At 71.2% G+C, this 448,810-nt stretch carries 439 protein-coding genes, 7 tRNA genes, 4 pseudogenes and 1 riboswitch (2 of these 451 only partly in view); of the genes and pseudogenes, 195 read left to right on the forward strand and 255 right to left on the reverse strand.

The window, feature by feature from the left end:
• Both ACT01A_RS04415 and ACT01A_RS04420 read right to left on the reverse strand, forming a co-directional pair.
• Positions 1–258, reverse strand: partial view of a response regulator gene (locus tag ACT01A_RS04415; protein WP_445152794.1) — the 5' portion only. The gene continues 345 nt to the left of window position 1, outside the view; 258 of the gene's 603 nt are visible here — the first part of the coding sequence; its start codon is at positions 256–258; the stop codon falls past the left edge of the window.
• A gap of 53 nt (positions 259–311) precedes the next feature.
• Positions 312–1,541 (reverse strand): sensor histidine kinase, encoded by a 1,230-nt coding sequence (locus tag ACT01A_RS04420; RefSeq protein ID WP_445151033.1) that lies wholly within the window; start codon positions 1,539–1,541, stop codon positions 312–314.
• A gap of 130 nt (positions 1,542–1,671) precedes the next feature.
• On the opposite strand from ACT01A_RS04420, the gene ACT01A_RS04425 reads away from it, so the two are divergent.
• Positions 1,672–2,607 (forward strand): ABC transporter ATP-binding protein, encoded by a 936-nt coding sequence (locus ACT01A_RS04425; protein ID WP_445151034.1) that lies wholly within the window; start codon positions 1,672–1,674, stop codon positions 2,605–2,607.
• The gene (locus tag ACT01A_RS04430) at positions 2,604–3,392 is read left to right on the forward strand and encodes an ABC transporter permease (RefSeq protein WP_445151035.1); all 789 of its coding nucleotides are present in this window, start codon (positions 2,604–2,606) and stop codon (positions 3,390–3,392) included. The genes ACT01A_RS04425 and ACT01A_RS04430 overlap by 4 nt, the downstream gene beginning before the upstream one ends.
• Positions 3,393–3,866: 474 nt before the next feature.
• Here ACT01A_RS04430 and ACT01A_RS04435 read toward each other — a convergent pair whose 3' ends face one another.
• From ACT01A_RS04435 to rpmB, 7 genes are all read right to left on the reverse strand, one after another.
• Positions 3,867–4,148, reverse strand: coding sequence for an acylphosphatase (locus ACT01A_RS04435; RefSeq protein ID WP_445151036.1), 282 nt, complete (start codon positions 4,146–4,148; stop codon positions 3,867–3,869).
• Complete coding sequence (locus ACT01A_RS04440) at positions 4,145–4,612, reverse strand: hypothetical protein (RefSeq protein WP_028075061.1); 468 nt, start codon at positions 4,610–4,612, stop codon at positions 4,145–4,147. Before ACT01A_RS04440 ends, ACT01A_RS04435 begins: the two co-directional genes overlap by 4 nt.
• 16 nt (positions 4,613–4,628) lie before the next feature.
• Positions 4,629–5,126 (reverse strand): pantetheine-phosphate adenylyltransferase, encoded by a 498-nt coding sequence (gene coaD, locus ACT01A_RS04445; protein WP_445151037.1) that lies wholly within the window; start codon positions 5,124–5,126, stop codon positions 4,629–4,631.
• On the reverse strand, positions 5,123–5,665 hold the full coding sequence (rsmD, locus tag ACT01A_RS04450) for a 16S rRNA (guanine(966)-N(2))-methyltransferase RsmD (protein WP_445151038.1): 543 nt from the start codon (positions 5,663–5,665) through the stop codon (positions 5,123–5,125). Before rsmD ends, coaD begins: the two co-directional genes overlap by 4 nt.
• 10 nt (positions 5,666–5,675) lie before the next feature.
• On the reverse strand, positions 5,676–7,790 hold the full coding sequence (locus ACT01A_RS04455) for an ATP-dependent DNA helicase RecG (protein ID WP_445151039.1): 2,115 nt from the start codon (positions 7,788–7,790) through the stop codon (positions 5,676–5,678).
• A gap of 2 nt (positions 7,791–7,792) precedes the next feature.
• Positions 7,793–9,487, reverse strand: coding sequence for a DAK2 domain-containing protein (locus ACT01A_RS04460; protein WP_445151040.1), 1,695 nt, complete (start codon positions 9,485–9,487; stop codon positions 7,793–7,795).
• Between the two features lie 64 nt (positions 9,488–9,551).
• Entirely contained in the window at positions 9,552–9,743 is a 192-nt protein-coding gene (gene rpmB, locus ACT01A_RS04465) for a 50S ribosomal protein L28 (protein ID WP_445151041.1), read from the reverse strand.
• 183 nt (positions 9,744–9,926) lie between these two features.
• Between rpmB and ACT01A_RS04470 the strand changes: the two genes are divergently transcribed.
• Together ACT01A_RS04470 and ACT01A_RS04475 are read left to right on the forward strand one after the other, a co-directional pair.
• The gene (locus ACT01A_RS04470; protein ID WP_445151042.1) at positions 9,927–11,603 is read left to right on the forward strand and encodes a serine/threonine-protein kinase; all 1,677 of its coding nucleotides are present in this window, start codon (positions 9,927–9,929) and stop codon (positions 11,601–11,603) included.
• Between the two features lie 222 nt (positions 11,604–11,825).
• Positions 11,826–12,659 carry an MBL fold metallo-hydrolase gene (locus ACT01A_RS04475; RefSeq protein WP_445151043.1) on the forward strand — a complete coding sequence of 278 codons (834 nt, stop codon included), beginning with the start codon at positions 11,826–11,828 and terminating at the stop codon, positions 12,657–12,659.
• Positions 12,660–12,664: 5 nt separating this feature from the next.
• Here the strand turns inward: ACT01A_RS04475 and ACT01A_RS04480 are convergent, their stop codons facing one another.
• Both ACT01A_RS04480 and ACT01A_RS04485 read right to left on the reverse strand, forming a co-directional pair.
• Complete coding sequence (locus tag ACT01A_RS04480) at positions 12,665–14,284, reverse strand: regulator (RefSeq protein ID WP_445151044.1); 1,620 nt, start codon at positions 14,282–14,284, stop codon at positions 12,665–12,667.
• The gene (locus ACT01A_RS04485) at positions 14,281–14,976 is read right to left on the reverse strand and encodes a cysteine hydrolase family protein (RefSeq protein ID WP_445151045.1); all 696 of its coding nucleotides are present in this window, start codon (positions 14,974–14,976) and stop codon (positions 14,281–14,283) included. The genes ACT01A_RS04480 and ACT01A_RS04485 overlap by 4 nt, the downstream gene beginning before the upstream one ends.
• Positions 14,977–15,159: 183 nt before the next feature.
• On the opposite strand from ACT01A_RS04485, the gene ACT01A_RS04490 reads away from it, so the two are divergent.
• The 3 genes from ACT01A_RS04490 to ACT01A_RS04500 are packed head-to-tail and all read left to right on the forward strand — an operon-like array spanning position 15,160 to position 17,381.
• A complete protein-coding gene (locus tag ACT01A_RS04490; protein WP_445151046.1) occupies positions 15,160–16,389 on the forward strand; it encodes a DUF1116 domain-containing protein in 1,230 nt (409 codons plus the stop codon).
• Positions 16,386–17,099 carry a GntR family transcriptional regulator gene (locus ACT01A_RS04495; protein WP_445151047.1) on the forward strand — a complete coding sequence of 238 codons (714 nt, stop codon included), beginning with the start codon at positions 16,386–16,388 and terminating at the stop codon, positions 17,097–17,099. Before ACT01A_RS04490 ends, ACT01A_RS04495 begins: the two co-directional genes overlap by 4 nt.
• 27 nt (positions 17,100–17,126) lie before the next feature.
• Entirely contained in the window at positions 17,127–17,381 is a 255-nt protein-coding gene (locus ACT01A_RS04500; protein ID WP_445151048.1) for a hypothetical protein, read from the forward strand.
• On the opposite strand, the gene ACT01A_RS04505 is transcribed toward ACT01A_RS04500, so the two are convergent.
• From ACT01A_RS04505 to ACT01A_RS04550, 10 genes are all read right to left on the reverse strand, one after another.
• Positions 17,378–17,725 (reverse strand): hypothetical protein, encoded by a 348-nt coding sequence (locus ACT01A_RS04505; protein WP_445151049.1) that lies wholly within the window; start codon positions 17,723–17,725, stop codon positions 17,378–17,380. The genes ACT01A_RS04500 and ACT01A_RS04505 overlap by 4 nt on opposite strands.
• Positions 17,726–17,793: 68 nt before the next feature.
• Positions 17,794–19,524: a caspase, EACC1-associated type gene (locus tag ACT01A_RS04510; protein WP_445151050.1), complete on the reverse strand. Its 1,731-nt coding sequence runs from the start codon at positions 19,522–19,524 to the stop codon at positions 17,794–17,796.
• Entirely contained in the window at positions 19,521–19,874 is a 354-nt protein-coding gene (locus ACT01A_RS04515; protein WP_445151051.1) for an effector-associated constant component EACC1, read from the reverse strand. Before ACT01A_RS04515 ends, ACT01A_RS04510 begins: the two co-directional genes overlap by 4 nt.
• 41 nt (positions 19,875–19,915) lie before the next feature.
• A complete protein-coding gene (ribH, locus tag ACT01A_RS04520) occupies positions 19,916–20,353 on the reverse strand; it encodes a 6,7-dimethyl-8-ribityllumazine synthase (RefSeq protein WP_445151052.1) in 438 nt (145 codons plus the stop codon).
• Positions 20,350–21,675: a bifunctional 3,4-dihydroxy-2-butanone-4-phosphate synthase/GTP cyclohydrolase II gene (locus ACT01A_RS04525; RefSeq protein WP_445151053.1), complete on the reverse strand. Its 1,326-nt coding sequence runs from the start codon at positions 21,673–21,675 to the stop codon at positions 20,350–20,352. Before ACT01A_RS04525 ends, ribH begins: the two co-directional genes overlap by 4 nt.
• Positions 21,672–22,274, reverse strand: a complete 603-nt coding sequence (locus ACT01A_RS04530; RefSeq protein WP_445151054.1) for a riboflavin synthase — start codon at positions 22,272–22,274, stop codon at positions 21,672–21,674. Before ACT01A_RS04530 ends, ACT01A_RS04525 begins: the two co-directional genes overlap by 4 nt.
• Positions 22,275–23,408, reverse strand: a complete 1,134-nt coding sequence (ribD, locus tag ACT01A_RS04535) for a bifunctional diaminohydroxyphosphoribosylaminopyrimidine deaminase/5-amino-6-(5-phosphoribosylamino)uracil reductase RibD (protein ID WP_445151055.1) — start codon at positions 23,406–23,408, stop codon at positions 22,275–22,277.
• A 495-nt stretch (positions 23,409–23,903) separates the two neighbouring features.
• A complete protein-coding gene (locus ACT01A_RS04540) occupies positions 23,904–25,703 on the reverse strand; it encodes an ArnT family glycosyltransferase (RefSeq protein WP_445151056.1) in 1,800 nt (599 codons plus the stop codon).
• Entirely contained in the window at positions 25,690–27,213 is a 1,524-nt protein-coding gene (locus tag ACT01A_RS04545) for a hypothetical protein (protein ID WP_445151057.1), read from the reverse strand. Before ACT01A_RS04545 ends, ACT01A_RS04540 begins: the two co-directional genes overlap by 14 nt.
• Positions 27,200–28,690, reverse strand: coding sequence for an ArnT family glycosyltransferase (locus ACT01A_RS04550; RefSeq protein ID WP_445151058.1), 1,491 nt, complete (start codon positions 28,688–28,690; stop codon positions 27,200–27,202). The genes ACT01A_RS04545 and ACT01A_RS04550 overlap by 14 nt, the downstream gene beginning before the upstream one ends.
• Before the next feature lie 135 nt (positions 28,691–28,825).
• Between ACT01A_RS04550 and ACT01A_RS04555 the strand changes: the two genes are divergently transcribed.
• From ACT01A_RS04555 to ACT01A_RS04570, 4 genes are read left to right on the forward strand one after another with little or no spacing between them, the layout of a single operon-like run.
• Positions 28,826–29,872 carry a glycosyltransferase family 2 protein gene (locus ACT01A_RS04555; RefSeq protein ID WP_445151059.1) on the forward strand — a complete coding sequence of 349 codons (1,047 nt, stop codon included), beginning with the start codon at positions 28,826–28,828 and terminating at the stop codon, positions 29,870–29,872.
• Entirely contained in the window at positions 29,869–30,504 is a 636-nt protein-coding gene (locus ACT01A_RS04560) for a class I SAM-dependent methyltransferase (protein WP_445151060.1), read from the forward strand. Before ACT01A_RS04555 ends, ACT01A_RS04560 begins: the two co-directional genes overlap by 4 nt.
• A gap of 19 nt (positions 30,505–30,523) precedes the next feature.
• Entirely contained in the window at positions 30,524–31,828 is a 1,305-nt protein-coding gene (locus ACT01A_RS04565; protein ID WP_445151061.1) for a lipopolysaccharide biosynthesis protein, read from the forward strand.
• A gap of 30 nt (positions 31,829–31,858) precedes the next feature.
• Positions 31,859–32,581 (forward strand): hypothetical protein, encoded by a 723-nt coding sequence (locus tag ACT01A_RS04570; protein WP_445151062.1) that lies wholly within the window; start codon positions 31,859–31,861, stop codon positions 32,579–32,581.
• On the opposite strand, the gene ACT01A_RS04575 is transcribed toward ACT01A_RS04570, so the two are convergent.
• Complete coding sequence (locus ACT01A_RS04575; RefSeq protein ID WP_445151063.1) at positions 32,578–34,767, reverse strand: MMPL family transporter; 2,190 nt, start codon at positions 34,765–34,767, stop codon at positions 32,578–32,580. The genes ACT01A_RS04570 and ACT01A_RS04575 overlap by 4 nt on opposite strands.
• Before the next feature lie 246 nt (positions 34,768–35,013).
• Between ACT01A_RS04575 and ACT01A_RS04580 the strand changes: the two genes are divergently transcribed.
• Positions 35,014–36,066, forward strand: a complete 1,053-nt coding sequence (locus ACT01A_RS04580) for a glycosyltransferase family 4 protein (RefSeq protein WP_445151064.1) — start codon at positions 35,014–35,016, stop codon at positions 36,064–36,066.
• Complete coding sequence (locus ACT01A_RS04585) at positions 36,059–38,080, forward strand: amylo-alpha-1,6-glucosidase (protein WP_445151065.1); 2,022 nt, start codon at positions 36,059–36,061, stop codon at positions 38,078–38,080. Before ACT01A_RS04580 ends, ACT01A_RS04585 begins: the two co-directional genes overlap by 8 nt.
• A 10-nt stretch (positions 38,081–38,090) precedes the next feature.
• Here ACT01A_RS04585 and ACT01A_RS04590 read toward each other — a convergent pair whose 3' ends face one another.
• Complete coding sequence (locus tag ACT01A_RS04590) at positions 38,091–38,363, reverse strand: glutathione S-transferase N-terminal domain-containing protein (RefSeq protein WP_445151066.1); 273 nt, start codon at positions 38,361–38,363, stop codon at positions 38,091–38,093.
• Between the two features lie 69 nt (positions 38,364–38,432).
• Here ACT01A_RS04590 and ACT01A_RS04595 point away from each other — a divergent pair, with 69 nt between their 5' ends.
• The 3 genes from ACT01A_RS04595 to ACT01A_RS04605 are packed head-to-tail and all read left to right on the forward strand — an operon-like array spanning position 38,433 to position 39,655.
• Positions 38,433–38,888, forward strand: coding sequence for a YeeE/YedE family protein (locus ACT01A_RS04595; RefSeq protein WP_445151067.1), 456 nt, complete (start codon positions 38,433–38,435; stop codon positions 38,886–38,888).
• Positions 38,889–39,341: a DUF6691 family protein gene (locus ACT01A_RS04600; RefSeq protein ID WP_445151068.1), complete on the forward strand. Its 453-nt coding sequence runs from the start codon at positions 38,889–38,891 to the stop codon at positions 39,339–39,341.
• Complete coding sequence (locus ACT01A_RS04605; protein WP_445151069.1) at positions 39,338–39,655, forward strand: putative quinol monooxygenase; 318 nt, start codon at positions 39,338–39,340, stop codon at positions 39,653–39,655. The genes ACT01A_RS04600 and ACT01A_RS04605 overlap by 4 nt, the downstream gene beginning before the upstream one ends.
• A gap of 922 nt (positions 39,656–40,577) precedes the next feature.
• Here ACT01A_RS04605 and ACT01A_RS04610 read toward each other — a convergent pair.
• Positions 40,578–41,306 (reverse strand): Crp/Fnr family transcriptional regulator, encoded by a 729-nt coding sequence (locus ACT01A_RS04610; protein ID WP_445151070.1) that lies wholly within the window; start codon positions 41,304–41,306, stop codon positions 40,578–40,580.
• 138 nt (positions 41,307–41,444) lie between these two features.
• Between ACT01A_RS04610 and ACT01A_RS04615 the strand changes: the two genes are divergently transcribed.
• From ACT01A_RS04615 to ACT01A_RS04625, 3 genes are read left to right on the forward strand one after another with little or no spacing between them, the layout of a single operon-like run.
• Entirely contained in the window at positions 41,445–41,591 is a 147-nt protein-coding gene (locus ACT01A_RS04615; protein WP_445151071.1) for a hypothetical protein, read from the forward strand.
• Positions 41,588–41,887, forward strand: a complete 300-nt coding sequence (locus tag ACT01A_RS04620) for an STAS domain-containing protein (RefSeq protein WP_445151072.1) — start codon at positions 41,588–41,590, stop codon at positions 41,885–41,887. Before ACT01A_RS04615 ends, ACT01A_RS04620 begins: the two co-directional genes overlap by 4 nt.
• Positions 41,888–41,911: 24 nt before the next feature.
• A complete protein-coding gene (locus tag ACT01A_RS04625; protein ID WP_445151073.1) occupies positions 41,912–42,382 on the forward strand; it encodes an AAA family ATPase in 471 nt (156 codons plus the stop codon).
• Here ACT01A_RS04625 and ACT01A_RS04630 read toward each other — a convergent pair.
• From ACT01A_RS04630 to rsmB, 8 genes are all read right to left on the reverse strand, one after another.
• A complete protein-coding gene (locus ACT01A_RS04630) occupies positions 42,373–44,916 on the reverse strand; it encodes an ABC transporter permease (protein ID WP_445151074.1) in 2,544 nt (847 codons plus the stop codon). The two genes, ACT01A_RS04625 and ACT01A_RS04630, sit on opposite strands and share 10 nt — an antisense overlap.
• 36 nt (positions 44,917–44,952) lie before the next feature.
• Positions 44,953–45,660, reverse strand: a complete 708-nt coding sequence (locus tag ACT01A_RS04635) for an ABC transporter ATP-binding protein (RefSeq protein ID WP_445151075.1) — start codon at positions 45,658–45,660, stop codon at positions 44,953–44,955.
• A gap of 94 nt (positions 45,661–45,754) precedes the next feature.
• On the reverse strand, positions 45,755–46,399 hold the full coding sequence (locus tag ACT01A_RS04640; RefSeq protein ID WP_445151076.1) for a response regulator transcription factor: 645 nt from the start codon (positions 46,397–46,399) through the stop codon (positions 45,755–45,757).
• Complete coding sequence (locus ACT01A_RS04645; RefSeq protein WP_445151077.1) at positions 46,390–48,147, reverse strand: histidine kinase; 1,758 nt, start codon at positions 48,145–48,147, stop codon at positions 46,390–46,392. The genes ACT01A_RS04640 and ACT01A_RS04645 overlap by 10 nt, the downstream gene beginning before the upstream one ends.
• 36 nt (positions 48,148–48,183) lie before the next feature.
• The gene (locus ACT01A_RS04650) at positions 48,184–48,537 is read right to left on the reverse strand and encodes a response regulator (protein ID WP_445151078.1); all 354 of its coding nucleotides are present in this window, start codon (positions 48,535–48,537) and stop codon (positions 48,184–48,186) included.
• A gap of 49 nt (positions 48,538–48,586) precedes the next feature.
• Positions 48,587–49,243 carry a ribulose-phosphate 3-epimerase gene (gene rpe, locus ACT01A_RS04655; RefSeq protein WP_445151079.1) on the reverse strand — a complete coding sequence of 219 codons (657 nt, stop codon included), beginning with the start codon at positions 49,241–49,243 and terminating at the stop codon, positions 48,587–48,589.
• 22 nt (positions 49,244–49,265) lie between these two features.
• Positions 49,266–49,490 carry a YfgJ family double zinc ribbon protein gene (locus ACT01A_RS04660; RefSeq protein WP_445151080.1) on the reverse strand — a complete coding sequence of 75 codons (225 nt, stop codon included), beginning with the start codon at positions 49,488–49,490 and terminating at the stop codon, positions 49,266–49,268.
• Positions 49,477–50,670, reverse strand: coding sequence for a 16S rRNA (cytosine(967)-C(5))-methyltransferase RsmB (rsmB, locus tag ACT01A_RS04665; protein ID WP_445151081.1), 1,194 nt, complete (start codon positions 50,668–50,670; stop codon positions 49,477–49,479). Before rsmB ends, ACT01A_RS04660 begins: the two co-directional genes overlap by 14 nt.
• A gap of 64 nt (positions 50,671–50,734) precedes the next feature.
• Here rsmB and ACT01A_RS04670 point away from each other — a divergent pair, with 64 nt between their 5' ends.
• On the forward strand, positions 50,735–52,330 hold the full coding sequence (locus ACT01A_RS04670) for an ABC-F family ATP-binding cassette domain-containing protein (RefSeq protein WP_445151082.1): 1,596 nt from the start codon (positions 50,735–50,737) through the stop codon (positions 52,328–52,330).
• Here ACT01A_RS04670 and ACT01A_RS04675 read toward each other — a convergent pair.
• Genes ACT01A_RS04675 through priA form a run of 3 tightly spaced genes read right to left on the reverse strand, consistent with a single transcriptional unit; the run spans position 52,323 to position 55,847 of the window.
• Positions 52,323–53,159, reverse strand: coding sequence for a methionyl-tRNA formyltransferase (locus tag ACT01A_RS04675; protein WP_445151083.1), 837 nt, complete (start codon positions 53,157–53,159; stop codon positions 52,323–52,325). The two genes, ACT01A_RS04670 and ACT01A_RS04675, sit on opposite strands and share 8 nt — an antisense overlap.
• A complete protein-coding gene (def, locus tag ACT01A_RS04680; RefSeq protein WP_445151084.1) occupies positions 53,156–53,761 on the reverse strand; it encodes a peptide deformylase in 606 nt (201 codons plus the stop codon). Before def ends, ACT01A_RS04675 begins: the two co-directional genes overlap by 4 nt.
• A gap of 22 nt (positions 53,762–53,783) precedes the next feature.
• Positions 53,784–55,847 (reverse strand): replication restart helicase PriA, encoded by a 2,064-nt coding sequence (priA, locus tag ACT01A_RS04685; RefSeq protein WP_445151085.1) that lies wholly within the window; start codon positions 55,845–55,847, stop codon positions 53,784–53,786.
• Positions 55,848–55,878: 31 nt separating this feature from the next.
• Here priA and ACT01A_RS04690 point away from each other — a divergent pair, with 31 nt between their 5' ends.
• Entirely contained in the window at positions 55,879–56,385 is a 507-nt protein-coding gene (locus ACT01A_RS04690; protein WP_445151086.1) for a PH domain-containing protein, read from the forward strand.
• Here ACT01A_RS04690 and ACT01A_RS04695 read toward each other — a convergent pair.
• Positions 56,373–57,749 (reverse strand): RtcB family protein, encoded by a 1,377-nt coding sequence (locus tag ACT01A_RS04695; protein ID WP_445151087.1) that lies wholly within the window; start codon positions 57,747–57,749, stop codon positions 56,373–56,375. The genes ACT01A_RS04690 and ACT01A_RS04695 overlap by 13 nt on opposite strands.
• Positions 57,750–57,938: 189 nt before the next feature.
• Here ACT01A_RS04695 and ACT01A_RS04700 point away from each other — a divergent pair, with 189 nt between their 5' ends.
• Positions 57,939–59,135, forward strand: coding sequence for a hypothetical protein (locus ACT01A_RS04700; protein WP_445151088.1), 1,197 nt, complete (start codon positions 57,939–57,941; stop codon positions 59,133–59,135).
• Between the two features lie 585 nt (positions 59,136–59,720).
• Here ACT01A_RS04700 and metK read toward each other — a convergent pair.
• Genes metK through cmk form a run of 4 tightly spaced genes read right to left on the reverse strand, consistent with a single transcriptional unit; the run spans position 59,721 to position 64,288 of the window.
• Positions 59,721–60,947, reverse strand: coding sequence for a methionine adenosyltransferase (gene metK, locus ACT01A_RS04705; protein ID WP_445151089.1), 1,227 nt, complete (start codon positions 60,945–60,947; stop codon positions 59,721–59,723).
• Complete coding sequence (locus ACT01A_RS04710; RefSeq protein WP_445151090.1) at positions 60,944–62,365, reverse strand: hypothetical protein; 1,422 nt, start codon at positions 62,363–62,365, stop codon at positions 60,944–60,946. The genes metK and ACT01A_RS04710 overlap by 4 nt, the downstream gene beginning before the upstream one ends.
• The gene (gene der, locus ACT01A_RS04715; RefSeq protein WP_445151091.1) at positions 62,355–63,683 is read right to left on the reverse strand and encodes a ribosome biogenesis GTPase Der; all 1,329 of its coding nucleotides are present in this window, start codon (positions 63,681–63,683) and stop codon (positions 62,355–62,357) included. The genes ACT01A_RS04710 and der overlap by 11 nt, the downstream gene beginning before the upstream one ends.
• Complete coding sequence (gene cmk, locus ACT01A_RS04720) at positions 63,680–64,288, reverse strand: (d)CMP kinase (RefSeq protein WP_445151092.1); 609 nt, start codon at positions 64,286–64,288, stop codon at positions 63,680–63,682. Before cmk ends, der begins: the two co-directional genes overlap by 4 nt.
• Before the next feature lie 49 nt (positions 64,289–64,337).
• Here cmk and ACT01A_RS04725 point away from each other — a divergent pair, with 49 nt between their 5' ends.
• Complete coding sequence (locus tag ACT01A_RS04725; RefSeq protein WP_445151093.1) at positions 64,338–65,645, forward strand: MFS transporter; 1,308 nt, start codon at positions 64,338–64,340, stop codon at positions 65,643–65,645.
• Here the strand turns inward: ACT01A_RS04725 and aroA are convergent.
• From aroA to aroH, 5 genes are all read right to left on the reverse strand, one after another.
• On the reverse strand, positions 65,600–66,904 hold the full coding sequence (gene aroA, locus ACT01A_RS04730) for a 3-phosphoshikimate 1-carboxyvinyltransferase (protein ID WP_445151094.1): 1,305 nt from the start codon (positions 66,902–66,904) through the stop codon (positions 65,600–65,602). The genes ACT01A_RS04725 and aroA overlap by 46 nt on opposite strands.
• A complete protein-coding gene (locus tag ACT01A_RS04735) occupies positions 66,901–68,046 on the reverse strand; it encodes a prephenate dehydrogenase/arogenate dehydrogenase family protein (protein WP_445151095.1) in 1,146 nt (381 codons plus the stop codon). The genes aroA and ACT01A_RS04735 overlap by 4 nt, the downstream gene beginning before the upstream one ends.
• A gap of 6 nt (positions 68,047–68,052) precedes the next feature.
• On the reverse strand, positions 68,053–69,099 hold the full coding sequence (aroF, locus tag ACT01A_RS04740) for a 3-deoxy-7-phosphoheptulonate synthase (protein WP_445152795.1): 1,047 nt from the start codon (positions 69,097–69,099) through the stop codon (positions 68,053–68,055).
• A gap of 926 nt (positions 69,100–70,025) precedes the next feature.
• Positions 70,026–71,123, reverse strand: coding sequence for a histidinol-phosphate transaminase (gene hisC, locus ACT01A_RS04745; protein WP_445151096.1), 1,098 nt, complete (start codon positions 71,121–71,123; stop codon positions 70,026–70,028).
• A gap of 35 nt (positions 71,124–71,158) precedes the next feature.
• On the reverse strand, positions 71,159–71,536 hold the full coding sequence (aroH, locus tag ACT01A_RS04750) for a chorismate mutase (RefSeq protein WP_445151097.1): 378 nt from the start codon (positions 71,534–71,536) through the stop codon (positions 71,159–71,161).
• Between the two features lie 76 nt (positions 71,537–71,612).
• On the opposite strand from aroH, the gene ACT01A_RS04755 reads away from it, so the two are divergent.
• Positions 71,613–72,977 (forward strand): diguanylate cyclase domain-containing protein, encoded by a 1,365-nt coding sequence (locus tag ACT01A_RS04755; RefSeq protein WP_445151098.1) that lies wholly within the window; start codon positions 71,613–71,615, stop codon positions 72,975–72,977.
• Here ACT01A_RS04755 and ACT01A_RS04760 read toward each other — a convergent pair.
• Positions 72,913–73,662: a pseudouridine synthase gene (locus tag ACT01A_RS04760; protein WP_445151099.1), complete on the reverse strand. Its 750-nt coding sequence runs from the start codon at positions 73,660–73,662 to the stop codon at positions 72,913–72,915. The genes ACT01A_RS04755 and ACT01A_RS04760 overlap by 65 nt on opposite strands.
• On the opposite strand from ACT01A_RS04760, the gene ACT01A_RS04765 reads away from it, so the two are divergent.
• Genes ACT01A_RS04765 through ACT01A_RS04775 form a run of 3 tightly spaced genes read left to right on the forward strand, consistent with a single transcriptional unit; the run spans position 73,661 to position 76,364 of the window.
• Complete coding sequence (locus tag ACT01A_RS04765) at positions 73,661–73,984, forward strand: hypothetical protein (protein WP_445151100.1); 324 nt, start codon at positions 73,661–73,663, stop codon at positions 73,982–73,984. The two genes, ACT01A_RS04760 and ACT01A_RS04765, sit on opposite strands and share 2 nt — an antisense overlap.
• Positions 73,985–73,998: 14 nt before the next feature.
• The gene (gene rlmN, locus ACT01A_RS04770; protein ID WP_445151101.1) at positions 73,999–74,994 is read left to right on the forward strand and encodes a 23S rRNA (adenine(2503)-C(2))-methyltransferase RlmN; all 996 of its coding nucleotides are present in this window, start codon (positions 73,999–74,001) and stop codon (positions 74,992–74,994) included.
• The gene (locus ACT01A_RS04775) at positions 74,994–76,364 is read left to right on the forward strand and encodes an ankyrin repeat domain-containing protein (protein ID WP_445151102.1); all 1,371 of its coding nucleotides are present in this window, start codon (positions 74,994–74,996) and stop codon (positions 76,362–76,364) included. Before rlmN ends, ACT01A_RS04775 begins: the two co-directional genes overlap by 1 nt.
• An 8-nt stretch (positions 76,365–76,372) precedes the next feature.
• Here the strand turns inward: ACT01A_RS04775 and ACT01A_RS04780 are convergent, their stop codons facing one another.
• The 4 genes from ACT01A_RS04780 to trpS form a co-directional block, all read right to left on the reverse strand.
• Entirely contained in the window at positions 76,373–76,975 is a 603-nt protein-coding gene (locus ACT01A_RS04780) for a hypothetical protein (protein WP_445151103.1), read from the reverse strand.
• A gap of 132 nt (positions 76,976–77,107) precedes the next feature.
• Positions 77,108–77,995, reverse strand: coding sequence for an SMC-Scp complex subunit ScpB (gene scpB / locus ACT01A_RS04785; RefSeq protein WP_445151104.1), 888 nt, complete (start codon positions 77,993–77,995; stop codon positions 77,108–77,110).
• Positions 77,996–78,074: 79 nt separating this feature from the next.
• On the reverse strand, positions 78,075–78,836 hold the full coding sequence (locus ACT01A_RS04790) for a segregation and condensation protein A (protein WP_445151105.1): 762 nt from the start codon (positions 78,834–78,836) through the stop codon (positions 78,075–78,077).
• A 54-nt stretch (positions 78,837–78,890) separates the two neighbouring features.
• A complete protein-coding gene (gene trpS, locus ACT01A_RS04795; protein ID WP_445151106.1) occupies positions 78,891–79,907 on the reverse strand; it encodes a tryptophan--tRNA ligase in 1,017 nt (338 codons plus the stop codon).
• A gap of 72 nt (positions 79,908–79,979) precedes the next feature.
• Here trpS and ACT01A_RS04800 point away from each other — a divergent pair, with 72 nt between their 5' ends.
• Complete coding sequence (locus tag ACT01A_RS04800) at positions 79,980–80,528, forward strand: DUF1360 domain-containing protein (RefSeq protein ID WP_445151107.1); 549 nt, start codon at positions 79,980–79,982, stop codon at positions 80,526–80,528.
• On the opposite strand, the gene ACT01A_RS04805 is transcribed toward ACT01A_RS04800, so the two are convergent.
• The 6 genes from ACT01A_RS04805 to ACT01A_RS04830 form a co-directional block, all read right to left on the reverse strand.
• Positions 80,525–82,627: an MMPL family transporter gene (locus ACT01A_RS04805; protein WP_445151108.1), complete on the reverse strand. Its 2,103-nt coding sequence runs from the start codon at positions 82,625–82,627 to the stop codon at positions 80,525–80,527. The two genes, ACT01A_RS04800 and ACT01A_RS04805, sit on opposite strands and share 4 nt — an antisense overlap.
• An 88-nt stretch (positions 82,628–82,715) precedes the next feature.
• Complete coding sequence (gcvPB, locus tag ACT01A_RS04810; protein ID WP_445152796.1) at positions 82,716–84,194, reverse strand: aminomethyl-transferring glycine dehydrogenase subunit GcvPB; 1,479 nt, start codon at positions 84,192–84,194, stop codon at positions 82,716–82,718.
• Between the two features lie 98 nt (positions 84,195–84,292).
• Positions 84,293–85,765: an aminomethyl-transferring glycine dehydrogenase subunit GcvPA gene (gcvPA, locus tag ACT01A_RS04815; RefSeq protein ID WP_445151109.1), complete on the reverse strand. Its 1,473-nt coding sequence runs from the start codon at positions 85,763–85,765 to the stop codon at positions 84,293–84,295.
• Positions 85,707–86,093, reverse strand: a complete 387-nt coding sequence (gene gcvH / locus ACT01A_RS04820) for a glycine cleavage system protein GcvH (protein ID WP_445151110.1) — start codon at positions 86,091–86,093, stop codon at positions 85,707–85,709. Before gcvH ends, gcvPA begins: the two co-directional genes overlap by 59 nt.
• Positions 86,094–86,104: 11 nt before the next feature.
• The gene (gene gcvT / locus ACT01A_RS04825) at positions 86,105–87,187 is read right to left on the reverse strand and encodes a glycine cleavage system aminomethyltransferase GcvT (RefSeq protein WP_445151111.1); all 1,083 of its coding nucleotides are present in this window, start codon (positions 87,185–87,187) and stop codon (positions 86,105–86,107) included.
• A gap of 65 nt (positions 87,188–87,252) precedes the next feature.
• A complete protein-coding gene (locus ACT01A_RS04830) occupies positions 87,253–87,750 on the reverse strand; it encodes a ferritin (RefSeq protein WP_445151112.1) in 498 nt (165 codons plus the stop codon).
• Positions 87,751–87,919: 169 nt separating this feature from the next.
• Here ACT01A_RS04830 and ACT01A_RS04835 point away from each other — a divergent pair, with 169 nt between their 5' ends.
• Positions 87,920–88,114, forward strand: a complete 195-nt coding sequence (locus ACT01A_RS04835) for a hypothetical protein (protein ID WP_445151113.1) — start codon at positions 87,920–87,922, stop codon at positions 88,112–88,114.
• Here ACT01A_RS04835 and ACT01A_RS04840 read toward each other — a convergent pair.
• The 8 genes from ACT01A_RS04840 to murD form a co-directional block, all read right to left on the reverse strand.
• Entirely contained in the window at positions 88,111–88,278 is a 168-nt protein-coding gene (locus ACT01A_RS04840) for a hypothetical protein (RefSeq protein ID WP_445151114.1), read from the reverse strand. The two genes, ACT01A_RS04835 and ACT01A_RS04840, sit on opposite strands and share 4 nt — an antisense overlap.
• Positions 88,279–88,282: 4 nt before the next feature.
• Positions 88,283–88,408, reverse strand: coding sequence for a hypothetical protein (locus ACT01A_RS04845; RefSeq protein ID WP_269208533.1), 126 nt, complete (start codon positions 88,406–88,408; stop codon positions 88,283–88,285).
• Between the two features lie 193 nt (positions 88,409–88,601).
• Positions 88,602–89,678, reverse strand: coding sequence for a cell division protein FtsZ (gene ftsZ, locus ACT01A_RS04850; protein ID WP_445151115.1), 1,077 nt, complete (start codon positions 89,676–89,678; stop codon positions 88,602–88,604).
• Positions 89,679–89,883: 205 nt separating this feature from the next.
• Complete coding sequence (locus tag ACT01A_RS04855) at positions 89,884–90,675, reverse strand: cell division protein FtsQ/DivIB (protein ID WP_445151116.1); 792 nt, start codon at positions 90,673–90,675, stop codon at positions 89,884–89,886.
• An 80-nt stretch (positions 90,676–90,755) separates the two neighbouring features.
• A complete protein-coding gene (locus ACT01A_RS04860; RefSeq protein WP_445151117.1) occupies positions 90,756–92,075 on the reverse strand; it encodes a UDP-N-acetylmuramate--L-alanine ligase in 1,320 nt (439 codons plus the stop codon).
• The gene (locus ACT01A_RS04865; RefSeq protein WP_445151118.1) at positions 92,068–93,093 is read right to left on the reverse strand and encodes a UDP-N-acetylglucosamine--N-acetylmuramyl-(pentapeptide) pyrophosphoryl-undecaprenol N-acetylglucosamine transferase; all 1,026 of its coding nucleotides are present in this window, start codon (positions 93,091–93,093) and stop codon (positions 92,068–92,070) included. The genes ACT01A_RS04860 and ACT01A_RS04865 overlap by 8 nt, the downstream gene beginning before the upstream one ends.
• Positions 93,056–94,291, reverse strand: a complete 1,236-nt coding sequence (ftsW, locus tag ACT01A_RS04870) for a putative lipid II flippase FtsW (RefSeq protein ID WP_445151119.1) — start codon at positions 94,289–94,291, stop codon at positions 93,056–93,058. Before ftsW ends, ACT01A_RS04865 begins: the two co-directional genes overlap by 38 nt.
• A 7-nt stretch (positions 94,292–94,298) precedes the next feature.
• Entirely contained in the window at positions 94,299–95,627 is a 1,329-nt protein-coding gene (gene murD / locus ACT01A_RS04875) for a UDP-N-acetylmuramoyl-L-alanine--D-glutamate ligase (protein ID WP_445151120.1), read from the reverse strand.
• A gap of 46 nt (positions 95,628–95,673) precedes the next feature.
• Between murD and ACT01A_RS04880 the strand changes: the two genes are divergently transcribed.
• Positions 95,674–97,152 (forward strand): metallophosphoesterase family protein, encoded by a 1,479-nt coding sequence (locus tag ACT01A_RS04880; protein ID WP_445151121.1) that lies wholly within the window; start codon positions 95,674–95,676, stop codon positions 97,150–97,152.
• A 34-nt stretch (positions 97,153–97,186) separates the two neighbouring features.
• On the opposite strand, the gene mraY is transcribed toward ACT01A_RS04880, so the two are convergent.
• Genes mraY through ACT01A_RS04915 form a run of 7 tightly spaced genes read right to left on the reverse strand, consistent with a single transcriptional unit; the run spans position 97,187 to position 104,923 of the window.
• Entirely contained in the window at positions 97,187–98,155 is a 969-nt protein-coding gene (gene mraY / locus ACT01A_RS04885) for a phospho-N-acetylmuramoyl-pentapeptide-transferase (RefSeq protein ID WP_445151122.1), read from the reverse strand.
• Positions 98,156–99,466, reverse strand: a complete 1,311-nt coding sequence (locus ACT01A_RS04890; RefSeq protein ID WP_445151123.1) for a UDP-N-acetylmuramoyl-tripeptide--D-alanyl-D-alanine ligase — start codon at positions 99,464–99,466, stop codon at positions 98,156–98,158.
• Positions 99,459–100,874 carry a UDP-N-acetylmuramoyl-L-alanyl-D-glutamate--2,6-diaminopimelate ligase gene (locus ACT01A_RS04895; protein WP_445151124.1) on the reverse strand — a complete coding sequence of 472 codons (1,416 nt, stop codon included), beginning with the start codon at positions 100,872–100,874 and terminating at the stop codon, positions 99,459–99,461. Before ACT01A_RS04895 ends, ACT01A_RS04890 begins: the two co-directional genes overlap by 8 nt.
• A 31-nt stretch (positions 100,875–100,905) precedes the next feature.
• On the reverse strand, positions 100,906–102,579 hold the full coding sequence (locus tag ACT01A_RS04900) for a peptidoglycan D,D-transpeptidase FtsI family protein (protein ID WP_445151125.1): 1,674 nt from the start codon (positions 102,577–102,579) through the stop codon (positions 100,906–100,908).
• 6 nt (positions 102,580–102,585) lie between these two features.
• Positions 102,586–103,506 carry a hypothetical protein gene (locus ACT01A_RS04905; protein WP_445151126.1) on the reverse strand — a complete coding sequence of 307 codons (921 nt, stop codon included), beginning with the start codon at positions 103,504–103,506 and terminating at the stop codon, positions 102,586–102,588.
• The gene (gene rsmH, locus ACT01A_RS04910) at positions 103,503–104,453 is read right to left on the reverse strand and encodes a 16S rRNA (cytosine(1402)-N(4))-methyltransferase RsmH (protein WP_445151127.1); all 951 of its coding nucleotides are present in this window, start codon (positions 104,451–104,453) and stop codon (positions 103,503–103,505) included. The genes ACT01A_RS04905 and rsmH overlap by 4 nt, the downstream gene beginning before the upstream one ends.
• A 20-nt stretch (positions 104,454–104,473) precedes the next feature.
• Positions 104,474–104,923, reverse strand: a complete 450-nt coding sequence (locus ACT01A_RS04915) for a division/cell wall cluster transcriptional repressor MraZ (protein WP_445151128.1) — start codon at positions 104,921–104,923, stop codon at positions 104,474–104,476.
• A 454-nt stretch (positions 104,924–105,377) separates the two neighbouring features.
• Between ACT01A_RS04915 and ACT01A_RS04920 the strand changes: the two genes are divergently transcribed.
• Entirely contained in the window at positions 105,378–107,009 is a 1,632-nt protein-coding gene (locus tag ACT01A_RS04920; RefSeq protein WP_445151129.1) for a DUF3352 domain-containing protein, read from the forward strand.
• A 148-nt stretch (positions 107,010–107,157) separates the two neighbouring features.
• Here ACT01A_RS04920 and ACT01A_RS04925 read toward each other — a convergent pair whose 3' ends face one another.
• The 9 genes from ACT01A_RS04925 to ACT01A_RS04965 all read right to left on the reverse strand — a co-directional run bounded on the left by ACT01A_RS04925 (position 107,158) and on the right by ACT01A_RS04965 (position 114,372).
• Positions 107,158–108,246 carry a quinolinate phosphoribosyl transferase gene (locus tag ACT01A_RS04925; protein WP_445151130.1) on the reverse strand — a complete coding sequence of 363 codons (1,089 nt, stop codon included), beginning with the start codon at positions 108,244–108,246 and terminating at the stop codon, positions 107,158–107,160.
• Positions 108,247–108,328: 82 nt separating this feature from the next.
• A complete protein-coding gene (locus ACT01A_RS04930; protein WP_445151131.1) occupies positions 108,329–109,213 on the reverse strand; it encodes a type II secretion system F family protein in 885 nt (294 codons plus the stop codon).
• On the reverse strand, positions 109,210–110,106 hold the full coding sequence (locus ACT01A_RS04935; protein WP_445151132.1) for a type II secretion system F family protein: 897 nt from the start codon (positions 110,104–110,106) through the stop codon (positions 109,210–109,212). Before ACT01A_RS04935 ends, ACT01A_RS04930 begins: the two co-directional genes overlap by 4 nt.
• Before the next feature lie 114 nt (positions 110,107–110,220).
• The gene (locus ACT01A_RS04940; protein WP_445151133.1) at positions 110,221–110,541 is read right to left on the reverse strand and encodes an ATPase, T2SS/T4P/T4SS family; all 321 of its coding nucleotides are present in this window, start codon (positions 110,539–110,541) and stop codon (positions 110,221–110,223) included.
• Positions 110,538–112,190 (reverse strand): recombinase family protein, encoded by a 1,653-nt coding sequence (locus ACT01A_RS04945; RefSeq protein ID WP_445151134.1) that lies wholly within the window; start codon positions 112,188–112,190, stop codon positions 110,538–110,540. The genes ACT01A_RS04940 and ACT01A_RS04945 overlap by 4 nt, the downstream gene beginning before the upstream one ends.
• A 190-nt stretch (positions 112,191–112,380) precedes the next feature.
• Positions 112,381–112,878: a sigma factor-like helix-turn-helix DNA-binding protein gene (locus ACT01A_RS04950; RefSeq protein ID WP_445151135.1), complete on the reverse strand. Its 498-nt coding sequence runs from the start codon at positions 112,876–112,878 to the stop codon at positions 112,381–112,383.
• A 77-nt stretch (positions 112,879–112,955) separates the two neighbouring features.
• Entirely contained in the window at positions 112,956–113,303 is a 348-nt protein-coding gene (locus ACT01A_RS04955; RefSeq protein ID WP_445151136.1) for a hypothetical protein, read from the reverse strand.
• The gene (locus ACT01A_RS04960) at positions 113,300–113,545 is read right to left on the reverse strand and encodes a hypothetical protein (protein WP_445151137.1); all 246 of its coding nucleotides are present in this window, start codon (positions 113,543–113,545) and stop codon (positions 113,300–113,302) included. The genes ACT01A_RS04955 and ACT01A_RS04960 overlap by 4 nt, the downstream gene beginning before the upstream one ends.
• Entirely contained in the window at positions 113,545–114,372 is an 828-nt protein-coding gene (locus ACT01A_RS04965) for a hypothetical protein (protein WP_445151138.1), read from the reverse strand. Before ACT01A_RS04965 ends, ACT01A_RS04960 begins: the two co-directional genes overlap by 1 nt.
• Positions 114,373–114,542: 170 nt before the next feature.
• Here ACT01A_RS04965 and ACT01A_RS04970 point away from each other — a divergent pair, with 170 nt between their 5' ends.
• Entirely contained in the window at positions 114,543–114,983 is a 441-nt protein-coding gene (locus ACT01A_RS04970) for a hypothetical protein (RefSeq protein WP_445151139.1), read from the forward strand.
• Complete coding sequence (locus tag ACT01A_RS04975) at positions 114,980–115,222, forward strand: hypothetical protein (RefSeq protein ID WP_445151140.1); 243 nt, start codon at positions 114,980–114,982, stop codon at positions 115,220–115,222. Before ACT01A_RS04970 ends, ACT01A_RS04975 begins: the two co-directional genes overlap by 4 nt.
• 200 nt (positions 115,223–115,422) lie before the next feature.
• Here ACT01A_RS04975 and ACT01A_RS04980 read toward each other — a convergent pair whose 3' ends face one another.
• The 5 genes from ACT01A_RS04980 to ACT01A_RS05000 all read right to left on the reverse strand — a co-directional run bounded on the left by ACT01A_RS04980 (position 115,423) and on the right by ACT01A_RS05000 (position 119,876).
• The gene (locus tag ACT01A_RS04980; protein ID WP_445151141.1) at positions 115,423–115,629 is read right to left on the reverse strand and encodes a hypothetical protein; all 207 of its coding nucleotides are present in this window, start codon (positions 115,627–115,629) and stop codon (positions 115,423–115,425) included.
• Positions 115,626–116,093: a hypothetical protein gene (locus ACT01A_RS04985; protein WP_445151142.1), complete on the reverse strand. Its 468-nt coding sequence runs from the start codon at positions 116,091–116,093 to the stop codon at positions 115,626–115,628. The genes ACT01A_RS04980 and ACT01A_RS04985 overlap by 4 nt, the downstream gene beginning before the upstream one ends.
• 462 nt (positions 116,094–116,555) lie before the next feature.
• On the reverse strand, positions 116,556–118,838 hold the full coding sequence (locus tag ACT01A_RS04990; RefSeq protein ID WP_445151143.1) for a bifunctional DNA primase/polymerase: 2,283 nt from the start codon (positions 118,836–118,838) through the stop codon (positions 116,556–116,558).
• Positions 118,835–119,128, reverse strand: coding sequence for a hypothetical protein (locus tag ACT01A_RS04995; RefSeq protein ID WP_445151144.1), 294 nt, complete (start codon positions 119,126–119,128; stop codon positions 118,835–118,837). The genes ACT01A_RS04990 and ACT01A_RS04995 overlap by 4 nt, the downstream gene beginning before the upstream one ends.
• 361 nt (positions 119,129–119,489) lie before the next feature.
• Positions 119,490–119,876, reverse strand: a complete 387-nt coding sequence (locus ACT01A_RS05000) for a hypothetical protein (protein WP_445151145.1) — start codon at positions 119,874–119,876, stop codon at positions 119,490–119,492.
• Between the two features lie 184 nt (positions 119,877–120,060).
• On the opposite strand from ACT01A_RS05000, the gene ACT01A_RS05005 reads away from it, so the two are divergent.
• The 3 genes from ACT01A_RS05005 (at position 120,061) to ACT01A_RS05015 (ending at position 121,789) form a co-directional block, all read left to right on the forward strand.
• Positions 120,061–120,675, forward strand: a complete 615-nt coding sequence (locus tag ACT01A_RS05005) for a hypothetical protein (protein WP_445151146.1) — start codon at positions 120,061–120,063, stop codon at positions 120,673–120,675.
• Positions 120,676–120,715: 40 nt separating this feature from the next.
• Positions 120,716–121,072: a hypothetical protein gene (locus tag ACT01A_RS05010; RefSeq protein WP_445151147.1), complete on the forward strand. Its 357-nt coding sequence runs from the start codon at positions 120,716–120,718 to the stop codon at positions 121,070–121,072.
• 102 nt (positions 121,073–121,174) lie between these two features.
• Positions 121,175–121,789 (forward strand): helix-turn-helix domain-containing protein, encoded by a 615-nt coding sequence (locus ACT01A_RS05015; RefSeq protein ID WP_445151148.1) that lies wholly within the window; start codon positions 121,175–121,177, stop codon positions 121,787–121,789.
• A 111-nt stretch (positions 121,790–121,900) separates the two neighbouring features.
• On the opposite strand, the pseudogene ACT01A_RS05020 reads toward ACT01A_RS05015, so the two are convergent.
• A pseudogene (locus tag ACT01A_RS05020) lies at positions 121,901–122,452 on the reverse strand (ATPase, T2SS/T4P/T4SS family); the annotation flags it as partial.
• Between ACT01A_RS05020 and ACT01A_RS05025 the strand changes: the two are divergent.
• Positions 122,351–122,758 carry a hypothetical protein gene (locus ACT01A_RS05025; RefSeq protein ID WP_445151149.1) on the forward strand — a complete coding sequence of 136 codons (408 nt, stop codon included), beginning with the start codon at positions 122,351–122,353 and terminating at the stop codon, positions 122,756–122,758. The pseudogene ACT01A_RS05020 and the gene ACT01A_RS05025 overlap by 102 nt on opposite strands.
• Here ACT01A_RS05025 and ACT01A_RS05030 read toward each other — a convergent pair.
• From ACT01A_RS05030 to ACT01A_RS05055, 6 genes are all read right to left on the reverse strand, one after another.
• Positions 122,739–123,890 carry an MFS transporter gene (locus ACT01A_RS05030; RefSeq protein WP_445151150.1) on the reverse strand — a complete coding sequence of 384 codons (1,152 nt, stop codon included), beginning with the start codon at positions 123,888–123,890 and terminating at the stop codon, positions 122,739–122,741. The two genes, ACT01A_RS05025 and ACT01A_RS05030, sit on opposite strands and share 20 nt — an antisense overlap.
• Before the next feature lie 119 nt (positions 123,891–124,009).
• Complete coding sequence (locus ACT01A_RS05035; protein WP_445151151.1) at positions 124,010–125,449, reverse strand: IPT/TIG domain-containing protein; 1,440 nt, start codon at positions 125,447–125,449, stop codon at positions 124,010–124,012.
• Positions 125,450–125,565: 116 nt separating this feature from the next.
• Positions 125,566–126,261, reverse strand: a complete 696-nt coding sequence (cpaB, locus tag ACT01A_RS05040; protein WP_445151152.1) for a Flp pilus assembly protein CpaB — start codon at positions 126,259–126,261, stop codon at positions 125,566–125,568.
• Positions 126,258–126,434, reverse strand: coding sequence for a hypothetical protein (locus tag ACT01A_RS05045; RefSeq protein ID WP_445151153.1), 177 nt, complete (start codon positions 126,432–126,434; stop codon positions 126,258–126,260). Before ACT01A_RS05045 ends, cpaB begins: the two co-directional genes overlap by 4 nt.
• Entirely contained in the window at positions 126,431–127,126 is a 696-nt protein-coding gene (locus tag ACT01A_RS05050) for a sensor histidine kinase (protein ID WP_445151154.1), read from the reverse strand. Before ACT01A_RS05050 ends, ACT01A_RS05045 begins: the two co-directional genes overlap by 4 nt.
• Positions 127,123–127,554: a winged helix-turn-helix domain-containing protein gene (locus ACT01A_RS05055; protein WP_445152797.1), complete on the reverse strand. Its 432-nt coding sequence runs from the start codon at positions 127,552–127,554 to the stop codon at positions 127,123–127,125. The genes ACT01A_RS05050 and ACT01A_RS05055 overlap by 4 nt, the downstream gene beginning before the upstream one ends.
• A 183-nt stretch (positions 127,555–127,737) precedes the next feature.
• Between ACT01A_RS05055 and ACT01A_RS05060 the strand changes: the two genes are divergently transcribed.
• Positions 127,738–128,151 carry a helix-turn-helix domain-containing protein gene (locus ACT01A_RS05060; protein WP_445151155.1) on the forward strand — a complete coding sequence of 138 codons (414 nt, stop codon included), beginning with the start codon at positions 127,738–127,740 and terminating at the stop codon, positions 128,149–128,151.
• 65 nt (positions 128,152–128,216) lie between these two features.
• On the opposite strand, the gene ACT01A_RS05065 is transcribed toward ACT01A_RS05060, so the two are convergent.
• Positions 128,217–129,620 (reverse strand): hypothetical protein, encoded by a 1,404-nt coding sequence (locus tag ACT01A_RS05065; RefSeq protein WP_445151156.1) that lies wholly within the window; start codon positions 129,618–129,620, stop codon positions 128,217–128,219.
• Between the two features lie 303 nt (positions 129,621–129,923).
• On the opposite strand from ACT01A_RS05065, the gene ACT01A_RS05070 reads away from it, so the two are divergent.
• Entirely contained in the window at positions 129,924–130,208 is a 285-nt protein-coding gene (locus ACT01A_RS05070) for a hypothetical protein (RefSeq protein ID WP_445151157.1), read from the forward strand.
• Here the strand turns inward: ACT01A_RS05070 and ACT01A_RS05075 are convergent.
• The 3 genes from ACT01A_RS05075 to ACT01A_RS05085 all read right to left on the reverse strand — a co-directional run bounded on the left by ACT01A_RS05075 (position 130,195) and on the right by ACT01A_RS05085 (position 131,912).
• Entirely contained in the window at positions 130,195–130,497 is a 303-nt protein-coding gene (locus ACT01A_RS05075) for a hypothetical protein (protein ID WP_445151158.1), read from the reverse strand. The two genes, ACT01A_RS05070 and ACT01A_RS05075, sit on opposite strands and share 14 nt — an antisense overlap.
• A gap of 140 nt (positions 130,498–130,637) precedes the next feature.
• Positions 130,638–130,991: a hypothetical protein gene (locus tag ACT01A_RS05080; RefSeq protein WP_445151159.1), complete on the reverse strand. Its 354-nt coding sequence runs from the start codon at positions 130,989–130,991 to the stop codon at positions 130,638–130,640.
• Between the two features lie 150 nt (positions 130,992–131,141).
• Positions 131,142–131,912, reverse strand: a complete 771-nt coding sequence (locus tag ACT01A_RS05085; protein WP_445151160.1) for a DUF429 domain-containing protein — start codon at positions 131,910–131,912, stop codon at positions 131,142–131,144.
• A 280-nt stretch (positions 131,913–132,192) separates the two neighbouring features.
• Between ACT01A_RS05085 and ACT01A_RS05090 the strand changes: the two genes are divergently transcribed.
• The 4 genes from ACT01A_RS05090 (at position 132,193) to ACT01A_RS05105 (ending at position 136,021) form a co-directional block, all read left to right on the forward strand.
• Complete coding sequence (locus ACT01A_RS05090) at positions 132,193–132,762, forward strand: hypothetical protein (RefSeq protein ID WP_445151161.1); 570 nt, start codon at positions 132,193–132,195, stop codon at positions 132,760–132,762.
• A gap of 542 nt (positions 132,763–133,304) precedes the next feature.
• A complete protein-coding gene (locus ACT01A_RS05095; protein WP_445151162.1) occupies positions 133,305–133,580 on the forward strand; it encodes a hypothetical protein in 276 nt (91 codons plus the stop codon).
• Positions 133,581–133,654: 74 nt separating this feature from the next.
• The gene (locus ACT01A_RS05100) at positions 133,655–134,308 is read left to right on the forward strand and encodes a hypothetical protein (RefSeq protein WP_445151163.1); all 654 of its coding nucleotides are present in this window, start codon (positions 133,655–133,657) and stop codon (positions 134,306–134,308) included.
• A gap of 366 nt (positions 134,309–134,674) precedes the next feature.
• A complete protein-coding gene (locus ACT01A_RS05105; protein WP_445151164.1) occupies positions 134,675–136,021 on the forward strand; it encodes a transposase in 1,347 nt (448 codons plus the stop codon).
• A 9-nt stretch (positions 136,022–136,030) separates the two neighbouring features.
• On the opposite strand, the gene ACT01A_RS05110 is transcribed toward ACT01A_RS05105, so the two are convergent.
• Both ACT01A_RS05110 and ACT01A_RS05115 read right to left on the reverse strand, forming a co-directional pair.
• Entirely contained in the window at positions 136,031–136,348 is a 318-nt protein-coding gene (locus ACT01A_RS05110) for a hypothetical protein (protein ID WP_445151165.1), read from the reverse strand.
• 434 nt (positions 136,349–136,782) lie between these two features.
• Entirely contained in the window at positions 136,783–137,922 is a 1,140-nt protein-coding gene (locus ACT01A_RS05115; protein WP_445151166.1) for a hypothetical protein, read from the reverse strand.
• Between the two features lie 20 nt (positions 137,923–137,942).
• Here ACT01A_RS05115 and ACT01A_RS05120 point away from each other — a divergent pair, with 20 nt between their 5' ends.
• Positions 137,943–138,134 carry a ribbon-helix-helix domain-containing protein gene (locus ACT01A_RS05120; protein ID WP_445151167.1) on the forward strand — a complete coding sequence of 64 codons (192 nt, stop codon included), beginning with the start codon at positions 137,943–137,945 and terminating at the stop codon, positions 138,132–138,134.
• Positions 138,135–138,151: 17 nt separating this feature from the next.
• Here the strand turns inward: ACT01A_RS05120 and ACT01A_RS05125 are convergent, their stop codons facing one another.
• The 3 genes from ACT01A_RS05125 to ACT01A_RS05135 all read right to left on the reverse strand — a co-directional run bounded on the left by ACT01A_RS05125 (position 138,152) and on the right by ACT01A_RS05135 (position 139,913).
• Positions 138,152–138,571: a helix-turn-helix domain-containing protein gene (locus ACT01A_RS05125; protein ID WP_445151168.1), complete on the reverse strand. Its 420-nt coding sequence runs from the start codon at positions 138,569–138,571 to the stop codon at positions 138,152–138,154.
• A gap of 136 nt (positions 138,572–138,707) precedes the next feature.
• The gene (locus ACT01A_RS05130) at positions 138,708–139,070 is read right to left on the reverse strand and encodes a hypothetical protein (protein ID WP_445151169.1); all 363 of its coding nucleotides are present in this window, start codon (positions 139,068–139,070) and stop codon (positions 138,708–138,710) included.
• A gap of 72 nt (positions 139,071–139,142) precedes the next feature.
• Positions 139,143–139,913, reverse strand: coding sequence for a DUF429 domain-containing protein (locus tag ACT01A_RS05135; RefSeq protein ID WP_445151170.1), 771 nt, complete (start codon positions 139,911–139,913; stop codon positions 139,143–139,145).
• A 427-nt stretch (positions 139,914–140,340) separates the two neighbouring features.
• Here ACT01A_RS05135 and ACT01A_RS05140 point away from each other — a divergent pair, with 427 nt between their 5' ends.
• The 5 genes from ACT01A_RS05140 (at position 140,341) to ACT01A_RS05160 (ending at position 144,365) form a co-directional block, all read left to right on the forward strand.
• A complete protein-coding gene (locus tag ACT01A_RS05140) occupies positions 140,341–140,850 on the forward strand; it encodes a hypothetical protein (protein WP_445151171.1) in 510 nt (169 codons plus the stop codon).
• A gap of 39 nt (positions 140,851–140,889) precedes the next feature.
• Complete coding sequence (locus ACT01A_RS05145; protein ID WP_445151172.1) at positions 140,890–141,567, forward strand: homing endonuclease associated repeat-containing protein; 678 nt, start codon at positions 140,890–140,892, stop codon at positions 141,565–141,567.
• A gap of 138 nt (positions 141,568–141,705) precedes the next feature.
• A complete protein-coding gene (locus tag ACT01A_RS05150; RefSeq protein ID WP_445151173.1) occupies positions 141,706–143,172 on the forward strand; it encodes a transposase in 1,467 nt (488 codons plus the stop codon).
• Between the two features lie 431 nt (positions 143,173–143,603).
• Positions 143,604–143,867, forward strand: coding sequence for a hypothetical protein (locus ACT01A_RS05155; RefSeq protein ID WP_445151174.1), 264 nt, complete (start codon positions 143,604–143,606; stop codon positions 143,865–143,867).
• A gap of 204 nt (positions 143,868–144,071) precedes the next feature.
• On the forward strand, positions 144,072–144,365 hold the full coding sequence (locus ACT01A_RS05160) for a hypothetical protein (RefSeq protein ID WP_445151175.1): 294 nt from the start codon (positions 144,072–144,074) through the stop codon (positions 144,363–144,365).
• A gap of 639 nt (positions 144,366–145,004) precedes the next feature.
• Here the strand turns inward: ACT01A_RS05160 and ACT01A_RS05165 are convergent.
• Positions 145,005–145,463: a response regulator transcription factor gene (locus tag ACT01A_RS05165; protein ID WP_445151176.1), complete on the reverse strand. Its 459-nt coding sequence runs from the start codon at positions 145,461–145,463 to the stop codon at positions 145,005–145,007.
• Between the two features lie 213 nt (positions 145,464–145,676).
• Between ACT01A_RS05165 and ACT01A_RS05170 the strand changes: the two genes are divergently transcribed.
• Positions 145,677–146,141: a hypothetical protein gene (locus ACT01A_RS05170; protein WP_324904689.1), complete on the forward strand. Its 465-nt coding sequence runs from the start codon at positions 145,677–145,679 to the stop codon at positions 146,139–146,141.
• Positions 146,142–146,171: 30 nt separating this feature from the next.
• On the opposite strand, the gene ACT01A_RS05175 is transcribed toward ACT01A_RS05170, so the two are convergent.
• The 5 genes from ACT01A_RS05175 to ACT01A_RS05195 form a co-directional block, all read right to left on the reverse strand.
• Positions 146,172–147,626: a Rho termination factor N-terminal domain-containing protein gene (locus tag ACT01A_RS05175; protein ID WP_445151177.1), complete on the reverse strand. Its 1,455-nt coding sequence runs from the start codon at positions 147,624–147,626 to the stop codon at positions 146,172–146,174.
• A gap of 117 nt (positions 147,627–147,743) precedes the next feature.
• A complete protein-coding gene (gene folP / locus ACT01A_RS05180) occupies positions 147,744–148,652 on the reverse strand; it encodes a dihydropteroate synthase (RefSeq protein ID WP_445151178.1) in 909 nt (302 codons plus the stop codon).
• Complete coding sequence (locus tag ACT01A_RS05185; RefSeq protein WP_445151179.1) at positions 148,649–149,320, reverse strand: dihydrofolate reductase family protein; 672 nt, start codon at positions 149,318–149,320, stop codon at positions 148,649–148,651. Before ACT01A_RS05185 ends, folP begins: the two co-directional genes overlap by 4 nt.
• A gap of 51 nt (positions 149,321–149,371) precedes the next feature.
• Positions 149,372–151,249 carry a PKD domain-containing protein gene (locus tag ACT01A_RS05190; protein WP_445151180.1) on the reverse strand — a complete coding sequence of 626 codons (1,878 nt, stop codon included), beginning with the start codon at positions 151,247–151,249 and terminating at the stop codon, positions 149,372–149,374.
• Between the two features lie 106 nt (positions 151,250–151,355).
• The gene (locus ACT01A_RS05195) at positions 151,356–153,005 is read right to left on the reverse strand and encodes a glycerol-3-phosphate dehydrogenase/oxidase (protein ID WP_445151181.1); all 1,650 of its coding nucleotides are present in this window, start codon (positions 153,003–153,005) and stop codon (positions 151,356–151,358) included.
• A 37-nt stretch (positions 153,006–153,042) separates the two neighbouring features.
• On the opposite strand from ACT01A_RS05195, the gene ACT01A_RS05200 reads away from it, so the two are divergent.
• From ACT01A_RS05200 to ACT01A_RS05225, 6 genes are read left to right on the forward strand one after another with little or no spacing between them, the layout of a single operon-like run.
• Positions 153,043–153,369, forward strand: coding sequence for a hypothetical protein (locus ACT01A_RS05200; RefSeq protein WP_445151182.1), 327 nt, complete (start codon positions 153,043–153,045; stop codon positions 153,367–153,369).
• Positions 153,370–153,417: 48 nt separating this feature from the next.
• Complete coding sequence (locus ACT01A_RS05205) at positions 153,418–154,602, forward strand: PspC domain-containing protein (protein WP_445151183.1); 1,185 nt, start codon at positions 153,418–153,420, stop codon at positions 154,600–154,602.
• A complete protein-coding gene (locus tag ACT01A_RS05210; RefSeq protein WP_445151184.1) occupies positions 154,599–154,778 on the forward strand; it encodes a hypothetical protein in 180 nt (59 codons plus the stop codon). The genes ACT01A_RS05205 and ACT01A_RS05210 overlap by 4 nt, the downstream gene beginning before the upstream one ends.
• 7 nt (positions 154,779–154,785) lie before the next feature.
• A complete protein-coding gene (locus tag ACT01A_RS05215) occupies positions 154,786–156,087 on the forward strand; it encodes an ATP-binding protein (RefSeq protein ID WP_445151185.1) in 1,302 nt (433 codons plus the stop codon).
• The gene (locus ACT01A_RS05220) at positions 156,080–156,769 is read left to right on the forward strand and encodes a response regulator (RefSeq protein WP_445151186.1); all 690 of its coding nucleotides are present in this window, start codon (positions 156,080–156,082) and stop codon (positions 156,767–156,769) included. Before ACT01A_RS05215 ends, ACT01A_RS05220 begins: the two co-directional genes overlap by 8 nt.
• A 20-nt stretch (positions 156,770–156,789) precedes the next feature.
• Positions 156,790–157,854, forward strand: coding sequence for an SDR family oxidoreductase (locus ACT01A_RS05225; RefSeq protein ID WP_445151187.1), 1,065 nt, complete (start codon positions 156,790–156,792; stop codon positions 157,852–157,854).
• A gap of 2 nt (positions 157,855–157,856) precedes the next feature.
• On the opposite strand, the gene ACT01A_RS05230 is transcribed toward ACT01A_RS05225, so the two are convergent.
• A complete protein-coding gene (locus ACT01A_RS05230; protein WP_445151188.1) occupies positions 157,857–158,432 on the reverse strand; it encodes a TetR/AcrR family transcriptional regulator in 576 nt (191 codons plus the stop codon).
• Positions 158,433–158,531: 99 nt separating this feature from the next.
• Between ACT01A_RS05230 and ACT01A_RS05235 the strand changes: the two genes are divergently transcribed.
• Positions 158,532–159,998 (forward strand): MFS transporter, encoded by a 1,467-nt coding sequence (locus ACT01A_RS05235; RefSeq protein ID WP_445151189.1) that lies wholly within the window; start codon positions 158,532–158,534, stop codon positions 159,996–159,998.
• Positions 159,999–160,114: 116 nt separating this feature from the next.
• Here ACT01A_RS05235 and ACT01A_RS05240 read toward each other — a convergent pair whose 3' ends face one another.
• The 8 genes from ACT01A_RS05240 to ACT01A_RS05275 all read right to left on the reverse strand — a co-directional run bounded on the left by ACT01A_RS05240 (position 160,115) and on the right by ACT01A_RS05275 (position 168,446).
• Positions 160,115–161,302, reverse strand: a complete 1,188-nt coding sequence (locus ACT01A_RS05240) for an acyltransferase family protein (protein ID WP_445151190.1) — start codon at positions 161,300–161,302, stop codon at positions 160,115–160,117.
• Between the two features lie 27 nt (positions 161,303–161,329).
• Positions 161,330–161,962: a hypothetical protein gene (locus tag ACT01A_RS05245; protein ID WP_445151191.1), complete on the reverse strand. Its 633-nt coding sequence runs from the start codon at positions 161,960–161,962 to the stop codon at positions 161,330–161,332.
• Complete coding sequence (locus tag ACT01A_RS05250) at positions 161,963–163,309, reverse strand: DUF1501 domain-containing protein (protein WP_445151192.1); 1,347 nt, start codon at positions 163,307–163,309, stop codon at positions 161,963–161,965.
• Complete coding sequence (locus ACT01A_RS05255) at positions 163,309–164,925, reverse strand: DUF1800 domain-containing protein (RefSeq protein WP_445151193.1); 1,617 nt, start codon at positions 164,923–164,925, stop codon at positions 163,309–163,311. The genes ACT01A_RS05250 and ACT01A_RS05255 overlap by 1 nt, the downstream gene beginning before the upstream one ends.
• 68 nt (positions 164,926–164,993) lie before the next feature.
• Positions 164,994–165,380, reverse strand: a complete 387-nt coding sequence (locus tag ACT01A_RS05260; RefSeq protein WP_445151194.1) for a hypothetical protein — start codon at positions 165,378–165,380, stop codon at positions 164,994–164,996.
• 245 nt (positions 165,381–165,625) lie between these two features.
• Positions 165,626–167,020 carry an NAD(P)(+) transhydrogenase (Re/Si-specific) subunit beta gene (locus ACT01A_RS05265; RefSeq protein WP_445152798.1) on the reverse strand — a complete coding sequence of 465 codons (1,395 nt, stop codon included), beginning with the start codon at positions 167,018–167,020 and terminating at the stop codon, positions 165,626–165,628.
• Between the two features lie 14 nt (positions 167,021–167,034).
• Complete coding sequence (locus tag ACT01A_RS05270; RefSeq protein WP_445151195.1) at positions 167,035–167,361, reverse strand: NAD(P) transhydrogenase subunit alpha; 327 nt, start codon at positions 167,359–167,361, stop codon at positions 167,035–167,037.
• Positions 167,358–168,446, reverse strand: a complete 1,089-nt coding sequence (locus ACT01A_RS05275; protein ID WP_445151196.1) for a Re/Si-specific NAD(P)(+) transhydrogenase subunit alpha — start codon at positions 168,444–168,446, stop codon at positions 167,358–167,360. Before ACT01A_RS05275 ends, ACT01A_RS05270 begins: the two co-directional genes overlap by 4 nt.
• A 159-nt stretch (positions 168,447–168,605) precedes the next feature.
• Here ACT01A_RS05275 and ACT01A_RS05280 point away from each other — a divergent pair, with 159 nt between their 5' ends.
• Positions 168,606–171,182, forward strand: a complete 2,577-nt coding sequence (locus ACT01A_RS05280; RefSeq protein WP_445151197.1) for a choice-of-anchor Q domain-containing protein — start codon at positions 168,606–168,608, stop codon at positions 171,180–171,182.
• A gap of 3 nt (positions 171,183–171,185) precedes the next feature.
• Here ACT01A_RS05280 and ACT01A_RS05285 read toward each other — a convergent pair whose 3' ends face one another.
• The 6 genes from ACT01A_RS05285 to ACT01A_RS05310 are packed head-to-tail and all read right to left on the reverse strand — an operon-like array spanning position 171,186 to position 177,365.
• Positions 171,186–172,082, reverse strand: a complete 897-nt coding sequence (locus tag ACT01A_RS05285) for a hypothetical protein (protein ID WP_445151198.1) — start codon at positions 172,080–172,082, stop codon at positions 171,186–171,188.
• Entirely contained in the window at positions 172,079–172,726 is a 648-nt protein-coding gene (locus ACT01A_RS05290) for an ECF transporter S component (RefSeq protein ID WP_445151199.1), read from the reverse strand. The genes ACT01A_RS05285 and ACT01A_RS05290 overlap by 4 nt, the downstream gene beginning before the upstream one ends.
• Positions 172,723–174,339 (reverse strand): ABC transporter ATP-binding protein, encoded by a 1,617-nt coding sequence (locus ACT01A_RS05295; RefSeq protein WP_445151200.1) that lies wholly within the window; start codon positions 174,337–174,339, stop codon positions 172,723–172,725. Before ACT01A_RS05295 ends, ACT01A_RS05290 begins: the two co-directional genes overlap by 4 nt.
• Positions 174,336–175,214, reverse strand: a complete 879-nt coding sequence (locus ACT01A_RS05300; RefSeq protein WP_445151201.1) for an energy-coupling factor transporter transmembrane component T — start codon at positions 175,212–175,214, stop codon at positions 174,336–174,338. Before ACT01A_RS05300 ends, ACT01A_RS05295 begins: the two co-directional genes overlap by 4 nt.
• On the reverse strand, positions 175,214–176,194 hold the full coding sequence (locus tag ACT01A_RS05305; protein ID WP_445151202.1) for a DUF4430 domain-containing protein: 981 nt from the start codon (positions 176,192–176,194) through the stop codon (positions 175,214–175,216). The genes ACT01A_RS05300 and ACT01A_RS05305 overlap by 1 nt, the downstream gene beginning before the upstream one ends.
• Positions 176,187–177,365 carry an Ig-like domain repeat protein gene (locus tag ACT01A_RS05310; protein ID WP_445151203.1) on the reverse strand — a complete coding sequence of 393 codons (1,179 nt, stop codon included), beginning with the start codon at positions 177,363–177,365 and terminating at the stop codon, positions 176,187–176,189. The genes ACT01A_RS05305 and ACT01A_RS05310 overlap by 8 nt, the downstream gene beginning before the upstream one ends.
• Before the next feature lie 34 nt (positions 177,366–177,399).
• Positions 177,400–177,585: riboswitch (cobalamin riboswitch) on the reverse strand.
• Positions 177,586–177,628: 43 nt separating this feature from the next.
• Here ACT01A_RS05310 and ACT01A_RS05315 point away from each other — a divergent pair.
• Positions 177,629–178,183: a cob(I)yrinic acid a,c-diamide adenosyltransferase gene (locus ACT01A_RS05315; RefSeq protein WP_445151204.1), complete on the forward strand. Its 555-nt coding sequence runs from the start codon at positions 177,629–177,631 to the stop codon at positions 178,181–178,183.
• Here ACT01A_RS05315 and ACT01A_RS05320 read toward each other — a convergent pair.
• Entirely contained in the window at positions 178,180–179,061 is an 882-nt protein-coding gene (locus ACT01A_RS05320; protein WP_445151205.1) for a phosphatase PAP2 family protein, read from the reverse strand. The genes ACT01A_RS05315 and ACT01A_RS05320 overlap by 4 nt on opposite strands.
• Positions 179,062–179,121: 60 nt before the next feature.
• On the opposite strand from ACT01A_RS05320, the gene ACT01A_RS05325 reads away from it, so the two are divergent.
• Complete coding sequence (locus ACT01A_RS05325; protein ID WP_445151206.1) at positions 179,122–179,487, forward strand: hypothetical protein; 366 nt, start codon at positions 179,122–179,124, stop codon at positions 179,485–179,487.
• A gap of 155 nt (positions 179,488–179,642) precedes the next feature.
• Here the strand turns inward: ACT01A_RS05325 and ACT01A_RS05330 are convergent, their stop codons facing one another.
• Complete coding sequence (locus tag ACT01A_RS05330) at positions 179,643–180,320, reverse strand: LamG domain-containing protein (RefSeq protein WP_445151207.1); 678 nt, start codon at positions 180,318–180,320, stop codon at positions 179,643–179,645.
• A gap of 237 nt (positions 180,321–180,557) precedes the next feature.
• Here ACT01A_RS05330 and ACT01A_RS05335 point away from each other — a divergent pair, with 237 nt between their 5' ends.
• Together ACT01A_RS05335 and ACT01A_RS05340 are read left to right on the forward strand one after the other, a co-directional pair.
• Entirely contained in the window at positions 180,558–180,815 is a 258-nt protein-coding gene (locus tag ACT01A_RS05335; RefSeq protein ID WP_445151208.1) for a hypothetical protein, read from the forward strand.
• A 9-nt stretch (positions 180,816–180,824) separates the two neighbouring features.
• Positions 180,825–181,034 (forward strand): hypothetical protein, encoded by a 210-nt coding sequence (locus tag ACT01A_RS05340; protein ID WP_445151209.1) that lies wholly within the window; start codon positions 180,825–180,827, stop codon positions 181,032–181,034.
• Between the two features lie 4 nt (positions 181,035–181,038).
• Here ACT01A_RS05340 and ACT01A_RS05345 read toward each other — a convergent pair whose 3' ends face one another.
• Positions 181,039–181,512 carry a hypothetical protein gene (locus tag ACT01A_RS05345; RefSeq protein ID WP_445151210.1) on the reverse strand — a complete coding sequence of 158 codons (474 nt, stop codon included), beginning with the start codon at positions 181,510–181,512 and terminating at the stop codon, positions 181,039–181,041.
• 213 nt (positions 181,513–181,725) lie between these two features.
• Here ACT01A_RS05345 and ACT01A_RS05350 point away from each other — a divergent pair, with 213 nt between their 5' ends.
• Together ACT01A_RS05350 and ACT01A_RS05355 are read left to right on the forward strand one after the other, a co-directional pair.
• Positions 181,726–181,977: a hypothetical protein gene (locus tag ACT01A_RS05350; protein ID WP_445151211.1), complete on the forward strand. Its 252-nt coding sequence runs from the start codon at positions 181,726–181,728 to the stop codon at positions 181,975–181,977.
• A gap of 39 nt (positions 181,978–182,016) precedes the next feature.
• Positions 182,017–182,253, forward strand: a complete 237-nt coding sequence (locus ACT01A_RS05355; protein WP_445151212.1) for a hypothetical protein — start codon at positions 182,017–182,019, stop codon at positions 182,251–182,253.
• A 1-nt stretch (position 182,254) separates the two neighbouring features.
• On the opposite strand, the gene ACT01A_RS05360 is transcribed toward ACT01A_RS05355, so the two are convergent.
• Both ACT01A_RS05360 and ACT01A_RS05365 read right to left on the reverse strand, forming a co-directional pair.
• Positions 182,255–182,383: a hypothetical protein gene (locus ACT01A_RS05360; RefSeq protein ID WP_445151213.1), complete on the reverse strand. Its 129-nt coding sequence runs from the start codon at positions 182,381–182,383 to the stop codon at positions 182,255–182,257.
• A gap of 72 nt (positions 182,384–182,455) precedes the next feature.
• Positions 182,456–182,665 carry a winged helix-turn-helix domain-containing protein gene (locus ACT01A_RS05365; protein ID WP_445151214.1) on the reverse strand — a complete coding sequence of 70 codons (210 nt, stop codon included), beginning with the start codon at positions 182,663–182,665 and terminating at the stop codon, positions 182,456–182,458.
• A 136-nt stretch (positions 182,666–182,801) separates the two neighbouring features.
• Between ACT01A_RS05365 and ACT01A_RS05370 the strand changes: the two genes are divergently transcribed.
• A complete protein-coding gene (locus ACT01A_RS05370; protein ID WP_445151215.1) occupies positions 182,802–183,038 on the forward strand; it encodes a hypothetical protein in 237 nt (78 codons plus the stop codon).
• 156 nt (positions 183,039–183,194) lie between these two features.
• Here the strand turns inward: ACT01A_RS05370 and ACT01A_RS05375 are convergent.
• Positions 183,195–183,267: transfer RNA gene (locus ACT01A_RS05375), tRNA-Glu, on the reverse strand.
• Between the two features lie 83 nt (positions 183,268–183,350).
• Here ACT01A_RS05375 and ACT01A_RS05380 point away from each other — a divergent pair.
• Positions 183,351–183,434, forward strand: a tRNA-Leu gene (locus tag ACT01A_RS05380).
• Positions 183,435–183,485: 51 nt separating this feature from the next.
• Here the strand turns inward: ACT01A_RS05380 and ACT01A_RS05385 are convergent.
• The 3 genes from ACT01A_RS05385 to ACT01A_RS05395 are packed head-to-tail and all read right to left on the reverse strand — an operon-like array spanning position 183,486 to position 186,308.
• Complete coding sequence (locus tag ACT01A_RS05385) at positions 183,486–185,207, reverse strand: ABC transporter substrate-binding protein (RefSeq protein ID WP_445151216.1); 1,722 nt, start codon at positions 185,205–185,207, stop codon at positions 183,486–183,488.
• Between the two features lie 10 nt (positions 185,208–185,217).
• Positions 185,218–185,880, reverse strand: a complete 663-nt coding sequence (locus tag ACT01A_RS05390) for a helix-turn-helix domain-containing protein (protein WP_445151217.1) — start codon at positions 185,878–185,880, stop codon at positions 185,218–185,220.
• On the reverse strand, positions 185,877–186,308 hold the full coding sequence (locus tag ACT01A_RS05395) for an RNA polymerase sigma factor (RefSeq protein WP_445151218.1): 432 nt from the start codon (positions 186,306–186,308) through the stop codon (positions 185,877–185,879). The genes ACT01A_RS05390 and ACT01A_RS05395 overlap by 4 nt, the downstream gene beginning before the upstream one ends.
• Positions 186,309–186,470: 162 nt before the next feature.
• On the opposite strand from ACT01A_RS05395, the gene ACT01A_RS05400 reads away from it, so the two are divergent.
• From ACT01A_RS05400 to ACT01A_RS05415, 4 genes and pseudogenes are all read left to right on the forward strand, one after another.
• Positions 186,471–187,229 (forward strand): class I SAM-dependent DNA methyltransferase, encoded by a 759-nt coding sequence (locus tag ACT01A_RS05400; protein WP_445151219.1) that lies wholly within the window; start codon positions 186,471–186,473, stop codon positions 187,227–187,229.
• A 227-nt stretch (positions 187,230–187,456) separates the two neighbouring features.
• Complete coding sequence (locus ACT01A_RS05405) at positions 187,457–188,548, forward strand: TOMM precursor leader peptide-binding protein (RefSeq protein ID WP_445151220.1); 1,092 nt, start codon at positions 187,457–187,459, stop codon at positions 188,546–188,548.
• A 28-nt stretch (positions 188,549–188,576) separates the two neighbouring features.
• The gene (locus ACT01A_RS05410; RefSeq protein WP_445151221.1) at positions 188,577–189,941 is read left to right on the forward strand and encodes an HD domain-containing phosphohydrolase; all 1,365 of its coding nucleotides are present in this window, start codon (positions 188,577–188,579) and stop codon (positions 189,939–189,941) included.
• Positions 189,942–190,003: 62 nt separating this feature from the next.
• A pseudogene (locus tag ACT01A_RS05415) lies at positions 190,004–191,215 on the forward strand (HD domain-containing phosphohydrolase); the annotation flags it as partial.
• Positions 191,216–191,261: 46 nt separating this feature from the next.
• Here the strand turns inward: ACT01A_RS05415 and ACT01A_RS05420 are convergent.
• Positions 191,262–192,752, reverse strand: coding sequence for a hypothetical protein (locus ACT01A_RS05420; RefSeq protein ID WP_445151222.1), 1,491 nt, complete (start codon positions 192,750–192,752; stop codon positions 191,262–191,264).
• A gap of 262 nt (positions 192,753–193,014) precedes the next feature.
• Between ACT01A_RS05420 and ACT01A_RS05425 the strand changes: the two genes are divergently transcribed.
• The 3 genes from ACT01A_RS05425 to ACT01A_RS05435 all read left to right on the forward strand — a co-directional run bounded on the left by ACT01A_RS05425 (position 193,015) and on the right by ACT01A_RS05435 (position 196,428).
• Positions 193,015–193,758: a DUF72 domain-containing protein gene (locus ACT01A_RS05425; protein WP_445151223.1), complete on the forward strand. Its 744-nt coding sequence runs from the start codon at positions 193,015–193,017 to the stop codon at positions 193,756–193,758.
• 71 nt (positions 193,759–193,829) lie between these two features.
• Positions 193,830–194,204: an ATP-binding protein gene (locus ACT01A_RS05430; RefSeq protein ID WP_445151224.1), complete on the forward strand. Its 375-nt coding sequence runs from the start codon at positions 193,830–193,832 to the stop codon at positions 194,202–194,204.
• 64 nt (positions 194,205–194,268) lie between these two features.
• Positions 194,269–196,428 (forward strand): bifunctional diguanylate cyclase/phosphohydrolase, encoded by a 2,160-nt coding sequence (locus tag ACT01A_RS05435; RefSeq protein WP_445151225.1) that lies wholly within the window; start codon positions 194,269–194,271, stop codon positions 196,426–196,428.
• Between the two features lie 28 nt (positions 196,429–196,456).
• Here ACT01A_RS05435 and ACT01A_RS05440 read toward each other — a convergent pair whose 3' ends face one another.
• The 3 genes and pseudogenes from ACT01A_RS05440 to ACT01A_RS05450 form a co-directional block, all read right to left on the reverse strand.
• Positions 196,457–197,590: a zinc-binding dehydrogenase gene (locus ACT01A_RS05440; protein ID WP_445151226.1), complete on the reverse strand. Its 1,134-nt coding sequence runs from the start codon at positions 197,588–197,590 to the stop codon at positions 196,457–196,459.
• Positions 197,587–198,009 (reverse strand): acyl-CoA thioesterase, encoded by a 423-nt coding sequence (locus ACT01A_RS05445; protein WP_445152799.1) that lies wholly within the window; start codon positions 198,007–198,009, stop codon positions 197,587–197,589. Before ACT01A_RS05445 ends, ACT01A_RS05440 begins: the two co-directional genes overlap by 4 nt.
• Before the next feature lie 126 nt (positions 198,010–198,135).
• Positions 198,136–198,381: pseudogene (locus ACT01A_RS05450) on the reverse strand (helix-turn-helix domain-containing protein); the annotation flags it as partial.
• Between ACT01A_RS05450 and ACT01A_RS05455 the strand changes: the two are divergent.
• Positions 198,368–198,595: a hypothetical protein gene (locus ACT01A_RS05455; RefSeq protein WP_445151227.1), complete on the forward strand. Its 228-nt coding sequence runs from the start codon at positions 198,368–198,370 to the stop codon at positions 198,593–198,595. The pseudogene ACT01A_RS05450 and the gene ACT01A_RS05455 sit on opposite strands and share 14 nt — an antisense overlap.
• A gap of 60 nt (positions 198,596–198,655) precedes the next feature.
• Positions 198,656–200,914, forward strand: a complete 2,259-nt coding sequence (locus ACT01A_RS05460; protein WP_445151228.1) for an esterase-like activity of phytase family protein — start codon at positions 198,656–198,658, stop codon at positions 200,912–200,914.
• Here the strand turns inward: ACT01A_RS05460 and ACT01A_RS05465 are convergent.
• From ACT01A_RS05465 to ACT01A_RS05475, 3 genes are all read right to left on the reverse strand, one after another.
• Positions 200,911–202,524, reverse strand: coding sequence for a hypothetical protein (locus ACT01A_RS05465; protein ID WP_445151229.1), 1,614 nt, complete (start codon positions 202,522–202,524; stop codon positions 200,911–200,913). The two genes, ACT01A_RS05460 and ACT01A_RS05465, sit on opposite strands and share 4 nt — an antisense overlap.
• Before the next feature lie 64 nt (positions 202,525–202,588).
• Positions 202,589–204,898, reverse strand: a complete 2,310-nt coding sequence (locus tag ACT01A_RS05470) for a PAS domain S-box protein (RefSeq protein ID WP_445151230.1) — start codon at positions 204,896–204,898, stop codon at positions 202,589–202,591.
• A gap of 145 nt (positions 204,899–205,043) precedes the next feature.
• Entirely contained in the window at positions 205,044–206,747 is a 1,704-nt protein-coding gene (locus tag ACT01A_RS05475; RefSeq protein WP_445151231.1) for a CARDB domain-containing protein, read from the reverse strand.
• Positions 206,748–206,847: 100 nt separating this feature from the next.
• Between ACT01A_RS05475 and ACT01A_RS05480 the strand changes: the two genes are divergently transcribed.
• Positions 206,848–208,134 carry a hemolysin family protein gene (locus ACT01A_RS05480; protein ID WP_445151232.1) on the forward strand — a complete coding sequence of 429 codons (1,287 nt, stop codon included), beginning with the start codon at positions 206,848–206,850 and terminating at the stop codon, positions 208,132–208,134.
• 544 nt (positions 208,135–208,678) lie between these two features.
• Here the strand turns inward: ACT01A_RS05480 and ACT01A_RS05485 are convergent.
• A complete protein-coding gene (locus ACT01A_RS05485; protein ID WP_445151233.1) occupies positions 208,679–209,395 on the reverse strand; it encodes a helix-turn-helix domain-containing protein in 717 nt (238 codons plus the stop codon).
• A gap of 47 nt (positions 209,396–209,442) precedes the next feature.
• On the opposite strand from ACT01A_RS05485, the gene ACT01A_RS05490 reads away from it, so the two are divergent.
• Positions 209,443–210,840 (forward strand): glucose-6-phosphate dehydrogenase, encoded by a 1,398-nt coding sequence (locus ACT01A_RS05490; protein WP_445151234.1) that lies wholly within the window; start codon positions 209,443–209,445, stop codon positions 210,838–210,840.
• On the opposite strand, the gene ACT01A_RS05495 is transcribed toward ACT01A_RS05490, so the two are convergent.
• Both ACT01A_RS05495 and ACT01A_RS05500 read right to left on the reverse strand, forming a co-directional pair.
• Positions 210,747–211,376, reverse strand: coding sequence for a TetR/AcrR family transcriptional regulator (locus ACT01A_RS05495; protein ID WP_445151235.1), 630 nt, complete (start codon positions 211,374–211,376; stop codon positions 210,747–210,749). The genes ACT01A_RS05490 and ACT01A_RS05495 overlap by 94 nt on opposite strands.
• Entirely contained in the window at positions 211,373–212,404 is a 1,032-nt protein-coding gene (locus tag ACT01A_RS05500) for a zinc-dependent alcohol dehydrogenase (protein ID WP_445151236.1), read from the reverse strand. Before ACT01A_RS05500 ends, ACT01A_RS05495 begins: the two co-directional genes overlap by 4 nt.
• Before the next feature lie 109 nt (positions 212,405–212,513).
• On the opposite strand from ACT01A_RS05500, the gene ACT01A_RS05505 reads away from it, so the two are divergent.
• Positions 212,514–214,679, forward strand: a complete 2,166-nt coding sequence (locus ACT01A_RS05505; protein WP_445151237.1) for an acyltransferase family protein — start codon at positions 212,514–212,516, stop codon at positions 214,677–214,679.
• Here ACT01A_RS05505 and ACT01A_RS05510 read toward each other — a convergent pair.
• Positions 214,672–215,082: a VOC family protein gene (locus ACT01A_RS05510; protein ID WP_445151238.1), complete on the reverse strand. Its 411-nt coding sequence runs from the start codon at positions 215,080–215,082 to the stop codon at positions 214,672–214,674. The two genes, ACT01A_RS05505 and ACT01A_RS05510, sit on opposite strands and share 8 nt — an antisense overlap.
• Here ACT01A_RS05510 and dinB point away from each other — a divergent pair.
• A complete protein-coding gene (dinB, locus tag ACT01A_RS05515) occupies positions 215,081–216,436 on the forward strand; it encodes a DNA polymerase IV (RefSeq protein ID WP_445151239.1) in 1,356 nt (451 codons plus the stop codon). The genes ACT01A_RS05510 and dinB overlap by 2 nt on opposite strands.
• Here dinB and ACT01A_RS05520 read toward each other — a convergent pair.
• Complete coding sequence (locus ACT01A_RS05520; RefSeq protein WP_445151240.1) at positions 216,366–217,529, reverse strand: C4-dicarboxylate ABC transporter; 1,164 nt, start codon at positions 217,527–217,529, stop codon at positions 216,366–216,368. The two genes, dinB and ACT01A_RS05520, sit on opposite strands and share 71 nt — an antisense overlap.
• Positions 217,530–217,627: 98 nt before the next feature.
• Here ACT01A_RS05520 and ACT01A_RS05525 point away from each other — a divergent pair, with 98 nt between their 5' ends.
• Together ACT01A_RS05525 and ACT01A_RS05530 are read left to right on the forward strand one after the other, a co-directional pair.
• Positions 217,628–218,542, forward strand: a complete 915-nt coding sequence (locus tag ACT01A_RS05525; RefSeq protein ID WP_445151241.1) for a LysR family transcriptional regulator — start codon at positions 217,628–217,630, stop codon at positions 218,540–218,542.
• 184 nt (positions 218,543–218,726) lie between these two features.
• The gene (locus ACT01A_RS05530) at positions 218,727–219,011 is read left to right on the forward strand and encodes an HU family DNA-binding protein (protein ID WP_445151242.1); all 285 of its coding nucleotides are present in this window, start codon (positions 218,727–218,729) and stop codon (positions 219,009–219,011) included.
• 59 nt (positions 219,012–219,070) lie between these two features.
• Here ACT01A_RS05530 and ACT01A_RS05535 read toward each other — a convergent pair whose 3' ends face one another.
• Positions 219,071–219,835: a hypothetical protein gene (locus tag ACT01A_RS05535; RefSeq protein WP_445151243.1), complete on the reverse strand. Its 765-nt coding sequence runs from the start codon at positions 219,833–219,835 to the stop codon at positions 219,071–219,073.
• Positions 219,836–219,900: 65 nt separating this feature from the next.
• Between ACT01A_RS05535 and ACT01A_RS05540 the strand changes: the two genes are divergently transcribed.
• Positions 219,901–220,791: an SDR family NAD(P)-dependent oxidoreductase gene (locus ACT01A_RS05540; RefSeq protein WP_445151244.1), complete on the forward strand. Its 891-nt coding sequence runs from the start codon at positions 219,901–219,903 to the stop codon at positions 220,789–220,791.
• On the opposite strand, the gene ACT01A_RS05545 is transcribed toward ACT01A_RS05540, so the two are convergent.
• Complete coding sequence (locus ACT01A_RS05545) at positions 220,788–221,960, reverse strand: thiolase family protein (RefSeq protein WP_445151245.1); 1,173 nt, start codon at positions 221,958–221,960, stop codon at positions 220,788–220,790. The genes ACT01A_RS05540 and ACT01A_RS05545 overlap by 4 nt on opposite strands.
• Positions 221,961–222,070: 110 nt before the next feature.
• Between ACT01A_RS05545 and ACT01A_RS05550 the strand changes: the two genes are divergently transcribed.
• The gene (locus ACT01A_RS05550; RefSeq protein WP_445151246.1) at positions 222,071–222,508 is read left to right on the forward strand and encodes a winged helix-turn-helix transcriptional regulator; all 438 of its coding nucleotides are present in this window, start codon (positions 222,071–222,073) and stop codon (positions 222,506–222,508) included.
• Here the strand turns inward: ACT01A_RS05550 and ACT01A_RS05555 are convergent.
• Positions 222,486–223,484: a YihY/virulence factor BrkB family protein gene (locus ACT01A_RS05555; RefSeq protein WP_445151247.1), complete on the reverse strand. Its 999-nt coding sequence runs from the start codon at positions 223,482–223,484 to the stop codon at positions 222,486–222,488. The genes ACT01A_RS05550 and ACT01A_RS05555 overlap by 23 nt on opposite strands.
• Before the next feature lie 197 nt (positions 223,485–223,681).
• The gene (locus tag ACT01A_RS05560) at positions 223,682–225,181 is read right to left on the reverse strand and encodes an isochorismatase family protein (RefSeq protein ID WP_445151248.1); all 1,500 of its coding nucleotides are present in this window, start codon (positions 225,179–225,181) and stop codon (positions 223,682–223,684) included.
• A gap of 185 nt (positions 225,182–225,366) precedes the next feature.
• Between ACT01A_RS05560 and ACT01A_RS05565 the strand changes: the two genes are divergently transcribed.
• Both ACT01A_RS05565 and ACT01A_RS05570 read left to right on the forward strand, forming a co-directional pair.
• Positions 225,367–227,940: an ATP-binding protein gene (locus tag ACT01A_RS05565; RefSeq protein WP_445152800.1), complete on the forward strand. Its 2,574-nt coding sequence runs from the start codon at positions 225,367–225,369 to the stop codon at positions 227,938–227,940.
• A 109-nt stretch (positions 227,941–228,049) separates the two neighbouring features.
• A complete protein-coding gene (locus ACT01A_RS05570; RefSeq protein WP_445151249.1) occupies positions 228,050–228,352 on the forward strand; it encodes a DUF4242 domain-containing protein in 303 nt (100 codons plus the stop codon).
• 23 nt (positions 228,353–228,375) lie between these two features.
• Here ACT01A_RS05570 and ACT01A_RS05575 read toward each other — a convergent pair whose 3' ends face one another.
• From ACT01A_RS05575 to ACT01A_RS05585, 3 genes are all read right to left on the reverse strand, one after another.
• The gene (locus tag ACT01A_RS05575; protein ID WP_445151250.1) at positions 228,376–228,594 is read right to left on the reverse strand and encodes a hypothetical protein; all 219 of its coding nucleotides are present in this window, start codon (positions 228,592–228,594) and stop codon (positions 228,376–228,378) included.
• Positions 228,595–228,609: 15 nt separating this feature from the next.
• Positions 228,610–229,710, reverse strand: a complete 1,101-nt coding sequence (locus tag ACT01A_RS05580) for an anion permease (RefSeq protein WP_445151251.1) — start codon at positions 229,708–229,710, stop codon at positions 228,610–228,612.
• A 63-nt stretch (positions 229,711–229,773) separates the two neighbouring features.
• Entirely contained in the window at positions 229,774–230,379 is a 606-nt protein-coding gene (locus tag ACT01A_RS05585) for an RBBP9/YdeN family alpha/beta hydrolase (protein WP_445151252.1), read from the reverse strand.
• A 70-nt stretch (positions 230,380–230,449) separates the two neighbouring features.
• On the opposite strand from ACT01A_RS05585, the gene ACT01A_RS05590 reads away from it, so the two are divergent.
• From ACT01A_RS05590 to ACT01A_RS05620, 7 genes are all read left to right on the forward strand, one after another.
• Positions 230,450–231,100 (forward strand): response regulator transcription factor, encoded by a 651-nt coding sequence (locus ACT01A_RS05590; RefSeq protein ID WP_445151253.1) that lies wholly within the window; start codon positions 230,450–230,452, stop codon positions 231,098–231,100.
• 92 nt (positions 231,101–231,192) lie between these two features.
• Positions 231,193–232,140, forward strand: a complete 948-nt coding sequence (locus ACT01A_RS05595; RefSeq protein ID WP_445151254.1) for a universal stress protein — start codon at positions 231,193–231,195, stop codon at positions 232,138–232,140.
• A complete protein-coding gene (locus ACT01A_RS05600; RefSeq protein WP_445151255.1) occupies positions 232,104–232,697 on the forward strand; it encodes an exopolysaccharide biosynthesis protein in 594 nt (197 codons plus the stop codon). The genes ACT01A_RS05595 and ACT01A_RS05600 overlap by 37 nt, the downstream gene beginning before the upstream one ends.
• A 15-nt stretch (positions 232,698–232,712) precedes the next feature.
• Entirely contained in the window at positions 232,713–235,076 is a 2,364-nt protein-coding gene (locus ACT01A_RS05605; protein ID WP_445151256.1) for a phosphoketolase family protein, read from the forward strand.
• Positions 235,073–236,089, forward strand: a complete 1,017-nt coding sequence (locus ACT01A_RS05610; protein ID WP_445151257.1) for an acetate/propionate family kinase — start codon at positions 235,073–235,075, stop codon at positions 236,087–236,089. Before ACT01A_RS05605 ends, ACT01A_RS05610 begins: the two co-directional genes overlap by 4 nt.
• 15 nt (positions 236,090–236,104) lie before the next feature.
• On the forward strand, positions 236,105–237,799 hold the full coding sequence (locus ACT01A_RS05615) for a GAF domain-containing protein (protein WP_445151258.1): 1,695 nt from the start codon (positions 236,105–236,107) through the stop codon (positions 237,797–237,799).
• Positions 237,800–237,867: 68 nt separating this feature from the next.
• Positions 237,868–238,074 (forward strand): hypothetical protein, encoded by a 207-nt coding sequence (locus ACT01A_RS05620; RefSeq protein WP_445151259.1) that lies wholly within the window; start codon positions 237,868–237,870, stop codon positions 238,072–238,074.
• A gap of 3 nt (positions 238,075–238,077) precedes the next feature.
• Here the strand turns inward: ACT01A_RS05620 and ACT01A_RS05625 are convergent, their stop codons facing one another.
• Complete coding sequence (locus ACT01A_RS05625; protein WP_445151260.1) at positions 238,078–238,971, reverse strand: hypothetical protein; 894 nt, start codon at positions 238,969–238,971, stop codon at positions 238,078–238,080.
• A 166-nt stretch (positions 238,972–239,137) separates the two neighbouring features.
• Between ACT01A_RS05625 and ACT01A_RS05630 the strand changes: the two genes are divergently transcribed.
• The gene (locus tag ACT01A_RS05630; protein ID WP_445151261.1) at positions 239,138–239,287 is read left to right on the forward strand and encodes a hypothetical protein; all 150 of its coding nucleotides are present in this window, start codon (positions 239,138–239,140) and stop codon (positions 239,285–239,287) included.
• 3 nt (positions 239,288–239,290) lie between these two features.
• On the opposite strand, the gene ACT01A_RS05635 is transcribed toward ACT01A_RS05630, so the two are convergent.
• Together ACT01A_RS05635 and ACT01A_RS05640 are read right to left on the reverse strand one after the other, a co-directional pair.
• The gene (locus ACT01A_RS05635) at positions 239,291–240,661 is read right to left on the reverse strand and encodes a hypothetical protein (protein WP_445151262.1); all 1,371 of its coding nucleotides are present in this window, start codon (positions 240,659–240,661) and stop codon (positions 239,291–239,293) included.
• Between the two features lie 58 nt (positions 240,662–240,719).
• Complete coding sequence (locus ACT01A_RS05640; protein WP_445151263.1) at positions 240,720–241,103, reverse strand: ArsC/Spx/MgsR family protein; 384 nt, start codon at positions 241,101–241,103, stop codon at positions 240,720–240,722.
• 38 nt (positions 241,104–241,141) lie between these two features.
• On the opposite strand from ACT01A_RS05640, the gene ACT01A_RS05645 reads away from it, so the two are divergent.
• Positions 241,142–241,828 (forward strand): DUF3159 domain-containing protein, encoded by a 687-nt coding sequence (locus ACT01A_RS05645; protein ID WP_445151264.1) that lies wholly within the window; start codon positions 241,142–241,144, stop codon positions 241,826–241,828.
• Here the strand turns inward: ACT01A_RS05645 and ACT01A_RS05650 are convergent.
• The 3 genes from ACT01A_RS05650 to ACT01A_RS05660 are packed head-to-tail and all read right to left on the reverse strand — an operon-like array spanning position 241,807 to position 243,648.
• Positions 241,807–242,565, reverse strand: a complete 759-nt coding sequence (locus ACT01A_RS05650; protein WP_445151265.1) for an SDR family NAD(P)-dependent oxidoreductase — start codon at positions 242,563–242,565, stop codon at positions 241,807–241,809. The two genes, ACT01A_RS05645 and ACT01A_RS05650, sit on opposite strands and share 22 nt — an antisense overlap.
• Positions 242,566–242,579: 14 nt before the next feature.
• Positions 242,580–243,317 (reverse strand): SDR family NAD(P)-dependent oxidoreductase, encoded by a 738-nt coding sequence (locus tag ACT01A_RS05655; protein WP_445151266.1) that lies wholly within the window; start codon positions 243,315–243,317, stop codon positions 242,580–242,582.
• On the reverse strand, positions 243,310–243,648 hold the full coding sequence (locus ACT01A_RS05660; RefSeq protein ID WP_445151267.1) for a cupin domain-containing protein: 339 nt from the start codon (positions 243,646–243,648) through the stop codon (positions 243,310–243,312). Before ACT01A_RS05660 ends, ACT01A_RS05655 begins: the two co-directional genes overlap by 8 nt.
• Before the next feature lie 42 nt (positions 243,649–243,690).
• Here ACT01A_RS05660 and ACT01A_RS05665 point away from each other — a divergent pair, with 42 nt between their 5' ends.
• From ACT01A_RS05665 to ACT01A_RS05685, 5 genes are read left to right on the forward strand one after another with little or no spacing between them, the layout of a single operon-like run.
• Positions 243,691–245,397 carry a thiamine pyrophosphate-binding protein gene (locus tag ACT01A_RS05665; RefSeq protein WP_445151268.1) on the forward strand — a complete coding sequence of 569 codons (1,707 nt, stop codon included), beginning with the start codon at positions 243,691–243,693 and terminating at the stop codon, positions 245,395–245,397.
• Complete coding sequence (locus ACT01A_RS05670) at positions 245,394–246,203, forward strand: class I SAM-dependent methyltransferase (protein ID WP_445151269.1); 810 nt, start codon at positions 245,394–245,396, stop codon at positions 246,201–246,203. The genes ACT01A_RS05665 and ACT01A_RS05670 overlap by 4 nt, the downstream gene beginning before the upstream one ends.
• The gene (locus tag ACT01A_RS05675) at positions 246,200–246,712 is read left to right on the forward strand and encodes a VOC family protein (protein ID WP_445151270.1); all 513 of its coding nucleotides are present in this window, start codon (positions 246,200–246,202) and stop codon (positions 246,710–246,712) included. The genes ACT01A_RS05670 and ACT01A_RS05675 overlap by 4 nt, the downstream gene beginning before the upstream one ends.
• Positions 246,709–248,097 carry an FAD-binding protein gene (locus ACT01A_RS05680; protein ID WP_445151271.1) on the forward strand — a complete coding sequence of 463 codons (1,389 nt, stop codon included), beginning with the start codon at positions 246,709–246,711 and terminating at the stop codon, positions 248,095–248,097. The genes ACT01A_RS05675 and ACT01A_RS05680 overlap by 4 nt, the downstream gene beginning before the upstream one ends.
• Positions 248,094–248,768 (forward strand): SDR family NAD(P)-dependent oxidoreductase, encoded by a 675-nt coding sequence (locus ACT01A_RS05685; RefSeq protein ID WP_445151272.1) that lies wholly within the window; start codon positions 248,094–248,096, stop codon positions 248,766–248,768. Before ACT01A_RS05680 ends, ACT01A_RS05685 begins: the two co-directional genes overlap by 4 nt.
• Here ACT01A_RS05685 and ACT01A_RS05690 read toward each other — a convergent pair.
• The 8 genes from ACT01A_RS05690 to ACT01A_RS05725 form a co-directional block, all read right to left on the reverse strand.
• Positions 248,755–250,128: an FAD-binding oxidoreductase gene (locus ACT01A_RS05690; RefSeq protein ID WP_445151273.1), complete on the reverse strand. Its 1,374-nt coding sequence runs from the start codon at positions 250,126–250,128 to the stop codon at positions 248,755–248,757. The two genes, ACT01A_RS05685 and ACT01A_RS05690, sit on opposite strands and share 14 nt — an antisense overlap.
• Positions 250,125–250,877 (reverse strand): SDR family NAD(P)-dependent oxidoreductase, encoded by a 753-nt coding sequence (locus tag ACT01A_RS05695; protein ID WP_445151274.1) that lies wholly within the window; start codon positions 250,875–250,877, stop codon positions 250,125–250,127. The genes ACT01A_RS05690 and ACT01A_RS05695 overlap by 4 nt, the downstream gene beginning before the upstream one ends.
• A complete protein-coding gene (locus ACT01A_RS05700) occupies positions 250,874–251,290 on the reverse strand; it encodes a VOC family protein (RefSeq protein ID WP_445151275.1) in 417 nt (138 codons plus the stop codon). The genes ACT01A_RS05695 and ACT01A_RS05700 overlap by 4 nt, the downstream gene beginning before the upstream one ends.
• The gene (locus ACT01A_RS05705; protein ID WP_445151276.1) at positions 251,287–253,308 is read right to left on the reverse strand and encodes an ABC transporter permease; all 2,022 of its coding nucleotides are present in this window, start codon (positions 253,306–253,308) and stop codon (positions 251,287–251,289) included. Before ACT01A_RS05705 ends, ACT01A_RS05700 begins: the two co-directional genes overlap by 4 nt.
• Before the next feature lie 7 nt (positions 253,309–253,315).
• Positions 253,316–254,599: an ABC transporter substrate-binding protein gene (locus ACT01A_RS05710; RefSeq protein WP_445151277.1), complete on the reverse strand. Its 1,284-nt coding sequence runs from the start codon at positions 254,597–254,599 to the stop codon at positions 253,316–253,318.
• Positions 254,600–254,633: 34 nt separating this feature from the next.
• Positions 254,634–255,359, reverse strand: coding sequence for an ABC transporter ATP-binding protein (locus tag ACT01A_RS05715; RefSeq protein WP_445151278.1), 726 nt, complete (start codon positions 255,357–255,359; stop codon positions 254,634–254,636).
• Complete coding sequence (locus ACT01A_RS05720; RefSeq protein ID WP_445151279.1) at positions 255,352–256,119, reverse strand: ABC transporter ATP-binding protein; 768 nt, start codon at positions 256,117–256,119, stop codon at positions 255,352–255,354. Before ACT01A_RS05720 ends, ACT01A_RS05715 begins: the two co-directional genes overlap by 8 nt.
• Positions 256,120–256,259: 140 nt before the next feature.
• Positions 256,260–257,672: a carboxylesterase family protein gene (locus tag ACT01A_RS05725; protein WP_445151280.1), complete on the reverse strand. Its 1,413-nt coding sequence runs from the start codon at positions 257,670–257,672 to the stop codon at positions 256,260–256,262.
• Between the two features lie 135 nt (positions 257,673–257,807).
• Between ACT01A_RS05725 and ACT01A_RS05730 the strand changes: the two genes are divergently transcribed.
• On the forward strand, positions 257,808–258,587 hold the full coding sequence (locus ACT01A_RS05730; RefSeq protein WP_445151281.1) for a GntR family transcriptional regulator: 780 nt from the start codon (positions 257,808–257,810) through the stop codon (positions 258,585–258,587).
• A 581-nt stretch (positions 258,588–259,168) separates the two neighbouring features.
• Here the strand turns inward: ACT01A_RS05730 and ACT01A_RS05735 are convergent.
• Positions 259,169–260,047 carry a fumarylacetoacetate hydrolase family protein gene (locus ACT01A_RS05735; protein WP_445151282.1) on the reverse strand — a complete coding sequence of 293 codons (879 nt, stop codon included), beginning with the start codon at positions 260,045–260,047 and terminating at the stop codon, positions 259,169–259,171.
• Positions 260,048–260,175: 128 nt separating this feature from the next.
• Between ACT01A_RS05735 and ACT01A_RS05740 the strand changes: the two genes are divergently transcribed.
• The 5 genes from ACT01A_RS05740 (at position 260,176) to ACT01A_RS05760 (ending at position 270,427) form a co-directional block, all read left to right on the forward strand.
• A complete protein-coding gene (locus ACT01A_RS05740) occupies positions 260,176–261,210 on the forward strand; it encodes a quercetin 2,3-dioxygenase (protein ID WP_445151283.1) in 1,035 nt (344 codons plus the stop codon).
• Positions 261,210–262,070: a fumarylacetoacetate hydrolase family protein gene (locus ACT01A_RS05745; RefSeq protein ID WP_445151284.1), complete on the forward strand. Its 861-nt coding sequence runs from the start codon at positions 261,210–261,212 to the stop codon at positions 262,068–262,070. Before ACT01A_RS05740 ends, ACT01A_RS05745 begins: the two co-directional genes overlap by 1 nt.
• Positions 262,067–262,990: an NAD(P)H-dependent oxidoreductase gene (locus ACT01A_RS05750; RefSeq protein ID WP_445151285.1), complete on the forward strand. Its 924-nt coding sequence runs from the start codon at positions 262,067–262,069 to the stop codon at positions 262,988–262,990. The genes ACT01A_RS05745 and ACT01A_RS05750 overlap by 4 nt, the downstream gene beginning before the upstream one ends.
• A gap of 85 nt (positions 262,991–263,075) precedes the next feature.
• Positions 263,076–266,753 carry a hypothetical protein gene (locus ACT01A_RS05755; RefSeq protein ID WP_445151286.1) on the forward strand — a complete coding sequence of 1,226 codons (3,678 nt, stop codon included), beginning with the start codon at positions 263,076–263,078 and terminating at the stop codon, positions 266,751–266,753.
• Positions 266,753–270,427: a hypothetical protein gene (locus tag ACT01A_RS05760; protein WP_445151287.1), complete on the forward strand. Its 3,675-nt coding sequence runs from the start codon at positions 266,753–266,755 to the stop codon at positions 270,425–270,427. The genes ACT01A_RS05755 and ACT01A_RS05760 overlap by 1 nt, the downstream gene beginning before the upstream one ends.
• A 238-nt stretch (positions 270,428–270,665) precedes the next feature.
• Here the strand turns inward: ACT01A_RS05760 and ACT01A_RS05765 are convergent, their stop codons facing one another.
• Both ACT01A_RS05765 and ACT01A_RS05770 read right to left on the reverse strand, forming a co-directional pair.
• Positions 270,666–270,983, reverse strand: a complete 318-nt coding sequence (locus ACT01A_RS05765) for an AzlD domain-containing protein (protein WP_445151288.1) — start codon at positions 270,981–270,983, stop codon at positions 270,666–270,668.
• Positions 270,980–271,642: an AzlC family ABC transporter permease gene (locus ACT01A_RS05770; protein ID WP_445151289.1), complete on the reverse strand. Its 663-nt coding sequence runs from the start codon at positions 271,640–271,642 to the stop codon at positions 270,980–270,982. The genes ACT01A_RS05765 and ACT01A_RS05770 overlap by 4 nt, the downstream gene beginning before the upstream one ends.
• Positions 271,643–271,724: 82 nt before the next feature.
• Here ACT01A_RS05770 and ACT01A_RS05775 point away from each other — a divergent pair, with 82 nt between their 5' ends.
• Together ACT01A_RS05775 and lhgO are read left to right on the forward strand one after the other, a co-directional pair.
• The gene (locus tag ACT01A_RS05775; RefSeq protein ID WP_445151290.1) at positions 271,725–272,177 is read left to right on the forward strand and encodes an Lrp/AsnC family transcriptional regulator; all 453 of its coding nucleotides are present in this window, start codon (positions 271,725–271,727) and stop codon (positions 272,175–272,177) included.
• Positions 272,178–272,223: 46 nt separating this feature from the next.
• Entirely contained in the window at positions 272,224–273,423 is a 1,200-nt protein-coding gene (lhgO, locus tag ACT01A_RS05780; RefSeq protein ID WP_445151291.1) for an L-2-hydroxyglutarate oxidase, read from the forward strand.
• Here lhgO and purU read toward each other — a convergent pair.
• From purU to ACT01A_RS05800, 4 genes are all read right to left on the reverse strand, one after another.
• Positions 273,420–274,283 carry a formyltetrahydrofolate deformylase gene (gene purU / locus ACT01A_RS05785; RefSeq protein WP_445151292.1) on the reverse strand — a complete coding sequence of 288 codons (864 nt, stop codon included), beginning with the start codon at positions 274,281–274,283 and terminating at the stop codon, positions 273,420–273,422. The two genes, lhgO and purU, sit on opposite strands and share 4 nt — an antisense overlap.
• Positions 274,284–274,827: 544 nt before the next feature.
• A complete protein-coding gene (locus ACT01A_RS05790; RefSeq protein ID WP_445151293.1) occupies positions 274,828–275,652 on the reverse strand; it encodes a p-hydroxycinnamoyl CoA hydratase/lyase in 825 nt (274 codons plus the stop codon).
• An 18-nt stretch (positions 275,653–275,670) separates the two neighbouring features.
• The gene (locus tag ACT01A_RS05795; protein ID WP_445151294.1) at positions 275,671–277,185 is read right to left on the reverse strand and encodes a class I adenylate-forming enzyme family protein; all 1,515 of its coding nucleotides are present in this window, start codon (positions 277,183–277,185) and stop codon (positions 275,671–275,673) included.
• A gap of 24 nt (positions 277,186–277,209) precedes the next feature.
• The gene (locus ACT01A_RS05800; RefSeq protein ID WP_445151295.1) at positions 277,210–277,653 is read right to left on the reverse strand and encodes a MarR family winged helix-turn-helix transcriptional regulator; all 444 of its coding nucleotides are present in this window, start codon (positions 277,651–277,653) and stop codon (positions 277,210–277,212) included.
• Between the two features lie 47 nt (positions 277,654–277,700).
• On the opposite strand from ACT01A_RS05800, the gene ACT01A_RS05805 reads away from it, so the two are divergent.
• From ACT01A_RS05805 to ACT01A_RS05820, 4 genes are read left to right on the forward strand one after another with little or no spacing between them, the layout of a single operon-like run.
• A complete protein-coding gene (locus ACT01A_RS05805) occupies positions 277,701–278,255 on the forward strand; it encodes a TetR/AcrR family transcriptional regulator (protein ID WP_445151296.1) in 555 nt (184 codons plus the stop codon).
• Positions 278,256–278,304: 49 nt separating this feature from the next.
• Complete coding sequence (locus ACT01A_RS05810; protein WP_445151297.1) at positions 278,305–279,843, forward strand: AfsR/SARP family transcriptional regulator; 1,539 nt, start codon at positions 278,305–278,307, stop codon at positions 279,841–279,843.
• Positions 279,844–280,086 carry a hypothetical protein gene (locus ACT01A_RS05815; RefSeq protein WP_445151298.1) on the forward strand — a complete coding sequence of 81 codons (243 nt, stop codon included), beginning with the start codon at positions 279,844–279,846 and terminating at the stop codon, positions 280,084–280,086.
• A gap of 49 nt (positions 280,087–280,135) precedes the next feature.
• The gene (locus tag ACT01A_RS05820) at positions 280,136–280,957 is read left to right on the forward strand and encodes a class I SAM-dependent methyltransferase (RefSeq protein ID WP_445151299.1); all 822 of its coding nucleotides are present in this window, start codon (positions 280,136–280,138) and stop codon (positions 280,955–280,957) included.
• Positions 280,958–281,216: 259 nt separating this feature from the next.
• On the opposite strand, the gene ACT01A_RS05825 is transcribed toward ACT01A_RS05820, so the two are convergent.
• Complete coding sequence (locus ACT01A_RS05825; protein WP_445151300.1) at positions 281,217–282,224, reverse strand: LLM class flavin-dependent oxidoreductase; 1,008 nt, start codon at positions 282,222–282,224, stop codon at positions 281,217–281,219.
• 29 nt (positions 282,225–282,253) lie between these two features.
• Between ACT01A_RS05825 and ACT01A_RS05830 the strand changes: the two genes are divergently transcribed.
• Both ACT01A_RS05830 and ACT01A_RS05835 read left to right on the forward strand, forming a co-directional pair.
• A complete protein-coding gene (locus ACT01A_RS05830; RefSeq protein WP_445151301.1) occupies positions 282,254–283,030 on the forward strand; it encodes an LLM class flavin-dependent oxidoreductase in 777 nt (258 codons plus the stop codon).
• Positions 283,027–284,316, forward strand: coding sequence for an LLM class flavin-dependent oxidoreductase (locus ACT01A_RS05835; protein WP_445151302.1), 1,290 nt, complete (start codon positions 283,027–283,029; stop codon positions 284,314–284,316). Before ACT01A_RS05830 ends, ACT01A_RS05835 begins: the two co-directional genes overlap by 4 nt.
• A 2-nt stretch (positions 284,317–284,318) precedes the next feature.
• Here the strand turns inward: ACT01A_RS05835 and ACT01A_RS05840 are convergent, their stop codons facing one another.
• The 8 genes from ACT01A_RS05840 to ACT01A_RS05875 form a co-directional block, all read right to left on the reverse strand.
• Positions 284,319–284,879, reverse strand: a complete 561-nt coding sequence (locus ACT01A_RS05840) for a universal stress protein (RefSeq protein WP_445151303.1) — start codon at positions 284,877–284,879, stop codon at positions 284,319–284,321.
• On the reverse strand, positions 284,876–285,973 hold the full coding sequence (locus ACT01A_RS05845; protein WP_445151304.1) for a histidine kinase: 1,098 nt from the start codon (positions 285,971–285,973) through the stop codon (positions 284,876–284,878). Before ACT01A_RS05845 ends, ACT01A_RS05840 begins: the two co-directional genes overlap by 4 nt.
• Positions 285,970–287,979 (reverse strand): potassium-transporting ATPase subunit KdpB, encoded by a 2,010-nt coding sequence (gene kdpB, locus ACT01A_RS05850; protein WP_445151305.1) that lies wholly within the window; start codon positions 287,977–287,979, stop codon positions 285,970–285,972. The genes ACT01A_RS05845 and kdpB overlap by 4 nt, the downstream gene beginning before the upstream one ends.
• Positions 287,976–288,545 carry a potassium-transporting ATPase subunit C gene (locus tag ACT01A_RS05855; RefSeq protein WP_445151306.1) on the reverse strand — a complete coding sequence of 190 codons (570 nt, stop codon included), beginning with the start codon at positions 288,543–288,545 and terminating at the stop codon, positions 287,976–287,978. The genes kdpB and ACT01A_RS05855 overlap by 4 nt, the downstream gene beginning before the upstream one ends.
• A 9-nt stretch (positions 288,546–288,554) precedes the next feature.
• Positions 288,555–290,261, reverse strand: a complete 1,707-nt coding sequence (gene kdpA / locus ACT01A_RS05860) for a potassium-transporting ATPase subunit KdpA (RefSeq protein WP_445151307.1) — start codon at positions 290,259–290,261, stop codon at positions 288,555–288,557.
• Positions 290,262–290,264: 3 nt separating this feature from the next.
• Positions 290,265–290,354, reverse strand: coding sequence for a potassium-transporting ATPase subunit F (locus ACT01A_RS05865; RefSeq protein ID WP_445151308.1), 90 nt, complete (start codon positions 290,352–290,354; stop codon positions 290,265–290,267).
• Between the two features lie 67 nt (positions 290,355–290,421).
• A complete protein-coding gene (locus ACT01A_RS05870; RefSeq protein WP_445151309.1) occupies positions 290,422–291,114 on the reverse strand; it encodes a response regulator transcription factor in 693 nt (230 codons plus the stop codon).
• A complete protein-coding gene (locus ACT01A_RS05875) occupies positions 291,111–292,490 on the reverse strand; it encodes a sensor histidine kinase (protein ID WP_445151310.1) in 1,380 nt (459 codons plus the stop codon). Before ACT01A_RS05875 ends, ACT01A_RS05870 begins: the two co-directional genes overlap by 4 nt.
• 94 nt (positions 292,491–292,584) lie before the next feature.
• Between ACT01A_RS05875 and ACT01A_RS05880 the strand changes: the two genes are divergently transcribed.
• Positions 292,585–293,397, forward strand: a complete 813-nt coding sequence (locus ACT01A_RS05880) for a chitosanase (RefSeq protein WP_445151311.1) — start codon at positions 292,585–292,587, stop codon at positions 293,395–293,397.
• A gap of 504 nt (positions 293,398–293,901) precedes the next feature.
• A pseudogene (locus tag ACT01A_RS05885) lies at positions 293,902–294,822 on the forward strand (sensor histidine kinase); the annotation flags it as partial.
• 54 nt (positions 294,823–294,876) lie between these two features.
• Here ACT01A_RS05885 and ACT01A_RS05890 read toward each other — a convergent pair.
• From ACT01A_RS05890 to ACT01A_RS05905, 4 genes are all read right to left on the reverse strand, one after another.
• The gene (locus ACT01A_RS05890) at positions 294,877–295,056 is read right to left on the reverse strand and encodes a twin-arginine translocase TatA/TatE family subunit (protein ID WP_445151312.1); all 180 of its coding nucleotides are present in this window, start codon (positions 295,054–295,056) and stop codon (positions 294,877–294,879) included.
• A gap of 18 nt (positions 295,057–295,074) precedes the next feature.
• Positions 295,075–295,749, reverse strand: a complete 675-nt coding sequence (locus ACT01A_RS05895; protein ID WP_445151313.1) for a ferritin-like domain-containing protein — start codon at positions 295,747–295,749, stop codon at positions 295,075–295,077.
• 16 nt (positions 295,750–295,765) lie between these two features.
• Positions 295,766–296,452 (reverse strand): ferritin-like domain-containing protein, encoded by a 687-nt coding sequence (locus tag ACT01A_RS05900; protein WP_445151314.1) that lies wholly within the window; start codon positions 296,450–296,452, stop codon positions 295,766–295,768.
• A gap of 107 nt (positions 296,453–296,559) precedes the next feature.
• Positions 296,560–296,730 (reverse strand): hypothetical protein, encoded by a 171-nt coding sequence (locus tag ACT01A_RS05905; protein WP_445151315.1) that lies wholly within the window; start codon positions 296,728–296,730, stop codon positions 296,560–296,562.
• Between the two features lie 111 nt (positions 296,731–296,841).
• Here ACT01A_RS05905 and ACT01A_RS05910 point away from each other — a divergent pair, with 111 nt between their 5' ends.
• Genes ACT01A_RS05910 through ACT01A_RS05920 form a run of 3 tightly spaced genes read left to right on the forward strand, consistent with a single transcriptional unit; the run spans position 296,842 to position 299,936 of the window.
• Positions 296,842–298,473: an MFS transporter gene (locus tag ACT01A_RS05910; protein WP_445151316.1), complete on the forward strand. Its 1,632-nt coding sequence runs from the start codon at positions 296,842–296,844 to the stop codon at positions 298,471–298,473.
• Entirely contained in the window at positions 298,470–299,030 is a 561-nt protein-coding gene (locus ACT01A_RS05915) for an ester cyclase (protein ID WP_445151317.1), read from the forward strand. Before ACT01A_RS05910 ends, ACT01A_RS05915 begins: the two co-directional genes overlap by 4 nt.
• A 33-nt stretch (positions 299,031–299,063) precedes the next feature.
• Positions 299,064–299,936, forward strand: coding sequence for a class I SAM-dependent methyltransferase (locus tag ACT01A_RS05920; protein WP_445151318.1), 873 nt, complete (start codon positions 299,064–299,066; stop codon positions 299,934–299,936).
• A 2-nt stretch (positions 299,937–299,938) separates the two neighbouring features.
• Here the strand turns inward: ACT01A_RS05920 and ACT01A_RS05925 are convergent, their stop codons facing one another.
• From ACT01A_RS05925 to ACT01A_RS05940, 4 genes are read right to left on the reverse strand one after another with little or no spacing between them, the layout of a single operon-like run.
• Entirely contained in the window at positions 299,939–300,388 is a 450-nt protein-coding gene (locus ACT01A_RS05925) for an SRPBCC family protein (protein WP_445151319.1), read from the reverse strand.
• Positions 300,385–300,507: a hypothetical protein gene (locus ACT01A_RS05930; RefSeq protein ID WP_445151320.1), complete on the reverse strand. Its 123-nt coding sequence runs from the start codon at positions 300,505–300,507 to the stop codon at positions 300,385–300,387. Before ACT01A_RS05930 ends, ACT01A_RS05925 begins: the two co-directional genes overlap by 4 nt.
• Positions 300,504–301,175, reverse strand: coding sequence for a DUF899 domain-containing protein (locus tag ACT01A_RS05935; RefSeq protein ID WP_445151321.1), 672 nt, complete (start codon positions 301,173–301,175; stop codon positions 300,504–300,506). The genes ACT01A_RS05930 and ACT01A_RS05935 overlap by 4 nt, the downstream gene beginning before the upstream one ends.
• Positions 301,172–301,486 (reverse strand): ArsR/SmtB family transcription factor, encoded by a 315-nt coding sequence (locus tag ACT01A_RS05940; RefSeq protein WP_445151322.1) that lies wholly within the window; start codon positions 301,484–301,486, stop codon positions 301,172–301,174. Before ACT01A_RS05940 ends, ACT01A_RS05935 begins: the two co-directional genes overlap by 4 nt.
• Positions 301,487–301,575: 89 nt before the next feature.
• Between ACT01A_RS05940 and ACT01A_RS05945 the strand changes: the two genes are divergently transcribed.
• From ACT01A_RS05945 to ACT01A_RS05955, 3 genes are read left to right on the forward strand one after another with little or no spacing between them, the layout of a single operon-like run.
• A complete protein-coding gene (locus ACT01A_RS05945) occupies positions 301,576–302,121 on the forward strand; it encodes an RNA polymerase sigma factor (protein WP_445151323.1) in 546 nt (181 codons plus the stop codon).
• Positions 302,118–303,131 carry a hypothetical protein gene (locus ACT01A_RS05950; protein WP_445151324.1) on the forward strand — a complete coding sequence of 338 codons (1,014 nt, stop codon included), beginning with the start codon at positions 302,118–302,120 and terminating at the stop codon, positions 303,129–303,131. The genes ACT01A_RS05945 and ACT01A_RS05950 overlap by 4 nt, the downstream gene beginning before the upstream one ends.
• Before the next feature lie 49 nt (positions 303,132–303,180).
• Positions 303,181–304,194, forward strand: a complete 1,014-nt coding sequence (locus tag ACT01A_RS05955; RefSeq protein ID WP_445151325.1) for a hypothetical protein — start codon at positions 303,181–303,183, stop codon at positions 304,192–304,194.
• Positions 304,195–304,223: 29 nt separating this feature from the next.
• Here the strand turns inward: ACT01A_RS05955 and ACT01A_RS05960 are convergent, their stop codons facing one another.
• Positions 304,224–304,457: a helix-turn-helix domain-containing protein gene (locus ACT01A_RS05960; protein ID WP_445151326.1), complete on the reverse strand. Its 234-nt coding sequence runs from the start codon at positions 304,455–304,457 to the stop codon at positions 304,224–304,226.
• A gap of 129 nt (positions 304,458–304,586) precedes the next feature.
• On the opposite strand from ACT01A_RS05960, the gene ACT01A_RS05965 reads away from it, so the two are divergent.
• The 6 genes from ACT01A_RS05965 to ACT01A_RS05990 are packed head-to-tail and all read left to right on the forward strand — an operon-like array spanning position 304,587 to position 310,835.
• Positions 304,587–305,276 carry a sigma factor-like helix-turn-helix DNA-binding protein gene (locus ACT01A_RS05965; protein ID WP_445151327.1) on the forward strand — a complete coding sequence of 230 codons (690 nt, stop codon included), beginning with the start codon at positions 304,587–304,589 and terminating at the stop codon, positions 305,274–305,276.
• A complete protein-coding gene (locus ACT01A_RS05970; protein WP_445151328.1) occupies positions 305,273–305,698 on the forward strand; it encodes a hypothetical protein in 426 nt (141 codons plus the stop codon). The genes ACT01A_RS05965 and ACT01A_RS05970 overlap by 4 nt, the downstream gene beginning before the upstream one ends.
• Entirely contained in the window at positions 305,695–306,366 is a 672-nt protein-coding gene (locus tag ACT01A_RS05975) for a hypothetical protein (RefSeq protein WP_445151329.1), read from the forward strand. Before ACT01A_RS05970 ends, ACT01A_RS05975 begins: the two co-directional genes overlap by 4 nt.
• A 1-nt stretch (position 306,367) precedes the next feature.
• A complete protein-coding gene (locus ACT01A_RS05980) occupies positions 306,368–307,003 on the forward strand; it encodes an ImmA/IrrE family metallo-endopeptidase (protein WP_445151330.1) in 636 nt (211 codons plus the stop codon).
• Complete coding sequence (locus tag ACT01A_RS05985; RefSeq protein ID WP_445151331.1) at positions 307,000–308,148, forward strand: metallophosphoesterase family protein; 1,149 nt, start codon at positions 307,000–307,002, stop codon at positions 308,146–308,148. The genes ACT01A_RS05980 and ACT01A_RS05985 overlap by 4 nt, the downstream gene beginning before the upstream one ends.
• Complete coding sequence (locus ACT01A_RS05990; protein ID WP_445151332.1) at positions 308,145–310,835, forward strand: AAA family ATPase; 2,691 nt, start codon at positions 308,145–308,147, stop codon at positions 310,833–310,835. Before ACT01A_RS05985 ends, ACT01A_RS05990 begins: the two co-directional genes overlap by 4 nt.
• A 20-nt stretch (positions 310,836–310,855) precedes the next feature.
• Here the strand turns inward: ACT01A_RS05990 and ACT01A_RS05995 are convergent, their stop codons facing one another.
• The 3 genes from ACT01A_RS05995 to ACT01A_RS06005 form a co-directional block, all read right to left on the reverse strand.
• Entirely contained in the window at positions 310,856–312,223 is a 1,368-nt protein-coding gene (locus tag ACT01A_RS05995; RefSeq protein WP_445151333.1) for a DUF4041 domain-containing protein, read from the reverse strand.
• A complete protein-coding gene (locus tag ACT01A_RS06000) occupies positions 312,220–313,488 on the reverse strand; it encodes a hypothetical protein (protein ID WP_445151334.1) in 1,269 nt (422 codons plus the stop codon). Before ACT01A_RS06000 ends, ACT01A_RS05995 begins: the two co-directional genes overlap by 4 nt.
• Positions 313,489–313,655: 167 nt before the next feature.
• Positions 313,656–314,753: a calcium-binding protein gene (locus ACT01A_RS06005; protein WP_445151335.1), complete on the reverse strand. Its 1,098-nt coding sequence runs from the start codon at positions 314,751–314,753 to the stop codon at positions 313,656–313,658.
• Positions 314,754–314,853: 100 nt separating this feature from the next.
• On the opposite strand from ACT01A_RS06005, the gene ACT01A_RS06010 reads away from it, so the two are divergent.
• A complete protein-coding gene (locus ACT01A_RS06010) occupies positions 314,854–317,211 on the forward strand; it encodes a virginiamycin B lyase family protein (protein WP_445151336.1) in 2,358 nt (785 codons plus the stop codon).
• A gap of 4 nt (positions 317,212–317,215) precedes the next feature.
• Here the strand turns inward: ACT01A_RS06010 and ACT01A_RS06015 are convergent, their stop codons facing one another.
• Positions 317,216–317,875 carry a nitroreductase family protein gene (locus ACT01A_RS06015; RefSeq protein WP_445151337.1) on the reverse strand — a complete coding sequence of 220 codons (660 nt, stop codon included), beginning with the start codon at positions 317,873–317,875 and terminating at the stop codon, positions 317,216–317,218.
• Positions 317,876–317,916: 41 nt separating this feature from the next.
• Entirely contained in the window at positions 317,917–318,420 is a 504-nt protein-coding gene (locus ACT01A_RS06020; protein WP_445151338.1) for a MarR family winged helix-turn-helix transcriptional regulator, read from the reverse strand.
• A gap of 110 nt (positions 318,421–318,530) precedes the next feature.
• On the opposite strand from ACT01A_RS06020, the gene ACT01A_RS06025 reads away from it, so the two are divergent.
• Positions 318,531–319,487 (forward strand): NADP-dependent oxidoreductase, encoded by a 957-nt coding sequence (locus ACT01A_RS06025; RefSeq protein ID WP_445151339.1) that lies wholly within the window; start codon positions 318,531–318,533, stop codon positions 319,485–319,487.
• Between the two features lie 13 nt (positions 319,488–319,500).
• On the opposite strand, the gene ACT01A_RS06030 is transcribed toward ACT01A_RS06025, so the two are convergent.
• From ACT01A_RS06030 to pglW, 8 genes are all read right to left on the reverse strand, one after another.
• A complete protein-coding gene (locus ACT01A_RS06030) occupies positions 319,501–319,941 on the reverse strand; it encodes a VOC family protein (protein ID WP_445151340.1) in 441 nt (146 codons plus the stop codon).
• Between the two features lie 97 nt (positions 319,942–320,038).
• On the reverse strand, positions 320,039–320,518 hold the full coding sequence (locus ACT01A_RS06035; protein ID WP_445151341.1) for a DUF456 domain-containing protein: 480 nt from the start codon (positions 320,516–320,518) through the stop codon (positions 320,039–320,041).
• Positions 320,519–320,793: 275 nt separating this feature from the next.
• On the reverse strand, positions 320,794–322,920 hold the full coding sequence (locus tag ACT01A_RS06040; RefSeq protein ID WP_445151342.1) for a DEAD/DEAH box helicase: 2,127 nt from the start codon (positions 322,918–322,920) through the stop codon (positions 320,794–320,796).
• The gene (gene brxD, locus ACT01A_RS06045; RefSeq protein WP_445151343.1) at positions 322,917–324,248 is read right to left on the reverse strand and encodes a BREX system ATP-binding protein BrxD; all 1,332 of its coding nucleotides are present in this window, start codon (positions 324,246–324,248) and stop codon (positions 322,917–322,919) included. The genes ACT01A_RS06040 and brxD overlap by 4 nt, the downstream gene beginning before the upstream one ends.
• Positions 324,241–326,826 carry a BREX-2 system phosphatase PglZ gene (gene pglZ / locus ACT01A_RS06050; protein ID WP_445151344.1) on the reverse strand — a complete coding sequence of 862 codons (2,586 nt, stop codon included), beginning with the start codon at positions 326,824–326,826 and terminating at the stop codon, positions 324,241–324,243. Before pglZ ends, brxD begins: the two co-directional genes overlap by 8 nt.
• Positions 326,823–330,506 carry a phage resistance protein gene (locus ACT01A_RS06055; RefSeq protein WP_445151345.1) on the reverse strand — a complete coding sequence of 1,228 codons (3,684 nt, stop codon included), beginning with the start codon at positions 330,504–330,506 and terminating at the stop codon, positions 326,823–326,825. The genes pglZ and ACT01A_RS06055 overlap by 4 nt, the downstream gene beginning before the upstream one ends.
• Entirely contained in the window at positions 330,503–334,027 is a 3,525-nt protein-coding gene (gene pglX, locus ACT01A_RS06060) for a BREX-2 system adenine-specific DNA-methyltransferase PglX (RefSeq protein WP_445151346.1), read from the reverse strand. The genes ACT01A_RS06055 and pglX overlap by 4 nt, the downstream gene beginning before the upstream one ends.
• Positions 334,024–338,250, reverse strand: coding sequence for a BREX system serine/threonine kinase PglW (gene pglW / locus ACT01A_RS06065; protein ID WP_445151347.1), 4,227 nt, complete (start codon positions 338,248–338,250; stop codon positions 334,024–334,026). The genes pglX and pglW overlap by 4 nt, the downstream gene beginning before the upstream one ends.
• Positions 338,251–340,084: 1,834 nt before the next feature.
• On the opposite strand from pglW, the gene ACT01A_RS06070 reads away from it, so the two are divergent.
• The 4 genes from ACT01A_RS06070 to ACT01A_RS06085 all read left to right on the forward strand — a co-directional run bounded on the left by ACT01A_RS06070 (position 340,085) and on the right by ACT01A_RS06085 (position 343,585).
• Positions 340,085–341,377 carry a hypothetical protein gene (locus ACT01A_RS06070; protein ID WP_445151348.1) on the forward strand — a complete coding sequence of 431 codons (1,293 nt, stop codon included), beginning with the start codon at positions 340,085–340,087 and terminating at the stop codon, positions 341,375–341,377.
• 202 nt (positions 341,378–341,579) lie between these two features.
• Positions 341,580–341,720 carry a helix-turn-helix domain-containing protein gene (locus ACT01A_RS06075; protein ID WP_445151349.1) on the forward strand — a complete coding sequence of 47 codons (141 nt, stop codon included), beginning with the start codon at positions 341,580–341,582 and terminating at the stop codon, positions 341,718–341,720.
• A gap of 251 nt (positions 341,721–341,971) precedes the next feature.
• Entirely contained in the window at positions 341,972–342,172 is a 201-nt protein-coding gene (locus ACT01A_RS06080; RefSeq protein WP_445151350.1) for a hypothetical protein, read from the forward strand.
• A gap of 69 nt (positions 342,173–342,241) precedes the next feature.
• Positions 342,242–343,585 carry a radical SAM protein gene (locus tag ACT01A_RS06085; RefSeq protein ID WP_445151351.1) on the forward strand — a complete coding sequence of 448 codons (1,344 nt, stop codon included), beginning with the start codon at positions 342,242–342,244 and terminating at the stop codon, positions 343,583–343,585.
• A 52-nt stretch (positions 343,586–343,637) separates the two neighbouring features.
• Here ACT01A_RS06085 and ACT01A_RS06090 read toward each other — a convergent pair whose 3' ends face one another.
• Complete coding sequence (locus tag ACT01A_RS06090) at positions 343,638–344,900, reverse strand: DegT/DnrJ/EryC1/StrS family aminotransferase (protein ID WP_445151352.1); 1,263 nt, start codon at positions 344,898–344,900, stop codon at positions 343,638–343,640.
• 487 nt (positions 344,901–345,387) lie between these two features.
• On the opposite strand from ACT01A_RS06090, the gene ACT01A_RS06095 reads away from it, so the two are divergent.
• From ACT01A_RS06095 to ACT01A_RS06105, 3 genes are all read left to right on the forward strand, one after another.
• Complete coding sequence (locus ACT01A_RS06095) at positions 345,388–346,494, forward strand: 50S ribosomal protein L11 methyltransferase (protein ID WP_445151353.1); 1,107 nt, start codon at positions 345,388–345,390, stop codon at positions 346,492–346,494.
• A complete protein-coding gene (locus ACT01A_RS06100) occupies positions 346,473–347,996 on the forward strand; it encodes a DUF4135 domain-containing protein (protein WP_445151354.1) in 1,524 nt (507 codons plus the stop codon). Before ACT01A_RS06095 ends, ACT01A_RS06100 begins: the two co-directional genes overlap by 22 nt.
• 115 nt (positions 347,997–348,111) lie before the next feature.
• Positions 348,112–348,828 carry a TauD/TfdA family dioxygenase gene (locus tag ACT01A_RS06105; RefSeq protein ID WP_445151355.1) on the forward strand — a complete coding sequence of 239 codons (717 nt, stop codon included), beginning with the start codon at positions 348,112–348,114 and terminating at the stop codon, positions 348,826–348,828.
• 151 nt (positions 348,829–348,979) lie between these two features.
• Here the strand turns inward: ACT01A_RS06105 and ACT01A_RS06110 are convergent, their stop codons facing one another.
• Positions 348,980–349,330 (reverse strand): hypothetical protein, encoded by a 351-nt coding sequence (locus ACT01A_RS06110; protein WP_445151356.1) that lies wholly within the window; start codon positions 349,328–349,330, stop codon positions 348,980–348,982.
• 12 nt (positions 349,331–349,342) lie between these two features.
• Here ACT01A_RS06110 and ACT01A_RS06115 point away from each other — a divergent pair, with 12 nt between their 5' ends.
• Positions 349,343–349,777: a hypothetical protein gene (locus tag ACT01A_RS06115; RefSeq protein WP_445151357.1), complete on the forward strand. Its 435-nt coding sequence runs from the start codon at positions 349,343–349,345 to the stop codon at positions 349,775–349,777.
• A 90-nt stretch (positions 349,778–349,867) separates the two neighbouring features.
• On the opposite strand, the gene ACT01A_RS06120 is transcribed toward ACT01A_RS06115, so the two are convergent.
• From ACT01A_RS06120 to ACT01A_RS06135, 4 genes are read right to left on the reverse strand one after another with little or no spacing between them, the layout of a single operon-like run.
• On the reverse strand, positions 349,868–350,305 hold the full coding sequence (locus tag ACT01A_RS06120; RefSeq protein WP_445151358.1) for a type II toxin-antitoxin system VapC family toxin: 438 nt from the start codon (positions 350,303–350,305) through the stop codon (positions 349,868–349,870).
• A complete protein-coding gene (locus ACT01A_RS06125) occupies positions 350,298–350,483 on the reverse strand; it encodes a hypothetical protein (protein ID WP_445151359.1) in 186 nt (61 codons plus the stop codon). Before ACT01A_RS06125 ends, ACT01A_RS06120 begins: the two co-directional genes overlap by 8 nt.
• A 34-nt stretch (positions 350,484–350,517) precedes the next feature.
• Positions 350,518–351,741 (reverse strand): tyrosine-type recombinase/integrase, encoded by a 1,224-nt coding sequence (locus ACT01A_RS06130; protein WP_445151360.1) that lies wholly within the window; start codon positions 351,739–351,741, stop codon positions 350,518–350,520.
• Positions 351,742–351,783: 42 nt separating this feature from the next.
• Complete coding sequence (locus ACT01A_RS06135; protein WP_445152801.1) at positions 351,784–351,927, reverse strand: helix-turn-helix domain-containing protein; 144 nt, start codon at positions 351,925–351,927, stop codon at positions 351,784–351,786.
• A gap of 136 nt (positions 351,928–352,063) precedes the next feature.
• On the opposite strand from ACT01A_RS06135, the gene ACT01A_RS06140 reads away from it, so the two are divergent.
• A complete protein-coding gene (locus tag ACT01A_RS06140; protein WP_445151361.1) occupies positions 352,064–353,161 on the forward strand; it encodes a hypothetical protein in 1,098 nt (365 codons plus the stop codon).
• 72 nt (positions 353,162–353,233) lie between these two features.
• Here ACT01A_RS06140 and ACT01A_RS06145 read toward each other — a convergent pair whose 3' ends face one another.
• The 4 genes from ACT01A_RS06145 to ACT01A_RS06160 form a co-directional block, all read right to left on the reverse strand.
• Positions 353,234–353,851, reverse strand: coding sequence for a type IV toxin-antitoxin system AbiEi family antitoxin domain-containing protein (locus ACT01A_RS06145; RefSeq protein ID WP_445151362.1), 618 nt, complete (start codon positions 353,849–353,851; stop codon positions 353,234–353,236).
• 306 nt (positions 353,852–354,157) lie between these two features.
• Positions 354,158–355,282 carry an AlbA family DNA-binding domain-containing protein gene (locus tag ACT01A_RS06150; protein ID WP_445151363.1) on the reverse strand — a complete coding sequence of 375 codons (1,125 nt, stop codon included), beginning with the start codon at positions 355,280–355,282 and terminating at the stop codon, positions 354,158–354,160.
• On the reverse strand, positions 355,279–356,556 hold the full coding sequence (locus ACT01A_RS06155) for a hypothetical protein (RefSeq protein WP_445151364.1): 1,278 nt from the start codon (positions 356,554–356,556) through the stop codon (positions 355,279–355,281). The genes ACT01A_RS06150 and ACT01A_RS06155 overlap by 4 nt, the downstream gene beginning before the upstream one ends.
• A 75-nt stretch (positions 356,557–356,631) precedes the next feature.
• Positions 356,632–357,765 carry an FAD-dependent oxidoreductase gene (locus ACT01A_RS06160; protein ID WP_445151365.1) on the reverse strand — a complete coding sequence of 378 codons (1,134 nt, stop codon included), beginning with the start codon at positions 357,763–357,765 and terminating at the stop codon, positions 356,632–356,634.
• Positions 357,766–357,881: 116 nt separating this feature from the next.
• Between ACT01A_RS06160 and ACT01A_RS06165 the strand changes: the two genes are divergently transcribed.
• A complete protein-coding gene (locus tag ACT01A_RS06165) occupies positions 357,882–358,211 on the forward strand; it encodes a hypothetical protein (RefSeq protein WP_445151366.1) in 330 nt (109 codons plus the stop codon).
• A gap of 2 nt (positions 358,212–358,213) precedes the next feature.
• Here the strand turns inward: ACT01A_RS06165 and ACT01A_RS06170 are convergent, their stop codons facing one another.
• Positions 358,214–359,233: an ATP-grasp domain-containing protein gene (locus ACT01A_RS06170; protein ID WP_445151367.1), complete on the reverse strand. Its 1,020-nt coding sequence runs from the start codon at positions 359,231–359,233 to the stop codon at positions 358,214–358,216.
• Positions 359,234–359,755: 522 nt separating this feature from the next.
• Between ACT01A_RS06170 and ACT01A_RS06175 the strand changes: the two genes are divergently transcribed.
• Entirely contained in the window at positions 359,756–361,117 is a 1,362-nt protein-coding gene (locus tag ACT01A_RS06175; RefSeq protein WP_445151368.1) for an ROK family protein, read from the forward strand.
• 429 nt (positions 361,118–361,546) lie between these two features.
• On the opposite strand, the gene ACT01A_RS06180 is transcribed toward ACT01A_RS06175, so the two are convergent.
• The 4 genes from ACT01A_RS06180 to ACT01A_RS06195 form a co-directional block, all read right to left on the reverse strand.
• Positions 361,547–362,026, reverse strand: a complete 480-nt coding sequence (locus ACT01A_RS06180) for a hypothetical protein (protein ID WP_445151369.1) — start codon at positions 362,024–362,026, stop codon at positions 361,547–361,549.
• Complete coding sequence (locus ACT01A_RS06185; RefSeq protein WP_445151370.1) at positions 362,023–362,580, reverse strand: hypothetical protein; 558 nt, start codon at positions 362,578–362,580, stop codon at positions 362,023–362,025. The genes ACT01A_RS06180 and ACT01A_RS06185 overlap by 4 nt, the downstream gene beginning before the upstream one ends.
• Before the next feature lie 6 nt (positions 362,581–362,586).
• Positions 362,587–362,844: a helix-turn-helix domain-containing protein gene (locus tag ACT01A_RS06190; protein WP_445152802.1), complete on the reverse strand. Its 258-nt coding sequence runs from the start codon at positions 362,842–362,844 to the stop codon at positions 362,587–362,589.
• Between the two features lie 122 nt (positions 362,845–362,966).
• Positions 362,967–363,320 (reverse strand): hypothetical protein, encoded by a 354-nt coding sequence (locus ACT01A_RS06195; protein ID WP_445151371.1) that lies wholly within the window; start codon positions 363,318–363,320, stop codon positions 362,967–362,969.
• A 27-nt stretch (positions 363,321–363,347) separates the two neighbouring features.
• Here ACT01A_RS06195 and ACT01A_RS06200 point away from each other — a divergent pair, with 27 nt between their 5' ends.
• On the forward strand, positions 363,348–364,004 hold the full coding sequence (locus tag ACT01A_RS06200) for a hypothetical protein (RefSeq protein WP_445151372.1): 657 nt from the start codon (positions 363,348–363,350) through the stop codon (positions 364,002–364,004).
• Here ACT01A_RS06200 and ACT01A_RS06205 read toward each other — a convergent pair.
• From ACT01A_RS06205 to ACT01A_RS06215, 3 genes are all read right to left on the reverse strand, one after another.
• Positions 363,944–365,020, reverse strand: coding sequence for a hypothetical protein (locus tag ACT01A_RS06205; RefSeq protein ID WP_445151373.1), 1,077 nt, complete (start codon positions 365,018–365,020; stop codon positions 363,944–363,946). The genes ACT01A_RS06200 and ACT01A_RS06205 overlap by 61 nt on opposite strands.
• A gap of 224 nt (positions 365,021–365,244) precedes the next feature.
• Positions 365,245–367,749 carry a helicase C-terminal domain-containing protein gene (locus ACT01A_RS06210; protein ID WP_445151374.1) on the reverse strand — a complete coding sequence of 835 codons (2,505 nt, stop codon included), beginning with the start codon at positions 367,747–367,749 and terminating at the stop codon, positions 365,245–365,247.
• 369 nt (positions 367,750–368,118) lie between these two features.
• Entirely contained in the window at positions 368,119–368,313 is a 195-nt protein-coding gene (locus ACT01A_RS06215; RefSeq protein WP_445151375.1) for a hypothetical protein, read from the reverse strand.
• A 248-nt stretch (positions 368,314–368,561) separates the two neighbouring features.
• Here ACT01A_RS06215 and ACT01A_RS06220 point away from each other — a divergent pair, with 248 nt between their 5' ends.
• The 3 genes from ACT01A_RS06220 to ACT01A_RS06230 are packed head-to-tail and all read left to right on the forward strand — an operon-like array spanning position 368,562 to position 371,972.
• Positions 368,562–369,638 carry an ABC-three component system protein gene (locus ACT01A_RS06220; RefSeq protein ID WP_445151376.1) on the forward strand — a complete coding sequence of 359 codons (1,077 nt, stop codon included), beginning with the start codon at positions 368,562–368,564 and terminating at the stop codon, positions 369,636–369,638.
• Positions 369,635–370,120: an ABC-three component system middle component 2 gene (locus ACT01A_RS06225; protein ID WP_445151377.1), complete on the forward strand. Its 486-nt coding sequence runs from the start codon at positions 369,635–369,637 to the stop codon at positions 370,118–370,120. Before ACT01A_RS06220 ends, ACT01A_RS06225 begins: the two co-directional genes overlap by 4 nt.
• 22 nt (positions 370,121–370,142) lie before the next feature.
• Positions 370,143–371,972: an AAA family ATPase gene (locus ACT01A_RS06230; protein ID WP_445151378.1), complete on the forward strand. Its 1,830-nt coding sequence runs from the start codon at positions 370,143–370,145 to the stop codon at positions 371,970–371,972.
• A gap of 661 nt (positions 371,973–372,633) precedes the next feature.
• Here ACT01A_RS06230 and ACT01A_RS06235 read toward each other — a convergent pair.
• From ACT01A_RS06235 to ACT01A_RS06245, 3 genes are all read right to left on the reverse strand, one after another.
• Positions 372,634–372,707, reverse strand: a tRNA-Pro gene (locus ACT01A_RS06235).
• Positions 372,708–372,726: 19 nt separating this feature from the next.
• A tRNA-Gly gene (locus ACT01A_RS06240) sits at positions 372,727–372,798 on the reverse strand.
• Between the two features lie 18 nt (positions 372,799–372,816).
• Positions 372,817–373,704 (reverse strand): SDR family NAD(P)-dependent oxidoreductase, encoded by an 888-nt coding sequence (locus tag ACT01A_RS06245; protein ID WP_445152803.1) that lies wholly within the window; start codon positions 373,702–373,704, stop codon positions 372,817–372,819.
• Between ACT01A_RS06245 and ACT01A_RS06250 the strand changes: the two genes are divergently transcribed.
• Together ACT01A_RS06250 and ACT01A_RS06255 are read left to right on the forward strand one after the other, a co-directional pair.
• Positions 373,703–375,763 carry an AAA family ATPase gene (locus tag ACT01A_RS06250; RefSeq protein WP_445151379.1) on the forward strand — a complete coding sequence of 687 codons (2,061 nt, stop codon included), beginning with the start codon at positions 373,703–373,705 and terminating at the stop codon, positions 375,761–375,763. The two genes, ACT01A_RS06245 and ACT01A_RS06250, sit on opposite strands and share 2 nt — an antisense overlap.
• A 69-nt stretch (positions 375,764–375,832) precedes the next feature.
• A complete protein-coding gene (locus ACT01A_RS06255; protein WP_445151380.1) occupies positions 375,833–376,978 on the forward strand; it encodes a class E sortase in 1,146 nt (381 codons plus the stop codon).
• Here ACT01A_RS06255 and ACT01A_RS06260 read toward each other — a convergent pair.
• Both ACT01A_RS06260 and ACT01A_RS06265 read right to left on the reverse strand, forming a co-directional pair.
• Positions 376,923–377,372, reverse strand: a complete 450-nt coding sequence (locus tag ACT01A_RS06260; RefSeq protein WP_445151381.1) for a hypothetical protein — start codon at positions 377,370–377,372, stop codon at positions 376,923–376,925. The two genes, ACT01A_RS06255 and ACT01A_RS06260, sit on opposite strands and share 56 nt — an antisense overlap.
• A gap of 120 nt (positions 377,373–377,492) precedes the next feature.
• A complete protein-coding gene (locus tag ACT01A_RS06265) occupies positions 377,493–378,581 on the reverse strand; it encodes a patatin-like phospholipase family protein (protein ID WP_445151382.1) in 1,089 nt (362 codons plus the stop codon).
• A 131-nt stretch (positions 378,582–378,712) separates the two neighbouring features.
• Here ACT01A_RS06265 and ACT01A_RS06270 point away from each other — a divergent pair, with 131 nt between their 5' ends.
• Positions 378,713–379,090, forward strand: a complete 378-nt coding sequence (locus ACT01A_RS06270; protein ID WP_445151383.1) for a hypothetical protein — start codon at positions 378,713–378,715, stop codon at positions 379,088–379,090.
• Positions 379,091–379,099: 9 nt separating this feature from the next.
• Positions 379,100–379,170 (forward strand) — tRNA-Trp (locus tag ACT01A_RS06275).
• Positions 379,171–379,210: 40 nt separating this feature from the next.
• Here ACT01A_RS06275 and ACT01A_RS06280 read toward each other — a convergent pair.
• A complete protein-coding gene (locus tag ACT01A_RS06280) occupies positions 379,211–379,855 on the reverse strand; it encodes a response regulator (RefSeq protein ID WP_445151384.1) in 645 nt (214 codons plus the stop codon).
• Positions 379,856–379,877: 22 nt separating this feature from the next.
• Between ACT01A_RS06280 and ACT01A_RS06285 the strand changes: the two genes are divergently transcribed.
• Genes ACT01A_RS06285 through crcB (ACT01A_RS06295) form a run of 3 tightly spaced genes read left to right on the forward strand, consistent with a single transcriptional unit; the run spans position 379,878 to position 381,332 of the window.
• Positions 379,878–380,579 carry a sensor histidine kinase gene (locus ACT01A_RS06285; RefSeq protein ID WP_445151385.1) on the forward strand — a complete coding sequence of 234 codons (702 nt, stop codon included), beginning with the start codon at positions 379,878–379,880 and terminating at the stop codon, positions 380,577–380,579.
• A 16-nt stretch (positions 380,580–380,595) separates the two neighbouring features.
• On the forward strand, positions 380,596–380,988 hold the full coding sequence (gene crcB, locus ACT01A_RS06290) for a fluoride efflux transporter CrcB (protein WP_445151386.1): 393 nt from the start codon (positions 380,596–380,598) through the stop codon (positions 380,986–380,988).
• Positions 380,985–381,332 carry a fluoride efflux transporter CrcB gene (gene crcB / locus ACT01A_RS06295; protein ID WP_445151387.1) on the forward strand — a complete coding sequence of 116 codons (348 nt, stop codon included), beginning with the start codon at positions 380,985–380,987 and terminating at the stop codon, positions 381,330–381,332. Before crcB (ACT01A_RS06290) ends, crcB (ACT01A_RS06295) begins: the two co-directional genes overlap by 4 nt.
• Positions 381,333–381,334: 2 nt before the next feature.
• Here the strand turns inward: crcB (ACT01A_RS06295) and ACT01A_RS06300 are convergent, their stop codons facing one another.
• A complete protein-coding gene (locus tag ACT01A_RS06300; RefSeq protein WP_445151388.1) occupies positions 381,335–381,769 on the reverse strand; it encodes a DUF6636 domain-containing protein in 435 nt (144 codons plus the stop codon).
• A 19-nt stretch (positions 381,770–381,788) separates the two neighbouring features.
• On the opposite strand from ACT01A_RS06300, the gene ACT01A_RS06305 reads away from it, so the two are divergent.
• A complete protein-coding gene (locus ACT01A_RS06305) occupies positions 381,789–382,328 on the forward strand; it encodes a GNAT family N-acetyltransferase (protein WP_445151389.1) in 540 nt (179 codons plus the stop codon).
• A gap of 1 nt (position 382,329) precedes the next feature.
• Here the strand turns inward: ACT01A_RS06305 and ACT01A_RS06310 are convergent.
• A tRNA-Leu gene (locus ACT01A_RS06310) sits at positions 382,330–382,411 on the reverse strand.
• 63 nt (positions 382,412–382,474) lie between these two features.
• Here ACT01A_RS06310 and ACT01A_RS06315 point away from each other — a divergent pair.
• Positions 382,475–382,954 carry a hypothetical protein gene (locus tag ACT01A_RS06315; protein ID WP_445151390.1) on the forward strand — a complete coding sequence of 160 codons (480 nt, stop codon included), beginning with the start codon at positions 382,475–382,477 and terminating at the stop codon, positions 382,952–382,954.
• Positions 382,955–382,973: 19 nt separating this feature from the next.
• Positions 382,974–383,056: transfer RNA gene (locus ACT01A_RS06320), tRNA-Leu, on the forward strand.
• A 17-nt stretch (positions 383,057–383,073) separates the two neighbouring features.
• On the opposite strand, the gene ACT01A_RS06325 is transcribed toward ACT01A_RS06320, so the two are convergent.
• Entirely contained in the window at positions 383,074–383,964 is an 891-nt protein-coding gene (locus ACT01A_RS06325; protein WP_445151391.1) for a phenylalanine 4-monooxygenase, read from the reverse strand.
• A 106-nt stretch (positions 383,965–384,070) separates the two neighbouring features.
• Between ACT01A_RS06325 and ACT01A_RS06330 the strand changes: the two genes are divergently transcribed.
• Genes ACT01A_RS06330 through ACT01A_RS06340 form a run of 3 tightly spaced genes read left to right on the forward strand, consistent with a single transcriptional unit; the run spans position 384,071 to position 386,039 of the window.
• On the forward strand, positions 384,071–384,565 hold the full coding sequence (locus ACT01A_RS06330; protein WP_445151392.1) for an Lrp/AsnC family transcriptional regulator: 495 nt from the start codon (positions 384,071–384,073) through the stop codon (positions 384,563–384,565).
• On the forward strand, positions 384,562–385,641 hold the full coding sequence (locus ACT01A_RS06335) for a hypothetical protein (protein WP_445151393.1): 1,080 nt from the start codon (positions 384,562–384,564) through the stop codon (positions 385,639–385,641). Before ACT01A_RS06330 ends, ACT01A_RS06335 begins: the two co-directional genes overlap by 4 nt.
• Positions 385,638–386,039 (forward strand): PPOX class F420-dependent oxidoreductase, encoded by a 402-nt coding sequence (locus tag ACT01A_RS06340; protein WP_445151394.1) that lies wholly within the window; start codon positions 385,638–385,640, stop codon positions 386,037–386,039. The genes ACT01A_RS06335 and ACT01A_RS06340 overlap by 4 nt, the downstream gene beginning before the upstream one ends.
• A gap of 13 nt (positions 386,040–386,052) precedes the next feature.
• On the opposite strand, the gene ACT01A_RS06345 is transcribed toward ACT01A_RS06340, so the two are convergent.
• A complete protein-coding gene (locus ACT01A_RS06345) occupies positions 386,053–386,826 on the reverse strand; it encodes an inositol monophosphatase family protein (protein WP_445151395.1) in 774 nt (257 codons plus the stop codon).
• Positions 386,823–388,217, reverse strand: a complete 1,395-nt coding sequence (locus ACT01A_RS06350; RefSeq protein ID WP_445151396.1) for an amidase — start codon at positions 388,215–388,217, stop codon at positions 386,823–386,825. Before ACT01A_RS06350 ends, ACT01A_RS06345 begins: the two co-directional genes overlap by 4 nt.
• 76 nt (positions 388,218–388,293) lie before the next feature.
• On the opposite strand from ACT01A_RS06350, the gene ACT01A_RS06355 reads away from it, so the two are divergent.
• From ACT01A_RS06355 to ACT01A_RS06370, 4 genes are all read left to right on the forward strand, one after another.
• The gene (locus ACT01A_RS06355) at positions 388,294–388,953 is read left to right on the forward strand and encodes a hypothetical protein (RefSeq protein ID WP_445151397.1); all 660 of its coding nucleotides are present in this window, start codon (positions 388,294–388,296) and stop codon (positions 388,951–388,953) included.
• A gap of 24 nt (positions 388,954–388,977) precedes the next feature.
• Positions 388,978–390,942: an acetoacetate--CoA ligase gene (locus tag ACT01A_RS06360; RefSeq protein ID WP_445151398.1), complete on the forward strand. Its 1,965-nt coding sequence runs from the start codon at positions 388,978–388,980 to the stop codon at positions 390,940–390,942.
• Positions 390,943–390,984: 42 nt separating this feature from the next.
• Positions 390,985–391,722, forward strand: a complete 738-nt coding sequence (locus tag ACT01A_RS06365) for a DUF4389 domain-containing protein (RefSeq protein ID WP_445151399.1) — start codon at positions 390,985–390,987, stop codon at positions 391,720–391,722.
• A gap of 102 nt (positions 391,723–391,824) precedes the next feature.
• On the forward strand, positions 391,825–393,450 hold the full coding sequence (locus ACT01A_RS06370) for an NHL domain-containing protein (RefSeq protein WP_445151400.1): 1,626 nt from the start codon (positions 391,825–391,827) through the stop codon (positions 393,448–393,450).
• Between the two features lie 96 nt (positions 393,451–393,546).
• Here ACT01A_RS06370 and soxR read toward each other — a convergent pair whose 3' ends face one another.
• Genes soxR through ACT01A_RS06395 form a run of 5 tightly spaced genes read right to left on the reverse strand, consistent with a single transcriptional unit; the run spans position 393,547 to position 397,297 of the window.
• Positions 393,547–393,990, reverse strand: a complete 444-nt coding sequence (soxR, locus tag ACT01A_RS06375; RefSeq protein WP_445151401.1) for a redox-sensitive transcriptional activator SoxR — start codon at positions 393,988–393,990, stop codon at positions 393,547–393,549.
• Between the two features lie 46 nt (positions 393,991–394,036).
• Positions 394,037–394,951, reverse strand: a complete 915-nt coding sequence (locus tag ACT01A_RS06380; RefSeq protein WP_445151402.1) for a hypothetical protein — start codon at positions 394,949–394,951, stop codon at positions 394,037–394,039.
• Between the two features lie 46 nt (positions 394,952–394,997).
• Entirely contained in the window at positions 394,998–395,840 is an 843-nt protein-coding gene (locus ACT01A_RS06385) for an aldo/keto reductase (protein WP_445151403.1), read from the reverse strand.
• 30 nt (positions 395,841–395,870) lie between these two features.
• Positions 395,871–396,890, reverse strand: a complete 1,020-nt coding sequence (locus ACT01A_RS06390) for a M28 family peptidase (protein ID WP_445151404.1) — start codon at positions 396,888–396,890, stop codon at positions 395,871–395,873.
• A gap of 26 nt (positions 396,891–396,916) precedes the next feature.
• The gene (locus ACT01A_RS06395; RefSeq protein ID WP_445151405.1) at positions 396,917–397,297 is read right to left on the reverse strand and encodes a thioesterase family protein; all 381 of its coding nucleotides are present in this window, start codon (positions 397,295–397,297) and stop codon (positions 396,917–396,919) included.
• Positions 397,298–397,324: 27 nt separating this feature from the next.
• On the opposite strand from ACT01A_RS06395, the gene cofD reads away from it, so the two are divergent.
• Genes cofD through ACT01A_RS06420 form a run of 5 tightly spaced genes read left to right on the forward strand, consistent with a single transcriptional unit; the run spans position 397,325 to position 401,066 of the window.
• Complete coding sequence (cofD, locus tag ACT01A_RS06400; RefSeq protein ID WP_445151406.1) at positions 397,325–398,254, forward strand: 2-phospho-L-lactate transferase; 930 nt, start codon at positions 397,325–397,327, stop codon at positions 398,252–398,254.
• Positions 398,251–398,949, forward strand: a complete 699-nt coding sequence (cofC, locus tag ACT01A_RS06405; RefSeq protein WP_445151407.1) for a 2-phospho-L-lactate guanylyltransferase — start codon at positions 398,251–398,253, stop codon at positions 398,947–398,949. The genes cofD and cofC overlap by 4 nt, the downstream gene beginning before the upstream one ends.
• Positions 398,946–399,704: a coenzyme F420-0:L-glutamate ligase gene (cofE, locus tag ACT01A_RS06410; protein WP_445151408.1), complete on the forward strand. Its 759-nt coding sequence runs from the start codon at positions 398,946–398,948 to the stop codon at positions 399,702–399,704. The genes cofC and cofE overlap by 4 nt, the downstream gene beginning before the upstream one ends.
• Positions 399,701–400,741: a S1 family peptidase gene (locus ACT01A_RS06415; RefSeq protein ID WP_445151409.1), complete on the forward strand. Its 1,041-nt coding sequence runs from the start codon at positions 399,701–399,703 to the stop codon at positions 400,739–400,741. Before cofE ends, ACT01A_RS06415 begins: the two co-directional genes overlap by 4 nt.
• Before the next feature lie 19 nt (positions 400,742–400,760).
• The gene (locus ACT01A_RS06420; protein ID WP_445151410.1) at positions 400,761–401,066 is read left to right on the forward strand and encodes a hypothetical protein; all 306 of its coding nucleotides are present in this window, start codon (positions 400,761–400,763) and stop codon (positions 401,064–401,066) included.
• Here ACT01A_RS06420 and greA read toward each other — a convergent pair.
• Entirely contained in the window at positions 401,063–401,524 is a 462-nt protein-coding gene (gene greA, locus ACT01A_RS06425; RefSeq protein WP_445151411.1) for a transcription elongation factor GreA, read from the reverse strand. The genes ACT01A_RS06420 and greA overlap by 4 nt on opposite strands.
• A gap of 32 nt (positions 401,525–401,556) precedes the next feature.
• Between greA and ACT01A_RS06430 the strand changes: the two genes are divergently transcribed.
• The gene (locus ACT01A_RS06430; RefSeq protein ID WP_445151412.1) at positions 401,557–401,922 is read left to right on the forward strand and encodes a hypothetical protein; all 366 of its coding nucleotides are present in this window, start codon (positions 401,557–401,559) and stop codon (positions 401,920–401,922) included.
• Positions 401,923–401,924: 2 nt separating this feature from the next.
• Here ACT01A_RS06430 and cofH read toward each other — a convergent pair whose 3' ends face one another.
• The gene (cofH, locus tag ACT01A_RS06435; protein ID WP_445151413.1) at positions 401,925–404,141 is read right to left on the reverse strand and encodes a 5-amino-6-(D-ribitylamino)uracil--L-tyrosine 4-hydroxyphenyl transferase CofH; all 2,217 of its coding nucleotides are present in this window, start codon (positions 404,139–404,141) and stop codon (positions 401,925–401,927) included.
• A 43-nt stretch (positions 404,142–404,184) separates the two neighbouring features.
• On the opposite strand from cofH, the gene ACT01A_RS06440 reads away from it, so the two are divergent.
• Complete coding sequence (locus ACT01A_RS06440) at positions 404,185–405,195, forward strand: ABC transporter substrate-binding protein (protein ID WP_445151414.1); 1,011 nt, start codon at positions 404,185–404,187, stop codon at positions 405,193–405,195.
• A gap of 28 nt (positions 405,196–405,223) precedes the next feature.
• Here the strand turns inward: ACT01A_RS06440 and ACT01A_RS06445 are convergent, their stop codons facing one another.
• A complete protein-coding gene (locus tag ACT01A_RS06445) occupies positions 405,224–405,586 on the reverse strand; it encodes a hypothetical protein (RefSeq protein ID WP_445151415.1) in 363 nt (120 codons plus the stop codon).
• Positions 405,587–405,655: 69 nt separating this feature from the next.
• On the opposite strand from ACT01A_RS06445, the gene ACT01A_RS06450 reads away from it, so the two are divergent.
• Entirely contained in the window at positions 405,656–406,324 is a 669-nt protein-coding gene (locus tag ACT01A_RS06450) for a DUF899 domain-containing protein (protein ID WP_445151416.1), read from the forward strand.
• Positions 406,325–406,362: 38 nt separating this feature from the next.
• Here ACT01A_RS06450 and ACT01A_RS06455 read toward each other — a convergent pair whose 3' ends face one another.
• Together ACT01A_RS06455 and ACT01A_RS06460 are read right to left on the reverse strand one after the other, a co-directional pair.
• Positions 406,363–407,685 carry an Nramp family divalent metal transporter gene (locus ACT01A_RS06455; RefSeq protein ID WP_445151417.1) on the reverse strand — a complete coding sequence of 441 codons (1,323 nt, stop codon included), beginning with the start codon at positions 407,683–407,685 and terminating at the stop codon, positions 406,363–406,365.
• Positions 407,682–408,362: a metal-dependent transcriptional regulator gene (locus ACT01A_RS06460; RefSeq protein ID WP_445151418.1), complete on the reverse strand. Its 681-nt coding sequence runs from the start codon at positions 408,360–408,362 to the stop codon at positions 407,682–407,684. Before ACT01A_RS06460 ends, ACT01A_RS06455 begins: the two co-directional genes overlap by 4 nt.
• Positions 408,363–408,458: 96 nt before the next feature.
• On the opposite strand from ACT01A_RS06460, the gene ygfZ reads away from it, so the two are divergent.
• Complete coding sequence (gene ygfZ, locus ACT01A_RS06465) at positions 408,459–409,421, forward strand: CAF17-like 4Fe-4S cluster assembly/insertion protein YgfZ (RefSeq protein WP_445151419.1); 963 nt, start codon at positions 408,459–408,461, stop codon at positions 409,419–409,421.
• 1,067 nt (positions 409,422–410,488) lie between these two features.
• Here ygfZ and ACT01A_RS06470 read toward each other — a convergent pair.
• Complete coding sequence (locus ACT01A_RS06470) at positions 410,489–412,186, reverse strand: exonuclease domain-containing protein (protein WP_445151420.1); 1,698 nt, start codon at positions 412,184–412,186, stop codon at positions 410,489–410,491.
• Positions 412,187–412,266: 80 nt separating this feature from the next.
• Between ACT01A_RS06470 and ACT01A_RS06475 the strand changes: the two genes are divergently transcribed.
• The 8 genes from ACT01A_RS06475 (at position 412,267) to ACT01A_RS06510 (ending at position 418,533) form a co-directional block, all read left to right on the forward strand.
• Positions 412,267–412,470, forward strand: coding sequence for a hypothetical protein (locus ACT01A_RS06475; RefSeq protein ID WP_445151421.1), 204 nt, complete (start codon positions 412,267–412,269; stop codon positions 412,468–412,470).
• Positions 412,471–412,585: 115 nt separating this feature from the next.
• On the forward strand, positions 412,586–413,059 hold the full coding sequence (locus tag ACT01A_RS06480) for a hypothetical protein (protein ID WP_445151422.1): 474 nt from the start codon (positions 412,586–412,588) through the stop codon (positions 413,057–413,059).
• A gap of 39 nt (positions 413,060–413,098) precedes the next feature.
• Complete coding sequence (locus ACT01A_RS06485; protein ID WP_445151423.1) at positions 413,099–413,683, forward strand: hypothetical protein; 585 nt, start codon at positions 413,099–413,101, stop codon at positions 413,681–413,683.
• Between the two features lie 125 nt (positions 413,684–413,808).
• On the forward strand, positions 413,809–414,252 hold the full coding sequence (locus tag ACT01A_RS06490) for a MarR family winged helix-turn-helix transcriptional regulator (RefSeq protein ID WP_445151424.1): 444 nt from the start codon (positions 413,809–413,811) through the stop codon (positions 414,250–414,252).
• Entirely contained in the window at positions 414,249–415,811 is a 1,563-nt protein-coding gene (locus tag ACT01A_RS06495; RefSeq protein WP_445151425.1) for an MFS transporter, read from the forward strand. The genes ACT01A_RS06490 and ACT01A_RS06495 overlap by 4 nt, the downstream gene beginning before the upstream one ends.
• Positions 415,812–415,851: 40 nt before the next feature.
• Positions 415,852–416,790: a magnesium transporter CorA family protein gene (locus ACT01A_RS06500; RefSeq protein ID WP_445151426.1), complete on the forward strand. Its 939-nt coding sequence runs from the start codon at positions 415,852–415,854 to the stop codon at positions 416,788–416,790.
• Between the two features lie 110 nt (positions 416,791–416,900).
• The gene (gene ccrA, locus ACT01A_RS06505; protein ID WP_445151427.1) at positions 416,901–418,154 is read left to right on the forward strand and encodes a crotonyl-CoA carboxylase/reductase; all 1,254 of its coding nucleotides are present in this window, start codon (positions 416,901–416,903) and stop codon (positions 418,152–418,154) included.
• A 4-nt stretch (positions 418,155–418,158) separates the two neighbouring features.
• On the forward strand, positions 418,159–418,533 hold the full coding sequence (locus ACT01A_RS06510; RefSeq protein WP_445151428.1) for a hypothetical protein: 375 nt from the start codon (positions 418,159–418,161) through the stop codon (positions 418,531–418,533).
• Between the two features lie 82 nt (positions 418,534–418,615).
• On the opposite strand, the gene ACT01A_RS06515 is transcribed toward ACT01A_RS06510, so the two are convergent.
• The 3 genes from ACT01A_RS06515 to ACT01A_RS06525 form a co-directional block, all read right to left on the reverse strand.
• Positions 418,616–419,389, reverse strand: coding sequence for a SigB/SigF/SigG family RNA polymerase sigma factor (locus tag ACT01A_RS06515; protein WP_445151429.1), 774 nt, complete (start codon positions 419,387–419,389; stop codon positions 418,616–418,618).
• Positions 419,390–419,495: 106 nt separating this feature from the next.
• Complete coding sequence (locus ACT01A_RS06520) at positions 419,496–419,783, reverse strand: ATP-dependent Clp protease adaptor ClpS (RefSeq protein WP_445151430.1); 288 nt, start codon at positions 419,781–419,783, stop codon at positions 419,496–419,498.
• Positions 419,780–420,619, reverse strand: a complete 840-nt coding sequence (locus ACT01A_RS06525) for an MBL fold metallo-hydrolase (protein ID WP_445151431.1) — start codon at positions 420,617–420,619, stop codon at positions 419,780–419,782. The genes ACT01A_RS06520 and ACT01A_RS06525 overlap by 4 nt, the downstream gene beginning before the upstream one ends.
• 79 nt (positions 420,620–420,698) lie before the next feature.
• On the opposite strand from ACT01A_RS06525, the gene ACT01A_RS06530 reads away from it, so the two are divergent.
• Genes ACT01A_RS06530 through ACT01A_RS06565 form a run of 8 tightly spaced genes read left to right on the forward strand, consistent with a single transcriptional unit; the run spans position 420,699 to position 428,453 of the window.
• Positions 420,699–422,684, forward strand: coding sequence for a methylmalonyl-CoA mutase family protein (locus ACT01A_RS06530; RefSeq protein WP_445151432.1), 1,986 nt, complete (start codon positions 420,699–420,701; stop codon positions 422,682–422,684).
• A gap of 3 nt (positions 422,685–422,687) precedes the next feature.
• Positions 422,688–423,641: a GTP-binding protein gene (locus ACT01A_RS06535; protein WP_445151433.1), complete on the forward strand. Its 954-nt coding sequence runs from the start codon at positions 422,688–422,690 to the stop codon at positions 423,639–423,641.
• On the forward strand, positions 423,638–423,790 hold the full coding sequence (locus tag ACT01A_RS06540) for a hypothetical protein (protein ID WP_445151434.1): 153 nt from the start codon (positions 423,638–423,640) through the stop codon (positions 423,788–423,790). The genes ACT01A_RS06535 and ACT01A_RS06540 overlap by 4 nt, the downstream gene beginning before the upstream one ends.
• Before the next feature lies 1 nt (position 423,791).
• Positions 423,792–425,141: an alpha/beta hydrolase gene (locus ACT01A_RS06545; RefSeq protein WP_445151435.1), complete on the forward strand. Its 1,350-nt coding sequence runs from the start codon at positions 423,792–423,794 to the stop codon at positions 425,139–425,141.
• Positions 425,142–425,150: 9 nt separating this feature from the next.
• Entirely contained in the window at positions 425,151–425,927 is a 777-nt protein-coding gene (locus tag ACT01A_RS06550; protein WP_445151436.1) for an LLM class flavin-dependent oxidoreductase, read from the forward strand.
• A gap of 10 nt (positions 425,928–425,937) precedes the next feature.
• Positions 425,938–426,828, forward strand: coding sequence for a DUF72 domain-containing protein (locus tag ACT01A_RS06555; protein WP_445151437.1), 891 nt, complete (start codon positions 425,938–425,940; stop codon positions 426,826–426,828).
• Positions 426,825–427,394, forward strand: coding sequence for a uracil-DNA glycosylase (locus ACT01A_RS06560; RefSeq protein WP_445151438.1), 570 nt, complete (start codon positions 426,825–426,827; stop codon positions 427,392–427,394). Before ACT01A_RS06555 ends, ACT01A_RS06560 begins: the two co-directional genes overlap by 4 nt.
• 12 nt (positions 427,395–427,406) lie before the next feature.
• Positions 427,407–428,453 carry an NAD(P)-dependent alcohol dehydrogenase gene (locus ACT01A_RS06565; protein ID WP_445151439.1) on the forward strand — a complete coding sequence of 349 codons (1,047 nt, stop codon included), beginning with the start codon at positions 427,407–427,409 and terminating at the stop codon, positions 428,451–428,453.
• A gap of 547 nt (positions 428,454–429,000) precedes the next feature.
• Here the strand turns inward: ACT01A_RS06565 and ACT01A_RS06570 are convergent.
• Positions 429,001–429,573: a hypothetical protein gene (locus tag ACT01A_RS06570; RefSeq protein ID WP_445151440.1), complete on the reverse strand. Its 573-nt coding sequence runs from the start codon at positions 429,571–429,573 to the stop codon at positions 429,001–429,003.
• A gap of 24 nt (positions 429,574–429,597) precedes the next feature.
• Here ACT01A_RS06570 and moaA point away from each other — a divergent pair, with 24 nt between their 5' ends.
• Complete coding sequence (moaA, locus tag ACT01A_RS06575; RefSeq protein WP_445151441.1) at positions 429,598–430,587, forward strand: GTP 3',8-cyclase MoaA; 990 nt, start codon at positions 429,598–429,600, stop codon at positions 430,585–430,587.
• On the opposite strand, the gene ACT01A_RS06580 is transcribed toward moaA, so the two are convergent.
• Positions 430,584–430,757 (reverse strand): hypothetical protein, encoded by a 174-nt coding sequence (locus ACT01A_RS06580; RefSeq protein WP_445151442.1) that lies wholly within the window; start codon positions 430,755–430,757, stop codon positions 430,584–430,586. The genes moaA and ACT01A_RS06580 overlap by 4 nt on opposite strands.
• Before the next feature lie 84 nt (positions 430,758–430,841).
• On the opposite strand from ACT01A_RS06580, the gene ACT01A_RS06585 reads away from it, so the two are divergent.
• Positions 430,842–431,438 carry a PilZ domain-containing protein gene (locus ACT01A_RS06585; protein WP_445151443.1) on the forward strand — a complete coding sequence of 199 codons (597 nt, stop codon included), beginning with the start codon at positions 430,842–430,844 and terminating at the stop codon, positions 431,436–431,438.
• Here the strand turns inward: ACT01A_RS06585 and ACT01A_RS06590 are convergent.
• Positions 431,416–432,009, reverse strand: a complete 594-nt coding sequence (locus tag ACT01A_RS06590) for a molybdenum cofactor guanylyltransferase (protein ID WP_445151444.1) — start codon at positions 432,007–432,009, stop codon at positions 431,416–431,418. The two genes, ACT01A_RS06585 and ACT01A_RS06590, sit on opposite strands and share 23 nt — an antisense overlap.
• Before the next feature lie 26 nt (positions 432,010–432,035).
• Between ACT01A_RS06590 and ACT01A_RS06595 the strand changes: the two genes are divergently transcribed.
• Entirely contained in the window at positions 432,036–432,599 is a 564-nt protein-coding gene (locus ACT01A_RS06595) for a hypothetical protein (RefSeq protein ID WP_445151445.1), read from the forward strand.
• A gap of 81 nt (positions 432,600–432,680) precedes the next feature.
• Positions 432,681–433,625 carry a diguanylate cyclase gene (locus tag ACT01A_RS06600; protein ID WP_445151446.1) on the forward strand — a complete coding sequence of 315 codons (945 nt, stop codon included), beginning with the start codon at positions 432,681–432,683 and terminating at the stop codon, positions 433,623–433,625.
• A gap of 9 nt (positions 433,626–433,634) precedes the next feature.
• On the opposite strand, the gene ACT01A_RS06605 is transcribed toward ACT01A_RS06600, so the two are convergent.
• From ACT01A_RS06605 to ACT01A_RS06630, 6 genes are all read right to left on the reverse strand, one after another.
• A complete protein-coding gene (locus ACT01A_RS06605) occupies positions 433,635–435,287 on the reverse strand; it encodes a hypothetical protein (RefSeq protein ID WP_445151447.1) in 1,653 nt (550 codons plus the stop codon).
• A 177-nt stretch (positions 435,288–435,464) separates the two neighbouring features.
• A complete protein-coding gene (locus tag ACT01A_RS06610; RefSeq protein ID WP_445151448.1) occupies positions 435,465–436,004 on the reverse strand; it encodes an NUDIX domain-containing protein in 540 nt (179 codons plus the stop codon).
• Positions 436,001–440,746, reverse strand: a complete 4,746-nt coding sequence (locus ACT01A_RS06615) for an NAD-glutamate dehydrogenase (RefSeq protein ID WP_445151449.1) — start codon at positions 440,744–440,746, stop codon at positions 436,001–436,003. Before ACT01A_RS06615 ends, ACT01A_RS06610 begins: the two co-directional genes overlap by 4 nt.
• A gap of 115 nt (positions 440,747–440,861) precedes the next feature.
• Complete coding sequence (locus ACT01A_RS06620) at positions 440,862–442,661, reverse strand: phosphoenolpyruvate carboxykinase (GTP) (RefSeq protein WP_445151450.1); 1,800 nt, start codon at positions 442,659–442,661, stop codon at positions 440,862–440,864.
• A 207-nt stretch (positions 442,662–442,868) separates the two neighbouring features.
• On the reverse strand, positions 442,869–443,381 hold the full coding sequence (locus tag ACT01A_RS06625; protein ID WP_445151451.1) for a MaoC family dehydratase: 513 nt from the start codon (positions 443,379–443,381) through the stop codon (positions 442,869–442,871).
• Entirely contained in the window at positions 443,382–444,008 is a 627-nt protein-coding gene (locus tag ACT01A_RS06630) for a biotin transporter BioY (protein ID WP_445151452.1), read from the reverse strand.
• A 94-nt stretch (positions 444,009–444,102) separates the two neighbouring features.
• On the opposite strand from ACT01A_RS06630, the gene ACT01A_RS06635 reads away from it, so the two are divergent.
• The 5 genes from ACT01A_RS06635 to ACT01A_RS06655 all read left to right on the forward strand — a co-directional run bounded on the left by ACT01A_RS06635 (position 444,103) and on the right by ACT01A_RS06655 (position 448,083).
• A complete protein-coding gene (locus tag ACT01A_RS06635) occupies positions 444,103–445,167 on the forward strand; it encodes an HpcH/HpaI aldolase/citrate lyase family protein (RefSeq protein ID WP_445151453.1) in 1,065 nt (354 codons plus the stop codon).
• Positions 445,168–445,239: 72 nt separating this feature from the next.
• Positions 445,240–446,451 carry an ATP-grasp domain-containing protein gene (locus ACT01A_RS06640; protein WP_445151454.1) on the forward strand — a complete coding sequence of 404 codons (1,212 nt, stop codon included), beginning with the start codon at positions 445,240–445,242 and terminating at the stop codon, positions 446,449–446,451.
• Positions 446,451–447,377 (forward strand): succinate--CoA ligase subunit alpha, encoded by a 927-nt coding sequence (locus tag ACT01A_RS06645; RefSeq protein ID WP_445151455.1) that lies wholly within the window; start codon positions 446,451–446,453, stop codon positions 447,375–447,377. The genes ACT01A_RS06640 and ACT01A_RS06645 overlap by 1 nt, the downstream gene beginning before the upstream one ends.
• Entirely contained in the window at positions 447,374–447,616 is a 243-nt protein-coding gene (locus ACT01A_RS06650; RefSeq protein ID WP_445151456.1) for a hypothetical protein, read from the forward strand. Before ACT01A_RS06645 ends, ACT01A_RS06650 begins: the two co-directional genes overlap by 4 nt.
• Positions 447,617–447,687: 71 nt before the next feature.
• Positions 447,688–448,083, forward strand: coding sequence for a RidA family protein (locus ACT01A_RS06655; RefSeq protein WP_445151457.1), 396 nt, complete (start codon positions 447,688–447,690; stop codon positions 448,081–448,083).
• On the opposite strand, the gene ACT01A_RS06660 is transcribed toward ACT01A_RS06655, so the two are convergent.
• On the reverse strand, positions 448,080–448,810 hold the 3' portion of the coding sequence (locus ACT01A_RS06660; protein WP_445151458.1) for a glutathione S-transferase family protein. The gene runs 7 nt beyond the window's last position; the window shows 731 of its 738 coding nt (coding positions 8–738); its start codon lies off the right edge, out of view — the gene reads right to left on this strand; its stop codon occupies positions 448,080–448,082. The two genes, ACT01A_RS06655 and ACT01A_RS06660, sit on opposite strands and share 4 nt — an antisense overlap.

The raw sequence follows: 448,810 nt of genomic DNA on the forward strand, positions 1-448,810 counted from the left end.
GTCCTTCAGCAAGAACCCGGCCGCGCCCGCCTGGAGCGCGCGCAGCACCAGCTCGTCGGCGTCGAACGTCGTCAGCACCACGACCGCGGGCGCGTCGGGCTGCTCGCGCACCAGCCGCGTCGCTGCGATCCCGTCGACCACCGGCATCCGGATGTCCATCAACACGACGTCGGGCCGATGCCGGTCCAACGCTCCGAGGACCTCGCGCCCGTCGCCCGCCTCGCCGACGACGTCGATCCCCTCCGCTCCTGACAGCATCAACTTCAACCCGGAGCGGACGAGCGCGTCGTCGTCCACCAACAACACGCGGATCACGCGACGCCCTCGGCCACAGGCAGCACCGCGCGCAGGACGAAGTCGCCGCCCGCCGCGCGCCCGTGCTCCAGCGCGCCGCCGGCCAACACGACCCGCTCCCGCAGCCCGATCAGCCCGGTGCCCGCGCCCGGCGGCGGCGGGACCGCGTCGCCCGCCACCGCGGCCCGCGACGCCACGCGCACCTCCAGCCCGGCGTCGGCGTCCAAGGCGACCCGCACGCTCACCGCCGCCCCCACCGCGTGCTTGCGCGCGTTCGTGAGCCCTTCCTGCACGATCCGGTACGCGGTGCGTCCGAGCGCATCCGGCAGCGCGCCCTCGGGCACGGCGAAGTCCAGCTCCACCCGCGTCCCCGCCGCGCGCGACTCCTCGACCAGCGCCGGCACGTCGCACAGCGTCGGTTGCGGCGGCCCCGTCGCCTCCGCGACGTCGTCCTCGCGCAGCATCCCGATCACGTCGCGCAGCTCTTGCAGCGCCGCGTGCGCCGAGGAGCGCACCACGCCCGCCGCCTCCGCGATCGCCTCCGGCGGCGCGTCGGGCCGGAACTCCAGCGCCCCCGCGTGCACGCTCAGCAGCGAGATCCGGTGCGCGAGAACGTCGTGCATCTCGCGCGCGATCCGGCGCCGCTCGGCCGAGCGCGCCGCCTCCTCGTGCAGCCGCTGCTCGGCCACCAGCCGCACCGCGCGCTCGTGCAGCGAGACCACCAGGTCGCGCTGGGCGCGCGTGAAGAGCCCGGACACGACGACGATCGCGGTCGCCAATAGCCCGATCACCACCCCGGTGGTGTCGTAGCCGTCCGCGTTGCCGTAGGAGTACGCCGAGACCGCGGCGGTGACGCACGACCACGCGGCGACCGCCCCGACGCGCCGCATCGGCATCCGCAGCGCCGCGTTGAACGTCGCGGCCAGCGCCGCGCCCGCCGCCATCCCCGAGAACGCCGAGAGCGACAGCACGACGAGCGCCACGATCCCCGGGTGCTCGCGCCGCCACCACAGGGCGATCAGCGCGACGACGCCGCAGACGCCGTCGATGATGATGGTGGTCATGCTTCGATAGGAGGCGGTCGACCCCAGGATCACGGCCCCGAAGCCGCCGCACAGCACGTACATGAGCGCGTCGACGATCCAGTCGCGCGGCGTGCGGCTCCCGTCGGACTCCGCCAGCACGGCGGCGGGCAGCAGCGGCCGCTGCCACTGGGACACGCCGGCGAGGCTGGTCTGCTGCGCCATAGCCGACAGGCTACGGGCCGCGAGCGCGCACGACCCCCTACTGAAGTCGCTCCCCGACCCGACCACGGTCTCGGACATCGTCGACCGAAGAACGACGCAGGCGTCCTGACGAACCGGGATGCTGGTGGCCATGATCGAGTCCCACGGACTGACCAAACGCCTCGGCGGCCGGACGATCGTCTCCGACGTCACGTTCACCTGCCGGCCGGGCACCGTCACCGGCTTCCTCGGACCCAACGGCGCGGGCAAGACCACCACCATGCGCATGTTGTGCGGGTTGTCGGATCCTGACGCCGGCCACGCCGAGATCCTCGGCGTCAACTACCGCAAGCTCCCCAACCCGGGCCGCCGCGTCGGCATCCTCCTCGACGCGAGCGCCCAGCACGCCGGCCGGCGCGGCGAGGAGGTCCTGACGCTGTCGGCGCTCACCATCGGCGCCGATCCGGCGATCGTCCCCGAGCTCCTCGACCGCGTCGGCCTGCCCAAGCGGGCCGCGCGCCAGCGCCTGAAGGCCTACAGCTTGGGCATGCGCCAGCGGCTCGGGATCGCGGCCGCGCTGGTCGGCGACCCCGAGGTCCTGATCCTCGACGAGCCCGCCAACGGCCTGGATCCCGAAGGGATGCGCTGGATGCGCGGGCTGCTGCGCGACTTCGCCGACCGCGGCGGCACCGTGCTGCTGTCCTCGCACCTGTTGCACGAGGTCGAGGCGGTCGCCGACCAGCTCGTGATCATCGGCAACGGCAAGATCGTCGCGGCCGGCACGCGCGACGAGCTGCTGGCCGGCGGCGGGACGCTCGTGCGCGCCGTGGCCGACCACGGCGACGACCGGCTGGCGCGCGCGCTGGCCGACGCGAGCCTGACGGTCCACGCGCATCCGGACGGCGGCTTCATCGTCGAGGCCGAGCCCGACGACGTCGGCCGCGCCGCGCTGGCCGGCGGCGTCGCGCTGAGCCGCCTCGGACCGTCGGAGTCCGCTGGCCTGGAGCAGCTCTTCTTCGATCTCACCAGCAGCACGCCCGACGCACCCGATGTGCCCGCCCCCGACCTGCAGGAGGCCTCCCGATGAGCGCCACCACGTACGAGAGCACCACCGCGAGCGGGCGCGACAGCCGTCCCGGCCTCGGCCGCCTGATCCGGGTCGAGCTGCGCAAGATGCACGACACGCGTGCCGGCTTCTGGCTGCTGCTGACCGCGGTGCTGCTCGCCGGCCTGGCCGCGGCGCTGACGATCCTGACCGGTAGCGACAACGGGCGGAACTTCTCCAACGCCCTCGACAACTCAACCCAGGCCATCAACTTCCTGGTGCCGATCGTGGGCATCCTCCTCGTCACGTCGGAGTGGTCGCAGCGCACCGCGCAGACGACGTTCACGCTCGTGCCCAAGCGCGACCGCGTGCTGATCGCCAAGATCGGCGCCAGCATCCTGCTCGCGCTCGCCGCGTTCGCCGTGACGATCGTCCTCTCCGCCGTCTTCACCGCGATCGGCGGCAAGGAGTCGATCGACACCGGGCTGGGCACCTGGGAGATCGACGGCGGCGTGCTGGCCCAAGTCGCGCTGTTCAACGTCATCTCGATGCTGATCGGCGTCGGCCTCGGCGCGGCGATCCTGCTCTCAGCACCCGCGATCGTCGCAGCCTTCGTCCTGCCGGTCGGCGTCAGCCTGATCTGCGAGCTGATCTCCAGCCTCAACGACACGGCCAACTGGATCGGCCAAGGCGAAGCCCTCTCACCCCTGACCGACCACGCGCTCTCCGGGACCGAATGGGGCCGGGTTGTGACGGCGACGCTGATCTGGGCGGTGCTGCCGCTGACGATTGGGCTGTGGCGGTTCGTGAAGAGCGAAGTGCGGTAGGCGCGGCGCCGCTGCCGGTGCCGGCGTCGGGGCGTTCAGCTCGCGGCGCCGGTGGTAGTGCGGGGCGTTGGAGAGGGCAGGCGAGGGGAACGAGCGCTAGAGCGTGGCGACCGCCCGGCGTCGTCCGCGGGCGGCTAGCCGGGCGCGGGGAAGGCGGTTCAGGGCCGAAGCGTCGGTCCGGGTCGCGTAATGGTTGGTATGTGATGCGTGCGCGACCCGGATCCCGAGGGTGCTCCATAAGGGCCGGTTTCTGGGATGCGGGTCGAGTTAGCCGGAATAGTTCCGGTCTACGCGACCCGGACCACCCGTTCGGCCCCGAACGCTCCCCCTAAGCCCGGCCATGCGCCCGCGGACGCCCCGAGGCGGTCGCCACGCCTCCCGGCTCTCACTCCCTTCGCCTGCCCTCTCCAACGCGACGCACACCGGCAACGCATCGAGCTGAGCGCCACGAACGCCGGCGCCACGAACGCCCCCTCAGCGCCGCGCGAAGCCCTCGAGCCCGTCCCGCACCGCCACATCCTCCGCCTCAACGCGGTCGACATGCCCGTGCGGCGGCCCATCGCCCACCGCACGCTCCACAGCGGCGACAGCATCCTCGTCGCCCTGCAGCCACACCTCAACCGACCCGTCGGCCTGATTGGCGGCCCAGCCAGAAACACCACGCGCCTGCGCCCGATCACGGACCCAGGCGCGGAAGTTGACGCCTTGCACGCGCCCGGAGGCGCGTAGGCGGCGAGCGATCGGCGGGCGGCTCACGCCGCCTCGACCGACTCCTCTTCCTTGCCTTGCAGCCGCTCGCGCCCGCGGCGGACCGCGGCGATGAACTTGGACAAGTTCACTTCGAGCGTGTTGAGGATCTCGTCGGCGTAGTCCTCGGCGCCGAGGCGGATCTCGCGCTCGCGAGCGCGAGCGTCCTCGACGATCTCTTCGGCGGCGCGCTCAGCTTCGCGCGTCACCTCCTGATCGGAGACGAGCTCCTCCTGCTTGCGCACGGCGTCCTTGACGATGCGCTCAGCCTCACGCTTAGCCTCGGCGAGCATCTCCTGACGTTCCTTGACGATCCACCGCGCCTGCTTGATCTCCTCAGGGATGGTCGCGCGCATCTGATCCAAAATGTCGTAGATCTGCTCGCGATCCACCCGCACCTCGTCGGTGAGAGGGACCTTCTTGGCGTTGTGGACAAGGTCGTCGAGCTTGTCAATGAGGACCAGGACGTCCATGGCTAAGCGTCTTTCGTTATCGGGTGAGCTCTTCCTTCAGGCGACGTGCGACGCGTTCGGGAACGAGGCTGTCGATGTCACCGCCAAACGTGGCGAGCTCCTTGACTCCTGAAGAGCTGAGGAAACTGTACTGCGGGCTGGCCATCAGGTAGAGCGTGTCCACATCTGGGGCCTGCATCCGGTTCAGCTGACCCATCTCCAGCTCGTACTCGAAGTCCGAGATGGCGCGCAGGCCCTTGACGATCGTTCGGGCCCCGATCTGCTGGGCGAAGTCGACCACCAGGACGCTGAACGGCTCGGCGCGGACGTTGTCGAGGTGGGTGGTCGCCTCGGCGATGAACGACAGCCGCTCCTCGATCCCGAAGATCGGCTGGTTCTTGCGCACCGAGACGTTGACGACGGCCACCACGACCTCGTCGAACTGCGCGGCGGTGCGCGAAATGATGTCGAGGTGCCCGTTGGTGATCGGGTCGTAGCTGCCTGGACAGACAGCGATGCGCTTCTCGTCGGTCATGCGGTGTGGATCCGGAGGAGGGTGTCGCCGTAGCGGCGTTCGAACGTGGTGAGCAGTCCGGGCAGGTCGAGCGGCGTACGCCGGTCGCTCTCCCCGATCACGCGCGCGCCGGGCGCCAGCACCGGCGCCAGCGCACTCGCCAGCTCCGGCCCCAGCCCGGTCGCGAGCCGGTACGGAGGGTCTAGGAAGACCAGATCGTATGACTCGCCCGCCTCGCGTGCGTCCCGGAGCGCCGCGAGCGCGTCGCGGCGGCGCAGGATCGCGTCCGGCGCTTGGAGATCCAGGGCCTGCAAATTGGCCGCGATGACCTTCCCGGCGCGCCAGTCATTCTCGACGAAGACGGCGGTCGCGGCCCCTCGCGAGAGCGCCTCGATGCCCAGCGCGCCGGAGCCGGCGAAGAGGTCGAGGGCGTGCTCGCCGTCGAGCGGTCCTAGCGCCGAGAAGAGCGCCTCGCGGACGCGGTCAGACGTCGGACGCGTGTCATTGCCGGGCGGCGCGTCGATGCGGCGGCCGCCGAGACGGCCGGAGACGATCCTCATCGCGCGGGCCTCACGCAGCCACGGGCGCGGCTTCGGCGGCGATCAGCTCAGCGCGCAGCAGCTCGTGGTCGGGCTGCGAGAGGTCGGGATCGGTCTCCAGCAGCGCTTCAGCGGTCGCGTGAGCGGCCGCGAGGACCTCCTCGTCATCAGGCAGCCGCGCGAACTTGAAGCGCGCGAGACCGGACTGACGGGTGCCGGTCAGCTCACCCTCGCCGCGCAGCTCGAGGTCGATCTCGGCCAGGCGGAAGCCGTCGGAGTTCTTGCGCAGCGCGTCGAGGCGCTTGGACTCCCGCGGGCCGAAGAGCAGGCAGAGCGACTCGTGCGCGCCACGGCCGACGCGCCCGCGCAGCTGGTGCAGCTGGGAGATCCCGTAGCGGTCGGCGTCCTCGACGAGCATCACGGTGGCGTTGGGGACGTCGATGCCGACCTCGATCACGGTCGTGGCGACCAGGACGTCGGCGCCGCCCTCGGCGAAAGACTGCATCGCGGCGGCCTTCTCGGCCGGGCGCATCTGCCCGTGGAGCAGCACGACCTCGAAGTCCTTCAGCTCGCCGGTCTTCAGGCGCTCGTACTCGGCCGTGGCGGCACGGGCATTCAAAGCCTCGCTCTCGCTGACCAGCGGGCAGACCACGAACGCCTGCCGCCCCGCGCGCAGCTCCTCGCGGATGCGCTCATAGGCGCGGTGGCGCTCGGCCTCGGTCGAGCAGACGTGGGTCTGGATCGCCTTGCGCCCGCGCGGCAGCTCGCGCAGCGCGGTGACGTCCAGCGCGCCGAAGTTCGCCAGGCGCAGCGTGCGCGGGATCGGCGTCGCGGTCATGTGCAGGAGGTGCGGAACGAGGCCGCGCGGCGCCTTGGCGTCCAGCGCGGCGCGCTGACGCACCCCGAAGCGGTGCTGCTCATCGACGACGGCGACGCTGAGGTTGCTGAACGCGACGTCCGGCTCGATCAGCGCGTGCGTGCCCACCACGATCGCCAGCTCGCCGGACGCGAGGCGCGCGAGGATCTCGCGGCGGCGGGCGGCGGTGGTCGACCCCGTCAGCAGCGCCGCGGTGATCAGCGAGCCCGGCATCAGCGACTGGATCGTCGCGAAGTGCTGCTCGGCGAGCGTCTCGGTCGGCGCCATCAGCGCCGCCTGGCCGCCGTGCTCGACCGCGCGCAGCATCGCGTGTAGCGCGACGACCGTCTTGCCCGAGCCGACCTCCCCCATCAGCAGCCGCTGCATCGGGCGCTCGCGGGCCAAGTCGGCGTCGACGTCGCCCATCGCGTTGACCTGGTCGCCGGTCGGCGTGAACGGCAGCGACTCGGCGCGCCAGTCCGCCGAGAGCGTCGGAGCCTCCGCCAGCGGTGCCGCGCGCACGTCTCCCCTCCGCTCGCGGCTCAGCCGCAGCTGGACGATCTGGTCGAGCAGCAGCTCATCGAACGCCAGCCGCTGCCGGCCCGTGTCATGGTGGGGACCGAAGTGCGCGGCGGCCATCGCGGTGGCCTTGTCCGGCAGACCGAGGGCGCGTCGCATAGGCAATGGCAATGGGTCGACCACGTCGTGGACCGCGCTGCGATGCGCCTGCACCGCCGCGAAGATCTGCACCGAGCTGATGCCCTTGGTCGCCGGGTACTGCGCGGCCTCGGAGCCCACCGCGGCGACCGCGTCGGTCTTGGCATGTTGATTGACTCGGAAGCGGTTCTGGCCTTGGTACTTCCCGGACAACATCAGCCGCGTGCCCACCGGATAAGCGGCGCTCAGCCACGGCTGGTTGAAGAACGTGGCCTTCATGATCCCCGTACCGTCGCTGACCGTCGCCTCGACTAGCGGCTTCATCCCGCGCCGGCGCACCGGGCGCGAGGTGATGGACCGGACCTCGACGAGCACCGTCGCGGTCTCGTCCAGCGCCAGCTCGGCGATCGTGCGCGCCTCGCCGGTGGCGCGCGGCAGGTGGTTCAGAAGGTCGCCGACGGTCTCCAGGCCGATCGACTCCGCGGCCGCCTGGGCGGTCGGCGGCTTGATGTCCAGCGGCTCGGCGAGCCGGGACGGACGCGGCGTGCGACACGGCGCGCCGATCAGGTCCTCGTCGGACAGCGCGTGGCCTTCAGCGAACGCGCGCAGGAGCGGCGTCGCGGCGGCGGCCACGGCTACTCCGCCGCCAGCAGCCACCACCAGGACGGCTGACCGCCGTCCTCCAGCTCGAGCTCCACGCCCGCGGGCGCCAGCGCGGCCACCGCGTCGCCGTCCAGCGGCGCGTCCTGGCCCTCGATGCAGGTGACCAGCTCGGCGTCGGTCGAGAGCTGCCCCAGGACGATCTGAAGCGTCTTGGACGGCTCGCCCCACGCGACGAGGTCCTCGCCGACGTAGCCGACCGCGTCGCCGATCGTGAAGCGGCCCTCGGGGTCCTGACGTGCGGCGGGCGCGACGCCGCCGGTGCGGACGGCCTCAAGCGCCTCGTTCATCGCGGTGGCGTTCTCATCGGCCGAGCGATCGGCGGTCAGCGCGAACGCGGCGGACAGGCCCGCCTGCTGCGAGCGCGACTCGATGACCACGACCTTCTTGTCCGACAGCTCCGCGGCGCGCTCGGCGGCCATGAAGACGTTGGAGGAGTTCGGCAGGACGACGACCTCCTCGGCGGGCACGTCGTGGATGCCTGCGAGGATCTCCATCGTGGACGGGTTGAGCGTCGGGCCGCCATCCAGGACGGTCGCGCCAAGGCTCTCGAAGAGGCCAGTGAGACCCGCGCCGGTCACGATCGCCAGCGCGCCGCAGCAATGCTCGATGGCGGCCGCATCGCCGACGGGCGCGCCCGCGCCGTTGCCATCGGACCCGACCGCGCTCAACCGCGCCTCGCGCTCGATGACTTGCGCGCGCATGTCCGCGACGTCCAGGCGCGAGACCTCGCCCGCGCCCGCGAAGAGGTCGGTGGCCTTCTCAGGCTCGTCGGTGTGGACGTGGACCTTCAGCGTGGCGTGGTCGCCGACGACGAGGATCGAGTCACCGATCTGCTCCAGCAGCGGCACGAAGCGCTGCGCCTCCAGCCCGCTGCCGGTGACCGCGAAGTTGGTGCAGTACCGGTAGGTCTCAGACGCGTGCTCGGGGTGCGTGACGCGCGCGGCGGGCGCGTAGTGCTGCAACTCGGGCGCGCTGCCCTTCAGCGCGTCGACGATGCCCGCGAAGATGATGATGACGCCGTAGCCGCCGGCGTCGACCACGCCGGCCTCGCGCAGCGCGGGCAGCAGTTCGGGGCCGCGCTTGACGGACGCCTCGCCCGCGACGATCGCGCGCTCCAGGGCGGCGGCGATCAACGCGTTCTGGGTCGCGACGTCGGCCTCGCCGGCCAGACGACGCGCCTCTTCAGGCAGGTGCGCGAGGTCGTGGGCGATCGAGGTCGCCATGTCGCGCATGACGGTCAGCATCGTGCCCTCGGCCGGGGCTTGGACCGATGCGTAGGCGCGGTTGGCGGCGTTGGCGAACGCGGCGCCGAGCAGGACGGGATCGACCAGCTCGCCAGGACGGGAGACCAGCTCCTCGGCGGCGCCGCGGATCAGCTGGGAGAGGATGACGCCGGAGTTCCCGCGCGCGCCGAGCAAGGCTGCCCGCGCGACGGTCTCGACGATCTCGTTGCGGCCGATCTCGTCGATCGAGCGGTCGGTCGTCTCGGTCTCGAGACGATCCAGCTCGGTCAGCACGGCGCGCAGCGTGAGCGCCATGTTGTCCCCCGTGTCGCCGTCGGCGACCGGGAAGACGTTGAGGTCGTTGATCTCTTGGCGGCGCGACTCGAGGTGCGCGAGCGCGCCCTGGACCGCGACGCGGAAGCGGACGAGACTCGGATCAGACATCGTCAGCGACCGTAGCGGGTCCGTCGGCCGACATGCGGCGCCGGACGGGCGCCGCGGCGGCCGCTCAGACGGCCTTGGTGACCTTGCCGGCCTTGAGGCAGCGCGTGCAGACGTACACGCGACGCGGGGCCGCACCGACGAGGATCCGGACCTTCTGCAGGTTCGGGTCAAAGCGCCGCTTGGTGGCGCGCATGGAGTGGCTGCGGCTCTGACCGAAGGCAGGGGCGCGACCGCAGCTGTGGCAAACCTTGGACATTCGGCCGGGGAGTGTAGCGGGCTTGCTGGTCTCGCAGCTCGTGGCCGGCCCGCAGGGCGAGCGGGAGCCGGGTTCGAGCCGCGCGGCGCGAACGCCGCTCGTGCGTTTTGCCACACCTTTGCGGGTGTTTCGTCGGAGTGCCGAGCGTCGGTGTGCCGGTTGGCTGGCTAGGGTAAACGGCACGTGGTGCCCGCCCTTACCCAGCAGGTTGACCTGCCGCCGCGCTACCGCGTTGTACGGCACGTCGCCAATGGCGGCATGGCCACCGTCTGGGCCGCTGAAGACTCGCTGCTGGAGCGCCTGGTCGCCGTAAAGGTGCTCGCTCCCGGCTATGCGGCCGACGTCGCGGCCCGCCGGCGGTTCACCCGCGAGGCTCGCGCGGCCGCACGCGTGAGCGACCACCCCAACGTGGTCACGATCTTCGACATCGGCGAGCACGACGGCACCGCGTTCATCGTCATGGAGCACTTCGCCGGCGGGACGGTCAGCGACCGTCTCAAGTCGGGCGATCCGATTCCGGTGCCGTTGGCGCTGCGGTGGCTGAAGGAGACCGCGAGCGCCCTGGACGCCGCGCACGCCAACGACGTCGTGCACCGCGACGTCAAGCCCGGCAACTTGCTGTTGGATGAGAACGGCCGCCTCGCCGTCGGCGACTTCGGGATCGCGTCGCTGGCCGGCGAGACCGCAGTGACCGCGACCGGCCAGGTGCTCGGGACCGCGGCTTACCTGTCACCTGAGCAGGCCCGTGGCCACGCCGCTACTGCCGCGTCGGACCGGTTCTCGCTGGCCGTCGTCGCCTACGAGCTGCTCTGCGGCAGCCGCCCGTTCCCGGGCGCGACCGCGATGGAGCAGGCACGCGCTCGCTTGCAGCAGGATCCGGTCGCGCCGTCGGGCGTCTGCGGCGCCGCCTACGACGCGCTGAAGCACGGCCTCGCGCGCGAGCCGGAAGACCGCCCGGAGACCGCCACCGCGTTCGTGGCCGAGCTGGAGGCCGCGCTCGGCGACGACGCGACGCCGACCACCGTCCTCCCCGCGCGCCGTCGCACGAGCGGGCCGGAGTGGAGCGGGCGCGAGCACCCGCGTTTTGCTCGTGGTGCGCGCAGCGATGCCACGCCGTCCGCCTCCGCGGCGTCGACCGCGCCGGCCGCCAAGCTGCCACGCCGCGAGCCGCTGCCCGATCCGGTCGCGCGTGCACGGCACCCGCATCGCAATGCCCTTGTCTTGCTCGCCGTCGCGATGCTCTGCGTCGTCGTCGGCGCGGGCACGGCGTTGATCACCGACAACGGCAACAACGGCGGCAAGCCGACCGGCCCGCGGGCGACCGCCTCCAAGTCGCAGGGCGAGCCGACCGGCGGGATCGAGCGCGCGGCGACGCCGCAGGCCGCCGCCGGGACCGAGTCCGCGACGCCGACGACCGAGACGCCCACGACCGCGGCACCGGCCGGGACCACCACGGCGCCCGCGCCCACCGCGCAGGGCCAGGGCGATGACTCCCGCTCCGCCACCGAGATCAACAACGCCGGCTACGCGATGCTCCCGAGCAACCCACAGGGCGCGCTGCCGCTGCTCCAAAAGGCCGTTGAGAAGTTCCGCGCCCAGGGCGACACGTCGTCGCTCGACTACGCCTTCTCGCTCTACAACCTCGGCTGGGCCCTCGACCTCGCTGGCCGTCCGGCCGAGGCCATCCCCTACCTCGAAGAGCGCTTGAAGATCTCCAACTACAAGCGCGGGATCGTCGAGAACGAGCTGAAGGCCGCTCGCAAGGCCGCGGGCGGCGGGCCGACCGCGGGCGCCGCAGCCGACGCGGGCAAAAGCAACGGCCGCGGGCGGGACCGCGGCCCGCGCGGCGACCGCGACTGACCGGCCCGCGCCGCGGTCGCGATCGCGCTGCTGGCCGCCACGCCGGTCGACTTCACCTACGACGACGACTGCAACGACCACGAGACGGTCGTACCGCTGGCGCTGGTTCCGGTCCTGGGCCTCGCGCGCCCGGAACGCGCGGACGACGCCTACTTGGACTCGTCCACGCTCATGGCCTGCTTTGACTCCATGCCACCGCCGCTGCCCCACTAGGCTCGCGCGATGGACTCGCTCCGGATCGTTCCGCTCACCACCGGCCGCGTCCGGGTCCACGACGACATGCACCGTGGCCGCGGCCCTGGACTCGTCCGACGCGCACGGATCCTGCGCAAGGGCCCGATGGGCGAGCTGCTGCCGATCCACGCGTGGCTGATCGAGCATCCGCAGGAGGGCCGGATCCTCGTCGACACCGGCGAGACCCACGCCGCGCACGACGCGTCGTTCGCGGAGTTCCACGTCGCCCGCGAGGACGAGCTCGACCACCAGCTGCGCGCGGTCGCCGGGATCGAGCCGACAGACGTCGACCGCGTCGTGCTCACCCACATCCACGGCGACCACGTCGACGGCCTCCCCCACGTCGCCCACGCGCCGGTCTTCGCCTCGGCCCGCGAGATCACCGTCAGCGCCAGCCTCGCCGCCCGCGCCACGCGCGCGCTCACCAAGCAGCCGCTGCCCGAGCCGTTCGCGCCCCAGCCGCTGGCGCTCGACGGCCCGGCGGTCGGCGCGTTCCCGGCTTCCACCTCGCTGACCGCCGACGGTCGCGTGATCGCGGTCCCCGCCCCCGGCCACACGCCCGGCCACCTCGCGGTGCTGGTCATCCAGCCCGATCACCACGTGCTGCTGATCGGCGACGCCGCCTACGACGTCGCCCAGCTGCAAGACCTACAGGTTGACGGCGTCAGCCCGAAGGCCTCGGTCGCCAAGGACACCATGTCGCGCATCCTGCGCCACGCCGACGGCCACCCGACGGTCGTGCTCCCGAGCCACGACCCCGACGGCGCACGCCGGCTGGCGGCGACGGATGTGCTCCGCCGCCGCCAGGTGCACGCCGACTAGCTGGTTCAGACGCCGACCGGCTCCGGAGCCCGGGCGCCGTTGGGCGACGGCGCCGCCTCGTACTCGTCCGCGCCGCCCTCGAACGCCGCGCCTTCGACGTCCTCGGGATCGAGCGGATCGAGCTCGCGCAGCGGCGGCTTCAGCCAGGCGAAGGCCAGGCAGGTCACGGCCGCGAAGCCGTAGCCGAGCGCGATCTTCTCGTTGCTGAACACGTGGACCTCGGCCGAGTGGATCAACCCCACCAACGTGAGCACCGCGCCGAAGACGCAGAACCCGGCCGCCCACAGGAAGCGACGGTCGACGATGAACACCGTGATCGCCGCCAGCACCATGCCGACCAGGACCGCGCCCTGGCCGAGCGCGTTGAGCCCGCCGTAGATCGTGCCCGCCGCGCTGAGGTTGTCGAAGCCGACCTTGGCCGCGCTCGTTCCCGCCGCGGCCAGCGCGTTGTCGACCTGCCCCACGCCCCACGAGGCGACGTTCGGCACCATCGCGATGACGACCGCCGGGTAGTAGGCTTTCGGCACGGCCCGGAAGGACTGCGCGCCGATGACCAGGCCGATGAACAGCAGGATCGGGACGATCGCCGGGATCGGCAGGACCGCCGCCAGAAGCGGGAAGAAGCCGAGCACGCAGAGCAGGAAGATCACGACGCCGGTCGCCAGCGAGTAGGCGACGCGCCCGCCCGCTTCCTTCCAGCCCGGCTGACCGATGTACACCGCGGGCGGAAACGGGCAACCGGCGCAGGCGCCGACGATCGCGCCCGTGCCGTCAGCCAGCAGGACCGCGCGCAAGTTGTACTTGTCGCCCGCGGCGGCCGCCGACTCCACGTTGGACATGGCCTCCATGAAGTTGTAGATGCCGAGCGGAATCGCCGTCGCCAACAACGGTGAGATCGAGTCCAGGCCGTCAGCTAGGCGCCCGAAGTCCAGCGACGGCAGGCCGATCGCGATCTGCTCGACGCCGTCGCTGACCGCGCCGCCGTCCATGAAGCCGCCGATCCAGGCGATCGCCGAGCCGACGCCCAGCGCGACGACGCCCATCGGGATGTTCCCGGGCAGCCGCACGCCGGAGACGAAGCCGATCAGGATCAGCGTCAGCACCGGCAGCGCGATCCACGCGGCCTCCCACATCTGCGCGGCGGGCCGCATCGAGATGAAGGTGATGGAGATGCCGGCCAAGGTCCCCAACAAGGCCGCGCGCGGCGTGAACTTCCGCAGATATGGGCCGACGAACGCGCCCGCCAGGATGATCAACCCGATGATGAACGCCCAAGCCAGGCCGGCCTCCCACGCCTTCACGGGGTCTTTGGTCTGCAGGTAGGTCGGCAGCATGATCACAAACGTCACGATGAACATGTGCGGGACGCTCGGCCCGTAGGGCATCGCCGCGACGTCGGTGCGTCCCTCCTTCATCGCCAGGCGTCGTGCGAGGTAGAAGTAGAAGACGTTGCCGATCAGCAGCTCGACGCCGAGCGCGGGCAGGATCACCCGGTAGACGTCGTGGGCGGGGATGTTGACCACGCCTGCGGCCAAGCCCGCCAGCACGAGCACGTTGACCAACATGTTGATGCCGAGGCCGAAGAAGGCGTTCAGGTCGCCTCGGGTCCAGAAGGGAAGGGTCATCGATGCGCTCCGGTGGTCGTGGTGGTGACGGCGAGCTGCTCGAGCAGCGCCGTGGACGGGGCGACCCAGCCGAAGATCCCGCCCTGGGCGGCGATCATCTTCAGGCCGACTTCGTGGAACTCCGGGAAGTAGGAGCCGACGCAGTCCGAGAGCACGAGGCACTCGAAGCCGCGGTCGTTGCCTTCGCGCACGGTGGTGTGCACGCAGACCTCGGTGGTGACGCCGGTGACGATCAGCCGCGTGATCCCGCGGTTGCGGAGCATCAGCTCCAGGTCGGTGGCGTAGAAGGCGCCCTTGCCGGGCTTGTCGAGGACGGCCTCGCCGTCGATCGGCGCGAGGTCGTCGATGATGTCGTGGCCGTGCTCGCCGCGGACCAGGATGCGGCCGAACGGGCCCGGGTCACCGATCCCGCAGCTCAGGTTGCCTCGTGCGAGCTTGGCCGGCGGCGCGTCGGTCAGGTCCGGGCGGTGGCCCTCCCGGGTGTGGATCACGGTCATCCCGGAGGCGCGGGCGGCCGCCAGGACGTCTTGCAGCGGCGCGATCGTGCGCTGAAGCAAGGACACGTCGTTGCCCAGCAGCGACCCGAAGCCGCCCGGCTCCAGGAAGTCGCGCTGCATGTCGATGATGATCAGCGCGGTGGTCGCTGGGTCCAGCTCGAAGTCGTAAGGCGCTGCGGGTACGACGAGGGTCATGGCCCCTCCAGGGCTGTATGCAGGTCGGTCGACGGCGCGAACCTAGCCCTGCTGATGGGGCCTCCTCATTGGACGCGCAGGCGGAATCGCGGTGGACACACAGGCCAGCGGTCCAACCCGTTCGGCACGATCCTGGCCCGGATGTCCAAGGGCGAGGCGCGCCGCGCGGATTAGGTTCGCGGCATGCATACGCCACTGCATGCCGACCCCGATCCCGCGGTCGCCGCGCTGGCCGCGGCCGCGCCGATGCTCGTCGACGTCCAGCCCGCGGGCGCGGTCGTGCCCGCACTGACCGACGGCGTCGTCGGCCACGCGGGCCCGCCCATCCACCCGTCGCAGATGTGCGCGCCGATGCGCACCGCGCTGGGCGTCGCGCTGACGATCGAGGGCCGCGCGGAGAGCAAGGACGAGGCCTTGGTGTTGCTGGACTCCGGCGAGGTCGAGGTGCGACCTAATCATGATCTCGGCGGCGTCGGCCCGATGTCGGGCGCGGTGACGGCGTCGATGCCGGTGCTGGTCGCGCGCGACGAGGCGACCGGCAAGACCGCGTGGTGCCCGCTGAACGAGGGGTCGGGGAAGGTGCTGCGCTACGGCGCGGATGGGCCTGAGGTCGTCGAGCGCTTGAAGTGGATGCGGGATGTGTTGGGGCCGTCGCTGTCCAGCGCGCTGGCGCAGCACGGGCCGCTCGATCTCCTGGAGATCCAGCGCGTGGCGCTGGAGCGCGGCGACGAGTGCCACCACCGCACCGAGGAAGGCACGCAGCTCACCTACGACGCGCTGGCGCCGTACCTGCCGGACGACGTGCGGGAGTTCATCCTCGGCAACGGGCAGTTCTTCCTCAACTTGGCGATGGTGTCGGCCAAGCTCGCGATGGTCTGCGCGAGCGGCGTTCCGGGCTCGCCGCTGCTGACCGTGCTGGCGCGCAACGGCGTGCAGGTCGGAATCCAGGTGTCGGGGCTGGAGGGCCAGTGGTTCAGCGGCCCGGCGGCGCTGCCCGACCCGGCCCAGCTGTATGCCGGCTACGCGATGGAGGACATGAACCCCGACCTGGGCGACAGCGCGATCGTCGAGGTGTACGGGTTGGGCGCGATGGCGTTGAGCTCGTCGCCGATGAGCGCGCCGTCGGTCGGGTTGTCCTACGACTTGGCGCCGCTGCTGATGCAGCGCTTCTGGAAGATCGCGGCCGCCGAGCACCCGACGCTGCGACTGGCGGAGCCGACCGGACCGGCGCCCGCGATCCTCGGCGTCGACGCGCGCGTGGTCGCCGAGACCGGGATCCGGCCCCCGGTGCATACAGGGATCGCGCACCGTGAGCCGGGCGTCGGCCAGATCGGTGGCGGCGTGACGCACCCGCCGTTCGAGGCGTTCACGGCGGCAATGGCGGCGCTCGACGCGGCCACGGTGACCGCTTGAGCGCCGGGCCGCCGCCGCTCTCGCAGGCGGACCGGGTCTACGAGCTGCTCCGCGACCAGCTCCTGGCGGGCGCGCTGCCGGCGGGCGAGCGGCTCGTGGAGGTGCAGCTGGCAACGCAGTTCGAGACCTCCCGAACGCCGGTGCGCGAGGCGCTTCGGCGCCTGGAGGGTGACGGCCACCTCGTCCGGGATCCGGGCGGCGGCCTGCGCCCGCGGCTGCCGGACGTCAAGTCGATGCAGGAGGTCTACGACGTCCGCCTGGCGCTGGAGGAGCTGACCGCGCGGCGCGCATCGACCGGCGGCGACCGCGAGCTGCTGGAAGCCGTCGAGCGCGACTGGCAGGCGCTGGAGATGCAATGGCGCACCGACCCGAGCGCTTTGAAGACCCCGGACTTCGTCCACAGGGATGAGTCCTTCCACGAGCGCATCGCTGGGGCGAGCGGCAACGCCACCGCCACCCGCATGCTGCGGTCGACCAACGAGCGGATCCGCATCCTGCGCATCCACGACTTCACCCGCGACGACCGCATCGGCGCGACGATCACCGAGCACCTGGAGATCATCGGGCTCGTCCTCGCCGGCGACGCCGACGCCTCCGCCGCCTTCATGCGCGCCCACGTCCAGCGCAGCGCGTTGGTCGTCCGCGAGCAGGTCGGCGCCGCGCTGGCGCGCATGTTCGCCGCCGCGCCGGGCGCGACGGCCGTGCCTTAGGCGGCCCGCGCGGGTACGCCTCGCGGCATGCCCGACGGACGCGTGACCTGGTTCGAGGCGATCTTTTTCCACGGCGCCGTGGCCGTGCTCACGGCCGTCGTCGGCGTCGGCCTGCTCGTCACCGGGCATCTCGCCGGGCTGCTGCTCGTGGGGCTCGCCGTCTTCAACCTCTGGCGGGCACGGCACGTCGAGGGTCGTCTGGGCTGGCCGTCCAAAGACCCCGCCGACTACGCGCCGGAGAAGGACCCCAACATCCGGCGGCGGCGCCGGCCGGCGGGCTAAGAGTCGGCGGGCTCGCGCGGCGGCGCGGGTGCCGGCGTGCGCTGCGGATGTGCCGGGCGGCGTGCCGGGCGCGGGTAGCCCTCGCCGATGCGGCCGGGCTCGCGGAGGCGGACCGGGGACGGCGCCGCGTCGGGGAGCGGCGTCGGTGCCAGAACACCGCCACCGTCGGGACCCTCGTCAACCGGGGGCGGGTCGAAGCCCGGGCCGGGACCGTCGTCGTCGCCCGGGAAGAGCAGCCCGCGCCAGTCGACCTGCTCGCCGTCGAGGATGACCTTGACGAGCACCATCGCGCCCAGGAAGTGGACGATGACCGTCAGCAGGATCGCGATGACTTCGAGGGTCACTCCGCGCAGCGTACCGAGGTCGCCGCGCGGCGCGGCGCCCGGAAGTCCGCCTACGACCCAGAGGTCGATCACCGGATCGTGTCGTAGACCTCGGCGAGGAGGCTCTGCCGATCCTGCAACGTGAAATGCGCCGCCAGGTACCGATCGATGGCCTCGCGCGGTGCGCCGTTGAGCGCCATGTTGAGCGCGACCAGCCGAGCGCCCTCCGAGTCGTCATCGGCTTTCCCGGCCGCTGGCTCTGCGGCCTCCACCGAGGCGTACACCTCGTCCAAGAGCGACACGCGGTCTCGAAGGATGAAGTTCGCTTTCAGATACGCGTCGGTCACGGCGCGAGGCTCGCCATGCAAGGCCATATTGAGCGCGACGAGACGCGCTCCTTCCGCGTCCTCCTTGGTTTCGCCGATTCGAATCGTGTTGCCGGACATCTTGGGGGCCGCTCGCCACGACGTAACGTCGGATCGAGGTGGCCGGGAGGCACCCTGCGGTGGAGGCGTAGCCGGAACCGGAGTCATCACGCCAAACACCCCGTCCAGCAGCGCATCACGGCCGGACACCTCGAAGTTCTCCGCGATGTACCGATCGACGTCGGCCCGGGAGACCCCGTTCAACACCATGTTGAGCGCGACGAGCCGCGCGCCCTCGCTGTCATCGTCCTCGGGCGTCGATGCGGGCGGGATCGTTGGCACTGGCACTCGCGGCCCCGACCACACCGGTGCCGGAGCCGGTCGGCGCTCCAAGTGCTCCATTACCTGGGACCCCGTCGGGTCCAGTGCCGTGACCATCACATGCTCCACCCCACGTGCATCCGGGCAGGCCGCCCAGCGGACGACTTGCTGACGGCCCGGCTTCAGCTCGACGGCCTCGGCCAGGATCTCGCCGTCGGCGCGGCGGACGACGACCTCGGTCAGCCGCGTGGTGCCGATGTTGGTGATGGTCAACCGCCACGGGACGGCATCGTCCACCGCGGGCCCGTTCTGCTCGAACACGAGCCGGAAGTCGCCCGTCCCCCGCGCTTCCGTCTCCGCATCTGATGGATGTGCGGCGGCTCCCATCCACGCGACATTGCGCGCAAGCGCCAGGCGGGATGCCTCGTTCAGCCGCTGGACCTGGGGCTCCGGATAGCCTCGCTGTCGCAAGCGCCCGCGAATCCCGCGGAAGATCGTCTCGAGGTCGAGCAGCTCTCCTGCCTCGGCCACGCCGTCGTCCAAGGTGCCGATGAACGCACCGGTGAAGGCGGTGTATCGCTCGCCCACCGGTGCCACCGCCAAGGTGTTGGCCGCGGAGGCGGTCATGACGAACGTCCCTTCGACATCGATCTCCGCTGCCAGCGCTCCTGCCGACAGAGGCTGAACAGCCCGGCCGCTGAAGCAGCAGTCGAGCACGACGACCTTGGCCCGAGCCTGGCTTTCCCTCAGGGCGCTGCGGATCCAATCGATCGGCACGGCGGTCGAGTGCAGCCGCCTCCGATCGGTGCTAGCCACCCCGAGGTGCAGCGTTCCATCGGTCGGATGAGGAACGCCGTGACCGGAGTAGTACACCATCAACGTATCCTCGGCTTCGTCGACAAGCCGCCACAGCGGCGCGTCGACCTTCTCAGGCGTAGACGGGTCGAGGACCGTGACGCAGGACCCGCGGTTCAGCCCGGTGCGTCGGGGATCGATCAGCAGCCGCTCCAGCGCGACGATGCCGCGTGGCACCGACGGGAGGTCATCGAGCTGAGCTGCTGGGCCATATCTCCCGGCGCCGACCAACAGGACACGAGACCGCTCAGGATCTAGTAGCGGCGACCTGTCGGTCACCGCTCGGTCGTGATCGCCGACAGGAACTCGTCAACGAGCGCATCCGGGTCCCGCACGTCCGCATCCACCTCGATTTCGCGACCGCTCTGCGCGTCACGAAGACGCAGCGTCACGTGCTTTCGCTGGGTCGACAGCCACGTGGCGATGGACCCTGCCAGCACCGTCCCGGCACCGCCTGCGCCGAGAGCAACCTGGAGCGTGTCGCTCAGACCGCCCATCTCGCCCGGCGCCGCCCGTGCAGGGCTGAGGGTCACTCGGTAAACGCCCGGTTCGCGCAGCAGCCAGGCGTGCAGCGACCGCAGCTCGTCCTCGCCCGTGCTCGCCGTGGCGGGCGTGATCTCGACGTCCATTCCGCCACTGTGCCGTTTTTACCAGCACGTGACAAGAGCGGCTACGACGCCGCGGCGCCCGCGAGATCCCGCTTGATCTTCAGCAGCGCCAGGACAGCCTCGGCGGCGTGGCGGCCGGAGTCGCGCTTGTCGCCGCCGGAGCGGGAGAGGGCCTGCTGGAGGTTGTCGACCGTCAGCACGCCGAAGGAGCAGGGGACGCCGGTGGAGAGCTGGACGTCCTGGATGCCGCGGGCGGACTCGCCGCAGACGTAGTCGTAGTGCGAGGTCTCGCCGCGGATGACCGCGCCGAGGCAGACGACGCCGGCGTAACGGCCGCTCTCGGCGGCGTACTTGGCGGCCAGCGGCAGCTCATAGGCGCCGGGGACGTCGAACACGTCGACGTCGGTGATGCCGGCCTCTTCCAGGACGCCGCGGGCGCCGGAGATGAGGCGGTCGGCGAGGTCCTCGTAAAAGCGGGCGACAACGATCGCGACCCTCACGCCTGGTTCTCCTCGTCGCTCGCGCGGGCCTCAGCGTCGTGGACGTGCTCGTCGTGGATCATCTGCTCGTCGAGCGGCAGGCCCTGGTGGTGCAGCGTATGCCCCATCCGCTCGGCCTTGGTCCGCAGGTAGCCCTCGTTGTGCGGGTTGGGCGCGTGCGCGATCGGGATCTGGTCGGAGACCCGCAGGCCGTAGCCCTCCAGGCCGCGGATCTTCTTTGGGTTGTTGGTGAGGATCCGGATCGAGCTCAACCCCAGGTCCGCGAGGATCTGGGCGCCGATGCCGTAGTCGCGCAGGTCGGCGGGCAGGCCCAGCTCGAGGTTGGCGTCGACCGTGTCGTAGCCCTCCTCCTGCAACTTGTAGGCCTTAAGCTTGTTCAGCAGGCCGATGCCGCGGCCCTCCTGGGCCAAGTACAGCAACACGCCCTCGCCCTCGGACTCGATCATCGACAGCGCGCTCTCCAGCTGCTCGCCGCAGTCGCAGCGCAGCGAGTGGAAGACGTCGCCCGTCAGGCACTCGGAGTGCACGCGGACCAGCACGTCCTCCTTGCCAGCGACGTCGCCCTTGACCATCGCGACGTGGTGCTTGTCGTCGACCAGCGACCGGTAGCCGAAGACCGTGAAGTTGCCGAAGCCGGTCGGCATCGACGTCGAGACCACGCGCTCCACGAGCTTGTCGTGCCGCCGCCGGTAGGCGATCAGGTCGGCGATCGTGATCATCTTGAAGCCGTGCTTGTGGCAGTAGGCGGCGAGGTCGCCGACGCGCGCCATCGAGCCGTCCTCGTTCTGCACCTCGCAGATGACGCCCGCAGGCGTAAGGCCTGCCAGCCGCGCCAGGTCGACCGAGGCCTCCGTGTGCCCCGTGCGCTCCAGCACGCCGCCCTCGCGCGCCTTCAGCGGGTGCACGTGGCCGGGGACCACGATGTCCGCCTTGCCCTTCTGAGGGTCGACGGCGGTGCGGATCGTCGTCGCCTGGTCGGCGGTCGAGATGCCGGTCGTGACGCCCTCGCGGGCCTCGATCGTGACCGTGAACGGCGTCTCGTGCGCGGACTCGTTCTTGAGGGCCATCAGCTCGAGGCCGAGCTCCTCGCAGCGGTCGGGCGTCAGCGTCAGGCAGATCCAGCCGCCCGCCTGGCGCGTCATGAAGTTGATGTCGTCGGCGGTCGTGAACTCCGCCGCCATGACGAGGTCGCCCTCGTTCTCGCGGTCCTCGTCGTCGACGACGACGATCATCTTGCCGGCGGCGATGTCCTCCAGCGCCTCGTCGATGGTCGAGAACTGGACCTCGTCGCGGGCCACTGCGTCCTGTGAGGAGGCCTTCATCGCGTGTGCGCCCCCACGAGCTTCTCCACGTACTTGGCCACGACGTCGACCTCCAAGTTGACGGTGCGGGGTGGGCGGGTCACAGTCATGCCGCCCAGGTTGGTCCTCTCAAGCGTCTCGGGGATCAAGGACACGTCAAACGACGTGTCGTCCACCCGCGAGACGGTCAGGCTGACGCCGTCGACGGCGATCGAGCCCTTCTCCACCACGTACTTCAACAACTCGGGCCCGGCGTCGATCGTCACGACGCGCGAGAAGCCGTCTTCGGCCATCCCGCTGACCGTGCCAACGCCATCGACATGGCCCTGCATGATGTGGCCGCCCAGGCGCGCGTCGGCGCGCAGGGCCAGCTCCAGGTTGACCGTGGAGCCCGCGTCCAGCGCGCCGAGCGACGAGCGACGCAAGGACTCCAACATGACGTCGAAGGCGAAGCGGTCGCCCTCGATGCGCGTGGCGGTCAGGCAGACGCCGTTGACGGCGACGCTGTCGCCCTCGCCGACCTGCGGCGCCAGGCTCGACTCGACCCACACGACCGCGCCGTCGCCGTTGCTCTCGACCGCGGCGACGCGACCGAGATCCTCAACAAGTCCGGTGAACATTCACCACTCCCTCAACCGCGCGCTGATCAACACGTCGTCGGCCACCCGCTCGCAGTCGAGCGTCAGCGCACGCAGGGCCTCGGAGATCTTCTCCACGCCCTCGCCCTCCAGTGGGTCGCGGGCCTTGGAGCCGCCGAGCAGCAGCGGGGCCAGGAAGAGCCGGACCTCGTCGATCTCCCCCGCGTCCAGGAACGCGCCCGCCAGGTGCGGGCCGCCTTCCAGCAGGATCGCGTGGATGCCGCTCTCGCCGAGCTGGTCCAGCGCGGAGCGCACGCGGGCGGGCTCGTTCTCGCCGGTAGCGACGATGACGTCGGCCCCAGCGTTGGCCAGGCCGTCGGTCGTGCTGCGCGGCGCGGCGCGGGAGACCACGACGGTGAGCGGGATCTCGGGCGCCTGCTGAACGAGCTTGGAGTCCAGCGGCAGGCGGCCGGTCGCGTCGAAGACCACCCGGCGCGGCTGGCGCAACGCGGGCTCGTCGGGATCCTCTTCGATGCGCGCGGTCAGCTGCGGGTCGTCGGCCAAGGCGGTGCCGATCCCGACGACGACCGCGTCGACCGACGCGCGCCACTTGTGCGCGAGCGCCCGCGACGCGTCAGAAGAGATCCACTTCGAGTCGCCGGTACGCGTGGCGACCTTGCCGTCGAGCGTCATCGCGGACTTGAACAGCACCCACGGCCGCCCGGTCCGCGCGTGCTTACGGAAGGCCTGATTGGCCAGACGAGCGCGCGCGGCGAGCTCGCCGCCAGCGACGTCCACGGTCACGCCCTCGTCGCGAAGAATTCCCAGACCGCGGCCGCTGGCCTTCTCGGTCGGATCGTCGGCGGCGACGACCACGCGGGTGATCCCGGCCTCCAGGATCGCCTCGGTGCACGGCCCGGTCTTGCCCTGATGGCAGCACGGCTCCAGCGACACGTAGATCGTCGCGCCGCTCAGATCCGCGCCGTTGCAGGCCGCGATCGCGTTGACCTCAGCGTGTGACCCGCCGTACTCGGCATGCCAGCCCTCGCCGACGACCTGCCCGTCCTTGACGACCACCGCCCCGACCACGGGGTTGGGATGCACGCGCCCACGGCCCCGCGCCGCGAGGTCGATCGCGCGCGAGAGATGGGTGTGGTCGGTCTCGGTCCGCTGCACCACTAATGGAGGATAGGGCGCGGGCGCGGTGGTCGGCCGGGCGCTGGCGCTTGTGGCGTTCAGTGCGAGCGTTGAGGGTGGCGCGGGGCGTTGGAGAGGGGCGGCGAGGGAGTGAAGCCGGGTTGGCGTGGAGACCGTCTTCGGTCGTCCTCGGGCCGCCTCCCGGGCTCGGGGGGAGCGTTCGGGGCCGAAAGAGCGATCCGGGTCGCGTTGACCGGAACTATTCCGGCTAACGCGACCCGCATCGCGAAAACGGCCCTTATGGAGCACCACCAGGATCCGGGTCGAATAAGCGTCGTATATCGACCATTAGACGACCCGGATCGACCCTTTCGGCCCCGAATCGCCCTCCCCGCGCCCACGACAACGCCCGAGGACGACACCAAGCGGTCGCCACGCAACAGCGCTCTCACTCCCTCGCCGCCCCTCTCCAACGCCCCGCACCACCCTCAACGCCCCGAACTGAACGCCACCAACACCACGCGCCCGGCAACTTCAGCCCGACGCGCACTGCCCCCCGCGCAAGTGGTAAATCCACATCGTCGGCCCCGGCCGGTGGTACGCCAGCGGGTAGAAGTCAAACGACCAGTCGAAGTTGAAGTCCACCGGCCCCGCCCCATCGCGATACGGCGAGGCCACGTACGCCGTGTCCGCCCGGCGTTCGAGCTCCTTGTAATACGCCAGCGCCCGCGGCACCGCGTCTGGCTCGACCTCGGCCCGCCCGCGCTGCGTCGAGCCGACGACGACCCAGCAGTAGCCCTGCTCCTCGTACTTGTCGATCAAGCCCGGATACAGGGTCCGCTCGTAGTCCTCGATGTTGACGATGCGCCCGGGCGGTGGCAGCTCGGAGCCGTCGTTGGCGATCATCGAGCGCGAGGTCGGGAACTTCACCCAGCGGTAGCCGTTGGCGGTCAGCGGCGAGGGGTGGCCGACGTCGGACGCCCACGCGTCGGGCACGACGGGCTCGACGACGATCTTCGTCTTCGGCGGGACGTGCTTGACCATCCAGGCGCGGGCGAGGTTGCGCGTGTCGTCGCGCGAGAGCACTTGCCCGATGTGCAGCGAGTAGATCAGCCCTTGGCCGCACAGCAGCGCGGCGACGATCACGAGCATCGACGGCGCCAGGACCGGCCGCCGCTTGCCGATCGCCCCCGCCGCGCGCGCCATCGCGTAGGCCGCCAGCAGGCAGATCATCGGGAAGACCGGCATCAGCCAGCGCCCGAAGAAGCGCTCCTGCGTGCCCATGAACAACAAGAACAGCACCGGCGCGGGCACAAGCACCGCGGCGATCTTCCAGTTGTCGCGCGCGGTGACCACGACGCCGATCGCCGCCGCGACCGCCGGGATCCACCCCAGCCCCCACGTGATCGTCCAGAGGTAGTAGGCCAGCCCGTTGTCCTCGGTCAGCCCGAGCTTGCCGAGCGCGTCGTCGGCGACCGTCGTCTGGTGGTTGAGCCCGTCGCTGAACGCGCTGTAGTCGAGCAACGCGTAGGGGTTGGTGACGAAGAACGTGACCGCGGCGATGACGGCGGCGAGGAACAGACCGCCAACCACCGTGGACACGCGCAGCTTGCGCCGACCGACCAGCCACCCCAACCCGGCGGCGAGCACCGGCAGCACGGTGATCCCGCCGGTGTACTTCGTCGAGCACGCCAGCCCGACGCCCGCGCCCGCCAGCAGGAAGTCACCCAGCCGCCCCTGGCGGACGATCCCGGCCGTGCCGTACAGCGCCAGGCAGATCGGCGCCAGCGTCGGGACGTCATTCAACGCCAGGTGCGAGTAGAAGACCGGCAGGAAGCCGACGCCGAGCAGCCCGGCTGCCAGGAAGCCGACGCGGCGGTCGTTGAAGAGCTTGGTCCCGGCCAGGTACAGCAGCCAGACCGCGATCGTCCCGCACGCCGCCGAGACCAGGCGCGCGACGTAGAAGACCTCGGTCGGGTCGGCCGCGTAGGACGCCGAGACGCCCTCGCGCCCGCCGAACCAGACCGCGAAGACGACGTGCAGCAGGTACGTGTAAGCCGGCGGGTTGACGAAGTAGTCCGGGTTCCACGAATGCCCGAACAACCCAATGGCCTTGGGTACGAAGTGCGCGTTCTCGTCCGCGTTGTAGGCGTACGGCAGCCCTTGCTTGGCGCCCCACACGCGCAGCACGAACGACAACAACAACAGCAGCGCGACCCACGGCGCCCAGCGCAGGCGCTCACGCCGGCGCTCGCGGCGCACGGCGCGCTCCGCGGCGTCCTCGTGCACCGGGGCGTCGTCGAGCGCCACGGCGCCGGCCTCAGCAGTTGACATAGGCCGCGTAGTAGCCCGTCGACGCGACCTTCGTGTAGCCGGGCAGCGGGACGTTGTCGAGCGGGTCGTCGGTGTCGGCCACCAGCGCCTGTCGCAGCAGCGCGCCGCGGTCGACGACGAAGATCGACACGCCGCCCTTGGCCACGCGCGCCTTCTGGTCCGGATCAGCGCGCGCGACGACCTCGCTCGCGCTGCCGTTCGCGATCCAGCGCGTGTCGGGCACGAGCTTGTGGTTCGGCGTCGAGACCGGCCCGCACTTGCGCGCGATCGCCGCCTTGACGTCCGGGCGATCCAACAGCTCGACCAGCGACCGGTGCGAGTTGCCGCGCAGCGTCAGCTCGGAGTCGAAGTTGTGGAAGTTGACCTTGGTGGCGGTGAAGAGCACGCCGTAGGCGATGACCGCGACCGCCGCGACCGCCCAGATCCGGCGCACGAGCATCCCCGGCCGCAGGATCGTCCAGCCGCCGAGCACGAACGCGGCGAAGACCATCACCATCAGCGTCGGGACCAGCAGGTAGCGGTCGATGACGCTCAGCCCGGCGATGCCGACGAGCACGAACGTGCCGGTGCCGATCAGCCACAGGACCCCGGGCATGATCACCCGCCGCGGCGCCAGCCACAGCGCCGCGAGGAAGCCCGCGATCGCCGCGTAGAGCACCGGCGCCTTGGCCAGGTTGAGGAAGAACCGGCGCATCGAGTCCGGGACCTCGGCCAGGCCCTTGGTGCGCCCCAGCTCCTCAGCCAGGCCGGAGGTGTGGTTCAGCGAGAACATCGGGTCGCCGGTGACGACGAAGTCGAGCACCACCCAGATGAACGGGCCGATCGCCGCCCAGGTTGCGTACTTGGCCCAGCGGATCAGGCGCTCGCGCGGCGGATGCCCCGGCCCGAGCTCGCCGCTGCACATCCACAGGAAGTACAGGCCGATGATCAGCCACGCCTCGGGGCGCAGCAGCCCGGCGCAGGCGAGCAGGACCCAGACGATCCCGCCCCGCCGTGGCCGCGACAGCTCCAGCGCGGCGGCCCAGACCACGAACGCCAGGTACGGGATGTCGATGTAGGCGCGTGCGGCCAGGAACGGGAAGTCGAAGCGCGTGCAGAGGATGCCGGCGGCGGCGAGGCCGACCAGCGGCGTGAACGCGGTCCGCGCCAGCTTGTAGATCCCGGCGCACAGCACGACGAACGACGCCTCGGTGCAGAAGACCATGACGCGGTCGCCGCCGCGCCCGAGCAGCGACAGCGCCGCGCCGAAGGCGACCGCCAGCGGGTGCTCGGTCGGCGTCCGGTAGCCGTCGAAGCTCGGCTTGTGGCCGTGCAGGATCTCCCGGCCCCAGAGCAGCGAGTAGTAGCTGTCGTAGTTCGGATAGGTCGGGTAGAGCAGGAAGCCGACGAACGTGGCGATCGCCAGCGCGGCCAGCGCCAGCGCCGGCCACGGCACAGCCGCCAGGCGCGCGAGGGCGCTCTGGGATGGGGCCCGCCCACCCGTCGGCGCGGCGGCCTCAGCAGGCGGCATAGGCGAGGAAGTGCTCGGTGCGGTCAATCTGGCGCAAGCCGGGGCCGGGGACCTGAATCCGTGCATCGTCGCGCGAGCCGGGGACGAATGGGCCGTAGGTCGAGTTCGTGAGCATCGTCGGGCCGGTCACGAAGACCTGTACGCCCTTGGTCTGCTGGCCGAAGTCGTCGAGGTCGGTGCGGGCGCGCACCTGGTCCTCGTCAGCGTGAAGGATCCAGCGGACGTCAGGGATCAGCTTGTGGTTGGGCACGCTGACGACGCCGCAGCGGCGGGCCAGCGTGAAGGCCGGCGTCTTGGCGAGGCGCGCCAGCTCCTGGCGCAGCTCGCGGCGGGTGGTCAGCTCGCGGTCGATGTACCCAGGATGAAGGTGCGTGGCCGTAAACGCGGCGCCACCGACCGCGACGACCGCGGCGCCCACGATCCACGCCCGGTAGGCGGGGTGACCGGGCGGCAGCACCGTGAAGCCCGCGATGGCGAAGGCGGCGAAGACGATCAGGCCGACCGCGGTGATCGCCAGGTAGCGGTCGATGACGCTGAGGCCGGCGGCGGCGATGGCGCCGAAGGTGAACAGGCCGGAGGCGGTGATCGCGCCGAGCACCGCGGCCCGGCGCGGCGCGAACCGGGCGGCGAGGGCGATGCCCAGGACCGCGCCGATCAGAACCGGCCACTTGAGCGTCCCGTTCAGCGAGTGGATCGCGAACGAGGGCGCTTCGGAGGCGGGCTTGGTGCGCTGGAGGTCGTTGGCGAGCGACGACGTGTGGTTCAGCGAGAAGAGCGGGTCGCCGGTGGCGATGAGGTCGGAGAGGACCCAGAGGACCGGCGCGATTGCGGCGACAAGCGCAGTGCGAACGCGGGAGCGGACGTCGCGGCGCGCGGCGGGCGGCCACGCCATCCACAGCCAGTACAGGCCGAGCAGGATCCACGCCTCCGGACGCAGCAGGCCCGCGAGCGTCAGCAGGATCCAGACGGGCTTGCCGGCCCGCGGCGTCTCGGTCTCTCGCGCCGCGGCCCAAGCGACCAGCGCCAGGTAGGCGACGTCGATGTAGCCGCGCGCGGCCAGGAACGCGTAGTCCAGGCGGCTGCACACCAGCAGCGCGGCCACGAGCCCGACCCACGGCCCAAATGCGGCGCGGCCGAGCCGGTAGACGCCCGCGACCAGGAGGCAGAACGACGCCACGGACAGCAGCAGCCAGGCGCGCGGCGCCGCGTCCTCGCCGAGCAGCGACAGCACCGCTCCGACCACGACCGCCAGCGGGTGCTGGGTCGGCGCGCGGTAGGCGTCGAAGCTCGGCAGGATCCCGTCAACCAGCTCCCGACCCCAGATCAGCGAGTACGCGCTGTCGTAATTGGGATATGTCGGGTACACCAGGTACCCGATGAGGGCCCCGGCGCAGAGCAGGGCGAAGCCGGCGCGTGCGTACACGCGCTCCGGCACGGCGCGCAGCCGCGGCGAGGTGAGGAGCGTGCTGCTCTCCATGCGGAGTCGAGGCCCAGCGGCTCCGGTTAGGACATGTTGGGGGCGACCGCAACCGTCCAGAACCTCTGAGATACTGGGGCCGCGAGTGTACGGCACGCTTCCCTCCCTTCGCGCGCCGTCCCCACCCCTCTGCCTATGAAGCTCATCATCCAGATCCCCTGCCTCAACGAGGAGGAGACGCTGCCCGCGACGCTGGCAGACCTCCCCCGTGAGGTCCCGGGCTTCGACACGGTCGAAGTGCTCGTCATCGACGACGGCAGCACTGACCGGACGATCGAGGTCGCGCGCGCCAACGGCGTGCACCACATCGTCAAGTTGACGAACAACAAGGGCCTCGCCGCGGCGTTCCAGGCGGGCCTTGACGCCGCGCTGAAGCTCGGCGCGGACGTGGTCGTCAACACCGACGCTGACAACCAGTACTCGGGTCACGACATCCCGAAGCTCGTCGAGCCGATCGTCGCCGGCCGCGCCGACATGGTCGTCGGCGACCGCGAGACCGACTCGATCGAGCACTTCTCGCCGCTGAAGAAGCGGCTGCAGAAGCTCGGCTCGTGGGTCGTGCGCCAAGCGTCGGAGACCGACGTGCCCGACACGACCTCCGGCTTCCGCGCCTACAACCGCGAAGCCGCGATCCAGATGGCGGTCGTCTCCAAGTACACGTACACGCTGGAGACGATCATCCAGGCGGGCAAGCTGCTGGTCGCCACGGACCACGTCGCGATCGCGACCAACCCGAAGACGCGCGAGTCGCGGCTGTTCCCGTCGATGTCGTCCTACGTGCGCCGCAACGCCGTGGCGATCTCGCGGATCTACACCCAGTACGAGCCGCTGAAGGTCTTCACGCGGATGGCGCTGGTCCTGTTCGTGCTGGCGCTGATCCCGTGGATCCGGTTCTTCATCGCCTACGTCGACGGCGAGGGCGCTGGCCACGTCCAGTCGTTGATCCTCGGCGCGGTGCTGTTCAACGCCGCGGTCGTCGTCGGCGTCCTGGGCATCATCGGCGACCTGCTCTACTCGCAGCGCATCATGTCCCAGCGGATCTTCGAGCGCGTGCGCCGCATCGAGCTGCAGCTCAAGGTCCCGCCGTCGCACTACGAGCCCGGCGCCACCGAGACCGGCCAACCGGCCACGACGGGCGCCCAGGCCGGCCGCACCGAAGAACGAGAGGCTCTGAAGCTATGACCCCGACCACCGTCACCGTCGACTCTGAAGGCACCGTCACCGGCAACACGTACGACAAGTACGGCACCACCAACCCGGTGGCGCGGCGTTTGCAGGCGGGCTTCGAGCGCAACCTCGAGGAGCTGTTCGCGCAGGCCGCGCCGACGACGCTGCTCGACGTGGGCTGCGGCGAGGGCGTCCACACCTACAACTGGGCGCAGAAGCCGGGCGTGGAGCGGATCGTCGGGCTGGACCTGGACGACCCGCAGCTGCACGAGGCCTGGAAGGGCCGCCAGCACCCGAACTTGCAGTACGTGGTCATGAAGGCCGAGAACCTGCCGTTCGCCGAGAACGAGTTCGAGGTCGCGACGGCGATCGAAGTCCTGGAGCACGTGCCGGACCCGGCCCACACCGTCGCCGAGATGGCGCGGATCGCGTCGAAGTGGCTGCTGGTCAGCGTTCCGCGCGAGCCGCTGTGGCGCGGGCTGAACATGGCCCGCGGCGCGTACTGGAAGGACCTCGGCAACACGCCGGGGCACCTGAACCACTGGTCCAAGCGGTCGTTCGTCAAGCTGCTGTCCCAGCACGGCACCGTGGTCGAGGCGCGCTCGCCGTTCCCGTGGACCATGCTGCTGGTCCGCGTTGGCGCCTAGCGGGACCGACCCGGACCTGATGCCGGCGTCCGCCGAGGGCGACGCCGGCGCCACGGGCGGCGAGAAGTCCTACGGGTCGGGCGCGAAGATCCTGTCGGTCGGGATCGCCGCGACCGGCCTGTTCACGTTCGCCTACTTCGGCGTCGCCGGCCACGTCCTCGACGACGACGACTACGGCCGCGTGTCGTTGTTGTGGTCGTTGCTGTTCGTGATCATGTGCGTGATCTACCGCCCGGTGGAGCAGCTGCTGTCGCGGACGATCGCCGACCGCCGCGCGCGCGGCATCACCGCCGGCCATCCGCTGCGCACGCCGGCGCTGATCCAGGGCGCGTTCGCGCTGGGGTTCCTGGTGGTGGCGCTGGCTTTGAGAGGCCCGATCGAGGACGGGCTCTTCGACGGGCAGTCGTCGTTGTACTGGATCTTGATCGGCGCGGCGCTGGCCTACGCGGCGTCGTACTTCGCGCGCGGCTACTTCGCGGGACACCAGTGGTTCGGGCTCTACGGCGGGCTGGTGCTGTTCGAGTCGCTGTCGCGGTTCTGCTTCCCGGTGGCGGTTGCGGTGGGGATCGCGTCGGGCGAGACGGCGGTCGCGCTGGGCATCCTGGCCGCGCCGATCGCGTCGCTGCTGGTCATCCCGTGGGCGCTGGGCCGCCACGAGGCCGCTGCCTCGTCGGGTGTCGAGCGCGACGCGGGCGAGTTGAAGGACTCGGCGAGCTTCGCCGGGTCGGTCGCGGCGATCCAGCTCGCCGAGCAGACGCTCCTGAACGCCGCCGTGTTGTTGGTGCCCAACTCCACGACCGCCGGCATCGTCTTCAGCGCGCTGATGGTCGCGCGCGCGCCGTTGCAGCTCTTCCAGGCGGTGCAGACGTCGCTGCTGCCCCACCTCGCGGGTCTCGAAGCCTCCTCCGGCCACGAGGCGTTCGCGGACGCCATCCGCAAGACGATCCTCGCGATCGCCGCGTTCGCCGCGGTCTGCGCGATCGGGCTGCTCGCGATCGGCCCATGGGTCATGTCGATCGTTTTCGACCAGGGCGACTACGGCCGCGTCGGGTTGGCGGTGATCGCCGTCGGCATGGGCCTGCACCTGACCGCGGGCACGCTCAACCAGGCGGCATTGGCCCGCGGCCGCGCCCATCAGGCCGCCGCCGCGTGGCTCGTCGCCGCGGTGCTGTTCGTGGTGTGGATGGTCGTGCCGGTCGTCGGCGACGAGCTGGTGCGGGCCGAGGTCGGCTACGCGGGCGCCGCGGCGCTGCTGTGCGCGTTGTTGTACGGGCTGTACCGGCGGCCCGCCGGCTCTCACGCAGATCTCACGAACCGCCCGTAACCCGGCGGCCCCGGGCGCCGTTCTCCAGGCATGCGACGCACCTTCCTCCCCGCTCTGGCGACGGCCGCGACCCTCGCCCTGCTGGTCGTCCCCGGCGCCGACGCGGCGTCGTCCAAGACCTGTCCGGCGAAGGCCAACACCTTGGCCAAGACCAACGTCGGTCGCGTCTGGCACGCGAGCGGGTCGCTCTACGCGTGCACGACGGTCTACGGCCGCAAGCCCAACCAGAAGCGGCTCGGGCCGTGGCGGACCGGCGGCAAGGTCGCGTGGAACGGCAGCGACGCGGTCTGGTCGGTGCCGCTGACGAAGTCCGGCAAGGTCGTCGGCGACCGCGTCTACGCGGCCAACGCCGAGGACGGCTCGCGCTGGCTGCTGGGCGCGCGCGCCGGCGTGTCGGCCGAGGCGCGGACGCAGCGCATGTTCGTCTACGGCACGGTCGGCGGCTGGGTGACCAAGGACGGCACGGTCGTCATGGCCCAGCGCTCGCCGCAGGACGCGCCGACGGCGATCGGCACGCTCCCCGCGCCTCCTGTCGCCGCCGGCAAGCTCGTGCTCGTCGGCCGCTTCACCGGCCTCACCCCCACCGACCTCGGCCGCACCGTGAAGCTCGACGTGACGCCGAACTCCGGCGACGGCGACGAGTGCGGCGGCGCCGAGGAGTACCGCCTCACGCTGGCGCCGGACGCCAGCGCTCCCGACACCCGCGTCGGCGTCGCCTGGTGGGGCGGCTGGGAACGGCCGTTCTGCGGCTAGGCCGCCGGCGCCTCGGGCACGACCTCCGCGACCGGGACCGGAATCGGCTCCGGGCGCGGTAGGCGCAGCACGGCGCTCGTCCACCGCGGCATCCACCAGTTCGCGTCGCCGAGCAGGCGCATCAGCGCCGGCACGAGCAAGGCGCGGATCACCGTGGCGTCGAGGATGATCCCGGCCGCCAGCCCGATCGCCAGCGGCTTGATCTCATAGCCGGGGCTGGTCGAGAGCACCAAGAACGCGAACATCAGGATCAACGCCGCGCTGGTCACGAGCTTGCCGGTGCGGGCGAGGCCGAGCTCGATCGCCTTGTCCGTGTCGCCGGTCTCGTCGTAGGCCTCGCGCATCCGCGAGAGCATGAACACCTCGTAGTCCATCGAGAGCCCGAACAGGAACGCGAAGATCATCACCGGGATCCACGCAACCACCGATTCGGTCGCGGCGATGTCCCAGAGTCCGGAGCCGTGGCCCTGCTGGAAGACGAAGACGACGACCCCGAAGGCGGCGGCGAGCGAGAGCAGGTTCAACACCACCGCCTTGATCGCCAGGACCAGCGAGCGGAACGCTCGCGCGAGCAGGATCAGCGTCAACAGCAGCACGCCGGCCAACACGTAGGGGAAGCTCCCGAACAGCGCGTGCAGGAAGTCGCGGTCGACCGCCGCGATCCCGGTCAGCGTCCCGCCGGTGCCGGACAGGGCCGCACGCGAGTCGTCGACGATCCGCTGGATGCCGGGCGCGGCGCCGTCGATCGCGGGGAACGCCTCGACCAGCGCGTCAGGCCCGCTGCGCCAGGTCGGCGGCGCGCTCGCGGCCACCACGCCCGGGACGGCGCGCATCCGGGCGGCCGCCGCCTCAGCGCTCTGGCCGCCCTCGACCAGGACGTTCAACGGCTTCATGACGCCCGGGGTGATCTGAGCGTCGGCGAGCATCTGGCGCCCGGCGATCGCCGTGCCGGCGCCCGGGAAGTTCTTCAGCTGCGCCTCGTTGGGGTTCAGCTGCGTGCCCAGCCCGGCCAGCACCAGGACGATCGCCAGGCCGGCCCCGCCGACCACGACGGGGCGCCGCAGCACGAAGCGCGCCCAGCGTCCCCAGGCCCCGTCCTCGGGATGGCCGTGGTCGATCAGCCGCTTGGGCATTACCCGGACGCTGTTGATCCGCTCGCCGAGCACCGCGAGTATCGCCGGCAGGAGGGTCAGCGACGCGAGCACGGAGACGACGGGGATCAGCAGCCCGCCCAGGCCCATCGAGCGCAACAGCGGCAGCGGCAGCGCGACCATCGCCAGCAGCCCGATCGCCACGGTCGAGCCCGAGACGATCACCGAGCGCCCGGCGTGGGTCATCGTCTCGACCAGCGCCGAGTCCACGTCATTGCCTTCCCGCAGCTCGTCGCGGAAGCGGAAGATCATCAACAACGCGTAGTCGATGGCAACGCCGAGGCCGACCAAGGCGATGAGGAACTGCACGATGATCGAGACGTCGGTGACGTAGGTCAGCCCCCACACCAACGTGAAGGTGTTGAGGATCGCGGCGATCGCGACGGCGATCGGCATCAGCACCGCCGGCAGCGTCCCGAACACGAACAGCAGGATCACCAGCGCGCCGACGCCGCCGATCAACGCCTCCACCAAGACGCCGGACCCGCCGCCCTGGCCTTCGGTGCTCGCCTCGCTCAGCGGGTCGTGTCCTGTCACGTTGACGGTGGTCCCGGCCGGGAGGCCGCGCGCTGCCCCGGCGCGCATCGCCTCCGCGCCGCTCAGCTGGTCCAGGCCGCCCGGGCCCGGCGGATAGACCTGCATGAAGGTCGTGTGCCGGTCCTTCGACACGTACATGTCGCTGCGGGTCGAGAAGTACGAGCTCGTCCGGGCACCCGGCATGGTGGCGGCGGCGCGCCGCATCGCCGGCTCGATCGCCGCGTCTCGCGTCGCGTCGCCGCGGCTGTGGAAGACGACGACGCTCGGCGGGCGGACGCCAACGCCAAGCGCCTCCAGCGTCCGCTGACTGGCCTCGTAGGCCGGCTGCCCCGGCACCGCGAGGCTCTGGTACCAGCGCGAGGAGAGCTGCCCGGCCGCGAAGCCGCCGAACAGGGTCGACAAGACCCAGAACCCGATCACCGCCCGGCGATGCCGCGCCGTGAACAGCGCCAACCGTCCGAGCCGCCCCGCGCCCGTCGTGCCCGTCGGATCGCTCATGAGGCCTTTCCCCAGCGTCGCTCTCCGGGCACCGGCGGTGCCGCGGGTCAGCGTCGTCCGAGCATACTCCGGCCCCGAAACCGCTTAGAGGACCCGATAGGGTGAAGGGCAACCGGGCGCTCAACGCGGAAGGGTCGCATGACCCGAACCACCAGCCCAAGCCCCTCGTCGCGTTCGGTGCGGCGGGACGGCATCACTCCTACGTCGTCGCTTCGCCCGCTGCCACCGGAGCCGCTGCGCATCGCCATGCTCGCGCCGCCGTGGATCACCGTCCCGCCTACTGGCTACGGGGGCGTGGAGTCGGTCGTCAGCGCGCTCACCGAGGCGCTCGTCGCGCTCGGTCACGACGTGACGCTCTTCTGCGCTCCGGGGTCGGTGTCGTCGGCACGCGTCGAGACGCTGCTCGGGACGGTCCACCCGCACGAGATCGAGCGAGCGCTGTATGAGTCCGACCACGTCGCCCGCGCCTTCGCCGCCATCGAGCCGCACGAAGGCCTCGGGGCCTTCGACGTCGTCCACGACCACTCAGGCTTCACCGCGCTGGCGCTGGCCGACCGCCTCGACGTGCCCTTCGTGCACACCCTGCACGGGCCGTTCGACGCCGGGACGGCGGCGTTCTACTCCGGCCACGGGCACAAGGCCGCGCTGGTCGCGATCAGCGCCGCGCAGCTGCGGTCCGCACCGGTCGATGTGGTGGCCGACGCGATCATCCGCAACCCGGTCGACGTCGCGGCCTGGCCGCTGCGCGAGGTCAAGGACGACTACCTGCTCTGGGTCGGGCGCATCAACGCCGAGAAGGGCCCGCACCGCGCGATCGCCGTGGCCCGCGCGGCCGGCGTCCCGCTCGTTCTCGCCGGCATCGTCCAGGCCGGCCAGGAGGCGTTCTTCGCCGCCGAGATCGCCCCGCACCTCGACGGCAAGCGCGTGCGCTTCGTCGGGGAGATCGGCGGCGCCGCCAAGCTCGCGCTGTTCGCCGGCGCGCGCGGCCTGCTGATGCCGATCCGCTGGTCGGAGCCGTTCGGCATGGTGATGATCGAGGCGCTGGCGTCCGGGACGCCCGTGATCGCGTTCGACGAGGGCGCCGCGCCCGAGATCGTGGTCGACGGCGTCACCGGCTTCCTGGTCGCCGACGAGGATGAGATGGCCGCCGCGGTGCCCCGCCTGGAGTCGCTCTCGCCTCGCGCCTGCCGTACCTGGGTCGTCGAGCACTGCGACGCCGCCGTCATCGCCGCGGACTATGTCGAGTTGTACACCTCGGTCGCCGCACGCCCGCTCGTCCCGGCCGGCGCCGATGGCTGAGCGCACGGTCAGCGTCCTGGAGGGCAGCACGTTCGTCGTCGGCGACCGCAACGGCGACGTGCGTCGCGGCGGCGGGCGCGAGCACGGGTTCTTCTCCGACGACACGCGCTTCGTGTCGCACTGGGAGCTCCGGGTCGACAGCACGCCGCTGACCTTGCTCGGGCTCGACCAGCGATCGCACTTCCTGGCGCAGTTCTTCCTGACCCCGGACATCGTCGATCCCAGCGCGGAGGCGCCGTACTCGGTCATGCGCCGGCGGCTGCTGGATCAGGTCTGGACCGAGCAGGTGACGATCGTCAGCCACCGCCACGAGACCAGCGAGATCGCGGTGCGGCTCGTCGTCGACACCGACTTCGCGGACCTCTTCGAGGTCAAGGACGGCGTCGACGCCGACCGCGACATCACCTGGCACCAGGACGAGGCCAAAGGGTCGCTGACGCTCAGCTACGCGCACGGCGGCTTCGAGCGCGCGGTCACGATCTGCTCCGATCCGCCGGCGCGTCACGTGGGCGGCGGCTTGGCCTACACCTTGATGCTCGCCCCTGGTGAGAGCTGGACCGCGACGTTCACGCTCACGCCCCGTGCGCGCCAGCCGGGCGCCCGCTTCGTGGACCGGACGGCCGCGCGCGGGAGCCTCGAGGCGCAGTACACGACCAAGACCATGGAGTTGGAGGCCTGGCTGGCGCAGGCCCCGGCGCTGGAGACCGACGACGCCGCGCTCGCGCGCACCTACCGGGCCAGCCTCACCGACCTCGCCGCCCTGCGCCTGCATCCGGACCTCGGCGAGGCCGCGACGCTGCCGGCCGCGGGCCTGCCGTGGTTCATGGCGCTCTTCGGCCGCGACAGCATCCTCACCAGCTACCAGGCGCTGCCCTACCTGCCCGAGCTCGCGGCGACGACCCTGCGCGTCCTCGCCGCGCGCCAGGCGACGACCCGCGACGACTTCCACGAGCAGGAGCCCGGCAAGATCCTGCACGAGCTGCGCTTCGGCGAGCTGACCGCGGACGGGCGCCGTCCGCACTCGCCCTACTTCGGCAGCGCGGACGCCACGCCGTTGTTCCTGGTGTTGCTCGACGAGTACCACCGCTGGACCGGCGACGCCGCGCTCGTCCGCGCGCTCGAGCCACACGCCCGAGCCGCGCTGTCCTGGATCGACGACAGCGGCGACATCGACGGCGACGGCTACGTGGAGTACTCGCGGCGCAACGCCGAGTCCGGGCTGCTGAACCAGTGTTGGAAGGACAGCTGGGACTCGATGCAGTTCGCCGACGGGACGCTCGCGCAGGGTCCCATCGCCACGTGCGAGATCCAGGGCTACGTCTACGACGCGCGGCGCCGCTGCGCGCGGCTGGCGCGCGAGGTCTGGGACGATCCCGAGCTGGCGCGGCGTCTCGACGCGCAAGCTGACGCGCTGCGCGACCGCGTGCGGCAGGACTTCTGGATCCCCGAGCGCGGCTGCCACGCCCTGGCGCTGGACGGCGACAAGCGGCAGGTCGACGCGCTGACCTCCAACATCGGGCACCTGCTCTGGTCGGGGCTGCTGAGCGCGGAGGAGGCCGCGGTGACGGCCGACCGCCTGCTCGGGGAGGAGCTGTCCTCCGGCTGGGGCGTGCGGACGCTCGGCTGCCGCGAGGGCGGCTACAACCCGCTCGGCTACCACACCGGAACCGTGTGGCCGCACGAGAACTCGCTGATCGTCGCCGGTCTCGCGCGCTACGGGCTGGACGACGCCGCCGGGCAGATCGGCGGAGCGATCCTCAGCGCGGCGCCGTACTTCGAGCATCGGCTGCCCGAGGTCTTCGCCGGCTACCCCGCGGAGGTCACCGGCGTGCCGGTCGCGTTCCCGACGGCGTCGCGGCCACAAGCCTGGGCCGCAGGCGCGCCCTTGCTGCTGCTGACGACGCTGCTGGGCCTCGAGCCCGGCCACGCGCCGTCGACCGCGGCGCTGCCCGCCACCGGCGTTCCGGGAACGTCGTCCACGGCGACGCTGCACCGCGAGCGCATCCCGGTCTGACCGCCGACGGCTAGGCGCCGCCGAGCTCGCCCGCGCGCACCTTGGCGGCCATGTCCTTGGACTCGGCGCGGTAGGCGGTGCCGTCGGGCAGCTCGAGGACGGGCAGGAGCTTCTGGCCGCTGAGCGCGACGACCTCGGGGCGCTTGCCCTTGCCGAAGCCGTGCTTGACGACCTCGTACTCGATGCCCTGCTCGTCGAGGGCCTTCTGGACGCGCCAGCACGCGTCGAGATCGACGTGGAGGAACGTCCACGAGCAGCGGTGCAGGATCACCTTGTCGGCCATTGCCGCGCAGCCTACAGGCGGTCCGCTTTCTGGACTTGGCTTGTGGGAAATCTCGGATACCGTTGAGGCATGCTCCATCCGCAACTGCCCTGGTTCGTCGCCGGCCCCGTTCTAGGGTTGTGCGTGGTCGCGTGCCGCGCGCTGTTCAACGCGCGTCTAGGCGTGACCGGCGGCTTCTCGGAGATCGTCGGGCGCGTCGCATCGCGGTCGCTGGCCTTCGACTGGCGCGGGTGGTTCGCGATCGGGGTCGTGTTGGGCGGGACCGTGTTCGCGGTTGCCGCTGGAGGTCCCGACTTCCACGGCTACGGATGGCTGACCGAGCACGTGTCGTCGTCGGTGGCGATCGCCGCGCTGCTGCTCGTGAGCGGGGTGCTGATCGGCTACGGCGCGAAGCTCGCGGGTGGGTGCACGTCGGGCAACGGGCTATCGGGGAACTCGCTGATCTCCCCCGCGTCCCTAGCCGCGACCGCGACGTTCTTCGGGACGGCGATCGTCGTGAGCTTCGCGATCGAGGCGGTGATCTAGATGGCCAAGGTGAAGGGGTTGCTCATCGGGCTGGTCTTCGGCGTCACGCTGTCCTGGGCCGGGATGTCGTCGCCCAACGTGATCCGCGACGCCCTGCTCTTCCACGAGGGCTACTTGTTCTTCATGTTCGCGTCCGCCGTGGCCACCGCCGCGCTCGGCCAGGCGCTGCTGCGCCGCCGCGCCGGCGAGCGCTTCACGTTCCCGCGCGAGCGCGTCGAGCGCCGCCACATCGTCGGCTCGCTGCTGTTCGGCCTCGGCTGGGGCATCGCCAACGCCTGCCCAGGCCCGATCGCCACCCAGATCGGCCAGGGCATCCCGTGGGCGATCTTCCCCTTCGCGGGGATGATCGGCGGCGTCTGGTGGTTCCTGCGCGCGCCACGCTCCGTCGAGACCGAGCCCGCGCGCGACGCGACGACCACCGCCGCGGGCGGGCTCGGTACGGTGCCCGCATGATCGTCGTCACCGCGCTCGTCCAGGTCCGTCCCGACCAGGTCGACACCGCCCTCCCCGTCCTCGAGACCGCCATCACCGCCACCCACGGCGAAGCCGGCTGCATCTCCTACGCCTTGCACCGCGACCTCGAGAACCCGGCCCACTTCGTCATCGTCGAGAAGTGGGCCTCGCCCGAGGCGCTCGCCGAGCACGGCCAGACCCCGCACCTCAAGCAGCTCTTCACCGACCTCGGACCGCTCCTCGCCGCCCCGCCGACGATCGTCCGCACCGAGCCGATCCCGATCGGCGAGCCGACGGGCAAGGGCTTGTTGTAGGCGACGCCGACCCCATGCCGGGTGGCACGTCCTGCCGCTTCGGCTCTGGCGCTGGTGCCATCGATCGATTCTCATATCCGCGGCTCGTAAGCCGCCGGACACCGGAAGGGCGCGCGAGCGGTTCGATCGTCAGTTCGTGGTGGAGGGACCGCCGGAGTGAACCTCATGCGCTGGTCCTACGTGACGCGCTCGTCTCGCCCTCGCGCGTCTATGCGCGCGGAACTCCACGAATCAGGAGACGGTCATGAGCCGATTCAAGCGTCTTGTCATTCTGCTGACAGCACTGACGTCGCTGCTGGGGGTGATGTCAGCGTCTTCAGGGGCGGTCACATGGCACAACACGGGTGATACGGCGTTCACCGCAACGGGTGGGGCTTCCACGTTCACCTCCACTGGCGTGAACCTGGCTTGCTCGAGCGCCGACCAGACGGGCACCGCGGCTGCGAGCCTCGTAGGCGCGACATACCCCATCCCCTTGACCACGACCTACACTGGATGCTTCCTCGCCGGTCAGGCCGCTGGTCTTCGTTGCACTGATCAATTGACTGTCACGAGCATGACTACAACGCCTCCCGGCATCTCGCACGGGGTCCTTGACAGGACTTGCCACGTGAGCATCGGTCCAATTGTGATCTGCCATTTCGAAGGGTCGGCAGGAGGCGCCGCGCTCCACAACCGGAGCGGGTTCACAGCGGCCAAGATCACTTACCCATCCGTGATCCTTGGAAAGACGACTGGCAACTCATGCCCGATGGGTTCCAACGACTCTCTCCAGATGACGGCTCATACGTTCTCGGTCACGAGCGGGTCGCTTGGCCCGATCATCACCAGGACTGCCTGAGGGCACCTTGGCGTCGGCTCCGGGGTGGCCGCGTGCCACCTCGGGGCGCCGGCTTGTAGGACGGCGACTTCGCGCGCGACGCTAGGTCAGCGCCGCCGCGAGGCGATGGTGGCGCAACCGCTCGGGCGGCGTGCCGTGGAGCAGCCAGGCGCCGTCGTCGCGGCGGCTCACCGCGCCGTCGCGCGCCAGGTCGCCCATGGCCGTCGTCACCGACGGCCGGTGCGCGCCGACCAGCATCGCCAGCCGCTCGTGGTTGAGCGGCAGCGGGATGACGACGCCCTCGGGCGTCACGCGACCCCAGCGCTCGGCGAGGTGCCAGAGCGTGAGGCGCAGCCGGTCGTCGACGCGCTGGTGGTGGGAGATCGCCAGGGAGACCGCCAGCGCGTGCGCGCGACGAATCCCGCGGCTGAACAGCTCGACGCCCAGCTGGGGATAAGGCGCCAGGCGCTGGACGAGCGCGTGGTCGAGGACCGCCAGCCGCGTCGGCTCCAGGACCTCCCAGCCGACCTCGGCCTGGACGTGGGATCCCTCGGGATCCCACTGCCACGGACGCATCACGTCGCCGGGGCCCAGCAGCTCGCAGCAGGTGCGCCCCAGCACCTCGACCTCGCGCGTCAGCAGGCCCTCGTAGATCAGGAACCCGCGGTGGTGGGTCTCGGGCTCCATCGCCGCGGCGGCGTCCCACGCGCCGGGGCTGAGGCGCTGCACGCGGGTGCGCGCGTCCATCCGGGCGCGCTCGGCGGTCGCCAGGTCGAGGCCGTCGGCGAAGTCCGGGTCGGCGTCCAGCAGGGAGATGACGTCCTGTGCCACGGCCGCTGTGTACCCGGGATGTGCGGATTCGGACGTCGGAATGCCGACGTCGAGGCTCCGACGGCGCCGCTGGGAGACCGGCGCGGCCGTGCCTAGCGTGCCGGAGCCATACGCCAACCCAAGGAGGCAAGCGCAGCCATGCTCTGGCTCATCGTCGGAATCGTCCTGTTGGTCATCGCCATCGCCGGTGGCACCATCGTCCACCCGATCCTGTTCGCCGTCGCGATCCTCGCCCTGATCGTCTTCCTCACCGGCGCCCGGGGCGGCGGCGGCGCCCGGCTGTGACGGCTGTGACGGCGGTCGAGCACGTCGTCCTGACCGGAGAGCTCGACCCGGTCGGCGCGCCCAGCGCCGGCCGGCAGCTCGCCGCCGCCTTGCGCAGCGGCGCCGAGTCCATCGTCGTCCACCTCGACGAGGTGACGTTCATCGACTCCACCGGCCTGCGGACGCTCCTCGCCGCCGCCGACGCGGCCGACCGCACCGGGGTCGACCTCCGCATCCTGCCGGGATCGCTGGAGATCATGGCGGTGGTGGAGGCGGCGTCCTTGGCGGGGCGACTGCCGTTCGTGCGGTGGCCGTGAGGCCCGGCGCCTAAGCTCCTGCACGTGCGCGTCCTGCTCACCGGGATGTCCGGAACGGGGAAGTCGACGCTCGTGCACGAGCTGCGGCGCCGGGGCCACGTGGCCTACGACGCCGATGACGACGGCTTCAGCGAGCCGCGCGCCGACGGTCGCTGGAGCTGGCGCGCCGACGCGGTCGCGGCCCTCCTCGCGGAGAGTCTCGACGGCGGGGTGCTGTTCTTCGCCGGGTGCTCGGAAGAGCAGGCCGCCCTGCCCTTCGACCGCCGCGTCCTGCTGACCGTGCCGCGCGACGAGCTCGTCCTGCGGCTGGGCACCCGGACCTCGAACCCGTACGGACGGAGCCCGGCCGAGCGCGAGCAGGTGCTCGCCGACCTGGACGCGGTCGAGCCCCTGCTCCGGCGGTCTGCCGACCTCGTCCTCAGCACGATCGCCCCCGTGCCCGAGGTCGCCGACGCGCTCCTCGCCTTCCTCGGCGAGCCGCCGGCCTACTCGTAGGCCAGCGACTCGAGGACGTTGAGGCGAGAGGCCCGGCGCGCCGGGAGGATCGCGGCGAAGATGCCGGCGATGGTCGTGGCGATCAGGAGGCCGATGAGGGTCGCGATCGGGATCGAGAGCTGGAAGTCGTCGATCGCTCGGGTCACGAGGATCGAGAGGACGATTCCCAACACCAGCCCGATGACGGCGCCGATCTGGGCGGTGATGATCGCCTCGTAGCGGATCATGCGCCGGACCTGGCGACGCGACATGCCGATCGCGCGCAGGAGGCCGAACTCGCGGGTGCGCTCGGAGATGCTCAGCACCAGCGTGTTCACGATCCCGAACAAAGACACGACGATCGCCATCGCCAGCAAGGCGTAGATCAAGTACAGGACCTGGTCGATCTGCGCGGCCTGGCCGTCGATGAACTCCGTGTTGGTCTGCGCCTCGGCCTCGGGGAAGCGATCGTCCAACAGCTTGTCGATCGACGCCTTCACCTCGCCCGCGGGTCGCGTCCCGTCGTAGCCGACGAGCACGAAGGCGTCCTTGCGGAACCCGAAGTCCTTGGCCAGCACGTCGTTGGCGACGGTGAGGCCGCCGGTCAGCCCGCCCTTGTCATAGGAGATCCCGACGACCTTCAGCGGCAGGCTCTTGCGCAGGCTGGTCTCCAGCTGCAGCGTCTGCCCCACCTTGACGTCGTTGTCCTCCGCGTACTTCTTGCCGACGACGACGGTCCCCGGCCCGAGCTGCTGCCAGGTCGCGTCGCTGCCCTGCTTCCAGCCCGACCGGTAGAGGCTGGCGAACGTCGCCTGGTCGATGCCGGTCACGCCCTGCTTCTTGCCGTCGACCTTGGCCTGGCCGAAGCGGACCGCGGCGACGTCCTTGACGCCCGGCGTCTCGGCGACCGCCGCGGTCGCCTGCGGCGTGAACGACGAGAACCCGTCGGTGTTCTGGATGACCGCCTGGGCCTTGGAGCCGTTGGTCACCGCGTCGCGGAACGTCGTCTTCGCGCTCCCGGCGAACACCGAGGCGAACGTCACGAGCGCGACGCCGATCATCAGCGCGGCCGCGGTGACCGCGGTCCGGCCGGGCTGGCGGACCGTGTTCTCCCGCGCGATCCGCCCGGTTACGCCGCGCAGGCGCTCGAACGGCGCGCCGACGAAGCCGGCGATCGGGCCGACCAGGCGCGGGCTGAGGAACGCGACGCCGAGGAAGGTCAGAACGGCGCCGAGACCCATCAGCGACAGCGCCGCGTTGGGCTTCAGCGACGCGAACAGGCCGAGCGCCATGACGGCCAGGCCGCCGACGGTCAGCACCGACGCGACCGGCGTCGCCCAGCGCGAGCGCTTCTGGTCGGTGCTGAAGCCCTCGCGCAGCGCGGCGAGCGGCGCGACGCGCGTCGCCCGGATGGCCGGCGCGATCGTCGAGAGCAGCGTCACGATCGTCCCGACGACCAGCGACACGACGACCGTGCGCGTCTCGATCACCGTGCTGGTCGTCGGCAGGTCGGCCCCGAAGGCCTTGAACAACGCGCGCAGGCCGCCGGCGACGAGCACGCCGAGCCCGAGCCCGACGGCCGAGCCGAAGATCCCGATCGTCAGGCCCTCCGCCAGCACCGAGCGCAGCACCTGCTTGCGCTTGGCGCCCAGGACGCGCAGCAGCGCGAACTCGCGGGTGCGCTGGGCGACCGTGATCGAGAACGTGTTGAAGATCAGGAACGCGCCGACGAACAGCGAGATCCCCGCGAACGCCAGCAGCGCGGTGCGCAAGACGTTCAAGAACCCGTCGTTGATGTCCTTGGTCTGCTTGTCGGCCTGCTGCTCGCCGGTGCGCACCTCGACGCCGGACGGCACGACCTTCGCGATCCGCGTCCGCAGCTGTTCGGGCGTGACGCCCGGCTTGCCCGCGACCTCGATCTCGTCGAACGACTCGCCGTGGCCGGTCATCCGCTGCGCCTCGGGCAGCGTCATCACGGCGATCACGCCGCCGCCGAACGAGTCGACGCCGGAGATCTTCACGATGCCCGAGATCGTGTACAGCTTCTTGGGCGCCTCGTCGGCGATCTGGAGCTTGTCGCCGACCTTGAAGTCGTTGTTGTCGGCCGTGCCCTTGGGGATCGCGACCTCGTCGGCGGTCCGGGGTAGGTGGCCGTCGGTCGGCGCGAAGGACTCAAAGCGCTGCACGTCGTGCGCGCCGGCGATCGCGTTGAAGCCCTGGCCCTTGAGCTTGGAGCCGTCGGCCTTGCGGAACGAGCCACCCGCGCTGAAGACCGAGCCCTCCGCCTGCGCAACACCATCAACCTGCTCGACGCGCTTGAGCACGGCAGCCGGGATCGGCGGCGGGTCCTCATCACCCGACAGGTCGTCGTTGGGCGAGAGCGCGACGTCCGTGCCCTTGTTGGACTGGACGAAGATGTTCTCGAACGACTTGTTGATGGTGTCGGTGAAGATGTAGGTGCCGGCGATCAACGTGACGCCGAGCGCGACCGCGAGCGCGGTCAGGGCGAGTCGGACCTTGCGGGCGAGCAGCCCGCGGATGGCAATCTTGCGCATGGAGGACCTGGGGAGAGGGAGAGGGGTCGGAGGGGCTTAGACGGCGGCTGGGGAGCTGGCGCCGCTGGGCTCGCGGTCCTCGACGATCTGGCCGTCGCGCAGCACGAGCAGCCGGTCCGCGTAGGCGGCGGCCTCCTCGTCGTGCGTGACCATGATGATCGTCTGGCCGAACTCGTCCACCGAGCGCCGCAGCAGCTGCAGGATCTCGGTCGACGACGCGGAGTCGAGGTTGCCGGTGGGCTCGTCGGCGAACACGACGGCGGGCCGCGAGGCCAGCGCGCGCACGACCGCCACGCGCTGCTGCTGGCCGCCGGACAGCTCCGACGGCCGGTGCGTGACACGGTCGCTCAACCCGACGAGGTCGATCAGCTGGTCAACCCAGGCGTCGTCGGGCTTGCGCCCGGCGATCGACAGCGGCAGCTCGATGTTCTCGCGGGCGTTCAACACGGGGAGCAGGTTGAACGCCTGGAAGATGAACCCGACGCGATCGCGCCGCAGCTGGGTCAGCGCGTCGTCGTTCAGCGTGGTCAGCTCGGTGCCGTCGAGCGTCACGGTCCCGTCCGTCGGCCGGTCCAGCCCGGCGAGCAGGTGCATCAACGTGGACTTGCCGGAGCCCGACGGACCCATGATGGCCGTGAACGCCCCGGCGGGGAAGTCGACGCTGACGCCGTCCAGCGCGGTCACGGCGGCGCCGCCCTCGCCGTACACCCGACGGAGATCCTGCGCGGAGACGATGGAGGTCATGCTCAGCAGCCTTCCAGCATGGCCTCCGAGCAGGGGTACGGCTAGCTCCCCTTGACCCCCTAGGGGATGTCACAGGGCCAGCGGTGACGAACCCCTAGGACGACACGTAGGCGAGCACCGCCAGCACGCGGCGGTGGTCCTCCACCGTCGGCGGCAGCGAGAGCTTGGTGAAGATCGAGGTGACGTGCTTCTCCACCGCGCGCTCGGTGACGACCAGGGCGTCGGCGATCGCGTGGTTGGAGCGGCCCTCAGCCATGAGGCCCAGGACCTCGCGCTCGCGCGGTGACAGCGCCTCCAGCGGATCCTCGCGGCGGCGACGGCCGAGCAGGCGCGAGACGACCTCGGGGTCCAGGGCGCTGCCGCCCTCCCCCACACGCCGGACCGCGTCGGTGAAGCGATCGACGTCGCTCACTCGGTCCTTGAGCAGGTAGCCGATGCCCGCGGCGTCGTCGCTGAGCAGCTCGAGCGCGCTCGACTCCTCCACATACGCGCTGAGCACGAGCACGCCCGTCTCCGGGAACCGCTCGCGGATCTCCAGCGCGGCCTTGAGCCCCTCGTCGGTGTGCGTCGGCGGCATGCGGACGTCCACGATGGCCACGTCGGGCTTGTGGGCCCCGACCTTGCGCAAGAGGTCCTCGGCGTCGCCCGACTGGGCCACGACCTCGAAGTCCTTGCCTTCAAGCAGCGCCGCGAGTCCTTCGCGGAGCAGCACGGAATCGTCAGCGAGCGCTACGCGCACGGAATCCTCGCCCTCACGGTTGTACCGACACCAGGTGGTGAATCGACTTCCAGGCGGCCGTCCAGCGCCGCCAGGCGATCGGCCAGCCCACGGAGCCCCGTCCCTGCAGAGGGGTCCGCGCCGCCGATGCCGTTGTCCTCGATCTCCACCACTGCATAGCCATTCTCCCGAAGTACGCGGACACTCGCATACTCGGCCTCCGCGTACTTGGCCATGTTGGTCAGCGACTCGGCCACGACGAAGTACGCGACGGCCTCCACAGGCGTCGGCATCCGGTCCTCTGGGACGTCCTCGACCTCGACGGGAACGGGCGCTCGCGCGGCCAGCGCCTCCAGCGCCGCGGTCAGCCCGCGGTCGGTCAGGATCGCCGGGTGGATGCCGCGCGCCAGCTCGCGCAGCTCCTCCAGCGCGCTGGCCAGCTCGATCCGCGCGCCGTCCAGGATCCGCTCGGCCGTGTCGGGGTCGTCGCGCAGCTTGGTCTTGGCCAGCCCGAGCTGCAGCGACAGCGCCACGAGCCGCTGCTGGGCGCCGTCGTGGAGGTTGCGCTCCAGCGCACGCCGCTCCTGGAAGCCGACCTCGATGACCTTCGCCCGCGACACCTGCAGCTCGGCGACGCGCGCCTTCAGCTCGGCCTCCAGGCGCTCGTTCTCCAGCGCCAGCGCGGCCGCGGCGCCCGCCGCGCGCACCAGCCCGGGCTCGTCCAGCAGCGCCGCGTCGTGGACGATCGCCGCGACCGGCACCGCCTCGCGCTCGATCTCGGTCACCGCGCGCGAGCGCGACGTGGCCGGCGGCAGGTCGACGGGCTGGCCGTGAGAGTCGACGTAGCGCTCACTGCCGCGCGACCAGAACGCCAGCGCCAACGAGCGGTCGCCCAGCGCTTCGGCCAGCGCGTCGCGCAAGGACTCGCCCTCGATGCCCTGGGCGTTCAGGCGCTCCACGAGGTCCCCGACCGCGCCCGCTCGCGAGTACCGCGAGCGCAGCAAGCCGATCACGTAGGCCCACGGCAGCGCCGCGAACGCCACGAGCGCCGCGACGCCCGGTCCCGCGACCGCCGGGTTGTCGCCGTTGAAGAGCTGCTGGACCAGCGCGACCGCTAGCGCGGCCATCATCACCACGCCGGTCCACAGCACCGCCGCCATCGCGCGCCGCTGCGGCGCCGACGCCAGCGCCCGCTTTTGCAGCAGCTGCACCGCCAGCCAGATCGTCAGCACCGCGCCGACGAGCTCGAAGACCGACGAGAACACCTGCGCGCTGTCGGGCGAGTCCGCCAGCCCCCACGCGTTGCCCGGCGCGTGCGGCTCGTCCGACAGGTCCCCGCCCAGCAGCAGGAACGGGATCTGCACGAGGAAGACGTTCAGGTAGGCCAGCGCGACCAGCGTGCGCGCCGGCGTCGTCTCCAGACGTCCCGACGGATAGGCGAGCAGCAGGTGGCCGAGCAGCGCCAGGTAGAGCGACCCGAGGTAGACGCCGAGCGTGTAGACCCACGCGTCGTTGGCCTCCGTGAGGCCGCTGCTGAGAAACCACGCGAAGCCGACGCCGGTCAGCAGCGCGCCGAAGCGGTTGTGCGGCCGCCGCCACCAGGCGAACAGGCCGATCCCGCAATAGGAGAGCCCGATGACCGCCCCGACGGTCGCCGTCAGCGCCGGGTCGCTCTCGTGATCGGAGGACGTGACCAGCGCGACGAGGACCGCGGCCATCGCGACCGCGGCCGCAAACAGCGCGGCGAGCGCGGCCCGCAGCGAGCTCACGGCTGTCGCTCCGCGGACATCATCGTGGGGGTAGGACTACCGGATCAGCGCGGTGAGCGCAGCCCCTGAGAGCTCACCCTTGGGGATGAACCCCCGCGCGCCGCTGCGGTGGACGAGCGGCCCGAAGTCCGAGCTGTCGCGGCTGGAGGTCAGCACGACGGCCGGCGCGCCGAGCACGCTCGTGATCCGCGCGGCGACGTCGAACCCATCCAGATCCGGCAGGTTGACGTCCAGCAGCACGAGATCCGGGTGCAGCTCGTCGGCCGCGGCGATCGCGCTGAGGCCGTCCGGAGCCTCCCCGATTACGTCAAACCCCTCGCTCTCCAACAGGAGGCGAGCGGTCGACCGAAAGGTCGGGTGATCGTCGACGATGAGGACCTTCGTGCTCACGGGCTGTTCACATCATCGGTCCTGCAAAAGGACCGGGAGGTACGGCTGGCTACACCCCGGCCGCGGCAGCGATGTCGTGGTAGGCCTGCGCGGGGTCCGGCGCGCCAAATAGGGCGCTCCCGGCGACGAACAGCGTGGCGCCGGCGTCCGCGGCCAGACCCGCGGTCGAGACGTCGATACCGCCGTCGACCTCCAGCTCGACCGAATCGCCCAGGATGCTGCGCAATCGGGCGATCTTGTCCGGTGAGGACTCGATGAAGGATTGTCCGCCCCACCCCGGGTTCACGGTCATGCACAACGCCAGATCGGGCGTGATCTCGCGGAAGACGTCCAGCGGCGTCGCCGGGCAGACCGCCACGCCGGCCGTGCAGCCCAGCTCGCGGATCTTCTGCACGGTGTAGTTGACGTGCGGCGTGGCCTCGGCGTGGAAGGTGATGTTGTGCGCGCCGGCCTTGGCGAAGTCGGCGATGTGCTGCTCGGGGCGCTCGACCATCAGGTGGACGTCGTACTCGACGCCCTCGAAGCCCTGGTCGACCAGCGCGCTCAGCACGAGCGGGCCCATCGTCAGCGGCGGCACGAAGTGGCCGTCCATGATGTCGACGTGGATCACGCGGGCGCCGGCGTCGACGACCTCGCGGACCTGGTCGCCGAGCTTGGCGAAGTTCGCGGCCAGGATGGACGGGGCGATGCGGCGGTTCAGGCTCATGGGACGCGCGGCAGGGTAACCGCTAGACCTCGATGAGCATCGAGCCGCCACAGTGATTGCACTGCGTGGTGGCCGTCGACGACATCCGGACGATCGTGCCGTGCTCGCCGCAGTCGGGGCAGACGGAGCGCAGCTCGTAGCGGTGCAGGCAGTACACGCAGCGGTAGCGGCCAGCCAGCGTGGTCGGTCGCAACCACGGCTCGCCGCATCCGGGGCACTTCAGCCCGAGCTCTTTAGACGTCGCCATCCGAAACGGCAATATAGAAGCCGTCGGTCCCGTCGCGGTGCGGAAGGGTGCGTTGAACCGTGCCGCCCGCCACGACCTCTTCGCGCGGCGACAGCGTGCAGGTCGAGTAGACGAGGCGCCCGCCGGGCTTCAGCAGGGTGCGGGCGGTGTCCACGATCGCCTCCTGCTCACGGCGCAGGACCTCGATCGCTTCAGGCGTCGCGCGCCAGCGCAGGTCGGGGTGCGTGCGCAGCGTGCCCAGGCCGCTGCACGGCGGATCGATCAGGACGCGGTCGAAGCTGCCGCCGAGCTGATCGGCCGTGACCTCCTTGGCGTCGCCAACGTGGACGGTCACGCTCGTGGCGTGCATCCGCGTGGCTTGCGCTTCCAGCGCCTTGGCACGCTGGGCGTGCTTCTCGACGGCGACGATCGTGCCCTGGTCGCCCATCAGCGCGGCCAGGTGCGTGGTCTTGCCGCCGGGCGCAGCGCAGAGGTCGAGGATGCGCTCGCCGGGCTGCGGGTCGACGACGCGGGCGACGCGCTGCGAGGCGCGCGACTGCGGCGTGATCGCGCCGGCGGCGTAGAGCGGATGAGCGAGCACGTCGATCGGCCCCTCGATCACCAGCGCGTCGTCCTCACGACGGCCCTTGATGTCGACCTCGACGCCGGCCAGCGGGTTGATCCGCAGCGCCAGCTCGGCGGGCTCGTTGTCGGCGGCCAGCAGCGCGCGGGCCTCGTCGGGGCCGAGCCAGTCCCACCACATCTTGGTCAGCCACTCGGGGTGCGAGTGGACGATCGCGGCGCCCTCGGGCGTGTCGTCTGAGGGCAGGTGGACGCCCTCGCGCTGGACCTTGCGCAGGACCGCGTTGACGAGCTTGGCGCCGGGCGACGGCTTGGCCAGCTCGACCGACTCGGCGACCGCGGCGTGCGCGGGCACGTCGGTGTAGAGCAGCTGGTAGAGGCCGAGCAGCAGCGCGGCGCGGACCTGCGGTTCCAGCGCGCGCGTCACGTGCCGGGCGATGATCCAGTCGAGCGTGCCGCGGCGCTGGATCGTGCCGAAGACGAGGCGCTTGGCGAGCGCGCGATCGCGGGCGTCGAGCTCCTTCGCGTCGCCGTGCAGCGCGCGGTCGGCAAAGGCGCCCTGCTCCTCGACGCGGCGCAGGACGGTGAGCGCGGTCCGGCGTGCGGGGCTGGCAGGCACCGCTCCTAGACTAGGAACTTCCCTGTGGCACTCGCTGTCCGACGGCGAATACCGTGGTGGTGCTATGTCGCTCAGTGCTCCCACCGCTCCCGCGTTCACGCTGCGCGACGTCGTCAAGAGCTTCGGCGGACGGCGCGTGCTCGACGGCCTCGATCTGGAGGTCGGCCCGCGCGCCCGCGTTGGTCTGGTCGGACCCAACGGCGCGGGCAAGTCGACGATCCTGCGGCTGCTCGCGGGCCACGACACGCCCGACGCCGGGACGCTGACGGTCCGCAAGGGCGCGACGGTCGCGTTCCTGCCCCAGATGGTCGCGGGTGACGGACGCACCGCGATGGGAACCGTGCGCGCGGCGGTGCCGGAGGTCGCGGCGCTGCACAAGGATCTGGGCGAAGTGGAGTCCGCCCTGGCCGACCCGGCGCTGGCGAGCGACCTCAAGCGCATGGAGCGGCTGCTGGAGCGTCAGGCGCGGCTGGTGGAGGCGCTGGGCGCGTCGACGGTCGAGGGCGACGCGCTGCGGATCCTGCGCGGCCTCGGAATGCGCGCTCCGGAGCACGACGCGCGGCCGACGCGCTCGATGAGCGGCGGCGAGCGCAAGCTGGTGGCCTTGGCCGCGTGCCTGGTGCGCAAGCCGGACCTGTTGTTGTTGGACGAGCCCGAAGCGCACCTGGACATGGACCGGCGCGCGTTGTTGGAGGAGTTGGTGGCGCGAGCGTCCGGCGCGGTCGTCGTGGTCTCCCACGATCGCTACCTCCTGGACGAGGTCGTCACGTCGATCGCCGAGCTCGACGGCGGCCGGGTGAAGATGTGGCCGGGCGCCTACAGCGCCTACACGGTCGCTCGCGAGCTGGCGCTCAAGCGCCAGGCCGAGGTCTACCAGGCCCAGCAGAAGGAGATCGCGCGCATGGAGGCCGCGATGAAGCAGTTCAACGAGTGGGCGCGCCGCACGCTCGACGAGCGCTTCGCGACGCGGGCGCGCAACATGCAGCGGCGGATCGACCGCATCGACACGGTCGACCGGCCGGTGCTGGAGCGGCGCAAGATGGCCTTGGAGCTGCGCAGCGCGGCGCGCGGCGGCGAGCGCGTGGTGGCGTTGGACGGCGCGGAGTTCGACCCCGTGTTGATCGACGTCTCGCTCGAAGTGGGACGCGGCGAGCGCCTCGGGATCGTCGGGCCCAACGGCGCGGGCAAGACGGTGTTGTTGAAGCTGCTCGCCGGCGAGCTGCCGTTGAGCGGCGGGGCGCGCTGGGCCGGTCCCTCGATCGCCTTCGACCACCTCTCGCAGTCGGTCGGCGAGCTGCCCGACGACGCCAGCGCGATCGACGTCGTCCGCGCCATGGGCCGCATGACCGAGGACGAGGCCGTCCGCAAGTTGATGGGGTTCCTCTTCGACTACGAGCAGGTTCGCCGGCCGGTGTCGTCGATGAGCGGCGGCGAGCGCACCCGCCTGCGCTGCCTGACGCTGATGCTCGGAGGCGCCAACTGCTTGTTGTTGGACGAGCCGACCAACCACCTCGACATCGCTTCGGTCGAGGTCCTCGAAGGCGCGCTGGAACGCTTCGACGGGACGATCATCGCGGTCTCCCACGACCGCTACTTCCTGGACCGGATCGCCGACCGCGTGGTCGAGGTCAAGGACCTGGAGGTGCGGACGCTCAGATGACCGGCGCGTGGCCGCGCAGGTACTCCGTGTAGGCCATCGCGCGGCCGCCGGCGGGTTGGACGGTCACGAGCTCGAGGCCGCCGTCGAGGTTGATGGTGGCCTCTTGGACGCCGAGGAAGTCGCCGGACGGCAGCGCGATGCGCGCGCCGATGTGCGGGTGCAGCGCGCGGATGATGCGGACGTTCTCCTCCGGCGCGCGGGTGAGGTCGAGCGTGCGGTCCTCGGCGGAGAGCTTCTCGGCGTAGGTGATGCCGTCCTCGGGCTGGGGCTCCGGCGCGGGCGAGGTCTCCAACACCTGCTCCAGGAGCTTGACGCTGATGTCCTCCAGGCGCGCGGCGAGCGAGGCGTAGGTGTCGGTCGGCAGGATCGGCTCGGGCTTCTGCGCGTAGACCGGTCCGGCGTCCAGGTCGGCGACCAGGCGCATGATCGAGACGCCGGTCTGGGCGTCGCCGGCCATCATCGCCCGCTCGACGGGCGCCGCGCCGCGCCAGCGCGGCAGCAGCGACGGGTGCACGTTCAAGATGTCGTAGTCGCTCAGCAGCGGCTCCTTGACCAGCGCGCCGAACGCGCAGAGGATCACCGCCCGCGGCTGCACGGCGGCGATCCGGGCGACCGCCTCCTCGTCGTTGACCGATGCGGGCTGGTCGACGTCGATGCCGAGCTCGCGCGCGGCGACCGCGACCGGCGGCGGGCCGATCTTGCGCCCTCTGCCCTGCTTGGCGTCCGGTCGCGTGACGACCAGCGACGGCTTGTGCGGGCCGTCGGCGAGCGCGTGCAGGACGTGGGCCGCGAAGGTGCTGGTGCCCAGGTAGACAACGCCGCCGCTCACGACGCGGCCGTCTCGGCGTCTTCCTCGGCCTCGAGCGCGGCGCGCAGGGCGCGCATGCCCTCCTTGCGCTGGTCGCGCGGGGTGCGATCGAGGATCAGGACGCCGTCGAGGTGGTCCATCTCGTGCTGGATGACCCGCGCCTCCAGGCCGGACGCCTCGACGAGGATCTCCTCGCCCTGCTCGTCCTGGGCGCGCACGCGGATGTGGACGGGACGCTCGACCTCGACGTGAACGGCCGGCAGGCTCAGGCAGCCCTCTTCAGCCCATTCCTTGTCCTTCGAGCTCCACTCGACCTCGGGGTTGACGAGCGCGTTGACCGGGCTGTCCTGCTCGACGCGGTAGACGAGCACGCGGTGCAGGATCCCGACCTGCGTGGCGGCCAGGCCGATCCCGTAGGCGTCGTGCATCAGCACGCCCATCCGCGCGATCTCGTCGCGGAGCTCGTCGTCGAACCGATCGACCTTGCGCGCCGTGCTGCGCAGCACCGGATCGCCGTACTTGCGCACGTGCGCGAGCGCGGCCCGGCGCCGTGCGGCGGTCTCCGGGTCGAGCTTGGTCTCAGGCTCGAGCGCCTCTTCCAGTTCCTCGTGGTGCTGGGCCATTCGACCTGAATGCTAGAGGGTGCTACTGCGGGTCGACGTCGACCGAGAAGTTGACGTTCTTGTTGGCCTTAACCGCGCTGACCTCGCGGACGGCGGCGTCGACCTGGTCGATCGCTGAGCGGCGCTCGGCGGCCTTGACGACAACTTGCGCGCGCTCCTTGCCGCGCAACCGGAAGAGCGGCGCCGGGCCCAGCGACTGCGGCAGCCGCGCCTGGATCTCGGCGGCGGCGAAGAGCGCGGCGCCGGGCTGCTCGGAAGCACAGACGACGCGGATCAGCGTCGAGAACGGCGGATAGCGCAAGAACCGCCGCCGCTCCAACTCCTCGGCCAGGAAGCCGTCGCTGTCGTGCTCGGCGGCAAACCGGATGGCCGACGCGGTCGGGTCGATCGTCTGCACGATGACCTTGCCGTCGCCGCCGCGACCCGCGCGGCCGGCGAGCTGGGTGACGAGCGCGAACGTGCGCTCCTCGGCGCGGAAGTCGGGGAACCGCAGCGTCGAGTCCGCATCGAGCACGACGCCGAGGTCGACGTCTGGGAAGTCGTGGCCCTTGGCGACGACCTGGGTGCCGATGAGGATCGCGCGCTCGGCGTGCTCGAAGGCCCTGAGCACCGCGCCGGCGTCCTTGATGTCGGCGTCGAGCCGCAGCACCGGCTTGCCCAGGCCGGCGAGGTCGTGCTCCAGGCGCTCGGTCCCGGAGCCGTGGCGGGCGATCGACACGCTGCCGCACTTGGTGCACTTCTCCGGGATCGGCTCGCGGTGGCCGCAGTGGTGGCAGGCGACCGCGTGCTGGTCGCGGTGCAGGATCAGCGCGACGTCGCACTGGGGGCACTCCCAGACGTGACCGCACGAGCGACAGGTCAGGAAGTTCGACCAGCCGCGCCGGTTGAGCAACACGATGGCCTTGCGCGCGTCGACCAGCGCCTCGTGCGTGCGCGGGTGGACCGGGCCGTTGGTGTCCTTGAGGTCGACGATCTCCACCGGCGGCATCCCGGAGCCGTCGACGCGCCGAGGCAAGGTGATGGTCTTGAGCTCGTGCACCGACTCGGGGCGCGGGGTCGCAGAGCCGGCGACCAGGACCGCGCCGTGCTGGGCGGCGCGGCGTGCCGCCACCAGGCGCGCGTCGTAGCGCGGGTCGCCCTCGTTCTTGTAGGAGCCATCATGTTCCTCGTCGACGACGACGAGGCCGAGGTGGGCGATCGGCGCGAAGACCGCGGAGCGCGGACCGACGCAGACCTGCGCCTCGCCGGAGCGCAGGCGGCGCCACTCGTCGTAGCGCTCCCCCGCGCTCAGCTTGGAGTGCAGCACCGCGACCGTGTCGCCGAAGCGCGTGACGAAGCGGTCGATCATCTGCGGCGTCAGGCCGATCTCCGGCACGAGGATCAGCACGCCGCGCCCGCGCTGCAACGTGTCGGCGGCGGCGCGCAGGTAGACCTCGGTCTTGCCGGAGCCGGTAACGCCGTGCACGAGGAAGCGCTGCGGCCCGTCGGCCTGTGGCGCCCGCGCGGCACCGATCAGCTCGTCCAGCGCCGCGAGCTGGTCGGCGTTGAGCTTCGGCGGCGGCTTGCGCGCGCCGACGGCGTGATGCTGAGGCGCGCGGCGCACGCCCTCCTTGGAGATCCGCACCAGGCCGCGCGCCTCGAGGCGACGCAGCGCGCCGAGGTCGCTCTCCGTGAAGCGCGGCAGCGTGTCCAGCAGCGCGCACTGGCGCTCGGTCAGGCGGACGCCGTCTTCGTCGGCGGCGGCCGTCGCCTCCGCCCACAGGCGCGTCTTCTCGCGTGCGCCGCGCGGCGGGAGCATGAGGCTCAGCGCCCGTGCGGGGGTCGACGCGTACTCGTGCGCGAGCCACATCCCGAGGTCCACCAGGTCGGCCGGCAGCGCGTCGGGCAGCACCTTCAGTGGGGAGACCAGCTTATGCTCGGACTCGTCCGTGAGCCCCGTGACGACCGCGGTCAGGCGCTGGCGGCCGAACGGCACCTCCAGCAGCGAGCCGACGTCCACGCGCTCGTCGGGGCGCACGTAGTCGAACGGCCCGCGCAGCGCACGGGCCGTCGTCAGCGGCTCGACTTGGATGATCGGATGGTTCACGGCGGGGATCCGAGGATAGGCTTCGGACACCATGGACCTGCATCCGGGCGAGGAGATCGTCTTCGAAGGGCACCCGTCGTGGCGCGGCGTGCTGAGCTTCTACGCCAAGGGCTTGGGCATCGCGCTGGCGATCGGCCTGATCGTCTACTTCGCGGTCGATCCCGGCCCGGGCATCGGCGCGTTCGCCGCGGTGATGGTGGTCGTCATCCTGGTGGGGTTGATCAAGCGCATGGCCACGCGCTACGCGATCACCACCGAGCGGTTGAACATCCGCACCGGGATCCTCTCCAAGCACGTGCAGCAGACCAACATCGACCGCGTGCAGAACGTCAACACCGAGCAGACGGTCATGGACCGGATCCTGCGCGTCGGCGCCGTCGACTTCGACACCGCAGGCACCGACGACTCCGACTTCACCTTCCGCGGCGTGTCGAACCCGTCCGGCATCGTCGCGGCGGTGGACCGCGCCCAGCGCATCCACCGCCGCGAGCTCGAGGACGACGCCGGCGCGGGCGGCCGGCCGCCTCAGTCCTTGTAGGGGTCGACCGTGTCGGCGGCCGCCATCGCGACGCCGATCGGCGTGAGCCGGTGGAGGATCTCGATCGTGTCGCCGTGCGCGGCCAGGACGGCGTCCAGCCGCTTGTAGGCCTCGGGCGCCTCGTCGGCGGCGCCGCCGCGTAGCTCCACGCCCGCGCCGCGCAACCGCTCCAGGACCGCGTCGAAGTCCACCGCCCCGTCCTTGGTCCGGCCGCGCCGCTTGACCATCCGGCCGTCCGGGTGCTCCGGGCAGAGCGTGAAGCGCGCGTCCTGCGCCAGCCCCGCCCGCTCACGCTCGTGGCGCAGCTGGCCGGGCGTGACCCAGAACGCGCAGTCGCGCTCGGTGCACTCCATCCGCGTGCCCATCCGGCCCGCCGCCTGCGTCCGCGACATCACGCGGCCGGCGCCGTGCACGGTCGAGAACAGCAGCGACGCGTTGTCAGGGTGGTCGGTCCCGCGCAGGATCACGCTCGGCTCGCCCATCGTCGCGCCGACGAAGCCCTCCTGTCCCGGGAACGCCGGGGTGCAGCCCTTGCGGACGACCCAGACGTCGGTCCCGGCGTGGTTCTCGCGCCAGGCGTAGTTGTGGTGGTTGTGAACTTCGTAGGTGGCGGTCGTGCCGAGGATCTCCAGGACGCGGTCAACGACGACGTCGCGGCCGGCGTAGGCGTACTCGCCGGCGAGCGTCATCGCCGAGATGTAGGCCTGCCCGAGATCGGTGTCGACGCCCAGCAGCGTCGGCGGCGCGTCCATCTCGCCGTCCGGCCCGCGCTCCTCGAAGCGCATTCCGGCGGCCAGCGCCAGGAAGCCCGACGCGGTCTTGTGGCCGAAGCCACGCGACCCGAAGTGCACGCCGATCCAGACGAAGCCGTCGTCGCCCGCGAACAGGTCCACGTAGTGGTTGCCGGCACCGACCGTGCCCAGCTGGGCGGCCGCCATGTCCTTCAGCTGGCGCTGCGGGGCGAAGTCGGCCTCGCCGATCGCGTCGAGCACCGGGTGGTCGACGCGCTCGGCGTTCTTGCGCCCGACGCCGAACGAGATCCGCTCGAAGATGATGTCCATGATCCCGGGCAGCTCGCCCGCGATGGCGTCGACCGGCAGCGCGGTGCGCACGGCCTTGTTGCCGCAGCCGATGTCGTAGCCGACGCCTGACGGCGAGATGTGGTCCGGGTAGGCGACGGCGCCGCCGATCGGCTGCGAGTAGCCGACGTGCGCGTCGGCACACAGGACGCCGGCGGTCGCGTCGCCCGCGGCCGCGCAGCGGCGGAGCTGCTCGACCGCCCGGGCGTCGATGTCCCCACGGACGGTGATCGGGATCGCGGTCTCGGTCATGACCACCATGTTGCCGCTCCGCCGGATCGTCATGCGCATTGGTTCGAACCCGCCTTGCGAAACGCCGCGTCATCGCCTACCGTCGTTAAGGCGATGGCGTACTGCATCAACACGACGCACCTGTGGACCAGCGAGCCGGCAAAGACCGGCGCCGCCGCTCCGTCGTGGCCGCGTACGCCGCGAACGTTCGACCGGCCTAGCGGCGAGTAGCGGGAGACCATCATGGCTCCCGCGACCATCGCGGGAGCCTCTCGGAACCGGACGGCCAAGGGCCGCCGGGGCGGGTGGGACCGCGACTCCGTCATCAACGCCATCCAGGAGTGGGTGGCCACATACGGCGAGCCGCCGCGTGCGGCGGACTGGAACCCGTCCTCGGCGAAGTGGTCCGGGCAGCGGTGGCGTGTCGAGCGCTATCGCGAGGGCCGTGAGGACGGCTCGGCGTGGCCGGCGCTCAACTCGGCGAAGCGGCCGTTCGGCGGCTCGCTGAACGCGGCGATCCGTGCCGCGGGGTTCGAGCCGGCCAAGCCGGGTCCGACCCGCCGTGCCGACGTCGACCCCGAGCAGGCCGACCGGGCGATGATCAGCCCGGAGGGCCGCGCGATGCTCAACGCCGCTCTTGCGCAGGCGCGTGAGGCGGAGAAGCGCGTCGCGGTGCTCGAGGCGCGGCTGGCACGGCGTGCCGAGGCGGTGACCACGAAGACCAAGGTCGTGCACGAGCGCGTCATCGACGACGCGGCGGTCGCCCGCGCCCAGCGCGCGGCGGCCGCCGCGGAGGCGAAGGCCGACGTGGCGATCGCCGACGCCCGCGAGCGGGCGGCGTCCGCGAAGGCCGAGGCGTCGGAGTCGCGGCGTGGGATCCGCAAGCTGTCGGCGCGGTTGGAGCGGGGCGAGGCGACGATCGCTGCGCTGCGCGCCGAGCGCCGGGAGCTGAAGGCCGTCCACGCCGCGGTCGCCGACCGCCTGGAGACGACCGAGCGCGCGCTCGCGGAATCGCGGGCCGAAGCGCTCGCAGCCGAAGGCGAGGCGAAGGCGGCTCGGGCGTCGATGGCCAAGGCGATCGCGGCGACGCGCTCCTGCACCTCGTCTTCCGAGCGAGACGCGGGAATGGAGGCGGTCGTCATCGCCCAGGCGGAGGCGTCCGCCGCGCGGCGTGCGGCACGTGAGGCCGAGGTGCGGGCGGCGACGCTCGCACGCGACCTCGCGGCGGTGCGCGGCGAGGCGCGGGCGCTGACGGCGGCCGAGCTGGCCGAGCTGCGGTCCGGCGGACCGAGCGGCCCGGCCGTGCTCGCGGCCAGCCTGAAGGGGCTGGCCCGAGCGCGCGATCGCAGCCGCACCGGTCATGACACGAGCCGCACCGCCCTGGCGGCGGCGCTGCTGGATGTCGCGGCGGCGGCGGTTAGCTGGCGCGAGCGGATCTGATGCGCCGGCCGGCCGCCCGGCGCTGGGGCGGGCGGTGTCGTGCTGCGAGAGCGGCCGGTGCCGCCCGCGCCGGGGCCGGCGTTTGTGGCGTTCAGTTCGAGCGGTGCTGGAAGTGCTCCGGGTTGGAGAGGGCGGCGAAGGAGTGAAGCCGGGCTGGCGTGGCGACCGTCTTCGGTCGTCCTCGGGCTGCCTCTCGGGCGCGGGGGAGCGTTCGGGGCCGAAGGATCGGTCCGGGTCGCGCTGACCGGAACTATTCCGGCTCACGCGACCCGCATCCCGAAAACGGCCCTTATGGAGCACCTCCAGGGATCCGGGTCGAATAAGCGTCGTATATCGACTATTAGGCGACCCGGATCGACCCTTCGGCCCCGAACCGCCCTCCCGAGCCCGGCCAGACGCCCGAGGACAACCGACAGCGGTCGCCACGCCACAGCGCTCTCACTCCCTCGCCGGATCCTCTCCAACGCGACGCACCACCACCAACACCCCGCACTGAACGCCCCCAACACCAGCGCCACCCAACGACCAAGGGGCGGCCCAAAACGGACCGCCCCTCGGCAAAACCAACTGCGACTACAGCGCGAGCTACGCGCCAGCCGGAACCGCCAGGCCCGCGGCCTCGGCTAGCGCCGCGGCCTTGTCGGTGCGCTCCCAGGTGAAGTTGGGGTTGTCGCGACCGAAGTGGCCGTAGGCGGCCGTGTCCTGGTAGATCGGGCGGTGCAGGTCCAGGGCCTCGCGGAAGGCGCCCGGGCGGAGGTCGAAGAACTCGTCGACGAGCTCGGCGAGGCGGCCGCGGCCGACCTTCTCGGTGCCGAACGTCTCGACCATCACGGAGACCGGGTGCGCGACGCCGATGGCGTAGGCGACCTGGACCTCGGCGCGGTCGGCGAGGCCGGCGGCGACGATGTTCTTGGCGACCCAGCGCGCCGCGTAGGCGGCGGAGCGGTCGACCTTCGACGGGTCCTTGCCGGAGAACGCGCCGCCGCCGTGACGGGCGAAGCCGCCGTAGGTGTCGACGATGATCTTGCGGCCGGTCAGGCCCGCGTCGCCCACCGGGCCGCCGATGACGAAGCGGCCGGTCGGGTTGACCAGGAACTCCTTGCGCAGCGTGTCGGCGTCGAACAGCTCAGCCGGCAGGACCGGGAGAACGACGTTCTCCCAGAGGTCGTCGGTGATCTGCTGGCGCGTGGCCGACTCGGCGTGCTGGGTGGAGATCAGCAGCTTCTCGATGCCAACCGGCTTGCCGTCGCGGTAGCGGACCGAGACCTGGGTCTTGCCGTCCGGGCGCAGGTAGTCGAGCGTGTTGTCCTTGCGGACCGCCGCCAAGCGCTCGGCCAGCTGATGGGCGAACGTGATCGGGGCCGGCATCAGGTTCGCCGTCTCGTTGGAGGCGTACCCGAACATCATGCCCTGGTCGCCGGCGCCGGCGACGTCGAGAGCGTCCGAGGAGCCGTCCTCACGGACCTCGTCGGCCTGGTCGACGCCCTGGGCGATGTCGGCGGACTGCTTGTCGATCGCGTTCAGGACCGCGGCGCTGTCGGCGCTGAAGCCCAGGTCGCCGTCGACATAGCCGATCTTGCGGATCGTCTCGCGAGCGATCTCCTGGATGTCGACGTAGGTCTCGGTCGTGATCTCGCCCGAGACGACGACGAGGCCGGTGTTGACCAGCGTCTCGCACGCGACGCGCGACTTCGGGTCGTCCGTGAGGCAGGCGTCCAAGACGCCGTCTGAGATCTGGTCGGCGACCTTGTCGGGGTGGCCTTCCGTGACGGACTCGGAGGTGAAGAGGTACTCGTTGTCGGCGTAGCTCATTGGGTAACTAGGAGGGAGATCTCCGCGGTGGATTCACTGTCGTTGCCGGTCGTGCTGGCGCCTATGGCCTGGACCCTGGTGAGGTCGCCTCTGGCGGCCTTATAAGCGCTCGAGTCGCCTAGGCCTGTCGCCTCGCCCAGCTTCAACAGCCGTGTGAAGTCCAGGAAGAGTAGCGACCCGAGCAAATCAGGGTGATTCCCGACTGCCTTTCGCCAATTGGCGGTGTCGGTAAGCCGCTGCCCCTTGGCCTTGACCGCGGCGATGCCCTTCGGGCTGGTCGACACCGCCACCTTGCCGTCGAAGATCGCCGAAGACAACGTCTTGCGCACCGAGGCGGGCAACCCGTCGAGTGCCTTCTGCGCCGCGGCCGGATCCTTGGCGTTGGCGATGATCGTCAGGATCGGCGCCGGGGTCGCCTCGGTCAGCACGACCGCGGCCTCGCCGGGGAACGCCTTCAGCAGCGGGCCGTTCAGCGAACCGGCGAGCTGCTCGATCGTGTCCGAGGAGGAGCCTGCGGCGGCCAGCAGGCGCTGCAGCGCGGGCCCCAGGTTGGAGACGCCGAGGTAGGCCATCGCGTCGGCCGGGACGGCGTCGGCCAGCGTGGCCTTGAACGGTTTGAAGCTCGACGCCGCGTCCTTGGCCTTCAACTTCGGGTCGAGCTGCGACTTGACCGTGAGCGAGACGCGATCGCCCTTGCCGGCGAGCCCGAACGCCGCGCCGACGAGCGTCGGCTGGTCGAACAGCACGCCCGCGGCGCCGAGCAGGCCGCCCTGGGGCGCGAGCAGCCGCCGCAGCCCGTCGGCCGACAGCCAGCCGTCGGCGACGCGGTCCTCGGGCAGCGCGCCCATTTCCTTCTTCGGGCCGGGCGCTTGAGCGAGCGAGCCCTTGCCATCGGTCTTCTGCAACGTCGCCGCGGCGTTCAGCGACTCGGGCTGGCCGATCGCCAGGAACGTGCCGACGTAGGTCGAGCTGAGCGAGCCGCACGCGCGCTGCTTGGCGCCTGGGTGCTCCTTGCCCGTGTCGACCAGGACGAGCGAGTTGGCCTGCGTCGTCGTGCCGGTGTCGAAGATCGCCAGCGCCGCCTCGTCGGCGCTCTTCAGCGCCTTGGTCGCGACGTCGCAGCCGGGCGCCTGCAAGCGGGAGACGATGCCGTCGCGCAGCGACGCCCACGACGGGAACGACGCGGCGACCTTCGCCGCGTCGCGCGTCTGCGCGCGGTCGGTATCCGTGGAGAGGTGGACGTAGACCAGCGCGTCGGCGGGGACCAGCCGCGCGGCCTCGGAGGCCGGCGCCTTCGCGGAGCCACCACCGTCTCCCCCACCGGCCAGCGCGATCACGGCGACGACCAACACCACCACCATGCCTACGGCGACCCCCGCCGCCACCAGGCGGCGCCGCCGCACTACCTCAACGCTCATCGCGCTGCTTGCGCTCCTTGAAGTCGATGATCAACGGGATGCCGTCCATCCCGAACCGCGCTCGCAGCCGATTCTCGACGAAGTAGGCGTAGTCGCGCGTCACTCGATTGCGCGAGTTGACCTGGATCGCGAAGCGCGGCGGGCGCGTCTCGAACTGCGCCATGTACAACAACCGCAGACGCGAGCCCTGCTTGGCTGGCGGCTGGCGCTCCTGGACGACCTCGCTGATGAAGCGGTTGAGTTGCGGCGTCGGGATGCGGGTCTTGACGCGGTCGCCGAGGATGATCGCCTCCTTCAGCAGACGGTCCACGTTGCGGCCGCTGACCGCGCTCGTCGTCAGCACCTTCGGGCGCAGGCGGATCTTGTTGTTGACCTTGGCCCGCTCGTGGTCGAGGTCTGACTCCTCCATCGGGGCGATGTCCCACTTGTTGAGTACCAGCGCGGTCGCGCAGCCGGCCTTCATCGCCAGCTCGGCGATCCGCAGGTCCTGCGCGGTGACGCCATCGTGCGCGTCGCAGATCACCAGCGCGACGTCGGAACGCTCCACCGCGCGCTGCGACCGCAAGGTGGTGTAGTACTCGACCGACTCGGTGACCTTGGCCTGGCGGCGCATGCCCGCGGTGTCGACGACGATCACGCGGCGGCCGTCGACCTCCATCGGGAGGTCGATCGCGTCGCGCGTCGTGCCCGCCACGTCGGAGACGATCACGCGCTCGGACCGCAGGAACTTGTTGACGAGCGACGACTTGCCGACGTTCGGCCGGCCGATCAGGGCCAACCTGATGGTCTCGTCGTCCTCGGGCTCGAAGTCGCCCTCGGGCAGGCGCTCCACCACCGCGTCCAGCAGATCGCCCGTGCCCAGGCCCTGCGTCGCGGAGACCGCCATCGGATCGCCGAGGCCCAAGGCATAGAACTCGCTCGCGCTCGGGACGTTCTTGACCGAGTCGATCTTGTTGACCACGACGACGACCGGCTTGTCCCAGCGGCGCAGCAGGTCGGCGAGCTCCTCGTCGCCCGGCCGCACGCCCGCCTGCCCGTCGACCACGAGCAGCCCGACCGAGGCGTCGGCCATCGCGGCGCGCGCCTGCTCGCGGATCGACCCGGCCATCGGGTCCTCGTCGAACATGTCCATGCCGCCGGTGTCGATCAGCGTGAAGCGCCGGCCGCCCCACTCGCACGGGATCTCGTGGCGGTCGCGGGTGATCCCCGGCGCCTCGTGCACCACGGCGACGCGCGACTCGCTCAGCCGGTTGACCAGCGAGGACTTGCCGACGTTCGGGTAGCCGAGGACGGCGACCTTGGGTCCGGGTCCACTCATGAGGACTGCGCCTCCCCCACGCGCGCGACGATCGCGTCGACGACGTCGTCGATCGACATGCCGGTCGTGTCGAGCTCCCACGCCCCGGGCGCGGCCCGCAGCGTCGTGCGGCCGTGGCTGGAGTCGCGCTCGTCGCGCGACAGCAGCTCGGCGGCCACGTCCTCGGGGTCCAGACCCAGCTCGGCGGCGCGGCGGCGCGCGCGCTCGGCCGGGTGCGCGGTCAGGTAGACCTTGACCTCGGCGTCCGGCGCGACGACCGTGGCGATGTCGCGGCCCTCGGCCACGAAGTCGCCGCGGGCGACGATCGACCGCTGCTGGGCGACGAGCGCCTCGCGCACCGACGGGTCGTTGGCAACGACCGACGCCTGGTCGCTGATCGCCGGCGTGCGGATGATCGAGCTGACGTCCTCGCCGTTGAGCAGCACGAGGTCGCCGTCGAACTGGATGTCGAGCGCCTCGACCTCGTCCAGACCCCGCGTCGACGCCAGCGCGACCGCGCGGTACATCGCCCCGGTATCCAGGTAGGTGAAGCCCAACGCGCGCGCAACGGCACGCGCGACGGTCGACTTGCCCGCTCCTGCGGGTCCATCAATGGCCACAAGCACGCGCGGGAGGGTAGGCGGGATTGAGCCGCTGTGGCATCCTGCGCATCGCTTGCGCTTGTTCGAGCCTCTGCGGGAGAGAGACTTCGCGCTGCTGTGGGCAGGGACGCTCGTGTCGCTTTTGGGCGACGGGATCTACCTGGTCGCGCTGCCTTTTGCCGTCCTGGACTTGGACGGATCCGCCACCGACCTCGCGTTGGTCGGCTTCGGCTGGTCGCTGGGGATGGTGGGCTTTCTGCTGCTCGGCGGGCTGGCCGCCGACCGCTACGACAAGCGCCACCAGCTGCTGGTCGCCGACGTCGTGCGGCTGGCGGCGGTGGCGGCGATCGGCGGGCTGTCGCTGGGCGGCGTCCTGGAGATCTGGCACCTGCTCGTGCTCGGGTTCGTTTTCGGCGCGGGCGAAGGGCTCAGCGGGCCGGCCATGAGCGCGATCGTCCCCGAGCTCGTGCCCGCCGAAGGGCTCGTGCAGGCCAACGCGCTACAGGGCTCGCTGCGGCCGATCGCGCTGCGCTTCGCGGGGCCGGCACTGGGCGGCGTGGCCGTCGCGCTGTTTGACACCGGCGGCGCGCTGATCCTCGACGCGGTCACGTTCGGCATCTCGATCGCCTGCCTGCTGGCGATGGGCGCGCGGGTACCGGTCCATGAGGGCGAGCACGAGCCGCTGCGCGCGCAGCTGCGCGAGGCGGCGCGGTTCGTGAAGACCCAGACGTGGCTGTGGGCGACGCTGGTAATGGCCGCCGTCTCGCTGCTGTTCTTCCTCGGCCCGCTCGAGGTGCTGGTCCCTATCCGGATCGACGACGAGCTGGGCGGTGGCGCCAGCGACTTCGGCATCGTGCTGGCGGCGGCGGGCATCGGCGCGACGATCGGCACGGCGGCGCTCGGCCACTTCGGCATGCCGCGCCGCGAGATCAGCGCGCTGTACGGCTTCTGGGGCATCGCCGGCTTCTGCCTGATCGGCTACGCGTTCGCCCAGGAGGTCTGGCAGCTCGTGCTGTTCAGCTTCGCGTTCGGCCTGTTCGAGGGCGCGGGCAACCCGATCTGGTCGACGCTCATGCAAGTGCGCGTGCCGGTCGCCCTGCGCGGGCGCGTCTCGTCGCTGGACTGGCTCGTGTCGGTCGGGCTGACGCCGGTCAGCTTCGCGCTGACCGGCCCGCTGGCGGCGGCGATGGGCCCCGCGGCAGTGTTGTGCATGGCGGGGCTGGTGGCCGGCGGCTTCACGGTCAGTGCGCTGTTCGTGATCCCCGGCCTGCGCGCCGAGAACGGCGGGATCGCGCGCGCCAACGCCGCCGCCGCCGCGGCCAGGGCGAAGCCGCCTCAGCCGCCGATGAGCGAGCCGATGTCCTCGGCGAACGCCGGGTAGGAGACCTCGGCGGCCTCCATCCCCTCGACGGTCACGCCGTCGTCGGAGGCCAGGCCGGCGATCGCTCCCAGCATCGCCAGGCGATGGTCGCCGTGCGAGTGGATTGTGCCGCCCTTCAGGCCGCCGGTGCCGCGGACGACGAAGCCGTCCTCGGTCGCCTCCAGGTCGCCGCCGAGCGCGTTGAGGCCGTCGACGACGGTCGCGATCCGGTCGGACTCCTTCAGGCGCAGCTCGTGGGCGCCCGTGACGATCGTCTCGCCCTCGGCGAAGCAGCCCAGCAGCGCCACGAGCGGCAGCTCGTCGATCGCCAGCGGGACCTCGTCGGGCGTGACGGTCGTGCCGGTCAGCGGGCCGTGAGCGACCTCCAGGTCGCCGATCGGCTCGGTGCCGACGACGCCGTCGCCGGGCGCGTCCTCCAGCTCGCCGATGATGATCCCGCCCATCCGCTCGACGATCCGATGAAAGCCGGTGCGGGTCCAGTTGGTACCGGAGCCGACGACCTTCACGCGTGACCCGCCGACCAGGACGCCGGCCGCGATCAGGAACGCGGCGCTCGAAGGGTCGCCGGGGACCGTGAGGTCGTCGAGGACGAGCTCGTCGACGTTGGTGACCGTGACGTGGAGGCCGTTGCGATGGACGGTGACGCCGGCGGCGGCGAGCATCCGCTCGGTGTGGTCGCGCGACGGCGCGGGCTCGACCACCGTGGTCGCGCCGTCGGCGAGCATGCCCGCAAGCAACACGCAGGACTTGACCTGGGCGGAGGCGACCGGCAGGTCGTAGGTGATGGCCTTGAGGTGGGCGCCGGTGACCGTGAACGGCGGCAAGCGGTCGTCGGTGGCGTCGATCGTCGCGCCCATCGCGCGCAGCGGCTCGGCGATGCGGTCGACCGGGCGGCGGCGGATCGAGCTGTCGCCGTCCAAGGTGTAGGCATTACCTTCCTGCCCGGCCAGCCAGCCGGGCAGCAGGCGCATCAGGGTTCCCGCGTTGCCGACGTCGATCGGGGAGTCGGGCACCTGCGCGTTGCGCAGCCCGGTGCCGCGGATCGTGACGAGGTCGCCTTCGATGGTGACCAGCGCGCCGAGCGCCTGGACGGCCTTCAGCGTCGAGGTGGTGTCCTCGGCGTGCAGGTAGTTGCGCACCCGGACCGGCTCGGCGGCCATCGCGCCGAGGATCGCGGCCCGGTGCGAGATCGACTTGTCGGCCGGCGGGCGGACCGACCCCTTCAACTTCTTGGCCGGAGCCCAGTGGACGGTGGTCATGATTCGGTGAGGACCTCGTCGATCAGCGACCGCGCGCGTTCATGGTGCTCTTCGGCCACCCAGAGGGCGACCTCGCCGCTGCGGAAGTCGGGTTGGGGAGAAAGGGTCATGTCGTGGATGTTGATCCCGGCGCGGGAGAGCTTCAGCGCGAGGTCGGCGACGACGCCCGGGCGGTTGGGGACGACGCGACGGATCTCGGCGAGCTGGCCGCCGGTCATGCCGATGTCGAGCAGCGCGCGGCGTTGTTGTTGGGCTTGCTGTTGCCACGCCTCGATCGCGGCGGTGTCATCGCGCGCCAGCAGCTCGCGTGCCTCGGTCAGCAGCGTGATCGTCGCGTCGAGCCCGTCGAGGACCGCGTCGCGGTTGGCGTCGTAGATCCCGGCCCAGAGCGGCGGGTTGGCGCCGGCCACGCGCGTGGCGTCGCGGAAGCTCGGGCCGACGACCGGGATCGCCTCGTCGCCGAGCGCCTTGGTGGCCTGCGCGACCATCGCGTTGGCGACGACGTGCGGGACGTGGGAGAAGGCGGCCATCAGGCGGTCGTGGTCGCCGGCGTCGATGATCGTCGGCACCGCGCCGAGGCCAACAACGAAGCGGTGCAGCCGCTCCAGCAGGATGCCCTCGGAGTCAGCGCGCGGCGTGAGGTACCAGGTGGCGTTGGCGAAGAGGTCGGCACGGGCGTTCTCCACCCCCGCGACCTCCGCACCGGCGAGCGGATGGCCGCCGATGTAGGGGTCGCGCGAGTTGGCGGCCACGAGCGCCGCCTTGGTCGATCCGACGTCGGTGACCACCGCGCCCGGGAACCGCTCGCAGGCATCGCCCACCAACGACGACAACTCGCCGACCGGAGCGGCGACGACGACGACGTCCACGCCCTCGATCGCGTCGAGGCTCGGCGCGGCGACGTCCACCACCCCCCGCTCCAGCGCCTTCTCGCGCACGCCCGGGTCCGGGTCCCACCCGACCACGCGCGCGCTCGTCCGCTCGCGCGCGGCCAGGCCGACCGAGCCGCCGATCAACCCCAGCCCGACGAGGGCCAGGCGAAACGACGGCTCGGAGCGAAAGGACTCGCCTGGCGGCTCGCCTTCCGGGCGCGAGCTCGCCGAGGGGCTCGCTCGCGCGCCTGTGGATGACTCGTCCGCCACGCGGCTCTACGCGGCTGCGCCCTGCGTGGCGGCGGCGCCGAAGGGCAGCTTGCCCGCCAGCTCGGCCGCCTGCTCGACCTTGCGGGCGTAGGCGTTGAACTGGTCGACGCGGATCTGCTGCGGGCCGTCGCAGATCGCCTCGTCGGGCTCCGGGTGCGTCTCGACGATGATGCCGTCGGCGCCCGCGGCCGCGGCGGCCAGCGAGAGCGGCTCGACCAGCGCGCGGCGGCCGGCGGCGTGCGACGGGTCGACGACGATCGGCAGGTGCGTCATCTCCTTCAGCACCGGGATCGCCGTGAGGTCGAGCGTGAAGCGGTAAGCGGTCTCGAAGGTGCGGATGCCGCGCTCGCAGAGCATCACGCTCTCGTTGCCCTCCTTGAGGACGTACTCGGAAGCCATGATCAGCTCCTCGAGCGTGGAGGACAGCCCGCGCTTGATCAGGACCGGGATGCCGGAGCGGCCGATCTCGCTCAGCAGCGGGTAGTTCTGCATGTTGCGCGCGCCGATCTGGATGACGTCGGCGACTTCAGCGACGGCCTCGATGTCGCGGGCGTCCATCAGCTCGGTGACGATCGGCAGGCCGGTGCGGGCCTTGGCCTCGGCGAGCAGCCGCAGGCCTTCCTGGCCGAGACCCTGGAAGGCGTAGGGCGAGGTGCGCGGCTTGTAGGCGCCGCCGCGGAAGAGGTTGGCGCCGGCGGCGAGCATCGCGTCGGCGGTGTCGAGCGTCTGGTCGCGCGTCTCGACGGTGCACGGGCCGGCGATGAGCGCGAAGTGATCGCCGCCGATCTTGGCCCCGCCGATCTCCAGGACAGTGCGCTGGTCGCCCTTGATCTGAGTCGAAGCAAGCTTGTAGGGCTTGAGGATCGGGACGACCTTCTCGACGCCGTCATGGCCTTCGAGGCCGAGACGCGCGACGTGCTCGCGATCGCCGATCGCGCCGATGATCGTCACCTCCTCCCCCCGGCTCGGGTGCGCCTGGGCACCGACGGACTCGATCCGCTCGATCACGGCGTTCACCTGGTCCTCGGTGGCCGTCGGCTTCATCACGATCATCATCTTGGTGCTCTTTCTGCGTGCTTGGAGTGGAAAGTCTAGGAGGCGATTGGGTCTGGCGCAGTGCGAGTCCATGCCAGACCGCACGCGCACAGGCGGGGGCTTTACCGGCGCTCGACCCCTGGGGTCCGATGCGGACACGGCCACGCGGCCGGACCGAGCGCCTAGCTAAATCGCCAATACCAAGCAAAAAGGGTGCCGCTCGCGAACACGTCGTCGCCACCGGCCGGGCCGGCGTGCGAAGTCCGCGTGGTGTAGGGCGAGCGGGACATGCTGCGGCGCGTATGTAAGCACACGGCCCGGGCGGTTGGGAAGGGCTCGTCGTGCCGGGTGGCTTGGGTGGCCTGGGTTTGCGCGCGGCGTTGGTGGTGCTTCGCTCATCAAAGGGCGTGAGGCTGTTGTGGCGTGGCGACCGCTTGGGGTGTGGATCGTCGCGTCGGGCGATGCCGGCGGCGGGGATTTACAGCCGCATCAAGACATCAGACTCGGCCTCCACGGCGGTCCGTCGGCCGCTGGGGTTCGAGGGACCAGGGTTTCGGAGATCCGGGTCGCTGAGAGCTGCATATGCCAGCTCGGAGCGACCCGCACCTCGAAATCAGGATCCGGGTCGCTGCAACCGGAATATGTCCGGCTCACGCGACCCGGACCTCGAAATCGGGATCCGGGTCGAGTTAGCACGAACTATTGGTCATAACTCGACCCGCATCCCGAAACCGTCCCTCCTTCGGGCCCGAACCCTCGAACCCCGCGGCCGACGGACGCCCCTTGAGGCCCGGATTGATGTCTTGATGCGCTGTTCGCCCCGGCGGTGGCGGCACCAACCACGACGATCCACACCCCAGGCGGCGGCCACGCCACAACGGCCTCACGCCCTTCGGTGCCAACAGACCACGCCCGCGGCACCCCAAGCGCCCCGCGCTGAACGCCTACAACAGCTCGCGCAACACGCCCAAGAACCGCGCGTTCTGCTCCGGCGTCCCGTACGTCACGCGCAGCGCGCCCGGGCGGCCGAGGGCCGCACCGGAGCGCACCAGCACGCCCTTCTCGGTCAGGCCCGCCACGATCCGCTTCTCCGCCTCGCCGGGCTCCTCCCCCTCCCGCGCCGGCAGATCGAACCACGCGAAGTTCGCCTGCGACGCCGCGGCGCTGATCCCCAGCTCGCCCAACCCGTCCTCGAGCTCCAGCCGCGCGACGATCGCGCGCTCGACCCGCGCCTGCACCGCGTCGCCGTGCTTCAAGGACTCCACCGCCGCCGCCTGCGCGGCCGCGTTGCAGAAGAACGGCTGACGCACCTGGTTGACCGCGGTGACGAAGGCGTCAGAACCGCATAGCGCGTAGCCGACGCGCAGCCCGCACAACCCGTACACCTTGGAGAAGGTCCTCAACAACACCAAGTTGGGGTGCTTCTTGAGCAGGTCGATCGAGGCGTCCGGATCTTCGAGCGTGTTGTACTCGCAGTAGGCCTCGTCGAGGATCACGCAGACCTGCTTGGGGACCTGCTCGACGAACCGCGTGATGTCGGCCAGCGGGATCGCGGTCGACGTCGGGTTGTTGGGGTTGCAGACGATCGCCAGGCGCGTGGCGGCGGTGATCTCCTTCAACATCGCGTCGAGGTCGTGCTCCTGGGCCTCGTTCAAGGCCACCTGCACCTGCGTCGCGCCGGTCGCCGCCGCCAGGTGCGGGTAGACGCTGAACGACGGCCACGCGTAGACCAGCTCGGCGCCCGGCTCCAGCAGCGCCTCGCCGGCGGCCAGCAAGATGTCGCACGAGCCGTTGCCGATCGCGATCCGCGACGCGGGCACCTCGTAGCGGTCGCTCAGCGCGCCGCGCAGCTTGGCGTTCGTCGGGTCCGGATAGCGGTTGACCCCGGTCAGGATCGCCTGCACGGCCGCTACGACCGGCTCCAGCGGCGGCTCGGGCGACTCGTTGGACGCCAGCAGCGCAACGTCCTCGGGCAGCGCATAGGCCGCGGCCGCGGGGTACACGGGAATGCGGCTGACCGCCGCGGAGAACTCGATCGCCATCGCCTGCGGGAGGCTACCGGCTGGGCGCGGGCGGCCTACTGTGCGGAGTCGAGGTCGACCCGCAGCTTCTGGGCGTCGCCGAGGTAGACGTGCTTGGCCTGGTGGTCAGGCTCGGCGTAGTAGTGCATCAACACGCGGACGACCTTCGGCAGCGAGCCGGGCACCGGGATCTCGCGGGCGCACATCAGCGGCACCTGGTCGAAGCCAAGCTGGCGGGCGGCGACCGCGGGGAACTCCGCGTCGAGGTCGGCAGTGACCGTGAAGATGCAGGAGACGACGTCGTCTGGCGTCAGCGCGTTGCGCTCCAGGATCTCCTTCATCAGCGCCTCGGTCGCCCCGAGGATGTCCGCTGACATGTTGTCTTCGACCGTGTTGGCCCCACGGAGGGCGAAGAGGCGCATCGGGGGCGGCATGATGTCAGGAAGTGCGGCGTCGCTCGTTCGTCCAGGAGCCTGCGGCCCGACGCACCGGCGGCCGACAACCAAGGTGATGGGGTCGACCCCGGCACGTCGCGTCCTCGTGCTCGGCCTTTTGGCCGGGTGTCTCGCGCTGCTCCCGTTCCTGCGGGAGAGCCTCGGCGCGGCCTTGTGGTTTCTGCCGGTCTCGCTGGTGCTCGTCGCGATCTTCGACCTGCTGACGGCCGGGCTTCTGGCCACGCGCTTCCTCGGGCTGGGCTCGTCGCAGCTGCTCGGCCTGGCGGGCGCGTACTTCGGCGCCGGGCTGCTGTCGGTCGTCCACCTGCTGGTGCTGCGCAGCGCGTTCGGCGACGGGCCACTGATCGACGCCGGCCCGCAGGCCGCCGCGTGGCTGTGGGCGGTCTGGCACGGCGGGCTGCCGCTGGCGCTGGCCGTCGCGCTGTGGGGCGGGCCGCTGGAGTGGCGGCGGCGCCTGGCGGGACCGACGGCGCGACGCACGCGGGCGGTGGCAATCGCGTTCTCGGGCGTGATCGTCGCGGTGGCCGCGGTGACCGGGGTCGTCCTGACCGTCGGCTCCTCGCTGCCGACGATCGTCTCGGGCGGCCGGCTCTCCGACGTCGGCCTGATCACCGCGCCGGTGGTGCTCGGACTGGACTTGCTGGCGCTCGTGATCGTGGCGCGGCGCGGGCGGCGCAGCGCGATCGAGCGCCGGCTGCTGATCGTCGTCGCGACGACCTTCGCGGGGACGGCGCTGACGCTGGCCGCACTTTCTCGCTACACGGTCGGCTGGTACGCGGCCGGCGTCCTGGACCTGATCGGCTCGGGGCTGCTGCTGTCGGTCGTCGCGGGCGGGCTGGGCCGGTTGGGCGTCTTGGGCGTGCGCGCCGACGCGTCGGCGGGCGAGCGGGATCCGCTGACCGGCGTGCGGACGCGTGCGGCGACGCTGACCGCGGCCGACCACCTGGCGTCGACGCGCGCCGACGGCGCGCCGTTGGGCCTGGCGCTGCTGGACGTCGACGGGCTGCGGCGGATCGCCGACGAGCACGGCCCGCTGGCGGCCGACGCGGTGCTGATGACGGTCGCGCGCCGCTTGCGCGGGCTGTTGCGCGACCGCGACGTCTTGGGGCGCGCCGGCGACGAGGGCTTCCTGCTGCTGCTGCCCGACACCGACTCCGAGGGCGTGACGCTGGCGGTCGACCGCGCGGTGGCGGCGATCCGCGAGCAGAAGGTCGGCACGTGGGCCTACGACGTGCGCACGACGGCGTCGGCAGGAATCGCGATGGTGGGCGTGGGCGACTCTGCGGTCTCCGATGGCTTGGCCGCCGCCGACCTGGCGCTCAACCAGGCCAAGGCGCACGGGCGCGACCAGGTGGTCAGCCCGGCGCGCGCGCTGGTGGTGCCGCTGCGTCGCGCAGGCGCTGGACCTCCGCGGGGCTGAGCCGGCGGACGCGGCCTTCCTTGAGGTCGCCGAGCCGCAGCGGCCCGAAGGCCACCCGCTCCAGCGACTGCACCGGGTGCCCCACCGCCGTGCACATCCGGCGCACCTGCCGTTTGCGGCCTTCTCTGAGGGTGATCTGCAACACCCCGGACTCGATCTGCCGCACTTCGGCAGGCAGGGTTGGTCCATCGTCCAACTCAACGCCCTCACGCAACGTGCGCAGCGCCTTCTCCCCCACGAACGCGCCCAGGTGCGCGACGTAGGTCTTGGGCACCTCGTAGCGCGGGTGTGTGAGGCGGTTGGCGAGGTCGCCGTCGTTGGTGAGGAGGATGAGACCGGTGGTCTCCGCGTCCAGGCGCCCGACGGGATAGAGCCGCTGGCCGGGCGCGTCCACCATCGACACGACGGTCGGCCGGTTGTGCGTGTCCTTGGCGGTGGACACGACGCCGCGCGGCTTGTGGACCATCCAGACGACGCGGTCCTCGGCGATCGCCACGTCGTTGCCGTCCACGCGCACGGCGATCGTGCCGTCGACGTCGCGCGCCGGGTCGGTCACGACCTCCTCGCCGACCGTGACGCGGCCGGCGCGGACGATCTCCTCCGCGGCGCGGCGGCTGGCGACTCCAGCGTGGGCGAGGTACTTCGCGAGGCGCATGACGGCCTGCGAGGCTACAAGCATGGACATGGACTACGACGGCCTCCTGGCGTGGCTGCGCGAGCGCCTGGGGCGCCGCGTGATGGCGGCCGTGCAGGGCGACGGCAACTCGGGGCTGTCGGTCGTCGGGCCGCTGCTGGTACGCGACGACGGCGAGGTGACGCTGGTCGAGCCGCGGCCGGGGCGGGTCGCAGCGTGGTCGATCGGCGGCGCGACGCTGCTGTTGCTGGAGGGCGACTTCGTGTCGTGCCGGAGCGCCGAGATGCAGCCGGGCGGGCCGATGATCGTGCAGGCGACGTTCCACGACATGGTCGTCACGGTCGGCGAGGTCCCGCCGGGAGCTAGCCTGTAGCGCTCTTCTTCGTCATGGACCTCCAGCTTCTCGACACCACGCTGAGTGATCTCGGCCAGCCATCCTTCCGCGCCAAGCAGGTGTGGGAGTGGACGGCGCGCGGCACCGCGGACTACGAGGGCATGACGAACCTGCCCGCCGAATTGCGGTCCCAGCTTCACGAGCGCGTGCCGTTCTCCACGTTGGAGGTCACCAACGAGGCGCACTCCAAGGACGGCACGATCAAGGCCTTGTTCAAGACGGTCAAGGACGGCCGGCCCGTCGAGGCCGTGTTGATGCGCTACCGCGACGGGCGCCGGTCGCTGTGCCTGTCGTCGCAGTCCGGGTGCCCGCTGACGTGCACGTTCTGCGCGACGGGCACGATGAAGTTCGGCCGCAACCTGACCGTCTCCGAGATCCTCGACCAGGCGCTGCACTTCCGCCGGATCGAGGAGGTCGACCACGTCGTGTTCATGGGCATGGGCGAGCCGATGATGAACCTCGACAACGTGCTCGAGGCGTGCCGCCGGCTGCCCGACGTCGGCGTGACGCACCGGCGCACCGCGATCTCGACGGTCGGCTGGGTCCCCGGGATCGAGCGCCTGACCGAGACCGACATGCCGATCCGCCTGGCGCTGTCGCTGCACGCCGCCGATGAGACGCTGCGCTCGCAGATCATGCCGGTCAACGACCGCTACTCGCTGGCGAGCGTGTTGGAGGCGTGCGACCGCTTCTACGAGACCAAGCGCCGCATGGTCTTCATCGAGTACGTGATGCTCAAGGGCGTCAACGACTCCTACGCCCAGGCCGTCCAGCTCGCCAACGTGCTGGACCCCAAGAAGTACAAGATCAACCTCATCCCCTACAACCCGACCGGGACCTATGACGGGTCGGGCCGCGAGGCCATCGCCGCGTTCAAGGCGGCGTTGGAAGAGCACGGGATCGGGGCAACCGTGCGGCTCACGCGCGGGCAGGACATCGACGCCGCTTGTGGCCAGCTGGCCGCCAAAGCACTAGCGTCCGCGTCCTAGTGCCATCACTTGACGATCTGCACCGCGAGGCGCGCCTCCTCGAACGCGCGCACCGCGCCGGGGACGAGGCGGCCATCGAGCGCGTAGCGCCGTGGCGCCCGGACGCGCGCAAGCCGCTGAAGGACGCGGGCGCGCAGCTCGTCGTCGCGCGCGAGCACGGCTTCCCGTCGTGGGCGAAGTTGCGGACGTGGGTCGAGCGCGTGGCGATCAGCTCCCCGGAGCACGCGTTCCATATCGACATGGAGTACTACGAGGAACGTGCTGACGGCTTGCTCGCGTCGGCTCTCGACGGCACGCCTTCCGCCGCGGCCGCGTTCGAAGCCGAGGGCCAGGAGCTGGACACCGACGGCGCCCGCGCGGTCGTCGCCCGGCGCCACGGGTTCCCGTCGTGGTCCTCGCTCGGCCGCCACGTCCGGGCGCTGGACGAGGCCGGCGACCCCTTCCGCCGCGCCTACCTCGCCCTGGAAGCCCGCGACCACGCCGGGCTGGCCGACATCCTCGCCCGCTTCCCCGAGCTGGCGACCGCCAACGGCACCAACGGCAACGCGCTCATCAACATGGCGCCCGACCAGGAGACGATCGCGCTCCTGCTCGACGCCGGCGCCGACGTCGCGCACCCCAACGCCCACGGCTGGACGCCGCTGCACCAGGCGGCCTATGGGAACCACGCCGCGCTGGCGTCGTTCCTCCTCGCCCACGACGCGCCGGCCGACGTCTCGGCCCGCGGCGCCGGCGGCACCCCGCTCGTCGTCGCACTGTTCTGGGGTCATCACGCGGTGGTCGAGCCGCTCGCCGTCGCCTCGCGCCACCCCAACAACCTCCGCGTCGCCGCCGGCCTCGGCGACCTCGACCGGATCCGCACGCTCGTCCCCGCTCCCGGCGCACCAAACGAGGAAGCGGGCGCGCTGCGCGGCTTCTACCGCCCGCACGGCGGCTTCCCGGCGTGGACGCCGTCCGACGACCCGCAGGAGATCCTCGACGAGGCCCTCACCTGGGCTTCCCGCGCCGACCGAGCCGATGCCGTCGCGCTGCTCGTGGAGCTCGGCGCGTCACCCGCCGCCGACGTCTACCGCGGCACCGCCCTCACGTGGGCGGCGGCGACAGACGCCGTCGCGGCGATCGAACGCCTCGTCTCTCTCGGCGCCGACGTCAACCAACGCGCCACCTTCGGTGGCCCCGACCACGGCGTCGACGTCACCGCCCTGCACATCGCCGCCCAGGCGGGCAATACCAGCGCCGTCGACGCCCTTCTCGCCGCGGGCGCCGACCCGACCCTCCGCGACGCCCTCTCCAACGGCACCGCCGCCGGCTGGGCCCATCAGGGCGGCCAGCTCACGCTCGCCGAGCGCCTGGCCGCCCTCGAACGCTGACGCGGCGCTCAGGCGCCGCCCGTGCCGGGCTTCATAGCCGGGTCCTTCGACGACAGGCCCTTCGCGCGCTTCTTATCGAAGGAGAACCCGGCGATGGTGCGCTTGAAGCCGTCCATCGTGATCGCGCAGACAGGGTCCTTGCCGCTGCAGGCACCCGCCCACTCGGCGAAGCGGGACGCCTTGCCGTTGTGAGCCGTCACGGTCACCTTGGTGCCCTTCGGATACCAGTGCTCGTAGCGGTAGTACTTGACCGACGTGTCGACGTTCCCGTTCGGCTTGACGCTGAGCGTGCCGGGAGTGCCGAGCCAGACCGGAGCCAGGCGCACAGTCCCGGCGTCGCTCCACGCCTTGGCCTTGGTCCCGACTGCGGGTGGCGCGTTAGGGTCCGTCGCGGCCGGCTGTGCCGCGGTCGCTGCGGGCGCGGCCGTGGTGGCGGCGGGCGCCGTCGTGGTCGCCGCGGCCTTGGTCTTAGCCGAGCCGTTGGCGGCGTCATCGGAGGAGTCTCCGCACGCGGCGAGCGCCGTCGCCGCTCCAAGGACCACCACCGCGCTCGCCATCATCGGGCGAAGTCGATACCGCGCGACGTCCTTGGGCTTCAGTTCTTCGGGCATTCCGCTTCCTTCATCGTGTGACGACCCTTTCGCTCGCGGGCCAACCCCCGAGCGCCGCGGGCGAGTCTCACATGTGAAGGACGCTCAGCGCCACGCCTTCCATTGACAGCCGGCCTGGTAACCGGCCGGGCGTCAGGGCGAAGGCGCGTCGCCGCTCGGCGGCGAGCCAGGCGCGTCCTCGAAAGACGCGGGGGTCGCGTCGGATGACGCGGTTGCCTCTTCGGCAGGCTCTTCGACGTTCGGCGCGCTCGGCACCGCCGGGACGTCGGTCGCTTCCGCCTCCACCGCCTCGACGTCCGCCTCCACCTCCTCGACGTCCGCCTCCGCCACCTCGGCCTCCGCGTCGGCCACAGGTGTCAGGCCCTCCGCCGCCGGGTCCGCGGCGTCGCCCTCGATCGGCCCATCGTCGCCCGTCTCGCTCGTCTGCCCCATCTCGCCCGTCGTCGGCGCCGAGCCAGCGCGGGCCTCGCCGGCGCGCAGCAGGCGCTCGCGGAGGTCGGACTCCTCCTCGGGCGAGGGGTCCCACTCGGCGACGTCGGGCAGGTCCTCCAGGGAGGTCATGCCGAAGAGCTTGAGGAAGAGCGACGTGGTCCGGTACAGCACCGCGCCGAAGGGCGAGCGGCCGGACTCCTCGATGAGGCCGCGCTCCAGGAGCGTGGAGGCGGCGGAGTCAGCGGATACGCCGCGGATACGCGTGATCTCCGGGCGCGAGACCGGCTGCAGGTAAGCGATGATCGCCAGCGTCTCGGCCTGGGCCGGGGACAACGGCGGCGTGCGCGGCTTGGACAGCAGGCGCCGTGCGGCGGCCTCGGTGTCGGCGGCGGTCGCCAGCGTCCAGCCGCCCGCCAGCTCGCGCAGCTCCAACCCGCGCTGCCCGGGCGCGAAGGCCTCGGTCAGCGCCGCCAGCGCCTCCGCGAGCTCCTCCTCGGAGCACTCGCACGCGGCCAGCAGCTCCATCTCCGTCACCGGCTCGGCCGAGAGGAAGAGGAGCGCCTCGATCGTGCGTGTCAGCACGCTCACGCGCCGCCTCCGCACCGGGAGCGAGCCGCCAGGCGAGGTCCCGGAAGGGAACCTCGCCCTCCGGGCGAGCGTTCCCCCGTCACGCCACCGCCGCGGCGGCCGGGCGAGCCGCCTCACCGGCGCGGATCTCGATCTCTCCGAAGGGCTCGTCCTGCGACCAGGTCGCCTCGCCCTGCTTGTAGAGCTCCAGCAGCGCGAACAGGGTCACGCAGACGGTGACGCGATCGGCGCCCTTCACGGCCTCTTCGAAGGTCGTGCGACCCGCGCGGCCGAGCAGGCGCTTGAGGTGCGAGAGCCGATCGGCGACCGTCACGCGCGGGATCGTCAGGTGGCGGATGTTGACCTGCGGCGGCATCGCCAGCAGCGATCCGATCGCCCGCCCCAGGCGCGCCGGCTTGTACACGGCCTCCTGGTCGATCAGCTCGGTCGTCGCCATGCCCTTCGGCAGCGGCGCGCTGCGGAAGCGCACGCCGTCCTCGGAGTGCAGCTTCTCGATCAGGTGCAAGGCCGCGCCGCGGTAGCGCTTGGCCTCGAGCATCCGCGCGAGCAGCTCCTCGGCCGCGATCTCGGGCTCGAAGTCCAACAGCTCCTCGTCCTCGCGCGGCAGCATGAGCCGCGACTTCAGCTCCAGCAGCGCCGCGATCAGGACCAGGAACTCGGTCGCGACTTCCAGGTCCAGCTCCCCGCGCGCCTCGAGCACGTCGATGTAGGAGAGGACGACGTCGGCCAGCTCCACCTCCAGCAGGTCGACCTCTTCGCGGAGGACGAGCGTCAGCAGGAGGTCGAACGGGCCGGTGAAGACCTCGAGGTCGAGCTCAAGCTCGGCGACCAGGGTGCTCATACGTTCCAGAACGTAGCGGCCCGACCCGACGCCACGGCCCCGTCATTCCCGCTATTAGCGAGGTTTCGGCCCGACGCCGATGGCGCGACGGACGTCCTGCAACACCGGCACCGTGATCTCGCGGGCCTTCTGCGCGCCTTCAGCGAAGATCGCCTCCAGCTTGGCCTCGTCCGGCCGCAGCTCCGCGTAGCGCGCGCGGACCGGCTCCAGCAGCTCGTTGACCGCGTTGGCGGTCGCGACCTTGAGGTCTCCGTAGCCGCGCGCGTCGGCCAGCGAGGCGATCGCTTCGGCCGGCGTGCACCCGCGCGTCGCGGCGAGGATGTCGACGAGGTTCGAGACGCCCGGCTTGGCCTTGTCGCCCGCGACGATCTGCGGCGGGTCGTCCGAGTCGGTCACCGCGCGCTTGAACTTCTTCTCGGTGGCCTTGGCGTCGTCCAGCACGTAGACCGTGCCCTCGGGCGAGTCGCTCGAGGTGGACATCTTCGAGGTCGGGTTCTGGAGGTCCATGATCCGGGCGCCGACACTGGGGATCTTCAGCTCGGGCACCACCAGGACGTCTCCGAAGCGCTCGTTGAAGCGCTGGGCGACGTCGCGCATCAGCTCGACGTGCTGGCGCTGGTCGTCGCCAACAGGGACCTCATTCGCGCGGTAGGCGAGCACGTCGGCGGCCATCAGCACCGGGTAGGTGAACAGGTCGGCCGAGACGAGGTCCCGCTGCCGCGCCGACTTCTCCTTGAACTGGTGCATCCGGTTCAGGTCACCGTGCGCGGTGACCGCCCCGAGGTGCCACGCCAGCTCGGTGTGCTCGGGCACGTCGCTCTGGCGGATGAACACGCACTTCTCCGGATCGAGCCCCGCCGCCAGCAAGATCGCCGCCGTGTCATACACCCGCTCGCGCATCTCGACCGGGTTCCACGGCACCGTCATCGCATGCAGGTCGACGACGCAGTAGATCGCGACGTCACCCGCGTCCGCCGCACGCTGCTGACCCTCCACGTACTGGACGATCGCCCCGATGTAATTGCCGAGGTGCTTGCGGCCGGTGGGCTGGATGCCACTGAAGATGCGCATTGCTAGGCGAGAGTCTATGAAGCGCGCCGGGCGCGGCGTGTGGTGGCTCGAACCCGCGGGTAGCCGCTGACGATGGATCCCGTCAGCCGGACCCCGACGAAGCCCATCGACTATGCCGCGCTGTCCGCGGGCTACGGCGCGCTGACGGGAGCGTTGGTGGTGGCGACGCGGGCGCAGGGCGGCAAGCCGATCCAGAGGGGCGAGCTGCCCGTCCTGGGCTTGGCTACGTTCGCGGTGGCCAAGTTGGTGGCCAAGGAGAAGGTGGACTCGTGGGTGAGGGAGCCGTTCCTGGAGGAGCGGCCGGATGGGGAGCGGCGGCCGAAGGGGCGGCGGATGCGGTACGCGGTCGGCGAGCTGCTGTCGTGCACCCGCTGCGTCGGCGCGTGGAGCGCGCTCGGGCTCGTGAGCATGCGCCTGCTGCGCCCGCGCGAGGCGTCGGTCGTCGTGCCCGTGCTGGCGCTGACGGCGGCGAACGACTGGCTGCAGACCGGCTTCACCGCGCTGTGCGCGGAGGCCAACGACAAGCAGGCCCGCGCGTCGATCGACGCGCACGAGGCGGGCGAGCGCGACGAGGACGCCTCGAACGTCCACCGCTTCGAGCGCCCGACCGAGCGGACCTAGACCCGCCGCCGTCGCCCGGCGGTGGCCGCCCACTCCGGCAGCCACCAGTTCGCGCGGCCGAAGAGCGTCACGAGCGCCGGGACGACCAGCGCGCGGACGACGGTCGCGTCGAGCAGGATGCCGGCGGCGAGGCCGGTCGCGAGGATCCGGATCTCGGTGTTCGGTGCCGCGCCGAGCGCGACGAACGCGAGGAAGAGGATCAGCGCCGCGCTGGTCACCATGCGGCCGGTCCGCCCCAGGCCGGCGACGACGGCCTCGTCGGTCGAGCCGCTGCGCTCGTACTCCTCGCGCATGCGGCTGAGGATGAAGACCTCGTAGTCCATCGACAACCCGTAGAGGAACGCGAAGATCGCCAGCGGCACCCAGTTGGTGATGGTGTCGGTCGCCGGGACGCCGCCGATCAGCTGCGAGCCGTGGCCTTCTTGCCACACGAGCACGACGATCCCGAACGCCGACGCGACGCTGAGCACGTTCAACACGATGGCCTTGATCGGCAGCAGCACGGAGCGCAGGGCGCGGGCGAGCAGCAGGAACGTGATCAGCGCGATGATCGCCACCATCAGCGGGAACGCGGCGTAGATCGCGTCGGTGAGGTCGCGGTCCTGCGCCGACGGGCCGCCCGCCTTGGCCACGTCGGAGGCGCGCAGGGCGTCGACGGCGTCCTGGCCGGCGTCGGTGGCCGCGTCCGGCCCCAGGAGCGCGACGCTGACGGCGACGTCGCCGCGGCGCCAGTCGTCAGGAGAGACGACCCCGCGGACGCCATCGACATCCCGCGCCAGCGCGTCACGCTGCGTCGCGGTCAAGCGAGCGCCGTCCTCGGAGACCAGCTCGACCGGCGTGAGCGCGCCCGCGCCAAGGCCTGCGCGCTCCAGCGTCCGCAGCGCCTGCTGCGCGGTCCCGCCCGAGGAGAGCGCGTCGACCGCCGGGCGGCCCGGGCGCAGCGTCGTCGCGACGGCCGCGAGCAGGACCAGGATCGCCAGGCCGGCCAGCGCGGCGGGCCAGCGGCGGCGCACGACCAGCCGCGCCCACGCGGTCCAGCGCGCGCCGGGCTGCGCGTCGCGCTCGGGGCGGTGGCGGCGGTCGATCCGCGGGCCGATCGCCGCCAGGACGGCGGGCACGAGCGTCAGAGCAGCCGCGACCGAGATCAGCGGGATCAGCAGACCGCCGAAGCCGATCGAGCGGATGAACGGAACCGGCACGACGACCAGCGCGAGCAGGCCGATCGCCACCGTCAAGCCGCTCACCGCGACCGAGTGGCCGGCGGTGCGCATCGCGGTGCGGATCGCCGCGAGGTTGTCGTCGTGGCGCGCCCGCTCTTCTCGCCAACGGATCACGATCAACAGCGAGTAGTCGATCGCCACCCCAAGGCCGATCAACGCCACCAGGAACTGGACGACGAACGACACGTCGGTCAGCGCGGCCAGCCCGCGGAGCGCGAGGAACGTCGTGAGGATCGAGACCACGGCGACCAACAGCGGCACCAGCGCCAGCCACGATCCGAACACCCACGCCAGCACCAGCAGCGCCCCGAGGCCGCCGGCGACCGTCTCGACGAGCAACCCCGCCCCGCCGCCGGAGTCCGAGTCGTCGGCGAGCGCCTCGACGCCGGTGACCGCCAGCGGCTTGCCGCCGACCTCCGTCGCGGCCGCCGCGCGGCGCGCCGCCGCCAGCGCCTGCGGGTTCTCGTCGGGTGCCGGCCGGCCGAGCGGCGGGAAGACGTAGGCGTAGGTCGTGCGGCCGTCGGCCGAGACGAACGCGCGGTCCCCGGTCGAGGCGTAGGAGACGCTGCGGGCGCGGCCCACGGCGGCGGTCACGCGCTCCACGGCACGCGCGAGGTCGGCCCGCACGGCCGCATCGGTGACCTTGCGGCCCTCCGGCACGGTCGCCACCAGGACGATCGGCGCGATCGTCCCGCCGTTGCCGAACCGCTGCGCGATCTCCCGGTTGGCCTGAAACGCCTCGCGCCCGGGCGCGTCGAAGGACTGCGACAGCGCGTCCGAGATCCCGGACGCCGCCCATCCGCCCGCGATCGCGAGGATCAGCCAGGAGATCGCCACCAGCCGCCGCCGCGAGGTGGCGAGGTCCGTGAGCCGCTGCATGCCGTGAAGCTACGTACCCGCCCGCGGGGTCGGTTCACGGATGGATCGGCCGGCGACGCCGCGCGGGCGCCGCCGGCCGCAAGCGGGGCTAGGCCGGGATCGGCTGCCGGATGATCGGCGACTTGGCGGCGCGGGCCTCGTCGAGGCGGCGGACCGGTGTCGTGTAGGGCGCGTTCTGCGCGATGAGGGGGTCGGACCCGGCCTCGGTGAGGATCGCCGCGATCGCGTCGGCGAAGCCGTCGAGGGTCTCCTTGGTCTCGGTCTCGGTGGGCTCGACCAAGAGCGCCTCGTCGACCAGCAGCGGGAAGTAGACCGTCGGCGGGTGGTAGCCGTGGTCCAGCAGCCGCTTGGCCAAGTCCAGGGTCTTGATGCCGAGGTCCTTCTTCATCGGCGAGCCGCTCAACACGAACTCGTGCATGCACAGCTCCCCGAAGGCGAGCGGCAGCTTGTCGGCGACGCCCTTCTCGCGCAGCTTCGCGAGCAGGTAGTTGGCGTTCAGCACCGCCGTCTCGGAGGCGTCCGTCAACCCTTCCGCTCCGAGCGAGCAGATGTAGGCGTAGGACCGCACGAAGCACCCGTAGTTGCCCTGGAAGCCGCGCAGGCGCCCGATCGACTTCTCATAGCCGTGGTCGTCGAGGTCGAAGACGCCGTCCTCGCCCTTCACGATCCGCGGGTTCATGAGGTACGGCTTCATGCGCTCGGAGACCGCGATCGGGCCGGAACCCGGGCCGCCGCCGCCGTGCGGCTGGGTGAACGACTTGTGCAGGTTGAAGTGCACGATGTCGAAGCCCATGTCGCCCGGGCGCGCCTTGCCCATGATCGCGTTGAGGTTGGCCCCGTCGTAGTAGAGCGTCGCCCCGACGTCGTGGACGATCTTGGCGATCTCCGTGATGTTGGGGTCGAAGATCCCCAAGGTGTTGGGGTTGGTCAGCATCAGGCAGGCGACCGACTCGTCCGCCTTGGCCCGCAGGTCGTCGAGGTCCACCCCGCCGTCCGGGTTGGTCCCGACCTTGACGACCGTCATCCCCGCCATCGTGACCGTCGCGGGGTTCGTGCCGTGCGCCGTGTCGGGCGTCAGGACCTTGGTCCGCGTCTGACCGCGATCCTCGTGGAAGGCACGCGTCAGCAGGACGCCGGCCAACTCGCCGTGCGACCCAGCCGACGGCTGCAGCGAGACGTGCGGCAGGCCTGAGACCTCACCGAGCGCCCGCTCCAGGTTGTACATCAACTCCAGCGCGCCCTGGGACTGCTCCGGCGTCTGCAACGGGTGCAACCGCGCGTGCCCGGGCAACGACGCGACCCGCTCGTGCAACCGCGGGTTGTGCTTCATCGTGCACGACCCGAGCGGGTAGAAGCCCGTGTCGAGGTCGAAGTTGCGCCGCGAGAGCTTGACGTAGTGACGGACGAGCTCGGGCTCGCTGACCTCAGGCAGGCGCGCCTCGGCATCCCGGCGGAACCCCGCAGGCAGGAGATCGGAAACCTCCGGCACGTCCAGCGCCGGCGCGGTGAACGCGCGGCGCCCCGCGGCGCCCTTCTCGAAGATCGTCGTCGCGCGGTCGCGCTGCATGGGCGTCGCGCCCTCGCTCGACACCGGAATCTCGTGGTGCAACGGATGAGCCTCGATCCCCGGGTCGCCGTGCAGCTTGTTGTCGTTCATCGGCTTGTTCATGCCGTCGCCCCCACGGCCGAGCGCTCGGCCGCGACCGCTGCGCCGAGGACCTCGGCGAGCTTGTCGATGTCGGCCTTGGACCGCTGCTCGGTCAACGCCACCAACAACCCATCCGGGAACTCGTCGTACTCGCGCCCGAGCGCGTAGCCCGGGTTGACGCCTTCGGCCTGGCAGCGGCGGATGACCGACGCCACGTCGACGCCCGGCAAGGACACCGCGAACTCGCGGACGACCGGCTGGGAGTGCAGCAACTCGACGCCGTCCAGCGCGCCCAACGCCTCACGGGCGTAGTGCGTGCGCTGCAACAGCAGCTCGCCCAGGTCGACCAAGCCCTGCTTGCCCAGCCACGACAGGTACACGACGCCGGCCAGCGCGTTCAGCGCCTGCGCCGTGCAGATGTTCGACGTCGCCTTCTCGCGCCGGATGTGCTGCTCGCGCGTCTGCAGCGTCAGCACGAACCCGCGGCGGCCGTCGGCGTCGACGGTCTCCCCCGCGATCCGGCCCGGCATCCGCCGCAGGTACGCCTCGGTCGCGGCGAAGAAGCCGAACGACGGGCCGCCGAAGTCCAGGCGGTTGCCAAGGGTCTGGCCCTCGCCGACGGCGACGTCCACCCCGCACTCGCCGGGCGGCTTCAAGATGCCGAGCGGGATCGGGTCGTACTGGCCGATCACGACGGCCGGCGAGTCCTTCGCGGCGGCCGCCAAGGCCGCGGCGTCCTCGACCGCGCCCAGGAAGTTCGGCTGCTGGAAGAAGACCGCGCCGGTCTCCCCGTCGATCGCCGCCGCCCACGCCTCAGGATCGGTCACGCCGTCCTTCAACGGCACCTCGACGACCTCCGCCCCGAACCCGTGCGCGTACGTCGCGAGCGTCTCGCGCGAGTGCGGGTGCAGCCCTCGCGAGACCACGAACTTCGGCTTGCCGTTGGCCAGCCGCGCCAGATAGCCGGCGGACGCCACAGCAGAAGGCCCTTCGTAGACCGACGCGTTGGAGACCGGCAGCGCCGTCAGCTCGCTGATCGCCGTCTGGTACTCGAACATCGCCTGGAGGTTGCCCTGACTCACCTCCGGCTGGTACGGCGTGTAGGGCGTCAGGAACTCCGACCGCCCCAAGAGCATGTCGATGACCGCCGGGACATAGTGGTCGTACATCCCGGCGCCGAGGAACGTGATCTCGTCCTCGGCCGACGTGTTCTTGGAGGCCAACTCACGCAGGTGCGCGTAGACCTCCTGCTCCGGCAGCCCCGCCGGCAGGTCCAGCGGGCGTCCCAGCCGCACGTCGGCGGGGATCTGGCGATCGAACAGCTCCTGGACGGAGCCGACGCCGATGGCGGAGAGCATCTCCGCCAGATCGGCGTCCGTGACGGCGGTGTACTGCGTCAAAGGGGTCCTTGGGGAGGGGCTTGCAGAAGAACTACGAGAGCGTCGCTTCGTACGCGGCGGCGTCGAGCAGGTTCTCGGTCTCCGACTCATCGGAGAGCTTGACCTTGACCATCCAGCCGTCGCCGTACGGATCGTTGTTGATGTTCTCGGGCGTATCGCCCAAGCCGAGGTTGACCTCGACGATCTCGCCCGTCAGCGGCGCGACGACGTCGGAGACCGCCTTGACGGACTCGACCTCGGCGTAGGACTCGCCGGCGGTGACCGTCGACCCAACCTCGGGCGGATCGAAGAACACGACCTCGCCGAGGGCGTCCTGGGCGTACCAGGTGATCCCGAAGACGGCGGTGTCGCCGTCGATGCGGGCCCAGTCGTGCTCGGAGTGGTAAAGCAGGTCGGTGGGGTAGCTCGCGTCAGCCATGGCGCGGCAGCCTACTTCGTGTAGAGGGGCTTCTTCGCGACGGTGGCGCGCCGGGGCTTGCCACGGACGTCGATCTCGATCTCCGTCCCCGGCTCAGCGGACGCGGCCGGCACGTAGGCCATGCCGATCCCGACGCCCAAAGACGGCGACATCGTGCCCGACGTGACCTCGCCGCCGCCGATGATCGGGTTGCCCTGACGGGCGATCCCCGACTCCATCGTGAACGCGACGAGCTTCTCGGCGGGACCCGCGGAACGGACGGCCGCGACGGCCTCGGACCCGATGAACCCGGTGTCCTCCTTGCACGCCCAGCCCAGGCCGGCCTCGATCGGCCCGCGCGACTCCATCAGGTCGTTGCCGTAGAGGTGGTAGTTGACCTCCAGGCGCAGCGTGTCGCGCGACGCGAGACCGGCCGGGACCGCGCCGCGGCGGACGACCTCGTCCCAGATCATCGGCGCGTCGGCCGGGTCGATCAGCAACTCGACGCCGTCCTCGCCGGTGTAGCCGGTGCCGCACACCAGGACGCGCTGGCCGCGGAGCATCTTGTAGCGGCAGGTGAAGCGGTCGGGCAGCGGGCTGTCGGAGATCGCGCCGACGATCTCGCGCGCCTGCGGGCCCTGGACGGCGAGCATGGCGTACTGGTCGGCGACGTCTTCGACCGTCACGTCGCCGCCGAAGGCCGAGGCCTGCTCCAGCCACCACGCGAGGTCCTTCTCGTGGTTGGCGGCGTTGGTGACCGTCAGGAACGTGTCGGCGCCGAGGCGGTAGGTGAAGAGGTCGTCCAGCACCCCGCCGTCCTCGCGCAACAGCACGCTGTACTGCGCGCCGCCGGTCTGGAGCTTGGTGAGGTCGTTGGACAGCAGGCGCTGCAGGAACGCCTCAGCGTCCGGGCCCGACGTCGCGATCTCGCCCATGTGGGAGACGTCGAAGACGCCCGCGGTCGCGCGTGTGGCGAGGTGCTCCGCCTTCACGCCTTCCGGGTACTGAACCGGCATCTCCCAGCCGGCGAACGGGACGAGCTTGGCACCGGCAGCGACGTGCTTGTCGTACAGCGGCGTGCGCTTCAGCGCGGGTTCGGTGGAGGCGGCAGCCACCCGGCCGAGGCTAGCAGTCGGCCTCCCGGTCTCCACCGGCCCGGGAGGCGTACTACGACGTGGCGTTAGTCGGTCTTCGCGCCCGGCGTCTCGCGGGAGAGGTACTCCTCGAGCAGCATCGGGACGCTCGCGGTCCGCTCGGCGATGTCGAGCAGGTCGGACATCGAGGACTCCTCCTCGGTCTGCTCCTCGAGGAACCAGTCGAGGAACTGCTCGGAGCGGTAGTCGTTGGTCTCGCGGGCGACCTTGACGAGGTTGCTGATCGAGACCGTCACCGACTGCTCCTGCTTGAGCGCGTGGCGGATCGGCGCGATGTGATCGTCGAAGTCGTTGACCGGCTGGTCGACCCCGCGCATCTTGACCGGCGCATTGGTGTCCAGCAGGTAGTTGACCATCTTGAGCGCGTGCTCGCGCTCCTCGTCGGCCTGCTTGTAGAAGAACGCGGACAGCTGCGGCCAGGTCTTGTCGGCGTAGTACGCGGCAATCGCCGTGTACTGATGGGCAGCCGCGAACTCCATCGCGATCTGGTCGTTGAGGGCGTCGACAAAGCTCTCTGAAGGCATGCCAGCGACCCTAGCGGCCAATAGCAAGATAATCAACAACTTAGGGCCCCCGAATTTGGAGTTAGGTCCTCCTGTTTAGGGTCCCCTACGATCCTTGCTACGCTCCGCGCGGGTCATGCCTTCCACGTCGCGCTGCTGCCGCTCCTGCCCTCGCTGCAACGACTGCCCTGTGCTCGTTGCCGCGGCCGCACGCGCACGCCGCCAGCAGGCCCAGCAGACCGGCGCCGTCACGGCGCTGATCGACGAGGTCTTCACGGGCGCCGTCGGCCTCGCCAAGCGCCCGCTCCCCGCGCACATCGAGGAGATGCTCGAAGCGCTTGAGTCGGCCCGCCGCGGCGACGAGCCGGTTTCGGCCGCGGCCTAGTTCCAGAAGCCGCTCAGCGGCCAGAGCACGAGCGAGATGAGGACGACCAGCCCGAAGGCGATCCAGCCGGCGAGGCTGGAGAAGGGCTGGAGCGCGAGGGCGACGACGAGCGCCACCACGATCGCGACCCCGGCGAACCCGTAGGGGATCCGCCTGCGCCGCACGGACTCAGTTGTCCTGCGTGACCTTCGTCGGGTACGGACGAACCAGGAAGTCCGTGAGGAGCTCGTCGCGCGAGTCCTCCGTGCTCAGCTCCAGCTGGGCGAGGAGCTCGGCGAGCTCGTCCGTGGTCATGTCTTGCATGCTGAGGCGTCCTTGCGAGGTGACGGTGTTCAGGTGGAACGGGTTTGCTCCCCTTAGTGTCGTCACTTCTGGCGCCCAGCGCCATCCCCGGTTTTCGGGATTCTGCAGTCCGTGTGAAGACCGAACCTGGCCTATTGGCCGGGGAAATGTCCCCGGCCAGACCCTCGGCGACCGCCGTGCCTGCTCAGCGCAGGAACGGCGGGATGTCGATCTCGTCGTCGCGAATCTCGAGCGACTCGCGCTCGACACGCGGCGAACGGTCCCGACGACGGGCGGTCTCGCGGGTCTCCTCGCGGGCCTGACGCGGACGCGCGCGGCCGTGATCGAAGCCCGTGGCGATGACCGTCACGCGAACCTCGTCACCCAGCGACTCGTCGATGACCGAGCCAAAGATGATGTTGGCGTTCGCGTCAGCGGCGCCCTGGACGATCTCGGCCGCCTCGTTGATCTCGAACAGCCCGATGTCGGGGCCGCCCGTGATGTTCAGCAGGATGCCGGTGGCGCCCTCGACCGACTGCTCCAGCAGCGGCGAGGAGATCGCGACCTTGGCGGCGTCCGCCGCGCGGGTCTCGCCCCCGGACTGGCCGATGCCCATCAGCGCGGAGCCGGCGTCGGCCATGATCGTGCGGACGTCGGCGAAGTCGAGGTTGATGAGGCCCGGGATCGTGATCAGGTCCGTGATCCCCTGGACGCCCTGGCGCAGGACGTTGTCGGCCTCGCGGAACGCCTCGAGGATCGTCGTGCGCCGCTCGACGAGCGCCAGCAGCTTCTCGTTCGGGATCACGATCAGCGTGTCGACGACGTCGCGAAGGCGCTGGACGCCCTCCTCGGCCTGCCGCATGCGCTGCGTGCCCTCGAACTCGAACGGCTTGGTGACGACGCCGACGGTCAGCGCGCCGATCTCGTTCTTGGCGATCTCCGCGATGACGGGCGCCGCACCGGTGCCGGTGCCGCCGCCCTCGCCCGCGGTGACGAACACCATGTCGGCGCCCTTCAGCGCCTCCTTGATGTCGTCGCGGGACTCGGCCGCGGCGCCGAAGCCCACGTCCGGGTTCGCGCCGGCTCCGAGCCCCTTGGTGAGCTCGTGGCCGATGTTCAGCTTGATGTCCGCGTCGCACATGGCGAGCGCTTGCGCGTCGGTGTTCGCGGCCACGAACTCGACGCCGCGCAGGCCGGCGTCGACCATGCGATTAACCGCATTGGTCCCACCGCCGCCGACGCCGACGACCTTGATGACCGCGAGGTAGCTGCCGCTTTCCATGTGCTTGAAGTTCCTGTCCGACCCTCTAGGTAGCGTCGAGAGTTCCCGCGCCTTGTGCGCGCTCTCCGCCAATGCACCGTACGCATCGGCATTCTGGGGTGTCAACGCAGAGTCTAGAGCGCAATCTTGCTTGCAGTTTGCGGAAGTCTGTAGTTGTCCTTGAGGCTTACGGCGTTCCGAAGCCTCAGGCTGAGGTTGAGGTTGGTCACGGCGTGGTGCCTGCCAGCGGGGCGGGCGTGGTCGTCGACGCGGTGGGATCCGCGGCGTTGACCGACTCCGGATCGCGTTGCAGCGCGGGGTCTTCCAGACCCCCAGCTGCCGGCAGCTCCGGATAGCGAACGTCGAGATAGGTGGCGCCGCGGGAGTCGTCGGACGCGAGCACGGCGGCGGCGGCGGCCCACTTGGCGGCTAGGCGATCGGCGCCGCCGAAGCGCAGCTCGGGGCCGTTGCTGAGCGTGATCGTCAGCCCCTTCTGCTTCGTGGTCGAGGCGCGCACGGCGCGCGCGCGCAGCGCGGTGGGCGCCGCTGCGAGGGCAGCGATCGCCGCGCGAGCGGTCTTGTCGGCGATGCGATCGCCACCGGGTGCCGCGCGCAGCGGGACGACCGGCAGGTCGCGCTGATCGGCGCCGCGCAGCAGCTTGCCGTCCGCCGAGACCGGGGTCTTGGCGCCGTCGACGGTGACGACCGCGACCGGCGTGTTCTCGACCACGGTGATCCGCATCCCGTGCGGGAAGTCGGTGCTGACCTGGATGTCCTTGACGACCGGATAGGGCTCGACGACCGAGCGCAGCTGGTCGCCGCGCACGTGCAGCGTCGTCATGTCGCGCGCCGCGGTCTCGAGCTGGCGGGTGACCCGCGCGGTCTCCGGGCCGCTGAGCCCGACGACCGTGACCTTGTTGACCGCGACCAGCGACGAATCGCGCAGCCACAGCAACCCGGCGATCAGCAGGGCGGTGAAGGCGAGGACCCAGACAGCCCACCGCGGCAGGCGCGGCATGCTGCGGACCCGCGGAATGGCGGCGGCGCGGTGCATCCGGGTGGAGGTTCGCCGCGCGGGGCGCGGTCCCTGCTTGGTCGTCAGGAAGGCGACGGCGGGTTGACGAGCGCCCGGCCCAGGGAGTCGACGTCTCCCGCCCCGAGGACGAGGACGAGGTCGCCCGCGTGCAGGCGCGGCGCGAGCGCGGTTCGAGCCTCTTCGAGGGTCGGCAGCCAGTAGACCGGACGGCCGCCGGCGTGGTCGGCAGCCGCGAGCGCGATCAGCCGGCCGGTGACGCCGGGGAAGTCCTCGGCGCGCTCGCGGGCCGGGTAGACGTCGAGCGCGACCGCGACGTCGGCCTGCGCGAGCGCTGCGCCGAACTCGCGGTGGAACTCCTGCGTACGCGAGTAGAGGTGCGGCTGGAAGATCGCGACGAGGCGGCGAGGATTCAGCGAGCGCGCCGCGGCGATCGTGGCGGCGACCTCGGTTGGGTGGTGGGCGTAGTCGTCGACGACCTCGGCGCCTTGCGGGGTCGACCCGAGGCGCTCGAAGCGGCGGCCGGCGCCGGTGAAAGACTCCAGCGCGGCGACCGCCGCGGCGAGGTCGGGCGTGGCCTGCGCGACCCGGATCGCCTCCAGCGCGGCGGCCGCGTTGCGCGCGTTGTGCAGACCGGGGACGGTCAGCGTGACGGCATGGCCGCGCCACGTGAAGCGCGAGCCGCCGGGCGTGAGCGTGACCTCGCCGGGGTCGAAGGCGACGTCGCTCGCGTCCTGCGTCAGGTCGGGCGCGACGACGACGCCGAGATGGGCACCAGCGCGGAACTCGTCGAACGCCGCGTTCAGCTCGGCCAGCGAGCCGCCGTAGGTCGCGTGGTGGTCGAGCTCGATGTTGAGGACGACGGCGACGTCGACGTCGAGCGCGAGCATCGAGCGATCGGATTCGTCGGCCTCGACGACGAGCCAGTCGCCATCGCCCCAATCGGCGTTCTCGCCGGTCGTGCGCAGCGCGCCGCCGATCAGGTAGCCCGGCGAGGCGCCCGCGCCGAGCAGCGCGTGGGCGACCATCGACGTCGTCGTGGTCTTGCCGTGCGCGCCCGCGACCGCGATGACGCGCTTGAGCGACGTCAGCTCGCGCAGCAGCTCGGCGCGCGGCTTGGCGTTCGGCGTGCGCTCGGGGTTGTCGGCCGGGATCGCGGTCGAGACGAAGACGTCGGCGCCTGCGGGGACGTTGGCCGCGTCGTGACCGACGTGGACCGTGACGCCGAGCGCGCGGAGCTTGTCCAGCGCGGGCGACTCGGCGCGGTCGGATCCGGAGACGGTCGCGCCGAGCTGCACCGCGACCCGCGCCCAGCCGCTCATCCCAGCGCCGCCGATGCCGACGAGGTGGACCTTCCGGCCGGCCCACGGCTGCGGCTCAGCCACGCGCAGCCTCCAGAACCTCACGCGCGATCACGTCGGCCGCGTCCGGCCGCGCCAGCGCGCGCGACGCCTCCGCCATCGAGGCCAGGCGCGCGGTGTCGGCCAGCAGCGCGCCGACCTCCTCGTCCAAGCGCTGCGGCGTCACGTCCGCGTCCTTGATCACGATCGCCGCGCCCGCGTCGACCATCCATTGCGCGTTGGTCGTCTGGTGGTCGGCGGCTGCATGCGGATAGGGCACGAGGATCGCCGGCAGGCCGGCGGCGGCGATCTCGAAGACGCTTCCGCCGCTGCGCGCCACCGTGAGGTCGGCGGCGGCCAGCGCCGGGCCGAAGGGCGAGAGGTACTCACGCAGGTCGTAGTTCTTCGGGGGCGGCGTGCCGAGGCGCTCGCGCAGGGCCTCGTAGTCGCGCTTGCCGCACGCGTGCAGGACCCGGAACGGCGCGTCGCGGAAGGCGTCGACCGACGCCTCGTTGATCGACCGCGCGCCGAGCGAGCCACCGAAGACCAACACGCACGTGTCGGTCTCCCCCAACCCGAACTGCGCGCGCGACGCCGCACGGAAACCGGGCCCACCCACCCACGGCACCGGCCGGCCGGTGACGAGGTACTTGTCCGGGTCGGTCCGGTCGGCGAGCGGGAACGCCAGGCAGACCCGGCGCGCGCGGCCGGCGAGCAGGCGGTTGGTCAACCCGAGGTGGCTGTCGGCCTCGGTCAGCACGAGCGGGATCCGCCCCGCCACCGCCGCCGCGCCGATCGGCCCGGCCACGTAGCCACCGCCGCCCATCACGGCGTCAGGCCGGACGTCGCGCAGGATCTTCTGGGCGGTGCGCAGCGACAGCGCCGCCCGCCCCAGCCCGCGCGCGGCCTTCAGCGGGTTCGTGCGCGAGAGCCCTTCGACGCGGATCGAGCGTAGCTCGTAGCCCGCTTCGGGGACCAGCGTCTTCTCCGCGCGCTCGCCGCCGACGAAGACGACGTCGGCGCCCTCAGCCCGCAGCGCGTCGGCGACCGCCAGAGCCGGCACTACGTGCCCGGCTGTCCCTCCGGCGGCGATCAGGATCTTGGGTCCGGCCATTGCTCCTGGACCCTGGCACAGATGGCACCGCGCGCAGCGTCACGTGGCCCCCGCCCGCGACGTTCAGCAGCACGCCCATGCCGACCAGCAAGACGATTAGGTTGGTCGACCCGTAGGAGATGAACGGCAGCGGCACGCCGGTCAGCGGCGCGAGGCCCAGCACGGTGAAGACGTTCAACATCGCCTGTGACAGGAACAGCGACGTCACGCCGGCCGCGAGCAGCTTGGCGTACGTGCCGCGCGCGTTCTTGGCGACGCGCAGGCCGGCGTAGGCGACCAACCCGTACAGGAAAAGGATCCCGCAGATCCCGACGACGCCGAGCTCCTCGCCGACGATCGCCAGGATGAAGTCCGTGTGCGCCTCGGGCAAGAACAAGTTCTTCTGCTGCGAGTTGCCCAGGCCCCGGCCGAAGAGCCCGCCGGAGCCGAGCGCGATCTGGCCCTGAACCGCCTGGAAGCCCTCGTCTCCGGCGTGCGCCCACGGGTCCAGGAACGTCATCAGGCGGTCGCGCCGGTAGGCGGCGCTCATCGCGTACATCATCACCAGCAGGCCGCCAGCGCCGGTCGCGGTCGCCAGCCACCGGATCGGCATTCCGGCGGCGACGAGCATCGCGGCCATGGTGAAGGAGATGACCAGCGCGGTGCCGAGGTCGGGCTGCGAGGCAATCAGCAGGACCGCACCGCCTGCGACCAAGCCCAAGGGCATCAAGTTGCGCGGGTGCTTGAGGATCTTGGGTCGCTCGGCCAGCAGCTTGGCCGCGTAGAGCACGAGCGCGAGCTTCATGACCTCCGACGGCTGGAAGACCAGCGGGCCCGCGCCGAGCCAGCGGCGCGCGCCGTTGACGCTGACGCCGAAGCCGGGGACCTTGACGAGGATCAGGCAGGCGAAGGCGAAGGCCAGCAGCGGCAGCGTCGCCTTGAGCACCAGGTCGAGGCCGCGCCGCGCGATCAGGTTCATCACGACGAAGCCGATCGTGCCGTAGACCACGTACTTGACCATGAACGACGTACCGTCACCCTGTCCGGAGAGGACGGAGCGCGCGGAGCTGGCCGAGAACACCATGACGGCCCCTGCTGCCAAGAGGCAGAGGGTCGCGGTGATCAAGATGCTGTGCTCGATCGGGTGGGGATGGCGGCGGCGGGCCATCAGGCCCTTAACTTCGTGCCGCCTCCCGGAATGCCTCCCCGCGGACCTCGAAGTTCTCGAACTGGTCCCACGAGGTGCAGGCGGGGGCGAGCAGGACCACGTTGCCGGGCTGCGCGGCGGCGCGCGCGGCGACCACGGCGACGTCGAGCGTCCCGCTGTCGTGGAGGGCGACGCCGCTGGTCTGAAGCGCTGCGCGGAGGGCCGGCGCCTCGGCGCCGATCAGGTAGACGGCGGCGGCGTGCTGGGCGATCGCGGGCGCTAGCGGCGCGTAGTCCTCCCCCTTGCCCTGGCCGCCCATGATCACGTGCAGCGGGACCTCGAACGACGCCAGCGCGACGAGCGCGGCGGCCACGTTGGTGGCCTTGGAGTCGTTGACGTAGGTGACGCCGTCGCGGACGAGGACCTCCTCCAGCCGGTGCGGGACGCCGGCGAACGTCCGCAGGCCCTCGCGTACGCCGTCGATTGGGAGGCCGCGGGCGAGCGCCGCGGCCGCGGCGGCCATCGCGTTGCGGACGTTGTGCGGGCCGCGCAGCGCGAGCTCCTCGACGCGCAGCAGCGGCTCTGAGTCCCACCACAAGGTGTCGGCGCGCAGCGCCAGCTCGGCCTCGGGCGAGTCGCCGACGCACACGCGCCGGGCGCAGCCGCCGAGGTCGACGACACCAAGGCCTTCGGGCGCGACCGCGACATCGTCATTGCCTTGGTTGGCGAAGACCTTCAGCTTGGCCTGGTGGTAGGCCGCCAGCGAGCCGTGGCGGTCGAGGTGGTCGGACTCCAGGTTCAGCAGCACCGCGCACTCGGGCGCGAAGTCGATCGTGTCCTCCAGCTGGAAGGACGAGCACTCGCAGATCACAACGGCGCTCTCGTCATGTTCCGCCAGGGCCAGCGACGAGTAGGCGGTGCCGACGTTGCCGACCACGTCGACCGGCACGCCGGACGTGCGGTGCAGGTGGCCGAGGAGCTCGGTCGTGGTGGTCTTGCCGTTGGTGCCGGTGACCGCGATGACCTCGTTGGGCACGCAGCGCCAGGCCAGCTCCAGCTCGCCGAGGACCGGGATCCCGCGCTCGCGTGCCGCGGCGATCACCGGCGCCTCCTGCGGCACCCCCGGCGACTTGACGACCGCGCGCACGCGCTCCAGCAGCGCGACGCCGTCGCCGCCCGCGTGGACTTCGACCTCCGGCGGCAGCTCGTCGAGGCCCTTCAGGCGCTCGCGCGGGGCGCCGTCGTAGGCGATGGCCTCCTCGCCGCGCGCCCGCAGCAGCGCGGCGGCGGCGCGCCCGGAGCGGGCGAGGCCGACGATCAGGTACGGACCGGGCGGAAGCGGCGGGCGCGGCGTCATGCGGGCAGGACGGTAGTCCTTCGCGCGATCGGGCACCCTTCTGCGGATGGCCGCCCGCCTGAGGCGGACGATCGCCGTCCTCCTGATCATCGCCGCCGCCGTCACCGGGACGATCGGCGCGCTTTCGCTCGTCACCGGCGAGCGCCGGCTGTCGGTGGGCTCGATCGCGATCGGGATCTCGCCGTTTCACCACGGCGCGCTGGACGTGTACGTGCCGCTGGTCGACTGGGGCGCGCGCTTCGGCGGCGTCCGCGCGCCGGCGCGGCTGACGATCGAGGTTCGCTCGGTGGACCGCGGCGCGGCGGAGACGCTCGCGCGCGGACATGCGTTGGACGTCAACAACGTCCGGGCGGAGGCGGCCGACGCGGTGGAGTCGGTCATCAAGCGCTTGTTGTTGATCGCGTTGTTGTCCGGGATCGTGCTCGGCGGCCTGACCGCAGCGGCCGAGCGGTCGCTGCTGCCCAAGGCATCGCTGCGCCTGCGCTGGGGCGGGCTGCTCGCGGTCGGGACGTCGCTGATCACGGTCGCCGCGGTCGCGGTGCTGCTGCCGCCGCGTGGGCGGATCGCCGAGCCGACCTACTACGCCCACGGCCCGGACCTGCCGCGCGCGCTGGAGGCGCTGCAGTCGCTCCAACGGTCCCAGACCGCGCTGGACCAGGAGCTGAACGCGCAGTTGGTGGGGTTGGCGCGGTTGGTCGTCGCGCCAGGCTCGCGCACCGAGCTGACCGGGCGACCGCGGCTGGTGGTGGCCAGCGACCTCCACAACAACGTGCTGGCGCTGCCGACGCTGGAGCGCGCGACCCGCGGGCTGCCGCTGATTTTTGCCGGCGACATGACCGACAAGGGCACGCCGCTGGAGGCGACGCTCGTGCAGCGGATCGCGTCGATGGGCTCGCCGACCGTGGTCGTCGGCGGCAACCACGACAGCGACACGTTGTTGAAGGACCTGGCCGCCGATGGTGCGGTCGTGCTGACGCAGTTCGGGCGGTTGAAGGCCGACGGCTCGCACGGCCCAATGGTCGTCAAGGTCGGCGGCCTGCGAATGGCGGGCTACACCGATCCCTTCCTGCGCCGCGCCGATCAGGAGTACGACGACAAGTACCGCGTAGGCCTGACCAACGCGGCCGCCGAGGCGTTCCGGCGCTGGTTCGACGGCATCGAGTCGCGCGTCGACGCGGTCGTCGTACACGAGCCTGAGGTCGCCTCGACCGTCCTGGGCGAACTGCGCCGCGACCCACCCAACCACCCCATCATGGTCATCGACGCCCACACCCATCGGTTGTTCCTCCAGGCCGACCCGAACCTGCTGGAGGTCAACCCGGGCACGATCGGCGCCGGCGGCACCGGCAACCTCGCCGACGAGCGCTCCGACCTGTCGCTGTCGATCGTCACCTACCGACTCCAGCCCAACGCCCTGCCGCTCGCCGTCGACCAGGTCACGATCGACCCCGGCACCGGCAGCGCCTCAGCCCGCCGCGTCCGCGTGGACGAGCGGATCCAAGGGAAGGTCGTGTCGCAGCCGTGAGCGCCGGGTCTGGTTGATCGCGATCTTCTGGGCCTCAGGAGATCGACTGCTGGTAGATCGTGAAGCCGGACGCCGCGCAGATCGCGGCGATGATCCAGAAGCGCAGGATGATCTTGGTCTCCGACCACCCCAAGATCTCGAAGTGATGGTGGATGGGTGCCATCAGGAAGACGCGCTTGCGGAAGGTCTGGAAGGAGAAGACCTGGATCAGGACCGAGAGCGCTTCGACCACGAAGATCCCGCCGAGGAGGATCAGGATCTCCTCGGTCTTGGTCATCACCGCGAGGCCGGCGATGGCGCCGCCTAACCCGAGCGAGCCGGTGTCCCCCATGAAGATCGTCGCCGGGAAGGCGTTGAACCACAGGAAGCCGACGCAGGCGCCGACGAGGCAGCCGGCCAGCAGCGCGAGGTCGTCCTGGCCAGAGGTGATGAACGTGATGCCGATGTAGGCCAACAGGACGATCGCCGCGCAGCCGGCGGCGAGGCCGTCGAGGCCGTCGGTCAGGTTCACCGCGTTGGTCGTGCCGGCGACCACCAGGTAGATGAAGAGCGGGTAGAGCGGGCCGAGGTCGACGGTCGCGTCGATCGTGCGCAGGCGCAGCGTCGCGGGCAGGTCGGCCTTCTGGGTCGCGATGTACCACAACAACAACGAGATCGCGACCTGGCCGCCGAGCTTCGCCTTGCCGCTGAGCCCCAGCGAGCGGCGGCGGATGATCTTGGTGAAGTCGTCCGCGAAGCCCAGGCCGGCGGACAGCACGGCCACCATGTAGACGCCGACCGAGCGCCAGTCGTAGTCGCTCAACAACAGGAACGGCACGCTGATCGCCGTGAAGATGATGATGCCGCCCATCGTGGGCGTGCCCGCCTTGGAGTGGTGGCCTTCCGGCCCCTCCTCGCGGATGTTCTGGCCGAACTCGCGGCGACGTAGATAGGAGATGAACGACGGGCTCAAGAAGATGCAGATGAGCAGCGACGCCATCCCGGCGATGAGGACCTCGCCCATCTAGCGCTCGGCCCCCAGCTCCTGGGCGACGACCTCTAGGCCGACGCCGCGCGAGGCCTTCACGAGCAGCGCGTCGCCGTCGCGGAGGTGCGGCTTCAGCGCCGGCGCCACGTCGGCGGCGGTCTCGACGGCCAGCGTCTCGCCCCCGAACGCCGGACCCATCGCAGCCGCTAGCGGGCCGACGGTCACCAGCAGGTCGAGGCCGGCGCCGCGCGCGTGCGCCCCGATCTCCTCGTGGAAGCGGACCTCGTCGGGGCCCAGCTCGAGCATGTCTCCGAGCACGGCGACGCGGCGTCCAGACGCGGACGCGGCAAGATCGTCGAGGGCGGCACGCATCGACATCGGGTTGGCGTTGTAGCAGTCATCGATGACGACGACGCCGCCGGGCAGCTCTCGGCGCTGGCCGCGGAGCTCGCTGAGAGCGACCGCCAGCGCGCCGGTCGGCTCCACGCCGACGGCGCGCGCAGCGGCCAAAGCCGCCAGCGCGTTGGAGCGCATGTGGGCGCTCGTGAACGGCAGTTCGAGGCCGTCCGGAAGCTCCGACACGTCGCCCCCCGAACCGAAGGTCACCGTGGTTACGCCCTCGGGAAGCTGCTCCAGATGGGTCTGCAAGAGCGGTTCGTCGGCGGGGACGATCGCGGTTCCGCCGGGCTGGAGGCCCTCGATCAGCTCGGACTTCGTCGCGGCGATCGCCTCGATCGTGCCCAGCAGCTCCAGGTGGACCGGGCCGATGTTGACGATCACGCCGACGTCGGGCTCGGCGATCCGCACCAGCTCGGCGATCTGCCCGGCACCGCGCATCGCCATCTCCAGCACGAGGACCTCGGTGTCCGCGGGTGCGCTGAGCACGGTCAGCGGCAGGCCGATCTCGGTGTTGAGGTTCAGCGGCGTGGCGACGACGCGGCGCTGCTGGTCGACCATCGCCGCGGTCAGGTCCTTCGTGGAGGTCTTCCCGGTCGAGCCGGTGATGCCGATGACCTTCGCGCCCAGCTCGCGGCGCCAGGCGGTGGCGAGGTCCTGCAGCGCGCGCAGCGGGTCGGACGACGCGAGGATCGCGCCGCCGTCGGTCGGGAGGTCCTCGGTGTGCTCCTCGCCCACCAGGATGCCCCAGGCGCCCGCGGCCAGCACCTCGGTCGCGTAGGCGCCGCCGTCCACGTGCTCGCCGATGAGGCCGATGAAGAGGTCGCCGGGCCCCGCGTGCCGAGAGTCGATCACCGCGCGCGTGGGGCCTTCGCCGGCGCCGGTGCCGCCCGCCGTGACGAGCCCCGCGCCGGCCGCTGCCGCGATCCGCTCGGCGTCCCAGCTACGCATTCAGGGCCTCCCGCGCGACCTCGCGGTCGTCGAACGGCAGCTTCACGCCGCCCGCGATCTCCTGGTAGGTCTCGTGGCCTTTGCCGGCGATGACGACGACGTCGCCGCTGCGCGCCGCGCCGATCGCGTGCTCGATCGCCTCACGCCGGTCGGTGATCCGCAGCGCGCCGTTCCCCGCACCGGCCGCGATCGCGTCGATGATCGCCTCCGGATCCTCGCTGCGAGGGTTGTCGGAGGTGAGGACGACGACGTCGGCCCACCTGGCCGCGGCCTCGCCCATCATCGGGCGCTTGCCGCGGTCGCGGTCGCCGCCGGCGCCGACGACGACGATCAGCCGCCGGTCGCCCGCCAGCTCGCGCGCGGTCTTCAGCACGTTGTCGAGCGCGTCGGGCTTGTGGGCGTAGTCGACGATGACTGCGAAGTCCTGCCCCGCGCTGACCGGCTCGAAGCGGCCCGGGACACCGCCGGCGCCCGGCAGCGCGGCCGCGATCGTCGCGTCGTTGGCGCCGAGCGCGCGGGCCGCGGCGATCGCGACGAGCGAGTTGAGGACGTTGAAGCGCCCGGGCAGCGGCGCGGTGAAGCGCGTGCCGTCGAGCGTGAAGCCGGTGCTCGCCGGGCCGGCGTCCAGCTGCTCGGCGCGCAGGGCGGCGTCCGGCGCGTCGATCCCGATCGTGATCGCCTGCGGGAAGTCTTCGGCCAGGCGCGCGCCGTAGGCGTCGTCGACGTTGACGACCAGCGTCGCGCCCTGCTCCGCGGCGACCTCGAACAGCTTGCGCTTGGCGCGGAAGTAGTCCTCCATGTCGGGATGGAAGTCGAGGTGGTCCTGCGTCAAGTTGGTGAACGCGGCGACGTCCCAGTGGATCGCGTCGGCGCGGCCGAGCGACAGCGCGTGCGAGGAGACCTCCATCACCACCGCGGAGTCCCCGCCATCGCGCATGTCGGCGAACAGCCGCTGTAGGTCGATCGCCTCCGGCGTGGTCCGCACGACCGGACGCTCCTCGCCCGCCACCCACGCCGTCACGGTCCCGATCAGCCCGGTCTGCCGCCCGCTCGCCTCCAGCAGCGCGCGCGTCAGGAACGACGTGGTGGTCTTGCCGTTGGTGCCGGTGATCCCGACCATGGCCAGCGCGGCCGTCGGGTCGCCGTTGAAGCGCGCGGCGGCGGGCGCCATCGCGGCGCGCACGTCCTCCACGCGGACCTCGGGGAGCTCCAGGTTCAGCGGGTGGTCGACCACCAGCGCGACCGCGCCGTTGGCCAGCGCGTCGGGCGCGTAGCGGTGGCCGTCGGCCGTGAAGCCGCGCACGCAGAAGAAGACGGAGCCCGGCGTGACGGCGCGCGCGTCGTAGTGCAGCGCGGTGACGTCCACGTCCGGGAGGGCGCCGTCCTCGAAGAGGTCCCCCAGGAGCATCGCGGCGACCATAGCGGGACGGCCCTTTCCGCTACTTCGTGGTCGCGACCGTCGGCGGGATCTTCAGGTAGCTCAGCCCGAACTGGGCGATCTTGCCGAACGCAGGCGCGGCGACGCTGCCGCCGTAGATCGCGCCGTGCGGCTCGTCGACCATCACGCTGATCAGCAGCTTGGGGTTCTTGGCCGGCGCGAACCCGACGAACGACGCGACGTACGCCGACTTGGAGTACTCGTGCGTGGTCGGGTCGATCTTGTTCGCGGTGCCGGTCTTGCCCGCCAGCTGGTAGCCGGGGATCTTGACCTCGGCAGCGGTGCCGCCCGGCGCCAGGACGCCCTCGAGCATGTCGCGCAGCGAAGCCGCGGTCGAGGCCTTCATGACGCGCTTGGACTTCATCGTGGTGACGAGCTTGCCGTCGACGCGGCGGACCAAGTGCGGGGTCTTGAGGATGCCGCCGTTGGCGATCGCGCCGTAGAACTGGGCGATCTGCATCGGCGTGACCGCCTCGCCCTGGCCGATCGGGAGGTTGCCCATCGAGGACCCGGAGTACTTCTCGAGCGCCGGGACGATGCCGCGCTCCTCGCCGGGCAAGTCGGTCCCGGTCGGCGTGCCGAAGCCGAACTTCCGGACGTAGTAGTCAAAGCGCTTGGAGCCGAGACGCTGGCCGATCGTGATCGCGCCGACGTTGTCGGACTGCGCCAGGATCTGGCGCGTGGTCATGGTCGCCCAGCCGCGCTCCTCGGCGTTCTTGATGGTGCGGTCGGCGACGACGATCTGCGGCGCGAGGTTGAAAGACGTGTCGGGCGTGACCTTGCCGTCCTCCAGCGCGCCGGCCACGGTGATGGCCTTGAACGTCGAGCCCGGCTCATAGGTGATTCCGACGGCGCGGTTCTGGAGCGCCGACGCGGGCGCGCCGGCCGGGTCGTTGGCGTTGACGCGCGGCCAGTTGGCCAGCGCGAGGATCTCGCCGGTCTCCGGATCGGTGACGATCGCGGTCGCGCCCTTGGGGCGGTAGGTCGCGCCGACGCCCTTCAGCACGTCCTCGACCTTGTCCTGGATGCGGGAGTCCAGCGCCAGCTCGACCTCGGCGCCGGGCTTGGCGGCCTTCAAGGTGTCCACCTTGACGTCCTCGCCGACGCCGTCGCGCACGACGCGGCGCTCGCCGTCGGTGCCGTGCAGGACGTCGTCGAGCGAGTACTCCAGGCCGGAGGCGCCCTTGCCCTCCATGTTGACCAGGCCGAGCACCTGCGAGGCGAGGTAGTCGCGCGGGTAGGTGCGGCGCTGACCCGGAGCGAAGTCGATGCCCTCGATGCCCAGGCTGCGGATCTTGTCGGCCTGCTCGCCGGGGACGTGGCGGCCGAGGTAGACGAAGCAGCAGTCGCTGCTGAGCTTCTTGAGGACCGTCGTCTCGTCCGTGCCCAGCAGCGGCGCGAGCTGCTTGATGGCCTTGGACTTGTCCTTGATCAGATAGGGCGTCGCGGTGACGTCGTCGGCGGCCTGGGAGACGGCCAACTCAATGCCCTTGCGATCCACGATCGTGCCGCGGTGCGCGGGGACTACGGTGTCGGCGGTCTGCTGGCTGGCGGCCGCCTTGGTGAGCATGTTGCCCTTGACCGTGCCGAGCTGCAGCGAGCGCAAGCCCGCGAGCGCGATCAGGCAGAGGAAGAACGCGAAGAGGAGGCCGATGCGCCGTTCGACCAGGACCATCGCGCGCTACCCCGCGGGAGGCGCGACGGCGCCACCGGAGGTCGAGGCCGTCTGCTGCTCGGTGGCGGCCGGGGCGACGGCGGTGCCGTTCGCCGCGGGGGCCTGGGTCTGCGTTTGGGTCTGGGTCTGCGCGACGGGCGTCTGCGTCTGGGGCTGGGGCTGCGCGACCGGGGTCTGCGCGGTCTGGGTCTGCGTCTGTGCGACCGGTGCCTGCGTCTGCGTGGTCGCCGCGGTCGTCGCGGTGCCGGTCGCGGCGGGCGCGGTCCCTGTAGTGCCCGTCGCCGCGACGCCGCTGGTCGCCACGCCGGTCGTGGCTACGCCGCTGGTCGTCGTCGCCGCCGTCGTGGCCGTGCCGGCCGCGGCCTGCGTCGCCGCCTTCGCGCGGGCCAGCGCGTCCGGGTCGGCGGCGGTCATGTGCTTGGCCGCGGCGGCCGCCTGCGCGGCGCCGGCGGCGGTCACGTAGCTGGGCGTCGTCGTCGCGGCGGGCGCGACCATGCCGATCTGCTGCGCGGTCTCGTCGATCCGCGAGCCGGCTTCCATCCCGGAGACCTGCGCGCGCATGACGGAGTTCTGGCGCTCGAGCGTCTGCTCCGCCTGCACGGCGCGGCCGATGCCGGCGTTCAGCTTCAACATCGACACCTGCATGAAGACGATGCCCATCAGGCCAGCGGCGACGAGCGGGATCCACAGGCGGCCACGGATCAGGCGGTCCAGGAACTTCGAGTCCGCCATCTTGATCGTGCGCTCGATTGCGCGGACGATGAAGGGATCCGGTGCGGGAGCGGCGCCGGCGGCCCGGCGGGTGCGCGGCGCGTCCGTCCCACGCTTTGGCTGCGGCGCGGGCCCCGAGACGCGGCGGGGCTTGCGCGGCGCAGGGGTGCGCGGCAGCGTCCGGCCGGTCGTGGCGGCTGCGGCGGGCGGGGTCATTCTGGCTGGTCCTCTTCCCTGAGCTTGCGGGCGGCCCGCATCCGCGCGGACGCCGAACGGGGGTTGCTGGCGATCTCGCCGGCGGATGGTGCGATGCCGCGACCGATCAGCTCGGCCTCCGGCGTCCGGCCGCACACGCACACCGGGAGCCCGGGCGGGCAGGTGCAGCCCTGGGCGCGGGCGGCGAGGAAGCGCTTCACACGGCGGTCTTCGCCACTGTGGAAAGAAATGCCTGCAAAGCGACCGTTTTGGCGCAGGATGCGCCATGCGAGCGGCAGGGCTTCGTCGATCTGGCCGAGCTCGTCGTTGACCGCGATGCGGATCGCCTGGAACGTCCGTTTGGCCGGGTGACCGCCGGCGAAGCGAGCGCGCGCGGGGATCGCGTTGTTGATGACGTCGACTAGCCCGGAGGTGGTGGTGATCTGCTCCTCCGCGCGCGTGGTGACGATGCGGCGGGCGATCTGCCTGGCGAAGCGCTCGTCGCCGTACTCGCGCAGGATCTGCGCCAAGCGGCGCTCTTCCCAGGTGTTGACGATCGTCGCGGCGTCGAGCTCCTGCTCGGTGTTCATCCGCATGTCCAGCGGCGCGTCGTAGCTGTAGGAGAAGCCGCGCTCCCAAGTGTCGACCTGCATCGAGGAGATGCCGAGGTCGACGTACACCAGGTCGGCCTTCACGCCCTCGGCCAGGAGCTGCCGCAGGCCGTCGGCGAACGACGCGTGCACGAAGCGCGTCGTGCACGCGACCTCGGCGGCCAGGGCCTCGAAGTGCTGCTCGGCGACGGGGTCGCGGTCGATCGCGATCAGCGTGCCGGACGGGCCGATCCGCTCGGCGACCAGGCGCGCGTGGCCGCCCGCGCCGAACGTGCAGTCGATGACGGTCTGGCCGGGCTGGGGGTCGAGCGCCTCGATCAACTCGCCCGCGAGGACCGGGACATGGGAGGCGGTCATGTCATAAGGGATAGTGAGCATCACGCGGAGGTGGGCGCATCGAACGCCGCGGAGATGTCGAAGATGTCGGCCGCGAGCTGGTCGTTGTAGGCCGTCCAGGCCTCGCGGTTCCAGATCTGGAGGTGGTCGCCGGCGCCGACGACGGTGCAGTCGCGGCTGGCGAGGTTGCCGTGGTCCAGCAGGAACGGCTGGAGCGGAACGCGCCCGGCGGAGTCCAGCTGCGCCGGGGTCGAGTTCGCGGAGAGGAAGGTCATGATCTTGCGCCCGCGCTGGCTCATCGGGTGCACGTCCTGGAGCGCGGCGCGGCGGAACTCGTCGTAGCCAGCGGTCGGCCAGATCGCGACGCAAGGCTCGATGTCCTTGGCGAGCACCAGGCCTCCTTCGAGCGCTCCGCGATAGCGCGCGGGAACCGTGAGGCGGTTCTTGGCGTCGAGGGTGTAGTCGGCTTGGCCGGTAAACGAGGTGTCCATGAGGACGTGCGCATCGCGGAAAGAAGGGGCCGGGGTGGAGGAGTGGGAGGAGCTCCTCCACCCCGGTCCGCAGGAGGCGTTCTATCCCACTCTCCCCCACGATGCAACACCGATTCCACACTTTCCCCCACACTCGGACCCTACAACCAGGTTTGAGCCGCCTAATCCCTTGCCGTTGCTGGGCTTTCGGCGGTGGGACGCGGTGGGTGAATTTGCGCGCACTTGGCGCAGGCGTCGTTGCATCTCGGCCGCGCGCAAGCGTCCTTGCAGGATTTCGGCCGTTCCGTCCGCGGGGTGTGCCTCAGGTGGGGCGGCGTGGGAGGCGCTGCGCGGGGCGTCGGGTACGCGTGCCCGCCACCCGCTCGGGTGGGTTTGCAAAAGGGCGGTTGTCCGCCCCTACGACAGGTGGCTGCCTACCGTCTCCCTCGCGGGCGGACCTGCCTAGGATTCGCGGATGGCCTCCTCCCTCCTGCACCGCCCGCGGCGGTTCGCCCTGCTCGCGGCGTCCTGTGCCGCCGTCGTCGTGCCGATCGCCGGCTGCGGCGACTCGGGCTCGTCGTCCTCCTCCGGCTCTGCCTCAGGGTCCGCCGGCGCCGACCCAGCGGCCCTGCTCCCGGCGTCCACCCCGGTCTACGTCGAGGCGCAGTTGCGCCCGACCGGCGAGCTGGCAGACAACGCCAAGACGGTCGTCGGGAAGATCCTGCGCACGACCGACCCGGGCGGCAAGATCGCCGGGCTGATCGACGACGCCGCCAAGGACGACGGCGTCACCTACAAGGAGGACATCGAGCCGTGGCTCGGCCAGCGCGCCGGGATCGGGATCACCTCGATCGGGAGCGGCGGGGACGACGTGGAGCTGGTGGGCGCGATCGCGTCCAAGGACGACGACGCCGCCAAGAAGTTCGTCGACGCGCAGGCCAAGGGCGAGACGCGCAAGTACCGCGACGTCGAGTACCGCTACAAGGCCAAGGACGACCTGGCCGCGGCGGTCGTCGACCACGCCGTGCTGATCGGCACCGAGAAGGCCTTCAAGTCGGCGGTCGACGCGCAGTCGGGCTCGGGCTCGCTGGCGACGGCGGGCGCGTTCAAGAAGGCGCGCTCGACGGTCGGGACCGACGGCCTGGGCTTCGTGTACGCCGATCCGAGCCGGTTCTTCGACCTGGCGATGGGCGCGGCGTCGGGCTCGTTGAAGGGCTCTGACGCGCAGTCGCTGCAGGCGATCAAGGGGCTGTTGACCGGCAGCGGCCTGCAGTCGATCGCGGCGTCGCTGGACGTGACCGACAACGCGCTACGCGTCGACGCGGCGGCGATCGGGCTGAAGAAGGGCGCCTTGGGCTCAGCGGGCTCGGGCTCGGGCGGCGCGGACGCGCTGGCGGCGGTTCCGGCCGGCTCGTGGCTGGGCTTCGGCATGGGCGACGTCGGCGGGACGTTCAAGTCGGCGCTGACGGCGCTCGGCCAGGCCGGCGCGACCGGCGGCGTCGATCCCGCGACCTTGTTGTCGCAGTTGAAGGCGCAGCTCGGCGTCGACGTCGACAAGGACCTGCTGTCGTGGATGGGCAACGCGGCGCTGTTCGTCCGCGGCTCCGGGATGACCGATCTGAACGGCGCGCTGGTCGTGACCTCCAAGGACCCGGCGGCGTCCAAGGCGGCGATCCCGAAGCTGAAGAAGTTGTTGAAGGGCTTGGATGTGCAGACGGGTGCTTTGAGTGGCGCTCCCTCGGGCGCTGACGGCTTCTCGATCGATATCGGCGGCGGCAGCCCGATCGCCGGCGACATCGAGGTCGCCAGCAAGGACGACAAGTTCGTGATCGCCTACGGCAAGGGCGCGCTGGCCGACGCCCTCGGCGGCGGCTCGACGCTCGGCGACAGCGATCCGTTCAAGACCGCCGCCGGTCTGCTGGAGGGCGTGAAGCCCGCCGTCTTCATCGACACGCCCGCGATCGTCAAGCTGGTCGGCACCGTCGTCGGCTCCGACGAGGACTTCGCCAAGGCCAAGCCCACCCTCGACGTCTTCGGCCCCGCCGCCGCCGGCGTCGAACAGGACGGCGACACCCTGCGGCTCAAGGCCGCGGTGTCGATCCCGTAGGGACCGCTCGTGTTCCGTCGCGCCGCGCGCCCTCGCGAGGGGGCGCGCGGTGCGGGCGGCGCGATACGCGGGCAGCGCGATGCGCGGGCAGCGCGCTGTGCGGGCGCGGCCGCGCGGGCAAGACGCTGAACGAGGCGTGCGGTGCGGGCTACGGCACGCGGACGAGGCGCGGGTTGGGCTTCTCCTCGCGGCCGATCTTCGCGGTCGGCCGGTCGTCGACGCGGACGATGTCGGCGGTGAAATCGTTCTGGCCGCGTAGGAGCGAGGAGCCGACGCCGTAGGCGTCGACGGGCGCGCCTTCGGACTCGAAGTGCTGGATCTTGGTCGCGTCGAAGCCGCCGGAGGCAACGATGCGCACGCGGGAGTGGCCGGCGTCGTCGAGCGCCGTGCGGACGCGACGAGCGAGCTCGACGTTGACGCCGCGAGGAGCGTCCGGACCGAGGTCGGCCAGGGACTCGTCGACGAGGCGCTCGGACGTGTCGAGGCGAACGCCCCACAGCTCGTCGCCAAGAGCGTCGGCGACCTCGACGGCGGTCTTGGCCGAGTGGTTCTCGAAGTCGACGAGCACGGTGACGTTCATCCGGTCGCGGTAGCGGTGGGCGAAGGCACGGGCGGCGGCGACCGTGTCCCCGCCGAACGCGGCGATCAACGCGTGCGGGACGGTCCCGACGCCACGGCCGCCCCACCACGATGCCTGGGCGTTGGTGGAGACGCCGATCGCGCCCGCGACGTGCGCGGCCCAGCCGTCGCCGGTCTGGACGAGCCAATGGTCGTGGCGCGCCGGGAAGAACAGGATCTCCTTGCCGCGGGCGGCGTCGACGACGGCCCGGACGTTGCGCATCACCAGCGACCGGCGCGCCATGCAGCCGAGGTAGACGGTCTCCAGGTGCGCGAACTGGGTGTAGTCGCCCTCGATCGTCATCACGGTCTCAAACGGCTCGATCACGTCGCCCTCGTGCAGGGCGTGCACGACGAGGTCGTCCCAGGCCGGGAGCCAGACGCCATCGCTGCCCACGTGCCCCGCGCCGACCTTGAGCACCGCGATCGCCTCGTCCACCCCACCTAGCAGCGACTCGTGCTTCTGAAATATCTGCATCAACACCCGCGGATGCCGATCCTCGGCCTCGAGCAGCTCCTTGGTCGAGGTGAAGTACGCGTCGCTGTAATAGCCCGCGCGCAACCGGCCAACGGGCAGCTGGAACGTGGCGGGGTCGAGTCGCAACGGATCGGACGCCATCGGGCGAACCTAGCGTCCGCGTGCGGTGGTAGCGGTGTGAGGTGCGGTTCGGGAGCGTGGAGCGGACATGTGGTTGGTTGGGTCAGGCGAGGCTGTGGACGAGGCCGGCGGCGACCAGGAGCAGGACGGCGGGAACGAGCAGGAGCGCGATCGCGAGCTGGATGCGGGGTGCGGAGCGAGCGGCTTGGTCGTGCAGGGCGCGGGCGCGGTCGGCACGGGCCTCCTCGGCGAGCGCGAGGAGCGTGGGCGCCAGCGAGGCGCCGTGGCGGTCGGCGCGGTCGATGGCGGCGACGAGCGTCGCGAGGGCGGGAAGGGGTAGCCGGAGGCGGAGCTCCGCCAGCGCGTCCGCGCGTGGGGCGCCGAGCGCGAGGCGCTGGGACAGGGCGCGCAGCTCCGCGGCGACGAGGCCGCCGCGGTGTCGCCCGACCTCGGTGAGGGCGCGGCCGGTCGGCAGGCCGGCGGCCACCGCGACGCGCAGGAGGTCGAGGACGTCAGCGAGCTCGACGCGCGCTCGCTCGGTACGGCGCTGCGCGCGACGGGCGAGGTGGAGATCGAGGGCCAGGAACCCGGCGGCACCGGTGAGGGGACCCGCGAGCACCATGAGTCGTAACGGGAGCGATGCCAGGACGGGCGCGGTGGCCAAGACAGCGGCGGCGCCACAGCCGGCCTTGATCGCCATTGCGTCGGCAGGACGCAAGCGGCCGGTGAGGCCGGCGGCGGCGAGGCGGGCACCGAGGTCGCGCGGCGCGTTGGGCGCGCCCAGGCGGCGGCCGAAGCGCGCGAGGGCGGCGGCCGCGCGGGAGGCCGGCGTCGGTGTCGGCGTCGGGCGTGCGCACGCGGCGGGATCGGTCGTCGTTGCCCGGGCGCGTGCGATCGCGCGGCGCTCGGCCACCAGCTGCGCCGCGTCGCAGAGGCCCGCGGCAAGCAGGGTGCCGGCACAAGCGGCGAGGAGAACCGCGGAGGTCATGCCGCTCCCAGGCGCGCGATGCGGTTGATGATGAACATGGCGACGGCGCCGAGGACGGCGCCCGCGAGCAACAGGATCCGGGAGCGTGGGTCGGCGGCGAGCGCGGAGAGCGATCCAGGCGCGATCAACTCGACGAGGACGAGGCAGACGCCGGGAAGCCCGGCAACGAGCCGCGCAGAGGCTCGCGCCTGGGACATCAGCGAGCGAGCGTCGGCCTCCACGCGGCGGGCATGTTCGGCGCTGTCGGCGACCGTCCGCAGGAGCGCGGCGAGGTCCCCGCCCGCATCGCGCTGTAGGAGGATCGCGGCGACGAGCGTGTCCCACGCCGGGTCCTGTGCCCGACGGCGAAGCTCGGCGAGCACGTCATCCGTCGGCGCGCCGAGCGCGAGGCGATGCGCGGCGGCGCGTAGCTCGCTGCCGGCGGTTCCCGTCATCGCGCCCGGACGCCCGAGCTCAGCCAGGGCGGCGCGCACCGAGCGACCGCCGGAAAGCGCGTCCGCCAGTCCGCGCGCGACCTGCGGCACCGCCGCCGCCAGCGCTCGGCGCCAGCGGCGACGACGCGCCGCGAGCACCGGCCCTAGGGCGGCGGGCGCCGCGACCGCCAGCCCGATCCCGGCGATCGGACCGGCGAGCAGCCACCCGCCCGCGAGCATCGCGACGCTGCCGAGGATCGCCAGACGCCGCCGCTCAGGCGCCGACGGCAGATGCCCAGCGCGGCCCACGAGCTGCAACGGCGCGACGACGCGACCAAGCGCACGTGCAGGACCGCCGGCCTCGACGACGGCGAGCGCGTCCCACACACCGAAGACCGCCAGCGCGGCGGCGGCCGCGGCGAGCAGCGGAGCGGGCGGTGAGGGGACGAGGAGCGTGAAGGTGGGAGATGTCAGGAGCACGGTGGAGCGGCGGCGGGCGGTGCCGGAAAACGGGCGGGAGCGACGGACGTGGTGGGTCGGAGGCGACGCGAAACAGGCTGGCCAAATACCAACGGGAAGTGATGGTGGTTGTGATCAGCCCATGGCCAGGCGGGTGGTGAGCTCGTCGGAGAGCGGGTGCCAGTGAGGGTTGTCGTTGGTATTGGTGTAGAGGGGACGCGTCGCGGGGCCGGCGGCGATGCGAACGACCTCGGCGATCGTGGTGATCAGGCGGTGACCTGAGGGGTGGCGGGTCTGGTGGACGATGAGGTCGAGGGCGTCGGGGATCTGGTCGCGGATGGCGGAAAGCGGTAGGTCGAGGTCGGTCATGAGCGCGAGGGTCTCGAGGCGGCGGAGGGCCTCCGGTGGCGAGCCGGCGTGGATGGTCGAGAGCGAGCCGTCGTGGCCCGTGGTCATCGCGGCGAGCATGTCGAGGGCCTCGACACCTCAGCGCCGAGTTGCCCCACGTCTAGGGCCTCCGCGACGACCCCCTGGACCTCGAACGACGGCACCCGCCGCTGCGCGTGGCACGACTGGCAGACCGTGCCGCCACGGCCACCCTGGACCTTGCCCTTCCCGCCGCAGACGTCGCACGGCTGCCAGCCCGTCACGGTCACGCGGACGTCCAGGAGGTCCAGGACGGCCCGCCGCTCGTCCGGTCCCATCGTGGCGAGCGCGGCCCGCGCCGAGTCGGCGAGGTCTCGCAGTCGCTCCGCTCGCGTCGTCGCCACCTCCCGATCCGCGGCGGCCGCGACGAGCCGAGCGCGGTGCGCTTCCAGCGCGCGCGCCCGGTTGTCCAGCTTCGACAGCGCGGCGCGGAGGGTCGCGGCGTCCACCCCGGCTTCGAGGGCGGTCGCGACGCGCTGGGTCCGGTCCTCGCCGAGTGCGGCGAGCTTCCGCTCGATCGCCTCGACGGTCTCGGTCTCGGTCCGATCGCGGGCGGGCTCCAGGTCCAGGTACTCGTCGGCGAGCGCCGTCAGCCGATCCGGCTCCGACAGCAGCGATGCGACCTCGCCCCACACCAGCGCCTCGACGGTGCCCGCGTGGACGTTGACGTCCTCGCACTTCTCGTGCGGGCCGGGACGCTTCGACCGGCAGCGGTACCACCTGGACCCGCGATCCTTACGGCTGATGCCGTGGTAGCTCGCGCCGCACGTCCCGACGAGCCGCCCGTGCGACAGCAGGTAGGACGCGCTCGGGCTGCGCTCGGTGCTCGTCTCCCCCAGCGCATCGAGCAGCGCGGCGTGCCGGTCCGGGTCCAGTACCGGCGGGATCGCGACCTCGATCGGGTCGCCGTCCTTCGGCTTGTAGAACCAGACGCCGCCGAGCGTCGGCGACAGCAGGATCCGGCGCAGGTTCACGTTCGTCCACCGGAGCCCGACGCGCGGCCCCATCCCCATCGAGTCGAGCTTCTGCCCGGCGGTCCAGGTTGAGTGCCCGTCGTCCAGGATCAGCGCCGTGGCGGTCCGCAGGATCTCGACCTCTCGCTCGTCGTGCGCGAGGACGTTCTTCGCGCCGGGGGCGTCGGAGCGTGGCACCAGCTCGAAGCCGAATGGCGGCGGCCCGCCCGTCCACGCGCCCTCGGCAGCGCGGGCGCGGAGGCCCGACGCCATCCGCTCCAGCATCCGCCGCTTCTCCTGTTCCGCGATCACGGCCCGCAGCTGGAGGTTCATCCGATCCGAGTCGCGGCGCGTGTCGATGTTCTCGCCGACCGACACGAATGCGACCCCGGCGCGCTCTAGCTCGCGCTCGGCCGTCAGGGTCTCCACGACATCGCGGCCGAACCGGTCCAGGTCCTTCACCGCGACGACGTCGACGCCGCCGCGCGCGGCTAGGTCCATCATCCGGCCCGCCTCGGGCCTCTCAGCCACCGGCATGTCGCCCGACACCCCGGCGTCGACGTACACGCCGACGACGGTCCAGCCGACCTGCTCGGCATGCGCCTGGAGGATCGCCGTCTGCGTCTCGACGCTCGTCCCCTCGATCGCCTGTTCCTTCGTGCTGACGCGGATGCCGAGCGCTGCCCGGACCCCAGCCTCGGGCTTCTTCGCGCGTGTCTTCGTCACTGGTCTGATCTCCTACAACTCGGGTGCGTGTGCCTGCCTCTCCCGAGACAACCGGGCGTCGCGCACCGTTGGAATGTGAGGCAACGCGTCCGGTGCTCGGGCACCCCAGCCGACGCCACCCCACACCGCGCGCGGTCTACCTGGACCGGCCCCGGCCCTCGCGCGTAGACCAGTGGCGCGGACGCGGCCGTCACGGGCACTCCTCGGCGCGCGGCAGAGCGGCGAGCGGGTCCGGCTCGTCCTCGTACGCCGACCTCCACCCATCCCGGGTCGACGCGAACACTCCGCGCCACTCGTCCGCCTCGCGCGGCGGCAGCTTCGACAGCGCGACCGCCGCAGCGGCCGTCCACGCTTCCTCGAACGAGCGGCCGGAGGCGCGACCGGCGGCGAGCGCGAGCCGCAGCGTCGTCGGCGGGTGATCCCCGACCAGCGACGGCGGCAGCAGGTCCGGGATCTCGTCGGCAGCCGGGGGCGCTCCGAAGGCGCCGGCGGCCTCCTCCGCGCGTTCGCGGCGCTCGGCATCGCGCTGGACCTTCGCGGCGTAGCGGAGCCTCTGCCGCACCCGCTCCCGGCTGACGCCGAAGCGGGCGGCGATCTTCTCGTGGCTCAGACCCTCGACGGTGCGGGCCTCGACCATCTCGGCCAGCCGGGCAGCGGCGATGGCGGGATCCTGATGGGCGCTGGGCACAGGCGGCGGCGCAGCCGAAGCTACGGATTCGCCCGCCTCCCGTTGCGGAGTGGGAGAAGACTCCGACCCAGCGCCCATCACGATCCCGCCCCTGGTCCAGGGGCGATCGGCTGCACCGACCGGTCCCAGCCGAGATCGACCATCGCCGCCAGCGCGAGCATCGACCCGGCGAGGTCGTCGCCCATCGCGAGCGCCGCGCCGAGTCGGTCCAGGGCGGCCCACTCCCGTGCCCGCAACGCGAACTCGGCATCGAGGCACGCGGCTAGAAGCGCGACGTCCTCGGAGTCGAGCGCGCGCCAAGCGTCCCACTGCTCGACGGTGAGCAGTGGGACGTCCTCGAGCGCGAGCAGGGCGGCTTCGGCGGGCTCGTGAACGAGCCCGCAGACCAGGATCGCCGCCTCCAGGCGTGCAGCCCGATCGATCACCGGTCGAACGCCACCGATCCCGTCCCCGGCGCGGCACCGACCCACGACGCCGGGTACTCCTCCGAAGCGGCCGGCGCCACCGGGACGAACGTCGCCCTCAGACGTGGCGTCGGAGCCAGGCGTTCGGTGACGGCCAGCGGATCCTTCGCGTACAGGCGGCGCCAATCCTCGACGTCCTCGGGCTTCACCTTCCCCGACTGGACCCCGCAGGCGATCAGGTAGTCACGCAGGTGGGCGCCCATCAGACCGCCTCCGGCAGCGGGCCGCGAAGCTCCGCCAGGTCGGCGCGGGCCTCGGCCTCCGCGATGGCGCGCTGCTGATCGGCGTGCTCCGCCGCGTACGCCCGCTTGTCCGCCGCAGCCTGCGCGTCAGCCGCGATGCGCTCCGCGACGCGACGCTGGCCCGCCTTCTGCTCCGCGTCCCACTCCGGGAGCTTCGGCGGATCGACCAGCGTCGGCATGCCGTCAGGCGACGGCGGCACCGGCGGCCGAAGCTCCTGCGCCCCGGTCCAGGTGAGGAACCGAGCCTCCGGCACGTTCCGGAACGACGGCCGCTCGTGGAGCTTCGCGTTGCGCGTCACCCACTCCTCCAGATGCCACACCCCGGCCTCGACGGCTGCGGCCTGCGCCAGCAGGCGCTCCGCCTCCGCTCGCTTCTCAGCCACGACGTCGCGGCGCGACGAGAGCAGGCCCAGCCACTCCACACCACGCTCCTCGATCGCCGCCACGGTGTCGGCGACGAAGCCGCGCAGGGCATCGCTCGCCGCCCGGACCTTCTCCTCGGCCGCAGCGATCGCCGCCTGCGCCCGACGCTCGACCGTCGCCAGGTCCGGGACATCCGCCTCCCGATCCGTCCGGGCCGCCAGCGCCAACGCCTCCCGACGCTGGGCCAGCGCCTGCTCGCGGGCGTCGGTCGCCGCGCCGTGCGCCTCCATCGCGACGTCCCGGGCGCGGAGCAGGCGACGGTGATCCGCCCCCAGGCCGTCCAGCCATTCGATCCCCGAGTCCCCGGGGAGCCATGCGGGCGACGTGAACGCTGCCGCGTCGCCCAGGTTGATCGCACTACTCATCGTGCCTCCTGTTGTTGTCGTACATCAATGAAGCGAGAGGGGTCCGAAGGGCTTGCTTCTTCATGTCGACCCCTCTCCAAGGACGGCCCCTAGGGCCTTCACACGAGCGGTCTCGTATGTCGAAAATTTGTAGTGATGGAGCGCACTCACCACAACGAAGGAGCATCCGCATGACCGCTGTCCGCACCACCACGATCGACGCCGTCGTCGCCGCGACCGACTGGACCGAGGCCCAGATCCGCGCGCTCGCCGCCGAGCGCGGCATCACGAAGAAGGCCGACCTGATCGCCGCGATCGAGGAGGCCGGGACGCAGCGCCCGAAGAAGGCGCCGCTGACGCTGTCGCGGCGTCGCGCGCTGCTGCGACTGGCGGCGCTGCCGAAGGGCACCGGGGAGGCGCCGACGAGCGGCTTCCGGGCGCTGCCGCTGGACGGGCTCGTCGAGGCCGGGCTCGCGACGCGGGAGGAGCCGACCGACGACGCGCCGCACGGCACGTACACGATCAGCGACGCGGGCCTGGCGCGCGCCGGTGAGACCAACCCGAAGTGGCTCACCTGGACCGCCGCGAAGGTCCAGGGTGACGGTGAGGGCACCGGCGACGAGGCCGCGTGATCGACGCCGGTCGCGACGTCGAGATCCGGGTGCAGGACCGGGGCGATGCCCTGGTCCGCGTCCGGGTCGGCGACGCTGACGGGTCCGGGCGTCCGGCGATGCAGCTGGAGGTCGAGCACGGCTTCCTGCCGGGCGGCCAGGCCGCCGTCGCGTTCAGCGACGCTGAGGTCGGCCGAGTGATCGACGCCATGCAGCAGCAGCGCCGCGTCCTCCGACGCCTGGAGGGCGCGCGACGCTGACCCGCGCACGGGGCGGGGCTTCGGCTCCGTCCCCCGCGCGGCGATGCCGGAAGCGAGGCATGCGCCCGAGGTGTCACGGCGTCCCGCGTGGATGCTCGACACCACCAACAACGGGAGGCCGCACGTGGCGGTCTGGAGGCGCACCCGGGCTCCACCCCTCGGGGCGCCACTTGAGACCCACGTTGGGGCCACGGGAGGCCTCACGTGGCCTCCCCGGCGCGGCCTGCGCCACCGGCCCGGCGCGGCGGGTACAGCCGCAGGTATTCGTGCGCCGCCGCCGTGTGGACGATCTGCTTCGCGCGCTTGAGGCTGATGCCGTACACGGCCGCGATCTGGCCGAACGACGCCCCGCCCTGGTACGCGGACCAGATCTCGACGTTCCGCTCGGCGGTCGATGCGTCGCTCACTCCGACTCCCCCGCCTCGATCTCGCCGATCACCTGGTGCTCCTGGATGCGACGGCGCAGCGCTTCGCCGAGCGCCCGGACCTGATCGCCCGGCAGCCCGATGTCCAGGGCGGCGTCCTTGATCGCCGCGACCATCAGCGCCGCCTTCGCCTCGCTCACCCGCACGGCGCGATCCGCGATCCCCGCGCGGACCATGTTGTTCGTCATCCGCTCCAGCTCATCGCGGTACCGATCGCGGAGCCGGATCCACTCGTTCGGCACGACACCCTGCGCCGTATCGCGGAACGCCTCGTCGTCCGGCAGCGCGTCAACCTTCGACTGCGCGTACCGGAGATCAGCGACCGCCCCGTCCAGGATCTCCTGCAGCACCTCGACGGGATCGGAGTGCAGCCGCGTCGCCGACCGGCCGCGCTCGACCTCCATCCGCGCCGCCCGAATCAGCTTGTTATTGGGATTGCTAGCCACGACGCATCGCTCCCCCGCGAGCGCGGATCCCGGGCACGCGCCTGGAGCCATCCGCCGAGACGATCCGGTCTAGGGAGGCGCCGGTGGTGTGGCGGGCGACGCGGCGCTGGGGGTCCAGGTGGGCCGTCTGGCCCCTCGGGGGACGGGGGGACGCACTGCGGCCCCCGCCTTTGTCCCCGGCCCCCTCCGTGCCGCTCCCCGCCCCTCCGTCCCTCCGCACAAAGGGGAATGGCGCGCTGCGTCCCCTGCGTCCCCCCTGCGCCGTGAGGCCCGGCGGGACGCGGCCTGAGAGGGGGGACGCAAGCTGGCGAAGCTGCGTCCCCGGGGGACGCAATTGCGTCCCCCCTTGCCGATCCTGCGCGGCCTCGTCGGCTCCGAGGGGGACGCATGCGGCCTCTCGGGGGACGAACGGGGGACGCAGATCACCGACGCTGCGTCCCCCCTCGCTGACGATCGCCGACCTCACGCGCCGGCCCCTTCGTTGACTCGCAGGTGCCACAGCTTCCCCTTCTTGTTGGAGGCGGATCGCTTCACCTCGACGCCCTGACGGGCGAGGTCCGGAGCTACGCGCGTCAGGCGACCGGAGAGCACCTGGCCGTTGGTCGGCCAGTCCTTCCCCCGGTGCTCGCGTTCGGTCAGTAGCTCGATCTCGCGGAGCAGTTCGGTCGCGGTGCCGGTCCAGACGACGTCGCCCTCGGTGGTCGTTTGGGCGCTCCGCTGGGCCAGATCGGCGATGGCGGCCCCGACTGGGTCGGCCTCGACAACCTGCTGGCTGATCGACTCGCGGCTGTCGAGGTACGCGGCCAGTGACTCGGTCCCGCGCACCTGATCGACCGCGGCGAGCACACGGGCGAAGTCCGCCATGCGCGGGTACTCGTCCAGTCGCACGGACGGCAGCGCGGCCAGCGTCGCCGACAGCAGATCGAGGAGAGCGCCGAAGAGTGACGGCACCAGGGCGTCCCACTCGGCCCGGAGCTCGGACTCCATCCGCCGTCGCTCGGGGCCAATCCGCGAGAACTCGACGGGCAGCAGCCGCTCGCCGAGGTCGCCGCGGAAGCCGCCGACGCTGATCCCGTTCAGCATCACGACGTTCCTCAGCTTGTTGACGACGAGGTCGTTGTCGCCGTAGAGCTGGCGGCGCGCGAGGCCGTCGCCGGTCGAGGCGCGACAGATCGCGTCCGACAGCCAGCCGGGGATCTGGCTGATGTTGTCGACGGGGACGACCCACGAGCCGGAGAGCACGACCACCCACTCCTGGATGTCGCGTGGCGGGGTCCGGGCCTCGACCGGCGACGGGTCGAGCAGCGACCCGACCATCCTGAGGGCCGACGTCTTGCCGGTGCCCTGCTCGCCGGTGAGCCACAGGACCGGGTGCGGGATCTCCGGGATCCACGACGCCACCATGTAGCCGACGAGCAGGTCCCAGGACTCATCCGTGATGTTCAGGAGCGAGCGCATGGCGTCGAGCGACCCGCCCCGCGCAGGCTCGGCGATCGGCGACGTCAGCGCGGTCCGCCGGAACAGGACGCCGCGCTGCGCCGTCGTCTCCCAGCCGCCGCCGGTGACGACGACGGAGCGCCCGGAGGGGTCCCCCAGGTCGATCGCCACCCGCTCCTCGTCACCCGCGATCCGCACATGGACCCGGTGCCGGTCGGCGGCCTGCGCCCGGCCTTCGAGCACGGCGAGCGCGTCGGCGACCGCGCTGCTCGACGCCGTCTTGCCCTCCCGAGCGAAGTACGCACTGGCGAGGTCCTGGCGGAATCCTGCGGCACCTCGGAAGGGCTGCGCGATCCGTGGCCCCTGGAGCGGGACCGCGTACGGCAGCCCTTCCTCCGACAGGACGAACTCGTGCGTCGCCTCGGCCTGAAGGACGAGCGTGGTCGCTACCGCCGGCGCCTTCGAGGCGGAGGGCGCGCTCGTCGCGAAGGCTGCCGAGTGGCCGTCCGCGTACTTCTCCCAAGCCCAATCGATCTTCCGGCGCGCGTGCGCCTGGTCCATCTCGTCGCCCGGCGGCTGCTCCAGCAGCGCGTGGAAGTCGTCCATCCGCTCGTAGGCGTCCTCCTGCGACATCCCGCCCCGGCCGCGCAGCGACGCCGCGTACTTCGAGAGGACGTGATCGCGAACGCCTGCCGGGACGCCCTCGGCCCGGTACCGCTCCTCGGGGAACGGTTCCCACTCAGCCGCACCGGCCGGGCCGCCGCCGTTGAGACCGGCGGCGGGGCCGGACGCGGCCTCCCGCACCGCCTCCAGGAGCGCCGGGGGCACGGGCAGGATGTGCCGGAACTCGCGCACCCACTCGTACCGACGGCCGGACTCATGGATCGAGGGTGGGGCGATGACGCCCTTGCCGTCCGCCTGGAAGTCCCACTTCCCCGTCGGGCCGCCGTTGCTGGCGCGACTCGGGATCGGCTGGCCCTCCGTCTGGAACCAGAAGTGCCACCCGCCGCCGCCCGTCCTGACGGCCGCCGTCTTGTCGAGGGTCCCGCCGAAGAGGCCACGCCAGTACTGGACCGCCGCCTCGTCGTCGCAGTCCAGCACGACGATCCCGGACACCGAGCCGGTGATGGCGTAGATGTTGCCGTCGCCCCGGCCGTTGGCGAAGGAGTCGGCGACATCGCGGAGCGTGAGGCGCTCCGCGGTGTAGCGCTTCCACGAGCCGCGCGGAGCCTTCCCCGACGCCGGGACCACGTTGACGCCCTGCTCGTGGAGCCTGATCGCGGCCTCCCTGGACCTGCCGGTGCTCACAGCGTGAAGACCCCCGACGCGATGTCCTCGAGGAGCGCAGGGATGTGCTCGCACATCACGACCGCATCGACGGCCAGCGGCTCGCCGCACTCGCTGCAGCGCAGGACCTCGACCTTGCCGCCGCAGCCCTCGCAGTCGGCACCGTCGCCGAACGAGTACGACGCGCCGGGGCACGGGTGGACGGCGAGGTGGTAGCGCTGGACCTCGGCGCTCGCGCCGACCAGCGCCGCGGCGGCGGCGCGGATCGGGGTGCCGGAGACGATGCCGGGCGGGAGCAGGAAGGTGCTCACGGTCGCGGCCTGCCGGTCGGCGTCGGCGCGGGGACCGGCTTCCGGTCACCGAAGAGGAGCGCGGCGAGTCGCCGCCGCCGGGCCGCATCGCGGACCGGGGACCACTTGACTTCGATCTGCGGCGCTGCGGGCACGGCGGTCCTCGACTCGGGTCGCGAGTTGAGGGCCGCTCGACGCCCTCGGTGAGATTCGCAGACTCCCGCTCCAGTCCAGGAGCGACGCCCGAGATCCGCCTGCGAGCCGCCCAGCGCCATCCGCTGAGCAGCCCGTACTCCGGTCGCGGTGGTCGGAGCGCCACCGCCCCGGGGATTCCACCACTCCGCGCCGCCCTCAGGTAGACGGCCCGTCCGGCTGCGCGGCGCTACTGACGCGCCGCCACGGCCTCGTGCGGCCCGGAGATCGGCTGCGGGCCGTCTCCGGCCGATGGCAGCCACCCGATCTCGGCCCGGGAGGCCAGGAAGAGGTCGCCGCCGCCGAAGTGCTGGGCGGCGTACACGCACGGGCCGAACGGCAGGGAGACGATGTACAGCTCCTCCAGGGACGGCGCGGTGTCGCCGACCGTGAAGCCCAGGCGGTCGGCGAAGGCGGCGAGCGCGACCGCCGCACCCTCGCAGAGCGCGCGGTAGTCGTCGGAGACATCGAGCCCCGGCTCGCAGGCCAACCGGCCAGCGGCAGCGGCGAACGGCGTCCAGTCGGTCGCCCGGTGGAGCAGGAAGTCGCCCGGCGGTGATACGCGGTAGTAGTGCATCGAGACCCTCCTCGGGTCATGCGTCGGTGGGTAGACGCAGCAGTGATCGCAGGTCCCGGAGCGTCTGTGCAGGCGCCCCGCCCGGAACAACTGTTCGCACCTACCGGGACGAATCGCCGCTCTTTGCGGGAATTCAGTCGTTACAACCCGACGAACACGCCGATCGACCGGGTACCCTACCGGCATGGACTCAGCGAACTCGGACCTGCGACAGCTGCTGCCGCAGCTGACCGCCGACGCGGCCCGCGAACTCGGGCACGAAGAGGACGCTACCGGCGACGAGCACAAGCGACGCGCCCGCGCCCTGTTCGCGTACGCCGACGCTCTCGATGGCGGACCGGAGCCTCTGGCCCCTGCAACCGAACCGACACAGCCGCGTACCGCTGGGCCGGTCATCCCACCGCCGGAACCGGAGGAGCCGCGTCGCGCGGCACCGGCCGCCCCGCCCTCGGACAAGAAGCCGCTGATCAGCGAGGTCGTGAGGGAGCGACCGCTGCCCGGTTGGAGCCCCGAGCAGGTCCATCACGTCCTGGTCCAGCGGGAGATGATCCCGCCGGAGACGACGAAGGCCTCGATCGGCGTGACCATGCGGCGCATGTACACGAAGTACGAGCACCTGGCGAAGACGCCCGACGGCCTGTACACCACGCCCGAGAACGGCGTGATGCACCGCGACGAGGCGCAACCCCCTCCGCAGGACAACCCGTTCGCCGACGCGCCGAACGGCCCCGCTCCAGGCCCGGCGTTGTCGTTCCGGGGCGCGCAACCCGCGACCGATCCGCGCGCCGTGACCCGCTGAGGCAGGGACGCGTCCCGGCCCGCGCTGGATAGCCCCGAACATGACCTCCTACACGCACACGATCTGGCCGGCGCTCGCGTCCATCGCGTCGAGTGGGTCCGCGCTGGCCAACGATGTGCCGTTCGTGGGGGCGTCGGTGCTCGGGATCGTCTCGGCGCTCGTGGTGGCGATCGGGCGGGACTGGGACGCGTTCGTCGGCGCGCTGCTCCGGCTGAAGCACGGATGGTCCGACCCCCGGTACGCGGGCCTGACGGGTCCGGACCCGCCGCCGACAGCCGCCCCGGCGGTCCAGTCGGTCCCGTCGCCCGAAGACCCCGCCGCCCTGCCGGGGGCGACCGAACCAGCCCGCGCGATCCCGCGCCGCCGGGCCGACGACAACAAGCGCGACGCCGCCTAGCGCGTCGGCTGCCCTCGACCCCTTCCCAGGCCGCCGCCAGATGGCGAGGATCCCGGCATGCGAATGCTCAGGATCTCTCCGCATACGGGGCGACGGTGAGCGGTGGCCGACGCCTGGGCCTACCTCATCCGCCGCACGATCCGGGTGCTGGCGGTACTCGACACGCCCCGCGCGGACGACGCACGCGGTCTCGCCTCCAGGGCCACGCCGACCGATACACCGGCGGCCCTGCGGGAGGCGGCCGACGCGCTCCGGGCGGTCCTCCCCGAGATCGACGGCCAGCCCTCGCGGACGACGGTCATCGCGACCGCCGACATGCTCTCGGAGGTCTCCGCGAAGCTCACCCTGCACGAGCGACTGGACCGACTCGAACTCGCGTTCGCGAGGCTGGAGCGGCGGTTCGACGAGGAGGCCGGAGGCACGCGGCCCCCGGCCCGCTCGTCCCGGCGGATCGAGCCGGTGTCTCCGCCGCCACCCGCTCCGCGGGTCCCACACGACCCGCTCCCGGCCTTCGCCGTCAACCTGCTCACCGAGCGCACCCGACGCGGCCTGACGCAGGAAGCCCTCGCCCTGGAGGCGGACATGGACCAGTCGTACTACGGCCGCCTCGAGCGAGGGGAGATCGACCCCGGCGTGCGGACGGTGGCGCGGCTCGCGGTCGCGCTCAGCGTCGAACCGGCCGACCTGATGGCCGACATCGGCCCGGAGCCCGGCTAGGCGACGAGCGCCAGCCGGAACGGCACGCCGCTGTGAGGCAACACCGCCACGCGAGACCTCGCCGCCGCGGATCTCGCCGACGACGATCCGATCGGGGCGCATCCGCAGGGCGTTGCGCAGGAGCGCGCGGATCGGGATCGCGCCGCGGCCCTCGACGTTTGCGGGACGGCTCTCCAGACGGACGACATGAGGCTGCTGGAGACGCAGCTCCGCGGTGTCCTCGATCGTCACAACGCGATCGCCCTCGGCAATGAACGAGGACAACGCGTTCAAGGTGGTGGTCTTGCCCGAGCCGGTGCCGCCGCTGACGAGCAGGCTCAGCCGCGCGTTCACCGCCCGCGCGAGAAAGTCGCCCACCTCGGGCGTCCAGGTACCGAGCCTGACGAGCTCGTCGGCGTCGATCCCGCGCTGGCGGAAGCGACGTATCGTCACCAGCGGGCCGTCGACCGCCAGCGGCGGCAGGACCACGTTGACGCGCGAGCCGTCCGGTAGGCGGGCGTCGACCATCGGCTCGGCCTCGTCGGCGCGGCGACCGAGCGGCGCCAGGATGCGCTCGATCGCGTGGCGCAGATCAGCGTCGCTGGCGAACGCCACATCGGTGCGTGCCAGGCGACCGCCACGCTCGACCCACACCGCCCCGTCGAGCCCCGCGCCGTTGACCATGATCTCGTCCACGTCCGGGTCGGCCAGCAGTGGCTCCAGCGGCCCGAGGCCGAACGACCTCCGCGCGATCCGCGCGGCGAGGTCTTCACGCGTGCGGGCGTCCAGCATGCCGGCGTCACGGTCGACCAGCGCGCGAATGCGAGCGGGCAGCGGGACGTCGTCGCCGCTTGTCGCAGCGGCGGCGCCGGCCTCGGCCAACAGGCGCTCACGGAGGCGATCCGCCAGGTCTTCGATGTGGGTCACGCGCGCCTTAGGCGCGACCCCCGCGAAGTTCGCCCCGGGTGTGTCAGCGCACGGACGTGGTGATGACTCGCGCGCTGCGTCGGCGCGTGATCGCGGCCAGCGTCGCCGCGCACAGAAACGCCAAGACGACGTAACAGAGGGTGTCGGAGGTCGCTTTGGCCAGCGTCCCTCCCCCGGCCGCACCACTGACCATCCCGACCGCCCACGCGAGGTTGACCAGCCCGAACGCCAGGCCTTGGTCAGCGCCCACGCGCTCCGCGGCCTCCGACAGGAGCGCCATAGCCGGCGCCCAGAACGCCCCGAACGCAGCGGTCGCGGCGACCATCAGCGCCGCGCAGAGGACCGCGACGCCCGGCAGCGGGACGATCAACACGATCACGGTCGCCCCGAGCAGGCCGAGCCGGATCGGGACCAGCGAGCCGCGCCGGTCAGCAACGCGGCCGACGATCGGGCTCACGCCGCCCTCGATCGCCGCTGACGCCAGGAACGTCGCCGCGACGGTCGCCTCGCCGGCGCCGAGGTCGTCGAGGCGTAGCGGCACCAGCACGTCGAGGACGCCGAAGGCCAGGCCCGGAAGCGCAACGAGCCACAGGCCGGCGCGCACGCGCGGTGCGGTGATGGTCCGCCGCAGCGAGGTCCCGGCCTCGGAGGCCGCCTGGCCTCCCTGGCAGGTCATCGCAATCAGGCCTAGTCCAACCGCGACCCCCGCCACCGCGCCGAACACCGGACGCGTCCCGAGCGCCGCGGCCGCCGCGCCCAGGACCGGGCCGAGCAGCGCGCCGCCGATCGCCGCGCCGAGCGCCGTCCCGATCAGCTCGCCGCGCCGCGACGCCGGTGCCTCCCCCACGAGCCATGCCAGCCCGCCGGCCCAGGAGCACGCGCCGCCGAGGCCTTGGACAAAACGCGCGATGTCGAGGACCAATGCAGACGACGCAAACGCGAAACCGACGCTGGAGACGCTCAGCAGCGCGAGGCCGAAGAGGACCGTCGGCTTCGGCCCAAACCGCACCGCGAGCATCCCGCTGGGCAGTGCGCCGACGAGCGTCCCAGCCGGGTAGGCGGCGAGCAGGAGACCCGCCGAAGCCTTCGAGAGATCAAGGTCCTCCGCGTAATGCGGCAGCAGCGGAGCGACCACGGCGTAGAACGTGGTGTCGACGAAGACGATTGCGCTGAGGACCAGCAGCAGACGACGCACCGGCGGAACCTACCTAGGTGATCGCACCGTACGTGTTTCCGGTATCGATTGCTAAAACGGCGACGGCCGGGCGGAGTTCCGCCCGGCCGTTCGCACAGCTTCTGATGTGGTGCGGGGCGCTAGCCCTGCGGGCCCATCGTGCCGTCCCACCCGGCGCGGAACCAAGGCGACGGGTCCCACGGGCCCGTGAGGAGGTACGGGTAGTCCGTGTAGTTGGGCGGCGAGCCCGCCGTCACCCAGTCCGAGTAGTTCGCGTGGTAGGTGAGGGTGTAGGTGCCGGCCGAGAAGATATACCGGGCCGGGAACGGGACGCCGTCGTTCAGCGACTGGGTGCCGTCGAACGGGGGCCACTGATCCTCGGCCGGTGCCGCGGGGTACCGGCTGCACGTCGGCCCGTTGGGGTCCGGCAGGCAGGGGTTGAACGCGTGCACCCGGTAGCCCGCCTTCCAGCGGTCCAGCTGCGCCTCGGCGAAGTTGCTCCAGCCGTCGTTGTCCTGGTCGTCGGCACCGTCGAGGACGCCGTCGCCGTCGCCGTCGGGGTTCGTGGCATCCAGGTCGCTGAACGAGCGGATCTTGTAGGGCTTCTCGTTCTTGTACTGGACCTCGGACCACCAGAGGTGCTGGCCCCCGAGGTTCCACTCGACCATGTTGGAGAGGCCGTCGCCGTCGGCGTCGCGCTCGTCGTCGGTCAGGTTGCCATCGTTGTCGAGGTCGAGGTAGACGTCGGCCAGCGTCAGGACAGGGTGCTTGCCGCCCGAGTTCTGGGTGCCGTCGCTGTACTGGAGCAGCGGGAAGCCCGACTTGGAGTAGACCCAGAGGGCGTACTCCTGGCCGGCGGTGAGGCCATCGCCGTCGAAGTCGTCGGTCAGGTCGCTCGGGTCGAGCGGGTTCGGCCACGGCTTGTTGCCCGGGTACGGGATGCTCGCGCCGTTGAGCTGCAGAGCCGAGTAGTACTCCCAGCCGTCGGCCAGGCCGTCACCGTCGGTGTCGGCGTTGCACGGGTCGACCAGGTACTTCAGCTCGAGCGCGTTCGGGAGGCTGTCGCCGTCGAAGTCGGCCGTCGGAGCGGCAGCGGCCTTCTGCTGGCAGGTCGGCTCCGCGGCGACCGGGGAGCCGGCCGGCGTCGTCGGCTTGGCCGTCGTGACGCTCTTGGCGGGCGAGACGATCGGCGAGCGGCTGTTCTTGGTCCAGGTCTTGCCCATCCGCGCCCCGACGATCCGCAGGCGCAGCTGGGTGGCGACCTTGACCTCATTGCGCTCGGCCAGCAGGTCGGCGGCCTTCATGGGCACGGTCACGACGAGCGTGGTCGACGTCGCCGAGTCGGCCTTGGCAAAGAGAACGGGCTTGCCGCTGCGGTAGAAGACCACCGTGCTCTTGCCCTTCCCCGCACGGAAATGGGCGCCCTTAACGGTCAGCTTCTGACCGATGGACACCTTGCGTGGCGAGATGCTGGAGACGGTCGGATAGACCGTCTTCGACGTCGCGGCTTCGGCAGCCGTAGGAGCCAGAACGCCGGCCGCTACGAGGATGAAGGAAAGGGAACGAAGGAATCGCAGCATGAGTTAGCCTCGGCCCGGGGTATCGGTCATGGTGAGGATCCCTTGAGGTGGGGACCCCCATCTGGACGGGTGGCCGAGGCGTACGCGGACATGCCGATCGCGTTGGTGAAGGTGTTTCATCGGAGGTCGGCTCCCACCGTCGTGCCGGTCAGACCGTGCCGGCGGTCGTTGGCTGCGCGCGGCAGCAGGCGCAGGTCACGGGCGAAGGACTCGGCGGCGGCCAGGAAGACGGCCTGGCGGACGGTGACGCGCAAAGAGACAGCGACGCGCCCCTGCGCGTCGTCGGCACCCACTCCGTCGGCGGCCGCGATCGAGCGCGCGGCGAGGACCTCGGCGTCTTCGAGGGCGACGGAGGTCGAACCGGCTCCCGCGCCGCTCTCGCGCGTGACGAGGACGTCGACGCGCGTCCCGGCGCGGATCAGGTCGGCGGGGCCGCGAGCGACGAGATCGGCCACGCGCTCTCCGGCCCGGACGGGCGCGCCGGAGGCCGCGGCCGAGGTGCCGTCGTCGATCGCAGCGGGCGTTACGTCCTCTCCGGCCTGGAGCGCCGCAGCCGCCTTCGTGTCGGCCAGCGCGGCGGGTGATCCGTAGGCCAGCGCGGGCGCGAAGCGCGCGGGAACGCGGCGGACGGTGAGGTTGCGCGCCGTCAGCGGCGTGCCCGCGGGGATGCGCGTACGAGCGACGACGACCGGGACGGACGGGCCGACCGCCCGGCGCAGCGCGGCCTCGCGCCCCGCGACATCCGAGGCGGCGAGGCCACCGAGGACGAGCGCGAGGCCGAGCAGGATGGCGGCGCGACGGCGGCGGGTCATCGCGGGAGCTCCGAGTGCGACCACTCGAAGTCGGAGCCTCCGGACATCGGCATGTCGCCGCCGAGCGCCAGGAACATGAAGATCGCCAGGACGAAGAGGAAGGCGGCGATCTGGAGCGCGACGAAGACGATCCCGAGGCGCAGGAGGATGCGGATGAGACGGTCGCGGGTCATGCGGGCTGCTCCGTGGTCGGGGTGAGGCGTGGGAGGTCGATCGCGACGCCTGGGGCTTCCTGCAACGCGGAGAGTCGGCCGCCGCAATGCGTCAGGACGGAGGCGGTGATCGCCAGACCGCGGCCGCGGGTGCCACGGCCGGCGGAGGGACGGCGGACGAGCTCGGCGACGGAGGCGGGCAGGCCGGGGCCGCCGTCGGTGACCTCGATGCGGACGTGGTCGCCGTTGAGCGCGGTGCGGACCGTGATCGCGCCGCCGCCGTGCTCGATCGCGTTGGCGAGGACGTTGCTGGTCGCCTGCGCGATGCGCAGCGCGTCGGCGTGGATGACCGCGGTGCCGATGCCGGGCGCCAGCGTCAGCGTCGTCCCGTGCGCGGCGGCCACGTCCTGCCAGGTGTGGACCTGGCAGCTCAGCAGCGCGTGGAGGTCGACCTCGTCGAGGCGAGCATCGGTCGGGTCGTCCAGCGCGTGCGCCGCGCGCCGCAGCTCTAGCTCCAGGGCAGCGACGGCGATGGGCGCGATCTCCCCGCGGCGTGCGGCGCCGTGTAGCGCGAGGTGCGCGGCAGTCAGCGGCCCACGGACCTCGTGGGCGACGCGCGCCGCACGCTCACGGAGGGCGCGGGCGACGCAGCGGGCGTGGAACGTCGCCAGCGCCGTGAGCGCGGCGAGGACCAGCAGCGGCGCGAGGGTCATGCGGCGGGCTCGGCGACAGAGGGCGCGGCGCACGGCCCGAGCGCGCGTCCGATCGGAGCGGCGGCGAGGTGCGCGCCCGGATTGTCGATCAGGCGGTAGCCGACGCCCCACACGTTGATGACGAAGCGATCGCCGTGGATGCCGAGCTTGTGGCGCAGGCGGCAGGCGTGGGAGTCGAGCGTCCGCGTGCTCGACTGAGCCGCGTAGCCCCAGATCGTCTGGAGCAGGTCGGCCTTGGTGTGGACCGTCGTCGGCGCGCCCGCCAGGACCCGCAGGAGCGCGAACTCCGTCTGGGTCAGCGAGACCGGATGGCCCTGGACGCGAACGTCGCGGGAGTTCGGATCGAGCTCCAGCGGCCCGATCCGCAGGCGACCCAGGCGACGGCGGTGCGAGGAGCGGCGCAGCAGCGCGTGGATCCGCGCGCGCAGGGCTCAATTTCAAGCTAGAGGCCGCGAAATTTGGCTCTGCGCCTTGGGTTTTGAGAGTGCGCGGAGCGGCGGTCCGGCGTATCCACAGGATTTCGCGCGTTTCGCTCACCCACGGACGCCCTTATCCACAGCGTGCCGCAGGCTGGCCGGAACGGGCTCGTGTGCGGCTTAGCGTCGGCGGTCTTGGCACTCGACTTCACCCCGCCCGATGCTGCCGGTGCCGCTGCCGCGCAATGCTTCGCACGCAACCTGCGACGGCGCAGGCGAGCGCTCGGATGGTCGCAGGAGAAGGCTGCCGAGCGCGCGCACCTGAATATGTCCTACTGGAGCCGTATCGAGCGCGGCCAGGTCACCCCCGGCATCCGGATGGCAGCTCGAATGGCGCACGCGGTTGGTACGACGTTGAGCGCCTTGGTCGCCGAGGACTCGGCACCGGTCGGTCCGGACCTGACGGTCCTCGTGCGTCGTCTCCGCCAAGTCGCAAGCGCCGCAGCGTTCGCGGACGCGGCTGCGTCCGCCCTGCTCGCCGAAGTGCAGGAAGACGCCGGCCTTTCGGCCGAGCCTCCGGCTGTCGGGCCTACTGACCCCGTGTCTTAGCCGCCGCCGACAACCGTGAACCTCCGCAGCGGCGGCGTCGCTGCCCTGGATGGCAACTACGTGCCCTACCCGTCGTCCTCGTGCTCGGCACGCCAGCGTGCGACGCGTCCGGCATCCCACCAGGCCTGACCGCTGATTGTGCCGTCCCGGGGCGGGTACTTGGCCATTCCCCGCTTCACGCCGCCGTACAGGACGCTGTGGCCGACGCCGTACAGGCGGGCGACCTGCGTACCGGTCAGCAGGAGGTGCCGAAGGTCACAGCGCTCGCGAACGGCGTCCGGCGCTTCCTTCCACGCCTCGATGTCGTCGAGCAGCCAAAGGTTCGCGCGGCCGAACCGCGCGGCCGGTTGCCAACGGTGCTGCCGCACTCGCTTCTCGAACACCCGGGAGGTGATGCCGAGGACATCACGCGCGGCGGTCGTCGTGAGAAGCGTCCGGCCGTCGAGCACGACGCGGTCATCCTCTTGCTCCCGTTCCCGCGCTGGTCGCGTTGCGGCGTCTGCTTGCCAGCGCTCGACAGCCGCGGCGTGCCACCAGAGTCGGCCGCCGAGTTCTCCGGCAGGCTCGGGCAGGAGATGCTGGTGGTGCATCATCCGGTCCCGCGCCGTTTGGGGGTTGATCCCGAGCTTGACCGCGAGTCGCTGCCAGTCGAACACGGTCGCGTCCAGCTCGCCCCCGCGCCGCTCGACCGTCTCGCCCTTCGCCCACAGCTCACAGTCCTCGCGCAGCCAGAAGGTCCGGCCCGCGTGGTGGAGCGCGGGCTCGGGCAGCGGCGTCTCGCGGACGCGCAGCGTGAACGTCGCACGGTGCATCGAGAACTCGCGCGCGAGGTCGGCGAACCGCACGAGCGTCCGGCCCGCCGCCTCGTAGCCTTCGGGCGGCGGCGGGTCGGCGTCGTCGAGAACGGCCTCGGCGTGACGGCGCGCCTCGGCGAACCCGTTGACCGACATCGCGAACGTGACGCCGCCCGCCAGGAGGTAGCGCGGCTCCCGAGGTCCAAGCTCCGCGTTTCGCGCTCGCGCCCACTCGTCGTACGCGGCGTTGTTCAGCTTGGCGGGCTTCGTGTCGAGCCATTCGAGCAGCCCGTCGAGCGGCGGCCGCCTGCTCGACCGGTTGAACCCGCGCACGAGCATCACCGCCTCGCGCTCCGCACGCCGCGGCGGCTTCGCCCCCGCGAGCACGTCCGTCGCGTTCCGCCACGAGCCCCACGCTCGCACGACGCGGCTCGCGTTCCAGCCTGGCACCCGTCCCGGCGCCGCCTCGTTGAACGCCCGGACCGTCAGCCGCTCGTCCGTGCGCAGGCCTAGTTCATCCCGGACCGAAGCGAGCGCGCGGAGCGCGTCCACACGCGCTTGCAAGCGGCGGTCGGCGCGCGTCTGCCCAATCGGCACGCCTTCGAGTTCCGCGACGAGCCGCCCGTACAGGTCAAGCAGGTCGGCCTCGGACAGCCGGTCCGCGCGTTCAAGCACGTCCCGCAGCTCACGGCTCGGCCGACGCCCCCGCACCGGAGACCCACCGTCCCCGACCTTCCGACGACGACGCCGCGCGCGACGAGATCGCGGGCGTTCGGTCGTGCTGGTGTCCGGCTGTGTGTCCTCGTGCGCGCTCGTGCTGGCGTCGTGCGCGCTCGTGCTGGCGTCGTGCGCGCTCGCGCCGGTCCCGGCACTCGTGGTGTCGGTGTCGCGGTCGGCCACGGCCCTTGCATCGGCCCGGTCCGCTGGTACCTGAACACCACGGACACGGAACTCAATCTTGTGTCACGCTGCCATTCTATGAGCTGGACCCCCGAGCGCTTCGCTGAGGACACCGATCATCACTACGCGCATGCGCAGTCCTACGAATCGCTGCGTAGCCCTGACGTCAACAGCGACTTGCAGAACGCGCTCCGGGCGGTCGCCTCGGCGCAGGATGCCGCCCGGGAGGTCATCAAGGCGCTTGCGCGCCATCCGGAACTTCTCGACGCGAACGAGCTGATACTCGCGGAGAACTACCTGCTTTCCGTCGAAGCGAGCACGCGCAAGCTCCGCGCGGGCTTCGACTTCCTCAAGCCTTCGTAGGCGGCGTCGGGACGCGCCGCAGCACTGCCCGGCGGGAGGCGGGCAGGATGGACACGCGGAAGCGTTCTCCCGTGTCCGTGCTGATGACGCCGAGGTCTTCCGCGTCCTGAGCATCGGTCACCGGTCCGATGAGCACGTCGAGGGCGTCGCTTACCTTGACGGCCGAGACACCGGCAAGCTCGCGGACCTGACCGTTACGACTACGGCCGTACGCGACACCGTCAGTGAGGTGCAGGTCCGTGCCTTCCGTCTCGGCGAGAGCTTGCAGGCAGAAGGCCAGGGCGTCCATCCCCCAGACGTACGCGCGCGCACGTCGTTCGGCCGCCGTACTCGCGATCGGCGTGCCGCCTTCCCCGGCCCACAGCGCGCCCCGATCACCCTCCTTGAACGACGAACGCCCCGGCGCACGGCCGGGGCGTCCGCAGGCGGTCACGATGGCGACGCGGCGTCCTCCGTCGCCAGGCTCGGCGGCTCGTGGCCGAGCGTGTCCCGCAACAGGATGAGGTCGCGCGTCAGCGTGGCGCGAACGATGAGGTCGTCCACCGCCGCGATGGTCTCCGGCCACGGCGCGAACGGCGGCCACGCTTCCGGCTGCTGGATCTCGATGGCGTGCCGCGTGAGGAGGACGGTCTCCTCGACGGTGAGACACCCCGCCTCCCAGCTATCAACGGTGCGCGCGGCGGTCATCACCTGCTCGTGCCGCACGCCGCGTCGTGACTCGTCATCCGGCCAGAAGCCGTCCGTGACGGCTTCGAGCTGCTGCTGCGCGGCAACGCCGAGCAACGGTCGTAGATGTACGGGAACGATAGGGTCCGGGTTGTCCACGGAGTGCTTCTCCTTGGGCCGTGCCCCGGGCGGTAGCCGCCGCGCCGGGGCGTTTTATAGGTCTGGCGTGTGGCGCCGTCGTCGGCGTCACGGTGAAGGTCGTGCCGGTCAAAGGCCGGCGTGAAGCGAGGCGAGGGAGTCGGGTTCGGCCGGGATGTGCACCCAGCCCTCGAAGTGCGCGCTGTCGCGCTGTTCCATCGTCGGTAGCAGCGTCGCCCCGGACGCCGCAGCCATCGCCATAAGCGCGGCGATGAACGCGTCGAGCGCGCGGTCACTCGCGAGCAGTCGGCGACGCGCCTCCCCCGCGAGCAGGAGCCAGCCCGCGGCCTCGGTCTCGATGCCCGCGACGATGGCCGCACGCAGGCCCTGCGCCGTGCGCGGCTCGATGTGCCTCCCGGCCCGGTAGCGGCGGAACGGCAGGCCCCACATCGCGAGCGCCGCGGACGGCTGCACTTCCACCACGCCGCGGGCGGCGACGAGGCAGCCGGGCTCGCGGCGGTTCGAGCCGTCCGGCTGCGTGAACGGCACGCCGAGGCGATCCGGCTGGTGGCCGGTCCGCTCGTGCAGGCGGCGCAAGAGATGTGCGGCGCGCCAAGCGGACGCACTGCTGCCGTCCGAGGGCACGGCGCGCGGGCGGACACGCACGCCCCGCGCCTCGGCGACGGCATCGCGGACGACCAGGTCGGTGACGCGATGGCGCATCCGCCTAAGGTCGGCCCACGCGGGCCAGAGCCCGAACGAGAGGTAGTAGCCGATCGCCTGCGCGTACGGCTCGGGCCAGCCGAGCGGCGCGTCCAACCCAACCCACGAGGCGGACTCCAGGGCATCGAGCAGGTCCGCGTCGCGAACCCGACCGGCCGGAACGTCCGTGATCGCCATATCCGCGTACCAACGAACTTCGCACAGGACGGTCTGCTCGGGCCGGGGCGTGAGGTGAACTCCAACGGTGCGTAGCAAGGCGGCGGACGCTAAGCCGCCTTTTCCACCGAACCGGCCGAGCGCGCCGACGTGCTCACGCGCCGCTTCCCAGGGACGTCGCCGAAAAGCAGGACCCCACTACCGCTGATGCGTTCACTTCCTCACCGGTACACGTCACAACTCCACGGCCCACCGCTCTTAACGAGCACATTAATGACCGTGACGCCTTGGAGAGTGATTAGTGAAGTACCCCCTGCATCATCCGTCGCCGGATGACGCCTTCCGCTTCCGACTCGTGCTGCTTGCTACAGCCGTGCTTGCGGCGACAGTAGCCGTGGCTGCGTTCGCCGCACTGCCCATCGCGCCGAACTCCATCTACAGCGGGTACGCGACGTACCGGGACTCGCCGAAGGACGGCCTGTCGAGCTTCGAACTCCGCACCTCTACGACTGGCCGGCGTCTCATCGTCACGCCCGGCTACTTCCAGCTTGCGAAGCACTGCAATGCGAAGTGGACGGGCACCGTGGACGTGAGCGCGCTGCCCAACCGCCACTGGCTGACGGTCCGTGACGGCGCGTTCAGCGGCGCGGGTCGCACGAGCTTCCAGCCTGCTGCTGACTCGCCGACGTACGCCGCGCGCTGGACGGTGCGCGGCAAGTTCACCGGCACGCAGCACGCCCGCGGCACCGTGCGCGTCTCGATGCGCCTCACGCAGGACGGCCGGACGGTCTTGTCGTGTCCGACTCAGACCGCGAAGTGGAGCACGACAAGCGTCCGCCCCGCGCGCGGTGAGGGCAGCGGGCGGGGCTGACGCAAGCGCCTTTACAGACGCATCATCGCGACACGCTCGACACGAGCGACCTTCAAGGCACAAACTCGATGCCTTCCGCTTTCGACTTCCGTTCCAGGCCGAAAGCTCCACTTGATGGGGTCATCGAAAAAGCCCATAACCCAGGACGCCCATTGTGGATCTTGATGGTCGCGCAGAACTAGGGCTCGAACGGTGTCCGGGTAGGCCTCGACTTCGTTTTCGACCATCCATACCGTCAGATCTGCGAAGTACCGCAGTATGAGAGGCCCGGGCCGGTGGTGGTAGCACACTGCGACCTGCTGCTGCACGTCCGCTAAGTGCGCGATGACGAACCGCTCATCAGGCGTGTCCCCCGTCTTCGCGTAGATGCCTCGAGTATACGCATCCAACGGGCATCGACCACGAGGTCGGGTGTTCCCACCGGTAGAGGTCGGCCAAGCAACATCTGAGAGAGACGCGATGTCGAACGCCCACCCGCGCCAGTTCTTCCACATTGGCAGAAGTACAGCAAGAGAGGGCGTGCTCGCCGGATAGTCCGACGTATGGACCCGATGCACGAACGGATGCGGCAGCGCATCGAACAGAACGTTCGGCGCTGGGAGACAATCGCCGCGCACGGACGCGCACAGATTGAGGAAATGGAAACGCTTTGTCCTAGTAACCCTGTTACCGCGAGCGAGCACGAGGACCAGGTTGAGAACCGACGCCGTGCGTGTGTCGAGCAGGAGAGCTTCGCCCAGGACGGACGTGAACTACTGGCGATGCTTGACACGGACGTCGTACCGCTCGAAGCACGGCACCTCGCTGCGCTGCTCTGATATTCGCTCGCTTCGAAGAAGCTGCCGGTCCGCTACCCGGGGCGGCCTAGCGTCGGCCCCAGATGACGGACCCCGTGGACGCGTTCCTCGCGCACTGGCGTGCGCTCGACCCGGACGACCGAGCGCGAGCGTTTCAGCGTCTCGCGGATGCGGTCGCTGCTGAACAGGCTGACCAGGACGGCCACGCGGGGCGCCTGCTGCGCTCGGTCGATGCGGTGGCCTCGCACCTCGGCCGCGTGCCGACGTCGCCGGAGTACAACGCCGCTGCGCGCGAGCTTCGTGCGGACGGCGTGGACGTCGTTCCCATCGGTCAGCTAATCCGGCATTTCGACACGTGGGCGGGTGCGCTGGAGGCGTACGCGATGTGGCGCGACCCAGCCAAGCTGACCACCCCGCGGCTCATCGAAGCGCGGTTCAAGAAGCGTCGTCTCGGCAAGGTCTGGCGGTACACCCCGGAAGCCCTCGCGGACGCGATGGCCGAGTGCGTGAAGGCGATCGGCCGGCCGCCCCGCGTCGCCGAGTTCGAGTGGTGGCGTCACGAACAGTTGGAGCGCGCGCACGCTGCTGGCAGTCCGAACGCGCACTTGCCGTCCGCGTCTCCGTACCGCGGACGGTGGAAGACGTGGGACGCCGCGCTCGTCGCGCTCGGCTACGCGCCGGAGTGGATCGCGGAACGCCATCAGGACGCCCCGCTCGCGCTTCCGGACGAGAGCGAGCAGACGCCCTAGGCGACCACGCGCCCATCGAATCCGAACCGGGTTCGTCCTCGTCGCCGGTTTGGGCCCAAAAATGGCGCAGCGTGACCGCGAATGGCTCGCAGGAGACGAACGACCGGGAAGGACGGCACCGAGCCGTCTCCCCTGTCGGCCGTCCCTGTTGACGCCGCTGATGCTGACGGTACGGCCGTCCCCGACGGCGTACCGGCTGGCCGGTCAAGGTCGTCGGCGCCCTCGCGGCGGCTGCGGTACACGCGCTTTCCGGAGCCGCCGGAGACCGTCGAGTTTCCGTGGGTCCGGACCCGCGAGCTTCACGCGTCGCGGAGTACGGCCCGGATGCTTCGCGACTGGCTCGATAGCCCCGCGTGGGCCGAGGTAATGACTCCGGAACTCGACGTCTGGGAGGAGGAGTTGCGGCGTCGGCCGAACGGCAGCCGGAAGACCTCCGCGCCGCTCTACTCGCCGCACGAGCTGGAAGCGATGGAGGCGTGGCGTCGGATCGTCGGCGTGACCACCGCGAAGGATGCGCGGACGCTGCTGTGCAGCGACCTGCACGCGGCTGACCGCGAAGCGCTCGGCTTCACGACCGCCAGGAAGGTGCCGACGCGCGGCAACCCGGATCGCTTCCGGATGGCCGGTGTCCCGAGCGAAGCAACGATGAGCCGGTACCGGACCCGCGTCGGCTACCAGCGCCGCGCCGACCTGTGGGCGCGGTTCCTCGCTCGCCTGCGCGAGGACTGGGTGGCGGGGTCGGGCGACGAGGCACGTATCGCGCACCTCGACGGCTTCAATATGCCCATCCAGGGCCTCGCGCCGGTCATCGCCCGCAAGACCGGCGAGGTCGTGAATGCGGACGCCATCACCGTCCCGGACGCTGGCTACCAGTCGCCGTACAACAACGGCCGCAAGGGCGGGCACGGCTTCAACAACGTCTGCGTCTGGGACGGCCTCGGCGTGCCCATCGCGCACCGTCTCGTGCCGATGCAGCACGCGGAGAACAGGACCGCAGTCACCGTCCTGGACGACCTGCACGAACGCCTCGGCGGGCTGCGCGAGCGGTTCGCCGTCGGCGTGCTCTCCGCTGACGCAGCGTTCGCCAGCGGCGACGTCCGCCGCGCTGCACGCCGCGCGGGCTACGTGGAAAATATCCACGAGGTGAGCCACGGCGACAAGCCCGAGAGCTTCAAGCGCGCGCAGCAGTACGCCGGCCGCAACGTCCCCATCCAGGGCTACGACAACTGGTTCGTGAACGGCCACCGCGAACTCGCCTGCGCCTGTGGGCAAGGCACGCAGGAGCGCGACGCCTGGCGCGAGCCGGACGGCACGGCGCGCGTTCGCCTCAAGGGCCGGTGCGTGAACTGCGGCTCGGCGAGCCTGCTCTCCGGCCGGTGGCGCCGCGCGCTCAACCCGACGCGGTTCGTCCCGATGCTCCCGGGCGACGGCGACGAGCACGCGGACCTCGCGCTCGGCAACCCGCTGACCTACAACGACCGGATGGCGAACGAGTACGGCCGCCAGCGCTTCGGGCGTGGCGAGTCGCCGCACGGCATCCTGAAGACGAAGTACAAGCTGAACACGCGGCGCCGCTACCGCAGCCGCGCGGAAGTCGAGCTAGAGACGAACCTCGTGTTCGCGCTCATCGTCAGCCTCGCCATCCAGAACCGCGAGCACGAGAACACCACGGCGGCTGCGACTGGCCCGCCCGTGCTTCCGCTCGCGGCCTAGCGCCGCACGCTAGGCGCTGAACTCGAAATACGAGCCGACGCCGTAGTCGTAGATGCTGATGTTCTTGCCGCTCACCTTCGCCTCGTAGTGGCTGCTCGTGCCGTAGTCGTAGCCCCTCACCGTCGCGCCTTCGAGATTGAAGTCCACGTAATGGGACTCGCCGTAGTCGTAGAGCGAAGGTGGCGAACCACCGAAGTAGAAGCCGCGGCCGTAGTCGTACACGTTCACGTGTGACGGGCCCACCTCGCCGCTGAAGTGGAAGTAATCGCCAGCCGTGTAGTCGTAGACCGCGGTCACAGACGGCGCGACCAGAAAGCGAGCCGCCACGTACGCGACCGTCCGACGTACTCCAGCGTTCATACGAGCAGCCTAGGACGCTACCCGGACGCGCCTCGTGCTCGCTCCCGCACGTCCTAGGAGGCTTATCCACAGCGGACGCCCCCGCGCTGGCCCTCGGTCAAGCCCCGTTTCGCCTGCAAACTAGCTTGAAATTGGACGGCTGTTCTAGGTTGAAATCAACCCCCGCAGGGGTTCGTTTTCAGTTGGAGGAGCCGCGAAATGTTAGTCGTGGCGCGGGGTTTTCGGGGCAAGCGAGCGAGGCCGTTTTCGCTGTACCCAAGATTTCAGCCGTTCCGCGTGGCTGAATCCGCCTTATACCCAGCATGCCCGCGGTCAAGATCCCAAGACCTCGCGTCAGACGGCCGGTTTCGTGACTGATCGCGCGCGGCACGGATGCGGTCTGCTGTGCTGCTTGAACCTAGTTAGGCCGCTCGTACTCGGCGTTTGCGTCTCGCCGCGTACTCGGGATGCTCGGCGAACCACTCGTGCGTCTTCTTCGCATCCCACCAGTAGGCTCGTCCAACCTTGCCTTGTGGTTGGGGGTAGTGAGGACTGCTGCGCTGGATGCCGAGGCTGATCGCCTGTTGGCTGACCCCTCGCAATACGGCGATGTTCTCTACGGTCTGCACGCGTCCGGCAAATTCGTCACCGACCGACTTCGGCGACTGGCCTTTTCCGAAGCGTTCAATGTCCTCGGCGAGGTAGAGCGATGCCCTTCCGAGTAGGGCAACGACCGGGAACCGTCCTTCGCGTGTCGCGTTCCTGACTGCTACTTCGGTCCATCCGAGTAACAAGCTGGCACCGATTCGGTTCACGAGCCGGTGGCCGTCAAGCACGAGGCTGTAGTCCTCGATCGTGCGTTCGGCTGCTTTCGGTGGCGTGTCTCCGTCGCGTTCGGCAACGGCTCGCCGGACGGCCCCGGCGAACGTCGTCGTGCCGAGCATCGAACGCACCGCGGAAGATCCTGGATAAGGCAGTTTCTCCGGCGACAAGCTCGCGTTGCGTTCCTTCGCCCAAGTGTCGTAAGCGTGGTTGGCGAGCGCTTGCGGCTTGGTCGCGACCCAGTCGGCAATAGCCTGGCGTGCGTCTTGTCGGGAGCGGCGAGCGAAGCCCGTGGTCAGGCGCGCTGCGCGCTCGCCGATGCGGTCGTGCGCTCGCGCGCCGTGGAGGACGTCGAGCGCAGTCCTCCAGCGTCCCCACGCCCGTACGACACGCGTCGCGTTCCAGACACTGCCCGTCGCACGGCACCCTTCGTTGAAATCGCGCGCGGTGAGACGCCGGCCGCTTCCTACCAAGCCCCGGCGCTCGTACTCCGCGGTGAGCGCGTCGAGCGCTGCGACGCGCTCGGTGAGCAGGTGCGCCTGCCCGACCTCATCACCTGACTCGCTCGTAAGGCTCTCTGAGAGCCGCTGCCACAGGCGCAGGCGATCCGCTTCGTTCAACCGCTCGGCAGCGTCGAGCGCCGTGCGCAGGTCCGGTCCGAAGGCAGCATCGGTCACCGCCACCGTGATCGGCAGCGAACCCCAGACGTTCACGCGCTCGGCGGGAGCAAGCCGCCTCATCGTGGCGGTAGGTTGCGCCGATGCGAGGGACCTCCGTGAAGCTGCCCGATGACGTGTACGTACTGATGGAACGCGCCGCCCGGGAGGTCGGGCAGTCGCCATCCCAGTTCATCCGCGAAGCCGTCCTCCTGCGCTGCGCAGTCGTCGGCGGCGAAGTCACCGACGAGCTCCGCTCGCTCGCAGCCACGCTGCGCAGCGCCGACCAGATCTAGCCGAGGCGCGCCGCGGGCTACAGCGAGCGTTTCGACGGGGAGGCTCGCCCTCCCGCGTCCGTCTGGCCGACGCCTTCGACGTCGGTCAGCAGGTCCGTGAGCGTCGCGTCCGTGGACGCGACCGTGTCCGCGACCGCGCGGAGACGACGGACGAGGTCCACGAGGTCCGGGCCGTACGGCGCGGACCGCTCGTGCTCGTCGGCGACCAGCTCACTGAGCGTCACGCCGAGGACCGTTGCCATTCGGGCGGCTACTCGGAGCCCCGGCACGATCCTGCCGCGCTCGATCCTGTTCCAGTAGGACGTGTTCATATGCGCTTCCAAGGCAGCCTGCTCCTGCGTCCACCCAAGCGTCAGGCGGCGAGCCCGCAAGTTCCGCGCGAAACGCAGCGCCGCCTCCTGTCCAGCCGCATCCGGTGCTGCGAAGTCGAACGCCAAGGGCGACAGAGTACCCCATATGCGATACGACTTCGGCGGCGTCCCGGTCGCGGGCGCTAGCGCGGCAGTGTTCCTGAACGTCGAGAGCCCCGGCAGGGGCCGGGGCTCTCGACGTTGCGGCGCGGAAGCCCGCCTCTCAGGTCGGCTCGTAGCCGAGCGTGTCGCGCAACTGGATGAGGTCGCGCGTGAGGGTCGTGCGGGCGATGAGGTCGTCCACCGCTTCCATCGTGTCCGGCCACGGGGAGTACGGCGGCCAGTCGGCCGGCTGCTGCTCCTCGATCGCGCGGCGCGCGAGGAGGATGACCTCCTCCCGGGTCGGGCAGCCCGCTTCCCAGTTGTCCACGGTATGCGCGGTCGTCATCAGTGCGTCCCGGTGCGCGCGGCGCGCAGCGAGATCGTCCGGCCAGAAGCCGTCCGTGACGGCCTCCAGCTGCTGCTCGGCAGCGCGGCCGAGCACGGGTCGAAGGTGGGCAGGAACAGTAGGGTCCACGTCGTCCACGGAGGTAGTTCTCCTTGGGCCGTGCCCCGGGCGGTAGCCGCCGCGCCGGGGCGATTTACAAGGTCGTGCCGGTCAGAGACCGGCGGGGGCAAGAGAGGCGAGCGAATCGGGTTCCGGCAGGTGAACCCAGCCCTCGAAGTGCGCGGCGTCCCGCTGGTCGAGCGTCGGCGGCAGGGTCGCGCCGCTCGCAGCGGCCATCGCCACGAGCGCGGCGACGAACGCGTCAAGCGCGCGGTCGCTCGCAAGCAGGCGGCGGCGGACTTCCCGGTCCAAGGTCAGCCAACCCGCGGCTTCCATCTCGATACCGGAGACGATCGCCGCGCGCAGCCCGGCCGCCTTCCGCGGCTCGACGCGCGTCCCAGCCCGGTAGCGGCGGTGCGGGAGCCCCCACATCGCGAGCGCCGCGGACGGCTGGACCTCCACGACGCCCCGTGCGGCGACGAGGCGGCCGGGCTCACGGCGGTTCGACCCGTCCGGTCTCGCGAACGGAACGCCAAGCCGGTTCGGCTCGTAGCCGGTCCGCTCGTGCAGGCGACGCAGGAGGTGCGCCGCCCGCCAAGCGGACTCGCCGCTGCCGTCCCCGGGCACGACCCGCGGCCGGAGGCGCACGCCGCACGCCCGGACGACCGCGTCACGAACCGCGAGGTCGGTGACGCGATGACGCATCCGCGACAGGTCCGCCCAGCTCGGCCAGATGCCGAAGGACTGGTAGTAGCCGATCGCGAGCGTGTAGTGCTCGGGCCAGCCGAGAGGCGCGTCGAGACCGACCCACGACACGGTCTCCATCGCGTCGAGCAGCCGGGCGTCGGGCACGCGCGTGAACGGCGTCTCCACGAGGGCCATATCCGCGTACCACGACACGGCACAGGCGACGGTCTGCTCGGCCCGTGGCGCGAGATGGATACCAAGCGTCCTAAGCAAGAGGCCGACGCTAGGTCACTCCTCCGGTCAAACCGGTTCAGTCGGTTGGCCGGGTCGTTTCGTCTCTCCGGGGAAGCGAACAGGCTACTCACCCGGCCGTGGACGGCGCTCGTCTAGACGAAGGCACAACGGGCTCCCTCCTCTTTGCACAGGAAGCCTAAGCGTGGTTCCGCCTTGCGCCGCAAGCGCAAGCAACGCCTTGCGTATCGTCCCTCATTGTTGTATGTCACAACAGTTCTCACCGTTCGTCCTATACGTCGGAGTGTTGCATCTACCGACGACGGGACCACTAGTGAGACTTTCCACGCGACGACTGCCCGGCACTGACGCCTCGCGTCTGCGACTCGCCTTGACCACCGCGCTTGCACTGGCCGTCCTCCTGGCCGCGAGTGCGCTCGCGGCTACGGTCGCGCCGAACTCGACCTACGCGGGCCGAGCGACGTACGCGGACGGCAAGACGGACTTCCGCCTGCGGACCTCCTTGACGGGCCGGCGCGTGATCGTCGTTCCGGGCTACTACCGGCTCGCGCAGCACTGCTCGAAGAAGTGGCGCGGGACCGTGAGCTTCAGCGAACTACAAAACCGGCACTGGATCACCGTCGCTGAGGGCGGCCGCTTCACCGGGACCGGACGCGGGAGCTGGCAGCCGCTCAGTACGGACCCGGCGACGTATGTCGCACGATGGACGGTGAAGGGCCGGTTCACGAGCGCGACGACCGCACGCGGCACCATCCGGATCACCGTCCGCACCACCCGCGGCCCAGGCGGCCCGACGACTCTCTCCTGCCCGACCGAAACCGCGAAGTGGTCCACGACGGACGTCAGCCCCCTCGGCCCAGGCGGCAGCGGCCGGGGCTGATCCGGTTCCGCGCCGAACTAGGCCTAGCGTCGGCCGCGGATGACCGACCCCGTGGACGCGTTCCTTGCGCATTGGCGAGCCCTCGACACGGAGGAGCGGGCCCGCGCGTTCGAGCGTCTCGCGGATGCCGTCGCTGCTGAACAGGCGGGCCAGGACAGCCACGCCGCGAAGCTGCTGCACTCCCTCGACACGGTGACCGCGTACGTCGGTCACGTGCCGACGTCCGTGGAGTTCAACACGGCGGCTCGGGAGCTTCGCGCGGAGGGTGAGGAGGTCGTGCCGATCGGTCAGCTCATCCGGCATTTCGACACGTGGGCGGGCGCGTTGGAGGCGTACGGTCTGTGGCGCGACCCGGCCACGATGACCACCCCGCGCCTCATCGAAGCGCGCTTCAAGTCGCGTCGTCTCGGCAAGGTCTGGCGGTACACGCCGGAGGCGCTCGCGGACACGATGGCCCGTTGCGTCGCAGCGATCGGCAGGCCGCCGCGCATCGCTGAATACGAATGGTGGCGACACGAGCAGCTGGAACGCGCGCACGCTGCCGGTGACGCGCACGCGCACCTGCCGTCCGCCTCTCCGTACCGGAGGCGCTGGAAGTCCTGGAACGCCGCGCTCCTCGCGCTCGGCTACTCGCCCGAGTGGATCGCCGAACGCTTCGATGGAAGCCTCATCGGCCAGCACGTCGAAGGGGAGCCCGAGGCGAGTTCAGGCGGTTAACCGGTTTGCGGCCCGCAGCGATGCACCGTGTGCTCGTGAGTGGGCCGTTCAGCACGCCAGACCGGGAAGGAGAGGAAGCCGTCACGAGCGGCTTCGCGGCGCGTCTCGTACGCGCACTTCCCGCCTGCGGTCGAGACGGTGGAGTTCCCGTACGCGTTCAAGCGGCCGTTGCACGCCGCGCGCGACGCTGGCGAGAAGGCCCACTCCATTCGGACCGGCGACCTGTGGCAGTCCGTCGTCGTTCCGGCCTGCGCCGAGTGGGACCGCGAGCGCGACTACCGGCCGGACGGTAAGCGGAAGCCCGGCCCGCGGCGCAAGTACACCTGCGAGGAAGGCGAGGTCATCGAGCTTCTCCGACGTCTGCTCGGCGTGACGAGCTACACGGCGGTCATCGACTGGCTGTCCAGCGACCGCGGCCGGATCGCCTGCGACCTGCTCGGCTTCGACCACGAGCGCCAGGCGCCGCGTCGCGGCGACCCGCGCCGCTTCCGGCAGGCGGGCGTGCCGAGCGCGAGCACGCTGTCCGACCTGCGGAAGGACATCGGCGAGGAGCGCCGCCTCGTGCTGTGGCAGCAGTTCGAGGGCGCGCTGCGTGAGCGTTACGCCGCCCAGACCGGACGCGAAGGCCGCGTTCTCCATCTCGACGGCGTGAACATCCGCACGAAGGGCGAGGCACCGAAGTACCACCGGGACACCGGCGCGTTGCTCAATCCCGAGAGCGTCAGCGTCTTCGACGGCGGCTACCAGCCGGTGTACGCGGCGGGGAAGAAGGGCGGCCACGGCTTCAACATGGTCTTGCTCACGGACGACCTCGGCGTCCCGCTCGCCTACGAGATCGGACCGATGCAGGCCTCCGAGAGCCAGACCGCCGTGCGCGTGCTCAACACCTTCAACGACCGCGTGCGACCGCACCTGCCGACCGAGGAAGTCCGCGTCGTCTCCGCGGATGCCGCGTTCTCCGCGCCGACCGTGCGGATGGCCGCGCGGCGCGCCGGGATCGTCGAGAACATCCACAAGGTCTCGCACCACAAGAAGGACGAGAGCTTCAAGAACGCGAGCGCGGCGGACAAGCGCTACTGGCCGATCCAGGGCTACGACAACTGGCGCGCGAACGGCCACCGCGAACTGCTCTGCGCCTGCGGGCAGGGGACATCGGAGCGTGTCGCGTGGATCGACCGTCACGGCCACGCGCGCACCCGCTCGAAGGGCCGCTGCAAGACCTGCGGGAGCATCACCCTCCTGTCCGGTGATTGGCGCGCCGCGCAGAACCCGGCGCGCTGGGTTCGTACGCTCCCGGGCGAGCCGCCCGAGCGCGCGGACTGGCAACTCGGCAACCCGCTGACCTTCAACGACCGAATGGCCGCGCGCTACGGCCGCAAGCGCTGGGTGCGCGGCGAGGGCGTCCACGGCATCCTCACCACGCACTACAAGCTGAACGCGAACCGACGTCAGTACCGGAGTAAACGCCAGGTCGAGCTGGAAGCCTCGATCGTCTTCTCGTGCATCCTCGCGCTCGCCTTACAACAGCGCGAGCACGAGCAAGCCCAGGCAAGCGCACAGCCGCCGACCAGCATCACGCCGATCGCTCTCGCGGTCGCGGCTTAGTTAGGAACCGTCGTCTGTTCCCTGACTGGCATCTCGGCGCAGTGCTCGCGCTCGGCAGAATGCCCAAGAACCAGGGCGCAGGTCCTGGCGAACATCTCGCACGATTGTGCGGAGTCGAGCGCGGCGGTCATCGATACCGGGCCACACCCAGGCGATAGCGAATGCTAGGCAGGGCGTGCCGATGAGCACACCGAGATATCTACCTGGTGTCGTAGGCAGGCCCGTCAGCCAAGGCGTGATGTAGATGTACGCCAGGTTGCCTAGTACGCCGAGGCACAGGACGGCAGCGCAGGAGATCAGGTGACGAAGGCGCGACATTCGGAGACCGTCACGCGCGCACCCCAGTTGGGGAGGAGTTTTTACGCAGCACCCGAAATCGGATTGTCGTGTGGTTCTTTAGCTTCCTTTTCTACGCAGGGTGTGCAGCAGCCGTGCTTGCCATCATTGCGGCTGGCTTCCAAGGCTTCGCGATACTGACTTCCAGTAACCCTCAATGGCCCGTACGGCAGTGCCTCATATGGACCGCCGTCGTCTTTGCCGTGGGTGTCGTTGTTGCGGTCCTCGCGGCGGTCATCGTCGTCATCGGGTTCCTCATCGGCTTGTTCAACGATCCAGTCGGCACACTCGGCGACCTTATGCGGAGCTTTGGCCTCGCTGATGAGCCCCCCACCCGTCCAGACGGCGGACTCAGGTAGCTCGGCCCTAGGTGCCGCATAGCGGTTGTGATGGCACGAGTCCCAGCCGCGACCGCCACGGAGCGCCTATGTCTGGCCTGCCGCCGTCACGATGCTCCTGTCCAAGGAAACTCGCCTAGCTACTGCATTGGGCCACACGGGCGCGCACGCGATACTCGACGTATGAGCGGCTCACCGGCACCCTGTCCCGTCTGCGGAACCAGGATGGAGGACTTCTACGGCGACGGCTCCCGGTACGAATGCCACGGTGACGTCACCACGAAGTTGTTCGGCACCGTGGCGTGCGGGGCCGGACCGTTCTTCCGGGACAAGAACGGGAACCTCTACGACGTGAACGACCGCAGCAGGACGCGTTCCTCCGAGACGTGTAAGAGCTGTGAGTCGCCGCTCTCACGCGAAGATGGCGATCTTCCTTACGCGGACGGGAGCACGGCTCACGGCACCATCGTCTGCCGAAACTGTGGGTACGAGAACATCTTCGACTTCGGGATGGAGTAGGGCGCTAACAGCCGGTGGGGCGTCGTGTCGGTTATCGCGGCCTCGCCTTGGGTCTCTTTCCTTCGCCGCGCCGACGACCCTCCGGACCCGAGCAAGAGCCGCGGAATAGGCGGCGGTCGGTGACGCTTCCCGCGCATCGGCAGCTCTTAACGACAGCGGCCCGCGTAGTGCGGGCCGAAGACGGCGAGTGGTTAGGTCGCACGCTGCCTGAGAAGCACCCTGAATCTAGCACCGCGCAGACTGCTATCAAGTATTTTTAAGCTGGTCCCGCGAGGCCCAGTCCGCCGAGACTTGGGAGTGGTCAGCTCGCAACGCTCGTGAGGCTCGGTGAGAAGTCGAGCCCGGCGCTCATCGCCGATAAAGGGCCTCCGGGGTGTGGCGGAGAGGGTGGGACTCGAACCCCAGCCCGGGGACCAACCCGGGCTACCTACTTCTCAGGCAGGCGTGCTGCACCCTACGCACCTCCGCTCTCCGTACCGCACAGAATAGAAGCGCGGACGGTTCGGCGAGCTACAGGCTCGGCGTCCGGCTCTACGGGCGTCCAGCAGCCCGCAGTGCTGCCTCCACACGATCGCCAACCTCCCCCGTCGCTGTGAGCACATCGTGCTCCAGCAGCCGCCCGCGTCGCTGGCCGAGCGTTCAGCGCGGGCAGCGGCACGGACGCGAGTCGCGGTCTGAAGACGGGAAGCCGCAACTGAAAACACCGCCATCCGTCCAACTGAAAACGAACCCCCGCAGCTCCCCGTAGGCGAACGGCTTGGCCAGGAAGTCATCAGCGCCCGCTTCGAAGGCCCGAATCCGGTCGGACTCCGCGCAGCGGCCGCTGAGGACCAGTACCGGCAGCGCGCTGTCGATCCGGGAGCCGGCGGCGTCGGCGATGCGGATCTCGCGCAGGATCCCGAGGCCGGAGCCGTCGGGTAGGCCGACGTCCAAGACCGCGAGGTCAGGAAAGCGCGTCTCGATCAGGCGCAGCGCGTCACGCGCCGTGTCGGCGGTCAGCAGCTCGCAGCCGTCGGCCGTGAGCTCGTCGGCAAGGAACGTGCGCGTCGTCGCGTCGTCCTCGGCGACCAGGATGGTGGCGGGCGGGTCATCGGTCATGCACCCCTTAGGGCGCCAGAAGACGAAATTCGCCCCCCACCGAGAGGATCGGCCGCAAACCAGGCGAATCCGCCTTCCAACGGTGGCCGCAGATCGAGCGGACGGACTGCAAGATCGCTCCCAGGACCTGCGAACGCGAAGGGTTCGGGCATACGATGCCGACGACTTCGGGAGGCCGCCGTCCACCTCGGCGCGACTACACCGACTTACGCAATGAACGACGCACGCCGAGGCAACTACGACAGCGGAGAGGACTTTGTCCTCGAATACGGGGAGCTCCGCTTCACCTTCAACGAGCGCGACTTCCGTGAGCGCTGCGAGCAGGCCGCGAACAAGCTCGGCTTCGTTTCCGGACGCCTCGACGACCCCGAGCTCGAGGACCTCGTGACGCTCAGCGTCAACGGCGAGATTCAGGAGCCGGCGTCGGCGCTCGGGGAGCACGTCAACGACTGCTGGCCCGAGCTCGTCGGCCCCAGCGACCGCTCGCTCGTCCACTGGCTGCGCCGCCTCGTCTTCCGCTCCGCGTGGTTGGACCAGCGTGTCAAGGAAGGCGAGCTCGACGTCGAGTTCGACGCCGACTCCCACACCTTCATGTACGTCCAGCCAGACCGCGACGGCGAGCCCGTCGAGCTGGCGCCCGAGCCCTCATGGGGCCGGGTCGCGTACGTGCCGCGCTAGCTCTCGCCAGCGCGGCACGGCCGGCGCGCTCTAGGCGCCGAGCGCCTGGGCGCGGGCCTGGGCGATGGCGTCCGCGCCCGCGTCGCCGACCAGCAGTTCCGGACGCAGCGTGCCGCTGCCGACCAGATCGAGGGCCGGGAAGCGGCCGGTGCGCGTGAGCGTGCGGTCCAAGGCGATGATCGTCGTCTCGCCGCCGACCGGCGTGCTCGCCGTCGCGACGATCGTCAGCGAGCCGCCGTCGACCACGTTGCGCGCGGCCGCCAGCGAACGGCGCGCCGCGTGCGGCGGCAGACCGTCGAGGCCGTCGATCAGGACGACGACGTCGCCGCCGCGCGCCGTGATGCGCTTGGCCGTGTCGATCGCGCGCTCGACCGCCTGCGTGGCGGCGTCCGCGGACGCGCCCAGCGACAGCGCGGCGACCGGCTCGATCTCACCGGAACGCCACTCGGCGCACTCCTCCGCGCGGACCGCGGCGAGGACGACGTGGACCTCCAGGCCCTCGATCGCCTTCAGCGCGCCCGCCAGGCGCTTCAAGGCCTCCGACTTGCCGGCGTGGGCCTCGCCGACGATCGAGACGCGCGAGCCCTTGCCGATCGGCGTCAGCCACTCGATCGCCTTGAGCGTCGCGTCCTCGGAGCCGAGCGCGAGGCGCTCGGTCGGCAGCGTGCAGGGCAGATCGTCGAAGTGCGTGCCCTCGGCGACCTCGTCGGCCGGGCGCCCGTTGATCGTGTCGATGCGGATCAGCGACGGGTAGCGCTCCGAGCGGCGCGGCTCGCGGACAGGGCCGCCGACCGTGTCGCCGGACACCAGCTCGCAGCGACGCACCTGCGCGGCCGAGACGTAGACGTCGTCGTCGGACGGCTCCGGCGGCGTGAGGCGGACGAAGCCCGAGCCGTTGGGCAGCAGCTCGACGGTGCCCTCGACGACGCGGTCCTCGCGGTCGCGGTCGCGGTCGCCGCCGCGATCGCCGCGGTCCCGATCGCCACGGTCGCGGTCGCGGTCGCCACGGTCCTCGTCGCGATCCTCATCGCGGTCGCGGTCGCGGTCCCGGGCGGCGGCGCCACGCCCACGCCCACCGCGCGAGCGGCGCTTGGGCTTCTCCTCGACCTCCGCGTCAGCGTCGGCGGCCTCGTCCTCGGCGATCGCCTCGTCGACGGCCTCGTCCTCGGTGGCGATGACGTCGGGGACGGCGTCGGCGCCGGCATCCTCGTCGGTCGAGCCCTCCTCGGTGGCGTCGGCGTCGGCGTCCTTGCGGCGCGAGCGGCCGCCGCGGCGCGAGCGGGTGCGCTTCGGGGCTTCCTCGGTCGCCTCAGCGTCGGCGGCGGCGCCCTCGGGCTCCGGGGCCACGCCCTGGATCTCGATGATCTTCTCGATCAGGTCGGCCTTGCGCACGCGGCGGTAACCGTCGATGCCGAGCTCGCCGGCGATCGTGTGGAGATCGGCCAGCGGGCTCGCTTCGAGCGCAGAACGGGTGATGACGGACATGTTGGTCCTCCTTGTTGGTGGTGTCGGTCGGCGTCCGTCCCGCGTTGCCATGTACAGCGGGACGGCGACTCCTGTGACCGCGGACGCTAGCGCAGTCGGCGGTCGGTTGTTGTCCGACTAGCTACCGGAGGTCTGCGCGCGGATCCACTTCAGCGCGTCGTCGTCGGCGTCGAAGGAGGGGACCTCCGCCCCGCCTTCGAGGACCTCGCGGACGCTGAGGTAGTCGACCGTCGCGGCGACGTCGTGGACGCGGACGATCGCGGCGCCGTGCGCGGCGGCGAAGCCGACGGCGGCAAGGGTGCCTGCAAGACGCTCGGCGGGCGGGCGACCGGTGATCGCGGCGAGGAAGTACTTGCGCGAGACGGCGGCCAGCCACGGATGGCCGAGCGCGGCAAGACGGTCGATCGCGCGCAGCGTCTCAACGCTCTCCGATGGGGACTTGGCGAAGTCCGGGCCAGGGTCGGTGATGAGCCTGTCGGCTTCGACGCCGCGCGCGATCGCGACCGCGCATCGTTCGGCCACGAAGGACACCACATCGTTGACGACGTCTCCGCCGTAGTCGGCGAAGTGCTCGGTCTTGGGCGCGGCCCGCGTGTGCATGACGACCAGCGACGCGCCGGTGCGCGCGGCGGCGTCGGCCAGCGCCGGGTCGCGCAGGCCGGAGACATCATTGAGAACGTGCGCGCCGGCGGCCAGCGCGGCCTCGGCGACGAGCGGCTTCCACGTGTCGACCGAGACGACGATCCCGTCAGCGACGAGGCGCTCCACAAGCGGGACGACGCGGTCGCGCTCGACCTTCGCGGCGGTCACGCCGGTGTAGGTGACGCCGGACTCGCCACCGACGTCGATCAGATCCGCGCCTTCCGCCACCAGGCGATGGGCGAGCGCGACCTGCGCGTCGAGCGTCGTCGTCCGAACCGCGTCGGAGAACGAGTCCGGGTTGGCGTTGACGATGCCCATCACCAGCGGGCGCCCCGGGCGGAGGTCGTAGGCGCGGTCGCGGAGGACGAGGCGGCGTCGGCTCACGGCCGCAGACCGTAATGCAGGAACAGGTGGTCGTCAGCGCGGTGGACGTCGCGCAGGTGCAGGCGCGGCACCTCCGGCAGGACGTCGCCCTCGAGGATGCTCGGCGCGCCACCCGCCGCCAGCAGCGGGGCGACGGTGAGGCAGAGGTCGTCGAGCAGGTCCTCGGCGATCAGGCGGCGCAGCAGCGACGGCCCGCCCTCACACAGCACGCCCTTGACGCCGCGGGCGCGCAGCGCGGCGAGAACCGCCATCAGGGAGAGCGGCGCAGGCAGCCGGACGACCTCGAGGTCGGCGGCGACCGGCGGCGCGCCGGCGTCCGACTCGGTGAACGCGAGGATCGGCACGTCCGCCTCGGAGAAGATCGGCGCCGCCGCGATCGGCAGGTCGAGTCGGCGCGAGATCGTCACGACCAACGGGTGCGGCGGTCTCCCCTCCGCGACCCGGCGCTTCCGCGCCTCGTCGTCCAACAACGAGGCGTAGCGCTCGGCCGCCAGCGTCCCCGTTCCCACGAGGATCGCGTCTGCCGCCGCACGTAACTCCCGCAGCAGCGCCCGATCCTCCGGGTGGCCCAGCGCCACGGAGCGACCGTCGACGGCCGCGCGGCCATCGGCGGTCGCCACCATGTCGGCGACCACACGCTCGCGCGACGCCAGCTCCAGCGACGCCACGAAGGCGCGGGCGGAGCGGGAGCCGGAGTCGCCGAGGATCCGCAGAAGCGCCTACTTCTTCTTCTTGGCGGCGCTGATGTGGATCACGCGCGTCGTCGCCACCGAGTTGCCAGCCTTGTCGGTCGCGCTCACGCGGACGGTGAACGCACCCGTGCGGCCGTAGCTGTGCGACGCCGTGCGCGCCTGCTCGTAGCCCGAGCCGTCGCCCCAGTCGATCCGCACGTACTTGACCCCCGACGCCTGGCCGGACGGCGGGATGACGTCGGCGGCCTTCGTGGTCACGGTCACCACGCGCTTCTTCTTCTTGACGCTGAACGACGCCGTCGGCGCGACCGTGTCGACCTTCAGCGGCTTGACCGCGGTCGTCACCGACTGGCCGCGGCGGTCGGTCGCCGTCACACGCCAGGTGTGCAGGCCTTCGGCGAGCGCGCCAACGGCCAGCGCGGCCTTGGTCGTCTGCGTCTGGGTCACCGGCTTGCCGTCGATCAGCACCGTGTAGGTGAGCGGGCCCCAAAGGTCCAGCGCCGTTCCCCACGCCAGCGGGTTCTTGACCACGTTGCGCCAGTTCTTCGAGGACGTCGAGATCGTGAACGCACCCGGCAGGCGGTCGTAGGAGGCGACCACCAAGCGACGGGCGTCGCCGGACGCCTGGATCCACGTAAACGCGAAGTCGCCCGTGCGGTCGCCAGCCGTGTCGAAGCCCGCGCTCGGGTCGACCGCGCCAAACTGCGGGTTGCTCAGCAGCGTGTCCGGCCCCGGGCCCGGCACGAGGCGCGACGAGGACTTGTCGTCGTAGAAGACGCCGTGCGCCGAGCCGTCGGCGACGTTGATCCAACTGACCGCGCGGTCGTAGGTCTCGGCGACGGCGCCGACGGGATGCGCCGGGCTCCCTGTTCCGCCCACCGCGCGCGCCGGGCTCAGCTTGTCGTCCTTGATGACCGCCGACAGCGCCACGCCGCCGCTCGTCCCGGCGGTCATGACGCCGACGCCCTTGCCGTTGAGGTCGACTTCCGGCGTCTCGATGCTCTGCCCGCCCCACGCCTGGCCGTCGTAGACCACAGGCGCGTCGCTGCGCGAGCCGCGCAGCCGGACGCCGACCGCGCGCGCCTGCGTCCCGCCAGCGCCGTCGGCGAACTGCTCGCGGAACGCGACCCACGCAAACGACGAGTCGTCCTCGATGTCGACCGACGGCGCGTCCGCGATCCCACCCACGTGGCCCTCCAGGTCCGGGAGCGTCAGGTCCTGCACGACGAGCGACGGGCTCGTCCCGTACATCCGCCGCGCGTACACGTGACCGGCCTCGCCCCAGACCGCCACGCCGGTGCCGTCTGCGGCGATCGCCACGCGCGAGCGGCCGGTGTCGGCGCCCGCCGTACGTGCCGGATCGGCGTCCAGCGGCCCGGTGAGCGGCACGAACGCCGTCGCCGTGCGGTCCATCCGCGCGCCGCCCACGTCGCCGCCGTTGACCGTGAAGGTCAGGTACGCCGCGCCGTTGAACGACATGTCGATCGACGGATCGCTCGCGCCGGCGACGATCGGCTGCGGCGCGCCCCAGGCCGGCGCGCCCGCCTGCCTGACGCTCGCGAACACGGTGCCGCCCCCAATCCACGCGACCGCCAGGCGGCCGCCGTCCGACGCCGCCACGACCGGCTGTGATGACGTGGCGTCGACGCCCACGTCGACGCGTTCGGGTGCCGCCCAGCCGCCGTTGACCAGGCGCGAGACGAAGATGTGGTCGACGCCGCCGTCGCGCTTGACGTAGGCGACGGCACCGGTGCCGTCACGGGCGATGTCGACGTCCCCGACCGACCGGATGTCGGCGCTGGGACCGTCGAGCGGCTCACCCGCGAAGAACGCGGCGTGCGCGCTCGAGGCGAACGCGGCGGAGGCGACGATGGACGTGGCGATGAGGACCAGGCGGCGGCGCATGGGTGGCGAAGCTCGCTCCTGCGAAGAGAGGGGAACGGACGGTACGGCGATCGTGTCGGGGAAACCGCCGGAGTGCTGGAAGTTACGGTGTCGCGCCGACGGCTCGTCAGCTCGGGACGTTGCCCTCGGCGGCTGATTCGGCCGCGAAGGCGTCCGTGGCGCGTGCCCGCGCGGGCTCGTCCCATCCCAGCTCGGTGCCCATCGCCGCCGCCACACGAGCCACCGCGTCCGGCTGCTGGGCCAAGGACCGCGCCGCGGTCAGGCCCAGGCGCGTGCGGCGCAGGAGCGCGTCGCCGACCGTGCGCGCCTGCTCGCGTCGCGCGGCATGGACAACCTCGGCCAGCAGGTCCGGCTGCCCGCCGACGACCGGCTGCGCGTACTCGCCGCGCTCGGCCGCGATCGCCAGGACGTCGTGCGCGGCGTGTCCGTAGCGGGCGGCCAGCGGCGCGTAGGCGTTCTCGTCCACGCCCTCGACGCGCGGTAGCTCCGACGCCTCGATCGCCTCGCCCAGCGGGATCTCGTGCGTGCGGCACGGCGCGTCGCGCGCCTCGCGCTCGACCAGCCGGTCGACCGCCATCTTGGCCATCCGCCGCCACGTCGTCAGCTTGCCGCCGGTGATCGTGACCATCCCCGACGACGTCTCATACAGCTCGGCCTTGCGCGAGATGTCCACCGACTTGCCCGCGTCGGCGCTGCTGATCAGCGGCCGCACGCCCGCGAACGCGCCGGTGATGTCCGACGCCGTCAGCTCGGTGGCGAAGAAAGCGTTGACCGCGTCGAGGAGGTACTCGAGGTCGTCGTCGGCGGGCTTTACGTGGTCGAGGTCGGTCGCGTCGTAGTCGGTGTCGGTCGTCCCGACCAGCGAGCCGCCCAACCACGGCAGCGCGAAGATGAACCGCCCCCCGCCCGCAGGGACGATCGCACCGACGTTCAGCGGCAGGTCTTCGCGGCGGAACGTCACGTGCGTGCCGCGCGAGGGCCGGATGATCGGAACCTCGGCCGCGTCATGCAGCTCCTCGGGGCGCAGGCGGTCGGCCCAGACGCCGGTGGCGTTGACGACGTTCTGCGCGCGGACGACGAACGACTCGCCCGTCGCGTCGTCGGTGACCCGCACGCCGCGCGCCCGCCCGCCGTCCTGGAACAGCTCGGTCACCAGCAGGCCGTTGGCGCAGACCGCGCCGAAGCGCTCGGCCTCGGCCAGGACGGTGAGCACCAACCGCGAGTCGTCGGTCTGGCAGTCGTAGAACAGGTAGCCGGACGTGGGCTCGCGCGGCGCCAGCGCCGGCAGGCCCTCAACGACCTCGTCGGCATCGATCATCCGGTGGCGGTCCGGCGACCAGTACGCGGTCTCCTCGCCGCCACGGCGGGCGCGCCGCCGCGACACCGACATCACGTCATACAAGTTGAGCCCCATGCCCATCATGCGATCCGGGCGCGCGCCGTCGAACGCGGGCACGATCAGCGGCAGCGGCTTGACCAGGTGCGGCGCCAACCCCACCATGATCTGGCGCTCGACCAGCGCCTCGCGGACCAAGCCGAGGTCGAAGTTCTGCAGGTAGCGCAGGCCGCCGTGAACGAGCTTGGACGACCGCGACGACGTTCCGCTGGCGTAGTCGAAGCGCTCGACCAGCGCGACGGAGTAGCCGCGGGTCGCCGCGTCCAGCGCCACGCCCGCGCCGGTGATCCCGCCGCCCACGACGACAACGTCGAACTCCTCAGCGGCAAGCGCGGTGACGGCGGCAGCACGATCCAGCATCAGGACGGCGCAGTCTGCCAGTACCGTCGGTCACGGCATGCCGGACCCCTATCTCGTCCTGTTCGTCGCCGACACCGCCACCGACGGTCACGCCGACGCCCTGCGCGCAGCCGCGCGCCGCGTCCCGCAGGCCGGGTTCTTCGATGATCCGGAGGGGGGCGAGATTCGCACCGTCGGCACCTACGTGCGCGCGCAGAAGCCAGGGGACGGCCTGGCGCTGCTGCGCGAGGTCGCGGCGATCTCCCGCGCGCTCGGCGTGCGCTTCGAGGTCCAGCACGTCGAGGTCGTCCTGGGCTTCCTGGTGGACGGGGTTCCCGACGCGACCCTCGCCGCGCACCTGGGGGACATCCCCGAGCCCCTCTAGGGTCATCCCCGATGGTTTGACCGCGCGCGACGCGGGATCGTGGATGCCATGTCCGAGACGACCCCTCCTCCCTCCCCCGAGTCGCACGACGCGCCCGAGGCGCCCGAGGCGCCGACCCAGACCATGCCGCAGCCGGAGCCTCCCCGCCGCCTGCTGCGCTCGCGTGACGAGCGGGTCCTAGGCGGCGTCTGCGGCGGCCTGGCGCGCTACTTCAACGTTGACCCGCTGATCGTCCGGATCGCGGCCGTCGCGCTGATCTTCGTCGGCGGCTTCGCGATCATCGCCTACATCGCCGCGCTGCTGCTCGTCCCCGAGGACGACGGCACCGGCCAGCCCGTCCCCGGCAAGCCCGGCCGCGTCTCCACGGTCGTCGGCGCCGTTGTCATCGTCCTAGCTGGCGTTGCGCTGCTGGACGGCGCGTGGGGCGTCGGTTTCGGCTGGGCGTTCGGCGCGCTCGCGCCGACGGTCCTGTGCGTCGCGATCCTCGCCGTCGCCGGTCAACGGCTGCTCGCGGGCCGTGGCGAGAACCAACCGGCGGCGGGCCGGATCGCGGGCGCCGCGCTGATCCTCGCCGCGGGCCTGATCGGGGCCGCCGTGCTGGCCGTGGGCGCCGCGTTCGCCACCGCCGCGGGCGGCGGGACGATCGTCGCGATCGTCGTGATCGCGATGGGCGTCGCAATGGTCGGGCTCTCGTTCCGGCACCGCAGCGCCCGCTGGCTGGTCGTGCCCGCGCTGGCGATCGCGATCCCGAGCGGCGTCGTGGAGGCCGCGGGCGTCGACGTCGACGGCGGGATCGGCGAGCGCAGCTACCTGCCCGCGACGATCGCCGACGTCAAGCCCGAGTACCAGCTCGGCGTCGGTCAGCTCGTCGTCGACCTGCGGCGCATGGACTGGCCGCGCGAGGCGACGACGCGCGTGAAGGTCGACGTCGGCACCGGCCACGCGCTCGTGCTCGTCCCGGCCGACACCTGCGTCCAGGCCGACACGCACGCCGGCCTCGGCTACGTCGGTGTCCTGGGCGAGGAGAGCGGCGGCGCGGACGTCGACGACCAGCGCGGCACGATCTCCCGCTCCAACGCGCGCCGGCTGATCCTCGACGCCAACGTCGGGATCGGCGCGATCGAGGTCCTCCACGACCGCCGCGACAGCGGCCACTGGGATGAGGACGACCACGTGTCCGACGAGATCAGCGACGTGCTGGCCGACGCCGGCTGCGCCGGGGAGCGACGGTGAAACCGGACTTCGCGACCTTCGTCCAAGGCCTCTCCGTCCTCGCGCTCGGAACCGTGCTGCTCCTCGACCAGGCCGGCCAGGTGAGCCTCGACTTCGGCTCGCTGGCCCCGATCGTCCTGACCGTGCTGGGCCTCGTGCTGCTCGTGGGTGGGCTCGCCAAACGCGATGGCGCATGATGGTGCGGTGACCGCCGACGTCGCCGCACCCCCGAGCGCCCGCCCGCGGCGCCCGCCGCTGCGCCGCGACACCGAGCGCAAGGTCATCGCGGGCGTCGCGGCCGGGCTCGGGCGGTCGCTGAACGTCGAGCCGGTGCTGATCCGCGTCGCGCTCGTCGTGTTGACGGTCGTGCCGGGCATCGGGCTGCCGCTCTACATCGCCGGTTGGATGCTGATGCCCGCCGCCGACGGCGGCCCAGCGATCGCGGCGCGGCTGCGGGCACGGCCGGGCGCGTGGCAGATCACCGCGGGCGTGGCGTGCCTGACGCTCGCCGGCCTGCTGACCGTGCGCGAGCTGGGACTGTGGTGGAGCGACGCGATCGTCTGGCCGTTCGTGCTCGCCTCGTCGGGGCTGGCACTGCTGTGGCGCCAGACGACCGGGCGCGCGCGGGCGCAGGAGGCCGAGCGCGACAAGCCGCGCGCGGCGATGGCCGAGGAGTCCGCCGCGGCGGCCGCGGCCGAGGCTGCGGCGGGCGCCGCACCGCAGCCGCTCGGCCACGGCCTGCCCGAGCGGCTGCGCTCGATCTACCAGGGCGGTTTCGCGATCGCGCTCGTCCTCGGCGCGATCCTGATCTTCCTGCAGGCCAACGGCGCGCTGCGCGGCGCGCGCGACCTCGTCCTGTCGTTCGTCGTCGTCGCGCTCGGCCTCGGCCTGATCCTCGCGCCGTTCTGGCTTCAGATGGTCCGCGGCATGAACGCCGAGCGCAACGCGCGGATCCGCTCCCAGGAGCGCGCCGAGGTCGCCGCGCACCTGCACGACAGCGTCCTGCAGACGCTCGCGCTGGTGCAGAAGCGCGCCGACGACCCGCGCGCGGTCGCGACGCTCGCCCGTCGCCAAGAGCGCGAGCTGCGCGCGTGGCTGTCCGGCGCGCCCGAGGCCCGCCCCGACGAGCGGCTGGCCGACGCGCTGCGCGCCGCCGCCGCCGAGTGCGAGGAGGCCCACGGCGTGCCGGTCGAGGTCGTGACCGTCAGCGACCGCGAGCTGGACGACCGCCACCGCGCGCTGGTCGCCGCGGCGCGCGAGGCCTTGGCCAACGCGGCGCGCCACAGCGGCGCCGCGTCGATCGCGCTGTTCATGGAGGTCGAGGACGGCCGTACCGAGGTCTTCGTCCGCGACCGCGGCGTGGGCTTTGACCCGGCCGCGATCGACGATGATCGTCGTGGCGTCCGCGAGTCGATCGAGGGCCGCATGGCCCGGCACGGCGGCCGCGCCACCGTCCAGAGCACGCCCGGAACGGGCACCGAAGTGGAGCTGATCATCGATGAGTGAGCCGACCCCGTTGTCATCGTCATTGCCAACCGTCGTGCTCGTGGACGACCACGCGCTGTTTCGCGCGGGCGTCCGCAGCGAGTTGGAGGGGTTGGTCGAGATCGTCGGCGAGGCCGGGGACGTCGACAGCGCGGTCGCGACGATCGTGGAGGCCGCGCCTGACGTCGTCCTGCTCGACGTCCACCTGCCGGGCGGCGGCGGCGTCGAGATCCTGCGCCGCCTGGCGACCGAGGCGCCGAACGCCAAGTGCTTGGCCTTGAGCGTCTCCGACGACCCCGAGGACGTCATCGCGGTGATCCGCGCCGGCGCCCGCGGCTACGTCACCAAGACGATCTCGCCACCCGAGCTGGCCGACGCGGTCCGCCGCGTGCAGGACGACGACGCGGTCTTCTCGCCGCGCCTGGCGGGCTTCGTGCTCGACGCGTTCGCAAGCGGCGGTAGCGGTAGCGCTGCTGCGGGCACGCCCGCCGCCTCCGACGCCGACCTCGACCAGCTCACGCCGCGCGAGCGCGAGGTCCTGCGCCACATCGCCCGCGGCTACCTCTACAAGGAGATCGCCCAGCGTCTCGGGATCTCGGTCAAGACCGTCGAGGCGCACGTCTCCGCCGTCCTGCGCAAGCTCCAGCTCTCGACCCGCCACGAGCTCTCCCGCTGGGCCGTCGAGCGACGCCTGGTCGATTGAACGCGTAGGTTTCCCCGAAGATGCCCCGCACCTACCTCCTCACCGGCTTTCCCGGCTTCCTCGCGGGCCGGCTCGTCCCCCGACTGCTGGCCGACGACGACGAGGCGCGGATCGTCGCGCTGGTCGAGCCGCGGATGGCCGAGCGCGCCCGCGCGCTGGCGCCCGACGGCGTCGACGTGCAGCCCGGCGACATCACGCACCCGACGCTCGGGCTCGACGAGAAGACCTACGCGCGGCTGACCGCCGAGACCGTGCGCGTCTTCCACCTCGCCGCCGTCTACGACCTCGCGGTCGGCGCCGAGCTCGCCGAGCGCGTCAACGTCACCGGCACCCAGCACGTCGTGGACTTCTGCGCGCGCTGCGAGAACCTCGAGCGCCACCACTACATCTCGACCGCCTACGTCGCCGGCACGCGCTCCGGCCTGGTGCTCGAGGACGACCTCGCCAAGGGCCAGGCCTTCAAGAACTTCTACGAGTCCACCAAGTTCGCCGCCGAGGTGATCGTCCGCGCGTCGATGGGCGACATCCCGACGACGATCTACCGCCCGGCGATCGTCGTCGGCGACTCCAAGACCGGCGAGACCCAGAAGTTCGACGGCCCGTACTACTTGCTGCGATCGATGGGCGCGCCGCTCGGCTCGCTGCTTCAGGTCGGGCGCGGCGACGCGCCGTTCAACGTGGTGCCGGTCGACTTCGTGGTCGACGCGATCGCCGCGGGCGCGGCCGACGAGGACGCGGTCGGCCACACGCTGCACCTCGTCGACCCCGAGCCGGTCTCCTCGGCCGAGCTCGCGCGGCTACTGGCGCGCGAGTACGCGGGCAAGGAGCCCAAGCTGCCGCTGCCGCCCGGCGTCGTTGACCGGTCGCTGAGGCTCAAGCCGGTCCGCAAGCTCTTCGGCGGGACGCCGCGGCAGTCCATCATCTACCTCAACCACCCCGTGTCGTTCGACGTCGCGCAGGCGGCGGAGGTGCTCGGGCGCAACGGGCTGCGCTGCCCGCGCTTCCCGGAGTACGTGGGGCCGATGGTGTCGTTCTTCAAGGCCCACGAGACCGACGACGCCTACCGCCCGGCGCACGAGAAGTAGACCTACGCGCGCAGGCCGCCGATCAGGAGGTCGACGAACGCGTCGGCGTCGATCTCCGGGCGGTGGCGCATCGCCATCACGGCGCCGACCGCGCACATCACCGCCGGGATGTCGCCGACGGTGAACGACGCTCTCAAAGTCTCCTGCGCCTTGGCGCGCTCGATGATCCCGCCGAGGACCTCGACGACCACGTTGCGCTCGACCGCGGCGATCGCCAGCGCCTCGTCGTCGTCGACCCAGTGCACGCGCTGTTGAAGGGTCGCGTCCTCGGCGACCTGCGCGAACGTCTCGCGCAGGAAGCCCTCAAACGCGGTCCAGCCGTCGTCCTGCACGGCCCACTTGCGCGCGATCTCCGCATGGCCGCGGAACTTCGCCGCCAGCAACTCCCCCAACAACGCCTGCTTGGTCGGGAAGTGACGGTAGACGGTGCCCACTCCGACGCACGCCCGGCGCGCGACGTCGTCCATCTGCGCCGCCGCGCCGCACTGCGCAAACACCGCGCCGGCAGCGTCGACGATCCGCTCGCGGTTGCGGCGGGCGTCGGCGCGCAAGGGCTTCTCGGACTCTGCGGACGCCATCTGACCGCACTGTAGCGCCGGGGCTTGACAAACGGAACCGCCTCTCCGTATTGTCGAAACCTCTCCCCAGAACGGTCCATAACCGGAGGCCCTCCCCCTTTGTCTTCCTCCGCCGCTCCCTCCAACAAGTGGCTTGCGCTCGCCCTCTTGGCGACCGCGCAGTTCGTCGTCGTCCTCGACGCGTCCATCGTCAACGTCGCCCTGCCGTCGATCGGCAAGGACCTCAACTTCTCCCAGGACAACCTGTCCTGGGTGGTCAACTCATACACCTTGGTCTTTGGCGGCTTCCTGCTGCTCGGCGGCCGCCTCGCCGACCTGCTCGGCCGCCGCCGGATGTTCATCGCCGGCCTGAGCCTCTTCGCGCTGGCGTCGCTGGCCGGCGGCTTCGCGCAGAACGAGATGTGGCTGATCATCGCCCGCAGCGTGCAGGGCCTGGGCGCCGCGCTGGTCTCCCCCGCCGCGCTGTCGATCGTCACCACCACCTTCAAGGAGGGCTCCGAGCGCAACACCGCGCTGGGCGTCTGGGGCGCGGTCGCCGGTTCCGGCGGCGCGGCCGGCGTCCTGCTCGGTGGCGTGCTCACCGAGTGGGCGGGCTGGGAGTGGGTGCTGTTCGTCAACGTGCCGATCGGCATCGCCGCCGCGGCGCTCGCACCGCGCCTGCTGGCCGAGTCGCGCGACGACGTGAGCGAGCGCCACTTCGACGTCGCGGGCGCCTTCACGGTCACCGCCGGCCTGGCGATCGGCGTCTACGCGCTGGTCGACGCCAACAACGCCGGCTGGACGTCGACCCAGACGCTCGCCCTCGGCGCCGTCTCGCTCGGCCTCCTCGGCCTGTTTGCGGTCGTCGAAAACGCGTCGCGCCACCCGCTCGTGCCGTTCGGGATCTTCCGGCTGCGCTCGCTGCGCGGCTCGAACATCGTCGGCCTGCTCATCGGCATGTCGCTGTTTGCGATGTTCTTCTTCATCTCGCTCTACCTCCAGCAGGTGCTGGAGTACAGCGCGCTGAAGACCGGCCTCGCGTACCTGCCGCTGGCGCTGTTCATCATCTTCTCGGCTGGCTTCGCCTCGCAGCTGGTGACGAAGTTGGGGTTCAAGCCAACGTTGATCATCGGGTTGCTGTTCGTGACCGCCGGGTTGGCGTGGTTCTCCCAGGTCTCGGCGCAGGACGGCACCTACCTCGGCGACGTCCTGTTCCCGTCGCTGCTGGCGGCGATCGGCCTGGGCTTCTCGTTCGTGTCGGTCACGATCGGCGCGGTCACCGGCACCCAGCCCGACGAAGCGGGCCTGGCGTCCGGGCTGATCAACACCTCCCAGCAGGTCGGCGGCGCGCTCGGCTTGGCGATCCTCTCCTCGCTGGCCAACAGCCGGACCGAGGACGTCTTCGCCTCCGGCGAGCGCAACCCGGCGATCGCGCTGACCGAGGGCTTCCAGACCGCGTTCGCGGTCGGCGCGGGCTTCGCGCTCACGGGAGCGATCCTCGCCGCGCTGCTGATCTCCTCGCGCGACTCGCGCGAGCAGGCAGAAGCCGCCCGGCGCGGAGACGCGCCCGCACCCGCGGTGGCCTGACACAGACTTCGCGCCCCGGGTCATCCCGGGGCGCGGACCAACTGCGCGACCCTCTGCCGAGTGGGCCGCGCTTTAGACGGGGGCGGCGCGTGGTGGCGCCGCCCCCGTCGCTTTTCCTAGGCCGGCGCGACAGCCGGAGCGGGCTCGCGATGGCGGTACCGCGCCGCGATCTGCGCGGTCGCCGCACGGGCGAGCGCGTGGCAGGGACGCTCGATCGCGCGGTGGAAGGCCTCGGCGGCCAGCAGCGACGTCGGCAGGGCGAGCGCGAGCAGCACGCCGAACGACGGGACGCCCAACCCGTACACGAACGCGAGCACGATCGGGAAGTGCACCAGGTAGAGGCTGAACGAGCGCGAGCCGAGCCACTGCATCGGTCTGGTGCACAGGACGCGCGCGACCGACCCGTACAACAACGGGACGAGCACCGCGAGCGCAGCGCCGACGAGGACGAGCGTCCCGCCCGGCCCAGACCCGAGTGCCCCATCCGGCCCAGACCCCAGCGACGTGCCCGGCAGCCACATGTCCGCGCTCAGCAAGGACATGGCCAGCGCGGCCGCCGGCCACGCCCCACGGCCACCCAGCGCGGCGCGCCAGGCGCCGATTCGCTGCTCGTGCAGCGCCAGCACGACGCCAACCGCGAACGGCGGCAGAAACCGCAGCGAGGCGTGACCCGCACCATGGTCGACCGCCAGCAGCGACACGATGACCAGCGGGATCGCCAGCCGGGCGATCGTCCCCCGCACGAGCATCAGCAGCGGCAGCGCGAGCGAGAACCACACCTCCCAGCGCAGCGACCACAGCACGCCGTTGAGCTTCCCGTTCCCGTAGACGGAGCCGTCGAGCACGAGCGCCACGCTGCGTGAGACGGACTCGGCCCCAACCGGTTGCGCGAGGTCGTTCAGCCAGTCGCTGGCGCCGGCCATAGGCGCCAACGACGGCGACCGCGGGACGAGCGCGAGCAGCGCGGCCGCGAGGCCGAGGCTCGCCCACACCGGCAGGTAAAGCCGGACGATGCGCCCGACGAGAAACGCACCCGGCCGTACGGGACGCGCCTGCAGCGCGCGCGTCAGCACCAGCCCGCTGAGCACGAAGAAGACGATGACGAGCTCGGGACCCGCCCACACCGTGGCCAACGGCGTGTGCACGAACAGCCACGCGACGCCTGACGGCTCCGCACCGAACACGGCCGCCGCGCCGAGCGCCGGCACGCCGGCCATGACCACGTGCGACAGCAGCACGACGAGCGCGGCGAGGCCGCGCAGGCCGTCGAGGGCCGGCCGTCGTTGGTCGCGCGCGGCGTCCACCTCCTGGTGATCGGCCGCAGACGGGCGCTACTGGACCGTCAGCGTCGCCTTCATGCCCGCGGCCTCGTGGCCGGGCAGCGAGCAATACAAGGTGTAGGTGCCGGCCGCGAGCGTGCCGGAGGCGTCGGCGACGCCGGAGGGCTCGGTGGAGACGATGGTGAGCAGGTCGGCGCCGCCGGAGGCGGGACGAAGGTGGAGGTCGTGGGCGTCTTCGCCGCGGTTGACGAGCTGGAGGACGAGCGCGCCGGCGGTGACGGATGGGCGCGAGAGCGTGATCGACCACTCGCGCGTGGTCGCCTGGAGGCGCGCGGCGGCGGGCGCGATGGGCGTGGGGTCGGACGAGGCGGGCGGCGACGCGGCGGGGATCGTCGTGCTGGCGGCGGGCGCAGAGGTGATGGTGGGTGCGGACGACGTGGGCGCGGATGAAGTCGCGGGCGCGGAGGAGGACGGCTTGGAGCCTGTCCCCTTTGCCGTGTCCTTCTTCGCCGGCGTCTTCTTCTTGGTGGTCTTCACCTTCACGCACACCTTGTGGCGTTTGCGCTTCTTGGTGGCCTTGACCCAGTGGCACTTCACCTTCGCCTTGCTCGCGGCGCCCGCGACCGCGTCGCTCCCGGCCAGGAGCGAGGCGGCGAGCACGAGGGCGACGAGCGCGCGGCGCATCTACCGCACCAAAGCCACGCGGCCCAGCGCGGCCGCGTTCGGGATGACCTGCGCGGCGTCGATCCCCATCCACTGCTCCAGCAGCGAGCAGTACATGGTGCGGAAGTCGCTGGTCGCGCGGAGGTTGGACTGGGCGTCAAGGGTGCTCAGGCCCGGGAACTCGCCGACCATCGTGCCCTTCGCGCGGGTGCCGATGACGAACGCGCAGCCGGCGGCGCCGTGGTCGGTGCCGGTGCCGTTCTCCTTCGGGCGGCGGCCGAACTCCGACCACATCTGGATCAGCACGCGGTCGGCCAGGCCGCGGGCCTCGAGGTCGCGCTGGAAGGCGACGATCGAGTCCACCGTCTTGCCCAAGTTGGTGGTCAACGTGGTGGCCTGGTCGCTGTGGGTGTCGTAGCCGCCCGCGCCCTGAACCGCGACGCAGCGGATCGGCAGCCCGGCCGCCAGCATCGCGCCCAGCGCCGCCAGCCGCGCGCCGAGATCACCGCTCGGGTAGGTCACCGGCGAGGTGTAACCGGGCTTGCCGTCGGCCGTGACGAACGCGCCGAGCGAGCGCCGCACGCCGTCGACCTGACGCACGACCGTCCGCGCGGTGTCCAGCGCGCCCGAGGCGCCGCCGGCCAGCGCGCCCATCCGGCCGTAGGCCTCCATCATCGGATCGGACGTCGGGTTGGCGACGCCCTGGACCCAGAACGAGTAGTCCGACGGCTTGGAGATCGCCGCGACCGGCACGCGCGAGGAGGCCAGCGACGGCGCCAGCGAGGCGTCCAGCGCGATCCCCTGCAACGGGTTGTCGACATCACCTACAACATCGAGGTAGCGGCCCATCCACCCCAGGCGCGCGCCCGGGTCCAGCGCACCGACCTCCCAGAAGTGGCGCGAGGTGAAGTGCGACTGATCCGGGTGGTCGTAGCCGATCGCCGGGAAGACCGACACCTTGCCCTCGGCGTGCAGCTGCGCGAGACCGGCGGCCGCCGGATGCCACATCAGCCGCGTGTCCTCCGCGAACGTCGCGCCGGTCCCGGCCGCGAGCTTCAGCGTCGGGCGCAGCGCGGCGTAACGCGCGTCGCCGACCGGCGCCAGCGCGCTCAGGGAGTCCAGCCCGCCGGGCAGGAAGACGTTGACCAACACGGGCGCACCCGAGCCAGAAGAGGCTGCCGCCACGCCCGCCTCGAGCTGGTCGAGGCCCAGCTTCGACGCGCCGTAGACCGACAGCGCCAGCCCCGCGCCGCGCATCAGGAACGCGCGGCGGTCCATGCCGGTGCCCGCCGGGTCCGGCATCCCGGGCTCGATCGCAGGCAGGCCGTGACCGGCGGTCGCACGGCGGAAGTCATCACAGCAGGCCATCAGCACACCTGGAGGTCGGGGGACGAGGCGATCAGCTGGCGCAGCGCGTTCTGGCGCATCGCCCGGTACTGCGACCGCGCCCACGACGGCGTCGTCGCCGGGACCGCCGTCAGCGCGAAGTCCGCGATCACCTTCTGGGTCTCGGCAGATAGCGACGGGTTCCCAAGCGCGGCCATCGCCCGGCTGACAGCGGTCGCCGCGTCCTCGGTCGCGTCGTAGGCCGGGCCGCTCCACGGGTTGACGTAGCTCTTCATCAACACGTAGTTGGCGGTCTGCCAGCGGCCGCGCATCGTGGAGGTGTCCAGCCAGCGGGTGTCGTCCCAGCCGGCGACGTTCGGCGGGTAGAAGAGGCGCTGCCCGGTGTAGGTCGCCAGCCACGACCACGCGGTCGTGTCGATCCCGCGGCCGACCGAGCGCAGCATCCCGGCGGTCCAGACGACCGGCGCGATCACCATGTCGGCGCCGTCCCAGAAGTCCGGGTGCAGCAGGATCGCCTCCAGCACCGGCTGGATCTGACGGCCCGACAACGTGTAGAGACCCATCAGCGACGCGAGCGTCTCGGCGCTCGGCGCGGTTGGGATGAAGTAGGACCACAGCTTGGTGCAGAAGAACGACGCGTGCAGCGGGTGGTTCAGGCAGAGGCGCAGCGCGTCCTGCCAGCCGAAGTCGCCGCTCTGGCCGAAGATCGTCTTGGCGCCGGTGACGCGCCACGTCGGGTCGAAGCGGAAGTTGTGCGAGCCCAGCTCGGCGGTCCAGTCGGAGCGGAACCCGGCCAAGGCCTTGGCCATCTCGCGCACGTCGGTCTCGGTGTAGGCCCCGCGGTCGGCGCCGAGCGTGAACAGCTCCATCAGCTCACGCGCGTAGTTCTCGTTGATCGACCACTTGTTGTTGGACGTGCCGTCGAGCCACAGCAGCATCGCCGGGTCGGTCGTCACCGCGGTCAGCAGGTCGTCGAACGTCCCGAGGCCCTTGTCGCGGAACGTCTGGACCTGGTTGAGCATCAACTGCTGCGAGTTGACCGTGTCGTTGGAGGTCGCAAACCAGTCGTGCCAGACCAGCGCCATCCGCTCGACCAGCGGCTGGTCGGAGCGGATCATGCGATCCATCCACGACAGGTGGTCGTGGCCCCATGCGTCGGCGGGCGCCAGCGGCTGGCCGTTCTCGTCGGTCGGCGCCGGGCCGGTCAGGCGCGCGGTGCCGGACGGCTGCGTCAGCGAGCGGACCACCGCGCCGACGTCCTGCTGGGCGAGCGCCGCGGCCTGCCCCGGCGCCGGGCCGAAGCCGGCGCGCCACAGCAGGCGCTCCATCTTGGCCTCCGACGCGGTCTTGATGAACTGCGGGACCGGCCCGTCGGCGGGCGCGGGCGTCTTGGCCGCGGGCGGCGGGACGACCTTGGCGGCCGGCGCCTTCTGGCCGATCGCGGGCTTCTTGACCGTCGGCTTCTTCTTGGTCGCGGTCGTCTTCTTCTTCGCCTTGGCCGGCGTGCAGACCTTGACCTTCCGCTTCTTGCCGCGGACCTTCTTGACCACGACCTTGCAGGTCTTCTTGACCTTGGCCGCTGCCTTCTTCTTGACCTTCTTTGAGGCCTTCTTCTTCTTGACGGTGCTCGCGACCACTCCCTACGGGTGGTCGGCGCCTCCGCGCGGCCCTTGACGTCAGGACCCGATCAGCCCACGAATGGCCGTTAGGCGACCGGTTCGCGCGGGCGCCAGCCGTCGCGGGCGCGGTCAAACGCGTCCCAGTCGATCGGCGTCGGCGGGTCGTCGTCGGGGCCTTCGCCCCCACCGCCTCCACCGTCGTCCCAGCCGTCGTCGTCGTCGCGACGCCGGGCGACCCACGCCGCCAGGCACAGCGCCTCGACGCCGCAGATCACGAACGCGCCGGCCATCCCGTCCTGGTTCTCGAGCAGCGCCTCGCCCGCCAGGACGTAGAGGCAGATCGACAGGCCGACGAGCGTCCGCGCGAGGCGGTCGTGCGCCCGCCGCGCGGGCACACCGAGGAACGCTCGGGCAACCGAGAGGACCAGGGCGACAGCCACGATGGCCTTGATCTCGAGCGGCAGGGCGCTCACCTCAATGAGGCTACCCCGCAAACGCGATGACGGAAAGGGGTTCGGAGCGCAATTGCGCCCCGAACCACCCGACCATCGGTCCGGGAAGGTTCCCCGGAACAGACGGCACGGCTGAGCGGGCCGGATCGTGGATGCCAGCGACGATGCGCGCGGTGAGACGGGCTGGTGGCCCGGCGATCCGCGCGCCTCGGCTCTGGCGCCGCGAGACGGTTCGCTCAGCCGCGGCGTCTTCCGGGGGACCTTCCCTAGAGGATCTTCAGCTCTTCCGTGATGCCCTCGACCGAGCCCTTGGCGTCCCCGAAGAGCATCGACGTCTTCGGGTTGACGAACAGCGGGTTGTCGATGCCGGCGTAGCCGGAGGACATCGAGCGCTTGAGCACGATCACCGACTGCGACTCGTCGACGTTGAGGATCGGCATGCCGTAGATCGGCGAGTCGGCCTTGTTGCGCGCGTCCGGGTTGGTGACGTCGTTGGCGCCGATGACCAGGGAGACGTCGGTGCGACCGAACTCGCCGTTGATGTCGTCCATCTCCTTGAGCTGCTCGTAGGGCACGTCGGCCTCGGCGAGCAGCACGTTCATGTGGCCCGGCATGCGGCCCGCGACCGGGTGGATCGCGTACTTGACCGTCACGCCCTTGGCCTCAAGCAGCTTGGCCATCTCGCGGACGGCGTGCTGAGCCTGGGAGACCGCCATGCCGTAGCCCGGCACGACGACGACCTGGCGCGCGTAGGCCATCTGGATCGCGACGTCGGCCGCGCTCGTGGCGCGCACCGTGCCCGACGCGCCGCCGGGGCCGGCCACCGCGGCGACCTCGCCGCCGAACCCGCCGAGCAGAACCGAGGTGATCGTGCGGTTCATCGCGACGGCCATCTGCTGGGTCAGCAGCGTGCCGGACGCGCCGACGATCATGCCCGCGACGATCAGCGACGTGTTGTTGAGCGCGATGCCCGTCGCCGCGGCGCTGAGGCCCGTGAAGGCGTTCAGCGTCGAGATCACGACCGGCATGTCCGCACCGCCGATCGGCAGCACCAGGAAGTTGCCGACGATCGCGGCGGAGATCAGCAGCACGATCATCAGCAGCTCGCTGTGCGAGCCGGCGACAATCGCCACGCCGCAGGCGATGGAGACCGCCAGCAGCGCGCCGTTGACCAGCGTCTGCGCCGAGCCGAACGGCTTGACCGACCCGCCGTCGATCAGCTCCTGGAGCTTGGCGAACGCGATGTTCGAGCCCCAGAAGGAGACCGAGCCGACGATCGCCGCAAAGCAGCTGAAGATCGCGATGTAGGTCGGCTCGAGCGCGAAGCCGTCGGACTCGCGGAACTCGACCCACGCGATCAGCGCGACCGCGCCGCCGCCCACGCCGTTGAACAGCGCGACCATCTGCGGCATCTGGGTCATCTTGACCTGGCGCGCGGCCGGGACGCCGACCGCGGTGCCGATCGCCACGCCCAGGATGATCAACACGATGTTGTTGACGTCGGGCACCAGCAGCGTCGCGATGACCGCGATGCCCATGCCGACCGCCGCGATGCGGTTGCCCTGCACCGCGGTCTTCGGGCCCGTCAGGCCGGAGAGCCCGTAGATGAACAGGGCGAACGAGACGATGTAGAGGACCGCGATGAAGTTCGGGTCCGTGATGAAGCTCGAAGCGATCACTTGCCCTCCTCCGGGGTCGCCTCGATGGCGTCCTTCGGCTTGGCCTTGAACATCTCAAGCATCCGGTCGGTGACCAGGAAGCCGCCGACCACGTTGATCGTGCCGAAGGCGACCGCGATCACCAGCAGCAGCTTGTTCAGGAACCCGTCGGCGAAGCCGTTGACCAGCAGGACGATGCCGCCGAGCACGACGATGCCGTGGATCGCGTTCGTGCCCGACATCAGCGGCGTGTGCAGCGTGTTGGGGACCTTCGAGATCACCGCGTAGCCGACGAAGCCGGCGAGCACGAGGATCGCGAGGTTCGTGACGAGGGTCGATGTCATGACTGCAGCTCTCCGTTCTTGACGACGACGGCCCCGGCGAGGATCTCGTCCTCGAAGTCGGGCGCGTAGGCCCCGGACTCGTCGTCGGCGATCAGCTCGATCAGCGCCAGCAGGTTGCGCGCGTACAGGGCGCTCGCGTGCTCCGGCATGGTCGCCGCCAGGTTCAAGGGCGAGACGATCGTGACGTTGTGCTTGACCACGGTCTGGCCGGGCTCGGTCAGCTCGCAGTTGCCGCCGGTCTCGCCCGCAAGGTCGACGATCACGCTGCCGGGCTTCATGCCCTCGACGGCCTCGGCCGTGACCAGGCGCGGCGCCGGACGGCCCGGGACGAGCGCGGTCGTGATGACCACGTCAAAGCCCTTGATCGCGTCGGTCAGCGCCTGCTGCTGCTGCGCGCGCTCCTCCTCGGTGAGCTCGCGCGCGTAGCCGCCCTCGCCGGCGGCCTCGATGCCGAGGTCCAGCCACTTGGCGCCCAGCGACTCGACCTGCTCGGCCGTCTCCGGGCGCACGTCGTAGCCGGTGGTCTGCGCGCCGAGGCGGCGGGCCGTGGCCAGCGCCTGCAGGCCCGCGACGCCGATGCCCAGGACGAGGACCTTCGCCGGCGGGATCGTGCCCGCGGCGGTCATCAACATGGGGTAGAAGCGCGTCGCGTGGTCGGCGCCCAGCAGCGCGGACTTGTAGCCCGCGACGTTTGACTGCGAGCTCAGCGCGTCCATGGACTGCGCGCGCGAGATCCGCGGGATCGCCTCCATCGCGAACGCCGTCACGCCGGTGGCCGCCACCTTCTGAAGCCCCTCAGGGTTGCCCCGGGGGTTCAGGAAGCCGATGAGGGTCTGGCCGCCGGAGAGCTTGGACAGCTCACCCTCTGACGGCGGTGCGACCTTGACCACGACCTCGGCGCCCCACGGGTCGCCGATCGTGGCCCCAGCGTCGGCGTACAGGTCGTCGGGGACGAGCGCGGCCTGTCCGGCCTGCGACTCGACGGTGACTTCGTGACCCTTCGCGACGAGCTTCTTGACCGTTTCGGGCACGAGGGCGACGCGCCGCTCGCCCTCCGCCGATTCCATAGGAACGCCGATGCGCATAAGAGGCGCGGACCCTATACGAGCAGGCGTTCGGGGTGATCGCTCATGCGCCATCTGGCACATACCGCGCCGAACCGTTTCGAAAATCGCGCGTTTCTGGATTCCGGTCTGGTCCTTCGGCTGTGGACGGCCGTGCGGCCACGCGCGTAGCGTCCACGTATGCGTCCCCTCCTCGCGACCGCCGCTCTGATGTTGACGTTCGCCGCGGCGCCCGGTGCCGACGCTGCCACGCTCACCGTCGACAGCGGCGGCGACGTCCTGGCCGACGACGGCCGCTGCACGCTGCGCGAGGCGCTGCTGGCGACGGCCGCCGACGAGCCGCGCGGCGGCTGCGCGGCGGGCACGGGCGACGGCGACGTCATCGTGGTCGCGGTGCCGGCCGTGACGCTGGCGCTGCCGGGCTTCTACGAGGAGGGCAGCCAGACCGGCGACCTCGACGTCCGCGGCATCGTCACGATCCGCGGCAACGGCGTGACGATCGACGCGGCGGGCCTGGATCGCGTGCTCGACGTGCGCCCTGACGGCGCGCTGACGCTCGAGGACGCGACGCTGCGCGGCGGCGCGACGCCCGCCGGCTACACCCCGACGAGCAGCGGCGTCAACGGCGGCGTCTCCGCCCCAGGCGGCGGCCTGCGCGCCGACGGCCCGACCACGCTGCGGCGCGTCGCGGTGCTCGACAACCGCACCGGTGACGCGGGCAACGCCGCGGGCGGCTCCAACCCGACCAACGACGTCTTCGCCAACGCGGGCGGGCGGGCCGGCGCCGGCGGCGGGATCGCGGCGACGGCCGCGCTCGTGCTCGAACGCGTGACGGTCGCCCGCAACCGCACCGGCGATGGCGGCGACGGCGGCAGCGCCCAGGCCGGGACCCAGGCGGGCGTCGGCGCCCTCGGCCTCGGCGGGCTGGGCGGTCGCGGCGGCGACGGCGGTGGCGTGCACGTGCTCGGTCCGACGACGATCACCGACTCGACGATCGTCGACAACGTCGCCGGCGACGGCGGCACGGGCGGCGACGGGCACGGCGGTGCCGGATCGGGCGCGTCGAGCGGGACCGCGGGCCGTGGCGGCGACGGAGAAGGCGGCCACGGCGGGCAGGGCGGCTCCGGCGGCGGGATCTTCGTGGAGGGCAGCTCGATCGTCACGGTCTCGGGCAGCGTGCTGGCGCGCAACGCGACCGGCGCCGGCGGCGTGGGCGGGAACGGCTACGGCGGTGGCGGGGCCAACGGGACGGGCACCGCGGCCGGCGGCGCCGGCGGCTCGGGCGCCGGCGAGAAGGGCGGCAGCGGCGGGCTCGGCGGCGGGTTGATGGCGTACGGGAACGGGAGCAGGAGCGTCCGGCTGCTGGAGTCGACGGTCGTCGGGAACACGACCGACGGCGGCGGTGGCGGAGGCAACGGCTACGGCGCGCCAGGCGGTCGCGGCGCGAGCGGCTACCCGGGCGGCAACGGCGGGTTCGGCCTGGCCGGGAGCGGCGGCGACGCCGGGAGCGGCGGCGCGCTGGCCCAGGACCCGGAGGTGACGAGCCCGACGGTGCGTGTGCGCGGGAGCACGCTCGCGCGCAACGCGGCGCCGGGCACGCCGGGCGCGCCGGGGTCGGGCTCCGGCGGGTTCGGCGGCAACGGGTCTCCGCCGGGCAGCGACGGGACCGCGCCGTCCGCGCTGCCGGGCTTCGCGGGGTTCGGCGGGATCGTGGCGGCCGCCGTCGAGATCCAGGGGTCGGTCGTCGCGGAGAACGCACCGGGCCAGTGCAGCCGCATCGGCGCGATCGCGTGGACCGGCGTCGGGAACGTCGTCTGGCCCGCGGGCAGCGACGGCTGCGGGGCGAGCGAGCTGGTCGCCGACCCGTTGCTGGAGAGCGCGCTCGGCGTCCACGGAGGCGCGACCGAGACGCTGGCGCTCAAGGCCGGCAGCCCGGCGCTGGACGCGGTGCCGGCGACGGCGGGCGGCGCGTGCGACGCGACCGATCAGCGCGGCGTGCCGCGGCCGTTCGGCGGCGCGTGCGACGCGGGCGCCTACGAGCGCGCGGCGGCGGGCGTGGTCGCGACGGGCGCAAGCGGGGTGACGACGGTCGGCGCGACGCTGGGCGGCACGGTCGACGCGCGGCGCGGGAAGACGACCGTCCACGCCGAGTGGCCCGGCGGCCGGTCGGCCGACATCGTCGTGGCCGCGGGGACCGATGGCGCGGTGCCGGTGAGCTTCGCGGCGACCGTGCTGGCGCCCGGCACGACCTACGCCTACACCTTGGTCGGCGTTGGCGAGGACGGAACGGCGCGCTCGGCGCCAGCGTCGTTCACCACGCCCGCGACGCCGGGCCCCGGAGCCGGCGGGAGCGGCGGCATCAAGGGCGGCCCGCCGCCGATCACGCCGGTCATCACCAAGGTGAAGCTGTCGACCGCGACGATCGCCTGGACCGACAGCGCTCCGGCGACCACGACGATCGCCTTCGCCCGCAAGGCTCGCGGCGTCCGCAAGGGCGCCCGCTGCGTCGCGCCGCCGCGCAAGGCCACCAAGAAGAAGGCGAAGGCCTGCACGCGCTACGTCACGGTCAAGGGCACGCTGCGCCACGTGGACGTCGCGGGCCCCAACAAGGTGGTGTGGAACGGTCGGTTGAGCGGGAAGCGGCTCGCCGCCGGGAGCTACCGCGTCACGCTGACGCCGCGCCTGGCTGGGGTGAGCGGCAAGGCGGTGACGAAGGCGCTCGTGATGAAGAAGGCGGCGGCGAAGCGCAAGCGCTGAGCGTCAGCAGCGCGCCGGCGTCTTGGACAGCGCGCTGACCGGCAGCGTGCGGCCGGCGAGCGCGACGACCGCGTCGTTGGTCGCCAGGACGCGGCTGCCCGCGTCGTTGCGCGTGAACTGGAAGGCGCCGCCGGAGCGCTGGAGCGAGGCCAGCGCGCGCTCGGCGCGCGTGTCCTTCGACCCCATGGCCTTGGCCGCCTCGATCGCCAGCGCGGTCGAGTTGGCCTCGTTGCGATCGCGGCGCGAAAGCGCGAAGCCGCCAGCCGCCGTGCGCTGGGTGCGCAGCCAGCGCAGGCCGGCTCGCAGGCGCGAGTCGCGGGCCGAGACCCCTGCCGCGCGGGCCGCGAGGATCGCCAGCGCGGTCGCGGTGACGTCATCGGCGCGACCGCCGGACGCGCGCAACTGGAAGTTCCAGCCGTTGGCGCCGCGGGCGTTGAGCAGGACGCGGACCGCGTTGGCCGACGGCCCGGCGTGCAGCGCGTGCGCAGCGAGCATCGCGTAGGCCTGGTCGTAGATCGTCGACCCGTAACGCCCGGCCTTCCCGTAGGAGTTGAGCCGGCCGAGCAGGTCGACGCGCCCGGCGCAGCGCGCGCTGCCCGAGCGCGCGGCGACCAGCGCGAGGATCGTCTTGCCGGTCGCGCCCGCGGTCCGGGCGTAGCCGCCGGCCCCAGCGCGCAGCGCCTTTGCCCGTCGTGCGGCATCCGCAGGCGAGAGGCGGCCGGCGGCGCGCAGCGCGACGATCGCGTCGGCGGCCATGCCATCGGCGCCGGGCTTGACCGCGCCTGACAGCCACGCGGCCCCGGAGCGCGCGGCGGCGCGGTCGGCGGCCTGGGCGGCGGGCGCCAGCGCGAGCGCGGCGGTGGCAGCGATGGCGAGGAGGACGGACAGTGGCTTGTTCATGATGATGTCGGGGAGTCGGGGGTCGTCGGAAGCACGGAGATCCAGCGGACCTCCAGGCGGGCGCGGTAGCGCCGCAGCACGCGGGCAAAGGCCGGGCCGAAGGCGAGGAAGAACACGACGTTGCCGACCGCGTGGGCGGTGTCGAACGGGATCCCGGTCGACTGCAGGGCGATGACCTGCGCCCACGACGGCGTCTCGCCGGTCACGGTCAAGGTGGACAGGTTCGTCAGCGCGCCGAAGAAGAACGCGCAGAGAACGAGCAACACCGAGGTCGAGATCCGCGGCAGGCGCCCGCGCGTCAGCGGCGCCCAAGCGGCGCCCAAGACGCCGATGATCCCCCAGCCGACCATCTGCCACGGCGTCCACGGCCCTTGCCCGAAGACCAGGTTGGAGGACAACGCGGCCAGCGCGCCGACCGCGAACCCGGGCGCGCCGCCGAGCACGTAGCCGGTGAGGAACACGATGTCGGTCGTCGGCTTGACGTTGGGCAGCGGCGCGAACGCGACGCGGCCGAGCGCAGCCAGCGCGGCGAGCGTCGCGACCATGGCCAATACCTTGCTCGACGGGTGCGTGCGCTCGTACCACGTGAAGCCGACCGCGAGCACGAGCGCGAGCAGGCCGAAGGTGACGAGCTCCCAGGTCACGAGACGCGCGCCTCGGCGTGTGACGTCAGCAGCGCCGCGCCGTCGGCGGGCAGCAGCGCGCGGCCGGCGGTAATCCGCGCGGTCTCGGTCGCGAAGTACCAACCGCCCGCCAGGACGGTGGACGCCGGGCCGTCGGCGATCGGCCGCCCGTCGGCCAGCAGGACCACGCGCTCGGCGACCTCGGCCGCGAACTCCGGGTCGTGGGTCGCGACGACCACCGCCGCGCCCTGCGCCGCAAAGCGCTCCAGCCGCTCGCCGAGCGCCGCCTTTGCGGCGCGGTCCATCCCGCGCGTCGGCTCGTCGAGCAGGATCGCCGCTGCCGGCTCGTCGCCGTCGAGCACGATCGCCAGCGCCAGGCGCTGGCGCTGCCCGCCGGAGAGATCGCGCGGGTGCCGGTCGATCACGTGCTCAAGCCCGACCGCCCGCAGCGCCTCGATCGACGCCTCCTCCCCCACGCGCTCGTGCAAGAGGTAGTCGTTGGGATCCTGGAGCAGCAGCGCGACCCGTCCCGCCGCCCGAACCTTCCCGCGCGTCGGCTCCATCAGCCCGGCTGCGTGGCGCAACATGGTGGACTTGCCCGCGCCGTTGCGTCCCATCAGCGCGACGCGCTCGCCGGGCGCGATCGCGAAGTCGACGCCGCGCAGCACGACCGCTCCGCCGCGCCGCTCGTGCCAGACGCCGTCGAACGCCAGCGCCGCCTCGCGCCGCGCGCGCCGGGAGGGTCGACGCAGGACGTCGTCGGCCGCGGCCGCCGACGCTGCCGCCGCCTCGCAGGGCGCGAGCGCCGTCACGTCGATACCGCGCGCCCGAAGCGCCTTGCGCGCCTCCTTGACCCCGGTCGGCGGCGGCGTCAGGCCCGCGGTCGAGAAGAGGCGAGCGGCCGGGGTCTGGAGCTCAGGCGCCGCGCCCGCGGCCCAGGCGAGGAAGTCCCGCGGCGGGGCGTCGCAGGCGATCGCGCCGTCGGCCATCGCGATCACGCGGTCGGCGGCAGGCAGGCAGCGCTCCAAGCGGTGCTCGGCGAGGACGATCGTGGTTCCCCACTCCTCGTTGAGCCGCCGCAACAGCCAGATCAGCTCGTCGCCCGCGACGGGGTCCAGCTGCGAGGTGGGCTCGTCGAGCAGCACCAGCTGCGGGCGGCCGGCCAGCGCCGCGCCGAGCGCCACGCGCTGGAGCTCGCCACCGCTCAGCTCGGTCGTCGCGCGGTCCAGCAGGTGCGCGATGCCGAGCGCCAACGCGGCCTCCTCCACCCCGCGCGCGACCGCCGAGGGCGACTCGCCGCGGTTCTCGAGCGGGAACGCCAGCTCGGCGCGCACGGTCGTCAGCACGACCTGCGACTCGGGATCCTGCAGCAGCGTCCCGGCCACGCGGGCGAGCTCCGCCGGGCCGTGCTCGCGCGTGTCCATCCCGCCGACGTGCACGCTGCCCGCCAGCGTCCCGCCGTGGAAGTGCGGTACCAACCCGCTCGCCGCGCGCAACAACGTGGACTTGCCCGACGCGCTGAGCCCGGCCAAGACCACCATCTCGCCCTCGTCCACGGTCAGCGACACGTCGCGCAGCGACGGTGCCGTGGCGCCAGCGTAGGTGTAGGACACGTGATCGAGCGCCAGGATCACGACGCGATCCCCCGCCGGTCCAGGAACGGCGCAAGAGCGACCAAGATGTAGGCCACGCTCAGCGCGATGACCTCGGCGGCGGTGCCGCTCACGTGCAGCTGCGGATAGGTGCCGAAGCCCGCGACGTCGAGCAACCGCGAGCCGATGGTCAACGCCACCACCAACACGGCCGAGACCAAGAACCCCAAGTCGTGGCGCGACCACGGCCGACCGGACCGGACCCCGCGCCGCGCGCTGCCGTAGCCGCGCAGCTCCAGCGTCGCCGCGACATCCAGCGCCCGGTCCAGCGCGCCGGACGCCACCGCGCGCAGCACCGCCACGCGCGCAGCCGGCCCTTCACCGCCGCGATCCGCGCGGCAGCGCCGCGCCTCGTCGATCCGCGCCGCGTCGGCCGCCAGCACCGGCACGAGCCGCACCGCCAGCGTCGCCGCCAGCGCGCTGCGCAGGGACAGCCGGCGCATCACGCGCAGCAGGTCATCCGGGTCCACGCAGACCGTGAAGACCGCGAACGCCGCGGCGATCAGCAGCAGCCGCGTCCCGAACAGCCCTCCGTAGACCAGCGCCTCGAGCGTGAGGTCGATCTGCCCGAACGGCGGCACCTCGCCCAGCCGCGCGAGGATCGTCAACCCGTCGCGCACCACCAACATGTTCACGATCGCGATCACCAGCGCCCACGGCAGCATCCACGCGACCATCCGCCCAACCTCGCGGCCCACCCCCGCGCCGACCGCGGCGCCGAGCACCACGAGCGCCAGCGCCGCCAGGACCACCGGGTGCTGCGCCGCCAGCGCCGCCGCGGCCACCGCGGCGCACCACGCGCCGCCCGCCACGGCGCGGGCCGCGTGCAGCGGGCTCGCGCGGCGGCGGTAGCGCATCAGGAGCCCCCGCGGTCCGGGAGGCCGATCGGCTTGCCGTCCGAGATGACGGCCGCGAAGCGCCCGGCCAGGGCGCCCTCGTCCAGCGCGTCGGCGGCCGCGCTGACGCCCGCTTCGTCGGTGCCGGTCACGACCCACACCGGGTCGCTGATCTGCTCGCCCTTGTCCCCGCCGCTGCCGTTGTCGTTGGCGCGCGTGGCGGCGACCAGGCCGGTGCCGGCGCCGAGCGTCCGCGTCGTCTTCCCGTTCTCGTCGAGCAACGCGATGGACTTGCCGTCGGCCGCGGGCTTGGCGAAGACGCCGCTCTTCTGCGGGCCCTCGCCGATCAGCCCCGCGGTGTTCTCGGCGGAGATCTTGCGCCACGGCCCGACGACGATCCGCAGCGTGTCCTCCACGAACGAGTTGCCGACGCCACCGCGCGCGGCGACCAGCCCGAGGTCCTCGATCTTGCCGGCCACCGAGTTGCACGCGTCGCTCTTGGGCTCGGCGCACTCGACGCGCGTCGGCAGGCGACGACCGTCGATCCCGTGCAGGAACGGCTCGGGGAAGGACCCGACGACCGCCGGGATCTCGTCCACGTAGTCCCAGTCGTGCCAGTCCCACCAGACGCGGTCGCCCTGGTGGACCTTCACCGCGGTCGCGCCCTCGCCGGACAGGATCCCGTTGACGTAGAAGAACCAGTCGACCGACTTGCCGTCGCGCTGGCCGCCGGCGACGCCGTCGATCGACTGCACGAAGTTGCCGCCGAAGCGCGTCTGCACCTTGGGCGCGTTGCGCTGCAACAACCGCATGACGGTGTCCGACCCGCCGGTCTTGGGCGTGTCGGACTGGACGACCGGCTCGGCGCCGAAGTCCTTGGACACCAGCAACTGCGTGTCCCCCGCCTTGGGGCCCGCGCCCAGGCCGCAGCCGCCCAGCGCCGCCGCGAGCACCGCGGCGGCGAGGGGCGCGACGAGCCGGGCGCGGGCCGCGCTATGCAACGGTGAACACCACGCGCGACGTCCCGCGGGCCAGCTGGCTCGTCTTGTTGCCGGCCTTGTCCACCACCATCACATCGAGCACGTAGCGGCCGCGCGCGAGCTTGGAGGGCAGCAGGTAGGACCAGTCGGCGCTCGTGCCGACCGAGAACCAGACGCCGCGCTCGGCGCCGCACTTCTTGATGGTCTTGAACTTCTCGGTCTTGCCGTCGTAGGTGGAGCACTTGCCCTGGTCGTTGCGCGTTAGGCGCAGGCGCACGTCGGCGATGCCGGAGCCGTCCGCCTCGACCGTGCCGCCGAGCTGCCGCGGGCCCTTGCCCTTGGCGTACTTCTTGCCCTCGCTGACCGCGGTGACCTTCGCGTAGGCCGGAACCGTGTCCTTGGTGCCGCAGAACCCGTCGTGGCCGTTGGTCACGCAGGGCGCCGGCGCCGGCGTCACCGTCGCGATGGTCGTGCCGCCGACCTTCGTGGTTCCGCAGAACCCGTCGCTGCCGGTGCTCGCGCAGCCGGCGACGCGCGCCGGGGCGCGGTTGCCCTGCTTGACGACCAGCGTGTACGGACCGGCCGCGACCGTGACCTGCGCCGTGCCGTTGGCACCCGTCGTGACCGGCGCGGTGCCGCCCGTGACGGTGGCGCCCGACGACGGCGCGGTCGTCGTGGTGCCGATGAAGTTGCCGTCGAACGTCGTGGTCGTGTCCTTGGCGGTGACCGTGAACGCCACGCCCGGCTTGGCGCTGGTGGGCGCGTCGAGCAGCGTCGGCTCGTCGTAGCCGGTGGACGCGAACGCGTTGGACCACCAGAACAGGACCTTGTCGCCGTCGTTGAGCGCGTGCGAGCAGCCGCCGTCGTTGTCGAACTGGCCGTTGACGTAGACCGACCACGACGGCTGACCGCTGGCGAACGGCCAGCTCTCGCTCTTGATGCGCGTCACCGCGAACGACGGGCCGTCCCAGTCGCCGGCGACCGCCGGCTCCAGCGCCGTGAACGGGACGGCGCCCGTGCAGCTGACGCCGCCGGGCTTGCTGACCGAGGCGGCCGTGTCGACGACCGTGGGCGCCTGGACGACGTTCTGGCCTTCGATCTCGACGGAGACCTTGGCGGCCGAAGCCGGACCTGCTGTCGCTCCAAAGAGCGCGATGCCGGCCACGAAAAGGCCGAGAGTCTTCTGCTTCATGCGGGAACCACCCCTTGCCGCGAGGGCGTGTTGATGTCCTTGATGGTCGGAGGCAGGTCTCCTGGCTTCCGGACCGCCTCCTCCGCGCCTTCCCAAACCCGTTGGTCCAGTGGCTCGCGTGCGGCACGCACGCGGTGCGGTGAGGCTCTCGCCCGGTCACAGTGGCGGGTCCGCGCCGGTCTCGCACCGGCTTCCCTTGGCCACCGACCCTTATTGAACGCCGATCGTACCGCCGCAGCGCCACCGGTAGCCTCCCCGGTGAGATGACGGTCAACCTCACGCGGATCTACACCAAGCTCGGCGACGGCGGGGAGACCCACCTCGGCGACATGTCGCGGGTGCCCAAGACGCACCCGCGGATCGAGGCCTACGGCGCGGTCGACGAGCTCAACGCCTACCTCGGCGTCACGCTGACGCTGCCGGACCTGCCCGAGCAGCAGGCGACGTGGCTGCGCCGCGTGCAGAACGACCTCTTCGACGTCGGCGCCGATCTGGCGGTCCCGCACGGCGGCGAGCGCGCGCGCCTGCGCGTCGACGAGGGCTACACGACGTGGCTGGAGGGCGCCTGCGACGAGGTCAACGCGACGCTCAAGCCGCTGAAGTCGTTCGTCCTCCCCGGCGGCACGCCCGCCGCCGCGCACCTGCACGTCTGCCGGACGATCTGCCGCCGCGCCGAGCGCCGCGCGATCCTCGTCGAAGACGGCAACCCGGAGGTCGTCCGCTACCTCAACCGCCTCAGCGACCTGCTGTTCATCCTCAGCCGCGCGGCCAACGGCGGCGACGAGCCGCTCTGGGAGCCGGGCGCGACCAAGTCCTAGACGCCTGCACGCTGATGCGGGCGCGCCACGGGCGGAGCGCTGCGGAACCCGATCGCCATCCCGCCCGCGATCAGCGCGGCCAGCGCGGCGATCGCCAGCGCGCCGAACGTGAACGTCGTGTGCGAGGCCGCGTAGCCCAGGAGCTGATGCGGGCGCGCCAGCAGCGCGCCGCCTACGACCGCCGCGACGACCAGGCCGACGATGATCGCGCCGATGCCGTCGCCGGGACGCGTCGCCGCCTCGGCGCCCGCTCGGCTCGGCCAGCGGGCCTCGCTGGCGTTGATCGTGGCGATCGCCAACAGCACGTAGATCGAGGCGACGAGGTAGCCGCCGAAGACGTCGGACGGGAAGTGCCAGCCGAGCGTGAGGATCGAGTAGGCAACCGCGACCGCGTAGGCGCTGCCGATCGCGGCGATCGTGGGCCGCAGCCGCGGCGGCGCGGCGAGCACCGCGCAGAGCGCCATCGTCATCGCCGCGGTCGAGTGGCCCGACGGCCACGACGCCGCGCCGACCTGCGCGAACGGCCCGAGCCACTCGTCGTAGCGCGGCGAGGCCAGGACGTGCTTGAGCGCCTCGGTGGTCGCGCCGGTCAGCACGAAGAGCACGGGGATGGCGATCGCGACTCGCGCGCGCCCGCGCGCGAGCGCCACCAGCGCCAGGACGATCGCGGCGATCGCGTACGGCCCGGGGTTGGCCGAGTGGGCGACGACGTCGAGCAGCGGCGTCAGCTGCGGGCGGTTGAGCTCCACGAAGCCGTTGAGCGCGTGGCCGTCGCCCTGCTTGGTCACCGGGATCAGCTTTGCGAGCACGCCGGTGATCGCCAGCGCGACGGCGGCGAGGGCGGCAAGAGCGAGCGGAGGTCCGGGGCGGCGCAACATCGGTCCGTCTCACCGTACCCAGGCAGGATCAAGGGAAGCTGAGGCGAACCCGAACGCAAGATGGCGCTTCCCGTCCCCGGCCTGGTCCCCTCGCTGCGCGAGACCCCGCTGCGCGACCGCGACGGGCTCCTGCTCGGCCGCGCGCACGACGTCCTGTTTGACGCCGTAACCAACCGGCCCGCGTGGGTCGTGGTCGGTCTGGCCGACGGCCGCACGACGCTCGCGCCCGCCGCGCGAGCACGCCACACGGTCGACGGGATGTGCCTGGCGATCGCCGCCGACACGGTCCGGGACTGCCCGGCCACGCCCGACGAGATCACGGTCGCCGCCGCGCATTACGGCGTCCGCCGGTTCGCGCGCGACGTTGCCGCTGCCACGCGGTTCACGTCTGCCGGACCGGCTCTGGACGGCGCTCGCGCCGCCTGACAGCCTCATCGCGTCCCCTGGCTGGAGACAAACCAACCCCCGGACCGCGGTCGCCGGCACTCGACCTGTCCGGGGTGAGGAGGCGCGGCGGACGGCACCTCGCGGGCTCGCGGCCCATGGTCCGAGGTGCCGTCGCCGCCGCCTCGCCCCCGCAACTAGCGCAGGGGCTTCGGGAAGAGCAGCGAGAGCGCTGCGTAGTACCTGTCGATCGGGAGCGCCTCCTTGAACACGGCGACCTCATCGATGTCGCCCGTGTAGAAGAGGTCACAGGTGCCCATGAAATCGCCAAGGGCGGCGTTGCTGGTCGTCGAGTTGTTGTAGTCGATCGAGCCGGGGCCGGCGGGCGGGACCGGATCGGTCGCGCTCAGCGGGATCAGCTTGCCGTCGACGAACAGCTTGACGGTCGTGCCGTCGTAGGTGCCCGCGACGTGGTGCCACTTGCCGTTGAAGACGCCGGCCGGAACCGCGCTGCCGGAGAGGCGGGTGACGCCGTCGGTGTCCTGCACGTAGAACCGGAGCGCGCCCCAGTAGTCCGTGTACAAGGCGTACGAGCTGGTCTGGCAGCCGTTGGCGCCCTTGCTGATGATGTAGTTGTACTGGCCGCCGGCGGTGCCGCGGATCCACGCGGAGACCGTCAGGTCCTTCGGCGCGAGCGTGCTGCCGCTGGCCGGGATCCGGACGAAGTCGTTGCCGTCGAAGCGCAGCGCCGAGCCGAAGAGGAACCCCTTGATCCAGGTCGGGTCGTTGGCGTCCACGCCGGCCGTCGAGCCGAGCACGCCGTTGTTGCCCTTGCCGGAGAGGTCGTGGATCGTCTGACCGCTCCCCTCGTACATGGGCCACCAACCCTGAACGGAGTCCAAGACCCCGGCATTGGCTGTGGCCGGCGCCGCAAGACCTACGGCGAGCGCCCCCACCGCAAAGACGCGTGCGGCGGCAGGTCGGAGCGAAACACGAGACATCCGTGACATGGATGTCACTCTGCTGACTGACGCCGTCCGGCGCTACTGGCAGAAAGGCGAGGTTCAAGCTGCGACGGCGAGGTGCCGTACTACGGGGATGGAGCGCGCTGAATGACCGTAGGCCACGCAGATCACGAGGTTTCGCGCCTGATCGAGGAGGCTCGTGGCTGGTTCCACGAAGCCCCGTCCGAGGCGATGGCGGCCGCGGTCAAGGCCGAACGCGCGGCGCGGGAAGCCGGTGCGAGCGCGGCCGAGGGCTGGGACGTCTGGGAGTTGCCGGAGGTTGTCGCCTCGGCGGCTCGGAAACTCGATGTACGCATCACGCAGGACGCCCGCCGCGCGCTCGCGTGGGCGGCCATCTACGAGTAGGAGGACACCATGACCCACACCACCAGCAACCCCAGCGACACGACGAACGCCCCGGACCTCCGGGACGTCAGCGACGCGGTCAACGAGGCCATCCTCAACGCGCGGAGCGCGGGCGCTGATGAGAGCGCCGCCGCACGCGGCGCGGCGGCGGCGCTCGGCGTCGACCTCCCGGATGACCTGCTGGCCGATGCCTTAGCGGACTGCCGCGACGACGCCTAAGCCGCTAGACGGAGGGCGACGGCTTCGGCCCGACTTCCCAGCCTTGCGCGTCGGCCAGTAGTCGCACGAACCGTTCGTCAGCGTCCTTGACGTCGTCGCCGATCAGATCCGTCTTGATCTCGAACGTCCCGTCGCCAGGAATGTTGAGCTGCCAGGTACGCCGCGGAAGCCCGTACAGCGTCTGAACGCACGAGACAACACGCACGTGCTCCATCGGCACGGGCTCGACGCCCAGTTCATCCCCGGCAGGATGGTCGAAGTACCGGACCCGGAACAACCGGCTGTCACCGATCGCGAGGAACGTGTTGGGGTTGTCGCGAGAGACGTTGCCTTTGGTCGTGACGAACCACTCCTCGACGATCGGGACCAGCCCGCGTAGAGCCTCGGCAACAGGGTGTCCTTGGTTCGGGCCGAGCCGCAGTTGTTGGGCCTTCGTCGACCCCATCAGCTCGTCGGCCATCATCTCGTGGCGGTCCATGGTGCGACCCTTCCACATCGCAGACGGCCACTCAACGATGCGCGGTCACGCATTCCCGCGCCCGGAAGTTCCCGGCTGGGCAGGTTGTAGTGGTACGAATGTCTCAAGACCCGCACAAGCGCGGGCCTTGAGCAGCAACCCCAACGACGCGGATCGCACGGGGGCGCCGAAGAACTCCCGGCCGCCGTCCGCATCGCTGGGGATGCTCTGTACATGCCGACCTTCAAGATCGCTGTACCAGTCGACGACGGCGACCCCGAGCGCACCGACGCCCGCCGGAAGCGGCTGCCCGAGTTCGTCGACCCGATTCGCGATGCGTCGTGGGACGTGTACCTGGACGAGCTGGAGGTCGACGCACCGAGCATGGCAGACGCCATGCGCCGCGCGCGGGAGATCGTGCGGGGCGCGTTCGACGGCACGGCTCTCTACGTCAACCCGCAGCCGATCGGCGAATGGCCGGGCTAAAGCGCGGAGGCGTCCGACGCGCCTGATAAGCCGTTCACCATGAGCGCCCACGACGACGACGAGCCGATCATCGAGTTCGGTCCTGACGATCACCTGCAAGAGTCCGCCTCGGACGTCCTGCCCTACTTGACCGCCGGAGGGGCGGCCCTCGGCGGCGCCGGCGCATTTATGGGTGGCGTTGCCGCCCTACGGACCTCCTTGCAGAGCCGTCCCGAGGCCCCAGCGGAGAAGCGCCCGGAGGTGATCTTGCCCGATCGCTTCGACGCTGAGGACTAGGTCAGCGCTTGCGGCGAGCCGCCAGCGCGTCTTGCGCGGCGACCCAAACCTTCGGGTGGACGATGCGCCACGCGCCCGTCCGCTTGTACTCCCGCGGGCGATCATGCCCGCCACGGTCGTCGGCATCCATCGGCGGCCCGTCTCGGCCGTCATGAGGTCAGCCGCCTTGCGGACGAAGCCGTTCGGCGGGCTCGAAAGGCGTCTAGGCGTGCAGCAGCCGTACGACGCCGTCCGCAACCGCGAAGCGGTCCGGATGCTTGGAGATGCGCGCGTGGATCTGGTTCGTCGGCAGCGGGCCTTCGTCGCCGCGCTCGTAGAGTCCCCGCCGGCCGATCTCGGCCGCTACGTCTGCGACGTGCAGGGGACGCCCGGCATCACGTAGAACTTGCTCAATGGCGTCGTCAAGCGTCATGGGGCCGGGCACGCGGCAAGGGTAGCCGGGCCGTCCGGGTGACTGGGGATGCTGCGCGGACGACGACCGACGCCCAGGCGTGCGCCTCGCTGATACGCGCGTGCCGAAGGGGTGGCAGATCTACACGCTGGTCGCGATGGCGCGGGCCGAGCGGGATCGCCGGAAGGCGCTCGCCGGTGTGGTCGACATCGCAACCGAGCTGGGCACGATCTTCGGTACGCGGATGAAAGAGTCCGACGAGCGAGACGCGGCGATGATCGACCTCACCGCCAAGCTAGAGAAGATGACGCGGACGCTTGTGCGGTTCGGCGTCGCAAGCCTCGTCGTGTCGATCGTCTCGCTTGTCGTCGCAGTCGTCGCGTTGACCGCCTAGCAATCCCAGCGACGCCCCATTCCGGGCCGTTCCAGCGCTCGCGGGCCTCGCGACGCTGGGATCTGGACTCGAACCCGATAGAGCCCATGTCTCCACCTGCGTCTCCACAGAGGCTCTAGAACGACGAAAGCCCTTGCAGTGCAAGGGCCTCCGTAGTACCGCCACGGGGATTCGAACCCCGGTTTCCGCCGTGAGAGGGCGGCGTCCTAGTCCCCTAGACGATGGCGGCAGGACTCGTCCAGCTTACCAAGCCATTCCTCCCCCACGTCCGGACGCACGACCCGCCTGCGCCGCTATGCTCATCCCTCGCCTGCGGATGTGGCGGAATTGGTAGACGCGCGGCGTTCAGGTCGCCGTGAGAGCAATCTCGTGGAGGTTCGAGTCCTCTCATCCGCATTGCACGGAAAGCCCCGCTCCGGCGGGGCTTTGTCGTTCTCGGAGGCGCCGCTACTTCAGCGCCGTGTAAGACAGGTCGAAGGACCCGAAGGTGGTGCTGGCGACGCCGTTGACGTCTTTGGCCTGGATGAGGGTGAAGTCGTCCCATTGGAGTGGGATGGCGGCGGCTTGGCCGACGATCATGGTGTCGATCTGGCCCCAGGCGGTGGCGCGGGCTTGGCCGGCGAGGAGGCGGGCCTTGGCCATGGCGGTGTTGATGGCCGGATCGTCGAGCTGGGAGAAGTTGGTGTTGCCTGAGGGCTTGGCGATCGCGGATCCGGCGAAGACGGGCTTGAGCATCGGCTCGGGATCGGAGAAGTCGCGCAGCCAGGCGATGCCGCTGCAGCTCAGGACCTTCTTGGCCGGCACCGAGCACCAGTTGGTGAAGAGCGCGTCGTCGGGCACGATCCGCAGGCGGATCTTGAACCCGAGCTTCTCGTACTGCGCCTTGACCACCTCGGCCACGTTGCGCTCGGTGACGGTGTTGCCGCCAACGACCAGGAACTCCTCGTCGCCGGTGTAGGACCCCGACGCGTAGCCCGCGCGCTGCATGTAGCGCTTGGCCAGCGCGAGGTCGCCGTCCTCGTTGGCCAGGTAGTCGGCGCCGCTGCCGCGCGCGCCGCCCGCCTCGTCGTGGCCCGGGATCCCCGGCGCGAGGAAGTGCGTGGCGATCGGGCCACTCGCCGCGCCGCCGCGGGCCTGCCGGGTCGCATCGCGATCGAACACGGCCAGGATTGCCTTGCGCACGTCCAGCCGATCGAACGGCTTGATCGTGGTGTTGATCGGCACGAAGCGGAAGTCGCCGCTCGGTGCCCGCACCGCCTGGCCGGACCACCGCCCCTTGCTCAGCTCCTTGAGCACCGATCCCGGTGGCGGCACCGCGTAGACGACGTGCGACCCGGTCAGCACCTGACGCGACGTCACCGTCGCGTCGCTCGCGTTCGTCCGGATCCGGATCGCGTTGAGGTGCGCCGGCCGCCGATCGGTCGACGCGCGCCAGTTCGGGTTGCGCACGAGCTCGATGAGCCGCCCCGCCTGGTAGCCGACCGTCCGGCCGGCGGCGTCGTTGCGCACCATGTACGGACCGGTGGCGACCACGTGGGTGTTGTAGGTCGACGGGTTCTTGGCGTCGAACGGCCGCGCGTAGTCCTCGGGCACCGCCGCGCTGGCCGGCATCGTCAGCGCCCCGATGAACGACGCCGACGTCGCCGCGCGCAGCCGGAACACGATCGTGTGGTCGTCGGGCGTGGTGATGCCGCGGATCGGCTTGACCCCGCGGGTCGGCGCGGACGGAGCGCCGACGAGGTCGCTGAAGTACCCCATGTACGGTCCGCTGACGTTGACGCTGAAGAACCGCTCGAGCGCGTAGGCGACGTCCTGGGACCGCACCTCCCGGCTCACAGGCGGAGAGAACCGGACGCCGCGCCGCAGCCGGACCGTGATCGTGCGGCCGCCGTCGGAGACCACCGGTGACGCCGCGGCCATGTCCGGGACGATCGTGGAAGGGTCGCCGGGCCGGTACCCGAACAACGGCCGCTGGGTCGCCGCGGCCACCTGCATGCCCTGCGCGAAGACCGTGTGACCCGGGTCGAGGAAGTCGACGTCGCTGCCCGACAGCACCGTCAGCGTGCCACCGTCCCTGACCGGGCGCTTGGCGTCGTCGCCGCAACCGCCCAACGCCACCAACACGCAGAGCAGCGAACCTGCGTAGGCGCGCCGGGTCAGGAACTGCACGCAGCGGACGCTACCGAGACTTGGCGCGGCGGCGCTTCGGCGCCGCCTCGCTGTCCTCGGCACCGGCCGGCGGTGCCGGGTACGCCAGCAGCGTCAGCCGCGCACGTACCTCGCTGCCGCCGGTCTGGCCGTCCTGGAGCCGGCCGGCCGCGGCCGCCTGCTCCTCGATCGTCCAGTCGAGCAGCTCGTTGAGCCGCTCGCCCAGCGCCGCCCAGCCCTGCTCGTCGAGCACCGGCGCCGAGTACGACAGGTGCCGGTCGGGGCGGTCGTCGAACGAGCCAGTCGCAACCGCGTTGCGCACGTCGCTCAGCGCCTTCGACAGCACCGTGTTCGAGACGGCACGGCGCGCGCTCGCGGGGAGCTGCGCCCAATCGTCGTCGTTGAGGAACGGACGCGTCAACGCGCGGTAGTGATGCTCGATCGCCCCGCGGCGTGGCGTGGTCCGCACGAGCTCGATGCAGTCGAGCTCGCGCAGGATGCGGACGTGGTAGCTGACCAGCGGGAGCGACTCGTCGAACTCCTTGGCCATCTCGTTGGGGCTGGCGACGCCCTCGTTGAGACGGGTCAGGATGCGCATTCGCAACGGGTGCGACAGCGCCTTGACGATGTTGCTCTCCAGCTCGTGCTGCTGGTTGTTCTCGCGCCGTGCCTCGGCGGACGTGGACTTGCTCATCGATGCTCTCCGCCTTCGTGCTCGGCCAGGACCTGCTGCAGACGCCCACGGGCCCGGTGCAGACGCACTTTGGCAGTGCCCTCGGGGATCCCGAGTGCGCTCGCCACAGCCGGCTGAGTCAGGTCGTCGACGTACCTCAAGGCCAACAGCTTACGGTCCTGAGGGGTCAGACTGCGAACTGCTCGGCGCACATCCACCTGCAACGGCAGCAGATCAAGCCGATTGGCAGCGGTTCGATCGTCCAATTCGAAGTGTTCTTCGAGGCTCGAAGCGGTTGCCGACCTGTTGCGCTGGCGAAAGCTCTCGCGCCGGACGATGGTCTTCAACCAGGCCGCGGGATGGTCCGGGACCACCCCGCGCTCCAGGCTCCGCCACACCCGGATCATCGCCTCCTGCGCGATGTCGGCGGCGTCGTCCGGGTCGGCCACGCGGCGGGCCTCGCGCAGGCATCGCGCCGCCAGCTGATCCCAATCGAGATGGTCCGCAGCGAAAAAGTTTGACTCGTGATGAAACGCTTCTGAGCGCTTTGAGGGTCTTGACATGGCATGACCCTGATCCAGGCGGACAGTTCTGCGGAAAAAGAAACGCTGATGGCTCCGTATGACGCGATGGCGCCGCACTACGAGGCCTTCGTCGGCGACGCGGAGGCGATGCGCTACGGCGAGTGGCTCGGCGGCCTGATCGCGCTCGCCACGGATCGCGGCGTGCCGCTGGGTCGTGCGTTGGACGTCGGATGCGGCACCGGCCGCAGCCTCCTGGCGCTGCAGGCCGCCGGCTTCGAGGCCGCCGGCATCGACCCGTCCAGGGGCATGATGGACTTGGCGCGCGAACGCGTCGGAGCGGACGTCCTGCTCGAGGTCGGCGGCCTGCCCGACCTCCCCGACGGCCCCAAGGTCCACCTCGTCACGGCGTTCAACGACATCATCAACTGCATCGGGACGAGCGTCCTGCCGCGGGCGATCGCCTCGATGGCGGCGCGGCTGGAGCCCGGCGGCATGCTGCTGTTCGACAGCAACGCCCCGCTGACGTTCTCCAACTTCTTCGGCGCGACGTTCTGCCGCAGCACGCCCGGCCTGTTCCTGGTCTGGGAGAGCCTCGAACCGTGTGAGGACAACGGCTTCCGCGCCGACCTGCACGCGTTCGAGGAAGACCCGGACAGCGGGCGCTGGGCGCGCTCTGTGAGCCACCACCTCCAGCACCTGCACCCCCACGAGGCGGTGCTGGACGCCCTCGCGGACGCCGGGCTCGAGCTGCTGCTGGTCCATGGCCAGCAGGACAGCGGCCCCCGCGACGAGTTCTTCGACGAGGACCTGCACACCAAGCGCATCTACCTCGCCAAGCGTTCATGACCCCGACACGTGAAAGGAGGGACACCACTCATGCTGCAGATCACGCAGATCGAGGAGCCGACGTTGCCGGTCCTCGCCACCACGAAGGGCATGTAGGCCCGGTCGTGCCCGCGATCCCGGCCGCCCCCCGTTGCGGCCGGGACCGTGGCCGATCGGCCTCGGTCCTTGCTCCGGAAGCCGCCCGCGACCCACACCGCGGGCGGCCCCGGCTGAAGTCGACCATCGAGGTGATCCTCGATGGCGACCGGATCATCCTGCACCGCGGCGGCCGTCCGGGCGACGACGCCGTCCTCACGGGCGACGTCGCGGTGCTCCGCTTCCTGCTGGACCAGCTGGATGGGACTCGGAGCCCGCAGGAGATCCTGAACGCCCTGCGAAACGGCCCCGCCCCTGAGCTGACGCTGGCCGTCCTCGACGACGCGCTCGCGGCGCTGGCCGCCCAGGCGGTCGTCGAGGATGCCGACGACGACGCGCTGCACCTCGACCCCGCCGCGCTGGAGCGCTATGACCGCCAGCTGCGCTACTTCGGCGACCTCGCCCCCGCGGGCGGGTCGCGTGCGGGTGCGCAGGCCAGGCTCCGGGACGCGACGGTCACCGTGCTCGGCCTCGGCGGGCTGGGCGGGATGGCCGCGACGATGCTCACGGTGTGCGGCATCGGGACGGTCGTCGGCGTCGACCACGACCAGGTCGAGCTGAGCAACCTCGCGCGGCAGGTCCTCTACTCCGAGGACGACCTCGGACGGCCGAAGGTCGAAGCGGCCCAGGACCGCCTCACCAAGCTCAACGCGCACTCGAACTTCGTCGGGATCCCGAGGCGCCTCAACAGCGCCCGCGCGATCACCGACGCGATCGCCGGCGCCGACTTCGTGGTGGCCGCCGTCGACTGGCCCGCCGCGGAGATCTCCGGCTGGGTCAACGACGCGTGCTTCGAGGCCGGCATCCCCTACACGTCGATGTCCCAGCACCCACCACTGGTGCGGATCGGCCCGACCTACATCCCCGGCGTCACCGGCTGCCACGCCTGTCAGGAAGCCGACTACCGCCGGCGGTTCCCGCTCTTCGACACGGCCAAGGCCTCGTTGAACCCGGACTCGCCGGCTGCGACCTACGCGCCGTCCTGCGGCGTGATCGGCTCGCTGGTGGCCAACGAGGCGATCGCGCACATCACGGGCCTGGCGCCGGTCGCCTGCGCCGGGCGCGCCGCGCTGATCGACCTGTCCGACCTCACCGTCTCCCACGAGCCGGTCCCGCGCGAACCGGGCTGTCCGGTCTGCGGCGCTCACCGGGAGTCGTCCATGCGTCCGTTGGTGGTCGGCTAGATCGGATCTCCGGCCGACCACCCGGACCATGGACGTCCGGCTATCGGAAGTGCTCGCCGCGCTCTCTCACGCCCTCGACATCACCGAGGGCCAGCCGCGCGGGCACGCCGAGCGCACGTGCCTGATCGCGATGCGCGTCGCCCGCCAGCTCGACCTCGACGACGCCACGCGCGGCGCGCTCTTCCACGCCGCGCTGCTCAAGGACGCGGGCTGCTCGTCCAACGCCGCCAAGGTCGCCCACCTCTACGGCACCGACGACGCAGACGCCAAGCGCGACCGCAAGGTCACCGACCACCTCAAGCCCGCCGAGTCGCTCAAGCACCTCTACCGCTCCACCGCGCCCGGTCGCGGGCCGATCGCCAAGGCCAAGCACCTCAAGCTGCTGGTCGAGCACGGCAGCAGCGGCTCGCGCGGGCTGACCGAGCTGCGCTGCGAGCGCGGCGCGATGGTGGCGCGCCACATCGGGCTGTCGACCGTCGCCGAGGCCGCGATCCGCGAGCTGGACGAGCACTGGGACGGCAAGGGCTACCCCTACAGCTTGGAAGGCGAGCAGATCTCGCTCTGCGGCCGGATCCTCTGCCTCGCGCAGACGGCCGAGGTCTACTGGCAGGACGGCGGGGGCGCGGCCCGCGCGGTCGCGGTCGCCAAGGAGCGCCGCGGCACCTGGTTTGACCCCGCGCTGGTCGACGCGATCGTCGCCTTCGAGGACGACCGCGCCTTCTGGGCCACGCTCGACGAGCCACGCGTCGGGGCGCTGGAGCCCGCGGACCGGCTGCTGCTCGCCGACGACGACGGCCTGGATCGCATCGCCCACGCGTTCGCCGGGATCGTCGACGCCAAGACGCCTTACACCGCCCGCCACTCCGAGGGCGTCGCGGAGATCGCCGCCGCGCTCGGCGCCGCGCTCGGCTTCGACGCGCTGCAGCAGCGCCGCCTCACGCGCGCCGGCCTGCTGCACGACATCGGCAAGCTCGGCGTCTCCAACCGGATCCTCGACAAGCCCGGCAAGCTCGACGAGGCCGAGTGGGCCGCGGTGCGCCGCCACCCGCTCTGGACGCTGGAGATCCTGGAGCGGATCCCGGCCTTCGCGGACCTCGCCGACGTCGCAGCCAACCACCACGAGAAGCTCGACGGCAGCGGCTACGCGCGCGGACTCACCGCGGCCGACATGACGACCGAGGCGCGGATCCTCGTCGTCGCCGACATCGCCGAGGCGCTGACCGCCGACCGCCCGTACCGCGGTCCGCTGCCGATCACCAAGGTGTTGGACATCATGTCGGGCGACGTCCCCCACGCGCTCGACGCCGACGTCTTCGCGCACCTGCCGCCGATCCTCGAAGCGCGCGCCGCGACGGCGCCCTCGGGGAACGCGGACGTTTCCCTGGCGGCTTGACCTCTCCCCCGATCGCGGGATGCCCGGACCGCTGAGATCCGCCGAACATCTTGGGGGTGGAGATGCGGCTGTCCGACATCGTCGCGGCCCTGTCGCATGCCCTTGACCTCACCGGCGGCCAGCCCCGTGGGCACGCCGAGCGCGCCTGCCTGATCGCGCTGCGGATCGCCGCCGACGCCGGGCTCGGCGAGGCCGACCGCTCCGCCCTCTTCTACGCCGCCCTGCTGAAGGACGCCGGCTGCTCCTCGACCGCCTCGCGCGTCGCGCAGCTCTACGGCGGCGACGACACCGCGGTCAAGGCGCGCCGCCGCCGCGTCGACTTCGCCTCCACCCCGCAGGCCGTCGTGCACCTGGCGAGCACCGTCGCGCCCGGCAGCCGCTCGCCGCTGCGCAAGGCCAAGCACTTGAAGCGCACGCTCGGCGCGGGCCGCGCCGGGTCCCGGGAGATCATCGAGCTGCGCTGCGAGCGCGGCGCCGACGTCGCGCGCGGGATCGGCGCGCAGGAGGCCGCCGCCGTCGCGATCCTGCACGTCGACGAGCGCTGGGACGGCCGCGGCGCGCCCGCCGGCCTCGCCGGCGAGCAGATCGCGCCACTCGGGCGGATCCTGTCGCTGGCGCAGTGCGCCGCGGTCTTCTGGGCCGACGGCGGCGCGCACGCCGCCTGCGCGATCGCCCGCGCGCGGCGCGCCACGTGGTTTGACCCGGCGCTGGTCGACCTGCTCGTCGCGCGCGAGGGCGACCACCGGTTCTGGGCGACGCTGGAAGATCCGGACGTCGCCGCGGTAGAGCCGGCCGAGCGGATCGTGATCGCGGGCGAGGCACGGGTCGACCGCGTCGCCGAGGCGTTCGCGCGCGTGGTCGACGCCAAGTCGCCCTACACCGCGCGCCACAGCGGCGGCGTCGCCGACATCGCCGCCGGGCTGGCGCGTGAGCTGGAGCTGGGCGCCGCCGAGGAGCGCCGCCTGCACCGCGCGGGGCTGCTGCACGACGTCGGCAAGCTCGGCGTCTCGTCGGCGATCCTCGACAAGCCCGGCCGCCTGGATCACGGCGAGTGGGCCGCGATCCGCCGCCACCCCGAGTGGTCGCTGCAGATCCTTCAGCGCGTGCCCGCGTTCGTGGAGCTGGCGCACGTCGCGGCCTCCCACCACGAGCGCCTGGACGGCTCCGGCTACTTCCGCGGGCTCGGTGCCGCGCAGCTCGACCTGCCGTCGCGGATCCTGGCGGTCGCCGACGTCGCGGAGGCTTTGAGCTCCGAGCGCCCTTACCGCGAGGCGCTGCCCGCCGACGAGGTCCTGGCGATCATGCGCGTCGACGCGGGCGTCACGCTGGACGCGGAGGCGTTTGCGGCGCTGGAGGGCTTCCTGCCGCGTTGGGGCGCTCCCACGACGGTCCCGGCTCCCACGGCTCGATCCGCAAGTACTTCAACAACGCCAGCGCGCGCAGCGTCGTGACCTTGTCGGCGGACGACATCAGGTCGCCGCTGCGCAGCGCCGCCGACGGGTCGAGCTTGCCGATGAACCAGCGGTAGGCGTCCTCGGCGGTACAGGAGAGCTCCAGCTCGGCGCCGTCGCCTCCGAGGTCGAGCGTCATCTCCGCGTCGGGCTCGCGCAACGTGAAGCGCACGCTCATGCCGACCCGGTCCAGGCGCTCGCGCACGGTCGCGTCGGCGTCGAGCGCGTCCCGGACCCGGCCGCCGAGCTGCTCGTGCACGGCGGCCGCGTCGGCAAAGCGCGGCGCCTCGCGCTCGGCGCGCAGCAGCGCCAGCACGTCCGCGGCGTTGCGCACGGGCGGCAGCGCGCGCAGGCGTTCCAGGCGGACATCGGCGAAGGCGTCGCCGCGGGCCGTCGTGTCGCGTTCCAGCATCGCCGCGTAGTGACGCCGCGCCGCGGCGCCCCAGGTGACCGCGCCGGCCTCGCCGTGCCAGTCGCGCGGCGCGAGGCGCAGCAGCCAGCCGGCGCCTTCGGGGTCGCGCGCGAGCAGGCCGGGATCGTCAACCAGCTTCGGGTTGACCGCCAGGACCGCGCCGCCGACCGGCGCCCAGATGCCGAAGGTGCCCTCGCCGGTGCGGACGGTCGCGACCATGTCGCCGGCCTCCAGCGCCGCGCCCGGCTCGGGCAGCGTGACCGTCGGCGCCGCGCCCAGCCCGCTCGCCAGCGCGCTGGTCAACCCGACCACGACCGAGCCCAGCGCGGTCTCCACCCACAGATGTGCGTCGAGCGCGATCCCACGCGACGCGGTCCCGAAGCCCGCCGGATCGACCGGCGGCACCGTCGGGCGCACGAACCGCTGCGCGGCGTCGCGGCGGCGTCCCGGCCAGGCCGCGGGCGGCGGCGCGGCCGGGAACATCTCCTCGGGCAACGGCGCGCCGTGGCGCAGCGCCTCCTCGCTCAGAGCATCCGCGGCCACCAGCGGCACGTTGTAGCGGCGTGCCGCGCGCTTGAGCGCCTCGCGCATCTCGTAGCCCGCGCCGTCCGGGATCGCCAACGCGGTCACGCACGCGTGCGAGGCGCGGAAGCCGGTGCGATGGACCTCCATGTCGCCCCACGCGGCGATCGCGCCGACCGCCTGGTCAGAGCGGAAGTCCAGCCGCCGGTCGGCCGGATCGGTCAACGCGTACAGCCCGCACATGCAGTCGGTCACCGGCGGCGCGTGGCGCACCTCGCGCGCGCAGACCGCCTCGTTGACGCCCGGATCCCACGGCAGCGCGCTGAACGTCCACGGCCGCAGCGTGCCGTCGTCCTCCAGGTGCCAAGCGCGGTAGCCAACGACCGCTTGGACGAAGTCGGGAGCGCCGTGCGCTTCGTCGGACATCAGCGCCCTCCACCGCCGTGCGAGCGAGCCGCCAGGCGCGCTCGCGCCCGGACGCCGAGCCGCCAGGCGAGGCTGTCCGCACTCACGCCGGCACGGGCTCGCGGTCGGGCGCCTCGTGCGGCGCCTCGACCGGCGCGGGCTCGCGCTCCGCGGGCGCCTGCGCCGGAACGGGGAGCACAAGCGGCTCCACGCGGATCCGTCGGGAGGGGCCAGGGAGATCGAGGCAGACCGGCACGGCCCGGGAGGGTAGAGACCGCACCTGATGGCACCCGTTCGCATCGGCTGCTCCGGCTGGATCTACCGCTCGTGGCGCGAGTCCGGCTTCTACCCCGAAGGCTGCCCGCAGCGCCTCTGGCTGGAGCAGTACGCCACCCACTTCGACACCGTCGAGCTCAACAACACCTTCTACCGCCTGCCCAAGCGCGACGCGGTCGCCGCCTGGGTTCAGCGCACGCCGGACGACTTCCTCTTCACGGTCAAGGCCTCGCGCTACCTGACGCACATCAAGCGCCTGACCGACATGGGCCCGGGCGCCGAGAAGCTCTGGGAACGCCTCCAGCCGCTCGTCGAGTCGCCCAAGATGGGCCCGGTTCTCTGGCAGCTGCCGCCAAACCTCGAGCGCGACGACGACCGCCTCGCCCACGCGCTCGCCCACCTCCCGCCCGGCCACCACGCCTTCGAGTTCCGCCACCCGTCGTGGTTCGAGAACGACGACGTGCTCGCCGTCCTGCGCGAGCACCGCGTCGCGCTGGTCATCGGCGACCGTCCTGAGCGCCCGTGGCAGCCGCACGAGCTCACCAGCGACTTCACGCTGATCCGCTTGCACTTCGGCCATCGCGGCAGGCGCGGCAACTACAGCGAGACCGAGCTGAAGGAGTGGGCCGCCACGATCGAGCGCCTGCGCGCCAAGGCCGCGGTCTTCGCCTACTTCAACAACGACTGGGAGGGCTTCGCTCCGCGCAATGCGGCGCGGCTGCGGCGCCTGGTTGTGCCGGAGAGCGTTTGATCTCCCGACGAAGAGGAACAACTCTGACCAGAGGCACGCAGGCCTCCCCCGCTCACCGCTCTCCCCTTGCAATGCCTGACCAGGTCACCGTCGACATCGACCGCGATCGCACCGCGCCCGCCCACGCCCGTCGTGCGGTAGAGGCATTCGGTGCGAACCTCGATCCCAGCGTCGTCCCCGACGTCAAGCTCCTGGTCTCCGAGCTGATCTCCAACAGCGTCAAGTACGGCGGCGAGGGCGGCGTGCAGTTGATCTTGCGCTCTGAGAACCCGCAGCACGTGCACGTCGAGGTCGTCGACCAGGGCGTCGGGTTCGTGCCCGCCGCGCGCGACCGCCCGAAGACCGAGCCCGGCGGCTGGGGCCTGCACATGGTCGAGGCGCTCACCGAGCGCTGGGGCGTGCGCGAGGGCTCGACGCACGTCTGGTTCGAGATCGACCGTCGCTAGCCCGGCGGCTACGCGTCCACACACCCATCAAGACGTCCTCTGTGAGGACGATCACACGGGAGAGATGGGTTCCTGGGTCGACCGCCTCGCTGCGTACCTGCGCTCGTCCTCCACGGCCGAGCGCTTGGTCGCGGGCCGCGTCGGCGGCGGCCTGTGGCTGATCGCGGCGGTCGCGACCGTCTCGCTGCCGCTGTTCCCGCAGGTCGACACGCCGCTGTGGCCCTGGCCGCTGCTGTGGACGATCGGCGCGGCGACCTGGGGCATCTGCGCGATGTTCGTCATCGACTGGCGCGTCGCGCCGCCGTGGCTGCTGGTCGCCGCCAGCGCGGCCGCGGTCGTGGTCGTCGCCGCGATCACCCAGCTGACCGGCGGCGTCGCCTCCCCCGCGCGGCTCTACATCTTCTTCGTGTTGTTCTACGGCGCGTGCTTCCTGACGCCCAAAGAGGCGATCGGGATCATCGTCGGCTGCGCCGGGGCCTGGGCGCTGCCGGACGTCGGCAAGCACGGCTGGTCGACCGGCCTGGGCGAGCTGGCGATGGCGCTGCCGATCTTCGCGACGCTCGGCGCGATCCTGCTGATCGGCCGCCGCCTGCTGGGAGCGATGCACGACGCCGCGCAGCGCCTCTCCGACGAGCACCACGCGCTGCGCGAGATCGCCACCGCGGTCGCCGCCGGCCGCCCGCCCGAGGTCGTCTGCTCGCTGGCCGCCGAGCAGGCCGCGACGCTGCTGGAGGTCGACGGCGGCGGGATCCTGCGCTTTGACCCCGACGACCAGCTGACGGTCCTGGGCTCCTACCAGCGCGGCGGCACCAAGATCCCGCCGGGCACCCGCTTCCCGATCGTCCCTGAGAGCCCGACCGCCGCGATCCGCCGCGACGCCCGCGCGGTCCGCCTCGACGACTTCGACACCTACCGCCCCGGCACGATCCGCGAGAACGGCATCGAGGCGCTCGTCGGCACGCCGGTCTTCGTCCGAGGCCACCTCTGGGGCGCGCTGGTCGTCGTCGCCCAGACCGCCGACGCGATGCCCGACGACGCCGAGGCCCATCTCGCCGACTTCGCCGAGCTGATCGGGATGGCGGTCGCCAACACGGAGGAGACCGCACGGCTAGAGGCTGACGCGACCACCGACCCGCTGACCGGCCTGGCCAACCACCGCGCGTTTCAGGAGCGGCTGCGCGCGGAGGTCCAACGCGCGGCCCGCCACGCGCGGCCGGTCGCGCTCGCGCTCGTCGACGTCGACCACTTCAAGGCCGTCAACGACGCCGGCGGCCACGCGATCGGCGACCAGGTCCTGCGCGCGGTGGCTGCCCATCTGCGCGAGCACCTGCGCGCCGAGGACCTGCTGGCGCGGGTCGGCGGCGACGAGTTCGCGGTCCTGCTGCCGGAGGCCGACGCCACGCAGGCCGCGGCCGCGATGGAGCGCGCGCGCCGCGCGATCGCGACCGCGCCGTTTGCCGGTGGCGCCCACCTGACGATCTCGGTCGGGATCTGCGACGCGGCGCACGCGCCCGAGGCCGAGGCGCTGAGCCGCTTCGCCGACGGCGCGTTGTACTGGTCCAAGGAGCACGGCCGCAACCGCGTCTCGACCTACGACCCGGCGACGATCCAAGAGCTGAGCGCCGACGAGCGCATCGGCCAGCTCCAGCGCTCCCAGGCGCTGACGGGGATCCGGGCGCTGGCGCGGGCGATCGACGCGCGCGACCCGTCCACGCACGAGCACTCCGAGCGCGTCGCGCGCCTGACCGCCCAGCTCGCCGAGGAGCGCGGCTGGCCCGCCGACCGTGTGGCGCTGCTGCACGAGGCGGCGCTGGTGCACGACGTCGGCAAGATCGGGATCCCGGACGCGATCCTGCTCAAGCCGTCGCGGCTGACCGCGGAGGAGTACGAGGTCATCAAGGGCCACGCGGAGCTGAGCGCGCGGATGGTCGAGGAGATCCTCGGCGCCGAGCAGGTGGCGTGGATCCTCGCCCACCACGAGCGACCTGATGGCCTTGGGTATCCACGCGGCCTGCGCGGCGACGAGCTGAGCGAGGGCGCCGCGCTGCTGGCGGCGGCCGACGCCTTCGACGTGATGGTCAGCGCGCGGCCGTACTCGCCAGGACGCTCCGTGGAGAGCGCGCTGGAAGAGGCGCGGTCGCTGGTGGGCAAGCAGTTCACCGCGGAGGCGGTGGCAGCGCTGGAGGCCGTGCATGCGCCGCTATCCGCCGCGGCCGCCGCATAGCGCTAGGACATCGCCCTAGGACGTTGTCCTAGAAGATGATCGCCTGACGCACCGCGGCGCCGGCGGCGAGGCGGTCGAACGCCTCGTTGACCTCGTCCAGCGCGATCCGGTGGGTGAGCAGCTCGTCGACCGGGAGGCGTCCCTCCTGGTAGGCCGTGACGAACGCGGGGATGTCGCGACCGGGGACGCACGAGCCCAGGTAGGAGCCCTTCAGCGTGCGCTCCTCGGTGACGAGGCTGACGGCCTGGATGTCGAGCCGCTGCTCGGGGTGCGGGAGGCCGACGGTGACGGTCGTGCCGCCGCGCCGGGTCGCCTCGTAGGCCTGCTGCAAGACACGCGCGCTGCCGACGGTCTCGATGACCTTGTCGCCCCCGCCGCTCGTTGCCTGCTTGATCGCCTCGACCGCGCCGTCGCCCGCGTGCACCGGCGTGGCGCCGAGGCGGCGGGCGTGCTCGAGCTTCTCCTCCACGACGTCTACGGCGACGATCTCCGCCGCGCCCGCCATGCGCGCTCCGAGCAGAGCGGCGAGGCCGACGCCGCCAAGGCCGAAGACCACGACGCGGTCCTCGGGCGTGACCTGCGCGGAGTTGACCGCGGCGCCGACGCCGGTCAGGACCGCGCAGCCGAACAGCGCGGCGATCTCGTAGGGCAGCGAGGGATCGACCTTGACCGCGCTGTGGTGATCGACGACAACATGGTCGGCAAAGGCGGAGACACCAAGATGGTGGTGAAGGTGATCGTCGCCGGGAGCGTGCCAGCGGCGTTCTCCGCCCAGCAGCGTGCCCGCGGCGTTGGCGGCGGCGCCTGGCTCGCACAGCGCGGGGCGCTCGGCGCGGCACGGGCCGCAGTGGCCGCACGTCGGAACGAAGCTGAGGACGACGTGGTCGCCGACGGCGAAGCCGCCCGCGTCTCCCCCGTCGCTGCCGCCGATCGCCACGACCTCGCCCGCCGCCTCGTGGCCGAGCACCATCGGCATCACGCGCGGGCGCGAGCCGTTGATCACCGACAGGTCGGAGTGGCAGAGCCCGGCGGCGCCGACCTTGACCAGCAGCTCGCCCGGCCCAGGCGGCGCGAGCTCGAGGTCGACGATCTCCAACGGCCGCGACTCGGCGTACGGCCCCGGCCGCCCCATCTCGCGCAAGACCGCGCCACGGACGTTCATGCCTCCGACACCTCCAACTTGGTCAACGCCGCCCGGACCGCGTCCGGGACCGACGCGGGCCGCCGCGTCTCGCGGTCGACGAACACGTGCACGAACCACCCGGTCGCCGCCGGCGTCGCGCCGCCGCCGCTGAACAGCCCGATCTCGTACTTCACGGAGGAGTTGCCCAGGTGCGCGACCCGCAGCCCGGCCTCGACCGGCTCCGGGAACCCGAGCGCCGCCGTGAACGCGCAGTGCGACTCCGCGCACAGCCCGATCACGGACCCCTTGAGGATGTCCAGCCCGCCCTCCCGGATCAGGTACTCGTTGATCACGGTGTCGAAGTAGGAGTAGTACTCCACGTTGTTGACGTGCCCGTAGACGTCGTTGTCCTTCCAGCGCGTCGGGATCGTCTGGCGGTGGGGATAGTCCTCGATCATGCCCGTCGCGCAACATATCGCTGGACCGTTGCGCGGTGGCCGCTGCCCGATCCCCGCGAACAGGTCGGCCGCGCCGATCTCCAACGCCACCGAGACCCGCGCCACCGTCCGCACGCCGGGATCGACGACCGCCCGCTCCAGGCGCCCGTAGTACGAGGTGCTCATCCCGGCTGAGGCGGCCACATCCTCTTGAGTGAGGCGGCGAATGGCCCGCTCGGTCCGCAAGTTCGCGCCGAACGTCTGAAGCGGATCCGGCGCGCGCACTACCGCCACATTGCGTCCAGGACCAGGACATTTCCAGCCCTTTAATGACCTTGACTGTCGATATTTGACACATAAATGTACTAGGGTTGGGGACGTGTCGCTGCTCATCCCCGTCCCGGTCGGGTGCCGTGCCGCGCCCTTGCTGGAGGTCCTGCTCGCGCACCTCCGCGAGCGTCGCGTGCTCCGCGCCGGGGGCGCCCGGGCGGAGGCCGAGCGCCGCCAGGCCGTCGCCGACGTCGCCAAGGCGATGGCGCGGATCGCGACCGCGGAGGCCGAGGTCCACGAGGCGCGGGCGCGGCTCGGCGGAACGCTCGACTCGTAGTGGCCCTTCACCGAATGGTCACCGCTGCGCGACCGCGTGGCAGCAGGATCGCGCGCCGACATGTCCAAGCTTTCTCGCTCCGCCGCGCTGGTCGCGGCCCTGTCCGCCTGCGCGGCCGCCGTCGTGGCGCCCGTCGCTGCCGCCGCCCCGCTCGCCTCGCCGGTCGAGGCCGGGCGCTACATGTTCGACCGCGCGCTCGTGCTGCCGACGCCGGCGCTCTCGCCCGCCAGCCCGATCAACGTGGCCGGCGGCCTGCGCGAAGGCGGTCTCTCCGCGCTCCAGGTCGTCCCCGGCACCGGCAACCGCCGCTTCCTCTCGATCTCCGACCGCGGCCCCAACGGCCAGCCGGGCGGCGCGAACGGCTCGACCAACGGCCGTTCCTTCCCCACGCCGAGCTTCAGCCCCATCATCTACGAGCTCGAGGCCCAGGACGACGGCCGCCTCGCGGTCGTCTCCCGCACCCAGCTGCGCGTGCCCGGCAACGACCCGGTCCGCGTCGACGATCCGGCCACGTTCCCCGGCGACCCGTCGCTGATCACCGGCATCCGCAACGTCACCAACACGCTGCTGGACGACCGCATCTGGCTGCTGACCGGCGACGCGATGCCGTCGGCGTTGAGCGAGTACGCAAAGACCGACCCGTACGGGATCGACTCCGAGGGCATCCAGCGCGACCCGCGCGACGGCAGCTACTGGATCAGCGACGAGTACCGCCCGTCGATCGCCCACTTCGACCGCAACGGCGTGATGATCTCGCGGATCGTCCCGAAGGCCAGCGACACGCTGACGACGCTCAACGGCGCCGGGGCGGGCACGGCCGGGACGCTCGGCGACTGGTACGACGGCGTCGCCCAGCCCAAGCTCCTGCAGGTCCTGCCCGAGGAGTACAAGGCCCGCCGCCAGAACCGCGGCTTGGAGGGCGTCGCCCTCTCACCCGACGGGACCAAGATGTACTTGATGATGCAGAACGCCCTGGACACGGCCAACGCCAACTACTACGCCAACCAGGGCTACGGGGTCCAGTGCAGCGCGGGCTCCTCCGACGGCAGCACCAGCGGCTACAGCTTCTGGCGCGATGTGCGCATCGCGGAGTTGGACATCACCAACCCGAACGCCCCCACGGTCAGCGGCGAGTGGGTCTACCGCACGCAGACGCTGTCGACGACCGACGCCGCCACGCAGGCCTTCGCGCGCGTCTCCGACATCGCCTGGGCCGGCCCGCGCAAGCTGCTGGTCGACGAGCACGACGACGCCAACCCGGCCAAGAACGGCCGCGGCGTCTACGAGGTCGACCTCTCGCAGGGCACCAACATCGCCACCGCCTACCCGACGCTCGCCTCGCGCCAGGGCTCCACGACCGCGGCGGGCAAGACCCAGCCCGCGCTCGGCTGCTTCCTGGACAACGGCTCGACCGACGAGCTGGCGGCGCTGTCGACGCCGGTCACGCCGGTCGGCAAGTCCTTGTACTTGAACCTCGGCCTCGACGGCGTCGACTTCCGCAACGACAAGCTCGAGGGCCTGACGCTGCTGGAGGGCGTCCCGGGCGTCGCGATGGTCAACGACAACGACTTCGGGTTCGTCCAGGACAACGACCTGACCGTCCGCCCGTCGGCCGACCCGTCCGAGACCGTGCGGATCTTCACGAGCCGCCCGCAGAACACGACCGCCCCGTCGCTCAGCGGCACCGCGAAGGCGGGCCGCACGCTGACCTGCGCGCCGGGCTCCTTTGACGGCACCGGCGCGTTGGCCATCACCTACACGTGGAAGCGCGACGGCGCGACCATCGACGGCGCGGAGGGCAACCGCTACACGTTGAGCACCGAGGACGTCGGCAAGGCCATCACCTGCACGGTCCTCGCCACGCGCGTCGCGGGGGCCGTCATCGCCACCGCCGTGCCGGTGAGCACCGTGGCGACCGCCGCCGTGGCCGACTTCGAGGCCGGAGCGCCAGGGGCGAAGGGCGACAAGGGCGACGCCGGCTCGCAGGGCGCGACCGGGCCGCAGGGCCCGATCGGCCTGACCGGCCCCGCCGGCCCGAAGGGCGCCAAGGGCGCCTCCGGCGCGATCGGCAAGGTCACCTGCTCGCTGGTCAAGAACAAGAAGAAGGCGCTCACCGGCGTCACCTGCAAGGTGTCGGCCAAGTCCGCCCGCGTCGCCGCCCGGGCCAACGGCAAGACCATCGCCAAGGCCACGGTCCGCAACGGCGTCGCCACCCTGCGCCTCCCGGCCCGCGTCCGCGCGGTCACCTTCGTGACCCTCGACGCCTCCGGGAAGGCGCTGAAGACCAAGCAGGTGACCGCGCGGCGGGCCGCCGCTTAGGACGCGTCGAACGGAACGCTGTCGCCGGGGAACACCAGCGCCCCGCCGGAGAAGTCGGCGGCGACGCGGTAGGTGCCAGCAGGCGAGGACGACGGCGCGACCAAGGTGAAGGTCGCGCCGTCCGCGCTCACCGCGGCGGTGATGACCGGGTTCTGCGTGTAGCGCTCGAAGCAGCCGGCCGGCGCGAGCGACTGTGAAGGCGCGATCGTCGTGCCGGGCGTCGTCGACCGCGGGTTGCAGATGCGCTCGAGCTTGCGGTCGAGGCGGACCTTGCGGCCGGGCAGCGCGGGGCTGATCGTGCCGGTCACTTGAAGGCGGCCGTCGGCCAGGCGCGTGGCGGCGGTCGCGGTGATCCGCGCGTAGGCGGGCATGTAGGTGGTGACGCCGGTCGGGATCGAGACGTCGCCTGGGCGTGCCACCGCGGCCAGGTACCGGAACGGCTGGACCGCACCGGGCACGGCGATCCGCGCGACGCCGTCGGCGCCGGTCGTCCCGGTCGCGCCGGTGGGCGTCGGCGCGGGGACCGGTGCCCGGATGTCGGTCGGCACGGCCATCAACAACTCGACCGGCGCGCTCGCGACCGGCGCCGAGCCCAACACCGCGCTCCGCGACGCTGAGCGCCGCGTGACGCTCACCTCGGCGCTCGGCGTCGAGTCGACGTAGACCGGCTGCGGCGCGACGGCCAGCGTCACGTCCGGCGCCAGCGTTCGGCTCGCCGTCGTGAACGGGTCCTGTCCGGCGACGACCAAGCACCCGCATTCGCCGACGCTCTCGTAACCGACCGACTGCAAGTAATAGGTCTGCCCCGCGTCGCGGGCAAACGCCCCTTCGAGCGTCACGAACGCGCGCGCCTCCGAGCGTCCGCCGCCGCGCAGGGCGAGCTTCACATACACGTTGGCTTGCCGGATCCCGCCGCGCGAGGTGAACAGCGAGCCGCGGTCCAGCGAGACCGACCCAATGAAGTTGGACTCCTCGCCCTGGGACTCGCGCTGCAGCGTCCGCGACGATCCGCCGCTCCACGCCACCACGCGCGCCTCGGTCGCCCGCGGCGTCGCGGTCGGCGAGGCCAGCACCGCGACGGTGCCCTCCCCCACGTCGAGCTGGACGAGCTTCGCGCAGTGCCCGCGATCCAGCCGCCGCGAGCCCGCGTACGGCACGTCGCAGGAGCCGGTTCGCACGGAGTAGGCCAGCCGCGAGCCATCAACGGCGACCGCCGGCGACCCGCCGCCGCGATACGGGATGTGACGCAGCACGCGCGGCGTCCCGACCGAGGACGGCGTCAGCGTCGCCGAGCGGACGACGCACGTCCGCGCCCGCGTCGAGCACGACTCGGCCCAGACGACCTGCCCGCGGTTGCCGCCCGCCGCCGAGACGCCCACGTCGAACGGCGCCGACGCCGGCGGCCTCAGCGCGGTGGTCCGCACCGGCCCCGTGCCCTGCCGGACGCGCAGGCGCCCGTCGTCCCCACGCCACGCGGCATAGCCCGCATCAGCGACGACCGGCGTCGCCTGCTTCACCGCCCCGGCCACCTCGTCGGCGCGAGCGGCGGCCGCGGGCAGCAGCAGCGCGGCAAGCAGCGGGACGGTGAGCGAAGCGCGACGAACGAACATGCACACCGAACTCTCCCACCTCGCCGGAGGTGACACCACGATGTCCGCGCGGACGCGCGCCCGCTCAGGCCCGGGACGCGCGCGGCTCGTGCGCGACGCCGTCGCGCCCCGCCGCCTTGGCCGCGTACATCGCCCGGTCCGCGCGCACGAGCAGCTCGTCGCCGGTCTCGACCGTCGCGTCCATCAGTGCCACACCGACCGACGCCGTCACACCGCGCGCCGCGCCGACCTCGCGCACCACCGTGACCAGCGCCTCCGCTGCGATCTCCGCCTGCGCGGCGGTCTCGACCGGCAGCAGCACCGCGAACTCGTCGCCGCCCAGCCGCGCCAGCACGTCGGTCTCGCGCACCCGCTCGTGCAACCCCGCCGCGACGTCGACCAGCAGCGCGTCGCCCGCGTGGTGACCGTGCGTGTCGTTGACGTCCTTGAAGCCGTCGAGGTCCAGCACCAGCAGGGCGCCCGCCGGCCCGTAGCGCCGGCAGCGCGCCACGTGCCCGGTCAGCGCCGCCTCGAAGCCGCGCCGGTTCAGCAGCGCGGTCAGCGGGTCGTGGTCGGCCAGGTGCCGCAGCCGCGCCTCGTACTCGCGCCGCTCGGTCACGTCGCGCATCTGCCCGAGCACGTGCACCGGCCGGCCCTCGTCGTCGGTCACCAGCGTCGCGTTGACCGCCACCCAGACCGTCTCGCCGTCCGGGCGCACCAGCCGGTGCTCCTCGGCGATGTCCTTGCCGTCGACCGCCGACAGCGCCTCGACCACCCGGTCCACGTCGTCGCGGTGGATGAGCGCGAGCGGGTCGCCTCCGACCAGCTCGTCCGGCCGCGCGCCCGCGATCTCGCAGAGCGCGTCGTTGACGCGCATGAACCGCCCTTGCAAGTCCGACAAGAACATCCCGATCGGCGCGCGGTCAAACGCGACCTCGAACTGCCGCTCGGCCGCACGCTGGGCCCGCTCGGCCGCGCGCTCCTCGGTCACGTCCCGCGCGACGACCAACGCGCCCGCGATCTCACCGTGCAGGTCGCGGTTGGGCGCGACGGTCAGGACCAGCTCGCGTCCGCTGTCGGCGACCGACACCACCACCTCGGACTCCTCGCCCGCCAGCGCTCTCGCCAGTGCCGGATCGAGCAACTCATAGGCCTCGGTCGGCAGCGTCCCGCCCTCGACCATCGTGCACCGCAGCTCGCGGTCGTAGACGGCGACGACCGCGCGCGGCAGGTTCCCGAGCACGAGCCGCATCTGCTCTTCGCCGACGCGCAGCGCGTCCTGCGCGCGGCGCAGCTCGGTGACGTCCTGGGAGATCCCCTCGATCCGCACGACGGTCCCGTCCGGCCCGGTCACCGGCAGCACGCGCGTGGCCAGCACGCGCACCTCGCCGTCGGTCCGCGTGATCCGCATGTCGAAGTCCGCGGCCTCGGCCTTGCGCAGGGCGGCGCGCGTCACGTAGGCGACGTGCTCGCGGTCGCCCTCGACGATCATCGTCGCCAGCCACTCGCGAAACGGCGGCAGCGGCGCCGACGGGTCGACGCCGTAGATCCGGCACAGCTCGGGCGACCACGTCATCTCCTCGGCGACCGCGTCCCAGTGCCAGGACCCGGTGTGCGCCAGCGCCTGCGCGCGCTGAAGCTCGGCGGCGGCTGCCAGCTGCTCGGTGATGTCGAACGTGACCGCCATCGCCTCGTCGCCGCCCAGGGGCCGGAACGCGGTGCGGTAGGTGCGGCCGTTGGGCGCGGTGTGCTCGTCGGTGTGCGACTCGCCCCGCAGCGCCGCGCGCCAGTGGCCGATCAGGTGCGCGCGCTCGATGTCGTTGATCAGCTCCTCGGCGCGTCGCCCGACGACGTCCTCCGGCGCGCGCCCGGCCGCCGCGAACGCGGCGCCCGCGGCCATCACGAACCGCAGGTCCTTGTCGACGACCAGCACGCCCGTGTCGGGCAGCGCCGACACGAGGTTGCGATAGCGCTCCTCCGAGCGTCGCAGCCGGCGCCGGTCCTCGCGGCGGCGCAACGCGTAGCGGACGGTCCGCGCGAGCATCGGCCCGTCGATCTCGTGCTTGACCAGGAAGTCGGTGATCCCGACGCGCTCGGCCTCCTGGTCCAGCGCCGGGTCGGCCATCCCGGTCAGCAGCACGATCGCCGCGTCAGGATCTTCGGCCAGGAGCCGGCCGGCCGCCTCTAGGCCTTCGCCGTCGGGCAGCCGGTGGTCGAGCAGGACGACGTCGGGGCGCTCGGCGCGCCAGCGCTCCCACATCTCGCCCAGCGTCGCGGCCTCGACGACGCGGACGCTGTCGCGCAGGCCGTCCGACAGCCAGATCGCGGCGAGGCCGCGAGAAGCCGGGAGGTCATCGACCACCAGGACGGTCACCGGATCGGTGGAGTTGGTCACTGCCGCGTCCCTAATTACCCCGACACGGGTGTCTCCGAACCGCCGGAGGCCGGAACCTCCCACGAACCGGGAGAACAGACCCGAGTCCGCCGCCGGCTGAGGAAGGCGGCGGACCCGGTCCACGCTCAGCTTAGGCGGTCGACGCCTAAGGCATCTCGTCTTTGTAGAAGTTGTCCTCGTCGAGGAAGACGCCCTCGCCGCCGGGATCGGGGTTGCCGGCCTTGTCGGTCTGGATCGCGAAGGTGTGTTCCTTGACCGTCCCGTCGGCGAACGCGAGGCGGATCTTGCCGCCCGCCAAGACCTCGTAGGTGCCGTGCTCGTCGGGCGGGTAGGAGCCCGCGGCGGTGAACGGGCCGATGCCCGGGTCGCCCATCGTCGTGGTGGTCGACTTGCTGTAGATGAACTGGCCGTCCGCCGCCAACGTCAGCCAGTTCTCCCAGGTCGTGCAGCCGAGGATCAACCCGCACATGCCCTGGAAGCCGCGGTGGACGAGCTCGACGCCGTACCGGGCGCCCGCCTCAGGGACCACCAGACGGTCGTAGTCCTGGAGGTCGCCCTCGTCGGTGATCTGCAGCTTGCCGTCCTTGAACGTGCCCGCCACGGTGCCGAGCGTGACCGCGCCGGTGGCCGGGTCGTAGGTGTAGGGGATGCACCCGTCGGTCGCGTTGCCCTTCTCGTCGACGCCCGCGGTCTGGGTCGTGCACGAGACCGGGAGGCCGCCCTTCGGGATCCCGCGGTAAGCCCATCCGTCGTTGATGAAGTAGACGCCGTGGTTGTCCCACGCCCAGTCGACGTGGTTGATCACGTACCACCAGTAGGTCCCGATCAGCGGGTTCTGCTTGCTCGGTGTGGTCGTGACCGGCGGGGACTTCTTGGTGGTCTTCTTCGCCTTGCCGATCCGCAGCGCGACGCGCCCGGTCGCCGCGACCTTCTTGGCGCCGCTGGCCTTCAGCGTCAGCGTGGTCGTCGTCTTGGCCTTCTTGGTGAGGTTGACCTTGACGCGGCGCGTGGTCGACTTGCCCGCCTTCAGCGTCTTGACCGTGATCGCCTTCGGCGTCGCCGACAGCCCGCGCGCCGCACCGACCATCAACTTGACGCCCGTCGCCGCCGCGGTGCCGGTGTTGGCGACCTTGACCTTGAGCGACATGGTGTGGTTGCGCTTGATCTCCGACGGGACGCCGCTGACGGTCACCGCCAGCTGCGCGACCTTCTTGGGCGCTGAGGCGGCGACGGTCTGCTGCGTGGGCGCGGGCGTGGGCGCGGGCGCGGGGGCCGGCGTGGTCGCCGCGGGCGGCGGCGGCGCGGGCGTCGTGGTCGTGGTCGTCGTCGGCGGCGCGACCTGCGCGGTCAGCCCGGCGGGCGTGTTCACGCTGTCGTAGAGCGTCTGGCCGTCCTTGGTGGAGACCTGGCCGGTGACGCAGTTCGGCGCGCCGCCCGACAGGCGCGAGCTCGTCGCCGTGATCGTCACCTTGCTCCCCGCGCGCGTGATCCTGGCGTCGGACTGCAGGTCGCCGTCAGCGTCGCCGCTGAGCCCCCAGACCCCGCTGGTCGCGTCGGTGTAGCCGCCGAGCGCGGCGAACGGCGGCCCGCACGTCGGGCCCGACAGCGAGCCGACCTGGAGGTAGAAGAACAAGGGGTCGGGGTCGGCGCCGAAGGTCAGCGACGCGCTGACGGTCCCCGCGTCGTCGTAGGCCGCCTCCACGCTGGCGATGTCCCGCGCGGGCGCCGGGCCGTCGCCGGCCGGGTCGGTCCCCGAGCCGGAGTAGGTGGTGGCGCCAGCGGGCGCGGCGCACGCAGCAGCGGCCGCCAGGGTCAGGGTGGCGAGGGACAGGCGGACAGACCGGTGCACGGGCGCGCTATTTTCCCAGGCGAATCGGCGGCGAAACCTAGGTTCACCGGACGATCACCACAGTGGGCGCGCCGCCGCACCCGCTATGACGTGTGGGGACATGTCCGACCTGCTGCGCATCGTCGCGGTCCTCGCCCTGATCGGCGCCAATGCGTTTTTCGTCATCGGGGAGTTCGCCGTCGTCACCGCGCGGCGCTCCGCGCTGGCCGCCGCCGCGGAGTCGGGCAGCCGCCGCGCGCTCGCGGCGCTGAAGTTGATGGACGACCCGGTCCGCGTGATCTCGACCGTCCAGGTCGGCATCACCGCGCTCGGGATCCTGACCGGCGCGGTCTCCGAGCCGCTCGTGCGCCACCTGCTCGGCGACGCGATCCCGACCTGGCTGGCGGTCGTCATCGCGTTCACGGTCGTCACCTACCTCAGCGTGCTGTTCGGCGAGCTGGTCCCGAAGGCGCTGACGCTCGACCGCGCCGAGACGCTCGCCGCGCTCGTCGCCCGCCCGATCGACCTGATCGCCCGCGTCGCCGCGCCACTGGTCACGGTCCTGGAGAAGTCGGCTGGCGTGATCCTCAAGCCCTTCGGCGTGCACGACATCGTCGCGGGCGACTCGATCCGCACGCCCGAGGAGCTGCGCGCGCTGGTCGACGAGGCCGAGGAGTCCGGCGTCATCGGGCGCGCACAGGAGGAGTTGCTGCACAACGTCTTCGACTTCGCCAGCCGTGAGGCGCGCGACATCATGCTCCCGGCCTCCGACGTCGTCTGGCTAGACGCCGAGCTGGATCCCGACGCGGCGCTCGGCGAGGCGCTGAAGGCGCCGCACGGCCGCTACCCGGTCGGCGCCGGCGACCTCGACCACGTCGTCGGCGTCGCGTTGTTGGTGGACCTGGTCGCCGCGGCGCGCGGCGAGAGCGACGCGGGCACCGTCGGCGAGCTCGCCCGACCGATGCTCGTCGTACCCGAGACCAAGGACGTCGGCGCGCTGCTGCGGGAGCTGCGCGAGCAACGCCAGCAGATGGCTGTGGTGGTCGACGAGTACGGAACGACCGCGGGGATCGTGGCGCTGGAGGACGTGCTCGAGGAGATCGTCGGCGAGATCGAGGACGAGTTCGATTTGCCGGATGCCTCGTTGCGACGCGTGGATGAGTCGACGGTCGAGGTGGCGGGGTCGCTGACGATCGACGACTTCAACGAGACGTGCGGGACGCGGCTGCCGCAGGATCGATCGGCGCGAACGCTGGCGGGACTGCTGTTCGAGGAGCTCGGCCGCGGGCCCCACGTCGGCGACGCCGTCGAGGTCGACGGGGTGACGTTGCGTGTGGTGGAGATGGATGGCCTGCGGATCAAGCGGCTGACGGTCGCGCCGGTGTTGGCGTCGGCGTCTGCGGCTTAGCGCTCGAGCTGTTGGTGGGGGTGCGCGGCGTTGGTGGCCGAGGGCATCAAAGGGCGTGAGGCTGTTGGGGCGTGGCGACCGTCTTTGGTGTGGATCGTCGCTGAGGGCACCGCCAGCGACGGGGATTTACAGCGCATCAAGACATCAGACTCGGCGTCCACGGTGGTCCCTCGGCCGCTGGGGTTCGAGGGACCAGGGTTTCGGAGATCCGGGTCGCTGCAACCGGAATGTCCGGCTCAAGCGACCCGCACCCCGAAACCGGGATCCGGGTCGAGTTAGCGTCGATATACGACGCTAACTCGACCCGGATCCCCAAATGCGCGACCTTCGGGCCCGAACCCTCAAACCCCGGGGCCGACGGACGCCCCTTGAGGCCCGTATTCATGTCTTGATGCCAAAGCCAGCCCGGCCGGCACCACCCAAAGCGACGATCACTCCCCCGCGGTGGCCACGCCATAAGGCTCTCACCCTTTTGATGAGCCGAAGCACCACCAACGCCCCGCACAACCCCGCACCACCCGCGGCGCCGGCGCCCCCGCGCCCCTCACCCCTCCGGCGACTCGCCCATCGCGCGCTCCGGGAAGGCGCCCTTCAGCAGCCAGCCGCCGTCTTCCAGGCGCTCGACCTCGCCCCGTCGGGTGAGCTCGCCGACCGCCTGGCTGACCGTCGGGCGTTGCGCGCCGACGAAGCGGGCCATCATGGTGTGGTTGATCGGCACCGGGATCAGCACGCCTTCGGGCGTCACGCGGCCGAAGCGCTCCGACAGGCCCCAGAGCGACAGCAGCACGCGGTCGTCGATGCGGACGACCTGGTGGATCAGCAGCCGCAGCGACGCGCTCGTCGCCCGGCCCATCACGCGCTCGGTGACCTGCCCGATCACGTGCGGCCAGCGCGCGGCGCGCGCCACGAAACCGGCGTCGAGCACGGCGAAGCGGACCGGCTCCATCACGTTGAAGCGCAACCGCACCTTCAGCGCCTCGGCGTGGCGGTCCTTCGGCCACGGCCGGATGACATCGCCGGCACCGAGGATCTCCAGGCTCACGCGCCGTCCGACGCCCGCGTCGCGCGCGATCACGCCGTCGAGCATCAGCAGGCCAAGCTCGGCGCCCGTGGCCGCCCAAGCGTGATCGAGGTCCCACCCGCCCCGCGGCGCCTCCATGGTGCGCACGAGCAGCTCGTCGCGGGCCGCCGCGAAGGCGTCCGGATCCAAGCCTGATCCGAGGTCCGGATCGACCTCCAGTAGACGAACCACCCCATCCATGTCGAAGACCAGTAGAGCACGGTCGCCCAAACGGGTAGCGCGCTTACGTGACCGCTTCCGCGAACGACGCCCCCGATCCCCATGTCCTGGTCCTCTTCGGAGGCACCGGTGACCTGGCCGCCCGCAAGCTCCTGCCGGGCCTCCTGCACCTGGCCGCCGCGGGGCTGATGCCGGAGGACTGGCGCCTGATCGGCTCCGGCCGCCACGCGCCCGACGGCGCCTGGCCGCCCGGCGAGGAGTGGGAGCCCCATCGCGACCGCGTGTCGTTCGTCACCTCCTCGGCCGACGACGGCGAGGACCTCGGCCGCGCCGTGCAGGAGGCGCGCCAGGCGTTGGGTGAGACGTCGCGCACGCTCTTCTACATGAGCGTGCCGCCGTCGGCGATGGAGCCGATGGTCGAGATGCTCGACGCCGTCGACGGGCTGGCCGACGAGCGCTCGCGCATCGTGATGGAGAAGCCGTTCGGGTCAGACCTCGCGTCGGCCAAGCACCTCAACAAGTCCGTGCACAAGGTCTTCGACGAGGAGCAGGTCTTCCGCATCGACCACTTCCTCGGCAAGGAGGCCGCGCAGGACATCCTCGCGCTGCGCTTCGCCAACGGGCTGTTGGAGCCGATCTGGAACCGGCGCCACGTGGCGATGGTCCAGGTCGACGTGCCCGAGACGCTCGGGCTGGAGGGCCGCGCGTCGTTCTACGAGGAGACGGGCGCGTTCCGCGACATGGTGGTCACGCACCTGGCGCAGATCATGGGCTTCGTGGCGATGGACGCGCCCGCCTCGCTGGACCCCAAGGACCTGCACGACGCCAAGGCCAAGGCGTTTGCCCACCTGCGGCCGTTCACGCGCGACGACGCGGTCTACGGGCAGTGGACCGGCTACCGCGAGGAAGACGGCGTCGACCCGTCCTCGGAGACCGAGACGTTCGTCGCGCTGCGCGCGTGGATCGACGCCGAGCGCTGGCAGGACGTGCCGTTCCTGCTGCGCACCGGCAAGAAGATGGCGCAGGACCGGCGCGTGGTGACCGTGACGCTGCGCGACTCGGCGCACGTCGACTTGCTGCCGCGCGCGGAGCCGCACGAACGACCCAATGAAGTGGTCTTCGAGCTGGAGGACGACCCCAAGATCCTGATCGAGGTGCGCGTCAAGGCCCCGGGACCGGCGCTGGAGGTCACCCCGGCGGCGTTGCGGCTGGACGTCGAGCGCGCGCTGGGCGGCGGCGGGCTGGAGGCCTACGAGCGGCTCCTGCACGACGTGATGCTCGGCGACCGCTTGCTGTTCACGCGCGGCGACGAGATCGAGCTGCTGTGGGAGCGCGCGGCGCCGCTGCTGGCCGAGCCGCCGGAGATCCTGCCCTACGAGCCGGGCTCCTGGGGCCCGGGCGCGGCGGACGCGCTGGCCGCATCGGACGGGCCGGGCTGGCGGCTGCCGGACGACACGAGCGCCTGAGCCGCCGCGAGCGCGGCCCGCGCCACGGTCTGCGGGTCGCGCATCTGGGCCTGGGCGATGGCGCCGTCGAAGAGCAGCGCCAGCTGGTCGGCGAGAGCGCTTGCGCGCGCGTCGTCGAAGCCGGCCTCCCCCGCCGCCACCGCGAAGACGTCGCGCGTCGCCGCCTTGTGGCGCCGCGCGACCGCGCGCGCCGGGTGGCCGGGGTCGTGTAACTCAAGCGAGGCGTTCATGAACGGGCAGCCGCGGAAGCCGCGGCTCGCGAACCACGGCTCGAGCATCGCGAACGGCGCCAGCAGCCGAGCGACCGGATCCTCGCCCGCGTGCTCCATCGCCGCGGCGAGCGCAGCGCGCGCCGGGCCGTCGCGCCCTTCGAGCACCGCGACGACGAGCTCGTCCTTGGTGGCGAAATGGCGGTAGAGCGTCATCTTGCCCACCTCGGCCTCGGCGGCGATCCGATCGACGCCGACCGCGCGGATGCCCTCGCGGTGAAAGAGGCGCGAGGCGGTCGCAAGGACGCGGTCGCGCGCGGCGCTCACGGCGTGAGGACCAACTTGACGTAGTCCTCCAACAACGCGTCAGCGGCCTCGTCAAAGGACACCACCTTGGTCGTGACCGGCGCGACGTCCAGCGTCCCGTCGGCCAGTAGATCCAGCACCGCAGGCGCGTCGTGGCGGGCGTGGATCCGGCCGGTGACGAACGTGCTGCCCATCACGTACATCGGCAACAACGGGAACGGCGGGATCGTGTTGGGGTCGAAGTAGATCGCGGTCGAGGTGCAGACGCCGTCGCGGTCCAGGCTGTTGAGCGCGAGCGCCAGGCCCTCGGTCGTGGCGGCGGCATCGACGGTGATCGGGAAGCGCTCGTCGAGCCGGTCGGGGACCTGGTCCAGCGTGCGGGCGCCGTACGCAGCCGCGATCCCGCGCCGCCGCTCGTCTGCATCGACATACAGCACATCCTCGGAGCCGAGCGCTCGGGCCTGCGCCACGGCGTAGAGGCCGATCGACCCCGACAGCGCGCCGCCGCAGATCAGCACGGGCGCGCCGGGCCGGGCACGCAGGTGCGGCACGATCGCGCGGTAGGCGTCGGTGATGTTGTCGGAGGCCGAGGCGGCGTCGATCGACGCGACGCCGCCCGGGACCGGGACGAGCATCGCGTCGGCGTACGGAACGCGGATGAGGTCGCTGAGGAAGCCGCCGTAGCGGGTCAGCTCAGGGCCGAAGCCGAAGCCGTAGGTCAAGCCGAGAGGCACGGATTCGCAGTTGCCGGTGCGCCCGGCGCGGCACGCGCCGCACGTCCCGCAGGAGATCTGAAACGGGACGAGCACGCGGTCGCCGGGCTTCACCGTCTCCACCGCGTCACCGACGTCCACCACTTCGCCGACGCCCTCGTGGCCGATCGCGAACGGCGCCGGGAACGGGGAGACGCCCCCGACGATCATCGCGTCCAGATCGCACGTGGCGACCGCGAGCGGGCGGACGATCGCCTCGCCGTCGCCGGCGAGCGCCGGGTCAGGCGCGTCGCGCCATTGGAGGTCCCGAGGGCCGGCGTAGGTCAGGGCGCGCATGGTGACGGCGACGATACAGATCGGTATCGCCAGACACAACAGCGCGACGTTTGGGTCGCTTGGTCCGTTCACAGATCACCCCCTCCCGAATGATGGAAGGTCGACGACGATGGACGTGACGGCACTGCGCCGCGTGCTCGTCGGCGTGCCCGCGCCCCGTGGCGCGGCGCTGCCGCGTGCCCATACAACTGAAGCGGTCCCACCGGTCCCGCCGCGCCACGGCGTGCGGCCTGAGATCCAGGCGCTGCGCGCGCTGGCCGTCTCATTGGTGGTGGCCTGGCACCTGTGGCCGGAAGACGTTCCGGGCGGCTTCGTCGGCGTCGACGTGTTCTTCGTGATCTCGGGCTTCCTGATCACGTCGCTGCTGCTGCGCGAGCTCGACGCGACGGGCCTGATCTCGCTGCGCGACTTCTGGGCGCGCCGCGCGCGGCGGATCCTGCCCGCGGCGCTGACCGTGGTCGCGTGCTGCGCGGCCGCGACCGCGCTGGTCGTCCCGCTCACCGAGTGGCAGCAGTTCTTCGGCGACTTCAAGGCCTCCGCGTTGTACGTGCAGAACTGGCACCTGGCCGCGGCGGCCGTCGACTACTTCCACGCCGAGGACTCGCCGTCGCCGGTCCAGCACTTCTGGTCGCTGGCGGTCGAGGAGCAGTTCTACCTCGTGTGGCCGGTGCTGATCGGCGCGGTGGCGATGGTCACCCGCGGCCGCCTGCGCCGCGTCGCGCTCGGCGTGGTCCTCTCCGCGGTGACGCTCGCGAGCCTCGTCTACTCCGTGCTGCACACCGCGGCCAACCCGGCCGACGCGTACTTCGCGACGACCACGCGCGGGTGGGAGCTGGGAGCAGGCGCGCTCCTGGCTCTCGCCCCCGCGACGCCGCTGGCGCGACGCCTCGCTCCCGCGCTCTCCCCTCACCACACCCGTGCCGCACGCGCCGCGCTCGCCCTCGGCGGGCTGGCCGCGATCCTCGTCGCCGCCTTCGCGTACTCCACGGCCACCCCGTTCCCGGGCATCGCCGCCGCTCTGCCCGTCCTCGGCGCCGTCGCCGTCATCCGCGCGGGCGACGTCCTCGCGCCGCTGCGCGCGCGGCCGGCGCAGCACGTCGGCGACCTCTCTTACGCGATCTACCTCTGGCACTGGCCGCTCATCGTCCTTGCGCCCTACGCGCTCGGGCACGCCCTCGACACCCCGACCCGACTGGCGATCATCATGCTCACGTTGTTGTTGTCCCTGCTCTCCAAGCGCCTCGTCGAGGACCCGGTCCGCTTCAGCCGGATGCTCGGTGCCCACGGCGGACGGCTCACGTTCGCGGGCGCGCTGACCGCGTCGGTCGCGGTGCTGGCGATCGCCGGCATGGGAACCGACCACGTCCGCACCGAGGTCGCCCAAGCCGCGGCCGTGACGCAGAAGACCCTCGCGCACAAGCCGAAGTGCTTTGGTGCGGCGGCCCGCGCGCCTCACCGGAACTGCGCCGTGGGCAAGTTGTCCAAGTCGGTCGTGCCGACGCCCGTGCAGGCACCCAAGATGGACAACGCGCCGTGCGAGGTCGTCGAGACCAAGGGCCGCGTGCGCGTCTGCGCCTTTGGCGCGCCCGCAGGTCCTGGCGTCCGGACCGTCGCGCTGATCGGCGACTCACACGCGTCGCATTGGCGTTCCGCGATGGCCGTGTTGGTGAAGGACAAGGGCTGGCGCGGGCTGTCGATCACGCACACGAGCTGCCCGTACTCCGCCGCGACCGCGGTGATCGACGAGCCGGGCCGAACCGAGTGCGTGGAGTGGAAGCAGCAGGTCGGCAAGTGGCTGAAGGCCCACCCGGAGGTCGACACGGTGTTCTTCGGCGCGCACACCGGCGGCGAGGTCGTCGTGCCCAAGGGCAAGAACCAGTGGCAGGCCCAAGTCAATGGCTATGCCAACGCCTGGAAGGCGCTGCCGAAGTCCGTCGCGCACATCATGGTCTTCCGCGACACGCCCAAGATGCGCAGCGCGACCATGGACTGCGTGCAGACCGCGCTGGACAAGCACCGCGACGCCGGCGCCGCCTGCGCCCAGCCGCGCGGACGGGCGCTCGAACGCGACCCGCAGGCCGTCGCCGCCGCGCACTTCGGCGGCTCTCGCGTCAAGACCATCGACATCACCCGCTACATCTGCACCTCGACCAAGTGCTTCCCGGTCGTCGGCGGCGCGCTCGTCTTCAAGGACATCCACCACCTCACCTCGGTCTTCGCCGAGTCGCTCGGGCCCTACGTCGAGCAGCAGGTGACGGCCGCCGGGCTCAACTGACCCAGCGGAAGAAGGCGATCAGGTTGCCGTCACGGTCGAGGGTCGCGAACTCGCGCGTCCCGAAGTCCGTGACGGTGACCCCGTCGCGCGACGTGGGATGGACCACGCCCGTCCCGGCCAGCTCGGCGTAGAGCGCGTCGACGTCCTCGACCGCGATCCGGCAGCTCGCCGTGCCGGCCAGGAACGACTCGCCGCCCGAGCGGACCGGGCGCTCGGCGAACCCATCGCGGGTCCGCCAGCCGTCGTCCGTCGCGCCCCACAGGTGCAGCTCCGCGCCGTCGCGCCGGATCACCGCGAAGTCGCCCTCCGCGTGCAGCGCCTCGAACCCGAAGGCGTCGCGGTAGTGGCCGACGGCCGCGGGGACGTCGGCGACCGGCAGGGCGGGGATCGTCTGACCGAGCATGGCCGGAAGTCTGAGGGTTGCCACCACCCGGCCGCAATGCGAACATGCGTTCGTGTCCGCATCGATCCTCCACGCTGACCTCGACGCCTTCTTCGCAAGCGTTGAGCAGCGGGATGATCCGGCGCTGCGGGGCAAGCCGGTGATCGTCGGGCCGGGCGTGGTGCTGGCGGCGTCGTATGAGGCGCGGCGGTTCGGTGTGAAGTCGGCGATGGGTGGGACGAAGGCGCGACGGCTGTGCCCGGAGGCGATCGTCGTGTCGCCGCGGTTCAGCGCCTACGTCGAGGCGAGCAAGGCGGTCTTCGAGATCTTCCGCGACACCGCGCCGACCGTCGAGGCGGTGTCGATCGACGAGGCGTTCCTCGACGTGCGCGGGCTGGAGAAGATCGGGCTCGGCACGCCGGGCGAGATCGCGGTGCGGCTGCGGCGGCGGGTGCGCGATGAGGTCGGGTTGCCGTTGTCGATCGGCGTCGCGTCGACCAAGCACTTGGCCAAGGTCGCCTCCAACGCGGCCAAGCCGAACGGCCTGCGGATCGTCTCCGCCGGGCGCGAAAAGGAGTTCTTGTACCCCTTGCCCGTCGAGGCGCTGTGGGGCGTCGGGCCGGCGACGCAGAAGCGGTTGCACGCCGCCGGGGTGCGCACCGTCGGCCAGCTCGCCGCGCTCTCCGAGCCCGACGCCGTGGACCTCCTCGGCCGCGCCGCCGGCCGCAAGCTCCACGCGATCGCCCACAACCGCGACCCGCGTCGCGTGCGCTCGGGGCGCAGCCGGCGCTCGATCGGCTCGCAGTCCGCGCTCGGCTCACGGCAGCGCACGCCGGCCGAGCTGGACACGATCGCCGCCGGCCTCGTCGACCGCGTCACCCGCCGCGCGCGGCGCGCTGAGCGCATCGGCCGCACCGTGGTCCTGCGCCTGCGCTTCGGCGACTACACCCGCGCCACGCGCTCCACGACGCTCGCCCACCCCACCGCCGCATCCGCGCCGATCCTCCACGCGCTGCGCGTCCTGCTCGCCTCCGAAGAGGACCGCATCCGCCGCCGCGGCCTGACGCTGCTCGGCATCACGCTCACCAACCTGGAGCGCACCGAGGCGGCTGGCGTCCAGCTCCAACTCCCCATCCCCACAGACCACGCCGCGCTGCCCCACCCCGTTGGCCACCGCGCTCCGCCCCCGCTGCGCGACCCCGCCGCGCTCGACGCCGCCACCGACGCGATCCGCGACCGCTTCGGCACCTCCGCGGTGCAGCGCGCCGCGCTGCTCGGCCGCCGTCAGGAGGTCTCGCCGTGGCTCATGCCGGGCGACGGCGCAGACGGCCTGCCGGAGCGCGGCCCGCCGCCGCCAGCGCCCGCGCCGCGGTAACCGCCCAGACGGCCGCCAGACCGACGAAGAGCACGAGCGCCACGCCGCGCAGCAGCTCCGAGTCGGTCCGGACGGCCAGCTCAGACATGCCGGTCACCAGCGTGCCGACCGGGAAGACGAAGCTCCACCACGCCGCCGAGAACGGCACGCCATCGCGCGCCGCGTGGTGGCGGGTCAGCCCGATCGCGAGCGCCAGCCACAGCGCCGCGAAGCCCGCGACCGGCAGGCCGTAGACGAGGCCGAAGGCCTGGAGCGCGCCCGCCGTCGGCGCCGTGACGACGTGGACCGACGCCGCGCCAAGCAGGTTCGCCGCGGTGATCGACGTACCGAGCGGCCCGAGCACGACCCAGATCGCCGGCGCCCGCTCGGCCGGTCCCGGCCCGTGCAGGAGCAGCCGCGCCCACACCAGTCCCGCGGTCGGCAGCGCCGCCAGCAGGCCGAGCCCGAACAAGGCGTACAAGATGATCAGCAGGTCGAGCCGCGCCTCGCCCGCAGGCACGTGCGCGACGAGCGCCGCGCCCGTCGCCGAGGACACCAGCGGCGGCACCACCGGCAGCAGCCAGACGCCCGACACGTCGTCCAGACGCAGCCGGTGCCGCGTCACCATCGCCGCCGGGACGGCGACCGCCGCGACGAGCCCGCCCGCCGTCCCGACCGCCCACAGCGCTCCGGCCAGGACGACCGCCGACTCCAGGCCGAGCACGTGCCTTCCGGCCAGCAACGTCGCCGCGCCGACGGTCAGCACCGCCATCGGCGGCACGCCGAGCGCCGGCGCAATCGCTGGATCGGTCAGTGCGGCCCGCCACCGTAGGCGCCGCCGCGGCACGACCGCCACGGCGACCGCCAACGCGAGCAGCACCATCGCCGCGACCGCCCACAGCCCGGCCGCCACGACCTCCGCGCCCGGCAGCCGCACCGGCAGCAGCTCCAGCGCCACGGCCACGATCCCGGTTCCCATCGCCGCGGCGAACCACGACGGCATCACCACGGCGGCGGCCGGCCGAGCCGCGCTCTCCCGCTCCGCCACGGCGAACCACTCCGACGGCGGCGTGAGCAGCGGCGGCTCGGCGAGGGCGATGGCATCCGTGTCCATGTCCTCCACCTTGCCTTGCCCAACGCCCTCGATCCATTCCGATCGCGCGCGCGGCGTTTCCGATCTGGAAACACTCTTCGTGGCACCATGCAACCTGAATGGATCCGCACCCGCTCTCCTCCGCCGACCTCGTCGCGTTCGTCGCCGCGTTCGAGGCCGGGACCGTGCACGGCGCGGCCGACGCGCTCGGCCTCACGCCGTCGGCGGTCACCAAGCGCGTGCAGTCACTGGAGAAGCGGACCGGCGCGGTCCTGTTCGACCGCGGCCGGCTCGGGCTGACGCCGACGGCATCGGCGCAGCGGCTCTACCCGCCGGCCAAGGAGGCGCTCGCCGCGCTGGCGACCGCACGCGAGAGCCTGGTCGACGGCGCCGACGGGCTCCTGCTCGCCGCCAGCCACACGATCGGCGAGTACCTGCTGCCCGCGTGGATCGCCGCGTTCCGCAGCCGCGACCCCACGATCCGGCCGCGGATCGACGTCGTCAACTCGCCCACCGTCCTCAACGCCGTCCGCACGCGGCAGGCGGCGCTCGGGTTCGTCGAAGGCCACGACTCGCTCGACGGCCTGGAGGCGATCACCGTCCAGCGCGACGAGATCGTCGCGGTCGTCGCCCGCGGCCACCGCTGGGACCGGCGCCGCACCGTCGCGGCGCGCGAGCTGCGCAACGAGCCGTGGCTGGCGCGCGAGGCCGGATCCGGGACCCGCGCGGTCGCCGCGACGGCGCTCGCCGAGGCCGGTGTGACGCTCGCGCCGATGCTCGAGGTCGCCTCCACCGAGTCCGTCAAGCGCGCGCTGGCCACCGGCGGCTTCGCGCTCCTTTCGCGCCTGGCGATCGCCGCCGACGTCCGCGCCGGCACCCTCCACGCGCTCCCCGTCAAGGGCCTGAACCTGGCCCGTGAGCTGCGCGCCGTGCGCCTTCCGGACCGCCATCGCCCGCCCCAGCAGACCGCCTTTTGGTCGTTCTTGAGCGGTCTAGAAGGCGAAAATTCGCGTTCGAAGCCGACCGTCTCCTGACGTCAGCGGCTGTCGGATCTAGGCAGAAACCGCCGAAACGCTGGCCTAGACGGCGAGTTTTCAACCCCAAAGACCGGCCGAAACGGTCTTCGGGAGGGGGTCGAGCCGTCATTCCGGCCTCCCCGTCTGTAAGCCTGTCCGCTCGTTTCCGGCAACACGCCGTGCACAGACAGGAGAAGCCATCATGGCCAGCATCACCAAGACGGACCTCACGGCGCTCGTCGCCGAGCAGACCGAGCTGAGCGGCGCCGACGCCAAGCGCGCGGTCGAGGCGGTCTTCGAGACCGTTGCCGCCCGCGTCGCCGCAGGCGATGAGGTGTCGGTCGCCGGCTTCGGCAAGTTCACCGTCGCCGAGCGCTCCGCCCGTCAGGGCCGTAACCCGCAGACCGGCGAGACCATCGAGATCGCCGCGTCCAAGGCGCCGAAGTTCAGCGCCGCCTCGGCGTTCAAGAACGCCGTCAAGGGCTAGTCGCTTCGAGAGAGGCGGGCGTCGTCGCAGACCGCGGCGGCGTCCGACCCTCCTCGGGGCTACAGCCCCAGGACGTGACGGGTGTGAAAGCCCGCCCGACGTCCGATCACCGGCCGCCAGCGCACGCCGCTACGACGCGTCGGGTCGCCGACCGGCGAGGTGTCGAGCCGCAGGCCCGCGACCTCGAGGTAGACGTGGCCCTTGTTGGCGTGGATCGACAGCCACTTGCCGCCGCCGGCCACCTGCCACTTCGCCAGCGTCCCGCTGACCATCGGCGAGCTCAGGACCCCCGCGCCGATCAGCGCGAAGCTGACCGCGCCGGAGCAGTCATAGCCCTTGTCGATCAACTTGGCGTGGCCGCCGCCCCACTTGTAGGGCTTGCCGACAATCTGGTTGGCCGCCGCGATCAGCGCCTGCACGCGCTTGGGCGCGCCGCGCGGGATCGCCGCCTTGCCGTCGGTCCGCAGCTTGGCGACCGTGCCCAGGACCGTCTTGGTCACCGGCACCGTCGGCAGTACAGGCGCGGGCGCCGGCTCGGGATCGAGCGTGTCGTCGTCGGTGTACGGCGCGTCCTGCTCGACGTTCGTGTCGGTCGGCTCGGTCGTCGTGACCGGCACCGAGCCGCCGTTGTCGTACTCCGAGGAGCCATCGTCGTAATAGCCGCCGCCATCGGTGTCGTAGGTGCCGTCGTCGACGTAGCCGCCGCCGTCGCCGTCGTGCCGGTGATCGGCAGAGGCGGTCGGCACGGCCGCGACGAGCGCAAGCAGGCACAACAAGAGAGCGGCGGGCAGGCAACGGGGGCGAAGGACCATCTCCCAGTCCATCGGCCGGACCCTCGCGGTCCTGCAACCCGTGAGTCCGAACACTGGACGGGTCCGTACTCCTGGTGATGCTCGGCCTCCTCGGCTACACGAACCTCGGCCATTGCCTGCGCGCACGCCGCTTCACCCCGCCGCCGCAGATGGACGGCCGCGTCGCGGTGGTGACCGGCGCGACCTCCGGCCTTGGCCAGGCCGCCGCCGCGGGCTTCGTGGCACTCGGCGCCCACGTGATCCTCGTCGTGCGCGACGAGCAGCGCGGCGAGCGCGTGCGCGCCGAGATCGGCCCGGACGCGTCGACCGTCGCGCGCTGCGACGTCTCCTCCCTGGCCGACGTGCGCGCGCTCGCCGCCGCGCTTCCCGCCGAGATCGAGGTCCTCGTCCACAACGCCGGCGTCCTGCCGCCGAAGCTGACGCGCACCGACGAGGGCCACGAGCTGACGTTCGCCACCAACGTGCTCGGGCCGTTTCTGCTGACCGCGCTGCTCGCCGGTCGCACGCGGCGCGTGGTCAACGTCTCGTCCGGCGGCATGTACACCAAGAAGCTCGACGTCGACGCGCTGCTCGCACGTGGCGAGGCGGGCGACGCCGACGACTTCAGCGGCACCCGCGCCTACGCCAACACCAAGCGCGCCGAGGTCGTCCTGACCGAGCTGTGGGCGCAGCGCCTAGATCCCGCACGCACCGTCGTCCACGCGATGCACCCCGGTTGGGCCGACACGCCCGGACTACAGGCGTCGCTGCCCGGCTTCCGGCGCGTGATGCGCCCGCTGCTGCGCGACGCGCGCGCCGGGGCCGACACGATCGTCTGGCTCGGCGCCGCGGCCGAGCCGCTGCGCAACAGCGGGCGCTTCTGGCTAGACCGCGCGCCGCAACCGACCCACTACGTCCCATGGACGCGCGAGTCGGCCAGCGACCGCGCGCGCCTCTGGGACGTGTGCGCCACGGCGACCGGCGCCTAGACCGCCTCCAACACCATCGCGTTGGCCAGGCCGCCCGCCTCGCACATCGTCTGGAGCCCGTACCGCCCGCCGCGCGATTCCATGGCGTTGACCAGCGTCGCCGTGATCCGCGCGCCCGACGCGCCCAGCGGGTGCCCGAGCGCGATCGCGCCGCCGTTGACGTTCACCTTGTCCAGGTCAACGCCCGTCTCGCGCTGCCAGGCCAGGACGACCGACGAGAACGCCTCGTTGACCTCGAACAGGTCGATGTCCTCCAACTTCAGCGAGGCCTTCTCCAGCACCTTGGCCGTCGCCGGGATCACGCCCGTCAGCATGTACAACGGGTCGTCGCCGACCACCGCGAAGGACTTCAACTTCGCCCGCACGGTCAACCCCATCACCTTGGCGACCGACGCCTCCATGATCAGCACCGCCGCGCTGCCATCGTTGGTCGGCGAGGAGTTGCCCGCGGTCACGCGCCAGTCGATCTGCGGGAACCGCTGCGCCATCGCCGGGTCCTCGAACGCCGGCTTCAGCCCGGCCAAGGCCTCCAACGTGGTCTCCGGCCGGATCGACTCGTCGCGCGCGATCCCGTCGATCGGCACGAGCTCCTCGGCGAACGCGCCCGCCTCGGTGGCCGCCGCCGCGCGCCGGTGGGACTCCAGCGCGAAGCGATCCAGCTCGGACCGCGGCAGCTCCCACTTCGCGGCGATCAGCTCGGCGCTGATCCCTTGCGGCACTAAGCCCTCCGGGTAGCGCGCCGCGACGCCCGGGCCGAACGGGTCGGCACCCTCAGGCACGTTGGACCACATCGGCACGCGGCTCATCGACTCCACGCCGCAGGCGATCACCACGTCGTAGGCGCCGGCGATCACGCCTTGGGCCGCGAAGTGCACGGCCTGCTGCGAGGACCCGCACTGGCGATCGACGGTCGTGGCCGGCACGGACTCCGGGAGCCCCGCCGCCAAGACCGCGTACCGCGTGGTGTTCATGGCCTGCTCGGCGACCTGGTCGACGCAGCCGCCGATCACGTCGTCGATCCGCTCCGGGTCGATCCCGGTGCGCGCGACGAGCTCACGCAACGAGTGCGCCAGCAGGTCGACGGGATGGATCGGGTTCAGCGCACCCTTGCCCGCCTTCCCTCGCCCGATCGGGGTCCGCACCGCATCGACGATCACCGCTTCACGCATCAGTCGTTCTCCTAGGGTTTGAGATTCCAACCAACTACCCGACCGGGCGCACCCTAGCGCACTCGGTTGGAAATCCAAACCGCCATCGCGGTAGGCTGGCGACACCGCCCATGGCCGCCGCTCCGGACCCCACCGCCCTCCCTCGCCCCTGCGCGATCGCCGACGCGCTCGAGGTCATCGGCGAGCGCTGGTCGCTGCTGATCGTCCGCGAGCAGTTCTGGGGCAACCGCCGCTTCAGCGACATCCAGCGCGCAACCGGCGCGCCGCGGGACATCCTCACCGCCCGGCTCAAGCGCCTCGTCGAGGAGGGCATCCTCGAGAAGCGCGCCTACAGCGAGCGCCCACCCCGCTCCGAGTACCGCCTGACCGCCAAAGGCCGCGCGCTCGCGCCCATCCTGATGTCGATCCAGGAGTGGGCCTACGCCAACCTCGAGGACGCCGACGCCTGCACCGCGCGCTTCCCGCACGGCGACCACGACGCCGACCCCGTCTCGCACTTCACCTGCCGCACCTGCGGCGAGGAGCTCAGCGCAGGTCGTCCGGCTTGATCTTGCGGTCGTCGCGCAGCTCGACCTGCATCTCGGGCAGCGCGTCCTCGCCGGACTGCAGCTCGCGCTCGCGCTCCAGCTCGGCGTTCAGCTCGGCGCCGAAGAGCACGGCGAGGTTGGCGACCCACAACCACACCAGGAACGCGATCACGCCCGCCAGCGTCCCGTAGGTCTTGTTGTATGAGCTGAAGTTCGCCACGTAGAACGCGAACGCCGCCGAGGCCACCAGCAGGACCACGAGGGCCACCGCACCGCCGATCGTGATCCACTTGAAGCCGGGCTGCTTGACGTTGGGCGCCGCGAAGTACAGGACCGAGAACATGATCGTGACGACCGCGGCCAGGACGGGCCACTTGGCGATGTCCCACACCGTCACCGCCGTCGATCCCGCGCCGACGACGTCGCCGAGCTGCTTGGCCACCGGGCCGGTCACGACAACCGCCAACGCCGAGACCGCCAGCAACAGCACCATGATGACCGTCACGACCAGCTGCATCGGCCGCAGCTTCCAGAACGGCCGCCCCTCGGGCACCTCGTAGATCGCGTTCGACGCCCGCGCGAACGCGCCGATGTACCCCGACGCGCTCCAGAGCGCCGTCGCGATCCCGATGAAGAACGCGACCGACGCGCTGCCGCGCGAGCCCGCCACCTGCTTGACCGCGCCCGACAGGATCTCGTTGGCCGGCCCGGGCGCGAGCGCCGCGAGGTTGTCAAGCACCGGCTGCGTCGCCGACGGCCCGACCAGCCCGATGATCGACACCAGCGCGATGATCGCCGGGAAGATCGCCAGCACGCCGTAGTAGGTCAGCGCCGCGGCCCAGTCGGTCAGGTTGTCGTTCTTGAACTCCTTGACCGTGCGCTTGAGGACGCCGACCCACGAGCGGCCCGGCAGGTCGGTGGGGTCATCTGGGGCGCGCTCCTCGCGCCGCTCGCCCCGCGTGAACCGCCGTTCGTCCGTCGAGCTCTCCTTGGCCATGTCGTCGTTCTGCCCGGTCGGCCCGGCCGCCCATGCGGCGGTCCATCCGAAAACGGCACACCGCCGTTCTGAAACACAGAAAGGTCAGGAGCCGGACGGTGTGCGCATACCGAACAGCCGTTGGCGGTTATGGTCCGCATCGTTGACCGGGGATTCGGGGAGGGCAGCAAAGTTGGCGTCGAAGGACGAGCAGCGCTTCATCGCGGGCAGTCGCCAGAGCAACGATCCGCAGGCCGAGCTGGTGCGCCGCTACGCGCGCATCCTGCGGTCCGCACCCGCTGAGGCCTGGAAGCCGCGCACCGCACGGGATGGTTCGATGGTCCCGCCGCGTTTCGGCCGGCCCGGCAGCGCCAGGCCCGACGACGCCGCCACCTCCTAGAAGACGTCGCACGCGCCGAGCACCTCGCGCGCATGTTGCGTCCCATCATCCGCAGCGCCGCGTCGGCGAGGTCTTCATGGATGTGGGCGACCGCGTCGCGAGGCACGACGAGGTCGAAGTGCCGCACGTAGGCGTCTAGCGCCGTGTAGAGGATGCACTGCTCGGTGACCTGGCCGGTCAGCACGATCCGGTCGACGCCCTCGGAGCGCAGCAGGTACTCCAACTGGGTGGCGTAGAACGCCGAGTGCCGCGCCTTGACCAGGAACGGCACGTCCTTCGGCGGCGCGATCGGCTCGATCAGGGACGGGTCCTCGCCTTCCAGCGCCCAGCGCGTCAGCCCTCCACGCCCGGACGTCCAGTCGCCGTGGTTGTCGTTGACGTAGGCCAACGTGACGTCATCGTCTTCGCGCGCCTGAGCGATCAGGTCCGCGATCTTCGGTACGGCCTCGCGTGCCGACTCGCGCAGGAGGTCGGCGTCCTCGTGGTCATAGCGGTTGAGCATGTCGACGACAAGCAGCGCGGTGCGACCCATGCCAGGCGCCTTACCCGATGGCGGCGGCGCGCCATCGGCCCGCTTTCGAGGGCGTGCGTCGCGGCGGATGTCCCGCCCGCCGCGACGCGCCCTCGAATCCCGTGGTGGAGGAGAAGGTGCACCGACGGGTTCCTGCCACAGCGACGAGCGGGTCGGTCTCGGCGCTGCACATATCAGGGAAGCGGACCGCGGAGAGTTGTCCGTCAAGATCCTGTGAAACGCGGGCGGCAGGAGGTCCAAAGCCTCCAACTCGAACCGCAGTTGGCGCACCAGCGCCACATGACCGAGCCGCTGCTCAAGCAGCTCCAGACATGCCCAATAGTGATCAAGCTTGTCTTCGTCCACCACCGACCCGCCACCCGCTCGGACCAACCCCAAGCGGAACTCGCGGGCCTTGGCGACCTTGTCGGCCGCGAACACCGCCGCCGCGTCAGCGGACGCCGCCGCCACCCGCTCGCGCAACCGCGCCTTGCGCTCGGCGTAGGTGCCGCCGCCCTCCGGCTCAGAGACCGACTCCACCATGTCGGCGACCGCGTCGCCGAAGCGCTCGCGCAGCTCGCCTCCGCGCACGTCGGTGTCCTCGATGACGTCGTGCAGCACGCCTGCGGCGATCACCGCGTCCGGGTAGTCGCGGCCCCGCAGGAGCTGCGCGACCTCCAGCGGATGCAAGATGAACGGCGCGCCGTCGGTGTCCCGCCGCTGGCCGTCGTGGCGGTCGGCCGCGAAGTCCAGCGCCGCACGGGTGATCGGCAAGTCGGCGACGAACGAGGGAAAGCGTGGGGACACGTCGCTCACGCTAGCCCGCCGCAGCGCACCCGTCTGTGACGATCGTGATCCGAACGACGTGGTTCGGTCGACCGCACCCCCTTAGGGCTGTTACCCACCCGCAAAGCGGTGGAGGCGCCCCGTAGATTGCGCCGATCGGCACGTCCTCGATCACGCTGCTGGAGCGCGCGGCGCCGCTGGAAGCGCTGGCGGCGCACTGGACCACCGTCTCGGAGTCGGGGGCCGGCCGCCTCGTGCTCGTGGGCGGCGACGCCGGCGTTGGCAAGACCTCGTTGACGCGCACCTTCGCCGCGGTCACCGACGCCGACGCGCTCTGGGGCGCCTGCGACGCGCTGCGCACGCCCCGCGCGCTCGGCCCGCTGGTCGACGTCGCCGACGCCATCGGCGGCACGCTGGCCGAAGTCATCGGCCGCGAGGCCGCCCCCGGCGACGTCGCCGCTGCGCTGCTCGCCCATCTCCGCGAGCAGGGTCCGGCGCTGCTGATCCTCGAGGACCTGCACTGGGCCGACGAGGCGACGCTCGACGTCCTGCGCCTGCTCGGCCGGCGCATCGGCACGATCCCGGCGCTCGTGCTCGTCACCTACCGCGCCGACGAGCTGCACGCCACGCACCCGCTGCGCATCGCACTCGGCGAGCTGCCGCCCGGCAGTGCCCACCGCCTGGCGCTCAAGCCGCTGACCGAGGCCTCGGTCGCCGAGCTGGCCGCCGAGGCCGGCATCAGCGTCGACCCGCTCTCGCTGCACCGCCGCACCGGCGGCAACCCGTTCTTCGTCACCGAGGTCCTGGCCGCCGGAGGCGTGGGCGGCGGGCTCCCGGAGACGCTGCGCGACGCGGTCCTGGCCCGCGCCTCGCGCCTGGACCCGCCGGCCCGCCGACTGCTGGACGCGGTCGCGATCGAGCCCGGCGGCGCCGAGCTGTGGCTGCTGCGCGAGCTGGCCGACGAGGCCGACGACGCGCTGGATGACGGCATCGCGTGCGGGATGCTGCTCGCCGAGCGCGAGACCGTCACGTTCCGTCACGAGATCGCCCGCCGCGCGATCGCCGACGCGCTGGCACCGCACCGCCGCGCGACGCTGCACGCCCGCGCGCTGGCGACGCTGACCGAGGCGGTCGACCGCCGGCCCGATCTGGCGCGCATGGCCCACCACGCCGAGGCGGCCGGCGACGAGCAGGCCGTGCTGCGCTGGGCGCCCGCCGCGGGCGCGCGCGCCGCCGGCGTCGGCTCCCACCGCGAGGCCGCCGCGCACTTCGAGCGCGCGGTCAGCGCCGCGGACGGGCTCCCGCCGCAGGAGCGGGCCGAGCTGCTGGAGCGCCAGTCCTTCGAGCTCTACCTGACCGACCGCATGGGCGAGGCGATCGCCGCGCACACTGTCGCGCTGGAGGCCCGCCGTGACGCCGGCGACCGCCGCGGCGAGGGTGACGCGCACCGCTGGCTGTCGCGCCTGCACTGGTACTCGGGCGACAACCGCTCCGCCGAGACGCAAGGCGCGCTGGCGATCGACGTCCTCGAAGGCCTCGGCCCGTCGCGCGAGTTGGCCATGGCCTACAGCAACCTCTCGCAGCTGCGGATGCTCGCCGAAGACAACGACGGCGCGGTCATCTGGGGTGAGCGCGCGCTCGCGCTCGCCGAGCAGTTCGACGAGCCGGAGATCGTCGCCCACGCGCTCAACAACATCGGGTCGGCCGGGCGGCGTCGCAACGAGCCCGGCAGCCACGAGAAGCTCGCCGAGAGCCTGGCGATCTCGCTCCAGCACGGCTTCGACGACCACGCGGCGCGGGCCTACACCAACATCGCGGTGTTCGCCGTCGAGCAGCACGAGGTGCACACGGCGAGCCGCCTGCTTGACGAGGGCATTGCCTACGCGACCGACCGCGACCTCGAGATCTTCCGCCTGTACATGATCGGCTACCGCGCCCGGCTGGCGCTCGACCGCGGCGACTGGGCCACTGCGGACGCTGACGCCCAGACGGTCGCCGACCACCCGGCCACGGCGCCGTGCGGCCGCCACAACCCGATGGTCGTCCACGCCCGCCTGCTCGCCTGCCGCGGTGAGGGCGACCCCTGGCCGACGCTCGACGAGGCGCTGGAGCTGGCGCGGCCGACCGGCGAGCCGCAGCGCGTCGTGCCGGCGGTGGCGGCTCGGGCCGAAGCGCGCTGGCTGTCCTCCGAGACGGGCGACACCGACGCGGAGACCGCCGAGCCGCTAGCGGCAGCGCTCGCTCGCAAAGACCCATGGAACGGCGGCGAGCTCGCGATCTGGCGCCACCGCCACGGGCTGGACGTGCCGGACCTGGCGCCCGGCGCCGTCGCTGAGCCCTACGCGCTGGAGCTGGCCGGTGACCCGCTGGCCGCCGCAGCGGCGTGGGACGCGCTCGGCTGCCCGTTCGAGGCGGCGCTCGCCCGCGCCCAGAGCGACGACGAGGACGCCCGCCGCGCCGCGCTGGACGCCTTCGAGGAGCTCGGCGCCCGCGCCGCCGCGGCCCGGGTCGCACGTTCGCTGCGCGCCGACGGCGTCCGCGGCGTGGTCGTCCGCAGCGGCCCGCGCGCGGCCACGCGCGAGAACCCCGCCGGGCTGACCGCCCGCGAGCTGGAGGTCCTCGCGCTGGTCGCTGAAGGCCTGCGCAACAGCGACATCGCCGGTCGCCTGTTTCTCTCAGAGCGCACGGTCGGCCACCACGTCTCAGCGATCCTGCGCAAGCTCGGCGTCCGCAGCCGCGCGCAAGCCGCCACCGAGGCCGCCCGCCTCGGGCTCGCCTAGACCTAGGTCTTTGAGCCAAGATAGGCAGAACGCCCGATGTCGGCGGTCCAGGTCGTCCGTACCTTCGGCAGCACCTCCACCCCATCCACCCAAGGAGCTGCTGAACACCATGAACCTCTACGTGATCTTGCGCCGCAACGGCTGGGAGAACGCCGCCGCCCTCGAGACGGCCGCCGGCGTCTCCGCCCGTGTCGGCAACGAGGAAATGCCCGACGAGGTCCGCTGGATCCGCTCGTACGTCCTCGACGAGGGCGCGGGCGCGGTCGGCACGGTCTGCGTCTACCAGGGCGTCAGCGAGCAGGCCGTGCGCGAGCACGCCCGCCGCGCCGGCCTGCCCTGCGACGAGATCATCCCGGTGGCCGACACCGTCCTGATCCGCCCTGATCCCACGCCCGCGGGCGCCTCGGCCTAGTCATAGGCCTTTAGGCCGTAGGCCTACTTCTGGGTCATCGCCCAGACCCCGACCGCCAGGAGCGCGACGCACGCCGCGCCGCCGAGGACGGTGAGGACCAGCCACTGGGCCTCGCCATCCTCGGCGCGGTCGAGCCCCACGAGCGCCACGCTGAACGCCAGCACGAGGCCGAGGGCGCCGAGCACGCCGTAGAGCGCGACGTGCAAGAAGGCATTGGTGTCGATGATCGTCGCCAAGAGCATGGTCTTCTCGTTCTCCTACACGTCGGCCGGGGTGACAGGACGCTTCTGCGCGACGACGAACAGGCCGACGGCCCCGATCGCCGCGAGCCCGAACAGCACCGGCGGGCCGACCGAGTCACCGCCGAGGCCGTCGGTCAGATACCAGGCGACGCCCGCGACCAGCGCCGCCGACGGGAGCGTCAGCAGCCACGCGGCGACCATCCGCCCCGCCAGCCCCCAATGCACGTCGGCCAGACGCTTGCCGACGCCCGCGCCGAGGATCGACCCCGACACGATGTGCGTGGTCGACAGCGGGAAGCCGTAGTAGGACGAGGCCATCAGGACCGCGCCGCCCGAGGCCTCCGCGCTGAAGCCCATCGGCGGCTCCAGCTTGACTAGGCCGTGGCCCATCGTCTGGATGATCCGCCAGCCGCCGATCGCGGTTCCGGCGGCGATCGCGGTCGCCGACGCGAGCTTGACCCACAACGGGATCGTGTCGACGTCGCCCGACAGCGAGCCGTGCGCGATCAAGGCCAAGGTGATGATGCCCATGGTCTTCTGCGCGTCGTTGGTGCCGTGGGCCAGCGAGACCAGCGACGCGGTCCCGATCTGTCCGATCCGGTAGCCGCGCTGCGCGGTGCTCTCGCGAAAGCGCGTCATCAACTTGTAGGCCGTGAACGTCGCGAGGACCGCGATCGCGCCCGCGATCAGCGGCGCCAGCAGCGCCGGGACGATGACGCGCTCCAGGATCCCGCTGCCGTTGACCGCATCGGCGCCTTGGGCGGCGAGCGTCGCGCCCACCACCCCGCCGATCAGCGCGTGGCTGGAGGACGACGGCAGCCCTTTCAGCCACGTCACGAGGTTCCAGGCGATCGCGCCGACCAGCCCCGCCAGCAGCGTGCCCAAGGTGATGACGTCGTTGTCGACCACCCCCTTGGCGATCGTGGTGGCGACCGCGATCGAGATGAACGCGCCCGCGAAGTTCATGACCGCGGCCAGCAGCACCGCGGCGCGCGGCGGGATCGCCTTGGTGGCGATCGACGTCGCCATCGCGTTGGCGGTGTCGTGGAAGCCGTTGGTGAAGTCGAAGGCCAGCGCCGTGGCGACGACGAGGACCAGCAGGAGATCGGAGCCCATGCCCGTTCGGGTTCCCGGGTTCGGGGCACCCGCACCGAAGCTCACGACCTGTTCACATCTCGGCTAGGCCGCGGCGCGCGCCGCCGCCGCCGGCTCGGCCATCACGCCCTCCAAGGCCCAGCGCTCGACGGCCGGCCACGGCCCGTACCCCTCGTCGAGGGAGAGGTGTCCCGCTCCCTCGACGACGTGCACGGGCAGGTCCAGGACGCGGCCGTACAGCGTGGCCGCGCCCTCCGGACACCAGGGGTCGACGTCGGTGCAGACCAGCTCGACGCCATGGCGGGCGCTGCGCTGGATCGCAGCCGCCTCGAACGGCCCGGCGTAGAAGTCCTCCAGCTCGCGCGGCAGCGTCGACGGACCGGGCGGACAGACGAGCAGGACGCGGTCGACGGCCTCTTCAGGCCGCGCGTCCTGGGCGTGGGCCAGCCACAGCAGGCAGCCCAGCGAGTGGCAGATCACGATCCGCTCGCCGTCGCCGAGCATCGCCAGCTCGTCGCGCAGCACGCGCTTCCACGTCGCCAGCGACGGCATCTCCGGATCCGGGAGCTGCGGGTAGAGCACCTGCTCGCCCGCGTCGCGCAGCGTCTCGGTCAGCCAGCGCTGCCAGTGCCCCTGCGGGCGCTGGTTCTGCCAGCCGTGGACCACCAGGAAGCGTCGGGCGTGGGGCATCTTGATACAGATACCATATTCCCCACTGAATTTGTGCAGTTGGCGCGTACGGCTACGATGGCCCGACGAGATGAGCGACGAGAACGGCAGCATCTCCATCGTGTTGGCCGACGACCACGCGGTCGTGCGTCGCGGCCTGCGGCTGGTGCTCGACGCCGAGGCCGATCTCGAGGTCCTCGCCGAGGCGGGCACGACCGACGACGCGCTGCGACTCGTCAAGGCGCACCGGCCCGACGTGGTCGTGTTGGACCTCAACATGCCCGGCAGCGTCGCGTCGAGCCTCGACATCCTCCCCACGCTCGCCTCCGACGCGCCGGCCACGCGCGTCGTCGTCCTGACGATGCAGGAGGACCCGCAGTACGCGCGCACCGCGCTGGCCGCCGGGGCCAACGCGTACGTGTTGAAGGAGGGCGCCGACTCCGAGCTGGTCGAGGCGATCCGCCGCGCGGCCGCCGGCGAGGTGTACCTCAACCCGCAGCTCGGCGCGAAGATCGCCGCCGCGCCGCCGGAGCCCGCCGGCCCGCCCGACGACCTCACCGAGCGCGAGGTCGAGATCCTGCGGTTGATCGCGCTCGGCCACACCAACACCGAGATCGGCGCGCAGCTCTTCCTCTCGGTCCGGACCGTCGAGTCGCACCGCGCGCACATCCAGCAGAAGCTGCGCCGCACGTCGCGCGCCGAGTTGGTGCGCTACGCGTTGGACCACGGCCTGGTCGACTGAGCCGCGCCGCTGACGCTTTCCGTAGAAACCCGCAGCCGCCCTGCGCCACCGCGCGGATGGCGCGCGCGCAACCCCGGCGTAGCGTCAGGCCCATGAGCACGTTCACCAAGGTCATCGTCGGCGACGACGGGCTGGCGGGCGGGGCCGACGCCCTCGCCCTGGCCCGGACGCTCGCCCCCAACGCCGAGCTGATCCTCGCCTCGACCTACCCGTGGGATCCCGCGCCGTCGCGCGCGACGCAGTCCGGCTACTCCGCGATCCTGCGCGAGGACACCCTCGCCACGCTCGCCGAGCGCGTCCGCGCCGCGGACCTGCCGGAGTCGGTCCGCACGGTCGCGGTCGCCGACTCGTCCCCCGGGCGCGGCCTGCACCGCATCGCCGAGAGCGAGGGCGCCGATCTGATCGTCATCGGTTCCGCCCACCACGGCCCCGTCGGCCGCCAGCTCCTCGGCGACGTCGGCCGCGCCGTCCTGCACGGTGCGCCGTGCCCGGTCGCGGTCGCGCCGCGTGCCTACGCGGCGAAGACCGCGCCGCAGACGATCGGCGTCGCGTTCGACCACAGCCCCGAGGCGAAGCTCGCGCTCGACGTCGCGCTCGAGCTGGCCCACACCCTGGGCGCGTCGGTGACGATCCGCGAGGTCGTCGCCGCCGACCTGCTGCCCGCGGCAGCCGGCATCCCGATGATCAACATCGAGGAGTTGACCGAGGAGCTGCGCGACGACGCCCAGCAGCGGCTGGACGCGATGCTCGCCGCGCTGCCGGACACCGAAAGCCTGACGATCACCGCCGAGGCCGTCGTCGGCTCGACCGCCGACCGCCTGGAGGAGCTCTCACACCAGGTCGGCCTCGTCGTCACCGGCTCGCGCGGCTACGGCACGATCCGCCGCGTCGTGCTCGGCTCGACCGCCGACCGCCTCATCCACCGCTCGCCGGCCCCGGTGATCGTCGTCCCGCGCACGGCCGTCACGGCCGAGCTGCCCGACCCGGCGAGTAAGGTCGACGCGTGCCCACAGCCAGCGAGCAGCTCGACGGGTGGCTGAGCGGTGACGGCGAGAAGACGCTCGGCGGCCTGATCGCGACCTTTGAGGAGAAGAGCTTCGCGCTGCTGTTCATCATCTTGATGGGCGTGCCCGCGTTGCCGCTGCCGACCGGTGGCGCGACGCATGTCTTCGAGATCATCACCATGCTGCTCGCGTTGCAGCTGATCGCCGGTCGCGACCAGATCTGGCTGCCAGAGCGCTGGCAGAAGCTCACGCTCGCGGGCGGCTCGCGCGAGAAGTTCATCACCAAGCTGATGGCGGTCATCCGCTGGCTGGAGCGCCGCTCCAAGCGCCGCCTCGGCTTCCTCTTCGGCCATCGCCTCTCCGGCGTCGTCTTCGGCCTGCTCGTCCTCGGCGGCACCGTCGCCGCCTTCTTGGCCCCGCCCTTCAGCGGCCTCGACACCCTGCCCTCGCTCGGGGTCGTCTTCATCTCGCTGGCGCTCCTGATGGAGGACGTCGCGCTGGCGATCATCGGCCTCCTGATCGGCGCGGCCGGGATCCTCCTGGAGGTCTTCCTCGGGGCCGCGATCGTGGATGGGGTTGGGCGCCTGTTCTAGGGGTAGCGTCGAGGAATGGCGACGTCTCCCCTCTCACCCGACGAGCTCGACCGGATCGACGCGTATTGGCGGGCGGCGAACTACCTGTCGGTCGGGCAGATCTACCTGTTGGACAACGCGCTGCTGCGCGAGCCGCTGACGCTCGACCACGTCAAGCCGCGTTTGCTCGGCCACTGGGGCACGACGCCGGGCCTGAACCTCTTGTACGCGCACGCCAACCGCGTCATCAAGCAGCGCGACCTGAACATGATCTTCGTCACCGGGCCCGGCCACGGCGGACCGGGCTTGGTGGCCAACACCTACCTCGAAGGCACCTACGCGGAGTTCTACCCGCACATCCGCAATGACGCCGAGGGAATCCAGCGGCTGTTCCGCCAGTTCTCGTTCCCGGGCGGCATCCCGTCACACGTCGCGCCCGAAACGCCCGGCTCGATCCACGAGGGCGGCGAGCTGGGATACGCGCTGGTCCACGCCTACGGCGCCGCGTACGACAACCCCGACCTGACGGTCCTCTGCGTCGTTGGCGACGGCGAGGCCGAGACCGGCCCGCTGGCCGCCTCGTGGCACGCCAACAAGCTGCTGGACCCCGCGCGCGACGGCGCCGTCCTCCCGGTGCTGCATCTCAATGGCTACAAGATCGCCAACCCCACCATCTTGGCTCGGATCCCCGAGGACGAGCTGCGCTCCCTCATGGTCGGCTACGGCCATGACCCGATCTTCGTGACCGGAGACGATCCGCAGGACGTCCACCAGCAGATCGCCGCCGCGCTGGACCGCGCCACCGACAAGATCGCCGAGATCCAGCGCGCCGCGCGCGACGACGGGCTCACCGAGCGCCCCGCGTGGCCGATGATCGTCCTGCGCACGCCCAAGGGCTGGACCGGCCCCAAGGTGGTCGACGGCAAGCCGGCCGAGGGCTCGTTCCGCTCCCACCAGGTCCCGCTCGCCGGGCTGCGCGACAACCCGGAGCACCTCCAGCAGCTGGAGGACTGGCTCAAGTCCTACAAGCCGGAAGAGCTGTTCGACGACAACGGGACCCTGCGCCAAGACCTCGCCGCCCTGGCCCCCGAGGGCACCCGCCGCATGGGCGCCAACCCCCACGCCAACGGCGGCACGCTCCTCCAGGACCTCGAGCTGCCGGACTTCCGCGACTACGCGGTCGGCCTCCCGGATGGTCCCGCCACCACCTCCAGCGAGGCCACCCGCGTCCTGGGCACCTGGCTGCGCGACGTGATCGCCGCCAACCCCACGTCCTTCCGGATCATGGGCCCGGACGAGACCGCGTCCAACCGCCTCAGCCCGGTCTTCGAGACCACCGACCGCGCTTGGATGGCGCAGCGCCTGGACACCGACGACCACCTCGCACCAAACGGCCGCGTCATGGAGGTGTTGAGCGAGCACCTCTGCCAGGGCTGGCTGGAGGGCTACACGCTGACCGGCCGCCACGGCCTGTTCAACTGCTACGAGGCGTTCATCCACATCGTCGACTCGATGTTCAACCAGCACGCCAAGTGGTTGAAGGTCACCAACGGGATCCCGTGGCGCGCGCCGATCGCCTCGCTGAACTACCTGCTCTCCAGCCACGTCTGGCGCCAGGACCACAACGGCTTCTCCCACCAGGATCCCGGCTTCATCGACCACGTCGTCAACAAGAAGGCCGAGATCGTCCGCGTCTACCTGCCGCCGGACGCCAACTGCCTGCTGTCGGTCGCCGACCACTGCCTGCGCTCGCGCCAGTACGTCAACGTGATCGTCGCCGGCAAGCAGCCCGCGCTCGACTACCTGACGATGGACGAGGCGATCGCGCACTGCACGCGCGGCATCGGGATCTGGCCGTTCGCATCCTCCGACGAGGGCGGCGAGCCTGACGTCGTCCTGGGCTGCGCGGGCGACATCCCCACCCTGGAGGCCGTCGCCGCGGCCGCGCTGCTGCGCGAGCACCTGACCGAGCTGAAGGTCCGCGTTGTCAACGTGGTGGACTTGATGCGGCTGATGCCGGAGTCCGATCACCCGCACGGCCTGTCAGACCCGCAGTTCGACGCGCTGTTCACCACCCACGCGCCGGTGATCTTCGCCTACCACGGCTACCCGTGGCTGATCCACCGACTCACCTACCGCCGCACCAACCACACCAACATCCACGTGCGCGGCTACAAGGAGGAGGGCACGACGACCACGCCGTTTGACATGGTGATGTTGAACGACCTCGACCGCTATCACCTGGTCATCGACACGATCGATCGCGTCCCCGGCCTGGCCGAGCGCCACGCCCAGCTGCGCCAGGAGATGGTTGACACGCGCCTGCGCCTGCGCGCCCACACGCGCGCGGTCGGCGACGACGCGCCGGAGGTGCGCGACTGGACGTGGCCCGCGGCGTGAGGGTCCTGGTCGTCAACGCGGGGTCGAGCAGCCTGAAGCTGTCGCTGCTGGACGGCGACAGCGACGACGCCACCGTCGTCGACCCCGACGAGCTGCACGACGTCGACGCCGACGCGGTCGGCCACCGCATCGTCCACGGCGGCACGCGCTTCACGGAGGCGGTGCGGATCGACGACGGCGTGCAGCGCGCGCTCGACGAACTGACCGACCTCGCCCCGCTGCACCAGCCCAAGTCGCTCGACGCGCTGCGCACGGTCCAAAAAGCGCTCCCCGATCTCCCCCACGTCGCCTGCTTCGACACCGCGTTTCACACCACCTTGCCGTTCGAGGCCTACACCTACGCGCTGCCGCGCGAGTGGCGCGAGCGTTACGGCCTGCGCCGCTTCGGCTTCCACGGCCTCTCACACGCCTGGATCGCCCGGACGGTCGAGAAGCCCCGCGTCGTCTCCTGCCACCTCGGCGCCGGCGCGTCGCTGTGCGCGATCCGCGACGGCCGGTCGGTCGACACCACGATGGGCTTCACGCCGCTCGAAGGGCTCGTGATGGCGACACGCAGCGGCTCGGTCGACCCGGGCCTCGTCCTCTGGCTCCAGCAACATGAAGGCCTCGACGCCGACACGATCGCCCACGCGCTGGAGCACGAGTCCGGCCTGCTCGGCCTCACGGGAACCAAGGACTTCAAGGAGATCCTCGAACGCGAGGACGACGAGGCCCAGCAGGCGATCGACACCTACATCCACCGCCTCGTCGCGTCTGTCTCCGCCATGGCCGCCGCCCTCGGCGGCCTCGACGCGCTCGTCTTCACCGGCGGCGTCGGCGAGCACGCGCCCGCCATCCGCGCTCGCGCCGCCGAGCGCCTCGCCTTCCTCGGTGTGCAGATCGACCCCACCAAGAACGCCGCGACGACCTCCGACGCCGACGTCTCCGCACCAGACGCCGCCGTCTCCACGCACGTCATCGCCGCCCGCGAGGACCGCGAGATCGCGCGGCAGGTGACCGCCCTGCTCGGGTGAGGTACGTTGCCGAGCGTGTCGCAGCGCGACGGCGTTCAAGGGGTGTTGGAGCTCGCGCGGAGCGTGCTCGGCGAGCTCGACGTCGAGGTCGTGCTGGAGCGCGTGCTGGTCGCCGCCCGCGAGCTGACCGGCGCGCAGTACGCCGCGATCGGCATCCTCGACGAGGACCGCACCGGGCTGGCGCGCTTCGTCACGCTCGGCCTCGACCCCACCGAGCGCAGCGCGATCGGCCCACCTCCGCGCGGCCGCGGCGTCCTCGGCGAGCTGATCACGCACCCGACGGCACTGCGCCTGGAGGAGGTCGGCGATCACCCGCACTCCTACGGCTTCCCGCTCGGTCACCCCGAGATGCACTCGTTCCTCGGCGTGCCGGTCCTGGCCGGCGGCGAGCCCTACGGCAACCTCTACCTCACCGACAAGGCCGACCGCCAGCAGTTCACGCCCGACGACGAGGCCGCGCTCGTCCAGCTCGCCGACTTCGCCGGCGTCGCGATCGACCACGCCCGCCGCTTCACCGGCTCCGAGCACAAGCGCCAGGAGCTGGGCCGCACGATCGCCGCCCTGGACGCGACCGTCCAGATCGCGCTCGCGCTCGGCGGGCAGACCGACCTGGACAAGATCCTCCAACTCGTCGCCAAGCGCGGCCGCGCGCTCGTGTCGGCCCGCGCGCTGGCGATCGAGCTGCTCGACGGCGATGAGCTGGTCGTCGCCGCCACCGCCGGCGAGGTCCCCGACGGTCTGCTCGGCGAGCGGCTGGCGGTCAAGGACACAGTCGCCGAAGCCGCGCTGCGCTCGCTGTCCACCCAGCGCCTGGAGGAGCGCGCCAACCAGGCGCGCCTGGAGCGCGGCATCGGCCAGCTCGGCTTCGCGGTCACCGCCGGCCTCGCGGTCCCGCTCGTCTTCCGCGGCCACGCCTACGGTGTGCTGCTCGTCGCCGACCGGCTCGAGGACGGCCCGTCGTTCGGCGACGACGACCGCCGGTTGTTGGAGTCCTTTGCCGCCAGCGCCGCGACGGCGGTCGCCACCGCGCAGAACGTCGCGCTGGAGCAGCGCCGGCTGCGGCTGGCCGCCACCGAGGAGGAGCGCCGCCGCTGGGCGCGCGAGCTGCACGACGAGACGCTGCAGTCGCTCGCCGCGCTGCGCCTCGGCCTGTCCGCCGCGCGCCGGGCCAAGGACGACCCCGCGACGCTCGACGCGCTGCTCGGCGACGCGGTCTCCCAGCTCGACGGCGAGATCGCGACGCTGCGCGCGCTGATCACCGAGCTGCGCCCCGCCGCGCTGGACGAGCTGGGCCTGGCCGCCGCGGTCTCCGCGCTGGCCGAGCGCTCGGCGAACTTCGGCCTGGAAGTTGATGTGGATGTCGATCTCGGGGTCGGCGGGCCTGGCCTCGCCGAGCGCGACGCGGAGTGCGAGATCGTGATCTACCGGATCATCCAAGAGGCCCTCAACAACGCGCGCAAGCACGGCGACGCACGCCGCGCCGTCGCCACCGTCGCACGCGAGGGCCGCGCGGTGACCGTCACCGTCCGCGACGACGGCATCGGCTTCGACTCCTCAGTCGCGACGTCGGGCTTCGGCCTGCTCGGGATGCGCGAGCGCGCCGAGCTGCTCGGCGGGACGCTGCACGTCAGCTCCGCGCCCGGCGCGGGCACGACGGTTGTCGCCACGCTGCCGGTCAACGCCGGCGGCACGCTGCCCGCAAGTCCGTAGAACTCCGCAGCAGCGGCACGGCCGACCACCGATGGCGCCCGCGCCGCGCGCCCGTACCGTGGTCCGCGGTGCTCCGCGACGACACCCACACCACCGCCGGCGCGCCGCCGTGCTGCCTGCGCTGCCGCGCACCCATCGGCGCCTACGAGCCGCTCGTTTACGAGGGCCCGGACGGCGAGCGCGTCACGTCCGCGCTGCTGCGGCTGCCGCGCGACCTGCGCGAGCATCCGTCCGGCGTGGCGTTCTTCCACCTCGCCTGCGCCACCGCGGCCTAGTCCCTAGGCGGTCACCTTCAGGCTGACAACCTTGCTCCTGCCGCCCACGGAGTAGCGCAGCGAGAGCGTGCCCTTCCCGGTCTTCTTGAGCTTCTCGGCCGGCAAGGACGACACCTTGATCGTCAACGTGGTGGCCTTCTTGGCCGGCAGGACCTTGGTCAGCGCGACCTCGGTCTTCTTGCCGGAGACGGTGATCCTGCCGCTGATCTTCAGCCTGCATCTGCTCGCGCAGGTGAAGGCGCCGAGCTGGATCGCGGTCCCCTTCAGCGCCGGCGCCTTCAGGAGCGCCGCGGTCAGCGGACCGACCGTGAGGCTCCTGGTTCTCGACGCGGGCGCGCCCGCGACGGGCGTGCCGGGCGTCGAGGCGCCGCCGGTCGATCCGGCCGAGCCGGTGGATCCCGTCGAACCGCCGGAGCCGGTCGAGCCGGGCGCCGGATCCGCGTCGTCGGAGTCGGGCGGCGGCACGATCCCGTTTCCGCTCAGCGCGACGACGGCCTCATCAGCATCACCCTGCGGCCACAGCGTGAGCGTCGCGCTCGCCGCCCCGGCGCGCTCCGGTGCAAACGTCACGACCGCCGTGCACGTCGCGCCGGGCGCGAGCACCAGGCCCGCGGCGCACGTGCCGCCGGTGACCTCGAACGCGTCGTCGCCGTCCGCGTCGACCTCGCCGACGGGGACGTCGACGTCGCCGGCGTTGGTGAACGTCACGGTGTGGCTGACGCTCGTGTCGACCGCCACGTCGCCGGCCGCCCAGCTCGCGGCGTCCGCAACCACCGCGTCAGTTGGTGTGCCCGCGGACTTCGCGACCAACGTGAGGGTCTTGCCCGGGTCCTTGGCGGCGGACGTCCGCGCCGGAGACAACAGCTCGTAGGGCACCCTCGCCGTGGGGGCGGTCACCGTGTGGTTCAGAAGCACCGACACCGATTTTACGACGAAGTCGTCCGCTCCCTGCGCCGCGCGGGTGGGCGGGTCCCACTTCTGGGGATGCGCGACTCGACCACCCGCCGAGACGAGCCGTGCGGGGCTCGCCTGCGACGGCGACCGCGGACGATGTGGGTCTCGTATGGCCCGCATCGTCCGCAACGTCGTCCTGCACCTGATCTGCGCCGGGATGATCGGCGCCTCCGTGGCGACCGCGGACCCCTACTGGCACAACATGGCGATGGCGCTCGCCGCAGGGGCCTTCGTCCTGGCCTGGGTCCCGCTGGACTGAGCGTCAGCCCTTCGCGATCCCCTTCAGCCACGGCACCAACCGCTTCAAGAACTCGTTCTTGGCGGGCGCGGCCGTGTTGGGGTCGTTGTGGGCGTAGGTGGTGTGGCGGTCAAGGAGCGTGAGGTCCTTGGAAGGTACGTGCGACTGCTGGGCCAGCTTCTTGGCCGCGTCGATGATCCGCGTCCCGCCCAGCGAGGCGCCGAAGGCGTAGATCTTGATCCCCTTCGGGAGATCGTCGCCGTGGGTGGTGTGGACGTCGAGGATCTTCTGGGCCGGGTTGGCGTTGCCCGCCGCCACGGCACCGGCGTCGATCGTCAGGCGCAGCGGGTGGTACCAGGCGGTGCCGTCGAGGCCCTTGATGCCCCAGCCCGCGAACGCCTCGGCGTAGCGCTTGATCGGCGTCAGCTCGTTCGCGTCGTCCCAGCCGCCCGTAGCCGTCAGGTGGCCGAGGTGCGCCTGCGCGGCGACCAGCCCGGCGGGTGAGGTGGCGGTGTCCAGCGCGTAGCCGTACTGGCCCACGTTGGTGACCGGCGTCGGCGGGACGAGGTTGGCGGGCAGTAGCCCCGAGGCCTGGCCGACCGAGGGCGAGTTGGGATCCTTGAGGACGCCGATCGACCCGGTGGAGTTGAACAGCCCGGTGAACGGCGCGGCGATGCCGCCGAACTGGAGCCACGGCGATCCGCCGTTCACCGTGTCGAGGTTCTTCTGGGCGTCGGCCGTGGCCACCGGCGTCGAGCCGGAGCCGCCGTCGATCAGCAGCAGGCCGCTGAGGCCCTTGGCGCCGGGCGTGCCCTTGAAGTCCCACGTCGCGTAGGCGGTGGTGATCGTGCCGCCCAGCGAGTGGCCGCCGACGACGACCTTGCCGCCGACCTTCTTGGCCTTCAGCACGACGCGGCGCAGGTCCTCGATCTCGGTCTTCATCCCCCACTGCCGGGCGAACGTGACCTCGGCGTCCGGGATCAGGCGCACGTGCGAGCTGATCGACGGGTCCTTGATCCAGCCCAGGTAGTAGTTGAAGGCCTGCAACGCGGTGGCCTTGCCGGCCTTGGCCTGGTCGAGCACCGTGTGGTCCTCGAGCAGGTTCTCGCGGCGCTCGACCGCCCACACCTGCCAGTCCTTGGCCTTGGCGACCAGCGACGTCGCCAGCGGCGCGAAGTACGCGGCGCTCGCCGACGTGCCCGGGTTCAGGACCAGGATGTTCTTGGCCTTGGACGAGCCGATCTTGAGGATGCCGACCTTGTCGTACTTGGCCGGCGTGCCTGGCGACTTGTAGCCGGCGATGCGTTCGAACCGCGGCTTCTCGGCGGCGTGGACGGTGGTGGGGAGCGCGAGCGCCAGGAGGGCGCCCGCGACGACGGGACCGAAACGGGACATGGCCGTGCACCCTAAGGGCGGCCGGGCCCGGATTGCAACGTCGTGGGACTTTGTTGCGCTACTCCGCCTCGACGACGCGGCCGGCCTTCGCCCACGCCGCGGCGCGGGGCCGCGGGCGTCCGATCATCGCGGCGTCGCCGTCGTCGAGGATCGGGCGCTGAAGCAGCGAGGGATGCTCGACGAGGATCGCGACGACCTCCTCGACGCCCAGACCGTCGGCGTCCAGCTCGAGCTGCTTGTACTTCGCGTCGCGGCGGATCAGCGCGTCGACGGGATCGCCCTGAAGGCGCTGTGCCAGCGACCGCAGCTCGTCCGCGTTCAACCGCTCGGCCACGAGCAGGTACTTGCGAACGGTCACCTCGCGGCCCGCGTCCTGGAGCGCGTCGAGCGCGTGGACAGACGTCGGGCAGTGCGGGTTGTGCAGCAGGGTCAGGGTGGACACGGCGCGGATCCTACGAGGTGCGCCATCATCCTTCGTCCGTGGCCGCCGCCGACCCGACCCAGAGCGACCCTCTCGCCGCCGAACGCGAGCCGGAGCCGCCGAGCATGATGGAGGCGCTCGGCGGGACGCTCGGCATCGCCGAGACGTCGCTGCCCGCCGTCGCCTACGCCGCCGTCTACCCGTTCACCGACACCAACGTGGCGGCGATCGTGGCCGTCGCGGTCGCGGTCGTCTTCGGCGTCGCGCGCCTGGTGCGCCGCCAGACGCCGCGCCACGCGCTGTCGGGGATCATCGGCGTCGGCTTCGCCGCGTTCGTCGCGGCACGCTCGGGCAAGGCCGAGAACTTCTTCCTCCCCGGCCTGCTGCTGAACGCGGCCTACGCCGCCGCGTTCTTCATCTCCGCCTCGATCCGCCGCCCGATCGTCGGCTACATCGTCGGCCAGCTGGACGGCGAGGGCACGGCCTGGCGCGAGGACCCGGTGCGCCTGCGCGCCTTCACCCGGGCCTCGTTCCTGTGGTCGGGCCTTTTCGGCCTGCGCCTCGCCGTGCAGCTCCCGCTCTACATCGCGGGCGCGGTCGTCGCGCTCGGCGTCGCCCGCACCGCGATGGGCATCCCGCTGTTCGCGCTGGGGCTGTACCTGACGTACCGCCTGGTCCAGCGCCACCGCGCAACGCCCGAGACGCCGGACGCGCCCGCGGCGCCTCAGGCGCCGAGCATCGAGTAGCCGCCGTCGCAGATCATGTAGGAGCCGGTGATGTGCATCGCGTCATCGGTGGCCAGGAACAGCGCCGCGGCGGTGACGTCCTCGGGCGGCGGGATCCGCCCCATCGGCGTGTCGCGTGTGATCTGCTCGCCGCGGCCGGCCTGGAAGTCCGGGCGCGTGAGGACGGCCTCGGTGGCCATGAAGCCCGGCGCGAACGTGTTGACCCGGACCTCGGGCGCCAGCGCCTTGGCGTAGGACTTGGTGATCCCGAGCAGGCCGTACTTGCCCGCGGCGTAGATCGGCGCACGCGGGCTGCCGCGCACGATGACGGTCGAGCCGATGTTGACGATCGCGCCGCGGCCGCGGGCCTTCATCGCCTTGCCGAACTCGTGGACCATCAACATGGTGCCCTTGATGTCGACCGCGAGGCAGTGGTCGATGATCTCCTCGGTGAGGTCGTCCCAGCCGTTCTGGTCGGAGGCCATGTCGCCGACGTTGTTGACCAGCACATCAACATCGCCGGCTTCGGAGGCCATGCGCTTGATGTCGTCCCAGAGCGAGATGTCGCCCTGGATCAGCGTGGCGCTCGCGCCGAGCGCCTCCACGCGCTTGGCCGTCTCCTCCGCGCCCGCCTTCGAGGAGCGGTAGTGGACGACCACCGTCGCCGCGCCCTCCTCGGCGGCCTTCACCGCCAGCTCCGCGCCGAAGCCCGTGCCCGCGCCGGTGACCATCACCGTCTTGCCGTCAAAACGACCCATATCGCTCCCTTTGCTCAGACGACCGTGCGGCCGCCGTCGATGTACAGCACCTGCCCGGTGATGAAGCTTGCCTGGCGCGAGGCCAGGAAGAGCACCGGGCCGACGACCTCCTCCAGCTGCCCGAACCGCCGGGCGGGGATGAGGTCGACCAGCGCGGCGCGCTTGTCCGGGTTGGCGTCCAGATAGTCCCGCGTCAGCTCGGTGTCCATGTAGCCGGGCGCGACCGCGTTGACCGTCACGCCGTCTTGGGCGTGCTCGTGGGCCATCACGCGCATCAGCTGGTTGATCGCGCCCTTGGTCGCCGCGTACGGGCCGTGCAGCTTGTGGCCGCTGCGTCCGGCGACCGAGCTGAAGAACACGATCCGGCCGTGTCCCTGCTCGCGCATCTGCGGCAGCGCGGCCTGCGCGGTCGCGAACGCGGAGGTCAAGTTGATGGCGATGAACCGCTCCCAGTCGGCGTCGTCGTAGGCCTCGATCGGGCGCCGGTCGTTGATGCCGACGGCGTGGACGAAGACGTCGAGGCCGCCGAGCTCCTCGCGCGCTTGGGCGATCGCGTCGCGGCCGGCCTGTGCCGTCGTGAGATCGGCGGTGACGCGCACCGCGCCGTGCTGGGGGTTGAGGTCGATGTTGCCGACGGTCGCGCCCGCGGTTTCAAAGCCGGAGACGAGGGCGGCGCCGATCGTCCCGGAGCCGCCCGCGACGACGATGCGGGCGCCGTCGAGGCCGAGCCAAGGATTCTTGGCGTCAGGCACGCGGCGTCTCCGGGCGGAGCGTCAGCACGTTGATCGTGATCGCCATGCCACCGGCCGGGACGGTCGCGGAGTGCGGGACGCCGCCGGGCAGCGTCGCGGTCTGGCCCGCGGTCAGGCGCACGGGGTTGCCGGCGACGATGAAGTCGATCGTCCCCATCAGGACCGTCGTGACCTGATCCTGGGGGTGCTGGTGCTCCTCCCAGGCCGAGCTGGGCCCGTAGCGGTAGAGCGTCGCGGTGAGCTGGGGCGTGTGGACGGTGGCGCCGAAGATGCCCGGGCGGACCTCCGTGAACTCCTGCGCGTCCCAGTCGACCTTCTGCGGGTTGCCCATGGACCGGACTATCGCATACAGTCCATCAGAGTGCATCCAACTTTGGAATCCGTCGCCGGGTCGCCGACGGTCCGCCTCGGGGTCGGCGCGGCGCTGACCCGGCTCCTGGTCGCCGCGGGCGTCCGCGAGGTCTTCGGCATCCCCGCGGGCAAGCTCGCGCCGTGGCTGCGCAGCGTCGGCGAGGAGGAGTCGCTCGCCCACGTCGGCGTCCGCCACGAGGCCGCGGCGTCATGGATGGCCGCGGCCGTCTACGCGTCCACCGGCCGGTTGTCGGTGGCCTACTCAGAGAGTGGCCCTGGCTCGCACAACCTCGTCAGCGGGCTCGGCTCGGCGTACGCGGACAACTTGGCCGTGCTGGTGGTCACCTCCGGCGTCCCGACCCACGTCGCCTACCCGTTCGACGGCCTGGTGATGGAGACCGACAACACCAAGCTGTTCGCGGCGTCGACGAAGTGGGGCGCGGTCGTGCGCGACCCGGCGCGGCTGCCGGCGCTCGTGCACCGCGCGGTCCGTGAGGCGCTCGCGGGGCGGCCTGGGCCGGTTCACCTCGAGATCCCGGCCGACATCCTGGCGCAGGAGGCCGACTTCGCGGTCGCCGAGCTGGACGCCCCGCTCGCCCGGATCGTGCCCGCGCCGCCGGCGCCTGATCCCGACGCCATCGCCCGCGCCGCCAAGCTGCTCGCGGGTGCCGAGCGTCCGCTGTTGATCGCCGGCGGCGGCGTCGCCCGGGCTGGCGCCGAGGAGCAGGCCCGCGCGCTCGGCCTCCCGACGACCGCCACGCAGATGGGCCTCGGCGTGGTCTCCACCGAGGACCCCAACTTCTTCGGCCACGGCGGCTTGATCGGCGGCGACGCCGTGCTGCGTGCCGTCCGCGAGGCCGACGTCGTGCTCGCCGTCGGCTGCCGCTTCTCGTCGTGGTGGTGGGAGGGCAGCGCGCCGCCGATCACGGGCGCGCTGATCCATGTTGATGTGGATCCCCAGGTCATCGGCCGCCTGATCACGCCGGCGGTCGGCATCGTCGGCGACGCGCGCGCGACGCTGGCCGCGCTGCACGCCGCCCTTGCCGATCGTCCGCGCGCCACGGACGGCGCGTGGCTCGACGGGCTCGCCGCCGAGCACCGCGACGCGCGTGCCGCGTACCTCGCCGACGCCGCCACGGCCAGCGCGGACGGCGGCCCGCTGTACCCCGCGACGCTCGCCGACGCGCTCGGCCGAGCCCTGCCCGACGACGCGTTGGTCGTCTACGACGGCGCCCACACCTCGTTCTTCGCCAACGACCTGACGCCCGCCCGGGCGCCGCGCACCCGCTTTCACGAGCCCGGCATGGGCCACCTCGGCTTCGGCCTCCCCTACGCCAACGCGCTCGCGCTCGCCTACCCCGGCCGCGCCGTCGTCAACATCACCGGCGACGGCGCCTTCGGCTTCACGCTGGCCGAACTCGACACCGCGCGCCGCCACGGGTTGTCGACGGTCACCGTCATCCACAACAACTCGGCCTGGGGCGTGATCCGGCTGGGGCAGAAGCGCGGCGGCTTCGAGCTGGGCACCGAGCTCGAGGGCACCGACCACGTCGCGATCGCCCGCGCGTTCGGCTGCCACGCCGAGCGCGTGACGACCGCCGCGGAGATCGGCCCGGCGCTGGAGCGCGCGCTGGCCTCCGGCCTGCCCGCCGTGATCGACGTCCCGACCCGCCTCGTCCCCCATCCCGGCCTGCCGCGCTTCGGCGCGGCGGGATCAAGGACCTCGTGAACCCCACGCTCACCGCCTCCGCCGCGGCCTCCGCCCAGGCCGCGCTCTGGGGCCGGCGCCCCGCCGACTGGGCCCGCCTCGCCGAGCCCCAGAACGTCCCGCTCTTCGCCGCGGTCCTCGACGCGTTGGACGTCGGGCGCGGCACGCGCCTGGTCGACCTCGGCTGCGGCTCCGGCCTGGCCGCGCAGATGGCCGCCGAGCGCGGGGCGACTGTGGCCGGGATCGACGCGACGCCCGAGCTGCTGGAGATCGCGCGCGAGCGCGTCCCGGACGGCGAGTTCGCCACGGCTGCGCTGGAGGAGGCACCGTTCGGTGGCGGCGCCTTCGACGTCGCCACCGGCTTCAACGCGTTCCAGTTCGCGGCCGATCCCGTCGCCGCGGTGCGCGAGGCCGCGCGCCTGGTGCGCGCCGACGGCGGTCTGGTCGCCGCGTCCACGTTCGCGGAGCCCGAGCGCTGCGAGTCCACCGCCTTGCACCTGGCGATGAAGGCGGCGGTCGGCGCGCGCGACGACGGCTACGCGCCCTACGCGCTGTCCGGCCCGGACGGCCTCTCAGACCTGCTCGCGCAGGCCGACCTGGAGCCCGTCTCCGCCGGGGAGGTCGCGCTCGCCTGGGCGCACGCCTCGGTGCAGGACACCATCTTGTCCGTGCTGTGCTCCGCGGGCGGCGCCCGCGCGATGGAGGCCGTCGGCGAGGCCGCGGTCCGCGCCGCACTCGCCCCCGCGATCATGCCGTTCACGCGCGCCGACGGCAGCGTCTCCATGGACAACGTGTTCCGCTATGCCATCGGGAGAACCACCACATGAGCGACATCCATCACATCGGCTACGTCGTCGAGGGCGACTTGCGCGACGCGCTGCCCGGGTTCATGACGCGGTTGGAGACCGGGCCGTTCTTCCTGATCGAGCACCTCGCGTTCGACGAGACGACCTACCGCAGCGGCGACGCCGAGTACGACCACTCCTCCGCGTTCGCCGCGACGCCGAGCGGGCTGCTGGTCGAGGTCAGCCAGGTCCACTCCGCTTCCCCGCCCGAGTTGGAGGCGTTGCTCGGCCGCCCCGGCTTCGGCCACCTCGGGATCGTCGCCGAGGACGCGGCCGCCGAGGTCGCGCGGCTGGAGGCCGCAGGCCTGGAGGTCTTCCACACCGGCAAGACCGGCCCGGCGCACGCGGTCTGGCTCGACGGCCGCGACACGCTCGGCCACCACGTCGAGGTGCTCCAGTCCGCGCCGCCGCTGTTGGGGTTCTATGAGACGATCCGCGCCGCGCGCGCCGAGTGGGACGGCGTCACCGACCCGATCCGGACGCGCGGATGACCGACGTGCTGGTGATCGGGTACGGCCCCGCGGGCGCCGCTGCCGCGATCGCCGCGCACGACGCCGGCGCCGAAGTGCTGGTGATCGAGAAGACCGCGGCCGGCGGCGGCAACGCGATCCACTCCGGCGGCTTCCTCTTCGACGCGCCGGACCCCGACGCCGCCGACCACGTCGACGCGCTCTGCTTCGGCCGCACGCCGCGCGATGTGATCGACGCCTACGTCAACGGCCTCCACGACCTCCAGCCGTGGCTGACGTCGCTCGGCGGGACGATCGAGCCCTTCGGCCCCGAGGGCCTCGGCTTCGGCGGTCGCTTCCCCGCATCGTTCCCCTCCTGGCCGTCGTTCCCCGCAGGCAAGTCCATCAGGTACGCGGTCGTCGGCGGTGGCGAGGGCCGCCGCGGCGAGGCGCTCTGGCGTCTGCTCGACGCGGCCGTGCGCGAGCGCGGCATCGCGGTGGAGTACGACACGCCGGCGCGCCGGCTGCTGCACGCTCCCGACGGGGCGATCGTCGGCGCGCGGCTGGCCAGCGGCCGTCCGGTCCAGGCGCGGGGCGGCGTGATCCTCGCCTGCGGCGGCTTCGAGGGCGATCCGGGCCTGGCCGACGCGCACCTGCCGCTCGGGCCGACGACGCCAGTCGGCCACTCAGCCAACACCGGCGACGGCCTGCGGATGGCGCAGGACGCGGGCGCCGCGCTGTGGCACATGTACGGGTTCTTCGGGTGGTTTGCGTTCCACGCGCCCGGCTTCGCCTCACCGTTCGCCATCGACTTCCACGCGCCCGGCCACATCCTCGTCGACGCCGACGGCCACCGCTTCGCCGACGAGACCGGCTTCGAGGTCCACGACCGCCTGCGCGCGCTGTCGACCTACCTGCCCCACCACGCCAACCGCCCGCGCCTGCCGACCTGGGCGATCTTCGACGAGGCCACGCGCCGCGCCGCCCCGCTCAACGGCCTGCTCGGCACGCCCAACGACTACACGTGGTCCGAAGACAACCAGGTGGAGATCGACGCCGGCTGGATCGTCGACGCGCGCGAGACCGGCCTCCCCCACCTCGACGCGACGATCGAGGCCTACAACTCCTTCGCGCGCGCAGGCGATGACCAGGAGTTCCACCGCGACCCTGCGACCCTCACGCCGCTGGAAGGCAACCTGTACGCCATCCCGACCTGGCCCGGCGTCGCCGGCACGACCGGCGGCCCGAGCCACGACCCCACCGGCCGTGTCCTGGCGCTCGACGGCGCGCCGATCGCCGGCCTCTACGCCGCCGGCGCCGTCTCGCTCATCTACGGCCACCTGATCGACCATGGCGGCGGCCTGACCGACGCCATGGTCTTCGGCCGGCTCGCGGGCGTGGACGCGGCGCGGAGGGCGGCGGCGTGAGCGACGAGCGGCGCACCGCGGTCGTCACCGGCGGCCAGGGCGCGATCGGCTCCGCCATCGCCGACGCCCTGCGCGCGAGCGGCCACGACGTCGTCATCCTCGACCGGGACCAGGTCGACCTCGCCGACGCGCACGACGTCGAGCGTGCCGCGGGCGCGCTCGAGCGCTGCGACGTCCTCGTCCACGCGGCGGCCGCGTTTGACCGCTTCACGCTCGCCCAGCTCGACCTCGACGCGCTGCGCCGCGTCTTCGCCGTCAACGTCGAGGCCGGCCTCCTGCTCGCCCACGCCTTCGCGCCGGGCATGGCGGAGCGCGGCTTCGGACGGATCGTCTTCGTCGTCTCCGACACCGTCTACGCGCCGCCCGCGCCTGACCTCCTGCCCTACGTCGCCAGCAAGGCCGCGCTGGTCGGGATCACCCGGACGCTCGCGCACGAGCTGGGACCCGATGGCATCGCCGTGACCGCCGTCGCGCCGGGCCTCACCGACACGCCCGCCGCCCGCGCGGGCATGCCGGCCGCGGCGTTCGAGGGCGTCAGGCACCGACAGGCGCTCCCGCGCACGCTCGTGCCGGACGACGTCGCCGCCACCGTCGCCTTCCTCGCCACCGACGGCGCCGCCGCCCTGACGGGTCAGACGCTCGTGCCCGACGGCGGGCTCATGCCGCGTTGAGCGGCACGCCCTCGGCGACCAGGTACCCGCAGATCATCCCGTCCGGGTCGCGCTGGGACCGGATCGCCTCCAGCCGCGCGTAGTTGTCATCGCTCATGAAGCGATCGGCGCGCCGGGTGAAGTCGGTGTCGCCGAGGTAGACGCCGCGGCCGCCCTCGCCCGCCGCCGCCAGCGCCGCCGTCTGCTCGTGGACCCAAGACCGATGACGCTCGTCATCGTTCTCGTCCGTGTAGATCACGTACGTCGCGCAGTAGACGTTGGCCTGCACCGAGAACGCCATGTCGGGCAGCGGCCGCGTCGGCGCCCAGCCGTACCAGATCGAGAACGAGTGCTCGGTCGGCAGCCCGGACCACAGCTCGCGCAGCGCCGGCGCCAGTTCCTCGGCGCTCGCGTCGGTCCACGTGCAGTCGACCGCGTAGCGGTGGTCCTCCGGGTTCTGGAGCGCCTGCGCCGCGTTCTCCTGCGCGATCGTCGTCAGCCCGCGCACGTGCCCGAGCGCATGTCCAGCCAGCGACGCGGGCGGCATCAAGGGCTTCAACAACGTCGCGGCCTGCGCCTCGCTCTCGCACATCGCGGTCGTGTGCAGCAGCAGCACGGGGCCATCGGGGCGCACGGCCCAGTCATAGAGCGGCACGTCGGGCAGACGCGTCGCGGCGACGACCGGCTCGACGATCTTGTCCAGCGTCGGGAGCACGTCGTGCAACCACGACAACAGCTCCTCGAGGTCCTCCAACGCGAACGTCCAGGTGTCCTGCACGAACGCCCGCGGCTTCTTGTAGGTCTTCAGGTGGAAGCGCACGACCACACCTGGGAAGCCCGGCCCCGATCCGCGCGCCGACCAGTACAGGTCGCTGTTGCGCTCGGCGTCGCAGCGCAGCAGCTCGCCGGCCGCGGTCACGACGTCGACCGCGAGCACGTTCTCGCAGCCCCAGCCCCACTGCCGTGAGTTCCAACCCTGTCCGCCCTGGAGCAGGAAGCCGCCGATCCCGACGCTCTCGCAGTGCCCACCGGGGAACATCCGCCCGTGGCTGTCGAGGAACGGCGCCAGGTCCATGCCACCGCGGACCGCCGGGTTGGCGGTCGCGACCTGCGTGACCGGGTCGTAGGTCATGTCCTTCATCAGGCCGAGGTCGATCAGCAGCGCGTCGTCGCGCACCGACCACACGGCCCACGAGTGGCCGCCGGAGCGGACCGAGACCTTCCAACCCTCCTCGCGCGCCAGCCGCACGCCCGCCACGACGTCGTCGACTGACTCCGCCAGCAGCACCGCCGCCGGGTAACGCTCCGGCCGGCGCGCGTTGAAGACGCGCCCGACGCGCGCCTCCTCGTAGCCGTCCTCACCACGCCGCAGCAGCCTCACACGATCACCGATTGCCCACCATCGACCACGATGTCGATGGCATTGAGATAGGCGGCGTCGTCCGACGCCAGGAACAACGCCACGCGCGCGACGTCCTCGGGCTGCCCGAGGCGCCCCAGCGGGTGCGCGGCCTCCATCCCGTGCATGGGATGCGACGGGTCGTCCAGGAACTCCTGGATCTGCGGCGTCACCGTCAGCCCGGGCGAGATCGAGTTGGCGCGGATCCCGCGCTTGGCCCCGCTCGCCGCGAGGTGCCGTGTGAGCGCCAGGACGCCGCCCTTCGCCGCGCCGTGCGCGGCCTGCTCGGTGAACGCCGCACCGCGCCAGGCGGAGACCGACGCCGTGTTGATGATCAACCCACGCGCCGCCGCCAGCGGCTCCCACGCGGCGCGTGTCACCGTGAAGATCAGGTCCAGCTCGTTGTGCAGCGTGAAGCGCCAGTCGTCCCAGCTGACGTCCTCGAACGGCCCGACGCGCGTGGCGGACGCGTTGTTGTACAGGACGTCGATGCCGCCGAGCACGCCGACCGCGTCCTCCACCCACGCGACCGCGCCGTCGGGGTCCGCGAGGTCGACCGGCGCGAACGCGGTGAAGCCCGCGTCGTCGGCGACGGCCTCCGCCCGCTCGGCGTCGAGGTCGCATCCGACCACCTCCGCGCCCTCGGCCACGAACAGCCGCGCAGCCGCCGCGCCCTGCCCGCCCGCGGTCCCGGTGATCAGGACCCGCTTGCCCTCCAGCCGCCCGCTCACGCGGGCCGCCCGACCAACTCGATCAAGTTGCCTTCCGGATCCGCGACGAACGCGAAGCGGATGCCCGGCTCGGGCGACGGCCGCGGCGAGACGCGCTCGGCGGCGCCCGCTTCCACGGCGCGCGCGAACACATCCTCCAACCCCTGTGCCTCAACCGTCAGCGCGAAGTGCCCGTAGCCGCGGAACCCGATGGTCTCGATCGGCGTCGCGCCCCGCTGCTCTCCGCCGCGGACGTCCGGCCGTGAGAACAGCTCCAGCCGCGCTCCTTCGGGGTGGCGCAGCATCACGCCGCGGATCCCGTCGACGCCCAGCTCGAACGGGAACTCGGCCGAGAAGCCGAAGGCGCGCGCGTAGAACTCCGAGGCGCCGTCGAGGTCCTCGACGGTCAGCCCCGCGTGGTCCAACGCGATCACGACTTCACCGCGGCCCGGGGTGCCTCCACCGGAGTGGGTGGGGCGGCACCGTTGCCGCTCCCGCGCTTCTCCCACTTCGAGTTCAGCCACGCCCACAGCTTCACCAGCGGAGGCGGCGGCGTCGCCGCGATCCCGTCCGGCTGCTTGATCGCCGTCAGCGTCAGCGCGACGCCCGCGACCAACAGCTGGTACTTGCCAACACCAAAGGCCTTGTCCATCGCGGTGACGAACAGGCCCGTCGAGGACAACATGACGCCCGCGACGACCGCGCCCGCGATCCGGCCCACGCCGGCCACGTACGTCACGGCCAGCAGCGACAGGGACGCGAACGTCGCGAACGACGGCGCGCTCACCGTCTGCTGCTGGTAGGCCAGCAGCCCGCCGCCCAGGCCGGCGATGAAGGCGCTGAGCCCGAAGGCCATCAGCTTGGTCCGCGCGACATCGATCCCGATCGCCGCCGCCGCGCGCTCGTTGGAGCGCACCGCGATGAACATGCGCCCCGCCGCGCCGTTGCGCAGCCGCGCGACCAGCACGCCGACCACGCAGACGATCAGCAGCGCGACGACGCCGAAGATCACACGCGGGTAGTCGTTGCCATCGGCGATCCCGACGTTCCAGCCGAACAGCGACGGGTCCGGCACGTCGCGGCCCGCCAGGCCGCCGCCGAAGTCCTCGCGGTTGAACAGCACCGCGTCCAGCGCGAACGCCGCGGCCAACGTCACGACGGCGAGGTTCACCCCGCGCAGCCGCAGCGCCGGCAGGCCGATCAGCAGCCCGAGCGGGATCGCGACCAGCGCGGACGCCAGCAAGGTGATGAAGAACGGCATGCTCGGGCCGAAGAGGTGCGTGACCTCGAAGCCGCCGATGCCCGCAAACGACATCTGCGCCAGCGACACCTGGCCGACGTAGCCGGTCAGCACGACCAGCGACAGCGCCAAGCACGTCGTGCAGATCGACGCGGTCATCGCGACGCGCAGCGACCCGCTCAGCACGATCAGCGCGATCGTGCCCACGACAAAGCACATGATCGCCGTCGGCACCGGCCGCGTCGGCCGGCCCAAGGACGGGTTCTTCAGCTCGGCGACCACGCCGCGCGCGCCGACGCCGCGCGAGAACAGGGTCATGGCGATGACGATGAGCAGGAACGGCAGCGCCTGCGGCAGCCCCTCCTCGGGCAGCCACGAGACGACCGTGAGCAGCTTGGTGATCTCGCTCTGCAGCATGCCGAGCACGAGGCCCGCGCCCGCGGCGACCGCGAACGACTGGAAGCGCGCGAGCAGCGCGCAGCCCAGCGCCGGCACGATGAACAAGGTGTAGGACGACGGGTCGACCGTGGAGACCGGAGCGATCAGGATGCCCGCGACACCGGCGAGGATCGTCGCCAGGACCCAGTTGCCCGCCGCGATGCGGTCGGCGCTGAGGCCCACCAGCGCGGCGCCCTGCTCGTTCTCGGCGGCAGCGCGGGTCGCCAGGCCGAAGCGCGTGAAGCGGTAGACCGCGGCCAGCAGCACGGCGAGCACGATCACGATGCCGGCGAACCAGAGCCGGTCGACCGGGACCGTGATGTCGCCGATCTTGAACGGCTTGTTGGGCAGGATCGCCGGGGTCGACTTGGCGGTCGTGCCGAAGTTGAGGACCGCGATCGCCTGCAGCGCGAGCATCGTGCCGACCGACGCGCAGACGCGCGTCAGCGGGGTCGCGGCCCGCAGCGGGCGGTAGATCAAGTAGTACAACACGGCACCGAAGATCGCCGCGTAGACGAGCGACACGGCGATCGCCGGCCAGGTGGACAGCGGGCCGCCGAGGTCGATCTCGTGTGGGATCCCCAGCCACGGGAACTGGAGCGTGCCCTCGTTCGTCAGTCCTAGGTAGACGTAGGCGATGAACATCGCGACGGCACCGTGACCGAAGTCCACGACGCCGCCGCTGCGGTGCTTGAGCACCAGGCCCAGGGCCAGCATGCCGTAGACGGCACCTGACCCCAGGCCCAGCAACAAGAACAGGACGTAGGAGGACACGACCCTGCTAGCTCTGCGGCTTGTACAGGTCGGCGCCGGTCACCCAGTTCTCGTCGACCGTCGTCACCTTGCCGCTCTTGACCTGCTTGATCAGCTGGTACGTGTTGCACACGGCCGTGTTGCCGGCCAGCTGCTTGCCATCGCACGTGTAGTCATGCGCGAGGAAGCTCTTGTGCGCCTGGCCGTCCTTGAACGCCGCGAGGATGTTCTTGGTGGACAAGTCGGAGACGTCGTCGAGCTCGGCCTGCACGTTCATCACCGAGCTGAAGCCGGCCTGCGCGATCGAGTCCAGGGCGATGTCGTCGCTCCCGTACTTCTTGATCGCCGCCAGCATCAGGTTGGCGTCATCGGTGCCGCTGTCGACCGACTGGAACGGCTGGGCGAAGTACAGGCCCTCGGCCGCGTCACCGGCCGCCTTCAGCGCGGGCGGCGAGGTGCACGGATCGATGCCCATGATCTTGCCCGAGTAGCCGACGGCCTTGAGCGCCTTCAGCACCGCCGGGCACGCGCCCGGGGTGTTGACGTACACCGCGTCGGGCGACGTCGAGATCGCCGCGGCCGCAGCCGAGCTGAGGTCCGCCGCTGACGGCGGCACGGCAATGCCCTTGACTTCGGCGCCCGCAGCCTTGAAGGCCGGCACGATCACGCCGAGGCCCGTAGCCTTGCCCTGCGTGTCGTCGGTGTAGAGGACGGCCGCCTTCTTGACGCCGAGCTCCTTGGTGGCGTATTGGACGGTCGCGGCGTTGTCGCCGACCGACACGGAGTAGAACTGGATCGCGTTAGGAGCGTTGGACTCGACCGGCGTGAACGGGATGCCGCCCATGTAGGCCAGGTCCTTGCGCTTGTACACCGGAAACGCGCCCGGCGCGCCCGTGTCGGCACCGCCGAGGATCGCCGTCGGCTTCTTGTCGGCGATCTGGTTGGCGCAGCGGCCGGACGTAGCCGGCTGGCCGTCGGTGGCGCAGGACGCCAGCTCGACGGGACGACCGCCGATGCCGCCCTTGTAGTCGTTGATGTACTTGACCGCGACCTCAGCCGCCTGGCGGTACTCGGGGAACGTGACCGGCCCGGACTCCAGGTTCAGGAGACCCAGGACGATCGGATCGCCGCTGGCCTTCTTGGGCGTCCCGAGCGCGTCAGCGGCCGGGGCGGCCGCCTGCGTCGCGGCGCCCGACGTCGTCTTGGCTGCCGCGGAGTCCGACGACGAGCTGTCGTCGCTTCCGCAGCCTGTGGCGGCCGCAGCCGCCAGCGAGAGCGCCAAGAGCGCCCCCGTCCACTTCCGACCCGTCATGCGTGTGCCTCTCTCCTCAGTATGCGTGCGTGCGTTAGGCAACAGCCACCTCGCCGAGGTAGCTGGACTTCAAGAGATCCGGGCGATCGCGCAGCTCCTGCGCCGTCCCTTCCAGCACCAGACGCCCGTGGTTGAGCACGTACGCCCGGTCGGCGACCTTCAGCGCGCTGGCGACGTGCTGCTCGACGAACAGCACCCCGGCTCCCAGGTCGGAGGCCACCCGGCGCAGGATCGGCAGCAACCGCTCGACGATCACCGGCGCGAGGCCGAGCGACATCTCGTCGACGAGCAGCAGGCGCGGCCGGCTGACCAGCGCGCGGCCGACGGCGAGCATCTGCTGCTCGCCGCCCGACAGCACCCCGGCCTTGCGGTCCAGGCACTTCTCCAGTTCCGGCAGCAGGTCCATCAGGTCCTGCTTGGCCAGCGGCTCCCGGCCTTCCGCGAGTTTCAGGTGCTCGCGGACGGTCAGGTTGAAGAACAACGAACGACCCTCGGGCACGAGCGCGACGCCGGCACGGGCGAGCTTGTGCGCCGGGCGGCCGGCGATCGGCTCGCCGTCGACGTGGATCGCGCCGTCGACCGGGGCTTGCAGCCCGGCAACGGTGTTCAAGGTGGTGGTCTTGCCGGCGCCGTTGGGGCCGAGCAGCGCGACGACCTCACCGGGCTGCACGTGCAGCGTGAGGCCGCGGACGACGGGGACGCCGTCGTAGCCGGCGTCGAGGCCGTCGAGCTGGAGGCGATGCGCGGTCGCGTCAGGCATGAGCCGGCTCCTCGCTGCCGAGGTACGCGGTCAGGACGGCCTGGTCCTGGCGGATGTGCGCCGGGTCGCCGTGGGCAATCAACTTGCCGAAGTCCAAGACGTAGATGTCGTCGCAGACGCCGAGCACCAGGCCCATGTCGTGGTCGACGAGCAGGACGCTGACGCCCTCGCCGGGCATGGCGGCCAGGCGCCGGCCGAGCTCCAGCGACTCGTCGGTGTCGAGGCCGGCGGCGGGCTCGTCGAGCAGGACCAGGCGCGGGCGGCGGGCCAGCGCGCGGGCGACGCCGACGAGCTTGCGGCGGCCGTGGGAGATCTCGGTCGGGCGCGCGGCGGCGATGTCCTCCAGGCCGCAGACGCCGAGGGCCCAGGTGACGTCGTCGCGGTGCGCGCGGGCGCGCGCGGCCGGGAGGAAGACGTCGCGCAGGGCGCGGGCGACGCCGAGGTCGTCAGCGGCGACCTGGAGGTTCTCCTCGACGGTGAGGTCGTCGAACAGCTCGACGGACTGGAAGGTGCGGACCATCCCGCGGCGCGCGCGCAGGTGCGGGCGCATCTTGGTGATGTCGGTCCCGTCGAAGACGACGCTGCCCGCGCTGGGCAGGTGGTAGCCGGTGAGGCCGTCGATCATGGAGGTCTTGCCCGCGCCGTTGGGCCCGATCAGGCCGACGACCTTCGCCTCGGGCACGTCGAGGTCCACGCCGCCCACGGCAACCACGCCGCCGTAGGTCACGCGGAGGCCGCGGACTTCGAGCAACGGGGTCATACGCTCGCTCCGGATCGGAGGGGCGCGATGGGGAACGCGGGACAGCGACTGACCATGTCTCTCCTCTCGCGGTGTGTGTCGGGGGACACAGTGCGCCGCGGGAGGCAGAACGTACACGAACCTTCAAAGTGTGTCCAGTCTTAGATGACGGACACAGTTTGTCCTCTTCCGAAGGTCTTCACCTCGGTGGCGGACCAGCCCGGCGCCGCGCCGCGGGCGAAAGCGCCGACCGCCGACATGTAGGCCTCGGAGGCTGCCGCGGCGGCGGGCGTGTCGCCGGCCAGGCGCGTGCCGGGACCACGGTCGCCGTAGGTGCCGAAGAGCAGCGGGACGTCGACGGAGTGCATCGCGCCGAGGTCGGGATCGGGGCCGGGGTGGTCGATGCGGAAGCGATGCACGGTGCCGCCGGCCTGCGCCCGCGCCGCTCCCCACTTCGCCGTCGGTCGCGCGACCATCGCCTCGGTGGCGATGCGCACGAGCAAGGTGTTGGTGTCGGTCGGCCCGCCGCCGCCGTCGTCGTCGCCGCCGCGGGCGCGCGCGATCTCCGCGTCGGGGTCCGTGACGTGCGGGAGCCGCGCGACCATCGCCCGCAGCCCGTCCGCGTCCGGCTCGGGTCGCCGTCCGGCCGCGCGAAAGAAGAACGTGCCCTCGTCGGCCGTGGTGCCGAGCATCACGGGGACGTCGAGCCGCCGCAGCGCCGCGTCGTCGGGGCCGACGGGCAGCGACGCGGGGTCGAGCATCGGCAGCGCGCCGCCGCGCGTCCCGGCCCAGGCGGGACCGGCGAGCAGCTCCTCGCTCCACACGACGACCTGCTCGGCCGGCACGCGCCGCAGGTCGCCCATCTCCCCCGCTTGCGCCGCGAGCGCTTCGGCCCAGCGGGTTCCCAACTCGGGCGGGTGCGCGGCGTCGTGCATCGGCGGCGAGACGATCAGCGCGCGGGCGAACGGCGCCTGGTCGGCGTCTACCGCGAGATGGTCGATCGCGCTCAGCGCTCCTGCCGACTGCCCCGCGAGCGTCACGTTGTCCGGGTCGCCGCCGAACGCCGAGACGTTCTCCTTGACCCAGCGCAGCGCCAGCCGCTGGTCCAGCAGCCCCCAGTTGCCACCACCGAGCTCGGGGTGGTGGAGGAAGCCGAGCGACCCCAGCCGGTAGTTGATGGTGATGACGATCAGCCGCTCGCGCTCGGCGAGCCGCGCGCCGTCGTACAGCGACGCGCTCCCCCAGCCCACGCCGAAGCCGCCGCCGTGGATCCACAGCAGGACCGGCAGCCGCTCGTCGGCGGCCGCGTCGCGCGGGCGCCAGAGGTTCAGGTTCAGGCACTGCTCGTCGGCCTCCGGCGGCTCGCCGTGGGTGAAGACGCCGATCGGGCGGCGCGGCTGATGGGCGATCGGGCCAGGGCGGTCGGCGTCCCGAACGCTGGAGAAGGCGACCGCCCGCGGCGGGGCGAACCGCCGCACCTGCCCGTACGGGAGACCGAGGAACGCGTCGCCGCGCGCGGAGGTGATCCCGCGGACAGCGCCATCGCCGAGGGACACGACCGGACGGGCACCCATGCGGGCGAGCGTACAGCTTCGACAACTGCATGCAGGATTGAGCGATGTCCGTCCATGGGTTCTGGCACAGTGTGCGCATGGCGAACCTTGAGGCTGGATGTAGAGTGAGCTTGTGCATCCACTGAGCGTCGCCTCATGACCGACACCGCCCCCGCCCGTCAGAGCGTCGAGCACGTCCATCGCGTCATCCGCGAATCGATCCTCGACGGGTCGCTGGAGCCCGGCGAGACGATGTCGCAGGTCGCGCTGGCCGACGAGCTTGGTGTGAGCCGCACACCGCTGCGCGAGGCCCTGCGGATGCTGCAAGGCGAGGGCCTGATCCTCAGCGAGCCGAACCGCCGCGTGCGCGTCGCGCCGCTGTCGCTGGCCGACGTCGAGGAGCTCTACGCGATCCGGATCCCGCTCGAGGTCACGGCGCTCCGTCTGTCTCTGCCGCGCATGACGCCGGAGGACATCGCCGACCTAGAAGGCTCGATGGCCGCGATGGCGCACTTCGCCGAAGCCGACGACTACGCCCGCTGGTACGTCCCCCACCAGGCCTTCCACCGTGGGTTGACCCAGCGCGCCGGCGCCCGCTTCGATGCGTTGTTGTTGCAGTTGTTCGACCACGCCGAGCGTTACCGCCGCATGCACTTCGGCCGCAAGTTCTCCACACAGTCGACCACCGACCACCGCGACATCCTCGACGCCGTCAAGGCCGGCGACACCGACCGCGCCAGCGCCCTGCTCGGCGTCCACCTCGCGCGCACGGTGGTCGGAATCATCGAGGTCGTCGAGCCGGCCTACGAGCCGACGGCGTTGCAGCTGGTCCTTGACGACCTGGCGAAGACGACCGGCCACCCGACGTCGCTGGCGACGGGCGGCGGGGGCGCGGGCGCGGGCGCTACGAAGCGCCGCCGCAAGTCCGCGGTATAGGGGCGGGCGCCGCGGGGCGTTGGTGGTTCTTCGCTCATCAAAGGGCGTGAGGCTGTTGTGGCGTGGCGACCGCTTGGGGTGTGGATCGTCGCTGGGGGCGCTGCCGGCGGCGGGGATTTACAGCCGCATCAAGACATCAGACTCGGCCTCCAGGGTTGGTCCCTCGACCGCCGGGGTTCGAGGGACCAGGGGTTTCGGAGATCCGGGTCGCTGCAACCGGAATATGTCCGGCTCAAGCGACCCGCACCTCGAAATCCGGGATCCGGGTCGCTGAGAGCTGCACATGCCAGCTCGGAGCGATCCGCACCTCGAAATCGAGGTCCGGGTCGAGTTAACCCCGATATACGACGCTAAATCGACCCGGATCCCCAATCGAGCGTCCTTCGGGCCCGAACCCTCAAACCCCGGGGCCGACGGACGCCCCATGAGGCCCGGATTGATGTCTTGATGCGCTGTAAATCCCCGCCCGCCGGCAGCGCCCGAGCGACGATCCACGCACACGGCGGTCGCCACGCCACCCCGCTCTCACGCCCTTTGATGAGCGAAGAACCACCAACGCCGGCGCCGCCCCGCAGGACCCCCTACGCCGTCGCGCCCGTCGCGGGCGCCGAACCCTGCGCCTCCGGGCGCTCGTCCCAGCCGATGACCGGGTTGCGCAGGGTGCCGACCTTCTCGATCTCGGCCTCGACGACGTCGCCGGGCTTGAGGTAGAGCGAGAAGGGGTCGTCGGAGAAGCCGGCGACGCCGGAGACGGTGCCGGTCGAGACGATGTCGCCCGGGTTGTAGCCCATGGGTGAGTAGTGCGACAGGATCTCGGCGACCGTCACGGACATGTTGCCCGTGTGGGACTCCTGGCGGGACTCGCCGTTGACGCGCAGCGACATGTTCAGGTCGGCAGGGTCGCCGACCTCGTCGGGCGTCACGATCCAGGGGCCCAGCGGGCAAAAGGTGTCGATGGACTTGCTCAGGCAGAAGACGCCGGACTTCATCTCCTCGCGCTGGATGTCGCGCGCGGTGATGTCGTTGAACACCACGTAGCCCGCGATGTAGTCCTCGGCCTCCTCGGGCGAGAAGAACTTGCCCTTCTTGCCGATCACGACCGCCAGCTCGAGCTCGTAGTCCAACTCCTTGGTCAGCGGCTCCGGATAGACGATCGGGTCGTCAGGGCCGATGATCGCGTCGACGTTCTGGAAGAACACGATCCACGGCAGGACCGGATGAGACCAGTTGACGTTCTTGGACTCCTCGTGGTGCTCACGGAAGTTCCCCGCCGTGTGGAAGAACTTCTTCGGGACGATCGGCGCGCGGAGCCGGACATCGGCTAGCGGCACCTCGCGTCCTGTGGGCTCCACCTGGCCTTCAAGCTCGAAGTAGCGCCGCATGTTCGGCACATCGAGCTCGACCACCAGGTCGCCGACGACCTTCCCGACGCGGCCGTCGTCGAACGTCACCAACTTCATCAGGATCGCCTTTCGGGCAGGGAAAACAGACCGCGGCCAGTCTACACAGATTGCGTATCTGTATGCAATTCAGAAATCGGACACATGACGCTTGCGCTGCGTGCACACTCGGAGTTAGTGTGCACACTATGTCCGACCCCACGCTCGCGTCACCCGCTGCGCCCGCGCTCCCCGACGGCGCCGTCCCCTACGTCCAGCCCGCCGGCACGGGCCGGGCGCACCTGCTGCTCGGCCAGGTCGCCCGCGCGATGCTCGGCGCCGAGCAGAGCAACGGCGTCATGTCGTTCATGACCAACTGCGGGCCGAAGGGCCGGCCGATCCCGCTGCACCACCACGACCGCGAGTTCGAGGTCTTCCTCTGCACGCGCGGGCGCGTGCAGGTGTGGGCCGACGGCGAGTCGCGCGTCCTCTCCCCCGGCGACCTGGCGGTCGTCCCCGGCGGCACGGTGCACGCCTACCAGTTCCACTCGCACTTCTCCGAGTTCGTCGGGCCGATCAACCCCGGCGGCTGGGACCGCTTCTTCGACCTCTGCGGTACGCCCTACGACGCCCCCGCGTTCCCGCCGGAGGACAACTCGCCGCCGCCGTTCGCCAAGTTCGGCCAGGCCGAGGCGCAGTTCAACATGAAGTACCTGCCGCCGGACTCGCCGTACGCGCCCGCGACGTGGGACGCGCCCGACGACACGCTGCCCGGCGCGTCGACGCCCTACTTCCTGCGCTCCGGCGAGGGCCCGCGCCACCTGCTCGGCGGCCAGATGGTCACGACCATGGTCACCTCCGCGGAGTCCAACGACGACCTGGGGATGTGGACCGTGCAGGGCACGATCGGCGGCGAGATGCCCGCGCACGTGCACGAGCGCACGCACGAGGCGATCTACGTGCGCAACGGCACCGTCCGCGTCACGCTCGACGGCGAGTCGCAGCTGCTCTCGCCCGGCGACATGGCGTCCATCCCGGCGGGCTGCGTGCACACCTACGCCTTCGAGTCGGCGGTCACGCGCGCGGTCGTGATGTCCTCGCCCGGCGGCCTGGAGCGGCTGTTCGAGCTGGCCGGCGAGCCCTACGCGCACCACGTCTTCCCGGCCACGCCCGCCGCGTTCCCGGACGCCGCCACCATGGAGGCCGCGGCCGCGGAGCTCGACGTGCACTTCGTGGACGCCTAGTGGCGCGCTTCGCCTCCCTGCTGGTCGGCGACCGTCCGGTCGCCGCGCGGATCGAGGACGACGACTCGGCGGTGGCGGCGGCGATCCCCTTGCGCGGGATCGCCGAGCTGGGCCGCGACACGCCAAGCGACGTGCTCGCCGACGAGTCGCTCTTGGACCGCGACAACCCCATCTCGCTCGACGACCCGGACGTGCAGCTCCGGACGGTCGTCCCGCGCCCCGACAAGGTCATCTGCGTCGGCCTGAACTACCGCGAGCACGTCGCCGAGTCGCTGAACGACGAGCCCGACTACCCCGTGCTGTTTACGAAGTGGGCGTCGACGCTTACAGGCCCCGACGACCACGTCGTTCTCCCAAGCGAGTCCACCATGATCGACTACGAGGGCGAGTTGGTGGTGGTGATCGGCAAGCGGGCGCGACGGGTCGCGAAAGACGAGGCGCTCCAGCACGTCGCCGGTTACGCCGTTGCCAACGACCTCTCGATGCGCGACTTCCAGCGCAAGTCCCACCAGTGGCTCCAGGGCAAGGCCTGGGACGCCTCCACGCCGGTCGGCCCGTTCCTGGTCACGCCCGACGACGTGCCGGACCCCCAACAGCTGCGCCTCAAGACCATCGTCAACGGCGAGACCGTCCAGGACGCCACGACCGACCTGATGATCTTCGACGTCGCGACCCTCGTCGCCACGATCTCCGAGTTCGCCACGCTCGAGCCCGGTGACCTGATCCTCACCGGCACGCCCGGCGGTGTCGGCGTTCGGCGCGACCCGCCGCTGCTCCTGGGCCCCGGCGACGTCGTCGCCGTCGAGGTCGACGGCGTCGGCCGGATCGAGAACACCATGACGCAGGACACCACGCGATGACCCACCGCATGCTCGGCCTCAGCTGCGGCCGCGCCGACGGCAATGCCGACCTGCTGCTCAAGGCCGCCCTGCGCGCCGCGGAAGGCGAAGGCGCCAGCGTCTCCCACGTCCGCCTCGACGACCTGCGCCTCGACGTCTTCGACCAAAACGCCGCCTGGTTCTGGGACCAGCTGATGGAGCACGACGCGCTCGTCATCAGCGCGCCGATCCACAACCGCACGGTCCCCGGCAAGTTGAAGCTCTTGCTCGACGCGATCCTCGGCCCCAAGGCCGACGTCGCCTTCGCGCTGGAGTACGTGCGCCTGCGCGATGCGGGCCAGGAAGCCGCGGTCAAGTTCCCCTTCGACGAGCGCGTGCTGCGCCCGCGCGTCGGCGGCTTCCTCGCCGTCGGCGGCGCCAACACCACGCGTTGGAAGGCGCTCGCGCTGCCGATGTTGCATCACATGACGTTCTCGATGCAGATCGGCGTGGTCGACCAGGTCGTCATCGGCGGCGCCGGAACGCCCTCGTCGATCGTCCTCGACCAGCAAGCGCTGGACCGAGCGGCGCTCCTGGGCGCCAACGTCGCCCAGCAGCTCGGCCGCGCCTTCGAGGACGTCGAGTACCGCGGCGCGCCCGGCGCCTGCCCGATGTGCCACCTCGACGCGATCGTGCTGCTCGACGACAGCGCGATCGAGTGCGCCACCTGCGGCGCGGCGGGCCGGCTCATCGCCGGAGCTGACGGCGCTCCCGTCGCCCACTTCGACGCCCGAGGCACCCACCAGTCGGTCCTCACCGTCGAGGAGAAGCACGAGCACTTCCTTGAGGTGCAGGAGACGGCGAAGGCGCAGTTCGCCCAGGCCGATGCGGTCGCCGAAGGCGTTGCGGCCTACGCCGGTTTCGAGCGCCCGCTGGCGCCCCGCGCGCCCGCGCACCCCTGACGTTTTCTCACTGCACCCCTGATCTTTTCCCGGACCTGGTCGCACGGCGAGGTCCACGCGCGCGAGGCTCCGACAGGGTCGGTGAATGGTCCAGCTTTTGCGCGCGCTGCTGGTGGGCAGCGCGATGGTCGTCCTTCTCGCTACCGGCTCGGCGACAGCCGACGAGCAGATCGTGCCCAACGGGCGCGCTGCGACCGCGGTCACCGACCGCGACGGCGTCACCCACATGGTGTACGTCATCCCGAACGGCAGCGCCTACGACACGCTCGGCTACTGCCGGATCGCCAAGGGCGCCGAGGCGTGCCAGGACGTCAAGGAGCTGACGTTCACCAACCTGTCGTGCTCGCCGCGCGCCCCCTCGGATCCGAACGACGCCGCCTTCGACTACAGCGACAACTTCAACAAGCCGCAGATCAAGCTGACGCCCTTCGGCGAGGTCTTCGTCCTCTGGTCCGCGTTCTGCTCGCACGGCGTCCAGACGTTCAACGACATGGTCGTCTGGAGCTCGACCGACGACGGCGCCACCTTTGCCAACCCGCGCACGCTGGGCTTCCTGAACGCCGAGTATCCGCAGGCCCAGCTCGTCAACACGTGGACCGACTCGGTACTCGACGCCGGGGACCGCACCGTCGTCAGCGCGATCTCCTACAACAACTGCACCAGCGACTCGGCTCTCTCCGGCGGCATGTTCGTCCAGAGCGCGGCGCTGGGCGCCTACACCTCTGACCGCGCGCGGGTGACGCCGACGAGCAGCAACTGCACCTATGAGGGCGGCGGCGGCGACCACCCGACGATCGCGCAGCGCGGCAAGCGCTCCTACGCGGTGGCCTACGTCGACCAGACCACCGCCCATGTCTTCGTGCGCACCTACGACCACCCGGAGCTACAGCCCTCGGCGGTCAACGACCCCGCCAACTGGAGCGCGGCGGTCGACGTCACGCCCGGCGAGACCCTGGTCTTCACCGACCAGCCGCACCTGGTCAGCGGACCGCTCGGCACGTTCCTGCTCTACCGCCAGTACGAGTACGACCCGCAGTCCGGGCAGTCGACGCCCTCCCGCTGGTGGATCCGCCGCGTCACCGGCACGACGCTCGGCGCGGCGACCGTGCTGCCGCAGATCGTCCAGCAGGAGTTCAACGGGTCCAACCGCCCCGACATGTTCGGCGGCCCGGCCACGGTCGTGCAGGACACGGCCAACGGCCGCATCCACTTCGCCCGCTGGGTCCCGGGCTGGTACGGGACCCCCAACTACGTGCAGTACGTGACCTCCGACGACGGCGCGACCTGGACGCCCAACGCCTACCTGCCGGATCCCGCGGACCTCGGCGGCGGCCTGCGCGCGAAGGACCTCGGCGGCTACGACGACTTCGGCCGCTACGCCTATGACCCGGTGCTCGCCGAGTCGACGGGCATCAACGGCTTCGCGGGGATCACCGGGTACTCGCGCGGCCGCTCACCGGGCGCCTACAACGGCCGCATCTACTGGCCGTTCGGCGTCGCGAAGCTGCCCTACCGCGACCCGCCGCCGACGCCGGGCGACCCGGGCGACGGCGGAGGAGGCGGCGGCACGGGTGGCGGCGGTGGCGGTGGAGGCACCGGTGGTGGCGGCGGGACGGGCGGCGGCACGACGCCCACGCCGCCCAACCCCCAGGACCAGCGCTGCAAGATCCTGCAGTTCGCCGCGCTGGACATCCTCGCCGACGGCTGCCTCACCCAAGAGAAGGGCGTGTACATCGCGCGCGGCGGCGTGTCGATCAACGGCCTGAAGATCGCGGGCGGCGAGCTGCGCTTCGATCCCAAGGAGCTGACGGTCAAGTCCACCGGCCCGGTCACCTTGACGGTCGGCGCGACCCAGCTGCTCAAGGGCGTCAAGCTCGACTGGAAGCTGCCCAAGGCCAACACCTTCGACCTCGGCGCGCTGAACGTCGGCGCGCTGGGCTCCAAGCTCTTCGGCTTCGGCCTCAAGGGCGACGTCGACGTCAAGCTCGTCCGCGGTGCGGTCGAGATCAAGTCGCACCTCGGCATGCCCGGCGTCCTGGGCGGCATCACCGCCGACGTCACGCTGCGCGCCGACAACCTCGCCGGCCTGCACACGCGCGAGCTGTTCGTGCGGTTCCCCTCGGCCAAGCTCGGCCCGCTCGAGCTGGCCGACGTCGAGTTCAACTACAACCCGGAAGAGGACGGCTGGGGCGGCACGCTGAAGCTGAAGCTCCCGCCGGACCCGCCCGGGCCCGCGCTGAAGGCGACCGTCGGCTTCAAGGGCGGTGAGATCACCGACCTTGGCGGCGAGCTGACGCTGCCGGCGCCCGGCATCGCCCTCGACCCGTTCCAGGTCGCGTGGCTGACGAAGATCCGCGCGTCGATGCATCGTCCGCCGCTGACGCTCAAGGGCGGGATCACGATCGCCGCCGGGCCGCCGCTGGACAAGGTCGGCTCCGATCGGCCGATCACCGTCGACGGCGACGTCACCATCACCTTGCCCGACACCGGCCCCTCGACGTTCCGCGCCGACGGCGTCGGCTCCGTGATGGGCATCCCGCTCGCCCGGGCCTACCTCCAGTTCATCACCACGGGCCAGATCAGCGCGGGCGGCAGCGTCAGCGCTGAGTTCGGGCCGTTCAGCGCCAAGGCCGCGATCGACGGCTGGTTCTACAAGAAGGCCTTCAACGTCCGCGGCGGAGCTGACCTCTGCGCCGGGCCCGTCTGCATCGGCGGCGACATGGTGTTCTCGTCGATCGGCTTCGCGGCCTGCGCGGACGTCGGCTTCACCGAGATCGGCGCGGGCATCAACTGGAGCAGCGACCTCGCGCTCGGGCTGATCAACCCGTTCTACCTCCTGACCCGCATCGACGCGATGCCGGTCGGCTGCGACGTCGGCGACTACGAGGCCAAGGCGGCAGCCGCGCAGGCGGCGCCGGGCGGCGAGCGCTCGGTCAGCTTCGACGCCGGGCTCCCCTCCGGGTTCGTCAGCGTGATCGGCCAGGGCGCGCCGCCGCACGTCGCGCTCGTCGGGCCCGACGGCACGCGGATCGAGCCGACGGCGACCACCACGATCAAGACCCCCGGCGCGTTCGCCTTCCAGAGCGCCATGGGCAACCTGACCTGGTTCGCGGTCAAGGCCCCCAAGGCGGGCACGTGGAAGATCGTGCCCGAGGCCGACTCGGTGCCGATCGCCTCGGTCTCCAAGGCCAATGGGTTGCCCGCACCGAAGGTGACGGCGTCGGTCAAGCGAGGCAAGGGCGGCGGCACGGCACGCGTCTTGTCCTACAAGATCACGCCGATCCCGGGCCAGACCGTCACGTTCGCCGAGCAGGGCGCGAAGGGCATCGGCGCGCCGCTGGGCAAGGCGAAGGGCACGGCCGGAACGCTGCGCTTCACCCCCGCGCCGGGCCCGGGCGGCACGCGCAAGATCATCGCCCAGGTCGCCCAGAAGGGCATCCCGCGCAAGGAGCTGACGGTCGCGCGCTACGTGGCGCCAGCGCCGCCCAAGCCCGCCCGGCCCAAGTTGAAGGTCAAGCGCGTCGGGACCAAGTTGGTGGTGTCGTGGGCCAAGGACGGCGCCTCGAAGCGCTGGACCGCCCGGATCACGCTGTCGGACGGCCGCGTCGTCCAACTCCTGCCGCGCAAGCCGACCGTCACCGTCGCCGGTGTGGCGAAGGCGACGACCGGCCGGATCGCGGTTTACGGCGAGGACTCCGCCAACCGCAAGGGCCCAACGGCGACGGCGACGTTACGCAAGGCAATTAAGAAGCGGAGCTCCTGATGATCCAGATCCTGCGCGCGCTGCTGGTGAGCAGCCTGCTCGCCCTGCTGCTCGCCGGCTCGGCGGCCGCCAACCCGACGATCGTGCCCAACGGGCGCGCGGCCGCCGCGGTCACCGACCGCGACGGTGTCACGCACATGGTGTACAACATCCCCAACGGCGTCGCCTACGACACCGTCGGGTACTGCCGCATCGCCAAGGGCGCCCAGACCTGCCAGGACGTCAAGGAGCTCACCTTCGGCAACCTGCCCTGCATCGCGCGCACCGGCTCCGACTCGTCGGCGAGCGAGCGCCAGTGGGACAGCGACTTCCTGATCGACAAGCCGCAGGTGCAGGTCTCGCGCTTCGGCGAGGTCTTCGTGCTGTGGCCGGCCTTCTGCCCGCACGGCCAGCAGATGACGATGGACATGCTCGTCTGGACGTCGACCGACGCCGGCGACACGTTCGACAACGGCCACCAGCTCGGCCACCTCACCGAGGAGACGCCGGAATACAGCTCGGTCCTGACATGGAGCGCCTCGATCCTGGACGCCGCCGACCGGACGATCGTCTCGGCGACCTTCGAGCGCGGCTGCGGCCTGCAGCCGGGCGCCCCCGGCGCCTACGTGCAGAGCGCGCCGCTGGGCGCCTACACCTCCGACCGCGCCCGCATGTCGCCGATCGCCTGCGGCACCGCCGGGTACTACGGCCATCCGACGATCGTGCAGCGCGGCAAGCGCTCCTACGCGACGGCCTGGACCGAGGAGCAATACAGCCGCGTCCAGTTCCGCGCCTACGACCATCCGGAGCTGCCACCGTCGGCAGTCAACAACAGCGACAACTGGAGCGCGGCGGTCGACCTCACGCCCGCCGACACCGCCACGACCGACTACGCCACCGACCAGGCGCACCTGGTCAGCGGCCCGCTCGGCACGTTCCTGTTCTATCGCCAGCAGGAGCACGACCGCAACTCGGGCCAGTACGGCCGCTGGCACTGGCTGCTCCGCCGCGTCAACGGCGCGGCCCTCGGCCCGGCGACCGACATCCCGCAGCCGGTGCCCGACGAGGGCTTCTTCCGCGGCGACCGCGCCCAGACGTGGGCCGGCGGCGCGTCGATCGTCCAGGACGAGGCCAATGGACGCCTGCACTTCGCGCGCTTCGTCCCGGGCACGTTCGCGATCCCCAACCTCGTGCAGTACCTGACCTCCGACGACGGGGTCACGTGGACGGCCAACACGTACCTCCCGGACCCCACGCTGCTCCCCGGTGGTGACCGCCACCACGACCTCGGCGGCTTCGACGACGACTGGGGCCAGTACGCCTTCGACCCGGTCCTCGCTGAGTCCACGTCGATCAACGGGTTCACGGGGATCGTCGGCGAGTCGCGCGGCTTCGCCGACGACGGCTACCAGGTGCGCACGATGTACCCGTTCGGCGTTCTGCCGCTGCCCTACCGCGACCCGCCGCCGTCGCCGGGCGATCCCGGTGGCGGCGACGACACGCCTCCGCCGCCGAGCGGCGGCGGAGGCGGCACGACGCCCGCGCCGGCTCCCGCGCCGGCGCCCAACCCTCAAGACCAGCGCTGCAAGATCCTGCAGTTCGCCGCGCTGGACATCGTCGCCGACGCCTGCCTGACGCAGGACAAGGGCGTCTACGTCGCCAAGGGCGGCGTGTCGGTCAACGGCATGAAGATCACCGGCGCCGAGGTCCGCTTCGACCCCAAGGACCTGACGCTCAAGACCACCGGGCCGGTCACGGTCACGATCGGGTCGACCGCGATCATCAAGGGCGTCAAGCTCGACTGGAAGCTGCCCAAGACCAACATCTTCGACCTCGGGTCGCTGGACGTGGGCGCGCTGGGCTCCAAGCTGTTCGGCTTCGGGTTGAAGGGCGACGTCGACGTCAAGCTCGTCCGCGGCGCGGTCGAGATCAAGTCGCACATCGGCCTGCCGGGCATCCTCGGCGGGATCACCGCCGACGTCACGCTGCGCGCTGACAACCTCGCCGGCCTGCACGCCCGCGAGCTGTGGGTGCGCTTCCCGTCCGCCAAGCTCGGCCCGCTCGAGCTCGCCGACGTCGAGTTCAACTACAACCCGGAGGAGGACGCGTGGGGCGGCACGCTGGGGCTGACGCTCCCGCCCAATCCTCCTGGCCCGAAGTTGAAGGCGACGATCGGCTTCAAGGACGGTGAGATCACCGACCTCGCCGGCGAGCTGACGCTCCCCGGCCAGGGCATCGCGATCGACCCGACCGGCATCGCGTGGCTGACCAAGATCCGCGCGGCGATGCACCGCCCGCCGCTGACGCTCAAGGGCGGGATCACGATCGGCGGCGGCCCGATGCTGGACAGCGTGACCGGCGAGCGCGTCGTCACCGTCGACGGCGACATCACCATCACCCTGCCCGACAGCGGCCCGTCGACGTTCCGCGCCGACGGTCAGGCGTCGATCATGGGGATCCCGTTCGCGACGGCGTACTTCCAGTTCATCACCGACGGGCAGGTCAGCGCGGGCGGCAAGATCAAGGCGGACTTCGGCCCGTTCAGCGCCGAAGCCGGGGCCGACGGCTGGTTCAACGGGAAGGCCTTCAACATCCACGGCGGGGCCGAGCTGTGCGCCGCAGGCGTCTGCGTCGGCGGTGACATCGTGTTCTCGTCGATCGGCTTCGCGGCCTGCGCCGACATCGCCTTCACCGAGATCGGCGCCGGCATCAAGTGGGGCGACGACCTCTGGGCCGGGCTCATCAACCCGTTCTGGCTGCTGAGCCACATCGACGTGATGCCGGTCGGCTGCGACGTCGGGCCCTACCAGGCCAGAGCGGCGGCCGCGCAGGCGGCGCCCGGCGGCGAGCGGTCGGTGAGCTTCGACGCGGGTCTCCCGTCCGGGTTCGTCAGCGTGATCGGCCAGGGCGCGCCGCCGCACGTCGCGCTCGTCGGGCCCGACGGGACGCGGGTCGAGCCGACGGCGACGACCGCGGTCAAGACGCCGGGCGCGTTCGCGTTCCAGAGCGCCAAGGGCAACCTGACGTGGTTCGCGGTCAAGGCACCGAAGGCCGGGACCTGGAAGATCGTGCCCGAGGCTGACTCGGTGCCGATCGCCTCGGTGTCCACGGCCAAGGGGTTGCCGGCACCGAAGGTGACGGCGTCGGTCAAGCGCACGAGCGGCGCCGCTCGCCTCCTGTCCTACAAGATCGAGCCGCAGCCCGGCCAGACCGTCACGTTCACCGAGCAGGGCGCGAAGGCCGGCATTGGCGCGGCGATCGGCAAGGCGAAGGGGTCGACCGGCACGCTGCGCTTCACGCCGACGGGCGGCCCGGGCGGCACGCGCAAGATCATCGCCTTGGTCGCCCAGAACGGGATGCCGCGCAAGGAGCTGACGGTCGCCCGCTACGTGGCGCCGGCGCCGCCCAAGCCCGCCCGACCCAAGTTGAAGGTCAAGCGCGTCGGGACCAAGTTGGTGGTGTCGTGGGCCAAGGACGGCGTTGCGAAGCGCTGGACGGCGCGGATCACGCTGTCGGACGGCCGCGTCGTCCAGCTGCTGCCGCGCAAGCCGACCGTCTCCGTCGCCGGGGTGACGAAGACGACGACCGGGCGGATCGCGGTCTACGGCGAGGACTCCGCCAACCGCAAGGGGTCGACGGCGACCGCGACGCTGCGCAAGGTCGTCACGAAGAAGAAGGCGAAGGCGAAGGGCTGACGTTCTGGTTGAGCGCGAAGACGTTGTGGGGTCGTAGGACGACTTGACCTCCTGTAGGCGGCGAGCGTGCGGGCATGGATGCCCGTGCCCGCCCCGTCTTCGTCGCCGGACATGAAGTTGATGTACGTGCCGCCCGTGAGGTGCGGCGCGAGCGAGTGGGTGGAACGTCCCGAGGATCAGGACCTCGCGCAGCTCGTGGCAGGCGCACGTGAACGACGTGACGACGCCGAAGCATCCGTCATCCGTAGCCCAGCGCACGCAGCCCTGCGGCCATCCCGCCGGCCGCGAGCACGACCACCAACAACGGCGCCCGGCGCCAGATCAGCAGCGCCGCGACCGCCAGCGCGGGCAGCCGCGCGTCCAACACGATGGCCTTGTCGCCGCCGACGGTCTGCACCGCGATCAGGCCGGCGATGACCGGGACGACGAGCGCGTCGAGACGCGTGTCTGCGGACTCGTCGTCGGCAGAGCCCGACGCGCGCGCGGCACCGACCGCACCGGCGAGCTTCAGCGCGTAGGCCGCGGCGCAGAGCAGCAAGACGGAGGTCCAGCTCATCGGCTGTCGCCCCCGCCGCCGCGTCGCAAGAGCGGCAGCGCCGCCAGCGCCGAGGCCATCACCGGCACGCCCGCGGGCGTGAGCGGCAGCAGCACCAGCGCGATCGCCGCGCCGGCCAACGCGCAGCGGACGACCGCGCGGGTGCGCAGCTGCGGGACGAGCAGCGCGAGGAAGACGGCCGGGAAGATCGCGTCCAGCCCGAGCGTGCCCGGGTCGCTGAGCACGCCGCCGGCCAGCGCGCCCGCCAGCGTGCCGAGGTTCCAGCACGCGAAGATCGCCAGCGCGGTCAGCAGGAACCCGCGGCGCCGCGCGCCCGGATCGTCCTGCGCGTGGGCCATCGCGGTCGACTCGTCGATCACCAGATGCGCGTCGACCGCGCGCCGCCAGCGCCCGGTGCGCAGCACGCCGCCGAGGCTGAGCGCGTAGATCCCGTTGCGCGCCGCCAGCAGGACCGCCGGGGGCAGCGCGGCGACCGCGCCGCCGCCCGCGCCCATCACCGACACGAATGTGAACTGCGACGCGCCGGTGAACGCGACCAGCGACATCACGCACGTCTGCGCGACGCTGAACCCGGCCGCGACCGACAGCACGCCGAACGAGATCGCGTACACGCCCGTTGCGACGCCGATCGAGAGCGAGTCGCGCGCCAGACGGTCCATGACGCGGCCATGATGGCGCAGGATCGCGAGCGGATGGTGCCGATCTGCGGCGGGTCTGTCAGCGTTCTGGCAACATCGTGCCGTGGATCGCACCGACCGCGCCATCATCGACCAGCTTCGCGCCAACGCGCGCCTCACCAACGTCGAACTGGCCGAGCGCGTCCGTCTCTCCCCCTCGCCGTGCCTGCGCCGCGTGCGCGCGCTGGAGGCCGCCGGCGTCATCCGCGGCTACCACGCCGACGTCGATCCGGCCGCGCTGGGCCGCGCGTTCGAGGTCGAGGTGATGATCGAGCTGACCCATAAGGACCGCGCGACCGTCGAGGCCTTCGAGGCGGGGATCGCCGACATGGAGTCGGTGGTCGAGTGCCGTCGCCTGTTCGGCGTGCCCGACTACCTGGTCCGCGTCGCGGTTCGCGACGCCGCCGACTACGAGCAGTTCTACATGAACGAGCTGGCCGAGCTGCCGGGCATCGGCCGGGTCAGCTCGCAGTTCACGATGAAGATCGTGAAGGGTCCCGCCCGCCCTAACGCCTAGCCCTACGGCGAGCCTTCTCACGGCCCGGGCCTGACATCCTGCGGGTGTGTCAACGGGTGAGCGAATCGGCGTCGTCGGCGCGGGCATCGTCGGCCTGGCCGTCGCGCGGCGCGTGGCCGAGGTGCGGCCAGGCGCGGCGATCACGGTCATCGACAAGGAGGACGCGGTCGCCGTCCACCAAACCGGCCACAACAGCGGCGTCGCGCACGCGGGCCTCTACTACCAGCCGGGTTCGCTGAAGGCCGAGCTCTGCCGCCGCGGGATGGGCTTGTTGAAGGCCCTGTGCGAGGAGCGCGGGCTGCCTTACGACGAGTGCGGCAAGCTCGTCGTCGCACGCGACGCGAGCGAGATCGAGCGGCTGCGGGAGATCGAGCGCCGCGCGACCGAGAACGGCGTCCCGGGCCTGCGCTGGCTGGAAGGCCAGACGCAGTTGCAGACCGTCGAGCCCAACGTCGTCGGCGTCGCGGCCGTGCACTCGCCGGTCACCGCGATCGTCGACTTCCGAGCGGTCGCCGAGGCGTTCGCCGACGACGTGCGCACCGCGGGCGGCAGGCTCCTGCTCGGGCGCGCGGTCACCGCGATCCAGCCGTCGACCTCCGAGGTCCGCGTGACCGCGGGCGGCGAGGAGCTCGCCTTCGACCGCGTGATCCTCTGCGCGGGCCTTCAGTCTGACCGCGTCGCGCGGCTGGCCGGTGACGCCGACGGTCCCGCGATCGTCCCGTTCCGCGGCGAGTACCTGCGGTTGAAGGACGGGCACACAGACTTAGTGAAGGGGTTGATCTATCCCGTGCCGGACCCGGCGTTCCCGTTCCTGGGCGTGCACTTCACGCGCCGCGTCGGCGGCGGCCTGGACATCGGCCCCAACGCGGTGCTCGCCTTCGCGCGCGAGGGCTACAGCTTCGGCCGCGTCGTCCCGCGTGACCTGGCGGCCACGCTGACCTACCCGGGCTTCCGCAAGATGGCCACCAAGTACTGGAAGACGGGCCTGAAGGAGATGCGCGGCTCGGTCGCGCCCGGCGTGATGGTGCGCGAGGCGCAGTCGTTCGTGCCGGCGCTGCGGCGCGAGGACGTCGAGCGCGCGCCCGCGGGCGTGCGCGCGCAGGCGATCGACCCCGACGGCGGGCTCGTCGACGACTTCCGCATCAACCACGTCGGCCGGGTCGTCGCGGTGCGCAACGCGCCGTCGCCCGCCGCGACGTCGTCGCTGGCGATCGCCGAGCACGTCGTAGGACTTGCGTTCAGCTAGCGCAGCACGACGGTCTTCGCGCCGTTCAGGGCGATGCGGTTCTCGGTGTGCCAGCGCACCGCGCGGGCCAGCGCGCGGCACTCGACGTCGCGCCCGCGCGCCTCGTAGTCCTCGGCGGTCATCGCGTGGTCGACGCGCTCCATCTCCTGCTCGATGATCGGGCCCTCGTCGAGGTCGGCCGTCACGTAGTGCGCGGTCGCGCCGATCACCTTCACGCCGCGGTCGTGGGCCTGGTGGTAGGGCGCCGCGCCCTTGAACGACGGCAACATCGAGTGATGGATGTTGATCGCGCGCCCCTCGAGCCGTCGGCAGACGCCGTCGGAGAGGATCTGCATGTAGCGGGCCAAGACCACCAACTCGACCTGCTCGGCCTCGACGACCTCCATCAGCGCCGCCTCGGCCTGCGGCTTGGTCGCGGGCGTGATCGGAACGTGGCGGAACGGCACGCCGGACGCGTCGGCCAAGTGCTTGAGGTCGGGGTGGTTGGAGACGACCGCGACGATCTCGAGGTTGAGCTCGCCGATCGACGTGCGGAACAGCAGGTCGTTGAGGCAGTGCGCGTACTTGGACACCATGATCAGCACGCGCTGGCGCTCGGAGGCGTCGACCAGCCGCCACGTCATCCCCCACGGGTCGGCGACCGCCGCGAACGCCTCGCGCAGCGCGGGCACGTCGAGCGCCGCACCCTCGGCGTGCGCGAACCGCACGCGCATGAAGAACGTGCCGCTGTCGGGATCATCGAACTGCTGGCTCTCGAGGATCGTGCAGCGCTTGTCCACCAAGAACCCCGAGACCGCGTGGACGATCCCGGGCGCGTCCGGGCAGGACAGCGTCAGCACGCAGGTCTGCGCGACGCTCATGCGGCAGACCCTATGCCGTGCATAGGCCCCGCGTGAAGGTCGCCTAGCCTCTTCGGCATGGGTCGCGACGGCTACACAGGCGTCGGCGCACATGATGGCCTGAGTCGTGCTTCCGGCCTGGTTGGCCGGCCGCCGTTCCGTGCCATCCGCTCGTCTCGCTCCGCCTCGCGCTCGCGCCACCGAGGCGCCGGCGCCGGGTGCTTCGAGGAGCGTCGCGGGCGCTGCCACCGCCGGAGCACCGAACGCCGCGCTCCGGACTGCGCTCGCCGACGGAGACACGGAACAGCCCTCCCTCGGCGTGGGCTACCGCACGCGCTCCGTGCTCGTGCTGCCAGCGCTGCGGGCTAGGCGCGGACGCGACATCTCTTCAGCGGCGGCCGCGACAAAGCGCGGCCTGCGTTGCCACCGACGCCCGCAGCACGGCGACAGATCGAGCAACAACGAGCGCCGGCGCTCCGGCAACCTGAGCGCGAGCGGCCGACGATGAAGACGGTGTCGTCGGCCTCGCCGATCCACCAACGCCCACGCCGCGCCACCAGAAACCTCAGCGCTGGTAGGTCTGCAAGCCCGGTCGGATGGCCTTGTCGTCGAGGAACTGCTTGAGGCCCTCGGAGCGGCCCGAGGAGCGGTCGTTGAACTGGGATTGCTCGAGCTTGGCGTACAGGTAGTCGAGCGCGGGCTCCCAGCCCATGTCGGCGGCGTGCTTGTAGCCGTTCTTGGCGGCGTCGAGGACGACGGGGTTCTTTTCGAGCAGGACCTTGGCGAGCTTGGTGGTCTCGTCGCGGAGTTGGTCCAGCGGCACGGACTTGTTGACGAGCTTCATCTCGGCGGCGCGGCGGCCGTCGAAGGTCTCGCCGGTCATGATGTACCACAAGGCGTCGCGGCTGCCGACGGTGTCGGCGAGGCAGCGGGAGACCATGCCTCCGGGAGGGATGCCCCAGTTGATCTCCGAGAGACCGAAGGTCGCCTCGTCGGCGGCGATGGCGAGGTCGCAGCTGACGAGCGGGATGAAGGCGCCGCCGAAGCACCAGCCGTTGACCATCGCGATGGTCGGCTTGGAGAAGTGGCGCAGGATCCGGAACTGCCAGGTCTGTGAGTCGTAGCGGACCTCGCGCTGGCGCCACAGCGGGCCGTTGTCGACCTCGCGGAAGTACTCCTTGAGGTCCATGCCGGCCGACCATGCGTCGCCCGCCCCGGTCAGCACCACGACCCCGACGTTCTCGTCGCGGTCCAGCGCCTGTAGCGCCTCGGCCATCTCGGCGTTCAGCGTCGGGTTCATCGCGTTGCGCTTGTCGGGCCGGTGGAACTCCAACCACCCGATGCCCTCCTCGACCGTGACCCGGACCGTCTCCCACTGGCTCTCGCTCATAGGCGAGAGGATAACAGTTTAACTGATATTGCGCTCGCGTCCGGCCCAGAACGGCGCGCGCAGCTCGTGCTTGAGCAGCTTGCCCGCGCCGGACTTCGGCAGCGGCGCCTCGGTGATCTCGATCGCCCGCGGGACCTTGAAGCCGGCGATGGAGGCGCGGCAGTGCGCGATGAGCTCAGCGGGTGTGACCTCGGCGTCTGTGGCAGTGACGCTGACGACGGCGTGGACGGCCTCACCCCAGCGTTCGTCGGGCACGCCGAAGACCGCGACCTCCGCGACCGCCGGGTGCTCGGCGAGCACCGCCTCGACCTCGACCGAGTAGACGTTCTCGCCGCCGGAGATGATCATGTCCTTGAGGCGGTCGACGAGGTACAGGTAGCCGTCGGCGTCCGCGCGGGCGGCGTCGCCGGTGCGGTACCAGCCGTCCTGCAAAGCGGCGGCGGTCGCATCCGGCTGATTGAAGTACCCCAACATGACGTTCGGCCCGCGGACCCACAGCTCGCCGATCTCGCCGACGGGCAGCGGCGCGCCGCTCTCCGCGTCGCGCACCTCGGCCTCGACGCCGACGACCGGCGCGCCGATGGACCCCAGGCGCGCGCCGTCAGGACGGCGGTGGTCGGCGGGCGTGCAGGTGCTGACCGTCGGCGCGGCCTCGGTCATCCCGTAGAACTGCGCGACGTCGACGCCGGCGAAGCGCTCCAGGACGCGGCGCTGGAGGTCGGGCGTGATCGGCGAGGCCGCGTACTGGATGTGGCGCAGCGACGAGAGGTCGGCGTCATGGTTGGCGAGGTGGTCGAGCAACATCCCCAACATGGTCGGGACGAGCGCGACGTGCGTGATCGCGTGCTCCTCGACGGCGGCGCAGAACGCAGCGGCGTCAAAGCGCGGCAGGACGACCTGATGCGCGCCGACCCAGGTGGCGGCGACGACGTTCGCGATCCCCGCGGCGTGGAACATCGGGCAGACGTGCAGCCAGCGGTCGCTGTCCTGGTGACCCGTGGCGATGAGGTTGTGGCGCGCGTTGGCCAACAGGTTGCCGTGCGAGAGCATCACGCCCTTCGCGCGCCCGGTCGTGCCGCCGGTGAAGGAGATCGCGGCGAGCGCGTCGGCGTCGGGCGCAGGTGCGGCGGCGGGAAGCGGCGTCGCGGGGAGGTCGTCCACGTGGAGGAGGCGCGCGACCCCGAGCGCCGCGGCGACGGAGGCGTGGCCGTCGTCGTGGACGAGCACGGATAGTCCGGCGTCGGCGACGAGCGCCCGCAGCTCGTCGGGCGCGAGCCGCGTGTTCAGCGACACGATCACCCCGCCCGCCGCCGGAACGCCGAGGAACAGCTCCAGGTGCGCGAGCGAGTTGGCCGCCAGCACGCCCACGCGCTCGCCCTCCGCGACACCGAGCCGCCCGCGCGCAGCCACCCGCGCTGCCAGCTCCGCGTAGGTCACCGACACGCCGCCGGCGACGTCGACGACGGCCGTCGACCCGCCGTGCATTCGCGCCGCGCGGCGCAGCGGCCAGGCCAGGTTCTCGCTCGACCCCATGGCCCGGCAACGTATCAGGCGGACTTACACCTCGTCGAAACCGGCGCCAAGCGCGCGGACCATCGTCAGCAGCGCGTCGCGCAGCTCGTCGCGCTCCTCGCGCGAGAAGTCGGCGAGCATCGCCTTCTCCATCTGCGTCACCGAGCGGTCGCACGCGGCGAGCACCTCACGGCCCTTCTCGGTGATCTCGGTCCGCAGGATCCGCCCGTGGTTGGCGTCCGGCGCGCGGACGATCAGCCCGTCGGCCTCCAGCTTGGAGATGACCTGCATCATCGACTGCGGGCGCACGAACGTCCGGCGCGCCAGCTGGGCGTTGGACAGGCCCGGACGCATTCGCAGGACCGACAGCGCGGTGTACTGCGGCAGCGTCAGGCCGTGCGCGGCCACGCGCTCCTCGACGGCCAGCGACAACGCGCGGTCCAATCGCCCGACGACGTAGCTGATCCGCGGCTTGGGGCTGGCGCTCACGGCCGGCGACGCTATCAGCGAGGCGGGAGCCGGTAGCGTTCCCGAGCATGCACGAGGCAAGGGGGCTTGGTGCGCGGGCCGAGGAGGTGCTCCACGCGGCGCGCGAGCTGCTGGAGGAACAGGGGCACGACGGGCTGCGCATGCGCCTGCTCGCCGACAAGCTCGGGATCAAGGCCCCGACGCTCTACGCGCACTTCCGCAACAAGGCGGCGGTGGAGAACGCGCTGATCGCGGTCGGCCTGCTCGAGCAGTCCGACGCCGCAGCCGCCGCGCTGGACGGCACGCCGCCCGAGGACGACATCGAGACGATGTGGGCCGCTTACCGCGCTTGGGCGCTGCGCAACCCGGCGCTGCACCTGCTGATCGCGTCGCGCGCGCTGGACCGCGACGACCCGGCCGTGCGCGAGGCCGAGCGGCCCGGGGCCGAGATGGTCCTGCGGTCGGCGCGCGGCGATGTCAACGCTGCGATCGCGTTCTGGGCGTTCGCCTACGGGTTGATCGGGCTGGAGCTCAACGACCGCGTCCCGCCCGGCTACTCGCTGGACGATGCCTGGGCCACCGGCCTCCGCGGGCTGGCGACGACGCTGCCGCCGCGGTCCTAGCCCGGCGCGCAGTGGCCAGGCACGGGGTGACTGTGCCAAGGTTGTTCGCGTGGGAACCAGCATCCGCCTGCTCGGACCGCCGGCGATCGTCCGGGAAGACGAGACGGAGCCCGCGCCCGCGCCGAAAGGGCAGAAGTCGTGGGGGTTGCTCGCCTACCTGCTGCTGTCAGAGCGCCCCGCGGCGCGGCGGCACCTGGCCGAGCTGCTGTTCGCCGATGCGAGCGACCCGCTCGGCGCGCTGCGCTGGAGCCTCGCGCAGCTGCGGCGCGCGCTGGGAGACGCCGCGACGCTAGAGGGCGACCCGATCGCGCTGACGCTGGCCGACGGCGTGGCGGTGGACGTGCGCGGAGAGGGCGGCGAAGGCGAGTTGTTGGAGGGTTTGGACTTCTCGGCCTCCCCCGCGTTCGAGGCCTGGCTGGTCGTCGCGCGCGGGCGCTTCGCGGGCCGGGCGACGGCGTCACTGCGCGAGGCCGCGCTCGACGCGCTGGCCGCCGGCGACGCCGCGGGCGCCGCCGAGCGCGCCGCCCGGCTGGTCGCCGTCGACCCGTTCGACGAAGGCCACCATGAACTGCTGGTGCGATGCCTGGCCGCCGGCGGCGACCGCGCGGGCGCGCTCGCGCAGGCCGAGGCGTGCCGGCGCCTGTTCCGCCGCGAGCTGGGCAGCGAACCGAGCGCCGCCGTGCGACGGGCCGCGGAGGGCGGCGGCGCGGGCGGGCCGGGCGGGCCGTCGTCACCCGGAAACCCGATCACCGCTCGCACGCGCCTGGAGGCCGGCGACGCCGCCGTTGCCGCGGGCGCCGTCGAGCACGGCATCGAGCTGCTGCGCCAGGCCTGCACCGAGGCCGCGGGCTGTCGCGACGACGCGCTGCACGGTCGCACGCTGCTGGCGCTCGGCAGCGCGCTCGTGCACGCGGTCCGCGGCCAGGACGAGGAGGGCGCGCTCGTCCTGACCCAGGCGCTCGCCGCGGCCGAGGCGGCGGGCGACCGCGACACCTTGGTCGGCACGCTGCGCGAGTTGGCCTACACCGACATCCAGGCCGGGCGGCGCACATCGGTCGACGAGCGGCTGGCGCGCGCCGACCGCCTCGCCAACACCGACGGCGAGCACGCCGCGATCCTCGCCGTCCAGGGCATGAACCGCTCCGACAGCGCCGACTACGGCGGGGCGTTCACCGCGCTGATCCGCTCGGTCGAGCATGCCGAGCGCGCCGGCGAGCGCCGTCGCGTCGCGTTCTCCTTGTCCTTGGTCGCGCGAGCGCACCTGCTGCGCGACGAGCACGACGAGGCCGCGGCCGCACTGGACGAGGCGCTCGCGCAGGTCGAGGCCGAGCGCTGGCTCGCGTTCATGCCGTTCCCGGAGGCGCTGCGTGCCGAGGTCGACCTCGCGCGCGGCGACCTCGACCGCGCCGGCCAGCGCCTGGAGCACGCGTTCGCGGTCGCCTGCGACATCGGCGACCCGTGCTGGGAGGGCGTCGCCGGACGCAACATGGGGTTGTTGGAGGCCGCGCGCGGCCGGGGCGATGCCGCCCGCGCCTGGATGGACGAGGCCCGCACGCGCTGCAACCGCGTGCCCGACCGCTACGTCTGAATGCAAGGCCATGTCCTTGACGCGGCGATCGGCACCGAGCTGGACACGGGCGGCGACGGACGCGCGCTGATCCGGGCGCTCGGCGCGCTGGCCGCCCGGACCGGGATGCGCGAGCTGAGCGTCCGCTGCCTCGCGCACGCGGGCCGCAGCGGCGACGGCGCCGCGCTGGAGTCCGCGCGGCTGATGGCGTGGGAGATCGACAACCCCGCGCTGGCCGACCTAGTGGCGCGAACGAGCGTGTAGCCCGCCCTCACACGGCCGCTCACACGCCCGGCGCGCAGCATGCTGCGCCATGACCACCCCCACCGTCACCATCGAAGCTCTCAAGGACGCCCACCACCGCACGTGGGCCTCGGGCGACTACGCCCACATCGCGACGCTCGTCACCGGCGTCGGCGAGTCGGTCGCCGCGCGCGCCGGGATCACGCCCGGCCAGGACGTCCTCGACGTCGCCGCCGGCACCGGCAACGCCGCGATCCCCGCCGCGCTGGCCGGCGGCCAGGTGATCGCCTCCGACCTCACGCCCGAGCTGTTCGCCGCCGGCCGCGCGCGGGCCGCCGACGCCGGCGTGGCGATCGACTGGATCGCCGCCGACGCCGAGGACCTCCCGTTCGAGGACGCGCGCTTTGACCGCGTCCTGTCGGCCATCGGCGTCCAGTTCGCGCCGCGTCACGAGGTCGTGGCCGCCGAGCTGGTCCGCGTCTGCCGTCCCGGCGGCCGGATCGTGCTCGGCAACTGGTCGGCCACCGGCTACATCGGCCGCTTCTGGTCGACGATGGGCCCGTACATGCCCACGCCGCCCGCGTTCGCGTCGCCGCCGCCCGGCTGGGGCCGCCCCGAGCACGTCGAGGCGCTGTTCGCCGACCACCCCGTCTCGCTGTTCTTCGAGCACGGAGCGGTGTCGTTCACCGCCGCGTCGGCCGAGGCGTTCCTGGACATGTTCACCGACAACTACGGGCCGCTGCTGCAGGCCCGCGCCAAGCTGAGCGAAGCGGGGCGCTGGGACGACCTGCGCGCCGAGTTGATCGGGCTCAGCGAGGAGCTCAACGTCGCGACCGACGGCACGTGGCGCGTCGACAGCGACTACGTGGTGATCGTCGCTGACAAGGACTAGCCGCGAAGGCGCACCGGCCGGGGACGAGCCCCAAAGGGCCCGTCCCCGGTCGATTTGTCCCGTTCCGCCCGGTCCGGGTCGTGGAGGCCGGGCGAAGCTTCCGACAGGAGGAGTGTCCGTGGATGCTGAGGACAGCGTAGCAGATTTCCCCATAAATCCGATAGGGAATTAGACGGACTGCCCTCAGCGCGCCAGCGTCGCCGTGACCGGCACCGGCACCGGCACCGGCACCGGCACCGGCGACCAACGCCTAGTCCAACTAGGCGAACAACGCCGCGAGCCGGGCGAGCGACGCGCGTCGCTCGTCCGGGTCGTAGGTGTTGGCAATGGCGATGACCTCATCGGCCCCGGACTCGGCGACCGCCGCCTCGATCCCGGCGCGCACGCGCTCGGGGCCGCCGACGTGGTCGGCGCGCGTGTCGATGAACTTGGCCTCGATCGCGCGCTCCTCGTCAGTCCACTCGTGCGCCAGCGCCTCGTCGACCGGCAGCAGCGGCGCGCGCTGGCCTTGGCGCGCGAAGACCATTGACAAGTGGCTGGGGGCGTCCAGCGCGCGGGCGTGTTCGTCGTCCTCCCCCACGATGACCTTCAGCGCGAGGATCGCGTGGGGCCGGTCGCCCGATCGCGCCGGGACGAACGCCTCGCGGTACTCGCGCAGCGCGAGCGCCGCGTCGTCGGGGTTGGTGTGCGCGGCGAAGCCGTAGCCGAGGCCCTTGCGCGCCGCGGTCTGGGCGGAGTTGCGCGAGGACCCCAACAAGAAGACCGGCGGCAGCTGGACGTCGGTCGGCGCCGCCCGCGCGGCCGCCAAGGGATGCTCGGAGGGCAGCCGCGTGACATCCCCGAAGTGCAGGAGCTCGTCGAGCTGCTCCTCGAAGCCCGCGCCGTGCGCGTTGTCGCCCGGGCGCCCGAAGGCCAGCACGGTCGCCGGGTCCAGCGCGCCCTCCGAGCGGCCGATCCCGAGGTCGACGCGTCCCGGGTGCAGCGCTTCCAGGCAGCGGAACTGCTCGGCGACGTGGATCGGCCGGTGGTTGGGCAGCAGCATCCCGCCGCTGCCGATCCGGATCCGCTCGGTCCGCGCGCCGATCAGGCCGATCAGGACCTCCGGCGCGGAGATCGCAACGCTGCCGATCGCGTGGTGCTCGGCGACCCAGAAGCGGTGGAAGCCGAGCGCGTCGGCGGCCTGCGCGAGGTCGACCGACTCGCGGATCGCGTGGCCTGCGGGCCCGCCGCGACGGGTCGGCGCCTGGTCCAGGAGCGAGAGCAGCATGAACAGACTTCCTAGCATGTCGGTCGGCAATGCCTGATTCGCTCTTGCTCGCTGCCTCCGTGACCGACCCCGCGCTGGTGCCCGCCGCGGAGGCCGCGGGCCTTGATCTGGTGATCATCGAGACCGGTCCGTTCGACCCGTTGCTGGTCGCCGCCCGCGCCGCCGCGGCCACCACGACGATCGGGATCGTCGCCGCCGCACCGACCACGACGACCGAGCCGTTCCTGGTCTCGACCGCGATCGCGACGATCGACTTCGTCGCGCTCGGCCGCGCCGGGTGGCTGGCCGAGACGCTGCCGCACGCGACCGCCGACGGGCTCGTGACGTGGGACGTGCCGAGCGACCTCCTCGGCGACGCGCGCGAGCACATCGCCGCGGTCCGCGCGCTGTGGGGCTCGTGGGAGAACGGCGCCGAGATCCGCGACCGCGCCACCGACCGCTTCCTGGACCGCGACCGCGTCCACCACACGGACTACGCCGGCGAGCACCTGAGCGTGCGCGGCCCATCGATCACACCGCGCCCGCCGCAAGGGCAGCCGCCGGTCGTCGTGCGGGACCCGGCGCTGGCGGACCTCGCGGACGTGCTGCTCGTCGCCGATCCCGCCGCCGCGCCGCCCGCGCGGCCGGGCCTGGTGCGGCTGCTCGAGGTGGACAAGACGGAGCCGGGTGGGTCCGACGCCGATGGCTTCGACGGCCTGCTCCTGCGAGGCGCGACCGCCACCGACCTCGCCGCGCTGGCCCGCACGCCACCCGAGGACGACAACCTGCTCCGCGCCCGCCTCGGGCTCGACGAGGTGACCGCGTGAAGCCCGTTCGCCTCGCCGCCCACTTCCCCGGCGTCAACAACACCACCGTGTGGAGCGACCCCGCCGCCGGCAGCCACATCGCCTTCGAGTCCTTCGCGCAGCTCGCCCAAGCCGCCGAGCGCGGCCGCTTTGACTTCTTCTTCCTCGCCGAAGGGCTCAGCCTGCGCGAGCACGGCGGCCATCTGCACGACCTCGACGTCGTCGGCCGCCCCGACGCGATGACGATCCTCGCCGCGCTCGCGGCGGTCACCGAGCACCTCGGCCTGGCCGCGACGCTGACGACGACCTACCACGAGCCGCTGGAGGTCGCCCGCCAGCTCGCGACGCTCGACCACCTCAGCGCCGGCCGCGCCGCCTGGAACCTCGTCACCTCCACCGACGCGGTGACCGGCGCGAACTTCCGCCGGGGCGCCTACCTCCCCTACGAGGACCGCTACGCGCGGGCGACCGAGTTGTTGGCCTTGTGCGACCAGCTCTGGCGCGACGGCCCTGGGCCGTTCAGCGTGAACGGCGACCAGGTGTCATTGCAAGGTGATTGGGATCTCGACACGCCGCCGCAAGGCCGTCCGGTGATCCTCCAGGCCGGCGACTCCGACGGCGGCCGCGAGTTCGCCGCCGCCCACGCCGACGCGATCTTCACGCGCCACGCGTCGATCCCCGACGGGCAGAAGTTCTACAACGACGTCAAAGGGCGGCTGGCCAAGCACGGCCGCTCGCACGACGAGCTGTTGGTGCTGCCGGGCGCGACGTTCGTCCTCGGCGACACCGACGCCGACGCCGCCGAGCGCGCCGAGGTCGTCCGCTACCAGCAGGTCTCGGCCGGCACCGCGCGCGTCTTCGCCGAGCAGCTCTGGAACCGCGACCTGTCGGAGTACGACCCCGAGGGCCCGCTGCCCGACGTCGAGCCGATCGAGGGCGAGATCACGATCGCGCCCGGCTCGATCCCGGCGCGCGCGTTCGCCGGCAAGCGTCACGAGACCGTCGCCCAGCTCCGCGCGATGGCCGAGGGCGAGAACCTGACGTTGCGCGACCTGATGGTCCGCACCCGCGCGCGCCACTCGTTCGTCGGCTCACCCGAGACGGTCGCCCAGACGATCTTCGACCACGTCCAGCAGGACGCCTGCGACGGCTTCATCCTGGTCCCGCACATCACGCCCGGCGGCCTGGACGACTTCGTCGACCACGTCGTCCCGCTGTTGCAGGAGCGCGGCGCGCTGCGCGCCGACTACACGCCGGGCGCGACGCTGCGTGAGCACCTCGGGCTGCCGACGCCCGCCCGCGCCTGACCTCAGAAGTGGCCGATGACGTCGGCCGCCACTTCACGGTGGTCTTCGAGCGCCGGGCGCAGGATCAGGACCTCCGCGTCGGCGCGGTCCAGGAGCCAGACGAGGTCGTCGCCGGTGAAGCCCGGGCCGAGCTGGTGCTCGGCGGAGACGATCACGCGGTCAAAGCGCTCGTCGCTGAGGATCCGGCGCAGCGCGTCGCGGTGCGTGCGCCCGCGCACGATGCGCCCGTCGATCGCGACGTCCTGGGCGATGGCGCGCTGCTCGATCGTCTCCAGCAACGGCATCGCGCGCAGGCACTGCGCGGGCAGCGCGGCGTCGAGCGGCAGGTTCAGCGGGACGGTCGCCAAGTAGCACGGCATCAGCGTCGCGTTCTCCGCGCGTGCGAGCCGCACCGCCGCGTCGAACGCGCGCCGTGAGATCGAGGACCCCGTGAACGGCAGGAGGATCCGCCGGACGGTCTCCGGCCGCTCGGCATGGGCCCGGCGCCGGCGCGGGGCGGCGCGCCGGCCGACGACCAGGCCGAGGACGAGCGCTGCAAGCGCGGCGACGAGCAGGGCGATCATCGCGGCCGCCTCCGCGTGCGGTCGGCCACGATCCGCACGTCGACGCCGGGCGCGAGGCGGACCAGCCGCGTCGGCAGCGGCTCGCGCAGGCGCGCGAATCCGCGCGGCGGGCGCGACGCGCCGAGCAGGATGTAGGTGATGCCCCGCTCTCCGGCGACGCGGACAGCGGTCTGCGCGACGTCGTCGCCCTCCTGCACCAGCAGCGTCGCGCCGAGCACGGAGGCCAGCTGGCGCAGGGCGTGCAGCGCGCGGGCGGTCTCCCCGCCCTCGGCGGGCGCGGCCGCACCGGGCGGCGCGACCCACAGCAGATCCAGCGGCGCGTTGAGCCGCTGGGCACTGCGCCACGCCCGGCGCACCAGCCGTTGCGCGCCTGGGTAGGGCTCGACCAAGGCCATCAACCGCTCCCCCACCGCTTGCGCGACCGCGGCGTCGGCCGGCTCCGCGCGCCGGGCCTCGACGTTCTCGGCCACCTGGCGCAGCGCGGTCTCGCGCAAGGCGTTCAAGTTCTCGATCTTGAAGAAGTTGCTCAGCGCCGCGTCGATGCGGTCCGTCTTGTAGATCTTGCCCGCGCGCAGGCGGTCCAGCAGCGCCTCGGGCGTGACGTCGACCAGGACGATCTCGTCGGCCCGCCGCAGCACGCCGTCGGGCACGGTCTCCCGCACCCGCACGCCGCTCAGCTCGGCGATCGTGTCGTTAAGCGACTCCAGGTGCTGGACGTTCATGGTGGACAAGACGTCGATCCCCGCCGCCAGGAGCTGCTCGACGTCCTCGAAGCGCTTGCCGTGGTCGAGCCCTGGCGCGTTGGTGTGGGCGAGCTCGTCGATCAGGCACAGCTCGGGCGCACGCGACAGGACCGCGGGGACGTCGAGGTCGCTGAACGTCGTCCCGCGGTAGGTGACGCGGCGGCGCGGCAGGCGCTCCAGGCCTGCCGCGCGCGCCTCGGTCTCCGTGCGGCCGTGCGTCTCGAGCAACCCGATGACCACGTCGCGCCCGGCCTCCAGCTCCGCGCGACCCTCGTCGAGCATCCGCACGGTCTTGCCGACCCCGGCCGCCATGCCGAGGAAGACCTTCAGGTGTCCGCGATCGGCGGTCATGCCCCCAGCAGGTTGTGGACGAGCAGGTCAATCACCTTGATCCCCACGAACGGGGCGATCAGGCCGCCCAGGCCGTAGACCAACAGGTTGCGGCGCAGCAGCGCGGTCGCGCCGACCGCCTTGTAGGCCACGCCCCGCAGCGCGATCGGGACCAGCAGCGGGATGACCAGCGCGTTAAACACGATCGCCGAGATGATCGCCGACTCCGGCGAGCCCAACCGCATGACGTTCAGCGCGTCGAGCGGGCCGGTCGCATCTCCGGGCGCCGCCCAGGTGACGACGAAGATCGCCGGCAGGATCGCGAAGTACTTGGCCACGTCGTTGGCGATCGAGAACGTGGTCAGCGCGCCGCGCGTGATCAACAGCTGCTTGCCGACCTCGACGATCTCAATCAGCTTCGTCGGGTTGCTGTCCAGGTCCACCATGTTGCCTGCCTCGCGGGCGGCCTGGGTGCCGCTGTTCATCGCGACGCCGACGTCGGCCTGCGCCAGCGCGGGCGCGTCGTTGGTGCCGTCGCCGGTCATTGCGACCAGGCGGCCCTCGGCCTGCTCGGCCTTGATCAACTCCATCTTGCGCTCCGGCGTGGCCTCGGCGAGGAAGTCGTCGACGCCCGCCTCCTCGGCGATCTTCGCCGCGGTCAGCCGGTTGTCGCCGGTGACCATCACCGTGCGGATGCCCATCGCGCGCAGCTGGTCAAAGCGCGCCTTCATCCCCTCCTTGACCGTGTCCTTCAGGTAGATCACGCCCAGCACCTGCGAGTCCTGGGCCACCGCCAGCGGCGTGCCGCCCTCGCGCGCGATCCGGTCGACGACGCCGCGTAGCTCGGCCGGCGGCGTGCCGCCCTCGGCCTCCACGAACGCGATCACCGCGTCGGCGGCGCCCTTGCGCAGGCGCGTGCCGTCGTAGTCGACGCCGCTCATGCGCGTCTGCGCGGTGAAGGGCACGAACTCAGCCTTGTGCGGCGCCAGCTCCCGCTCGCGGATCCCGTACTGCTTGGCCAGCACGACGATCGAGCGCCCCTCGGGCGTCTCGTCGGCCAAAGACGACAGCTGCGCCGCCTCGGCCAACGCCGCTTCCCCCACGCCCGGCATCGGGATCAGCTCCGCAGCCTGGCGGTTGCCGAGCGTGATCGTGCCGGTCTTGTCCAACAGCAGCACGTCGACGTCGCCGGACGCCTCCACCGCGCGGCCGCTCAAGGCCAGGACGTTGCGTCGGACCAGCCGGTCCATGCCCGCGATGCCGATCGCGCTCAGCAGCGCGCCGATCGTCGTCGGGATCAACGCCACCAACAAGGCGATCAGCGTGGTCATGGAGATGTCGGACCCCGCGAAGCGCGCGAACGGCAGCAGCGTCGCGACGACCACCAGGAAGACGATCGTCAGCCCGGCGAGCAGGATCCCGAGCGCGATCTCGTTCGGCGTCTTGCGCCGTTGTGCGCCCTCGACCAGCGCGATCATGCGATCGAGGAACGACTGGCCGGGCTCCTGGGTGATCTCCACGACGATGCGATCGGAGAGCACCCGCGTGCCGCCGGTCACGGCGCTGCGGTCGCCGCCAGACTCTCGGATAACCGGCGCCGACTCGCCGGTGATCGCCGACTCGTCCACCGTCGCGATGCCCTCCACGACCGTGCCGTCGCCGGGGATCACCTCGCCGGCCAGGACGACCACGACATCGCCGCGGTGCAGCTCGGCCGCGGGCCGTGTGCTGCCGTCGCGCAGCGTGGCGACCGTGTCAGAGCGCATCGCGCGCAGCGAGTCGGCCTGCGCCTTGCCGCGCCCCTCGGCCAGCGCCTCGGCGAGGTTGGCGAACAGCACGGTCAACCACAGCCAGACCGCGACGGTGACCGTGAACCAGGTGGGATCAGAGGAACCGACGACGATCGCACCGGTGACGATCGCGGCGCCGATCTCCACCACGAACATCACCGGGTTGCGGACCTGGATCCGCGGGTCGAGCTTCTTTACGGAGTCGGTCAGGACGGAGCGGGTCAATGCGGTGGTCATCGGGTGGTCTCGTGGTCGAGGGCGAGGTTGAGCTTGGTGACGTTCACGCCGGGCGCGCCGAAGACGCCGAGCGCGCGGCCGTCGGTGGCGTCGCGGACGAGCTGCTGGACGCGGGCGAGCGGGAGGCGGCGGACCGCGGCGACGCGGTGCGCCTGGATCGCGGCGTTGGCCTCCGAGATTTGTGGGTCGACGCCGGAGGCGGAGAACTGCACGGCGTCCGGCGGGACGGCAGAGGCGTGTAGGCCGGGGTCGTACTTGCCCTCACGCGACATGTAGGCCTGGAGGTTCTGCCGGGTCAGGTACATCGTCGACTGCTGGTTGGGCCCGTGGTTGCCGAAGTAGGTCACCGAAGCGCTGTAGTCGGTGGCCGACGGCCGCGGCTGGAAGTACTGCTCGCCCTTCCAGGCCTGGCCGAGGAGCGTCGAGCGGTCGCCGACGAGCGAGCCGTCGGCCTTGCCCGGGAACGCCACCTGGGCGATCCCGGTCATGACCAGCGGGTAGGCGAGGCCGAGCAGGACGGTGAAGAGCACCGTCGCCAGCACGCCGCGGATGAGGTCCTTGCGCATGTTGATGTCCTAGAACAGGGTGGTGGTGAGGGACTGGACGACCGGGCCCAGCAGGAAGGCCGGCAGGAACGTCAGGGCGCCGATCAGGACGACGACGCCGACCAGCAGCGCGCCGAACGTCGGCGTGTCGGTGCGCAGCGTCCCGAGGCCGGCGGGCGCGACCTTCTTGCGCGACAGCGCGCCGCCGACGGCGAGCACCGCGACGATCGGCACGTAGCGGCCGAGCAGCATCGCCAAGCCGCCCATCAGGTCGGCGAACGTGACGCCGTGGGCGCCGACGTTGCCGGGCGCGTTGGGCTGCAGGTAGCCGGTGTAGCCCGCCCACGCCGAGCCGTTGTTGTTGGCCTGGCTGAGGTAGGCGTAGAACGTCTCGCTGAAGCCCTGCGGCCCGCTCGCGTAGATCGACGGCCCGCCGTACTTCGTGGACAACGCCACGGCGGTGAAGACGAGCACGATCAACGCGGTGAACAACGCGCCGATCGACACCAGCTTGACCTCGCCGGGCTCGATCTTCTTGCCCAGGTACTCGGGCGTGCGGCCGACCATCAGCCCGCCGATGAACACTGCCAACAGGACGAACAGCAGCATCATGTACAACCCGGTCCCGACGCCGCCGAAGACGGACTCCGAGTACCCCAGGTTGACCATCGGGACCAGGCCGCCGAGGCCGGTCAGCGACTCGAACGCCGTGTTGACCGCACCGCAGGAGACGACCGTGGTGATCGCGGTGAACAGCGAGGATCCCGCGATCCCGAAGCGCTGCTCCTTGCCCTCCATGTTGGCGCCGACCAGGCCGGCGGCGTGCGCCGCGGGCGTGCCGTGGCGCTCGGCGAGGTAGACGACGACCACGCTGATCACGAACAGCACCGACATCGCGCCGAAGATCGTGTAGCCCTGGCGGCGGTTGCCGACCATCCGCCCGAACGTGAACGGCAGCGCCGCCGGGATGATCAAGATCAGGAACATCTCGACCAGGTTGGAGAACGCCGTCGGGTTCTCGAACGGGTAGGCGGAGTTGACGTTGAAGAAGCCGCCGCCGTTGGTGCCGATCAGCTTGATCGCCTCCTGGGAGGCGACCGGGCCGCGGGCGATGTCGCCGGCGCTTCCGGCCAGCGTCTGCACGACGCCCTGGGAGGCCAGCACGAGCGCACCGACGATCGACAGCGGAAGCAGGATGTACAGGACGATCCTGGTGATGTCCTTGTAGAAGTTGCCCAGCGTGCCGTTGCCGTGGCGGGCGGAGATGCCGCGGATCAGCGCCACCAGCACCGCGATGCCGACGGCCGCCGAGAGGAAGTTCTGGACGGCCAGGCCGGCCATCTGCGAGAAGTACGACATCGTCGTCTCGCCGCCGTAGAACTGCCAGTTGGTGTTCGTGAGGAACGACGAGGCCGTGTTGAACGAGACGTCCCAGGTGCCGGACTTGAAGCCGGCGGGGTTGAACGGGTGCAGGCCCTGCGTTTGCAGGATCAGGTAGAGCACCGCGCCCGAGACGAGCGAGAGGACGAGCAGCGACTTGGCGTAGGCCTTCCAGTCCTGCTCTTGGTCGGGATCGACCCGCAGCAGCTTGTAGAAGAGGCGCTCGACCGGGGCGACGACGGGCGTCAGGAAGACGCGCTCGCCGCTGAAGACGCGGGCCATGTAGGCGCCGGCGGGCGGTGCGGCGACGAGGACGATCGCGAAGAACAGCGCGATCTGAAGCAGGTCCTGTGCCATGGCCTACAAGCGCTCCCCGCGCAGCAGCGCGTACAGGAGGTAGGCGAGCACCAGCACGCTGACGACGAGCCCGAAGAGGTCGGATGGGTCCATGGATCCAGCATCGGGCCGCTCCCATCAAGGACCCGTTCAGGCTCGGGCGGCGCGCGTCAAGATTTCGTCAAGGCGACGTCACGAACCGATATCCGACCCCGGAATCGGTGCGGATGAACCGCCGTTCACGGCCTGCGCCCTCGATCTTCGAGCGCAGGTTGGCGATGTGGGTGCGCAGCACGTTGGTGGCGTCGCCGTACTCCGGGCCCCAGACCTCGGTCAGCAGCGCGCGATGGGTCATCAACTTGCCGCGGTTGCGCATCAGCGTCCGCAACAACCCGTACTCGATCGGCGTCAGGTGGACCTCGGCGCCGTCGAGCGTCACGGTCCGCGCCGCCTGGTCCAAGGCAAGGCCATCGACTTCGAGGATCGGCTCGTCAGCCGACGCGCCCGCGCGGCGCAGCGCCGCCTCCAGCCGCGCCAGCAGCTCGCCGGGCGAGAACGGCTTGGTGACGTAGTCGTCGGCGCCCGAGCGCAGCGCGCGGACCTTCTCGGACTCCTCGTCGACCGCGCTCAGCACGATCACCGGGATCTGCGACCACTCGCGCAGACGCCGGCAGACCTCGACGCCGTCGATGCCCGGCAACATCAGGTCGACGATCGCCGCCTCGGGCGGGCGCACGGCCATCCGATCGAGCGCCTCCTCCCCGCTCTCGGCCGGGATGACCTCGTAGCCCGCGTCGCGCAGCACGACGCGCAGCGCCCGCAGGATCTGCGGGTCATCGTCCACGACGCAGACGCGCGCGCCGCCGGCGTTCATGCCGGCACCCGCTCGACCGGCAAGGCCACCACGAACGTCGTCCCCTGCCCGGGCAGCGACTCGACGGTCACGGTCCCGCCGTTGGCCTCCACGAACCCGCGCGCGATCGACAGCCCCAAGCCGCTGCCGCTCGGCGCGGCGCTCGCGGTCTGCGGCGCGCGGTAGAACGGCGTGAAGATCCGCTCCTGCTCGCCCAGCGGGATCCCCGGGCCGCGGTCCACGATCCGGATCAGCAGGCGGTCGCCGACCGCGCGGGCGCGCACCGAGACCGGGTGGCCGCCGCCATAGCGCGCCGCGTTCTCCATCAGGTTGGCGAACGCGCGCTCCAGCTGCGCGGCGTCGGCCCGCACCAGCGGCAGCTCGGGGTCGACCGAGAACTGAAACAACGCCGGGTCCGACCCCGCGTGCTCGGCGGCCTCGCGCAGCGCCTCCTCGACCGACGACCACTCGCGCCGCGGCTCGGCGGTCCCGGCCTGGAGGCGCGAGAGGTCCAGCAGCTGGTCGATCAACCCCGACAACCTGGTCGCCGAGCCCGCGACGTCGTCGGTGACCTCGGCGCGCTCGTCCGGCGTCAGCGACGAGGACCGCAGCGCGCTCGCGCCCGCCAGGATCGCGGTGACCGGCGTGCGCAGGTCGTGGGAGACCGAGCGCAGCAGCGCGGTCTTGATCTCGTCGCTGCGGCGCAGCGCGGCGGTCTCGACGACGTCGGCCTGCAGCCGCTCGCGTTGCAGCGCCGCGGCCAGGACCGACTCGAGCACCGGCACGATCCGCTCGCGCACGCGCGCCAGCTCGCTCTCGGGAAGGTCGGCGGGCAAGACGAGCGCGCCGATCGGTGCCGCGCCGTCGTGCAGCGGGATCGTGACCCGGCGCTCGTCGGTTTCGGTCGGCTCCAAGTCGACGGACACGGAGCGCGCGCCAAGCAGCTCGGCCAGCCGCCGCGAGACCAGCGGCAGCGACTCCGACAGCCGCGGCGTGCCCAGCAGCGTGCGCGCCAGCTCGGCGCCGAGGTCGGCCTCGCGGCGGCGCTCCTGCGCCTCGGCGGCGCGGGCACGCGCGGCCTCCGACATGGTGGACACGACCAGCGCGACCACCAGGAACGCCAGCAACGCCACCCAGTTGCGGCTGTCGGCGATCGTCAGGCGGCCGGTCGGCTCCAGGAAGAAGAAGTTGAAGGACAGCGCGCCGAGGACCGAGCACGCCGCGCCGAGCACGATCCCGGAATAGGCCGACACCACCAGGACCGGCACGAGGTAGACGACCGACAGCGAGATGACCGGCGCCTGGTGCTTGAGCACGGCGATCGCCAGCGTCGCCAGCGCGACCCCGGCGAGGGTCGCGACGACGCCGATCAGCGGCGATCTCGGGGCGGTGGGCATCCGGATCAGGAGCGTAGTGCTCGTGGGTGACACGCAGACACTCCGACAGGGCCGGCGCTCACATCTGCCGTCCGTCGGTCGATACTTGAGGGTGATGGCCCGGAAGCTTCGATGGACCCTGGCGGCGACGGCCGCCGCCTGCCTGCTGTTCGGCGTGCTCGCCGGCGCGGCGTCGGCGACGCTCACCCCCACCCAGCGGCGCGTCGCAGACCAGCTCGTCAGCGTGTTCGAGAACAGCACCACGAAGATCCGCTACGACTACATCGCCAACCTGCACGACGGCTGCGGGCTGACCGCGGGCCGCGCCGGGTTCTGCTCGGCCACCGGCGACATGCTGCTGACCGTCGAGACCTACGCGTCCGCTGACCCGACCGCGACGCTGGCCGGCTACCTGCCGGTGCTGCGCTCGCGCGCCGAGGCCAAGAGCGACAGCACGCGCGGTCTCGGGTCCAACTTCGAGGCCGCCTGGCGGGCGGCGGCGTCGGACTCCACGTTCCGCGACGCCCAGGACGCGATCGTCGACCAGCTCTACTACGAGCCCGCCGTGCACCTGGCCGCCGCGATGCGCCTGCGCACCCCGCTGGCGACCGCGATCTTCTACGACACGGCCATCCAGCACGGCACCGGCAAGGACCCCGACGGGCTCATCACGCTGATCGGGCGGACCCGCGCGCGCCTGCATGCGCTGCCGGGCAAGCGGGTCTCCGAGCGCCGCTGGCTGGCGACGTTCCTGCGCCTGCGCCGCGCCGACCTCAAGCACCCGCACAACCGCGACCGCCGCGCCGACTGGCCCGAGTCCGTCGGCCGCGTCGACGCGTTCATGACGCTCCTGCGCGCCGGCCGCACCGGCCTGAACCCGCCGCTGCGCGTCGACCCGTGGGGCGGCGAGCCCTTCGTGCTGCGCTAGGCGCTGCGCCAGACCCCAGCAGCTCCCCAGGATCCACTCAGGGCGCGTGTCGATCCTGTCGGCATGACGTTGCGCACGCGCCTCGTGGGGCTCCTGATCGTGATCGCCGCGAGCGGGATGCTGCTGCTCGGCGCGGTCACGTACGTGTCGCAGCGCTCGTTCCAGGGCGACAGGATCGACGAGCAGACGCGCAGCGCCGAGCCGGCGATCTCGCGCGCGCTCGACACCCAGCTTGGGATTGACGCGCACGCGGGCGGGGGCGGTGGTGGCACGGCGGGCGGTGACGGCGGGACGCAGCCGAACCTGCCGTCGGGGACCTACGGCCAGCGGCGCTCGGCGAACGGCAGCGTGCTCGCGGCGACGACGATCTCCTACGGCGAGTCATCGTCCTTGGCGGCGCCATCGCTGCCGTCGACCCTTGAAGACGGCAAGCTCTACACCGTCGACGCCGTCTCCGGCGACCTGCGCTACCGCGTCCGGGCCGAGATCGAGCCGGACGGCAGCATGACCATCGTCGCCGTGCCGCTGGCGCAGGTCGACGCGGCGCTGGATCGCCTGCTGCTGGTCGAGGCGGCGGTGATCGGCGGCGTGCTGCTGTTGTTGTTCGTGATCGCCCGCGTGCTGGTGCAGATCGAGCTGCGGCCGCTGGCGCGGATCACGCAGACCGCCGACGACATCGCGGCCGGCGAGCTGTCGCGGCGCGTCGAGGTGGCTAGCCCGCGCACCGAGGTCGGCCGGCTGGGCGTCGCCCTGAACGGCATGTTGGGGCGGTTGGAGCACGCCTTCGACGAACGCGAGGCGTCCGAGCGCCGGCTGCGCACGTTCCTCAGCGACGCCTCGCACGAGCTGCGCACGCCGCTGGCGTCGATCCGCGGCTACGCCGAGCTGTTCCGGATGGGCGCGACGAGCGACCCGCAGGACATGGAGCGCAGCATGCGCCGGATCGAGGCCGAGGCCGCGCGGATGGGCGTGCTGGTCGAGGACCTCTTGACGCTGGCGCGCCTTGACGAGATCCCCGAGGTCGAGCACACCCCGGTCGACATGGGACGCTTGGTCGCCGACGCCGCGCACGACGCCCGCGCGGTCGCGCCAGACCGGACGATCACGCTCGAGGCCGACGTGCCCGGCAAGGCCATGGTGATGGGCGACGTCAACGGGCTGCGCCAGATTCTGGCCAACCTCGTGCGCAACGCGCTCGTGCACACGCCCGCGGGCTCGGCGATCGAGCTGAGCGCCCACGCCTCCCCCACCGAGGTGACCGTGACGATCCGCGACCACGGGGACGGCCTGCCGACCGACGACCCGGCCGAGCTCTTCGAGCGCTTCTGGCGCGCCGAGCACGACCGTGGCCGCGAGCGCGGCAAGGCCGGCGCGGGCCTGGGCCTCTCGATCGTCGCCGCGCTCACCGCGGCCCACCACGGCCACGTCGCCGCCGGGAACGCTCCCGGCGGCGGGGCCGTGTTCAGGGTGACGCTGCCGCTAGGCCGCGTCGGGGTCGGCGTCGTCGCGCCGGTTGCTGCTGCCGCCGCCGGAGAGCGACTCCTTGAACTCGCGCATCCCGTGGCCCAGTGACTTGCCGGCCTCCGGCAGCTTCTTGGGGCCGAGGACGATCAGGCCGATGACGAGGATGACGAGCATCTCGGGGAATCCGATGGGCATGTTCTTGGTCTCCTTGGCCTAGGCCTTGATGAAGCCGGTCGCGCCGACCGCGGCCAGCACTTGGCTCTTGGTCAGTGCGGGGTTGAACGCGGCGGGTGCGGGCGCCATGCCGCCGATGTTGCGGATCCAGGCGGCGTGGCGCGCCTCGACCGGGTGGATCGAGAGCGCGGCCTTGAACACGGCCTGGCTCTTGATGAACGGGGCCTGGCCCTGGTAGGCCTCCACGCCCGTGTCCTCCAACTTGATCGCGGTCGCCGTGAACGCCGACTGCGACGTGACGGCCGAGCCGAAGTCGAACGACGGGCGCTTGACGGCGGCGCTGCCGAGCATCTTCTTCAGCGCCGCGACGTGCGCGGCCTCGTGCTGGTGGACGGTGCGCGCGAGGCGCTTGTGCTCGCCGGTCAGCCCGGCGTGCTTGAGCGCGGACGCGTAGAACGCCGACTCGAGGTACTCGAGCGTCAGCGCGAAGTTCGCGATCGCGACGTCGCCCTTGGGCGTCGCGGCCATCGCGGTGCTCGATCCCATCCCGGCGACCAGCGCGGCGCCGCCGAGCGCGGCCCCACCGGACCGGCGCAGGAACATGCGACGCGACTGACGGCGGGCCTCTTCGGCGGTCTCCTGGAGGGCGCCGTCGACGTCGAACGCGACGACGTCGGTGAGGTCGACCTGGGACTCTCGGTGCAAGAAGGTCATGAAGGTCTCAGTTCTCCTAGGACTTGATGAAGCCGGTCTTCTTGACGGCCGCGAGGATCGCGGACATCGAGTGCGGGGTGCTGAACGCCTCGGGCGCGGGCTTGACGGACTTGCCCGCGTAGAGCAGGTCGCGCACCCACGCGGCGTGGCGCGCTTCGACGGCGAGGATCGCTGCGGCCGGCCCGAGCACCGCGTTCTGGTGGATGCGCGGCGCCTGGCCCTGGTAGGCGGCGACGCCCGTGTCCTCCAGCACCTTGGCGGTGCGCAGGAACGTGCTCCACTTCTTGGTCGTGCCCTTGAAGTCGAAGGACGGCTTGGCGACCGCCTTGGAGCCCAGCACGGACTTCAGCGTCGCGACGTGCGTGGCCTCGTGCGAGGCCACGACCTGCGCGAAGTTCAACACCGACCCGGAGTAGACGCCGCGGTTGACGGCCTCCGCGTAGAACGCGGCCTCCAGGTACTCGAGCGTCAGCGCGAAGTTGAGGATCTTGATGTCCTCCTTCTTGCTGCCGCCCTCGCGAGCGTTCGCGGTGCCGCCGAGGAAGCCCGGCACGATCGCCGCAGCGACCCCGAGCCCGCCGGCAGCGGCGCCCGCCCGGCGGAACAGCCCACCGCGCGTCGAGCCCGCCTCGTCCAGGCCGGCCATGGCCTCTGCCACAGCCTCGTTGTCGTCGAATTCGACAACCGTCAGTTGATCGGTCATGCAGGTGCCTGCGCGGCCCCGGCCCGATCAGATCACCAAGACGTAGGGATTGTCTTGCCGAAGGCGACGGCGAGCGGCGCCGCGCCCGAACGCGTTTAGCCGATCCGTCAGGCCGAGCCGCTCAGCGTCACCGTCGATCCCACCACCGCGATCGCGAACGCCGCGATCGTGATCCTTCGCAGCCGCTCGGGCGTGAGGAACGCCCAGCCACGCGTCTGGAGCCAGGCCCGTAGGCCGCTCGCGCCCGCCATCGCCGACATCGCACATCCCGCGCACATGAGGTGGAACGCTAGCTGAGACCGAGTCTCGCCTTGTCGCGCGCGTGTTGCGGCGCGTGTCACCCGGAGCGGGCGAGGCGGTGCCACCCTGGTGGCGCGCAGGGTTGTGCGATGTCCGCGTCGCGCGAGGCTGGGTGGTTGCCGATCGGGGTGCTGGCCGCCGCGCAGTTCGTGATGGTCTTGGACAGCTCGGTGATGAACGTGTCGATCTCGCAGATCGTCGCCGACCTCGACACGACCATCCAGGGCGTGCAGCTGGCGATCACGGCCTACACCTTGGTGATGGCGTCGCTGATGCTGTTCGGCGCACGCCTAGGCGACGTGCTCGGCCGCGACCGCTGCTTCGCGATCGGGCTGGCGATCTACGGGCTCGGGTCGTTGACCACGGCCCTGAGCCCGAGCCTGACGGTGCTGCTGATCGGCTGGTCGCTGGTTGAGGGCATAGGCGCCGCGCTGGTGATGCCGGCGATCGTCGCGCTGGTCGCCTCCACCTACTCGGGCCCGCGGCGCGCGACGGCGTTCGGGATCATCGGCGGCGTGGCGGGCGCGGCGATCGCGGCCGGGCCGCTGATCGGCGGCTGGTGCACCACCGAGCTCAGCTGGCGCTACGTGTTCGCCGGCGAGACCGTGATCGTCATCGGGATCTTGCTGCTGCGCCGGCGATTGACGCCGAGCCCCGCGACCGAGCCGAAGCCGCGACTCGACGTCGTCGGCGTGCTGCTGTCCTCCGGCGGCTTGGCGCTGGCGGTGTTCGGAATCCTCAAGTCGAGCACCTGGGGCTGGATCGAGCCGCTGGCCGCACCAGAGATCGACGGGCGGGAGATCACGCCGCTGGGGTTCTCGGTTGTGCCGTTCCTGATCCTCGGCGGCGGGATCCTGTTGTACGCCTTCGCGCGCTGGGAGGAGCGACGCACCCGCGGCGGCGCCGACACGTTGGTCGACCTCGCGTTGTTGAGGATCAAGCCGCTGCGCGCCGGGCTGAGCACCTTGTGCATGCAGCAGCTCGTGCTGCTCGGCGCGTTCTTCGTCCTGCCGGTCTACCTCCAAGTCGTGCTCGGCCTCGACGCGTTCGAGACCGGCAAGCGGTTGTTCCCCATGTCGGTGACGATGCTGATCGCGGCGCTCGCGGGCCCGCGGCTGGCCGCCGGGCTGGCGCCCAAGCGCGTCGCGCAGCTCGGCCTGCTCGCGCTCGTCGTCGCGGCCGTGCTGCTGGTCGACACGATCGACGTCGAGCTGGACGGCGCCGCGTTCGCCTTCGCGCTCGCGCTGTTCGGCGTCGGCGCCGGGCTGATGCTGTCGCAGCTGGGCAACATCATCATGTCGTCGGTCGGCGAGGACCACATCAACATCGCGGGCGGCCTGCAGGGCACCGCGCAGAACCTCGGCGCCTCGCTGGGGACCGCGTTCATCGGGTCGGTCCTGATCGCCGCCCTGTCGAGTGGCTTCGTCGAACGCGTCACCGCCAACCCAGACCTGCCGCAGGCGGTGCAGCAGCGGGCGGCGGCGGTCGCGCAGAAGGGGATCCCGCTTGCGCCGGTCGCCGAGGTGGAGGCGGCGGTCCGCGGGGCCGACCTCCCGGCGGCGCAGGCGCGAGCGGTCGCGCGCGACTACGGCGATGCGCAGCTCGACGGCCTGCGCCGCGCGCTGGGCGCCGTCGCGCTGCTGGCGTTCCTCGCGCTGCCGTTCACGCGCAACCTGCCGGGTCGCGCGCCGCCGGACGATGTGCTGATGTCCCGCGAATGACCACCGCAGAGGTTCGCGCCGTGCGCGAGAAGCTCGTCCTCGACCACTTCCACGACGAGGTCGAGCAGCAGTGGGACGACGTGCTGTCGACGTTCCCGCATCCCCGCTACGAGATCGTGCCGACGCAGACCGTCCACGACGGCGACGCAGCGGTGCGCGGCTACTACGACGAGACGCGCCGGGCGTTCCCCAACCAGCGCCACGAGATGATCGCGCTGCGCCACGCCGACGACGCGGTCATCACCGAGTTCTACTTGTTGGGCACGCACCTCGGACCGCTCGGGCCGGTGCCGGCGACGGGCGGCGCGTTCAAAGTCCGGATGACCGCGTACTTCGTCTTCCGCGGCGACGACGAACTGGTCTGCGAGCGCATCTACTTCGACCAGCTCTCGCTGCTGCGCCAGCTGCTGGGCGCGATCAACCTCAAGTCGCCCAAGGGCATCATCTTGCTCCTGAAGGTCCTGCGCGGGTTCGGGAGGCTGTCGCGCGCACCGAAGGACGTCATCCCGGACGGCGACGAGCCGACGGTCGCGGGGCCGGGCGTGCTGCGGGAATAGCGCTCACCCGTTCCGGGGAGTCTCGGGTACGGGATGACCAAACGGGTGAAGTCGCTCATCAAACGACTCGTCGGCGATCGCGGCGTGCAGGTGGTGCGCAGCCTCGGTCGCTTCCGGTACGGGGCGAAGATCATGGGCGTGAAGCGGGCCGGCTGGCGCTTTCGCGACGCGCCGTGGATGCTGACCAAGTACGTGCTCTTCGATCCGGAGTTCGACAACTTCACCTACGAGCTAGCGAACGTGGATGAACTGGTCGCGACGCTCGCGCCGATCACGGGCGTCGACGAGACCGCGCTGCGCGGCTACTACGAGGAGATCCGCACCGACCCGGCGCTGACCGACGAGCTCGCGCGGCGCCTGCGCTGGCGGCTGGACGTCAAGACGCGGCCGCCGCTGGGGCGGCGCTACAGCTGGTACATGCTGGCGCGGGCGCTCAAGCCACAGCTGATCGTGGAGTCCGGGACCCAAGACGGCCTCGGCGCGCTGGCGCTGCTGCGCGCCCTGGAGCGCAACGCCGACGAGGGTCGACCAGGCGAGCTGCTGTCGGTCGACCTCCTGGCGACCGCCGGGTGGATGGTGCCGCCGGAGCACCGCGCGCGCTGGACGCTGCGCAACGGCTCGGTCGACGAGGTCCTCGCGGCAGAGCTCCCGGCGCGGCCGCCGGTTGGGCTGATGATCGAGGACACGGGCGCGCCCGCAGCGGTCGTGGCCGCCGAGTTCGCGACGGTCGCCGCGCACGCCAGCGACAACCTTGTCCTGGTCGCTTGCCCGACCGCCCACCACCTCGATGCGTTCTGCGCGCAGCGCGGGCTCGACGCGGTCGTTCACCACGACCGCGCCCACGACCACTTCTTCCAGGGCTCGGCGACGACGTTCGCGCGCCTGAAGCCGGCGCCAGCGGCCTAGTCCTACTTCTCCAGCGCCTCCGCGAGGTGCTGGAAGCAACGCGTCCAGCCGCCTTCGTGGGAGCGGACAGCCTCTTCGTCCCACAGCCCGCTGTGCGCGAAGCGGACGGTCGTACCGCCGTCCGGTGCCGGGACGAAGTCGATCTCGATCAGCGTGCGCGTGGTGCGGTCGTCCCAGAGCCAGGTGAACGCCAGGCGCCGCGGCGGATCGACCTCGGTGTAGCGCCCGCCGCCGCCGTACTCGGCGCCGGTCGCGGGGTCGCGCATGACGACGCGGACGGCGCCGCCGACGCGCAGGTCGACCGACGCCTCCGGCGTCTCCCACGCCCGCTCGGCGTGGAACCAGCGGCGCAGGACCTCCTCGCTGGTCCACGCCGCGAAGACCTTTTCGGCCGGCGCGGCGTAGGTGCGCTCCAGGTGCAGCGTGAGGTCGCCACCGTCGACGGCGGTCACGGGCGCCGCCTGCGAACCTGGACCGCGACCCACGCGCGCGCCACCGCCAGCGCGGTGCCCATGCCCGCCGCGGCGGGCAGCAGCTCCTCGACGGGAACGCCGCTGACGTGCGCGATCACGCTGTTGCCTCGTAACGGTCGTGCAGGCGCCACCACTCATACGGCGGGGTCTGCTCGACGTCGGCGGGCGAGTCCTCCCACGTCTCCTGGCGCCCGAGCGCGGTGAGGTCGAGGTAGCTCCAGGTGCTGCCGAGCGCCTCGTCACCGCGGTTGTTGACGAAGTACGTGCGGTAGACGTCGTCGCCCTCGCGCAGGAACGCGTTGGTGCCGTGCCACTCGTCCACGCCGTGGTCGGCGTCGAAGTCGTCGGTGATCGTGTGCCACGGGACGTCCCAGCCCATCCGCGACCGGTAGCGCGCGATGTCGTCCTGCGGCGCGCGCGAGATGTAGGCCAACGTCGTGTCCCGCACGTGGAGGTGGGAGACGTGCGCGGCCTGGTCGGCCATCATCGAGCAGCCGGTGCAGCCCGCCTCCGGCCAGCTCTTGAGGCCCGGCTCGAAGAAGAAGCGGTAGAGGATCAGCTGGCGGCGGCCCTCGAAGAGGTCGAGCAGGCCGACCGGGCCGTTGGGCGTCAGGAAGGTGTAGGACTTGTCGACGCGCAGGCGTGGCATGCGCCGCCGTTGCGCCGCCAGCGCGTCGCGCGCACGGGTCAGCTCCTTCTCCTTGATCAACAGCTCCTGGCGCGCGGTCTCCCACTCCGCGGCCGGCACGACCGAAATGGTGCTCATCGTTCTTCTTGCTCCTTGAGGTAGTCGTCGACGACGTCGAACAGCCGGGTCCACAGGGCCCGCTGCTGATCCATCCAGTCGGCGGCCTCGCTCAGCACGGCGGGCTCGAGCGAGAGCCGATGCGTCCTGCCCTCCACCACGCGCACGACCACGCCCGTCTCCTCGAGCACCTTGAGGTGCTTGGAGATCGCGGGCTTGGAGACCCCGAAGCCGCCGGTGGCCTCGCCGACCGTCGCCGGCCCAGTGGCCAGCCGCTCGACGATGCCGCGCCGGATGGGGTGAGCGAGCGCGCGGAAGGGATCGTTCACCATGTGGTTAACAGTAGGCGCGGGTGGAGCGCGTTGTCAAGGCGAGCTGTAACGCTGCGCCCCCGTCCGGCCAGAAGGGAGGCGTGGAGGGCGTGATCACGAGCAACCCGACGAAGCGGCCGGCCCTCGCGGGTGGGGACGCGCGGATGGAGGCGTCCTACGTCGCGCATCGCGACGCGGTCTGGCGGTTCTTCGTCCGGCGGGTCGGCGACGGCGACCTCGCCGAGGACCTCACCAGCGAGGTGTTCGTCGTGGCGTGGCGACGGCGCGGGGATGCGCCCGCCGACGCGCTGCCGTGGCTGTACGGCACGGCGCGGCGGGTGCTCGCCGAGGACCGGCGCGCGGCGCGGCGGCGGACGGCGCTCGACGCGCGGCTCGCGGGTGAGGCGGCGGTTGGCGGTGGCGCGGCGGGTGCGGACGCTCCGGGCGAAGGCCTGGGCGGCTCGGCGGTGATGGCCGCGCTCGCCCGGCTCGCCGAGCCCGACCGCGAGCTGCTGCTGCTCGCCGCCTGGGAGGACCTCGACCCGGCGGAGATCGCCGTCGTCCTGCGCATCCGCCCGAGCACCGCCCGCGTGCGGTTGCATCGCGCGCGACGGCGGCTCGCCTACCACCTCGACCACGACGGAGCGACCCGATGAGCCTGACCTTGCTGAAGGACCACGACCCGGCGGCCGACTGGCACCCGGATCCCGACCGCGCGCGGCGCCTGGACGAGACAGTGCAGCGGCGGTGGGCGCAAGAGCGTGGAGGCGTCGAGGTGGAGGCGGCGCGGGGCGGGCGCGCGGGCGGACGACAACGGCGGCGCGCGCGCCTCGTCCTCGCCGGTGCCGCGCTGGTCGCCGCCGCGGTCGTGGCGATCCTCGTCCTGCCTGGCTCCGAGACGCGTCCGGGCACGGCGCCCGCCAGCGCCGCGGAGGTCTTGCGCGCGGCGCGGCAGGCAACGCCCGCGACCGGGAGCGGGCCCTGGTCCTACACCAAGGAGGCCTACGAGATGCCCGAGCGGTTCACCGGGCGAGACGGCCGCCAGGGCATCGCCCTGTTCTCCTGGACCACCGAGCACTGGATGAACGACGACGAGACCGAGCGGCTGCGCTCGACGCGCGACGCCACGCCCCGCTTCCCAACCGAGGCCGACCGCGCGGCGTGGGCAACGGGCGCCCATCGTCCGCGGCCCTGGCGCGAGGACGGCCGCGTGACCGCGGTCGAGCCCCGCGCGGGCGCCGACACGATCGCCTCCGTCCGCGCGCTGCCCCACGACCCCGTCGCGCTCGAGGCCGCGCTGCGGCGGGAGGCCGACCGCGACCACGTCACGCTCGTCTTCCGCGTCGCGATCCTGCTCGCCTCCCCCGCGCCGGACCCCGAGCTGCACGCCGCGCTGCTCGCCGTCCTCGAACGGCAGCCCGACGCGACGCTCGAACGCGACCTGCGCGACCCGCTCGGCCGCGTCGGCGACGGCGTCCGGTTCGTCACGCCGCAGCCCGGTCGCCAGGACGAGGACTGGACGTTCGTCTTCGACCGCGCCACCCACCGCCTGCTCGGCACGCTCACGCGCGGGGCCGACCCCGCCGGGCAGCCGACCCGCTCCTGGCGAATGCTGGTCGAGTCCACCCGAACCGCGTCGGCGCCCCCTGTCGACGCCGACCAATAGGCGGACATATCGCTGATCACGATCGCTCAGTGTGGGTACGGCTGCTGACATGCGCCGACTGCTGCCCGCCGTGCTCGCCCTCTCGCTGCTGCCCGCCGCGTCCGCCATGGCGGCGCCGCCCGCGTGGGAGCAGCACAACGAGGGGATCGGGTGCGCCGACACGCCGGGGACGGCGCCGCCCAAGTACGACCCGCCCTCGGCGTCGGCGGTCTATGACGGGATCTTCGGCATCGGGCACGCGGTTCCGGACGCGTTCCTGAACAGCTGGGTGCCCCAGGGCCTGGGGACGTGGCCGAACTGGGGTGGTGCCGGCAGCGATCTGCTGATCCAGTCGGGCTACAACGACGACGCCAACAGGGCCGCGATCGTCGGGATCGCGCCCGGCGGCGGCGTCACGCCGGTCGTGCCGCTGAAGAACCCCAACGGGACGTGGGTCAACGCACACGTCGGCGGCGTCGCGGTCGTCGGCTCGTGGCTGTTCGTGTCCGGCCAGCCCCGCTCTGCCGACGTCCCGACGATCCTGCGCTTCCCGCTGAGCGCGGTGCGCACGGCGCTGGCCACCGGCAACGCGCTGCAGGCCGCCGTGGAGATCCCGCTGAACGTGGGCACCGCAGGCTTCGCCGCGTCGTTCATCGCGCCCGACGACGGCACGCTGTGGGTCGGCACGTTCAACCCAGACAACCGCAACCGCATGTACCAGTTCACGGTCGGCCCGCACGGCGGCCTGGACCGCGTCGGCACCGCCGACAACTGGCGGCAGGTCCCCAAGAAGGCCCAGGGCCTGACGGTGACCAACAACCACTTCATCTTCTCCACGTCCCAGCACGTCAACTACCGCAGCAACGTCTACGTGGAGCGCCGCGGCTACAAGTACCTCGACGACGCCTACCCGGGCGACCTGACCTGCTTCGCGGCGCCGACCATGGCGGAGGGCATCACGCGCAGCAACGGCATCACGTTCCTGTCGTTCGAGTCCGGGTCCTACAAGTACCGCGGGAGCGCGGTCAACGTCATCACCCACCTGCACCGCACGCCGACGAGCAGCCTCACGTCGTTGACGTAGGTCCAGCTCGCCCAGCGGCAGCAGACCGCTCAGCCGTCCGCCGACCACTGCACGCCGATCAGCAGCTCGGCCGGCGTCGTGCGCAGCGCCCGCGCGACCCGCGTGAGCGTCCGGATCGACGGGTCGACCCGCGCGCGCTCGATGCGGCTGTACTGGCTCTGGTCCATCATCGCGCCCACGGCGACGTCGTCCTGGGTGAGGCCGAGCGCGCGGCGGCGGCGCACGAGGTTGGCGGCGAAGGCGTCGAGGGGATCATGGGACATCAGCGGTCCACGGACGACCGCGCCACCCCGCCGCGATCTCACCATTGCGTCCGCACGACTGAAGACGATGCGAATTGGTGTAAGACCTGCGGCAGACGAGACGGTTCGTCCCCGAACTTGCCGGTCCGGATGCCCGACATAGAACAGACCACAGTCGATCCCGACGCCTTCCTGCTCCAGCAGTTGGCGCACGCCCGTCGCCGCCCTGACGACGGCGGGCTGCGCGCCGAGCTGCTCATGCGCGAGCTGCTCGAACGGCACGTCGCGGCGATCGACCAGCGGATCCGCTGGAAGACGCACGGCTGGCGGGCGACCGCCGACGACCGCGCCGAGATCGCCAACGGCGTCCTGCTGCGGCTCGCCCAGACGCTGGAGCGCAAGACGACTTTCGCGACCGCGTTCCGCTACGTGGTCGCGGCGAACGTCGACTGGGAGGTCAAGGACGTCGTGCGCCGCCGGATGCGCCACGACGCCGAGGCCCCGCGCGACGTCGAGGAGCTGCCCGAGGTCGGGGCCGGGCTCGGCGGTGGCGGCGGACTGGGACGCAAGCGCGGCGCGGGCGACGGCGGTGCCGCGGACCCGCTCCCGGACGTCGCGCGCGGTCCGGATCCCGAAGGCCTGGTCGCCCAGGCACGCGACTTCGCCGACCGCATCGACCGGCTCCCGGAGCGCGACCGGCGGATCCTCACCGAGCGCTTCTTCGTCGGCACGCCAATCGAGGAGATCGCCGACATGTTGGACATGTCGCGCGGCGCGGTCGACACGGCCACGCACCGCGCGCTGAAGCGCCTCTACCCGGAGGACGGAAAGGCAGCATGAACCATCACTTGCTCACTGACGAGGCCACGCTGGCCGCCATGGACGAGGAGGCGCTGGAGCATCACCGCCGCGCGCTGGTGCTCGAGCTCGACGATCGCCGCCAGGTGGTGATCGACCACCTGATGGTGCGCGCGATGCCGACCGTCGCCCGCACGGCCGTCCGGCTGGCCGACGCCGCGGGCCTGCCCCGCGCGACGACGCTCATGGCCGGCGAGGAGGCCGCGATCACGTTGTTGATGCGGTTGCACACTCCCGAGCCGCTGGCGCCGATCACCGAGCTGGCGCGAACTGTGTCGGCGGTGGCGGTGCGCGCGCACGTCGTCGCTCCGGCCGAGCCCGGTGCGCCCGTGCCCGCACCCACGCCGCCGCGCCTGGCGCATCGCCGCCCGCACCTGCGCGTCATCCAGGGCGGCGCCGCATGAGCCCCGCCGCTGCCGGCTTCGAGCAGGCCTTCGCCCAGGCGCTGGACGACCTGCGCCAAGACCGCCTCGCCGATCCCGAGTCCTACTTGTCGATGGTTCCCCGCACGCGGCACGACGAGTTCGTCGACCGCCTGACCGCGGCGATGGCCGATGCACCGCCGACGGCAGCGGCGGCGGGCGACGGCGTCGCGGAGGCGCAGGCGCGCGCGGCGGCCGCGGTGGCTGCGGCGCGGGCGAGCGGCGGGCCGGCCGGGATCCTGCCGGGCGCGCTGGTCGCGCTGCGCCGCGCGCGCGGGATCGAACGCGACGACGTCCTCGACCACCTCGCGGCGGAGTTCGAGCTGGGCGAGAGCGCGCGGCCGACGCTGCGGCGCCTTTACCACGGGCTGGAGAGCGGGACGTTGTTGGGGTCCAACGTCTCACACCGACTGCTGGCGAGCCTGGCGCGGCGCTTCGGCGCGCGCGTGGAGGACTTCGTCGCGGCGATCCAGCCGACGGGCGGCGCGGGGCGCGGCGCGATGGCGCCGATGATGGCGCGCGGCGCGGGCGACGACGGCGGCGGCGGTCGGTCCGCCGGCGCCGCGCCGTCCCGGACCGCTCGCGCCACGCCGCCGGACCCGGACGCCGAGCTCGCGCGCCGCCTCTTCACCGGGGGCCCTGACGCCTGAGATGGCGACCGCTCGCACCTCCGATCCCCGCCGCGCGGCGCTCGCGCTTCTGAGCGACTTCGAAGCCCGTTTCGATCCCGGGTCGGTCCCGCCCGTGCCCGTCGAGCGGATCGCCGAGTCGCACCTCGGCCTGCTGATCGAGGAGGTCGACGACGTCCGCACGATCGAGGGCGCGCCGACCGACGAGGGCCGGCTGTCGGGTCTGCTGGACCCGGCCGCGCGAACGATCTGGCTCGACCGCCGCGAGGCGGCGCGCAGCCCGGGGCGGCGGCGGTTCACGATCGCCCACGAGTGCGCGCACTGGGTGCTGCACGTGGCGGGCGCCGCGGCCGGTGCCGCATCGACCGACGGCTGCCGCGTGGCGGACGTCGCCGAGCAGGACGAGGACGGCACGACGACTCGGGCGCGCGGGCGGACCAAGCGCGAGGCCGAGGCCAACGCCTTTGCGCGTGAGCTGCTGATGCCCGAGCTGCTGCTGATCGCCGAGATCGAGCGCACCGGCCACAACCTCCCTGCACTAGCCGAGCGCTTCGGCGTCTCGGTCCCCGCGCTGCGGCTGCGGCTGCTGACGCTTAAGCTCCTGCCCGCCTGGATGGCCTCCGCGCCGGTCGCAGAACGCGGCGGCGAGCGCCGATGAGGATCGTCCACCTATCGGACTCCCACCTCGGGTTCCGCCAGCTCCACCGCGTTGATGAGACGGGGCGCAACGTCCGCGAGCAGGACGTCGCCGCGGCGTTCGCGCAGGCGATCGACCGCGCGATCGCGCTGGCGCCGGACGCCGTCATCCACGCAGGCGATCTGTTCGACTCCCACCACCCGTCGGCCGCGGCGCTGAGCGTCGCTTTGGACGGCCTGGCGCGGCTGCGTGACGCGGGCATCCCCATCATCTTGGTCGCGGGCAACCACGAGACGCCGCGCGCGGCGTCCGCCGAGCACATCTTCAGCGTGCTGGAGCGGTTCGGAGACGGCGTCCACGCGCTGCACGGCGCGCCGCGGACGGTGCAGATCGGCGACGGCCGGCTGGCGGTCCATGGCATCCCCTATGACAACGACCTGGCGCGGATGGCCGAGGCGGTGCGGGCGGCGCGGCCGGACGAAGATGCGGAGAGCAGCGTGCTGGTCGCGCATCTGGGGCTGGTCGGGCTGGGCGGCGTGGTTGGTCCGGAGGCGTCGCTGGCGGTCTCCGGCGAGACGCTGTCGGACGGACGCGAGTTCTCCTACATCGCGCTCGGCCACCTGCACACGTTCGCGCCGGTCGCCGACAACGCGGCGTACTCGGGGTCGACCGAGCGGCTGTCGTGGGCCGACGACGCGGCGGTCAAGGGGATCGTCGAGGTCGACCTGGCGCGCGATCCGTCCGACCGCATGTACTTGGTGCGCCACGGCGTCGACGTCCGCCCGCAGTTCGAGCTGGAGCCGATCGACGCGGGCGAGGTGGAGGACTTGACCGCCGCGATCGTCGCGCGCGCCGAAGAGGCCGGCCCTGAAGCGCTGCGCGGCGCGATCGTCCGGCTCTGGGTGCGCAACGTCTCCGCCGCGGAGTGGAACGCGGTCGACCACCAGGCGATCGCGGCGGCCTACGCGGAGTGCTTGCACTTCGAGCGCCGCGCGGAGCCGCGCGGGGCGCGCTCCGGCACGTTGACCGACGCGGTGGCGGTGCCGGCGCTGCACGAGTTCCTGCTGCGCTGGCCCGGCGCGACCGCGCGCGGCGTCGACCCGGAGGACTTCGTCGCCCGCGCCGAGGCGTTCGTCGCCCGCGCCGACGAGGAGCTGGCGACATGAGGTTACTGTCGCTGAGCGCCCAGAACTTCCGCTCCTTCGGGACGCTCGACCTCGATCTCAACGTGGATGGGTTGATCGCCGTCGTGGGCGCCAACGGCGCCGGCAAGACCACGCTCTTCGACGCGATCGAGTGGGGGTTGTACGGCGGCGGGCGCGGGCGCAGCGGGCTGCCCGCGCGGCGCGACGGCGCGCCCGAGGACGAGGACGTGTGGGTCGCGGTGGAGTTCGAGATCGGCGGGCGCGCTTATCGGGTCCACCGGGTCGACGGCCGCGACGCGACCCTGACGGATCTGGCCGCGGCCGACGCCGAGCCTTTGGCACGAGGGCGCGAGGAGACCAGCCGCCAGGTCGCGTTGTTGTTGGGGTTGACCCGCGACATGTTCCGCGGGACGTTCTACGCGCGTCAGCGGGAGGTCCAGGCGCTGGAGGCCGACAACGACAAGCGCCGGGCGCAGGTCGAGTTGTTGTTGGGGATCGAGCGGCTGCGGCGCGGCGCGGGGTACGCGCGTGCCGAGGCGCGAGAGCAGCAGCTGATCGTGGAGTCGCTTGAGGCCGAGACGCCTGACGTCCCGGCGCTGAAGGCCGAGGCGGCGGAGATTGAGCGCGCAGCGCAGGCGGCGGCGCCGGTCGTCCAGGAGGCCGAGGCCGCGCTGGCGGCGGCGCGGACGCGGCGGGACGCGGCGCGCGAGGCGCTGGACGCGCTGCGGGCGACCGAGCGCGAGGACGCGGCGCGGCGCGGGCTGGCGGAGGCCGCACGCGCGAAGGCCGAACAGGAGGCGGCGGCGTTCGAGGCGCTGGCGACGCAGGCGGCGGCCGCCGAAGCGGCCATCGCGCAGGTGCAAGAGCTGGCGCCGCTCGCCGCGCGCGCCGACGCGTTGGCGGCCAGCGAGCGGGCGATGGACGCGCTGCGCGCCGAGCACGAGCGCGCGGAGGCGCTGGCGGTGGCCCGGCGCGAGGCGCTGGAGCGGGCGGCGGCCGCGGCCGACCAGATCGCTGTGCTCGCCGATCCGGTCGCGTCGCTTCAGGACGCGCGTGCGCGCGCGGGCGAGGTCGACGAGGAGCTCGACGCCCTCGATGGCACGCTGGACGAGGTCGCCCGGACGCGCGCGCTGGCCGAGCAGCGCGTGGGTGCGCTGCGAGCGGTTATCGCGCGCGGCGAGCGGGCGGCGGCGATCGACGAGCAGCTCGCGGCGCTGGCCGACGCCGAGGCCGTCGCGGAGGCCGCCGCGGCCGCCCTGCACGCGGCGCGTGCGCGGCGCGACGCGCTGGCCGAGGCGATCCGCCACGACGAGGAGCACCGCGACGCGGTCCTGGCCGGCGAGCGCGAGGCCGCATGTCCTACATGTCGCCGGCCGTTTGCCGAAGACGAGCGCGACGAGGTGCTCGCGCGGTACGAGGCGGATCTCGCGGAGGCCCGCGCGCGGCTGGCGACCTTCGACGCCGAGATCCTCACCGCCGACGCGCTGGCCGGCGAGACGCGGCGCCGGGCGCAGCAGGCCCGCACGCTCGCCGCCGACCGCCGCGCGCTCGGCGACGACCTTCCCGATGTCGATGTCCTTGCCTCGCACCGCGCCGAGGTCAAGGCGATCGAGGCGCAGGTCAAGGAGTTGGCCTTCCACCAGGACAAAGCGCGCGAGCGGCGCGCATCGCTTCAGGCCGAGCGCACGACCCTGCGCGCCGGGATCACGCGGCTGGAGGCGGCCGCCGACCAAGTCGCCTCGCTCAGCGCGACCCGCGCCGCCGCCGAGGGCGAGGCCGAGCGTCTCGGCGAACAGCACGCCGCCGCCGTGGCCGCTGCCGACGGCTTCTCCCCCACCGCGCTGGCCACCGTGCGCGCCGAGCTGGCCGACGCCCTCGACGCCCGCCATCGCTCAGCCGCGCTGCGCGACAGCGCCGACGGCGCGCCGCTGCTGCGCCGCCGACGCGACGCCCAGCAGCAGGTGCGCGTTGAAGCCGAGGCCGAGCACGCCCGTCTGCAGTCCGCGGCCGACGCCGACGCGGTCTCCCCCGACGCGCTCAGCACCGCCGAGGCCGAGCGCACCGACGCCGAAACCGCCGTCGACACCGCGACCGAGGCGCTCATCGAGGCCAACCGCGTCGCCTCCGCCGACTCCGAGGCGGTCGCCGCCGCCCGCCGGCGCCTGGACGACGCGCGGCGCGCCAGCGCCCGCCTGCGCGACGAGCGTCGCGAGCTGCGCGTGCGCCAGGAGGTCGCCGACGCGCTCTCGGCCTACCGCGAGGAGGCCTCGCGCGCCGCCCGGCCGACGCTGGAGCACGAGACCGCCCTGTTGTTGGGGCAGACGACCCGCGGGATGTACGGCGCCGTCGCGTTGACCGATGACTACCACCTGGAGATCCTCGCCAACGGCACCTTCCACCCCTTGCGGAGGTTCTCCGGCGGCGAGCAGGACCTCGCCGGGCTCTGCCTGCGCCTCGCGCTGTCACGAACCCTCGCCCGCCAGCGCGGCACCGAGACCGGCTTCATCCTGCTCGACGAGGTCCTCGGTTCCCAGGACCTCGACCGCCGCGCCGCGCTGCTCGAGCAGCTCCACACGATCACCGACTCCGAGTTCCGCCAGGTGCTCGTCATCTCCCACACCGACGACGTCGTCCAGCACTGCGACCTCACGATCACCGTCGCCCGCGGCGCCGACGGCCTCAGCGTCGCGACCGGTCCGCAGCGCTGAGCGGCCGATCGCGGCGAGCTCTACGGCACCTCCGCGACGGCTGCGCCACCGACCGAGGAGGACCAGTACTTCTTGCTCTGGAGATATTGGGTCGCTTCAGGCTCCTCGGCGAACTCGAGCAGGTTGCCGACCTTCTCCATCAGAACGGCGCGTACCTCGGCCGGTGTTGCGAAGAAGAACTCGCGACGGAGATTCACGTGGTTCACGCGCGAAGCAGCGAAGGCGCGGTGAAGTTCGGCTTCCACCGTCACCGCGTCATCGGCGAAGAACAGGGCGTGGACGTCGAACGGGAACGGAACAGACGCATCACCGAGCTCGCGGACACGATCCATAGGCTCGAGACGGCGGGTGAGTCCGATCTTCACCATCCCAGCACCGAACGCCCCTCGGTTGCTGATGACATAGACGTAACCCGCGCGGATGTTCGCCACCCGGAAGTCGTTGCGTTCGATCGCCTCCCCGATCTCCTCAAGCTTCTCGGAGAGCTCGACAATCGCCGCCTCGTCATTGCTGGACCTCACGGCTTCGAGCGCGTTGAGGTAGTGGCTCCGCTGCTTCTCGAGACGCTCGCGCTCCGCGGCGAGCTCTTGCTCGGCCTTGCGCTCCTCACGCAGGCGCTCCCGCTCCTCGCGGGCCTCCTCCTTCTCCACCTGCACCTTCATCAGGTAGTCAGCGGTCAGCTCGAGCTCCTGCAACCGGAGCCCGTGGTAGTCCGGGTTGATGTGCATCTCCATCATGGCCCCCAGCCGGGCGATGGCGGTGACAGAGGCCTCGAGCCGCCGCTTGGCCGTGACGACGTTGCCGGCGCGCAACGAGCGCACGCAGTTGTCGGCCTCGGCGTTGTAGGCGCGGAGCATGAGCTTGGAGAACTCCCCGGTCATCTTCCGGCCTTTGGCCAACGAATTGTTATATGTGAACATGTCCGACGCCAGGACCGCGACGCCAGCCTTGGCCATGTCCTTAATCTGCTCGCTGAGCGTGCCGAGGCGCTCCTTGTACTCCGCCGCGTTCTCCAGAGGGTGGTGGTAGCGGTAGATGCCGACCTCTTGAAGAACACTCTCGTCGTCGAGGTCCACCGCACCCGACGACGACGCGAGGGCCGCTTCGAGCCGTCTGACCTCGGCCTCGAGTTCGGCGACGCGCGAGCGCAGGACCTCGCTCTCCTCGGCGGGTTCGGGAGCCGCCGGCACTGGGACGGTCGTCGGCGGCGGAGGGATCGGCTGCGCGACAGGCGCAGGCGGCGCCATGGGCTTGGTCACCCAGAACGCCCAGCCTTCAGGCGCCGGGGGCCAGCTCGGATCGGGGATCCACCCCTCAGGCGGAGCCCAACCGCCACTAGGCACCGCCCACCCCGGAGGGGCGTTGAACTCATAACCCTCGGGCGTCATCGGCCGCGAACGCCCTGAGATTCATCGATGCCGACGAGGTCGTGCGGGCTCTTCGAGATCGAGGCCCCAAGGTGCTGGAGGGTGGCCGACGGCACGACGTTCGAGAGATCGAACTCCAGGAACGACTCGCGCTCGGCGGCCACGGCTGCCAGCGTCGTCCGCTTGCTACGGCCTGTCGCCGGATCGTTCGCCTCGGTGGCCACCTTCAGGGCGATGGTGTTGATCTGCGCTGCGCGATCGGCTTCGAAGATCTCGTGGAGCGTGCGAAGAGCCACCTGGTGCACCGCGCTCGCGTACCGATCCTTGAGCTCCTTCTTCGGCAGGGCGGTGGCCGTGATCTCGTCCTTGGCCTTGACGTACTTGTATGCCTTCTGCGTTGGCAATTGCTCGGGCGCCGACATGAGCACCGTGAGGGTGAGCTCCTTGAGCTCGGAATCGAAGGCGAAGTCGTGCTCGACATCCAGAACCGCTGGGTAGACGGAGTTGCCCAGCACGATCCCGACGTACTCCTGGATCGCTGAGTCGGTTCCGGTCTGCACTCCACGAATCAAGGTGTCCAGTCGGGCGTTGGCCTCAGTGACATCGGCTTCACGCTTCTCGCATGCGCGGCGGTAGGTCTCGCGAGCCGCCTCCAGCTCGGTCAGCCGTCGGCGCTCTGCCGCGTCTCTCTCCTGGATCTGCTCCAGCTGACGTGCGGGCACCTGTGCCGCCTCGGCCTGCCACGTCTTGAGGGTGGCATCGAACTCCGCCTCTGCTGCGGCCACGGCTGCCGCATGCTTCTTCTTCCCGCCAAGCATGGCGCCGAGGCCCTTGGGCGCCTCTGGCAGGACGAGGTCGGGCTTTGCTGGTGCAGAGATCGGCACGGGAGCTGCTGTCGGGACCTCGAGGTCCGCCCGTGGGAACGGCGGATGATTCACCTTGATTCGCAGCGCCTCCAGGTCGACGAAGTCATCGACGTCAAGCGTCGCCGCCAGGATCGAATCAAGCTCATCGGAAATCTCGGCCAACTGGGCGTTGAGAGATTCCACCTCGGCGAGCCGCGCCTCCTCATACAAGCGCTTGGCCTCGCGCTCGGCCGCCTTCCGCTCGGCGGCCGTTGCGCGCGCCAGCTGAGCGGCCGCCCGCTCAGCTTGGCGTTGTGCTCGCTCCGCCTCCCGTACTGCTCGCGCGTATTCCCGCGCCTGCGCTCGCTCCGCCTGGGCCGCCCGCTTCGCAGCGAGCTGGTTCTGGTACTGGATCTCTGCGAAGAATCCGCGCTTGGCCATTCCCGATCCCTTCCGGTCATCAAAAAGCAGTTCGATAGTGCATCGGGAGTCTCTCTGATTTCCATGCGTACGCGCGCGCCGGTTGGCATCGCCGGACCCGGTGCTCCTACTCGGGGTCCACTGACGCATGTCTCAGCCCGCGTGGTTCGCTACGACCTGCGGAACGCTCAGCGCTTGAGCGTCACCGCGACGCCGTCGGTGAACGTCTGCCCGTCGGCCCCGGCGCAGACGACGATCACGGTGGCCTTGACCCGCTTGGCGGCGCGCAGGCGCTTGCGGTAGGTCGAGGAGACGGCGACCTTCACCGTCCTCGCCTGGCCCGCGGCGAGCGTGGTCTTCGGGCTGGTCCCGAGGGTCGTGGCGCGCTTCTTCAGGCCGAGGGCCTTGGCCTGGGCCGCGGTGATCGCCAGCGCGATGCGGCTGATGCACGAGGCGTTCGCGGTCAGGCGGACGGCGAGCTTGGTCCCGCTCGCCAGACGGCCGAGCCGCGGCGGCGTCGACGGCTTGGCGGCGACGGCGAGCGTCACCGGGGGCAGCGCCGGGCCGGGGCTCGGCGGGTTCGGGGTGGGCGGGTTCGGGCCGGGAGCCGCCGAGCGATCGACCGCCTCGCAGCCGGCGACCACGTCGCCGGCGTCGACCTTCGCCTGATCGGCACCGCCGGCGCAGTTGACCGAGTCGATCTCGCCGTCGCGCGCGTCGATCGTGTCGTTGCCGTCCTCGTAGTACTGGGAGCCGTCGCCGTTCAGCATGTCGCGGCCGGGCCCGCCGACGATCGTGTCGTTGCCCTCGCGGCCTTCAACCGCGTCGTTGCCCTCGCCGCCGTCGATGGTGTCGTTGTTGCCCATCCCCGCGAGGTCGTCATCGCCGGGACCGCCCGCGATGACGTCGTTCCCGGACGCGGTCTCGACGTAGTCGTTCCCGGCGCCCGCGTCGACCTCCTGCGGGTGGTTGATCGTCGCCCACTTGTAATAGTCCTCACCCCCGCCGAGCTTGACGACGATCCGGCTCGAGGCGCCGAACAACCCGCAGTACACCCGCGACGCCGTCACCTGCGTGCAGCTGCCAGAGGCGGTTACCGCGCCGCCGTTGTCGTCCTGCAGCCCGGCCTCGGTGAAGTACTCGGGCGCGGTCAGGTGGCTCGGGCCGTCATCGCCGGTCACCGTGATCACGTCGCCCGTGCGATCCACGGTCGTGGCCGCCGACGCGCCGGTCGCCCCCATCAGGAGGATCGCGCAGGCGGAGGCAAGGGCGCTGAGGCGTCGCATACGCGCGGAGCTTCACGACTTTGCGGTCTCACCGCATCCGGGAAACCACGGGCGCGACCACCGGTCCGGCGCGACGACGCTCGTCGAGTAGCGTCACCGCATGGAGCTCCGCTCACAGCGTTCAGCAGCACCGACCCGATGGGCCCTTCCGTGCGTCGCGCTGTTGGCCGTGCTCGCATGGTCGATGGCGCTGGCGCCGGCCTCTCGCGCGGCGGACTTCACGCACCCGGTGTTCACCGAGTTCGCTGGTGGGCTGACGGCGGGGTTGTCGGCCAACGGCGCCCCGGCGGCGGCAGGCTTGGGTCCGGACGGCAACGTGTGGTTCGGCGAGACGGCTGGTCCCGGGCGGATCGCGAAGGTCACGCCTGCGGGTGTGGTGACCGAGCTGACGGGTGGGATCACGCCAGGTCTGAGCGCCGGGCGCGGCCCGGCGAACGTGGTCGCGGGACCAGACGGCAACGTCTGGGTCGCGGAGTTCGCCGACCCCGGCGGGATCGCCCGGGTCACCCCGTCGGGCACGGTGACGGAGTTCATGGGCGGCGCCGGCGCCAACGCCCATCCGACCGGCATCACCGTCGGCCCCGACGGCGCCCTCTGGTTCGCCGAGTTCGCCAACCCGGGACGGATCACGAAGATCAGCACCGCGGGGACGATCACCGAGGTCGCCATCGGCGGCTCGACGGCCGGGTTCTCGGTCAACGGGCAGCCGCGCGGGATCACGCTCGGCCCTGACGGCAACGTCTGGTTCACCGAGTTCGCGCCCCCGGGTCGGATCGGGCGCTACACACCGTCGGGCGTGATGACGGAGTTCACCGGCGGCGTCACCCCCGGGCTCCCGGCCGACAGCCGGCCGGTCGCGATCACGCCCGGACCCGACGGCAACCTGTGGTTCACCGACCAGGGCGGCGGCGGGCGCATCGGGCGGATCACGCCCAACGGCGTCGTCACCGAGTTCAGCACGTTCTTGCCCGACCGCGCACCGGGGCTGATCGTCAGCGGACCCGACGGCGCGCTCTGGTTCACCGAGCAGGCGAGCCCTGGCGGCATCGGCCGGATCACGACCGACGGCACGATCACGGAGTTCCTCGCCGGCACAACGCCCGGGTTCACGGCCGACCGCGCGCCGGTCGGGATCGCGGTCGGTGCCGACGGCAACGTCTGGTTCACGGAGTCCGGCGGCCCGGGCGCGGTCGTCCGGATCAGCCCCGGCGCAGCCGCTCCCGCACCGCCCGCACCCGGGCCCGCGCCGCCGTTGCCGTCACCTCCAGCGGCCGACACCAGCGCGCCGGAGACGACGATCAGCTCGGGGCCTGAGGACGGCGCGAGCGCCGGCGCCGCCGCGACCTACGCGTTCGGCTCCGACGACCCGGCGGCGGTCTTCCAGTGCCGCGTCTACGACGCCAGCGGAAACCCGGCCCTCGTGACCGCGCGCTTCACGCCGTGCAGCTCACCGCTCCACGTTCCCGATCCGTCGCGACCGCAGATCCAGGCCTTCGAGGTCCGCGCGGTCGACGCGGCCGGAAACGTCGATCCCACCCCCGCGGTCCGCCACATCGTCAAGCACGGCGCCGCGGGCGAGCCCGAGAAGCCCTCGCGCTGCCGGATGATCTCCGTGCGCCGCGCCCACGCCAACGGCGCCCGTCTGCTCCCCGGCTGCCGCCTCGCGCCGATCCGTCGCGGCAAGGTCGCGTGCCTGCAGATCGACACCCTTAAGAAGGGCACCTGCGCCTTCGACCGCAAGCGCAGCCGCTGGCTGGAGAGCAAGGCCGGCCCCGACTACGCGATGGTCGGCCAGGCGCTGCGCGGCGCCTCGAAGGCCAAGTCCCGGTGGATCGTCGCCGCGAGCACCGCCTCGGGTCACACGGTCCCGTGCCAGAAGCCGACGACGACGGCCAAGGCCGCCGACACCGCCGGACGGGTCTCCTCCGGCAGCGAGCTCGCCACGACCTGCATCGTCGAGGAGCAGTTGCAGGGGTGGAACTCGCTGTCGGCCTACGGCTGGACGCCGCTAGTCAACTGGGCCAACTTCGAGGTCTGCGCTAGCAACCGCCCCAGCGACGCCCGACACCCGAGCACCGTCCTGCACCCCGACGGCGTCGCGCCCACCCGCCTGCTCGCCGACGGCACGGGCGCCTGCTACACCGGCGCCGGCGCGGCGTTGAACGACATCAACGGCACCGAGCGCGACCGGTCCGGCCAGTACCTCCAAGGCTCGACCTACTGCCACTACATCATCGTCGGCGGTCTCGAGGTCCCCGGCGCCAAGCGCCCGGCCACGCGCTATCCCAAGACCAAGACCGCCGACGGCAAGACCCACTACGACTTCACCCGCCGCGAGATCAACCCGGCCACGCCGATCGTCTGGCGTCCGGTCGACCCCAACCTCAACCTCGCCAACGGCCCCGTCGCCGACGAGCCCGAGCCCCAACCGGCGCCCGCGCCCGTCGACGCGCCCTGATCGGTTAGCTCGGGCGGGGCGTGTCGGTCTGGCCCCAGCGGTTCCAGTAGGTGAGCTCGCGGATCGACTGACGGCGGGCCGGCTTGAAGTCGGTGCCGATCGTGTAGGCGACGGGCAGCAGCGCGATCTGCGCCACGCCGTCGGGGATGCCCAGCAGCTCGGCGGCGGCCGCTTCCTCGCCGAGGTGCAGCGTCGTCCAGGCCGAGCCGAGGCCGCGCGAGCGCAAGGCCAGTTGGAAGCTCCAAATCGCCGGCATCACCGAGCCGTAGGTCGGCGCGGCGTTGCCGTTGGACGACAGGTCGATCGGCTCGTCCAGGCAGGAGAGCACCAGCGCGGGGACGCGTTCGAGGTTCTCGGCGAGAAACAGCGCGCTGTCGCCGACGCGCTGGTGGGTCGCGTCCTCGGTTCGCTCGGCGGCGCGGGCGCGCAGGTAGGGCAGCGCGCTGACGCGGTAGAGCTCGGCCAGGCGCTGCTTCAGCGCCGGCTCGGTGACGACGACCCAGCGCCGGACCTCGTGGTTGCCGCCGATCGGCGACTGATGCGCCAGCTCCAGGCACTCGAGGATCAGCTCGGGCGGCACCGGCCGCTCCAGGTCCAGGCGCTTGCGCACCGCGCGGGTCGTCGAGAGCAGCGCGTCGGTCTGCTCGGTGTCGAAGGACGTCATGTCCCCCATCATCTATTGAGCGCGCGCGGCGCGGCGCGGCGTCAGGCCTGGCCGCGGCGGCGGCGTGGTGCGGCAGACCGTGGCGGGGTCGAGCGCATGTGGTCGCGCACCGGCTCCAGCAGCCCGGCAAGCTTCTTCACGTCACCGCTGGACAGCGGCTCGAAGAGCATCTGGCTGACGACCTCGATGTGGCCCGGGAACACCTGCGCGAGCCGTGAGCGGCCGGCTTCGGTGATCGTGACCGTGATGCTGCGCTCGTCGTCGGGCGAGGGCGCGCGCGTGACCAGGCCCGCCTTCTCCAGCAGCCCGGCCTGGTAGGTGAGGCCGCTGCGGGAGTAGACGACGCCGTCGGCGAGATCGGTCATGCGGTGGCTGCCGGTCGGCTGGTCGCCGAGCCGGGCCAGCAGCTGGAACTGCACGTAGCTGAGGTCGCCGGCGTCGCGCAGCTGCTGCTCGATCGCGTGGCGCAGCAGGCTCGAGACCTCGATGAGCGCGAAGTAGGCGCTGAGCTGGACGGGGTCGAGCGACGGCGTTTTCGGGGGCATGCGTAAAGCGTACTTGCTTCGAATTCGAAGCGTGCTACAGTGCCTGCCATGTTGCTTCGAATTTGAAGCACCCGGCTTTGAACCAACCCCATCAAGAACGAGGCAAGACCATGAAGGCAGTGCGGTTCCACGAGTTCGGCGACGCCGGCGTCCTGCGCTACGAGGACGACGTCGAGCAGCCGGTTCCCGGCGCGGGCGAGGTGCGGCTGCGCGTCGTCGCGACGACGTTCAACCCGGTCGACGGCGGCATCCGCGGCGGTTACCTACAGGGCCCGTTCCCCGTCGCGTTGCCGCACACGCCGGGCATCGAGGCCTCCGGAACGGTCGACGCCGTCGGCGAGGGCGTCGAGGGCTTCGCGATCGGCGACGCGGTCGTCGGGTTCCTGCCGATGGTCGCCGACGGCGCGGCCGCCGAGTACGTCGTCGCGCCGGCCGAGGTCCTGGCCGCGGCGCCCACGAGCATCTCGCTCCCCGACGCGGCGGCGCTGCCGATGGTCGCCTTGACCGCGCGGCAGGCGCTCTTCGACGACGCCGGGCTGACGGCCGGGCAGCGCGTGCTGATCAACGGCGCGGGTGGCGCGGTCGGCGGCTACGCGGTGCAGCTGGCCAAGCGGGCCGGCGCGCACGTGATCGCCACGGCCAGCGCGCGCAGCGCCGAGCGCGTGCGGTCCGCGGGCGCCGATGAGGTGATCGACCACACCAACAACTCCGTCGTCGACGCCGTAGGCGCCGCCGAGCCGGTCGACGTGCTGCTCAACCTCGCGCGCATCGCCCCCGAGGACCTAGTCGCGCTGGCCGCGCTCGTCAAGCCGGGCGGCGTCGTCGTCAACACGGTGCCGACGATCGAGACACCCGCCGACGAGCAGCGTGGCGTGCGCGCCGTCGGCGTCTTCGTCCGCAGCGACGCCGAGCAGCTGGCGGAGCTCGTGGCGCTGATCGACGGCGGCGAGCTGCACGTCGAGGTCGCTGAGCGCGTCCCGCTGGCCTCGCTGGCCGACGTCCACGCCAAGGACGACGCCGGCGAGCTCTCCGGCAAGGTCGTCGTCGTGGTCAACGACGACAACTAGCTCGCTGCCGCCGTCAGGCGATCTTCTCCGCCAGCTCGACGATGATCCCCGCCGGGCCACGGACGTAGCAGAGCTTGTAGCTGTTCTCGTAGTTCACCAACTCGCCGACCAGCTCGCCGCCTTGCGCTCGCAGGGCGGCGAGCGACTCGTCGATGTCGTCGACGACGAAGAGGACGTGGCGCAGGCCGGGGGCGTTGGGCGGCAGCGTCGGCGCGGCGTCGCCTTCGTACGTGGGGGCGCGATACGTGGCGAGTTCGAGCTGCATGTCGCCCCCTGGGATGCGCAGCATCACGACGTCCGCCCGGACGCCCTCGAGGCCGTTGATGCGGTCCACCAGGCCGCCCTCGACGGACGTCTCGCCGTCCACCTCGAGCCCGAGGGCGGTGAAGAACGCGGTCGCCGCCGCGAGGTCGTCGACGACGATGCCGATGTGCTCCAAGCGCTTGACGGTCATGAACGTGATCTCCTCGTGTCCTCGGCCGCGCCGTTCGCGGCCTCTGTCTCTGAGAGCGGAGCGGATCGGCCCTTCTCGACATGCGGTGTTCTCACCCTCAGGCCAGCACCGCCACCAGCCACGCAACCGTCGCCACCAGCGTCGCCGCCAACTCGATCGCGATCGACAGCCCCATCGCCCGCAACGCCTGCTGGGTCGATCGCCACGCCGTCTCGTGCTGACCCAACCGCCGACGCTCCTGCAGGTACACGCCCAACGGGAACCCGATGAACAGACCGACGAGCGGGATCAGGAAGAAGCCGACGACCGCCAGCACCACGCCCGCGAGCATCGACGCGCGCGGAACCCCGGCGGCGCGCAGCCGCCGCCCAGGCACCAGCACCTTCACGACCTGCGCGACGCCGATCGACACCGTCGCGACGGCCAGCACCACCCACGCGGTCGCCGAGCCGACCGCCAGCGCCCAGACGACGATCGCCGCCCACGCCAACAGGGCGCCGGGAAGGACGGGCAGGACGACGCCGACGATGCCGACGGCGATGGCGAGGCCGACGAGGACGAGCCCGGCGTCACTCATGGGCGTACGCCGGTGCTCGTTGACACACAGTTGTCATCGCCCCGCAGCTTGACGCACAGCGGCACTACTCCGGTCCAAGGCCCGTATCTGCGGGCCTTATCGCGTATCGGGGAGACAGGATTTGAACCTGCGACCGCTCGGCCCCAGCCGACGCGGACCGATGCCAGCCCACCAGGATCGTTCTCCTCTGTTCCCTCCGGCGATGGCGGCGACACGATCGCGAAGTTGAGGCCCATGCGATCAGCGCGCGCCGGCGTCGGGGGCGTAGGACCGACCTAGCCTCCTATTCGCGTGAGCGGCGCCTGAGACAGCCAGTTGACGGCTTCAACATCGGCGTCGCGCGTGGCGAGCATGCGCGCGATCAACTCACCCGGGATAAGCTCGGAGAACTTCACCGCTTGCCGTCGCGACTCGTCGATCGACGGAGCCGGCGCGTCGGCCAGTGACCTGCGCGCGGCCGCGTCCGCCGGCCAGGTCCGGTCGACGCCAATTCGGAGGTCATCCACGGCGGCCGTCCGGTAGCCGCTGCTCTCGAGCGTCGCTGCGACGTTTCGGTTAGCCCGGCCTCCGGCAAATGTCCACCACCACGCCTGCTCTGCGTCGCCGTCCTGGGTAATCCAGGTGCCTTGCGGCGGGATCAGCCCGATCTCTTGCCGAAGCTCGGTGAGCCGGTCACGACCGCGTCGCGTCAACAGCAGCTCGACTGCCTCGGCCTCCCCCGCTAACACCCGACGTTGCGCTTGGCAGAGCGCAAACGACAGCGCGCGTCCCTCGCCGGACCAGCGGGTGCGGCCTCGCTCCTTCGACGGCTCGACCCACACCGCGCGCTGGCCCCAACTCAGCTCGCGCACCGCCCAGGGGCGGCCGCCAAGAAGCAGCACCGTCGGCTCACCCCGTCCATGGCGGCCCAACGCGCTCGGGTCCACCGTTCCCAACTCGTGTCGCCCGTGACGCACGCTCAGCAGCGGCGCCGACAAAAACAAGGACATGACCTCGAGAAAGTGACGACCGCCGAAGGTCTCTTCACCGGCCGGACCGATCGAGAGCAGCCCTCCCTCATCGCGGACCATCTCCTGATCGACCGCGTAGTCGACCACAGCTGCGACGTCGGTCGGCGACAGGCCCGCAGCGTCGAAGACCCGTCCGAGTGCATGCGGCCAGGCGCTCCGATCGACGCGGCCTGCGCTGAGCGCGGTCGCCAAGAGCTGCTGAGCGACGAGCTGCACCGGCAGCGGTGGGCCAACAAGCGGCTCCACCCAGCCGGCGAAGACGCGCTCGCACAAAGCGAGCGCCTGAAGCAGCTCGCTGTCACGCGTGGCGAGGAACAGGCAGTTCCGATGGGTGCCAGGGCGCCTTCCCGCCCGTCCGAGGCGCTGCAGCAAGGAGGCGACCGTCGCCGGCGCGCCGATCTGGATGACTCGGTCGAGATCTCCTACGTCGATCCCGAGCTCCAGCGTGCTCGTGGCCACAATCACGCAGTCGCGCGCTTCGCGAAACGCCGCTTCGGCGTCGCGGCGCTCGGCGGCCGCGAGCGACGAATGCGAGACGAAGACGGTGACGTCGAGAGCACGAAGCGCAGCGGCCAGCTCTTCGACCCTCGCTCGGCTGTCGGCGAACACGAGTCGCTTCTCGCCTTGGTGCAACGCAGCGATGACGCGCGCCGCGTTCTCGACCGTGCCGACCCAGTCAATCTCCAGATCGATCGATTGCCCGTCTTGAGCCGCGGGAACCACGATGGTCGAGCTGCTCCGCTGCGAGGCCGGATCGTCGATCAGCCAGTCCAGCAACGACTCCGGGTTGCCGACGGTGGCGGTCAGCCCGACACGTTGCGCCGGGGCTTCGAGCAGTTCGTCAAGGCGCGCGAGCACCGCGAGCAGATGCCAGCCGCGGTCGTCGCCGGCGAATGCGTGCACCTCGTCCACCACCACGGACCGAACGCCACCGAGCAGGCTCCGATGGTCGATCCGCACCGACAGCGCCATCGCCTCCAGCGACTCCGGCGTCGTGAGCAGGATGTCAGGCGGATCGCGCAGGATCGCCGCTCTCGCCGCTTGCGGCGTGTCGCCGTGCCACAGCTCGGCCCGTCGGCCGACGAACGAGCACAGACGCTGGACACGCGGCTCAAGATCGTTGAGCAGCGCGCGCAGCGGGCACACGTACAGGACCGACATACCGCCCCAGCGCTCCCCCACCATCCTGGACAAAAGAGGGAAGAGCACGGACTCGGTCTTGCCTCCCGCCGTCGGAGCGCTGAGCACCGAGTGATCACCGGCCAACAATGGCGCGATCGCCCGTTCCTGCAGCGGCCGGAGGCTACGCCATCCGAGCGTCGCGACGATGTGGTGCTGAAGGGACGGATGTAGCGCGTCAAAGCCCTCTAGCGCCGGTCCGCCCTCATTCATGGGAGGTCAAGCTCCACATCGTCGGCGCGAGACGGCGCCCGCGCCGCCCGCTCCTCTTCCGTGAGCTCGGCGTCGCTGATCGTCAGGGCGTAGTCCCGACGCGGATCGAAATCCTCGAACTGATCGACACGGTCGAGGACGTCGCCGACGAGCTTACGAAGGAACAACCGCGGCGCCATCCCAGCCGATGCCCCCAGCTCGCCCGCAACCCCCGTGGCGAGCGCCGCGAGGTAGGCGTTGTCGACAAGTCGCCGGATGCGGTCCTCGCTCGGTTGGCCGCTGGCGTAGACGTCGCGCACGCGGCCGCCCACCTCCACGAGGCGGTCAAGGTCAAACGGACGCAGGCGAACTTGGGTGGCTCGCGGGTTGTCCCAACGGAGATCGGCACCGAAGTCCGTGTGCAGGCGCTGTTCCAAGGGCGGCAGACGCGGTACGCCCTGAGGGCCGTCGAAGAATGCCGACGTGCCGGTGATCACCAACAGCAACCGCGGGAAGCGTCCGGCGTCGATTTCGTCCAGCAGCTGTCGTAGAGCGTTAAGGCCCTTGTCCCGGACGTCACGGCGCATGCGCTGCAACGTCTCGACCTCATCCAAGACGAGCAGCAGGCCCGGGTGGCCTGCGTCGTGCAGTACGACGAGCAACGCCTGCAAGAACGCCAGCGCTCCGAAGTGGTCCAGCTCACCCTTGACCCCCGCGCCGCGCTTGACCGATGCGGCGACGTGCGGCTGACCCGACAGCCACGCCAGCAGCCCTTCGGCGCGTTCGGTGTCACCGTCGAGCGTCGCTTGCCGCCAGGTGCGAACGACCGCCGAGAAGGCGCCCGCGCGCTGACTGACGGCGGCCAGCCGCCTCTCCATCAGCACGTCGACACGCGCCGCGAGCTTCTCAGCGTCGTTCTCATTGACCTGGCCCTCGGCAAGGACCTCGTCCTCCAGGCCATATGTCCAGCGCTCGAGCACCGTACGCAGCGCGCCGGCCGGCTCGTCGGCGGTGCCGAGCCGCTCGACCGCACGGCGGTACACGGTCTCGAGCCGGTGAAGTGGCGTCTCGCTCTCGGAAATCTGGACCTCAGCTGTCGCCATCCCCAGTCGCTGCGCCTGTTCGGCCAGCCACCGAGCCAAGAACGTCTTGCCGCCTCCGTATTCGCCGCGAATCGCCTTGAAGCCGCTTCCACCCGCAGCAACGTGCTCGAGGTCGGCAGTCAGAGCGTCCTCAAGGTGGTCCAGGCCGACAGCCAGCGCGCCGAGCCCCTGCGGCGGGACGGTGCCGCGGCGTAACGCGTCAACGACGTCGCGGCGACGCAATGCTGAGAGCGGTGTCCTAGACACCGAACTGCTCGCGGAGGAGGTCGACGTTCAGCTCCACGGCGTCAGCGGCCTGGTCGACGGTCAGGACCTGAACACCTTCAACGTTGAGGATCGCGCGGATGACGGCCAGAACGCCATCGGCGCGAGCGACGGGCAGGCCTGCACTCTGGACGAGCGCAGCCTTGGTCAGCTTCCCTGCTCTCTCGAGGACCTCGAGCACCGTTCGGAGCCGGGCATCATCGACACCGGTCCGAGCGTTCCGTCGGCGTTGCTCGGCCAACAGGGCGCTCCGGAGCAGCGCGTCAATCCAATCGGGGCCACTCGTGTCCCTGGCCACGGACGCTTCGACGCCGGCGAGCGCGAGCTGTCCATCAGCCGCCATCCTTATGGGAGACGGTCGGCGGCCGATCGGATCGATGGCAACCGGCGACGTGGCATGCCACCAATCTGGCTCGTCGAGCGGCTGCTCCTCGAGCCCGTCGAGCGTCGACGCGGACGCGGTGAGCACGAGCACGGGCGCGACCAGCTCCTCCGGGCTCGCGCCGCCGTGATAACCCGCGGCCGGCTTGGCGACATACCGGATGAGCGGGTCGACGGCCAGCACGACACGATCGGTCCCCACCACGCGCGAACCATCAGCGAGGATCTCGCCCTCACGCGGTGACTCGCCATCGGCCGACCGCCGACGGGCTCCGGACGAGGAGGAACCAGCGGAGCCTATACCGCTCATGCCAGGACGCTCGGGCACGTGACCGTGGTCAGCGAGGATGACGACAGCACGGTTGGCGGCTGCCGCGGCGTCAAGAAGCGAGCGCAGAACGGGGACCTCGTCCGAGGTCCAACGGGTGCGCTGTTGCGCCCCACCGGAGAGGGCGTCGTCGACCGCGTTGACGACTACGCCCACCAGCCGCGGGCCATTGGCGATCGCCTCGGCGACGTCGGCGGCCAACCCCTCGGTGGCCGCTCTTAAGTCACGCTGGTGCAAGAGGAGGGGCGGTGTTGTCCCCGTGAGCTCGCGCAGGCGCTCGTGTGAGGCGAGTCCCGACTTCTCGACGGCTTGACCTGCACCTGCCCCGAGCACGCCCGACAGCAGCGCAGAGCGCGAGACGCCGGTGAGGCTCGGCAGTACCGCCAAAGCCGCGGGCCGCCGTGTCATCGACGTCGGCCGACGCTCCTGCCAACCGGTGGCCACCAGCTCGGCCAGAAGCTCACGGGCGACGCCTTGGCTCAAGCCGTCTACGACAACAACGAGTGTTGGCGAAGCCGCAAGCACCGGCGCGACGACCTCCTCGAGCACGTGCTCGACGCCGAGCACACCGTCGGAGCGATCACCGTCCCAAGAGCACGCCAGCTCGGCGAACCGCAGGCTCTCGAGGCGTCGGTCCGCGTCGACCGCCGCCAGGAGACGACCGACGGCATCGGCGGCCGAGCCGATCGCCGCGTCGGCGGCCACCGACCGCGCCCACACCGCCCATCCACCGTCGGCGACTTCCGCGGCGACTGCCTCCGCCAGCCGCCCTGTCTGCATGGGTTGCGGTCGCCGCGCGAGCCGCTGGACCATGTCCAGCGCGGACGGAAGACGAGGATGCTCTCGCGCAAGGACGTGCTCGCGGACCGCATCGCACGCTTGCGCGAGCACAAGGCGCTGCCCATCGAGAGCTTCGGCCATCCGTTGCAGACGGGCATCGAACCCCCCGGGCATCACGGGGCTGCGCTCGGCTCGGCCGGTGAGCTCCAGTCGTTCGGCGAGCTGGGCGGCCTCGCTCGCCCATCCCCGCGCCCGGTTAGGGTCCGGCTCATCGAAGACCACCCGCTCGGCCGCCTGCGCCCAGGCCGTCGCACCCTCCAGCCTCGTGTTGCCGAGCACCGCCGCCTCAAAGCGGCCGGCTGCCCGTTCTTCCGGGTCCAAGAGTCGGGCGACGAGCCCGCCGGTGATCGCCGCGCTCGCCGGTCCATGCTCGACGGCCGCGAGCACGGCGCCTGCGCCGTCGATGGGCCCCAGCAGCTCATGAAGCGCCTCTCGCAGCTCCGGGCGCGACTCGCGCAGGCGACGCACATGGCTGGCCGCAGCACCCCACCGGACGAGCTCAACTAGGGTCAGTGCGTTACCGGGGAGTTCCAGGCCGCGGCGCAGCAGCTCGTCCCATGCTCGATCGAAGGTCAACGTCCCCGCGGCGGTGCGCGGATACCCCTCCGCAGGGGCCAGGCGCAGCAGTTCGTCCAACATCCAATCGGCTCGGGCCACGCGGCGGTCGACATCGCGCGCGCCGAACAGGCTCAGTACCGCGAGTAGCGGACGAGGACGCACGAGGTCCTGACGCACGAACCGCGAGACGATGTCCATGCCGAGCTCACGGACCTCGAACGGGCTAATGAGCACGAGCCGCTCGTCGTTGCTCAGATGCGCGAGCGCGTCGTGGACCTCCAGGAGCGACGGACATTGGCGGACGACGTACGTGTCGCCGTCGACGACGAGTTGCTCATTGCCGGCCCACGCACCGTGATGGTGAACGCCGATGACCTGGCTGTCGCCCATGCGCGGCTGCAGCCGTCGCAGCAGCGGCAGCAGTTGCGCGGCGGTCAGGGGCCCAGCGCTCACGACGGCGGCCGGACACGCCACTGGATGGAGAACTCCAGTTCATCGTCAGCGCCTTCGGTGAGGCGGTCGATGACCGCGTGCGCGGCCTCTGAGCCGACGACGGTCTCCGCACTCGGAAGGGAGTCAGAAGAGGCGGAGACCGAACGGGCGGTTGCGGCCTCTTCTTGTCCGGGTGCCTTTTCAGCCGGTCGCGACCCGCCCGCCAGGCGGCTTGCTATGAGGTCGCGGCCAGCGCGCGCGCACGCGCGCAGCCGGGGCTCGAGCGGCGCCGCGAGCTCGTCGAAGCTCAGCGCCTCGTCGAGCGGGCCGAGGAGCGCAGCGGCGTCGACGTCGCCGTTGGCGGTCAGCGTGCGCAGCTGGTCGACCGTCGTCCAATCAGGATCGACGAGCAGCGCCTCCTGGACGTCAGGATGTGCGAGCACCACTGCAGCGACCACGACGTTGACTTCGAGGTCACGGGAGCCAAACGACCGCAGCAGCTCGACGTCGTCGCGGGCTTGAGAGACCGCGGTAGCGAACGAGGCCAGCGCTTGCGTCGTGCGAACCCGACTCCCGTCGGCCGGCGCGCCGCGCCCTCTCAGCTCCGTCTCTAGCCGCAGCAGCGGTGCGGCCGCTGCCGTCATCCGGTCGCGGATCTCGACCGCGAGCGTGCCGACAGCCTGCGAGGCGTAGGCCTCGATCGGCACGAGCCCGAAAAGCGCCTTGCTCCGCTCGACCGCCGCCGTCCACTCGGACTTCGACGGCATGGGCTGGTCGACGACCTCCCACCCATCGCTGAGCCGACCGATCACCGGCTGCGAAACCGGTCCACCGTGCTCGGCGAACCGCCGTCCGGCCTGCTCGACGATCGCGATGGCGGCGAGATCCTGTGCTGGTGACGGGATGCCCTGCAGGTCGGTGGTGTCGAGCCAGGCGCGCAACTGCTCGACGGTCGGCCGTGGCTCGCCAGCGAGCTTCTGCTCCAGCCATGTGACCCAGCGGTCCTTGAGCACGAACGCGGTCTCGCCCATGTCGCCGAAGCCCATCGGCTCCGCCGCCGCACCGAGCAGCTCCCGCGACGAGCGGTCCTGCACCACGAGCCGTCCGCCCTCCTGCTGCATCGCGTCACGGAGCAGCTCCAGCACCTTCGTCAGGTCGCGAGTCTTAGGCTCGCGCCGGAACTCGGGGTGGCCGGGCAGTTCGTGCTCAAGTCCCTGGCCGAGGAGCCGCTCAGCGGCATCACGTAGACCGGCACCAACCGGCCGCTGGACCTCGAAGCCGGATAGCAGCGTGCGGACGATGCCAGCCTCACCCTCCTCAGGCAACAGCGAGATGTCAATAAACTCAGCACTCGGCGTCTGCAATCCATAGGCCTGCATCAACGCCATCCGGACCCGTGCTCGGAGCGCGTCTCGCTGGGTCTCGAGCGTGCGGCGTGCGCTGGTCTGCTCAGCCTCGGAGAGATGGGCTGCGTAGCGACGGAAGCCGTCTCCGGCCAGCACGTGGTCATGGATGACGAACCGGCCAAGGTCGGTCTGCAACGCGCCCGAGAAGAACGATGGGATCCAGACGATGGTGCGAGCGCCCTCGGGGTTCGCGTCACGCCAGTGCTCGAGACGTGCGAGGTCGTCCGCCGGCCGGAAGCCTTCGCCGTCAAACGGGAAATCCACCACCAGGCACCAGTTGTCGCCCGAAGGCCGCAGCGCGCCCGAGGTGATGTCCTGCTCGTCGCGGACGTTGCCGAAACGGACGTCTGCCAGCCGAGCGGTGCCGCGCCAGAAGAACGACAACGTCAGCTGGTTCGCCAAGCGCGTGTCGTCGACCTCCAACAAGGCGAACACCAACTCGCGGACCTTCTGACGGCGGGTGCCGGGGCTGTCGGCCGCGCGCGCGCCGTCGAGCACGCTCTGCACGTCCACCCCGGAGAGCGCGATCCCGACAGTCGGGTCGTTGGGATCTTCACCGACCTTCAGCTCGCCCACCTTGGAGCTCCAGGTGTGCAACCTGCCGAGCAGCTGAGCGGTCTCGTTGCCCTGGATTCGCGACCGCACCGACCCGTGGTTGAGCGCCGCCAGGCGGCTGACGGTGAGGTCACGCACTGGCTCTGCCGACGGGACGAGCGCCGCGATCAACAAGGTCTTGATCAGTCGGTCGTTGGCGCGGAAGGGATGCGACCACGGCACATCGCGCGCGCTGTCCTCGTCGAGTGCCTGCTCCTCCAACAGCATCGGGCGGAGCTTCTCGCGATAGAGCCGCCGTGCCTGTTCAGCCTGGTTGGCCAGGGCGGCGCTGAACGGCTCTGGCGAGTCCAGCACAACGTCCCAGATCTCCCCTACTCCGACCAGGTCGCCGAGCCGCAGTTCGTCGCGGCGTTCAGCCAGGAGCGTCTTGAGAACCTTCAGCGCCGTGCGGTTGCGCTGCAGCGCGGAGGACAGCGCGACGAGCACCTGCATAAGGGCCGGGCTGAACGGATAGGTCGCGCGGAACTGGTCGACCGTGCCCGTCGACGTCAACAGGACCGATAGCTGAGGCGCCGTGCGTGCGGTCACGTCGCGGAAGGCGGCATCGATGAGCGCCGCCGCCTCCGGCGTCTTGGGCGCCAGGACGCGTTGGCGAGCGATCTCGGGGAGGTTCTGATCCTCCAGCTGCACCGTCTCGAAGCGTCCCTCGCCCCAGTCGAGCGTGTCGGCGAACGCCGCCTGCTGCGCGCCGGGGCTGTCGCGTCCAACGAACTCACGCAGGTCGCGCTGGCGAGCGACGAACGAGACGATCGGAAGGGCTCGCGCGGCGTTGCCAGATTCGCGAAGCTTGGGGATCTTCGAAGCCTCGTTCGCGACAAAGGACTCGTCGCTGAGATGGCTGGCCAGCCACAGGATCAGCTCGTCGAGGAAGAGGACAAGCCCGTCGTAGCCAAGGTCCTTGGCGTGCTGCGTGATGATCGCCAGCCCGTCGTCGATGCCTACGTACTGCGTTGCGTCACCGGAGGCCGCTCCACGCATGGCGCTCAAAAGGCCGCTGAGGAGTGCGGACTGCAGGGCGGTGCGCTCCTTGCTTGCGGGCGGCGCTTCCATCGCAGCCTCGAAGCGCTGGGCCGTCCAGGCTGTGCCTCCGAAGCGGCCGAACCCGCCGCCACCTTGCTCGGCTCCGAGCGCCTCGAAGAACGCGACGTCCCCGAGGCGATCGCGAAGGTCACGAGCGTTGGCGAACAGGTCCTGGTCACGGAAGACGGCGGGTTCCGGAGCCTCGGGATGCAGGGCGCGCACGTGCTTCGCGTACCCACCGAGCACACCCTGCTCGAGGCTCGTCGCGCTGATCATGTGGTAGGGCACCAACAACCATTTCTTGCCGTCCAGCGCTCCGTCGTGACGGTGTACGACCGCCTGCAAATCAGGCTTCGCGCGCGCGTGAGGATCGCCTTGGAGCAGCAGGTGCAAAACCGCCATGAAGTGGCTCTTGCCGGCGCCGAACGAGCCGTGCAAGAACGTCGCGCGGCTGCGCGCGTCGGTCGCCGACAGCGCGACGAGCCCGAGCGCCCGGTCGAATGCCTCGGCTAGCTGCGGGGTGACGACGTACTCGTCAACGGTCTGCTGCGCCTCAGCAACGGCGCTGACCAGCTCCGTGACCAGGTCGCTGGCGCTGACCTGCTCCGGGATATCGATGAGATCTCGCAGCAGCGGCTGCGCGTCGGGAGCTGTGCTCATGCGACGCTCTTCGCCTTCCGACCGCGCTTGGCCTTCTCAGGCGGGCGCCACCCGGGCAGCTCGTCGTAGGCGCGCCCCAGTCGGCGCAGCTCACCGTCGACGAACGCCTCTAGCTCGACGTGCGGCGGCTGCCCGGTGTCCGGATCGGGCTCGGGATTCCACTGACGCACCCACGGAAGCAACTCGGCGATCCCCGCCAACAGCGGCATCACCCGGTCTTCCCCGGCGCCATCTGCGTCGCGCAACAGCGTGACCCGCCCGGCCAAGGCAAACGCCAGCTGGGCATGGTCCCATCCCGCCCATCCGAGCACCGGTGAAGGGTCGCCCGTACGCTGCCCGTCCGGCACCGACGTGAACCGCTCCTTCGGGACATCGAGCTTGCCGCGGAGCTGCTTGTATCGCGAAGCGCGCCAGTCCTTGTCACCGTACTTGGGCGGCAGCGGAATCTCGCCTACTGCCTCGCCAGCGTCCTCGCGGCGCTGCAGATCCCATGTCGCCTCCCAGTCGGCGCGCTTGCGCAAACCGGCTTCGGTATGTCGATGCGCTGCAAGGTACGGGACCGACTCCTCAGCGATCAACGCAGTGAGCGTTCGTTCGAGATCGACGTCCACCGCGCCCGCATAGCGCTGGGTCGCCAAGCGCACACGTTCGTCCGCGGCGAGGCGGTCAGCGACCTGCGCGCAGGTGATCATCTGCCCCGCCGCCCAGTCGGAGAGCTCCTCGACACGGTCCAGGAGGTAGCTGCGCATGACTTGCCGCTCACGCTCGGCCCACGTCGGCTGGCTCCACCGCCGCTTGTTCTCGGAGCGCTCGATCAACCCGACGTCGCGGTCGGACTCGATCATCGCGATGCGTCGCTCGACGATCTCGCGGTATCCGGCCGGCCAATCGGCGGGCAGCTCGGTGACCGGGCTTGAACGATGCCGTGAGAACCACGTCGTCTCGGCTCCGGATCGCGCAAGCACGATCTCGAACGCCCGCTCGCCCAGCCGGATCGGTGGCGCCTCCAGCCCCGGACGCGACAACTTGTCCGACACCAGGCCGTAGGCCGCCAAGGTCTCCCAGTCGAGCTCTTCCTGCAGCGCGATCATCCGCGCCATGTCCTCGGTGTCGGCATGCTCGGCCTCGGCTAAAGCAACCGCCCCACCGTCGAGCAGCGCTGAAACCTCGGCCAGCCGCGCGGCACGCTGTCGGGCGAGGCGGTCAAGCTCCGTCGCGAGATCGGGCCGGCGGAGAGCCGGCAGGGGCATTTGCTTGGCCTTGGTGACGTTGAACTGAAAGAAGAACTCCCAGCCGTCGCCGCGAAAGCCCTCATTGACCCCACCGCCGCCTTTTGTCTGGCAGACCTGCTTCAACCAAAAGCATGTCGTCGAGCTGTTGAGCACCCCGAGCAACGCGAAGTGCGCCTCTTCACTTGTCCCCTTCGGCAGCTTGATCACGGGCGCGGTCCTGTTGAACACCTTGCCGCCCCTATCGAGCACGAAGTGATTGTGCGTCGCCACCTCGCCCCAGGTGATGGTCAACGGCACCTGGTGCTTCTCGCGATAGAACTCGCGCCACTCGTACCAAGCCAGGCCGCGCGTCGTGATCGGCTCGCCGAACAGCTTGCGAGCAAGCAGATAGCTTTGGCGTGGCCACAGCACCCGCAGGGTGGACGCCTCTAGCGGAGCGAGGGCGTTGCCCTCGTCATACGGCCACACGGCACGGTTCGTCGTCAGCGTCCACTCCCTAACGGCCGTTCCATTGACAAGCTCGACCTTCTGCGCAACGCCGAGACGAACGAGGTCTCGCTCGGCCGGGAAGAGCAGCGAATCGTCCTCACCGCTGATGGCGCTGAAGCCAATAGCTCCGGCAAGATCGTCGAGTCGCTCCTGCACGCGCTCGATGCGGGTACGCAACGAGCTGGCGCCACCCCCGGCCAAACTCCACGGATGCTTGTGCAACAGCGCTCTGTCGAGGTCCTCGACCGACACATAGGCGCTTTCACTGCCCGGTCGATCCACCTGCTCGACGATCGCACGCCACACATGTCCAGTAGCCGGATCGACCGGCGGCCCCGGCTCGCCGCGAATGCCCATGACTGCACGGACCGTGCCCAGCACCGGGTTCCGCGCTTGACCGATCAGGATCACGGTTGGGGTGCCGTGGCCTGGAATGTACGCGCCAGCCGTATCGATGACCGTTTGCACATCGACGGTGGGTATGAAGTCTTCAACTAGCTTGGAGCCGAACTCACGCTTCATGAAGTTGTTGCCGGTGATTTGCCCTACCCACCCGCCAGCGCCTCGCGCGAGATCGAAGAATCGCTGCATGAACGGCACGGTGAGCGCGTACTCACGGTGGCAGGCTGAATAGCGCGCCCGATAGGCCGCGTTCAACGCCGCGTCCTTAACCGTGATGTACGGCGGATTGCCTACCACAACGTGGTAGCCCGGACGCAGCCACCGTCCGAGGTCCTCGGCATCCTCGGTCAGGTAGTGGTGGTCCAGGCCCTCCCGCACGAGCGCCGCGCCGAACGCCGCAGCGTCCAACTGACCCTCCTCCGGGCCGTGCAGCAGCGAGTCCCCGCATGCCACCCGCACGTCCCACGCCGGAGCATCGGCGATTCGCCGGATCCCACAGGCCTGCAGGGCCGCCACGGTCAGCCGGAACCGGGCGATCGCCACCGCATAGGGGTTGACGTCCACGCCGTGGACGGCGCGCAGCGCCCGGTCGGCCAGTTCGGGCAGCGGCGTCCCCGGCTCGGCGTCCTGCCAACGCGCGAGCAGCCGCTCGAACGCCCCGATGAGAAAGTGGCCAGAGCCGCAGGTCGGATCGATGAGCTTCAGAGGCGGTAAGCCGAACTCCGCCAGCGCCGGCTCGAGCGTCCGATCCAGGATAAAGGACTCGACGAACTCCGGCGTCTGCAGCAACGCGTACTTCTCACGCGCCGCATCCGAGATGTCCTGGTACAGGTCGCCGAGGAACCGCGTGTCGCGTGCCGGGTCGGTGAAGTCGTGGCGCAGCCGCACAGCTTCGCTCGCGTCGTCCAGCCGATCCCACACCTCAAGGATCGCCCGGGCGCCGTCGCCGCTGACCGGCAACCGCCACAGCGGGTTGTGGCGCTCGTCGAATAGCGGGGCGGCTGCCGGGGCCGCTGCCGCCGCTCGGAACGCCGCGTGCAGCACCTCGCGATCGGTCTCCAGCGGATGCTCGGCGAAGTAGCCACGCCGACGCGCTCGGGCTTCCTGGCGGCGCGCCGCAGGCCCCGACAGCCACGCCACGTCGACCAGCCCGTTGTCCTCCATGAACCGGACGAACACGCTAGACAGCACCCACGCCACGGCACCTTGAACCAACAGGTCCTCGCGCCACGCCGACTCGCTTTGCGCCGTACGGCCCGCCGCCCTTGCCGTGGCGTACTCTCGCGCCACGGTCTCCGCTACTGGATCGCCGGTCGTGCTCGCACGATCGCGGAGGTCATCGGTGAGCGTGGCGACGAGCGCCTTGAGGTCGGCGAGCAGCGTGTGGCGTTCGATCATGCGGCGGTGATGGAGCGAGGGTCGACAGGGATCCAGGCAGCGGGCACTCGAGCCCACTCGTAGTCGCCGCGCACCTCCAGCGCAGCGCCGTCAAGCAAAGGGCGGCCGATCTGCTCGTCCTGGGCGATCAGCAGCCACCAACCATGCAGCGATGCAGCGCGAAGGCGTCGGAGAACGTCGAGACCACCGTACCGAGCCAGCAGCCCGGCGCGGTGCAGCAGCGGAACGCCGCCGACTGCGCTGACGCGTTCGGTGAGCGAATCGAAGACCTCGCTGAAGACGTTCACCAACGACGACCACTGCGCCCCGGTCGGTCCGGCAACGTCGGTCCGGGCGAGCAGAGACCAGTCGATGCCCTCGCTGTCAGCAAGCCGCCGCAACTGGTCAAGCACGAAGCGCTCTACATCGATGGGCACGACGCCATGCACGTCGACGAGCCGGCGGCGGACGCGTGCCACTTCACGAGGTGCAGCGAGCAGGAAGAACGGCCCGCCGTCGCGACGCGCGGTCCCCAACATGCGGTCGAAGTCGGCGGCCTCCAGCCGGCGCGCATCCGCTGTGGTAAGGGAGCCGGTCGTCTGCCCGCGCGTCAGCGAGGTGCTGCCTAGCAGGCCCGTGAGGCCCACCGGGAGTGCCGCGGGCAAGAAGACCCCACCCTCCTTTCGCGCAGGGTCGGTGCGCCACGTGAGATCCACCCGCGCCTGTTGCAGCAGCCCCTCGAGCTCTTGCGGACGGCTCGGCAGGAGCTCGGCCTCGGGGTAACGAGCGACGATCCGGTCACGGACCTCGGCGAACGTCAGCTCTTTGGCTCCGAGCAGCGCGCCTTGCGCAAGCACGACGGCACGGGCCGCGGGCATTCCCACGGGGTACAGCTCGCCGCGCGGGCTCGCGGCGGCGTCATCGCTTGCGGCGGCGGCGAGCGCCAGAAGCCGCGCAGGCAGCAGCGGGACGTCCGCTAGGCGGCTGTCGACCTCATGCAATCGGGCAAGGACCTGCGCGGGTGCAAGCAAGCGGTCTTCGCTGACGATCACGTCGGCCTCGCGACCGAGCGCTAGCGCTCGGTCGAGCAAGCTCTGAGCATCCTCAGCCAGCGTCGTGGAAGCCAACACGACGCGAGCACCTGCGCGGCGCTGGGTGAAGCGGCTCTCCTCGCCACGGGCCACCTCGACCTCGATCGCGGCACGGGTTGCTGCTCGGGCGTATGCCAGCCGCAGAGCGGCGTCCGGGACGACCGAGCCGCGGATCGCGAGCACCCGCACGGCCATCTCGTCAGCCGTCGCGACACCGCCGGAGCGCTCGAGCTCGCTTGCGAGCGAGGCGCGCAGGCGGGTGATTGCCGGCAGCTTCCCCCACCGGCGCAGGCCCGCGTCACGGGCAAGCCTCGCCTCTCCGGCCGACACTCCCGCGTGCGCGCCGACTTCCTGGGTGGTCGGCCACGTGCCCGCAGAGGCGGGGGTGCCTCCTGGTACCTCGGGCAGGGAAAGCAGCACGCGCTGCATGTGCAGGCCCTTGCGATCGGGAGCACGCTCCGGGGCGAGCTGAAGCACGAGCGCGTCCAGTCCCTGAACGTCAGGCGCGTCGGGCTCGTCGGTGGTGGTGGCCGTCGCCTGTGCACGCGAGAGGCCGGCCCGACCTATCTCGTCTGCCAGCGACCGGCGCAAGCGCCCTGTGATCGCCATCAGCTCCCGTCGCATCCGGTTGCCAACCCCGCGCAAGCGCGAGAGCTCGCTGCCAGGCAGCGTGACAAGGTCAGCGACGGTGACGACGTTGTGGCGCTCCAGGGCCGCCACCTGCTGAACTGACAATCCGGCAGCTGCCAATGGCGTGGCAAGCGTCGCGGCGTCCAGCAGCGCGTCGACGTCCTCTGCCGTTGTGGCGGTCGGAGCGGCCGGCTCTGTGACCTCGGAGAAGACCGCTCGCCAGGCGTCCAGCATCTCCTGGGCGGTGTGGAAGCGCCGGCCGACGTCCGAACACAGCCCGCGCTCGAAGAACTCCTGCAGCCGCGGTCGGACCGCAGGGTCGACGACGTCCAGGACAGGGGCGACGTCCGCGCCGGTGGCGGCCGGGTTGCTGCGCCCGTCACCACGGACCGGACGCCGGCCGGTCGCCATCTCATGCAGGGTGACGCCGGCGGCCCACCGGTCGGCCGCGGCGTCGAACCGGCGACGCTCGCCGAGGCCGAGGAACGGGTCGACGTAATTCGGCGTCCCAGCCCTGAGCGATGCAGGGTCAGCACGAGAGAGGCTGAAGTCGAGGAGCAGGAGATGCAACTCATTGTTCTTGCCCGCAGGAGCGAGCCCGAGGTTGTCGGGCTTAACGTCCCGGTGCAGGTAGCCCTCCCGCTCGAGGTGAATCAACGCCTGCAACAGGTCGACGCCAAGCCGTTCGAGCAGCTCTAGTCCGAAAGGCCCCTCTTCACGAAGACGGCGCGCGACCGTCCCCTCCGAGGCGAACTGTAGGACGAGCGCGGTGCGGCCGCTGACTCGCACCAGCCCGTCACTATGCACGATCGCAGGATGCACGACAGCCTCGAGCACCTCGAACTCGTCACGCAGGACGCCAGCACGTTCCTCGTCCAACGCAACCTTGAGCACCTTGCGCTGACCGCTGTCGACGTCTTGCACCAACAACGCTCGCGCCGTGCTGCCGGCGCCGAGCGCGCGCTCGACGATCAGGACGTCGGTCAGGACGTCGCCCTTGTCGGCCAGAAGGGGGTCCGCCGCGTCCTCGGCCTCCCCCTCGTGAGCCTCTTCCAGCGCGTCGGAGAGGTGAACGAGGAACTCCTCCGCATCCGGAAGCCGGTCTCCGATCGCGGGAGCCGTCGCCGACCGCACGAGGTCCCGGAGGCGAGGGCCAACGCCGTCGACGGCCGCCGCGAGATCAAGGCCTCCGGATTCGCGCAGTGCCACAAGGAGGTCACTAGCTCTCTCGGCCGGGGGCTGGCCCGTAACCAGAAGCCAGGCAACAGCTCCGAGAGAGAACACGTCAGCTGTCGGATCGAGCTCCGGGGTGATCGCGGTCTCCGGGGCGAGGTAAGCCTCCGCCCCACTTGCGGCGAGCGCACCGGGGTCGCGGGTCCCGGCCAGGGTGAGATCGCCGACTTCCGCTCCTATACGCGCGCCGGTGTGCCAATCGCCGATGCGCGGCTGGCCCTCATCGCTGATGAAGATGCTGCGGGGCGAAAGACCACGATGGACGAGGCCGTGGGAGTGCGCGTAGCGGACGGCGTCGACGATCTCCCGCAACAGCGTCAGCTTGTCGATGAGCGACAGCCTCGCTGCGTATTCGGTCAGCCAGGCGTCGAGCGTCGGCCGGTCGGGCGCGATGCCCAGTACAAGCGCGGGGCCGAGGTCGTGCTCGACGTACCCTTCGATGGGCAGCAGCCCCGGATGTTGTAGGCCTTCGAGCAGCTGGCTCTCGCGTCGCGCCGCACGGCGGAGCGCTTGTCGCCTTGGATCGTCGGCGCTTGGCGGAGCGTTGTAGATGCGCACGCGGCGGCGCCTCGCCTTGAGCGTCTCGTGCTCGCCGGCGAAGTCCTGGTAACCAGGACCTTCGACGAGCAGCTGTTCCAGCCGATACTCGCCGACCGTGCGCATGCGGTTGGACGGCTTGATACCCGCCTCGCGCATCGCCGTCACGATCAGCTCGCCGGTCGGTCGATCGAGTCGCCGCCCCGGACGACGCCTGAACTGCTCGTGGTCGGCGGGGGTCACGTCCACCAGCGCTCGTTGAAGGTCCAGGACCCCTGGACGTCGGTGATCGGGGTCGCTGCGTCCCAGGACACCCACCCGCCCTTGCTCGGTGAGGCGCACCTCGAGATCCGGCGTTGACAGGAACACCCAGGCCGTCACGAACGGCAGCTGGACGCGGTGCCCGGAGACGCTGCGCGCGAGCAGCGACTTGAGCGCCTTCGCCTTCGTGTTGGCCAAGCGCAAGGGGCTGTCGCGGGCCACGCTCCGCCCGTCTGGGTCTGTCCATCGCCATGTGTGGTCGTCGCCCTCGATGAGCCCCGGCCACGACTTCACCTCGACGAGGTGCAAGCCCTTCGGCGTACAGAGCAGGAGGTCGACCTCGTAGAGCCGGGATCCACCGTCGAAGAACTCGAAGTTCGTCCACGCGGCATATGGAGCGTGCTTGGGGAACCCACGGCGGACGTGCTCGAGCGCTTCGCGTTCCCAAGCGAAGCCGGAGGGCGTGATCTCGTTCCAGTTGCCGGGCGCCATTAAAAGCGCCTCCGCGTCAGAGGCGCGGAGACCGCGCGGCCGGAGTCAGCCACGGCCCGGGAGCCATGGCTCTGCGCCTGCGCGATCGACCTCGCAGCGTCGCGGTCGACACAATGCAGGCGCCCCGTTGTCAGCATCTCTAGAGCCATCCTGGCGCGCCCAATCTAGTGCCTTGGTCTGCGCTGCGTCGGCCGCGTGCACCGCCCTGACAGGTCTCCACGCTCTTGTCGTGCGGAGACCGATGCTTTCTCCGCTCGCCCACCGACGTCGAGCCTAGCTTAGAGCTCACGCGTGCCGAGCCATGACCATGGCGGGCAGGCGCGCACCCGCGACGCGCAGTTGCCAGGGGATATGCAGACGGTCCACCTCAGGCGCTGGTGCCGTGCCCGACACGGCAGCGAGATCACAGCGCCGCGTTCCTGATTCGAGGGGCGCCCGGACGTTCTGTGCCCGGTCGGCGCGACCGCCGCACCGGCCTCCGTCACTCAGTCGTGTGTGGAGAAGCTCAGCGGCAGTTCCGTGCGCCGAACGACTGCAAGGCTACGTTCGCCCGCTGCGTGTGATCTCGCGATGGTCTCGCCAGCGCCAGCGGCACGGGAGCGACGGACAGCAACGGGCAGTCAGACGATATTCATCGCGGCCCGTTAGAGGAGAGCCTCGAAGCGTCTGGCAGCACTCGCTGAGCTGGCACCCGATTCCCGACGCACAAATGGATTGATCCGCGAAGCCATGACCGGCGGTCTCGCTGGCCCGCTACCTACGCGCACTGGGCTACGACAGCTGCGGACGCGGCGTTCCCGCAGATCCGAGTCGTCACGCTCCCCGCGCTGTGGGACGACCCTGAGCGTCGGCGCGCATCAACGCCGTTGTGCGTCAGTCTCGGAGTGTCCGCTCAGTCGACGATCAGCTCCACTGAGCCGCACCAGATGCTCGGTAAGCACAAGCATCGGCAGCGTGGCCACTGTATAAGGAGTCGCTCATGTGACGGCGCAGCGCCGAACGTGGCTCGCATCTCGTAGGAGACTTTGAGCCCTTCGGCCATGTTGCCCCAAGGGACCGCTGGCATCTAGCCATTTCTGGAGCTCAGCCGCTGTCAGGAGCTGCCAATCGTGGTGGAGGATCTGGACGTTCGCGTCGCTGCCGTGAACCTCCTCGGCGTCTGCTTTCAGCTCTGTCCACGAATGTGGCCGCTCTCCTCACGCACACGGAAATCACTGCCGTTCAGACACTCCGATAGGTCGTGATCCAGCCACCATGCCGTGCATAGCCCACAGGCGCGAGGATGCCCTCACGGTCAGCTGTCTCCCAAGGTCTCCTGCGAACAACCCGAGGTCGCTGAGTCACGTTGCTTGAGCAGGGTGCGAAACGCTCCCAGCTCGACAAGTGGAAGCTGAACGAAGCACCACTCGCGAACCGCACGGGAGAAGGTGTAGTGCCTGGAGCCGTGCGTCTTCGATCATCGCGCACTCAACCGCTCCAGGGCGCGTACTCCAGAAGATCAGGGACTAGCACGGTTAGCCGCTGCGTCGGGGTCTCGCACGGTTGTACCGCGAGCCTGCGGCCGCGCCCACTCTCTTCACCAGAATGGCCCGCGTTTGCGGGCCATTCTTACGTATCGGGGAGACAGGATTTGAACCTGCGACCGCCCGGCCCCCAGCCCGATCTAGGGGGTTTCGCTGAGGCGTATCCCCTTTGTTTTCAAGGGTTTGTGGTTTCCGAGTACCTCTAAGTTGCGCTCAATTTGGACCGGGAATTGGACCGGGCGCGGCCGTTGACACGGGAAACTGCTCGCGGCACCCCTGGATGAGTCGGCGCGGTGTCGGACACTTCAGTCGTGCCTGACGGACTCACCGACATCAGAGCAGAGCTTCTCGAGGCGTTCGACAAGATCGCCAGCGCGGAGGACGTATGGGAATTCCAACGTCGGCTGATCGCTGCAATCGTCGACGCCGAACCAGTCGCGTTCGCCGACAAAGCGTCTCCCGAGCGTCGGCATCTTCGCCTTCTGCGGTTGTTCGGCGACGCTCTTGCTTGGCGGCTCCTCCACTCCCACACGATCCGCCAACTCGCCAAGAACCAGGCGTCGCCACCGGCGATTCACAATCAACACGGCTTCCGAGCGACAGCCGAAATCGCCGAGACGATCTGTCGCCGAGGGATCCCAGCATTGATCGCAGACTTGACGTACTGCCTTCGTGTCTCGGACGTGATCGTCTGTTCTGATCCGGAGCATCCCATCCTGATCGAGTCAGGCGGTCATCCACGGCACGAAGGTCGGAGCCGAAAGGGGCGCCAGCGGCGGCGGGCCGAAGCGATTACGAAGCTGCTCAACGTCGGCGACGCCGTTCTTGAGGGCGACTCGCACTTGACCTCGACGTTCGAGATCACGACGCCAGCGGACTACACGTTCGCCTCCGTCGCTGAGGCAATGCAACAGTTCGACGGCCTCACGTCATGGGCGATGCATTCGCCCGGAGACGTCGTGCTCGCGACCTCAGGAGAAAATGCCGAGGACTTCTCACCGTCTCCGTCTGCAGCAGAAGCGATCGACGCGATGAGCAGACCTGTCGTAGGCATCAATCTTGGACCGCTTGAGCGACCGTCGCCTCTGCTGGCACCTCCGCATGTTTGGCCGTTGGAGCTGAGCATGCGCCGCGCGCTCATCGAGTCCGAGATCGTCCTGGTGCATTTCGTGGATCTCGACGCCTTTGTCGGAGCCGCCGCCTCCGGCCGTGGTGCGCTTACAGAAGTGCGTGCGACAGGCCAAAGCGTGCGGGGATTCGTCGTCGAGACGCACAACATGCCTTCGCATGTCTCTCCACGGCTCCTGGACGACGTCCTCTACGGATTCCAGTCTGTCTTGTCGGCGCGAAACCAGATGGTGGACTTCACCGCGTCAGCCATCGACGCGTTGGAGCACTCTCATCCAACCCTCGGTCCACGAAGCTTTGCCCGGGTCGACACCCGGGCCGAGCTAGATGCGCTTGTCACTCGGATCGAGGAGGGCGAGTCACGACCGGCGTGGATCACATTCGCTCCTGAGATGGGGCCGAACCTAACGGCCAGAGATCGACGAGTTCTTGAGATCGACGCGCTTGGTGCGAGCGCACCTATCAGACGGGACTAAACGCGAGACGCCCCCTCGAGGGCGACAGCTTCCGAACCGGTCGTAGCCACGCACCATGAATCGTCCGCCGAGACAGACAGCCTGCGCACTTCACACCGCGCCGCGGACGCCACCTGCCGCCAGTCAGCGCGTGCCCGAGACGATCAGTGGCGCGGCATCTGCCGCGCGCTCGAGGGTTTGAGGGCGCCGGAACGTCGCCGAGTTGCTGACGATCAAGACCAGCACCGTCTATGAACTCAGCCGACGACGGCGGAACTCGCTCCCTTCCGTGCGCATCGGACGGAGCAAGCGCTTCAGCCGCCAGGCAATCGCACAGTGGGTTCAAGCTCAGGCCAACACGTAGATCTTGCTCGTCGGTAGAGGAACCAACGAAGGCAAGGGACTGGCTCGCGTCTCGACGGGCGCTCGGAGGCGAGCATGGTCCGCCGGGGCGGGTTGGCTCCGAGCTCCTCGATCGTCAGGTGCCCACGACGTTCGCCGCGCAGCCTACAGCTCACTCCGCCGGTCACCCCGAACTCCATGTCGACCTGCCGAAAGGTGTGTGGTAGGTTCGCCGCGAGGCGCCACTTTAACCACAATACGATAGGAGCGCCGATGGCAAACACGATGGTGTCTAGTCGACTGACGGTCGACGAGATTTTGGCTGCCGCCCAGAGTGACGTCGAGGCGGCCCTTTCCCGGGTCGGCCAGAACTCCGGCGCGCAATTCGCCGAGTGGGAGCAGGCGGGCGGGGACCCGATTCGCTTCTTCGCGGTCGAAGCCCGGCTGAGCGCCCGGAACACCGGCTGCGACTGACAATGTCATCGAGGTCCGGCGGCCACCACGACGCCGCCGGGCCTCGATTCCACACTCATGAGTGACGCAATGAAGTCTCTGAAGCTGTCGCGCTATTTGATCGCCGGCGCGACGGTAGGTGAGTCGCCAAACCGCTCACGCGTCCTGATGGCCACTCGCTCCGGCCAATGTTTTCTGATCCCCGAGCAAACGTGGCAGGCGCTGCGCGCCGGGAGGTTCGAAGACATCCCCGCGGCGCTTGTTGGGGTCCTTGAGAATGCCGAGATCCTGGTCGCGAAGGAAGCTGACGAACTCGCAGTGGTCGTCGCGGAGAACCGCGAAGCGATCGAGACGTCGCCAGTGCTGGTCCAGATCATCCAGCCATCCGCTGCTTGTCAACTCGGGTGCGGGTATTGCGGGCAGGAACATCGCAACTCTTCTATGGACGCCGCTGTCCAGGTTGGCCTGGTCACAAAGATCAGGTCGAGGCTCACCGACGCCGCTCGTCGTGGCCAGCATTATGAAGAATTGCGAATCGGCTGGTTTGGTGCCGAACCTCTGCTGGCCGTGCCCGTCATGCGGACGCTTACGACGCAACTCGTGGAGGTTGCCACGACGTTCGGGTGCGACTACACAGCCCGCGTCGTGACCAACGGCTTGGGACTCAGTCTTCCTTTGGCCAGGGAACTGCAAGACGTTCTGAAAGTCGGGCATATAGAGGTGACCCTCGATGGGCCCGCGCGAAGTCACGACCTGCGTCGGGTCACGAAGAAGGGCGGTCGCGGCACGTTCGCGCCGATCCTCCGAAGACTCCGGTCCATCGCCGCCGAGCCCGACCTGACTCTTGATGTCAGTTTGCGCTGCAACGTTGACAAGACCAACGCAGATGCGGTTCCCGAGTTGATCGACCTGCTTGCGGACGAGGGCCTCCACGAGCGCTTTTCGTTGTACTTCGCTCCGATTCACGCTTGGGGAAACGACGCGGCCGACGTGAGTCTGGACGCGAACTCGTTCGCGTCGCGCGAAATCGAATGGTTCGCGCAGATGCTCTCGTTGGGCTACGAAGTCCCGCTCCTACCGAGTCGGCGCGAGATCGTTTGCCTTGCCGTCCGCCCCGACTCGCGCGTCACCGACGCGGATGGGATCGAGTACAACTGCTCGGAGGCACCCTACGTCCCTGCCTACGGGAACCCCAACCGGTATGAGACGGGCCGAGTCGACCGCGTGGGCGACTCATCCGACCTCGACTTCGCGAATTTCAATGAGGAGGTCTTGGAGCGTGATGAACTACCGTGCCACTCTTGTCCCGTCCTGCCTGTTTGCGGAGGCGCTTGTCCGAAGTCATGGGCGGACGGCGCAGCACCCTGCCCTTCCTTTAAGTTGAACGCAGGCGAACGCATGATGCTATATGTCGCGGAGTCGGTGCGAGATTAGTTTCCGCGAGCGCGTCCGCCACATGATTCGTCCACCTTTGGCGACCATCGGTTCAACCGCTCTCGGGTCTCCTAGCGTTAGAACGGAGGCGGGCCGGGAGGTTGCTTGCCGAGAAAGAAAACGCAGAACCCGTGTGCTGCGCGACGAACGCAGATACGTCGTGGCCCAGATCACCGCCGGCGGGCCTCAGAGCGAAGTTCAGCATCGCTGCGATCGTGGACATCTCGGGCTCGGCCATACCCCGACGAGTCAACTCTTGCGTACCGATTCGCAGATACGCACGCGGACCGATGGCGGTGTCGACATTGCCCGAAATCCGGGCCCTGTGCAGGCGCGAAGCCACCTCGCTGGGGGTTCCGAACCGGTCGCAGAATAGATGCACCTGATGATTTTCGGAGAACGCCCCGTCCGGCGTCGTCCGAACGTCTAGCCCGAGTTCACTCAGGCTGGCGCCGAGCGCATTCGAGTTTGCAATAACTTGTTCTGCGTACTCGGACCCGAACTCCTCCATCTCGAGCAGGGTGACAGCGAGCGCTAGCGTAGATCCAGAGTGCGTGCTCGAGATAAGCGCATTGTCGATGACGTCGTTGGCGCGGTCCGCCAGGTCCTGATCTCGGAATGCCAGCAGTCCCTTCTGTGGGCCTGGCAAGGTCTTATGGGTGTTTGCCGAGATGACGTCTGCGCCTTCCGACAGGGGATGTTGAAAGCGCCCCCCCATGATCAGCCCGAGGACGTGACTTGCGTCGTAGATCAGGCGAGTATCGGGGCCGACAGCAGACCGAATCGACGCGAGATCGTGCGAGCGTATGGTCGAGGACACGTCGAGGTAAACGCAGCGCGCGCCTGAGGAGCACACGGCTTCGGCAAGTTGGCTCGCGTCAATGGACAGCGACTCGTGCTGGTAGCGGACAAACACTGGATGGCGACCCGACCGTCGCAGTATCCCTGCGGTAGCAAAGTGTCCACCGGTGCCTGGGTGAACGCATACGACATGGTCACCGGGTTCGGTGAGGGAGAGGAGAGCGCAGGTCATCGCGTGGACTCCGGACAGCGGGGCCAAACTGACTTCCGCTGCGCCTAGCATGTCTTTGGCTGCTCGAGTGGCGCTTGCAAGCAGCGAACTCGCGGCAGGGTAACCGGAGAACGTGAAGCCGGCGAAGTCCTCGACTCCAAGATCGTCGCCCGGACCAACGACGTACCGGTCGCCAACGCGCAATCCGCCGATTCTCCGCGCTGTCTCAGAGGCCCACGACTCGTTGGCCGTCAAATGGAGGAATGTGCCGGCGCTGGCATCCTCCGCCTCGACCGCATACAAGAGCTCTCGAATATCCCGACGCATCGTTCAAGCGGTTGCCCGATGGAAGATGCTTCCGGCGTCGCGGTGGCCGCCGGACCTCGAGGACATGTCAGTTGCAGCCGGAGTTCTGGCCATCCCGGGAAAGGGCCGCTTCGACCTCGCTCCGGACGGCAGCCAAAATCTCGTCGACCATCAGTCGCTCAGACACCGTCGCGTTTTCCATCCGCGTTCCTATCGTATAGAGGTTGAAGCGGCGCCTCGCGGCGAATCTACCACACACCTTTCGGCAGGTCGACGCGGCCCTGGCTTCGAGGGGAGTCACGGCGTTCGTTGAGACGACCGAGTAATCAGAATGAGGTCCTGACCGCTGATTCACGCGGAGCTGACAGATCCCCTATCAACCAAAGCGCGTAGCCGACGAGGAATGCTTCCGGCATGATCCGAGGTCCCGGGGCGGGATTCATGAGCCATTGACGGCCATCGTCCACACCCGTGGGGAAACGGCATGAGCAAACCGACCGAACGGCCCTACGGCAACCGCGACCGAACTCCAGAGTCACCGCACGCTGTGTTGCGGGCCGCATGGGAACTGCGGGAGTCGCATCCCGAGAAGGCCCGGAGGCTGGCAGCACGCGCCGTTGACGAATCAGATCCCCTCGATGGCAAGATCCGGAGCCTTGCTGGGGCGATCCTGAGCAGAGGAGTGCCCCGCTGGCATTTCGCAATCGTCCAGGACCGCGGTCGACTTGAGGCTTATCGCACTGCTCTCGCTCGGGCAATAACCCCCGGTGCACGAGTCCTGGAAATTGGTACTGGCTCAGGCATCCTCGCCGCCTATGCTCATCGACTCGGCGCTGGCAGCGTGGTCACGTGCGAGGTCTCGGAACCTGTCGCTCTCGCCGCGCGCCTCGTTCTCGACACCAACGGTTGCCATGACGTGGTGGTGGTGAACAAACATTCCACCGACCTTCAACTCGGCCGCAACCTTCTCCACCGAGCTGACGTTCTGGTGTCGGAGATCATCAGCAACGAGTTGATCGGGGAGGGCGTGCTACAGGCTCACGCCGATGCGATCCAGAGGCTTACCAAGCCCACGGCACAAGTAATACCTGCCCGCGGTCACGTCAAGGTGGCGCTAGCCAGCGACTCGCGTATCTCTCGTGGCCGAATGGACGTGGTCGACGGCATCGACTTGACCCCATTCAACCTGCTGGCGCCCCGGATGTACTCGGTTAGTTCGAACGACCCAGACATTGAGTTGACGAGTAAAAGCGCCACTCTCTTCACGTTCGACCTGACGACATGCCAGGCACCAGCGAGCAGCGAGAATGCGATCACGCTGGACGCGACCGGTCACGGGACCAACGGAATCGTTCAATGGATTGCGCTCGACCTCGACGACGACGTGCGTTATGAAAACCGGCCTTCGCCGTCGAGCGAGTCGTCGTGGGAGGTCCTTTTTCACCCGCTTCCGCCGGATCTTCACGTCAGCAGTGGCGACACGGTGTCGGTCGGCGGATCTCACGATGGCCGATCGGTGTACATATGGGGCGCTAAGCCCAGATCCACCTCCCACCTGGAGCGCGGTTCATGTCAACCAAGGAGGCGCTGACAGGTGCCTTGCTTCTCACGGCAGCGATCAGCCGCCTTTGCGATTGGAAGCAGCCTGCGTCAACCACCTCCCGGGGAGCCGAAGCTGCGGACGTGGTCTCAGAGTCACTCGCGGCGTCTTGTGCTGAGTCGGTCAGGGACGCCTTGGATCAGACTGCTGTTGCGCCGTTCGTGCGTGAGGCGGAATTCGACACGACCGCTCTGCGCGCCGACCTTCGGCAAACGCTCGAGCCGCTGCTCGCCGCAGACGAAGCTCGCTATCGGCAGATCGCGGGTGTCGCCGCCGCCGGTAGCAGGCTGGCTGACCATACGATCTACCTCGCGAGCGAAGGTTTTGGAGCCCTGCTCGCCGAGTTTCCCGCGTTGACCTATGTCTTGTCGGCGCGGATGGCTACGTGGGCGACCAGCGTGGCCACAGCAATTGTGGAGACCCATCGACTCGCAACGCAGCGAACGGCTGCTCTTGGCATCGCGCCGGCGGCCACGTTGCACCGGGTCGGATCCAGCGGTGGAGACGTCCATGACGGACGAGAAGGCATGGTGTTGGGATTCGCTGACCATACGTTCGTGTTCAAACCACGTGATCTCCGCGTCGACGAGCTCGTTGGCCGGGTGGCGCGAACCGTGGGACTGCTTCCCCGGATTCCGGAGACGATCTCTACGCCTTCATATGGGTGCGCACGTTTCGAAGCCGAGGCAACCGACCGCTCCGACCGGGACGTCAAGTCCTTGTACGAATCTTTGGGGCACGCACTGGCACTGAGCTACGTTCTAGGCCTGCGCGACCTCCACGCGGAGAATGTCGTTCTGGCGCGGGACCATCTCGTCCTGATCGACCTCGAGGTCGCCTTCGTCTTTGACGACGGGATGGATGCGACCGCGCCTTTCGGGCTGCCTTCATCGCATCTGATCGGAGATCACGAGGCGGCGTCCGTGCCTCGTTCAGAACAACGCGGGTTGGACTTGCTGATCCATACCCGACCAGCCGGTGCGAACGCTGCTCTAACCAAGTTGGCTGCAGCTACACCTGGCCAAGATCCGACCCGCTTTCGGCCTGAAGTCGTGCGGGGCTTCACCGGTGGTCTGGCACGCCTGCGTCGCCACGCGCACAAGGTCACAGCGCTTCTTCGACCCGGAGCACCGTTTGAGGTTCGTCATGTCTTGCGTCCTACAGTCGAATACGCACGGGCGCTGCGCGACGCCCGGCCCAGCCCGCAGCTGGGCACACTGGCCACTCGCACCAAGCTCTTCGGACTTCAGCTCGCTTCGTCGCCGGACGCTTGGCAGCCGCTGGTGCCAGGCGAAGTGACGGCCCTGACGCGCGGCGAGTTCCCGCGGATCACGACCAAGGCAGGGTCGCGTTCACTTGAGTGCCATGGGTATGTCGCGCGAGACGCCTTGAAACGAGCTGGTCTCGACGAGGCCATCGACAGGATCGCCGGTAGCGAGGCTCCCGGCGAGCTCGACGCAGCAATCGACGCGATCCACAAGGCCTTCCAGTAGCCGCCTCCAAAGGGTTGCTCGCCGCGAGCTCCGCCCGTGGAGGCGTTGCTATCGACGGGGCAGGTTCGACGTCAGAACTTTCAGCGTAGAAAGATCGCCGGTATAGGCTCACGGCGTGCAGATCGGCAGCCTGGACGGCCCTCCTGATCCTCCGGAGGTCCTGTCGCTACTCGAGCAGTACGGCGCGGTGCGCATAGCCAGCTTCTCACGGGACGAGAGCGGCATCGACCTACAGCGTCTCGCGACGTCGCTCGACACGCCATCGGCTGAGGACTTCACCGTCTCGTGCACCGCTCCGCTCGTGACGCGGGTGGAATCTCTTGCTGACCCCAAGCTCGATACGGAAGGCCTACCAATCAAGTCCACCTCGGCGGTGGAGTTTGCCTGCCATACCGACGAATTCTACCTGCCTGAACCAGCAAAGATCGTGATGTTGCAGTGCGTCCGACCGGACCCACACGGTGGCGGCGATACGATCCTCTCGGCCTTGCCGAACTTCCTACCCCTCATCTCCGGCGAGACCCGGAAACTACTCTCCCGGCGCGCGTTCCTCACGGACTTTGGACTTACCCAGATACTCTCACGGGTGGCCGGAGAATGGGAAATTCGCTACAACCGCGATCAAATCGAGCGCTTTCCGGTCACCTCGGAGGTCCAGCTCGCCCTGGAAGAACTCGAGCACTCTGCGAACGAGACTCGCTGTCTCCTCCGACTCGAAGCGGGTGACTGCCTCGTGTTGGACAACCGCACGCTTCTCCACGGACGGACCGAATTTCGCCCGAACTCGCCACGCCTATTTCTCCGAGCGCGCGTGAAATCTTCTGAGCGCTAAAACACGGCGGTTGGTGCATGTGAGCGCGGCGGCACTATGCCCACCCCGCCCACACGGCGGGAAGCCTGTGGACGGGCGACCGCTTAGCGGACCGGCATGAGACGCTTAGTCTGAGCGTCCGTGTCCAGCACCCTCGCCGAACGTGCTGCCCTCAGCACAGACCAGGAAGATCGACGTCGTCGCCGCCGTCGTCGTCCGGGTGCGGCGAGTAGTAGCCCGACGGGCTCACATACCCGAAGGGGCGGAACCAGCTCTCGAGGCGTTGGTCGACCTTGCCCATCTGCTGGCTCGTCCAACTATGGCCGGCGAGGGCCGCGTCGGCTGGCTCGGCCATGTCGAACAGGTCGAGCACGTCGTCGTCCTCGAACAGCTCGAAGATCCCGCGCAGCTCCTGCCGCGCGTGCTGTGTCTCCTCGGAGGTGAGGTCGCCGGACACGTGCTGGGCCTCGAGGTGGCCGGAGGCGATGTCGAGGATCTCGACCGAGAGGATCTCTTCGGCCAAGCTTCCGGCCGGGTGGCCGAGCCCGAGTCGTGTGGTGAGGGCGACTGCTGCGGCGAGGAGGTTCGTGGCGATCGACAGGTCGACAGCGGTGGCGAACGCAGGCGGCACGACCTGACGGGCGTGGTCGACGAGCTCGCCGCCGATCGCGGCGCCGCGAAACTGGTCGACGAGAACCGTCGAGCCGATGCGGAGTGCCGCGCGCGCGTGGAGGTCGTCGATGACGTCGCTGAGAAACGCGACGTCGGCGAGCGGGACGTTTCCGCGCGCCGCCAGGTACTGAGTTCCGGCGTGCAGAAGGATCGGGACATGCCCGTACCCGTCGCCGCCACGCAGGATCAGGCCGAGGTCCTCGAGTCATTGCAGCACCTCGATGACACCTTCGAGCTCTTGGCCTACCTCGTTCGCGATCTCGATCAAGTCCAGCGGATGGCCCGCTGCTGCGGCTAGCCCGACCTCCTTGAGGATCGGCGAGACGAATTCGAAATCCACGAGCACGATCCTCGCAGCCGACGGCGGCCAGACGCCAGAACCCGCCCGCTACGCGGGGCTGATGGTCAGCAAGTCGTACGCAGCTGCGGCGTCTTGCAGCCGCCGGTCGTATCCGCAGACGACGGTCGACCTCGCGGTGAGATGAACGGCTCGTGCGCTGGCGAGATGAATGGCGTCAAGCGAGCGGAGCATCGGTGGCTGGAGCTGCGCCGCAACCACAATGATGTTTTCGTTCAACGGGATGATGTTGATGGCCTCGAGGAGCTGCGTGACCGCTAGAAGACGGTCCCCGAGGACGACAGGCGCCACGGCACGGGTGACCGCGCGAGGCAGCTCCACCTTCGTCAGCGCGCTGGTGACGAGCCGCCCCTCTCCCCATCGCGCCAGCTCCTCGCGCAGCGCCGGCGTCTCGGCCTCGTCGACGACGAGCTTCATCAGTGCCGAGGTGTCGAGGTACAGCAGCCCGTCGCGGGCGAGATCAAGCACGGTCGCTGCGCTGCTCGTCCAGCGCGCGGGCGGTCGCCTGCGCGTCGTCGAGCTTGACCGGCGGGTGCTCGGCGAGCACAACGGAGAGCCGGCGCGTGGCGGGCACGACGACGCCGCGGTCGACCAGCTCGGCCAGGCCAGGCACTTCGGTCGCGGGGCTGTCAGCACGGCGTGCCATCGCCGTACAGGCTACCGCGACGATCCGCCGACGGCTACGCATCGGGGTCCTGCGCGAACGCGCGGTTGACCATCGCCACCTCGTGTTCGGAAGGCGCGTAGTGGGCGTAGATCTGCGTGGTCTTAGAATCGGCATGTCCGAGGAACTCCTGGATGAATCGCAGCGGCTCGCCCGAGGCGGCCAGCCGTGTCGCGAACGTGTGTCGCAGATTCTTGAAGGGGATGACGCGGACCCCGGCGTCCTTGCAGGCGCGCTTGAAGCGCCGGCTGACCTTGCTGCGGTCGACCGGCCGCCCGGTCTGCGGGTGGGCGAAGACGAGATCGTCGGGCGCGGAGTAGTTGGTGCGCTCGAGCCAGTGGCGCAACGCCTCGGCGACAACGTCGGCCATCGGGACCGAGCGCCGGGTCGAGAGGTCAGACTTGCCCTCGCCCGAGTGCTCGCCACGAACGAACGTGTTGCGCACGCGGATCCGCTGGGCCTGCCAGTCCACGTCGCGCCAGCGCAAGCCCAACAGCTCCGACTGCCGCAGTCCGGTCAGCGCCGCGACCAAGATGATGATCCGCAGCACCGGCCCCAGGACATCGGGAGGCGGCGGCGGCGCCGGACCGCGCCGGCCGCGCCGCGTCGGGGCAGGCTCGCGCAAAACCACCTCGTCGGGGATCGCACCAACGACCCGATGCAGCTCGGAGACCGACAGGAACAACAAGTCGGGATCGGCGTCGCCCGCGCGCCGGCGCTTGGGACGGGTGGCGCGACGCACCGGGTTCTCGGTTGCCCACCGCTTGTCGATCGCGTGCTCAAAGACCGAATGCAAGAACGTGATGACGTTGCGGACGGTCTTGGGCGACTTGCCCTGCGCCAGCATCTCCTCCGCGAGATCCTCAACTTGGGTCTGCGTCACACGGTCGACCGGCTTCGATCCCAACCGAGGCGAGATGTGCACGCGCTGCATCGACTCGCACCCCTGCAGATACGACGTCCGACAGCCCTCGATCTTCAGCTTGCGCCGCAAGGAGTCCGTCGCGTCATCCACGGTCCGGCGCTCGGAGACCGAACGCGTAGGCGTCCGCTCCTCTTCTTCCTGCATCTTGCGAAACCGCCGCTCGGCCTCGGCCCGCGTCAACCCCTCCGACGTGCCCTTCACCCGCGCCTTGCCGACCTTGCGGTTCAGCTTGCGGCCATCGGCCGTTCGCCACCGCCCGTAGTACGAGCCGAACTCGATGTACAACTGCCCGGTGCCGTAGTCGCGCTTAGCCACGTCACCAGTAGCTCTCAGCTCGCACTTCTCTCCCCCACCCCGTCATCGACGTCCCGGCCCGCGCTCAGCGCCCTCAAGCCATTGCTCGATGGCCGACCGGCGGTACCGCACATAGCGCCCGAGCCTCAGATGAGGAAGCGCGTTCCGCCGGGTCTCCGCGTACACCCACGACCGTGTCACGCGCATGAAGGCGGCGACCTCATCGGCGGTGAGCAACGGATCGACCACGGGATCTGTCTCGTGCGGACCCACGTTCCCTAGTCGACGAGCCCCCCGATCACCCCTCGCCGTCGACGTCCGTCCCACGTCTCAGACTGAGTCGATGGCCCGCACCGGAGCAGAGCGCACAGACGTTGCCGTCGTCTGGCCGTCGCGACTGCTGCGCTCCCAGCACACACGACTGGTGTACCTCGACCTCAATCACTGGATCGGCCTGGCGAAAGCAGCGGTTGGTCACTGGGACGGGAAGCGGTTCTCCACGGCGCTAGAAGCAGTCCTTGCTCACCGCGACGGGTGGACCTACGTCATCGGCGGCCCGTTGATGATGGAGTTGACCGGCATCCTCCGCCGACAGCAACGACAGGATCTCGGACAGATCATCGAAGAGCTCACCGGCTACTCGTGCGTCATGCCGCTCACCACCATCGCGGCGCTCGAGCTCGAAACGGCGTTGTGCCGCGCGACCGGGACGGCGGAGCGCTTCGAGGCAGTACCGCTCATTGGCCGCGGCGTGTTGCAAGCGCTCGGTCTCCGGGGCGGAATGCGTGTCCGGGACCGCGATGGCAACGACGTCACCGACCAAGCCCGACGAGAGGCGCCCGGCGGCGCAGCCTACTTCGACCAGCGCATCGGAAAGGCCGAGCGCGACCTCGATCGCTCCGTGATCCGCGGGCCCGCGGACGACACTGTCGAGGAAGAGCTGCGCCGAGACGGCTGGGATCCATCCGGGGCACGCCGAGGTGCCGAGCAGCGAGCGCAGCAGGAGCAGGACTTCGCCCTCCAGCTCGCGGAGGACCCGCAGTGGCGGCGCGGCCGCCTGCGCGACGTCATAGCTGCGCGGTACCTCGCGCTCGAGATCGAGTCCATCCGTGAGGACGCGCTCCGGGCGCACGAGGTGCGCCTCTCGGAGGTGTTGACCAGCGTCGAAGCAGCCCGGGAGTTCACCGACGCCATGCCGGCGGCAGACACCTGGATCACCCTCCGAACCGCCAAGCACCGCAACCCCGACTCGGCTTGGAAGCCGAATGACATCTTCGACATCGACGCGCTCTCCGTCGTCGCACCGTACTGCGACGTGGTGGTCACCGAACGCCACTCCGCCCATGTCCTGCGGCAAGCCGACGCGCCGAGGCGGTACGGAACGACCCTGCTGACAAGCCTCGACGAGCTTGCCGACCACGTGAGCACGACGACGGACTGAGACCGGATCAGCGGCGGACGAGGCCGCTGTCCGCCCGACGAGCGCAACGCGCCCGGAAGGCGGTCGCGTACCTCACGAACCGATGCCGCCGGCCGCGCCGCGCAGTCGTGCCTGCCAGGACTTAGGCAGCCGCTCGCTCAAGCGCGGCAACGTCGTCATGCCGCGGCTCAACGACTGACGAACCGCGAGATCGACCTGCTCGGTCCAGCCGTCACCGCGCACGACATCGGTGATCGTGCGCTCCACGCCCGTGACCGGAACCCCCGAGACCTGACGCCGGTCACGTCCCTCGATCGGCCGATCGGTGAAGTGCGCGCGAACCCCATCAGGGATCGTCGTACCGCGCTTGGAGCGAGGCATGGTCACGTGGACCTCATCGGCGATCACGTCGGTGAGGTCCAGCAGCTCCATCGCGCTGATGTGCGATACGACAGCGGCCGCGCGCGACAGCCTCAGCCAGGCGGGGACGACATGCTCATGCGACGAGCCGGGGAAGCGACGCAAGCGATAAACGCCTCGACCGGCACGCTGCAGCATTCCGCCCCCTCGGGCGTGATAGGTCAACGTCGCCCGCGGCACGCCCACGCCGATCGCCTGCTGCGCTGTGAAGTAACCGCTCTGCGGCTCAGCCAGCGCATACAAACGATCCACAGCACCGATGTCAGAAGTATCGCCAACTAAGTTGGCCATATGCGTGACAGTAATAGCTACGAGGCAGGAAGTCCACGTCAGTCGGCGCGCCCGCCGAAGCGGCATGCGAACAGGACGGCCCGCTCCTCTGCGATCACGCTGACCGTTGAACCTCACTCCACGTCTGGACCTCGGCCGGAATGCGTACAGTCGCCGTGCCGGAGACGGTGAGGACGTCAGGGTCGACGCCGCCAAACACTCGCCCCACGGCGTGCCGTACACGTCGAGGGGCGGCGCGCCCAGTTCGTTGAAGTCGGGACAACTCCATCGCAGGCTTAGCATCGGGCACGCGTGCCACGCGTGCGATCAGCGTCCGTCCGGCGGTCGCGCGCGGTCAGCTTCGCGTTGCTCAGCCTGCTCCAGCGCGACGCGACCGGCCTGGATCAGCGCATGGACGGTGGACGCGTCCCAGTGGCGGGTGTCCTCGCCAACACGCCACGGGATGCTGATGTGGGCGCCGAGCACCTTATCGCCGGCCAAGGCGCCCCGTACCAGCACTGGTCGCACGTGAGGCGGCTGCTGTGGGATGAATAGCCAGCCGTAGCCGTAGCCGCTGCCGGCGCGCGACTCAACCAGCCCGATGTCCAGGTCGGTCAGCAGCGGCACCAGGCGATCGGCGAGCGCGTTGGCCAGCGCCGGCACATTGACCGAGCTGAGCTTGAACGGATGGACGCGGTCGATGACATCGCCACCGCTGGCGCCGGGCTCGGTGACCAGGCCGAAGACGATGATGGCGTCCTGGCCGAGGTTGGCGAACGCGGCCACGTCCTTGCCCAGCTCAAAGCTCGCGCCCTCGCCGTCGAGCTTGTGCGGGATCGCCTTGGCGTCGATCCAGGACGACTCGGGCTGGCCGACGAGCGCTTGGGCGTGGCCGCCAGCCAGCAGGTCGCGGACCGTCCGCGCGGTCAGCGCCCCGTTGCCCGACGCCGCGTCGAGCAGGGCTTGGGCGTTCGTCGCCATCTCGAACAGCTCGCCCATCGTCCGCTCGTCGCCTGCGAGCGCCAGGGAGTGGAGCTCGAACCAGTGTCCCTCTTGCTCGTCGCGGAAGCTGTCGCCGTAGCTGCCGCCGTAGCGCTCCAGCAGCGGCGCGAGCAGGCCGGCGACGTCAAACGGCAGCCCGTCCTCGCGGTCCAGGCCCCGTCCGATCTCGGCCATGAGCCTGCCGCCGATGAAGCTCAGTGGGAGGTCACGTGGCGACTGGTCGCCGTCGAACTCGTTCGCCGGGACGTCGGAGAGGTACACCGCCGAGACGGTGGCGCCGTCGGCCTCCTCGTACTCGCCCAGCGCGCGCTCCATCGAGGTGACTGACGCCTTTGACACCGCTTCGACCGAGGCGACGACCGCATCGTCGCGCGCGATGTCGACTACCTGCTCGGCGCCGATGAACAGCGCGACTGCCTCGGGGTCGTATCGAAGCTCCGAGGCGCTCATGCGCCGACCTGCCTATCCGGAACGGGCTCGGCGCGCGCATCGGCCGGGGCGGCATCGGTGGCGTGCCCTGGGGCCGCGTCGGCCAGCTCCAGCCACCAGCGGCGGAGGGCGCCGCCCGTGAGGTACGCGAAGGTGTGCAGGTACATAGGCAGGCTCTTCGCCGTCCAGCGGCCGCCGGCCTGCTCGGCGCCCAGCCCTGGGAACCGCTCGGCGGCGACGCCCTCGCTGTCGCTGATCGGCCCTTCGCAGAGTGGGGCCGGAAAGGGGATGCCGTCGTGCAGGTCGCGCGATCGATGGTCGTAGAGCACGTCGAGCGCCTGCTCGAGTTCGTCCCAGGGCGCCCAGCCGAACTGCGGCCGGATCGGCGGTGAGCCGGGGTGGTGGGCCAGCAGGAACTCGACCATCTTGGCCTGCGCGCCGAGAGTGAAGGACAGGTGGCGGGCGACGATCTCCAGCGCATCGGGCGCAGTCTTCTTCAGCTCCCCGTACAAGCGTCCGCGTCGGCGCTTAAGAATCTGGACCGGGTCGACCGAGCGGTCGCCCGCCCACAGGTTCGCAGCCGTCTCCACCGCACCGGATAGCTTGATCCAGGCCACGCGCGGATCGGCGTCGGCCCACCACAGCGCGTCGCCGAACAGGTTGGCGGCGCGCTGCAGCACTACGGCCTGCGAGGCGCTCAGCGCCGCGTAGGCGCGCAGGTAGGGCGCTGCATCTTCGAGCTTAGCCTCGCCGGCCACGCTGGGCAGCACCGGTCGTCGGCTGGGCGGTCCGAGCGCGGGAGGGTGATGCGAGGCGAGCATAGGCCGGCCGGCCAGGTCACCGTCCAGCGCGTGGCGGAGCACGCCGCCGCAGCGCACCCGCCGGTCGAGCGCCAGCGAGAGCAACGCGGCGAGTTGATCGCCCAGGTCGCCGCCGGCGTAGGATTCGATGTCGACCTCCTCCAGCTCGCGCAGGTGGCCGTCGGCGTCGAGCAGATGATCGACCGACCGCGCCACCACGGTGAGCTGCGCGAAGCCTAGGCGGGGATCCAGCGGCGGAAACGCGAGCATGAGCTCATAGGGTCCGAGCCCTAGCTCGCCGATCAGGCGCGCGTCGGAGTACAGGCCCCACTCCTCCCAAGAGGGCACGATCGCCCCACTGGACGAGTGCGAGTTGATCCGCGCGGGCTGGCCAATGAGAAGTGCCTGCCAGTTGCGCCAGACCAGCGGCCCCTGCGGCTCGTCGCCGCTTGTCTCAAGACGAGCCGCAGCCGCCTTCGCATCCTGCTCCACCATGTCTTAAGGGTAGGAGCCAAGGTCGGTCTGCGCGGGCGTCCCACCACGCCCACGCTGACGCTTGCGCACCCTCGGCTAGGCGACGCGGCGCGCCCAGGTGGCGTCGGCCAGCAGTCCGACCGCCTGCTCGGCCAGCCCCGGCGCGAGCGTCCAGCCCGACCCACCCTGGCCGTAGAGGTGCGCCACGGGCACCGCGCCGTCGGCCTGCAGCTCAACGCGCACGCCCGCGCGACGACGCGGGCGCGCGCCGACCAGGTACTCGAGTATGGGCGCGCGAGCCAGGCGCGGCTCGACCTCGGCAGCCAAGGCGCGCAGGTGCTCGCCCATGCCAGGGAGGCGCTGCGGGACGCCGTCGACGTTGGGACTGTCCCACAACGTGCCGCCGATGACGATGTCGTGGCGGCGAGGGATGATGTAAAGCATGTTGACCGCGTAGGGGTCGGCGGCCACGTCCTCCGGGGCGCGCGTCTCGTCCATGAAGACGTCGTGCACGCCCGCCGTCGGACGTACCCGCACGATGTGTCCGTCGCCCCGGAAGAGCGTCGGGTCCTTCGCCAGCCGCGCAGCTCCGAGTCCGCTGGCGTTGACGATCCCGTCGACCGGCCCGACGTGCTCGGTCACCTGGTCGAGCGCCTCGACGCGCGCACGGACGAAACGCACCCCGTCGCGAGCCAGCCGCGCGCGTGTGGCCATCAGCCACCGGCTCGTCTCCACGACGTAGGTGGAGAAGCTCGCGGCGTCACCGTCGACGTAGCGTGCGGGAACCTCGCCTCGCGCCACCGGCCGGAACCCCTCGACCGCGTCGGCCCACGGCAGCGGCGGGCGGCTCGTCGCGCACACCGTGAGCACGCGGCGGCGGCTGATGAACGGCGAGCCGCTGGCGGCCACGGCACGCCAGACCTGCATCGAGCGCTCGAAGGCGGCCAGCTCGCGCTGCATGCCGGCGCGATCCTGCGTGCCAGCGACCGGCTCGATGAGCCCGGCGGCCACCCAGCTCGGCGTCTCGCGGACGTCGCGATCCTCGATGATGACCACCTTCGCGCCGAGCGCACGCAGATCGCAAGCGGCGCTCAGGCCGGCCACGCCACCGCCCACGACTGCCACCCGCACGCTCCCTCTGACGCGGCAGGCCTCACGGCGACGGCGCCGCTCGGCGTCCACTTCGCGCTCGCCCCCGGCGAGCCCGGACACGATGGCCGGTACAGACATCAGGACACCTCCATCTTCATCAGGGACAATCTGTACTGGCCGACATCCGCCGACCAGCCCTTCACGCGCGGACAGCAGCGCCCTACGCTGCAGCTCATGTCGATCCACTCGCGCCCGTGACCACCAAGGTCGTCGCGCTCGGCCTCGGCGCGCCGCTCGCCGACCCGATCTCCATCTGGCCGGTCACCACGGTGATCGAGCTGGTGCCCGAAGCGGCCGAGTGGCTCGGTGATGACCCGGCGTCGTGCGTGCGAGCCGCGATCGCCGCCCAGGCGGGCGTGGCCGTCGAGGCGATCGAGGCCGTCACCGTGACGCGCACGCCCGCCAGCGCGCTCGTGCAACTGGCTCGCGGCTCCGATGCCGAGCGCGCGCTCGACGTCGCCGCCCGACGCCGGGCCACCAACGCCGCCGAGGCGTTGCACGCAGCCGTCCTGGCCCTGGCCTGACATCACGCCGCCAGGCGCATCGCCGCGCCGATGTCGCGCAGCAGGCTCGCCACCAGCTGCGGCGCAGTGCAGTCGCCGTGGACGAGGCACGCGGAAAGCACGCCCGTTGAGCGCCAGTCGAGCATGCCGTCGACGTCGATGACCCACGCCTTGCCGTCGTCGTCGACGATCACGTCCACGGTGCTCAGGCCGCTGAGGCCGAGCGCCCAGGCCGCGCCGCGGGCCGCGTTGACGGCGACGCCGAGCGAGCTTCGGTCGACATCGTCGGCCGGCTGGAACTCCCGCGCCCAGGCGGCGGCGAGCGAGTCCTCGCTCTTGTAACTGACCTGGGCGACGCCGACCGCCATCGGCTCGTCGGCAGCGCCGGTCATCAAGACCGTCAGCTCCCGCCCCGGCACGACGCGCTCGACGACGACCGCGTCGCCGTAGTTGAACGTGTTGAGCACGGCACCTGCCAGGTCGCCGCCGCGGACGCGCTTGACCCCGAGCCCGCCCGTGCCGAAGCGCGGCTTGATCATCACGTCGGCGCCCAGCGCCTGCGCCGTGCGCGGCAGCACCGCACCGAGGCCGACGGCGTGGATCGCCGCGCGGGTGAACAGGCGTTGGTCGGGCACCGGCACGCCGTGGGCGGCCAGGCGCTCGGCGGCGACGACCCGGTCGGCGCAGGCCCGGAGCGCGGGCGCCGTCGCGCCGACGCAGGCAATTTCCAGCTCGGCGCAGACGTCCTGCACGGCGCCGTCAGCCAGTCGCTGGTCGAGCACGGCCACGATTGCGGCCTGGGGGCCCGCGGCCTGGAGGTCGCCGGCCAGGGACGGCCCGGCCTGCACCACCAGCGGCTCACAGCCGAGCGCCACGAGCGCGTCGACAACGACGCGTCCGGCCTCGGCGGCGGCGCGCTGTCGCTGCGCATCGCCTCCGACGATGACGGCGACGGGCGTCCCATGCGGGTACGAGGCGCCATCGGAGACGACGGTCAGGCGGGGCGACGCGTCGTGAGCGTCGGAGATGGTGCGGCGGGGCATCCGTTCTCTCCTCAAAGTCGTTGGCTACGGGTGCACGCGTACCTGACTCCTTGCGGCAGCCCTCAACAAGAAGGTCTTCGCGCGGTAGCGCGACGGCTTCAGGCCGTCGCCGACCTCTGGTCACTCGACGGCCAAGCTGGCGGGGTCGACGGCCGCGTGAGCGGTGGGCTCCCGACAGCTTCGACGCTGAGGAGCTGCACCGCCCGCGCCTCCGGAACCGCCGCCGCATCGTCACCGTGGCGAGCACGAGCGCGACGGCGGGTCACGAGGCCGATGGCAGGGCGAGGTCGAGCTCGCGCGAAAGCCCGGGCCGAGTGAGCACGTCGGCGGCCTCGGCCTGCCCATCCGGAGCCCTGGGGCGGAGACCGGTCCGCAGCAGGGGGATCGAGCGCCGCAAGAGCCCCCGGTTGGCGGAGACGCTGTTACCCCGGACTTCGGTCGACAAGACCGGTGGGATTGGTTAAGTTTCGCACCATCACTGAGCCAACTGACAGAGGGCCAAGAGATGGCACGAAGCGCACGGTGCTCGGCAGCCTGTTCGTGCACGGCGAGCTTGATCGCGCCACGCTGACGGGCAACTGGAAGGGACTCGTCCTTGAGTTGTACGGCGAGGACCACCCGCTGTCAGAGGACGCGTTCAAGTCGGTGATCCGCTGGGGGCTTGAGCGCGAGCTCGTCACCTGGGGCCCGAGCGGTCGGCCGCGCGAGCGCCACCACGTGATGCGGCTCAGCCCGCTCTGGGGCTTCGCCATCGGCGTGGTGCTGGGCCACCAGTCCATTCGCTGCGGCCTGGGGGACGCGCGCGGCGAGCTTGTGGTCGACGCTGACGGGCCACTGCTTGAGGGGCGCGCCGCGCCACAGCTTGAGCACAGCCAGCCCGCCCAGGTCTTCGGCATGGTCGCCGAGATGGCCTCATCGCTGGTGCAGCGAGCTAAGGTCGACGAGCACCTGATCCGAGGCATCACCGTCGCGCTGCCGGCTCCCGTCGACCTGGATGGCAGGCTGAGCAGCACCCGCATCCTCCGCGGCCTGACCAGCCATGAGGACCTGCGCCCGGCTGTTCAAGACGCACTTGCAGCGATTGGCCTGGGCGACTTGGCCATCGACATCGATAACGACGCGAACGTCGCCGGCGTGGGCGAGTGGTGGCTGCGCCAGCGCAACGATCCGCCGCCAACGACGCTGCTGGTCGTCAAGGTTTCCGGCGGCATCGGGGGTGCGCTCATCGAGCCCGCCGGCAGAGTCCTACGCGGCGCCACCGGCGCGGCTGGTGAGCTCGGGCACCTGCCGGCCGATCCCGAGATCCTTGGCGACCCACTCCACGGCCTGCCGTCGCTCAAGCCCGAAGCCCCCTGCACGCGATGTGGCGGGCACGGTCATCTGGAGTCTTACGCCTCAGCGCCCGCCATCGCCGATCGGGTGTTCGGACAGAATGGGTCGGGCGACTACGGCGAGCGCCATCGTCAGCTCATGGCCGCGCTCGAGGCGCCTGACAGCGTTGAGCACCAAGCGGCCGTCGCGGCGGTACGAGACGCTGGAACGCTGCTGGGGCGCGCGCTCATCCCCGTGGTCGAGTTCGTCGATCCCGACCTAATCGTCATCGCAGGACGGATGCGCAACGCCGGCGAGACGCTCACGTCGTCGGTCGACAAAGCCTTGCACCACCGAGACCACATCGTCTCCACCAAGCCGCCGGTGGTGGCCAGCCAGTACGGCTGGTCCGGAGTGCTCGGCGCCATCCGCAATACGCTGCGCAATGAGCCGCCCCCATTTGACGACGAGCTGGCCAAGAGCGTGCTCGGCCCGCTGTTGCGCGACATGCGCACCGGGCCGTCGTCCTGGCGAGCCGCCGCCGAGCTGCTCGGCCCGTCGCGCCGACCGTGACACCGGCGCGCTGACGATGGCACCAGCGCGCTGACGATGGCACCAGCGTCCTGTCGTGCGACCTGCGCCACACGAGCGGCTGGCCGTTCTGGGCGCCGGGGCGTCGGTCGCCTCCCACACGGACCTATCGCTGTTCGGCGCTGACCGACGGCGTCCGGGGCCGCGTGGGGGCTGAGTGGACGATATTCAGGCATTAACCTTCTCTACGACCGGTTTTAGTGCGCCGTGCGCGCGACTTGCCACCGTCAACGACGGTCGAGGCCTCGTCCCGGGCGGCATCGTGCTGGTTGGCGCGGTCGCTGCTGTCTCGATGTCGGTCTGACGGCCAAGAACCGCGGCAAGGTCGTCCCGATGCGGCGACCGCCACCCGACGATGGCACGCGTCCGTGCGTGCGGCGGGATGGCAACGGTCCCGCATCGGGCGGGACCTCAGCCGAGGAGGATCTCGTGTCGACCAAGACCGAGGCCGAGCGCCAAGCGCGGCGCGAGGCGGACCGAGAGCGCGCCGTCGAGGCCGTGGAGGCGCTGCAGTCCAGCGAGGGTTGGCGGAACTGGCTGACTCCCGAGCTCCAGCTCGCGGATGTGCCAGTACCGCGCAGTCTGGAGGGCGTTCGGGAAGTCGGGATCGCGCACGACGCTCCGCAGCTGCATCTCGACCACCTCCACCCACATGAGGTACGCGTCGCGCATGTCGGTCACGCCGTTCACGCCGATGCCGCGGGTAACGATGTTCCCCGCCTCCATGATGAGCGGCCGCAGCTGGTCGAGTACCTGCGAGGGCTGGACGCCCGGCCGCAGTCGCACACTGGTGACGACCACCGACCTCACTGTAGACACAAAGACGGACGTCCCGGCTCCGGTCATTCGGATCCAACACAGCGGCGGGCGGCCGTCGACGGCGATCGTCACGTCCACGTCGAGGGTCGCCCGCTGCAGCCGTGGAGCTGCAGCGCGACGCCGCCGACCAGGACGAAGCGGACGTCGTGGTCGACGAGCGTCTGCAGGAGCGCGCGGTGACGAGCCTCGACGTCGCTCATGCGGCAGCTTCGGCGCGTCGAGTAGCGTTCGCTCGCCAGCACGGCGCGCAGCCCGGGCAGGAACGCGAGATCCTCGCTCCACGGTGAGGCGACCGCAACGTCAAGCAAGTCCTCCACCAACGCCACGCGCACGACCCCGACGCCGTCGCCCGTCATGCCGACGAGGCGCGCTCGGTCAAGAAGCTCCGCGACCTGGACACCCCAGGCCGCAGTCCGGCGCGTGAGCTGCCCGCCGCCGACCGTCCAGCGCTCGCGGCGCTCTACGTCGCCCGGAGCGGCCTCGACGCCATCCGGATGCGCGTCGAGCTGCCACAGCCGCTCGAACGCTTCCTCCTGATCCTCGACGGCGACGAGCACGTCGGACGCCCGACGCTTCGTGTCGAGGTACAGCTCGCCGGTGCCGTAGTCGCGTTTCTTGGCGGCCATGTCACTTCAAGGAACGACCGAGGCGAACTTCGCCCCCTCGGGTCGTTGTGTGGTCCGCGGTCCGCGTTCCGAGTCGTCGAGCCATCGGTTGATCGCAGACCGACGGAACCGGACGTACCGACCAAGGCGTACATGTGGCAACGCACCTCGACGACTCTCCGCGTAGACCCATGCCGAGGTCACCTGCATCAGGGACGCGACCTCGTCGGCGGTCATCAGCGCCTCCTGATCCTGCTCCTGTTGTTCGCGGCGTCGCCCACGCATCAAGGTCGACGGCACCACCCGTGACCCCTCGGCCGACCGCCGACGACGCGCTCTCGGGAAGACTGCCTCGCGGCCCGACTACGCGCTCGCAGGTGTCAAGCCGGCACGCCCCCGCCGCAGACTCAGGACCGCCCCCTGCGTCGGCTCGGAGGTCGGCTGACCGGCGTCGCGGCGAACGGCTCGAGCGCCTTCAGCGTCGAACGCAACGACTTCCCGAGCCCGGTCTTGGCCAAGCGGTAGCGGCCTCGCGTGTCGGGGACGCGTTCAATCGCTTCGGCCTGGAGCAACACGCGGAGGACCTCGAAGACCCAGGCGTGGCCAAGGTCGAGCTCCTCTTCGAGAGCCCGCCCGGTCCATCCCCCGTCCTCAACGAGACGTTCGAGGATCCGCCGGCGCCCCGCGCCGCCGAGCAGCCAGTCGGGCAGCAACTCGGGCTGGCCCGCTCCGGCACGGCGGGAGGGCGCGTCATCGTCCATCGTCGTTGGTATGTTATTACCATACCAATGCTCCGCCTCGTTCCCGCAGATCGTTCCGCGCCCGAGCGTGATGTGCTGGCCTATGACTTGCGCCCGCACGACCTCGTCGCGCGACCGCAGCGCCCCGGTGAGTTGACCACTCTGGTCGTCGTCGATCTCGACGACGCGGCTCGCGCGCACATCTCGTCCAGCGCGCACGAGGCCGGCGTCCCTGCCGCGCTGTGGCTGACCGTCGCGCTCGAGGCTCAGCGCAGCCTCCGCCAGGCCGTGGCACTCGTCCGCGGCGACGAGGCCGATCTAGCTACCGCGCTCGACGACGCGGCTGGGCCGTCGGCGATGTCAGCCACCGGCGACAGGCGCTCGCCGGCACTTGCTCAGCTGCACTCGTATGCGGCGGCGCTCCGAGCCGGGGCGGTGCTCGCGGGCGCGTCGCCCGTCGGGACGAGCCTTCCGCTGTCCCCCGCCCTGCACGTCGCCGCCGCCTGGGCCGTCGACGCCCAACGCCACGGGCTCACCGTCTCAGCGTGGGCCGCCGACTGCACCTCGACGCTGCCCGCCGGCCGGCTGTCCTGGGAGGCGGCGTCCGCGTCTCAGGCGCAGACCCTGGCTGAGTGGGTGCTCGCTCAGGCGATGCGCCGCGCGCGCTCAGCAAGCACGTCGGCCCACACGCCGGCTCGCGGCTGAGCACTGGCCCGCAGCGACCGGATCAGCGTCGTCGTGTCCTGTACCACGGCCTCGCGCGCGAGCCGATCGAGCGTGTGGAGCCGATGCTCACGGAGATCGTCCAGTGACGGGTCGGCCGCGCGGCCGACCGGGCAGCTCGGCATGGGGCACGGTCCGAGCGCGGCGGCCTCGGCGCTCTCGCGCTCGACCTCGCGCCAACCTCGGTGCGACTCGACCGACACCGCCTGACCGCCACCGCCGCCGTCCCGACTGAGCAGCGCCTGGGGTGCCGAGCGGAAGAACATCGTCCCCGTCGAGAACCCGGCCGCGCCCGCGTGGACGAGCACGGGCCCGAGCCGACCCACGCAGTCGGGGAACAGCTCCACCCCGAGGGTCATGAACGCGTCAACCGCCGCCAGCCACGCGCGCATCCCGGCCGCATCGGCCTGCTCGCCGCCGCCGCGCACGCGGAGGTAGACCCGCTCCACACCGGTGGCGGCGTAGTCGCGGGCCAGCTCGGTGACCAGACCCGCGATCAAGCGCGCGCGAGTGACCTGCAGGAAGGCGACCGGTCGCTGGACGCCCTGGACGCTGATCACGCGCCGGAGCATCTGCATGTTGCGACGGTGCGCAGCGTCCTGGCGCGACCGCGGCTCGAAGTACGGCGGCGCGACCTCTGAGGCCAGGCGCTGGTCGTCCATCACGGCATCGACGAAGCGGTCGCGAATCACCGTGTTGACGACCGTCGCCGGCGTCGCCGGCAGCGAGACGACGCCCGCCCCACCTGTCGCACGCAACCGCGCCGCCGAGGCGTAGCGCGTGACGGCGCGCGACGACAGCTGCGGCGTCCCGGGATCAACAACCAACGTCCGCTGCGCTGCCAGCACCGCCCGCGCGAGACGGTCCGCCGGCTTCCCGAAGCTCTGATGACCCGGCGGGTACGGCGCGAGGTGCTTCGCCGCAACGATCGCCCCGTCATAGGCCCGGCTGCGCGCCTCAACGAACGACCACTGGTCGTGCTCGGGACGGACGTACATTTGGCCACGCTTGGGCACCGTCGAAATTCTGGACGATGCATCGGACGGTTTCGCGACCGTAGCTTCTGATCAGCCGCGTTCAACGATCGCGCGTCGCGATGAAGCTGCGCGCGCGAGCGGCCACCCCGTTCATCGGCTCCTGCCGGGTCTCTCTGCTGGTCACCAAGGGCCGCGGAACCTCGGCGATCACCCGCCTGACGATCGCGAAGTAGCCGCTGCGCCGGCTACCTCCGGGACGTGGACCTGGGCGCTTCCGTCCAGTGCCCGACAAACATCCCACCCGTCAGGTGGAACTTCTGCAGCCGCTCCGCGACGGCGTCGGCGTCCTTGTAGTTGTCGTCCTTGGCGATCGCTCGGGTGAACGCCGTGACGGTGTCGCGCAGCTGCTCCAGCTTGGCGAACGTGATGATCTTGGATCCGGCCGGAGCGGTCGCCTTGGCGTGCAGCTGTCGTGACGGATGGATCATGATGCCCGTCGCCGTCATGGTGTTGTCGAACTGGTTGTCGAACCAGTCCAGCGACTGGCCGAGCTGTTCGATGTCCCTGCGGGGGATCTCGTCCGCCAACGCGGCGCTCTTGCACTCGATGACCAAGTACTTGTTGTTGCCGATGGACCACAGGTCGTCGGGACCGTTGCCGATGTCGCGCTCGGGCCGCTCGGAGTTGAAGCCGAGGTGCAGGCCGAGTTGCAGGACGGCCTCTTCGAACGGGTTGACCAGGGCTTCGTCCTCCGAGGGGACCAAGTCCGCCAACAGCTCCTTGACCCCCAGGATCAGCTGGACCGGGCTGTCGTAGGTCTCCCTCAGGAACGCCGCCGCGACCTTGCCCTGCTGCTGGATCGGCTTCAGCGGCTTGTAGCTCACGCCGTCGACCGGACGCGCCGCGGCCCGGTTGTCCTGGACGGCGGAGAGCTGCAGCTTCTGCGCCGCCACGGGATCGGCCGCGTGGAGGTAGGCGGCCGCCTGTTCCTTGAGCCGCCCTCGTTGCTTGACGTCTACCGCGGCGCCGAACGCCATGCGCAGGCGCTCGGACGCCTCGGCGAACCGGCGCTGACCGGCGAGATCGAACGCGGCTCGCTGCGCGAGCGCGACGTCGGAGATGGCCACGTCCTTCTCGTAGGTCAGGCCGTCGAGGGCGTCGCGGCTGAGCGACACCCACTCGGGGTCGCGCTTGAGGCACTGCTCGACGAGCCCCTCCAGCGCCCCGAACTCCTCGCCCTCGAGCATGTCGGCCACCTTGTCCGAAAGCGCGAGCTGGGCCCGCGTCGCCGGGCTGAGCATCGCCCGCGCCTTGGGCGTGTTCAGGCGCGCCGTCAACTTCGAGCCGAGCAACATGACGACGCAGTAGTCCTTGTTGGAGCGCACGCCGCGCCCCATGCCCTGCTCGATGCGCTGCACCTGACGCATGAGCGTCACGTCGCTGCCGCCGAGCGCGTCGGAGTCGACCCGCTCCAGCGGGTCGCGGGCCTCGGGCAGACCGTCCAGGACGAGCACGCGGCACGCGTCGTCGGGCAGGTCGATGCCGTCGTACTTGCTGACCAGCACGACCAGCCCCACGTGCCCCTCGCGCAGCTTCTCGAGGACGTCATCGAGCTCCTTCGCGGTCGCCGTCTCCGCCGCGAGCGGCTCCCAGACCGCGAGGCGCTTCTTGGAGGGAACGATGACCACCACGTTGTAGGTCTTCGCCTGCTCGACGAGGAACGCATGGATGTCCTCCTCGGCGACTTCGGGGAAGCTCTCCTGCGGGGAGAGGATCATGCGCTCGCCGAGATCGTCCGCGCTTTCCGGCGTCACCGGGCGCCGGACGCTGTCGGGGTCCGCGTCGAACTCGGTGATCAGCACCGAGTCGTCGGCCAGCGTCGCCGTGAGGTAGATCCGGCGCTTGGCGTCGGCGAAGCTCGGCAGCATCTCCATCGGCAAGCACGGCGGCGCGATCTCGACCGTCGACGGCGTCATCGCCACGCGGCACAGGCCCAGGCTGTCAACGAGCAGCGGCCACGGCCACTGGAAGACCTTGTCGTCCCGATGGGGATGCAGGATGTCCAGCACCGCCGCCTGCTTGTCGGTCCACGCCCACGGCGGGACCGCCATCAAGGCGGAGCGATCGTCCTGCTCGAGGTCCTTGAACCCGGGCAACGACTGCGCGACCAGGTCCGGCTCGAAGAGCTTGATGAGCTTGGTGTGGGCCGCGTGGGTGGACGGGATCCTCAGCGTGAACTGCTCCGTCACGGTCGCCATGCAGGCGTGCGCGTCGTCGATCAACACCGCACCGAGCTCGATGGGCGTCCGGAACTGCGCGCCCTTGACGCCGAACTTGGACTTCCCGTTGAACAGCGTGTGCACGTTGACGATCAGGATCGCCCGGCCCTGCAGGAACGGCCGCGATTCCGGGTCTTCCGTGAACTGAAGCCCGAGCGCCGCGGCCTCCCGGCGGACCTGTCCGGCAAGGTAGTTGTCGGGCGTCAGGTACACGACCGGCCCGACGTCCTCGTTGAGGCACGACTTCAGCATGATCAGCCCGACCACGGTCTTGCCGCCGCCCGTGTTCATCTTGACCACGAGGTCGCGCTCGGCACGCCGAGGATGCCACGCGCTCCACACCTGCGACTGGACGTCGCGCGCGTAGCTGTACTTCTCGTCCTTCGCCGACAGAGCGCTGAAGATCCGCCGCGGCTCGGTGACGGTGTCCGAGACGGAGGACCGCCCGATCTTGCTGAAGTCGATGGGCACGGAAGTTATCGTCCTTGGTTTGCGCGCGTTTGGCGAGCCTCGACCTTATCTACACGTGGTTGAAACCGCTCCGAGGCTTGAACCGACCCGTGTCACGGCTCGCTCCGCGCACCGGGAGCGCGTGGGACTGGTCGCCGGACGGTCCTGCCTCAGACGAACGGGCACCGACACGCCGGCACCGCGCCGGACCCAGCGATAGGTTCTCGTGGCCGCGAGATCACCTATCCGAATCGAATGGCAATAGAGTTGTTGTACGACTTGGACAGGCAGTGACACCACCCTCTCGACTCACCGCGCCGGACGGGCGGCGGGCCGTAGGCGTGGCGGTCGAGCTGCTTGCGCTCGCCAGCGTGCATGTAGGGGAGATCGCTACCGGTCCGAGTCCCAGTGCTCGTCGCCGACCGAGTCATCAGCCCATTCGCGTGCTTCGGCATCTACCTGGGCACGGCGCCTGGCATCGAGCTGCTCGCGTAGCTGGTCCCACTCATCGCCGTCCATCGTCTCGATCTCCACGATGAGCCGGTTGACGATCTGGTCCTGATCTGCGCTTTTGAGGCGTGCCATGCCGAGAGTATTCCTGACCTCCGCTCGCCTTTCGGCGAAGGGTCCACGCCGAAGTGCCGCTTCTCGTCCAGAGTGGACGTCACGACCGCTGGCGCCTGCAGACGGCACGCGTGAGCCATGCCCGTCTCTGTGACCGGATCACCTGCACTTCCCAGAGACTGAGCTATTTTCAAGAGTGCTTGGCTGGTCCAGCCTTGCGACGCCATCTGCCCGAGACGCGATACTGCTCGACCCATCGCGCCCGCCCTATGCCGTCCGACGAACTGCTCCAGCTTCCGCCTCCGCCCGCATTGCCGCGTAGAACCGGCAGCGAACTGCTGGCGGGCGCGGCGATCAGCCCGGAGCGCCGACTCAAGATCATGCCGTCTGAGGAGCTGGAGTCGCTGGTTCTGCACTGGCTCGATGAGACGCGCAGACCCCGCTACACCCGACTGCTACGAGCCGGCGGGACCGGAGACATGGGCCGCGACGTCATCGGCTATCTCACCGCCGACCCGGCTGGCGCTTGGGACAACTATCAGTGCAAGCACTACGCCACCCCGCTGGTCGCCAGCCACATTCTGACCGAGCTGGGCAAGCTGGTCTACTACAGCTCGCAAGGCGCTTACTGCGTGCCCGACAACTACTTCTTCGTAGCGCCCAAGGGCGTGTCGGAGAAGACACGTTTGTGGCTTGCTGATCCCGAGCAGGTGCGCACTCGGCTGATCGACGGCTGGAAGAAATACTGCGCCAAGCTCTGCCCATTGACCGAGATACGCGACCAGTTGACGGGATTCGCCTTTCCGCCGCTGGACGTGATCAAGGGCGAAGACATCATCTTGAGCTTCAAGGGCAAGCCCAGCTATGCGGCGTTCTTCGGCGGGGGCCTAGCCAAGCCCCGGCCCGAGGTGAAGACGCCGCCGGATGAGGTAGAGCAAACTGAGCTGGGCTACATCGGGTGCCTGGTCGAGGCTTACGAAGAACATTCCAGCGGCGCCGTCAGCGACCGAGCGGGCGCGGACTCGCACGCCACCTATGGCCCGCACCTGCGCGGCAGCCGGCGCGACTTCTATTGCGCCGAATCGCTTCGGGAGTTCTCCAAAGATGTTCTCGTCGCCGAAAACGAGCAGTACGCGGAGCTGCAACAGCAACTGCTGGACGGCATCGAGCCAGTGGTACAGAGCGCCTTCGCTACCGGCTATGACCGCGTTCTGGGTGTGACCGCTCACGCGACGACGGTGGAACTCAGCGACCACCCGTTGGCCCCAGAGGTGCGGCCTTCCGACCGCAAAGGCATCTGTCACCAATTGGCTAACGACGGCCGCGTTCGCTGGAGCTCCGGATGAGTGCGCCCTTCAACACGCCGCTCGAAGCGGGGCTGCGCACGCTGTTTCTGTTGTCTGCCGCAGGCAAGCGCGGCTACGACACGCAGAGCCTGGTGTACCTGGATTATTTGGTTGTGCACAGTGGCGATCTCGATGGCCCGCCCAGCCTGCATCCGGAATCGCCTGGCAAGAAAGGCGAACTACTGGTCCGCCGCCAGCTGGTTCAAGCCGGCTTGAACCTCATGCGGAGCCGCGAGCTGGTCGAACAGCGCTTCAGTTCGCGCGGCATCCAGTACGCCGCTACCCGCGCCGGTGCACACGTGGCAAACCAGTTCGAGTCGAGCTACGCCGCCTCCATGCGCGAGCGTGCCGGGTGGGTGATCGAACGCTTCGGCCGGATGCAGGACAAGGGCTTGGCCGACGCTCTGCGACCGTTCGCCCAGTTGGGCGAGGACGAATTGATCACCGAAGGCCGGCCCGACTGGTCGCTGCATGATGTCTAGACCCCGACTGTGTGAGCTGCGGGTGATCGGCCCGGACCGGCCGGACGCGGTAATGGAATTCGGGGCCGGACTCACGCTCATCACCGGCCATTCCGACACCGGCAAGTCGCATATCCTCGAGTGCATCGACTATGCGCTGGGCGCCGGCGCTGCGCCGGATCGCATCCCAGAGATGAACGGCTACCAGGAGGTACTGCTGGAGCTGGCCGTGGGCGAGGCGAAGCACACCATCCGCCGGCGCTTCGCCGATCCTCGCGGCGAGGTGCTGGTGTTCCACGGACCGCTGGAGGATTGGAACGCTGACCAGGCCGAGGAGTACAAGGCCAAAGCGGATCCTCTCCACCCGGAGAAAAGCCTCTCCGGATGGCTGGTCGGCCTGAGCGGCTTCGACCCCTCCTGGCGCGTTTTGACCAATGAGAGTGGCAAGACCCAGGTGCTGAGCTTCCGCACTGTCGCTCCGTTTGTGCTGATCGACGAGGAAGAGTCGATCACCCAAGGTTCGCCGGTACTGCCTCCGGCCAACAGCGAAGCGACCGCCTACCGCGCCGTCTTCCACATGCTCCTGACCGGCCAGGCGCCAGACGCCAAGCGGCTGGCGGCGGCCAAGTTGGCCGCCGACGCGCGCGAGGAGGCCAAGCAGCGCCTCAAGGTGTTCGATGAGTTGATCCGCCAGCTGCACGCCGAGATCCGCGAGGGCAACCTTGACCGGGGCAAGCTCAAAGCAGCCATCGACGACATCGATTCCGAGCTCTCGGAGGTGTCCGAGCAGGCGGCGCGCAGCGGCGAACGGGTACGAGGATTGCTCACGCGCCGCAACATGGCGCTCAGCAACGCCGAAGCGGCGCGTCGCAGCTATCAGGAAGCCAGCGAGGTCCAGGAGCGCTTCGCGCTGCTTCGCCGCCACTACAAGTCGGACCTGGCGCGGCTCGAGTTTGCGGTTGAAGCCGGCCATTTCTTCACCCAGTTGGCCCCGGCACGCTGCCCGGTGTGCGACAGACCGCTGCCAACCGCAGAGGAATGTCACCCCGACGAAGCGCAGTTTCAGCAGATCCGGGACGCAGCGAGCGCTGAGCTTCGCAAGCTCCAGCCGCGCTTGGATGACCTGCAGCGCGCCGTCGAAGACGCGGTGCAGCAAGCCGAGAAGTCGCGGGAGCAATGGCGCAGCCAGCGCAGCCAGGCCGAGCAATTCGACGCTGACCTCAAGCAGGTCGCCAACCCGTCAGCCGCCGGTGCACGCCAGCGCGTCAAGCAACTCACCGGCCGGCGCGCCGCTCTGGCCCGCGACCTCCTGCGCTTCGAACAGCTCGACCAGTACAACCAGCTGCGCACAAAGGCGGAAACCGACTCGAAAGCCACGCTGGACAAGTTCAAGACGCCCCTCCAGGCGGCCGCGCTGAACAAGCTCAGTGAGCAGATCAGCAGCCTGTTGGACGCATGGAAGTTCCCCTTCCACACCGATGTCCATTACAGCCAGGAAGAGGACGACCTCTACGTCGGCGGCCAGCTGCGGCGCGGCCACGGCGCTGGCGTCCGGGCTGTCACCCATGCCGCTTTCACCGTCGGCCTGATGCGCTACTGCTTGGCCGAGAACACCCCCCACCCCGGCTTCGTCGTCATCGATACCCCGCTCAACAACTTCAAGGGTGTCAGCGATGACCAGGTCGACCCCGAGCTGACACGCGACGTCCATACCGCCACGCTCTTTGACTTGGCCCGCAACACGCAAGGCCAGATCATCGTCATCGAGAACGTCGAGGCGCCCGCCTCGATCCTGGACCTGGCTTCCGTTCACCGCTTCTCCGGGCCGCAGGGGAGCGGCCGTCAGGGCTTCTATCCGCCTAGAGCAGCCTGAGGGCAGGCCAAGTCGGCCCAGACGGACGGTCCGAAACCAGCGCACTGCCTCCGCGGTACGCGAAGCTTTTCTGCCGCGGGCGAGGAGGCCAGCATCAAAGACGTCGGTGGCGCCCACCTCCGAGTGCACCGCGTCCGCACGCTAAGAGGTCGTTCCGCCGTCTGGCTAGTGCGAACGACGGCTTGGGCTGCGCGTGATGCAGTGGTGACGGGTCGAGTGTGGCAATAACGCTCATCTCCAGATGAGGGCCGCTAGGTCGTCGTCATCCATGTACTCGTGCCAAGGCGGGCCAGCGATGGGTGAGTGACGCAGCCACCGAGTTACGTTGGCGACGTCGAACGAGAGCATCTCGTACCCCGGGATTCTCGCGGCAGCCGCGCTCACCCCTTGTCGTGCACCCCGCGTGTGACCGCGAGCCTGGTGACGGCCAGGTCTCCGCTCCTACAGCGCCGACCGAGGACTCATATCGCTCACAAAGCCGATATCCAGTCGGCCAAGGGCCTTCTTCTAGCCGGCGCTGGCACTGGCATCGGGGAGCCCGGCGTGAGTCGCTCCTGTCACACGCCGCGGAAGATTTGGACCGGGAATTGGACCGGGCGCGCTCTCCAGCCCGCCCTCCAGGGCACGAAAAAGGCCCGCATTTGCGGGCCTTTCCACTCGATCGGGGAGACAGGATTTGAACCTGCGACCGCCCGGCCCCCAGCCGGGTGCGCTACCAGACTGCGCCACTCCCCGTGGCTATGAGATGGGATGAAGCGGGCGACGGGACTCGAACCCGCTCCTAGAGCTTGGAAGGCTCCCGTGCAGCCGTTGACACCTCGCCCGCAGGGCCCGGGAGGGCAGTCTACCGGGGTTGAGTGGGGTCGCGGCGGGTCTCGGTGGGGACGGCGCCGCCGGGGTCGGTGATGCTCGTGGGCGGCCAGGGGCCCCACCAGTTGTCGACGGCGCCGTCCAACGTCACGACGGTGCCGCTCAACGAGGCGCCAACGGGGGACGCCAGCAGCGCGATGAGCCAGCCGAATTCGCGCATCTCGCCGAGGCGGCCGAGCGGAACGGTCGCGGCCGCGCCGCGCCAGACCTGCTCGGGGTACTTCCTCAACGACTCGGTGTCGAAGCGGCCGATCGCGGCGGCGACGGCCGTGATCCCGGACGAGGCCCAGCGCGAAGCGGTCTCTCGCGTCAAGGCCTCGACGGCCGCGCGCGCCGCACCCGTGTGCGCCATCGCCGGCATCCCGTGGTGGGGGGACACCGTGATGTTGATGATGGTCCCGGAGGACTCCGCGAGCGCCGGCAGCGCGGCCGAGATCATGTTCATCGTCCCCTCCACGTTCAGCCGCATCACCGCCCTCCACCCCTTCGCCGCGATTCCTTCGGCCGGCACGAAGTACTGGCCGCCGGCGTTGTTGACCAACACGTCCAGCCGCCCGTGCTGCTCTACCGCGAACGCCACGATGCGCGCCGCGTCGTCGGCCTCGCGGATGTCCCCGGCCACCCACGTACAACAAGGCCCCAGCGAATCGGCCGTCGCAGACAGCACCTCAGGTCGCCGCCCCGCGATCACCACCGAGGCCCCGCACGCCACCAACTCACGCGCCGCTTCCCGCCCCAGATTCGTCCCGCCGCCGGTTACCACAGCCACGCGGCCATCCAACAGGCCCGGCCGGAAAACGTCTGAAGACCCACCCATTAGGCGGGGAAGTCTATGGACACGGCCATTTGAGTGGACAGGCATGGCAGGCTTAAGCGCGATCGCCGCCGTGTCCAGCACCCTCGCAGAACGCCTCGCCGTCCGGGACGCGCAGCGCTTCGTCGGCCGCGAGCGTGAACTCGCCTTCTTCGACTCGCTCTTCGCCGATGACCCTCCGGCGCAGGTCGTGCTCGTCCACGGCCCGGGCGGGATCGGCAAGTCGACCCTTCTCAGAGAGGTCGCGCGCCGCGGCACGAGCAAGGGCTGGACTACGCGACTGGTCGAGGGCCGCGACCTCGCGCCCGTACCCGGTGAGATCGAGTCGGCGCTCGGCGACGTCTCCACCGACGCCCAGCCGCTGATCCTGTTCGACACCTACGAGCGCATGGCCGCCGCCGACGGGTGGCTGCGAGCCAGGCTGCTCCCGTCCCTCCCTGCGCGCTCCGTCGTCGTCCTCGCCGGCCGCACCGCGCCCGAGCCCGCGTGGTTCGAGAACGGCTGGGAGCGCCTCGCCGTCGAGCTCAAGCTCGAACCGATGCCCGCCGACGCCGCGCTCAACCTCGTCCGTGCCCACGGCCTCGCCGACGGCGACCTCGCCCAGCAGCTGATCGCCTGGGCGGACGGGTCGCCGCTCGCGCTCGCGCTTGCCGCCGACGCCGCCCTCCGCGACGGCGGCGGCTGGGCGCCCGAGCGGATCGTCGAGCATCCCAACCTCGTCCAGGCGATCCTGCACCGCGTCGCGCGGACCGAGCTCGATGGCGGGAACCTCGACGTCGTCGCCATCGCCGCGATCGCGCGCGCGTGTGACGAGCGGATGCTGCGCGACGTCTTGCCCGACGTCGACCCCGCCGCCGCCTACGCGTGGCTGCGCGAGCGGACGTTCGCCGAGCCGGTCGCCGGTGGCGTCGCGCTGCACGAGATTGTCCGTCAGGCGATGCGCGCCGATCTGCGCTCCCGCGACCCCGAGCGCGACCGCGAGCTGCGCCGCCGCATCGCCGACCACCTCTTCGTGCGCGGCCTGCGCGCCGGACCGCGCACGATCGTCGACATGACCGAGCTGGTCGAGAACCCCGCCCTCCGCTGGGGCTACGGGGCCGACGGCTCGACGACGCACCGCCCCGACCTGTGGCGGCCCGAGGACGCCGCGTACGCGCGCGACCGCTTCATCGAGGCCGAGAAGCCGTCGGGCGAGGAGTGGTGGGCGGCCACCACGCCGATCCTCGACGAGGCGCCCGACCGCGTCGTCACGCTGCGTGACGCGCATGACCTCCTCTGCGGGATCGCGATCGCCGTGACGCCCGAGAACGCCCCACCGGTCGCCGAGCGCGACGTGTGCCTCGGTCCATGGCTGACCCACGCGCGGGCCGCCCACGCCGGTGACGAGGTGCTGATCTGGCGCGACTCGATCGACCTGGTCGCCCCGGGCGACCTGAACTCGCCCGTGCTGTCGATCCTCAACACCGCGGCGATCCTGCGGTCGGGGCTCAGGAACATGCGATGGTCATACATCCCCATCGATCCGCGCAACGAAGCGGCCTTGACCTACGCGCGCGCCGTCAACGCCACGCACCTGGAGCACCTCGACATCCACTTCGGGGACAAGGTGATCCAATGCCATCAGGTCGATCACACCGACGAGGGCATCCTCGGCGGGACGCGCGCGGCGATCTACGCCGAGCTCGGCCTCGGCGCCCCGGGGCCGGTGCGCCTGGGCCCGGACGCGGCGGCCCTGACGCCGGCGGGCATCGACGACGAGATCGCCGGACCCTCGCCCTCGCCCGTGACGCTCGACGTGGTCCGCGACGCCCTGCGCAGCCTCCACCAGCCCGTCGAACTGGCCGCCTCGCCCCTAGCCCGCGGCGCGACGCCCGAGGAACGCGCGGCATCGGTCCGCTCCGAGGTCGAGGACGCGGTCGCCCACGCGTTCGGCAGCTCGCCCGACGAGCAACTCCTACAGGCGATCGTGCGCCGTGGCTACCTGGACCCCGCCGGCAGCCACGAGCTCGCCGCCGACGAGCTGCACGTCAGCCGCGCCACCTACTTCCGGCGCCTGAAGGTCGCGTCCGCGCGCGTCGCGGACTACCTGATCGCCAAGCACTCGTAGCTCGCCGACAACCGTTCGGGCCCGTACACTCAACCGCGGGCCAGGAGGGCCGACCGAGTTGGTGCACCGATGACGTGGGACGTCGCACAGGCTGAATGGGCGGGCGGGGGGCCGGGCTACGCGCTCGTGCGCCTGAGCGGCCATGCCCGCGGCGCGGGGCCGTTCGCGCCCCCGACGCTGCTCGTCCCCGACGGCGCGCGCTGGGCGCGCCTGGCGCCAGAGCCCGGGACGCCCCCGGTCCGCGGCTGGTTCACGGTGGACTTCGCGCTGCCGCTGCACCTGGCGATCGACGACGCCGCGGAGTGGTGGCTGGAGCCCGGACCGCGCCTGGCGACCGACGACGTCCCGACAGATCCGCGCGTCGAGGCGATCGCCGCGCGCGTGGCGGACCTTGCGGACGAGATCGCGGCGCTGCGGGCGCGGCTGGAAGAGCCCACCCCGGTTGGAGTGGGCGCAGACGCCCCCGTCCCCGTCCCCCGCCGCCACCGCTTCCGCCCGCGCCGCCCCGGCCTCCCCGCCCTGCTCTTCGCCGCCGGCGCCCTCGCCGTCGGCGACGCCGCGGCGACCGTCCTCTGGCAGGAGCCGGTCTCCGCGTTCTGGACCGCGCGCCAGCAGGACGCGCTCGAAGGCGACCTCCAGCGGTTGGATACCGCCTACGCGTCGCCCGCCGCCGCGCAGAGCATCGCTCCGAAGACGGCGAGTGCCAGCCCGACGACGCCCGAGCAGCGCATGCGCACCCTCGCCCGCACCCTCGATGCCAGCGCCAAGGCCGGCCGGCCGATCGGCGAGCTGCGCATCCCGCACCTCGACAACCACTACGTGATCGTCGCCGGCACGGGCGCCGGCTCTCTGCGCAAGGGCCCCGGCCACTACGACGGCACCGCCCTGCCCGGCGAGCCCGGCACCGTCGGCATCGCCGGCCACCGCACCACCTATGGCGCGCCGTTCCGCCACCTGGACGCGCTCGATCGCGGCGATCCCATCACGGTCACCATGCCCTACGGGACCTTCACCTACAAAGTCGAAGGCACCCGGATCGTCAAGCCCTCCGACGTCTCAACCCTCAAGGCCGCCGGCCGCCAGCGCCTCGCGCTCACGGCCTGCCACCCGCTCTACAGCGCCAAGCAGCGGATCGTCGTACTGGCGCGCCTGGTCTCCGCTACGCCGCGGGGTGCTGCCGCCGCCGGCGGTGCAGCGCAAGCCCGGCCAGCATGAGCCCCGCACCGGCCGCGCCGACGATGATCGGCTCGCCGCCGGTGAACGCCAGGTGCGTCGGCCCCGAGCGCGTCGCCTTCGACGGGATCGCGACGTCGCGCTTGCCGTGCGTCGTCTCAGGCTTGGTGCCGTTGGTCGTGACCGGCTCGCCCGCGCCGGTGTCGGTCGGCGTCGTCTCGGTGGGCGTCGTCTCGGTCGGCGTCGTGTTGGTGTAGCTCGACAGCGGCTGCGTCGACGTCGCGGGCGTCGTCTGCGTGTAGTCGCCGAGCGGGACCGTGGAGTCCGGGTTGCCCCCGGCCTGGCCGAAGGCGCCGACGGCCAGGCTCATCCCACCCAGGCAGACGCCTAGGGCGACGAGCAGGACCACGACCGTGTGGCGTGACAGGCGCTTCATGGAAGGCAGCACTCTCGAATCCGTTCAGGGGCACGCCTCCCCGGCGTGCCGCACGAAAAACCAGCCTAGACCGCCTCATACCCGCTCATCAAGCGCCAAAGCGCCGACCTCACCGAAGGTTCAGGCCGCGCGGCGCACCGCACGCTCGGCGCGGACCGCGCGGCGCACACGACGCCCGGGAGCGCGCCGGTTGCGCTCGGGCATCAACTGACCGGTGCCGCGCAGGTCGCGCAGCGCCAGCGCCGTGGTCTGGCGGGCGCGCTCCATGACCTCGACGCGCCGGCCGCGGGCCATCAGGTTGATGCCCATCCCGGCGACGTCCTCGTCAGTCGGCTGGACGATCAGCAGCTCGGTGCCCTCGTCGCGCAGCTTGCGCGCCTCGCGCCCCAGGCGCCGCCCGGACATCCCGCGCACCAGGCCGCCGACGCGCTCGGCCGGCGTCCCGCCTGCGATCTCCGCCATCGACGAGGTCGGGTTGAGGCAGATGACGAGGTCGAGACCCTGGCCGGCAAGCAGGTCGAGGTTCGACATCGAGCAGACGCCGCCGTCGACGTAGCGACGTCCTTCGACGCCGACCGGGTGGTAGAAGCCGGGGATCGCACAGGACGAGGCGACCGCCTGACCGACCGTCGCGCGCGGGGCGTCCTCGCGGCCGAAGGCGACGCGCTCGCCGGTCCGGTAATCCGCGGCGATCGCCCAGTAGTTGGGGTGGTCGGGCCACTCGCCGACGACGAAGGTCTCGATCAGCGCGCTGATCGGCGCGGTCGAGACGAAGCCGCGCGGCAACCAGCCCGCGAGCATCGCGCTCGGCGCGTGACGGCGCGGGTGGCGCAGCGTGTTGATGGCCAACCGCCAGGAGCCGGGACCGATCGGCGGCGGCGCGAGCTGGAGCTTGAGCTCGTCGCCGGACAGGCGCTCAGCGACCTGGTCGAGCTTCTCCGGCCCGCCGACGCGCGCGGCCAGCCGGGCGACGCGGCCGTCGACGTCCTCGACCTCGTCGAGCGTGCGGCCTCCGGTGTAGGCGGCGAGGTACTCCGGCGCGATCCCGTCGGCGATCAGCGCACCGACGACCGATCCGGCCGACGTGCCTACGACGTGATCGGCCGACGACGGGTCCCAGCCCGTCTCCGACGCAAGCGCTTCGAGCGCGCCGATCAGCCACGCCGCACCGACGACCCCGCCCGCTCCCAGCACCAGACCCACCTTCATGATGCTGGCTTCTCCTAGAACTTCCCTGCAGAAACTCGTTTTCCGGAACCCCGGAGTTCCTACGGCCCGACTTCCGGAGCGCCCGTCGACCGGGTTTGGTCCGCAGCCGGACTGGCCATACTGCGGCCGACATGCCCGAGCTGAGCATCCAGGACGACCGCGCCGTCGTCGAGCTGCAGGGCCGCCAAGCGGTGATGGCCCTGGCCCGCCAGGTCTCCGTGCCGTTGGCGGCGATCGCGTCGGTGGAGGTCGTCTCCGACGGCGCCGACGTCGACTTGGGCTGGCGCGTCGGCGGTACCTCGCTGCCCCGCCGGCTGTGGTTCGGCCGCTACCGCCGGCGCGGCAAGGGCCGGACGTTCGCCGCCGTGTACGCGGGCGAGCCCGCGGTCGTCGTGCGGACCAAGCCCGGCGAGGCCGACTGGGACAAGCTCGTGCTCACGCTGGACGACGCGGAGCGCGCGGCCCAGACCGTCCGAGGTGCCGCCGGACTGCCCTCCTCCCTACAATGAGCCCGCGCTGGGGGACTGGTGTAGTGGTAACACGACGGTCTCCAAAACCGTAACTCGAGGTTCGATTCCTCGGTCCCCCGCTCGTCCGAAAGCCCGCCAACCGCGCGGGCTTTCCGCGTTCTAGAGCGCCAGCTCGCCGCGCCGCAGCGCCACCACGATCGCGTGGGCGCGCGTCCGGGTCCCGAGCTTGCCCATCGCGTTGCGAACGTGGGTGCGGATCGTCTCGGTCGACAGCACGAGCTCTTCGGCGATCTCCTCGATCGAGCGGCCCTCGGCCAGGCGCGCCAGCACCTCGCGCTCGCGCACGGACAGGACGCGCTCGGGCGGCGGACCGCCGCGCGCCGCGCCCGCGGCGGCCAGCAGGTCGCGGACGCCCGGGTCGACGAACGTCCCGCCCGCCGCCACCGCGCGGACCGCGTTGAGCATCGTGTCCGGCGTGCTGGTCTTCAGCGTGACCCCACGGGCGCCAGACGCGAGCGCGTCCTCCAGCACCTCCGGGTCGTCCATGCCGGTGTAGAGCAGGACGCCGAAGCGCCCGTCGCGGCGCAAAAGGCGGCGAGCCAGCTCAACGCCGCTGCCGTCGGGCAGGTCGACGTCGACGAGCGCGACGCTCGGATGGGTCGCGATGATGGCGTCGTGGCCCGCCTCCGCGGTCCCCGCGCGTCCGACCACGGAGAAGCCCTCCCGCTCGAGCACGAGGCAGATCCCCTCGCGCACGGTCGGGTGGTCCTCGACCACCACGATCGATCGTCGCGTTTCCAGCACGGGGCTCCACGGTAGATCACCGATGACGTCCATGGCGTTTGATCCCGAAGCTGAACTCGACGCGGTCGCTGCCGCCCTCGCGCACGACCTACGTGCGCCGCTGCGTGCCATCGACGGGTTCTCGCGGATCCTGCTAGCCGAGGACGCGGTCCGGGACGACCTGCCGGAGGACACGCGCCGCTACCTGGCGCTCGTGCGCGACGCGGGGACCGAGCTGGCAGAGCTGCTGGACGACCTGGTGGACGTGGTCCGCGTGGTGCGCGCGCCCGTCGCCTTCCGCGATGACGTCGACGTGGCGCTGCTGGCGTCCGAGCTGGTCGAGGCGATGCTGGCGCCGCGCGCGGCCGGCGCGGGGCGCGATGTGGAGTGGGTCGTGCCGAGCGAGGCGCTGCCCACCGCCCACGCCGACCCGGTGCTGCTGCGGCGGTTGTTGGAGGAGCTCCTGGACAACGCCTACAAGTTCGGCGCGCAGCGGGTCGAGCTCGGATGGGCGGACGGCGCGTACTTCGTGCGCGACGACGGCGTCGGCGTGGACGACGCAGGCCTGCCCGAGAAGGCCTATGAGATCTTCGGGCGACTGCAAGGACGCGACGACTACGCGGGCACCGGCGCCGGGCTGGCGATCGCGCGGCGGATCGCGGCGCGGCACGGCGGGCGCCTCTGGGTGACCGCGCGGGCCGACGGCGCGCGCGGCGCCTGCGCGTGGTTCACGCTGAGCGGCTGATAGAACGCGCGGTCCCGTGCCGTCCGCGCCCGCACTCGAAGCCCGCGTCCTGGCCGTCGTGTTCTGCGGCGGGTGCGTCGGCACGCTGCTGCGGGCAGGGGTCGTCGAGGCGATCCCGCCCGAGGCCGGGCACTGGCCGTGGGCGACGTTCCTGGTCAACGTGGTCGGCGCCGCGTTGTTGGGCTGGATCGCGACCGGGCGCGGGCCTGGGGACCCTGCGCGCGCGCTAATCGGGACCGGGTTCTGCGGGGCGCTGACGACGTTCTCGACGATGCAGGTCGAGGTGTTGCACATGCTCGACGCGTCGCGCGTGGGGCTGGCGTTGTTGTACGTGTCGGGAAGCGTGGCGGCGGGGCTGCTGGCGGCCGAGGTTGGGACGCGGGCGCGAGCGGGAGCGGATTCTCAATGAGCGCGCCAACCTGGATTGCGCTCTCCTTGGCCGGCGGCGTCGGCGCGGTGGCCCGCGCGCTCGCGACGCACGCGGTCAACGTGCGGCTCGGCCGCGCCTTCACGTTCGGGACGCTCGCGGTGAACCTCAGCGGCGCCTTCACGCTCGGCCTGCTCTCCGCCGCCGACCTCTCGACCGCGGCGCTGGCGATCTGCGGCACCGGCTTGCTCGGCGGCTACACCACGTTCAGCACCTGGATGTACGAGACGCACCGCACGTCCCGCGCGCACGCCGTCGTCAACGTGGTGGTCAGTGTGGTCCTCGGCGTGGCCGCGGCTTGGCTCGGCCGGACGCTCGCGGGCTAGCGCTAGAACAGCTTCTGCGTCTGGCGCGAGAGCACGAAGCCGTGCCCGGCGCGCGTCGTGCAGCGCAGCCCGCTCATCTTCGCTGTGCACGTGAACGGGCCGTAGTGCTTGGTCTTGCCGTAGGCGAGCACCGGCGCCTTCGGGTCCAGCACCGTGTCCCCCGCGCACAGCCGCGTCGCTCGCCCGGTCGCCTTCAGGACGAAGGCCGTCCCGTAGTCCAGCGCACACGACGCCGGCCGCTTGGGCAGCTTGCGCACGTCGGCGACGTCGCAGCGCAGCTCGCTCGGCTGACCACCGCCCCGCGAGTACATGCAAGCGATCTGCTTCGACGGCGTCTGGAACGCGGTCAGCGTCTCCGCCGTCGCCGCCGCGCGACCGCCGGCCGGCGCCGCCAAGGCCATCATCATCGCCATCGCCACGAGAACCGTCCTGCGCACGGCGGCGACCCTAACGGGCATGCTGGACGCCATGGAGATCCGCGACGCGACCGCCGCCGACTGGCCCTCGATCTGGCCGTTCTTCGACGAGATCGTCCAGGCGGGCGAGACCTACGCCTACGACCCGGCGATGGACGGCGACGCCGCCCGCGCGCTGTGGCTCGACGGCAACGCCCGCACCACCGTCGCGACGACCACCGACGGCACGTCCAGGATCCTCGGCTCCGCCGCGATGGGCGCCAATCGCCCCGGCCGCGGCGCCCACATCGCCACCGCCTCGTTCATGGTGGACAAGTCCGCCCGCGGCCAAGGCGTCGGCCGCGCTCTCGCCACCGACGTGATCGCCTGGGCGACCGCCGCCGGCTTCCACGCCATCCAGTTCAACGCGGTCGTCGAGACCAACCACGCCGCCGTCGCCCTCTGGCGCTCGCTCGGCTTCGAGGTCGTCGGCACCGTCCCCGGCGCCTTCGACCACCCGACGCACGGCTACGTCGGCCTGCACGTGATGCTCAAGCGCCTGGATCGCCCGGACACGGCGCTGCCGCCATCCGGCCGGTGAATGCGGGCGGAGGGACTCGAACCCCCACGACCAAGGTCACAAGGACCTAAACCTTGCGCGTCTACCAATTCCGCCACGCCCGCTGGAACACGCGGATTGTGACAACCGTCGCGCGCGACCGCGAAGGATTGTAAGGTCGCGCTGGGATGGAGGAGCAGCCGAACGTCATTATCGAGCACCCGAACCGCGCGAAGGCGTCCAGCAAGGCCGCCAAGGGCGCGGTGCTCGTGCTGCTGATCGCCAGCGTCGTGCTGATGGCGATCGTCACCATCGGCGGCTGGTCGGTCCTGGAGAGCGCCAAGGCGATCCAGATCGCCTACATCCTGATCTACGTGGTCATCGCGATCTTCGTGGCGCAGTGGAACCGCGGCGTGCTGCCGATCGCCGCCGCGCTGGCGATCATCCTCGTGATCTTCGCGGCCGTCGCGATCCCCGGCTGGGTGGACCGCGACGCCACCGGTTTCGAGCAGCCCGCGCTGGACTCCGGCGTCCTCGCGATCGTCACCGCGCTGATCATCCCGGTGCAGATTCTCCTCATCGCCTTCGCGATGCGCGCGTTCAATCAGGCCTGGAACGTCGAGGTCGAGCGCATGCCCGACTCGCACTCCGCACCCCAGCCCGCCTAAACTGCTTCTCTCCTCACCTGCCCGGGTGGCGGAACGGTAGACGCAGAGGACTCAAAATCCTCCGCTCGCAAGGGCGTGTGGGTTCGAATCCCACCCCGGGTACTGGCCTTCGGGCCGCGTCAGCGTGCTGCCGCGATGCCCAGCCGCGCGGGGGTGTCGTCGTCGGCCGTGGTGAAGAACCCGCCGACCAGCTCGTCTAGGTGGTCGAGGGAGTCGGCGGCGTAAAGCACCGGCTGGTACTTGGTGATGTCGTACTCGATGGTCATCATCTCGGTGAGGTCGAGGCTGCGGATCTCCATGTGCTGGAACTCCTCGATTTCGCCGTAGGAGGACAGGATGCCGGCGCCGTAGGCCTTCAACTCGCCGTGTTCGCGGACGACGCCGAACTCCAAGGTGAACCAGAAGACGTCGGCGATCACCTGGAGCGCGGCGTCGGTCTGGACGCGCTGCGCGGCGCGGCCGGCCTCGCGCTTGAGCGCGGCGAAGCGGGGCGAGGCGAGCAGGTTGCCGTGTCCGATGACCTCGTGGATGACGTCCGGCTCGGGCGTGTACAGCGGCTCGGATGGATGCCGCACGTACTGCGTCGAGTGAAAGACGCCGTCGCCGAGTGACCCGTAGAACTCGCGCAGCGCCACGAGGCCGGGGGCCGGGTGGTAGGCGAAGCCGGTCAGCTCTTGTAGGCCTTGGGTGACCTCGTCGAGCTGCGGGACGCGGTCCTCGGGCAGTTTCAGCGCGGACTTGGCCTCCAAGAACTCCGCGCAGGCGTACTTCTCGTGCTTGACGTGAAGCTCCTCGGAGACCGTGCGCCAAACCCCGTCTTCGGCGTTGTTGTAGGCGATGCGCGGAACGGGCTGGCCCGGTGTCCACCGCAGCGCCGCGGCGGCGATCTCGTTGCGCCGCGCGCGGTAGGCCTCGTCGTGGAAGCCGGGGTGGTCTTCGCCGAGGTGGACCTCGACGCTCCCGTCTTCCGCGGTCGTCACCGGCGAGTAGAGCTGGGCTTCTTCGAACATCCTGCTCGTCAGTGGACCACCAGCGCACGCGACTGACAAGAACGACCAATGGAACTGGTCATTCCGCCCTGTCATGTCCAGGTGATCGGCATACTTGATGGTCGCTATGACCATCGACGCGCTTGACGCCCGCATCATCGAGGTCCTCCGCGCGGAGCCGCGGATCGGGTTGGTGGAGGTCGCCCGGCGGCTGGAGGTCGCGCGCGGGACCGTGCAAGCGCGGCTGGCCAAACTCCAGGAACGCGGGGTCATTCGCGGACACGGACCCGAGGTCGACCCGGCGAAGATGGGGTATCCCGTCCTGGCGTTCGTGTTCCTGCAGATCGCCCAAGGGCGATTGACGGAGGCGGTCGCCGTGCTGTCCTCGACGCCCGAGGTGCTAGAAGCAACGGCGACCAGCGGACCGTCGGACTTGCTGTGCCGCATCGTCGCGCAGGACACCGAGCACCTCCAGGAGATCGTGAACCGTTTGTTGTCCAACAACGCCATCCGCCGCTCGACGAGCTACATCGCGCTGTCGCAGCCGATCCGGTTCCGGACGGGGCCGCTCGTCGCGGAGGCCGGCGGCGGTGGCGGCGGCGCGACGGGAGCCGGCGCGTGATCGCCGCCGCCGCACTGACCGCGACCCTCGCGCTCGGCCTGTCCTCCCAGCCGGAGACGGCCGCGCACGTCAAGGCGTCGCACGCGACGTGGCGCTACCAGTACCTCGCGGGCGGGGTGAACACCGGCAACGGGTGGAGCGGGTGGAATCCCGACGGGACGTTTGTGTCCAAGTACGTGAAGGAGTCGCGTACCCACCAGTTGACCACCGTGTTGACCTACTACCAGCTCTTGCAGTCCAACGGAGACGGCGACGGGCGCGGTGAGGCGGAGAAGGACCTCGCCAACCTGAACGACGCGTCGTTGATGAAGGACTACTACGCGGACTTGTCGTTGGCGTTGAAGCGCGCCGGTGACGCGAGCGGCGGCCGACGCGTGATCCTGCACGTCGAGCCCGACCTGTGGGGCTACGTCGAGCAGCGCGACGCCGACCCGGCGAAGGTGCCGGCGGCAGTGGCGTCCTCCGGCGACCCCCGGCTGGCGGGGCTCCCGGACACGGCGGCGGGCTTCGCGCAGGCGCTGATCCGGATCCGGGACGCGGTCGCGCCCGGCGTCGAGTTGGGGTACCACATGTCCACGTGGGGCACGGGCGTCGACCCGGTGCAGCAGAACCCGTCGCTCGCAGCGGTCGACAAGCTCGCGACGCGCAGCGCGGAGTTCTACAAGGGGCTGGGGACGCGCTTCGACCTGGTGTTCAGCGACCCGTCAGACCGCGACGACGGCTTCGACCTGAAGGTCAACGGCGACGGCGGCCGGAGCAAGTGGACGACCGGGGACTACCGCCGCGACGCCCGCTGGCTGAGCGTGATGCACCGGGCGACCGGGCTGTCGATCGCGATGTGGCAGATCCCGCTCGGCAACACGAAGCTGCCCAACAGGCGCGGGCGCTACCGCGACACGCACGTCGAGCGGCTGCTCGGCGCCGACCCGCGCTGGCGGCACGCCTACCGCGACGCGGGCGTGGTCGCGTTCCTGTTCGGCGGCGGCGCGGACGGCACGACGACCGAGCGCACGGACGGCGGTCTCTTCCGCAAGCTGGCAGCCCGCTACGCCCACGCTAGATTGCCAACCAAATGACCGCCACCCTCGAAGGCCCGGCGCGCGCGATCGTCGCCGACAAGAACTACGCCCACCTCTCCGTCCCGCGCGAGGACGGCTCGATCCTCAGCGTCGTGATCTGGTCCGACGTCGACGACGCGGGCAACATCATCGTCAACTCCGCCGAAGGCCGCGCTTGGCCGCGCCTCCTGCGCCGCGCCGGCCGCGCGACCCTCTCCTGGGCCAACGGCTCCAACCCCTACGAGTTCGTCTCCGTGACCGCCGCCCTCGTCGGCGACACCCATGACGGCGCCGACGCCGGCATCGACGCCCTCGCCAAGAAGTACATGGGCGTCGACACCTACCCCGGCCACTCGGACGCCGAGCAGCGCGTGCAGTTCACGCTCTCCCCCGAGCGCGTGACCCACCGGGGCTAGCGCGCCGCGCCGCTCAGCCGACGATCGCGTGGAGGTCGGGCGTGATGTTGGAGTGGGCGGCGAGGACGCCCCAAGGGAGGTCGGCGGTGGGCTCGAGGCGCTGGACGGCGAGGCCGGCGCGAGCGCAGATGAGCTCGCCGGCGGCGATGTCCCAGAGGTTGAGGCCGCGCTCGTAGTAGGCGTCTAGACGGCCGGCGGCGGCCCAGGCGAGGTCGAGGGCGGCGGAGCCCCCGCGGCGGATGTCCCGTGCGAGCGGCAGGATCTGGCGGACGATGTCGGCCTGGAGCGCGCGGCGGTCGGCGTCGTAGCCGAAGCCGGTCGCGACGAGCGCGTGGCCGAGGTCGTCGGGCGGCGTCGGCGACAGGACCTGGCCGTTTAGGTACGCGGGGCCGTCGGCGGTGGCGGTGAAGAGCTCGTCGAGGACCGGGTCGAAGACGACGCCGACGAGCCCCTCACAGGCCACGCTCACGCACCACTGGGGCAACCCGTACAAGAAGTTCACGGTGCCGTCGAGCGGGTCGACGATCCAGCGGCGGCCGGTGGTGCCCGCCGTGTCGTCGCCCTCCTCCCCCATGATCGCGTCGCCGGGCGCGCGGCGGGCGAGGATGTCGCGGATCGCGGCCTCGGCGGCGAGGTCGGCGGCGCTGACCAGGTCGGTCGAGGTGGACTTCGTCGCCAGGATGCGCTCAGAGCCGAAGCGCTCCAGCAGCAACGCGCCCGCGGTGCGCGCGCACTCGACGGCGACGTCGAGCAGCGCGTCGTTCGGGACGGCGGCCCCGGCGCTCATGCGATCGCCCCCGGCCGGCGGTCGATCCACGGTCGCGCCTGCTCCAGCTGCGCGGCCAGCGCGACGAGCCGCGCGTCCTCCCCCGAACGCCCGACGAGCTGCACGCCGACCGGTAGGCCGTCGTCGTCCAGGCCCGCGGGCACCGAGGCGGCCGGCTGGCCGGTGATGTTCCACGCGGGCATCCACGTCAGCCGCTCCGAGCCGCGCAGGAGGTAGGCGCCGGTGCCCCAGCGGCCGACGACGCCCGCGCGGTAAGGCCCGTCGGCGGCCGCGGGCGTCAGCAGGACGTCGACGTCGTCCCAAAGCCGGGCCAGCCGCGCGGTCTGCTCGGCCTCCGAGGTCCGCGACCAGCGGACGAGGCTCGCGGGCAGCCGGCGCCCAAGCGCCGCGATGCTCCGCGTGCGCGGCTCCAGCCGCTCGGGATGCGGCATCGACGCCGTGACGTCATCGGCGATGCCACGCGCGATCCGCACGATCATCGCCGCCCACAGGCCGCCCGCGTAGTCCGGATCGCGCTCGAGAACCGTGTGACCGAGCCCGCGCAGCAGATCGGCCGTGTCGCGCACGGCCTGACGCTCCTCGCGCCCCAACCGCGGCAGCGCGCCGGGCGGCGCCTTCGTGCTGACCGCGATCCGCAGCGCGCCCGGGTCGGCGGACGCCGCGGCGGCAGAGAACGCGCCGGCCGAGCCGTCGATCGTCGCGTCCAGGAAGAGCGCCGCGTCGGCGACGCGCCGCGCCATCGGCCCGTTGACCGAGAGACCCTGCCAGGCATCGTGGTGCGGCGCGACCGGGACGCGGTCGCGCGTCGGCTTGAGGCCGAACAGGCCGGTCCACGCGCTCGGGTTGCGGATCGACCCGGCGCCGTCGGAGCCCAGCGCCACGCCGCAGAGGCCCGCGGCCATCGCCGCCGCGCTGCCGCCGGACGAGCCGCCCGGCGTGCGCGACAGGTCATAGGGGTTGCGCGCCGAGCCGAAGGTGGTGGTGTCGGTCGCGGGCAGCATCGTCAGCTCGGGCACGAGCGTCTTGCCGACGATGACCGCGCCGGCGGCCCGCAGCCGCTGCACGACCTCGGCGTCGCGCGCGACCGGGCCCGCGTGCGCGGCGGTGCCCCACGCGGTGGCCTCGCCCGCGACGTCGACGTCGTCCTTGATCGCCACCGGCACGCCGAGCAACGGGCGCGAGTCGTCACCGGCGCCACGGCGCGCGTCAGCCTGGTCGGCATCCAGCAGGGCGCGCTCGGCGAGCACCGCGCGATAGGCGTTGAGCACCGGGTTCAACGTGGTGATGCGGGCGAGCGTCGCCTCGACCACCTCGCGCGCGGTGACCTCTCCGGCGCGGATGAGACGGGCCTGCTCGGCGGCGCCGGCGAGGGCGAGCGTGGTGGCGTCCATGTGGCCTGGACGGTATCGGGGCGACGGCGGCGAAAGGTTGAGGACCGCGGCGAAAGGGCCGATGCACTGCGACGGCATGACCACGTCCGCACGCAGACTCCTCGCGCTGGCCGCGCTCGCGGCCCTCGGCGGCGCGGCGACCGCCCAGGCGGTGGCCGCGACGGGTGGCGCGCAGGGGCACGCTACGGCGAAGCAGTCCGCGAAGAAGCGGGCGAAGGCGAAGGCGCGCGCCGTCAAGCTTTCCGGCGGCGTCGCGTGGGTGCCCGCGAGCGCCTTCGCCACATCGCGGCCGCCGCTGACCGGGACGACAGGCGGCAACGGCGGCGCGAACGGCGGAACGGGAAGCACGGGCACCGGCGCGCCGGGCGGGACCGGCGCCACGCCGACCACCACGACGCCGACGACGACCACCGACCCGCCGCCCCAGCAGCAGGCGCTCGGCGCCACCGTCGACGAGCGCAGCGGCTACACGATGCTCCTCTCCCGGACCACGCTCACCGCGGGCTCGGTCGTGGTTCAGCTCATCAACAAGGGCGAGGACCCGCACAACCTGCGGATCGTGCGGACGAGCCCGAGCGGTGGCGCTCCCGCCGATCTGCCCGAGGCCGCGCCGCAGCAGCAGAGCTCCAAGTCACTGACGCTCAGCAGTGGCACGTATTACCTCTACTGCACGCTCACCACCCCGGTCTCGCACGAAGCAGCCGGCATGCACGCCACGCTCCGCGTCGACCCCTGAGTCTGGTGTGAAAGAGTCCCTCGCGTGCCCAGCGAGGAGGAGCCCAAACTGCTGTGGACGCCGTCCGCGGAGCGGATCGAGTCCGCGACCCTGACGCGCTTTGCCCGCTGGGTCCAGGCGACGCACGGCGTCGACGTCACCGACAGCTACGACGCCCTCCACCGCTGGTCGGTCGACGACCTCGCCGGCTTCTGGCACTCGGTCTACGAGTTCTTCGAGGTCACGGCGTCAACGCCGCCGCGAACCACTCTCGGCAGCACCGACATGCCCGGCGCCGAGTGGTTCCCCGGCGCCACGCTCTCCTACGCCGAGCACCTCTTCCGCGGCAAGCCGGACTCGGCGCTCGCTCTCCAGCACGCCTCGGAGCTGCGCGAGCTCGACTGGATGACCTGGGGCGAGCTGCGCGACCTCACCGCGCGCATCGCCACCGGCCTGAAGTTCCTCGGCGTCGAGCCCGGCGATCGCGTCGTCGCCTACATCCCCAACATCCCCGAGGCGATCGCGGCGTTCCTGGCCACCGCTTCGATCGGCGCGATCTGGTCCTCGTGCTCGCCGGACTTCGGCGTGCGCAGCGTCGTCGACCGCTTCGCCCAGATCGAGCCGAAGGTCCTGCTCGCCGTCGACGGCTACCGCTACGGCGGCAAGGACTTCGACCGGCGCGAGACGATCGCCCAGCTCCAGTCAGAGATCCCGAGCCTCGAGCACACGGTCGTCCTCGACTACCTCGGCTCGGGCTCCGGCAGCGACGCGCCCGCGAACACCACGTCCTGGCGCGAGCTGATCCGCCAGCAGGAGCCGCTGGAGTTCGCCCAGCTCCCCTTCGACCACCCGTTGTGGGTGCTCTACTCCTCGGGCACCACCGGGCTGCCTAAGCCGATCGTCCACGGCCAGGGCGGCGTCCTGCTCGAGCATCTCAAGCTGATGAACTTGCACCTGGACGCCCAGGACGGCGACCGCGTGTTCTGGTTCACCACCACCGGTTGGATGATGTGGAACTTCCTGGTCGGCGTGTTGCTGACCGAGGCCTCGATCGTCCTCTTCGACGGCAACCCGGGCACGCCGACACTCGACCGCCTCTGGGACCTCGCCTCCGAGGCGCAGGTCACCACCTTCGGGACCAGCGCCTCCTTCATCGCGTCGTGCATGAAGGAGGGCACGGAGCCCCGCGGGGGCGGCCGCGACCTCAGCGCGCTGAAGGCCGTCGGCTCGACCGGCTCGCCGCTGGCGCCGGAGGGCTTCGGGTGGATCTACGACCACGTCGGGGCCGACACGTGGCTGTTCTCGACCAGCGGCGGCACCGACGTCGTCTCCGCCTTCGTCGGCGGCGTCCCCACGCTCCCCGTCTACCTGGGCGAGCTCCAGGCGCGCGCGCTCGGCGCCGACGTCCAGGCCTGGGACCCGGAAGGCAATGCCCTCGTCAACGCGGTCGGCGAGCTGGTCCTCGCCCAGCCGCTGCCGTCGATGCCCGTCTTCTTCTGGGGCGACGAGGACGGCCAGCGCCTCCACGAGTCCTACTTCGACACCTACCCCGGCGTGTGGCGCCACGGCGACTGGATCGAGATCACCGACCGCGGCACGGCCGTCATCTACGGCCGCAGCGACTCCACCATCAACCGCGGCGGCATCCGGATGGGCACGAGCGAGATCTACCGCGCCGTGCTCGCCGAAGATGATGTGGTCGATGCGCTGGTCGTCGACGTGGACGGCTGGATGCCGCTGTTCGTGGTCTTGCGCGAGGGCGAAGCGCTCACCGACGAGCTCACCGCGCGCATCAAGACCCGCATCCGCACCGACTGCTCGCCGCGCCACGTGCCATCCGAGATCCGCGCGATCGCCGAAGTCCCGCGCACGCTGTCCGGCAAGGTCCTGGAGGTCCCGGTCAAGCGGATCCTGATGGGCCAGCCCGTCGACCAGGCCGCCTCGCGCGACTCATTGGCCAACCCGGCCGCGCTGGACGTCTTCGTCGCGATGGTGTCAAAGGACGGTTAGCCGCCCTGGCAGACGACCGGCGCGCCGATTAGGCTCAGCGCCGTGATCGATCAGCCGACCTTCGACGCCGACTACGTCGAGAAGCGCAGCCGCCTCTCCACGTTCTTCCGGTTCCTCCTCATCATCCCGCACCTCATCGTGGTGTCGGTGTGGGGCTTCATCGCGTTCTTCGCCGTCGTGCTCGCGTGGTTTGCGATCGTCTTCACGGGCCGCTACCCGGAGGGCCTGTACTCGTTCGTGGCCGGGCTGAACCGCTACGCCACGGCGATGTACGGCTACTTCTACCTGCTGACCGACGAGTACCCGCCGTTCGGCCCCGACACGGATAACTACCCGGTCCGGATCGGGCTCTCGCCGGAGCCCAAGGCCGAGTACGACCGGATCAAGACGCTGCTGCGGATCTTTCTGATCATCCCGCCGTACATCATCGCCTACGCAATGGGCGTCGTCGCGCAGGTCGGCGCGTTCCTGTCGTGGATCGTGATCGTGATCACCGGCAAGCAGCCCAAGGGCCTGCAGGACATGATCGTGCTCGGGCTCAGCTACCAGCAGCGGGTCATGCCGTACTACTGCCTGCTGACCGAGACGTGGCCGTCGTTCACCACGCCGGAGGGCGGATCGCTCGGCGGGCCGTCGAACGCCTCGGGCCTGCCGCCCGCCCCGGTCACCGCGCCTGCGCCCGCCGCCCCGGAGGCTCCCGGTGGGAGCGTCGCGCCGCCGCCGTCTTCGGCGCCGCCGCGTGACGGCGGGTTCACCGGTGGGGATCCGCTGAACGGCTGACGCGCCAACTACTGGACGGTTCTCGGCCGATTCGGGCCGAGAACCTCCACATAGTCGACGACCGGACAGGTGTTCTAGGCCCGACCGGCCGACCACCGGCCCATGTTCTTCTTGGGCCTTCGTCATCTTGCTCTCGTCGCCGGGTTCGCCGCGCTTCCGCTGCTCGCGCCGCCCGCGGCCCACGCGGACCTCATCCTCACGCGCGCCGGGACCGGCACCGCCGGCGCGATCGGCGACGGCTCCACGGCCGCCGGCGCCCAGCTCAACGGCCCGCGCGGCATCGCGCGCCTGGCTGACGGCTCGGTCCTGATCGCCGACACCGCCAACAACAAGATCCGCAAGATCGCGACTGACGGCACGATCACGACGGTCGCCGGCTCGGGCAGCGCCGGCAACGCGGGCGACACCGGCCCGGCGCTGCTGGCCCAGCTCAACGGCCCGCGCGACGTGGCGGTCGCCCTCGACGGCGTCTCCTACTACGTCGCCGACACCGGCTCCAACAAGATTCGCTTCGTCGCCGCCGACGGCACGATCACCTCCTTCGCGGGCAACGGCATCGCGGCTGCGACCGGTGACGGCAGCGCGGCGACGCTCGCGTCGCTGAACGCACCGTCCGGCGTCAGCGTGACCGCCACCGGCGGCGTGCTGATCGCCGACACCACCAACAACAAGGTGCGCTTGGTCAGCGGCGGCACGATCACCACGGTCGCCGGCACCGGCACCGCCTCCTCGACCGGCGACGGCTCCCCCGCGCTGCTGGCGACGATCAGCGGCCCGCAGGACGTCAGCGCGGTCGCGGGCGGCGGCTTCCTGATCGCCGACACGACCGGCAACCGGATCCGCAAGGTCGACACCGGCGGGACGATCACGACGGTCGCCGGCACCGGCACCGCGTGCGCGACCGCCGGCTCGCTGTGCGGTGACTACGGCCCCTCGGGCCTGGCGAACCTCAACGCGCCGGCGGCGGTTCTCGCCGACGCGACCGGCACCGGCTTCCTGATCGCCGACACCGGCGCCAACCGCGTCCGGCGCGTGTCCGGCACGGGCACGATCACGACGGTCGCCGGCTCCGGCACGGCGTGCGCGACCTCGACGCTGCTCTGCGGCGACGCGGGCCCGGCGGCGTTGGCCTCGCTGAACGCGCCGCGCGGCGTCCTCGAGGTGCCGGATGGCACGCTGCTGGTCGCCGACTCGGGCACCAACCGCCTGCGGGCGCGGATCCCGGGCCCGACCGGCCCGGCGGGGACGAACGGGTCCAACGGCACGAACGGGTCCAACGGCACGAACGGCCTGAACGGGTCCAACGGCACGAACGGCCTGAACGGCGTCGACGGGACGAACGGCCTGCGCGGGCCCGACGGCCTCGACGGCGCGGCCGGCAAGGACGGCGCGGCCGGCACGCTCGGCGCGATCGGTCCGGCAGGCCCCGCGGGCAAGGACGGCATCGTCCCGCTGGCGATCGCCTTCGCCTCCGGCAAGCTGACCGGCCGCACGGTGCGCACGACGACGCTGCGGATCGTGCTGACCACGGCCGCGACGGTGACCGTCCGCGTCAAGCTCGGCACCAAGACGGTCGTGGCGAAGAAGCTCAGCTTCAAGACCGGCGGGCGCAAGCAGCTGGCGCTGGGCAAGCTGAAGGCCGCGACCTACGCCGTGACGCTGACGGCGACCGACGGCGCCACGCAGTCGGTGGACCGGGCGGCGCTGCGCGTCATCCCGGGGCGCTAGCGCCCGGGGAGCGATTCGGGGCCCAAGCGCCACGCTTCGCATCTAACCCGCGATATACGCGGGTTAGATGCGACTCATCGATGAGCGGCCAGGCGCTCAGACGCGCTCGGCGACCCAGAACCGCGGGCCCGGTCCAGACCGGGCCGCGCGGTCGTCCGGGTTGGCGAGCTTGCAGCGGTCCAGCGACAGGCAGCCGCACCCGATGCACTCGGTCAGCCCGGCCTTCAGCCGCTCCAGCTCGGCGATCTGCTGATCGATCCGTCCCGACCAGCTCGCCGACAGCCGCGACCAGTCCTTGCGCGTCGGCGCCCGGTCCGGCGGCAGCTTCTCGAGCTCCACCCCGATCTCCTCGAGCGTCAGCCCGATCTTCTGGGCGAAGACGATGAACGCGATCCGCCGCAGCACGGGCCGCGGATACCGCCGATGCCCCGACCCAGCCCGCTCGGACTCGATCAACCCCCGCTCCTCATAGAACCGCAGCGCGCTCGCGGCCACCCCGCTGCGCTTGGCGACCTCGCCGATCGGGAGCAACGTGGACATGCCGAGATTAAAGCGAACTTGAGCTTGAAATCTCGTGGGGCGCCGCTCAGCGCCAGGGCAGCGGCGGCGGCTCGGGCGCGTCGATGTCCGGCGGTGGCGGCGCGGGCGTGGTCGGGCGTAGGCCGACGACGAGCAGGAAGACGGCGGCCAGCGCGAGGGCGAGCGGCCAGCCGAGGAGCGTCGGGCCGTCAATATCGACCGACGTGATGATCGTAAACAGGATCAGGGTGAAGACGCCGATGTAGGCGGGCCCCGGCTGGCGGTCGACCGAGCTGTAGGCGATGAGGCCGAAGCCGGCGGCGACGAGCACGAGCTCCCAGCCCCAGTTGGCGCCGTGGAGGTCGTCCCCGAACCCGAAGAACCAGGGGTACACGTAGGTCATGCCGATGGCCACGACGGCCAGGCCGGCGGCGTCGATCAGCGCCACGCCGTGGCGGAGGTGGCGGTCGCGCTGGCCGATGGCGGCGAAGCCGAGGACGACCGTCTCGGCGAGCAGGACCCAGCGCACGGTCTCCACGCCCGGGCTCCACAGCGCCCCGACCGCGAGCAGCACCGCGATCTGCAGCGCGAGGCTGCCGATCAGCGTGCACGCGGCGCTGTTGCGCCGGATGGCGAACGCAAAGGCCGGAACGGCGACCGCCGCCCCCGTCACCGCGTAGAACGAATTGGCGTCGTCGTCCTCCACCAGCGTGAGCAGGACCGCGGCGACGAGCGTCCAGAGCGCGATCGTCGCCACGTAGAGCACGGACTGGTAGGCGCGGGGCGCCTCGCCCTCCATCGGCGCCCGCAGCGCCAGGACGCCCACGAACACGCACGCGACCGCGCAGTAGGCGAGGTGCGCGCCTGTCGGCCACGTGTCGCCGAAGCGTGCGAAGAGCGTCCACACGAGCGTGACGAGCACGACCACGCCCGCGGCGATCACGTCGCCGCGAAACGGCTTCGGCGTCAGGATGGCCAGCACCCGGCGGCCTTCGCCGCGCGCCGGGTGCCTCCTGCCTGCGACGGGCCTACGCGCCGGTGAACGTGTCCGGGTCCGGCCCGGTCCGCTCGCCGCGGTCCAGCGCGTCGATCCGCGCCATCTCGTCGTCGGTCAGCGTGAAGCCGAAGACGTCGAAGTTCTGCTCGATGCGCTCCTGCGTCACCGACTTGGGGAACACGACGTGGCCGAGCTGCAGGTGCCAGCGCAGGACGACCTGGCCGGCGGTGACGTCGTGGTCGCCGGCGATGGCCTCCAGCTCGGGGTCGTCCAGGACCTTGCCCTGCGCCAGCGGCGACCAGGCCTCGGTGACGATCCCGAGGTCGGCGTGCTCGCGGCGCAGCCCGACCTGCTGGAGGTAGGGGTGCAGCTCGACCTGGTTGACGGCGGGCGTGACGCCGGTCTCGGCGATGATCCGCTCCAGGTGCGCGGGCTGGAAGTTCGAGACGCCGATCGAGCGGGTCAGGCCCTCCTTCTGGAGCTCCACCAGCGCCTTCCAGGTCTCGACGTACTTGTCGTGCGCCGGGACCGGCCAGTGGATCAGGTAGAGGTCGACGTGGGTCATCTCCAGACGCTCCAGCGACGCGTGCAGCGCGCGCTTGGCCTGGTCGAAGCCGTGGTCGTCGTTGAAGCACTTGGTCGTGATGTACACGTCCTCGCGCGCCAGCCCGCCGGCGTGGATCGCCTGACCGACCTCCGCCTCGTTGTTGTAGGCCTTGGCGGTGTCGATGTGGCGGTAGCCGACCTGCAGCGCGCGCACGACGGTCTCGACGGTGTCCGCGGGCGGGATCTGGAAGACGCCGAAGCCAAGCTGGGGGATCTGCTCGCCGTCGTTGAGCTGGACGGTGGGGACGGTCGTGGGGGTCGATGCCATACCTCTGGCGCTTCCCGAGGACCGGCGTGCCTAATCCGCTCTCGCTGCCGCCGCGGCGATGATCGCGCGGGCGACGTCGAGGCAGGCGGCGACGCTGTCGTCGTCTACGCGGTCCGGCGTGTCGGTGAGGCGGTGGTAGTTCGTGAAGGCACCTTCGGGCCCAATCGAGAGCAGCGAGAGCGCAGGAAGGCCGGCGAAACGGGCGAGGATCGCGTCGGTCCAGCCGCCGATGCGCCAGCGCTCGACGTCGGGCGGGACGAGCGCCAGGTCGCGCGGCGCGTAGGCGTGCGGCAGGAGCGCCGCCTCGGCGCGCAGGACGATCGGGCGACCGGCGCCGAGGGTGTCGAGGCCGAGCACCAGATCGGGCGCCAGCGCACGGCCCTCGGCGCGTAGCCAGTCGCGCGTGCCGTCCATGCCGGACTCTTCGCAGCCGGGGAAGACGCCGACGAGCCGGACGCCGGGCGGGGGCGGCTCGGTGAGCAGCGCCATCGCGGCGGCGACGCCGGTGGCGTTGTCGCTCGCGCCCGGGACGTGCGGCGAGCGCGCGACGTCGACCTCGGCGGCGATCGCGAGAGCCAGGATGGCGCGGCCAACGCGGCGGGCGGCGCGCCACGGCAGCGCAGCGAGCAGCATCGCGGCCGCAACGGGTGCCAGGTAGGGCGGGACGGTCCGGGTGCGCAGGCGGCGCGCGGCGCCGGGCGAGGTGACCCGCGGATCCCAGACGAAGCCCGTCCGCGCGGTGTCGAGGTGGGCGACCAGGACGATTGTGACCGGCCCGTCGCCCGACGAGGCCACGACGGTCGTCCCTCGCCCGCGCCGCGGCAGCCACGACGCGCGGCCGCTCGCGTCGGCCTCCAGCGAGGCGAGAGCCGCAAGGGAGACCACGCCGCCGCGCAAGGCGACCAGGCAGTGCGCCGCGTGCCGCCACGCGTAGGTCTTCGCGCCTCGGAACGACCGCAGGCGCACGTCGTCGACCCCGCGCTCGCGCAGCCGCGCCGCCACCCACTCCGCGGCGCGCCGCTCGCCGGGTCCGGCCGAGCCGCGCTCCATCGCCGCCAGCGCGGCGACGTCGGCGCTCAGGCGTGCGAGGTCGGCGCGGACTGGTGCCTCGCTCCCACGACGCGGCGCTCGTGCGTGCCGACGCCGATCGTGCGGCCCTCGCTCGAGACCTCGACGTCGAAGCGGTACTTGCGCTCGTCGACGACCTCGCGCAGGACCGCCCGCGCCACGCACGCCGAGCCCTCGACGGCCGCCGCCACGTGCTTGACGCAGACCTCGAAGCCGACCGTCGCCGTTCCGGGCGCGAGATGCCCGAGCGCCAGCGACGTCGCCGCGTACTCCATCATCCCGATCATCCCGGGCGTCGAGAGCACCTTGGTCTCCAGCGCGCCGCGCACGTCGGTCAGGAGCACCCCCTCGGCGACGAACTCGTGCTCGTGGATCTCGGTGGTGCTCACCGGCGGCACGTTATCGTCCGCCGCCGCATGGACTTCGACTCCCGTTCCCCGGTGGTCGTCCTGGCCGGCGGCACCGGTGGCGCGAAGCTCGCGCGCGGGATGGCCGACGTGGCTGGCGACGACCTCGTCGTGATCGCCAACACCGGCGACGACATCGAGATGTACGGCGCCTACGTCGCGCCCGACCCCGACCTCGTCGCGTTTTGGCTGGCCGACCGCATCGACGAGCGCGGCTGGGGCCTGGACGGCGACACCTTTCACGTGATGGACGGGCTGCGCGAGCTGGGCGTCGACATCTGGTTCAACCTCGGCGACCGCGACTTGGCCTACGGCGTGCGCCGTGCCGAGCTGCTCGCCGGCGGGGCGCGGCTGACGGACGCGATCGCCGAGCTGACCGGCGCGCTGAAGATCGACGCGACCGTCCTCCCCATGGCCGACGCGCCCGTGCGCACCGTCGTGACGTCCGGCGACCGCCAGCTCGCCTTCCAGGAGTTCATGGTCCGCGAGCGCGCCACGCCCCCGATCTCCGGCGTCCGCTACGACGGCGCGGCGGACGCGACCGTGACGCCTGAGGTCCAGAGCGCGCTGCGCAACGCCCGCGCGATCGTCATCGGCCCGTCCAACCCGGTGATCTCGATCGGCCCGATCCTCGCCGTCCCCGGCATGGCCGAGGCGCTGCGCGACGCCGCCGCGCCGGTAGTCGCCGTCTCGCCCGTCGTCGGCGGCGCGATCCTCAAGGGCCCGTCGCAGGCGTTCCTGGAGTGGGCGGGCGTGTCGATCGACGCCGCCGGCGTGGCCCAGTACTACGGCGACCTGCTGGACGGGATCGTGGCCGACGAGGACGTCGTGGCCGGCGAGCTGCCATCGCTGCGCGTCGATACGCTGCTTGGCGATGGTGAGCAGCGACGCCGCGTGGCCGCCGACGTGCTGACGTTCGCCGAAGGGCTCGCCGGATGACGCCCGTGCGTCGCGGCAAGACCGTCGCCGTGCTGCCGGTCAAGCGCTTCGGCGCCGCCAAGCAGCGCTTAGACAACGACCTCTCCGACGGCACGCGCCGCGCGCTGGCCGAGGCGATGGTCACCGACGTGCTGATCGCCCTGCGCCGCTCTAAGGAGGTCGACGAGGTGCTCGTCGTCTCCGGCGAGACGACCGCGGTCGCGCTGGCCGCCGGCTACGACGCGGCCGCGGTGATTGACGATCCCGAAGACGCGGGCCACAGCGCCGCCGCGCTGCGCGGCGTGGACGCGGCGATCGACCGCGGCGCCACGCGCGTCGTGCTCGTCCCGGGCGACTGCCCGGCGCTCGACCCGGCCGAGCTCGACGCGCTGCTGGTCGACGCGCCTGGGCCCGGCGAAGGCCCGAGCGTGATCGTCGTCCCCGACCGCCACGGCGACGGCACCAACGCGCTCGTGCTGATGCCCCCGGACGCGATCGACCCGGCGTTCGGGCCGGGCTCGCGCGAGCGCCACGAGCGCCTGGCCGCCGAAGCAGGCGCCGCGTGCGTGGCGGTGCCGGTCCCGACGCTGGGCCTGGACGTCGACACCGTCGACGACCTCGCCGCGCTGCGCGTCGCGCTGGAGGACGTGCGCGGCGGCGCCTCCCACACACGCGGGTTGCTGGCGCGGTTCGGGCGGGTCGGCGGCAGCCGGTGATCGCCGCCCGCGCGCTGCCGGGCATCCCGGAGGTCGCTCGCGGGGACGACTTGGCGGCGCTGCTGGCGACCGCTCGCGGGAGCGCCTTCGCGCCAGGCGAAGTGCTGGTGGTTGCCCACAAGGTGGTGTCCAAGGCTGAAGGGCGCGTGGTGCGCCTGGACGACGTGACGCCGTCGGCGCGCGCGGTCGAGCTGGCAGCCGCGCTGGGCAAGGACGACCCGCGCCACGTCGAGGTCGTCCTGCGCGAGACGGCCGAGGTGGTGCGCGCCGAGCACGGCGTCCTGATCTGCCGCACGCACCACGGGTTCGTGTGCGCCAACGCGGGCGTGGACGCGTCGAACGCCGCAGGCGACGGCGAGCTGATCCTGCTGCCGGAGGATCCGGATGCGAGCGCCCGCGCCCTGCGCGCCGCGTTGGGCCGGATGAGGGCTGGCTCTCCGGCCGTCATCGTCGCCGACTCCTTCGGCCGCGCCTGGCGCCACGGCCAGTGCGACGTCGCCGTCGGCATCGCCGGACTCGCGCCGCTGGAGGACTTCCGCGGCGCGACCGACCGCGCCGGCCGCGAGCTCAAGGCCACGTGGATCGCCACCGCCGACCAGATCGCCGCCGCCGCCGACCTCGCCCGCGGCGCCAAGGACGCCGGCAACCCCGCCGTCGTCCTCTCCGGCCTGGACCGCCACGTCCTGCCGCCGGACGACGACGGCCCGGGCGTTACCGCGCTGCTCCGCACGCGCGACGAGGACCTGTTCGGATGAGGCGCGCGCTCGTCGTCGCCCTCGCTGCGCTCGCCTTCCCCGCTTCGGCGTCGGCCGTCTTCCACGGCGCACCTGTCGCCGCGGGCGACGCGCCGTGGTCGGTCGCGCTGACGACCCGCGGGCTGGCGTGCGGCGGCGCGCTCGTCGCGCCCGACCGGGTGCTCACGGCCGCGCACTGCGTCCAGGGCGCGGATCCGGCGAAGCTGCGCGTGCGGCTCGGCGGCGGGCGCTGGCAGAGCGGGCGCAAGCTCACGTGGCGCGGCGCGTTCTTCCCCAAGACATACAAGATCGTCCCGTCGCCGACCAACCCGGACGAGCCGCTGCGCTCGGCGACGCTGGCCGACGTCGCGGTGATCGTGCTCGCCGCGCCGGTCCGGGACGTCGCGCCGCTGGCGCTCGCGACCGACGCGACGCAACCCGGCGAGGCGACGGCAACGGTCGGCCGCGGGCGCACCGGCCCGCCGCCGGCCGGGACGACCGAGGCGCCACGCAGCGCCAACCAGACCGTCCAGGATCCGGCCGCCTGCGCCAAGGCCTACGACTCGCTCTTCGTCGTCGCCGACCACCTCTGCACGCTCGACGCCACCTCCACCGCATCGCAGGCGTGCAGCGGCGACTCGGGCTCGCCCGTCACCGTCCAGCGCGACGGCCATCCCGCCGTCGCCGGCGTCGTCTCCTGGGGCGGCGAGACCCAGGGCCGCGACTGCGGCGAAGGCCTGCCGGACGTCGCCACGCGCGTCGACGCCTACATGTCGCTCATCACCGGCGCCGCACCCGCGCAGCTCGCGCCCTACGCCCACCGCCGCGTCCGCGTGCGCCGCACCGGCGGCACCCTGCGCTGCGTCGTCGGCGACTGGACGCCGTCCTCCGCCACGTTCTCGATCCGCTGGTGGACGCGCTCCACCAGCGGCCGCGTCACGACCGTGCCGGGCACCCACCGCACCCGCCCCACCTCGCGCACCGCGAAGCTCGGCTGCTCGGTCACCGCCCGCACGTCCGGCGGCTGGGCGTCCGAAGACTCCTACAACCTGCTCTGAGCGACGACCGGACCACCCGATGAACCAGCGCCTGCGCACCACGCTCGTCTCCCTCGGCATCCTCTCGGATCCCGAGGCCGAAGCCCGGCAGCGCGCCGAACGCGCGGAGAACACGCTCGCCGAGGACCTCCGCGATCTCGCCGTCGGCGTCGTCAGCCTCGCGCTGGGGCTCGGGCTCGTCGTCCTGGCCAGCCTCGCCCTCGGCCGTCACCTCGACGCCGAAGACGCCGCCACGATCGGGGCGATCCTCGCCGGCGCGCTGTTCCTGAAGGGCGGCGCGATCGCCTGGCGTCGCTGGCGCCCCAACGAGCGCCGCGAGCCCTAGCCCAGCGACTCGACCTTCAGGTCTCGCGTGCCGGACGGCGTCGAGACCTGGACCACGTCGCCCGGGGCCGAGCCGATCAGCGCCTTGGCGACCGGCGACTCTGCCGACAGCTTGCCGGTCTTGAGGTCGGCCTCGGTCGCGCCGACGATGGTGTAGGAGTTGGTGCGACCGGACTTGACGTCGGTGACGTTGACCGTCGCGCCGAAGACGACCACGGTCGCGTCCGCGTCGGACTCGACGACCTGCGCGTTGCGCAGCCGCTCGGTCAGGCGGGCGATCTTGGTCTCCAGGTGCGCCTGATCCTCCTTGGCCGCGTGGTACTCCGCGTTCTCGGAGAGGTCCCCGAGCTCGCGCGCGACCAGGATGCGCTGCGCGATCGTCCGACGGCCTTCGCCCTCAAGCTCCTCGAGTTCAGACTTCAGTTGTGCCAATCCCTCGCGGGTGATCGCTTCGGCCATCCGCACAACCTAGCGGCTACGGTGTCCCGGACATGGGCCGCTCACGCCGCCGCGCGCGCACCGTCGCCGCCTCCACGCCCGCTCCCGCCCCGGCCCGCACCGCGAGCCCCGCGGAGCTGCGCAAGACGCTCGGCGCCTACCTCGCAGGCGCGATCGCGTTGGCGATCCTCGTCATCCTCGGAACCGTGACGCTGGCGGGCGCGCTCGGCCCGTGGATCGTGCTCGTCGCCGACGCCGCGCTGTCCTACGGCCTCTACCGCTGGGCGCAGGCGCGGCTGGCGGAGCTGCCGCTCTCCGACGAGGACCGGATCATCCAGACCCTCGCCGGCGGCATGCTCGTGGTCGCGCTCGGCTTCGCGCTGCTGGCCGCGGTCCTGCTGACGGTCGCCGACCTCTAGGCCTACGCGACGCGCACGGCGCCCAGCGGGTGCTCGTGCAAGATGTCGTACAACGTGCTGCGCTCCGCTGCCGGCCGCCCGGCGCGGTGCGCGGCGGCGATCAGCTCCGGCGGGTCGAGCTTGACGCCGTGGTAGGACCCCGCCAACCGCGAGATCGACTCCTCCATCAACGTCCCGCCGAGGTCGTTGACGCCCCAGCGCAGCGCCTCGGTCGCGGCCTCGATGCCCATCTTCACCCACGACGCCTGCACGTTGGTGATGGTCTTGCCGAGCGCGAGCCGGAAGACCGCGGTGTGCTTGAGGTTCTCCTCGCGGGAGATCTCCTCCACCCCGTGCGTGCGGCCCAGGAGCGTCATGAAGGGGATGAACGACAAGGGCACGAACTCGGTGATCCCGCCCGTGCGCTCCTGGAGCTCACGGATGACGCGCAGGTGCTCGGCCAGCTCCCACGGCTCCTCGATGTGCCCGAACATCACCGTCGACGTCGAGCGCAGGCCCGCACGGTGCGACGCCTCGATGACCTCGATCCAACGCGCCACCGGCAGCTTGTTGGGGCTGATCCGCTCGCGGACCCCATCATGGAGGACTTCTGCGGCCGTACCCGGCGTCGAGCCCAGACCCGCGTCGCGCAGCCCGGCGAAGATCTCGCTCAGCGGCAACCCGGAGATGTCCTGCATGTGCGCGATCTCCATCGGCGAGTAGGCGTGGAGGTGCAGATGCGAAGCCTCGTCCTTGGCCACGCGCAGCCAGTGCATGTAGTCCTCGAACGTCCAGTCCGGGTGGATGCCCGACTGGATGCACAGCTCGGTCGCGCCGTAGTCCACCGCCTGGCGCACGCGGCCCCGGAACTCCTCCTCGGAGTGCTGGTAGGCGTCGGGCGAGCGCTTGCCCTGACCGAACCCGCAGAACGCGCAGCCGACCGTGCAGACGTTGGAGACGTTGATGTTGCGGTTGACCACGAAGGTCACCGTGTCGCCCGCCAGCTCGGCACGCAGCTCATCGGCCGCGGCACGCATCTCCTCGATCGCGCCCGCGTCGGTCGACGCGAACATCGCGGTCAGCTCTTCGAGCGATAGCGCCTCACCCGCACGCGCCCGCACGACCGCCGGCCCGACCAGGTCGTTGTTGATGCTGAACGGCGCCTCGGTGCGTCCCGATCCGCGGCGCGGGATGAAGGACCAGTACTTGGTCGTGATCGTGTCCAGCACGCCTTGGGCGACCCAGTCCGAGTCGATGTACTTGCCGTACACGCACAGGCGCTCGGTCAGCGCGACGCCGTCCTGGGCCAGGCGCTTGCGGACCTGGTGCGGGGACGGGAACGGGTGCTCGGGCGAGATGTGGTCGCCGTTGGCCGACAGGCCGCCGAGGTCCGTCGCGCCGGCCGCGACGAGCTCCGGCCAGTGCTCGGAGAGGTTCGGCGGGACCTGGATGCCGACATCAGGCATCAGCTCGCGCGCGACCTTGATGACCTCGATGAGGTCCTCCAGCGAGACGGGCGACGCCCAGTCCGGCACGCCGTGAATCGGGACGTCCCTGAGCCCCGTCCGCCAGAAGCGCTCGGCGGCGTCGGACGCGATGTCCGCGGGCTCCTCGCCGTAGTACTTCCGGTGCGGGACGAAGTTCTGGAGGATGACCTCCTGGAGGTGGCCGTGCTCGGCGTGGATCTCGGCCAAGGCGCGCAGGGCGTCGACGCGGTCCTCCCGCGTCTCGCCGATCCCGAGCAGGATCCCCGACGTGAACGGGATCTTCAGCTCGCCCGCCCAGCGGATCGTCTGAAGGCGCAGCGCCGGGTCCTTGGTCGGCGAGCCCTGGTGGGCGACGAGGTCGTCGCGGACCGACTCCACCATCAATCCCTGCGAGGCGGTGACCTCGCGCAGGCGCGCCAACTCCTCCTTGGTGACCGCGCCGAGGTTGGTGTGCGGCAGCAGCCCGCGCTCCAGCGCGCGCTCGCAGCACCACACCACGTAGGCGACGAAGTCCTCGAAGCCGAGCTCCTCCAGCCGCGCCTTGACGCCGGCGTGGTGGGCAGGGTCATCGCCCGTGAGGATCAGCAGCTCCTTGACGGAGCGCTTGGAGGCGCGATCCAGCAGCGCGAGGACCTCATCCGGCGTGTGCAGGTGGGTCTGGTGCGTCTGGAAGGCGCAGTACTTGCAATGCGAGACGCACGTCCGCGAGAGCGACAGCGTCAGGTTGCGCGAGAAGGTCACACGGCGGCGCACCTGCCTGATCCTACGACGCCGCCGTCGCTACTCTCCCGCGCCGATGTTTCGCCGCCTTGTCATGACCGTGTCGCTGGTCGTCGCCGTGGGGCTCCTCGCGGGCTGCGCCGGGTCCGGAGGCTCCAGCGACAGCCGCCCCGAGCAGGACGCGGATCTGCTCCTGGACTTCGCGCCCAACGCGGTCCATGCCGGCATCTACCTCGCGCTGGAGCGGGGCTACGACGAGGCCGAGGGCGTCGACCTCGACGTCGAGACGCCCGGCCAGTCGACCGACGGGATCAAGGCGCTCTTGAGCGGCCAGGAGGATCTGGCGATCGTCGACATCCACGACCTGGCGATCGCGCAGAGCAAGGGCAAGGACGTCGTCGGGGTGATGGCGATCGTCCAGACGCCGCTGGCAGCCGTCATGGCGCAGCCGGACGTGGCGCGTCCGCGCGACTTGGAGGGCCGCAAGGTCGGCGTGACCGGCCTGCCTTCCGACGACGCCGTCCTGGACAGCGTGGTCAAGGGCGACGGCGGCGACCCTTCGAAGGTGGATCGCGTGACCGTCGGCTTCAACGCCGTGCAGGCGCTGCTGTCCAAGAAGGTCTCCGGCGCGACCGCGTTCTGGAACGCCGAGGGCGTCGCGCTGAAGCAGAAGCGCCCGGGGATCAAGCAGTTCCAGGTCGACGACTACGGCGCGCCGTCCTACCCCGAGCTCGTCCTCACGGTGTCGCGGGAGTACCTGGAGACCGAGAGGCCCGTCGTGCGCGCCACCATCCGCGCGCTACGCCGCGGCTACGAGGGCGCGATGAACGACCCCGAGTCCGCCGTGTCCGCGCTGACCGACGCCGAGCGCTCCCTGAACCGCACCCTGACGGCCGCCGAGCTGGACGCGGTCTCGCCGTCGTTCAAGGCGGGCGCGGCGTTCTACGGCCAGCTGGACCCGGCGACCCTCGGCCCCTGGGCGACCTGGGAGCAGCGCTTCGGGATCGTCAAGGAGAAGCCCGACGTGGCGAAGCTGTTCGACACGTCGATCTCCGGCGCGGGCCTCAAGGACGACCCGAACGCCTAAGCGCCGGGCGTGACCCGGCGCCGCGCGCTTACTGCGCGCGCAGGCGCTTGAACTCTTCCCGAACGGACTCGGGACGGCCCCACATCTGCACGACCTCGACGCGGCCCGAGCGGACCTCGCGGACGACGAGCTCGCCGTCCAGGTTGGCCTGGTCGAGCAGCTTCAGCGCGCCGTGGACGGCGGGCGCCGCGGAGGCGTGGCCGAAGCGATGGGCGATGAGGATGCGCCAATGCCAGTCGTGCTTGGAGTACGGCTGGGCGTTGACCGTGGCGAGGTAGACGGCGGCGTCGACGTAGCGCTCCTCATCGAAGATCCGGACGTCGATCTCGAGATCGGTCCAGTCGTCGGGAAGCGAGTCGACGATCTCCTGGAAGGTGTCGGCGAGGGCCATAGGTGCCTTGCAATGTACCCGTCCAACGCCCGGCGATGAGTTCGCGCGCGCCGTCCCGTCTGAGGAGGCATGAGCACGAGCGCCCGTCCCGTCGTGTCCCCGGCCGAGTGGCAGCACGCCCTCGACGAGCTGCGCGTCAAGGAGAAGTCCGCGACGCGCGTGCTGGACGCCATGGCCGCCGAGCGACGGCGGCTGCCGATGGTCGCGTTCGACCCGACCTACCGGTTCGCGGCGCCGGAGGACGAGGGCGGCGGCACGCGAACGCTGCGGGACCTCTTCGCCGGCCGTCAGCAGCTGATCGTCTACCACTTCATGTTCGAGGACGACGGCGACCCGTGCACGGGCTGCTCGTCGTTCGTCGACAACCTCGGCCACATCGCCCACCTGCATGCACGCGACACGACGTTCGTGCTGACGTCGCGCGCGCCGCAGGAGCAGCTTCAGCCGTTCCGGGCGCGCATGGGCTGGGACGGGATCCCGTGGTACTCGGTCATCGACGAGACCTTCAACGTGGTCTGCGGGATCCGCGGCGCGTTCGGTCTGAGCGTCTTCCTCGCCGAGGACGACGAGGTCTTCCGCACGTACTTCACGACCAACCGCGGAGTTGAAGGCATTGGGTCGGTCTGGGGTCTGCTGGACCGCACGCCGCTCGGCCGCCAGGAGGACTGGGAGGAGTCGCCGCCCGGCACGCCGCAGACGCCGCCCTACACCTGGTGGCGCCTGCACGACGAGTACTAGGCCTTGGCCTTGGCCTTCGCCTTCGCCTTCGCCTTCGCCTAGAAGGACACCAACCCGAACGTGTCCAGCAGCAGGAACACGTTCAGCGCGCTGATGATCGCGGCGACGACTGCGGCGACCGCGGTCGTGATCGGGCGGTTGACCAGCGCGCCCATGACGTCCTTGCGCCGCGTGAGCAGCACGAGCGGGATCAGCGCGAACGGAATGCCGAAGCTCAGGACGACCTGGGAGATCACCAAGGCCTTGGTCGGGTCGACGCCGATCGCCAGGACGACCAGCGCCGGCGCCATCGTGATCGCGCGCCGCAGCGCGAGCGGGATCGTCCGGGCGATGAAGCCCTGCATGACGACCTGGCCGGCGTAGGTGCCGACGCTCGACGACGCGAAGCCGGACGCCAGCAGCGCCAGCGCGAAGGCGATCGCCGCGGACGGGCCGACCATGTCCTTGAAGCCCTGGTGGGCCTTCTCGATCGTGTCGACCTCGGGGCCGTTGTTGAAGAACAGCGATGCGGCGATGACCAACATCGACATGTTGATGAGGCCGGCGATGCCCATCGCGAACGAGACGTCGATGCGGTTGAAGCGCAACAACATGCGCTTCTCGGCGTCGTCCTTGGCGTGCACGCGGTTCTGGGTCAGCGCCGAGTGCAGGTAGATGACGTGCGGCATGACCGTCGCACCGAGGATGCCGACGGCCAGCAGCAGCGAGTCGGAGCCGTCGAGCTTGGGGACGAAGCCCTTGGCGGCGTCGCCGGCGTCGAAGCCGATGCGCAGCGTGTCGTACAGGAAGCCCATCAGGATCACGGCGAGGAAGCCGATGATCGCCAGCTCGAAGCGCCGGTAGCCGCGCGACTGCAGCGCGAGGATCGCGAACGCGGCGACCGCGGTGATCAAGCCTGCCGGCAGCAGCGGGATGCCGAAGAGCAGGTTGAGCGCGATGGCCGCACCGACGAACTCCGCCAGGTCGGTCGCCATCGCGATCAGCTCGGCCTGGATCCAGAGCCCGTAGGTGACCCGCTTCGGGAAGTGCTCGCGGGCCAGCTCGGGGAGGTTGCGGCCGGTGGCGATGCCGATCTTCGCCGAGAGGTTCTGGATCAGCATGGCCATCAAGTTGGCCCCGAGCAGCACCCACAGGAGCATGTACCCGTACTTGGAGCCGCCGGCGATGTTGGTGGCGAAGTTGCCGGGGTCGACGTAGGCGATGCAGGCGACGAACGCGGGACCGAGCAGCGCCATGCGCGCGCCGAAGCCGCGGCGGGTGTGGAGACGATGCTGGCCAGCCTGGCGCAGCGCGTGCGGGCTAGGGAGAGCGGCGGCGTCAGCGGCGCCGCCGCCCGGAGGAGCCGGCGGCGGGGCGTTCATCGGCCGACCTCCACGCGCATCGCGGCAGCGAGCAGGCCGCCGAGCGGGTGGACATCGGGCGAGTCGCCGAAGCGGGCGAACACAGGGCCTCCAAAAGGCTGCTTGTCGACGATCTCGAAGAGATCGCCTGGGGTGATGCCGCGGGCGCCGAGGTAGCGCAGCATCTCGGGGTCGGAGTCGGAGACGCGCACGAAGCGCCCGCTGTCGCCGATGTCGAGCGCGTCCATGCCGACCGTGGGGAACTCCACGATCTTGAGGTCCGCGGTCGGGATCGGATCGCCGTGCGGGTCGATCGTCGGATGGCCGAGCTTGGCGGCGATCAGCTCCTCCAGCTCCTCGGAGAGCACGTGCTCGAGGACCTCGGCCTCGTCGTGGACGCGATCCCACGGCACGTTGAGCTCCTCGGCGAGGAAGCGTTCAAGCAAACGGTGGTGGCGGAGGACTTCGAGCGCGACGTTCATCCCGCGCTCGGTCAGCACGACGCCGCGGTAGGGCACGTGCTCGACGATCCCGAGCCCGTCGAGCTTCTTGACCATCGACGAGGCCGAAGCCGCCGAGACGCCCATGCGCTCAGCGAGCGCGTTGGTCGTCACCGCCGCGCCGTCGGCGCAGCGCTGCTCGAGCGAGTAGATGGCCTTCGCGTAGTCCTGAACGGCTGAAGAGACTTCTAGCGTCATCGCAATTTAGAGTTTAGCCATGACTGAAAATCTTTCAAGGGGATGCACGGAGAGCGCCCTACGGAGTGGCGACCCAAGCGTCGTATGCTCGACTCCATGGCCACCGTCGACGCCCTCCAGACCGGCTACGACGCTTGCGTCAACGGCGTCGGGCTGGTCGATCGCTCGGAAGCCGGCAAGCTGCTGTTGACCGGCCCGCAGGCCCGCGAGTTCCTCGACGGGCAGGTCTCCAACGAGATCAAGACGCTCGCGGCGGGCAGCGGGCGCTACGCGACGTTGTTGACCAACAAGGGCCGGATGCTCGCCGACCTGCGCGTCCTGGCGTTCAGCGAGGAGTCCTTGCTGTTGATCACCGAGCGCCCCGCGCTACAGGTGCTCTTCGACCAGGTCCGCCGCGGGCTGATCGGCTGGCAGGCGGAGCTGCACAAGCGCACGCTGGAGCTGGGGTTGTTGTCGTTGATCGGCCCCCGGAGCGACAACGTCGCGCGCGCCGCCGGGCTACCGCTGCCGGGTGGCGACGAGCACGACGTGGTGGCGCTCGGCGACGACGGCGCGGTGATTCGCACGGATCTCGGGCTGGATGTGCTGCCGGCGACTGACGACGTCGCCGCGGTGCGCTCGTCCCTGCTGGCCGCCGGAGCCGTCGAGACCGCCGAGGACGCCGCGGAGATCGTGCGTGTCGAGACCGGTCGGCCGCGCTTCGGGGTGGACGCCGACGAGTCCGTGATGCCGGAGGAAGCCGGCATCGTCGACCGCGCCGTGAGCTTCAAGAAGGGCTGCTACGTCGGCCAAGAGACCGTCGCGCGCCTGCATTGGAAGGGTAAGCCGAACCGCCACTTGCGCGGCCTGCGCTCGGCCGTCCCGCTCGTGCCGGGCGCGCCGGTGATCTTCGTCCGGGAGGACGGGACGGAGCGCGAGATCGGCCACGTGGGCAGCGCGGTCGTGTCGCCGCGTCTTGGGCCGGTGGCGCTGGCGCTGTTGCGGCGCGAGGCCGAGCCGGGCGCGACGGTGCGGGCGGGCGAGGTCGACGCGGACGTGGTCGCGCTGCCGTTCGCCTGAGGGTTGCGCGGCGCGGCTGCGTCGGGGCGCGGGCGTTGATGGCGTCCAGTGCGGGGCGTTGGTCGGTGGTGTGGGGCGGGGTCTGTTGGCACCGAAGGGCGTGAGGCTGTTGTGGCGTGGCGACCGCTTGGGGTGTGGATCGTCGCTGTGGGCGCTGCCAGGGGCGGGGATTTACAGCCGCATCAAGACATCAGACTCGGCCTCCACGGCGGTCCCTCGACCGCTGGGGTTCGAGGGAACCGGGGTTTCGGAGATCCGGGTCGCTGCAACCGGAATATGTCCGGCTCAAGCGACCCGCACCTCGAAATCCGGGATCCGGGTCGCTGAGAGCTGCACATGCCAGCTCGGAGCGACCCGCACCTCGAAACCGAGGTCCGGGTCGAGTTAGCGTCGATATACGACGCTCAAACGACCCGAACCCCCAAATGCGCGTCCTTTCGGCCCGAACCCTCAAACCCCAAGGCCAACGGACGCCCCACGAGGCCCGCATTCATGTCTTGATGCGCTGTAAATCCCCGCCGCCGGAATCGCCCGAGGCGACCATCCACACCGCTAGCGGCGGCCACGCCTCAACAGCCTCACGCCCTTCGGTGCCGACAGACCACGCCCCGCACCGCCCGCAAAGTCCCGCACTGAACGCCACGAACGCCCGCGCCACGGCCCAGGCGGACAGCAGCCACACCAGAACGGTCCGTCACGCCCCCCGCGCCCCCTTGGCGCGACCCCAACCCCTGGCGCGAGGCCGTCGCGTCCGTCCTAACGACGGGCCTCGCGCCAGCGGCCGGAGCTGCCGCCGGACCGCGCGCCCAGCCCCTCAGCCGCTGCTGGGCGCGCGTCCTTCGGCGTGACGGACCCGCCCGATGGGAGGTCCCTCTCTTCCGTTCGCGGCGATCCTTGCCACGTCAACCGATCTCCGTCGCCCGCATACGCACGCTCCGTCGGCACGGCTGCAATTTCCTTGGCAGATCTTGCACAACTTCTAGGGTCTGCGCGCTCGAACATACGCCGACTCGCGCCCCACTTCAGGGGAGGTGGCATGTCTGTTTGCGGACCTTGGACGCTGCGCGCTAGACCGGCCCCGCGGCCAGCGCTCGCCCCGCGAACTTCCGCACGCGCGCCGACGAGGTCTCCGAGCTCAACGCCAGCTCCAGCGACGGGTGCGATGCCAGCCACGTCGTGGCGATTCGCAGCGCGGCGACCTCGTCGGGCGACGCGCTCCCTGGACCGCCGCGGCCGTCGCCGCCGCGCAGCGCCCGCTCGGTCCGCTCCCAGGCCTCGTCGGCGTCGACCAGCGGCGCCCAGTCCGCCACGCGCCCGCCGACCAGCCAGATCGCGTCGAACACCGCGCGCTCGGGATGCGACGCCAGCACCAGGCGAGGCCGCGCGTGCGTGGCCGCGACAGAGGAGCCGAGGCGATCGAGCAGGACCGCGATCCGCGCGCGACGCCGCAACAGCCACGCCGCGCGCTCGAACCGCTCGTCCGCCGCTGCCGCGCGCATCTCGGCGTCGAGGTGCTCGAGCAGCGCGGGGCGCTCCCCGGAGAAGAGGTCCAGCGCGGCGTCCAACCGCCGCCGGTAGGCATTGGGGTCGAGGTCGCCAAGGCAGGGCGACACGCACCGCCCCATCTGCCCGTAAGCGCTCGGGAACTCGCGTCGCTTCATCCCCCGCCCGCAGTGCCGCAGCCCGAACAGCGACTGCAACTGCTCCATCAACTCCAGCGCCGCGAACCGCCCACGCAGCGGCCCGACGTTGACCGCCAGCCCCGGCGCCGGCTCCGGCGCGACCTCCAGGATCGGGAACGGGATGTCCAGGCGACAGCGCAGGTACACCCACGTGTCCTCGTGCTTCATCCGCTGGTTGCCCGGCGGCTTCAGCTCGCGGATCAGCGCATGCTCGCGCAGCAGCGCGCCGAGCTCGGACCGCGTCTCCTCCCAGTCGACCGTCTCGGCCTGCGCGACCCAACCCGTGTCCGGCGACGACGGCCGGAAGTGCGCCTTGGCCCGCCCACGGATGTCCACCGACTTGCCGACATACAGCGGTTGACCCGCCGCGTTGCGGAAGATGTACACCCCAGGTTCAGAAGGCAACCCAGAACAGTCCACCTTGCGCCGCCGCGTGCCGAGCATCGACACGCCGCCGTCGGTCCGCCCACCCCGCGCCGCCCGACGCCTGCGCGACTTCAACAACGACAACGCTCCCGCCACCGACCCCGTGTTCGCGCACAGCCGCGGGAACAGCGCGCAGAACACGCGCGCGCACGTCTCCGCGTCGGCCAGCGCGCGGTGCGTCGTCTCGACCTCGATCCCCAGCGACTCGGCCAACGGCGCCAACTTCCGCTGCCGCGCCAACGGATGCAGCTGGCGCGCCAAAGCCACCGTGCACAGCGTCGGCGGATCCGGCCACCCGAGCCCCGCTCGCTCGAACGCCTGCGCCAGCACGCGCCGGTCGAACGACGCGTTGTGCGCGACCAGCACGCGCCCTTCCATCTGCTCGAGCAGATCCGGCAGCGTCGCCTCCGCGGGCGGCGCCGCGTCGACCATCTCCTGCGTCACGCCCGTGAACCGCTGGATCCCGCGCGACAGCGGCGCCCGCACCGGCACGAGCGTCTCCCAGCGCTCGTGCAGCTCGCCCCCTCCGACCAGCACCGCGCCGATCTCGGTGACCTCGCAGCGGTCGCCCGCCAACCCATTGGTCTCGGTGTCGACGACCAAGAACTCGGTGGTCGCGAGAGGGGCATCAAGCAGCGAAGAAGCGGAGGCGAGCATACGAACGTGTGTTTGTACTCCCACGCTCGGACACCTTGAAAGGCGCATTGCGACCGCCGAGGTGGCTACCGTGACGGGGCATGACGACGTACGCCCCGCACGACGCAGCACTGGACGAGCGCACCCGGCAGGCGTGGGCCGCCTACCGCGACGACCTGTCCGAGCTCTCGGGCAAGGCGTATGACGAGGCCGAGACCACCGCCTGGGAGCACCTCCAGGAGACCCTCCGCGACATCGCCGAGGACCGCGCTGCGCTCCACACCGGTGGAGCTTCCGAGCACTAAACTTCACTCCGAAGCACCGGACGATGGCGCGAAGCGCGCCGAGCGGCTAGGGTTCCGGCCGGGTCGCACGTTCACCGCCCTCCGGGCCGGGGTATGAGGCGGACCCGGGTCGAGGATGAGGAGCCAGAGGCCACCACTGCTGAGCGGGACACGACGCCGAGCGTCCGCGTTCGCCTGCGCGCTTATCGCCGCGGGCACGCTGACCTCCTGCGGCAGCGACGACGGCGCCAAGTACGCCAACGCCAAGCGCCCGCCCCGGCCGATCGTGATCTCCGCGTCGATCAACGACGACTCGGTCGTGGTCTCGCCGAAGAAGTTCGGCGCGGGCCCGATCACGTTGGTGATCTCCAACCAGTCGACGGCCTCTCAGCAGGTGACGCTGGAGACCGAGGACGATCCCGGCGGCAGCAGCCCCGGCCAGAAGGCGATCGAGACCGGCCCGATCAACCCGCGCGAGACCGCGTCGGTCAAGGGCGACGTGGGCGAGGGCAGCTACACCCTGCACGTCGGCGGCGACGAGATCCGCGCCGCACGCGTGACGGTCGGTACCAAGCGCCCGTCCGCGCAGAACGACCTGCTCCAGCCCTAGGGGCCCGGCCCACCCGCCCAGCATGCGAGGATGTGGGTCGTGCCGCGTCGTCGCCTGATCCCGCTGACCGCCCTCGGCGCCGCCGCCGCGCTCGCGGCGGCCATCGCCGGCCCCGGCTCGCCCGCCGGCGCCGCGCAGACCCAGTCGCAGAAGGTCTTCACGCAGAAGCTGATCGACGACGCCAAGACGAGCTCCGGCGTCAAGAAGATGCTGCAGGCCAAGACCGCGATCGTCGACCCGCGCTCGGGCTTCGTCGACGTCACCGGCGACGGCCGCCAGGACGCGCTGATCCTCGTCTCGACCGGCGGCGCCGGCGGCGCGGTCGCGCTGTACGTCTTCTCCACCCACGGCCAGAAGACGACCGACGACACGTCGTTGAAGGTCGTCTTCCGCCTGCAGTCGCTCTACGACGCGACGCTGCGGATCAGCGGCCAGACGATCAGCATCCTCGAGCCGCACTGGGAGAAGGGCGACGACCTCTGCTGCCCAGACAAGCTCCGCGAGCGCGACTACGCCTTCGACGCTAAGGCGCTCACGTTCCGCCGCACGGCGGACAAGGACATCGACTACACGTCGACGTCCACGACCGGCGCGTCGACGACGACGCCCGGCACCACGCAGTAGCGCCGCCGCCGACCGCGCCGCCGCCGTCCGCGCACGCAGATCCTTGCTTGCGCAATCGCTACGCGTGCGCAACACTTGCTTACGTGCATGCAAGCAATGCATCGACGGAAGCGACCGGCGCCGAGGTGGAGACCACCCCCGCGGCCCTCGCCGGCGTGCTGCTGGACCTGTGGCGCGAGATCCTGAAGGGGTCCACGCGCGACCTGTACAAGCTGCTCGCCGAGGTCGACCTCTCGATGACGCAGATCAAGCTGCTGCACGTCCTCGTCGAGTGCGAGACCGAGATCTCGGTCAAGGAGCTCGCCGAGGCGCTAAGCATGTCCCTCCCCAACGCCTCCCGGACCGTCGACGGCCTGCTTCAACGCGGGCTCGTCGAGCGCCGGGAGGACGAGCACGACCGGCGCGTCAAGCGCGTGGGCGCCACCGAGGCCGCCCGCGTGCTGATCGACCGCGTCGACACCGCGCGGCTCCAGGGCCTTGAAGCCTGGGCCGCCGACCTCTCCCCCGTCCAGCGGGCCAAGCTGCTGGACGCCCTCTCCGATCTCCCCAAGAAGGAGCGCCGCCGATGACCTCCCAAGCCGCGCTGCGCACGCGCTTCGTCAACGAGGACAACCGCCGCTGGTGGACCCTCGCTGCGATGTGCTTCGCCCTGTTCATGATCATGTTGGACAACACGGTCGTGAACGTGGCGCTGCCGTCGATCCAGACCGACCTCGGAGCCTCGATCTCCGGGTTGGAGTGGACCGTCAACGCCTACACCTTGTCCTTCGCCGTCCTGCTCGTCACGGGCGGCCGGCTCGGCGACCTCTTCGGCCGCCGCAAGATGTTCCTCTTCGGCGTCGTCGTCTTCGGCGCGTCGTCCGCGCTGATCGCGCTCGCTCAAAGCGAAGCCTGGCTCGTGACCTTCCGCGCCGTCCAGGGCATCGGCGCGGCGTTCATGATGCCCGCGACGCTCTCGATCATCTCCAACGCCTTCCCGCCCGAAGAGCGCGGCAAGGCGATCGGCACGTGGGCGGGCGTCTCCGCGCTCGCGCTCGCCATTGGCCCGGTCGTCGGCGGGTTCTTGGTGGAGAACGTCTCCTGGCAGTCGATCTTCCTGCTGAACCTGCCGGTCGCCGCGGTGGCCGTCGTCGTGACGCTGTTCGCGACGCACGAGTCCCGCGACGAGACCGCGCCGCCGTCGATCGACTTCGCGGGCGTGAGCGCGATCACCGTCGGCCTCGCCGCGCTGGTCCTCGCGCTCGTGCAGGGGAACTCGTGGGGCTGGGGCTCGGGCCGGATCGTCGGCCTGCTGGCCGTCGCGGTCGTCGGCCTGGTCGCCTTCGCGGTCGCCGAGACGCGGGTGAGCAACCCGATGGTCGACTTCAAGTTCTTCAAGTCGCGCTCGTTCGCCGGGGCCAACATGGTGGCCTTCATCGTCAGCTTCGCGATGCTCGCGACGTTCTTCTTCTTCGCCTTGTACCTGCAGAACGTCCGCGGCTACTCGCCGTTGCAGACCGGCGTGCGCTTCCTGCCGATGACCGTGGTCATCATCTTCGCCGGGCCGATCGCCGGACGGTTGAGCGACAAGATCGGGCCGCGGCCGCTGATGACCGCCGGCCTGGTCCTGAACGCGATCAGCCTCTTCTGGCAGGGCCACCTCGAGGTCGACACGCCCTACACGACCTTGTTGGGGTCCTTCATCCTGATGGGCCTCGGCATGGGCCTGGTCATGTCGCCGATGAGCACCGCGGCGATGAACTCCGTCGACGCGACCAAGGCCGGCGTGGCCTCCGGCGTGTTGTCGATGAGCCGCATGGTCGGCGGCACGTTCGGCGTCGCCGCGATGGGCGCGCTGATCAGCGGCCTAGGCCGCCACCAGCTCGACCAGTCCCTCCCGCAGCTCTCGGCCGACGCGCGCGAGAAGCTCGCCGACGGCCTCGGCGCGGGCGCCGCAGGTGACACCACCGCCCAGGTCAACAGCGCCGTCCAGGACGCGTTCCTGTACGCGTTGAACGACTCGCTGCGGATCGCGTCGCTCGTCGCGCTGCTCGGCGCGGTCGTGGCCTGGGTGCTGATCGAGCCGACCACGCCCAAGCGCGAGATGACGCCAGAGGCCGAAGCCGAAGCGGAGCTGGTCGGCGTCTAGCCCACGGCTCTGTCCTGCACCGGCGTCAGCATTGGCGCCGGTGCAGATCCTCCACGCGGTCGATGACCCCAAGATCCCCGAGCTGCTCGCCAAGAACGAGTTCTTCTGGCTGAAGGTGCACGGCTGCTCCACCGAGCAGATCGCCGAGCTCGGGAAGGAGTTCGGGCTGCACCCGCTGGCGATCGAGGACAGCCAGGAGTTCGGGCAGCGGCCGAAGCTCGACGACTACGAGAGCGCGGCGTTGCTCGTCTACTACGGCGTCGATCCGGACGGGACGCCGGTCGAGGTCCACTTCCACGTCAGCGGCGCGTGGATGATCACGATCCACGAAGAGGGTCACGAGATCTTCCATCAGGCAGTCAAGCGCCTGGGCTCTGAGCCGCCGAAGACCGAGGAGGAGGCGATCTACCGCGTCCTCGATGCGCTGACCGACTCGTTCTTCCCGGTGCTCGACGGCATCGACGACCGCATCGACGACCTGATGGACGCGATGATGGAGAAGCCGTCCCAGGACCAGCGCCAGGAGCTGTTTCACCTGCGCCGCAAGCTGATCGAGCTGCGCCGGATCGCCACACCGCAGCGCGACATCCTCGCCCGCGGCGGCGACGTGCTCGGCCGCCTGCCGGGCCTGGAGGCCGACGACGCCCGCGACTGGTTCCGCGACGTCTACGACCACCTCGTGCGCATCAGCGAGCTGATCGACTCCTACCGCGACCTGCTCGCGGGCGCGCTGGACCTCTACCTCTCCACCGTCTCCAACCGGCTGAACTCGATCTCGGCGCAGCTGACGATCGTCGCCACGATCTTCCTGCCCCTGACGTTCGTCACCGGCTTCTTCGGCCAGAACTTCGGGATGCTCGTGCGTCACATCAACTCCGCCGCGGCCTTCTGGGGCTACGGCGTGGGCTCGATGGTCATCTCGGCGGCGCTGCTGTTCTGGTTCTTCAAGCGGCAGGGCTTCTTCAACACGTCCGAGTGAACGCGCACGTTCCGCGGCGCCTTAACCCGATCTGGCGTAATCTTCCGGCCTCGCAGCACCGCTGAGAGCACCGCCCGAACCCCGACTTCCCAAAGGGTCTGAACGAGAACATGGCCGTTGATGTGACGCAGGTCGCCACCGTCGACACCGAGCCCGGCACGCTGCCGGAGCGCATGACCGCATGGGTCATCCGCCCCGAGCGCGAAGGCGAGCCGGTCGACGCGTTCCAGCTTGAAGACATCGAGGTACCGGAGCCCGCCGCCTTCGAGGTCATCGTCCGCGTCATGGCCGCCGGCGTCAACTACAACAATGTCTGGGCGGCGCTCGGCAAGCCGATCTCGGTCATGAAGTACGGCGACCACCCGGAGTACGGCCACCACATCGGCGGCTCGGACGCCTCCGGCGTCGTCTGGAAGGTCGGCCCCGGCGTCACGCGCTGGAAGGTCGGCGACGAGGTCGTCATCCACTGCAACCAGGCCTCCTACGAGGACCCGGAGGTCCACGGCCTGGACCCGATGGCCGCGCCGTCGCAGCGCATCTGGGGCTATGAGACCACGTGGGGCTCCTTCGCCCAGTTCACGAAGGTCCAGGCCCAGCAGCTGCTGCCCAAGCCGCAGAACCTCACGTGGGAGGAGGCCGCCTCCTACGGCCTGACCTACTTCACCGCGTGGCGCATGCTGATGACGCGCTGCAACCTGCAGGCCGGCCAGAAGGTCCTGATCTGGGGCGCCGCCGGCGGCCTGGGCGTCTTCGCCGTGCAGATCTGCAAGGCCGCGGGCGCGGAGTGCGTCGGCGTCGTCAACTCCGACGAGAAGGGCAAGCTCGTCATGGAGCTCGGCGCGTCGGGCTACATCAACCGCAATGACTACGCAGGGATGATGCGCAAGGGCGGCGAGACGCCCGAGGAGGAGAAGGCGCGCTTCAAGGAGTCGCGCCGGTTCGGCAACGCCGTCTCGGAGATCCTCGGCGCCGCGCCCGACATCGTCTTCGAGCACGTCGGCGCCGCGACGTTCCCGACCTCGGTCCTGACCGTCAAGCCGTTCGGCAAGGTCGTGATCTGCGCGGGCACGACGGGCTTCAACCTCGACTTCGACGTCCGCTACCTGTGGATGAAGCAGAAGGAGATCATCGGCTCGCACTTCGCCAACGCGTACGAGTGCCTGAAGGCCAATGAGCTGATCGAGTCGGGCGCCATCCGACCGGTGCTGTGGCGTACCCTGGGGTTCGATGGCGTCGCCGAGGCCCACCAGCTGATGAAGGACAACAAGCACGCGGGCAAGATCTCCATCTTGGTCGGCGCCGAGAAGGAGGGCCTGGGCAAGACCGCCGAGGGCCCCGGAGCGATCTACGCGGAGGTGGGCTAAGCCCATGGCAGGTGTGGTGCACGTCCCCTTCTACGCCACGTTGTTCAGGGGAGACAAGCTGGAGGCGGCGGTGGCGGAGCTCGCCCCGATCGCGCTGCGCTACGGCGCCACGGCGTACGCGGTCCATCGCAACCGCGACGACGCGTACAAGATCCTCATGATGGTCCAGTTCGAGTCCAAGTCGGACTGGGAGCGCTTCTGGAACGGCCCTGAGGTGATCCGCTTCCGCGCGATCAACCAGTCGCTCTACCAGGTGCCGCAGCTCTACTCCTGGGCCGACATCTCGGCCGAGGGCCGCGCCGGCACCGGGAACGGTGGCAACGGCGGCTCGCACGCCCCGGCCCCGGCGCCCGCGCCGTCGGCCGCCCCGGTCGCCTAGCAGCACCGCGCTTTTCGGGCCTGGGTTGAGACGGCCGTCTCAACCCAGGATCCACCCGAAGATCAACCCTGGCGCTGGAAGGCTAGGTCGCTGCGGGCGACTTGTCGATGTCCAAGCGCAGCTTGGCGATCGACTGTCGGATGATCCGCGACACCTGCATCTGCGAGACGCCGATGCGGTCGGAGATCTCGGTCTGCGTCAGGTCCTCGGCGAAGCGCAGCCGCAGGACCTCGCGGTCGCGGTCTGACAGCACGCCCATCGCCTCGTCGAGCAGCACGCGCATCTCCGCGCGCTCCAGCTCAACGTCGCGGCCGCCGATCGAGTCGGCGAGCGTCATGTCCTCGCCCGTCGGCTCGTCCAGCGAGCGCGTGCGGCGCGCGCCGACCGACTGGATCGTCGCCAGGACCTCCTCGAACGGCGCGTCGATCGCGTCGGCCAGCTCCTGTACGGTCGGCGAGCGGCCGAGCGCGCCGGTCAGCTCGTCGCGCTTCTTGGCGACCTCCAGCTGGAGCTCCTGCAAACCGCGCGGGACGCGCATCGCCCACGTGCGGTCGCGGAAGTGGCGCTTGATCTCGCCGAGCACCGTCGGCGTCGCGTAGGAGCTGAAGCGGACCTCGCGCGTCAGGTCGAAGCCCTCGATGGCCTTCATGATCCCGACGCACGCGACCTGGAGCAGATCGTCCATCGGCTCGCCGCGGCCCGCGTAGCGCCCGGCGAGCGCACGGGCGAGCGGCAGCATCTCCTCGGCGAGCTGATCGCGTGCACGGATGTCGCCGCCGTGGTGGTACCGGCGCAGCAGCTCCTGCTCGCGCGCCGCGCGAGCGGCCGTCTCGATCTGCCCCCCTGGCTCGGCCATCCCCAAAACAGGGTATAGGGCGAGCGGTCAGGAAGTTGACGATGGGCGCCGATCCTGGCGCCAGTGAGCGCTACTCAGCGGATGTTCGAGCGCCGCGACGAGGGCACTAGCCCTGCTCAAGCGGGGCCATCGTGAGGCCCGCGTCCCGCAACTGGCTCCAGTAGTGCTCGGCCAGCTCCTTGTGGCCGGACCAGACGACCGCCAGCCCGGAGGCGTGGATGCGGTCGGCGATCGCGAAGCCCTTGTTGACGTCCACACCCGGGATGAACCGCGCCAGCGTCGTGGCGACGTGGTCGAAGGTGTTGTGGTCGTCGTTGCGGACGATGACCCGCCAGGCGCCGCCTAGGGCGCCGTCGGGACCTGCGGTTCTCGGTAGCTCGATGGTCTGGCTCATGTCGACGCGGCAGTATCGCGCTTTTTCCAATAACGAGCCAGTCCGCCGTACAGCGTGTCCGGCGGCATCGCCTTCAAATAGCCCTGCTCCTGGTCGGATCCGGCCAGTGCGGCGCGGATCTCGGCCTCGAATCCGGCCTCGTCGGTCCGCCGGGCGACCTGCGCCCAGCGATCGAGCTCCTCGTGGAGCTGTTGCAGGTGCTGGGGCACGTCGTCGGAGAACGTGCCGAAGTGCGTGACGGCCAGCGCCGCAGGCTCCCACGCGGCGATCCGGTCGATCGACGCGTGCCAGGCCTCGACGTCGATGTCTGGCGGCGGCGTCGGCGGCAGGATCGGGCCATCGCCGATGCGCACGCCCGCGACGTCGCCGCTGAACACGATGTTCGTGTCGCGATGGCGATAGGCAGCGTGGTGGACCGCGTGACCGGGCGTGTACGCCCACTCGAACGGCCCGGCGTCGCCGCCATCGCCCGCCAGGATCCGCACGTTGGCCTCCGGCACCGGCACGATCCGGCCCCACAGCCGCTCCATCGCATCGCCGTAGATGCGGCTCGCAGACGCCACCAGCCGCGACGGATCGATCACGTGCTTGGCGCCGTTCTCGTGCACCCACACCTCGAGATCCGGCCACTTCTCGACCAGCGCGCCCACCCCACCGGCGTGATCCAGGTGGATGTGCGTGAGCAGCACCGCCTCCGGCCGCCCATCCCCGAGCGCCTCCAACAGCGTCCCCACCGAGCTATCCGGCCCCGGATCGACCAGGTACCCATCGATCACATGGGTGCAGACAGCCTGCTCGGCGCCTTGGAAGTGGACGTCGATCTCGCGGTGGGGCACCTCCCCCACGCTATCCGTCGGGGCAGGATGGGCGCCGCCGGTAGCCCACTTGGGTGCATCCGCAAGTACGATTCGGCGCATGGACCACCGTCTGCCGGAGCGCGATCGACCCTGGATGATGCGGACCTACGCGGGGCACTCGACCGCGAAGGCGTCCAACGAGCTGTACCGCGCGAACCTGGCGAAGGGTCAGACGGGGCTGTCGATCGCCTTCGACCTGCCCACGCAGACGGGCTACGACCCCGACCACGAGCTCGCCAAGGGCGAGGTCGGCAAGGTCGGCGTGCCGGTCGCGCACAAGGGCGACATGCACCAGCTGCTGGACGGCATCCCGCTCGACGCGATGAACACGTCGATGACGATCAACGCGACGGCGGCGTGGCTGCTGGCGCTCTACATCGGCACGGCGGAGGAGAACGGCGTCGATGCCAAGGCGCTCCAGGGCACCACGCAGAACGACATCATCAAGGAGTTCCTGGCGCGCGGGACCTACGCGTTCCCGCCCGGTCCCTCGATGCGGCTGATCGCCGACATGGTGGCCTACACGGTCACCGAGGTCCCGAAGTGGAACCCCATCAACATCTGCTCCTACCACCTGCAGGAGGCGGGCGCGACGCCGGTGCAGGAGATCGCCTACGCGATGTCCAACGCGATCGCCGTGCTGGACGCGGTCCGCGAGCGCGTGCCGGAGGACCAGATGGGCAAGGTCTTCCAGCGCATCTCGTTCTTCGTCAACGCCGGCGTCCGGTTCATCGAGGAGCACGCCAAGCTGCGCGCGATGTCCGTGCTCTGGGAGGAGCTCGGCCGCGAGCGCTACGGCGTCACCGACGAGAAGCAGCTGCGCTTCCGCTACGGCGTGCAGGTCAACTCGCTCGGGCTCACCGAGTCCCAGCCGGAGAACAACGTCCAGCGGATCGTTCTTGAAGCGCTTGCCGTCACGATGGGCCGCAACGCCCGCGCCCGCGCGGTGCAGCTCCCGGCGTGGAACGAGGCGCTCGGCCTGCCGCGCCCGTGGGACCAGCAGTGGTCGCTGCGCATCCAGCAGGTGATGGCCTTTGAGACCGACATGTTGGAGTACCCCGACATCTTCGAGGGCTCGGTCGTCATGGAGGGCCTGGTCGGCGAGTTGCTGGAAGGCGCGCGGGCCGAGATGGCGGTCGTCGACGAGCACGGCGGCGCCGTCAAGGCGGTGGACTACATGAAGTCCTCGCTGGTCGACTCCCACCGCGAGCGCATCCGCCGCATCGAAAGCGGCGAGCAGATCGTCGTCGGCCTCAACAAGTACACCGAGTCGAACCCCTCGCCGCTGATCGACGAGGAGGGCGGGATCATGACCGTCGACCCCGAGGTCGAGGCGATGCAGCGCCAGGCCGTCAAGGAGTGGCGCGAGGCGCGCGACAACGACGCCGCCGAGAGCGCGCTGGCCGAGCTGCGCCGGGTCGCGGCCAGCGACGAGAACATCATGCCCGCGACGATCGCCGCTGCGAAGGCCGGCGTGACGACCGGCGAGTGGGCCGCGGCGCTGCGCGAGTCCTTCGGCGAGTTCCGCGCGCCGACGGGCGTCGGCGAGGCCGCGGCGGGCTCGCATGACGAGGCCGACCTGGCCGAGCTGCGCGAGGAGGTCGAGCGCGTGGCCGACGCGATCGGGCGCCGCCCGAAGATCCTGGTCGGCAAGCCGGGCCTTGACGGCCACTCCAACGGCGCCGAGCAGATCGCGGTCCGCGCGCGCGACATCGGGTTCGACGTCGTCTACGAGGGCATCCGGCTGACGCCGTCGCAGATCGCGGCCAGCGCCGAGCAGGAAGGCGTCCATGTCATTGGGTTGAGCATCCTGTCCGGCTCGCACCGCGAGCTGATCCCGGACGTGGTCAACGCGCTGCGCGAGCGCGGCGTCGACGCGCCGGTGGTCGTCGGCGGGATCATCCCGACGGCCGACGTGCAGCCGCTGAAGGACGCGGGCGTCGCCGCGGTCTACACGCCCAAGGACTTCGACCTGGGGCAGATCATGCGCGACATCGTGGCCTTGGTCGCAGAGAAGCACGCGGCTGCGGCAACCGAGGCCTAGGGGTTGGCCGCGCCTGACGGCGAGGCACTCGGCGCGCGGCTGCGCGATGGCGACCTGAGCGCCGCGCCCGCGGTGCTCAACCTGGTGGAGTCACGCGCGGCCGCCGATCGCGCGGCGGTCGCCGAGTTGTTGAAGGCCGTGGCGCCGGCGGCGCTGGGGCGCGAGGCGCCCGGGCATGTCGTAGGCGTTACAGGCCCGCCGGGCGCGGGCAAGTCCTCGTTGTTGAGCGAGCTGTGCCGGGCGTGGCGCGCTGATGGGCGCAGCGTCGCGGTCCTGGCGGTCGATCCGTCGTCGAAGCGCTCCGGCGGCTCGCTGCTCGGCGACCGCGCGCGGATCGCCTTCGACCCCGACGACCGCGGGCTGTTCATCCGCTCCACGGCGGCCGGCGACCGACTTGGTGGCCTTGCTCCCGCGACGCGCGCGGCGGCCCAGGCGCTGGCGGCGGCGTTCGACGTGGTGGTCATCGAGACCGTCGGCGTCGGGCAGTCGGAGACCGAGGTCGGCGAGGTGGCCGATACCGTGGCCGTCATCGTGCAACCCGGTTCCGGCGACGTGCTGCAGTTCCTGAAGTCGGGGATCATGGAGATCCCCGACGTGCTGGTCGTGACCAAGGCCGACCTCGGCGACATCGCGATGCGCGCGCGGCGGGACCTCTCGGCGGCGCTGCGCAGCGCTGGATCCCGCGACACGAAGGTTGTCGCGGTGTCGAGCGTCTCGCCGGTGTCGGGGATCGACCAGCTCGTCGCCGCGCTGGACGAGCACCGAGAGCGCCTCGACCTCCCCGCCCGCCGCACCGCGGCCCGCCGCGCCGGCGCGCTGGCCGACTTCCTCGTCGAGCACGGCGAGCGCGGCCTGCGCGCCGTCGGCGGCCGCCGCTCCGCGACCAAGCTCCTCGCCGCCACCGACCCCGCCGCCGACGAGCCCTCGCTCGTCGCCACCCTGGAGTCCCACCTGTGACCCGCGACCTCCTCACCCTCCTCGGCGCCTTCGCGCTCGCCACCGCAGCCGCCGCCGCCCTCGGCGCCACCAACTTCGGCACCGCGCTGACCTTCGGCCAGATCGCCTTCGCGGGCGCGCTCGTCTGGGTACTCGTCAAGCGACCCTGAGATGCGCCGCCGGGCGGTCCTCCTCGTCGCGTTGCTGGTCGCCGGGTGCGGCGGAGGCGGTGCGACGAAGACGACGACCACCGCCACGACCCCAGCCCTGCGCGCCGCGAGCGACTGCGGAGCGCCGAGCGGTTTTCGCTGCGTCGCGTTCACGGTGCCCTTGCATCGTCGCGGGCCGCAGCGTGGCGACGGCAAGACGCTGACGCTGCGCGCCGCGGTGCAGGACGTCCCGGCCGCGCCGAAGGGCGACCTGCTGTTTCTGGCCGGCGGGCCCGGGCAGGCGGGGATCCCGTTTGCCGCGCGGCTGGCGTCGCGGCTGAGGAACTCCATCGCTGGCTACCGGCTCGTGATCGTCGATCAGCGCGGGACGGGTGCGAACGCGCTGCGGTGCGAGGCGTTGCAGCGGGAGGCCGGGACGTCGGACATCGCGGTGCCGTCAGAGCGCGCGGTGCGCGAGTGCGGGGAGACGCTCGGCGCGGCGCGGGATGCGTACGCCACCGCCGACACGGTCGCGGACCTCGAGCTGCTGCGGCGAGCGCTGGGGCGGCGAAGCTGGGTCGTCGGCGGGATCTCCTACGGGACGTTCGTGGCGGAGCGGCTGGCGCTCGCGCATCCGGCGACGGTGAGCAAGTTGGTGCTCGACAGCGTCGTCCCTCAGGCCGGCGCGGAGCTCTTGCTGCGCGATCCGCAGCGGGCGGTCGGGCGGGTGCTGCACGACGTCTGCGGTGCGCGCTGCGTCAGCGACCTCCGCGCGCTGCTGCGCCGCGACGGGCCGCTCGGCCCGCGGGTGCTGGACGCGCTCGTCGCGCGGTCGATCGGCGTGCCGCGGCTGGACGGGGTCGGCGCGGTGCTGCGCGCCGCGGTCACCACCGACCGGCGGCCGCTTGAAGCGTTCCTGCGCATCGACGACGCCGCGCCGCCAGCGCTCTTCTCCTCCGGCCTTCACGCCGCCACGCTCTGCGCCGACTCCCCCGCGCCGTGGTCTGACGGCTCCGGCGCGACGACCGCGGTCCGCAACTCCGCCGCCGACGCCCAGCAAGCGCGGATGGGCCCGCGCGCGACCGACCCGTTCCCGGTCTCGACGGCGGTCGACCAAGGCCTGTTCGTCACCTGCCGCGCGTGGCCGCGCACGGCCGCTCCGCCGTCGCCGGACCCGCTCGCCCGGATCGCCGCACCCGCGCTGCTGCTCGCCGGCGACCGGGATCTCTCGACGCCGCTGGAATGGGCTCGCGGGCAAGCGGCGCTGATGCCACACGCGCACCTGGTCACCGTCGCGGGCGCCGGCCACTCGGTCCTCTCCCGCGAACGCGGGCGCACCGGACGGGATGCGCTGCGCGACTTCCTCGCATAGGTTGCTGCCATGTCCGCCGCCGCCGCCCGCCGCGCAATCTTCGTCGCGCCCTTCGACGAGCTAGCCGACCCGCGACTGCTCGCCGAGCTGGCGCGCGACGCCGAAGCGGCCGGGTTCGACGGGTTCTTCCTGTGGGACCACATCACCTACAACCAGCCCGCCAGCGCCGTGCTCGACCCGTGGATCTGCATGGCGGCGATCGCCATCGCGACCGAGCGGATCATCACGGGGCCTTTGGTCACGCCGATCGCACGGCGGCGTCCGCACAAGCTCGCCAAGGAGACGGTCACGCTCGACCTGCTGGCCGGCGGACGGACCGTCTTCGGCATCGGCCTGGGCTCCGACCGCCACGGCGAGCTGTCGCCGTTCGGCGAGGAGACCGAGCCGCGCGAGCTCGCCAAGCTGCTCGACGACGGCCTCGCCAAGCTCCTCGACTACTGGTCGGGCGAGCTCTTGCCGCCGCCGGTCCAGCAGCCCCGGATCCCGATCTGGGCGGCTGCCCGGTGGCCCGCGCGCAAGCCCGTGCGCCGTGCCGCGCGCCTCGACGGCCTCTTCCCCATCGAGCTCCCGGACCCCGAGGCGCTCGCCACGCTCCGCGACGAGATCGCCCAGCAGCGCGACGAGGAGGGCCTGACCGGCCCGTACGACCTCGTCGTCACCAACGAGCCCGGGACCGACCACGCGCCGTGGGCGGAGGCCGGCGCCACCTGGTGCCTGACCGGCTTCAGCGCGCAGCCGCGGCTCGCCGACGTGCGCGCGGCGATTTCGGCCGGCCCGAACGGGTAGCGCTCCTGGTGTGAGCCGCATCGTCGTCGGCACGTCGAGTTGGGCGGACCCGGGCTTCGTCGAAGCCTGGTACCCCGACGACCTGCCCGAGCGCGAGCGGCTGCCGTGGTACGCGGAGCACTTCGAGGCGGTCGAGGTCAACAGCACGTTCTACGCGGTGCCGTCGGTCGCGACCGTGCGGCGCTGGGCTGCCGTGACACCCAAGTCCTTCACCTTCGACGTCAAGTTGCATCAGTCGCTCTCGCGCCACAGCGCCGACGTGTCGCACTTGCCCAAGGACCTGCGCGACGCGGTCGACACGACGCCGCGCGGCCGGGTGCGACCGTCGGAGGACCTCGATCGCGAGCTGGCCAAGCGCTACAAGAAGGCGATGAAGCCGCTGATCGACGCGGACAAGTTGTCGTCCTTCCTTTTGCAGCTCACCCCGTCGTTCAAGCCACCGTCCCACAGCCTCGACGAGTTGGACACCTTGATGGCCGCGCTGGCGCCGCACCCGGTCGCGGTCGAGCTGCGCCACCGCGCGTGGCTGGGCGACGACCTTCGCGAGGAGACGCTGGAGTGGTTCGCCGACCACGGCGCCGCGTTCGTCGCCGTCGACGCGCCGCAGGGCAAGCCGCCGACGATGCTGCAGCCGCTCGACGTCGTCACCCGCGACGACCTCGCCTACCTGCGCGCTCATGGCCGCAACGCGCGCGGGTGGGTCAAGGGCCGCAGCGTCGCCGAGCGGTTCGACTACAAGTACGACGACGCCGAGCTGGAGGAGCTTCAGGGCCGCGCGGAGCGTCTCGCCGAGGAGGCCGATACGGTCCGCGTGATGTTCAACAACAACCACAAGGACTACGCGCCGCTCGCCGCTCAGCGCCTGCGCGAGCTGCTGGGCCAGGAGGCCGCGGCGCGGTGAGCGCGAGCGCGAAGGCGCGCCTCGAGGCGCTCGCGAACGAGATCCGCGCGCACAAGGGCGCGGGGTGCGGCTTTGAGGTCTGCGAGACGTGCACGCAGCTCGTGCCGGGCGTCGGGCCGGCAAGCGCGTCGATCGTGATCGTCGGCGAGGCGCCGGGCGCCAAGGAGGACGCGGCCGGAGTCCCGTTCGTCGGCGCAGCGGGCAAGTTCCTGGACTCGCTGCTCGCCGAGGCGGAGATCGCGCGCGACCAGGTCTTCATCACCAACGTGGTCAAGGCGCGGCCGCCGAAGAACCGCGACCCCACGCGCGACGAGGTCGCCCACCACTGGCCGTGGCTGGAAGCGCAGGTCGAGATCATCAAGCCGCAGCTGCTGGTGCCGCTCGGGCGCCACGCGCTGGCGCGTTTTGCCCCAGACGCGAAGATCGCCGAGGTCCACGGGAGCGTCCTGGAGGTCGACGGACGCCGCCTGTTCCCGCTCTACCACCCGGCCGCGGCGCTCTACAACGGCGGCCTGCGCGCCACGTTGGTGGAGGACGCGCGTGCGCTCGGCCGTGAGTTGTCGTAGAACTCCGGGTCGATGACCACCACCGCACGCGCCCTGCAAGCCCCGTCCGCGAAGGCTCCGCTGGAGCCGACGACGATCGAGCGGCGAGCGCTCGGGGAGACCGACGTCGCGATCGACGTGAAGTTCTGCGGCATCTGCCACAGCGACATCCACCAGGTCGACGCCGACTGGGGCCGCAAGATCTTCCCGATGGTGCCGGGCCACGAGATCACCGGCGTCGTGACGGCGGTCGGCGCTGGCGTGACGCGCCACGCCGAGGGCGATCGCGTCGGCGTCGGGTGCTTCGTGGACTCGTGCGGCGAGTGCGAGTGGTGCGTGGCGGGCGAGGAGCACTTCTGCGCCAAGGGCGTGGTCGCGACCTACAACGGCAAGGGCTACGACGGCGAGCCAACGCTGGGCGGCTACTCGACGCACATCGTCGTCGACGAGCGCTTCGTGCTGCGGATCCCGGACGGGCTGGAGCTCGACGTCGCGGCGCCGCTGCTGTGCGCGGGCATCACGATGTACAACCCGCTCAAGCGCTGGGGTGCAGGACCGGGCAAGCAGGTCGCGATCGTCGGCATGGGCGGCCTGGGCCACGTCGGCGTCCAGCTCGCGGCGGCGATGGGCGCCGAGGTGACGGTGCTGTCGCAGACCTTGTCCAAGGAGGCCGACGGGCGGAAGTTCGGGGCGTCCGCCTACTACGCGACCGCCGACGGGAGCGCGTTCAAGGAGCTGCGTGGGCGTTTCGACCTGATCGTCAACACGGTCAGCGCGAACCTGCCGCTCGATGCCTACATCTCGACGCTGAAGCCGCGCGGCGCGCTGGTCAGCGTCGGTCTGCCGACGGAGCCAGACACCTTCCACGCAGGGTCGCTGATCGGGCGCGACAAGATCTTGTCGGGGTCGAACGTCGGCGGTCTGCCGCTGCACCAGGAGATGCTCGACTTCTGCGCCGAGCACGGCGTGGCGGCGGCGATCGAGCTGATCGGCGCGGATGGGGTGAACGAGGCGTACCCGCGCGTCGTGTCAAGCGATGTGCGGTATCGGTTCGTGATTGACGTGGGGTCGTTGGGCTAGCTATTGGCGCTCAGCGCGTCGCGTTGGTCGTGCTGCGGGGCGTGGTCTGTCGGCACCGAAGGGCGTGAGGCTGTTGTGGCGTGGCGACCGCTTGGGGTGTGGATCGTCGCTGGGGGCGATTCCGGCGGCGGGGATTTAACTGCGCATCAAGACATCAGACTCGGCCTCCAGGGTTGTCCCTCGGCCGCCGGGGTTCGAGGGATCAGGGGTTCGGAGATCCGGGTCGCTGCAACCGGAATATGTCCGGCTCAAGCGACCCGCACCTCGAAATCGGGATCCGGGTCGTTTTATGGTCGATATACGACGCTAACTCGACCCGGACCCCCAAACGCGCGCCCTTCGGGCCCGAACCCTCAAACCCCAAGGCCAACGGACGCCCCTTGAGGCCCGGATTGATGTCTTGATGCCAAAGCCAGCCCGGCCGGCACAACCCGAGGCGACGATCCACACCCCAAGCGCCAGCCCTGCCTCAACGGCCTCACGCCCTTGATGCCAAACCCCCAACGCCCGCGCCACCGCGAACGCGCCGAGCGCCCCGAGCGCCGGCTCAGCCCTTCTTGGTCGTGGACGTCTTCGACTTCTTCTTCGTCGTCGACGTCGTCCGCGTGGTCTTCGACGTCGCCGTCTTCGTCGTCGCCGTCTTCGTCGTCGACGTCGACCCCGGCACCGCCGTCGTCCCCGGCGCCTCCGTCAACTCCCCACCCTCCGGCGCCGCCAGCGAAGCGATCCGCCACTCCCCGTCTTCCTTCACCAGCTGCAGCGCATCGTCGGACGCCTCCTGCCCGGCCGCCGTCGTGTGGATCGACACCAGCGCGCGGGCGCCCGCCAGCGACACGTCCGTGATCTGCAAGGTGGGGTTCTTGACGTCGCCGAGGCCCTTCTCGATGGCGGTCTCGCAGGGCAGGCCGACGTCCACGATCTTCGTGACGAGCGCCTTGGAGAGCAGGTCGTCGCAGATCGTCTGCCAGTCGTGGGTGCGGGTCGCGACGCCGAACTTGGCGACGGTCGCGCGGACCTCGGTGGTCGCGTCGGGGCCACCGCCGTCTTCGGTGTCGGCGCCGCAACCGGCGGCGACCAGAAGCGACGCGGAGACCAGAGCGAGCGCGGCAAGACGGGGCACGGGCGGCAGAGTAACCTGCGACCGATGGCGCGCGATCCGCTCCAAGATGGGCACGGCCGCCGGATCTCGGATCTGCGGATCTCCGTCACCGACCGCTGCAACTTCCGCTGCCAGTACTGCATGCCCGCGGAAGGCCTGCCGTGGATCGAGCGCGACGGCGTCCTGCGCTTTGAGGAGATCGCCCGCCTCACCGCGCTGATGGCCGAGATGGGCGTGAAGACCGTCCGGCTGACCGGCGGCGAGCCGCTCGTGCGCCGCGACTTCCCGACGCTCGCCTCCATGCTCACGCCGCTGGTCGACGAGGTCGCCGTGACCACCAACGGCTACCTGCTGGAGCGCGACGCCGCGGCGCTGGTCAAAGCCGGCATCGCCCGCTTCAACGTCTCCGTCGACTCCCTCCAGCGCGACCGCTTCTTCGCCCAGACCCGCCGTGACGCCCTCCCCCGCGTCCTGCGTGGCCTCGAGCACCTCGCGTCGTTCCCCGAGGCACACCCGATCAAGGTCAACGCGGTCGCGATCCGCGGCTTCACCGAGCAGGAGGTCCTCCCGTTCGCGCGCTTCGCCCGCGAGCATCCTTACGAGGTGCGGTTCATCGAGTACATGCCGCTCGACGGCGACCGCAACTGGGACATGACGCAGGTCCTCACCGGCGAGGAGATCCGCGCGGCGATCCACGCGGTCTACCCGCTCGCGCCCGCCGACCGCGCGCCTCACGCCACCGCCCGCACCCACCGCTTCGCCGACGGCCACGGCTCCATCGGCTTCATCAACCCGGTCTCCGAGCCGTTCTGCGGCGACTGCGACCGCATCCGCCTCACCGCCGATGGCCGCCTGCGTACCTGCCTGTTCAGCCTCAACGAGACCGACCTGCGCACGCCTCTGCGCGCCGGCGCCACCGACGACGACCTCGAAGCGATCATCCGCGACGCGATCTGGCGCAAGGAGCTCAAGCACCGCGTCAACGAGCCGGGCTTCGTCCAGCCCGCGCGGACGATGTCCGCAATCGGCGGCTAGGCGGCGACGAGCAGGCGGGCGTCCGCGGGCATCCACTCGCTCACCGAGAGGACCACGAACGTGCAGCCGCACTCGCAGGCGGCGAAGTCCAGCTCGACCTCGTGGCCCACGATGCGCTCCGCGAGCTCGGCGCAGTCCTCGGCGGAGCAGATGAGTTCGGCGATCAGCATGCGGTTGAGGCTCGCGACCTGCCCGGACGTCCTGCACGAGACATTGCAGTTGAAGATCGGCGACATCCGGTCGATGACCTTGGCGTGGAAGTGCTTTTGGAGCGCGACACGCCGGTCGACATCACGCTCGACGGCGGCTGGCAGATCACCGCGCGGGTCGCGGCGGTCGGGCCGGATTACGTCGACCTCGGAACGGCCGGCGGCCCCAGCCTGCAATTGCCCGAGCAGCTGCGCTGGTGCGGCGCCACGATGGCCTGGAAGACCCGCCTGGGCGCCACGCACCGCCGCGGGATCCTGGTCAACTCGCCCGAGAGCGGCGTCCTGCGGATGCACCCCGTCGGCGACCCGCTGAAGGTCCAGCGCCGCCAGTTCGTGCGCGTCCCCGCCGAGCTGAGCACCGCGGTGATCGCGCCCGACAAGCGCCTGACGACGCGCACGTTGGACGTCAGCGTCGGCGGCATGCTCGTCGCGCCCGCCGAGACGCTCGTCCTGGACGACGTCGTCCGCTTCGCCCTCGACCTCGGCAAGATCACGGTCGCCGGGGACGGGCGCGTCGTGCGCGGCACCTCCGACGGCGCCCGCGGCATCCTCTTCGACGACCTACAGGGCCGCGCCGAACGGCAGCTGAGCCACTACGTGGCGCAGCGTCAGCGCGAGCTCATCGCGGGCTCGCGCCCTTGACGAGCACGCTCGCGCGCAGGATGTCCTCTGGCGCGTTGACGTTGTAGAACGCCGTCTCTTCAAGTCCTTCGACCGCGCGCACGCCGAGCGATTCCACGATCTCGGTCACGCGCTGCGACGGGTCGAAGCGGTTCAGCCCGGCCTGCAACGCGCTCGGGAAGTACAGCGCGCACAGCGGTTGCAACCGACCGTTGACCAGCGGCGCGACGACCGACGCGCCCTCGGGATCGACCGACAGGATCGCCCGCAGCGTCGCGGCGTCGATCAACGGCAGATCCACCGGGACGACCAGCACCGGCCGCCCCACCGCCAGCCCGAGCGCATGCGCGACGCCGACCAGCGGGTGGCGCGGCTCGTCGGGCTCGATCCAGAGGTCGGCGACGCCGCTCAGCGGGGGCAGCAGCGTGTCGCGCTTGGCGACGACCACGACCTCGTCGCAGACCGAGTGCAGCGCCTCGATCGGGTAGTGGACGAGCGCTCGCCCTTCCAGCTCCACGATCGCCTTGTCCCCGCCCAGGCGCCGCCCTCGGCCACCGGCCAAGACCACCCCGACGGGAGGCGCGCCTCGCATGCGATCGGACCCTACACTGAGGACCCATGGGAGATCTGATGGGCGCCCATCCCTGGCTGCGCTGCTACCGCTGTTGGTCGCAAGATCTGGAGGTCCAGGTCCACTACGAAGGCATCCACCGGATCGACCCGATGACCGGCGAGCGCGCCGAAGTCGTGGACGAGATCCAGGAAGCCGTCGTGCAGTGCCTGGAGTGCATGCACGACCAGCCGCACCTGACCTTCGCCAACGGGCGCGTCGAAGCGGTCGAGGACCGCTGGGAGCGCATGATCGCCGGGACGCCGTGGGTCGCGTCGTGCACGGTGACCGTCGACGCCGACGACGTCGAGACCTGCAGCGGCCCCGAGGCGGGCGACGCTTTGAGCTTCGCCGCGTTCGGCGACCACGGCACGCGCGAGTTCTTCACGCACGTCCGCTTCCACAAGCACGAGGACGGCAACCGCATCGTCGTCCACCTGCTCGTCGAGCTCTACGCCCGCTCGGTCGAAGAGGCCACCGAGGTGCTCGAGGAGGCCGCCCGCGGCCACCTGACGATCACCTCGCTGGCCGAAGAGTCGCGGCCGCCGGCCGCGGCCGAAGAGCGCCACTGAGCCTCCCTCACTCAGACATCCCCTGATCGGGGGAGACCGCACCTCCAGTTCCAGGGGTTTCGTGCCGATTGACCGGGGCGAATGGAGCAGGCGCAGCGCATCTTGGTCGCTGAGGACTCCGCGTTGCTGCGGAGGATGATCGGCGACGTCCTGCGACAGCAGGGTTGGGACGTGGTCGAGGCCGGCGACGGCAACGCCGCGCTGGAGGCTGCGCGCACCCTGGATCCGTCCGTGCTGCTGATGGCGCGCGAGATGGAGGGCATGGACGGCCTCGCCGTGCTGGACGAGCTGCGCGCCGACCCGCGCACCGCCGACGTCCCGGTCGTCTTCGTCACCGGTCACACCGACGCTCGCGACCTGGCAGAGGGCCTGGAGCGCGGCGCCCACGACTACGTCCGCAAGCCGGTCGACCCGGTCGAGCTGGTTGCCCGGCTCCGCACGGCTCTGCGATTGCGCTCGTTGCACGACGAGCTCGCGCGGCGCAACGCCGAGCTGGAGAAGCTGGCGCGCACCGACGTGCTGACCGGCCTGGCCAACCGCCGTCACGCGGATGACGTGCTGCGCGCGACGATCGCCTCGGCGCGCCGGCACGACCGCACGTTGAGCGCCGTGCTGATTGACATCGACCGCTTCAAAGGCGTCAACGACGCCCACGGCCACGCGGCTGGAGACGCGGTCTTGCGCGAGGTCGCCGTGCGATTGCTGGCGGGCTTGCGCGAGGAGGACACCGCGGCGCGCTGGGGTGGCGAGGAGTTCTTGTTGCTGCTGCCCGACTCGCCGGACGCGGGCGTCGTCTGCGAGCGCCTGCGCTGCGCGATCGCCGGTCGTCCTATCGACGTCCACGGCGTGCTGCAACTCGGTGTCTCGGCGTCCTTTGGCTGGGCGGCGTGGAGCGGCGAAGAGACCGGCGAGGCGCTGGTGGCGCGGGCGGACGTGGCGCTGTACGCGGCGAAGGGTGGCGGGCGCGATCGGGTCGTGTGCGCGGAGCCAAGCGCCAGCGCTGACTCGCTGGCCGACGCGGCCTGAGCACGAGGCCTATCGGCGGCGAACCAGCCGTGCGAGGTTGAAGGCCACGCCGAGCAGGCCGAGACCGCTGAGGACCCGGCCGAGGGTCACGGGCCAGGGATGAGCGGCCGAGATCGTCACGCTCGCGGCGTTGGGGACGACGTCCGGGGCCAGCTTAAGGACGGCGTGCCCGGTGCTCTCGCGGCCGATGAAGCGCGCGCCTTGCAGATGGACGAGCTGAGGCATCGTGACGATGTTGCTCAAGACCACCTGCCCCGGCAGCGCCTTGACGGTCACGGTGGCGCGGTCACCGTCTTCGGCCGATGCCGGGAAGCGCACCACCGGCGGCTTGCCGGCGTAGGACACCATGTTGAGGTCCTTGCTGACGTAGTCCCCAGCGCTGGGCACGCCGTTCTTGGTCAGGTACGACCCAGCGGCTTTCCACTCGGGCTGCTGGCTCGGCGGCCGCTGACGCAGTTGCACGGCAGCGCCGGCGACCGAGACCATCGCCACGACGCCGAGCACGCTCACTGCCACACGACGCCGGCGTCCAGCGAGCGGCTGGACGAGCACGAGCGTCGCCACCAGCGCCCCCAGAACCGCCAGCACAATGTAGGTCTCCAGCCGGTACGCGAACTGAATGTTGTTGTAGGGCTTTGGCAACCCCCACAACAGCGAGAAGCGGGTCATCACGAGATAGACCGACACGGTGATGAGGCTGAGCAGGACGGCGAGGCGGTACCACGGCGACCGGTAGCGCCGCCGAACCGCGAGAAGACCGCCGAGGATCCACACCGCAGCCAGCAGCGGGAGGCCCAGCGCGTGATGAGGCACCGAAGGCCACGCGCTGCCGCGACCAAGCGTGAAGAGGTGCTCAGGACGGACGAACGTCATCGTCACCTCGAGCTGGCCGCGGGCGAAGCCCTGCCACGAGGCGATGACCGTGTGCGACTGGTAGGCGACGTCCGGAAGCAGGAACCAGGCGTTCACGAGGGCCGCGGGGAGGACGACGACCGCCAGGCGCAGCACCCCTGCTCGGGTCACGAGCTGACGTGCATCGGGGATGAGCAGGATCGAGAGAGCGGCAACGGCCGCAAGGAACGTCGTCGCCCACAGCAGCGTGATGTTGTGACTTCCGGTGACGAGCACGACCGCGATGGTCAGTAGCGTCGAGGGCCAGAATCGGAGCCGGTCCGCGCGCAATACCGCCAACACGCCCGCGGCCAGCAACGGGATCATCGACACGGCTACGAACTCGGCGAAGCCACCCGTCGAGTAGATGATCGCGAGCTGGTACGGAGCGGTCACGAACAACGCCGCCGGCACGTGCGCGACCCAGCCGCCCAGGCCCGCCTGCCTGGCGAGCCACCACCAGCCCCCATAGCCGCCCGCGAACGCAAGCGCGAGCACGATCACCATCGCCGCGCCGGGATCACCGACCACCAGGGTTACGCAGCCGGCCAGCGCGTAGAGCGTTCCTCCGTAAAACGCGTAGTGCGGGTTGAAGACAGCGATCGTGTCATGCGCGAACAACGACGGCATGAGGTTCGCCCGGATCGAGTGCGCCTGGTGCCAGACATACCACTGGTGCGGATACCAGTCCCAGCCGATGAACGTGCGCCCGAGCACCATGGGCCGGACGACCAGCGCGATGAGGACCGCCGCACCGACAACCTGGAGCACACCGCTACGCGACCAGGACGGAAGACGCGATGTCCATCGAGCCGGCTGAGCGGGAGCGGTCCGACTCGACATCACCATGCGCCGAGTCTCCCGCGGGCTCACCCGAGTTTGGGATCGCCCCATGACACTTCGGCACGCGGCGCAGGGGGTCGCAGAACGTACTGCTAGTACCGCTCGCTACGCCGCGAACGCGCCGAGCGCCAGGCTCAGCGCCGCGACGGTTGCGGAGTCCTGGATGCGCCCCTCACGCACCATGGTCCGCACCTCGTCGACCGGGAACTTCGTGCAGATCAGCCCCTGCTCGGTGACCTCCAGCGCCTGCTCGCCCTGCTCCAGGTCCCGCGCCACCCAGACGTCAAACGGCTGGTTGGCGATCCCGTAGGCGAAGTACAACCGGCCGAGCTTCTCGATCCGCCCGGCGCGCAGCCCCGTCTCCTCCGCCAGTTCGCCGCGCGCCAGCTCCTCAGCGGGCGCAGACGGTGAGTCCTCCCAGGCGCCTTGCGGCACCTCCCAGAAGCGCGCGCCGACCGGATGGCGGTACTGCTCGACCAGCCACACGGACCGATCGTCGTCATCGAAAGGCACGATCACCGCCGCCGGCGGCTTCTCGACCACCGCGTAGATCCCCGGCGATCCGTCGGGCAGGAGGGTCTCGTCCTCGCGGACCCGCATCCAGCGGTTCTCGTAGACGACCTTCGTCGCGGTGACCTCGATCACCCCGCCAATCCTCGCAGGTGCCGAATCGCCAGGGTCAGGCCAGCCAGGTCACCGTCGCCCTCGACGCGCAGCGCGCGCGAGACCGACTCCAGCCGCCGCAGCGCTGCCGCGCGCTTGTCCAGGAACGCGTCGACCGCGTCGGCCGGCGAGGTGTCCCCCGCCGCCTCGCGCAGCGCCTGCTCGCTCAGCACCCGCCGCGCGTCGAGCACGTCGTCCAACAGCGCCTGCTGCGCCCACCGCTGCACGCGCGTCCCCGCCGGCAACCCGAGCACCTCGCTCTCCAGCCACTCCAGCCCGAGCCGCTCGCCCAGATCGAAGAACGCGGTCGCGACGTCCACGACGTCCCGGCGCGTCGACTGCGCCACCACCACGATGTCCGGCGCGTGCCGCAGCGCCCGCTGGAACGCGTGGCGCCGCGCGATCTCGTCGGGCACGCCCGCGTCGATCAGCTCGATCGCCAGCGTCTCGTGCTCCTCACGCCAGCGCTCGGACCGCAACTTCGGCATCGCCTCCGCCAGCGTCACGAACGCGTCGCCGACCGACTCCACCGTCTCCTCGACGTCGGCCTCCGGCGCGTGCAGCAGGTACCACCGCGCGACGCCCGCGACGAGGTCGTCGACCCCATCAAGAAGTCGCCACGCCGCGTCGGCGTCGATCGTCGCGACCTGACCTTCGATCTCCAACCACCGCTGCGTCGCGCCCGTGACCTCGCGCGCGATCCGGTAGGACCGCACGATCTCCGCCGGCGACGCGCCGAGCTCGCCGCTCAACCCGGACACGAACGTCGGCCCAAGGGCATCAACAACGTCGTTGGCCGCCAGCGTCGCGACCAGCTCGCGCCGCAGCGGGTGCTCGGCCAGCAGGTGCCCGAACCGCTCGACCACCGGCCGCGGGAAGTAGGAGCGCAGGTCGTGGTCGAACGCCGCCTCGTCGGGCAGATCCGAGTGCAGCAGCGCGTCGGTCAGCAGCCGCTTGGAGTAGGCCACCAACACGGCCAGCTCCGGCCGCACCAGCCCCCGCCCCGCGCGCCGGCGCTCGGCCATGTCGTCGCTGGTCGGCAGCGCCTCGTCGCGCCGGCGCAGGATCCGCGCCTCCTCCAGCGCGGCCATCAGGTCCTCGTAGGCGAACACGCGCGCGGCGCTCGACCGCACCTCCTGCGACAGGATCTGCGCCTGGAGGAACGAGTCGTAGAGCACGTGCGCGACGACGTCCTCGGTGACCTCGGCCAGCAGGTCGTCGCGCGCCTCGGAGTCCAGCTCGCCTCGCCGGACCGCCAAGTCCAACAGGATCTTCAGGTTGACCTCGTGGTCGGAGCAGTCGACCCCCGCCGAGTTGTCGATGAAGTCGGCGTTGATCAGCCCGCCGTGGCCGTCGTGCCCGCCCTCCGACGCGTACTCGATCCGCGCGCGGTGCGTGAACCCGAGGTTGCCGCCCTCCCCCACGACCCGCGCGCGCACGTCGCGCCCGTCCACCCGGATCGCGTCGCTGGACCGGTCGCGCGCGTCGGCGTCGCTCTCGCCGCTCGCCTTGACGACCGTGCCGATCCCGCCGTTCCACAACAGGTCGACCGGCGCGCGCAGGATCGCGCGGATCAGGTCGGCCGGCGCCAGCTCGGCGTCGTCGATCCCCAGCGCGCGGCGCACCTGCGGCGTCAACGGGATCTTCTTGAGGTTGCGCGAGAAGACGCCGCCGCCCTCGGAGATCGCCTCGCGCGCGTAGTCGTCCCACGACGACCCGGACATCTCGAACAGCCGCTCGCGCTCGGTGTAGGACAGCTCTGGGTCCGGGTCCGGATCAAGGAACACATGTCGGTGGTCGTAGGCCGCGATCAGCTTGAGCGACCGTGACAACAACAGCCCGTTGCCGAACACGTCGCCCGACATGTCGCCGATCCCGACGACCCGTACAACATCCTTCTCCGGGTCCGCGCCGAGCTCGCGGAAGTGGCGCTTGACCGACTCCCACGCGCCCTTGGCGGTGATCCCCAAGCCCTTGTGGTCATAGCCCGCCGAGCCACCCGACGCGAACGCGTCGCGCAGCCAGAACCCGCGCCGGACCGCGATCGCGTTGGCGGTGTCGCTGAACGCCGCGGTGCCCTTGTCGGCCGCGACCACGAGGTAGGAGTCGTCCTCGTCGTGGACGCGCACGCCCTCCGGAGCAACCGTCGACCCGTCTTCGGCCAAGTTGTCGGTGACGTCGAGCAAGGCCTCCACGTAGCGCACGTACTGGCGCTTGACCGCCTCGCGCAACGCCGCGCCGTCCTCCGGTCGCTCCTTCAGGAAGAACCCGCCCTTGGCGCCTGTCGGCACGATGATGGAGTTCTTGGTCATCTGCGCGCGCATCAACCCGAACACCTCGGTCCGGTAGTCCATGCGGTCGCTCCAGCGGATGCCGCCGCGCGCGATCCGGCCGCCGCGCAGGTGGATGCCCTCCATGTCGGGCGCATAGACGTAGATCTCGAACAGCGGCGCGGGCTGCGGAATCGCCGGCACCTCCGCCGACCGCAGCTTGAAGGCCAACGCGTCGCGGCCGTTCTTGTAGACGTTGGTCCGGACCGTCGCGTCGATCAACCCCAATTGGTTGCGCAGGATCCGGTCGTGGTCGAGCAGCTCGACGGCGTCCAGGTCTTCGCGGATCTCGCCCCGCAGCGCCTCCTCGGCCGCCTCCGACCCGTCGCCACTGCCGCCCCCGTCTCCGAGCGCGAAGCGCAGCTCAAACAGCCGGATCAGCTTCGCCGTGATCTCCGGGTTGGCCGCGATCACGTCGTTCTGGAAGGACTCCGTGTAGCGTGAGCCGATCCGCTGGCGGTAGCGGCGGTAGGCGCGCAGCACCTGCACCTGCGGCCAGCGCAACCCAGCACGCACGACCAGCCGGTTCAGCGAGTCCGACTCCGCGTCGCCGCGCCAGACCGCCTCCAGCGCCTCGGCCACGCGCTCAGCCACCGACGCCAAATCCAGCGGCTGGTCGTCGGCCGCGCTGAGCACGCCGAAGGCCTGGACCCACAGCTCCTCGTCGGCCTGGAGCCGCGCCGGGACCTCCTCGATCACGCGCAGGCCCAAGTGCTCCAACATCGGCGTGGCCTGCGACAGCTCGATTTTCGGCCCTCGCCGGTAGAACGCAACCCGCGTGCGCCGCGCGCTATCGGCGCCCCGCTCGTCCTGCAACCCCACCAAGAAGTCCGCACGGCCGGTCGCCAACGTCTCGAACCGCTCGACGTCCTCGGCCGCCAGCAGCGGCTCGGCGCCCGCGCGGTAGGACTCCGGCAAGCGCTTGAGCCAGCGCGCCGCGAGCATCCGCCCGCGCTCGGGACCGTGCCGGTGCACCAGCGCCGCCGCCACGCGGTCGCGCCACGTGCGCGCCTCCAGGATCAGCCGGCGCTGCAGGTCCTCGACGTCGACCTCCGGCAGCCCGCCGCCCGAGCGCACCGTCAGGTGCAGGTAGACGCGGTCGTCCTCGCCGAAGACCTCATGTTGTTCAACATGGTCGGTGCGATAGGCCGAGGCGACCATCCCGCGCAGCCGCTCGCGCAGCGTCGCGCCGTAGCGTTCACGCGGCAGCGTGGCGACCAGCGACGCCCCGCGCCCGTCAGAAGACCTCCGGCCCAGCAGCCGGACCTCGTCAGCGCGCAGCGTGAGCAAGACGGACAACTGCGCGCGCAGGTCCTCGACCGGCGCGGCGAACAGCTCGCCCTTGGGGTAACCGTCGAAGAGCGTGATCGCCGCCTTGGAGTCGTGCGAGCCCTCGATCAGGTCCTCGGCATCGAGGATCCGGCGCAGCTTGTCGCGCAACAGCGGCGTCGAGGACGCGGGCTCCGCGTAGGCGCGCGTCGTGAAGAGCCCGAGCAGCCGCGCGCTGCCTGCCAGCAGCACGTTCATCGGCTCGCGCCGGTGCACCGGCGACAGCGTGTGGGTCTTGGTGATCTCCAGCGCCGGCGGCTCGCCGCTCGCGCCACCGCCCGCCGGCGGGTCGTGCGCCGGCACGCGCAGCTCGCCCGCCTCCCGCTCCTCGCGCAGCAGCCCCAGCCCGCTGCCCGGGACGTCTTCGTCGCGGAAGCCGAGGAAGACGAAGTGCGACTCGCCGACCCACTTCAGGAACGCCTGCGCCTCGGTCAGCTCGACGTCGAGCCGCTCCGCGCCCGCCTCCACCTTCTCGGCCAGCGTGTCCAGCGACCCGCGCAACGCCGCGTGGTCGTCGACCACCGCTCGGACCGTCGCCAGCACGTGGCGCGCCGCGTCCTCCAGATCGGCCAGCTCCTCCGGCGTCAGCCGCCGGTCCAGCTCGAAGTGCATGACCGACTCGCGCGGCGCCTCGCGCGGATGGGCGATCGCCTCGATCCGGCCGGACGACGTCCGCCGCACGCCGATGATCGGATGCGTCACCCGCACCGCCCGCAGCCCGCGCGCGCTCAGCTCCGCGGTGATCGAGTCCACCAGGAACGGCAGGTCGTCGGTGTTGGTCTCCAACACCGAGCCGGGCGTCTCGTAGCCGTGCTCGCCGCGATAGGGCGTGAACGCCCGCACCGCCGCGACCGCGCCGTCACGCGCGTCGGCGAGCGCGAACGCGCCGCGGACCTCCGCGAGCAGCGCCTCGGCGTCGCCGTCTCCATCGGCGCCGTCGGCCAACGGCGCGCGGTGCAAGTACGCCCGCGCGAACGAAGCCAGCGTCTCGCCCTCACGGGCGCGCGCCAGCTCGACGACCTCGTCGGCCGACCCAGCCGACGACGACTCCTCCTGAACGCTCACGGGCGAAACCTACCCCCGCGGGAGGACCCCACCCCCAGCTTGCTCCGCAACGTACGAAGGGCGCCCCACCAGGGGCGCCCTTCGGTCCAGCGTGAAATGCGGTGCGACAGGCGGCCTACGAGCCGAGGCGCTGCTCCAGCGCGGCGAGCTGCGTGCGGATCTCCGTCGGGAGATCGTCGCCGAACTTCGCGAGGTGCTCCTTGACCTGCGGCAGCTCGTCACGCAACGCGTTGACGTCCACCGACAGCACCTCGGTCAGCGCCTCGTCGGCGATGTCGAGGCCGGAGATGTTGATGTCCTCCTTGCGCGGGACGAGGCCGACGGGCGTCTCATCCGCCTCGACCTGACCCTCCAGACGGCGGACGACCCACTCCAACACGCGGGAGTTGTCGCCGAAGCCCGGCCACAGGAACTTGCCGTCAGCGCCCTTGCGGAACCAGTTGACGTAGAAGATCCGCGGCGGCTGCGCGCCCTTCTTGGAGCCCATGTCCAGCCAGTGCTGGAAGTAGGACGCCATGTTGTAGCCGCAGAACGGCAGCATCGCGAACGGGTCGAAGCGCAGCTGGCCGACCGTGCCGAACGCGGCCGCGGTCATCTCCGAGGACATCGTCGCGCCGAGGAACACGCCGTGCTCCCAGTCAAACGCCTCGCGGACCAGCGGCACGACCGACGCGCGACGCCCGCCGAACAGGAAGGCGTCGATCGGCACGCCCGCCGGGTCCTCCCACTCCTCGGCCATCGACGCGACCTGCGTCGCCGGGACCGTAAAGCGGGAGTTCGGATGCGCGGCCGGGTGGTCGGCCTCCGGCGTCCAGTCGTTGCCGTGCCAGTCGATCAGGTGCGACGGGACGTCCTTGGTCATCCCCTCCCACCACGTGTCACCGTCGTCGGTGAGCGCCGTGTTGGTGAAGACCGCGCCCTTCTCCAGCGCCTCCATGGCGTTGGGCGTGTTCTCCCAGCCGGTGCCCGGGGCGACGCCGAAGAAGCCGTTCTCGGGGTTGATCGCCCGCAGGCGGCCCTCGTCGTCGTACTTCATCCAGGCGATGTCGTCGCCGATCGTCTCGACCTTCCAACCCTCGATGGTCGGGACCATCAGCGCCAGGTTCGTCTTGCCGCAGGCCGACGGGAACGCGCCGGTCACGTACTTGACGTCGCCCTCCGGCGAGGTGAGCTTGAGGATGAGCATGTGCTCGGCCATCCAGCCCTCGTCGCGCGCCATGATCGAGGCGATCCGCAGCGCGAAGCACTTCTTGCCCAGCAGCGCGTTGCCGCCGTAGCCCGAGCCGTAGGACCAGATCTCACGGGTCTCGGGGTAGTGGACGATGTACTTGACCTCGGCGTTCGTCGGCCACGGCACGTCCGTGTCGTCCGGGCCCAGCGGGGCGCCGATCGAGTGCACGCACGGCACGAACTCGCCGTCCTCGCCGAGGACGTCCAGGGCGCCGGTGCCCATGCGGGTCATGATCCGCATCGAGACGACGACGTAGGGCGAGTCGGTGATCTCGACGCCGACGTGCGACTTGTCCGAGCCGAGGGGACCCATCGAGAACGGGACGACGTACATCGTCCGGCCCCGCATCGAGCCGGCGAACAGCTCGCCCATCGTCTCGCGCATCTCGCTCGGCGCGCGCCAGTTGTTGGTCGGGCCGGCGTCCTCCTGCTTCTCGGAGCAGATGAACGTGCGGTCCTCGACACGAGCCACGTCGCTCGGGTCCGACCACGCCAGGTAGGAGTTGGGGCGCTTGGCGTCGCTGAGGCGCTTGAACGTCCCTGCATCTACCAGCTGCTGGCAGAGGCGGTCGTACTCCTCCGCCGAGCCGTCACACCAGTAGATCTCGTCAGGCTGCGTGAGGGTGGCGATCTCCTCCACCCACGCCGTCAACCTGGCGTTCTTCGTCGGAACCGTGATGCTCACGTCACTTCCTCGGTATCGGATTCAGCCGAGGCGAGCGGGGAATGGGTAAGACGGCCCACCTCGGTGCGCATTCCCGAAAGCTACCCGTTCGGGCTATTGGAGGCATCCCGCACTTGCCCAACCTCTGGCCGGTTGGGGGGTGGTTCGTCCAAGCCGTATGGCGGGGTAGCGGCCGATTCCGCCACCCCGTCCAACGGGCGAAACCGGCTAGGAGCCGGGGTTCTTGCGCGGGACCAGCACGAGGCGCTTGAACTCCGCGACCAGCGTGCCGTCCTGGTTGAAGACGCGCGTGTGGACCTTGACGGTGCCACGGTCCAGCTTGGTCTTCGACTCGCGCTTCTCCAGCACCTCGGACTCCACGAACAGCGTGTCGCCGTGGAAGACCGGGGCCGGATGGCTGAGCTCCTCGGTGGCGAGGTTGGCGATCGCCTTGCCGGAGACGTCGCTGACGCTCATGCCGAGCGCGAGCGAGTAGACCAGCGGCCCGACGACGACGTTGCGGCCCTGCTGGGAGTTGGCCGCGTACACGTCGTTGAGGTGCAGCGGGTGGTGGTTCATCGTGATGAGGCAGAACAGGTGGTCGTCTGACTCGGTGACGGTCTTGGCGGGCCAGTGCTTGTAGACGTCGCCCACCTCGAACTCCTCGAGGTAGCGGCCGTAGGGGTGGCCGCCGGTGGACTCGCGCTCGCGCTGGTCGGTGGTGAAGCCGGAATCGGACATCTAGTTGTTGTCTCCTTGGGTGGGGCTGTGCTCGATTCGGCGCACGAGGCGCCACGCGGACGGCAGGACCGCCGCGCCGATGGCCGCCTTGACCAGGCCGCCGAAGATGAACACCGTGAAGCCGTAGTGGATCGACCAGCCCCAGTCCTGGTCGGTGGCGAGCTTCACGCCGATGACGCCGGGGACGAAGACGATCAGCTGCCCGACGACGAACGCCAGCGCGGCCGTGGCGACCTTGCGGTCCTGGCCCAGCTCGGCGAGGCGGCCGACGACCGCGGCGGCGAGGATGAAGCCGAGCAGGTAGCCGCCGGACGCGCTCCAGACCGTCGACCAGCCCGAGGCGCCCTCGGAGTAGACCGGCAGGAACAGGCCCATCAGGACGTAGAGCAGGAGCGAGGCGGCGCCGCGGCGCATGCCGAGCGTCGCGCCGATGAGGCCGACGCCGAGCGTCTGGCCGGTGATCGGGACCGGGGAAGGATCGACCGCGATCGAGACCTGGGCGAGCAGGGCCATGAGGCCGGCGCCGCCGATCACGAGCGCGACGTCGCGCACGCGCTCGCCGGGCAGCACGTCCGCGAGGACACCCGGCCGCGACGCGGTGTTGGGGATGGCGTAGGAGGCGTTCATCGGCGCGGACCCTAGACGAGAAGGCGTGTGCCTCGACCCCTGCCCTGACCGAACGGCGATGCTTCGTTGACTCGCGAGTCAATATCTTTCGCCCATGCGCAGCCCCCGAGACTTCTTCCAGCCGCTGGCCGTCGGCGCCCCTGAGCCGCTCCGCGAGATCCCGTTCCCGCCGTCGCGGATGATCCACTTCTTCGACGCGTCGAACGAGAAGATGGTGGCCAAGCTGCCCGACACGATCGCCAAGGCGGACATCGTGCTCGGCAACCTCGAGGACGCGGTGCCGGTCGATCGCAAGGAGGCCGCGCGCGAGGGCCTGGTGAAGGTCGGCAAGACGGTCGAGCTCGGCGAGACGCAGCTCTGGACGCGCGTCAACTCGCTGGAGTCGCCGTGGGTGCTGGACGACCTCACGACGCTGGTCTCCGAGATCGGCGACAAGCTCGACGTGATCATGGTCCCGAAGGTCGAGGGCCCGTGGGACATCCACTACGTCGATCGCCTGCTCGCGCAGCTCGAGGCGCGCGCCAACGTCAAGAAGCCGATCCTCGTGCACGCGATCCTGGAGACCGCCCAGGGCGTCGCGCACCTCGAGGAGATCGCGCAGGCCTCGCCGCGCATGCAGGGCATGTCCTTCGGCCCGGCCGACCTGGCCGCCTCGCGCCGCATGAAGACCACGCGCGTCGGCGGCGGCCACCCGGGCTACGTGTCGATCTCCGACCCGGACCCGCAGAACCCCGACGCCCCGCGCGCCACCGCGCAGCAGGACCCGTGGCACTACTCGATCGCGCGCATGGTCGACGCCTGCACGTCCAACGGGATCCTCCCGTTCTACGGTCCGTTCGGCGACATCAAGGACACGGTCGCCTGTGAGGCGCAGTTCCGCTCGGCGTTCCTGCTCGGCTGCGTCGGCGCCTGGTCGCTGCACCCCGTGCAGATCGACATCGCCAAGAAGGTCTTCTCCCCGGACCCCGACGAGGTCAAGTTCGCCAAGAAGGTCATCGAGGCGATCCCTGACGGACGCGGCGTCCACATGATCGACGGCAAGATGCAGGACGACGCGACCTGGAAGCAGTGCAAGGTCATGGTCGACCTCGCCGAGCAGCTGGCCGCGAAGGACCCGGAGCTGGCCGAGGCCTACGGCTTCGAGACGGCAACGGCGTAGGGCAGCCGAACGCAACCCGGTGTATAGGCTCCCGCGCCTTCTCACCCTCCCCCTGACCGGAGGCAACAACCCTTGAGATTCTTTGAATACGAAGCCCGCGAGATCGTCAAACGGGCCGGAATCCCTGTCACCGACTATGGATTCACCACCGACGCACAAGAGGCCAAGGAGATCGCGGCCCGCATCGGCGGACCCACGGTCATCAAGTCCCAGGTGTTGTCTGGCGGCCGCATGAAGGCCGGCGGCGTGAAGTTCGCCGACACCCCGGAGGAGGCCGAGGCGCACGCCAAGGACATCCTCCAGCTGGAGATCAACGGCCACCAGCCGCGCGGCATCCTCGTCGACCCGCGCGCGGAGTTCGAGCAGGAGTACTACGCGGGCGTCGTCTGGGACGGCACCCGCAAGCAGCCGGTGATGATCTTCTCGCCGGTCGGCGGCATCGACATCGAGCAGGTCGCCGAGGAGCAGCCCGACAAGGTCGGGCGGCGGCACTTCTCCAACATCCTGCCCTTCGGCGACTTCGAGGCCAAGGAGGTCATCGCCTCCACGGGCGTGACCGGCGGCGCGCTGAACAAGCTCGTCCCGATCCTGACCAAGCTCGCCAAGCTGTTCGTCGAGAAGGACATGACGCTGGCGGAGATCAACCCGCTGGCACGTATGGCCGACGGCTCGTTCATCGCGCTCGATGCCCACATGGACATGGAGAACGAGGCGCGCGGGCGGCACAAGAAGCTGCTCGCCGACCTCGGCGTCGGCGACGATGAGACGCGCGAGGCACGCGAGCCCACGGAGTTCGAGCTGGCCGGCGAGGCCGTCGACTCCCAGGACCACCGCGGCGTCGCGGGCAACGTCACGGAGTTCGACGGCAACCTCGGGCTGGTCATCGGCGCCGGCGGCGGCTCGCTGACCCTGTTCGACGCGGTCCGCAAGTACGGCGGCGACCCGGCCAACTACTGCGAGATCGGCGGCAACCCGTCGGTCTCCAAGGCCAAGGGGTTGGCCAAGTTGGTGTTGTCCAAGCCGGGCGTCGACAAGATCGCGGTGATGATGTCGATCGTGTCCAACACGCGCGTGGACATCGTCGCGCGCGGCGTCATCGCGGCGTGCCTGGAGCTGGGCATGGACCCGGCCGAGAAGATCGCGATCTTCCGGATCCCGGGCGCGTGGGAGGAAGAAGGCTTCAAGATCCTCGAGAAGTACGGCGTGGAGTACGCGGACCGCTCGGTGTCCTTGCACGAGGCGGCTTCGCGTGCCGTCGAGAAGATCCAAGGAGCGGCTGCTTAATGTCGATTCTCGTCAACGCGGACACGACGTTCATCGTCCAGGGCATCACCGGTCGTGAGGCCGTGAACCTGACGCGCGAGTGTCTGGACTACGGCACCGGCGCGAAGATCGTCGGCGGCGTGACCCCGGGCCGTCTGGGCCGCGAGGTCCACGGCGTGCCGGTCTTCGACACGGTCGCCCAGGCGGTCGCCCACCACGGCCAGCCCATCGACGGCTCGGTCGTGACGGTCCCGCCCGCGTTCACCAAGGACGCGGTCTTCGAGGCCATCGAGAACGGCATCAAGATCATCGTGATCGTCACGGAGCGCATCCCGCGCCGCGACGTCGCACAGATGGTCGAGCTGGCGTCGCTGCGCGGCGCCCGCATCATCGGCCCGAACTGCCTCGGGATCATCGTCCCCGAGGTCATCAAGATGGGCGGCATCGGCGGGCCGGCAAAGGACGCGGCCAAGTCGTACAAGAAGGGCTCGATCGGCGTCATCTCGCGAAGCGGCGGCATGACGACCGAGATGTCCTCGACGCTGTCCGCCGCGGGCCTCGGGATCTCGACCGCCGTCTCGATCGGCGGCGACGCGATCATCGGCTCCACCTACGCGGAGCTGATGCCGCTGTTCGAGGCCGACGAGGAGACCAAGGGCATCGTGATCTACACCGAGCCGGGCGGCCGCATGGAGGCCGAGCTGGCGCGGTGGGTGACCGAGAACGACTCGCGTCTGCCGATCGTCGCGTTCATGGCCGGTCGGTTCATGGACGAGATGCCGGGCATGAGCTTCGGCCACGCCGGCACGATCGTCGAGGGCAAGGAGGACACCGCGACCGAGAAGATCGCGCGCCTCGCCGAGGCCGGCATCACGGTCGCGGAGGAGATCTCCGCGATCCCCGAGATCATGAAGTCCAAGCTCGCGGAGAGGAGCGTCAGCGCATGAGGGTCGACGGAACGTTCATCGGCATCGAGGTCGACGACGCCATCGTCGACGACGCGGCCGTCGCCGCCAAGCTCCGCGAGGTCTGCCCCGTGGACATCTACGGCGACGCCGACGGCAAGGTCCAGATCGTCCAGGGCAACGTCGACGAGTGCGTCCTCTGCCGCCTCTGCATCGACGCGACCTCGCCCGAGCAGGTCAAGGTCCTGAAGTTGTACGACAACGAGGCCTCGCTGGCTTAGCCGGCCGCCTCATCGTCACCGCTTCATCGAAGGGCGCCCCAGGGCGCCCTTCGTCGTCCTAGGATCAGCGCATGGACGCGCCGCGCTTCTTCCACCCCACGCCCGCCGGCTACAGCCACGCGGTGCGGATCCCGCGTGATCGGGAGATCGTGTGGACGTCGGGCCAGGTCGGCTTGACCGAGGACGGCGTCGCGCCGCGCACCATGGAGGCGCAGGCCCGTCTCGCCTTCGAGGCCGTCGGCCGCGCGCTGGAGGCCGCAAGCGCGAACTGGCACGACGTCGTCAAGTTGACGCTCTTCGTGACGTCGACCGACGAGATCGAGACGCTGCGCCGCGTCCGCGACGAGTTCGTGGACACGATCGCGCCGCCGACCTCGTCGCTGGTCGTCGTCGCCGGGCTGTTCCGCCCGGACCTGTTCGTCGAGGTCGAGGCGGTCGCGGCCGTCGCGGCCGCGCCGGCGACCTAGCGCCGCTCGGTCGCGAACATCTTCAGCGCGTGCTGCCCAGCGGGCGACGCGCGGTGCTCGCGGACGATCTCGGCCATGCGCGGCGGGAGGGTCTCGATCGTCGGGAGCGCGACGGCGTACTGGGGCGGTGCGATCAGCGGCGCGGCGAGCGCCGAGAAGGTGAGGTCGGCGATCGAGAAGGCGTCGCCGACGAGGTAGGGACGGCCGTCGGCGAGGCGCTCGTCGACGTCGGCGAAGATCGCGCGGAAGGTCTGCTCGGCATCGCGGGCGGAGCCGTCGTCGATCTTCAACACCGTCTTGACCGTGAACCCGATCGGCCTCTTGCCGACGCGCCAGAGCGTCTTCTGCCAGGCGCTGACGCCGTCGGTGATCGGGATCGTCGTCAGGTCCGGGTGATCCAGCAGCGAGTGGTAGACCCACAGCCGCGTCGCCGGGCCGAGGCGCTCGTCGTAGTCGTCGGCCAAGGCGCGCGCCTCGGCGTCGTCGCACTCCACGCGCGCGCCGCGCGCGTCGGCGTAGGCGATGATGTCGCTGGACTCGCCCAGCATGCCCGTCTCGGCGCAGATCAGCACCGGCGCGGTCATGTTGCGACGGCGCAGGGTCGCGAAACGGTGAACCGCCGGCAGGTAGCGCTTCTCGTCGTAGACGATGCCCGCGCGGTCCAGCGCCCACCGCGCCTTCTCGCAGTAATGGCTGACCGGGATCGTGATCAGGACCGGCGGCTGTC

This window comes from Baekduia sp. Peel2402, from assembly GCF_052567285.1.

Coding starts and splice junctions, on each gene's coding strand:
- ACT01A_RS04480 (WP_445151044.1), bottom strand. CDS start 14,284: ATGACCCTTCCCTTCTGGACCCGAGGCGACCTGAACGCCTTCTTCGGC.
- ACT01A_RS05765 (WP_445151288.1), bottom strand. CDS start 270,983: ATGAGCTGGACCTCCGTCTTGCTGCTCTGCGCCGCGGCCTACGCGCTG.
- ACT01A_RS05085 (WP_445151160.1), bottom strand. CDS start 131,912: ATGGCGATCACGGACGTTCCGGCCGGTCGGGTTCGCGACGCGGACCTG.
- ACT01A_RS06515 (WP_445151429.1), bottom strand. CDS start 419,389: ATGGCCGAGCCAGGGGGGCAGATCGAGACGGCCGCTCGCGCGGCGCGC.
- ACT01A_RS04790 (WP_445151105.1), bottom strand. CDS start 78,836: ATGAGCACCCTGGTCGCCGAGCTTGAGCTCGACCTCGAGGTCTTCACC.
- ACT01A_RS04565 (WP_445151061.1), top strand. CDS start 30,524: ATGCCGGCGTCCGCCGAGGGCGACGCCGGCGCCACGGGCGGCGAGAAG.
- ACT01A_RS04615 (WP_445151071.1), top strand. CDS start 41,445: ATGCTCTGGCTCATCGTCGGAATCGTCCTGTTGGTCATCGCCATCGCC.
- ACT01A_RS06025 (WP_445151339.1), top strand. CDS start 318,531: ATGAAGGCAGTGCGGTTCCACGAGTTCGGCGACGCCGGCGTCCTGCGC.
- ACT01A_RS05425 (WP_445151223.1), top strand. CDS start 193,015: ATGGCACCCGTTCGCATCGGCTGCTCCGGCTGGATCTACCGCTCGTGG.
- greA (WP_445151411.1), bottom strand. CDS start 401,524: ATGGCCGAAGCGATCACCCGCGAGGGATTGGCACAACTGAAGTCTGAA.
- ACT01A_RS04555 (WP_445151059.1), top strand. CDS start 28,826: ATGAAGCTCATCATCCAGATCCCCTGCCTCAACGAGGAGGAGACGCTG.
- ACT01A_RS06100 (WP_445151354.1), top strand. CDS start 346,473: ATGTCAACCAAGGAGGCGCTGACAGGTGCCTTGCTTCTCACGGCAGCG.
- ACT01A_RS06055 (WP_445151345.1), bottom strand. CDS start 330,506: ATGAGCACAGCTCCCGACGCGCAGCCGCTGCTGCGAGATCTCATCGAT.
- ACT01A_RS05340 (WP_445151209.1), top strand. CDS start 180,825: ATGACCCACACCACCAGCAACCCCAGCGACACGACGAACGCCCCGGAC.
- ACT01A_RS05370 (WP_445151215.1), top strand. CDS start 182,802: ATGGCGCGGGCCGAGCGGGATCGCCGGAAGGCGCTCGCCGGTGTGGTC.
- aroH (WP_445151097.1), bottom strand. CDS start 71,536: ATGCCGCCCCCGATGCGCCTCTTCGCCCTCCGTGGGGCCAACACGGTC.
- ACT01A_RS06160 (WP_445151365.1), bottom strand. CDS start 357,765: ATGTCTGTACCGGCCATCGTGTCCGGGCTCGCCGGGGGCGAGCGCGAA.
- ACT01A_RS04780 (WP_445151103.1), bottom strand. CDS start 76,975: ATGCCCGAAGAACTGAAGCCCAAGGACGTCGCGCGGTATCGACTTCGC.
- ACT01A_RS04940 (WP_445151133.1), bottom strand. CDS start 110,541: ATGACCACGGGCCACGACGGCTCGCTCTCGACCATCCACGCCGGCTCG.
- ACT01A_RS05585 (WP_445151252.1), bottom strand. CDS start 230,379: ATGCCCCACGCCCGACGCTTCCTGGTGGTCCACGGCTGGCAGAACCAG.
- ACT01A_RS05950 (WP_445151324.1), top strand. CDS start 302,118: ATGAGCCTGACCTTGCTGAAGGACCACGACCCGGCGGCCGACTGGCAC.
- crcB (WP_445151387.1), top strand. CDS start 380,985: ATGAGCGCGCCAACCTGGATTGCGCTCTCCTTGGCCGGCGGCGTCGGC.
- ACT01A_RS04460 (WP_445151040.1), bottom strand. CDS start 9,487: ATGTCTGATCCGAGTCTCGTCCGCTTCCGCGTCGCGGTCCAGGGCGCG.
- ACT01A_RS06520 (WP_445151430.1), bottom strand. CDS start 419,783: ATGAGCCAGACCATCGAGCTACCGAGAACCGCAGGTCCCGACGGCGCC.
- ACT01A_RS06430 (WP_445151412.1), top strand. CDS start 401,557: ATGGGCCGCTCACGCCGCCGCGCGCGCACCGTCGCCGCCTCCACGCCC.
- pglX (WP_445151346.1), bottom strand. CDS start 334,027: ATGATCGAACGCCACACGCTGCTCGCCGACCTCAAGGCGCTCGTCGCC.
- ACT01A_RS05330 (WP_445151207.1), bottom strand. CDS start 180,320: ATGTACGAGGGGAGCGGTCAGACGATCCACGACCTCTCCGGCAAGGGC.
- hisC (WP_445151096.1), bottom strand. CDS start 71,123: ATGGCGATCGAGTTCTCCGCGGCGGTCAGCCGCATTCCCGTGTACCCC.
- ACT01A_RS06095 (WP_445151353.1), top strand. CDS start 345,388: ATGAGCAAACCGACCGAACGGCCCTACGGCAACCGCGACCGAACTCCA.
- ACT01A_RS06145 (WP_445151362.1), bottom strand. CDS start 353,851: ATGGCCAACTTAGTTGGCGATACTTCTGACATCGGTGCTGTGGATCGT.
- ACT01A_RS05825 (WP_445151300.1), bottom strand. CDS start 282,224: ATGCTGCTCTCGCTCCTGGACCAGGCGCCGACCCGTCGCGGCGGGCCC.
- ACT01A_RS06480 (WP_445151422.1), top strand. CDS start 412,586: ATGAGGAGCCAGAGGCCACCACTGCTGAGCGGGACACGACGCCGAGCG.
- gcvPA (WP_445151109.1), bottom strand. CDS start 85,765: ATGAGTCGGAGACCGAGAACCTGCTCGACGCCGCCGCGTACGAAGCGA.
- ACT01A_RS04525 (WP_445151053.1), bottom strand. CDS start 21,675: ATGAAGGCCTCCTCACAGGACGCAGTGGCCCGCGACGAGGTCCAGTTC.
- ACT01A_RS05915 (WP_445151317.1), top strand. CDS start 298,470: ATGACCACCGCAGAGGTTCGCGCCGTGCGCGAGAAGCTCGTCCTCGAC.
- ACT01A_RS05980 (WP_445151330.1), top strand. CDS start 306,368: ATGGCGACCGCTCGCACCTCCGATCCCCGCCGCGCGGCGCTCGCGCTT.
- ACT01A_RS05865 (WP_445151308.1), bottom strand. CDS start 290,354: ATGGACCCATCCGACCTCTTCGGGCTCGTCGTCAGCGTGCTGGTGCTC.
- ACT01A_RS06595 (WP_445151445.1), top strand. CDS start 432,036: ATGGGAGATCTGATGGGCGCCCATCCCTGGCTGCGCTGCTACCGCTGT.
- ACT01A_RS05420 (WP_445151222.1), bottom strand. CDS start 192,752: ATGTCCGACGAAGCGCACGGCGCTCCCGACTTCGTCCAAGCGGTCGTT.
- ACT01A_RS05000 (WP_445151145.1), bottom strand. CDS start 119,876: ATGCACTACTACCGCGTATCACCGCCGGGCGACTTCCTGCTCCACCGG.
- ACT01A_RS06345 (WP_445151395.1), bottom strand. CDS start 386,826: ATGAGCGCCGGGGCCGCCGTCCCGAACGACGCGCTGCTCGACGTCGCC.
- ACT01A_RS05355 (WP_445151212.1), top strand. CDS start 182,017: ATGAGCGCCCACGACGACGACGAGCCGATCATCGAGTTCGGTCCTGAC.
- ACT01A_RS04905 (WP_445151126.1), bottom strand. CDS start 103,506: ATGACCCCGCCCGCCGCAGCCGCCACGACCGGCCGGACGCTGCCGCGC.
- ACT01A_RS05275 (WP_445151196.1), bottom strand. CDS start 168,446: ATGCGCATCGGCGTTCCTATGGAATCGGCGGAGGGCGAGCGGCGCGTC.
- ACT01A_RS06030 (WP_445151340.1), bottom strand. CDS start 319,941: ATGACCGTCAAGCGCTTGGAGCACATCGGCATCGTCGTCGACGACCTC.
- ACT01A_RS05430 (WP_445151224.1), top strand. CDS start 193,830: ATGCCTGACCAGGTCACCGTCGACATCGACCGCGATCGCACCGCGCCC.
- ACT01A_RS05580 (WP_445151251.1), bottom strand. CDS start 229,710: ATGGGCTCCGATCTCCTGCTGGTCCTCGTCGTCGCCACGGCGCTGGCC.
- ACT01A_RS04430 (WP_445151035.1), top strand. CDS start 2,604: ATGAGCGCCACCACGTACGAGAGCACCACCGCGAGCGGGCGCGACAGC.
- ACT01A_RS04895 (WP_445151124.1), bottom strand. CDS start 100,874: ATGCTCCTGGGGGACCTCTTCGAGGACGGCGCCCTCCCGGACGTGGAC.
- ACT01A_RS05435 (WP_445151225.1), top strand. CDS start 194,269: ATGGGTTCCTGGGTCGACCGCCTCGCTGCGTACCTGCGCTCGTCCTCC.
- ACT01A_RS05310 (WP_445151203.1), bottom strand. CDS start 177,365: ATGAAGCAGAAGACTCTCGGCCTTTTCGTGGCCGGCATCGCGCTCTTT.
- ACT01A_RS04690 (WP_445151086.1), top strand. CDS start 55,879: ATGGACCTGCATCCGGGCGAGGAGATCGTCTTCGAAGGGCACCCGTCG.
- ACT01A_RS05135 (WP_445151170.1), bottom strand. CDS start 139,913: ATGGCCCTCGTGGAGACGCCGTTCACGCGCGTGCCCGACGCCCGGCTG.
- ACT01A_RS05445 (WP_445152799.1), bottom strand. CDS start 198,009: ATGATCGAGGACTATCCCCACCGCCAGACGATCCCGACGCGCTGGAAG.
- ACT01A_RS04420 (WP_445151033.1), bottom strand. CDS start 1,541: ATGGCGCAGCAGACCAGCCTCGCCGGCGTGTCCCAGTGGCAGCGGCCG.
- ACT01A_RS05050 (WP_445151154.1), bottom strand. CDS start 127,126: ATGACCCTCGCGCCGCTGCTGGTCCTCGCCGCGCTCACGGCGCTGGCG.
- ACT01A_RS06245 (WP_445152803.1), bottom strand. CDS start 373,704: ATGCCTGTCCACTCAAATGGCCGTGTCCATAGACTTCCCCGCCTAATG.
- ACT01A_RS05960 (WP_445151326.1), bottom strand. CDS start 304,457: ATGTCCCATGATCCCCTCGACGCCTTCGCCGCCAACCTCGTGCGCCGC.
- ACT01A_RS05995 (WP_445151333.1), bottom strand. CDS start 312,223: ATGACGCCCGAGGGTTATGAGTTCAACGCCCCTCCGGGGTGGGCGGTG.
- ACT01A_RS05875 (WP_445151310.1), bottom strand. CDS start 292,490: ATGCCCACCGCCCCGAGATCGCCGCTGATCGGCGTCGTCGCGACCCTC.
- ACT01A_RS05230 (WP_445151188.1), bottom strand. CDS start 158,432: ATGGCGTCCGCAGAGTCCGAGAAGCCCTTGCGCGCCGACGCCCGCCGC.
- ACT01A_RS04500 (WP_445151048.1), top strand. CDS start 17,127: ATGCCCGACGGACGCGTGACCTGGTTCGAGGCGATCTTTTTCCACGGC.
- ACT01A_RS05870 (WP_445151309.1), bottom strand. CDS start 291,114: ATGAACGCCGGCGGCGCGCGCGTCTGCGTCGTGGACGATGACCCGCAG.
- ACT01A_RS05720 (WP_445151279.1), bottom strand. CDS start 256,119: ATGACCCCGTTGCTCGAAGTCCGCGGCCTCCGCGTGACCTACGGCGGC.
- ACT01A_RS06645 (WP_445151455.1), top strand. CDS start 446,451: ATGTCGATTCTCGTCAACGCGGACACGACGTTCATCGTCCAGGGCATC.
- ACT01A_RS05510 (WP_445151238.1), bottom strand. CDS start 215,082: ATGCTCGGTCAGACGATCCCCGCCCTGCCGGTCGCCGACGTCCCCGCG.
- ACT01A_RS04830 (WP_445151112.1), bottom strand. CDS start 87,750: ATGCCTTCAGAGAGCTTTGTCGACGCCCTCAACGACCAGATCGCGATG.
- metK (WP_445151089.1), bottom strand. CDS start 60,947: ATGAGCTACGCCGACAACGAGTACCTCTTCACCTCCGAGTCCGTCACG.
- ACT01A_RS04915 (WP_445151128.1), bottom strand. CDS start 104,923: ATGGACACCTCGTTTACCGGCCAAGCCGACTACACCCTCGACGCCAAG.
- ACT01A_RS04600 (WP_445151068.1), top strand. CDS start 38,889: ATGGCCAAGGTGAAGGGGTTGCTCATCGGGCTGGTCTTCGGCGTCACG.
- ACT01A_RS05635 (WP_445151262.1), bottom strand. CDS start 240,661: ATGTCCCGTTTCGGTCCCGTCGTCGCGGGCGCCCTCCTGGCGCTCGCG.
- ACT01A_RS06550 (WP_445151436.1), top strand. CDS start 425,151: ATGTCCGCCGCCGCCGCCCGCCGCGCAATCTTCGTCGCGCCCTTCGAC.
- ACT01A_RS04475 (WP_445151043.1), top strand. CDS start 11,826: ATGGACTCGCTCCGGATCGTTCCGCTCACCACCGGCCGCGTCCGGGTC.
- ACT01A_RS06155 (WP_445151364.1), bottom strand. CDS start 356,556: ATGGTGGAGCAGGATGCGAAGGCGGCTGCGGCTCGTCTTGAGACAAGC.
- ACT01A_RS05805 (WP_445151296.1), top strand. CDS start 277,701: ATGCACGAGGCAAGGGGGCTTGGTGCGCGGGCCGAGGAGGTGCTCCAC.
- ACT01A_RS05920 (WP_445151318.1), top strand. CDS start 299,064: ATGACCAAACGGGTGAAGTCGCTCATCAAACGACTCGTCGGCGATCGC.
- pglW (WP_445151347.1), bottom strand. CDS start 338,250: ATGGCGCCCGGCAACTGGAACGAGATCACGCCCTCCGGCTTCGCTTGG.
- ACT01A_RS06450 (WP_445151416.1), top strand. CDS start 405,656: ATGAGCACGAGCGCCCGTCCCGTCGTGTCCCCGGCCGAGTGGCAGCAC.
- ACT01A_RS06285 (WP_445151385.1), top strand. CDS start 379,878: ATGACGTCCATGGCGTTTGATCCCGAAGCTGAACTCGACGCGGTCGCT.
- rsmD (WP_445151038.1), bottom strand. CDS start 5,665: ATGAGGATCGTCTCCGGCCGTCTCGGCGGCCGCCGCATCGACGCGCCG.
- ACT01A_RS04930 (WP_445151131.1), bottom strand. CDS start 109,213: ATGACCTCCGCGGTTCTCCTCGCCGCTTGTGCCGGCACCCTGCTTGCC.
- coaD (WP_445151037.1), bottom strand. CDS start 5,126: ATGACCGACGAGAAGCGCATCGCTGTCTGTCCAGGCAGCTACGACCCG.
- cofC (WP_445151407.1), top strand. CDS start 398,251: ATGACGCCCGTGCGTCGCGGCAAGACCGTCGCCGTGCTGCCGGTCAAG.
- ACT01A_RS05675 (WP_445151270.1), top strand. CDS start 246,200: ATGAGCGACATCCATCACATCGGCTACGTCGTCGAGGGCGACTTGCGC.
- ACT01A_RS05045 (WP_445151153.1), bottom strand. CDS start 126,434: ATGACCCGCGACCGTCTCATCCGCATCCTCCTGCGCCTCGGGATCGTC.
- ACT01A_RS05890 (WP_445151312.1), bottom strand. CDS start 295,056: ATGCCCATCGGATTCCCCGAGATGCTCGTCATCCTCGTCATCGGCCTG.
- ACT01A_RS05005 (WP_445151146.1), top strand. CDS start 120,061: ATGGACTCAGCGAACTCGGACCTGCGACAGCTGCTGCCGCAGCTGACC.
- ACT01A_RS05630 (WP_445151261.1), top strand. CDS start 239,138: ATGGCCCGCATCGTCCGCAACGTCGTCCTGCACCTGATCTGCGCCGGG.
- rpmB (WP_445151041.1), bottom strand. CDS start 9,743: ATGTCCAAGGTTTGCCACAGCTGCGGTCGCGCCCCTGCCTTCGGTCAG.
- gcvH (WP_445151110.1), bottom strand. CDS start 86,093: ATGGCTGACGCGAGCTACCCCACCGACCTGCTTTACCACTCCGAGCAC.
- ACT01A_RS06580 (WP_445151442.1), bottom strand. CDS start 430,757: ATGCTGATCGCCGAACTCATCTGCTCCGCCGAGGACTGCGCCGAGCTC.
- ACT01A_RS05500 (WP_445151236.1), bottom strand. CDS start 212,404: ATGCGCGCCCTGACCTACGCCGGCCCTCGGGACCTCCAATGGCGCGAC.
- ACT01A_RS05880 (WP_445151311.1), top strand. CDS start 292,585: ATGGCCCGGAAGCTTCGATGGACCCTGGCGGCGACGGCCGCCGCCTGC.
- ACT01A_RS05280 (WP_445151197.1), top strand. CDS start 168,606: ATGCGTCCCCTCCTCGCGACCGCCGCTCTGATGTTGACGTTCGCCGCG.
- kdpB (WP_445151305.1), bottom strand. CDS start 287,979: ATGACCACCGCATTGACCCGCTCCGTCCTGACCGACTCCGTAAAGAAG.
- ACT01A_RS04925 (WP_445151130.1), bottom strand. CDS start 108,246: ATGGCGTCCGATCCGTTGCGACTCGACCCCGCCACGTTCCAGCTGCCC.
- ACT01A_RS05755 (WP_445151286.1), top strand. CDS start 263,076: ATGGTCCAGCTTTTGCGCGCGCTGCTGGTGGGCAGCGCGATGGTCGTC.
- ACT01A_RS06325 (WP_445151391.1), bottom strand. CDS start 383,964: ATGTTCGAAGAAGCCCAGCTCTACTCGCCGGTGACGACCGCGGAAGAC.
- ACT01A_RS06255 (WP_445151380.1), top strand. CDS start 375,833: ATGACGTGGGACGTCGCACAGGCTGAATGGGCGGGCGGGGGGCCGGGC.
- ACT01A_RS05770 (WP_445151289.1), bottom strand. CDS start 271,642: ATGGACCGTCTGGCGCGCGACTCGCTCTCGATCGGCGTCGCAACGGGC.
- ACT01A_RS05750 (WP_445151285.1), top strand. CDS start 262,067: ATGACCCACCGCATGCTCGGCCTCAGCTGCGGCCGCGCCGACGGCAAT.
- ACT01A_RS06390 (WP_445151404.1), bottom strand. CDS start 396,890: ATGGAGCGCGGCTCGGCCGGACCCGGCGAGCGGCGCGCCGCGGAGTGG.
- moaA (WP_445151441.1), top strand. CDS start 429,598: ATGGCGCGCGATCCGCTCCAAGATGGGCACGGCCGCCGGATCTCGGAT.
- ACT01A_RS05970 (WP_445151328.1), top strand. CDS start 305,273: ATGAACCATCACTTGCTCACTGACGAGGCCACGCTGGCCGCCATGGAC.
- kdpA (WP_445151307.1), bottom strand. CDS start 290,261: ATGGCACAGGACCTGCTTCAGATCGCGCTGTTCTTCGCGATCGTCCTC.
- ACT01A_RS06470 (WP_445151420.1), bottom strand. CDS start 412,186: ATGCTCGCCTCCGCTTCTTCGCTGCTTGATGCCCCTCTCGCGACCACC.
- aroA (WP_445151094.1), bottom strand. CDS start 66,904: ATGACCACCGTCCACTGGGCTCCGGCCAAGAAGTTGAAGGGGTCGGTC.
- ACT01A_RS05590 (WP_445151253.1), top strand. CDS start 230,450: ATGAGCGACGAGAACGGCAGCATCTCCATCGTGTTGGCCGACGACCAC.
- ACT01A_RS04530 (WP_445151054.1), bottom strand. CDS start 22,274: ATGTTCACCGGACTTGTTGAGGATCTCGGTCGCGTCGCCGCGGTCGAG.
- ACT01A_RS05790 (WP_445151293.1), bottom strand. CDS start 275,652: ATGAGCGAGAGCCAGTGGGAGACGGTCCGGGTCACGGTCGAGGAGGGC.
- ACT01A_RS05840 (WP_445151303.1), bottom strand. CDS start 284,879: ATGATCGCCCTGCTCGTCGCCGCGCTTGCAGCGCTCGTCCTCGGCCTG.
- ACT01A_RS04575 (WP_445151063.1), bottom strand. CDS start 34,767: ATGAGCGATCCGACGGGCACGACGGGCGCGGGGCGGCTCGGACGGTTG.
- ACT01A_RS06475 (WP_445151421.1), top strand. CDS start 412,267: ATGACGACGTACGCCCCGCACGACGCAGCACTGGACGAGCGCACCCGG.
- ACT01A_RS04560 (WP_445151060.1), top strand. CDS start 29,869: ATGACCCCGACCACCGTCACCGTCGACTCTGAAGGCACCGTCACCGGC.
- ygfZ (WP_445151419.1), top strand. CDS start 408,459: ATGGCCACCGTCGACGCCCTCCAGACCGGCTACGACGCTTGCGTCAAC.
- ACT01A_RS06590 (WP_445151444.1), bottom strand. CDS start 432,009: ATGCGAGGCGCGCCTCCCGTCGGGGTGGTCTTGGCCGGTGGCCGAGGG.
- ACT01A_RS05250 (WP_445151192.1), bottom strand. CDS start 163,309: ATGGCCTGCTGTGATGACTTCCGCCGTGCGACCGCCGGTCACGGCCTG.
- ACT01A_RS04550 (WP_445151058.1), bottom strand. CDS start 28,690: ATGGAGAGCAGCACGCTCCTCACCTCGCCGCGGCTGCGCGCCGTGCCG.
- ACT01A_RS04545 (WP_445151057.1), bottom strand. CDS start 27,213: ATGCCGCCTGCTGAGGCCGCCGCGCCGACGGGTGGGCGGGCCCCATCC.
- ACT01A_RS05105 (WP_445151164.1), top strand. CDS start 134,675: ATGACTCCGGAACTCGACGTCTGGGAGGAGGAGTTGCGGCGTCGGCCG.
- ACT01A_RS05200 (WP_445151182.1), top strand. CDS start 153,043: ATGCCGGACCCCTATCTCGTCCTGTTCGTCGCCGACACCGCCACCGAC.
- ACT01A_RS05535 (WP_445151243.1), bottom strand. CDS start 219,835: ATGGACTGGGAGATGGTCCTTCGCCCCCGTTGCCTGCCCGCCGCTCTC.
- ACT01A_RS05165 (WP_445151176.1), bottom strand. CDS start 145,463: ATGACCGATGACCCGCCCGCCACCATCCTGGTCGCCGAGGACGACGCG.
- ACT01A_RS05905 (WP_445151315.1), bottom strand. CDS start 296,730: ATGTGCGCGGGATGTGCGATGTCGGCGATGGCGGGCGCGAGCGGCCTA.
- ACT01A_RS04890 (WP_445151123.1), bottom strand. CDS start 99,466: ATGCGTAGCTGGGACGCCGAGCGGATCGCGGCAGCGGCCGGCGCGGGG.
- ACT01A_RS05575 (WP_445151250.1), bottom strand. CDS start 228,594: ATGCTCTTGGCGACGATCATCGACACCAATGCCTTCTTGCACGTCGCG.
- ACT01A_RS04800 (WP_445151107.1), top strand. CDS start 79,980: ATGGATCCCGTCAGCCGGACCCCGACGAAGCCCATCGACTATGCCGCG.
- ACT01A_RS05760 (WP_445151287.1), top strand. CDS start 266,753: ATGATCCAGATCCTGCGCGCGCTGCTGGTGAGCAGCCTGCTCGCCCTG.
- murD (WP_445151120.1), bottom strand. CDS start 95,627: ATGACGCCGCGCCCGCCGCTTCCGCCCGGTCCGTACCTGATCGTCGGC.
- ACT01A_RS05985 (WP_445151331.1), top strand. CDS start 307,000: ATGAGGATCGTCCACCTATCGGACTCCCACCTCGGGTTCCGCCAGCTC.
- ACT01A_RS06195 (WP_445151371.1), bottom strand. CDS start 363,320: ATGGACGATGACGCGCCCTCCCGCCGTGCCGGAGCGGGCCAGCCCGAG.
- ACT01A_RS06445 (WP_445151415.1), bottom strand. CDS start 405,586: ATGGCCCTCGCCGACACCTTCCAGGAGATCGTCGACTCGCTTCCCGAC.
- ACT01A_RS05335 (WP_445151208.1), top strand. CDS start 180,558: ATGACCGTAGGCCACGCAGATCACGAGGTTTCGCGCCTGATCGAGGAG.
- ACT01A_RS06460 (WP_445151418.1), bottom strand. CDS start 408,362: ATGACGCTAGAAGTCTCTTCAGCCGTTCAGGACTACGCGAAGGCCATC.
- ACT01A_RS05325 (WP_445151206.1), top strand. CDS start 179,122: ATGGCGCTTCCCGTCCCCGGCCTGGTCCCCTCGCTGCGCGAGACCCCG.
- ACT01A_RS05795 (WP_445151294.1), bottom strand. CDS start 277,185: ATGGGGTCGAGCGAGAACCTGGCCTGGCCGCTGCGCCGCGCGGCGCGA.
- ACT01A_RS06420 (WP_445151410.1), top strand. CDS start 400,761: ATGAACCAGCGCCTGCGCACCACGCTCGTCTCCCTCGGCATCCTCTCG.
- ACT01A_RS05190 (WP_445151180.1), bottom strand. CDS start 151,249: ATGCGCCGCCGCCTGGTCCTCATCGCCACGTCCATCGTCGCCTCCGCC.
- ACT01A_RS06625 (WP_445151451.1), bottom strand. CDS start 443,381: ATGTCCGATTCCGGCTTCACCACCGACCAGCGCGAGCGCGAGTCCACC.
- ACT01A_RS05390 (WP_445151217.1), bottom strand. CDS start 185,880: ATGAGCAAGTCCACGTCCGCCGAGGCACGGCGCGAGAACAACCAGCAG.
- ACT01A_RS05285 (WP_445151198.1), bottom strand. CDS start 172,082: ATGAACAAGCCACTGTCCGTCCTCCTCGCCATCGCTGCCACCGCCGCG.
- ACT01A_RS06455 (WP_445151417.1), bottom strand. CDS start 407,685: ATGAACGCCCCGCCGCCGGCTCCTCCGGGCGGCGGCGCCGCTGACGCC.
- ACT01A_RS06140 (WP_445151361.1), top strand. CDS start 352,064: ATGGCCCGCACCGGAGCAGAGCGCACAGACGTTGCCGTCGTCTGGCCG.
- ACT01A_RS05830 (WP_445151301.1), top strand. CDS start 282,254: ATGCCTGATTCGCTCTTGCTCGCTGCCTCCGTGACCGACCCCGCGCTG.
- aroF (WP_445152795.1), bottom strand. CDS start 69,099: ATGATCGTGATGAAGCCGACGGCCACCGAGGACCAGGTGAACGCCGTG.
- def (WP_445151084.1), bottom strand. CDS start 53,761: ATGGCCCAGCACCACGAGGAACTGGAAGAGGCGCTCGAGCCTGAGACC.
- ACT01A_RS06170 (WP_445151367.1), bottom strand. CDS start 359,233: ATGCCCCGCCGCACCATCTCCGACGCTCACGACGCGTCGCCCCGCCTG.
- ACT01A_RS05940 (WP_445151322.1), bottom strand. CDS start 301,486: ATGGTGAACGATCCCTTCCGCGCGCTCGCTCACCCCATCCGGCGCGGC.
- ACT01A_RS04630 (WP_445151074.1), bottom strand. CDS start 44,916: ATGCGCAAGATTGCCATCCGCGGGCTGCTCGCCCGCAAGGTCCGACTC.
- ACT01A_RS04440 (WP_028075061.1), bottom strand. CDS start 4,612: ATGGACGTCCTGGTCCTCATTGACAAGCTCGACGACCTTGTCCACAAC.
- cofD (WP_445151406.1), top strand. CDS start 397,325: ATGGACTTCGACTCCCGTTCCCCGGTGGTCGTCCTGGCCGGCGGCACC.
- dinB (WP_445151239.1), top strand. CDS start 215,081: ATGGCCGGAAGTCTGAGGGTTGCCACCACCCGGCCGCAATGCGAACAT.
- ACT01A_RS05145 (WP_445151172.1), top strand. CDS start 140,890: ATGACCGACCCCGTGGACGCGTTCCTTGCGCATTGGCGAGCCCTCGAC.
- ACT01A_RS05010 (WP_445151147.1), top strand. CDS start 120,716: ATGACCTCCTACACGCACACGATCTGGCCGGCGCTCGCGTCCATCGCG.
- ACT01A_RS06190 (WP_445152802.1), bottom strand. CDS start 362,844: ATGCGTGGGCGACGCCGCGAACAACAGGAGCAGGATCAGGAGGCGCTG.
- ACT01A_RS05300 (WP_445151201.1), bottom strand. CDS start 175,214: ATGCGCTACCGCCGCCGCGCGAGCCCGCTGCACGCGGCCCGCGCCGTG.
- ACT01A_RS05505 (WP_445151237.1), top strand. CDS start 212,514: ATGGACGTGACGGCACTGCGCCGCGTGCTCGTCGGCGTGCCCGCGCCC.
- ACT01A_RS04700 (WP_445151088.1), top strand. CDS start 57,939: ATGGCTCCCGCGACCATCGCGGGAGCCTCTCGGAACCGGACGGCCAAG.
- ACT01A_RS05815 (WP_445151298.1), top strand. CDS start 279,844: ATGCAAGGCCATGTCCTTGACGCGGCGATCGGCACCGAGCTGGACACG.
- ACT01A_RS05990 (WP_445151332.1), top strand. CDS start 308,145: ATGAGGTTACTGTCGCTGAGCGCCCAGAACTTCCGCTCCTTCGGGACG.
- ACT01A_RS04660 (WP_445151080.1), bottom strand. CDS start 49,490: ATGGCGACGTCTAAAGAGCTCGGGCTGAAGTGCCCCGGATGCGGCGAG.
- ACT01A_RS06565 (WP_445151439.1), top strand. CDS start 427,407: ATGACCACCACCGCACGCGCCCTGCAAGCCCCGTCCGCGAAGGCTCCG.
- ACT01A_RS06495 (WP_445151425.1), top strand. CDS start 414,249: ATGACCTCCCAAGCCGCGCTGCGCACGCGCTTCGTCAACGAGGACAAC.
- ACT01A_RS05855 (WP_445151306.1), bottom strand. CDS start 288,545: ATGCGCAAGGACCTCATCCGCGGCGTGCTGGCGACGGTGCTCTTCACC.
- ACT01A_RS05120 (WP_445151167.1), top strand. CDS start 137,943: ATGCGAGGGACCTCCGTGAAGCTGCCCGATGACGTGTACGTACTGATG.
- ACT01A_RS06085 (WP_445151351.1), top strand. CDS start 342,242: ATGAAGTCTCTGAAGCTGTCGCGCTATTTGATCGCCGGCGCGACGGTA.
- purU (WP_445151292.1), bottom strand. CDS start 274,283: ATGAGCGTCGCGCAGACCTGCGTGCTGACGCTGTCCTGCCCGGACGCG.
- ACT01A_RS06135 (WP_445152801.1), bottom strand. CDS start 351,927: ATGCGCGTGACACGGTCGTGGGTGTACGCGGAGACCCGGCGGAACGCG.
- rsmH (WP_445151127.1), bottom strand. CDS start 104,453: ATGACCGCCTCCCATGTCCCGGTCCTCGCGGGCGAGTTGATCGAGGCG.
- ACT01A_RS05485 (WP_445151233.1), bottom strand. CDS start 209,395: ATGGATGGGGTGGTTCGTCTACTGGAGGTCGATCCGGACCTCGGATCA.
- ACT01A_RS06510 (WP_445151428.1), top strand. CDS start 418,159: ATGGCAGGTGTGGTGCACGTCCCCTTCTACGCCACGTTGTTCAGGGGA.
- ACT01A_RS05460 (WP_445151228.1), top strand. CDS start 198,656: ATGTCCAAGCTTTCTCGCTCCGCCGCGCTGGTCGCGGCCCTGTCCGCC.
- ACT01A_RS04585 (WP_445151065.1), top strand. CDS start 36,059: ATGGCTGAGCGCACGGTCAGCGTCCTGGAGGGCAGCACGTTCGTCGTC.
- ACT01A_RS04965 (WP_445151138.1), bottom strand. CDS start 114,372: ATGAGTAGTGCGATCAACCTGGGCGACGCGGCAGCGTTCACGTCGCCC.
- ACT01A_RS05520 (WP_445151240.1), bottom strand. CDS start 217,529: ATGGACACGGATGCCATCGCCCTCGCCGAGCCGCCGCTGCTCACGCCG.
- ACT01A_RS06440 (WP_445151414.1), top strand. CDS start 404,185: ATGTTTCGCCGCCTTGTCATGACCGTGTCGCTGGTCGTCGCCGTGGGG.
- ACT01A_RS06000 (WP_445151334.1), bottom strand. CDS start 313,488: ATGGCCAAGCGCGGATTCTTCGCAGAGATCCAGTACCAGAACCAGCTC.
- ACT01A_RS05595 (WP_445151254.1), top strand. CDS start 231,193: ATGAGCACGTTCACCAAGGTCATCGTCGGCGACGACGGGCTGGCGGGC.
- ACT01A_RS05545 (WP_445151245.1), bottom strand. CDS start 221,960: ATGCGTGAAGCGGTGATCGTCGATGCGGTGCGGACCCCGATCGGGCGA.
- ACT01A_RS04540 (WP_445151056.1), bottom strand. CDS start 25,703: ATGTCAACTGCTGAGGCCGGCGCCGTGGCGCTCGACGACGCCCCGGTG.
- ACT01A_RS05220 (WP_445151186.1), top strand. CDS start 156,080: ATGAGTGAGCCGACCCCGTTGTCATCGTCATTGCCAACCGTCGTGCTC.
- ACT01A_RS05725 (WP_445151280.1), bottom strand. CDS start 257,672: ATGGGTGCCCGTCCGGTCGTGTCCCTCGGCGATGGCGCTGTCCGCGGG.
- soxR (WP_445151401.1), bottom strand. CDS start 393,990: ATGTCCACGTTGCTCCCGATCGGCGAGGTCGCCAAGCGCAGCGGGGTG.
- ACT01A_RS04855 (WP_445151116.1), bottom strand. CDS start 90,675: ATGCCGCGCCTGCCGCGGTGGGCTGTCTGGGTCCTCGCCTTCACCGCC.
- ACT01A_RS04605 (WP_445151069.1), top strand. CDS start 39,338: ATGATCGTCGTCACCGCGCTCGTCCAGGTCCGTCCCGACCAGGTCGAC.
- ACT01A_RS06220 (WP_445151376.1), top strand. CDS start 368,562: ATGCCGTCCGACGAACTGCTCCAGCTTCCGCCTCCGCCCGCATTGCCG.
- ACT01A_RS05400 (WP_445151219.1), top strand. CDS start 186,471: ATGGCTCCGTATGACGCGATGGCGCCGCACTACGAGGCCTTCGTCGGC.
- ACT01A_RS05315 (WP_445151204.1), top strand. CDS start 177,629: ATGACGGTCAACCTCACGCGGATCTACACCAAGCTCGGCGACGGCGGG.
- cpaB (WP_445151152.1), bottom strand. CDS start 126,261: ATGACCCGCCGCCGTCGCGCCGCCATCCTGCTCGGCCTCGCGCTCGTC.
- ACT01A_RS04960 (WP_445151137.1), bottom strand. CDS start 113,545: ATGGGCGCCCACCTGCGTGACTACCTGATCGCCTGCGGGGTCCAGTCG.
- ACT01A_RS06205 (WP_445151373.1), bottom strand. CDS start 365,020: ATGTACGTCCGTCCCGAGCACGACCAGTGGTCGTTCGTTGAGGCGCGC.
- ACT01A_RS05715 (WP_445151278.1), bottom strand. CDS start 255,359: ATGCCTGACGCGACCGCGCATCGCCTCCAGCTCGACGGCCTCGACGCC.
- ACT01A_RS04710 (WP_445151090.1), bottom strand. CDS start 62,365: ATGAGCGTTGAGGTAGTGCGGCGGCGCCGCCTGGTGGCGGCGGGGGTC.
- ACT01A_RS05680 (WP_445151271.1), top strand. CDS start 246,709: ATGACCGACGTGCTGGTGATCGGGTACGGCCCCGCGGGCGCCGCTGCC.
- ACT01A_RS04580 (WP_445151064.1), top strand. CDS start 35,014: ATGCTCGCGCCGCCGTGGATCACCGTCCCGCCTACTGGCTACGGGGGC.
- ACT01A_RS06020 (WP_445151338.1), bottom strand. CDS start 318,420: ATGCCCCCGAAAACGCCGTCGCTCGACCCCGTCCAGCTCAGCGCCTAC.
- ACT01A_RS06080 (WP_445151350.1), top strand. CDS start 341,972: ATGGCAAACACGATGGTGTCTAGTCGACTGACGGTCGACGAGATTTTG.
- ACT01A_RS05350 (WP_445151211.1), top strand. CDS start 181,726: ATGCCGACCTTCAAGATCGCTGTACCAGTCGACGACGGCGACCCCGAG.
- ACT01A_RS04490 (WP_445151046.1), top strand. CDS start 15,160: ATGCATACGCCACTGCATGCCGACCCCGATCCCGCGGTCGCCGCGCTG.
- ACT01A_RS05175 (WP_445151177.1), bottom strand. CDS start 147,626: ATGTCCGTCATCACCCGTTCTGCGCTCGAAGCGAGCCCGCTGGCCGAT.
- ACT01A_RS05570 (WP_445151249.1), top strand. CDS start 228,050: ATGAACCTCTACGTGATCTTGCGCCGCAACGGCTGGGAGAACGCCGCC.
- ACT01A_RS06415 (WP_445151409.1), top strand. CDS start 399,701: ATGAGGCGCGCGCTCGTCGTCGCCCTCGCTGCGCTCGCCTTCCCCGCT.
- ACT01A_RS05605 (WP_445151256.1), top strand. CDS start 232,713: ATGGCGACGTCTCCCCTCTCACCCGACGAGCTCGACCGGATCGACGCG.
- ACT01A_RS04765 (WP_445151100.1), top strand. CDS start 73,661: ATGGACTACGACGGCCTCCTGGCGTGGCTGCGCGAGCGCCTGGGGCGC.
- rlmN (WP_445151101.1), top strand. CDS start 73,999: ATGGACCTCCAGCTTCTCGACACCACGCTGAGTGATCTCGGCCAGCCA.
- ACT01A_RS04595 (WP_445151067.1), top strand. CDS start 38,433: ATGCTCCATCCGCAACTGCCCTGGTTCGTCGCCGGCCCCGTTCTAGGG.
- ACT01A_RS06270 (WP_445151383.1), top strand. CDS start 378,713: ATGCCCGAGCTGAGCATCCAGGACGACCGCGCCGTCGTCGAGCTGCAG.
- ACT01A_RS06385 (WP_445151403.1), bottom strand. CDS start 395,840: ATGGCATCGACCCCCACGACCGTCCCCACCGTCCAGCTCAACGACGGC.
- ACT01A_RS06350 (WP_445151396.1), bottom strand. CDS start 388,217: ATGGACGCCACCACGCTCGCCCTCGCCGGCGCCGCCGAGCAGGCCCGT.
- ACT01A_RS04485 (WP_445151045.1), bottom strand. CDS start 14,976: ATGACCCTCGTCGTACCCGCAGCGCCTTACGACTTCGAGCTGGACCCA.
- ACT01A_RS05910 (WP_445151316.1), top strand. CDS start 296,842: ATGTCCGCGTCGCGCGAGGCTGGGTGGTTGCCGATCGGGGTGCTGGCC.
- ACT01A_RS06330 (WP_445151392.1), top strand. CDS start 384,071: ATGACCATCGACGCGCTTGACGCCCGCATCATCGAGGTCCTCCGCGCG.
- ACT01A_RS05740 (WP_445151283.1), top strand. CDS start 260,176: ATGTCCGACCCCACGCTCGCGTCACCCGCTGCGCCCGCGCTCCCCGAC.
- ftsZ (WP_445151115.1), bottom strand. CDS start 89,678: ATGGAAAGCGGCAGCTACCTCGCGGTCATCAAGGTCGTCGGCGTCGGC.
- ftsW (WP_445151119.1), bottom strand. CDS start 94,291: ATGGCCCGCCGCCGCCATCCCCACCCGATCGAGCACAGCATCTTGATC.
- ACT01A_RS05480 (WP_445151232.1), top strand. CDS start 206,848: ATGTCCGACCTGCTGCGCATCGTCGCGGTCCTCGCCCTGATCGGCGCC.
- ACT01A_RS05160 (WP_445151175.1), top strand. CDS start 144,072: ATGGAGGACTTCTACGGCGACGGCTCCCGGTACGAATGCCACGGTGAC.
- ACT01A_RS06215 (WP_445151375.1), bottom strand. CDS start 368,313: ATGGCACGCCTCAAAAGCGCAGATCAGGACCAGATCGTCAACCGGCTC.
- ACT01A_RS05075 (WP_445151158.1), bottom strand. CDS start 130,497: ATGGACGCCCTGGCCTTCTGCCTGCAAGCTCTCGCCGAGACGGAAGGC.
- ACT01A_RS06015 (WP_445151337.1), bottom strand. CDS start 317,875: ATGACGTCCTTCGACACCGAGCAGACCGACGCGCTGCTCTCGACGACC.
- ACT01A_RS05360 (WP_445151213.1), bottom strand. CDS start 182,383: ATGGATGCCGACGACCGTGGCGGGCATGATCGCCCGCGGGAGTACAAG.
- gcvPB (WP_445152796.1), bottom strand. CDS start 84,194: ATGCAGCGCGACCGCGCGACGACGATCTTCGAGAAGGGCGCCGCGGGG.
- ACT01A_RS05320 (WP_445151205.1), bottom strand. CDS start 179,061: ATGTTGCGCCGCCCCGGACCTCCGCTCGCTCTTGCCGCCCTCGCCGCC.
- ACT01A_RS06265 (WP_445151382.1), bottom strand. CDS start 378,581: ATGAAGGTGGGTCTGGTGCTGGGAGCGGGCGGGGTCGTCGGTGCGGCG.
- ACT01A_RS05345 (WP_445151210.1), bottom strand. CDS start 181,512: ATGGACCGCCACGAGATGATGGCCGACGAGCTGATGGGGTCGACGAAG.
- ACT01A_RS06010 (WP_445151336.1), top strand. CDS start 314,854: ATGGAGCTCCGCTCACAGCGTTCAGCAGCACCGACCCGATGGGCCCTT.
- ACT01A_RS06355 (WP_445151397.1), top strand. CDS start 388,294: ATGACCACGTCCGCACGCAGACTCCTCGCGCTGGCCGCGCTCGCGGCC.
- ACT01A_RS06315 (WP_445151390.1), top strand. CDS start 382,475: ATGGAGGAGCAGCCGAACGTCATTATCGAGCACCCGAACCGCGCGAAG.
- ACT01A_RS05245 (WP_445151191.1), bottom strand. CDS start 161,962: ATGCGCCGCGCGCTCGTCGCCCTCGTGCTCGCCGCCTCGCTCCTGGCC.
- ACT01A_RS05270 (WP_445151195.1), bottom strand. CDS start 167,361: ATGACATCGACCCTCGTCACGAACCTCGCGATCCTCGTGCTCGCCGGC.
- ACT01A_RS05900 (WP_445151314.1), bottom strand. CDS start 296,452: ATGACCGATCAACTGACGGTTGTCGAATTCGACGACAACGAGGCTGTG.
- ACT01A_RS05115 (WP_445151166.1), bottom strand. CDS start 137,922: ATGAGGCGGCTTGCTCCCGCCGAGCGCGTGAACGTCTGGGGTTCGCTG.
- ACT01A_RS06635 (WP_445151453.1), top strand. CDS start 444,103: ATGCGCAGCCCCCGAGACTTCTTCCAGCCGCTGGCCGTCGGCGCCCCT.
- ACT01A_RS06200 (WP_445151372.1), top strand. CDS start 363,348: ATGCTCCGCCTCGTTCCCGCAGATCGTTCCGCGCCCGAGCGTGATGTG.
- ACT01A_RS05465 (WP_445151229.1), bottom strand. CDS start 202,524: ATGTTCGTTCGTCGCGCTTCGCTCACCGTCCCGCTGCTTGCCGCGCTG.
- ACT01A_RS04755 (WP_445151098.1), top strand. CDS start 71,613: ATGGGGTCGACCCCGGCACGTCGCGTCCTCGTGCTCGGCCTTTTGGCC.
- ACT01A_RS04425 (WP_445151034.1), top strand. CDS start 1,672: ATGATCGAGTCCCACGGACTGACCAAACGCCTCGGCGGCCGGACGATC.
- ACT01A_RS06250 (WP_445151379.1), top strand. CDS start 373,703: ATGGCAGGCTTAAGCGCGATCGCCGCCGTGTCCAGCACCCTCGCAGAA.
- ACT01A_RS05540 (WP_445151244.1), top strand. CDS start 219,901: ATGCTCGGCCTCCTCGGCTACACGAACCTCGGCCATTGCCTGCGCGCA.
- ACT01A_RS06040 (WP_445151342.1), bottom strand. CDS start 322,920: ATGAATGAGGGCGGACCGGCGCTAGAGGGCTTTGACGCGCTACATCCG.
- ACT01A_RS05710 (WP_445151277.1), bottom strand. CDS start 254,599: ATGACGGGTCGGAAGTGGACGGGGGCGCTCTTGGCGCTCTCGCTGGCG.
- ACT01A_RS04845 (WP_269208533.1), bottom strand. CDS start 88,408: ATGACCACGGACGAGCTCGCCGAGCTCCTCGCCCAGCTGGAGCTGAGC.
- ACT01A_RS05660 (WP_445151267.1), bottom strand. CDS start 243,648: ATGGGCAACCCGCAGAAGGTCGACTGGGACGCGCAGGAGTTCACGGAG.
- ACT01A_RS06655 (WP_445151457.1), top strand. CDS start 447,688: ATGGACGCGCCGCGCTTCTTCCACCCCACGCCCGCCGGCTACAGCCAC.
- ACT01A_RS04570 (WP_445151062.1), top strand. CDS start 31,859: ATGCGACGCACCTTCCTCCCCGCTCTGGCGACGGCCGCGACCCTCGCC.
- ACT01A_RS06185 (WP_445151370.1), bottom strand. CDS start 362,580: ATGGCCGCCAAGAAACGCGACTACGGCACCGGCGAGCTGTACCTCGAC.
- ACT01A_RS05820 (WP_445151299.1), top strand. CDS start 280,136: ATGACCACCCCCACCGTCACCATCGAAGCTCTCAAGGACGCCCACCAC.
- ACT01A_RS05845 (WP_445151304.1), bottom strand. CDS start 285,973: ATGACCGCCGATCGCGGACACCTGAAGGTCTTCCTCGGCATGGCGGCC.
- ACT01A_RS06150 (WP_445151363.1), bottom strand. CDS start 355,282: ATGAGCGCCTCGGAGCTTCGATACGACCCCGAGGCAGTCGCGCTGTTC.
- ACT01A_RS05170 (WP_324904689.1), top strand. CDS start 145,677: ATGAACGACGCACGCCGAGGCAACTACGACAGCGGAGAGGACTTTGTC.
- mraY (WP_445151122.1), bottom strand. CDS start 98,155: ATGGGCGAGGTCCTCATCGCCGGGATGGCGTCGCTGCTCATCTGCATC.
- ACT01A_RS05195 (WP_445151181.1), bottom strand. CDS start 153,005: ATGCTGGATCGTGCTGCCGCCGTCACCGCGCTTGCCGCTGAGGAGTTC.
- ACT01A_RS06530 (WP_445151432.1), top strand. CDS start 420,699: ATGGACCACCGTCTGCCGGAGCGCGATCGACCCTGGATGATGCGGACC.
- ACT01A_RS05730 (WP_445151281.1), top strand. CDS start 257,808: ATGACCGACACCGCCCCCGCCCGTCAGAGCGTCGAGCACGTCCATCGC.
- ACT01A_RS06125 (WP_445151359.1), bottom strand. CDS start 350,483: ATGGCACGCCGTGCTGACAGCCCCGCGACCGAAGTGCCTGGCCTGGCC.
- ACT01A_RS05035 (WP_445151151.1), bottom strand. CDS start 125,449: ATGCTGCGATTCCTTCGTTCCCTTTCCTTCATCCTCGTAGCGGCCGGC.
- ACT01A_RS05530 (WP_445151242.1), top strand. CDS start 218,727: ATGGCCAGCATCACCAAGACGGACCTCACGGCGCTCGTCGCCGAGCAG.
- der (WP_445151091.1), bottom strand. CDS start 63,683: ATGAGTGGACCCGGACCCAAGGTCGCCGTCCTCGGCTACCCGAACGTC.
- ACT01A_RS05225 (WP_445151187.1), top strand. CDS start 156,790: ATGCCCCGCACCTACCTCCTCACCGGCTTTCCCGGCTTCCTCGCGGGC.
- ACT01A_RS05555 (WP_445151247.1), bottom strand. CDS start 223,484: ATGGCCAAGGAGAGCTCGACGGACGAACGGCGGTTCACGCGGGGCGAG.
- ACT01A_RS05410 (WP_445151221.1), top strand. CDS start 188,577: ATGGACGTCCGGCTATCGGAAGTGCTCGCCGCGCTCTCTCACGCCCTC.
- ACT01A_RS05735 (WP_445151282.1), bottom strand. CDS start 260,047: ATGAAGTTGGTGACGTTCGACGACGGCCGCGTCGGGAAGGTCGTCGGC.
- ACT01A_RS05070 (WP_445151157.1), top strand. CDS start 129,924: ATGAGCTGGACCCCCGAGCGCTTCGCTGAGGACACCGATCATCACTAC.
- ACT01A_RS05955 (WP_445151325.1), top strand. CDS start 303,181: ATGCGCCGACTGCTGCCCGCCGTGCTCGCCCTCTCGCTGCTGCCCGCC.
- ACT01A_RS06035 (WP_445151341.1), bottom strand. CDS start 320,518: ATGAGTGACGCCGGGCTCGTCCTCGTCGGCCTCGCCATCGCCGTCGGC.
- ACT01A_RS05965 (WP_445151327.1), top strand. CDS start 304,587: ATGCCCGACATAGAACAGACCACAGTCGATCCCGACGCCTTCCTGCTC.
- ACT01A_RS04635 (WP_445151075.1), bottom strand. CDS start 45,660: ATGACCTCCATCGTCTCCGCGCAGGATCTCCGTCGGGTGTACGGCGAG.
- ACT01A_RS06600 (WP_445151446.1), top strand. CDS start 432,681: ATGGAGCAGGCGCAGCGCATCTTGGTCGCTGAGGACTCCGCGTTGCTG.
- ACT01A_RS06225 (WP_445151377.1), top strand. CDS start 369,635: ATGAGTGCGCCCTTCAACACGCCGCTCGAAGCGGGGCTGCGCACGCTG.
- ACT01A_RS06340 (WP_445151394.1), top strand. CDS start 385,638: ATGACCGCCACCCTCGAAGGCCCGGCGCGCGCGATCGTCGCCGACAAG.
- ACT01A_RS04805 (WP_445151108.1), bottom strand. CDS start 82,627: ATGCAGCGGCTCACGGACCTCGCCACCTCGCGGCGGCGGCTGGTGGCG.
- ACT01A_RS04590 (WP_445151066.1), bottom strand. CDS start 38,363: ATGGCCGACAAGGTGATCCTGCACCGCTGCTCGTGGACGTTCCTCCAC.
- ACT01A_RS04670 (WP_445151082.1), top strand. CDS start 50,735: ATGTCGCTCAGTGCTCCCACCGCTCCCGCGTTCACGCTGCGCGACGTC.
- ACT01A_RS05440 (WP_445151226.1), bottom strand. CDS start 197,590: ATGAACGTCCGTGGCGCGGTCTTGCGCGAGATGGGGCGGCCGGGGCCG.
- ACT01A_RS05895 (WP_445151313.1), bottom strand. CDS start 295,749: ATGACCTTCTTGCACCGAGAGTCCCAGGTCGACCTCACCGACGTCGTC.
- ACT01A_RS06305 (WP_445151389.1), top strand. CDS start 381,789: ATGCTGGACGCCATGGAGATCCGCGACGCGACCGCCGCCGACTGGCCC.
- ACT01A_RS05650 (WP_445151265.1), bottom strand. CDS start 242,565: ATGGGTCGTTTTGACGGCAAGACGGTGATGGTCACCGGCGCGGGCACG.
- ACT01A_RS04920 (WP_445151129.1), top strand. CDS start 105,378: ATGGCCTCCTCCCTCCTGCACCGCCCGCGGCGGTTCGCCCTGCTCGCG.
- ACT01A_RS04760 (WP_445151099.1), bottom strand. CDS start 73,662: ATGTCCATGCTTGTAGCCTCGCAGGCCGTCATGCGCCTCGCGAAGTAC.
- rpe (WP_445151079.1), bottom strand. CDS start 49,243: ATGAGCCTGAACCGCCGCATCGCCCCGTCCATCCTGGCCGCGAACTTC.
- ACT01A_RS05975 (WP_445151329.1), top strand. CDS start 305,695: ATGAGCCCCGCCGCTGCCGGCTTCGAGCAGGCCTTCGCCCAGGCGCTG.
- ACT01A_RS05550 (WP_445151246.1), top strand. CDS start 222,071: ATGGCCGCCGCTCCGGACCCCACCGCCCTCCCTCGCCCCTGCGCGATC.
- ACT01A_RS04900 (WP_445151125.1), bottom strand. CDS start 102,579: ATGGTCCTGGTCGAACGGCGCATCGGCCTCCTCTTCGCGTTCTTCCTC.
- ACT01A_RS04970 (WP_445151139.1), top strand. CDS start 114,543: ATGACCGCTGTCCGCACCACCACGATCGACGCCGTCGTCGCCGCGACC.
- ACT01A_RS05525 (WP_445151241.1), top strand. CDS start 217,628: ATGGATCCGCACCCGCTCTCCTCCGCCGACCTCGTCGCGTTCGTCGCC.
- ACT01A_RS05205 (WP_445151183.1), top strand. CDS start 153,418: ATGTCCGAGACGACCCCTCCTCCCTCCCCCGAGTCGCACGACGCGCCC.
- ACT01A_RS04695 (WP_445151087.1), bottom strand. CDS start 57,749: ATGACGATCCGGCGGAGCGGCAACATGGTGGTCATGACCGAGACCGCG.
- ACT01A_RS05365 (WP_445151214.1), bottom strand. CDS start 182,665: ATGACGCTTGACGACGCCATTGAGCAAGTTCTACGTGATGCCGGGCGT.
- ACT01A_RS06545 (WP_445151435.1), top strand. CDS start 423,792: ATGCGCCGCCGGGCGGTCCTCCTCGTCGCGTTGCTGGTCGCCGGGTGC.
- ACT01A_RS06630 (WP_445151452.1), bottom strand. CDS start 444,008: ATGAACGCCTCCTACGCCATCCCCAACACCGCGTCGCGGCCGGGTGTC.
- ACT01A_RS04880 (WP_445151121.1), top strand. CDS start 95,674: ATGGCCGCCCGCCTGAGGCGGACGATCGCCGTCCTCCTGATCATCGCC.
- ACT01A_RS05935 (WP_445151321.1), bottom strand. CDS start 301,175: ATGAGCACCATTTCGGTCGTGCCGGCCGCGGAGTGGGAGACCGCGCGC.
- ACT01A_RS06260 (WP_445151381.1), bottom strand. CDS start 377,372: ATGAAGCGCCTGTCACGCCACACGGTCGTGGTCCTGCTCGTCGCCCTA.
- ACT01A_RS06650 (WP_445151456.1), top strand. CDS start 447,374: ATGAGGGTCGACGGAACGTTCATCGGCATCGAGGTCGACGACGCCATC.
- ACT01A_RS06005 (WP_445151335.1), bottom strand. CDS start 314,753: ATGCGACGCCTCAGCGCCCTTGCCTCCGCCTGCGCGATCCTCCTGATG.
- ACT01A_RS05095 (WP_445151162.1), top strand. CDS start 133,305: ATGGACCCGATGCACGAACGGATGCGGCAGCGCATCGAACAGAACGTT.
- trpS (WP_445151106.1), bottom strand. CDS start 79,907: ATGCGCATCTTCAGTGGCATCCAGCCCACCGGCCGCAAGCACCTCGGC.
- ccrA (WP_445151427.1), top strand. CDS start 416,901: ATGGCCGTTGATGTGACGCAGGTCGCCACCGTCGACACCGAGCCCGGC.
- ACT01A_RS06370 (WP_445151400.1), top strand. CDS start 391,825: ATGTTCTTCTTGGGCCTTCGTCATCTTGCTCTCGTCGCCGGGTTCGCC.
- ACT01A_RS04515 (WP_445151051.1), bottom strand. CDS start 19,874: ATGGACGTCGAGATCACGCCCGCCACGGCGAGCACGGGCGAGGACGAG.